This window comes from Actinomyces sp. zg-332 (assembly GCF_011751945.2).
GTDB lineage: Bacteria > Actinomycetota > Actinomycetes > Actinomycetales > Actinomycetaceae > ZJ293.
On the sequence record NZ_CP064951.1, the window covers coordinates 922,742 to 1,384,114 of the forward strand.

Consider the following 461,373-nt stretch of genomic DNA (forward strand, 5'->3'; position numbering starts at 1 on the left):
TGTAAATAAGCTTAAACGTCCTGTTACTATTGGTTGGGGACCTCGTTTCTTGCATTCTACTGGGCAACTACACAAAGGCGGAGCAAAAAATGGAGTATTCTTACAGATACAAATCGATAGCACTACTGCCCTAGAGGTTGTAGGAAAAGACTTTACTTACAACGATTTAGTAACTGCACAAGCAGTTGGAGATTTCAAAGTTCTAGCCGATTTAAAGTTACCAGTAGTTAGAATTAAATGTAAAAATGATAAAGTATTCAAAGACTTATGTAACCTAATAACTAACTAACAGTAGCTATGTAGTTTAGCAAAACCTGTAGATATTCATATATAAAGTAGCCTTTAAGAAAACACTTAAAGGCTACTTTTACTTAACACATAAAAAGAATTATTCCTTTATTGTAAAGAATAATTATTCATAAAAGTCGTATAATCATTCGCCATTTCATGAATAAATATGTATAAAAAATTTCAAAAACTTGCAACAAATATCTAAAAACAAGATAAAAAGTATTGATTTTCTAGTAATTTTAAGCATATTTTTTCAAATTTCTTGCATAAAAATACATAAACTTGCATTTTTTTATTGCATATAAATACATACGGATGCATAATTACTCATGGGAGAATAAAAGGAGGGAATATGAATAAGAGTATAAGAGCTCTTGCAGCTTGTCTCATTAGCATATTCACACTTACAGGATGTAGTTCTTTTACAGCAGAAGAATTATCTGGTAAAAATCTGGGATATGATACTTCAACCATAAAAGAAGTAAAGGAAATATCAAACCTAGTACCAGAAAAAATACGTACCAAAGGTTTACTAAATATTGGTACCTCAGCAGGTTATGCACCAGCAGTTATATTTGCCGACGATGGCGAAAGTATTGTTGGATACGACAAAGATGTTTCTGAAGCAATTAGTAATATACTGGGGTTAAAAGCAAAAGTTGTACATGCACCTTTTGATACGTTACTTCCATCTGTTGGATCAAAATTTGATATGGCTATTGGCGCTTTTACAATCACACAAGAGCGCACAAAACAAAAGAATATGATTTCTTACATAAAAGCAGGATCAATGTTTGCAGTAGCAAAAGGAAATCCTAAAAAAGTTAAATATAACGATTTATGTGGCACAACGATTGGCGTTCAATTAGGTACTTACCAAATGCATGATGTTCCAAAAATGTCAAAGAAATGCATTAAAAAAGGAAAAGACCCAATTACTTTAGCTCCTTACGATCTACAAGCAAAAATCGTACCAAGCTTAATTGGTTTAAAACTTGACGTAATGTATGCAGATTCACCAGTAGTTGGATATGCTATCCAAAAAACAGATGGCAAAATCGAACAGCTCGGTGGGATCTTTGACGAGACATTAAACGGAATTGTAGTAGACAAAGACAAACAACTAACTGACGCTATCCAAAAAGCAACACAATATCTCATTGACAACGGCGTTCTAGAGAAAATAATGAGCAAATGGGGTGTTGAAAAAGTTGTAGTTGAAAAAGCAATCGTAAATCCTAAAGTAGAAAACTAAAGAAAAATGAGCATACAAGATAAACCAACTGAAATTTTGAAAGCTCGTCCAGTGCCAAAAACTGGACAAATAATTTCAGCAGTAGTAGTAGCATTACTAGTGATAATAGTTATTAAATCATTATTCACGAACCCTAATTTCCAATGGAATCTAGTAGGAAAATATATGTTCCATCCACTAGTATTATCTGGTGTAAAATATACAATCCTATTAACAATTGGAGCAATGCTAATTGGTATAGTAATAGCATTAACAATGGCAATAATGCGCCAATCATCAAACCCAATTATGAGTAGTGTAGCGTGGTTTTACATTTGGTTCTTCAGAGGAACACCTGTTTATACACAGCTGGTATTCTGGGGACTAATTTCTGTTCTATACCCTCGCATTTCTTTAGGGGTTCCTTTTGGTCCAGAGTTCTTTACATTCAACACAGCTGACGTAATTACAGCTGGTATTGCAGCTCTACTAGGCCTAGGGTTAAACGAAGGTGCTTATTTATCAGAAATCTTCCGCGCAGGATTAAATTCGGTAGATGAAGGACAATGGGAAGCTGGAAAAGTCTTAGGTATGAAGAAAGGATTAATTCTACGTAGAATAGTTATCCCTCAAGCAATGCGTGTTATTGTTCCACCAATTGGTAATGAAACAATATCAATGCTAAAGACAACTTCCCTAGTGTTAGCTGTACCGTTTACGCTAGATCTTACATTCGAAGCTTCAAATATCGGTAACCGCATATTCGCTCCAATACCGCTACTGATTGTTGCAGCACTATGGTACATACTAATCACCTCTATATTAATGATAGGACAGTACTTTTTAGAACGTCACTATGGTAGGGGCTTTGATAAAGACGACAATAGTTCCAAAAAAGAAAAGCGTTTATCTAAGAAACAAATTGAATCTTTGCAAAACAAAATGCTAGAAGACTTTTATAGAGTTAACAGAGAGGGTAGGTAAACAAAATGAGTGAAAAAGAAAAGTTTTGTCCACCAGAAACCTCAATGATATGTGCAGTAAACGTCCATAAATTCTTTGGCGATAAGCATATTCTAAAAGATATAAACCTTACTGTACATAAAGGAGAAGTAGTTGTTCTTCTAGGCCCTAGTGGTTCAGGTAAATCCACTTTACTAAGGTGCTTCAACGAATTAGAAGAAGTAACTGCAGGGCGTATATGGATAAATGGTGAACTACTTGGAATACGTGAAGTAGAAAAAGACGGAGAAGTAATCCCTCACAAGTTATCTGATAAAGAAATAGCTAAACAGCGTACTCAGATTGGAATGGTATTCCAAAGGTTCAATTTGTTCCCTCACATGACAGCTTTAGAAAACGTTATGGAAGCACCAATTCGAGTAAAGAAAATGTCCAAAGACAAAGCTCGAGAAATTGCTTTGAAACAGCTAGAGCTGGTAGATATGGATGACAGATGTGATTACTATCCATCACAGTTATCAGGTGGACAGCAGCAGCGTATTGCTATTGCTAGAGCTTTAGCAATGGAACCTGAGCTAATGCTGTTTGATGAACCAACTTCAGCTTTGGATCCAGAACTAGTCGGTGAAGTTCTAAAGGTAATGAAAATTCTAGCAAAATCCGGTATGACTATGGTTGTGGTTACACATGAAATGGGCTTTGCTAGAGAAGCAGCTGACTACGTCGTATTTATGGATGAAGGAATGATTATTGAGCAAGCTGAACCAAATGAGCTATTCGATAATCCAAAACACAAACGTGTACAAAGTTTCTTCTCAAAGGTTATTAAGTAAATAACTAAGTGTAAATGGGTGGGAGTATTCCCACCCATTCATATTTTAAAGCTATATTCTATTTTACTGTTGGACAACACTTTAATCTTGTAATCTAAATCATCTATAGTGAAACATAAAACCCAAGTTTACTACTGCTAATAATATCTATTATAAAATATACAAAATCGCTGGTTTGTATATTTTCAGCGTAAATAAAACTATAAACTTTCCTTTACTTTCTTCTACTTTTCACCATGAAGTAAACTAATTTTATTCGCACGCCTACATATAATTACGAGGTTATTATTATTGAGACACTATCCTTTAGGCACTTTCGTAGCACTAGACAAAACGCGAAGCTCATCATATCCACTAGCAATACATCTCGTCACTGCTACAAGCAACAGCGTTAAAATTCAACGCTAAGAGAACTGTTAGACAATATCCAAGCAATATAAGGTAATATCAATCACTGTCGCTAGTATCATCACTGAAAAAGAGCTTTTCATAAACCATATGGCAATGCCTACCTGCTAGTAAATACTGTTCCTCTGCTAACCATATATCAGAAGTAGTATTACCTAACAGATAATTAACGTTTCGAGTCATAAGCGAGGTAGTAGGCAACATATCGTTTTCTCTTGACTTTAGTTTCCCGCTTGCAAGCATATTAGCTATACGTATTTCAGTAGCGTAAATCCAAGATTTCAACAATATTTCTTTTTCTTCCTCAGAAATTATTGAATACTCGCATAGTTTATCTAAAGCAACAATAGTGTTTGTGGTTTGTAACTCATCATACTTATGAGCATATTTTAGCTGTAAAATTTGTACAGCCCATTCAACATCACATAAACCACCAATACCAAATTTCAAATGCCTATTAGCTTTTACTCGTTTAGGTATTCTTTCGATATCCATTCGGGCTTTCAGACGTCTGATTTGTCGCAAAGCTTCAGCTGATAATTCCTCACTATAACGCAAAGAGTCCACTAGTTTCATAAAGGCATTAGTAAGGTCACTATCTCCTGTTATAGGTCGACAGCGTATAAGAGCATGACGTTCCCAAGAACAGGTCCATTTATCAAAATACTTTGAATATGAAGATAAGCTACGTGTAACTTCCCCACTACTTCCCTCAGGTCTAAGCCCTAAATCAATATCTAAAGGTAGTTCTTCACTTACTTCTCCAAGCAAAGTTTTTATAGTTCTAGCAATAAAATGTGCAACTTTACTAGCAAATAGAGTAACTTTTTCATCTTCTTTGTATTCAGACCCTGTTTGTAAAATAGATAAATCTAGCGAGGAAGATTCTTTTTTGTCCTCTTCCAAGTTTATTTTTCCATAATCGTAAATATATAAAACATCAGCGTCAGAAGAGTAAACACACTCTTTTCCACCCAGACGTCCCATACCAATTACAGCAAATTCTAGCAGAGATATATCAAAGCCCTCAGGTGGCTGATTAGAAACTAAGAACTCTTTTTCTACCATACGTTTAGCTACTTCATAAATCCCATATATAGCCAAATCGTTTAATGTAGATATATATTCAACTGTGCGCTGAACTTGTATACCAAAAATACAGTCGATAATGGCACACCTTATTAGTTCTCTAGCTCTAATGCGACGAATATGTGTAGCAATTTGTATTTCGTCACTATGCCTATCAAGTATGGCATCTATTTCTTGTTTTAGTGATTCATAGCTTCTAGGAGAAAGCTCATTTTCGTTTTCGAGCCATCGAATAGCTTCAGGGAAATTCACCAGCTCACGTGCTATAAATGCTGAATTGGATAAAATTTTACACAAATATTTACAAGCAATATTGGAATCTCTCAAAAATCCTAAATACCAATGCGAATCCCCTACCGTTTCAGAAAGTATACGGAAGTTTAGCAAGGCACTATCAGGGTTTGCTCCATGGCTCATCCACTCTATAAGTACTGGTAAAAGATGTCTGTGTATAACCGATCGTCGCCTAGTTCCTCTCGTAAGAGAGCGGATATTGCTTATCGCAGCATTAGGGTCTTTAAAACCTATAGCTTCCAACCTAGTAAAAATAATATTACTTTCTAAAGCAAAAGCTTGCTTATCTAAAGATGCCGCAACGTTTAGAATTGGACTGTAAAAAATATCTTTATGCAGATTTCGCACTAAAATACGTTTATTTTTAAGAAAACTCTCAAAAGAAGTAGCATTATCTACCGTATTTATTTTCAATGACTTAGCAAGCAAACGTAAACTAGTCTCACTTTTAGGCACAACATGAGTTCTTTGCATTTTCATAACTTGTAAACGATGTTCAACTAAACGCAAAAAACTGCAGCAGTAAACTAAATCTTCATAGATATCTCTAGAAATATAGCCATTGTCACACAGCTCTTTTATTGCTTCAAAAGTATTTGATGAACGAATATTGCTATCGAGCCTACCATGTACGAGTTGCAAAAGCTGAATACTAAATTCTATATCCCTTATGCCTCCTGAGCCAAGTTTAATATTACGATCAGCGTTAGAAGAAATATTGCTTTCAACCTTTTTACGCATCTTTCGACAGTTATCTACAAAATTTTCACTATTTGATATGTTCCACACTAGCGGAGTAACAAAGTCAATAAATTCCTCAGCTATTTGCTTATCCCCAGCCATATAGCGGGCTTTTAGTAAAGCTTGAAATTCCCAGTCTTTAGCCCATTTAGTATAGTATGTTTTACAGTACTCCAAAGTGTGTGCAATAGATCCATCTTTTCCTTCAGGGCGTAAATTCAAATCTAAAGGCCACAGTTTAGGGTAAATACTATCAGTAAAGCTATTTCCACCACAAATACTACACACTTCATTTATAATTGAAACAAGTTTTGTGTAGTTATCTTTATCACCTTCTGAGTCTATTTCCACAGAAGTTTTCGTAATAGTTGCACTGTTACTAGTATTTTCTAAAGTATTTGAAATATTACTTTGGCTTTCTTTTATGTTAGACAAATCTTTATACAAGAAAATTACGTCAACATCAGAAATATAGTTCAGCTCATGGCTACCAGCCTTGCCCATAGCCATAACAGATATCGCAATATTGTTATCAGGGTCATGTTTGTTTTTGGCAATTTTTAAAGCTGATTCAACTGTTGCGTCAACGAGGTTAGATAGCTTACGCGTAATATTATCAACTTGTTGAACAGGGTTAGTATAAGTCAAATCATCACCCAGAATTGAAAGTAAATAACCCCAATAGTATTTCCTAATATCATCAGTGGTAAAAGTGTCATCGGGGTAAGAAAAAGTGTAGTTATTATCAAAGTTAGCTGTAAAACAAAAATATTTAGGATCCAAATACTTTAAATGCTTAGGATTAGAAACTAAGAAATCAGTATAAAAACCACTAAAAGTAAGCACATTTATAATGCGTTCAAACCAAGTTTTACTTTCCAACGCAGATAAAAGCAAAGACTTTCCATCTTGTGTTTGACATACTCTGAGCAAAGCCAAAAGAGTTAAATCAGGATCTATGCTCTTAGCTAGAGTTTCAAAAAATACGTTTTTATCAGCAAAAATACTAAGTTCACTGTTTACGAACCAATCACAGGCTCTAGAAATTTGAATTACCCCACAAGTTCTGAGTTTGTTTTCTATAGTGTTTGTCATCTTATTCCTACATTGTCGTCCCGATGAAATGAGTAGCCAAACCTAAATTTAAAATGAGGCAATTAAAACTATTATATAAAAGCGTAGTTTGAAAGCAAAATCTCCATTTTTGAAAGTAAAACTTTATTATTTGAATGATAAATCACTGTATTTTTATTGTGGGAGTTTAGCTTGATGTATTTACTAATAAGACTATTATACCTTTACTTTCTTTCTACTTTACTTTTTTATACTAATATTTCTCGAATTCCCATCTCTTATCAATTAGGCATAAAACATTCATAAATTGGATATAAACACAGATTTTTCTTTGGCTTGTAGTTTTCTTCACAAATCTTGCAATCAATAAGCTTTAAAGTCTCAATATTTGCTTCACATTCTTTTATATAGAGATGTTTTTCTTCCGCATTATCAAATGCTTCTAAAGGTTCATTCATTTCTTCTATGAGTTCTTCTTTAGCTTCATTTATTGTCTGTGCTATTTAACTTTATATTCTTCTTTTCTACCTAAAACCCACAAACTATACCACAAAAAAACTGTGTTCCCAGCTGGTCAAAGCATAGCCATCATCTTTTGTCTTTTCTAAAAATACATCATATTCTTCCAGCTCAAAATATAAGTCTGTTATTTCATAGCTTTCGATCTCATCATTCGTATAAACTTTATATTTATCATCTATTCCTGCCTTAACTTGTTTTAAATATAAGTAAGATTTTTCTTTATTTCCTAATTTTAAATACGTGTATGCTAATGCGAGCAGTAGGTTCATTCTATTGGGATATTTTATAAGCAAGTTTTCAACCTGTTCTTTACCCTGTATAAAATCTTAACTCATACAAAACGAAACTGCATAAGAGTACTCATACTTATATGCCTTCTAGTTCTACAGCCTTTTTAAGATAATTTTTAGCTCTTTCGAAATACAGTTTAGCTTTTTGGAAATCATGGCCTTGTCTAAGGACTTCCCCACCTCTAAAATCATTTTGCCATCTTATAAACTCAAGATAAGCTTTTCCATAATAGCTTTCAGGTAAAGCCTTACCAGTACCAATAGCTATATCAAGCCATCTATCTACATCATCTAAAAGATATTCTTCACGAAAGTACACAGCAATATTGCTAGCAAGCTGAGCTATTTAAGTATTTGTCATTTGTAACTTATATTTGTCATAGAAACTTTCAAGGATTCTTATTGATTTTTCAGCACTTCTTTCGATTTCAAACTTTACAGAAGCAAGTGTAGATATAGCAGAAACGTTTATAGGGTTTTCTTCTAGAGTGTGTATCAGAAAAACTTCCAACTCTTTTAGTGTTTTAACTAGTTCTTCTCATGCCTTATGCATTTCTTCGCGTGAGGTTTGGAAATAATTATTCTCACGAAGATAGCTGATTTTATTTACTAACACATCTAGTTCTTTTTCTTTAGACATACTTATTCCCATTATGAAAGCTTGCTCAATTGTTGATTTTATTAGCGTCTCATAACTACTTGGTCAGCATATATCTTACTATTTATGTACCGTATCATAAAATCAACTTTTACCTATTGCACATCAAGTTTCTGTCTTTAAGCTATATTAGTACCAATATGTACAAGCCATTATCTGGTAAATAAATAATTTTTACTACTTAAGAGTATCTTTACATATTATTTTAATAATCAATTCTAAGCTACGTATTTTCCTACTTTATTTCTCTATCAAAAACAATAATAATGAACTATTTTTAGGAAACTTACACCACAATTACTATCTAAACACGTTTATTTACTTACTTAGGATAAAAAGACCCATACCGCTTATAACTAGCACAATACCCATTATACCTAAAAATACACGATACCCTTTTTCTCCAAAAATAGACAAAATTATCCAAGGAATAGTTTTATTTCTACCACTTGGATTTTTTCTAACTACCCAGTCCCAGTCACGTATAGCTGCTATTAAAACAAGTATTCCAAAACCCATAAGTGGAAATTGGTAATAACTTTTTAATAATTCAGTTATTTTATCCATAATTTATTTCTCTATACTAACATCGTTGTTTCACTATATAAGTTATAAATTGTATTCAAAGTTTATACAGTTTTACTAAGCCCAAGTATATTTGAATAAACAAACTTTTACAAAACTTAAAAAACATTCTAAATACTTTGCTAATCACTTTGTAAGCTAAATGTTACTCCCTGTCTAACCGTTCAAACTATAAATTTATGAGTTTGTCACTCATATGCTTTTCAAAATATCTATATATTTGACTCAGCAAAACTCTGCGATAGTATTTACACTTTTCATATTTAATATTTTTATTTAAATCTAGATATATACTATTCTCTTTCTATCCCCTATTGTTCGCTTCCTAATTTTCATTATTATTTATAATTGCTTAATCGTAGTTATGTAGTAAAGTTTCTCAAAATCTAAAGTACGTTATACAAGTTCAGCAACTTCCAGTAGGAAAAGCCATTAAACAAAGAAAAAAGGACGGGAACCCGTCCTTTTTCTCACATAAAGTTTCAGCAAAACTCAAGAATTAGTCAATCTCTGCTGGGTTAGATGAAGCAAAAAGCTTTTGCTGTCTATCCAAAGCTGCCCTAATCAATCCTGCAAATAGAGGATGCGGACGAGTCGGACGTGATTTAAACTCTGGATGTGCTTGAGTAGCAACATAATATGGATGTACATCTGCTGGTAACTCAACGTACTCAACCAAAGTACCATCTGGAGAGGTACCACTAATACGCAAGCCAGCTTTTTCAATAGCATCGCGGTATTGATTATTTACTTCATAGCGATGACGATGACGTTCACTAACGTTTACTTCACCGTAAGCTTTGGCAACAACACTATCTTCAGCCAAAAGTGCTGGATAGTCTCCAAGACGCATAGTACCACCAAGATCTCCAGCTCCCTCAACAAAAGCAAGCTGTTCTTCCATAGTTGCAATCAAAGGCTCAGAAGTATTTGGATCAAATTCTGTAGATGAAGCTTTTTCCAAACCAGCAAGATTTCGAGCAACCTCTAGAACCATACACTGTAGTCCTAAACAAATACCCAAAGTAGGAACTTTGTTTTCTCTAGCCCAACGCAAAGCACCAATCTTGCCATCAATTCCACGGTTACCAAAACCACCAGGAACTAAAATTGCGTCAGCACCACCTAAAACACGAGTAGCACCCTCTAGAGTGTCGCAGTCATCAGCGGTAACCCAACGAATCTTTACTTTGGCCCAGTGAGCAAATCCACCAGCACGCAAAGCCTCAGTTACAGACAAATAAGCATCAGGTAGATCAATGTACTTACCAACTAATGCAACTTCTACCTCGTGCTTAGGAGAATGAACTCGCTCAAGCAAAGTATTCCATTTACTCCAGTCAACGTCATTTGCTCGCAAACCTAAACGTTTGACTACATAAGAGTCCAGTCCCTCACGGTTTAGCACTGATGGAATATCGTATATTGATGCAGCGTCCTTACAAGTAATAACAGCATTGCGGTCTACGTCGCACATTAGTGCAATCTTATTTTTAATACCCTCTGGAAGTTCTCTATCGGTTCTACAAATAAGTACATCAGGTTGAATACCAATTGAACGTAAAGAAGCAGCTGAGTGCTGAGTTGGCTTAGTCTTTAACTCACCAGCGGTTGGCAAATATGGAACTAGAGCTACATGCACGAATAAACAGTTATCTCTACCAAGTTCTTGACGGACTTGTCTAGCAGCTTCTAAAAACGGCAAAGATTCAATATCGCCCACAGTACCACCAATTTCAGTGATAATAACGTCTGGAGCTTCTTTACCTTGTTCTGGGAAAGCCTGTGAACGCATACGTTCTTTAATTTGATCGGTAATATGAGGAATAACTTGAACTGTGTCCCCTAGGTATTCACCACGTCGTTCTTTAGCAAGAACATTTTGGTACACTTGACCAGTGGTTGAATTGGCGTTACCTGATAGTTCTACATCTAAGAAACGTTCATAATGTCCGATATCTAAATCTGTTTCAGCACCATCATATGTAACGAACACTTCACCATGTTGAAAAGGATTCATAGTACCTGGATCAACATTAATATATGGGTCAAGTTTCTGCATTGCTACTCGTAAGCCACGAGCACGAAGTAAAGCACCCAAACTAGAAGCAGTTAAGCCCTTACCTAAAGAAGAAACAACGCCACCTGTAACAAAAATATGGCTAGGAATTTTATCGCCACAATACTTATTATTTGAACTTCTCATCATGGAACTCCAGTTTATCACAACACTCAAGAAAACTCTAACCATTGAGTAATAAATACTCAACAGTTACACACCTACTTTTACAAATCCCAATAAAGTTTTTGCCAAAATAAAGCTATATCGCATCTATCTTTCCAAGTATGGGCTATTTTTCGTCCAGATTCGCTATATTTACTCCACATTTGAGTATCATTTAGTAAAATTCTCAGTGATAATCCCATATTTTGCCAGTCACCTACATTGCATAAAATACCACCCTTTAAATCGGTAGTAGCATCGTATACTAAATCAGGAATTCCTCCACCAAAAGTAGAAATAATAGGTAGACCAGTTGCCATCGCTTCTTGCAAGACTAAAGGACACCCTTCCCATTTAGAAGTTAGCAGCATAACATCAGCAGCCCTCAAGAATACATCTACGTCTTCACGTCTACCAGCAAAAAATACTTTATTACCTGTATCTAAGTCTTTTAGCTCTTTCAAAATAGAGTCATCACCATCACCAATTACCACAAAGTTAGCGTCAATATCAGTATTTGCAATACGCACAATATCATCTATTGCCTTTTGTGGCGCTATTCTACACACACTCAAAATTAAAGGTTTGGAAACATCAAAATATTGTTTATCTTCTTCGCTGAAACTTTCAACTAGTTCAGCAAAATTCTTGTGACGTTCATCAAGGGAAAAATCTTTTTCTCCCAATAGTTGTGTAACCCTCGGAGCAAAAATCGGCGCTATAAAAGTATTTTTAGCTCCATATTTTTCAGCCTCTTCAACCAAATCAGAGGAAACAGCTGACATAATATTAGCGTGTTTAGCAACAATAGAGCGTGTAAAACGTGAAACAATTTCTTTTACTCCACTCAAAATAATTTTATTGTGCAAAGTTACGACTATTTTATATCTATCAGTTTTACGACAAGCCCATAAAACGAAAAAAGCAGCCTGATTACCATGTACATGAACAATATCACTTAAAGCAACATAGTGTCGGAAAGTTTTCATTGCTCTTATGAAAGAAGTTATTTTTTTAATAGAAAAGCCCAAACTAGGCCAAACAGTAGTGCAGTTTTTTATTTTAAAAGTTTTAGCAACTTCCTCAGGACATAGTATATGTACTTGCTCTCCAACTTTATCAAGATCTTCACTCAAAGATTTAACATGAGAACCAATACCACCTGTTGTATGACCTACTATTTGTAAAACTTTCATAACTTACTACCTAACATCTTATATCATCTACTATATTACTTATTTGTCCATTTTGAAGGCTTATAAAAGTTACTTCCTAGTACAAAAATACTTGGTAAAACTACCAGCAATAATACCAAAGCACTAGTAAAAGCATTCAATAAAGAACTTATAACGTCACTACCTGTAAATATGGTAGAACTTACGTATAAAGCTAATACAGTGCCTACAGCAAAGAAAGGAAAAACCTTTATAACATTCTTCATAACACTAAATAAAATATTCACTTCAATTTCTTTGCTAAGGTTTATTAACAACATTATACCTGCAATTGACATACCTATGCTTTGACCAATACCTAAAGCAAGCAAAGTATTTACAGAATCACCGCCATAAGGTGCAAACAAATGTACAAAAATTATTTGTGCAACAATTACACTTACCCATCCTATTACCGTACTTATTAGGGCTTTAGTAGGTGACTTTATGGCATATAAACACCTTGAAATATGAAATATTAAAGCAAAACCAACTAGCCCAGGTGACATATATATTAGCGATAATCCCATACCATCTACAGGAGTAAGCTTTTGAAATACCCCCTCTATACCACGTGAAGTTACCATCAGACCAGTCATACCTAGAACAGACAAAAATACAAGCAAGTTAGTTGATCCTACACAAATATTAGCAAAAGAATGCTTATCGTTATTAGCAGCATATTCGCTTATATAGGGGAAAACAGCTGTAGCAATAGGCACAGCTAGAATAGCATAAGGTAAAACATATACTGCTTGAGTGTACTGGAAAATATTCAAAGTTCCAATTTCCCCACCACTTTTAGCTAAAAACAGCGTTGTAAAAACACTAGCTTGCTGAGCAATAAGCGCACCAATTCCAGCAAATCCCAAAGCAAAAGCGTGCTTTACCATAACAGAATCAAGCTTAAATGTCAGTGTGAAGCGAACTCCTAACTTATATATAGGAATAATTAAAGGCATACTCAACATGAATACACCTAAAGTTGTGCCCCATCCTAATAAGTAGATATACACAGAAGAAATGTCTTTAGGATTAGTAATATTTGCAGTAAAATACCCAAAAAGATAATAGGTAGTGATAACTACGAATGAAGATAAAATTGGCATTAAAACAGGCCATAAGAACTTTTTATAAGACTGCAAAATCCCCGTAAAAATAACTCCGATACCGTAAAAAGGAATCTGTACAGCAAAAATTTTCAAGAACAACACAGTAAGAGCAGATTGCATTTCTTGATCGCTACCTTTAGATACAGGTAAAAGGGAATTTACGAATTCAGCTCCAAAAAATAACGCTAAAGCAATAGGAACAAGCAATGCTAATGTCCAGCATAGTAAAGCAGAAGAAATTCTGTTTACTTCACCATGCATTTTTTTTGAAATAGGAATAGCTAATAGCGGAATGGTAATACCAGCTAAAGCCCCGCCTGCAACAACTTCAAATAATACGTTAGGAATTTGGTTAGCACTGGCATAAGCATCGGCAACACTACCAGTACCAACATATGAAGCCTGAGCAATCCATCTTAGAAAACCAATTACTCGAGATAGAATTGTAAGAAAAGTTATTATTCCAATAGCTCCAAGTAAGCCTTTTACAGCATTTCCTTTTATCTGCTTGGATAATTGCTCACTACCCTTTACATCGTCTGTACTATGCAATGAGCTTTCAGATTCTAAAACATTACTGCTTGAAGAACCTTTGTTTTTCTGAGGATGAGAGGTGCTAGAGCTAGGACAAGTACCTAAGGCATCACTATCAGCAGAGTCTTTTGAGTTATCCATATTTGAAATTTGCATTTTTTCATTCATGGATACGTCCCATATCATCAAATTTTTTCAATACTTTATTAGAAGATATGATTTTAGAAAAACTAACTTTTTCACTAAGTAAATTCAAAGCAAGCACACCTAGTGCAACGAGCGATTTTATTCCACGTTTATTAACACTTGCAATTGCAACACCAACACTACTACCTAAAGCATTAGCACCAGTATCACCTAACATTGTTTTTTCAGACAAATCTGATGGCAAAGATGACGATATTGTACATAAGTTACTTATAGCTATATTTCTTGTATTACGATTAGAAAACAACAAACTAGCATTCATAAGAGCTGAAAACTTCAAACAACGTCCGGGACGTAAATCTAATAAGTTATGCAAATTAGCAGTGGAAGCAATTATTCCAGCATTTAGTAGATAATCGTAAACGTAGACTAAGTTATCTTTTTTCTTATTATGAGTGTGAGTTTTATTAGTTAGTATGAAAGAAGCTATACATGAGGCTGATGAGATACCTACAATTTTTAGCACACCTGTGGTTACTCTCCCCTTAGATAATGCAGCAAGGTGTCCTTTGAAACCTTTTATTTTCGTATCCCCCTCGCTCTTGCCATTATCTAAATCATCGATTAATCCAGATACTGTACTCATAGAAGTAGCAACGAGCATTGCTTTAGAGGCTTTGCGGTTATATATTCTAAATATTGGTAAAGCATTTATAACTAAGTTAGTACCAGTAACTATACCACCATATAAATTAACGTCACGATTTGCATAGTTTTTACGAATAAATTTACTAGTTTTAGTTTTAGGAATTATTATAGTTTCCAACGCTTTATGCGTAAGTGTAGTGGTGAGACTAGAAAATAAAAAAGATTTCAAAAATCCATTAGGTTTATTTTTTCTTTTATGTTTCTTAGCCATTTCATACCTCTTGCCATGCATTACAAGTAATTATACTTACTTCAAGAAATTATATTCTATATTATAGTGCAAATAAAAATGCTCTCTCGATAAAACTCGAAAGAGCATTTAAAATATGAGGAATATATTATTTTTTATATTAATGCTTCACTTTTTTCGGAACTACTATGTCTGATCCTGATTGGACACCATAGTTTTCTTTTGTTCCATTTATAGCATTAGATAGTGCGATAGGTAGACTTGTAGAACCAATAACTGTTCCGACACTATCTACAGTTGATATCTTTTCCTTGGCTCTAAGCTTTGTCAAGAAATCAGTATCATCAACAGCGTCACTAAATACTGTTCCACCCTTAGGTGCTTGAACTAGAACTTTTGAAAAATCAGTATCAAATGAAAGCAAAGACTCTAAATCATCGTTTGAAATAGAAATTTTCTTACCTAAAACATCGCGCTGATTTTCAAAGTTCTTTGGACCTAACACGACAATAGCATCAGCTGGTTCAGAAACTTCTGACATTTCTAGCATTGGATGAGATGAATCAACTAGTAAGTTCAAAAGCAAGCTGTTGTTTTCTTCCTTAGAAGTCAAAATCTGTAGTAGTGCTTTAGCAAATACTGAGTCCACACTAGCATCATGCTCAGGCTTTTCTTTCAAATATTGAGTTAACTGACCTGACAAACTTGTGCGGAATGGACGCTGTTTAGCAACAGTCCACTCTTTTTTAACTTTTGCCTTAGTAACTACTTTAGCACCAGCTTTTGAAAGGTTTTCTACAGCAAGATCGATGTCTTCATCTGCAGCGTATGGCAAAGCCACAACAGCGACTTTCACATCAGACAAAGTGTTTGGCAAAATGTCCTCAGCCATAGCACTAATATATGCGTTACGATTCTTCACATCAATTTGTGAGTTCTCTAGTTGTTTACGAGTAGCATCACGATCTGAACGTATGGAATCAACCTGTACTGATAAAGTGTCACCTAGCGGTGTACGTAAAGGCCCAGCCCCTAAAACAATACCTACCGCAAGGGCTAAAAATACTGATACTAAAGAAACAATATGGTAACGAAAATCAATCATTTTTATTCATTCTCTCTTACGTTGTAGGTACATGAGGAGCTAAACCTACTACTCCCCTCAAAAAGTTAATAAAGTTGTCTAACCACGCACCGCCAATACCTAGTAATGCTTGCCCAAATGGTGTAAATACAATTGCGACCCCTAGTGCAAGCAAACCTGCGGCTACTAACAAGAATAGTTGTTTAGAAGATATTCTGGAACGATATAGCCTTGATACACCCTTAGCGTCAACCAGCTTAGATCCAACACGTAAACGAGTTAGGAATGTAGATGCCATTCCAGCACGGCCTTTATCCAGAAATTCAATCAAAGTGACATGAGTACCAACGGCTACAATTAGCTCAGCCCCATTTTCGTCACCTAAAAGCATTGCAATATCTTCAGAAGTACCTGTGGCTGGAAATACAACATAATCCACATCTAGTGCTTCGACTCGTTCAAGACCAGGAGCTTTGCCATTGCGGTAAGCGTGCACAACAATTTCAGCCCCACAAGTCAGCGCTTTATCAGAAACAGAGTCCATATCTCCAACAATCATGTCAGGCTTTAACCCTGCTTCCAAGATTGCATCAGCACCACCATCTACACCAACCAAAATTGGCTTATATTCACGTATATATGGTCTAAGTGTAGCCAAGTCTTCTTTGTAGTTATATCCTCTAACTACAACAAGAACGTGCCTATCACGTAATTTAGTTTTAATTTGAGGAACACCGACACCATCTAATAACAAATCTTTTTCTCGACGCATATACTCCATTGTATTTGCTGCGAAAGCTTCAATCTGAGTTGATAGACCGGCACGTGCTTGTTCCATTGATTCTTCAATGCTTTCAGGAGTCTGTAGTACTCCAGCAGCTATCAACTTATCATCAGAGTAAATAGTATTGCCATCGATACGAACATACTGTCCCTCTGTAAGTTGCATAATATCAGGACCAAGATCATCAATTAGAGGAATGCCTGCATCTAATAAAATCTGTGGACCAAGATTAGGATATCTGCCTGATATTGACTTTTTTACATTTAGGACTGCCAATGGCTTACATCTAACTAAAGCTTCAGCTGAAACACGATCTAAATCTACGTGGTTTATAACAGCTACTTCGCCGTTTTCAAGACGCTTAGTTAAGTTCTTCGTTCGTTCGTCTACACGCACACGCGTTTGGTTATTGAGCGTTGCTGTAGGTCGCTTTCTTCTAAACACTTTCACTTCCTGAGATTCTTATTGTAAAGAACGTAGTAGTTCTTCTGCATGCATTTTAGCTGCCTGTAAATCTTTCTTCCCTGATAGCATTCTAGCTAATTCTATTACACGTTCGCTAGTTTTTATCTCTTTTACACTCGTAATATCAAACATTTTACCAACTTTATAGTGAATATCACCATATGCAGCTACTTGTGGTAGATGTGTTACTACTATAACTTGATGTGATTTTGACAGTTCTTTAAGACGATTTCCCACTTGTAATGCAGCCTCGCCTCCAATTCCAGCATCTATTTCATCAAAAATAAAGGTTTGTTTTCCTGTCTGAGACTTTTTAGCTAAAACTACTTCAATAGCGAGCATTATTCTGGAGAGTTCACCACCTGATGCTCCGTTTGCTATAGGCTGAGAGGCAATATTAGGGTGAGAAGTAAACTTCATCACCAACTCATTCAAACCATTTTGTGTAGGCTTAGGGTTTGGTATGAACTCAATACTAAATACAGCATCTTTCATGTTTAAAGTATGTAGCTCTGCAGTAACATTTTCACTGAAAACCTTAGCTAAATTCTTACGAGATTCTTCTAATATTTCTCCTTTTTCCACTAATACTTTTTTAGCGTTTTGAATATCAGTAATCAAGATTTCAAGTTTTAAATCTAAATTTTCATAAGCATCGTATTTACGGCGAATTTCTTCAATCCATTCAGCTAATTCTTGGGTAGTCGTAGCCCTATTTTTCATTAGCTTTCTTATATTGTTGTAACGTATATTAGCTTTTTCTATCTCTTGAGGATTGTATTGTATGCTAGATAAAAATTGGTTTAAACTTGAGTGTAGTTCTTTCACATCAATATAAATACTGCTTATTTGCTTGTAAAAGTTACTTATTTCGTAATTTTGTGAAGAAAAATGCTCCAGTATTGTTTTAGATTCGTGTAAATGTTCTAAAATTCCTTTATAAGTGTCTTCATTAGACAACACTGAATTTACGTATTGTAAATTTTTACTTATATCAGCAAGATTTGCATTTGAATCAATTATTTTACGTAAAGTTTCATCTTCATTTGGCTGTATCTGTAACTCATCGTATTTTTTCAATACTGACTCGTATACTTCATTTTGCATAGAAGTACTTTGTGCTTCTAGTTGAATAGTTTTATATTCATTTTGAAGTTTTTTAATATTCAAATAAGCCTGATAGTATTCTTGTAGCTTTACTTTATGCTCATTTGTGCCATAGTCGTCTATAGCTTGACGCTGAGCTTGTGCAGATTTTAATCTCATCTGATCTTGCTGACCATGAATAGTAACTATTTTGTTACCTAATTCTTGTAAAACTCCTGAGGGTACTGTTTTAGCGTTAATATAAGCTCTGGATTTTTTACTAGTAGATATTTTTCTACCAAATATTACATTTTCGTTTTCAATATCGTAGTCATTGTCTTGGATTGCTTTTAGAAAGTCACAGTTATCGCTTACTCGAAAAATTGCTTCTACATAGCTTTCTTCACAGCCAGATCTGATTATTTTTGAATCTGCTTTGCCACCCAATATCATCTTGATACTGTTTAAAAGCATACTCTTACCAGCACCTGTTTCACCTGTAATAACAGTCATTTTTTCACTAGGAATAATGGTAGCTTCTTTAATAACGCCTAGGTTCTCAATATTTATTTCTTCAATCATTGTTTTTCTTCTCAATCGTTGAAGTATTCGTTGAGGATTCACGCCAGCCATTAACAGGTAGATTAAACTTAGCTACAAGTCTTGCTGAGAAAGGAGTATCGTTCATACGTGCTACTTGGATAGGTGTTTTATCAGCAATAGCACATATTTGTGACCCTTCAGGTACGTCAATTGTTCTTATACCATCACAGCATATTGTCAAATTATCCCATTGGTTAGGTAGTACGCTAACTTGCAATTTAGATGTACTACTAACTATTAGAGGCCTAGTAAACAAAGCATGTGCTGCTAATGGAACTAGTACTAAAGCATCTACTCCTGGCCATACTACCGGTCCCCCCACAGAAAAAGCATAAGCAGTAGAACCTGTAGGGGTCGCAAAAATCACGCCATCACACCCAAAAGTTGAAATAGGTTCGCCATCTATACCTACGCTCAAATAAGCTGGATGTAAGTTATCTTTACGAATCAAAGCAGCTTCATTTAAAGCCCAGTTCTTTTCAATCGTTCCATCTGGTTTTTGAACCCGTATTTCAATAGTAGTTCTAGTTTCAATTGTGTAATCTTTATTAGCTATTTTTTCGACAACAGTAGATATATCTTCTGGATTCATCTCAGCTAGAAATCCAACATGACCCAAATTTATACCGATAAGTGGAACATTATATTCCCTAGCGTAATGAGCTGAAGAAAGTATGGAACCATCGCCACCTAGAACAAGAATTAGCTCAAAGTCCATATTTTTATTGCATTCTAAGTCATCGACAGATATGACTTCAATATTATAATTTGCTAGTTCACGTGTAGCTTTGATAGCTAATTCTTTAGCACTATCACGCATTTTATGCACTACCATTAAAACGCGTCTCATATTATTTCAACCTATCCCCAATTGGACCATTTTTTACAGCTTCATATATAGCTTTATCTAATCTATCACTTTCTAAGCCATTTTCGAAAGACTTATTCATAGCAAGGAAATATTCCACATTTCCACTAGGGCCAGGTAAGGGACTTGGAGCAACAGCGTAAATTTTTAAACCATTTTCTATAGCACACTGAGCTACAGTCTTTATTGCTTCCATGTGGTCTTTAGGGTTTTTAACAACACCACCATGTGGTAGTTTTTCCTTACCTACTTCAAACTGAGGTTTTACCATTAGTAAAAAATCACACTCTTTAGCAGATATACCAACTAAAGGTTCAATGAGTAAAGTCAAAGATATAAAAGATAAATCACCAACAATTATCTCAGGCGTATATTCTAAGTCAGCTTTAGTTATATAGCGAAGATTAGTCCTATCTTTAACGATGACTCTAGAATCGGATTGTAATTTCCAAGCTAGTTGCCCATATCCCACATCTGCAGCTATCACTTTTTCAGCATTATTTCTAAGCAATACATCGGTAAATCCTCCTGTTGATGCACCAGCATCAAGGCAAAGCTTTCCAGATATGTTAGGGGCTTTTTCCCCTAAATATTCTAAAGCTCCAGCTAGTTTAAAAGCTCCTCTTGACACATAGTCATTCTCAGCAGATTCTTTTACAACCACGGCTTGTGCTGGACTAATTTGTCGAGCAGGCTTAGTAACTTGACCTCCGTCAACATAAACTAAGCCATCAACTATAAGTTGTAAGGCATGCTGACGAGAACGAGCAAGCCCTCGCCTGACTAGTTCAGCATCAATTCTTGTAAGCTTTGCCATATTCATACCTTTTCACTCGTAATACTATATTACGCAGAAAATATAGATGAAATAAGAGGTATTTTCTGTTTTGTGGATAATTTCAAAACCTAGTCTATAGTATTTACGACATTGATTTTTGGACTATCTACACGGATACCTCTGTTATCTTTGGCATCCCAAATAGCAGCAACATATGAACGGTAAGTATTTAGTGAAATAGTTGTTTCTTCTTCTAAAATTTCACCATCTATTTCAACTAAGCCGTCATCAATTACTCTAACTTTTGCAGAATCATCACATACATAGTATCCGTTGTCATCTAAAACTGGATAAGGATGAGTCTTTGCCAAACCAGTTATATCTATTGCTAAATATGTTGGACGATTCTCAACAGAAGCAAAAGCAACATCTCGGGCATCGTTTACGCCAGTTAAAACATGCATTGAAGGGTATCCTGCAGCTTTTGCACCAGCTATATCAGTGCCCAACCTATCCCCAATAGCAATTGGATATTTAGCATCTGCACAAGTTTGTACTGCACGGGCAAAAATACCTGGGAAAGGCTTTCCGCCAGATATAGGTTTCTTGCCAGTAGCGTGTTGCACTGCTGCTACTAAAGAACCGTTTCCTAAAGCCATACCGTGTTCTGTAGGTAAAGTTGAGTCAATGTTTGATGCAAAGTATTGTGCTCCGTTTTCAATACTGTACGCAGCTTGAGTCAAATCTTCCCAAGTTATCGACTGATCGAAGCCCTGTACAACTGCCTCTGGTTGATCTTTATAAGATTCTACGATTTCAAACCCTGCCTCGCTGATTGGTTTACGTAGTCCAGTTCCACCTATAACTAGAACCTTTGCACCTTCAGGAAGTTGTTCAACCATTATGTGAGCAATATCCATTGCCGCAGTCATAACTTCATCTTTATCGGCTTGAATATCAAAACTTTGCAGTTTTTCAGCAACCTGTTCTTGTGTTTTTGAAGCATTGTTGGTAACAAACCTTATATTCATACCATTTTCACGAGCTTCATTTATTCCATTTGAAGCATTTTCTACCGGTTGCATTCCTCTAAAACATACACCGTCTAAGTCGAATAGAGCTAAATCATATAGAGTCGATAAAGGGATATCACTTCCTCTTAGACCGCTAGTATTTTCCCCTTCAGTATATTCGTCAAGGTCAAATATTTCGCTTTCTTCTTGAGGTAATTCATCTAGTATTTTTTGAGCTTTTTCACTTTCTCCCATTTGTTCTAGTAAGTTAGCTTTTGCTTCAAGTAAACGATATTTCAAGTTTTCTTCAACATGAGGACTAGCTAGCGTGTTATCTAAAATATTAATACCTAGTGTTGGTTGTCCCATATCGCTACGAATACTAGCAGAAACTATTATTACTTCTACTTGCTCAGCAATGTCTAGAGCTTTCATATTCAAACCAGAAATTAATTCAACAGCTTGATTTATTTTACCTGTTGCTCTTAGGCAGTCAGCTTCAATTGACGGTAGAGTTTTCTTTCCAGTTAGTCTTTCATAAGCGCGTAATTCTCGCAAAGTTTGAGCAAAGTTTTCACATTGGTACGAGCATAATGCCATAGCCTCACGAACTATAGGAACTCTACTAGCACACTTCAAAGCAAAATTAACGTGAGCCAAAGCTTCTTCAGGAGTTACATCAATTATTTGTCCTGCAAATATTAGGTGTTTAGCAACATTATCAGCAACTTCTTTACGCAAGCCTCTAAGTTGAGCTCTTGCTGCACTGTCTAAATCGCTAGGATTGATTTCGTAAGGAAAAGCTGGTTCAACCATATGTTTATTTTCGTAGCGATCATCTTTGTTATAAGACTTATCGTATTCTTTCTTACGTCCTTCGCCACGTTTTGGTTTCGCAAAACTATCTCTGTGATTATTGTTTTTACCGTATGGCTTTTCAGAACCATATTTTTTATCAGAAAAGTTCTTTTTATATCCGTCTTTAGAATAGTTATCTCTGTCAAACTTGTTTCTACTATTCTTTCTATTACTGTCGTTATTTTGCTTAGAATATTGTTTATCGTTGTTTCTATCATTATTGCGTATAGTTCTTCCATCTCTTCCAAAAGAGTTTGAACTAGAAAAACCACGATTAAAACTTTTACCTTGTGAGGATCTTCCTCTGTTATTAAAATCGTTTCCTGCCATTTTTCCTCACGTTTTCTTTCATAAAACTTTTTAAGATACAAAAGAATTATAAATCTATAACTGCTAATGGTAAACTATTTACGAGTTGACTGGGTGATTGCGTGTATCTTTATATACGAGGAACGTCCGGGCTCCACAAAAGCACAGTGGTGGGTAACGCCCACTCAGGGTGACCTGCAGGAAAGTGCCACAGAAAATAAACCGCCTGATTTTAGGTAAGGGTGAAAAGGTGAGGTAAGAGCTCACCGCATAACTGGTGACAGTTATGGCATGGTAAACCCCACTGGGAGCAAGACCAAGTAAGCATACGTTTGAGTTAGCTTTTGACGAGTATGTGGGTAGGTTGCTTGAGGTTTTTAACCCTAGATAGATGATCACCGCCTTTTTAGGTACAGAACCCGGCGTATAGGTCGACTTAGCGTGGAGTGATATTTTTATTGCTCCACGCTTATTTTAAGCTGTATTTTCTATAAGTACTTTGACTAAATTAGTGAGTTCTAATATGAAAAACTCACTGTTTCCTTTTCATATCGTTCCCATATCTTACTTGTAAGTTCTTCTTTGAGCTTAGGTCTTATATTGATGCTACTATTGCTACTTTATTCAATCATTACAATTAACTTACAGTTTTTTACTTCACATAATTAGTAGTAGGTAAAAACGCACTAGATTTTACACCTAATTTTAGAATAGCCACTTTAAATGTAAGAACAGGAATTCTACTATTTATCTTTAGTGTTATATGCAAGATAAATACGCTTAAAATACTCTCGTAAAATACTTGTATAACCATTGCAACTAGCAAAAATAATGTAAAACTATGTTATTTGGTATCTGAATCAAAACAGCTTAAAGTAAAAATAAACAGCTACCTTTTCCAACGAAAATACAACTTTTTCTAAAAACTACTAAGTAGACCATATACTCATATAAGCTTCAATATAAAATGTGGGACCTATAAAAGCAAGATCCCACATAATTTTAAATGGTTTATATTCCTAGTAAATATTAGCGTTTAGCTTGTTTTCTAATATTTTTAACACTAACTCCCAAAGCAAAAGATAAGAAAATAACAAATAGCAAAGCAGTTATATCTAGACCTGTATTAGCTAGTTTATCATCTTGTTTCTTTACTAATTTCATCTTAGATTCACTAGAAGTAGCGTTACCTTTACCACCCTTATCTGGTGTAGTTTCACCCATTGGCTGATTCTTACCAGAAGGAGATAGCTTTTCTTTTGAGTCTTCGTCACCAGCTGTATTTGGTTTTGGCTTTGAGTCAGACTTCGGTTCTACTTCTGGCTTTGACTCAGAAGTAGGCTGTACTTCAGGTTTTGGCTTCATCTCGGAATCAGAATCAGGCTGTGTATCAGGCTTAGGCTCAGCAATTGGTTTTGCTGGTGTTAAAGCACTAATTGGAATAACATGAGTAATTTTTACTCTTATTGTCTTATTCTCAGTAATATTTTCCAAAACTGAACTATCGAATTCTTTGTGTAGCTTGTATTCTCCACTCTCAGCTTTCGGTAAGTTCACAACAGCATTACTGCCAGAGTCAACTTCTTGAGTTTCAGTATGCACTACTTTACCTGCCAGCTCATAATTCAAAGTAACTTCATACTTTTTATTTGGAGTCACAGAATCGTTATCTGAGTCATTAGAGTTATTAGGAGGAGTCTTTTGTTTCTTTACCAGTTTTAGCTCTATAGTAATATCTTTAGTTATATTACTCAAAGCAGACAAATCAGCACCTTCAGCAATCTCATAAACCCAATCAGCGTTTTCCGGTGCTTGTGGTACTGAATATTTAGCATCTTGCCCATCAAGAACAGTCAAAGTGTCCCTAGAAACTTCATTAGTTTCAAAGGTGTAAACAATATTTACTGTATGATTTGTTGGATGTACCTTTTCAAAACGCAACTTTATAGTTCCAGCTATATCGTCACCTGTAACTACAATTTTCTTGTCATAATCACTTTCTTCAAACGGTTTACCGTCTTCTTTTAGAAATCTACCATTTTCAGGTTTACTAACTGAGTAACTAACTATTTGAGTATCATTTGTTCTTTCAATAGTAAACGGTAGCTCCCATAAAGAGCCATTTACAACAATTACCAATTCACCAACAGGTTTAGCAATCCAAGTTATATGTGAAAGCTCGCCGTCTGCGTTATTTTCAGTGGTTGGATTTTCGTAGTTTGTAATTACTTTTCCTTCAAGTTCTGAATGACCTAGCAAATTTGTACGATACTGGTCAACATTATCTCCATCATAGTCTACGAAATCTGAATATATACTCTCAAAATCGTCTAGATTTCCAGTACCGTTTGTATCTTCAAGAACTTCAATTAATACACTATGAGTTTTAGACAATGTATATGTGTAACTGTCTTCTTTTTTAACCACTTTATACTTATCAATAGTAGGAGAATCTAGCCTTATATCTGGAAGAATGGCAGGATCATTTTTATCCAAAGTTTTTCCATTCTCAACCATATCACCTATAAGTAACAATATGTCAGATCCAGCAATAGAAGTAGTATCTGGAGTGTTATCTACAACCACGCCTACATTAATATCGTGAGAACCATCTACTATCAAAGTTGCATCAGGTGGAATATGTATTTGACCTGTACCTGATGTAGTAACGATTTCAGTTGTTTCATCAAAAGTTATTTTAGAATTATTAAGGTTTAGGTTTTCAATAATATTATCACCATTAGTTATAGAAACATTTGAGTCAACTAAGTTTAGTGTTTTCAACCTATAAGTAGTAAGACCTTGAACATTTACATTCTTCAATGTCAATTCGTTATCAGTTGAACTACCACCAAAATATCCTGTGATAAATGGACTAACAGATGTAACCGACACTTTTCCAGATATCTCATAGTTCTCACCAAAAACTATTCCTTCTCTAACACTAGCAACAGCTGATTCGATATTAATAGTAGTAGGCGTTACTTTCTCTTCATCTTCATCATTAGCAATAATTTTAGTAAATTTAGTTTCTCTATTATTACCTAAAATATTGATTTTAGCATGGTCTCCTGCTATTTTATGCCCATAAGTTCCGGCTATAATTATAGGTCTTTCAGCACTTTGTATATCGCTAATTTTTGTTGAAACATTGTCAAAGGTAACTGAGTAATCAGAAACATAAATCTTACCTTCGTTACCACCCTCACCGGTAACATTTAGAGTTATATTTCTAAAAACAACATCCTTAGATAGTTGAACATTCATTCCTCTAAAAGTTAGAGTAGTTCCTTCACCTTCAATTGTTACTGCCTTGTTTATATCAAATGGAGTACCTAAATCTTCAGTGTATACAATGTTTCCAATAACTTTAATAGTGTCACCATCATCAGCATTTTGAAGAGCATATTTAAAACTTTGATAAGGATTTGACTGACTTCCATCCCCATCAATGGAGGAATCAGAACCAGATGTAACATAAATTATTTTGTTATCAGCATAAGCTTTCATAGCCTGCATGCCAATTATTCCAAAAATTGCTATAAGCATAACTGTAACTACAACTGCTATAGCTTTTGTTTTACTTATGTAAGTCATAAGCTTACTTTCTCTTAAACGATACTCATTATAAATACATCCTATGTACCATTAAAGATATTTACCAAGCAAGACTTTAAAAGGTTTATTCCAGAAATGAAACAATCACATTATAAGTGTTTTTGTTTTGTAATAATAATTATTGTTTATCGTCCTTTTCAGAATGCAAATTTTCTTTATCTCCTAAAAACTCGTTTTCCTGCTCTTGCTTAGCTTCACGAGCTTTTATTGCTTCATATTCTTCACGATTTTTGGCATCTTCTATTGCTAATCGCAAGGAAATTGCTCCCATTATTAGAGAACCGATTAAAGAAACTCCAATCCAATACAATATATCTTTACCTTCATGCACTACCAACGTAAGGGTAAGAAATACAACAAAAAATCCTATTGTCGTGTATATAGGACGCTTCTTATTCAAATATTCCATTTTCTTCAATCACTCCTTGGTTTTGACTCTTTCCTAACAGTATTTTACTCAATATCTGCATTTTCTGCTAAAGCATACTCATTCACCAATAAATTAACTAGTTGATTATAATTCCTAATGCATGAATAACATTCTTTTTATGATAGTTTCCAACACTCAAAATATCTAAAGTATTCTCAAGTGGGTTATATTTTGCTGTCATAGCTTGAATAAGAGAATTAACTATTTTTTTCGTTTTATCAGTTTTCGCAACGACAATAAGATTTTCTAATTCAGAGTTGTTAGTATAGGTATCATATATATTAGAAACAAAGGTATCCACTTTATCTTCAGCTACCTCTACATCAAATTCTTTGGCAATTTCCTCACAAAAATCATTACTTTCGTCGATAGCAACTACCCTATCTACTTTGGTAACATTATAAGAAGCAACAATCTTTTTGACAGCTTTAGCTTTACCTGTATTTACAAGCAGATCATCTGAAATATTTACAAACACTAAGTCTGAATACTCTTTTGACATAGATAAATGGGTATTATTATCAGCAATATCTACACCATTTGAAGACACTATTTCTGCATTATGTTCTGAAGTATTATTTGTGTTCCAAATAATATCGCTACTTTTAGTATCCATTGCAATATTAGCTAGTTTATCTGCTTGAGAGTTTTCACTACGCGGAATCCAAGTATAACTAACTTTGTCTTGAGGAAAAATCTTGAAAGCTTTACCAGCTAAGGCAGCTAAGTTAGAATCCTTGATTTTCCATCTACCGCTCATCTGTTCAACAACTAACTTAGAATCAGCATAAACTTTCACATAAGCGTTAGGATTTATATCAAAAGCTAGTTTCAAACCAGCGATAAGCCCGTTATATTCAGCGTTATTATTAGTTACTTCACCCAAATAACCGTATACTTCAGCTAATTTTTCACTTGTTTTCGCGTCGAATACTACTGCCCCATAGCCTGCAGTTCCAGGGTTACCTCTAGATCCTCCATCAAAGTATACTTCTAAATCGTAAGCCATATTACATATTCTTTTCTAAAAACACTATTGCAGATACATAAAGAAAAATTAGTCTTGCACTCTAACTAAAATATAATCGTAATCCTGTGAACAGATAACTTCGTCTAAAGGCGCTTTCTTAATCTCATCTAGTTCTGCTATTGAAAATTCCAGTGTCATACCTTCTACAACGTTTCCACGCATAGGAACTGCACCTATACCGCCTGTAATTTTTTTAACTCTCTCATATAAAGCCAATAGTTCTTCATCAATAACAGCTACTATACTTTTGCGTTCTTGTTCTAGATTGACCTTCATATCTATAAACTCGGATGCTTTTTCTGTTTTCTGTTCTTCAAGTTCTTTTTCTATTTCTACTAACTTATCTTGAGTTTTAACTATTTTTTCTAGTTTTTGTTCGTATTCAGCATTTTCTTCAAGAAGAGTTATTTCATTGTCTTCTAAAACTTTTTTCCTCTTTGCCATCTGTTCTATTTCACAGATTATTGCTTGCATTTCCTTAGGTGAAAACTCAGAACTATCAAGTCTTTCTTGCTGTTTTTTTATTCTATTTTCAACTACATCTACGTCTCTATTAACTATGTTAATTTTTGAGGCAATATCTGATAATTTTACTTCAGCTAAAACTTTCATTTGAGCAATTTTTGTAAGCTTATCTTTATTTTCTTGAATCTTCACATCAATAGGCATAGTTGCCAAGAAATGGTTTACTTTAGCTATTCGTACATCAATATTCTGAAGATCTAGCAACCTTCGTTGCATTTGTATGGGTGCTTTCATTTTTCCTCCAAAGTATTTATATGAATAGCCCAAGGATCAGTCACCTTTGTTGAATATTCTACACTAACTTCTAAACCTTTTTCTTTAAACTTATTTTCCAGAGCTATCTTACACATTCTCACCCACGGCCACTCGCTAGCCCAGTGTGTAGGCATAACCAAGGCAGTTTGACCATTCTCCATAAATTCACTAGCAACATGATGTTTTAAATCAGCACATACAAATACATCTGCCTTTTTATCTAATACTTTGTCAAGCATTGACTGACCAGAGCCCGGCGAAAAAGCAACTTTGGAAACTATTCTTTCCGCCTCACCTGCCACTTGTATACCAAATGGTGTTTTAGGTAAGCTATCAGCAACTTTTTGAGCAAATTCTTTCAAAGTCATGGGCTCAATTTCACCAATAACTCCAAGACCTATTTCAGCATTCTCATCTTCTAAAACTTGAGTATTTTTCATCGGAATTATTTGGCTCAAAGCTTTGGAAACACCATACTCAGCTCTATCAGCATTAGTATGAGCATTAAACAACGCACAGTCATTTTTTATCAAGCTATGTACTAATTTACCTTTAGGAGTAGATTTAGCAACTGTTTTTGTGCCAAATAAAAATAGTGGATGATGGGTAAAAAGTAAGTCAACTTTCTTAGATATTGCTTCCTCAACAGTGTCTTTTACAGGGTCAATAGCAATCAGTATACTACGCACTTCTTGTTCTTCGTCCCCAACAATTAGACCTACACTATCCCATGATTCGGCTAAGTGCCTAGGATATAGAGAATCTATTATCTCAATGACTTCCCTCAAAGTAGGGACTCGTAAGTTATCACAATTTTTATTTACAATATCTATTTTTTCCGTTTCCATTCTTTAAGAATAATTTATTTCAGCTATTTGTAAAAATATTTCTATTCTTTTTGAGAAAAACGGCTCTATTGTGGCAGTATCGGGAATGTCACATTAAAACCACCACTCGTTTTATAACAAAGTAATATATCTTTGCTATAGCTATAAGTTACTTCTACTCCATGGAAAACTTACCATAACGAGTTTCGAAAAATGTTTTCCCATGTATTTGGAATTATACACGTATTAGTCAAATAATAAGATTTATAGAAATAAAAAAGCCACTCTATAAGAGTGACTATATTTCCTTGACTAAACAGTCATGGTGGGCCCTGCGGGATTCGAACCCACGACCCCTGCGGTGTAAACGCAGTGCTCTAACCAGCTGAGCTAAAGGCCCCTTTGTAACTTCCTTTTGAAAGCAACAAAGAAAACTATAACATATATAAAATATGACGTCAACACATTTTTAAAAAATAGTTTTTGAAATCAAAAAGTATCGAAATACAGTAAGGCGCACTATTGAAAATTCACTATTTCTAATAAGTAAATTAGCTACGTGAGCGCGATGCTAAACGCATACCTGTCCAATTTTCAGAAACAGCTTTAGCTGTAGTTGCACGTAATCCAGTTGTTTGAGCAGCTTCTTCAATTTCAGAAGGTCTAACATGACCTGGTAAAGAAGTTTTAGGCGTCATTACCCAAATCAAACCACGGTCATCGAGATTACTTACAGCATCAACAAGTAAATCTGCTAAATCCTCTTCTTCAGCATCTTCTTCACGCCACCATATAATGGTACCGTCAACCACATCTTCATATAAATCATCAACTAATTGTTCACCAGTTACTTCTTCAACTATTGAACGCAATGTTTCATCAACATCATCGTCATAATAAAACTCTTGAACAATTTGACCCTTTGTGAAACCCAACTCGGCTCCAGTGATTGCCACCATTGCACCTTTCTATAATTGTACCAATAAGAATACTAAATCAATATATGTCACATTTTGCAAACAGAAATTACTATTTTTCTAAAAAAATTACTTTTTTGCATAATTTTACAAAACTATTATTAATGTAAATAGTATTGTCTTATAATTTAAAAAGTATATTAAACACTCACTATTTTTTCATGAGAGGATGTGTTTTAGCTTTGTTTAAGGAAACAATCCCACTAATTAATGGCTTGCTAAGTCAAATTGACGACGTCGATAGTGAAGAAACACAAGAATGGCTCGATTCTTTCAATGCCTTAGTTCAAGATAAAGGAAACCCGAGAGCCAGGTTTATTCTATTAAGTTTATTACAAGAAGCTCGTACTAAAAATATTCGCATACCTTCTCCTTTGAATACACCTTATGTAAATACAATTGGAGTTCACGAAGAAGCCTTTTTCCCTGGTGACGAGGACTTAGAAAAACGTATACGTTCATGGATACGCTGGAACGCTGCTGTAATGGTTACTAGAGCACAAAGACCTGGAATCGGAGTTGGTGGACATATTTCTTCCTACGCCTCCTCTGCTGCTCTATATGAAGTTGGTTTTAACCATTTCTTTAGAGGTAAATCTCATCCAAATGGTGGCGACCACGTATTTTTCCAAGGACACGTAAGCCCTGGAATGTACGCTAGAGCTTTTCTAGAAGGACGTTTATCTGAAAAAGATTTAGATGGATTCCGTCAAGAAAAATCTCAAGCTCCACACGGTATACCATCTTACCCACACCCACGTTCATTACCTGATTTCTGGGAATTTCCAACTGTTTCTATGGGACTAGGGCCAGCTCAAGCAATCTACCAAGCATGGACTAACAAGTATTTAGCAATGCGTGGAATAAAAGACACATCAGCACAACGCGTTTGGGCGTTCTTGGGCGATGGTGAAATGGATGAACCAGAATCACGAGGCATGTTACAACTAGCAGGGCAACAAGGCTTAGACAACCTGACTTTTGTTATCAACTGTAACCTACAGCGCCTAGATGGTCCTGTGCGTGGAAATGGAAAAATTATTCAAGAACTTGAAGCTTTCTTTAAAGGTGCTGGCTGGAATGTTATCAAAGTAATTTGGGGACGTGGCTGGGACACCCTATTGAACGCTGATAAAGACCGTGCATTAGTTCATCTGATGAATGAATGCTTAGACGGAGATTACCAAACATTTAGAGCAAATGATGGAGCTTATATTAGAAAGCACTTCTTTGGGCGTGATCCACGTACTGCACGTTTAGTGGAAAATTGGACTGATGAGCAAATTTGGAGAGATCTAAGACGTGGTGGACACGACTACCGTAAACTTTACACAGCTTATAAAGCAGCTTGTGAACACACTGGTCAACCAACTGTAATTTTAGCTCACACCATTAAAGGCTGGAAGTTAGGTTCAAACTTTGCTGGTCGTAATGGTGCTCACCAAATGAAGAAATTATCCTTGGATGATTTGAAGCATTTACGTGATCGCTTACACATTCCGATTACTGATGAACAATTGGAATCTAATCCGACTATGCCTCCTTACTACAAACCTGACGAAAACGATGAGGCTTATAAATACATGTTGGATCGCAGGGCTAAACTTGGAGGATTTTTACCTTCACGCCATACTGATGCCACTGCCCTACCAATTCCGGCAGATAAAACATTTGAAGTATTCAAAAAAGGCTCAGGTGCAACCAAAGTTGCCTCAACTATGGCTTTTGTACGTTTACTAAAAGAAGTGATTAAGGATAAAGAAATAGGTAAATATTTCGCTCCTATTATCCCAGATGAAGCTAGAACATTTGGTATGGAGTCTCTGTTCCCTAGCGCTAAAATCTTTAATACTCTAGGACAAAATTATGTTCCAGTAGATAGCGAAATGATGCTTAGCTATAAAGAAGCAAAAAATGGTCAATTGCTACACACTGGTATTAATGAAGCTGGCTCTGTTGCTGCACTACAAGTACTAGGAACATCATACGCTACAAATGGTATTCACATGATTCCTATATACATTTTCTACTCAATGTTTGGTTTCCAAAGAACAGCTGATCAGTTCTGGGCTGCTGGAGACCAGCTTGCACGTGGTTTCATAATCGGAGCAACTGCTGGTAAAACTACTTTACAAGGTGAAGGTACACAGCATATGGATGGACATTCACATATTATTGCTGGTACTAACCACGCCGTAGTGCAGTACGATCCAGCCTATGCCTATGAAATTGCTCATATATTCAAAGATGGCCTAAAACGCATGTATGGCAATGCTGAAGAAAGAGCTGGTCGTGATCCTAATGTCATGTACTACTTGACAGTTTATAACGAGCCGATTATTCAACCAGCCGAACCTGAAAACTTAGACGTGGATGGTCTACTTAAAGGTATCTACAACATATCTAAATCACATCCTAATGCTGATTTGCAAGTACAGCTTATGGCTTCAGGTATTGCTCTACCATGGGCTGAAAAAGCTAGAGATATACTCGAAAAAGACTGGAATATTTCAGCTGGTGTTTGGTCAGTAACTTCTTGGCAAGAACTACGTCGCGAAGCTTTGGATATAGATAAACAAAACTGGCTGAATCCAACAGCACCAAAGAAAACACCATATTTAACCTCTGCGTTACAAGGCTATGATGGTCCATTTGTTGCGACTTCTGATTATGATAACTTGCTTGTAGATCAAATCAGCAAGTGGATTCCTGGTGACTATTACACTCTTGGCGCTGATGGATACGGATTCTCTGATACTCGTGCAGCAGCTCGTCGTTTCTACAATATTGATACTCATTCTCTAGTTGTTAAAGCACTATATGCTCTAGCTGAACAAGGCAAAATTGATCACGCCATTGTTGAACAAGCAATCCAAAAATATGATTTACACAATGTAAATGCTGATAGTACTAAAGAGTAATCTCATAAAATAAGGGGTGGTTTCCTAAGGAAATCACCCTACATATTAGGAAAACAATGGACAACTCAACAATTCTTATAGCTTCAGTTCTACTAGATAAAGTTAAATTCAACAAAGAAAAATTTATTGAAGATTTTTCTAAAGACTGGGGTATAACTCTTTCTGAGAGCATAGATGAAACAGATAGCGACATCAAAGAAATTCTCAGTGAAAACGATAGTGGGGATATATTCATCTCTCAAATAGATGGTGGATTTATTATAGTAAGCCTAATGCCTGCCCCTATTCCTAACAATGAAGTTGAAGAAAACGCTGGAAACTCCTTCTGGGAACAAGCAAGCGAAGTAGCTAAAATACACCAAGCCCATCTGCTAGTTACAGTAATTAGCGATGAAATCACACAAACAGAACTAGCGTTGCTGTTTACAAAGGTAGTTTCATCAACACTACTTCAAGAAAATGCTATTGCTGTATATGCTTTAGGAAGCGTATATGAACCACAATTTTATCGTGAAACAAGCCGTTACTGCCAAGATTCACAAATGCTACCAATCTTATTAGTAGTTTATTTTGGCATATATTCTGCTGACAATGGAAAAACTATTAACGGTTACACTTATGGTTTAGCCCAGTTTGGTAAAAAAGAAATAGAGATATTAAATAGCGACAAGCCTTATGATGAAGTTTATGGGTTTTTAATAGATATTTCAAACTACGTAATATCGTATGATGCTTTATTGCAAGATGGTGAAACTATTGGATTTTCTGAAGAACAAAAACTAGCAATTACTGTTTCTGAAGGTGTTGCATTAGAAAGTGAAAGCGTAAAAATAGAGTTGTAATATCACTTTTATAATAAAAAGAATTAAAAAATTATAGTAGGCTAAACAAATAACGTTATAGCCTACTTTTTATTACTCATAAATAAAACCCTAATTCTTATCTTCCTGTGTCAAAGCTTCAATAATTTCTTCAACGTGGCCATCTACTGACACTTTATTCCATGCTTTTACTACAACACTATCTTCATTTAACACAAAAGTTGATCGTTCAATTCCTTTTACTTCTTTTCCGAACATTTTCTTTACTTTTAAGACTTTAAATTCTTCACAAACTTTGCCATCTTCATCACTTAAAAGCTCGAAGTTAAAGCCCTTTTTCAAGCAAAAGCTCTGATGACTTTTAACACTATCCTTTGAAATTCCAACGACAGTATAACCAAGCTTTTGAAAATCTTCCAAGTGCTTATTAAAATCCATGCTTTCAATGGTACATCCTGGAGTATTATCTTTGGGATAAAAATATACTACTAAAGGTAAGTGGTCATTACTAACAAATTCTTCACCACTAGAAGACGGCAAAGCAAACTCAACCTTTTTACCTAATAATTCATTGTCACTCATTTTATCCTCCCCTAATAAACTTATATTGTTTATTTGTATTGACTACATAATACTAAAAGACTATAAAATATATCAATTTTACATTAAATGTTCTAACAGTAATTTTAACAACACATCAACAAAGTTATTCCCTAATAAAAAGAGGTACCTCTGAGATAAAAACAGAAATACCTCTTTACTTTATTCACAATTAACTAAAATAATGAACACCGCTTAAGAATATTCCTTGATCCTTGCTTCCATCAATATTTTTAGCAATATTTGAGCCGTTTCGCTCACTATGTCCCATCTTACCTAAGATGCGACCATCTTTGCTGATAAGCCCCTCTATAGCTAAAACTGAACCATTAGGATTATGAGCGATATCTAAGCTAGCTTTACCAGTATCATCAACGTACTGTGTAGCCACCTGACCGTTAGAAACAAGTTCAGCAAGCACTTGCTCATTAGCAATAAATTGTCCTTCACCGTGAGAAATAGGAATCAAATGTTCATCTCCAACATTTAGGCTATTAAACCATGGCGTGTGAACAGAGCTGATTCGAGTCCTCACATAGCGTGACTGATGGCGAGCAATCTTATTGAAAGTAAGGGTAGGTGAATTTTCATCCAAGTTACATATCTGACCGTATGGTAACAGTCCTAGTTTAATTAGAGCTTGGAATCCGTTACATATACCTAAAGCTAAACCATCCCTATCATAAAGTAATTTCATAATAGCCTCTGATAGTCGTGCCTGACGCAAGAAAGCTGCGATAAATTTTCCAGAACCATCAGGCTCATCACCGAATGAAAATCCACCCGGTAAAATCAACATTTGTCCCCTATTCAAGGCATTTTCTAGTCTTGTAACCGAATCAGCTAATAAATCAGGAGTCAAATTAGAAATCAAAACAGTTTCAGCTTTACCACCAGCAAGCTCAACTTGACGAGCAGTATCAAACTCGCAGTTAGTACCTGGAAATACAGGAATAATTGCAAGTGGTTTAACTTTTTCACCTGAGAATTGTATAGTTGGGCGATTATCGTACGAAATAGTCTCGCAACTACTTTTATCTTCTACAAGTGGTTTAGTTGGGTAAACTTCTTCAAGGACTTCTTCCCAATTATTTTGAAGAGCGTTCAACTCAACTTTTTCATCACCGTACATGATAATTTCGTCACAAGTTGTCTTGCCAATAAGTTCAAAACTTTCAGGTAATTCTTCAGTACTTTCAACAATAATACTGCCGTAAGACTTAGCATATAGTTCTTTTAGGGACAAATGGTTGTTCAGAATAACTCCAATACCATTTCCAAATGCCATCTTCATTATGCCCTCTAGGATACCTCCACGAGAAACAGCCCAAGCAGACAAAATCTTATTATCAAGCACACAACTGTTGTATTCTTCCCATTGTTTTGCAACTTTAGAAGAATCAATATGCAATTCATCAAGCATAGCGAACTTGAAAAGATAAAGCTTACTATTCTTAGATTTCAACTCACTTGATAAAACATTATTAGCATTAGCAAAAGTTGTAGCAAATGATATTAGAGTAGGTGGTACATCTAAATCTTCAAAACTACCACTCATTGAGTCTTTTCCACCAATTGCTGGAACACTAAAATCAATTTGTGCTTTCAAAGCGCCTAGCAAAGCCATAAATGGACTACTCCACCTGCTAGGATCATTCTTCAAGCTAGGGAAATATTCTTGCAGTGTTAGGTAAACTTGCTCTTTATCACTACCAGATGCAATAAGCTTCATAATTGATTCAAAAACAGCCAAATATGCACCTTGATACGGGTTAGTTGCAGCTATTTCTACATCAAATCCGTATGTAAATAAGCTAGCAGTATTTGTCTGTCCGTTCTTTACTGGAAGTTTAGCAGCCATGACTTGTGATGGAGTTAGCTGTCTTTTACCACCTAGTGGCATGAGAACAGTGCTAGCACCAACTGACCCATCAAACTGTTCGATAAGTCCACGTTTTGAACATATATTCAGATCGCTCGCTAAGTCAAAAGCAAGATTTGTAAAGCTCTCATACTTATCTTTATCTGTGTATGCTGTTTGAGAATGAACTTTGACTTTAGCTTGTTTGCTTGCACCAGCTGAATCAATAAACTTTCTATCCAAAGATACGACTTTTACATCGTTATATAGCATAGTTACTGTATCATCATCTGTTACTTCAGCAATTACTGTTGCCTCTAAGTTTTCTTCTAAAGCAAGCTTACTAAACTTTTCCCAATCTTTTGGATCGATTACACAGCTCATTCTCTCTTGAGATTCAGAAATAGCTATTTCTGTTGGAGTCAGACCTAGATATTTCTTAGGCACTCTATCTAAGTAAATACGTATGCCGTCAGCTAACTCACCCACTGATACGCACACACCACCAGCACCAAAGTCATTACATCGTTTAATCATAGGAGCTAAATCGTCTCGTTTGAATAAACGCTGTATTTTACGTTCTTCTACAGGGTTACCTTTTTGAACTTCGGAACCAGCAGTCTCTAGCGATGTCTCAGTGTGAGTTTTGGAAGAACCAGTAGCTCCACCACAGCCATCACGACCTGTACGACCTCCAACTAATACGACTAAATCGCCAGCTTGTGGTTTCAAACGAACAACATTTTTCTTTGGAGCAGCTGCAACTACAGCTCCTACTTCCATACGTTTTGCTTCGTAACCAAAATGATATATTTCATCTACTATTCCTGTTGGTAGCCCTATTTGGTTGCCGTAAGAAGAAAAGCCTTTTGCAGCTAAACTACATATTTGTCGTTGTGGTCGCTTACCAGCTCTTGTATCTTTTATAGCTTGCAAAGGATTAGCAGCACCTGTTAAACGCAACCCCTGATAAACGTATGCACGTCCTGAAAGAGGATCACGTATTGCACCACCAAGACAGGTTGCTGCTCCGCCGAAAGGCTCAATTTCTGTAGGATGGTTATGTGTTTCGTTTTTGAACATATAAAGCCAGTCTTCGTCTCCATTTGGAGTATCTACTTTTACGTTCACACTACAAGCGTTTATTTCTTCGCTTTCATCCAAGTTAGTTACTAAACCACGTTTTTTCAAAACTTTTGTAGCTATCGTAGCTATATCCATTAAAGTAATAGGACGTTTGGAAGAGTTTTCACCATATACTTCATCGCGTAGGTAAAGATAATCAGCGTAAGCTCTTTTAACATACTCGTCCTCAATACAAATATCTTCTAGCGAGGTATTAAAGGTTGTATGCCTACAGTGATCTGACCAATATGTATCAATAATTTTTAGCTCTGTTTCACTAGGATCTCGCTTGAGCTGTTCTTTATAGTACTTTTGCATAAAAGCTATGTCTTGACTATCCATTGCTAAACCGTGTTCTTTACGAACTTTATCTAGCTCATCGGGTGTCATAGCGCAAAAATTATTAATTATTTCAACTTCGAATACAGTTTCAACACTTTCTTCTATCTTACTAGGCTTTGATAGTTTTGCTTGTCTGCATTCTACTGGGTTTATTAGATAAGTTTTGATTGCTTCTTTATCAGAAAGCGTAATTTCCCCATGAAAAACATATAATGTAGCAACTTGAACTAAAGGCCTAATATTTGAGATTGCTTCAACACATTGGGCTGCTGAGTCTGCTCTCTGGTTATATTGTCCAGGTAAAGATTCTATAGCTAATGTCCAAGAGTTACTATCTACTTTTATTTCTTCAATATGTAAATCATCTGTTTGAGGTTCAGCCAAAACTGCTTGAAAATCAGCGTTATCAGTCAAATCTTTATCGATTTGAATATCATAGCGTTCAAATTTACGAATATTTGTTATGCTATTGATACCTAAGTCACGTTTTATAACTTCAACTAAACTTTTTTCTTGTTCCCTATAAGCAGGTTTTCTTTCGACAAAATAACGAAAAACACTCATTAAAGTGAACCTCCTGTTGAATGTATATCTGAAGTTCTATCTAAAGCTTTTGCACCGATGTCTTTACGATATTGCATTCCTTCAAAACTTATATTTGATACTAAACCGTAAACAGTATTTATTGCTTCTTGCAAAGTCTTTCCAACGGAAGTGACACCTAAAACACGTCCACCGTTAGATTCATAGTTGCCATCAGAGTTTATTCTTGTACCTGAGTGGAAAACAAAACTATTCGGATTTCCTATTTTTTCTAGTCCAGATATAACGTCACCTTTAGATGAAGAAGCAGGATAGCCTTTGGAAGCTAGTATCACACAAACAGCTGGTTCTTCTTTCCACTTGACATCTATACTTCCAAGCTTTTCTTCAACTACGGCTTCAACAATATCTACTAAGTCTGTGTCTAATCTATATAGAACAGGCTGTGTTTCAGGATCACCAAAACGAGCGTTGTATTCTAGTACTTTTACCCCATCTTTAGTCACCATTAAACCAGCGTACAATACTCCTTTGAAAGGAATACCCTCTTTACGCATAGCTTCAATAGTTGCTTCTAAAATATATTTTTGAGTAAATGATTGTACTTCTTCAGTGTATACAGGAGCTGGAGAATAAGCGCCCATTCCACCAGTATTTGGCCCTAAATCGTTGTCAAAAATACGTTTGTGATCTTGGGAAGAAACCATCGGAATAACTGTTTTTCCGTCAGAAAAAGCTAAAATACTAACTTCTTCACCTACTAAAAATTCTTCAATTAAAACTTTATTTCCAGCATTCCCAAAAACATTAGAAACAAGGATTTCCTCTAAAGCATTCGTTGCGTCTTGACGAGTTTTACAAATAACTACGCCTTTACCAGCAGCAAGTCCATCAGCCTTTATAACACATGGAATGCCTATTTCATCAACGAATTTTTCAGCCAATTCAATATCAGTAAAAACACCGTATTTAGCTGTAGGAATATTGTATTTATGCATGAGGTCTTTAGCAAAAGCTTTACTGCCCTCTAGTTGAGCAGCTAGCTTTGAAGGTCCAAAACAAGCACATCCTCGTTTTTCAAATTCGTCCACTATTCCTAAAGTTAATGGAATTTCAGGTCCTACCACTGTAATATCTACGGCATTATTTTTAGCAAAATCAGCAAGTTCTTCAATATTTTCAACTGGGATATCAACTCGCTCAGCTAAATCGTTCATTCCGTCATTACCAGGAGCAACATATATCTTTTCAACTCGTGGACTTTGGCTTATTTTCCATACAATGGCGTGTTCTCGTCCACCTGAGCCAATAACTAAAACTTTCATTTTCTTCCTCACGTCCTAGTGCCTGAAATGACGTACGCCTGTAAATACCATTGCAATACCATACTTATTACAAGCATCTATTACTTCTTCATCTCTCTTTGAACCACCAGGTTGAATGATAGCTTTAATGCCGTGTTTTGCAGCTTCATCAATGCTGTCAGCGAATGGGAAGAAAGCGTCTGAGGCTAAGACAGCTCCATTTGCTTCTTCTCCAGCGTATTCAAAAGCAATCTTAGCTGAGCCAACTCTGTTCATTTGACCGGCACCTACACCTAGAGTTTTCTCATCTTTAGCTATAACAATCGCATTAGATTTGACGTGCTTTACAACTTTCCAAGCAAAAATTAGTTCATCAAGTAGTTTGTCGTCAACTTTTGTTTGAGTCACTAAAGTTACATCTTGTTTCTCAACTCTCTTATGATCGCTTTCTTGTACTAAGAAACCACCAGAAACTGTTGTAACTTGCATTTGATGTGAATTGAGCAAAGTTTTAGTTTCAAGCACACGTAAATTTTGTTTTCCTCTTAGTATTTCTAGTGCTTTTTCTGTAAATTCTGGGGCAATTACTGCTTCCATGAAAGTTTTTACTATCTCGTGCGCAGTATCTTCATCTACAACAGAGTTTATTGCAATAATTCCACCAAAAGCTGATAGACTGTCAGCTTCGTATGCTCTTTTATAAGCCTCGACAACTGTTTCCCCTAATGCGAAACCACAAGGGTTTGTGTGCTTGATAATGGCACAAGCTGGTTTATTTTGGAATTCGTTTACGAGTTCCCAAGCAGCGTTTACATCTACAATATTGTTGTAAGATAATTCTTTTCCATTGAGCTGTTCAGCACCAGTTACAGTTCCAGAAACTGGATTAGAAGAGTAGAAAGCAGCCTTTTGGTGAGGATTTTCTCCATATCGTAGTGATTGCTTTAACTTGCCACCAAGGGTTTTTTCAACTGGCAAGGAAACATCTTGTAGTGTTTGCAAGTACTGAGAAATTGCGCTGTCATATCTAGCTGTATGTTCGAAAGCATTTCGCGCTAAACGTGCTTTAAATTCAGTTGATAGTTCGCCTTTTTCTAAAGTAGAAATAACTTCTTCGTACTGCTCGGGCGAGACAACTACACTAACACGTTCGTAGTTTTTAGCTGCTGATCGAATCATAGTTGGGCCACCAATATCAATGTTTTCAATGGCTTCAGCTAACTCTACATTTTCTTTAGAAATTGTTTTCTCAAATGGATACAAGTTTACGACAACCATATCAATTGGAGTAATTTCGTGTTCTTTTAAAGTATCTAAATGTTTCTGCTCATTTTTAGCTAAAATGGCTCCATGTACATTAGGATGTAAAGTTTTTACTCTACCGTCAAGTATTTCTGGAAAATGAGTAATTTCTGAGATTCCTATTACAGGTATTTCGTTATCTTTAAGAGTTTTTGCTGTTCCTCCAGTTGATATAATTTCATATCCTAGTGAAGATAGTTTTTTAGCAAACTCAACAATACCTGTTTTATCAGATACACTAATCAATACTCTTTTCATTATTGGTTCCCTTTGTTTATGTAGACTGTTCTATCTACAATGGCTAATTGTTTTTGGTTATAGTAATTAATTGCTTTTGTATAAAGTTTATGTTCTTCAACAAGAATTCGCTCAGACAAGCTATCTTCGTCATCATCACTGTAAACAGGAACACTAGCTTGTGCGATTATAGGACCTGTATCAAGTCCTTTATCTACAAAGTGAACAGTACATCCACTTACTTTAACCCCATAGTCAATTGCTTGTTTTTGGGCATGTAACCCTGGAAAAGATGGAAGTAAAGAAGGATGAATATTCATAATGGGAGTTTTTATATTATCTAGAAAAGTTTTTCCCAAAATTCTCATATATCCAGCCAGTACAACTAAATCGTAGTCATACTTGTTTATTTCTGTGACTAGTTCTTTTTCGTAGTTTTCTTTACTCGAATAGTTTCTTGGATTGATAACTGCACTATTTATTCCTATTTCTTTAGCCTTATTTATAATATTAGCTGTAGGATTATCTGAAAAAATAGCTACAATTTCAGCGTCTAAACGATTTTGAATACAAGAGTTATGAATAGCTAAAGCGTTTGACCCTCTGCCAGAAGCTAGAATGATTAGTTTTGTTGTCATTTGTTTTCCTAGCTATACAAATTCTACTTTTGCACTACCGTTTACAATCTCACCGATTTCGTATGCATCCAGTCCAAGTTCAGAAAATTCTTTTTGAATTTGCAGAGCTTTTTCAGGTTTTACAACTAAAACATATCCTATTCCCATATTGAAAGTACGGTACATTTCTGTAGATTCAATATTTCCTAAGTTTTGTATCAGTGTAAAAATATGTGGTATTTCCCACGAATCTTTAGTTATATTGGCATTTGTATTTTTAGGTAAGACACGTGGAATATTTTCTATCAGTCCACCACCTGTTATATGAGCCATAGCGTTTATATCGCCAGCATATTTCTCTAAAATTTTCATGACATAAGGCACATATATACGAGTTGGAGTAAGTAGTGTTTGTCCTACAGTATTTCCGCTACTATCAATAACGGTATCAATATCATAGCCTGCACGCTCAAATAAAACTTTACGAGCTAGAGAAAATCCGTTGCTATGTAGTCCAGTAGAAGCGAGACCAATTATTTTATCTCCTACTTTTACATTAGAACCATCAACGATTTTTTTCTTATCAACTATTCCAACTGAAAAACCTGCAACATCGTACTCATCTTTTTTGTAGAATCCAGGCATTTCTGCGGTTTCTCCACCTATCAAAGCACATCCAGCTTGTTTACATCCATCGGCAACGCCTTTTACAATCAAAGCAACTTTTTCTGGGTCTAGTTGTCCTACTGCTAAGTAGTCTAAGAAAAATATAGGTTCAGCACCACTTACCAAAATGTCGTTTACACACATGGCAACAGCATCAATTCCTATTGTGTCATGTATACCTGTTTTAAAAGCCAAATCGAGTTTTGTACCTACTCCATCTGTACCAGATACTAAAATTGGTTCTTCGTATTTGTCTTTTTGTAAAGCAAATAAGCCACCAAATCCACCTAAATCTGTTATAACTTCTGGTCTAAAAGTAGATTTAACATATGGTTTCATTTTCTCTACAGACAAATTACCATTATCTATATTTACGCCAGAATCAGCATAAGTCATCGGGATATCATTCATTTTTCCGCCTCATAATCACTAGGAACACCCATACGATAACGACCGTCCAAACAAGCAGTACAAAAATTTTCTTTATTTCCAACAGCTTTAAGAAGGCCAGGTAAACTCAAATAATTTAAACTATCAGCACCTATATACTCTCTTATTTCTTCTGTTGATTTTGTTGCAGCTATTAATGTGTCTCTGTTACCCGTATCAATTCCGTAAAAACACGGATATTTTACTGGAGGACAAGTTATTAGCATATGTACTTCTTTAGCACCTCTTTGGCGTAACCTTTCAATTAAACGCTTACTAGTGGTACCCCTAACTATTGAATCATCGACAACAGCCACACGTTTACCTTCAATTTCGTCCCTTATGGGATTAAGTTTAAGATTTACCATCAACTCTCGCATTTCCTGAGTTGGCTGTATGAAAGTGCGTCCTGCGTAACGATTTTTCAAAATACCTTGAGTGAACTTTATGTCTTGTACTGATGCGAACCCTATTGCAGCTGTTGTACCAGAATCAGGTACTGGGATAACTATATCCACATCTAATTTTTCAAGTTCATCAGCTAAAATTTCACCCATTCTTCGGCGAGACAAATTGACGTTGATTCCATCTAAGTTACTATCAGGTCTTGCAAAGTACACGTATTCAAATATACAGTGGGCTTTTTGTGGTTTAGGATCAATCTCGGTCATGAAACTTGTCACACCAGTTTCATCAATTACTAATACTTCTCCTGCTTCAATATCTCTTATGAAAGTTGCATCAATCGTAGATAATGCACAGCTTTCAGATGCCACAACATACCCATTTTTATATTTACCTAAACACAGTGGACGGTTTCCATAAGGATCTCTAGCTGCATACAGTTTATTTTTATTTAAAGCTACAAATGCATATGAGCCTTTTATATCTCCCATGGATTTCACAAAAGCTTGTTCAAGTGGCAAATCTGTATATTGGGCCAGCATATGTACAACTACTTCTGTGTCTACACTTGTGTGAAAGACCGATCCTTTTTTAGTTAAATATTTACGTAAGTTTTCTGTGTTAGCGAGATTACCGTTATGAGCTAAAGCTATTTCACCTAGATTGTAGTTTGCAACTATTGGCTGTGTGTTAGTTAGGCTGTTACACCCTGTTGTAGAGTAACGAACATGTCCGATAGCTGCGTGTCCTTTCAAAGTATCAAGTTCTCGCTCTGAAAAAACTTCAGTTACAAGTCCAAGCCCTTTGTAATGTTTTATACCTTCTTCGTCACTTACGGCGATACCACAACCTTCTTGACCTCTGTGTTGCAACGCAAATAAACCGTAATATGTAAGTCTTGATACATCTTGTCCAGGTGCATATATTGCGAATACACCGCATTCTTCATGCAGATTGTCGTCTTCGCTAATTAGCATTTTTTCTCCCATTAATCGTTAAGTTCTTTTTCTAAACGACTTAATACTTCTTGATATGCTTCTTCCACATTTCCAAGATCTCTACGGAATCTATCTTTGTCTAGTTTTTCATTTGTTTTGCTGTCCCATAAACGGCAAGTATCAGGAGAAATTTCATCAGCTAATATAATGTTTCCGTTAGGTAAACGACCAAATTCAATTTTGAAGTCTACTAATGTCAAGCCACATTCTGCGAATAATTCTTGAAGTAAATCGTTGATTTTGAAAGCTTGTTCGCTAATGTAATCTAGTTCTTCTTTAGTTGCTAGTCCTAGTGCTATAGCGTGATAATCATTAATCATTGGATCACCTAATTCATCATTTTTATAGCATAGTTCCAAAATAGGCGAAGTTAGTTTTTCTCCCTCTGGTTTACCTAGGCGTTTTGCTAGTGATCCTGCAACAATGTTCCTCATAATGACTTCAAGCATTACTATTTCGACTTTATGTACGATTTGATGAGTATCATCCACATATTCAACTAAGTGTGTTTTTACACCATTATTTTCTAGTTTTTTGAAAATTAGTGTAGAAATTTTATTATTCATTACACCTTTTTCGTGAATCTGCCCCTTTTTTTCACCATTAAAAGCAGTGGCATCATCTTTATACTCAATCATATATAGATTTTCATCACTTGTTTTAAAAACCTTTTTGGCTTTTCCTTCGTAAAGCTGTTCTAGAACTTTCACATCCATTGTTTTTCTCCTTTTTGTTTGTTTAGTTTTCGTAATAGTAAGTTTTGTATTTCTATCCTTTAGCTTATCCTCTAACCAATCAACCCAATACGTTTAAAAATTTCATCCACATTCTTTATGTGATAGTTATAATCAAAAGCATCATCTATATCTGCTTTAGAGAGTACTTCAGTTATATTATGGTCACTTTCAACTAAGGGCCTAAACTGGCGTTGTTCATCCCAAGCTTGTGCTGTTTTAGGTTGCACTAAATCATAAGCTTGTTCACGGCTCATTCCTTTTTCAATAAGCTTTAGCATTAGTCTTTGGCTATAAATCAAACCAAATGTTCTATCCATATTTTTCAACATATTTTCAGGAAATACGGTAAGTTGGTCTATTATTTTATTGAATCGGTTCAACATATAGTCCAGCAAAGTTGTAGCATCTGGAACAATAATTCTTTCAGTAGAAGAATGAGAAATATCGCGTTCATGCCACAATGGGACATTTTCATAAGCTGTGTGCATATATCCACGAATTACCCTTGCAATTCCACACAAATTTTCACATCCAATAGGATTACGTTTGTGTGGCATGGCTGATGAGCCTTTTTGTCCTTTAGCGAAGTATTCTTCTACTTCACGGCACTCACTCTTTTGCAAGCCTCTAATTTCAGTTGCAAAACGTTCTATAGAGGTAGCAATTAATCCTAATGTGGCAAAATATTCAGCATGTAAATCACGTGGCAAAATTTGTGTTGAAATTTCTTGAGGACGTATCCCTAAATTGTTACAAACAAACTCTTCAACTGCTGGTGGTGTATTAGCGAAAGTTCCAACTGCTCCACTAATTTTTCCAGCTTCAACTGCTAAGCGAGCTTTTTCAAAACGTTCAATATTTCGTTTCATTTCTGAATACCATGTAGCAAGCTTTAACCCAAAAGTAGTTGGTTCAGCATGAACTCCGTGTGTACGTCCCATTTGTACAGTGTCTTTATATTGAATAGCTTTTTTAGCAATAGTGCCAGTGAGTTCTTGTAAATCTTTTAGCAATATATCGTTTGCCTGACGTATTAAGTACCCATAAGCAGTATCTACTACATCAGTACTAGTGAGCCCATAATGTACCCACTTTTTCTCTTCACCTAGAGACTCACTTACGCACCTAGTAAAAGCAACAACATCGTGACGAGTTTGTAACTCTATCTCATTTATACGGTCAATATCAAACTTAGCTTTGGCTCGTATTTGAGCAACATCATCTTTGGGAATTACTCCTAGCTTACTCCAAGCTTCACAAGCAAGAATCTCTACCTCGAGCCAAGCTTTGAATTTATTATCTTCTAACCAAATTTTTGCCATTTCCGGTCTGCTATAACGCTCGATCACGATTCTTTCTCCCTTATTTAGTTCTCTAGTAGAAGTTCTTGAAGTTTAGCGTTTTTTCGCGATACCTCTTCTACCATTTTTTCCTTATAGTGATGAAGTTTTTCACGTAACTTTTCATCTTTGGTTGCAAGTATCTGAATTGCTAATAAACCTGCATTTTTAGCTCCATCTACAGCAACGGTTGCAACTGGAACTCCAGAAGGCATTTGTACTATTGCGTACAGAGCATCTATTCCATTCAGCGCTGTAGCATTTATTGGTACACCGATAACTGGTAAAACAGTTTTTGCAGCAATTACCCCCGGAAGATGAGCAGCAGCTCCAGCTCCAGCTATTAAAACTTGTATACCTTTTTCTTCAGCACTTTGCGCATAGTTTAAAGCCATTTCAGGGGTTCTATGAGCACTAGCAACAATCATTTCGAATTCTACGTCGAATTCTCTCAAAACATCAGCAGTCTTTTCCAAAATACGGTAATCCGAATCACTGCCCATTACAATGCCAACTCTAGCCGGCATAATTCCTCCACTTTTGAAAAATAAAAGCCCAGGCCAGTAGACTTCCTGAAAAGGTTACTAGGAAACCTACCCGCCTGGGCTTTTATCCCTTCGGTGTAGCACTAACAAGTGCCCATATCACTCGGTCAAATTCATTTGCCCTAGATATGCTTTCCCGTAATTGAAATATTTGACAATATCTACTTACGGCTAATTACAAACTAAATCTAACATAGATATTTTTATTTCTCTACTATATTTAGGAAATTATTATTAAAAAGTTTTAGTTTTATTTAACAGTAACAAACTTATAAATAAAAAAGGGAAAGAATAAGCATTTGCCTATCTTTCCCTCTTTTTATACAAAGTCATTATGAAAATTTAATTATTAAACCTATTGCAACAATTGATATTACCCAAATAACAGCTAGAGCCACCGTCAAACGGTTCAAGTTTCTCTCAGCTACACCACTGGAAGCAACAGATGTTGAAAGTCCACCACCAAACATATCGGATAGGCCTCCACCGTTTCCTTTATGCATCAAAATAGTTAATATCAAGAAAATGCTAGAGATAACAAGCAAAACTTGAAAAGTAACTAGTAAAGCACCCACGTGTTTTCCAATCGTTTATACAACAAAATACTCGTACATTTTAACATAGTTTTGTTAAAATTTCCTGCAATAAACTAATTTATCAAGTTATAAATCAAAAAATAATCTATAGTGGGGAAAATCTATCGCATTTTTCTCCCCACTACAAAAACCATACTACAAGTTATATGAAGCTATAGTTACAAATTCTTCAGCTTTCAAACTAGCTCCACCTATCAAAGCACCATCAACGTCAGATTGTGCCATTAACTCTTTGATAGTAGAAGACTTAACTGATCCTCCGTACAAAACTCTTACTACACTGGCTACTTCTTCTCCATACTCTTTTTCTAGATAAGAGCGAATAGCTGCACATACTTCCTGTGCATCTTCAGCAGTTGCAACCTCTCCTGTACCAATTGCCCAAATTGGCTCATAAGCAATTACTATTTTACTTATGTCATCAGAATTTATCTCAGCAAAAGCACCTTTTAGCTGTTCTAATACATATTCTACGTGCTGGCCTGCACGACGAACTTGCAAAGGTTCACCACAGCAAAGTATAGGTTTCATACCATTATCTAGAATAACTTGTGCTTTAGTTCCAACAAGTTGATCTGATTCATTATGATATTCACGGCGTTCAGAGTGCCCCACTAAAACATACTCACATTTTAGTGTTTTCAACATTTGTGCTGAAATTTCACCAGTATAAGCTCCTGTTCCGCTATGGGCTGATACATCTTGCGCACCGTATTTTATCTCAAATCCATCACTATCAATAACAGTTTGAACTGAACGAATATCAGTAAAAGGTGGAACTATTAAAACTTCAGTTTTTAAAGTTCCCAAATCTTTTATATTATTTCCAATTTCACTAACTAGCTGTATTGCTTCCAGATGATTCATATTCATCTTCCAGTTACCAGCAATCAAAGGTGTACGCATATTTTTATCCTTTCAATACGCTTATCCCTGGAAGATCTTTACCTTCCAAAAGTTCTAAACTAGCTCCACCACCTGTAGAAATATGAGAAAATTTACTTTCATCAAATCCAAGTAGACGTATAGCTGCAGCCGAGTCGCCTCCACCAACAATAGAAAAAGCTTCACTATCGCTCAAAGCAGTAGCAATAGCTTTAGTTCCATTTGCAAATTCTTCAAATTCAAAGACTCCCATAGGACCATTCCAAACGCAAACTTTGGATTCTTTTATCACTTTAGCAAAAAGTTCTTGAGTCTTTACACCGATATCAAGCCCCATTTTATCAGCTGGAATTGAGTCAATATCAACGTTTTCACCCTTTGCATCTTTGCTAAACTCATCAGCTACAACTACATCAATTGGCAAAATTATTTCAACATTATTTTCTTTAGCTTTTTCTAAATATGTTTTTACAACTTCAAGCTTTTCTAAGTCTAGTAGGCTTTTACCAACTTCGTATCCTAAAGCATTTACGAAAGTAAAAGCCATTCCTCCACCAATAACAATTCTATCGGCTTTAGAAATCAAGTTATCAATTACCCCTAGTTTATCGCTTACTTTCGCCCCACCTAGTATTACAGTATAAGGACGTTCATCAACGTTATTGACTGCCCTACTCAAAGCAGATATTTCTTTTTCAACTAGCATTCCAGCAACACTAGGTACTAGTTTTGCACAGTCATATACGGAAGCTTGTTTCCTATGAACAACTCCAAAACCATCAGATACGAAATAATCGATATCCTCAGTTAGTTCATTAGCAAACTCTACTCTTTCTTCATCTATTTTAGAGGTTTCCCTAGAATCAAAACGAACGTTTTCAAGCAATAATAACTGAGATTTTTCTAAAGCTTTTTTCTTTTCTTTAGCATCTATTCCTACTGTGTCTTCAGCGAAGAATACTTCATTTGATAACAATTCACCAAGCCTATTAGCAACAATTTTCAAGGAAAATTTTTTATCCACTTGTCCTTTAGGCCTACCTAAATGTGCCATTACAATAACTTTTGCGCCTTTGCTGAGTAAAAATTCTAAAGTTGGTAATGCTGCACGTATACGTCCGTCATCAGTAATATTGTTATCTTGGACAGGAACATTAAAATCAGCACGAACTAAAACTTTTTTACCTTCAAGATCATTTATAAAAGACAGATCTCGCATATTAACTCCTAATATTAAAATTGCACCTACAAAAAGGATGTAGGTGCAATTTAAAAACACGATTATAGACGTTCACCTACGTATAGAGCCAAATCAATGAGACGGTTTGAATAGCCCCATTCATTGTCATACCAAGAAACAACCTTCACCTGGTTACCAATTACTTTAGTCAACCCTGCATCAAAAATTGAAGAAGCTGGATCTGTAACGATATCTGAGGAAACAATAGGATCCTCTGTGTATGTCAAAATACCTTTTAGATATGTTTCTGAAGCTTCTTTAATAGCAGCATTTACTTCTTCAACTGTAACTTCACGTGAAGCTGTAAATGTCAAATCGGTTGCAGAACCTGTAGGTGTTGGTACACGTAGAGCATAACCGTCAAGCTTTCCCTTTAGTTCTGGTAGAACTAGTGATACTGCTTTTGCCGCACCTGTTGAAGTAGGAACAATATTTGTAGCAGCTGCACGAGAACGACGCAAATCCCTGTGAGGACCATCCATCAAATTCTGATCAGCTGTGTAGGCATGAACAGTTGTCATTAGACCGCGCTCAATTCCAAAAGTATCGCTCAATACCTTAGCCATAGGTGCAAGACAGTTTGTTGTACAAGAAGCATTTGAGATTACATGATGATTTTGTGGATCATAATCAGTATGGTTTACACCAACTACAAAAGTAGCATCTTCGTTCTTACCAGGAGCAGAAATAATAACTTTCTTAGCACCGCCAGCAATATGATCACGAGCCACATTAGCATCTGTAAAACGACCAGTTGACTCAATTACGATATCAACATCATAGTCACCCCAAGGAATATTACGTGGTTCACGCTCGTTGAAGAAAGCAATTTTACGTGCACCAATGCTAATTGATGAATCATCGTATGAAACTTCCTCTTTCAATACTCCAAGAATTGAATCATACTTTAACAAGTGTGCCAAAACTTTGTTATCAGTTAGGTCATTTACAGCAACAATTTCAACATCTGCACCGCTTTCTAATACAGCACGTGTAAAGTTACGACCAATACGTCCAAAACCATTAATACCAACACGAATAGTCATGTTTCCCCCAATCCTTTAAGGATAAGATAGATCACGATATCGCCTAAACCACATTATTTAGGACAACAAATATTACTCTATCATTTTACAATGTAGATTACTAAAAAGTAATAATAAAATTCTACAGACAGATATATATTACAAATATTTATATAAAGTATATATTCCAAAGATTATGTTTATAAATTTTCTGTATAAACGTAAATAAAGGCAATTACAAAATAGAAAGTCCAATTGTGTATGCATACGAATATATTTTTATAAATATCTGTAATTTCTAGTCGGTAATAGAGTTATTCAAAGCTGCTTCTGTATCAGGAATACCAAGCTCATGAGCTCTTTTATCAGCCAATCCAAGCAAACGGCGTATACGACCTGCAACAGCATCTTTAGTCAAAGGCGGATTAGCATATCTTCCTAGTTCTTCCAAGCTGGCATGCTTATATTCTAAACGTAACATACCTGCAGCTTTCAAATGTTCAGGAACATCATCACCTAAAATTTCAAAAGCTCTCTTTACTCTAGTATTAGCAACAACAGCAGCACGCACACTTCGACGCAAGTTAGCATCATCAAAATTAGCAAGACGATTAATAGCCCCACGCATTTCGCGCCTATTGCGTCCATCTTTCCAAATTTCTAGAGTCTTTGCAGCTCCCATAGCCTCAATAATGTTAGAAATCATATCGCCCTCACGAACGATAACCTTATCTACTCCTCTAACATCACGCATTTTAGCTGTAGCTCCAAATCTGCGAACAGCACCCATAATTGCTAGTGCTGATTCAGGACCTGGACATGAAATTTCTAGTGATGCTGAACGACCGGGTTCAGTTAAAGATCCTCTAGCTAAAAATGCTCCACGCAAAACAGCAATAGATTCTTCTTTACCCCCAGAAATTATCTGTGAAGGCAAGCCACGTATAGGACGACCAAGCTGATCGATCAAACCAGTCAAACGTGCAAGCTTATCAGCATTTTGCACTACTCTAACAACATAGCGTTGGCCTTTTCTAATGCCACTGCCTTTTACCACAACGATTGAAGAATTTATTTTATAAAGCCCTTGTAAAGCATGGCGAAGTCTTGCCGCAGCACGTGAAGAATCTAGCTCGGCCTCTATAACAATACGACCTGATACTAAGTGAAGACCGCCAGCAAAACGTAGCATAGCAGAAATTTCACATTGCCACTGTGATACAGTCTCACACTTATAGCCTGCTAATTCATCTTTTAAATCACCTGTAAGAGACATTGAACGAACCCTTTACCTATAAAAAAATTACTATCCGTCATAAAACCCCTCAAAGGCATCACGTAATGCTGATGCCAATCGTAAAGAATCATGCAAAGCTTTATTTCGACTGGAGTGCACAGAACGCAACATTACTTTTGCACCATACTCACTTGCTATATTATAGAGGTCATCTGTATCTTCACAAGAGGAAGGGTCCGCAATAATAATATCTATCTGAAAATTAGGTGCATATTTTACAAATTCTTTAACATGATCAACTATACTCATACCAGTAGTTTCGGCAGTATTTGATATTAAATTCATGTTTAATACGCATTTAGCTTTAGACTCTATCAGTGCATCACGTAATTTAGGAATTAGCAGATGAGGAATAACTGAGGTATACCAAGAGCCAGGCCCTAATACTAACCAATCAGCTTCAGAAATAACTTTTACTACTTCGTCACTTACAACAGGGTTTTCAGGACAAATTTTTACATCAACAAAATTCCCCCAAGCCTTAGCCATATTGGCTTGTCCCTTTATAAACCTGTATTCACCATCTATATACGCTTTACCTGAAATATCAACTGGTTCATTAGCTGCAGGTAATACTCTACCGTTAGCATCTAGTAATTTTCCTACCCATTCCAAACCTATAACAGGATCATCGAATAACTGCCAAAGTGCAGTAATAAGTAAATTTCCCACACTGTGTTCGTTTAAATCACCAGAAGAGGTAAAACGATGCTGCAGCACTTTACTCCAGGTATTTCCCCAATCTGTATCATCACACATAGCAGTAAGTGCCATACGTAAATCTCCAGGAGGTAAAACAGGAATCTGCTCCCTTATTCTTCCAGATGAGCCCCCGTCATCTCCCACAGTAACTACCGCAGTTAAATTACGCGTAATATGTTTTAATGCTTGCAGAGTAGCGAATAGCCCGTGACCACCGCCTAAAGCAACAACTTTAGGTTCGAAACGATAGTCATACATATTTTGTCACCTACACTCTACAACTAATTCACATTATCTATAAATAAAGTTAATATGATTAGACATTATAGTAACAATCTAAACATTACATTCACAATATTATTGCATGATTTACTTATCTATTCTTTATAGCCTCAGTTGAATTCTAGTTATAATTTTGCATACAAAAGCAGATATATTATAAGTCTTACTGAACAACGCTAGTTGTATTACGCTTATGCTAAGTTATTGCAACTATCTGAATGTATGTACTTTCAAACCTATACAAGTAATATAAGAAAACAAGAAATCACTTATACAGTAAAGTATTTATGCTATTTCTCACATTTTATTTACTACACAAAACAGTAACATTACAAACATAAGCCAGTGATTTTTATACAATATTACTCGAGGATTTTAGGAACAAAATTCATATATAACACTTTATTTTATGATAAGTTAGTTATTCTCTACCCATATCCCGATGTAAAGTTACAACTGGAAGACCCATTTGACGTAGTGCTTCAGAAAAATATTCGCTCATAGCAACTGAACGGTGTTGTCCACCAGTACACCCCACCGCAATAGTTACAAATGGTTTTAACTCGTTCAAATAGCCATTCAATGCCGGTCGTAAAGCTTTCAAATAAGAATTAGCAAATTCCTTTGCTCCTTCTTGGCTTATTACATAGTCACTAACAGGTTTGTCTTTACCAGTTAGATGCCTGAGTTCACTAACCCAATATGGATTAGCTAAAAACCTCATATCTACTACCCAGTCAGCATCTACAGGAATACCATATTTAAACCCAAATGACATAACAGTAACGCGCAAGGAATTTGAATCTTCATCACTCATAATACGGCGTATTTCACGTGATAAATCGTGCACTGATTTATTAGATGTATCAATAATAATGTCTGCTTTGGAGCGCAAGCCTTCAAGCATTTTCTTCTCCGCACGAACACCATCAAGTATTCTTCCACCTTTTTGAAGAGGATGTGGTCTACGAACAGATTCATACCTTCGAACTAATACTCTTTCATCAGCCTCTAAGAAAATAACTCTGTATCTTATTCCATTTGTTTGTAGGCTATCTAAGCAGTCCAATAGCTGGGAAAAGAAGCCTTTGGAGCGAACATCAACTACAGCTGCTAAACGGTGAACACCTCCACCATTAGCGGTCATCATACCAGCAAAAGCCATAAGTAATTGTGGAGGTAAGTTATCTACAACATACCAATCTAGGTCTTCCAGAGCCATAGCCGCACGAGTACGACCAGCACCACTCATACCTGAGACAATAATCATCTCTGGTTGAACACTAACTTCTGGCTCTTTTAAAGCATCAAGCAAAGGAATTCCCTCAGGGAAAGTCAAATCACTAGCTTCTTTATTTTCATCGATCATGTCTATCCCCGTTCCTTATCAAAAGTCAACTAAAATTCAGTTTTATTCAATTCTTCAATGTTTACATCTTTGAAAGTAACCACTCGAACAGATTTAATAAAACGGTTAGATCTATAAATATCCCAAACCCAGACATCTTCCATAGTTATTTCAAAAAATACTTCCCCACCGTTTGAACGCACTTGAACGTCAACACTGTTAGCTAAATAAAAACGGCGCTCTGTTTCTACTACGTACGAAAATATAGAAACGACATCACGGTACTCACGAAATAAATCAAGTTCTAAACTATTTTCATAAGAATCGATATCACTCAAGGTAATTCCTCCTTAAATTACCACCATTCTACATTATTACAATACACAGAAACAATCACTATTTTATCTCAAGTGAAAGAATTTTTAGAGCTATTTTTACAATAAATAAACATTTTATTGAATTATTCCAATTATAAAAATTTTATAACTAAAACGACGCGCTTTTGGAAAAGTAACGAATGGATAACACTCTTTATAATATGTAAATACTACTGTGGCATTTTCCAAGTTTTTCTATGTAAATCACTTACACCATATTCTTTAAGTGCTTGTATATGCTTAGGAGAACTATATCCTTTATTGCTAGAAAAATCGTACTTATCGTCTTCAATATCACACATGTACTTATCTCTAAGCACTTTAGCAATTATTGATGCCGATGCAACAACACTACAAGAAGTATCAGCTTTAATCTTAGTAATCACATTTAGTTCTTCAGTCTCACTTGAGCTAAATAAATCGTTCCTATTAGTCAACCAGTCGTGTTTACCATCTAGTATGTATATATCAGGATTTATTCCCCTAGTTTTGAGTTCTTGAATCGCTCTTTCTCCAGCAAGTTGCAATGCTCTGGATATTCCAAAACTATCAATTTCTTCATTCGTAGATATACCTACGGCATAGTCTAAAAGCCATTTTGTAGCAAAGGGAAATTTTTCTTTTCTAGCTTTATCAGAAAGCAATTTAGAGTCTCTAAGCTCAACTTCACAATCTTTAACTTTTGAATCAACAACAGCTATACAAACATATACAGGACCTGCTAAACAGCCTCTACCGACTTCGTCAACACCTGCGACAGTAGAGTAAGTTTTTAAAAGATTTATTTCAAACTCACGATTAGCTACAGCAACCATTTAACACCAATTTATTACAGCTTAATAACTATACGAGTTAACTAACTTTATTAAAAGCATCTGTTCCATACAAAATTTGCATGCGAGATATTGGCCACATTACAGCAAATGCCTTACCAACAATATTATCAACAGAAACAGTACCACTGTAACCGTTATCTTGGTGATAACGAGAATCCCCTGAGTTATTCCTATTATCACCCATTACCCAAATACGATTTTTAGGAACTTTTACTTTGAAAGAAGTAGATGAAGCTACCGATTCCTTCAAATACTCTTCTTTAATAGGGACACCATTGACTAAAATAGGATGTCCTTTACCTTTGCATTCAACAGTGTCTCCACCAATAGCGATAGCTCTTTTTATTAGAAAAACATCATTTGGAGCATATCCGAGATTCACCTTATAAAGTATAGACTCAAACCAGCCATTTGAACTGGCTCCTGCATGAGCAGACGAAACCCAGTTTCCTGGATCTTTAAACACAACTATATCTCCACGGTTTATATTTGAAAACCTAGTAGAGAGCTTATTTACAGCAATAGTGTCATTTATTTTCAAAGTATTTTCCATGGAGCCTGATGGAATATAAAAAGGCTGGAATACGAACGCACGAATTAGAACAGAAATGATTATTGCTAATACTACATAAAATAAAAGCTCTAAAATCGAAGACTTTTTCTTTTTATTTTTTCCCAATATCATCACCACTCTAATCGTGTAATAAAAGTATATAAACAAAGAGATGCCTAACGGCATCTCTTAGCTTAAGGTTATTTAGCTGACTTGTCACGCTTTTCACGGATCTTAGCAGCCTTACCACGTAGACCACGCAAGTAATATAGCTTTGCACGACGAACATCACCACGTGTTACAAGTTCAATCTTATCGATTGTTGGAGCGTGCAATGGGAATGTACGTTCAACTCCACAGCCAAATGAAATCTTGTGTACTGTGAATGTTTCACCAATACCATATCCACGACGAGCAATAACAACACCCTGGAAAATCTGGATACGGTGACGCTGACCTTCGATAACCTTTACGTGAACCTTAACGGTATCACCTGCACGGAACTTAGGAATGTCTGTACGTAAATTAGCTTTATCTACACAATCAAGTGTATGCATTATATCTACCTCTCGTAAGTGCCACAGGTCACATACGCAATCAGTGAAGTACTATGACTTCAAAACTTACATATAACTGTATTCATAATACCTTCATCCCCCATGGCAGATTTCAAGCAAAATACAGCAAAGATAATTATACTATAAAAAACTAAAATTTCTAAAACTATTTAGCTAACTCATCTAATCCTAGAGCTAAAATATCCATTCTGCGTTCTTTATAAGCACTACCGCATTTTGTAAAACCTAAAGTCTTATAAAACTTAGTTGTAGCTTTATCTGAACTTAGAACATCACAAATAATATAACTTATGTTTTCTTTATCTTTATAATTCTTAATTACATAGTTACATAAAGCTTCTTTAACTCCACTATTATTATAGTTCTTATTACTATTAGTTAAATTTATGTAAGTAAAGTACTGTGAATCTGTTTTTAGAGATATAGATTCTTTAGATTCAACAGCTTTTTTATAAGATTTCTTTACTTTATCGTCAATTTTCCTAGTTTCAGTTACAACAAGAGCAACTATTTTCCCATACTCTGCTTTATCGTTAGAAGAATCAACTTTCATATCTGCAAAAGCTTTAGTGTAACCAAAGCAGTCGCTCACAGGATAAGCTTTAGCAACAAAACAAGAATAATCTTCACTCTTTAAAAGCTCTGCTAATTGCTCAGGCGAACCAGTATTTCCTACACGTACACTAAGCTCACTGGAATTCATATAAACAAAACTCTCACCTAGAAAATCTATTATTTCCTCAATCTCACAGCAAGAGTCAACTTTCCTATAAGTCACATTTTCAAACACACCATTATCAGACAAAAGAATATTGTTTTTAGCTAAAACTTTTCTATCTTCTAAATCAAAAGCACTAGGATTCGTTTTAAAGACAATATCTGGACGATTCTTCAGAGTTTTTTCAATAGATTTATTGCGCCTAAACCTAGAAATATTAGCGTGATTACCAGCCAGAAGAACAGGTGGCACATCTATATTTTTCCAACTAGCTGGACGTGTATAAACTGGATATTCTAACAGTCCATCTTCGCAATGGCTCTCCTCAACTAATGATAAAGGATTTCCCATCATTGTAGGTATAAGGCGAGTAACAGCTTCTATAACAACTATGCTCGCCACTTCTCCACCATTTAGAACATAGTCACCTATAGAAAACTCTTGGACAGTGAAATTTTCGTTTTCCAATGACTTATAGTGCTGATAAACCCTAGAGTCTATCCCCTCATACCGACCACAAGCAAAAACAATTTGGTCAGCTTTAGAGAACTTTTCAGCCATTTTTTGACTAAATTGTTCCCCTGAAGGTGAAGGTATCAGTAACACTTTTTTGGTGTGAAGTGATTTTGTATCAGAAACAGTATCAGTATTTTTAGCAAGACAAGCTCTAGAATCAAAGCCTAAAATTTCGTCAATAGCTCTGCCCCACACATCAGCTTTCATAACCATACCAGCACCTCCGCCAAAAGGAGTATCATCTACTGATAAATGCTTGCCCTCAGCCCAATGTCTAAGGTTATGAGAGGTGAAATTAACCAAGGACTTTTCCTGAGCTTTACCTAATAGAGATAAATCTAGTACATTGAAAAAATCTGGAAAAATTGAAATAGCATCAATACGCATACTGTTCCCTAATGTGACTTCACCTAATCTTTATAAACTTGATGGGTATCAAACTCTTATATTTACTATATTACTTGATAAGCCTATATTTTACGCCAAGAAATAAAAAATAACTACGAATGCTTAACAACCTATACCCACATTATTTTTTACCAGTATATAAGTCTTTACCAAAATAAAAAGCAAAATAGAAGGCTTAATTAGATGGAAATAGTCCTCCGGGAGGATCAACAAGAACATATTCGTCCTCCAAATTTACTTCCACAACTAATTCGTATACAAATGGCAGTAAGACATCTTCGATATCAGCTTTTTCACCGTCACTGCCCTGCTCTTTCACTAATTCAGCTTCATTACCTTCAAGAAAAATAGACTCATTATTTTGTTCATCAGCGTCTTCTGAAGAATTTATAGATGGCTCAATAACTAATAAATCTTGAGCTTTACCTAAAAGCATATCTTTAACTACACCGAGATAGTTATCATCGAGATCATATACTTTCAAGCCTCTAAGTTCATGCGGGTAAAATGAATCTTCCTCTTCTTCCACATCTTTACTATCTACATATAGCTTTGTAAAACACATTTTTTCAGCCATAGTACGATCGTTGATTTCTTGAAAAGATAGGAAAAATTTATTATTACTTACTCTAAAACCTCTAACAGTTAGTACTGGAAAGTCTGCATTATTAGTCTGAATTTTATTTCCTTTAACAAAACGTTCGCTAGGGTTATCAGTACGAATATCAACTTTTAGTTCTCCACGCAAACCATGTGCAGATCCTAAAATTCCAGTTAGTAGTTGCATATTTTCCTCAATAAGAATTATTCGTATATTTTTCTTAAAAACATCTTAAGTTACACACTGTTAATAACTAATAATCTATGTTTTAATAAAATAATTTATATGAAATAGACCCACTCCTAACTAGAGTGGGTCTATCCGAAGTATTTTTAGTGTAAATCTATTACATCAATGCGGACATGACCGCTTGATGGAATAGCACCAATCACTGTTCGTAGAGCACGTGCAGTACGACCAGATCTGCCGATTACTCGACCTAAATCGTTAGGATTCACCCTAACTTCAAGCAACTCCCCACGACGCATTTGCTTTGAAGTAACTCGTACGTCATCTGGGTTATCTACAATTCCTCGAACAAGGTGTTCTAACGCTTCAGCGAGCATGATTATGCTTCCTCTTCAGGTGTTGCTTCTTCAGCAACAGGTTCTTCGGCTGGTGTTTCTTCAGCTACTTCTTCAGCTTGTGCTGTTTCTTCAGCCTTTGCAGCCTCTTCAGCAGCAGCTTTAGCAGCTTTTAACTTCTCAGCTTCATCTGAAACAGCTTTAACTGCTTCTTCAGCAGCAGTAGCACTACATACTTTTTCCTTGACTTTCAAAGAACCTTCAGTGTTCTTAGCACCTTTGAACTTTGCCCAGTCACCTGTAATGCCTAGAAGTCTGCGTACCTGATCTGATGGCTGAGCACCCACACCCAACCAATACTGTACACGTTCTGAGTTGACATCGATTATTGAAGGATTTGGCATTGGATCATACTTACCGACTTCTTCAATTACACGACCGTCACGCTTCTTGCGACTGTCAACTACAACTACACGATAAAATGGTGCACGGATTTTACCCATGCGCTTCAAACGAATACGAACTGCCACTTTGGCGCTCTCCTGATCATAAATAGATTTGACTAAAAGCTTCAACGGTGGGTCACGTTTCCGCTGTTAGTTCACGGACACAGTTTTTACAGAAATGAGAGGGTTTCTGTAAAACCGAGTACAGTTTAGAATTATCCACATTTTTCGTTGTTTTTTCAAGTAGAAACATGGATTTTATAAATCTTTAAAAAAGATGAAACAAAATGTTTATTTCTCTTCTAAAATCTAAGTATTATTTCTACAAATACCAACCGTTATCTTATAGGCAAATATAGTAAACAATATCGTTATACTTTTTTACCACGTAACAAAACTAATTCAGGGGATTTTAACACACTTATATCTTCACGAGGATCTCTACTGTAAATAACTAAGTCAGCTCCTGAATAATCTTCTAACGTGCTAATTCCTAGAAATTTTCTTGCTTCAAAAACAGCAAAATTTATAACTTCTTTAGTCGGTATTCCAGCTTTTACCCAAAGAGCAAGCTCATCAGAAATTAAGCCGTGAGAAATACTTCCACCAGCATCGCTACCAGGTAAAAGTAAAACTTTTTCTTCATACATTTGTATTAGCTGCGAATACCTATTTTCATAGTACTCAGCCATAGTTTTCTCATATAAAGGATATTTACCATGAGCTTTTTTAGCGAAATCTAAAAAGTTTTCTCTCTGTAACATAGTAGGAATAACTGGAATTTTTTCTATAGCACACTCTTGCATATGCTCTTTGCGTAAACCGTTGCCATGCTCAATAGTATCTACGCCACACTCGATCAAATCTTCTGCTGCCTGAGTACCAAAGCTATGTGCCATCACTCTCACTCCCATTTCGTGAGCAGCAGTTATGGCCTCTTTTAAAACACTCTTCGACCATAATGGCTTAATATCAGAAAAAGCACCATCTGAACGATCAATCCAGTCAGCTACAATTTTCACCCAATGGTTAGTGCGATAAGCTTGGTAAACAACTTCTTTTACAAGGTCAGACTCATTTTCAAGTTCAACAGCAAAATCTTTTATGTATCTTTTAGTTTTAGCAATGTGGTTTCCAGCTGTAAATACTACTGGCATATCGGTTCGAGTTTTAAACCATTCGTTGTTGAGCCTCGACCCTCCATCACGTATAGCTAAAACTCCTGAGTCCATATTTATTTGAGCTTGTTTTTGAGCAGTGGCAATTGATGTAGCACCTTTTTCAGACATACCTAGATGACAATGCATATCAACTAGCCCTGGGAAAATAAATCCTTCAAATTCCTTATAGCTTGTTCCTGTTTTAGGAGTATAACTAATCAAACCGTTATTTACCCAAACTTCTTTCTTGTCCCCGCTAGGAGTTATGACACTACCATGCAAATACCAGTTACGCATTAGAACCTACCAAGCATACGTTTTATATCATCTGGAATATCATCCATTGTAGGAGGCTGAACCTGCGGCTTTTCAAACGCACTACCACTTTCAGTAATATTTTGTTTCTTCAGTAGCGCTTCTTTTTCTTGCTGAGCTCGCTTAGCTGGATTACCAGATTTACCTTTTTTATTCTTACCTTTTTTGTTTTTAGTAGGAGCAATTCTGCCTTTAGATTTTTTACCCATACCAGGCAAAGAACCCATACCACCTATACCATTCATATTTGGTATACCTTGTCCCCTACTCATTGCAGCCATCATTGTTTTGGCTTGTTCAAAGCGTTGCACTAGTGAGTTAATTTCAGCAACGCTTGTTCCTGAGCCCTTTGCAATTCTGGCACGGCGAGAACCATTCAAAATCTTCAAATCTGCACGTTCTTGTGGAGTCATGGAACGCACAATCGCTTCAATGCGATCTATTTCTTTTTCATCAAAGTTATCTAGTTGATCACGTATTTTTCCAACGCCAGGTAGCATTCCTAGCATTTTCTTCATAGACCCTAATTTTCTTATCTGAGCTAGTTGGTCTAAGAAATCTTCGAGAGTAAATTCTCCACTTGCTAACTTATTAGCAGCTTTTTCAGCTTGCTCGTTATCAAAAACTTTTTCAGCTTGCTCAATTAAAGTTAGAATATCACCCATATCTAGGATACGAGAAGCCATTCGGTCAGCATGGAAGCGTTCGAAATCATTTATTCCTTCACCAGTTGAAGCAAAAAGTACAGGTGCTCCTGTAACTCCTCTAACTGATAGAGCAGCACCACCTCTAGCATCACCGTCAAGTTTTGAAAGTACTACACCGGTAAAACCGACACCGTCTCTAAACGCTATAGAAGTATTTACAGCATCTTGACCGACCATCGCATCAAGCACGAATATTATTTCATCAGGAGATACCACGTCGCGTATATCCCTAGCTTGTTGCATCATTTCTTCGTCAATACCAAGTCGTCCTGCTGTGTCAATGATTACAAGATCATAACCATTTTCTTCAGCAAATTTTATGCTGTCCCTAGCAACTTTTACAGGATCACCAACTCCGTTTCCAGGCTCTGGAGCAAAAATATCTACCTCAGCACGCTCAGCCATTACTTGTAACTGTGTAACAGCATTAGGCCTTTGTAAGTCACACGCGACCAGAAGTACTTTCTTTCCTTCTTGTCTCATCCACTTGGATAGTTTTCCAGCCAAAGTGGTTTTACCAGCGCCTTGTAAACCGGCAAGCATAAAAATACTTACACCATGGTCTTTAAAATTCAGTTCCCTAGTTGCTCCACCAAGGGTTTCAATAAGTTCTTCGTTGACAATTTTTATAACTTGTTGGCCTGGTTGTAAAGCTTTAGATTGAGTAGCTCCATAGGCTTTTTCTCGAACTCTAGATGTAAAATCACGTACAACAGGTAAAGCAACGTCGGCTTCTAGCAAAGCTCTTCTAATTTCAGATACGGTGTTATCAACGTCAGCTTGAGTTAAAACACCTTTTCCTCTTAGTTGTTTAAAAGATGATCGCAATCTATCTGAAAGGTTATTAAACAATTTTGCCTACCTATTTTATGATCCTACTTCTTCTATATATTTTATATTATTTATGAAAGTAATGCTTTTACGAAACCTTGTGGGTCAAATGGAGCTAAATCATCCATTCCCTCACCTAGTCCCACAAATTTGACAGGTACCCCTAGTGCTTTTTGTACAGATACAACAATTCCACCCTTAGCAGTTCCGTCTAATTTTGTTAAAACTATACCAGTTACATCAGCTACTTGAGCAAAAACTTCAGCTTGTTTCATACCATTTTGACCAGTTGTTGCATCTAAGACTAGCAGAGTTTCACTAACTTGAACTTCTTTTGACATAACTCGCTTTATCTTGCCCAGTTCATCCATCAAGTCTTTCTTATTCTGTAAACGTCCAGCAGTGTCAACAATAACCACATCAATATTGCTTTCGCTAGCTTGTTTTACAGCATCAAAAGCAACAGAGGCAGGGTCTGCCCCTTCTTTATCAGAAGTGACAATCCCAACTCCTGTACGATCTGCCCAAGTTTTTAGTTGCTCACTTGCAGCTGCTCTAAATGTATCAGCAGCCCCTAGCAAAACGCTCTTGTCCTCAGCAACTAGTATTCGTGCAAGTTTTCCAGCAGTTGTGGTTTTACCTACACCGTTTACACCTACCATAATTATAGATGCTGGTTTCTTGTTTCCGTTTTCATCTATAATGTTTTCAACTTTCAGTGTTCTGTCCATTGTAGGGTCTACTAAGTCTAAAAGTTCTTCATGTAAAATTTCTTTTACTCGTTCAACACTAGTAGCGTTTTCAACTTTAACTCTTTTACGCAAAGACTCCAGTAAAGCCATTGTTGAGTCTATGCCTAAATCAGCCATTAGTAAGGTATCTTCTATTTCTTCCCAGTCAGCTTCACTAATATTATCTTTACTTAGTAAATTCAAAATAGTCATACCGAAAGAGCCACTTTGTGCAAGCTTAGAACGCAATCGTGTCATTCTTGAAGTTAGCGATTCTGGTTTTTGAATTTCAACGCTTTTTTCTTCTTCTACTTCTTCTTTAGTATCTTTTTCTGCTTCTTTAGAAGCTGGTACATCTTGTTTTTCTTCTTCAAGATTTTCTTCTACAAGCTCTTCAGCTTCTTTTTCTTGTTCTACAGCTTCATTTACGCTTACATACTCTTCAGAATAATTTTCAGCATTTTTGTCTAGTTGAGGATTTATATCAGAGTCTTCAGGCAAGGTATGTGGTTGCGAATGAAAAATGTCTTCAGATTTTTCTTCTAGTAGAGGTGAAAGCTCACTTGAATTTTCTTGTTGTTGCAAAGCATTTTTATTAGAATTTTTGCTCTTATATAATAAAACACCAACAATTATGAGCACTAATACAACTAAAGCACTTACAATCAGAACTATATTAGAATTCATCACTTTCACTTCCTAAGCAACATACCTATTTTATGTTTATAATTTCATCAAATCTTACTTGCTTTATACGGTTTTTTGAAACTTTATTTTTCTTAGATTTCTTATTAAACCCGCTCTTATACCAAAGTTTTAAACTAAAATCTGGTTGAATTTTAAGTACATATAGATATAGACACAACGATTGTATTGCAACCATTGTCAGCATCATGACCATGGTAAGAATTATGTAAATACCCATTTTTCCTTGCCATCAAGTTATTTTACTCATACATTATTGAAAGAACGCGCTTTCATTTTCTTATTCAAAGATACCATATATTCTTATTCTCAGATACTGTAATAAGTGCAGAAATAAAGCATAAATATTCCAGTTTTATATACATATACTATAGGAGCATTACAGCTTTTATTTATACTTTACCTAAAATAATTTATATTACTTTCATCAATAGTTACTAATATTTTTCTGTTTCTGTAAAACAGTATTTATTGATAAGTAGATAATAAAAAATAAAAGTGGCTAAGATTGTAAAAGTATTCAAAATCTTAGCCATTTTCTTATAGAGTTTTTACCATTGAGGTATAGTTTTTATGACTCCTCTTTCGTACAAAATAATTCCGTGTTCAAACCTTTGTTTAAAACCATCTATAGTTTGTTCTTTATCAGAAATTGGGTAGCCAAATGCAGAATTTTCCCAACCAAGACTTATCCAGTATTTAGTTATAGGATCATTCAAAGCAACTTTAGCTACTACACCATTATGTTGATATAAAGCATATTCAAGGTTGTCTTTAAGATTCAAATATACCTGAACACATCCTTTATCTTTCAAGCCACATTTCATCGTATTAGATGGATAAAGATCATCAGCAGAATTGTAAACATACTGACCAATAGGTTCATTACTATATACAGGAATTATTTGATTGCCAACTAAATACAGTACACCATTTTCAAACTCTTGTTTAGCTTTATTACCGTTGTATTTTTCCTCAGAAATAGGGTAACCTAATCTACCATCTTCCCAAGCATTTGATGCGTAATATTTACCGAACGCACTATTTAGGTCCAGAGCTGAAACATAGCCAGAGTTTGAAGAATAAATAGCGTAACGTTTCTTAGTGTCAGTGTTTTCAAATGACTGTACACAACCGCTATTATTTAGACCACACTTCATAGCGTTAATCTGTAAGCCATACTTGAAATAGTTTTCATTCCAATGTCTAGCTATCCTACCACCTGAGCTGTTTTCATATTCAAATCTAATCCTACCATCAAATGTAATACTAGCATTCTCAAAGTCTTGAACTATTGCATTGCCTTGTTTTTCAGGATTACTGATTGGATATCCAAACGGTGAGTTTTCCCAGCCTTTTTCAGCCCAATACTTACTAACACTATCGTATAGTTTTACGTAATAAGCTTTATTGTCTTTGGAATATATAGCGTACTTTGAGCCATCTGCAGGATTTGCAAATGATTGTACACAACCACCGTTAGCAAGACCGCAACGCTTGTTATTTATAGGATAACCGAGTGATTTCTTATTATCTTTATATAAAGCTCCAATAGGGTTATCGAAAGTTACAGGAATAATACCAGTACCAGAAATATAAGTTATACTACCGCCTTGGAAGTGCTGAATCCAAATGCCTCTAGATAGTTCTTGTTCACCACTAATAGGATAAGCGAAGGCAGAATTTTCCCAGCCTATACTCTTATAGTAAGTGCCAATAGCTCCAGACAGCTTAAGAACGGAAGGATTAGAAGAGTCCGAAGCATAAACAGCGCGACGAACACCGAAACTATCAACAAAAGACTGAACACAACCATCATCAGGAAGACCACACTTTATCTCATTTACTGCTTTACCTAGAACTTTATGTTGTTCCTTTGAAAACTGTATAAGTTTTTCCCTAGAGCTAAGTTTACTTTTTTCAACACCAGGCATTGTAGCGTTAACACCTTTAGGAGCTTTCCCTTCTAAAGATACGTTAGTTATACCAGCAGTCTTATTTAACCAATTACCAACTTCGAATATAGGTGTAAATACGTTACTACCATTTATTCCGCCTTCTCCACCTCTAGTCAAACCAACAATTGTATTTGTACCTGATAGATAAACCGGTCCTCCTGAATCTCCTTCCAAAGTAACAGCTGGTGATGATGCAACTATGCGATCAAATACTACACCTGCTCTATGTGGAAATATTGCTCCCCAGTTATCGTTAGCAACACTTCTATACCCTGGTATGAATACTGTAAAGGTTTTTTGAGAAGATAATCCAGCACGACCATAAGAATTTACAGCTGAATTTCCACAGAAAGTTTTTCCATCTTTTTCAACAGATCTGCGAAGTAGATAAGGTAAATCATTTGTTTTAGTGTTACGTATTCCACAAGTAGTCAAATTTGTATAATAGTTAGGTAAATCACTATTTATTTTTGCAATTTTTGCATTTTTTACATTTTTATTTAGAGTAAATACAGCAACATCTGATGTAGGATGAGCAACATAAGAAACAGCATAATATTCAGATAAATTGGTATATGAGTTGCTACCTGTTAAAACAAAAGTATATTTTGGGAAGAAGTATTGATTACTTCCATACCCAAGGTAGTTATTTATATCGCCTGATAAATGTGTAGGTTTGTCATTTTCATATACTTCCGTGATACAGTGAGCAGCAGTAAGAACTTTATTAGGTTCTATCAACGTACCTGAGCATTCCCCTCTGATTTGAGGAGTTTTAATATTTATTCTAACCGTTGAAGTTGGAGAGTTTTCTTCTATTATTCCTGCAGCATTAGCATATTCAGGAATAGATACGAAAATCCCACAAGTTACCACTAAGAAAGAAAATAAGTACACTAATTTTCTAATACTCACAATGCTCCTAAACTATAAAATAAATCACATACAGCAGTATATCAGGATAAGCTCTCTTTGATTTTAGGCAATATAGCAATATCCGCAGGCAACCATTTTATATCATCAATTTCATCGACACTCAGCCATTTAAAATCAAGATGCTCAATCAACTTTGGTTCTGTTATAAACTCAGCTAAATACAAATACATTTTTAAATAAAAGTCTTCATATTCATACTCAACTGTGTCATAAGAAGCAATAACTTTTATTTCCGCCCCTAGTTCCTCCATTATTTCACGCTTTAACGTTTGTTCATGTGATTCATTATCTTCAACTTTTCCACCGGGAAATTCCCACGATCCTTTGTGAGTTCCTCTGCTCCGCTGAGAACTAAAAATTTTGTTCCCATCAATGAATACTCCTGCTACAACCGTAACTATTTTCATACTACACCATCTTACTTCATCAAAATATATCGAAAAGAAACCTTACCTCTTTACATTTTATACAAAGATAGTGAAATTCTTTAACAAAACTAGAATTAGTAAAATATATGCTCTAAATTTAACTTATGAAATTAAAACAAGTAGGTAAATCAGGGTTGAAAGTATCTGCTGTCGGTCTAGGAACACTGACATGGGGACGTGACACAGATGAATATGAATGTGATCAGCAATTGAACACTTTCATAGAACATGGAGGAAATTTAATAGATACTGCCCCTAATTACGGAAATAGCGAGTACATACTTGGAAAATTACTTGAAGAAAAATACTCACGTTCTGATTTAATCTTGTCATCAAAATCTGGAATAAAATTTACATCTAATGGAAGTCACATAGATATTTCCAAGAAAAACTTACTAGAGAACTTAGATTCAACTTTAAAAACTTTAAATACTGATTATTTGGATATATGGTTTGTAGCTCAACCTGATTACAGTATAGATTTTTATGAGCTGACTGATACCTTAGAATATGCTTTATCAACAGGTAGAACAAGATATGTAGGTCTTTCAAATTTTTCTGCTTGGTCAGCCACACAAATACATACACTTTTGAACTCTTCTAATCAAAAACATAGCGTTAGCGCCTTAGAAATGGAATATAGTTTATTAGAAAGAGGAATTGAAAAAGAAGTAATACCTGCCTGTGAGTATAATAATATTGGAATTTTTGCATGGTCACCTTTAGGTAGAGGCATATTAACTGGCAAATATAGAGAAGGCATTCCAACTGATTCCAGAGGAGCAACTACTCACCTATATGGATTTGTAGAGCCTTATCTCAATGAACGCAACGCTCATATCGTAGAAGGACTAGTAACTGCAGCTGATGGCCTAAACCTTGCACCTAGTCAAGTAGCTTTAAAATGGATTATAAATAAGCCCTTTATTTCTTCAGCTTTAGTAGGTGCTAGAAATAATTCCCAGTTACAAGAATTGCTAAATGATGTAGAAAATACTTTACCAATTCAAATAGAAAACGCTTTAGATACTATAAGTAATATAAAAATAGGCTATCCAGAAAAGTTTTAGTTCTCTAGACAGCCTATTTACTAAGTTATGATTTAGATGTCATCGTCCAAGTCATAATCTTCATCTTCTTCATCGCTATAGTGTGAAGATGAATCTATTTCATTTTCATCATAATTTTCGTCTTGACCTATTTCGTCAAATAGATCAGCTAACAAGTCAATTGGAATCTCAACACCGTGTTCAAGATATAAAGAATCATCGTAGACAAAAAATGCATTTAGTAACTCATCTTCTGCTTCTAGAATTTCATCATCACTACTATCTTCGTTAGAAGCGATGGCATAGTGTTTCTCAAAAGCTTCTAAAAGCTCATCAAGTGCAATACGTGATTTTGTCATTTAAAGATCCTTCTTAATATCGCAGGTTTTACTAACAAAGTTACCATATTTAATCTCTTAAAGGCTATTTTAAACCTAGAGCTTTTTTAATATCTGGTTCAAAAAAGTTAGGGCCTTTCAAAACTTTTCCATCTTCACGATAAATTGGTTTTCCGTCTTCACCTAATTTAGACATATTAGATGCTTGTACTTCTTTTAATACAGCTTCTAAGTCAATCCCGCATTCTAGTGACATACCGTAAATCACGTACACTAAATCAGCTAATGCGTCTGCTGTTTCGACTATATCTCTGTTATTTTGGTCGTTTTCTAGAATATCTTCATAAGATTTACGTGCAATTTCACCAGCCTTTTGTCCATAAACAGCTTCAACTAGTTCACTAAACTCCTCTGCAATAAGTCCCATACGCATATTTAAACGTTCAGTTTCTAGTGTAGGAGAACCATCATACACTGGAAGTTTATATGTTTCGTGAAATTGTTTAACTAAATCTAGTGGTTTAGCACTGTCTGGAATATTCATTTACGCTCCAAATATAAAATCAATAATTATCACAATTTTATCATTCTTATTTTAAAACTATTAGTCTTTAATAAATAACATTTTCTAAACTATTTATACTGTATTTATTTTATCTAGACTATGATTATATATGTAACTTTTAATATATTTTGATTATTGAGGTAAAAATGGATAACGCACAAAAAGAAAATAAGAATGATAGAAGAAGAAATGTAATACCTGAATTGCCTTTTCTAAAAGAAGAAGATCACCCTGAAACTATATCAATTGCTACTCCATATATACGTGCTTACCATAATGCTGTAACTTCCCAAGGAATAAATGTTGCTGGTTCTATTGGAATGTTTAATGGTGCTTTCAGAGAGTTGTTCTTCGTGCTTAGTCACTTTGAAGAACGCATAAATGATCTTGAAGAATATTGTTTAAAACAAAAAGAAATCGTGGACCGATTGCAGGAAAAACTTGATAACTTTAAAGCATAGATAAAAAATTAGTTTAGAAAATAAATAAAATATAATTATAATTTGAATTAGATTAAAAATAACTGCTATACTTTTGAAGTTGCAAGTCCGGGTGGCGGAATGGTAGACGCGCTAGCTTGAGGTGCTAGTGACCGCTTTTAGGTCGTGGGGGTTCAAGTCCCCTCTCGGACACTATATCTGAAATTTGTATAAATGGGTGGATAAACAATGTTACATATTATTTTTTTTGAGCCAGAAATCCCTGGAAATAGTGGAAATGCTATCCGTTTATCTGCTTGTACTAATTCAATGCTACATTTAGTAGAGCCTTTATCTTTTGATATGGACAGTGCTAAAGTCAAAAGAGCTGGTCTAGACTACCATGATATGGCACACGTAAAAGTTCATCCTAATCTTGAAGATGCTTTGAATGACATATCTGGAAATATTTATGCTTTTACAGGTCACTCGAATGAATTTTTCACAGATGTAAAATACAAAGATGGTGATGGCTTACTATTTGGTAGAGAATCTAATGGCTTACCTGAAGAAGTTTTAAATAACCCTCGTATAGCTAAAAAATTACGTATACCAATGATGCCTAATAACCGTTCTTTAAACCTTGCTGTTTCAGCTTCTATTGCAGTTTATGAAGCTTGGCGTCAAATGGGATTTTGTGACGCTGTTTAGCTTTTATAAAATTCCACGGTTTGTCAAAGAATAAGTAATTTCGACTATTTTTACAGCTTATCCTTACCATATACCTAAAAATCGCTGAGAGGCTAAGCTGGTAACTGCAACCATAATCCAACATACCAAACCTAAGAATATAGGTTTGTAACCGGATTTAAGTAAGCTTGAAATATTAGTATTCAGACCTATTGCACTCATCGCTAATACAATCAAAAACTTACTTATTTCTTTAGCGACATCAAAAACTTGCGCACTCATTCCAAAATAAGAACTTACTGTTGTAAAAATACTCGCAAGTAAGAAGTAAACAATAAACATTGGGAAAGATTTTTTAAAGCTAAAAGATGAATTATTTTCAGACTTAGAAAGAATAAGAGATAAAGCAAAAGTTATCGGAATAATTGCTAAAGTCCTAGTTAATTTCACAGTCACAGCTTTATCTAATGTTTGTGATCCTAAATGGTGCAAACTATCCCAAGTACTAGCAGTAGCTGTCACAGAAGAAGTATCATTTACAGCAGTCCCTGCAAAAATAGCGAAAGGATCAGGATTTAGCGTATCAAATCCTATGAGCATCCCTAAGTTCGGGAAAATGAGTGCAGCTAAAACGTTAAATAAGAAAATAACTGATATCGAATGAGCTATTTGAGTGTCATCAGCTTTTATAACAGGAGCAGTAGCCGCTATAGCTGAGCCCCCACATATACTCGACCCAACACCTATCAGAATAGCTAAATTCCTTGATACATTCATCACTTTATAAAGGACAAACGCAGTCAGCAAAGCACCAGAAATAGTAAAAATTATAATCGGTAAAGATTGTTTGCCAACTTTTAATATAACGTTAAGGTTTAAGCCAAATCCTAATAAAATAACAGCCCATTGCAAAACTACTTTTGAAGTAAAAGTTATACCGTATCTTAGCGATAAAAAGAAAAACTTATCTTTTAGCACAGATGATATTGATATACCAATAAGGATAGCGAAAACAGGAGCACCTATAATCGGAAATAATTTTCCTAAAAACAAACTAGGTATAGCGATAAGTAGGCACACGCTAATACCTTTAATTTTAGCCATTATCTGCACGTAAATCTCACTATAATCATTGGTTTCTTACGGTTTAAACACTGCTTTGTGTTCACTGTTAGTTTTAGTCAAGCAAACTACCTTATGAATTCTACGCCGTGAGAAAAATAAAGTAAAGTTCAAGTTTCGCTAAGGAAATATGCTAAAAGTAAAAATGGTGAGTATCAATACGTATTTATCAACGTAATATTTGCCATTACTTAGGGAGTTTTAATACTTATTTTATAAAAATTAGCTAATCTTTATGCATTTTAAAGATGTTAGTAGAATGTTGACACTAAAAAATATTTTATATCAGGTATATCATTGTGTTATGAGCGAAATTAAAATTTATACTAAAGATGCATCTAAACTAGATGTAGACGTGCTTGTTTTAGCAGTAGCTAAAGCAGATAAAACACCAGTTATTTTAGCTGAGTGTCTCCCATCAAAGTTCAAGAAAGAGTGTGAAAGTACTCTAAAGATTCTTGGTTCAGATGGTTCGAAAGAAAAAATTGCAAAGGTCGTTAGTGCTGGCAACGTTAAAGCAAAAGTTGTTGCTTTTGTAGGAGTTGATTCCAATAAGCCTAGCGTTGAAGATTTGCGTCGTACAGTTGGAGCATTGACTCGCTCACTTGACGGTGCAAAAACTGTAGCTATTGATTTCCCACATTCAAACCCTGAAGAACTTGAAGCAATAGTACAAGGTGCTTTGTGTGGAGATTATAGATTTGAATACTATAAAGAAGATCCACGTACAAAAATTGAAGAAATATACGTTGTTACTTCTCTAAAAGAAAAAACAGTAAAAGAGAATATAAAGCGTGCTGAAATTTTATCTGAAGCTATCTCAAATGTACGTGATATGGGTAATGAAACTCCTAACTTCTTGTATCCAGAAAGTTTCGCTGAAGAAGTACAAGACTATGCTAAGGGTACAAAAGTAAAGATTGAAGTTTGGGACGAACACAAACTTCTAGAGGAAAAATGTGGTGGAATGCTAGGCGTAGGTCAAGGTTCAGCTCGTCCTCCACGTCTAATCAAAATGACTTATACACCAAGCAAAGCAAAGAAACATATTGCTTTAGTTGGTAAGGGCATTACTTTCGACTCAGGCGGTTTGTCACTAAAGCCTTCTGCTTCAATGGAAGAAATGAAGTCAGACATGCTAGGTGCTGCAACAGTTGCTCATACAATTTTGGCGTGTGCAAAGCTAGAACTACCTATCAAGATTACAGCATGGCTATGTTGTGCTGAAAACATGCCAAGTGGTACTGCTCAGCGTCCATCAGACGTAATTCGCATACGTAACGGTAAGACTGTTGAAGTTTTGAATACAGATGCTGAAGGTCGTTTGGTACTAGCTGATGGTTTGTCACTAGCTTGTGAAGAAAACCCAGATTGTGTCATCGATGTTGCTACCCTAACTGGAGCTCAGATTGTTGCTCTAGGATCAAAGTATGCTGGTGTAATGGGTAGTCCACAAATTCGTGATGAAATTGTAAATGCTACAGGCGTTTCTGGAGAACAGATGTGGCCAATGCCTCTACCAGAACAGCTACTAGAAGCAATGATGACTCCAATGGCAGATATTGCTAATATCGGTGCTAGAGAAGGTGGAATGCTATCAGCTGGCTTGTTCTTACGTGAATTTGTTGGTCAGATTCCTTGGGCTCATATAGACATTGCTGGACTATCTTTCAACAATGGATCTGCTTGGGGATACACACCTAAGGGAGCTACAGGAGCTAGCCTTTCAACTCTAGTTGCTTATATCGAAAATCAAGCTAAGTAAGTTTGTATTTTATATCGTGTGGGTATGCTTTGTTATACTCACACGATATTTTTATTTATCGGCAATTAATTACATGCGACTATAAAACTATAACGTTATGAAAAATATGCCATATTTGTACTATACTCACTTTCCCTTTAAAATATTTTAGTAAAACGGTAAATACTGATTGAAAATTCGACATCTGGGATATATGAGAGTTAGTAAAATAGTTCCTCAATGTATTTTCTATATATTTTACTTTTATTACTTTATCTATTCTTTATAAGTAATTACCACAATCAATACATAGCTAATCTATAAAAAACATAATTTTAATGCGACAATTTTAAGTATCTGTAGTTTCAAATAGAAAGCATACAAAATGTACGATGTAGTAATTTTGGGCGGTGGCTCAGCCGGATATTCTTGTGCTTTGAGAAGTGCTCAACTTGGCTTAAAAGTATGTTTAATAGAAGGAAATAAAGTCGGTGGCACTTGCCTACATAAAGGCTGTATACCAACTAAAGCTCTATTACACTGTGCTGAGATAGTTGACAATATAAACGAAAGTGAAAAGTACGGTATATTTTCATCCATTGAAAATATAGATATGAAAAAAGTATCTGAATATAAAAATAGTGTTATTGAAAAGCTTTACAAAGGTCTACAAGGCTTAATAAAAGCTCGTAATGTAACTTATATAGAAGGCTTTGGAAAGTTACATAGTAAAAACTCTGTAATTGTAAATGGAGAAATAATCGAAGGTAAGAATATAGTCATAGCCACGGGTTCTACTACTCGCACTCTACCTACTCTACCTATTGATGGAAGAATAATAACTTCTGATGAAGCCTTACAACTAGAATTTATACCAAAATCAGCAATTATTTTAGGTGGCGGAGTAATCGGTGTAGAATTCGCATCTGTTTGGAATTCGCTAGGATCTGAAGTAACCATTATTGAAGGTTTAAATCATCTTGCCCCTAATGAAGACGAAAGCATATCAAAATCACTGGAAAAAGCTTATAAAAAACGCAATATAAATTTCAAACTCGGCACACGTTTTGCAAAAGCCACTCAAACTACAGATAGCGTAATCGTTGAAACTGAAAACGGTGACAAATTCGAGGCTGAAGTATTACTTGTAGCAATTGGTCGCCGTCCAGTAACCGAAAATATAGGATTAGAAGAAAACGGTATAACAATAGACCGTGGTTTTGTTCAAACAAATGCGCGTCTACACACAGGCATTGGAAATATATATGCTTGTGGTGACATTGTATTTGGTCTACAACTAGCACATAGAGGCTTTGCTCACGGTATCTTTATTGCCGAAGAAATTGCTGGTCTATCACCAGAACTAATATCTGACAGCAATATTCCTAAAGTTACATACTGTAATCCAGAAATAGCTTCAGTAGGTTTAACTCAAAAACAAGCTGAAGAAAAACTAGGAAAAGATAACGTAGAAATCGTAGAGTACAATCTTGCTGGTAATGGTAAGAGCCAGATTCTAAACACTACAGGTTTCATCAAATTAGTACGTGAAAAGAATGGACCTATTTGTGGTTTCCATGCAATTGGAGAACGCATGGGTGAATTAGTAAACGAAGGTGAACTAATAGTTAATTGGCAAGCCTATCCTGAAGATGTAGCAAATCTTATACATGCACATCCAACTCAAAATGAAGCTATTGGCGAAGCTGCAATGGCTTTGGCTGGAAAACCTTTGCATGCACATAACTAAAGGAGGAACATTATGTCTGAATCAGTAAAAATGCCAGCTCTTGGCGAATCGGTAACTGAAGGTACCGTATCACGTTGGTTAAAGCAAGTAGGTGACTTTGTAGAAGCAGATGAAGCTTTGCTCGAAGTATCAACTGACAAAGTAGACTCAGAAGTTCCTTCCCCTATTTCAGGTGTCGTTACTGAAATTCTCGTGCCTGAAGATGATACAGTTGATGTAGGTACAGTGTTATGTATTATTGGCGAAAGTAGTGAATTACCTACTTCTTCTACCCCTGTCTCTTCAGATTCTGAATCTATAACATCTACAGTGCAAGAAACAACTGTTCCAGCTCCAGAAGTAGTTCTTGAAGAAGTATCTCGTGTTGAACAAGCTCAGCCAAATCCTCCTGTAATAGAAGAATTGACTCCTCCGAAAGTAGATATTCCTGAAGTGAGCGTAACATCTACTTCTGTAAGTGAAGTACCTACCACACCTTCAGTAGTAGATAATCCAACTCCGCTTCAAACAGATTCAGCTTCACTACAGCAAGTAAATTCTTCAGCCTACGTCACACCAATTGTACGTAAGCTAGCCAAAGACAACGACATTGATTTGTCCGTAATCAAAGGTAGCGGAATTGGTGGAAGAATACGTCGCCAAGATGTTCAAGAGGCAATAGAAGCAAAGAAGAAAGCAGCTGAAGAAGCCCTTACAGCTTCTTCAAAATCTACTTCGGCTTCAACTGTGGTAACTAATGAGCAAGCAGAACAGCTACGTGGAAAAACTGTAAAAATGTCTAGGCTACGTCAAGTTATTTCTCGTAGAATGATAGAGTCTATACAAACTTCAGCACAGCTAACTTCAGTAGTAGAAGTAGACTGTTCAAATATATGGGCTTTACGTCAAAAACATAAGAATGAATTTTTAGCCACAGAAGGAATAAAACTAACTTTTCTTCCTTTCTTTGTCAAAATTGCAGCTGCAGCTTTGCGTAACCATCCAAAGTTAAATGCAACAATTACTGGTGATGAAATTGTATATCATGATCATGAGCACATTGGTATTGCAGTTGACACACCTAGAGGACTACTAGTACCTGTAATTAGGAACGCAAATGATTTATCTACGACTGGAGTTGCAAAATCTATTGCAGATATTGCTAGCCGTGCTCGTAGTAATGAATTAACACCAAATGAGCTATCTGGTTCGACTTTCACAATAACAAATACAGGATCTGGCGGAACTATAATCGATACCCCAATTATCAATCAACCAGAAGTAGCTATACTAGCTATTCCAAAGATTGTTCGTCGTCCGGTGGTATTAAAAGACGAATATGGTAATGAAACTATTGGTATTAGACCGATGGTTAATCTATGTTTGAGTTATGATCATCGTTTAGTTGACGGTGCTGATGCAGCTCGTTATTTAAACGAAGTTAAGGTAGCTATTGAAGAAGGAAATATTACCTTATAAATAAATTTTGATTAAGTAAGTGGTGATTTCATAAAGACTTCACCACTTACTTGTCTTAATACGTCTAAAGCATTATCAAGGTTTATGCGCCATATTTTCTTATCCAAAGTAATAAATGCGTCTATTCATGTACTAGAACTTTCAAGGAAAATTTTATTACAAATACGCATAGTTTAAAAACCATAAAACAGTAGTATTTTGCTATTTTAGAGTCACTTTTCAGCAAATACCCACCGACTTATATCAAAATCTTTTTCTAATATCTTTGTCATACCCAAGTTAGTTTTTATAGTACTAGCAGTTAGTATTTGGGGCTCACTTTCCTTATATTGCCCATTTTTCGTGAATTCTATTTTTTCAACAGTTACATCAGCCTGTATAAGCATTTCACTGTAGTTTTTCTCTACTTCAAGTATATTATTCACTATATATTTCAAATGTAAAATTCTTATTTTTTCATCTATCAGCCTATGCAGATTTTCCTTAATTTTATTTATCTCGTTTGAAATATCAGGTATTTTTTCCAAAGAATTAATATCTCTTGTCTTGTATAAGTTAGATTCAGTATTTAATAGTTTTTGTATTTTGTTTTTTATTTTATTTTTATAGTTACTGTTGCTGATAGCATTCCCAATAAATTTATATGAGTTTTTATTAATTTTGACGTTGTCCACGCTTTTATGTTTTAGGGATTTTATAAGTTTATTCTCTGCTGTTGTATTCCTTTTATCCTTATATGAAGAAATACCACTTTTCATCCTCGTAGCACTAATATTATTACTAGTTTTGTCTTTTCCTAATACAGAGTTATAACTATGAGTTTGGTTTCCAAAAGCATATAAATAAATATAGATAAAACAAAATACACTCATTATAGAAAAACTAAAAGTAACCATAACAATAGTCTTGAGTATTTTATTTATATCCCTAGATTTACTTGTTTCTTCAGGAAATAACTCTTCGTAGCTAACTTTTTTCAAGGCATTTTCACTTATATTTTCCCTATCAACACTAAAACTCATACTTTTATTACTTTTATGATTACTAGTGCTTTCATATTTGCCACTTATGTCACTTATACTGCTTTGTTTTATAAGGTTTGGTTCAAAACTTTCTTGTGGCATATTATTATGACTTTTTATAAGCTCACCAGCATCGTTTGTATAATGACTTCCATAACTAGCATTAAAAGTGTGATTAGTTTCATTTTCTAGATTTTGTCCCTTAGTAGCTGAGTAAATATTTTTCCAATCATTATTAGAAGTAACACTTATATTTTGTTCTATAATTCCGCTGTCGTTTCTTTTGATTTTCGGCACTTTATTATCTTGCAATAAGACAGCACTTTTGACTTCTAAATCGCTTAGTATTTCTTTTAAATCATTTATATCTTTCAAAATATATGAGCTATACTCACTTTTACTAAGATTGCTTTTCGTAGCACTTTCATTCCCTAAAATAAACCCAGCAATTATTGGATGTACATCGTTAGAAACTAATATATTTTCTGAGTTTAAGTTATTGTGATAAAGTCCCACTTTATGTATATTCTCAACAATATCTATAAGGCGTAAAGAAAAATTTCTTATTTGTTCGTAAGAGCTAAACGTAGTTTCACATAATGCGGCAAAGTCAAAATGTTCATAAACTATGAGCAACTGATTATCATTTAATACTTGAAAATCAACTATTCTAGGCATAGCTTCAAAAATACTACACTTATCGTAAAGTTTGCTCCAATTTGTGTAGTTTATTAATTCCTTTTCTGATGAATAACATATTATTTGCCCTTCATAACTGTTACCATTCTTGTCTTTTAGTAACCATATTGGGCTTCCTTCCAATATACGTGCAACTTTGATGATTTCGTAGTCTTCATTTTCCATAAAAACACTATCGCATTTTATTCGCACGAATATAGTATAATTTTCTATATTGTGGATAACTAAAATATTATAGTAATGTGAGAAAAATGTTAGAACGTATAAAAGAGTATAGAAACTTGTTTTCTATTATCTCACCTATAAATATGTTCCTAATATTACTGGCAAAACTACCTTATACTATGTTTCCTTTAGGTATTCTTATCTGCGTAAGGTATGCTACCGATTCTATAGTAATTGCTGGTTTTTCTACTGCTTGTTTGAGTTTTGCTTCTGCTTTTTCTAGTTTGCTGATAAGTAAGTATTGTGACATTTTTGGAGCTAGAAAAATAATTTCTTTCATTCTACCTATCACTGTTATATCGCTTTTTTCTCTAACAGTAGTTTTAGCAAGTAATTATCCTAGTTACATAATTTATATAAATTGTATTTTAATCGGCGCCAGCATGATTCCTATAGGGTCTATAACGCGTTCTATCTGGATTAGAAATTCTGTCAGTTACGAGAATATACAATTAGCTTTATCTTATGAATCAAGTACTGATGAACTATTATATGTATTAGGTCCAACTTTAGTAGGAATAATCAGCTCTTTTTTCGGCGAATTTGTACTTTTAGTGACAATGGCTACATTAGTAATGGTCTTCAATACAGTTTTTATATTAAGTCTCCTTAGAAAAGTTGATTATAAAACTAATACTAAAACACAATTGAAAGATAAGAACAACATATCCATTTTTAAGACTTTAAAAGCAGTATATATGCCTATATTTTCCATCGCTTCAATAGGTATTTTCTTTGGTGCGATGCAAGTAAGCATTACTGAAATAGCAAATGTATATGGATCTTCTTCTTACGCAGGTCTAAGCTATGCGACTATAGGTATTTCTTCTAGCATAGCAGCAATGCTTTTAGTAGCTTTACCCGTAACACTACCATTATGGGATAGACAAATTTTATTTTCCATTTTCCTATTCTTATCCACACTACCTTGTCTGTTTATTACTTCCCTTCCCTGGGTAACTGTATTTTTATTCATATTAGGTACTTTTATTGGTCCGTGTTTAGTAACTATTTTTTCTATAGGTGAATTACTTTCAAAACAGGTTTCCTTACAAATAGCTATGGCTGCTATATGCTCATCAATAATTGTTGGAAATGCTATAGGCTCTTCTATTGCAGGACAGATTGCTTCTATATATAACGGCAACACATCTTTGGTTATTTGTTTATTATCTTGCGTAATTTGTATAGCTATGGGATTAATGATTAAAATCAAAATGACAAAACGTGATTCGATTACTTGTACTTGTAATAAGTAATCTGTTTTATATAAAAAATGTTACTCTTACTTTATGAGCGCTTTCTCTAACTATTTTGTAAAAACTTTATATAAGGCTGTATAAGATAGTATGTAAAATACTAGTAAAGTAAACTTTTATCAAGCTACTTATTTGAAAACTATTTTTTAATCGTTACTTATTTTTATAAACTTTTGAGAGTTTATTTGCTAAAATATTTATCTATGTAATGCAAAGAATATTTATTCTTTTAGACGGAGTGGATTATTTTGGCAAATAAAAACGTTACTACAGAAAATGCCCCAAAGAAACGACGTTTCTACCATAATATAAAAGATTCTTATAATGTTGGTCGTAGGTCTTATCCTGCACTTGCTTGGATACTATTGAGTGTATTTATAGCAACAATAGCTGTATTCTTGTTAATAGGCTACGCTATAAACTATTTCTACTACATGCTATTTTTAGGAATCTTAACCTCTATTCTTGTAGTACTTTCCACTCTTTCATTTATAGTACGTAAAGCAATGTACAAACAAATAGACGGACATCTGGGTGCTGTATCTGCAGTCCTTTCACAGGTAAAACGTGGCTGGATTATAGATGAACAACCAGTGGCTTTCAACAAAAACCAAGACCTTGTCTGGCGTGCAGTTGGCCGTAACGGAATTATCTTAATTAGTGAAGGACCTTCAACTCGCGTACGTCCTTTACTAGATGACGAAGCCAAAAAGTATACCCGTGTAGTGCCTAATGTACCTATTCACAAAGTCCAAGTTGGTAATGAAGAAAATCAAATTCCTCTATCAAAATTACTATCAACTATACGTAAGCTAAAGGGTCAAACAAAACTTACAAGTAGAGAAATTCCAGCAGTTGCAAAACGTTTATCAGCTTTGCAAGCACAAAAAGGTATGCCTATGCCTAAAGGAATTGACCCAATGAAAATGAAGAATATGAAGAGACAAATTCGTTAAAAATAGCCCTGTGTAAAAGCACAGGGCTATTTTGATTGAGGACGGAAATAATAAAGGTACATTAGGAAGGGTGTATTGAAATGTTCAAAACAGTAGAAGAAACAATAGACTATATAAAAAGTGAAGAAATAGAAAATATTGACGTACGTTTTTGTGATCTTCCCGGAGTAATGCAGCACTTTACAATTCCCGTCAATGCTTTTAACGAAGATATCCTAACTGAAGGCCTCATGTTTGATGGTTCTTCAATACGCGGTTTCTCTGAAATACACAAATCTGATATGAAACTACTACCAGATTTATCTACAGCCTATGTTGATCCTTTTAGACATGCAAAAACTCTAATAATGAATTTTGCTGTGGTCGACCCATTCACTAATGAACCTTTTAGCCGTGATCCACGACAGATTGCTGCTAAAGCTGAAAATTATTTACGTTCAACCGGTATTGCTGACACATGCTATATAGGTGCTGAAGCTGAATTTTACTTATTCGACGAAATACGCTACAAAACTACACCTGAGGAAACTTTCTTCAAAATTGATTCTCAAGAAGCTGCTTGGAATAGTGCTAGTGAAGAAGAGGGTGGAAACCTAGGATACAAGATTCCTTTCAAAGCTGGTTACTTCCCAGTTTCTCCAACCGATCAGTCAGCTGATATTCGTGATGCAATGAGTAAAATTTGTCAGGAAGTCGGCTTGGAAATTGAACGTTCTCATCACGAAGTTGGAAATGCTGGGCAACAAGAAATAAACTATCGTTTCAATAGCTTACTAAGTGCAGCTGACGACATGATGAAGTTTAAATATGTAATTCAAAACACAGCTTTTGAATTTGGTAAGACTGCTACTTTCATGCCTAAACCACTTTGGAAAGACAACGGTTCAGGTATGCACTGCCACTTCTCACTTTGGAAAGATGGAACACCTTTATTCCACGATGAAACTGGTTATGGTGGCTTATCAGATACAGCTCGCTGGTTTATTGGTGGTTTATTAAAGCACGCACAATCACTACTTGCTTTTACTAACCCATCTGTTAACTCATATCGCCGTTTAGTACCTGGGTTTGAAGCTCCAATAAACCTAGTTTATTCTGCTCGCAACCGTTCTGCTTGTATACGTATTCCAATCGTTGGTTCTTCACCAAAAGCAAAACGTGTTGAATATCGTGTACCAGATCCTACAGCTAACCCATACTTAGCTTTTGCAGCTTGCTTGATGGCTGGAATTGATGGTATCAAGAACCGTATTGAACCTTCAGCTCCTATCGATAAAGACTTGTACGAATTGCCACCAGAAGAATATGATGATATTGAAAAACTATCTTCATCACTAGAACAAGCTTTACATAATCTTGAAGAGGATTACGAATACTTGATGGAAGGCGACGTATTCACACAAGATTTAATTGATACTTGGATTGACTATAAGTATCACAATGAAATCTTGCCTATGCTTGAACGCCCTCACCCATACGAGTACGAGTTGTACTACAATATGTAAACTCAAATAAAATTAGATTGTTGTTGAAGAATAATAACTTCAGCAACAATCTTTTAATATCATCTATAAAACCATTTGCAAACTAAATACACTAAGCAAAAAAACTAAAATGGAACTCTTAAAAGAATATATAAGAAAACAAGGTATAGTTGAAAAAGATAATATTTTAAAAGTAGATAGTTTTCTAAATCACCAAATAGATATAAATCTACTAAATAAAATAGGTGAAGAGTTTAAAAAACGTTTCACTAGCGAAACTATTACAAAAATCTTAACTATTGAAAGCTCAGGAATAGCCATTGCAAGCATAACAGCACAATACTTCAACGTTCCTGTAGTTTTCGCTAAAAAATCTACTTCTAAAACACTAAATACTGATGTATATGTAACAAAAGTTCACTCCTACACACACAATAAAGACTATGAAGTTTTAGTGTCTAAAAAGTATATATCGTCTAATGATAATGTGCTTATAATAGATGATTTTCTAGCAAATGGAAAAGCCTTACTAGGTCTAATAGATATTTGCAGACAAGCTAATGCTAATATTGCAGGTAGTGGAATTGTGATAGAAAAAAGCTTCCAAAAAGGTGCAAATTTAATACGAGAAACAGGTATAAAACTAGAATCTCTAGCAAAACTTTCAAAAATCACCACCAATGGCATAGAGTTTGTTAATTAGTATCATTTAACAATTTATGCAATATTACGCATAATAATAGGGTTTATAGACCTCGAAACCTTGAAAATCCATAAACCCTATTACTCAAATAGCATCAAAGTTACTATTTACCATATTTTTTAGGTATTACTCTACCATTTGCCATTTGCTCAAATGCATATCCAAAGCAGAATAACTCTTTTTCTTCACTCTCGCCCACAACAAATGTTGTACCTTGAGGAATACCCTTTTCATCTTTGCCAAAAGGAATGCTCATATAAGGATATCCTGCTACAGCTGGTAGTATTACGCTCTCATTATTAAAGAATACAAAAGCATCTAAATCATAGCGTTCACGCAAAGAATCTAGGCGGTTTTTAGCGAGTATAACCTGTCTTGATACTCCCCTAACGTTATTTTCTTTAATCTCATTTGAAGTTTCTAAAAGAATTTGACCGTACCTTGCCCTGCGTGAAAGATCAGCTCTATTGTAATCAATCAATTCTTGTAAATTCTTTAAAGGCAAATTATATTTTTTAGCGAAATTAGCAAAGTCAAATTTAAAGTCATTATTTATAATGTCTAAATAATTAATACCGTTTTCATCAAACCTTACTTTTACTACCTCAGCCCCAGCTTTTTCAAGAATAGATATGAGTTCATTTGTCTTAGAATTTTGTGTCTGAACTATCCCTATACGCTTACCTTTTATATAATTTTTATCCAATTTAGCTATATCTAAACAAAGTTTTTTATCATCAACAATTGAATTATAAGCTTGAAGAGCATCAGTTACATTACGAGCAATAGGTCCTAAGCTATCTAAAGTTGAAGAAAGTGGGAAAACTCCTTCTCGTGAAATACTATCTCTAGAAGATTTCATACCTACAACTGATTGTATGGAAGCTGGAGCAATAATTGAACCAGTCGTTTCTGTCCCTATTGAAAATACTCCAATATTAGTAGCTATGCTCACTGCACTTCCAGTACTAGATCCTGAAGGCGATAGTTCCAATGGTGCAAAAGGATTCCTAGTCTGTCCTACTTTAGAACTATATCCACTTGGAGTTTTATAATCCATAAAGTGAGCGAGTTCAGACAAATTCACTTTAGCTAATATTAAAACATTAGCGTTTCGTAAATTCTTAACTACTTGAGCATCGTCATTAGGAACGAAATCTTTGAACGCATAAGTACCAGCACTAGTTGGCATATCAACAGTATTAATATTGTCTTTCAAAGTCACTGGTAGACCATATAAAGGCGAGTTGGCTTCATTTTTGTGTAAATCAAAGTTCTGAGCCTGTTTTACAGCCTCAGGATTGACTTCAGCAATCGCATTCAAACCGTATTCTTTCTGATCTATTTCCTTAATACGATTCAAGTAAAATACTGTAATTTCAGTGTAAGATAGTTCTCCTGATTGCACGCTTTTTTGAATTTCTTCTATCGTGCGTTCTAAGATTAAATGTTTTTTAGATTTGATAGATTCGATGTCAAAACCTTTAATCTGGGCATTTATAACATCTCTAACTTTTTTCTGATTATATTGAATAGCTTCTTGTGGAGATTCTTTAAAAATACGCTTTATATACCTAGAAATAATTACAAATCCACTACTAACAAAAATGAAAGCTGTTACAAATAGAGCCAAAAGTTTTTTAATATTATTCATACGTCCTACTCTTGAATTATCTATACACTAAAAATCTAAATCACATTACCAACATTATAAACGTAATTATTTTCTTATACATGATTTTAGAACTTTATTATTTTATTTATTTTAAATTTTATTTACACTTATGTTACTAGCGCTAATGATATACTTTTACTCTCAATAGACTACTAAAAAATTACTTGTAATTAAATATTTTTAAAAAGTACATTAACAAATTATAAAAAATTTAATATTATTAACTAACGTAAATAAATTATTCGATGGAGAAAAAATGCTTAAAACATTCTTGACAGCTGAAAGCGTATGTATGGGACACCCTGATAAACTCTGTGATTTTATATCAGATTCTGTATTAGACGAATGTTTAAGCAAGGATAAGTATTCGCGTGTAGCATGTGAAGTAATGGCAACTAAAGGCAATATATTCGTTGCTGGAGAAATAACTTGCTCTGCTGAAGTAGATATTCAAAGCATAACTGAAAATGCTTTAAAAACAGTGGGCTACAATCCGCAAGACTTCAAAATCTTTGTTTATGTACATCAGCAAAGTAAAGACATCGCTCACGGTGTAGATAATGCGTTAGAATATCGCAATGGTGACGATTCCCCTTATTCATCTCTTGGAGCTGGTGATCAAGGTAGCGTATACGGTTATGCAACTAACGAAACCACTCAACTACTTCCTCTTGCCCTAGTACTTTCACACAAACTATGTGAAAACATTGATATTGCAAGAAAAAGTGGAGTTATTTCTGGACTTCTACCTGATGGTAAAGCTCAAGTAAGCGTTGAATACGAAGATGGAAAGCCAAAGAAAATAAAAACTGTAGTACTGTCCGTACAGCATGAAGCCTCTAAAGACTTAGATACTTTACGTAAAGAAATTGCTAACAAAGTACTACCAGTTGTTTTTGAAGAATTCCCACTCGATGAAGATACTGATATATTCATCAATCCAGCTGGGCAGTTCGTAGAAGGAGGCCCTGCAGCTGATACTGGTTTGACTGGTAGAAAGTTGATGGTTGATACTTATGGAGGTCTTGGCCCACATGGTGGTGGAGCTTTTAGTGGCAAAGATGCAACAAAAGTTGATCGTAGCGCTGCTTATATGGCTCGTCACATTGCAAAGACTATTGTAGAGGCAAAATTGGCTGAACGCTGTGAAGTATGTTTATCCTATGCTATTGGTAAAGCTAGCCCTGTTGCTGTAAATGTAAAAACTTTCAATACAAGCACGCATAGTGAACAAGATTTAAGCGAAGCAGTGCAAAAAGTCTTTGATTTGCGACCTGGAGCTATAATTGAGTACTTAGATTTGCTTTTGCCTATCTATAGTCAAACATCAGCTTATGGACACTTTAGTAAAACTAGCTTTAGCTGGGAAAAGACGCATAAAGCCAAAGAGCTAGTTGACTTACTCAAGTAGTTATTTCTAAAGCATTTAAAGCTGTAGTATCACTTCTAAACATTATTGAATGTAGGTACTACAGTTTTGTTTTATATAACACACAAAATACGCAGATAAATACAAATAGCTTATAAATAAACTAAACAACAAATAAGATGAAAATCCCTGAACGTACAAGATAAAAGCTTATTCCCCCCCTATGGAGCCTACGCACCACTCATCCGCGTAAATAGAACAAATAAAGCTATATTTACGCTCATATTCCTAAGCAATAGTTCTATATAAAATACATCACAATAATATTTACCTTATATAACTAGTTAAACAATAATGGGTGAAGTCACAATAAACCTCACCCACTAAAGTTTCATACCTATATGTTAAAAAATAGTCTTTTGACCCTTCTCAAAATATTCACCTTTGTATTTTGGCGCAATTAGATTTTCTACACTCAAAATTTCATTTAATTTGTCCTCAGGTAAAATATTTTCTTCCAAAACAATTTCGCGAACACTCTTACCTGTGCGAGCAGCAATCTTGCCAATCTCATCCCCCTTATGATGTCCTATTACATCATTTAGATAAGTCACAAGACCGATAGAATTCATGACATAGTCGTAACATACTTTTTCATTTGCGCTAATACCGTCTACACAACGTGTACGCAATACATCACAAGCATTCATTAGCAAAGTAATGGACTCAAACATTGACTGGGCAAGACATGGCTCCATAACATTTAGTTGTAGCTGTCCTGCTTCAGCAGCTAGAGTAACACAAACGTCATTACCCATTACTTTGAAAGCAACTTGATTTACCACTTCAGGTATAACTGGGTTAACCTTTGCAGGCATGATGGAAGAACCAGCTTGCATTTCAGGAAGCTTAATTTCAGCTAGACCAGCTCTAGGCCCTGAGGATAATAGACGCAAATCGTTACAAATCTTACTTAGTTTTACAGCTAGACGTTTCAAACTTGCGTGGACAAAAACGTATGCACCGTTATCTGAAGTTGCTTCAACCAAGTTTTCAGCTAAAGAAACATCGTATCCTGTAACTTCAGCTAAACGCTCAACTGCACGCTTTGCATATCCGTCAGGGGTATTTACACCTGTACCAATAGCAGTAGCGCCAAGGTTTACTTCTAGTAGCAATTGGCTTGAGGTACGCAAAGTTTTAATTTCTTCACGCAAATTTACAGAAAAACCTTTAAACTCGCTTCCAAGTGTCATAGGAACAGCATCTTGGAGCTGAGTACGTCCCATTTTAATAACGTCTTTGAACTCGTCCCCTTTTTTGCTAAAACTATTTGCTAGCATATCAACATGTTCAACTAATTCAGCAACCATTTCATATGTAGCAATTCTAAACCCTGAAGGATAAGCATCATTAGTGGACTGAGATTTATTAACGTGATCGTTAGGATTAATTACTTCATAATCCCCTTTGTCTTTTCCAACATATTCAAGTGCTAAATTTGCAACAACCTCGTTAGTATTCATATTGACTGAAGTACCAGCACCGCCTTGAAATACATCAATTGGGAATTGGTCTAAACAACGATCATTTTCAATAATCTCGTCACAAGCATGAACTATTGCTTCAGTAACGTCATCAGCTAAAACTCGCAAATCATTATTAGCTAAAGCACACGCTTTCTTAATCTTAGCCATGGCTTTAATAAAAACTGGAACATTATTTATTGTGCGGTCACTTATAGTAAAATTCTCAATCGCTCTTTGTGTGTTTATACCATAATAAGCGTCATTGCTTATATTTTTTTCACCCAAAAGATCTTTTTCGATTCTATATTGCATTTTTACCTCTTGGCTAGTTCTTTTACAAATTGTATTTTACAGATATATAATTATCCGTTTTCTAAATTTACGTATCCGGCTTCACTCTCATCAATATCAGCTTTTATGCCTTTATTGTAAGCAACTCTACCTACAACTAAAGTATAAATCCAAAGAGCAGTAACTGATACTATTCCTATAAAAATTTTAATCCACGTTTGCAAATTCGATCCGGTAATATATCCCTCTATTAATCCAGCAAACAATAATATAAATACTAACCCTAAACCTATAATTACTGTTGATCTTCCTTGTTTAGCAATCGACACTTTTCTAGACTCGTTAGTAGGAACAACTAAAGCCCAAAAGAGCTTTATACCAGCACCGCACGCTATAAATATAGCTGTTAATTCAAGTAAACCATGCGGAAGAATAAATTTAAAGAATACAAATATGTCATTGTAAGTATAGACAACTGCAGCACTTATACCAATAGCAACAGCATTTTGATATAGCCTATACAAGGGCATAAAACCTGTTATACCAAAAGCTACCATATTAGCCGCTATATAAGCGTTGTTCACCCAAACTTGTGTAGTGAAATCTGAAGCACCATAATTTGTGTAGTATTTCACAAAATCTTCAGTAGCATATTTACGTAAGTCATCAGCACTTCCCAAGGCACTTAAAACATCTGGAGAATGCAGTATCCATACATATTGGACAAGAGCTATTAGAATAAAAACTACTGCACAAGCAGCCGTCCATTTTCTACACTCGTACAAACAAGCAGGTAATGAGTGAGTAAAAAACTCCGCTATCCCCTTCATATTCCCTTTTCTAGAAGAAGTCATACGAGTATTAGCTTTAGCAACTATTCTAGATAGAAATAAAATTAGTTCTTTATCTTTGAAAGTTGATTGTATATATGACAAATGAGCAGACGAAATATGATAAAGTGAGATTAGCTCGTCACATTGATGACCAGTCAACCTGCGCTTATCAACCAAAAATTCGAGTCGACTCCACGTTTTTTCGTGGCGTGCTACAAATACATCTATATCCACATATATTAAAGTGCCATTATGAAAGAAAAAAATCTACTCTTAACACACGAAAATAGTGAAAATGTTATCACTAGTGAAGGGGTAATTTTAAAAACTGAACCTCTTCCCTTGCCTAATCGTATATTAGCCTTCATAATTGACTCTTTTTTCAATGTCGTAATATTTATTATGCTCATATTAACTTTGTTCAATTATGCTGATATTTTCATAATAAATGCCAACGCTGTTCAAACAGTATATATCATCTCAATAGCCATCGTTTTCTTTGTAATACCTATACTTATTGAAACTATTACTTGTGGATATAGCATTGGAAAATATATTATTGGAGCCAGAGTAGTGCGTGAAGATGGCGGCGCTATAAGTTTCAGGCACGTTTTTACAAGACACTTAGTAGGTGTTGTAGAAGTTTATGGTTCTTCTGGAATTATTTCCATTACTAGTATAGCTGTAGCCCAAAAAGGTAAACGTCTAGGAGATTATTTAGCTGGAACCTATTTAGCTAAAAATCCTTCTTACATTTCACATTTGCCATTAATCATGCCAAAGGAGTTTGAAGACTGGGCTAATCAAGTAAATATTTCGCGTATTCCTGACTCACTAATGTTAGAAGCAAAGTCTTTTATAAATAGAACAAATAGTTTATCGCCTCATATTAGGCAAAATTTTGCTAACAACATTTCTAATACTTTATTAAAATATGTAGACCTTATCCCTGGAGAAAATTTTGATAAAGAACGATTTATAGCTGCTGTTTTAGTGGTTAAAAGAGACGACGAATTCCGCAAAATATTGTTAAACAGAAAACATACTAACTAATAATTAGTGTTTTTATATTCACGAATATTAGCAACTTTATCCGCTGAATTTTTGATATTTGGTGGTAAATACTGTGGCAAATGTATATTCTTCTTGGAAGCGCTAATAATTAGTTCAGCTAAATAATCCAATTCTTCATCGCTAGGTAGAGCATTAGAAAGTTGTGTCTGTACCCTAATGACTTGCCAACCAACAGGAGCTACAAAGCTTTTAGCATGATTTGCACACAAATCGTAGGCATCAGGTTCTGCCATCGGAGGCAAAGGTCCAATCACTATAGTAGAGTCTGCGTACATATAAGTAAAAGCAGCCTCTGCCTTGTTACTACAGCCTGGTTTCACACAAATTCTTTTAAAAGTCACTTAATAATCTTAACATATCTTTCTAAATAAAATTCAATAAAAATACTTTGAAAAAATTTAATAATTTTTACGCTACAAGTATAAAAATTTTGTAGAATAGTTTTACGTTAGGTTATTTCAAGGATTACAATGCAAAATATATTTCGTTACGAAGATAACTTTTTACCGAATACAATTACTAAAAAATATAAAGATAAACATGGGCGTGGATTACGTGGTCTTTTAATCTCACCTAATGTTCCTGCATATAATTCTAAACAAGAACTTTTCGAAAGCCTAATAATTTTGACCTCACTAAAAGCACAACAAAAGTGGCCACAAACAGCTAATATAGAATTTTGTACCCAAAATGTACCTCCATCAGATCCAGCTCCTTGGGAAACAAAAGATGCTATTTTAGGTAGAACTTTCGATCAAGATTTGAAGCACAATCTGCCTGCTCGTATTGTTTTATATCGCTTACCAATACAATCTAGAGCTAAAACTAGAAAAGAATTGAAAACATTAATTGAAGATATTATTTGCCAACAATTAGCTTATATACTAAATATTGAACCAGAAGAGGTACTATAAATTCTGTTATTTAGAAAGGGTGAACTGTAGCTTTACAGTATTTATCACTTAGGTATATGAAATTATAAATAGTAAATACTATAAACTACACAAAATCTAGTTCACTTACAAACACAATTAGTTTATATGTTATAAAGTTACCAGATAATAAAATTCGGTGTATTCAAATTAGTAAAGGAAAGCTGATCCACTTACTTGCTGATATAGCCTTTTCACAGAATCGTCAGTCAAGCAAGCTAGTTGGTCAATAATTACCCTTTGTTTATCACCTTCTGTGCTCTTTTTTACCCATTCGTTTTTAAACATTGGTTGCAAGAATTTTATAGCATTACCATCTTCATTAAGAGCCTGAAATAAATCGAGTAATATTTTTTGTTGCCAAGTATATTCATCTTCTTTTTCTAAAGGAACCATAACGTTATAAGCTGCTATCCCTTTCAATACGGTAATCTCAGCTAAAGTTTCCTTTGATACTTCTATTTTTCCACTATATCTACCGAAAATCTCTGCTTTATTTCTGTACTTTGTGTACTCACAAGCATCGGTACAAAAATGACTGATTAATTCACTTGTCATATTTTTTAGTGCAGCTAAATCATTATAAGAGCCATCAAAGTTTTTAATCCAATACTCTTTCTTCATTAAGCGTTCAAGAGCCTTGGCTAATTCATCTTGAGTAGAGCTGGGATTGTAACGTTCTTGTATGCAGTCAAGCATATTTTGAACAGTAGCATCGTCTGATAGCTTTTCCAGCTGCGTGTATCCTGTTTTTATCGAATCTTCTACGTCATGCACACAATAAGCAATATCGTCTGATAAATCCATTATTTGTGCTTCAACGCATTTCAATTTCTCAGGTTTATTTTTCCTAACCCATTTAAAAATTTTTTCATCGTCTTCATACACACCAAACTTTTTAGTCTGTACACCATTTTTATAAGGGGCTTCTTGCCTTTTCCAAGGATATTTACAACTAGCATCCAACACAGCTCTAGTTAAATTTAAACCATAACTTTCGTTTTCAAATATTATTTTAGGCTCAAGTCTAACCAGCAATCTAAAAGTCTGAGCATTTCCTTCAAAACCACCAATATCTTTAGCCGCCTCATCTAGAGCTGTTTCACCATTATGCCCATAAGGAGGATGTCCAATATCATGAGCTAAGCACGCTGTGTCAACAATTTCAGGATTAGCACCCAGAAAAGTAGCCAATGCTCTACCAATTTGAGCTACCTCTAGTGAATGAGTAAGTCTTGTTCGAGTAAAATCATCATATAATGGATCAACTACTTGTGTTTTATCTCCCAGCCTACGCAAAGCATAAGAGTGTATTAGTCTTGCCCTGTCTCTTTCAAAATCTCCGCGTGAGGCACCACGGTGTTCTTCATGTATGTACCTTTGACGGCAAGAAACATCGTATTCCCATTTTTCAGCGTTTTTTTCACTCATATTCATCACAAAATTAATATTAACGTATTAAAAGTAGAAAAAATACCATTCATAGTGATAAATTTTATATTAGTATACATAAAATCGTATTGGTGAGCTTTATGAGTGACAAAGAAAATTATGCGAAAATCTCTTTAATACACAAGTGTGCTGATTCTAACTACGCTTGGTGGAATGACTGTGTTGTGTATGAGTTGCCATTTCCCGCTTCCAAAAATGATTTAGAGCTGTTTTCTTCTTCTTGCCACGACCTAGTACAACTGGGTATAAACACAGTTTTAGTACGTCCGTCTAAAATAGATTTTTCAGCTGATGAAAACTTCATAAACAATTTTATAAACACTTTTCACAGAGTAGGTATAAAAGTAATTTTTCAACTTTCTGGGCCTGTACCTAACCTTAATAACAGATTCTCTTCACCTTTTATTGATTTTGAAAAAGACTCTCATATTCTTATAAATCGCGCTGAAATTGCTATTAAAAATGAAGTCGATGGTATAGATCTCGGCTTAATTATCGAAGAGGATATGGATAGTGAACTTTCAGTAAATAGCAAGCATTTTGTGAATATGATAAGTAATGTCAAAAAAATAATTGAAAGTACTGATAGACAAGTAATTATTACTGCTAGTGGTAACGAAAGATACTTAAATAGCTTTAATTACTACCTTGAATCAAATGTTATACAGCATATGCGTACTGATGCTCTCGTGCACGCTCCTTTTAATGCAAAGGTGTTCTTAGAAAAAATTAATGAGAGTTATGCTTTATCTGATTCTTTCGACTACCACTGTGCTTGGAAATATAACTTGTCTAATTCTTTACATGAAAATTATCCTAGTGCATATTCTTGGTCTAAAACCACTGAAAACTTGGAGAACAGGATTAGTGCCTTACAACTTTTGTTCCTAGGATTACCAGGTTCCGTATATGTAAATTATTTCGATGAACTAGCATTGCCTGTTTCTTATAGAAAAACTGATTATGCAACAGCACTACCCATTGCTCAAAAAGCATTTGAGAAACAACGCAAAGAAGAGTTTTCCCCTTGGAAGACTTATAAGGATGCTTTGCTTGCAAGAGCTCAGTACAATATGGGACTTGGCACTATAGCTAGTGTTAGTGGCTTTGAGTGGGCTAATGAAAATACTTTGGTGTTAGTATGTGAACATATTTATATTGTAGTTAATATGTCTGGTGAAGAAATTACAGTGCCTAAAGAATACGAATTACTTGTTTCTAGTAAACCTGAAATAGTTTCCACCCATGATACAGAGCAAAACTGTCCAGAATGTAGCATACTTCCACCAGAAACAACAGCTTGGTTCAAAGTACAATCATAGAGCACCATACGTACAGTTTAAGTCTTCATTTGACTTAGAATGAATTTTCAGCATTAGCACTGCAATAAATATGTTAAATATATTCAGTACTATTAAATTCATCTAAGGTAACGTCATTTTTTAACTATTGTTTCACACTTTGGTAAATTGTCAGTCTTTCCACTTTTAATTGAAGTAACTACTTCTTTAGCTTGACCTAAGTCTCCAACAGGAATGAGTCTAACTCCGTCAACAGGCTTTTCTAAAGCTTCTTTACAGTTGTATTCTGGTAATAAGAACCATTTAATATTTTGATGTTTAGTACCTAATATTTTGAAACGTACTCCCCCAATAGGACCTACAACACCATTTGGAGATATAGTTCCTGTACCAGCAATTTTATTGTTACCTATGAAGTCTTCATTAGATAATATATTCATAATTGATAATGAGAACATCAAACCAGCTGAAGGTCCGCCAATATCTTTAATAGCAAACTTTACTTTTTCTGGAAACTCATATTTAGCATCCAGATAAATTCCGAGTCTAGATCCTTTTGTACCGTTTACTGAGTCCACACTGGCAGGTAAAGTTTTTCCCTCTAAAGTAACAATTTCATTATTTCGTTTAACTTGCATTTTTATGGAAGTTCCTTTAGGGGTTTGAGCCAACAAATCGTAGAAATCCTTGCTATTTGTAGCTAAAACTTTCTTTTGTGAATTCTCAAGAGACAGTATTTTATCCCCTTTTTGTGCTTTACCATAGAAAGAAGAACTTTTGTCCACACCTGCAATATTTATATTAGCAACTGGAGGTTTACCAATCTGATTTAAGGCAGCCACTAAAGCATTTTGTTGTGATAAAGACATCTGGCTTTTATTAAAATTATCTATTTCTTCTCTAGTAACGTTACTCGGATATACTTCTTCTAAAGATTTTATTTCTTCTTCATCGTCAAAAAAAGCAGACAATAATCTAAGTCCTGATAGGTATCTACCTGGTCCGCCTTCTTGAGATACCGTTGTTAAATGTAACTGCCCAGAGTATGCTTTTCTATCCTTACCATCAATTCCAACTAGATAAGTACTCTGATCAATTTTACCCAAAACATCTAAAGTAGGACCTGGAGAGTAAATAATATATGAATAGTTGGAAAACAACCCTAACAATATTAAAAACGTAAGTAATAAAGCAAGTATTTTTTTAATATGCTTCTTTATATATTTACTCATATCAATCCCAATATTTGATGCTTTTTAACCAGAATATAACTATATCACTTTTACAAAACTAAAATAAAATAAGAATTGTTATACAAATATTCTTTTATTAAGTTATAGAGTCAACATAAAAACTTTTAAACACACTACTGACACTCCTACTTTATATATTATCCCCTTTCTCGCTCCTAGTACTAACTCGTAATTAAATTTTATTCCAGAAAAAGTTAATAAAATATTAATAGAAATTTTTTAGTTCTCGTAAAGCTTAAAAATATGAATGATGAAAACTAATATTATCTAAATATTAAAGTTAGAATATATAAAGAGAAACTATCATTGCATTACGGAGCTAAATATGTCTGAAGAAAATATGAATGATGAAAAATGGAAAAAAATCTTAGAATCAATTTTCGGTGCTGATAAAGCTGATGAAATGTTTTCTCGCATGAAAAACTCAGGTTTTGATCCTGCTGAAATTGCAAACGTACCATTACCAAATTCTCCTTTTGAGCTAGATTTTTTGGTAAATCAAGTAAAAAATATGCTTTCTGATAGTAGCGGTCCTATTAACTGGAAAATGGCTCAAGAAGTAGCTCTAAAGGACTTAAAAAATACACAACCAGTTCTAACTCAAGCTTCAAATACAGTAAAAGAAAGCTTACGCGCGGCTGATTTATGGCTAGATAGTGTAACTTCTCTTCCTCCATCCCTTGCAAACTATCAAGCTTGGACCCAAAAAGAATGGGTAGAAAATACTCTAGAACATTGGAAGATTCTATTTGATCCTGTTGCTACAAACTACTCTAAAGCAATATCTACTAACCTCATGGGTCCTGAAAGTGAAGATAACGAAGGTACTGGATATATGTTCTTATCCCCTGATTCGTCATCTGAATTTTCATCGATAGAAGACTTGATGAAAAATAAAGAAAATTTGATGTTTAGTGGTTCACCTAAAGATGTAATGAATAAGATGTTTTCAACGCTATTCGGGTTCAAAGTTGGAGGAGCATTCTCAAAGATAGCTAAAAATGTATTTGGTAGTAATGATATTGGTTTACAGCTGACAACTAAACCTACAACAGCGCTAGTGGTTGAAAATATAAAAGAATTCGCTGAGGAACTCAACGTACCTTTTGAGCTAGCAACACAGTATCTAGCAATTATAGAATGTGCTTATGCGCGTTTATTTACTTCCGTGCCTTGGCTAGTGTCAAGTATAGAAAATGCTGTTGAAAAATATGCTTCACACATTCAGATTGATTTAGATAGTATTAGGTCAATGATGGAAGATATGGGACCTATATCTATTTCTTCAATGGAACCTGATTCCTTCCTACATTTTATGAAAATGGAATCAAGTCCAGAACAAAAACAAGCTCAAGAAAACCTAGAATTTTTATTAGCCATTACACAAGGTTGGGTTGAAGAAGTAACTACTAATGTCCTGCTAGTACATTTGCCTGAAGCTTTACCTTTGCGCGAAATGCTACAACGTCGAAGGGTTACTCAAGGACCTACAGAGTATGCTTTCAAACAATTGGTTGACATTGACTTATCTCCAAAGTTAATTCGAGAAGCACGCAATTTGTGGGCTTTTATACTAAAAGAAACCAGTATAGAAGAACGCGACCATTACTGGTCACATCCGGATATTGCTCCTAGAAATGAAGATTTAGAAGATGTAACTCGTTTCTTTGAGTATCGTCAAGCACAAGCTTTGCAAGATGAAAAAATAGACTCAGATTTACAAAAACTTTTAGATGGTACTCTAGGATACATTGATGGTTTAGATCCTAATCAAGACTCCGAAGGTGACCAAAAAATAAAGTAAATTGCGTTATATCTTTATTATAAGGGTATGTGAGAATAACTCATCATACCCTTATTTTTATACATTCTATATAAATCCTAAGTGGCTACGAATTATTTTATTCCTACAAACCACTTGCGAATAGTATCTATTCTTTCTTGTATTTCATCTATGCTAGCTTGAGCTATTGCTGGGCCTCCACATTTATTGCGTAGCTTCATATGTACAACTGCATGAGTCTCATTTGATCTTCTAGCCCACATGGCAACTAGCTGACTTAGTTCCTTACGTAAGTTTGCTCTCTTTTTATGGCTTGAAATTTGAGAGTTTTCCATTCGTTGCTCAGCTACTTTAGATTCACGTCGCATAGCTTTTATTTGTTCGGCTTGTCTAGCTTTTAACAAGACAGAAACTTGCTCTGGATCTAATAGTCCTGGTATTCCAAGAAAATCTGCTTCTTCAGTAGAGCCAACATGGGCTTGCAAGCCAAACTGGCTACCATCAAAAAGAACGCTATTGAATTGTGCTTGACTATCTAATACTTCAAATTGCGATAGTAAATCATCACTTGCTTTCTCGTTTGTATTAGCTCTTTCTAGTAAAAAGTCATCGAGTAAATCATCGTCTTGTTTAGGAACATTTAGTGCATGGTCTCGCTCTTGTTCCATGTTAGAAGCTAAAACAAGTAAAGGGGTAACTGATGGTAAAAATATTGATGCAATTTCGCCTTTTTTCCTAGCTCTAACAAATCGACCAATTGCTTGAGCGAAAAATAATGGCGTGCATGCTGAAGTTGCATAAACACCTACACAGAGCCTAGGAACGTCCACTCCCTCTGAAACCATTCTAACAGCAACCATCCATTTAGAATTACCTTTAGAAAAATGCTCAATTTTATCACTAGCGTTATCATCATCAGATAAAACAACAGTAGGTTTTTCCCCAGTTATTTCACGTATCTGTTTAGCATAAGCTCGAGCCGCATTTTGGTTACTAGCAATTATCAAGCCACCAGCATCAGGAATTTGTCTGCGAACTTCATTCAATCGTAAGTCAGCAGCTGATAGTACATCTGGTATCCAGTTACCTTTAGGGTCTAAAGCTGTTTTCCACGCCTGCTTTTGAGCGTCTTTAGTACTTTCTTCTCCAAGACGCAAAAACATCTCTTCACCAGTTTTAGTGCGCCAATGCATATCCCCAGAGTATGACATAAAAATAACTGGACGTACTACTCCATCCCGCAAGGCATCACCGTAATTATAGCTATAATCGCTTGTACTACGTTTTATTCCCTCTGTGTCCTCCACATACTGCACAAAAGGTATAGGTGTGTTATCTGATCTAAAAGGCGTACCTGTAAGGGACAACCTACGCTCAGCTTTTTCGTATGCTATACCTATGCCATCTCCCCATGAAAGACTATCTCCCCCATGATGAATTTCATCCAAAATAACTAAGGTATTATGTGAATCAGTATATTTCTTATGAACAGCAGGATTTGAAGCAACTTGTGCATAAGTTACTACCATCCCTTGAAAAAAGTTCCCTAACTCAAATTGGTTATTAGAAAAATCAGGATCTACGTGTATTGAAAATTTTGCAGCAGCTTCCGCCCATTGATATTTCAAATGTTGCGTAGGACATACAACTACGACAGCATTTACAGTTCTATCATCTAATAATTTACGAGCAATACTTAAAGCAAAAGTAGTTTTTCCAGCCCCAGGAGTTGCAACAGCCATAAAATCTTTGGGAGCAAGTTTGAAATACTTATCGAAAGCATTTTGTTGCCATGCACGTAATTTTCTCATTAATTTTCCCATTAAAACGCAAAAATAAAATAAAGTTATAAGTTTAGAGAAATCTTATAACTTTACACAGAAAATATTTGTTATTGCCCAAAAGGCCAATTTGGTTTTGAACCAAAATCTGAATACTTTGAATATAATTCTTTACATACTGGGCAAATTGGAAAATTCTTAGGATTATATTTTGGTCTCCATACCTTACCGCATAGAGCTACTACAGTTGATCCTGGCAATACAGTTGCATCAATCTTCTTAGAAACGTAGTGGGCAAAACGGTCACCCCTACCATCACCTTGGTCTAATTCTTCTTCAGTTTGTTCAATAACAGTTGTAGAACCAGAAGTTTCTTGTTCAAATTCAGCAAACATATTTCCTCAATCTGTAAAACTATCTTTACTGATTATAACTTATTTTTAGGGCAAGCGTAATAACACTTGCCCTAAAAACGATTACAGAACTTTAACCTTATGATCAGGCCAAGAAGCAATTTTTTCCATATACTTAGTTTTATTCTTGTCATATAGCTTAGAACTTACTATGTATCCGATATATGCAATAACAATCGCATACACTAAACCAACTGCTAGTGCTATGACGTTTACGGAAGTAATTTCAAATGAAAAGCTATCAAAATATCCATATACTAATGCTGGTGGAGCCAAAAGCACTACTGTAGAAACCATAACAGCAAACTGAGTTAGCATTACCAATCCCATGTTTCCAGTACCTTTTTGTTCAAAAATTGAGGAGTTTGGTACCTGTATAGGATATAAAATTAGAGTTCCTAAACAAGAATTTACACTTATTGCTACCAAAAATACTATTAGAACAACTACCAAGTTATTCACTACCGCTTGTATATTTGGTTCAAAATACAAATACACACAGCTTTGAATGAAAGTAATAACTAGAGTCAAGAAAAAGTAAGGAATTGGACGTACAAAGCGATCAGTTTTACCTTTTATACCAGTCATAACTTGAGTAGCAAAAGCCGTAGAATCCAAGCTAATATCTGCATGATAAGAGTAAGAAACTAGAAATACAGCAATCCAGCTTACAGTTAACACGCTTGAGGCGCTTATAAACTCTTTATATACACCCAAGATTGAAAGAATTGGGAATAGAAACATAAATATAAATGAACCGTTGTATCGCGGGTCTTTCTTCCAATAAATAGTAACTCTAGATAGCATTGCAGCTTTTTCGTCACTAAAACCAAATTTTTTAGCCACAGAGTAATACTTGGTAATCCTATTTATATCAACACTAACTTCTTTCTTAGATTTTTCTTTTCGTTTAGCTTTAGCTGGAGAAACAACCTTTTCATCCAAAGTATTCATAAACATCTTGCAATAGATAAAATCTAGTAAGATTAGGCTAACTAAAGCAATTGCTAATTGAATGAGAAAACTAGTATAGTCTCCCTCAAATAAGGCAAAAGGAAAAGCTAGAGAGCTGACAACTGGAACCCATTGAATTACTTGAAGAAGAGTGATTAGGAAAGCAATACTTGTACCTTTGAATCCTCCAAATACAAAGTAAAAGTATGGTATAGCCAAGAATGCGAAAACAAGAATCTGCTTTTTGTTCTTTTTATCGCTATCGGTTTCAGATGACCCCATCAAAATCATGAATATTTTACTGCAGTATTGGAAAGCAATTACGAATAAAATACTACCTATCAAGTAGCTTAGAGCTAGTATTGGAAAGTCTAGTCCCACTATTACAATAGCAAGCATTGATAAAGATACAAATATACCTCGAATACCAACAAATTCAGCAATCATAATCTGTCTGGCAAATTTATGAGAAGGCGTTACAAGTAACCTAAATGCGCTAGGGGTTAGTCCAGACCCTCCAGTTGTAGAAAAACTGCCCACAAGCACCAAAATCAGAGCTAGAACCGTTGGAGCTAATATTGCCACAAGCCTATATACAGGAAGTTCAGCTTCGCTGAGGTTTGGCGCCAAAAATGCCATAGCATATATACCTATAAGTCCCATAATTACATATAGATAAAGGACTATAGTTCCCACTAATATAGCAGTACTTTTACGAGCATAGTTCTTGAATTGAGTATTTTTTAACTTTATTAGTGTTGTAACCAATTTAGTTCCTCTACTTCAATGCTAGAACCAACAGAATCAATGAAACGCTGTTCAAGGCTAATACCATCAGAGACTTCTTCAACTGAACCAGCTGTAATTACTTTACCTTTATTCATAATTGCAACGTGAGTACACAGTTGTTCAACAGTTGCCATTACGTGGCTTGAGAAAATAATAGTTCCTCCATTGTCAATATACTGTTTTAGAAGTAACTGAATTTTCTTAGCTGATACTGGGTCCACTGCTTCGAAAGGCTCATCCAAAATTAGTAAGCTAGGGGCATGAATCATCGCACAGGCTAAAGTAATTTTCTTGGTCATACCAGCAGAATAATCACTAACTAGCTTTTTATTTTCTTTGTCTAGGTCTAGAATTTTCAAAAGTTCATTTGCACGCTCAACAATTTCATCTTTAGGTAATCCACGAAGCAAACCGTTATAAGTAAGCAATTCTAAACCAGTTAAACGGTCAAAAAGACGCATACCATCTGGCATTACACCAATTAAGTTACGAATTTCATCTTCATCAGTTGATAAATCTTTACCTTGAATATAAATTTCACCACTATTTGGTTTCAAAAGCCTTGCAATCATAGCAATTGTGGTAGTTTTACCAGCACCGTTGGGTCCAACAAGCCCATAAAAGCTTCCCTTAGGCACAACTAGGGAGACATTGTTTACAGCGTATGTACCTGAGAAATTTTTACTCAAGTTCTTTATGCATAAAGCACTGTTAGCAATAGTTTCTTCAGTAATGTTAAATTCAAAACTCTTTACATCACTTGATTGTAGACTACTGCGGCGTTGTTCGATTTCATTTTCAGAAATACTATCATTATTTGTTTTTTTCCATACATCACTCATATAAACACTATACCATAACAACGCCCCCCCCCCCGCCAAGTTCTCTTAGTAGTTACAGGGTGTGAGAGTAGTTTTACATCACAGTTATTCCTTTTACAATTCTTATATTTATGAGAATAAAATTGGTGAATAATTTAAAGTTTACTGCATCAAAACATGGAGGATTTACTTGCTTTGTGTTTATGGTAAGTAAATGCTGGAAATGAGTAGGGATATTCTATTTATAACCTATAACTTCTACTCATTACATTTTCTTATGCTATATATGTTTTATATTTAGCTACATCATAATAAAATATGACGATAAAATCGTAAAATATCGCCAAGTAAAGTCGATATACAAGTAGTATTTGAGTTTTTTGCTTTCTCACAGCGTAAGAAATGCTTTTTAGATACGTAAACTTCAGTCCTAATCAAGTCAACAGTAGTAATCAAAGTAAACAATCGATTGAGTGAGCATTCAAAGTAGATTTATGCATTACCACTTTAAACAATAAAAGTGCTGCAAACTTCGTTCCTACGATATTCACAGCACTTATTGAAAGTATAAATTAGCTATTTGCAACAGCTTTCTTCAAAGTTAGACCAGCTGAAATTTTTACACCATAGCCTGCAGCAATCTGCATCTGTTCGCCTGTACGTGGGTTACGACCAACACGTGCAGCACGTTCAACGCGTTCTGCTGTCAAAATACCTGTCAAACGGATTGTTTCGCCTTTGCACAAAGCATCTGTCAAAACATCTGCAAAACCTGTCAAAGCGGCATCTGCCTGTGATTTTGTTAGGCCTGCACGTTCAGCAATTGCTGCAACTAGTTCTGAGCGGTTCATTTTTTCCCTCTCTATAAGTTATTCTTGAAACTTAGGTTACTAGAAAAAAGAGACTTATTCCTAATAATCGGCGAAAACACGCCGAAATATTTTTAAATTTTATTATATTTATACGTTTAGTCGCCTAATTTTATTTATTTTTGACTAATTAGTAACAAAAACTTTTCTAATTAGCCCATGCTTTGGTGCAAAAACCCAAGTCAATAAGAAGCAAAGTGTAGCTACTAGAACGATAGTAGCTCCTGTTGGAACTCCTAGCGACCAGGATAAATAAACACCTATGAAAGCTGAAACTATACCTATCATTGGAGATAAAATCATCATTACTGACATTTTATCCGTCAACAACCTAGCAGTAGCTGCTGGTGTTACTAGTAGCGCTAATACTAATACGTTTCCAATAGTTTGAATTGATATAACAACAGCGAAAGTAACCATTACATATAAGACAACATCTAGTACAAAAACTCTAATTCCTAGTATTTTAGCTGTTTCTCTGTCTAGGTTAACAGCTGTAAACTCTTTATGTAGTAAGAAGCAAACAAATAAAATTATTAGTCCAACTACGCTAGAGATATAAAGGTCTGAGTTAGATATACCAACAATTGAGCCGAATAAGAATTGCTGCAAGGAACCTGAGTACCCTGGGACTAAGGAAATGACTAATATACCTAAAGCAAAAGCTCCAGCAAAGAAAACTCCAATTACAGAGTCTTCTTTCAGACGACGATTCTGAGTGAAAGTAGCTACAAGCACGGCTGTTACCACACCAGCAATTGCTCCACCTAACACTAAAGAACCCTGTAATAAGAAGGCAAAAGCTATACCAGGGAAAACGCTGTGTGCAACAGCATCACCGATAAAAGACATTCCTCGTAGAACAACATGGTTTCCGACAACACCACACACAACTGAAGCAATAACTGCAGCTAAGAGAGCTTTTGGTAGAAATGAAAGTATAGGGTTACATAGGTCTTGTAAAAAGTCTATAAAAGAAATCATTAGTGCACTCCCAAACTCTTTAGCATAGGTGATGAAGCATCAACATTAAACGTTTTCTCCCACAAAGCTGAATCCATAATATTTGTATCGTTTGAGTCAGCAAGAATGGTGGAGTTTAGTAAACACACACGTGAACTTGTATTTAAAGCTCCGTTTAAGTCGTGAGTTGTCATGATGACAGCTTTACCTTCTTTAGCTAAATCTGAGAACAAGTTTATAAGCAAATCTTGTGTAGGCATATCTAAACCGTTGAAAGGTTCATCTAGAATCAGTATTTCAGGGTCAACTGATAAAGCCCTGGCAACTAGTACTCGTTGGCGTTGTCCCCCTGATAACTCTCCCACAGGTCGTTTAGCTAAATCTTGCATACCTAACCTTTTAAGAGCTAGCAAAGATTGCTTGTAGTCTTCAATGCCTGGTCTTCTAAAATAGCCTAAAAGCCCAAATCTTCCTGATACAACTACGTCTTCAACGCTTATAGGATAATCCCACGCAAATTCATGTATCTGCGGAACATATCCGATTGCTACACTTTTTCTCTTAACATCTTTAGGTTTAATAATCTGACCGCTTTTAGGTTTTATAGCTCCTAAAATTGCTCGCAGAAATGTTGTTTTACCAGCACCATTAGGCCCGATTAGCGCTAGAAATTCTCCAGACCTTACTTGAAAGTTTACGTTCTCAAGAATTTTTCTACCTGATAGCTCAACATATAAGTTTTTCACTTCAAGTAAAGCTTTACTTTCCGCTTTTTCTATTTCTTCTGACATAAGTATTCATTTCTATTTTTCAGCAATTTTGTTGTGTAAATAGCTAGTATTATTCCTTTAAAATGACATAGAGCATAGTAAATATAACTACATATTTTCTATTTCTTCATAAGCAGCTTTTTTATGCTTTTTATTTCTTATAACAACAAAAGTAACTAACATTAATCCGAAAACAATTATACCAATACCACCATAGATAATAGGCATAAGAGTATCTATTTTTTCATCTTCAGTAGCATTTCTAACAACTTTTTCTTGTACTTGCTTTGAAAGATTATTCTTATTTGGATGAGCTTTCATTTTTAAAGCTTGATCAGCGTTTGTTTCACTACCAACAGCAAAACGCAAAGTTTCAACTACTTTTTGTACAGATCCGTCTTTCATCTGTGCTGATAACTCTAAGTTCACAAGATACACCCCAGGCTTAGTAAATACCCAGTTAGCATGGGTGTGAGTATTTAGATCCATCCAAATATCTTGTCCTTTTGAGTTAGCTGAATCCCACAAGACAGTTGGAGGTCCAAATGTTCCTGATTCTAAGAACATTGTCATTTGACCAGGGCCTTGCACATTCAATAAACGCAAAGTTGCACCTTTTGAAAAGTTATCTACGATTTCAGGACTTTGTGTGTTCCAGCCAGCCCACAATACGCCTTCTTTTTGAATCTGTGGAGATACATACACATATCCACCTGCAGCACCTTTGATAAAGGCAAATTCTTCTTTTTCAGGTAGTTTCTTCTTAGACTTATCATTTAGTCGCAGAACTGTTTTATCTAAATATCTCCACACTGATGGGGAGGAAGAATCATCACGCAGAAATAGTCCTAGTTTGTTATCAATAATTCTTGGGCCAATATCAATATGCCCATTTTCTATTTCTTTCACATCTTTTACTAGAGCTTCATCATGTTCTACAGTTTGCTCTAAATTAGAATCTGTTGGTCGAACATCTTCTGCATTAGCTACTTGTAAATTTAAAAGCCCTACTCCTAAAAGAGATAGAAGAATTACTTTTGCTAGTGCCTTTTTCATCTTTTTCCCCATCTTTTATACAATAATGATTACTATTTTAAACACTTTTTCATAGATTTGATATTAGCATCCATCATTTGAATATAATTAGTTATATTATCCGTAAAAGTATCTGACCATATCGAACATACTTTAACTCCTTGTTCATCAGCAATTTGCTTCAAAACAGAAGATTTAGCGATAATATTTGGCTCTAAAAATACAGCTTTAACTTTCAAATTATGAATAGTTTCTGTAAGTTTTTTACGTTCAGCAACTGAAGGCTGAGTTGATGGATTAGGCGTTACAAAACCAGCCACTTTAACGCCGTAAGCTTTAGCAAAATATCCGAAAGAATCATGAGTTGTGACAAGTTGTCGATTTTCAATAGGTATTTGCTTGACTTCTTCTAGCAAACGGTGATGTAACTTATCTAATTTTTCCTTATATTCTGTGGCATTCTTATCATAATTATTTTTATTTTTAGGATCTATCTCTGAAAGCTTTTCAGCAATCACATCTACATAGTATTTAACATTTTCAGCATTCAACCACAAATGTGGATCCAATTCACCGTGAACATGCTTTCCTAGAACTGCCTGAGGTAACAAATATATACTTTCACCAGCTTTACCTAAGAATTTGTATTCAATCTCACTAGGAACTTGTGAAATTGCTTTATTAGGAACCTCAATAATTACATCTTTAGCATCATAGTCTTGATGTAAATGTGCGTGTTCGCTGTCTTGTCCATGTACATGAGAATCTTCATCATCGTGTCCGTGTTCATCATGATTATGTTCATCACCATTGGTGTTTACATCATGGTCGTGTTCATGCTCATGTTCATGGTTACTTTCATTGTGATTCGTCTGCGAGTCTTTCCCCTGTTCTTCTTCAACGTGAGAATGAGCCTGATCACCTTCTGCAACTGCTGCACTAAACTTTAACTTTTTATCTTTCAAATCTACAGTTATATCAGCATGATTTTTATCAAATACTTTTTTGCCTGGGAATTTCTTATGAGCATCTACTCCAACTGCAAAAGTAAAAGTAGATTCTTTAACATCCGTTACTTTATTAGTTTTGTTATCTTTATGCTTTGCAACAAAAGTAGCCTTATAAATACCTGGTTTAGTAAAAGCCCATGACATATGTGTGTGTGCATCTATCGGCAATACAGCCTTAGTGCGACTATCTTTATTCGTTGAATCAAAGTAAATATTTGGTTCACCAAATGACTCTGTCAAATATCCAAACATTTTGCCAGGACCTACAAGTTTTTTGAGACTAATCTCTACTTGTTGACTTCTAGTATCAGTATCTTTTTTACCTTCACCTTCAACTCTAAGCCCTAACCAAATTGTATCTAAAGCCCTATTTTCAACTAAGTTAATAGTCTTTATTCCTTTAGGTATAGCACTTTCTGCTAATGCAATATTTTGAACTTTTTTAGGCAAATTTGCATCTAGCATTTTGATAACCGCTTGTTCTTCTAGAGTCAGGTAGTTACTAAAAGCTATATCAGCATTAGCTACATCTCGTGTCTGCCTAAAAGTTGGTTCATATGAGTGTGGGTCTGCCCCATTAGGTACAAGAGCAGTAACATTTGCTTTATCCCTAGTAACGTTTTTTACGATATCAGCAATAATTGGTGTTGTAGCAACAACATTTACTTTATCACTTTGATGTGATGTGGACGCACTTGCGCATCCGGATAGAAAAACACATAGAGCTGCAACACTAACTATAGTATTTTTAATTCTCACTCTTCGTCCTAAAACTATAGATTATGATTCCTGATGAAATAAGCAAAGCTAAAATCCCAACACCTGCTAGTGCATAGTAAATAGAATTTGATGACTGCTCACTAGTATATTCCTTGCCAGAAGCATTGAATTTAACTGCTTTTGCCTTTTTAGAAACTTCTTTTTCTTCTTTTTTATCTTTATCAGTTTTAGATGCTACTTTTCCATAAGATTGTGGCAAAGATGCAGAACATTCATTACCATTTTCATCTCGTCCAACTAACTCATTCCAAGCAACATTTGTTCTAGCAACTGTAGTCTGTGTGATAATTACTGAATATTGACCTGGTGCTGAGAAAAACCAGTTAGGGTGTGTATGAGAGTTTGCTGGTACTGTCCAAGATGATCCGCCACCAGCTCCTAGTAGCACTCTTCCTGATTGTCCGAAACTAGAACCTTCTACTAAGGCTACTCTTCCAGGACCTACATAATTCATCTGGAAGGTAACATTTCCTGTCGTGTTCTGTAGTAGTCCTGGATGTTGAGTATTTATACCTACCCAAGGAACTGATGCTTTTTGAGTCTGATCAATCATCCAAGCAGTTGCGCCTTTTTCACCAATACTTGATAAACCAGCAGGTAAGGAAACTCTTGCAGCATCAGACAATGCAAATGTTCTAGAAGATGGATTTACCCATAAACCCTGATTATCGTCTTTTAGTACACCAGTGTATTCACCGTTTATTACTGCAGATCCTAAGTCAAAGTGTCCACTTGTAATTCCAGCGCTACTTCCAACATTAAACAATACTGTACTCGTGGTCTTAATTTTATCACCTGGTTTTGCTTGCCTGCGCTCTAGAACTGGTTTACAAGTTTTTCCAACAGGTTTATTCGAGTTTTCTTGTATTTTATTAGCTACATTTGGACTAACACAGTAGTAGTTACCATCGTTAGCTAGTTTTTTCTCATAACCTTTCCTACAATCTGCTTTGGGAGCTTCTACAGGTGGTTTTGACTGATTTTTTGAGTCTACATCTATCCTGTAAGTTGCACTTCCAACATTGTAGTCTTTGCCATCTTTAGTAGATACTACATTTACTTTGAAAGTATATCTTCCTGCTTTAGTAAAAGTCCAAGTTACGTGTTTGTGTGTTGGAAATGGTTCTACGATTTGAGAACCATTTACTACTTCAATTCCTCCACCTGATAAGACAGGAGAAACTGGATTATTTACAGTAGATTGATACATATAAACTTTGCCAGGACCTTGTACACTCTCAAAAGTAAATTTAGTAGACTGATATCCAATTTTAGCTACAGCTAGCGTATCCCATCCTGGCCATAGGATATCAGGATTATTACCTGATTGTGATAACACATATGCACTCGGTGCGCCTGGAAAATGTGCAGGTATCTGGGTGTAATAAGCTTTATCTGTAACTTCTAGCACTGTAGTATTAGGATCGCGTAAAACTTTTCTTCCCGTAATATCTTCTGATAAAAATAATTTTGGTTTTCCGTTAACTGGCTCTAGATGAAATAAATCGACATGATTACCACCTTTTGCTCCAATAATCACATCTTCAGCATAGGTAGGTGTAATACTACCAGCACTGACCAACAAGAAAATCAAAAATAGTGTTATAGCTTTTACCCGATTGGATTTTCCAAATTTTGTTACCACTTCAAACCTTACTAATAACGATTATCAATAAGAATAGTTTACTTATTGATAATCATTTTCGCAAGAGGTAAAACACTCTATACTAAAACAAAAGTAAGAATCACATAAAGTATTAAAAACGGCTACAATAAACATTAATAAACAAACGTAATAAGGAATAAAAAATGACTAAAGCACCTAAAAACACAAAGCTAGACCAAATAGCTGAAGAATACGTTGACAATATAGCAAAGAATAACCCTATTGAAGCAACATACTTAGGTATAAAAGGTTATGACCACTTGTGGCCAGATTTTAGTCCTAGCGGTTTAGAAAAAACAAATAAATTACATTTATATACACTTGAAAAAGCAAAAAATGTAGAGTTAGAAAATGTAACAGACGAAATAACTCTAAAAGCAATGGAAGAGAGAATTTCCCTATACAACAAACTTTATGTCACTGGAGAACAACATAGATCACTAAATAACATTGAGTCACCTCTTCAAGCAATAAGAGACATATTTGACTTGCAGTCTCAAGAAACACAAGAAGACTTTGAAAAAATCCTTACACGTTTACAAAACATAGACCAACCACTACAAGGATATATTGAAAGCTTACAATACGCTAAAAACAAAGAACACGTTAGCGCTAAACGCCAAATAGAAGCTGTATGTAAGCAAATAGACAATCTAGCGTCTTCATCTTCCTCATTAGATTTACTTGAACAAACTTATTCAAAATTGCAAAACTGCGATTCTTCTTTCCAAAGCACACTTAAAGAAGCTATCCAAAACGCTAAATGTGAATTTAATAAGCTAAAAACTTATATGCAAGAAGAACTTATACCCCTCGCTCCGCAAGAGGACGCTGTCGGCTTAGAAAGATATAAACTACTATCTCAATATCATGTTGGTGCAGTTGTAGATCTTGATGAAACGTACGAGTGGGGACAAGAAGAACTAAATAATATAGATAAGCAGCAAAAAGAAATCGCCAAAGAACTCTACGGCGATAACGTCAGCGTAATGCAAGCACTAAACAACTTAAACAATGAGCCACGCTATATTTTACACGGCACAAAAGCATTACAAGAATGGATGCAAAAGACTGCTGATGAAGCTATACAAAAGCTAAAAGGAACTCACTTTGATATAGATCCGCGTATAGAGACCATTGAATGTTGCATTGCACCAAGCTCATCAGGTGGAATTTACTACACAGGACCATCAGAAGACTTCACCAGACCAGGACGTATGTGGTGGTCAGTTCCACAGGGAGAAGACAAATTTGTTACATGGCAAGAAAAAACAACTGTCTACCACGAAGGAGTACCTGGGCATCATCTACAAGTTGGTCAAACTATATGTCTAACAGAACAGCTAAACCGTTGGCGTCGACTAGCCTGCTGGATTAGCGGACACGGCGAAGGATGGGCATTATATTCCGAACAGCTCATGGATGAACTAGGATACTTAAACGATCCTGGTGAAAGAATGGGAATGTTAGATGCGCAACGACTACGTGCAAGTCGTGTAGTGCTTGATATTGGCGTACATTTGAAGAAAAAAGCTCCAAGCCAGTATGGTGATAAACTTTGGGATAGTAATATTGCATGGCAGTTTTTGAAAGATAATGTTGCAATGAACGAAACTTTCTTACACTTTGAATGGGAACGTTACCTTGGCTGGGCTGGACAAGCGCCTTCTTACAAGATAGGTCAACGCCTATGGCTACAAGCACGTGAGGAATATTTGCGTACAGCAAGCGGTAAAGGAATGGAGCCAACTATGAAAGCTTTCCATAAAAAAGCACTAAATATTGGTTCTCTAAGCCTAGACATCATGAAAGAAGCACTACAGAAATAAAGTAATGGGGATAGAACTTACACTATCCCCTTCATATATGAACTTATAAGCTAGTTAGCAAATTCGTGCTACTGCAACGTCTATCTCAAACATAAATAACGCTAAAGGTAAAGAATGGATTACAAATTAATTCTCGCTTCAGCTTCAACCTCTAGGTTGAAAGTACTAAAATCAGCTGGAATAACTGCAAAAGTTTTGGTAAGCAACACTGACGAAGAAAAAATACTATCCAGCATGCATACAGAAAAATTTTCACCTAAACTACAAGTTAGCACTCTGGCTCTGGCAAAAGCTCTTTCAATTGTAAAAGATATTTGCATAAATACTCGTGAAAAAACTACTTCTGAATATACTCATCATAAAGAGTTAGCACTAGTTGCTTGCGACTCTATGCTCGAGTTTAACAACAAAATGCTAGGTAAACCAAAAGATAAGACAATAGCTATCCAAAGAGCAAAACAGATGAGAGGCAAAACAACAACTCTGCATACAGGTCACGCATTGGTAAAGTTAGAACGAGAAATTTTATTAAATATGGATTTAGATACTTTATCTTTACCTAGTATTAGTAGTGAAACTGACGTACAAAACTTTTTAGAAACTCTTCCTTTAAAAATCGCTTTAAATTGCGACAGCACTAAAGTTACTTTTGCAATTACAAAAGATAAAGAAATCGAAAAGTACGTTGAAACAGGAGAACCTTTATATGTTGCTGGAGGTTTCACAATCGATGGTTATGGCAGTGCATTTATTGAGAGAATAGATGGAGATTACAATAACGTAATAGGTATAAGTCCTAGGGTTATAAGAAATTTATCAGCTGAGCTAGACATAGAGTATACTTCACTATGGGATGATATTCATAAGTAACTTTATTTTTAGATAGTTTTATAAATAGGAATTAGATATCTTTATACAAGATTTAAATATTAACTACGTACAATAGAGCGTTTGCAATGTTACTAGTATAACGTTAACAGCACTATCTATATACATTTATAGCTACCAAACTACCATACTACTTATTAAGTTATAGTAACGAAAATACTATTTCTATTTAGGTACAAATATAATAAATCACAGTAAGAATAATATTTCTTATAAAATAATTACAATATTCCTAGTTTATAACTATTGTTATGCAATATCATAAAGATTACACATAAAGTCTTCAATGTATATAAAGAAAATAATATTTGTATAACTTTTGTCAAAATACTTTTTTAAATTTAAACAACTTCTATTAACTAGTTATAAACTCATTGAAAAGCTATTTCACATATCTATAGAGTCTATAGGAACAATATGAAAGAATCATTTATAAAAACAATAAATGTAAGAGTAATTTTAAAAAGTGGAGAAAAGTTTTCAATTCAGTATAACAAGTGTGACAATAAAGCTTTCAAAGTAAGTATTACAGATCAAAATATAAAAATTACACAAATAAATAACAATCCTCAATCTTTTTATTTTAATTTACTAGGTATACCACAAATTACTGTAACACTACCTAAAAATACTGATTTAATTGATGTTAAGGCTCAATACAAAGAAGTTATATTAAAAGATTTAAAATGTAATTCCTTATATGTAAATATGCATAATGGCAAAGTACAAGCACAAAATATAAAAGCAGAAAATATCCTTTTACAAACTACTAACGGCGTAGCTTTAGCCAGAAATATAAGTGTTTCCAATTTGTGTCATTTAAATACTAAAAATGGAATTAGTGTATTAGAAACTTTCTTACGCAGTAAAGACGGATATGAAGTTAATTGTATAAATGGCAAAATATATGCACATGGACATTACAGAGACAGTATTTATTCAAAAAATGGTGTCCCAACTTATATCGTACATTGTGAAAAAGGAAAAGCTATACTAAAAGAAACCCGATAGATTAGGTATTAATAATTTGCATTATAAGAGTTTAAGACAAGTACTATAGGTAAAAAATATTACAGAAATATAAAAATACTTTATACAACAAAAGAAGTCACAATAAGTATATTCTTTACTTTCGATATAAATAGCTTATTCCACTGTATTATTTACCCAGTAAGTATAATTTTAAAATAACTAAGTCACTTTATAAAATACACTATTGACTAAGTAATTATTATGCTCGTTTAATAGTATCTTTTTATAAATTTATAGTCCATGTTCAGCTCTATACTCTTCATTTTGAGGAGGCAGCTTAGCTATCATTTCATCATCAAAATCATAAGCACCTACGCTTGATGCCCCACCTGGAGAGCCGATTTCTTTAAAGAAATCAGTGTTAGCCCTATAGTAATCAGCCCATTCTTCAGGCAAATCGTCTTCATAAAAAATTGCTTCTGTAGGACATACAGGCTCGCACGCACCACAGTCAACGCATTCCTCTGGGTGTATATATAAAGTACGTTCCCCTTCATAAATACAGTCAACTGGACACTCATCTACGCATGCACGATCTTTTACATCTACACATGGTTGAGCAATAACGTATGTCATCTACTTCCCTTTTCTATATACTATTTGTTAATCTTTTCGTATGAATAGTTTAAACCCAAATGAAAAAGAATCAAACACTAATTTACCATGGATGTCTTGGGAAATAGGAGATCGTGTTGTATTACGTAGAAGAGAAGCTGATGGATTTTATGATGCTTTAGGCTATTTGATAGAAAAATCTCCTCACTATGTAGTGATAGAAACTAGAAAAGGTAAAGTAAGAGTTCCATCAGAAAAAATGGTAACTGGCAAAAAAGTTCCACCTCCACCTATAGTAAAACCTAAAGATAAATAAAGAATTACGTAAGACGGTTGTTTTCTTATTTAGCTATATCTTATAGAAACCTATTTACTAGTATTTAACTTGTAGAAGTAAATAAATTTTTTAGTTATCTCTTGTGTAAAAAGAGCAGTCATAGTTTCAGCATAGTAGAGAAAACTTATCCTCTAATCTTGTGTCTTATAAACTAGGTTATAAACAGCACAAATAAGCTTAGATACTTACTCGCAGAATTTTGAAACAAATTGTCCTCATATACGTAGTACCTTGGTAAGTTAAAGGCATACTTCAAAAGCTAGCGCTAATAAAACAAAGCTAGTTTTCAGGAGCTAGTTGTACTTCTTCCCTAGTTTCTTCTTCAGAAACTTTCTTTTCTTCTTTACCGCATTTTACGATATCTGATGGCTTATATCTTGCAGTGTAAGTGTTCTGATCATGCTGTTTTCCATTTACGTATCTACCACGCCATACATCTACTGAGAACCCAGCTGACCCAACAGAATTACCTACACAGTTAGAACTTTCAACCCTTCTGGTAGCAAACGATACAAAGCCATATTTCGAACCTGTAGTAGTCTTTACTTCATAGTACTTAGTAGACCAGAGTTTAACATGTAAGTTCCAGCCCTCAACGTATGATTGCACTACTACACCATAAGGAGTATCATTCTTAAACTTTAGGTCTAAGCTACCTTCCCAATAAGCAGAGTCTCTACCTAAAGGATATTCACTGAAATACTCTGAGTGAGCCCTATGCTCAACATCTTGCATTCCACCCAAGAAAGCCGCATTGAAAATGGTGGTAGCAAGTTGACATAATCCGCCACCGTATGCCCAGCCATAAGAATTTCCTACGATAGCCAAACCTTTAACAAAACCATTAGCTGCTGTAACTGGAGTGAGCTTGTCATTATAAGAGAAAGTTTCCCCCGGCTTTACCAAACTATTGTTTATCTTATTTGCTCCAACGATGAGATTTTGACGCTTCACTTCTCCCTTAATAGGGATAGTATACTCACCAATTACCTCTTTAACTCCAAGATTTTGCGCAGCTTGAGTATCAAATTCAGGCTTTATATCAGTTATTGGTAAGTCGAATTCACGGTTTGAAAATTTTGAAGCATTTTTAACTATATTCTCAGCTAGAGCATTTGAATCAACGTTTTTACCAACTTGAGATGGAATAATCTTAGGAGCATTATTTTCGATAATAACCTTTGCATCCTGCTGTTTTGATACAGTAGCACCTAGTTGACTAAAAATCTTTTCACTGACAAAGTCACCGTTTATTTCTAGCAACAGCTTAGAATCTTTAGGAGTAAATTTGGCAGATTCTGCTAGTATTTCTGGAGAGATTTCAGCATTACTATCGCCTACTTTTAAAGTCATAGCTGAAGCTACTAGAGGCTTAGCAACTTCTTCAAAAGTTTTTTTCGCTTCTTTATCATCAATATTTGGATTGATTTTCTTAGAATTCAGTTTTATCTCTTTAGCAACAAACCACTGCTTTGCTAAAGAGTTATAAAAATGTTTTTCGTCAAATCCTTCTCCTATCGATGACGGCGTTAATACTGGGTTTGTACCTTCATAATGAATTGTCGCATCTACAGGAGCTTTTCCTAGTTCTTGCTGTAGTTTGAAGATTCTGTCTTTATTAGCTTTTTCATTAACCTTCGTAACTACAAGACTTGCATTTGGATTACCTTTTATACGCTCATATATTTTAATAGGATTTAGAGTAAAATACGTAATATTTTTTATAGTTTTTTCATAGTCAGGTTTTATAGATAAATCTGCAGGTAAAACACTTACAACCTTGTCTTTAAGATTTAGAACTAAAGGTTTCTTTATATCTTCAGAAAGCTTATTTTCTAAGAACTTTACTGCTTCTTTATCACTCTTTCCAGATAAGTCGATATTAGCAATCTTAGTTCCATTAGAAACAGCATAGCTATAGGTATATCCGACTAACACATACGCTAAGAATAAAAATATAGCAACAAGTATTCCTGCAAGTGTTACAAGAAACTTTTTATTCTTCAACTTATCCATATTCATCCTATTACAGAGCTGGTAAAAGCTATTTTTTCTCTTCTCTTCTAGCTTTTGCTGCAATCTTAAAACGCTCTTGAGCTTGTAAGATTACTTTTCTTATCCTAATTGATTCAGGTGTAACTTCTACACATTCGTCACTTGCTGCCAACTCAAGAGACTCTTCTAGAGTCAATTTACGAGGAGGAACTAAGTTTTCAAATGTATCAGCAGAAGCGGCACGCATATTAGTCTGCTTTTTCTCACGTGTGATGTTGACATCCATATCTTCACCACGAGGATTTTCACCTACGACTTGACCTTCATACACTTGTGAACCCGCTTCAACAATAAACGATCCACGTTCTTGTAAGTTAATCATAGCGTAAGGAGTAGCTTGTCCTGGACGGTCAGCCACGAGAGAACCTGTTGACCTGTCTTGAATAGTTCCACACCATGGCTCATATCCACAAGAGATGGATGAAGCAATACCTGTGCCTCTTGTCTCTGTCAAGAAACGAGTCCTAAACCCTATCAAGCCACGGGCTGGAATGACAAATTCTAGTCTTATCCAACCAGTTCCGTGGTTAGACATGCTTTCCATTCTTCCCTTGCGCACAGCCATTAGCTGAGTAACTGCCCCCAAGTGTTCCTCAGGAATATCAATAGTCATGTGTTCCATTGGTTCACATTTTTTACCATCAATTTCTTTGGTAACAACTTGTGGCTTACCTACTGTAAGTTCAAATCCTTCACGTCTCATTTGTTCTACTAGAATCGCTAAAGCTAATTCGCCACGACCTTGTACTTCCCAAGCATCTGGACGATCTGTAGGTAAAACTCTCAAAGAAACGTTACCAATTAGTTCTCTATCTAGCCTATCTTTTACCTGACGAGCTGTTACTTTAGCACCTTTACACTGTCCTGCTAAAGGTGAAGTGTTTATACCTATGGTCATTGAAATAGCAGGATCATCAACCTTGATTAGAGGAAGTGGACGTGGATCATCCACGTCAACTAGTGACTCTCCAATAGTAATATCTTCAATACCAGCAACAGCAACAATATCGCCAGCTTTTGCCTCTAGAGCTGGAACACGCTCAAGAGCTTTTGTCATCAAAAGTTCAGAAATTCTCACATTTTGTGTAGTGTTATCATGCTTAGCCCATGCAACTGTCTGCCCTTTTTTAATAACACCATTATGCACGCGCAGCAAAGCTAGACGTCCCAAAAATGGTGAAGCATCTAGGTTAGTTACGTGTGCTTGTAAAGGAGCATTTTCATCGTAAGTTGGACCAGGAATTCTAGTTAGTATAGTCTCAAACATTGCTTCCAAGTCACCATCTGGAAGTTGACCATCAGCTGGTTGTGTTAGTGATGATTTTCCAGCTTTTGCACTAGCATACACAATTGGAACATCCAATAGTGCATCCAAATCTAAGTCATATCCTTCATCGACAAGATCTTGAGCCAAAGATAGCAATAAGTCAGTCGTTTCCTCAACAACTTCACTGATACGGCTATCTGGCCTATCAACTTTATTTACTACTACAACTACAGGTAAGGTTGCAGCCAAAGCCTTACGTAACACAAAACGAGTCTGAGGCAGTGGTCCTTCTGAAGCGTCAACAAGTAATACAACACCATCTACCATTGATAAGCCACGTTCGACTTCCCCACCAAAATCAGCGTGGCCTGGAGTGTCGATAACATTGATTGTGACTTTTTCTAATTCTAGTTTCTTAGCCGATACGCCCGAATACTCTATCGCTGTGTTTTTAGCAAGAATGGTAATACCTTTTTCTCGTTCAAGATCACCACTATCCATAACGCGTTCACCTGTTGATTCAACAGTATCATGCTCAGAGAAAGCCCCTGATTGCCAAAGCATTGCATCAACAAGAGTAGTTTTACCATGATCAACGTGTGCTACGATAGCAACATTTCGTATATCTTGACGAATCGCCATATAAGTATTCTCATTTCTTTAATATAAAATCCTCTTAATAGGGTACACGTTTTTGGAAAATCTTGCACCAGAATTAAGGATTTTTTTATTTCAAAGTCATCATAAATATACTGTTTATTTCATATAATTTAGATTTAGTAATTATTATTTTATAATAAATAACAAGTATTTATTACACTAAAATATCAGGATTATACGACTATTTATTATAACAAAATAACAAGTTTTAATAAGGGTTCACTTTTATTTACTATTCTATTTTAAAGCTATATTAAATACTTATAGTTAGAGGGTTGTAGGAAATTGAAGGTTTGTTTTTTAATAATTTAGATACCTGTTCCTATTATTGCTACTAAAACAGTATTACTTTTCGTATATTCCTTTTATACTAGCTTGCTCAATTATGTGATTATTCATTGCTTTATAGAGTTCATTCAAATAGAATCCATTTTCTAAGTGTAATTTTTTATCTAAAGCGAATACATGTAGTTCATATACATGTGCCTTATCGGGAGGAGCCATTCCCCCATAGTAACTAGCCTCATCTCTTGAGACATTACCACCCAATACGCTTACCCAACTATTAGCTCCTTGGATAAAATCTACAGAAGTACGGCTTTCATTTTCTTCAACATTGTCTTTGAGTAAATTTGCTCCTAACCAATGTATCCAGCTAAAACCTGTTACAGGATAAGCATCTTTATCTTCAAGAATAAAAGCAAACGAAACTGTATTCGTTGGAGGATTTTCAATTTTAAAAGGTAGTGAGTATATAGGAATATTGTTTTTATCAAAGTTCTCGCCATTTTTACCAAATTTTTTATCAATTATTCCGTTGATAATTCCAGTACTTGAAATAATCATTTTCAACCTCCTTTTATTTCTTCTTAGTAATACACAATATTTAGATATTCCAAAAGTTATAATTTAGATTATATTCTACAACATTTAATATAAATCAAGGGGGCTGTATAGCCCCCTTGAACATAAAGTTTTCTATCCTTTGACAGAGCCAGACATAAGCCCACCAACAAAGTATTTACCTAATAAGATATAAACAATTAGTGTTGGTAGTGAAGCTAGTAAAGCACCTGACATAGAAGCACCATAGTTACTTAGAATAGAACCATTAGCTAAGTTATTCAATGCCAAGGTTACAGGACCATTTACTGGCGTTGAGAAGAACAAAGCAAATAAGAAGTCATTCCATGCTGATGTAAACTGCCATATTATAACAACCACAAAAGATGGAATAGAGATAGGTAAAACAACTGACCAGTATGTACGTAGCATACCAGCACCGTCTACCCTAGCAGCCTCAATCAATTCATTTGGAACAGATTCATAGTAATTACGGAAAATCAAAGTAGTAATTGGAATACCGTAAACCACGTGAATCAAAATCAAAGTTGGGACACCAGTTGGCAAATTCAAACCTAAAACTAGTTTCATCAATGGCACCATTACTGCCTGATATGGGATAAACATACCGAATAGCAATAAAGTAAATACTAAGTTAGCGTATGGGAAACGCCAACGTGACAAAACGAAACCATTGATTGAACCAAGCATAGATGAAATTAGTGCTGCTGGAATAACCATCTGCAATGTACGTAGTATAGGAGCTGATAGTTGTTTCCATGCGAGTTCCCAGTTATCCAATACCCATGATTCAGGTAAATACCATGCATGTAATGGATTAGCTTCTGCACCGTTTTTGAAAGAAGTAACAATCAAAACATAAACTGGTATAAAAATGAAAATAACAGACAACAGTAATAGTACGTAACGTATTGTACGTCCTATGCTAAATCTTTCTTCAGTTTTTTTCTTAGTTACAGTACTCATGTTACTTCCTTCTCTGACGTGTATCATGAATCAAATATGGAATAACTAATACTGCAACGATTACAAGTAGAATAGATCCAACTGCTGCAGAGTTAGCGTAGTCATAGGTTGTTTTGAATACGTACATATCAATTGCAGGAACTTTAGTCGAGTAAACTGACTGGTTAGCAATCGACATAATCAAGTCAAAAGATTTTAAAGACATGTGGCCAATAATAATTATTGCTGATAGAGCAACAGGTGATAACTGTGGGAATATTATAGATTTATATAGTTGCCACTCTGAAGCACCATCCACACGTGCAGCCTCACGTAACTCATCAGGGATACCACGGAATCCTGCTAAGAATAAAGCCATAATATAACCCGATAGCTGCCAAATTGCTGGAATTGTGATAGCGACAATACCTACGCTAACATCTGACCACCAAGGATTTTGCAAAAAGTCCAATCCAACCATCTGGAATAAGCGGTTTAAACCAGTTGCAGTCTCACCTTCGATTGGAGACAACAGCCACTTCCATACCACACCAGAAGCCACAAAAGAAACAGCCATAGGGAATAAGAAAATTGAACGGAAAATTCCTTCACCTTTAATCGGTTTATCAAGCAACCATGCCCAAACGAAGCCTATTAAAAGAGTTCCACATAGAAAAACAAGTGTGAATATTAGCAAATTACGTAGTGAGAAAAGAAAGGCATCAGATGATAGCAACTCTACATAATTTGAAAAGCCAGTATAATTCGTTGGTGCATTACCCGAAGATGTTGCAGCTGTATGAGCGTCTGTTAGTGATGTATTGAAGTTAACTATTATCAACCCATACACGAACACTCCTATCAATATTAATGATGGGAGGATAAGCAGAAAAGGTGGGCCCCACTTCTTTAAGTTACGCATATAACCCCTAATACAATTACTTAAGTTGGGGCACAGAACATACAATCATCTTCTGTGCCCCAATAATAGATTCAGTCAGATAGAAATTACTTCTTTAGTGACTTTGTAGCGTTTACTAGGTCTTTTTGTAGACCTTCAACGTCTTTGCCTTGTCCCTGTGTGAATTTGACAACTGCATCGTTGATTGCTGATGAAACAGCTAGTGGAGCAGCTGCACCATGAGCTAGTGAAGAAACAACAGTCTTGGACTTGAAGTCTTCCATAGCTTTCTGCTGGTATTCTGGGAACTTAGTTGTATCAACATCTGTACGTGCTGGGATTGAGCCCTTGATTAGGTTGAACTGTGCCTGACCATCAGCTGAACCAATAACTTCTAGCCATGCCTTTGCACCTTCTGGGTTCTTTGCACCCTTTGGTAATGTGAATGAGTCAGCTAGGAAGTCGAATACATCCTGTGTACCTGGTACAGGTGCCCACATCCAGTCCTTGTCCATTTCTTTCTTAGCAGCTGTGAATGCAGCAATTGCCCAGTCACCCATTACGTTGTAAGCTGCTTTACCGTCCATGACGAAGTTTAGTGTTGGTTCCCAGTCAGCTGATGAATCAGTCTGTGCCAATTCAACAATCTTCTGGAAGTGCTTTAGAGCCTTTGTAACTTCAGCACCTGCCCAGTCAGTCTTTCCATCCCATAGACCGTTGTAGCCTTCTGCACCCAAATCAGCAATCAAAATTGTTTCTAGTAGCTGAGTCTGTGTCCAGTTCATACCAAGTGTCAATGGAACTTTACCAGCAGCCTTGACTTTTTCCATGTCAGCAATCCAGTCATCAATTGTAGCTGGTACCTTTTTTGGATCAATTCCTGCTGATTTTAATACTTCTGGGTTGTACCATAGAACGTTTGCACGGTGAATATTTGATGGAATTGAATAAATCTTTCCGTCAACTGTTAGGCGTTCAATTAGTGACTGTGGGAATACTTCACGTAATTTGAACTTATCGTATAGAGCTGATACGTCTTCGATCTGTCCAGCTTTAATGTAGTCTGTCAACTCTGCACCAGCATGTGCCTGGAATGTTTCTGGTGGGTTACCAGCATCCAAGTCTGCTTGTAGTTTCTGTTTAGCCTGTGAGCCACCGCCACCAGCAACAGCTGCGTCAACAAAATTAAAATCTTTTTTCTTCTCTTTGAAAATCTTCTGTAGAGCTTCGTAACCAGCTTTTTCTGAGCCTTGTGCCCACCAGCTAACTACCTGTACATCTTTTCCAGCGTCTTTGCTTTCAGATGTACCTGCGGAAGAACATCCTACTAAAGCCAAGCTCAATGCTACTGCACTTGCAATAATTGCACTACGGCGCATATTTTTCTCCTGAACATCCTTGTCCGAGATGCTTATGCATCTGTAACTAATATGATTGTATTATCATTTTCTTGCTGACTTGTTAATATAAGCCAGCTGACTATACAATCTCATTGTACTTTATTAAATCAAAAAATCTACTTTATTAATACAATATATTTATAAAATTTTTCTACTTATAAACTCAATGTTTCACTTAATCTACATCACATAAGTACTTTACTTCTACACATCTATTTACAAACCCTATATTTAGAACGTTTCTAACTTATTTTTTGTATTTAAACACATTTAAAACCTTTGAAATAAGTTTTGTAAAATTTTCATATACTTTCAGTATAAAAACAACTCAAGTGTCATATCAATCCTAATTCTTTAACTATATTCCGTTCAGAGATTAATTCTAACTCAGTTCTACGAATCATTTTCCGCGAATACTCATCTACTTCTAACCCTTCTACAACCTTCATAACACTTTCATTATTTACAATCGGATAAGAGAACATTAAACCTGGCTCAATACCATATTCTCCTTCAGATATTTTACAGGCACTTACCCATGACTTATCTGATCCGAAAATCCAGTCACGCATTTGATCTAAAGCAGCAGAGGCTGCAGAAGCAGCGGAAGACAATCCACGCACCTTAATTATTTCACCTCCTCTATTAGCAACACTTGAAAGAAAAACATCTTCAACCCATTGCTTATCAGAAAGAATTTCCTTTATAGGGTTTCCATCAACAGTTGCTTTCGTAATATCAGGATACTGGGTAGACGAATGATTCCCCCAAATAGTAACTTTGTCTATAGATGCAGAAGGTGAACCACATTTTTCAGCCAAAAAAGCCACCGCCCTATTATGATCTAGTCTTGTCATCGCACTGAAATGAGAATCAGGAATATCTGGAGCATTCATAGCGGTAATTAAAGCATTAGTATTCGCAGGATTTCCCACCACCAAGACCTTTACGTCATCAGCAGCTACTTCATTTAAAGCCCTACCTTGAGGAGCAAATATTTTTGCGTTAGCCGAAAGTAAGTCTGAACGTTCCATACCTTCCCTACGAGGCATTGCCCCCACTAAGAAAACAACATTTACATCTTCGAAAGCCTTATGTGCTTCAGTATAAATTTCTATATTATTCAACAGCGGAAAAGCACAATCAAATAGCTCCATTGCTATACCAGTTGCGCTTTGAATTCCTTGGGGGATTTCTAACAATCTCAAGTTAACTTTTTGATTAGGGAAAAGCTGGCCAGAAGCAATTCTAAATAGTAATGCATATCCTATTTGCCCACCAGCTCCAGAAACAGCAACATTAATTGGTTTTTGTAACATAAGCCCTCCTTGAGGTAAAGTAAAACTTATTAATATGCTACATTACAAACAAATAAAAATAACAATATTTGACTTATTCAATTTATATAATATAAAAGTTTTATAAAACGTATACCTAATAACGACTCAGTTACAAAATAGGCAAATCAGGAACCCAAAAAACTAACAAAGAAAAAGCTATAATTGCAGCACCTAAAGTAAACAAAAACAAAGAGTCAAAAAGCCTAGACTTTGCTTTAAAAATTTGTGAATGCCCAGTAGCTATAACGAATATACCAAAAACCATGTTCACTATGCCTAAAGCAAACACCGCAATAAACGTTTTATCTAAAATAACCAATAACAGCACTACTAAAATACATACAGCATCCAATAGCAATAATAGATACGGCATTGCAAAGAGCTTTCTTGTTTTTTCTTTACTCATTTTTCTCTCCGCTTCTTACACATATCAGTAGCATTATTCAAGTATATTTTTACCATAATAGCACGTATCCAAGCTATAAGATTTAACTTACCTTCTAAAGAATGCAACTATACATATGACAAATTCACACTGCAGAATATGAACAACATTATTTTGTATAGCTACCCGTCTTTAGATTCTTCTTGACTTTTTTCAGAAAGAACTTCAGTATCTACACCATTACGTGACCTTGCTAATTTTTCTTCAGAGGAATATTCTTTAGATTCAACATCTATATAGGCATTTTCAACATCGGTCTTTTCTAACTCTGCCATAGGTTTTTTATCACCAGTAAATTTTGTATCAGAAGCATCTTGACTAGAATCATTATCAGAGTTGCTGTTACACTCTTTATTTGTATCAAAGTTTTTATCAGATGAGTCAATCTCATTTTCTTTAAGAACTTCGTTAACAATATCTCGAGCTATATCTTGAGTACTCTTATTAGAAATTTCATCGGTATCTTCATCCATCTCATTACAAGAATCTTCTGCAAAGTCAATTCCAACATCAAATCTTGTATGTTCCTCAGTAGTATTCGAGTCAGTTACTTGAGAATTTTCTTTATCCATATCTTCAGAAACAGAAGTATTTTTTTCTCTAAGATCAGTAAATGTACTGACTTTAAGCTTTGAACTCTTAGAAGTAAATATGCGTTTTTTAATCTCATACTTATTCAGTAAATAAATAATAATAAAAAATATTAGTTGTGTGAAAACAACTTGTATTGTTAATAACAAAGCAGATACAAATACCATAGGACCAAATAGAGTCAAATTTTTACCAGCCAATGATCCTGTTACTAAATAATAAAAGAAAACAATAGATATAAAAATAGTTACAAAATTATATAAGTGAGTTTTAAATATAGAAACGATATCAGTTGTAGAAAATTTCTTATAAACTCTTATACACACTATTAGTGAGATTGTTGGAACTATAAGAAAAACTAGCCATCCTAAGCTAAAAGTATCTATCCATGTCATTGCAGGAATATTTGGGAAAAGAATATGAGGCTTTTCAAATGTATTTATAACGGTTTCAGAGCTACCTAAGAAAACATATCCGCCACTGTAATAAGCTAATAACCAAAACATGATAACTGGTATATAAGCTATCTGTATTAACAGCAAAATTACCCAGCCTATTGGGTCAGCGTGCAGAGAAGATATAACTAAATTAAATTGAGAATAATTATAGAAAAATGACAAAGTGAATAAAAATAATGAATACAATAATATGTAAAGAATATTTTTTTTAGTCAAATAATTCGCAAATTCTATCCAATCACTTTTTATAGGAATTTGATATATAAACAAATCGAAAGTTAGTTCACCCTCATTACGAGCTATTCCAAAACTAAAAATTTTTTTCTTAACAAGAATAATAACTAAAGCAAGTAATGAAAAAATTGAAGAAGCTAAGAATAACTTCCAAATACCAATTCCATGAGGTAATAATATTCCAAATAACACAACAGTACTAACGAAACCTAAGTTTATACCTAAACCTGCTTTAATGTTATTAAAGTTTATTCTTACTGAAAACCAAATTAAAATGACAAAAATTAAAAAAGTATATCCTAAAGGAAGTAACGATAAATAACCAGCGCTAAATTTAATAGGTATTCCCAATGACAAAGCCCAAAATTGACTACCTAAGAGCATTGCATCAAACCAAGTCGTATCATTTAAAGCTGGATTATCAGTAGATGAGAAATAAGAAAGTAACGAAAAAAGAACAGGTATAATCCAAGAAAAAATTGCGACAAAGGAACCAACTATAATGGTACCAGCCCAGCCAGTAGGCATACTAATAAGTATCTCTGAAGTGTTATCTTGCTTTACAACACGAGTAATTGTTTTATCAGTATTAAATTTTTTGAAGTTACCGGAAAAAATTCTTTTATATATTTTGTTCATCACTATGTCAAATTACCTCAACCATTTAAGTATTATTACTTAAGTGTAAAAGTTTTTCCGATAAAAACAATACATAAACAAAATATATATTAATTCTGTAATTGAGAAGTACCAATAATTTGTAAAACTGTTATACAAATATCAAAAGTAAATTATTTCAAAATTCTTACTTATATGGTGCGGCTATAACAAATATATTTACGATATGGGTGGTATTGTTCGTAAAATGTGTGTTAGGTGTATTAGAGGAGTTTTCCACAGAAAAAATTTTAAGCATTGATTGAGTATTCAAACTATGATTGTTTTAATACATGCTAAACAAAGAAAGAAAACAGTTAATTTCGTTTTTAACATCTCCTGAAGTAGTTTTAAATAATGGACCTTCAGATGTAATAAAAGTACCTAAAGAAGTATTTTTATTTGTACGAAATTTATACAACACTAAAATTGTAGAAGTATATAAAAATTACTATGTCAATCCAAAGTTTTGCAACACAGTTACTGATAGAGCTTGGGTAATTAAAAGACGTATTCCTGCACATATGGTAGCTTGTGTACAAACCGCAACTTGGATCTATACTGGTAATAATTTTGAAAAATTAGTACTAAACCACAAAAAGATAACATGTATAACTGAAAATATATGTATAACCGATCATGGATTATTTAAAGAAGATGTAATAGAAATAAATAACCTACTCATAACAAGTCCAGCTAGAACATTAATAGATATGATTAGATACGAAAAGAAACTCTCACCATATGATTTAAGTTTTTTCAAAAATTTGAGTGGTATTTATGAAATTACTTATGATTCGCTGATGAATTGTTTAGACAGAATGAGGGATTTCAAAAGAATTGATAGAGTTCATGATGTGTTATGTAGGTATGGGTTTTTACCAGAACTATAGTTGAGCATGTCTAGTTTATAAGGCTGTGTGTTTTTGTGTGTGTTGGGAGTGAGTGGGAAAGAAGTATGTTTATAAGAACAAAAAAAGGAAATAAGAGTAAATTTTTAGGCATGTAGTACTGTTATTGTTGTTTGTGTGTTGTTAGTAATAGTACTCCGGTCTTAGACTTTTTTGTTAGAAAAAATGGTGTGGGAAATAAACGAAAGAGGATAGACTATAAAACACTTCCTTACAGTAAGTATGTTCTCTTATAACATAGCTACTACTCGCCTATTACACAAAAAAAACAAGGGGGTGGGTAGTAAACAAATAATAAAAGAACACTAACCAAAGAAGAATAAGTGGAAAAATAATCTATAGAAAATAAAAAATAAAAAAATATGTGTGTAAGAACAAAGAATAATACTAAACAAGAATCAAAGAATGTTTTTTGTGTTTAAAATACTTTAGGGGCTAGGACAAGAAACACTTTCTCATGTTTCCCTGTCCTAACCCCTAAACAAAACAAACAGTTTTTTATTGCGGCAGTGACTTACTCTCCCACACCCCCACGAGTGCAGTACCATCAGCGCTGCAGGCCTTAGCTACCGGGTTCGGAATGGTACCGGGCGTAACTCCCACGCTATGACCACCGCAAAAACCTATCAAACCACACCCCGACGGGTTGGTCATGAACCATATAGTAAAACGCGAACACCAAAACACTTTGTCAGAAAAAATACATACAATCCCAAAAAAAAATTTTTTTGTTTACATGTTTTTGTAGTTATCGGTCAATTAGTACTGGTCAGCTCTAAAAAACATTACTGCTCTTCCACATCCAGCCTATCAACCCACTAGTCTAGTGGGGACCTCAAACGAAACCTAATCTTGAAGCAGGCTTCCCGCTTAGATGCTTTCAGCGGTTATCCCTCCCGAACGTAGCCAACCAGCCATGCACCTGGCGGTACAACTGGCACACCAGAGGTTCGTCCGTCCCGGTCCTCTCGTACTAGGGACAGGCCTTCTCAAGTTTCCAACGCGCACAGCGGATAGGGACCGAACTGTCTCACGACGTTCTAAACCCAGCTCGCGTACCGCTTTAATGGGCGAACAGCCCAACCCTTGGGACCTACTCCAGCCCCAGGATGCGACGAGCCGACATCGAGGTGCCAAACCATGCCGTCGATATGGACTCTTGGGCAAGATCAGCCTGTTATCCCCGGGGTACCTTTTATCCGTTGAGCGACCGCGTTTCCACGAACCACGGCCGGATCACTAGTTCCTGCTTTCGCACCTGCTCGAGCTGTCACTCTCACAGTCAAGCTCCCTTCTACACTTACACTCGACACCTGATTGCCAACCAGGCTGAGGGAACCTTTGAGCGCCTCCGTTACCTTTTAGGAGGCAACCGCCCCAGTTAAACTACCCACCAGGCACTGTCCCTAGTCCGGATCACGGACCGAGGTTAGACAATCACTTGAACCAGAGTGGTATTTCAACAACGACTCCAACAAAACTAGCGTTCCATCTTCACAGTCTCCCACCTATCCTACACAAGCACAAGCGATCACCAATACCAAGCTATAGTAAAGGTCCCGGGGTCTTTCCGTCCTGCTGCGCGTAACGAGCATCTTTACTCGTAATGCAATTTCGCCGAGTTCATGGTCGAGACAGTAGGGAAGTCGTTACGCCATTCGTGCAGGTCGGAACTTACCCGACAAGGAATTTCGCTACCTTAGGATGGTTATAGTTACCACCGCCGTTTACTGGGGCTTAAATTCACAGCTTCAACAAAAAAATGTTTGACCGTTCCTCTTAACCTTCCAGCACCGGGCAGGCGTCAGTGCGTATACATCGTCTTACGACTTCGCACGCACCTGTGTTTTTAGTAAACAGTCGCTTCCCCTGGTCTCTGCGACCCACACCAGCTCCACCAGAAAAAATTGGCTTCACCAGGTAGGCCCCCCTTCTCCCAAAGTTACGGGGGCATTTTGCCGAGTTCCTTAACCATGATTATCTCGATCGCCTTAGTATACTCTACTCAACCACCTGTGTCGGTTTAGGGTACGGGCGGCTAACACCTAACGTCGAGGCTTTTCTAGGCAGCATAGGATCACCCACTTCCACAAAAAATGTGTCACCATCAGACCTCACCCACATGTTCCCCGGATTTACCTAGGAAACGGGCCACATCCTTAGACGTGCATAACCATCAGCACGCGGAGGCTACCTTTCTGCGTCACCCCTGTTAACACGCTAACCTACTAAAAACATTAACACAAAAACCAGCAACCAACCCTTTCCCCGAAAGAAAAAAGAAAAGCCACCAGCGTTCACGAAAACAATAAAGTTCAGTTCCTTACGGTGTTTCGCCGGTACCAGAATATCAACTGGTTGTCCATCGACTACGCCTGTCGGCCTCGCCTTAGGTCCCGACTATCCCAGGGCGGATTAGCCTAGCCCTGGAACCCTTGGTCATACGGCGGGAGAGTTTCTCACTCTCCATTCGCTACTCATGCCTGCATTCTCACTCGTGTACAGTCCACCCCTAGATCACTCCGAGACTTCACCCCACACACGACGCTCCCTACCCATCCACACACCTGAACCAACCATCAAAGGGCGGCTTAGCAAAAAAAGTGTGAATGCCACAGCTTCGGCGGTGTACTTAAGCCCCGCTACATTATCGGCGCGGAATCACTTGACCAGTGAGCTATTACGCACTCTTTCAAGGATGGCTGCTTCTAAGCCAACCTCCTGGTTGTCTATGCAACTCCACATCCTTTCCCACTTAGCACACGCTTAGGGGCCTTAGCTGATGATCTGGGCTGTTTCCCTCTCGACTACGAAGCTTATCCCCCGCAGTCTCACTGCTACGCTCTAACTATACCGGCATTCGGAGTTTGGCTAACGTCAGTAACCCGGTAGGGCCCATCGGCCATCCAGTAGCTCTACCTCCGGCAAGAAACACGTAACGCTGCACCTAAATGCATTTCGGGGAGAACCAGCTATCACGGAGTTTGATTGGCCTTTCACCCCTACCCACAGCTCATCCCCTCCATTTTCAACTGAAGTGGGTTCGGTCCTCCACACGCTCTTACACGTGCTTCAACCTGGCCATGGGTAGATCACCCCGCTTCGGGTCTAGAGCATGCGACTAAAACGCACTATTCATACTCGCTTTCGCTACGGCTACCCCACACGGGTTAACCTCGCCACATACCACTAACTCGCAGGCTCATTCTTCAAAAGGCACGCCGTCACCCCTCAAGGCTCCGACGGATTGTAAGCATCCGGTTTCAGGTACTATTTCACTCCCCTCCCGGGGTACTTTTCACCATTCCCTCACGGTACTAATACACTATCGGTCACCAGGTAGTATTTAGGCTTACCAAGTGGTCTTGGCAGATTCACACGAGATTCCACGGGCCCCGTGCTACTCGGGAACGCATCAAGCAAGTGGCTGAAATTACACCTACACGACTATCACGCTCTACGGTCACTCTTCCCAAAGTGTTCAACTATAACAACCATTTATAACTCACCCAGCATGCGGCAGCACACTGAAAAAACACGCCCCACAACCCCACACACGCAACAACTGCCGTCTATCACACGCGCATGGTTTAGCCTCCTACGCTTTCGCTCGCCACTACTCACGCAATATCTCTTCCTAAGGGTACTAAGATGTTTCACTTCCCCTCGTTCCCCCCAACACCCTATATATTCAAATGCTGGTAACAAGACACAACTCTTGCTGGGTTCCCCCATTCGGACACCCTCGGATCAAAGCTCGTTCGCCAACTCCCCGAGGCATATCGCAGGCCACAACGTCCTTCATCGGCTCCTGGTGCCAAGGCATCCACCGAATGCTCTAAGCAACTACAAAACAAAAAAATGAGACCAAAAAAAATTCTCTAACAAACATTACAACAACAAAAAAACCCAAAAAAACGGATCCTCTTGTCATAGATGCTCGCGTTCACTATACAGTTCACAAACAACCCACCAACACAAACCACCACAACCCCAAAACAAGGACCGCGACAAAATAAGCATGGCAAACAAAAAAAAGAAACAACAAAAACTGTTGCCCCTAAACCAAACAGCGCATCCACCCCCGCACCAACCCAAAACAGGCCAGCAAACAAACGAGGTCTTCCATGACGTTCCACCCAAAAAAAACAAAACACAACCACAAACAAACCAACCCAAAAAACAAAGGGTCCAATGCAAACAGTCATGCCAAAAAAGACAAACACAAACCAAAAACAATAATAATAAATGATTTGCGGTCTCCTTAGAAAGGAGGTGATCCAGCCGCACCTTCCGGTACGGCTACCTTGTTACGACTTCGTCCCAATCGCTAATCCCACCTTCGACCACTCCCCCAAACGGTTAGGCCATGGGCTTCGGGTGTTACCAACTTTCGTGACGTGACGGGCGGTGTGTACAAGGCCCGAGAACGTATTCACCGCAGCGTTGCTGATCTGCGATTACTAGCGACTCCACCTTCATGGGGTCGAGTTGCAGACCCCAATCCGAACTGAGACCGGCTTTAAGAGATTAGCTCAACCTCACGATATCGCAACCCTCTGTACCGGCCATTGTAGCATGCGTGAAGCCCAAGACATAAGGGGCATGATGATTTGACGTCATCCCCACCTTCCTCCGAGTTAACCCCGGCAGTCTCTCACGAGTCCCCACCACAACGTGCTGGCAACATGAGACAAGGGTTGCGCTCGTTGCGGGACTTAACCCAACATCTCACGACACGAGCTGACGACAACCATGCACCACCTGTACACCAGTCCGAAGACTACCACATCTCTGCAGCATCCCAGTGTATGTCAAGCCTTGGTAAGGTTCTTCGCGTTGCATCGAATTAATCCGCATGCTCCGCCGCTTGTGCGGGCCCCCGTCAATTTCTTTGAGTTTTAGCCTTGCGGCCGTACTCCCCAGGCGGGGCACTTAATGCGTTAGCTACGGCGCAGAATCCGTGGAAACAGACCCCACACCTAGTGCCCAACGTTTACGGCATGGACTACCAGGGTATCTAATCCTGTTCGCTCCCCATGCTTTCGCTCCTCAGCGTCAGTAACAGCCCAGAGACCCGCCTTCGCCACCGGTGTTCCTCCTGATATCTGCGCATTTCACCGCTACACCAGGAATTCCAGTCTCCCCTACTGCACTCTAGTCTGCCCGTACCCACTGCACGTCCAGGGTTAAGCCCTGAAATTTCACAGCAGACGCGACAAACCACCTACGAGCTCTTTACGCCCAATAATTCCGGACAACGCTCGCGCCCTACGTATTACCGCGGCTGCTGGCACGTAGTTAGCCGGCGCTTCTTCTGTAAGTACCGTCAACCCCCACAAAAAGAGCCTTCTCCCTTACTGAAAGAGGTTTACAACCCGAAGGCCTTCATCCCTCACGCGGCGTCGCTGCATCAGAGTTTCCTCCATTGTGCAATATTCCCCACTGCTGCCTCCCGTAGGAGTCTGGGCCGTATCTCAGTCCCAGTGTGACCGGTCACCCTCTCAGGCCGGTTACCCGTCAAAGCCTTGGTAGGCCATCACCCCACCAACAAGCTGATAGGCCGCGAGCCCATCCCCCACCAGAAAAAACCTTTCCAACAATCACCATGCGGCAAAAGCTGAATATCCAGTATTAGCCACCGTTTCCGATAGTTATCCCAAAGAAGGGGGCAGGTTACTCACGTGTTACTCACCCGTTCGCCACTAATCCACAAAACCCCGAAAGGAAATGCTTCATCGTTCGACTTGCATGTGTTAAGCACGCCGCCAGCGTTCGTCCTGAGCCAGAATCAAACTCTCCGAACAAAAACCAAACAAAAAACAAATTCAGCCCTTGAACAAAAAGCCCAATAAAAGCAAAAAACAAAAAAACAACACCAAACACCCAAAAAAGAGCACTCAGCATCATCAAAAAAATAAATGGCATCACAAAAATAAAAGACACACTGTTCAGTTCACAAACAACAAAACCCAAGAAAGCCCAAAACCCCCACCAAAAAAAAGCAGAAGCCCCGAAAACAAACCAGGAAAAACACAAACCCTGACACAAAAAGCATCAAAGCAACAGACAAAAACTATACACCCCCAACCACACACAACACAACACAACAAACACCCGGGCGTGTCACACCAAACAACACCAAACAACACCAAACAACACCAAACAACACCAAACAACACCAAACAACACCAAACAACACCAAACAACACCAAACAACACCAAACAACACCAAACAACACCAAACAACACCAAAAAAAACCTTCCCCACCACATACAAACAAAACTAGAACATCAACAGAGTAAAATCAGAAAACAAAAACAAATACCCGATTAGGCTAAACTACTGCTGGTGTTGGGTAAAGCTAGTAAAACTATTACTAGTACTGCTAATAAATACTAAGAGTTTTTGGGCAAGACTGGCTTTACTGATATTACTGACGCTCGAGGTAGGTTGCCTCTATTGGCGTGCTGTTTAAGTTGCACTTTAAACTACTCTCTCGTGGTTACAAGTGCTATGGCTAACCGTCACATTGATGAAACTGCTGTTACGCTCAAGTTATGCCAAAGCTAATGAGCATCTTACTGAAGCTTGCATAACTAATACTTTATGTAAACTTAGCTTTGATAATGGTAAAAGTGTGCTAACATAAGCAATACTTTGGGCGGGTCAGCTTTGCTGATGTTGCTTATGATGACTATGAGTTGGCTGAGACTAAGACTAGGGCTGGCTACGTTACAAACTCGGTACCTAAATATCTGCCGAACTTCACGAAATACACTTATACTATCCAAAGACCACAAATAATACTAAGAAGCCTGTTGTCTGTTATTCTTCGTAAGCTACCTGCTACTGGTGTTGATGAGGGATTGGTTACTGGTTTAGTAACATTGTTATTTGCTGGTTGTATCTTTGATCTTGTTAGCAGAAAAGGACGCAACAGTAGTCAAAAGTAAACACTAAAAAAGAAACCTACTCCTAAATTATTGGGGCAAAGGTATCTAGCATAAAAGTGCTTACTACCAAAAACCGATAGACAACATTCAGCAGGACATAATTTTCTTAATTCAGCAGGACATATTTACTCTTAGCTTTTAGCAAAGAACAAGTTTCGATTATCTTTAAGGTACCTGTTTACTTACTCCATTTACTTGTGTGTCATATTTAGTGAGCTATCTTTTAGACTTTACTTATTGCCCATAGATTTACTTGTCTACCTTCAATAAAAAGTTATCTTCATCACAACCTCTACGAGCTTAAGTTCCAACTATTTATAGACTTCAACGTCTAACAAAGGCTTTAGCAATACACTCACCATATATAACAAAAATACTTACACAACGAAGTTATTTTTCAAGGCGAGCTGAATACAAAATAAGATAACAACTACAACTGTAACTAGTGTTTAGAATAATATCTCCCTTATCGTAGCCTTACTCCAGTTAGTAAAGATTGCAGCATTTACTATAATGGTCAATTGATTTATAAATACTTTCTCACCAATTTCAAAAACACTACTGCTATAAATAACACCAACACTCAAATAAACAAGAAAACAATAACTGGTTTCCAAACAGTAGCATAAACGTAGATACTGGAATTAATTAAAACATGCTAAAGTATCTTAATAAACTCTTAATAATTACAACTTTTTCCATTATTTTACTAAATCAATAAAATTTAGTAATTTTTATTACAAAAATCACATAACTTCAAATAACTCAATTACTAGAATTGTTAAAGTTTTCCTAAAGTTTTACTCTAATAAATATCTAAATTAGTAAAGAAAAGTTAAAATATAGATGGTGATGATATTCTAAAACCAAAACACAATCTTTAAACACTACATTACAACTTTAAAATAATCAAATTTCAACTTAAAGAGTTTCTTTTGTAAATGCAATATTTTAACCATAAAATAATATAATTGTGCAAAAAAGTGATCCAACTCTGGAAAGCTAAAAGCTAAAGGAAGGCTTTGATATGCGGTTCACTTCTAAATTGGAATATACAGACGGAGAATTCACAATTCACGCTGATTCAATAAATGATGTAAACAAGCAAATTAACTTACTAAAGAAAATCGCTAACTCTTATGGCAAAACATTACAAATTCCCGACCTTAATACTATATACAAAACTACATATAGTGTGGGTATATTGATAATAGAAATACTTAAAAATCAAAGACCTATCAAAAACATAGAGCAATTACTATCAGAAGAACTTTATAGACAGCTAACTTATCGAATAAAACTAGATAACAATAAAATAGAAAATTTGAAAACACTACCAAATTTAAACACAATTTATATGCAAGTAAATGTTATAAAAAACTATGCTGATGTAACTCTAACAGTAAAAGACGGAGAGAAAAATAGGGCTTTTGCTCTGAAAGTAGAAAACAAGAAAAACAAATGGATAGTTACTGAATTAGAGTATGCATGAAGCTTAATATGTAATAAAAATGTGGAGCAAGAAAACCTTACTCCACATTTTTATTACCAAATTATTTAGCTCGTTGTCCGACTTTACCTACAACATCAAAGACATAAGCATAGCCAGGGATTTCTTTACCTGCTTGATTTTTAGTTGGAGGCTCTAAGACTAAAATACGTGAACCAACTTTTGCTCCAGCTAGTTCTTGTGTTCCAGTAGCTTTAGAAACAAGCAATGATAGAGGCATATTACCTTTACCTGTAGCCTGAGAAATAGGTTCTTTCTGCCCCCATTCATAAACTACTGGGAAAACTTGCAAAAGATCTTCCTCAACAATTTTTTCACCAGTACCCTCAGAAATAACGCTTATCACATATTTACTAGGTGGCTTAGCATTTGGAGAAAACTCCACTTTAGGAATTTCGGTAGTAGCACCTTTTACAGTAACACCATCGACTGTATCCGTTTTAGGTTTTGAATCTTTTAGAGCTGAGCGATCTGTTTTAGTAGTGCCGCCGTAAATATCAACCACAAATACCAAAGTAGCATTTGGTTTGATAGCAGCACCATTGCCCTGCTTACCATAAGCTAGTTCAGGAGGAACAACCATCAAAACACGTGAACCAATACGTTTTCCAACTAAGGCTTTAGTCCAACCTTTTATAACACCACTACCAACTTTAAAAGTAAAAGGCTTTGGACGTGAGAAACTTTCATCAAAAGGTTTCTTCCCATCTAGAGCAATACCATAATAATCAGCAGAGGCAATACTATCTTCAGTTAGCTTTTCACCTTTTCCTTCAACTAAAACTTTAGTTACTAGTTCCTTCGGAGGTGTAGTTGAATTAATATCTACCTTAGGTTTCTTACCAAAATCACCTGAGACTGAAACCTGATCTGAACTTGAACAACCAACAAGCCCTATGCATAGGAACAAGCTAGTGAATAAAGCAATAATTTTTTTCATTTATAAAACCTTCATTTAATGGAAAGAATCTCCACAGGCACATGTACCTTTTGCTGCAGGGTTATCAATTGTGAACCCTTGTTTCTCAATAGTGTCAGAGAAATCAACAGTAGCACCTGCAAGATATGGTGAAGACATCTTATCAACCACGACTTCAACACCATCAAAGTCACGAATTAAATCGCCTTCTAATATTCGTTCATCAAAGTAAAGCTGATAGATAAGTCCTGAACATCCACCTGGCTGCACGGCCAGACGTAATCGCAAATCGTCACGACCTTCTTGTTCTAAAAGGCTTTTAACTTTTTGAGCAGCTTCGTCAGTAAGATTAACTTCATGAGTTGGATCTGTCTGTGCCATATATACTCCTATATATAAATACCTATACAACTCTACCACATTGAAAATGACACTGTAACAATATAAAAGAGTTTATTTGAAAAAATAATTACCCATAACTACAGTAATTACTAAGTATACTAACTGAAATTAAAATTTATGAACTACTTCAAAATTTTCAAAAACAACTATCATATCTTCACTAAACTCGTATCCTAGTTCTTTACCATCTTCAATGAAGAACTTCTTATGTTTTTCTCTCCAAGTTTCAAGACATTCATCTTCACCTTCTGATTTACAAATCTCAAAGGTCATTTCATTGAAAGGAATAAAACGAACATTTTTAGTATAAATAACACACCTAGGATTCCCGACAAAGTCAGTTATAACGTTATAGTCACCAATCTTTGGAAGATTCTCAGAACATAGTTCGTAAGAAATCAGAGCACTACTAGTGGCTAATTTTTTCCCTAGCAAAACTAATTCTAAAAGCTCATTAGCCGTTTTTTCATCAAACCCGAAATAATAAGAATCCGTATACTCTATATTAGAATTAAAGCCTTTATCTTTCAAAAAGCTTCGCCAAAATTCATCAATCACTTTGTTTCCTTGTGTATTTTCACTCAACAATTATATCAAGAAAAATACACAAGTATTATCACGACAATAACTATTTGCTAGAACGTAGCATCCATGCTTGTTTATCCAAAATTGCACAAATACCAATAAGCATATCGGCACTAACATGATCAGATTCATCAACGTCATCAATCATAGCAGCAATATTCTTAGAAACATTTACTAGACGTTCTTCAAACTGAGTGTATACCTTGTCAGTTCCTAAAAATCCTTCATCTAATGGAGGAACAGTGCTTGTCTTGTAAATTGTTTCTTCTCTACCATCAGCATAAGTACCGATAGCAACTAAACGCTCAGCAACTTCATCATAGCTTTCGCGCAACTGATCAATAATTTCATCAAGTTGTAGGTGCAATGACCTAAACTCTTTACCTTGAATATTCCAGTGTGCTTGTTTTCCCTGTAAAGAAAGGGCAATAAGGTCAACAAGTGTTTGCTGTAAAGATTTTTCTACAATTGACATAATATCCTCACTAATGTAATCATCTATGCTAACCCATTCTACTCTTTGGAATAAATCCAGTCTAGCAAGGTTACGCTTACCTAATTTCCTCAATCTTAGTAACTATCAATTAACCAACTTTTCCAAAACGCTGTAACATAAATATATGAGTACAATTTTTACAAAAATTATTGAAGGACAAATTCCTGGAAATTTTGTCTACAACGACGATAAAAGTGTTGTTATATCTACTATTGCACCTGTTCAGCCAGGTCATATGCTAGTAATTCCTAAAGAAGAGTATCTTTCCTACACTACATGTGATCAAGAACTTATAGGTCATCTAGCAAAAGTAGCGCAAATAATTGGTCAGGCACAAGAAAAAACATTCGATATACAAAGGGCTGGAATTATAGTCGCAGGGTTTGAAGTTCCACATTTACATATACATGTAATTCCACTAGCTAACGAAAAACAACTAGATTTATCATTAGCTAAAGAAGATACTCCTGAAAATATCAAGTTATCTGCTGAAAAACTTAGGGAAACTCTAGTACAAATGGGATACGAACAATTCGTACCTACCAATATTAACAAGATATAAAATTTGGCGTCGCTAACTATTGGACTAATATTGAGTTCAAACTTGGTGACGCTAAATCAATAACTTCTTCTGACACTTTGACCTTAGTTATACCAGCAAAATCATGGCGTTCAAGAATTTCTAGTTCAGTACCTATAACCACTCCGAGCTTTTCCAAATAACATAGCAAAGCCGAATTAGCATCTGAAATTCTAACAATTTTACCAGTATCCCCAGGATGAAGGTCTGATAACAATCTTCCTGTAATTTCTTTAACGACACCTTCTCTATTAGGGATTGGGTCCCCATGAGGGTCTACTTCTGGAAAACCTAAAAATTCCTCAATTTTATCTAAGAATCTATCTGTAACATTCAGTTGTAAGGCTTGTGTCTCATCATGTATTTCTTCAACAGGATATTTCAAAGTCTTATATAAAAATGTTTCCAGTAAACGATGAGCCCTCACCGCTTTGAGTGCTTCTTGTAAACCTGAATCAGTCAGAGTAATTCCCTTATAGGGTTCATGATTTACCAGTCCACGCTCAGCCAACTTCTTTATAGACTCTGAAACTGTTGAATTAGCCACACCAAGGTTAGAAGCTAACACAGAAATAGAAACTGGAGAATTAGACCATTCAGATAAAGAGTATATAACTTTTAAATGCTGTTGACTAACTGACGAAATCACTTCTCCCCCAATACCAAATATCCTAAAAAAACTAGCTATCTAAAACTATAATCCATGTATCTAGCATTCCGAATATTATAAAAATAACAATACATAAAACTATAATGATCGCAAAATAAAACCTGTAACTACCTAAAATCATGTTAACAGATTTACTTTTAGAAATAAATCCATTCCTAAAAACTATACCAGTCATAGTAGCCCAAATTATAATTACGCTAAACCAAATAACTAAACAGAAAGGACATAATTTTTTAAAGTCAAAAACAGATACCCATAAAAACCAAAATACCCAGATTAAAGCCAGATTAATTCCTGCATACATAGTATTTATAACCCATTTAGGTAAATCAATTTTACACAGCATCAACCCTGACAAAGACAAAAAGACCATGAAAGCACAAAGCCCCACTACTGAATTAGGTATAGAGAAAAATAAGTGAGCTTGCCAAGAAGTAAGAGAACTACTACACCCAATAAGAGGATTGAAATCACAAGCCAATGCTTTAGAAGGATCTTGCAAATAATGTAATTCTGACATTAATAAAGATATAGAACTTACAACAGCAAAGCCTGAAAACAAGAATAAAACAAATAATTCGTACTTATATATGGCGAGCGTATTTTGTTTTTCCATTACTTTTCTCCGTCAGAATAAAACTCAAAGTTAAAGTATAAAACATTTTAGAAGTTACCGTAATAAAACAAATGGTATTTACATACAAGCGTTATTTTTAATAATATTTATCTTTACTTGCCAGATAGCACTATTAGTCAGAATATACAGTAATAACACTATAGAATGTGTATCTATGAAAAATCATAAACGTAATAAAGATAACAAATTTATCAAATATATTTACAGCTACTCAAAATATATACTTCCGATAACAATAAAGCTAAATGAACTGTATCTTTTTATAAAATATTTATCCTATTCTATTTAAAAGAAAATGCTAAAAAGTAGCGGTATATAAATTAAATAAAAAAGAGACATATCTCACTAGTGATCAATGTCTCTGAAGTGGTAGTAAATACTCGAGTCAGTTTACTACCTTGTAGTACGCCATGGGGGACTCGAACCCTCAACCCACTGATTAAGAGTCAGTTGCTCTGCCAATTGAGCTAATGGCGCATCGCTTTTGAAAAGCAACAAGAGATAATATACCTTTAAAAGTTTTTAAAAGCAACACCTTATTGAAAATATTTTGCATTATTTGTAACTTTTACTTTCAAAAGCTATCTTAAGGCTCAACCCTAATTGTATATTGCAATTTTTTGCGAGAATCAGGTTCTAAAAACTCACCTTTTTTAGTCTCACCATACATATCTACACCACTAGTACAAGGTTCTACTGCAAATCCTCTACGCTTTACAGATTCTCCACTATATAACTGCAAATACTTAGAGTTAGATGAAACTATAACCTTACTAAAATACTGTTTAGTATTCTTATGACTCAAAATAACTTTCCAAGGCGAATCTATCTCGTAACAGTTATCTAAAGAAAAATTTCCCAAATAATTCAAATCTGCTTTCAAAACACAGCTCTGATTATTGTTTACTCCCGTCTCAGACACAACAGAGAACGCACATTCATCGATACTTTCAGCATTAGGATGCTTTATATAAGGGTGAGAACATATTCCAATAGGGATTTTGGTATTAGATAAGTTCGTAACAGTTATATCACAATTCAATACATCTTTTTCTAAGAAATATTTAACTAAAACTTCACCTTTAAAAGGAAAACTAGGAGATGGGTATATGTAAGACGAGAGCAAAACATTCTCAGCATCCTCTTCAAGCACAGAAAACTCATTCCAAGCAACAAGTCCGTGCAAAGCAGAATTTGTCTCTACATCGTTGATAGGGAGATAATAGTTTTGTCCATCAACAGAATATTCACCGTTTTTTACCCTATTTACCCAAGGAGCAATAGTTTTCCCTACATATCCATCAGAAAACTCATCATCGTGAATATAAACTAAGAAATCACCGTATTCTTTATGTTCACCACTTAATAGAGCAGCACCAACTGTACCAATGCGCACTTTTAGAAAATCATTTTCAACGGTAAGTATTTTTCCATTTGTTAGCATATCTACACCTAAAACCTAGTCGTGTATACAAGTAATTATACACATTTACCTACACTACATCTGAGTTAGAATAACCTTATAAAAGAAAAGTAGCAAAAACATTTTTTTCATTCACCAAAGTAAAACAATACAAATAATCTTACATGTAGACACACCTGCTACAAGAGAGCAAATATCTTCTAGAGATTATCTATAAAGGCAATATAATAAGCCATTATTCATATTCTGATAGTTATAACTTGCGTTTTATATACAAGACAGTGACTGAATTCTTATAGTCCGTAGGAGAAAAAGAACAAAGTGAAAGTACAAGTTTTATTAAATAAAAATTAGCGAATATTTACTATGGAATCTTAAGTATAAAAAATGCCCCTATTGGGGCATTTCTTTTGTGCGCAAGGAGGGACTTGAACCCTCACGTCCGTACGGACACTAGAACCTAAATCTAGCGCGTCTGCCAATTTCGCCACTCGCGCGTCTCAACAAGAAATAACTATATCTTACTATTTAACAAAAATCAATACCTTTTTAAAACTTTTCTGAGAAGTCTTTACACCTTACTCTGATAAGGGTTTAGCACATCGTTTTGCTAACTTTTATATGCTTTAGAAATAGTAACCTGACCCACTACCCTAGTTCCATCATAAATTACCATAGACTGCCCAGCTGCTATACCGTGAGCTGATTCATCTAAGTGAGCTATAACTTTCTCAGCTGTTAGTTCAATTTCACAAGGCACTTGCTTACCGTGCGCTCTCATCTGTACAGCTGCTGTAAACCTTGAGGAATACTCACTCTTATCGCACAACCAAATTGGATCGTTCCCCTCAATAGTATTAACACTTAAAAGCTCATTAGAACCAACAATGACTTGATTTTTTGCTGGAATAGTAGACAGAACATAACGAGGTTTTCCATCTTTTGCTGGTCGGCCTAAAGCCAAACCTCTACGCTGTCCAACAGTATAAGCAAAATAGCCCTCATGCTGACCCACAACATTACCTTCAGTGTCAAGAATTTCTCCAGATTTAGCTCCTAATTTGGAACGCAAAAATCCAGCAGTATCTCCATCTGATATAAAACAAATATCGTAAGAATCAGGCTTATTACTAACAGATAAGCCCCGCTGTGCCGCTTCAGCTCTAACCGCGTCTTTAGTTTCCATATTTCCTATGGGGAATAAAACTTTAGATACGTTTTCGCGTCCAATTACAGCGAGAACATAAGACTGATCTTTAAGATCATTAATACTTCTATGTAGTTCTAGCCCAGCTTCACCTTCCAATATCTGTGCATAATGTCCAGTGCACACAGCATCAAATCCTAATGCTATTCCACGATCAAGTAACGACTTAAACTTTACATATTCGTTACAACGTACACATGGGTTAGGAGTACGCCCTTGCTCATACTCATTCAAGAAATCATCAATAACAGTCTTTTCAAATTCTTCAGATAAATCCCAAACATAAAAAGGTATACCTAGAATTGCCGCAGCCCTACGAGCATCGGCTGAGTCTTCCAAAGAACAGCAACCCCGAGAACCTGTGCGATACTCTTCTTTAGATTTTGTTAAAGCCATGTGCACAGCAGTCACATCATGACCTGCTTCAACAGCCCTAGCAGCAGCTACTGCAGAGTCTACTCCACCAGACAATGCCGCAAGCACCTTCATATATAAACCTCAACCACTAACTATGTTTATCTCTAACGTTTTGTAACATTCTTGCTGATTTTACAGCATTAGGTAACGCATTAATGAACTTATCTATATCTTCCATAACTGTAGTATGTCCAAATGATATACGCAATCCACCTGAAGAAAATATATCATCATACCCCATTGCTTGTAATACGTATGAAGACTGAGCAACTCCTGCTCTACAAGCCGATCCCGCTGATACGCATATATCAGCATTATCTAAGGCAAACAGCATAGCGTCTGCACCACCGTATTGACAAACTAAATGCAAAATATGAGGAGATGAATCACCAGAAGTAGACGGTTTTATTCCCTCTGGTAAATTCTCTATAATTTTCTTTTTAAATGTAGCGTATTTTTCTATGCGTTCACTTAGTGTTTGAACATTGTATATGCATGCTTTACTTATTGCAATAGCTCCACAAATATCAATAGTTCCACTGCGTATTCCTCGTTCTTGTCCGCCTCCGGCATATAAACCTAGCATTGGCAAGTCTTGTTTTGCCAGTAAAATTCCAATCCCAACAGGTGCACCAATTTTATGTCCAGATATGCTCAAGGCATCTACACCTAAGTCTTTGAAGTCAACTTCAATATTCCCAAATGCCTGTACTGCATCTGTGTGAATATATATTCTGTCACCTTGTTTTTTCTTATCTAAGTTTTCTCTCTCGCTTTGCAAAACACTAGATTCAAAGTCACGCACTAATTCAACTAAATCTTTAACAGGCTGAATTACACCAGTTTCATTGTTCACAAGACCTATTGAAATAACGCTTATTTCACCATAGTTTTCCTCTAGTATTTTTTTGAAAGCGTCAATATCTATTACACCAGTATTTAAAACAGGAATTTTTATAAGGTCAATTCCAAATTTTTTAAGAATAGCCTCAGAACTTAAAATTGCTGGATGCTCAATAGCAGTCGTTATTGCGATTTTTCTACCTGTTTTTTCTTTAACTTTGCGAGCAACAGATACAAACCCTAAGTTATCAGATTCTGTTCCTCCAGAAGTAAACAAAACTTCGCTAGGCTTTATGGCAAATATATGAGCAATATCTTCACGAGCTTTCTCTAACTTATCTCGAGAAAGCAAACCTCCTTTATGCAAAGCTGAAGGATTTCCTGGTTGTTCATATAAGTCGCGAATAGATTTTAGATATACTTCCTGCACTTGAAGTAACATTGGTGAAGAAGCACTATGATCTAGATATAAATACACAATTAACCTTTACAATATTTAGTTTTGTAATTCATCAATTAAGCTAGGTACAACATCATTAATATCGCCAATAATACCAAAATCAGCTATTTCAAAAATAGGAGCATCTTCATCATCGCAAATAGCAACAATATTCTCACAAGTTACAAGAGCACAGGTATGATGAATTGCTCCGGAAACACCCAGTCCAATATATAAGTCAGCGTTAATAGTTTTACCAGTCTGCCCAATCTGTAAGCTATGGTCTACCCAGCCTTCATCTGTTGCAACTCTAGTAGCACCTACTGCAGCTTTTAGCTGTTCAGCTAGTGAATATACTAAGCTAAAGTCACCTTCTGTTCCCCTACCACCACAAACTACAACTTTTGCAGTTTCTAAGTCGTTTTCTTCCGAAACAGAAGAAGTGTCTATAACTGAAACTTCAATTTCAGGCAAAGCTGTAAAATCTACATCTAGTTTTTCAATACTTACATTTTCAGCATAGCTATCCTCATAGTCACTATTTACTTTGACAGTAACAATTGAAAAATCAGCATTAGTTTTTAGGTGTACTATATGTGTACCGTTCAAAGCACTTTTAACAAAAGTTGGTTCAGTGCTTTCGAAATCAAAACTTGTTACATCAGTTACTGTTGCAACACTAAGTTTTCCACCCAACAAACCAGCTATTTCTTTGTTCAAGAAAGTGGAGTTTAACAGTATCGCTTTTAGATTGCTACTAGCTTTTACTTGATTTACTGCAGTTTCTAAAACTGAGCTGATTGCTTGAGTAACATTTTTATACTTTTCGGGAAGAACAGCTGTATATATTTTCGTGGCACCACATTTAGCTATTGAATCAGTATCAATGTTTTCCTCCACACTAACAGCAATTACTTCTTCTCCAGCGTTTTTTGCAGCTAAAAGAAGCTGTTTGCTATTAGAAGTTAATACATTCTTATTATCTACATTTTCATGTTCAATCAGTACTAGCAAAGTCATTTATTTCACCTTTTCCTTAATGAACTCAGCTAATTGCTTAACTGCCACAGGAGAATTTAGCAAAGCTTGTCCTTTTTCACGAGCTGGCTTTTCTTCAATAGAAATTACTTCAATATTTTTTTCATTTATGCTGCTTTCTAGACCTAGCTCAGATAAATCCCATTCTTCAATTGGTTTTTTACGAGCAGCGGCAATAGCTTTAAAGTTAGGATATCTAGGTTCGTTTATTTGGTCAGACACAGACACTATTAATGGTAATTTTGCTGATAGACTCTGTTCTATTCCATCAACGCTACGTGTAATAACTATTTTTTCATCTTTTTTCTCAAGAGTTTTTGCAAATGACAGTAGTGGAAGTCCTAGGTTGCTTGCTAAGTAGCTAGGTACAAGGCTGGTGTTACCGTCTGAAGATGTCATGCCTGTGATAATCAAATCTACGTTTCCAATTTGTTCTATCGCTTTAGCCAATACTTTAGATGTAGTTAAAACATCGCTATTTTCAAGATAGTCATCGCAAATGTGAATAGCATTGTCAGCACCCATTTGTAATGCTCGTCTCAATGCGTCGGCTGAATCTTCTGGCCCTATAGTTAGTGCTAAAACTTCGACATCATCATGCTCTTCAGCGATTGTAACTGCTGTTTCAATGGCATTTTCGTCTACTTCATTTAACACGTCATCTTCACCACGTACAATACGTTTATCGACAAAATGACGTTGCGATTGCATATCAGGAACGTGTTTTACACAAACAACAATTTTCATTTTTTCACCCATCATCAAAACTAATGCTTAAAAATTCTACCACTCAAACTTTACTAATAACATATTTATGATTGATGTAGAAATTAAAGCACTTATATAGCTAAGTGAAGTGGTTATAAAACTAGTTTAAATACTTTTGAATTTAACATATCTATTAGTTGAATAAACACACAATGCCACAAAATAAAATGCAATACATATAATGAGACAAATACAAAAATAATAGTGACTTTGTTACATAAATGAAATATAGTGGGTTTGATAACAGTAAGCCTACATTTTCATAACGATAACAGTGAAACCAAAGCCCTTATACCTAAAGAAAAGTCCATTTGAGCCACTTATAGCAGATTTACAACTACTAATGGGATCCTTGTTATTATCCCTAGGTGTTGTTTTTATTAAGCTAGCTGAAATGCAACCAGCAACCATATCATTTTTACGTTGCTTCATTGCATTACCTTTTCTATTGCTTTTATCAGCATACGAATTTTGGAAAGCACGCAAACATCCTAAACTAGAAAAAACGACAGTTTTCTGGGCTTTTATATCTGGTATAGTAATCGGTGTGCAATACGTAGTTTATGCTGTTTGTGTTGACTATACTGGAGCTGGAATTTCTAGCGTATTAGCCAACTGTCAAATATTCTTCTTCCCAATTTTTGCACTTTTAATCGATAAAGAAAGCATTCCGAAAAGCTTTTGGATTTTGTCACCTCTAATGATTTTCGGTTTAGTTGCATCCACTGGTCTTTTAGGTGGAAAAGTCGACGGAATAACTGACCCTGTATTAGGATTTACAACAGGAATACTAAGCGGTATTACTTACGCAGGATATCTATTCCTAAATAGGCGCTGTACTCGACAAAATCCACACTACGTTATTACTTACAATACTATTGCAACCACTGGTGCTGGCATAACTTCTCTAATTGCTGCTCCATTTATGAAAGACTTTACAACAAATATAACTGTAGAAAACTGGATTTGGACTATATTACTAGCTCTTACTGCTCAAGTGTTAGCTTGGATATTTATAGCACAAGGAAGCCACAGAGTTAGCCCTAACAAAGCTTCTAGTTTACTGATGACTCAACCAATTATTGCTATAGGTTTAGGTATACTTTTCTTATCAGAAACGCTCAACTTGGTACAAACTATAGGTTGCATAGTTGTACTAGTTAGTGTTTGGATAGTAAATAGAACAAGAACTCAGTATAAAAAAACTAATACATAAATAAAAACGATAAGGAAATTAGGTGTTTTTTAAAACGCTTAATAATGCACTAACCTTACAAATATACTATTAGTAATCTAAAAACTAATCTGAACCTTTAGAGCGTGGATACTTATATCGCACCCTAATAGTATTTTAGATACTAATATTTACATCTACATAAAAATAAATACAATTGTTTGTATGTAATATTTCATTATAAGAAATATATCTACACCGTAAAACATTGGAAGAAAAATGGAAAACACTGAATTGACAGAAAAAAATGATGAAGCCTCATTGTTAGCAACAATAGAGCGCAGTAATCAAATTGAAAAAGAAATCGAAAAAAATCCAAAGCAATTTCGAGTACTTACAGGAGACAGACCGACAGGAAACCTACATTTGGGTCACTACTTTGGAACTTTGAAAAATCGTGTTGAAATTCAGAATAAAGGTGTAGATACATGGCTTGTTATAGCTGATTACCAAGTAATTACTGACCGAGATGGTGTAGGACCTTTACGTGATCGAGTACTTTCGCTTTGCGCTGATTACATTGCCTGTGGCATTGATCCATCGAAGTCCACTATTTTTACTCATTCAGCTATCCCTGCACTAAACCAGCTAATGTTGCCTTTCTTATCCTTGGTAACTGAATCAGAATTACACCGCAACCCGACTGTAAAATCTGAGCTGGAAGCTACAAACGGAAGAGCAATGAGTGGCCTAATGCTCACCTATCCAGTACATCAAACTGCTGATATTTTATTCTGCAAAGCTAACTTAGTTCCTGTCGGTAAAGATCAGCTTCCTCACTTAGAACAAGCACGCGTAATCGCTTCACGTTTTGACAAACGTTATGGAAGAGTTGGCGACAAACCTATTTTCCGCAATCCACACGCTCTGCTTTCCAAAGCCTCATCAATTTTGGGCTTAGACGGTCAAAAAATGAGTAAATCACGCGGTAACACCATTGAGCTAGGCATGGATGAAGATACAACTGTAAAACGTCTGAAAAAAGCTGTAACTGACTCTGAACGTTTTATTACTTATGATCCTCTAAATCGCCCAGAAGTATCTAATCTATTGTTAATGGCTGCTCTTGCCTCAAATACTACTCCTGAAAAAATTGCTGAAGAAATTGCAGATGGTGGAGCAGGAAAACTAAAAGCAGTTACAACTGAAGCACTACTTGAAATGCTAAAACCTATACGTGAACGTCGTGCAGAAATAATAGCTGACGAAACATATTTGCTAAATGTAATACGAGAAGGAAATGAAAAAGCTAATGAAGTTGCTAATGAAACTTTGCGTGAAGTAAAGCAAGCAATGAATATGATTTACTAATTCGTAACTTTAGTATTATTCAAGACCGTTATTTACCGAAATGCTATGTAATTTTTACTTAGTATTTCGGTATTTTATTTAATATAAACTTAAATGGTTATATAAATAGTATTCTGAAAAATACATATGTATATGTAATATACAAATGAATATACAGAGTAAAACCAAGTAAAAGTTTAAGAACTAGGTTTTATACAAAACAAATATTGTGTAATAAAAATTTATGTATTTTTCAACTAAAAATCTAAAGTTGCCAAAACTCTACGTGATACAAGCACTTATTTACAAATAAAAACAGTGCCATCTAATCATGAAATAAAGAAAAGAATGGCACTGTCTACGCATTATTATTTTCAGTATATAGTTGCTCTACTAAACTTTCTATACATAAAATTTACTAAGCAACCAAAGTCACAAATATTAGATTAGATATGAAGCAAGTATACGACGTGCTTTTGCAACCTCATCAATTGGACCAAGCATTTCAAAAGCGTCTAGCAAACGCTGACGTGCTTCCTCTTGAGTTTGTTCGTCACCATGTAGAACAATGCTCAGCAATGTATCCAGTGAATCTTGAACCTGTCCCATTACAAGCATTGCGTCAGCTCCAGCAAACTTAGCTTCAAAATCGTCAGCAGCAGCATTCTTAGCTTTCTCAATTGCTACCTCAAAATCCATATTCTCATCTAAGCGTTCACGCAAACGCAAATCAGCTAGCCCAACTTTAGCCATCTGATCTTTTGGATCTTTACGCAAAGCTAATTCCCAAGCAGCACGAGCCGTAGCATAGTCACCTTGTTCAAAAGCTTCCATTGCCTTACGATGTTCCTCAGGAGTTTCAACCTCAACTGCTGGCAAATATTCAGCAGTACCAACAACACCGTTTTCCAAGCAAGCAGCAAGAACTTTATCTACAACTTCTCTAAGTCCATCTTCTTCCATTTGTCCAGTAAACAATGGCGCCATTCCACCATTTATTAATGCAGTTACGAAAGGAACAGTTTCAACGTTGAAAATCTTTTGAGTCAATGGATTTTCATCAATATTTACTTTCAAAAGCTGGAAACGACCATTGTATTCAGCTGCAATCTTGTCAAACACTTCCACAAATTCTTTAGACTGTTCAAAGTGTGCTGACCAAACTAAAAGAATAATAGGGTATTTAGTGGACTGATTTACTGCAACTTCAAGCATAGTATCATCAATATCTAAGCTAACTGGAACTTGTGGGTTAGCATCAATACCAAAAGCACTGCCCTGTGATGGGACTTTACCAGCAAATACTGGTCCAGCTTGTGTTTGTTGCGTGCTGGCAACTGGTGTCTGCAAATTACCTTGCTCACTATTAGCATTTTGCTCAACAGGGTCTTTTTCATTCACTAATTTTGATAAATCAAAAGCACCTCTAAAGTTTGCTTCCACTTTTCCCCCAATACTTGATATTTATTCTCAGGTTTATTTAGTTATTTTTTAGTAGCTGAAATTAGAACTCTCTCAGCTCCAACAGGTCTAATTTTATTATCTTTAGCAGTTTTTTCTGGAACAATAAAAGCAATACTGACATTGTATGTTGCAACAATATCAGAATCAATTTTGTTATTGTCTCCTAATAGCACTTGTAAAGCACCACTAACTTTGCCCTCTTTGTTATGATTGCCTCTCAAAAATTTAACGTCATATTTAAACGATGTGACTACTAATGCTGATCCATCATTTAGCTTAAATGACACGATTTTATCAGGATTTGAGTATATTTTAGTATCAACATCTGCAATATCACGTAAAGACTCTGATAATTTACTTTTTTCTTCCCAGAATTTAGCAGAAAAAGTATCTTCAGCAAAATATTTATTTAAATCTTTATTACCATTTAAATACTCGCTATATTTCCCTAAAACATTTTCAGGCTTTTCCACTAAATTACTGGCTTTAGGCTTGTATAACTCAATTCCTTCTGAAACAGTTTTACTAGAAGTTATAGAAGTTTTAGGAAATAGCCTAACCCAATTGGATATTTTATAGTTATCCCTTACGTTACCTTGTTCAAATACAATCAGATAAGGAGCTGAATCTCCAACAGTTTGGGAAATAAGCATCATATATCTTGGCCAAGATTCTTCTTTAGTTACAGTTTCTACTGCTGTTTTAAAACTTAAAGCGTCAAGCTTCTTATCTTGATAGCCTTTTTGGGCTAGCTCATACTGTGCAGTCCTCATCCTTAGAGCAACGCCACGCATACGTTTTTTCAACTCTTGAACATTTAAATTCTTATCAGCTTCACCAAGTAAAAACTTTGTATCTTCAATCAATTTATTGAATCTAGCAGGATCAAGGTTAGATATTGCTTTATTATCATTAGAATCTTGTATTTCAGCTGTACATCCAACTCCTGAGTATAAAACAAAACAAGCCGATAAAGCACCAACTATTTTCATAAATTTCTTGTTCATAACTACTTTCTACCCTTCTCTTGCTCACGTAGTTGCCTACGTGACGGGTAACGCTTCTTAGGCAATTCTTCTTGTTGTGTTTCATCAATCGTATTTACAGAAGATTTTTGTTCAATTTTATTAGCATATGCTTGTATCTCAGATACTTTCAAAGTATCTACTTGTGTTACAGCTTTATTAAACTCAATTCTTTGTTTAACAGGAATAATCAAGAAAGCTTTTATAAAATTCTTAATTTCTTTATGGAATAATGCTATTGCAGTTGCTAAGAAAATGAGTATAGCCAATATACTTGTATGTAATAAATATGGAGAATAAGGAGCAACTTTCCACTCAAGGTCTACACTTGGCGCTACCTCTTTGCCATCTGTCATAGCTATTAACGAATAATTACCAGAATTTTTTTTACTCCAATTAACAGAAGCAGTACCTTTACCTTTAGAATAAACTTCCCACATATCAGATTCTAAATCTATTTTAGATTTAGGTTTACCTTTAATATTGTGTAACACATATCCTAAAGTATTGGTATCAATGAATCTATCTATTTCAGCATAATATGTATTGCCGTATTTCGCATACTCTTCCACATCTTTTGAAGGCCCTATTGCAAGCTGAACTTCAGAATTAGTTTTCTTACTATATGCACTAATCTTTACATCGTTACTTATAGCATTCAAAACATTTGTTTTCGATATTACTATTGGAGCAGAAGAAGGTGATGAAAGAGTTGACTTGTAAACAGTAGTAGTATTGAAGAAACCAATATATCCTACCAGTAATAAAAGACATACAGTCACAATGCTTAACAGGATTACTCTAAAAGTTGTTCCACGATTTTTAAGCACTATATCCACCTTACTTATTTAAAATACCTCAATACATTCTACTTCATATAACGTAAATCATAAAATTACATTCAAATATAAAAGCAAATAATACTAAAAGTATAAATATTTTATATAAATTGAAATTTACTTGAATATTCTTCATACGTTATCATATAGATGTATATGTGTTAGAACTGAGACGGAAAGTAAATATGTCTACACCAAAAGAAGATCCAACTGAAAATACTTCTAATAAAAAAACTTCTGGAAAGGGACGTCCAACTCCTAAACGTCGTGATGCAGAAAAAGAAAAAATTCGTCCTTTAGTTCCTCCAGATCGTAAAGAAGCAAAACGACAGGAACGCAAACAACGTAATCTTTTCTATGAGAAACAACGTCAAGCACTACTAACTGGTGACGAAAGATATCTACCACTCAGGGACAAAGGACCAGTACGCAGATGGGTTCGTGACTGGGTTGATGCACGTTTCTCCTGGTGTGAATTTATGTTCCCAATCATCATTGTCTTATTATTTGCTTCTTTGTTCTTCCAATCAGATCAAAGAAAAATGTTATTTATTTTAATTTCTTTATACACAGTATTTATCACTTCTTTCATAGATGCAATAATTGCAACTATATATCTAAAACGTAAACTAAATAAGCGTTTTACCAGAAGTGAGATTCCTCCGCGTATAGGTTTTTATGCTTTTATGAGAATGCTTGTGCTACCAGTTATGCGTTCTCCTAAACCTTTAAGAAAACACGGAGATTGGCCTTCATAAATACTTTATAGGTGGGTTTCAACTTTTTAGATAAGTTACCCACCTATTCTAATAGTCATATACATTTAAGACTGATATAGGAAAAACGTTGGAAAATAAAAACATTACTTGGGAAAAAGTAGATAAAAACTATGCTGACGTAATATATGAAACATACAATGGCATAGCTAAAATAACTATCAATCGCCCAGAAGTTAGAAATGCTTTCCGCCCACAAACAGTATTTGAATTAATAGATGCTTTCAGTCTAGCCAGAGATGACGAAAAAATAGGCGTAATAATTCTCACAGGAGCTAATCACGGTAAAGACGTTACAAAAGAAGCATTTTGCTCAGGTGGAGATCAAAAAATACGTGGTAATGGAGGTTATATCGGAAATGATTCAATCCCTAGACTCAATGTATTAGACTTACAAAGACTTATTCGCATAATACCTAAACCAGTAATAGCAATGGTAAATGGATATGCAATAGGCGGAGGCCATGTGTTACACATGGTTTGTGACCTTAGTATAGCTTCTGAAAACGCGATTTTTGGGCAAACAGGACCTAAAGTTGGCTCATTCGATGGTGGGTATGGAGCTGGCTATATGGCACGGCTAGTAGGACACAAAAAAGCTAAAGAAATTTGGTTCCTATGTAGGCAATATAGTGCTGAGCAAGCTCTGGAGATGGGGTTAGTCAACACTGTTGTACCGTTTGAGCTTCTAGAAGCTGAAACGCTGAAATGGGCTGAGGAAATCATGCAACACTCACCTATGGCTTTGCGTTTTCTCAAAGCAGCATTTAACGCTGATACTGATGGTTTAGCTGGAATTCAGCAACTAGCTGGTGATGCTACGCTGCTATATTACACAACTGATGAAGCCAAAGAAGGTCGTGACGCTTTTAAAGAAAAGCGTAAGCCGGATTTCTCTCAATTTCCAAAGTTTCCGTAACTATTTATTCCTCAATTTGTTCTACAATATAGAAAAGTTTCATTATGGATTGGCTATTGGATAATGTAGAAAAATACCCCGATAAAATTTTCATCAATGATATAACTTATGCACAAGCTTATAAACTAGTACTCGAATATGCACACAACATTTCTTCTAGAATAAAAGAGTTTACTAGGGTTGCTATTTGCCCTAAAAATAACGAAAAAACAATACTATTACTTTTGTCATTATTGTCGCTAAGAAAAGAAATCGTATTAATTAACTCTCATCTAACACATGAGGAAAAGATAATTCAATGTAAAAACACTGAAACAAAAATATTAATTACAGATTGTACCTCTTTTTCATCTTCTCAAGGTATTACTTTTTATACTATTGATAAAATACTAGAAAAAGACAGTAAATCAGAAGAAAATCCTCCTCAAATACTTTTTACCACTTCCCCAGAACAAACTGCTTTCATAATAAATACAAGTGGAACAACTGGAAAATCAAAAACTATAAAAATAATGTGGAAACATATAATAAGCCATGTTTATATGTCTAAGAAAAAACTAGGGGTAACTCAAAATGATGTTTGGCTCATAGTTCTACCTATTTTCCACGTAGGTGGATTGATGATAATTTTCAGGTCACTTTACAACGGCACATCTATAAAAACCCTTGAAAAATTTGATTGCAATACAGTGCTGAACTTAATAAGAAAAGAAGAAGTCAATATGATTTCTTTAGTTCCAACAATGCTAAATAAAATCATAGATAAAATAACTACTCACAATTTGAGACTAATCTTATTGGGCGGAGAAAGCACTCCTTTGAACCTAATAAATAAAATTATTGATAAGAAAATACCTGTATACAAAACCTATGGAATGACAGAAACTCTAAGCCAAATAGCCACTTTTAACTTACTTGAGTATCCCAATAAAAAATTAGCTTCAGGACTACCTCTAGAAAATGTAAAAATCAAAATAGTAGATAAAGATAAAAATAACGTAGGGAAAATATATGTATCTTCTCCTACTAATACTAATACTTCAAACGACTACTTCAATACAAACGACTACGGCTATTTAGATAAAGAAGGATTCTTATATGTTATAAGTCGCAGAAATGATTTAATAATTTCTGGTGGCGAGAATATATATCCTAAAGAGATAGAAAACGTCTTATATGAGCTAAATACCGTTGAAGAATGCATAGTTTTACCGATAGAAAACTCATACTATGGACAGCGCCCTATTCTGCACATAGTTACTAGTGAATCTGAAGAGAATATACGCAAATTTTTGTTAAATAAAATAGCCAAATATAAAGTCCCAGACCATATTATTTTTCACGCTAAACTCCCAAGAAATATATTAGGGAAAATCGATGTAAAAGCACTTATGAAAATACATATAAATCTATATAATGAGTAGCACTATATTATAAATATCTAGCAGATATTGAGGATAAAATGACTTTACTGGAAAGTTTTAACATACAGTTTGATATGAAAGAAGATGGATCTTTTACAGCCACAATGCCAATACATGAATTTTACACACAACATCAAGGATACGTAGCCGGTGGTGTTTACCTTATTTTAGCTGAAACTGCTGGGGGCTACGCTTCAAACCTTATGGGGGAAAAAGCTGAAGAAAAGTATGTAGCTGTAGGACAAAATATAAATGCTCACCATGTTCGTCCAAAAAAATCTGATGGTGGTTTTATAACTGCTAGTGGCACACTACTACACAAAGGTAAGTCAACTCATCTTTGGGATATAAAAATAACCGATGAAAACGACAAGCTAATTTCTACAGTATCTGTGCAAAACTTTATAATACAACTTGGAAAATAACACAATACTTACAGTAATGAGCATTCGGATAAGCTAAGCATTTTTTACAAACCGGATGCTCATTATTTTATACCAACTTACATTTTTAGCAACTCACAAGCTTTTTCTTATCAGAATATACACCCAAAGTTACAAGTAATATGCTAAATAATGCTACAAAACTTGTAATTATAAATATTGATTTCAGCTGATAGAAACCAAATAGTCCATTAGGTAACAAATTATTTATCCATATATACACACTGTCACCAAAATATATTCCTAGGGCGAAAAATAGTTGAGAAATACCCATACTTATATTTCTGTACTCTTTATCAAAATCTTGCATAGCGTAAGAAACAATCAAATTATATAACCCACCAAATGCAAAACCGTTCAAAGCATAGGTTACAAAAATAACATTGGGGTTTGACGCAAACAAAGCAATAATATAGAAAATTATAGATATCACAAAGTAAGTAATAAGCGTGTTTTTCATACCCAAATACTTAGCGAAATAAATACCTGCAGCTACTCCACCAATAATCTGAGCGGCAACAAAGACAGTATCTAAATATGCGAGCATAAAAGGTGACATTCCGTAAACCAGCTTGCCCATTTGCACCATATTAGCTCCACTAGTTGCAAAACGGGTAAACGAAATGAGAACTGCTAGGAAACTTACCACTAAAAAGCTCTTGTTTGACAACACTAGTTTAACTTTTGTAAAACTAAATTTTGTTTGAACTTGTGTATTTTCACGTATAAAGAACGAAAGAACGAATGTGGCTAGTGCGAATATAGCTGATACACACCATAAAGCAGCAAAGTTATTAGGTACTGATGAAGTAAAGAAATACTGAATTGGAGCAGAAATAAATTCTGACATTAATGGAGCTACAGTTAAAATGGAAGTGGAAACTACAGCTTGTTCTTTATCGAAAGTATCAGCAAAAATAACGTTAAACATCGCTAACATCGACGCAGTAATACCTATTGTAAGCGAAGAGTAATACATCGTTGAGTAGCTTGGGAATAAGAACACAAATAGGGCTGCTACACCAGAGATAATCAGCGACAGCTGAATGAATATTTTACGTTTCCTAAATATGTCACTAGTTACAAACATAGGTAGCCGTATGATTGTACTCATGAGCCCATATGCCGCAGCAATTTGGGCAGCCTGTACTAAGCTTAAGCCTAAGCCACCTTCAGCTATCGAAGTCACAGCAAATAACTTGCGGTATGAACGTATGATTGTAATGCTCGTCCAAAAACATAACAGTACTACAAAAATTGTAATCTGATTTTTATTTAGCTTAAATTTTTTAGTTAGAAATGCAACTAATAGCACAGAAGCAATAAGTAAGATAAGCGGTATCCATAGTTTTACTGAAAACATAAAATCTCGCGTTCTTTTCTGGAATTATTACACCAAAATGAATTATATTTACAAAACCTGAATTGGTAAAGTAAATATAACGAAGCAACACACTTATTTATAATTTGTAAATATATAACCATTAGTCTGGTTATGACGGAACATATTTTATCCCGTCGTAGCCCCTATTGCTTACCTTTTATGCTAGTTCAGCCATTATTTCTTTCACAATTTCAGCTGTTTGAGTAGGAGTTTTACCAACTCTAACTCCACAGCGATTCAAGGCATCAGCTTTACTTTGTGCTGTACCTGAAGAACCAGAAATGATAGCCCCAGCGTGTCCCATAGTTTTACCTTCAGGAGCTGTAAAGCCTGCAATATAAGCAACTACTGGCTTAGTAACGTGTTCTTTCACGTATTCTGCTACGCGTTCTTCAGCATCTCCCCCAATTTCACCAATCATAACGATTAGCTTGGTGTCAGGGTCTTTTTCAAAGCCCTCTATAACGTCTATATGTGAAGTACCATTGACTGGATCGCCCCCAATACCTACACAAGTTGTAAAACCAAAGTCTGATAGCTCATTCATTAGCTGATATGTCAATGTGCCAGATTTTGATACAAGTCCTAGACAGCCTTCACCTGTTATATCAGCTGGTGTAATACCAACATTTGATTTACCTGGTGAAATAATTCCTGGGCAGTTTGGACCAATAATACGGACGCCTTTTTCTTTAGCTAATGCACAGAATTCAATAGAATCATGCACAGGCACACCCTCTGTAATCACAACTATAAGTTCAACACCAGCTTCAATAGCTTCAATTACTGCTGATTTAGTATACAAAGGAGGAACAAAAACTACACTAACATTAGCGTTAGTTTCCTCTTTAGCTTCTAAAACAGTGCCGAAAACTTTCACTTGAACTTTTTCTTGTGAACCTACTTCACTCTTTTGAAAGTCAACTACGCTACCAGCTTTTCTAGGATTTACTCCAGCTACAATATTTGTACCACTGTAAACCATTTTTTGAGTATGTTCGTATCCTTGTTTACCTGTAATTCCTTGAACTATTACTCGTGATTTCTCGTTCAAAAAAACAGTCATTACTTTTTACTCCCCACTAGTTCACAAGCTTTATATGCGGCTTCGTCCATTGTTTCAACAACAATGATGCTAGGATGAGCATATTCACGTAGAATGTCTAGCCCGCGTGTAACAGCATTACCATCTAGGCGAATAACAATTGGCTTAATTTTATTTTCATCTATAGTTCCCAAAGCTTTTACAATGCCTTCAGCAACTTTGTCGCAGGCAGTAATCCCACCAAATACGTTTATAAAAACTGATTGTACTTGTTCATCGCTAAGCACTAGGTTCAAACTGTTACTCATAGTTTGGCTACTAGCACCACCACCGATGTCTAGGAAATTAGCAGGTTTTATTCCACCAAATTTTTCACCCTGACCTTGCACTACGTCCAAAGTTGACATGACAAGCCCAGCGCCGTTACCAATAATTCCTACTTCTCCTTGTAAATGCACGTAGTTTAGTCCTAGTTTTTTTGCTTCGAGTTCTTTAGGATCTTCTGCTTTAATATGCACATATTTTTCATGTTCACTGTGTCGAATACCAGCGTTATCATCTAAGGTAACTTTAGCATCTAAAGCCAAAATATCGTTTTCATCAGTCAGCACTAAAGGATTTACTTCAACTAAAGTAGCATCTTCTTTTACGTAGCATTCATGCAGTTTTTCAAGTGTCTGAGTAATTTTTTCTATGATTTTTTTGTCATCTAAGATTTTTTTAGGGAACGCTTTTTCAACTAGCGTCGGTATTTGCTTATCAAAGTCTTTAGTAAAATGGTGTTTTATAATTTTATCAGGATCTGTTTTAGCAAGAGTTTCAATGTCAACGCCACCTTCAGCACTAATAATAGCTATATGTTGACCAGCAGAACGGTCAACCATCATGGAAAAATAATACTCCTGTTTAATATCTGCAGCTGGGGTAACCATAACTTGTTCTACAAGGTGGTCTTTTATTTTCATTCCTAGTATTTCAGCTGAAAGCTCTTTGGCTTCTTGCGGGGTTTTAGCTAGTTTTACGCCTCCAGCTTTGCCCCTTCCTCCTGTTTTTACTTGGGCTTTTACTACTACTAGACAGTCGTATTTTGCACTAGCATTATATACTTCTTCAGGATTCTTACAGATAATAGATGGCAAGGTATTTATACCATGTTTGAGAAAAAGCTCTTTGGCTTCATATTCGTATAGATCCATATTATTCCTCAATCTTAGTTAAGGGTTTGAAACGTAAAAGTAATTTTTTGACACTACCATTTTTAAATTTGACAGTGACCGTCGAATTGACTTTTTGTTCTTCAAAGCCTGTAATTATCCCGTCTCCAAAAGTTTTATGACGTACTTTGTCACCTATCTCGAAGTCGTACTCTTGAATTTTAACAGTTTTATTTTCATTCCCAAAGGAATTAACGTCATTTTTATCTGGAACTGTTACGTTTTTCTTTACCCCTATTTTCCCAATAAAACCTTTATTGCTTTTTTCTCCAATTTTATAGGTTGTGTAGTCTTCTAAAGTAAGTGTATTTTTCCACTCATATTTATCTTTATAGTCACTATCGTAGTTATCTTTCCATCTTGCTTGTCTTTGAGAGTTAGAAAAAATACCGTACCCGTTTTCTTCATCGTGTCTATATGTTCGTTCGTCTTTTAGTACATAAGTATTTTCAGGTATGTCTTCAAGGAAGCGTGAAGGCTGGTTGTGTTTATAGGTATTCCATATATTTCGTCTATTTGCTCTAGTTAAAAATAGTTTTTCTCTCGCTCTTGTAATCGCAACATAAGCTAAACGACGTTCTTCTTCAATTCCATCTTCTTCATCAAAGGAAAGCTGATGAGGAAATATTTCTTCTTCCATTCCAGTTATGAATACAACAGGAAATTCTAGTCCTTTAGAAGTGTGAACGGTCATCAATGTGACTTCACCCGTGTTTTCTTGTGAAACATTATCTAAATCAGTCATCAAAGAAACATTTTCTAAGAAATCTGTTAGATGTGCTTGAGGATACTCTTTAATAAATTCCTCTATAATACTTTGAAACTGAGTTAAGTTTTCCACTCGTGCTTGATCTTGTACATCTTTACTAGACCTAAGCGTTGGTAAATAGTCTGTTTTTTCAAGAATTTCAGTCAAAATTTGTGCTGACTTTCCCGCTTCTTTATCTAAGTTTTTACATTTTTTGATGCTTTCCCAAAAATCACATAGATTTTTCTGTGCTACTTTAGTTAGTTTTACTCCTTCATATTTTTCTAAAACATACCCAAATAAGGAGTCTAATACATCACCTATGCCTATTTTATTTTCTTTAGCAACTTCTATTATTGTATTTTGTGCTTTAGGCCCAATGCCTCGTTTTGGTTCATTTACTATACGTAAAAAGTTTGTTATATCATCAGGATTAGCTATCAAGTGTAAATATGCTAAAGCATCTTTTATTTCTTTTCGATCGTAAAATTTCGTTCCACCAACTATAGTATATGCGATAGTTGACTTAGCTAGTTCTGCTTCTAATGGCCCAGATTGGGAGTTAGTTCGGTAGAAAATAGCTATATCGCTACCTTTATATCCTTCGAGCAAAAGTTCTTGTATTCGCTGGCTAATGTAGTAAGATTCCTCATATTCGCTGTCTCCCACATAGATAGTAATTTTATCTCCGTTGCCATTAGCTGACCAAAGATTTTTTTCACGTCTACCTATGTTTTGTGAAATTACACTATTAGCAGCTTGTAGTATATTTCCTGTAGAACGGTAGTTTTGTTCCAGTAGTATGCATTCAGCGTTAGTAAAGTCTCGTTCAAATTCTTCAATATTTCGTATGGTCGCACCACGGAAAGCATAAATTGATTGATCAGAGTCTCCAACCACAGTCAAATAAGAGTTAGTTTCTTCACTGCCTTCAGCCCCCTCTACAATACTTTTTACCAAAACATATTGAGCATAGTTCGTATCTTGATATTCATCCACTAGTATATGTTTGAAACGGTTGTGATATTTTTCAGCTATTTCCGGAAAATTTTTAAACAGATAGACTGTTTCGCTAAGTAAATCATCAAAGTCAAAAGCAGATGCTGCTCTTAGTTGGTTTTGGTATTCAACATATATTTGTGCAATTATTTTGTTAGACTCGTTTTCTTCAGCTTCTTCCAAAGCGGTTTGAGAATCAATGAGGTTATTCTTCCAATCAGATATTTGTGTAATTGTCTCTTTTATTGGATAAGTAGTAGTTGAAATATTTTGAGCCAAGTATATATTTTTTATAAGCTTTTTGACGTCAATGGTGTCATATATAGAAAAAGCTGAATTAATTCCAAGTAGTGAATGTTCCATGCGTAATATCCGAACACACATAGAGTGGAAAGTACATATCCACATACTTTCTAAGTCAGAACCTATTAAATCAGCAACTCTTTCTCGCATTTCTTTTGCAGCTTTATTTGTGAATGTTATAGCTAAAATCTCATTAGGTGAAAGTAATTTTTCTTCAAGAATATGAGCAATACGCCTAGTAAGTACTCGAGTTTTGCCACTACCAGCTCCTGCCACTACAAGTAAATATTTCCCAGAGTAACAAACAGCTTTTCTTTGTTCAGCATTTAAATCTTGAAGTAAATCCATTATGAGTCCTTGCCGCAAAATATTCTAGGCATTAATTATATAACTAAATACTTAGTCTAAAGAATAAAGTTACATGTACGAAATATTTTTGTAACTTGTAAAAACTATACTATAGAATATTTCTTGACATTGCCCAGTGCATTAACTCATTTCTGTTTGATAATTGAAGTTTACGCAAAACTGAACTAACGTGACTTTCAACTGTTTTCATGGAAATAAATAATTCAGCAGCTGTTTCTTTATAAGTGTATCCTCTAGCGATATACCGCATAACTTCGTATTCACGTTTTGTAAGAGTATTTATAGAGTCATCAGTTTGAGGAACTTCGTTGCTACTGTTCATATTAGTAGTAAAAGCGTCTAGCACAAAGCCTGCGAGTTTTGGAGAAAAAGCAGCATCTCCTGCAGATACTCTCACTATTGCTTCACATAGTTCTGCATTTGAGATTGTTTTAGTAACATATCCTCTAGCTCCGGCTCTAATAACAGAAACTACATCAACTGGTGAATCAGATACCGATAAGGCTAGAAACTTTACTTTATCCATTATATCGTTGCATTCATTTACTACTTGGATTGCTCCTAGTCCATTACCACCCGGTAGATGCACATCTAAAATGACAACATCTGGTAGCAAATCATGAGCTTTTGCTATTGCTTCCTCAACAGTGTGAGCTTTGCCAACTACATTGAAGTTTTCAACTTTAGATAAAGAAGACTCAAGTCCTTCGCATATAAGCGGATGGTCATCAACAATTAGCAACGATAATTTTTCACTCATACAATAATTCTATTCTCGTTTGAGAGGTATTTCCACACTTACCTCACAACCATTTGAATTTTTTATTGTAACTTTTCCTCCGTTATCTATTACTCGTTTCAAAATTGAGTTTCTAACACCTAAACGAGTAGGAGGAATGTCTTCTACAATGAATCCTTTACCTCTGTCTCTGACATAAAATTCAAGCTTTTGAGAGGATATTTCAACGTAAATACTAACTGGCATTTGTCCGTGTTGCAAAGCATTTATTGTTGTTTCACGTAAAGCACTGATGAAGCTGTGTGCCTTATCATTGGGGTTAGTATCTCCTACTACTACTAGTTCAACATTTTTACGATAATTATCCTCTATAGCACTAATTTGTTCTTTTATAATTGATGAAGTTGAAGTGCCTTCTTCAGGCCTATGTCCGTACAGCCATGCCCTCAAGTCACGTTCTTGAGTTCTAGCAAGATAGGATACTTCTTCTGCATTAGTAGAGTTTTGTTGTATTAGTGCTAATGTTTGTAATACACCATCATGCAAATGCGCAGTAATATTTGCTCTTTCTCTTTCTTTAAAGTTTTCGTACTGAGTTTTAGTAAGTGATTTAAATAAAAGCACTACGATAGGAACTAATAATACAATCAGAACTACTATTATCAGCACTAGAAATAATACTATTTCCAATATTTGATTAATTGAGAAATTGCGATTGTAGTTTAAAAATTGACTAGCGATAAAATATACAATTGCAATAAAAGATACCGCAAAACCCACTATTATACGAGGAGCAAAAAATATCCTGTAACTAAAATTATCTTGTCTATAAGCTTGTAAGCTTTCAAAAGAGATTAACAGTAGCCCTATAAATAAAACTAATAAGTTATTAATTATTCCATAACCGTCAATTCCAAATACATAATTCAGTGCACATAGTAGTAAAATAAATCCGTAAGTGAATTCTTCAGCAGATTTAGAATTAAAAGAATTAGTGTTATTTCTCTGAGTGAGGGGTTCGACTATAGAGTTTTCTTGCCGAGGTACAAAACTATCGTTACCTTTAGACTTTTTAGGAATAAAAATAAGCAACCATATATATAGAAATATTCCAGCACCTGTAAATGCTGTAATTACCATAAAAAATCTAACAAATAGTATGTCAATTTGTAAGTGAACACTTAAACCCTTACATACTCCTAATAAAAGTGCTCCTTCATGACGAGAATAAATTCTCAGTGGAGGTCTTTTGATTTTTTTATTTTCACTATTCATAACTATATTCTGCTGTTTATTCAAATTAGGATAAAGCCTGATGAATACATTTTTCCTTTTCTAAGGGAATATTAGGGGTATTCCCTAATAGATTCTTATTTACATCACATAGATAATTAAAACATGAATACTAACAATAATGAATCCTCAAGATCGTCAAGATTTTTCGACGAAATAAGAAGCTTTAATATTAACCGTCAAGCCAATAGATGGCTAGGTGGTGTTTGCGCCGGACTGGCTGAACGTATAGACATTAACGTATACATAATCAGAGCGTTATTCGCTATTTCTCCGTTCATAACTCTAGGTAGCGCATTCCTAATTTATATTATACTTTGGCTATTTTTACCAGATGCAACCAAAGGCGGACATATAATCGTTCAAGGTTCTTCTTCTAAGAATAGTACTTACTCTGGTGACGAATATACTAACAATGAAAATAACATGAGTAGTACATATCACAACAATAATTATGGTAATACACCAAGTGGTAGTGATTCTCCTTTTAGTAAGTCACCTAACAGAGAAACAAAAATCACTCAAACGCATGATAGGGTATCATCATCATATACTTTAGCTGTTCTAGGACTAATTTTCTTAGTCATTTCATTTGCAATATTATATGGTTTGGTGACACGAACAATTTTCACACCTACTATTGTGGCAAGTGCCGTAATAGCTATTATTTTTGGCATAAGCATACTTATTGCAGGCATAAAAGGAAAGAAAGCAACAACTCTTGTAATCATAGCAATATTATCAACTATATTTATCAGCGCACCGACTACGGCGGTAACTAGCTTTGTGCACACAGTTCCTTTCCATAGTGCTACTCATGACGATGATTACCATATAGATTCGATATTGAATCGTAAAACTGAAGTTATAAATTTAGATAAGTATGCTAGCTCTACTCCTAATTCTAAAGGCGAAGTAGTTATAGAGCAGTCAAGCAGTTCTTTTGCAAGCAAAGTAGTTATTGTTGCTAATAATAAACCTGTAAAAGTAAATTTCAACGGTTCTACATTAAAAGCAAATGTGTTTTCCAATAGACAATGGCTAAAACGTTCCCAAAATAACTGGACAAATACATCCTCACTTCCACAAAATAATGCAACAGAAGTTACAGATGATTCTAAAGTTTCCCTTGATAATCTAGGTTTTTATGATTACAACGGAGCAGCTATAAACGCTAATTACATGACTTTCATATCACTATCTAAAGCTATAAAAGATTTATCTGATTATTCTGACAAGCATATCCAAACAACTAACAAAATTAAAACTGCTGATTACGATGATGCTAATAAAAAGTACGTCGTAAACATGAACTCGAATTTTGCTGAAGTTGACGTAGTAGATTTGCCAAATCATTGGTACGGATATACACAAAAGGATTCTTCTAAGCCAAATGGTATTGCTTATAAACAACTATTTGCTTATGAAAAAGGAAAACTAACTCAGGAAATTCCAGCCAATATTCCTAATAAAGAATCTTATAGCCAAATAACAGCTAATAACTTAGAGCTAAGGAATAATACTTTTGATGGAATAATAACTAAATTTAGCAATATTTACAGTAGTTTAGATAATAATAATCACACTTACTCTGTAAGCCCAGCCAGACTCTTCAACAAAATTTATAAGTCACCTGGTTATGTGTACAACATTCCTAAAAATATCAACAAATACGACGAAAATGACTGGGATGAAACCGAAGACTGGAATGATGTAAATGACTGGGATGATAGATATGACGATTACTACGATGATTACTATGATGTAGATTAAGCTAAGCCAAAAAGTAGTAAAACCTAGTAACGAAAATAATGAACTAGCAACCAGTAAGTATAAAAAGACTTGATAATAAAGGAAATATTATGGATGAGAACACTAAGAAAATCGATAGAGATTTTGAAGTAACTGAAACCATAAAACCTGAGTATAAGACACGTGTTTTCCCTGCCCCAAATGCTGATATATCAAACGAGCAAACACAACCCATAACTCAAGTTTTCGGACAAGATACTAATGAGAGTAAAGAGAGTAAAACACAAGTATTCAATAACCAAACATATGAGGAATTGAACGCCCAAGATAGCGCACAGCAACCACATGTTGTACAAGAAAAACCTAACAACTCTCCTCTGGTTGGATCAATAATACTTGGCTTACTGTTAATACTAATGGGAGCATACATATTACTCGCTCATTTGATATACATTCCATTTAGCTACTTGTTACTAGGATTTACAAGCCTACTTGGAATTATATGTTTAGTACAAGCATTTATTAGTTTCAACAGAAAATAAATAATTGCGACTGTAATTTTGAAGTACCATAGTCTAATGTTGCGTTCAAGTTACACAAATAATTTACAACTAAACAGGTACGTTTCTAAAGTCACTTTTCATATAAGTGTTACGAGTAGTAGCAGGATTTATTATTGATAGTAGAAAAATATGCTCAATAGGCTTACTTGAAAAGCCATAGTTACTAATGGTTTTATACATGAGCGTATTATATATGAGAAAGTTCCTCAGCTTTATGTTGGGGAACTTTTTATTTATCTAATATAAGCAAAACTCCTTAAATTTTAAATTCATTTTTCTATACGGGTGTTTTATTACTTGCCTATGCTGTTTTTGTCAGTATTCGTAAAACAAATTTCACGGACAAATATTGAGTTTTACTCTAAAATATGAACATTTTCTCATGTATACAAATATTTTATTTTCATACATAAAAACTTTATTATTTGGAGTTTTTTGTCAGGAAATCAATTCTTTATGTCCTTTGTCCTTTGCCAAATTATTAAAATTTTTTTAAAAAGTAATTGCTAAAATAAAAAATTTTTTATACCATTGTGGAAAACCTTTTTATTATCTAAGGAAGAACAATGTACACACACAAATTTGAAAGTTGGCGTAGCTGGCGTAGTTAGCAGTTGTGTGTATGCTCTTTTCGGCGTAGATACAACTAAGGGCTTTCTAGAAAGTATCTATGTCGGCAATAAAACTTAATATTTACAGATAAAAATAAAATCAAAAGTTATACATAGTCGCATAGTCAACAAAATGGCTGTGCGTTTCTTTTTAGATAAGCCAAAATCAAATCTAAACATCCATCCAAACTAATATGAAATATAAACAATAGCTTATCTAGGAGAAAAAAATGACTTTCGTAGAAAAAATAGAAAACGGTTTCTTTGGAGACTTTGGTGGTAGTTACGTTCCTGAAAATATTCAAAAAGCACTTGATGAGTTGGAAACTGCTTATAATAAGTATTCAAAAGACCCCGAGTTTATTCAAGAATTCTATGGCTATCTAAAAGACTACTCTGGTCGAGAAACTCCCCTATATTTTGCTGAATCTCTTACCAACTATCTAGGTGGCGCAAAAGTATATCTAAAGCGAGAAGACTTAAATCACTTGGGAGCTCACAAGCTAAACAATGTTCTAGGACAAATACTTCTAGCTAAGCGCATGGGAAAGCAAAAAGTAATTGCTGAAACTGGAGCTGGACAACACGGAGTAGCAACTGCCGCAGCAGCAGCAAAGTTCAACATGAAATGCGATATCTACATGGGTGCTGAAGACGTGGAACGCCAAAAGCTAAATGTATTTCGTATGGAAATGCTGGGAGCTACAGTACACGCTGTTGAAGATGGTACACGTACACTAAAGGATGCTGTAAATGCTGCTTTTGGTGCTTGGATTACTAACGTAGACGATACTTTCTATGTACTTGGTTCAGCCGTAGGACCTCATCCTTACCCAATCATAGTAAAAGACTTCCAACGTATCATCAGTATCGAATCTCGCAGGCAAATTCTAGAAAAAGAAGGCAGGCTTCCAGACTTAGTAATTGCTTGTGTAGGTGGAGGTTCAAACGCTATCGGAGCTTTTGCTGAATATATAGCTGATGAAGAAGTAGCTTTATTGGGTGTAGAAGCAGCTGGTAAAGGTGTAGATACTGATCTACATGCAGCTACAATGACTAAAGGTACTGTGGGCGTCATAGATGGTATGAAAACATACGGTTTGTTCAAAGAAGACGGCGTAACACCGCTACCTGTTTACTCTATCTCTCCGGGACTAGACTATCCAGGTGTTGGACCTGAACACTCTTTCTTAAAGGACAGCAATAGGGCTGAGTACGTTGCGGTAACTGATGATGAAGCTGTAAATGCTTTGTTACTATTGGCTAAGACTGAAGGTATAATTCCAGCTATAGAAAGCTCTCACGCTATAGCAGAAGCTGTAAAACGTATACCTGAAATGAGCAAAGACAAGATTGTAATAATAAACGTTTCAGGTCGAGGCGATAAAGATATGGTAGCAGTAGCTAAATATTTAGAAGAAAGAGGCGATATATAAGAATAAAAAACTCACCGAAAAATCACACATTATCCTTATATTTTATATGTGAGAACTATCCAAATAGTTCTCACATATTTTTATTTACTTTGAAAACATTCTTGTCTTTAATTCTAAGTAGTATAATCGTATTTGAGTTTTTAGTTTTATAGTTTTATCTATATTCTTAAAAATCTCATATAACTGCGAAGGTATACACCTAAAAGTTTATTTCTCTGCTATTCACTTTGATCATCTGAGAATGTTCATTTTGCATAAGTAAAACTATGTAGTATCATCGTGGAACAAGATAAGGGGGATAAAATGAGTAATAATGAAGAAGAAAAAGGACAACGAAAAAACCCTCTTGCTTATAAGTCTATTAGAAGACTTTTATTCTCTTTTGCATGGCCTACCATTCTTGGAAGTGTCGCAAATTCAATGTATAACATAGTGGATCAAATATTTATTGGTCATGGTGTAGGATACGTTGGCAATGCGGCAACAAATGTTTCTCATCCTTTTATAATTATTTGTTTAGCAATAGGATTACTAGCAGGAATAGGTTCAGCTACAAACTATAGTGTAGAACTAGGCAGAGGTAATACTCAAAAAGCTAAAGAAGTAGCAGGAACAGCTATAAGCTTAGTCGGAATATTTGGTATTTTATTCGTCATATTACTGAATATTTTCTTACCACAGTTACTAGTGTTCTTTGGTGCTACTGATGAAATACTCCCTTATGCTATAGAGTATGTAAGAATACTTTCACTCTCATTTCCACTATTACTGTTTGCTATCGCACTGTTTCCTTTGATGAGAGCTGACGGTAATTTTATAATGCCAATGGTTTCTATACTCTTTGGTGTAACATTAAACACTATATTAAATGCAATTTTTGTTTTAGGTTTAGGGCTAGGAATGAAAGCTGTAGCAACTGCTACCGTTATTAGCGAAGTTTTTGCTACCGGAATGCTGTTTTTCTTTATTCCTAAATTTAAGAATGTGAAGTTTACTTTCAAAGATTTCATACCTAAGAAAAAAGCTATTAAAACAATTGTTGCTCTAGGAATGTCACCATTCATATTCCAAATTTCAGCAACCTTTATACAGATTATTCTAAATAACTTATTAAATCACTATGGCTCCTTGTCTGCTTACGGTAGTGAAATACCAATTGCTATTGCTGGAATTGTTTCTAAAATAAACATTATTTTCATATCTTTAGTAATTGGTTTTACTCAAGGTGCCCAACCAATAATTGGTTATAACTATGGCGCTAGAAACTATGAACGAGTTCATCAGACAATAAAGCTCTTACTAAAAATAACTTTAGTCATTTCTGTAATAGCATTTGCTGTGTTTGAAATATTTCCTAAAGAGTTAATATCGATTTTTGGTACAGCGGATGAGCGATATTTCGAATTTGGCAGTAAATATATGAGGATAACGCTATTTTTCACGTTCATTGCTGGGGCTAGCATTTCATCTAGCACTTTCTTTACCTCTATTCAAAAACCTAAAATAGGTGTAATGCTTTCGCTGTTAAAACAAGTGTTATTACTTTTACCTTTACTGGTAATTCTTCCAAAATTCTTAGAAATAGACGGAATACTATATGCTACCCCTGTAGCTGATTTTCTTTCTTTCTTACTAGCAATGCATTTACTAAGATTACAACTAAAGAAAATACCAAAAGAGAATAAAAATCCAAATGTATAAACTATGTAGTTAGGTAGATAAGTAAGTAAAACTTAAATAAGTAAAGTGGAGGAAATTCATAAAGATTTCCTCCACTTTATATTATAAGATTCTATTTATTACATTCACATTTGGAAGCGAATTCATCAATTTCTTTTAGATGCTGAGCTTTTTGTTCATCGCTTATCCAAGAAATTTCAAATGAGTTCTTAGCTAAAGTAATAATTTCTTCTTTTGTGAATCCGTATTCCTTACTTACTGAATACAAGTTCTTAGCTACATATCCACCAAAGTAAGCTGGATCATCAGAGTTAATAGTCATTTTTACATTGCGTGCCAAAAGTTCTTTAACTTTGTCACCCTTCATGCTATCAGAGACTAAGCTATTTGATAGTGGGCAACTTGTAAGTCCAATTCCATGCTGAACGATATAGTCAACTAGCTTTGGATTTTCTAGGATATTGGTACCGTGGTCGATACGTTCAACACCAATTTCTTCTAATACCTGACGAATATGTTCAATCGAGTTTTCCTGATCAACATCACAGTGCATTGTCAAACGGAAACCTTCTTCTTTAGCTTTTTTGAAAACCTTTTCAAATTTTACAGGAGGATGACCTTTTTCATCAGAATCCAAACCAACACCAATAATTTTATCTTTGTATGGTAATGCTTTTTCTAGAGTTTCTTCAGCTGATTCTGCTGACATATCACGTAGGAAACACATAATCAAGCTAGCATCAATGCCTAGCTCTCCTGCATTAGAAATAGCACGATAGTAGCCATTCAAGACTGTTTCAAAGCTAATACCACGTGTTGTGTGAGCTTGTGGATCGAAGAATGCTTCAACGTGCTTTACACCATGTTCCTTAGCTTTCAACAAGTATGCCCATGCTAATTCGTAGAAATCTTCTTCTTTCTGCAAAACACTCATACCTGTGTAATAAACGTCCAAAAATGATGGTAAATCGTTGAAATTGTAGCTTGCACTTACTTCTTCAAATGTTTTCTGACCGATATCTACACCATTACGTTCAGCTAACTTTAGTTTCAAATCAGGCTCTAGAGTACCCTCAAGATGCAAATGAAGCTCAGCCTTTGGAATCCCATAACAAAAGTTTTTCAAGCAGTCATTTGATGACATTTTTCTCCTCCAAGCAATATAATATGTACCTTCTATTGTAGGGGCTATTTTTGTTTTACAGTAGTTTTAAGTGAAAAGTTTTATAGTTTTACTTAAGTAAATTCTCTTTAGAAAAACTACATTTATATAAGCTAAAGTTTTTATAAAAAAGTCACATACCCTATAGTAAAAGTATGTGACTTTTTTGAGTTCTATTCGTCTTTTTTATTCTTTGAGAACCTATTAACAATTAAGCCTAATAACAGTATCAGTGGCCCATATTTGACTATGCCATCAGATCCAAAACCAGTTTCAGATAGTTTTTTATCTTTATCAGCAATAGGGCGAAGTTTCACCTTATTCTGTTTCGTATCATTTGGCAAAGCAGTTGAAGAGTTTTCTTCAGTCTTTGAAGCAACAGTATTATCTGGCTTATTTTCTGTATTATCCTCTGGCTTATTTTCCGGTTGATTTTCTGGCTTAGGCTCTGGGATAGGCTTTGGCTCAGGAAGAGGAATTATTATATTATCAGGAGCATTATTCTTTGGCTTAGTTCCGCGATAGATAACTGTAGGTTTCATCTGCACGAGAACTGTCTCAGTTATGACAGGATCACCCTGAGCAACACCCTTATAAGTAGCCTGACGAGAAGTAACAACCTTCCTACCAACACTACCAACTACAGTCCTAGACTCACCCTCCCACAAAGAAGGATCATCAACACTAGTAGTCTCAACAGGAACCTCAACCTCACTAACAGAAACAACCTCACCAACAACAGGCTTAGTCCCACGATAAACAACACTAGGAACCATACCCACAACAACAGACTCACTCACAACAGGATCACCCTGAGCAACACCCTTATAAGTAGCCTGACGAGAAGTAACAACCTTCCTACCAACACTACCAACTACAGTCCTAGACTCACCCTCCCACAAAGAAGGATCATCAACACTAGTAGTCTCAACAGGAACCTCAACCTCACTAACAGAAACAACCTCACCAACAACAGGCTTAGTCCCACGATAAACAACACTAGGAACCATACCCACAACAACAGACTCACTCACAACAGGATCACCCTGAGCAACACCCTTATAAGTAGCCTGACGAGAAGTAACAACCTTCCTACCAACACTACCAACTACAGTCCTAGACTCACCCTCCCACAAAGAAGGATCATCAACACTAGTAGTCTCAACAGGAACCTCAACCTCACTAACAGAAACAACCTCACCAACAACAGGCTTAGTCCCACGATAAACAACACTAGGAACCATACCCACAACAACAGACTCACTCACAACAGGATCACCCTGAGCAACACCCTTATAAGTAGCCTGACGAGAAGTAACAACCTTCCTACCAACACTACCAACTACAGTCCTAGACTCACCCTCCCACAAAGAAGGATCATCAACACTAGTAGTCTCAACAGGAACCTCAACCTCACTAACAGAAACAACCTCACCAACAACAGGCTTAGTCCCACGATAAACAACACTAGGAACCATACCCACAACAACAGACTCACTCACAACAGGATCACCCTGAGCAACACCCTTATAAGTAGCCTGACGAGAAGTAACAACCTTCCTACCAACACTACCAACTACAGTCCTAGACTCACCCTCCCACAAAGAAGGATCATCAACACTAGTAGTCTCAACAGGAACCTCAACCTCACTAACAGAAACAACCTCACCAACAACAGGCTTAGTCCCACGATAAACAACACTAGGAACCATACCCACAACAACAGACTCACTCACAACAGGTTCGCCAACTTTAGCACCATCTACTGTGTTCCAAGTTTTTGTTATTTTCTTTCTACCTGCAGTACCAGTTTCAGTTCTAGATTCGCCTTCCCACAAATTAGAATCTTCAGCATTAGTAGTTTCAAGAGGAATCTCAACTTCTTCTTCCTCTGTAACTGTGCCTAAAACTGGGTCTTCTTTATAAATACTGCTACGGAAATCCCTAGTTTTATTCAAATAAGACTGTAAAATACGTGTCTTTAGATTACGAACAGCCCCAACTCCAAGCAATTTTTGTTGACTATTGCGGATATTTTGTTTCATTCTGTCCAAATCTGTTTGAACAGCTTCATCCATTAACCTTTGCAATTCTTCGTAGTTAGTAAATACATCGTTTTCCATTAAAGAATCGAGTTTATCAATCCTACGTTTAAACATATCCTTTTTGAATTCAGCCAAGTTTCCAGCATATTTATTATCTAAGATAGCATTTAAAGCTTGCTCATCATTTGGATACTGGTTAGACAAATACGCAACCATACCATTCTTGTATCCGTATTCGCCTAACAACTCATAGCTGTATCGTCTGAAAGTAACGTCTCCAGCTGAGCCAGCGTTGTTTTGCAACCCTGCATATATAGGCTCAAAGAGTGGAACTATATGGTAATCATTTGGCTTAGCCTCACCAGTAGTTTGGCTACCTTTGAACTGTAAACGTGCGCTAACTATGCCCTTGTCAACTAAATCATTTATACTATTCAAACTATTAGCAGTTGCATCATCAATATTTGAGAATTTGTCTTTAACTTGATTGGCTCTAGCGCTATCAGGAATAAGTTCGAGTTTATTGAGTAAAAGTTTTTTATCTTCAGTAGATTTTCCAAGAGTAGATTTTGCTTCAGCGTAATCTAAAGTATAAACAACGTCTATGAGACCTTGAGCATATTCTTTCAAATCGGATTCTTTTTCAAACCTTGACGGTGAAGCATTTTGCACACGATTTTCACCTAGTTCGTAAGTCAAGTTCAAGTTGAACATTGGAGGATAAGAAGATATTCCAGGTGTATTATTATCAACTTCAAATAGTCCTCTAGCAAAGACTTCTACACCTTGTCCAGCTCTACGAGCATGTCCGTTAAACCATACAAGTTGATCTAAAATATGTGTAACTTCGTGAGTGTAAGCTGTTTGTCCTCTATCGGTCAGTGATTTAGCTAAGAACATATTAACTAATCTACCTTGTGGATTTGCTTGTCCATCTACGAATATGTAAGAGTTGTAATAACCCGGCACCTGAGCCATAAATTCTCTCACACCGCTAAGACTGTCTGGACCTGTCTCAGGAGACCACAATTGGCTAGCTGGCAAATTTGATGGATTATATTTTTGCATAGTGTCGATTACCAAAATATTTCGACCTTCTAGCAATCTGTCTTTAGTCTCACTTATGCGATACCAAAACTCTAGGAACGCTTCCTGTTCACTAGCAGTTTTAGCCATTTTTTCTTTGAGAGCAGCCACATTAGCAGGTGATCTATCTGGCATATAAGTATCTGTTAAACCAAAGGTAACCGTTGACATTGTAGTTATCGCATAGAGATTATCTTCACTCAAAGTCAACAATGGAATTAGGTGTGAAGCAAGAAAATCGTCTTTTTTCATTTTTTCAAAAAGCTTAGTATCAGCATAGTTGCTGTCGGCTTCAAGAATATAAGCTTTAGATTGTTTCTTTACCCACTCGTTATCTGTTATATTTGGCTCTAACATTTCACGCATTTTTGTAATAAAGCTCAAAATGTTAGGTTGCTTAGTAATTCCACTTATCTTTCTGTCATATGCTCTTTTATTAGATATTAACTGTGTAGTCAAATAATCCATCTGTCCGATTTGGATTATTCTATCTATTGCCGAGCCTTGTGTACCAAACACTTCTGGATGGTACAAAATTAAATCTTTAGCTTTAATACCGTTGAATTCAAATTTATATTGGCGCTCAAGAAAAGCTAAGCCTAATAGAATCTGTTTTTTATTAGCAACAACTCTACTAGTGTTTATATCCTGTGAACGTTCAAAAAGTCCCCTTAGAATTGTATCCAACTCATTTTGTACTTTTTCAAAGCTTGCACGTAAATCTAGTTTATTTAAGTAAAGCTTTTTCAGCTCAGCTTTTATTTGTTCTTCTGTAGGTTCTTGTCCTAGTTCTCTACGTAATCTTCTTTTAATCTCTTCTTTATCTAAGAATCTTTCTCGAGGGTTTAAAATGTCGTATAAGTCTTCGTAAGTAACGTCTTGTAGATGAGTTTTTACAGCATTTACTTGAGCGTCAACATTATCTGTTTTAGGCACATATTTTATATCTTCTGTTGGTGTTTCAATGGTTGCTGTGTTATCTGAACGAACGACTAAAACTCTGGAAACATTTTCACCAATTGTAGACAATTTGACCCCATTATCATCTAGTGGAATCACCGTAACAATATCAGTGTTAGCTACATGGCTATTTGCTTCTCGTAAATCTGAGGAGTTACTTTCATTTTCTTTAGCATTACTTTCCTCTGAAGTAACACTTTTGTCATCTTTTAATTCATCACCATTATCAAGTACGGAACTTTCATTTCTTTCAGTTGTATTAACTGCTGAGTTTTCAACTGAATTAATGACAATATCATCATTTGCGTATGCTGTAGGGAAAGTAATTGAAGTAGTTAGTAAAACAGAAGTAAAGTATAAAACATATTTTTTATACTGGTTATTTTTTATATTTTTTTCATAGTCAGGCTTACTCATTATATTCCCTTATATTTTGTACGTATTTAGATTTACGCATAAAATGGACTTAGTCGTACCCTCAAATAATACTAAAACATAAATATAACATCAATTTTTTATAACGTTTTTACAAAGACTTGCCATATTATTGTTCATTTAAAAATAAATTAGCATCTTTTATGAAACTAGCAATTATCAAAATAATAGCTATACCTATTGGGAAAGCAGCAATAATGGACACTGACTGCAGGCTAAACATTGAGTTTTCCGAGAAAATAAGGGCAATTGGGAATAGAATAAAAGTAATAGACCAAAAAGTACGCATTTTCTTACTAGGAGTTTTACCTAACTCTAAATTCTTGTATGAATAAGCAGACACAACCATTGTCAAAGCATCAAAGGTAGTTGAGTAGAAAGCAATCATAGTAACTACCAATAATATCAACGCAACATTAGGTAAAGGCAAAGTGTTAAATATTTCTAGTATTGCCCTTGAATAGTCATTAGTTTTAGCTATTGTACCTGACACGTCCAAACCATGTTTTAACTCTTGAGCTAAACCATAGTTCCCCAAAATTATAAATGAAGTAAAAGTGCCAGCAATCCCCCAAGCATATCCTTCTAAAATGACTTTTTTTATACTTCTGCCGCGACTAATTGTGCCTATGAAAAACGGCGTGGCAACACACCAAACCATCCAGTAAGCCCAATAATATAAAGTCCACTTTTGTGGGAAGGAAGTTTCACGCAACGGATCTAGCCACGTAGACATTGTAACGAAGTTTTGCACTAAGTTACCTAGGGAAGATAACCCTGTTTCTAAAATATATCTAGTTTCTCCACCTAAAAATAAGAAATAAAAAAGCAACACGAAAAACAAATAACTACAGTATGTGGCAAGTTTAGATATACCGTCCATACCTATCAAAACTGTTACAGTGTATATTAACGCTATTAAAAGTAGAATAAAAATAGTTACACTGGTTGAATGACTAAGATTGAATAGTTTACTTACTGCTGAAGAAAGTAGCGGGGTTGCTAAGGAAAAAGTAGTTGCAGTTCCAGCAATGAGTGAAAATATTGCTACTAAGTCGATTACCTTACCTGCAACACCATCAGTATATTTACCTAGAATTGGACGGCAAGCTTCAGAGAATTTTTGTTTATCTCTTTTACGGGTATGCAACATGAATCCAAAAGAAACAGCTAAAAGCACATAAAAACTCCAAGCAATAGGGCCCCAGTGAAAAAGAGGATATGTTGAAGCCCACGTTTGTACGTTCCCTAAAGACTTTATGTGACTTTCATTAGCATATAAAGCCCACTCACATAAAGAATAGAACACAATATCAGCAGCCATTGTAGAAGTAAAAACCATTACTCCCCATCTAAAAGATGAGTATTCAGGCTTGCAAGCTTTAACAGATTCACGAGGTATTTTTGGGTCGTTTCTCCCTAAAGTTGATAACTTATTATTACCTAATATAATTTTCCCGAATCTTGAAAAAGCAATATAAATTGAGCATATAAAAGTACCTAAGCCTAAAATGGCATAGTATATTCCTAAGTCATCACTCAAAAATGAACGTATATATGATAAAGAAAAACTAGATTGTGATGGAAAAACCGTAAATAATACACATAGAGCTATAACGATTACAAGTGGCACTAACATGACTAGCCAGTCTACTTGTTTAGTAATTTCTTTCTTGTCTTCGTTGACTAAGGAATTCAATTTTTCTCCATATTTACGTAATATAAATTTTCAAAACTTCTTATAACTATACTACTTTAGTCGTAGTTATAAAATTTTAACAATATACAAAACACGTGTTTTTTACTTTACTGATATTACAAACAGTACATATTTTCTAATAATACTTGTGTGTTTTGTATTACATTATCTGACTTTATACAAGAAATTTACGTAAGATTTTTCTACGAGAAACTTGTCATTTTTATACCCGTACTAAAAAATTTTCATGAGGCAGTCAGCTATCACATTATGCCCTAACAAAGTTGGATGTACACCATCTTCACCAGTGTATTTAACGGCGTTACTTTCATCAGCTATAGTGTTGAATATGGAATCCAAAGCAATATATTCGTAGTCGTTTCTTTCAGATAAAGTTTTAATTATTTGTATCTTTGAATCTAAATCTACTCGCCATTTTTTGCGTTTAGGAGGATAAGGTAAAACGTACGGCTCAAGAATTACTATCCTATTAGTATATTGACAAATAGTTTCTAGAAGTTTCGCATATTCCTTCGAAAATCTAGTCTGTTCTTGCAAACTACCAAAAGAAGAATCGTATTGGTTATTCCAAACATCATTTATACCGATGAGCAATATTACTATAGTAGGCTTATATTCTAAATCTTTCATAGTACGGCTGATTCTGTCATTTGTCTCTTTGACTGTTTGCCCACCTACTGAGCAGTTATAGAACTTTAAGTTTTTATCCGGAAATAAGCGTATCAAGTTATCAGTAACTATTTTAGGAAATCCTGTTCCAATATCCTTAGGGTTAGTATTATCTCTTTGCACATCCATTATGCTGTCGCCCAGAAACAGTATCACATCGTTGTCTTGAATTTCCATTTGTTCTTCCCCAAAGACTAGTAAAATGAGCGATTATCTATATAGCATGAAGAATACGTTAGCAAATATTTCTGTATAGCAATAAAAGTATTCCCTTAGCATAGGAAAAGTTATAATTACGCTTTACTCTTCAAAAACAATTTTAATCATAAGTGTAGATATATGGAAAGGTAGGTTGTTTAAGTTTTAGTGTGGTTTTATCCTAGATTTTAGGTTTGTTTTTATATCGCTTCAGCTCAATTTTATATTGTTTCTACCTCACGTTTTAGTAAGGTTAGATTTAAGTTGAGCTAGTTAAACTCATCCCTATACACATAATCAAAAAGCCACTGAAGATTAACAAGCGGCTTACTCTGACGGTTAATTAGAGGTCTTAACAATTTATATAGATGCTTTTTAACCTCTACCTCATTAATACCCTCCTTAGAAATTTCTTCTACAGCTTTCGTATTATCATATACTTTCACAATATTAAAATTATGATCAAATTCAAACGATAACTTTTCGTTATCAAATGTATACCCACGTTCATCAAAAATATTTGAAGTTGTAAAAAATCCTACCTGTCTATCAGTTTCATCAAACATTAAAACTGCGGGTAGACCATCAAAATCGTACTTTATCCCTTTTATATTATCTGGGGTAGAAACCCAATCCAAATTCTCAGCCAACATCATCAAAACAGGCTCAACCCCCAGTCTATGAGGAGTATGCTTCGCATAATAAACAGAATTAGACAACAAATTAAACCAAACTAAACCATAAAACAAAAAACAAAACAAAACCAAACAATCAACAACAAAAACAAACACCACCAAACGCCTCAATACCTTCACAACACTACCCTCTTCTCAAATAAGTTCCTCAAAGCATTATCACTAGATATTACTTTGAGGTATTAGGCTACTATCTTCTAAACTTTGGAACTATTCTACATAAGCAAATATGACTTAATATAACTTTTGAAAATAAAGACTTCGAAACTTTTACATGCTTTAACTTATTTATATTTTTCTTAGCTTTAAATATATTTCGTATTAAATTAGTTAGCTCAACTAAAACTCTACGAATAATAAAAGTTTATTAAATGCTTACAGTTTTTTAATAATTCCATTATCTATGTGGAAAAAGTTACACAAAAACTAACTAAAAAGTAAGTAAAGACTAAGAAGTAAGCAGAGGAGAAAATTCTTAAAAAGGAAGAGGAAAATACTCAGGTAGATAAGCAAACAGATATACAGACAGAAAAACAAGCTAGATCTAGATAAATAAATAGCTAGGTAACTAAATTCTAATAAATAGACAGACAGCTATAGACTAAGAAAGAAAGTTAAGTGATAAAAAGTAAGCGGAAATAAATATAAAGTAAGCGGAAAACACCCTCCATGTAGGAAGAACAAGAGTGTAAAAAGAGGGCTTTGCACACAAAAGCACAAAGCCCTCCAAGTTACCAATATTTCCATAACATGACACTCATTTTAAAAACATGTTATTCTAATACATTAAGAACATACCATTCTAGTTACTAATGTATCTGTGGATATATTATGTAACTTTAGTATTAGAGTTAGGTTACTTTTAACAACTTAGCCTAGCTCTAATATCTATTATTTTTATTCTTAACCCCAACTAGCAATAACGCAAAACCGATTATCATAGTAACTCCAACATAACCAACAAGATTGCTATTTAAACCGGTGTTAGCCATAGCTTTTAAAGTTACTTTACTAGTTTTTTCATTATGCTTATCCTTTGGATTCACAACAATATTATCCTTAGGATTTAGGGGTAGCTGTTTTTCTTGCACATTAAACGTGAAAGAAGCAACAGCATCATCACCATCACTATCTATAGCAGTAATTTCGACTGAATAAGTTCCTATAACATCAGGGGTAAATGATAGTAACTCAGTTTCAGTAACTACTTTTACACTACCGTCAGGTGATGTAAGTCTATATGTAATACTTGTATTTTTCTTATCAGAAGTATCCGTATCATCTTCTTTGTCAGACACTACTAATTTATCCAATAAATTAACGCTTTCTCCCTTGGTAAGATTACCTTTACTTTCTACATGAATCTTAGGAGAAGTGTTATTCACTTTGCCTTTACCTTGAGGAGAAGAAGTATCTTTCGTATCTGTAACAACAGCAAGTATCTTATCTTTTCCTTTTTCTAATACAAATAGCGGAGGAACTGGTACTAAAATCTTATTATTTTCAACTTTAATTTCCCTTCCTTTACTATCTTTCCACTTATATTTCCCGTTTTCTTCATTAGCAATCAATATTATCTTTTCAACTTTAGGATTCCCTTTTTCATCCTTACCAGTAACTGCTACCTCAAGTTTTTTAGGATTATCAGTTGAAACACTAATAGGGATTACTTTTGAAACTGTGTCAATTTCATCAATAACTGGAGCTATTGGGATCACTGTTGGAAGTGTTTCTTTAACTCTGACCGTAAATGTGTCTTCAGCCACTTTGCCGTCACTATCTGTGGCAACAACTTTGATTTTATAAATACCTGTATTTAAAGGAGTAAAAGCTCGTAGTTCTTTTTCAGTTATTGTTTTGACTACCCCGTCTGGTAAAGTAACCTCGTATTTACGAGAAGTTACTTTGTTATCGTCAATATAACTATCATCTTCATTATCGGAGACTACTATATCCTTTAGTAAATCTACAGTACTTAGTTTTTCAACATCTGCTTTATTAGTAACTGTAATTTGTGGAGGATTATTAGTTACATTTCCCTTACCTTCTGGTGAAGAGTTACCAGCTTTATCCTTAGCAATAGCAGTAATTTTGTCATTACCTTCTACCAATTTAACATCACTAGGAAGTGGTAGTAATAAAACATTGTTTTCAACTTTTATAGTTTTACCATCAAGTTTCCAATCACCATCTTTGTCTTTAGTAACTACAATTTTTTCTTTCTTACCAGAGAGAGTAATTTCGATAGAAGATAAGTCTTTATCACTTGGAATAGTTATAGGAACTTCTTTACCAGCAGTGTTCACGCTACCTACAAGTGGAGCTAAAGGTGGCACATCTATAACAGTTACAGTTGTTGTAACCGTATTAGATAAGTTTCCATCAGCGTCTTTACCTTGATAAGTGATAGTATATTTTCCAGCATTATCAAGAATAGATTCTAAGTCAGCAATATTTTTATCATCAGAATCTTTTATAGAAACTATCGTTTTTTCTGTCGCATATTTTCTAATGTCATCTTCATAGTCAGTTGTAGTAACGTTATTTTGGGCAGTTACTTTTTCCAGTAAATCTTTACTATCTTTAGATCTAGGATCAATCGTTACTGTTTTTGCCTTATTATCTATGACAGGTGGCGTATTTGTGCCTATTGCTGCTTTTATCACTGGAGCATAATTAGTTCTTACAGATTTTCCTTCCCAGAGGTTAGAAAAACTAACTGAAGCTTGGGTAAATATACTTTTTATATCTGTCGGCTTACCGTTTTCATCTTTACCAATTGTATCTTTGTTAAAAGTAGACTTTATTTTATAAGTTACTTTTAATGCATGGCTAGATTTTGCGGTTTTTCCCTTTTCTGAGTTGTAACCCTCGAATCCCATACCAAAGAATTCACCATGTTCTCTCATAGAATATAAACCTGAACGAGCGTCATTTGTTGCAGGTCTTATTGTTATTGTGCCGTTTTCTTTATCTATTTCAAAGAAATATTTTTTAAGTGAGGCGTATTCAGATATATCGTTTCCCAAGCCATCATAAACTTTTACAGAGCCTTCAACAAACTCGAACCCCTCAGGAATCTTATCGTTTATTGTGATACTTCCCTGAGTTATTCCCTGTCCAACATTTTTGACTTCTAGAGCTATAGTTGATATGTCGCCCTCACGAATTGCTTTTCCTGAGTTATAACTTTTATCATTTTCGTGTTTTAGTACAGGATTAGCTGTTTTTTCGCTTTCAAGTATGTCTTTATAGATTTTTAGGTTTGCACCACCACGTACATCTATTGGTCCCAGAATAAGTGGAGTTCCTTCAGCTGAAACCACAACTTTAATTTGTGAGATTCCCTCAGGAACTTTTTCTAGACGCGATCCAACAGTTCCCCAACTAGCTGGATAATGTCTATTTGAATTATTACTACCTACGCCATAATTTGTAATTTCATCTCCCGTTTGAGCATTATAAAATTTTATTCTCACATTACTTGGCCCGTTTGAATCTGGTCTAATTGCTATACTTTCAGCAGCAAAGTGCTGTCCAGCAACTACATCAAACGTCTGCGATATTCCTTGTCCTGCACCAATATAGAGCAATCTTACTTCAGGGTGATGTGTAATTTGCATATATCCAGGTCTAGCTTCTTTAGATTTATGATATGCCGTAAGCCACGGTAAGCAACGCCCATTACTAGCTTGTTCATAGAATCCTCCAAGCGGAGCATTTCCTGTAACTAATCCATCTGAAGCTTTTGCAGCAGTCTTTGCTTTCAATATGTCGTAAAATACTACTACTTCTTTATTTCCGTTTTTGTCAGGTATTATTTCCCAGCCCGGTAAATTTGTTGTTTTGAGCATTGGATTTTCTTCAGTTAGTTTAGAAGCTTCCCCTTGTGCGTAAAACATATTTTGAACCTTGGAAATTTTTTGATCTATATTCTCGTTTACTGGTTTTGCATCAAATTTTGCTTTTTGTATTTCTTCATTAGTCGCATAGTTGTCGTCATCTAAGTTCTTTACTGCGTATGAATTTGGTAAGTATATAAATTGTGATGATACTAAAGCAGTGAATAAAGTTACACAAGCTATTTTATTTTTGAAACTTTTTGTCAGTTTCTGCTTACTGTCCAATTAACTCTCCTTTCTTTTATATTTCGAATTGATTAGACATCAAATAATTACCAATTGACTTATAAAATTTTGATTGGTTTTATTCTCACGTGAAGAAAATAGTATTCAGGGATTTTGTTGCTGATTTTTATGAAGTAACTTCTACCTTTTAAGTTGTATAAACTTTCAGTAACCATATAGATTTTTTCTTAGAAAGTTTTTATAGCTACTTTATATTTGCTAAGTACTTATTCTCGTTTATGTTGAATACATGTTTTATCTCTATATTTTCTAGGAAATCAGCATAGATTTTAGAAATGTGAAACTTATAGGATAGAAAATTTATGTTAAAACTTACTTTTTTGTATGTAGGATAAGTTTTGCTAGCTAGATATAATTTTTTGTATAAAGTTATTTTTGCATTAGTTACTATTTTCTTTGTAATTTTCATAAAACTCATCTGTTTCCCTCTACTTTCTTCTATTTTTAAACACTTCTCCTAAGCTAAAAGAGTGTTCAGAGTCTGTAATAAATGAAAAATATCAATTTTATTAAATGTATTAAGTTCACATATAACTTTATATTTTTTGCATGCACTCATTCTTCCCCTAAGAATGATGAAGTAAATTCTAGCTTGATATTATTTCGTGTCGTTTTTTAGAGAAGCAAACTTAATACTACTGTTATAAATCTTAATATTTTCGTTACATTTTTTTCTTTCCAAAAACCCTGTTTTTTCAACAAGACACGCACAATATAAAAATGTTCCAGAAAACAAATAATTAAATTTTGTTAATTTATCCAATATGACTAGATGGTGTATAAAAAGCAAACAAACAAAGCCCGAAATACTAAAAAACGCCCGAAATATAGAAGTATTTACCATTTTATAAGAATAAAAATACTCTAAAATGTCACAGTAAAACTGGTACTTTTCCCCTGTTTTTCAAGAAATAAGTAGAGCACAAAAGCTTTTATCTATGTTATAGATTTTTAATAAATATAAACATAATTCTATTTTTTACCTTGAAGGTAACAAAAATTATCTAATAAAATTCCGTATTTTTATTACTTTATGATAAAGAAATAACTAGCATTTAGTGAAAACAAAAACTATAAAACTTATAAAATATAAACGTTATTCAAATTATCAATATCAAATATTTACTAAATTAAGAGAGCCTTAACAGTTAAGATTTTTTATTCATTAACTATAAAAAGGGTGTAAGATGTTCACCCTTTTCATAAAAATTCTAAATCACAAATTTATTTGACTACTCAAAGGTGTAGGATTACCGAACCTGTGATTTGTAATAGATACTGCTTGCTCATGGACAAATGGTAATGACTCAATTCTACCGTTGAAAGTAACCTCGCCATGCCATATTGCTACATCTGTAATATTTTCATTAGGAATTTCTTTACACAGTGTTTCGATATCTCCACCAATTAGGCGTATGCGAGCATCAAAGCCTGCCTTAGAACTCCAAAATGTAAGCCACTTATAAAAATCTTCTTCACTATGTTGTATAACTTCAACACCATGAGAAATAAGGAATTTTCGTATACTAACTTCAAGATTATCTTCAACAGAAACACTAATCTTAGCTCCTAAATTTAGTGCTGTAGCAGCCACAGCCAGCAATTGCCACTGTGCTTGCCCTTTAGACAAACGAATCAGAACATCCATAGGAAGATAACGTAAAATGTTTCTTTCAATCTGTAAGTTAGAAGGATCATGACCTATAAAAAACTCTTTACGAGCATAGCTATCAGAAGAAGATATTAAAGCTTTTGCATACTTGGTTCCCTCAGTCAATTCCTCAGCAACAGCCATAGCAGAAGCAATCACTGAAGAGCTCGTATATTTTCCTTCCCCATCATAACTACTAATTAGTTTGTTGGTTTTTTCGTCAAGTAAAGTATTGTAATCACGTTCAAAGCTACCCAAAGCAAACAGATATGACGGCCCACCCGCTTTAGTTCCATTACCAACACATGAGCGTTTCCAACCACCAAAAGGTTGACGTTGAACAATAGCTCCAGTGATACCACGATTGATGTAAATATTACCTGCCTGAACGTTTTCCAGCCAGTAGTTAATCTCTTGCGAATCTAACGAATGTAAACCAGCAGTCAAACCAAACTGAGTAGCATTTTGCAGCTTTACTGCTTCCTCCAAAGTGTCTACACGCATTACACCCAATATAGGACCAAAATACTCAGTCAAATGATATTGACTACCCTCTACTACGCCCGCTCTAACACCAGGAGACCACAACTTACCTGAGTCATCTAACTGATGAGGAGCCAAAGCCCAATGCTGACCATTTTCCACACTGGTTAGAGCGTGTAATAGCTTACCTGAAGCCTTAGATACAAGTGGCCCCATCTGAGTATCACTATCCCAAGGATAACCAACTTTAAGAGACCTAACGGCGTCTAAAAGCTGGTCATGGAAACGCTTAGAAGTTCCAACAGATCCTACTAAAATAACGGTAGAACAAGCTGAGCATTTTTGACCAGCGTGTCCAAAGGCAGAGTAGACCACGTCTTTTACAGCCAAGTCAATGTCTGCTTGAGGAGTGACTATAATTGAGTCCTTACCAGACGTTTCAGCAAGCAACCCTAAATCTGGACGCCAAGTTTTGAACAAGCGAGCAGTTTCAATACCACCAGTTAGTACTACCCTATCAACAAGCGGATTTTCAATGAGTTCACGACCCAAATCTCCCTCAGAAATATCAATTAATTGAACAAGATCACGGTCGATTCCAGCTTCCCATAAAATCTCAGCCAAAACAGCACCAACACGAGATGACTGAGGAGCTGGTTTGAATATAACACCTGAACCACTAGCTAGTGCAGCAACAATTCCTCCAAGAGGTATAGCTATAGGGAAGTTCCACGGAGTAATAACGGCAACAACTTTTGATGGAACAAAGACTGCTCCATCTAATTTATCAAGTTCTTTAGCTTGTTCAGCGTAATAGTGGGCAAAATCCACAGCTTCAGAAACTTCAATATCAGCCTGTTCAACAGTTTTACCAGCCTCACAGCCAGCAACTTCAATTAGCTTCCCACGATTCAAACTCAAAGCAACACCAAGCTTATGTAAAATGTCTGAACGCTCCTCGACGCTTCTGCCAGCCCATTTTTCACCAGCCTTAGCAACCTTTGAAACAATATCAGATAAAACTTGGCTATCTTCAACACGGCAAGCTTCGATTTCACTAATACCTAGCTTTGAGTCTTTCATTCGTGAAGTAATACCGTCAGCCCACTTCACATTAGCTGACAAAGATGGATCTGAATCAGGAGTGTTATTGAAAGTCCACTGTCCATTTTCGTCAGTCATAAGTTCTGTGAGTTCTTCTTCTGTTTCAGTCAAACGATTTTGTTGTCTACGAGCAGTGGTTGGAATTTCAAAAGCCTTACTCAAAGCTTTATGGAAACGCTGCTTTTCCCTATTTAAAACTGTTTCATTTGAGTTAAGTTCAAACAAAGATGACATAAAGTTTGCTGATGAGGCATTTTCCTCTAGTCTTCTAACAAGGTAAGCAATAGCCACATCGTATTCTTTAGGATTTACAACAGGAACGTAAAACAATACGGAGCCAACGTCTTCTTTTATGGCCTTAGCTTGAGTTGATGCCATTCCTGCAAGCATTTCAAACTCTACTCCGCCAGTTTGGAAAACTCCTCGTTTCTTAGCTAATTCATAAGCAAAAGCGACAGTAAACAAATTCATACCTGCGACACCAATACGCACATTTTTAGTGTGTTCTGGTCTCAAAGCCCAATCTAACACACGTATATAATTAGCATCAGTGCTTTCCTTGTCAGGTTGCGTAACAAGTTCCCAACCATGAATTATAGCGTCGACTCGTTCCATAGATAAATTAGCGCCCTTTACAACACGAACTTTGATCGGAGCTCCACCACGTGAAACCCTCTCACTAGCCCATGCTTGCAAATCTTTCATAGCGTCTAAAGCGTCAGGCAGATAGGCTTGTAAAACAATTCCAGCACTTAAGTTCAAAAATTCAGGACGAGAAAGAATACGCTTGAACACATCAATAGTTAAGTGAAGATCGTTATATTCTTCCATATCTAAATTGATAAACTTTTTAGTTTCATAAGAATTAGCGCGTTCATACAAAGGTAAAAGAGCATTAGTTGCGTATTCTACGGCATTACTATATGCCCACTTATTATGCGGACCAATAACTGCTGAAACTTTAATGGAAACATACTCAACATCATCACGTTCAAGCAATCTCATAGTATCTTTTAGGCGTTTTGAAGCTTCTTTTTCACCCAAAACAGCTTCACCTAGTAAGTTCATATTCAGTCTAGCACCCTGTGATTTCAACTTAGCAATAGCTTTCGTTAGGTTATTGCCATGCGCGTCTAATACGAGGTCACCTAATAGTGAACGAAACATTTTCCTAGCAACAGGAACAGAAATACTCGGAACAATTGGAGCTAATCTCCCGCCAAGCAACAAAGGAATTCGCAAATAGGGAGGAAGGAAATCGTTAGGTTCTTTTGAAAGACGAGCAATACTATCAGCTGCTACCTTTAAATCCTCAGGGCGAATAACACGGTCAACAAAATCAACAGTAAACTCTAGCCCGTTTGGACTTTTTAAAACTCTGGATAAAAGTTCAGCAACACGGTCATCAGGATAAGCACTTGAACGCTCAAGCCATTTCATAGCTCTTTCAACAGCTAAGTCACCAATTTCTTCATAATTAACTTCCATGTTAAACATGAGCTCTCCCTTTTATTTGAATAATCGACAGGTACTTTATATATTCGTATAAAAGTATCGATATTCAGACGCTACAGTAGTTTATTCTTATAGGTATTCTGCACTGAATACTTTGAACTGTTACATCAATTAATGGTAAGTACTTTTAAGTATCTTTACAAACTTCAGATTTCTTCAAAAATACTTCTCATTCAAAATAATAAAGGAGTTTTTAAGTTTCAAAACCCGTAAATATTTCATTTACATATCATTTTTAAAATGCTTTTCTTGTAGTACTTTTACATTGTTTTGAACCACAAAGTTGTTTTCCTTACAAAAGCAAACATTTTAAAATATAAACTACATATTCACACAAATAAAACAGCTTTTAAATACTTTCATTTTGATAACTTTTTCAACATTTATATAACTATTTTTATAATAATTTTTTGCCGGTAGTGTGCTTAAAATCACCTAAAATTTAAGTACTTTATACCTAATTCTAAACAAGAAAGTGGCAAAGTAAGTGTGCAACATGTGGGTATAAAATTAGGTACAGTCGACCCATATTCCCGAAACAGATTTTGAATTATATCTGCAGTTTATACTTAGTTAAGCAACTTGTCGTATTGGTTTTAGACTACGATAAACCTTATAAGCTCTGCTGTAGTGAGTAAACAATCAAAGCACAAGCATAAGCATCAGAGTCAGCCCTATGATGTTCGAGATGATAATCCGGAGCACACACTTTTACTACAGTTGGAAGTTTATAATTTGCAAGGCCAGGTATCATTCTACGAGCAGTGTAGTATGTGCAGTAGAATTTCTTAGGCAAAGTCTCAGTGCCATAATACTCATCAAGATGACGCCATACAGCAGAATCAAAAGAAGCGTTATGAGCATATACAGGCAGATCTCCCACAAACTCTTGCACTTTATACGCTATTTCCTCCCAATAAGGAGCCTGCCGTGTATCTTCAAAATCTATTCCATGCAAGTAAGTAAATTCGAAGTAAGAGTATTCTTCTGGAGGTTTAATGAGGGTCGTATACTTATCAATAACTCGCCCATTTTCAACTTTTACAAGTGCAATTTGGCAAGCTGAAACCCTCTGCGTATTAGCAGTCTCAAAGTCAACAGCCACAAAGCTAGGCGAAGCTAATTCTTCAGCCAATGGTATAAAACGGGGCTTATTTGATTTTTTACTTTTAGAATGGTTGAAATACACGCGCATGACTGTTTTCCCTGTGGATACTCTAGCTAGTTTAGGGTTCTGCTCCTTTTCCTTTTGCTCTACTTCAATTAGATTTCTCCAACTATCATTATAAAGCTTAGAATCCATACCTTTAGTTTTAGCGACAAGTTCTCTAGCCTTAGCAAGACGTTTGTGTAAAGAAATGCGATAATCACTGCGGTAAGGTTTAATATCATAGTCCAGCCACTTTTGTATCGTTTGTACTTCTTCTTCATAAGCTTTGAGCTTATGTTGAATTATAGCCACTTGAATCACATAGTACTCCATAGCATTATCACTATTGGACAAGGCTACTTGTACCATAGATTTCATACAACCTTTAGCTATTTCTAAGGCTTCTTCAAGCTTTCCTTCACGTTTCAGTTCAGCGATTTCATCCACCCATATTTACCCCAATTTTCAGTAGATTCTATCCAAATTTTAGTATTTTTTTACGTATTTAAAGTAATTGGTGATATATGAAAATTGTTTACCTAGTATTTTAGATAATCTTCCATAAGGAAATAAATTATTTTTAATATTGGGAAGTAAGGCTTGAGGAATAGCATCAGCATATATCTTTTGTATAAGTTCTACAGACAGAGCAATAGCATCATTGTACGTCGTAACAAACAATTTTAGATTAGGTGAAATACTATCTTGAAATTTTGTGATATTCTTAACAGATAACGAATATTTCTTATAGTCACATGAGTTATATATCAACCATTCTCAAAAGTCCTGTTCTAAACATTTTCATGCTTACAGAATCTAAATCTATTTTAAATTCCTATCATGTGTATTTATAACTCAATATAAAACCATTTAAAACATTGTTGTATATCCTCCATATATCTAAAACCACTGTAAATATTTTATATTTATAAATAACTGTCGATTTGTTCAGGTTCCTTTATAATAATTTCTTTTAACCTTGGTTCTAGTCTTGACACTATTCCTGTAACTAACGCATTCCCCATCATAAAATATCTTTTCCTATTCGGCATCGTATTAGTCCAGTTAATAGGAAACATCTGTATTAATTCGCATTCTACAGGTGATAAAATCCTGTACTTTTTTATCCTCTCATCGTATATGATATGTGAAGATCTATTTAATGTACCCTCACTCGTTAACATGGTTCTTGCCGGCTCTTCTAAGTTATCAGGAAATGACATAGCCCCTTCCGAATAGAAATAAGAATGACCACTTTTTGACCTTCGCTCAACTTTTTTTGCGCCTTTTAAATATTTCCATCTCTCAATTTTTCCTTCATCAATAGTAATCTCTAAAATATTTGTGTTATAGTCTACAGCTTGATTAATAACTTCTTTTAGTAAATATTTTTCCTCTTCTATAGCAACAATACTAGCGTGACTTATAACACCATCAATCATAATTCCTGAATCTAAAAATTTACTATCAGCATAGTTGTTCGAAACATCAAGAGTACTTATATAACCATTCAAATCTATTTTTTTTACTTCACCAACAATATTAACAGGAAACTCCTGATTAAAAATATTAATTTCATTAAGATTACAATCACTATTTTTTATACTTTTAGTCCAACATAAAGATTTTTTATACGCAAAAATGAACACTCTTCTTCTTCTCTGTGGCATTCCGTAATCACCAGCATTTATTACTCTCCATTGAGCATCATATCCCAATTCATCAAGTGTTTTGAGCATTATAGCAAAATCTCTTCCACGTTTTACAGCTGGAGATTTTAATAGTCTATCTACATTTTCGAGTAGAACAAAAGGAGGTTTTTTTTCAGTCAATACGTCTTTAATATCCCAAAATAGGACACCTTTTTTACCTTCTATCCCTTTCTCATTAGCAACTGATCTTGCTACAGAATAATCTTGACAAGGAAATCCTCCTACCAACAACGAGTGTGAAGGTATATCTTTTTTATCAACTTTATTTATATCTTCGTTTGAATGATTCATAACCCCAAATCTTTTTATATAACAGTCAAAAGCATGCTGTGCTTTTGTTGACGGTTCATATTGATTTGCCCATACAAAATCCCAGTCACCTTTTTCGATTGCTTTTCCCTCTTCAGATAAAGACTTAATATGATTTAAACCTACTCTAAAACCTCCTACACCAGCAAATAATTCTGCTACTGTCAATTTCATTAAAATCTATCTCCTTCATACATCTTTAATAATATTGGCAATATAGTAGTTACTTAACCAAAAACACTGATGCGTCATTTTATCACCATTTGGTAATTCATCCATATCTATGTCACTACCATTACCGTATCTTATTCCTTTGATTATGTAAGCACTTTTGGCAGAGTGTGGTCTGAGATGAAAAATTTCATTGTCAGATTTCTTTGGTAAATCGTTCAAAACTCTCTGTCTACCATTACTGTCACACGTTATAGTAAATTCTACCCCAGATGAGATTTTATTCTTATATGCTTCCCATTCTTTTTTACCTGTAGTTTCTAACTCCTGTATTGGCATATTCCAAAACTTAGACCCTTTCAAGATATATTCTCCATGCTCATTTTCTTTAAAAACAATAAAGAGAAATCTAGTACTTGCAAAATAATCATATGTATAAGAATCGCAAAATTCTTTAGTTACAAAATCTTTTAAAGTTATTTTAGGAAAAGACATACTCTCACGGGGAATCCCATTTCTTTTGACTCGAATTGTTTTAATAACTATATTAGCTTTGGCGAATTCTTCTGAGTTATCTGTATTAACACCCAGTATTTTATTAACTAATAGTTTATTTTTTTGTTTAGAATTTGTTACAGTAAATGCGTTATATAAATCTTTATCACTTCTGCCAATATAAGTTTTAATCTTGTCTATTACTTTTCCGTCAAAATCTCCATATTCTAATTCTTCTTCAGTAAATATAGAATCATAGCTCATCAATCCGGGTTGTACATAGTTATTTAAAATATAAGTCATATATGATTGTTTAAGTGAAAATGCTCTTCTCTTAGCTTTGATTTTACTGTTATAATATTGCGGTTGTAAACTTCTATCGGCAGTCGCCCCTTTTGTACATGCACCCAAATATTTTGTATCGCTCTCAGACAAATTATGGGCATTACCAGATTTTATCTTACCCACAATAATCTTATAGTCATCTAAAATTATTTTTAAATCTTTTGCACATACTTTCGAATATATGTCATACAAATTTACAAAATCAATATTATATGCAGTTCTCTCTTGACCTTTTATTCTATAATACCAAATCATTAAAATATTTTTAATTTTTTGTTCTAAATAAGATCCTGTAAAATCTAAATCTATAGATTTATTATTAGGAATCATAGTAATAACTAGCCTTTCACCAGCTTTAACTCCCTTTTTGCTTTTCTCATATGGCGTAACTTTCAACTCTAATCCAACTTTTTTAAAATCAGGACTAGAAATATTATTCGGCTTATAAAGAAAATAGTATTCTTCCAATAGATTCCCTAAACTACCTTTGTTCCTAGGGTTGTTATAGTGCAATATTTTTTCTGATAATTCTTCATCTTTGAAAAAATTAGATAAGATATCTGCAAAACTTAGACCTACTAGTTCTTGAGAATAACGCAGTATATCTTTTATACTTGTATCATCATAAGGTAAGCCTTCTTTTTCCATAGTTAAGTCACCTATTTATTTTTCAATACCAACAAATATTTTGTACACAATGCTATAAACTAAGATAACAAAATTTGTAGCTTCCATATTTCACAAAGTAAACATAAGATTACTAAGAATATACTACTATATACCAAAATACATATACCAGTGTAGTTTAAATAATTTTCACAAAAATACGTATAGCCGAAATGGAATAAACAGTTATTTAATATCATTTTGTAACTACTAGTTAAAATAATTTTAGTACCATCAAGTTAAAGTACTTAAGTTATAATTGTTCGTTATTATTTCTAAATATTTTCATCTTCACAACTTAAGATACCATATACTACCCCATGCATTGAATATTTCTCCACTACCTTATAAGCAAATAATTGTTTCACTTTCCCATTTTTATTTTATTGTTATAGTCTACAAAGCAGATGCTGAGTTACCAGAATATATTTTCGTAAGTATACAATTTCTAATTTCACTTACTTCTTTTATGGCTCACTAATGCTAATTTATTTTGTCTTCTACTGTTGAGGGAAAGTAAATACGCTGTCGTGCTGTTCACTTCCACTAAAAGTTATAATAGTGTAGCCGTTTTTTGACTCAACTTTAACTTTTCCTCTGTCACCATCATCAGCAACATAAACATCAAACATTTGTGGTTTATACACACGATAATGAGCTGAGCCAAACAAATAAGGTGAACCAATTTCATGTACTACAGCAAGGTCACCACGATAAACTTCTCGCTCAGAATAATCCGCACGGTAAGCAAGAAAAAATAGGAATAAAACAGCAGTCTCAACTGTGGTAATCAGAGTCACTAAAGCAATCAGAAGTTTCTTTTTCATAACAGTTGTCTACTTCCCGTATAAAGGTATGCGATAGTTTTAGTTTATGCTGATTCGTTAAACTCTGCTACAAAACCAGCATTCACTACAATAATGGTTAACTCGTTTTACTATAAGCCCTAAAATCAATCCCACTTACCTACTCTACACTACTCAATACCGTATATCCGTTTCAAAGCAAAAGATTTTTATTTATTACACGATGGATAATTCATCTAATTTATGCTTATTAGATTTTACCTAACCTAGTTCCAATTATTTTAAATCAAATACCTTTTTTAAATCTTGAATCAGAGAGTGACAATATTTTTCTAGTTCCTTTTTGTCTAATTTATCTATCTTCTTAAATCCAGCTCCTCCTATAACTCCTCTGAATTTTTTAATTAGTTTCTTTGTAAAACCATATTTTCGAATATAGTCGAATTTTTGCTCATCAGATAATGATTTTTCTATTAATTCGTCTAATGTGCTTTTATTCCTAGAATACAAAATCTCATTAATATCTTCTTTATATTCGTCAATAAATTGCACTTTTTTTCTAGCAAACTCTTCATCTGTCATATCATTAATCAATAAATCTTTTTCAAATGTATAACACTCTAACATACAGTATTTAGTTACAATTATTCTATTATGTAAATCTTTTTCTTTTACTTCTTTATCAACTTTAATCATTTCTTCTATAGCTTTTTCTTTTATCTTTTCAGATTCGCCACCATCTGAATCTATAATAAATACACTTTTAGAATTTGTATTAATATACTTTAATAAGCTACAATTTACAGCCATTTCTAGTTTATTTACACCACTCATAGTCATAAATTTCGAACTATAACTTTTTCCAAATATTGTATTAACCAGACATTCGTATGCTTTCTGATCGTCTTTACCTTCAACAAAAATAATGTAGTCTTTTCCTAAAAGATAGGTTACATCATAGCCTAGTATTTTCATTGCTTCTAAGCTAGAGCCAATCGGACGAATTTTACTAACTGGCAATGGGCGTTTTGTTTTCTTATCTCTATAAACTTCGTAAAAAGAACCTTTTTTAAAACTTATAATCGACATATGAGAGTGTGTGGTTACAAAAACTTGATTTTCTTTTGCAATACCACAAATAAGTTTTGACATTTGTTTTTCTAATTTAGGGTAAAGATACAGTTCAGGTTCCTCTAGTAAAAATAAAACAGGTTCTGCTTCATCTTTCTGCATTTCTACCAGTGTTTGCAATAAAGCTATCTTATACATACTTCTAGTCCCAGAGCCAATTGACTGAAAGTCGATATTAGAATCTGTACCCGAAAACTTAAAATTTGTTTTTATACTTATATTTTCAAAAAATTGATTTGAAAATTGCCATTCAATTTCCACGTCATCATCGTATGATTCCTTAAAGTTTCTATTTAATTCGGTGGTTACCTTTTGTGCTTCAAATTGAATTCTTCTCAATAAATATTGATTAATCTGTGGAATTGATAGTTCGGAAATAGGGGTCTCCTCAATTATGTTATCTTCTAAATCTCTTTTAACATTCATATGTGGTAGTAACAAACTAAATAGTTTGTTAGTTGTGCTGTCTGTTTCCCCTAACCTTTCTTGATTGAAATTTCTTTCATCGCGCAAATAGGCGTACCTTGGTTGAATAGTATTTTTTATTTGTTCTATTTCTTTTTGACTTATTTTTATCTCTTTATTTTCTTTAAAGTCATATGTCGTTAAAAAGATTTCTTTTTCAATAGTCTTAGATTTCTTATTTTCAATAGTCTTAGATTTCTTATAAATTATATTAAAATATAATGATGTGCTATTTCTAGAAATACCCCACTCTTTTTTTATATTTTGTTTTAAATCATTTATGTATGACTTACTTTCAATATTTCTCGCTCTTCGACCTTTGGATTTTTCAAGTGCATTACTATACCATGGTGGTGTTTTCTCATCTATTTTTATATCATGCATAATTCTCTTAATTGAGAAATCATCAAAGTCTAATCCTACTCCTATAACAATTTCTGTTTCTTGTTCCTCATCTTTACTAAACCTAAAATCAGAATCTTTTACATCATATTCCCCAAGAAACGTCAAAATAGCAGATAATATAGAACTTTTACCTGAACTATTTTCCCCTATTAATCCTAGTGAATTAGAAATATTATTAATTTCCAATTTTTTAATGGAGCGATAGTTTTTAATTAATATCTTGTTTATCATATCAAAACTCCTAATATTTCACATAACTATTACAGAGATTGTTACAAACATCCTAAATAGACACATTCACAAGCCCATTTGTTTATTCCATCATTTCGAATAATTCAGAGAGTAAATCCATATTTCTCCCCATAAATATCCTCCGGTAGCCTCTTATCACTCCGTTGTGTTAGTCTACCGTCTCTAATGAAGTTTCATGACACTTATCAAAAACTTCACATAGATACCTATATTTAATATTATTGTAACCATTTCGTTATAAAATTTACATAAATTAAACCCAAAATTGGAAAAATTAAGGTAGATTAATCTATTAAATTATGTAAATATAAAAATTATTAAAAAGTTATTTTCATACAAAAAATATACATACAGTAAAACGCTAGCCGCTCTACTCAAGTGACTAGCGTTTCCTGTGTAAAACTACTCCCAAGTTTTACAACAAATAAGTAGCACAAAATAACTATCTCTAAAGCTTCAGAATGCTATTTACCTCAGAGTCTAGAACTCACAGATTTCACCAGTTCTACCTGCAACTATTCTTAGCCTCATTCCTAACCCTTACTATTTACAAGGCTTACTAGCCTTTTCACTACCTAAAATATATTCGTTTCCACTGGTAGCATCCATGCTTTTAGCTCTAATCACAGATTCTGCAAACTTATCATCTATTAATGCTCACACTTACAAGTGTTCGTATCAGTAACTATTACTATCATTCACAGGCTTCAATACTTATACTTACAATTATCCTCGCGCGACTACTAGCCTCACTTAGAACGAACTACTTTACATATTTGCAAAATAACTACTTACCAATATCAGGCTTAACTAAACACCATAGATTTCAACAATTCCACCTATTGATACTCAGTTTCACTAACCATAGTTACCATATTTTCATCTACGGCTATCGCAGTCTCGCACAGGCCCTTAGTCTCACTCGTGAGCTTAGCTACTCACACTTACCGTTATCCGAACATATAGCTCTTAACCTCGGCTCGTGGATTTTGCTACTCGTACATACCATCATTCATACTATGACTTTGTACAATTATTTTGTTAATTTTTACATCTAGTAGTACTAGGCTTACCTATTTTCACAAAATTCACTTATATAAGAAGATAAACAGATTTCATAACATCCCATTCTATCTTCTATCAGAAAAAATTGGAGAAACACCACAAATTTGTAGCTTACCCCAGGGCTATCCATAAAAAGCCTCCCACCAAAATGATGGAAGGCTTTTATAAACTTTTTACCTACCTACTGCCCCTTCAGTCAATAAGTATCGCTCGTGCAAAACTCGCTTAATTCAACAACTCCCTTTGGAACCTATTTTTCAGCTTTTTAGCACCAAAATAGCATCAGCAAGCCATTATTCACGCTCTCAAATCGCTAAAACCCACTGTTTTCAACAGTTTCACTACAGCGCGATATGTTCGTTACTACTACTCCCACTCAATGGTTGCTGGTGGCTTAGATGTACAGTCCAAAACTACCCTGTTCACATCTGGCACGTTGTTAGTAATCAAGTTTGAAATGTGTGCTAACAAGTCGTATGGCAAGCGTGACCAGTCAGCTGTCATTGCGTCTTCGCTGGAAACTGGACGCAATACAATTGGGTGTCCGTAAGTCCTGTGATCTCCTTGCACACCGACTGAACGTACATCGGCTAGTAACACAACTGGACATTGCCAAATTTGCCTGTCGAGGCCTGCTGCTGAGAGTTCTTCGCGTACAATCTTGTCGGCTGCTCGTAAAGTATCTAAGCGTTCACGTGTGATTTCTCCAACGATACGAATACCAAGCCCTGGTCCTGGGAATGGCTGACGCCAAACGATTGCTTCAGGTACTCCTAGTTCCAAGCCAACTGCTCGTACTTCATCTTTGAATAGCTCACGTAGTGGTTCGATTAGTTCAAACTGCATATCGTCTGGCAAGCCACCAACGTTGTGGTGTGATTTGATGTTTGAAGTTCCGCTTCCTCCACCTGATTCAACTACGTCAGGGTATAGCGTTCCTTGTACTAGGAATTTGACTTCTTTACCATCATTTCCAGCTTCATCTACGATGTCACGGGCTGCTTGTTCGAATACTCGAATGAATTCACGACCAATGATTTTGCGTTTTTCTTCAGGTTCAGTTACGCCTTTCAAAGCGTTCAAGAAACGTTCCTGTGCGTCTACTACAACTAGGTTTACTCCTGTTGCTTCAACGAAATCTTTTTCAACCTGTTCAACTTCACCAGCACGTAATAAACCGTGGTCAACGAATACACAAGTTAGCTGGTCACCAATAGCTTTTTGCACAAGAGCCGCAGCAACAGAGGAGTCAACACCACCAGACAGACCACATATCACACGAGCATCCCCTACTTTTTCACGGATTAGCTCTATTTGTGTATCAACGATTGAGTCAACTGTCCAGTCTGGAGCAATGTTTGCGCCTTCATATAGGAAGTTTTCGAGTGCTTTTTGTCCATATTCGCTGTGCTGTACTTCTAGGTGCCACTGTACACCGTATAATCGTTTTTCGTTGTTTTCAAAAGCGGCTACTGGGCTACCTTCTGAAACTGCGATTACATCAAAGCCTTCTGGCGCTTCTTGTACTGAGTCTCCGTGGCTCATCCATGTACTTTCTGTGCCTTCGTTGCCATGTAGCAACAAGTTTGATGAGCAAATCTGTACTTGTGTTTTTCCGTATTCACGTATCTTTGTCTCACCGACTTTACCGCCCATTGCCTTAGCCATTACTTGGAATCCGTAGCAAATACCTAGGACTGGGACTCCTGCTTCAAATAGGTCAGCTGAAATGTTTGGTGCGCCTTCTTCATATACTGATGATGGACCACCTGAAAGAATGATAGCGACTGGGTTTTTAGCTAGTATTTCTTCAACAGGCATTGTGTGTGGAACAATTTCAGAGTAAATGTGTGCTTCACGTACACGGCGTGCAATTAGTTGTGCGTATTGTGCACCAAAATCGACGACTAAAACAGGTGCATTTTTACCTGAGAATACTTTATTATCTGGCATTTACTTTCCCAATCAGTTACTTTTTCAAGATAAACATATATAGACTTCAATGATAACATTTTAGCTTATAGCTTCAAATATTTCGCTGTTTTTATTTAGGTATTTTCTTGGCCACATTTATGGGAAAAACTTTATACATAGCGCTTATTTGTCATTGTTCATTTATCTCATACACTTTGTATGCTTTTAAAACTTATTCATTTTGCCTGTTCACGTATTCTTATATTACTTTACAACTATGTTCAGCTGCTTCCCCTTATAATTTTATCGATATTAAAGTCGAGTACCATTACATAGTTTTGCCCAGCACTTACAAATATCATATAAGGAACAATAAAAAGCGTATACGCAAATATAGTCATGTAGTTTTGTGTGGTAATTCAATGCTTTCAGGAATTGTAGCTTCTAAACCATTTTTCAAATTACTAGCAAAGTCGATAAATATCTTGTTAAAAACAATCACATAAAACTACAGGCAATACTTAAACAGTACAAAGAGTAAAGTTCAATACATTAAGGTAAACGTTCCAAACACACAGAAAACATTATAGTTTACTAACAAAAACAATTTTATCTAAGTAGAATTGACTAGTTTTTACTACTCTGACAAAATTAGTTATATAGCCTTACTAACTCACTTGTATATGCAAAAGATATCGTGAATTGGACTCTTATGGTGCAGGACCTAATTGAAAACATTTGCAACTGCAGCAGCTTACTTTTCACTGAAAATAAAAAATAACAGGTATTAAAAGATTGAGGAAAAGCTATGAAAAGTCGTTTATCAGTCATAGCAAGTTTATCGACAGCGTTGTCGTTTGCATACTTATTTACAATACATCTAACTGTTCCTGACATTATTTGGGATAGCGTGCCTATGTCACTTCTGATTTTTGGTTATCCTGTATTAGTTGGCATAATTCTTTTAGGTTTTTCTCTAAAACACAAGGATAACAAAAGCATATTTTTAAGCATTACACATATTTTTTCTCCAATAATAGTAGGATTAATTTATGCTGCAATCTTTAATATAAGTCCGCTAGTTTTCTAAGTTTTACTGCAAATGTAATACTTTTAATGAAGCCCAAAGCTGATAAAACTAGTAATGTTTTAAAAATAAGTAATTCTTATAAAGCTGGTATAGATTAGTTTTAAATTACAACTTTTTGTAAATACTACATAACTTTTCATACCAGCTTTGTCATTTCTTTTAGAAAGCTTATTAGATTTTAAGAAACTACTATCCCTCGCACAAAATCAAGATAGAAAAGATATCTTAAAAGTGACATAATGTTAGTAGATATTTAGAAGTGAAAATTTGAAGTTTCGGATACACAAAATGTTAATAAGAAAAGCAATACTTAGAGGAATTATTCCTTTGAGCATAATGACTGTATTATCAATAATAATGAGCTATCAGAAAATTGACCCGTTTCAGGTCAGAGGAACATTTCTAGTCGGTATTATAGGAGCTTCGGTGGCAGCTACCTCAGTAATATACGAAATTGAAAATTGGTCTTTACTTAAGCAATCAATCGTGCACTTCGTAATTATGACATTAACAGTATTTCCGTGCTTATTAGTAAGTGGTTGGTATAAGTTAAATACTTCTCTAGATTATCTGAAAGTATTTGGAATATTTTTGTTGGTAGGAATCGTGCTATGGAGTATTGCATACGTTGTTTTTGGTAAATTACTAGCCAAAAACTAGCATTTTGCCAACAGATAATATAACTAAACGATAAAGCAAAACTATCGTTTTATTATTCTCCTTTATACTCGTACTTTCGTGTAAGGCAAGTAAAACTTTTCTACAAAATCTCAAGCACTATCTAATAAGCAGATTTTATGCATTACCTTTGCATTACTTTGCAAAACTAAACGACGGCTTTCCCTAAAAAAAGAGCAATAAGCTAACTGCTAAAAAGCGTCAGTGACTCTTATACGCACCTACAAACAAGGTTTACTGTACTAGTCCGACAACTTCTGCCGTATTAACCGTAGCACTACCAGAATTATTGCGCCTGCACAGCTGTAACAATAATGGTATCGATGATATCTTGCACAGTAGCCCCACGAGATAAGTCATTAACCGGCTTATTCAATCCTTGTAAAATTGGGCCTATTGCTGGGATATTTGCCGATCTTTGGACTGCTTTATAGCATATATTGCCAGCAGTCAAATCTGGGAAAATCATAACATTTGCTTGCCCAGCAACTTTATCTTCAGGTAGTTTGATTGCAGCTACATTCTCATCGACTGCTGCGTCATATTGTATAGGACCTGTGAAATCAAAACTAACTTTTTCTTCTTCTAATATCTTGGCAACTCGCTTTATTTTTTCTACGTCTTCGCCTTTTCCTGAAGATCCTGTGGAGTACGAAAGTAAGGCAACTTTAGGTGTTATACTGAATTTTTCAGCTGTTTGTGCACTAGATTTAGCTATTTGTACTAATTGTTCAACATTTGGGTTAGGATTTACAGCACAGTCAGCATACACTAGTACTTCCTCATCAAAAACCATAAAGAAAACTGAGGATATAACTGAGGTTCCAACCGAAGTCTTTATTATTTGGAAAGCAGGAATTATAGTGTCAGCTGTTGTATGTACTGCCCCACATACAAGACCATCAGCTTGTCCATTATGAACCATCATTGTGGCAAAGTAACATTCGTTACTAATTTTTTCTCTAGCTTCTTCCAAAGTAATATTTTTTGTTTTCCGTAGCTCATAAAAGTCTTGAACGTATTCATCAAATAAAGAGTTGCCTTCAATGCTTACAATTTCAGCTTTACTCAAATCTATTTCGAGTTCGTTTGCACGAGCAAGAATTTTTTCTTCATACCCGAGCAATATAATATTAGCTATTTTGTTTTCTAAGATATAGCTAGTAGCTTGTAAAACTCTATCATCGTGGCTTTCAGGTAGCACTATTGTTTTCAAAGAACTCTTAGCTTTTTCAATAAGTTGAATTTGAAAGCTAGTTTTTTTGTAGTCAACCATAATAGAGCTCCAAAGGTAGAAGTAATATTGAAACTATTGTAGTTATGCTTCTTGGGTTTAATCCATATTTTTAGGGAATATTAAATGTTTCATTATAGGAAAGTTCCATAATGTTACACATGCGGTAGCAAAAACCTTACCTAGCATATAAGCCTGCCAATATACTTCAAAAAATTGAACAACGATAGCTGTAAATCCCATGTTAACTAGCAATAAGATTGCATATTTGATTATAGGAGCAACACTTTGCATACGATGTGAGAATGTGAAACGCATTTGTGTGAAGTATGCATAAACAGTAGATACCGCAAAGGCTATAATGGCGCTACTCCACGCTGATAATCCTAGAATTGATTTAAAGAAATATAGGGTTGAAAAATCAATTACAAAAGCACTTCCGCCAAAAAATAAGTATTTAAAAAGTGTTACTAATTGTGCTTTTTGGAGATTATCAGGCATCCGTACTCCTGTTTGAGATAACTTTAGATTCCAAAGCATCTACACGATTTTGCATAATAGCTAGTTCTTCAGTCAAAATTCTGCGTTCTTCTTCTATTTTACTTATATTTACTGCCTGCTGAATGGTTGTTATGACAAGGATAGTCATAACTCCTGTAAATACCATATTCGATGCGTAAGTAAAACCCAAGAAATGTGATATGTTATCAATGATTTTCGAAGGAAGTAGAAGTACTATTAGTGCAGAAATGTCTAAAAATAGCCAAAAGCTAACGTATTTTTCTTTAATTTTATGTGACCGTAGTAAAAGTATTAGAATTATTGCTAGTACTACTGTTAAAGCGAACAGTAAAATTTGATATATCACTATTTTATCTCCATTCTAGGAGAAATTATGGCTATGAATAAAGCAAGGATAGCTCTGAACAAAAATATTGCTGATTTTATAGGTGAATGTGAGGCGGTTCCTGCTATACGTTCATGCATAGCTACTGGAATTTGACCTATTTTCAAACCAGCCTTATGTGCGATACATAGCGCTTCAATGGTGTCCCCTAAATATTCAGCAGGGTAGGATTTCTTATAAAATTTTAGTGTTTTTGCTGAATATAGCTTGAATCCACTAGTTACATCGGTTAATTTCACTCCAGTTTGTATAGACAAAACTTTAGCTAAAAATAACATGGCAAACCAGCGCAAACCTCTAACTTTGTAGTTACCTTCTCCAGCAAATCTTGCTCCAATTACGATGTCTAGGTTTTGTTCAATCGCTTTATCTAACATTTGAGGAATATATTTAGGGTCATGCTGCCCATCTGAGTCAACTTGAACAGCCCAGCTGTAATTATTATTAACAGCGTATTTGAAACCTGTACGCATTGCTCCACCTACACCCAAGTTGATAGGTAAGTCTACAGTACACACGTTTAGTGAACGAGCAACACTAGAAGTATTATCATTAGAACAATCATTTACTACAAGTATGTCAGCATACGGAACTTTTTCACGGATAGTGTGAACAACTGTTGGTAATGACTTTTCTTCATTGAAAGCCGGTAATATGATTAGGATTTTTCCTATATCACTATATTTATCATTACAAGATTGTTTATCCATAACCTTACATAGATTCTTTCTAGTAATACATAATCTCTCAGCATTTTATCATAAAACTAAGTATTTACTGTAAATAGGTAATCCCTATAAATACAAGGATGAATTTATTTCATCTATTTTATATATCTTGTACCTACATAGCTATAAGAAGTAACAAAGAATAACTTATAAATCACTAAGGTATTTCAATCATTGTGTTATTTTACTTTGAAACTAAAAGAAATATGACATAATTGCTAACAAATATATAAAATTTTCAATAAATATTCCCTACTTATTTTTCAGTAAGACACACTTAGTTATAAACCGAAAGTAAACACAAATACGAATAAGATTTGTTACATGTCAAAAGTGACCATTGTAATTTAGAATAAATCTGTATTTTTTTATACTCGTATATTTATAGATTAAGAATATTTTAAGGTATAAATTAATACGCATTTGTATTAAAATATTAGAATTGTAATCTGTAACCAGCTATTTTTAGTTGTATTTTCAGACCAAAGTTAGGTAAAAAAGTGAATTCTAAGAAACAAATGCCAGTTCACCACGCTAGTAATCCCTCACGTAAATCAATTCCTAGAATAGTAATAGCAACTTTGTTATTTTTATTCGTATTCGTGGCATCTGGTATCGGAATTACTTACTATAACCTACAGTCTTCAATAAAAACTGTAAATGTCAATAAACTTTTAAATAAAAAAAATAGCAAACCTGTAGATTCATACGATGGGAAACCTCTAAATATATTAGTCATCGGTTCAGATGTTCGCACAGGTAAAAATTCACGTTTTGGTAATGAAGAAGGAATGCGTTCTGATACAACTTTACTAGTGCATATATCTGCTGATAGAAAACACACACAGGTTGTCTCCATTGCTCGCGATATACTTTTGAATATTCCTGAATGTAAGCGTGCTGATGGTTCTGTAGTGCCTGCTAATTACAATCAGTTCAACAGTGCTTTCGCCTATGGCGGTTTAGATGGAAACATATCATCAGCAGCCGCTTGCACAATTAAAACAGTGGAAAGTATGTCTGGTATAAGCATAGATGAATTCGTTGTCGTTGATTTTTCAGGGTTCATTAATGTTGTAAACAGCCTTGGTGGAGTCGACTATTGTTTCGACCAAGACATAAACGACCCACTATCTGAGCTAAATGTGAAGCAAGGTTGCCAAACACTAGATGGTTTTCATGCTTTAGCTCTCGCTAGGGCTCGTTATTCCCTAGGTGATGGTAGCGATGTTTCACGTATCAATCGTCAGCAAGAGCTAATATTCAAGCTAATTGAAAAGGTAAAAGCACAAAATATTTTGACAAATATCCCTACTCTTTACTCATTCTTGAAGAGTTCACTCAGTACTTTAACTACTTCTGAACAATTAGGTTCACTAACTACTATGGGTGGTATAGCTTATTCTTTACGCAACATTAAAAATGAAAACATACAATTTGTGACTTTACCTATACAGCAAGCTCCACAAGATTTAAATAGGTTAGTTGTATCTCCTGAAGCTGCAACTGTATGGCAACTTTTGAAAGAAGACAAACCTATTCCTGCTGATTTGGTTGGATTAAAAACTTTCGTTAAACCACAAGAACCTAATGCCGACTCTAAAAACACTAAAGATACTAACAACTCTAAAGAAAAGTCTAGTAAGAAAAATACAAATTAAAATCTAGAGTTATAATAGTGTAATAAAATTATTGTTTTTATTTGTTACAAGAGGATGATTATGAATCATAATGAAGATGTTCCACCGTCTTTCGCGCCAAAAAATAGGAATAATCCTAATCCTAGAAATAAAAATAATGACCCAATAATTGTAGGAAAAAATAATCCCATTCAACATTCATCTAACCGTTCAAATATAAGTAAAAATTCTAAAGCGAATAACACATATAATCCGTCAAATATAAACAGTAATTCATCATCTATTCCTCCTAGTTATACTCCTTTGTCTCAAAGACGTAACAAACCAACAAATTACGAAGCTAGGAATATTAGTTCACCACGTAAAGCCCCTGTTTTCCGTTCTACCACAAACAAAGACAATATGAATGCAAGGCAAGAACTTAAAAGTTATGCTCCTAGACTAAATAGAAATTCCGAGCATTCTGCTAGCAATACCTCCCCTCAATCAAACGAGTATTACTCCAATTTACAATCGCCTACCAACGGCGTTTTACACCAAAATCTCAAGAAAACCCCTACAAAGAAAAAAGTTAAAAGAGTTTTAATATCTGTATTAACCATACTTATACTAATATGTGTAGTTTGGCCATCTTACCTATTTTATAGGGCAAACTCACAGTTAAATACAGTTGAAGCTATCTCTGATATGGCTAAAACTTCTGAAGGAACTACATGGTTGATTGCTGGTTCTGATTCACGTAGTGATTCTCATATTCAAGATAAAACTGAGGGAGAAAGGTCTGACTCGATAATCTTGGTACACAAAGCACCTAATGGTCAGGCCTCGATGATTTCTTTACCAAGAGATACTCTAGCCAGAATACCTGGCTACGATTTAGATAAATTAAATTCCTCTTTTTCTTATGGAGGAGCAAAGCTTCTTGTAAAAACAGTTGAAGGTCTAACAAATACTAAAATTGACCACTATGTGCAAATTGGTATGAGTGGTGTGGAGAATCTAGTAAATGCTGTAAATGGCGTGAATTTATGCCTAAACTACGACGTTAATGACCGTTTATCAGAACTTGTGTGGAAATCAGGTTGCCATGACGCTGATGGAAAAACAGCTTTAGCTTTTGCTCGTATGCGTTATTCTGACCCTTTGGGTGATATAGGGCGTGCTGATCGTCAAAGACAAGTTGTATCTAAACTCATGAATAAAGTGTTCACACTACCAGTTATGCTAAATCCTTTTACTCAGCTGGCTTTAGTTGATGCTGGTTCACAGTCTGTTAAAACTGATCAAAACACTGGTCCATATGATATAGGTATGTTGGCTTTAGCCTTCAGGAAAGCTCGTAACGATAACATTAGCGGAGTTCCACCTATCCGTTCGCTAAATTATGTTCTGCTATCAGGAGCTTCTACTGTTCTACTTGATCCTGATAAGAAAGATAATTTCTTCAATAAAATGCGTGAAGGTAGTCTAACTCCTGATGATTTCGAAAAATTTGGTGGATAGAAAACTATAAAGGGTAAATAGTTTATTAATTACTATCTACCCTTTTAACATGCTTACTTTATTCTTCAAGCAGTTAGAGTATTTAACCGTATTCGTAGCAATATTTGACTAAATATAAATTCACTAACAAGCTCGTATAAGTAAAAATGAGCCTTATATTTAGGTTACATACGAGAATAAGTTTATAGATAAGCAAAAGAGTAATGCTTATGCTTTTGTATATTCACCCACTCTTTAAGTTTTCAAAATAGTTATAAAACGAAAACTCTTTAAAATTTAAGCAAAACCCAAATAGCAAATCTTAATAAAGTATATTTCTTCCTCAAACGTACACTGAAAATAAAAATACAATAACTTTATAAAAGCTTTTAATATAAAGTGTAAAAGCAGAAAAGCTCCACTAGACAGATAATGCTAAACTATATGTTTTTTACCAGAGCTGAAGCATGCAAACACAAGGAAGCTGCAACTGATACGTTCAAAGACTCTGATAAACCAGGCATATCTATTTTCACTATACCGTCACAAATGTCTTTTTCATGCTGAGTAAGTCCTTGAGCCTCATTACCGAAAACCCAACAAGTAGAGCGTTCTAGCTTGATAGGAACAGTAGAATTACGATCAAAATTCTTACGTTCAAAGTAATCTTCAATTAGCAGTTCTAAACTGTAAGCTTGTTCGTCACCACTAGTACCTAAAACACTAATATCTGCTTTTTTACAAGCCCTAACTATTTCTTTGAAATCAACGTCATAAATAATTGGAATATGAAATACTGATCCTGCACAAGAACGAATCACCTTAGGAGAAGTAACATCCACGCTATTTTTACATACAACTACAAGATCAGCGCCAAATGCGTCAGCACTGCGTATAATAGTTCCTAAGTTACCTGGATCTTGAATTTGAGGTAAAATAGCAACAGTTTGAACATTAGTTAAGTCAACTGTAGATATATCTGTAATAAATAATGATGATTTTAATACACAAACTACACCTTGAGCATCCTTACTCATAGCCTGTATCACTTCATCGGCACAAACATGTACCCACATTGTTAAATCTAAAGCTTTTTCGTAGTAATCAGGTCGTTTTTGTATAAGTGAGTCAGATAAATAAATATCTTTAATGTATTTTGAATTAGATTCATCAGCTATTAGTTCTTTGAAGTTTTGTAAACCTTCAACTAATAAAGAACCATATTTTTTACGTACTGAACGCCTAGACAGTCCAGCTATTTTTTTCACCCTATCACTTTTAGGGTTTGCTAGAATATCTAGGCGTTCAAAAGTACTTTTAAGGTTGTTCATTTATTTAGCAACCGGTGCATTAACGTCAGCTGGAAGAGCCTTTTTAGCGATTTCAACTAGAGCGTTAAAAGCTACGCTATCATTTACAGCTAATTCAGCTAGCATACGACGGTCAACTTCAACCTCAGCTAGGCGCAAGCCCTGAACGAAACGGTTGTATGTCATACCCTGTAGACGTGCTGCAGCGTTGATACGCTGAATCCATAGGCGACGGAAGTCACCCTTGCGTGCACGACGGTCACGGTATGAGTACACCATTGAGTGTGTAACTTGTTCCTTAGCCTTACGGTATAGACGTGAACGCTGTCCACGGTAACCACTAGCGCGATCTAAAACCGTACGGCGCTTCTTGTGAGCATTAACAGCTCTTTTAACGCGTGCCATTCTTGTTCTCCTACTTTCCTAGCGGCCTTACTTACCGAGCAATCTTTTAACTCTTTTAACATCGTGTGAATCGACTAGCTGATCTTCAGCCAAACGACGTGTACGACGACTTGACTTATGCTCTAGCAAGTGACGGCGGTTAGCCTGCTCACGCATGAGCTTGCCGCTTCCTGTTGTACGGAAACGTTTCTTGGCACCTGAGTGCGTCTTATTCTTAGGCATTTTATATCCTTTATTCTGCTAAAAGCAGATCGTCCCTCCCCTACTACCAACAAGATAGAAGGGCCGTGCTAAGCACGTTTAATTCACGCTTCAATAGGTTATTCAACTATTCAGCTGAATTGGATTCTTCAGTTTCAGCGTCAGAACGAAGCTGTTCTTCTTCACGTTTGCGTCTTTGTTGAGACTTAGAAGCAACTTTCTTTTTCATAGGAGCCAAAACCATAGTCATATTCCTACCGTCTTGACGAGGTGCAGACTCAACAGTTCCAAACTCTTGTACGTCTTCAGCCAAACGAGATAGAAGTTTTATACCCATCTCTGGACGAGATTGTTCACGTCCTCTAAACATAATCATAACTTTAACTTTGTCACCAGCATTCAAGAAACGAACAACGTGACCTTTTTTAGTTTCAAAGTCATGATCATCAATCTTTAGACGGAAACGAATCTCTTTCAAAACCATCTTAGCTTGATTTCGACGAGCCTCACGAGCTTTCATGGCTAGTTCATATTTGTACTTACCATAATCCATCAGTTTACATACTGGAGGATTAGCATCAGGCGCCATTTCGACCAAATCTAAATCTGTTTCATCAGCTAGACGCAATGCATCTTCGATTTGAACAACACCTACTTGTTCACCACTAGGACCAATCAAACGAACCTTTGAAGCCCTAATTCTCTCATTAATGCGTAGTTCGGTAATGAGCTACTCCTTATACTTGAAAATGAAATACGTGAGTGAAACGAAAAATCCCTCACACCATTGATGCGTGCGAGGGCCCAAGCAACACAAAGAAATGTGTTGACATAACCCGACCCCTATATAAACGAGATCCAGGTGGGAGAGCCTCCGCTTGCATACTGGACATTTGTCCAGTCGGTCAAAGAAAATTCTAGCAAATCTCAGCTCTAATTTCCAATATTTATGCCTTAAAAGGTATAATTTCTATAGAATCAGTTGACTGTAATAATTCATTAAAATGACTTAAAATTTCTTTTACTTCTTCAACCAACATGCTAACTTCGTCTTTATCGCAATCAAATGCAATCAAAATTTCAGTTTCACAGCGCTTACCCAAACGAATCTGATAACCTTTTGCAGCTTCAATCTGTTTTAAAACTTCACCTAACTTATTTGCAAGCTGTTCATTTTTCCAAGCAGGCGTCCATACACTACCAGCACTCATGCAATAAACTGCTTGTCTACCAATCAATAAATTTTTATTATCTTTATCAAGAAGTATACGTCCAACTTGTAAACGTAAAGCCAAAGAAACTAAGTCTTTACCTAGTATAGGCATTGGTCTAGCAGTTGGAAAAACTTTAGAAAAATCTTCAATATTACTAAAAGCCAGAAGTATTTTTTCTCCAGCAAAGGTATCAAGTACAAAACCTGTTTCTTCACCGTCAGAGTATTCCACTAACAAAGGAAGAAAGAAACGTAAATCAGCAAATCCCTCAACTATTTTCTCCAAACAAAGTTCAAGGTCTTTACAAGCATACCAGTGTGAAACATATTCTGGCATTTGTCCCATGTCGCCAATAAAAGTATTTGGTGAAAAACTCTTTTTACTCATCATTATTTACCCTCGAAAAATGGTAAAATTCTCTCAAAATCTCGTTCAGTAGGTGTAAAAAGCAAAGCAGATAATGCACCGTTTTCAACACTCAAAATAACTTTTTGCTGAAGAACTTCGCCCCACGCAACATTTGGAGGCTGAGTATATTTACAGTCTAAATTCAAAGCTGGGTGCTGGAAAACTAAAAGCTGATTTTTACAATTCACCGTCTCGTTTTCGGCTAAAAAGTTATGTTTTTCCTCAACTTTTTTTACCTGTACTTGTCCACTATAAACATAACTACTACTAGAAGCTTGCCACTGATCAATAAATTTAATTTCTCCATAAGATTTACGCATTTGGGCAGGCAAATCCGGGTAATTTTGCAAAAAGTTATTTCCTGAAAAGACAATATTACTAGCATTACCTATACAAAGTACTTTTTTCCCTCCGCATAAGCGACGTTCAATTAGTATTGCTAAGCGATTATCCTCAAAGAAATGACTTATTGCATCTAAATCAGCATTAGAAATAACTACAAGCAAATCGGAATCAAAGCAGGAAATAAAGTCTACCTTATCGCTAAAAATTTGTACTTCATGCCCACGCTCTGAAAAAATATTTTTCATACTGTCAACATTTTGCTTTATAGCTACAATACTAATATTCAACGTTATCACTCAGATCTAAGCATGAGTTCGGTTTATTCTTCATCTTCACGAAATAAGCGGTTAATCCAACCACGTTTTTTAGAACTACTATACTTTTCAAAAGTTATATTACCTAAAAGCAAATCTTCAATATCTTGACTAAAAGCAGCTAAAACTATACTAGGAGGTAAGCACTCGTCAACTTTTCCATTCACATAACGTTTGGCAACAATTTGTCCTAAATCAGCGTCTTCAATATCGACTTTTCTAAGCCACGCAGTCATTGTTACAATGCCATGAACTCCGACAAAATCACAAGATTTCATGATAACGTCCATATGAGAGTCAGGTAGTTGTCTATCGTTTACATCCATCAGCATTTCAAGAGAAGAAACCATAACTTCGTTTTCTAAGAAAACAGTAACCAGCCCCAGCTCAGCTTTTACAGGCTCAACATCTAACCCACAACTTTCAAGTGCAGTTTTAACTAGTTGCACAGAATTAGAAGGGTAGGTAATAATTGTACGACAGATTTGTTCAACACCATCATCTATACATGAGGTGGCTTTCAAAGATTTTTCTTCCTCTGATTCTATTAGTTTTGAAAGTTCAGCGTCGAAATCAAAACCATCTAAATTCAGATCTTTGTCATCCATAACCTTCTCCAAATCAACATTCAAATACAATTATATGAAAACTAAAAGGAATACAAAATATTAACGCATATTTTTAAGATAGATTCCTACGACGACGGCCAACTCCCATCATCACACCAGTAGAAACTTCTTTATCTGACATGAATTTATTTGAAACTGTGGTAAGAGATATACGGAAAACAGGAGGTTTCAAATTAGCTAACTCTATTCTCGCACCATCAGCTTCCACTAAATCTTTAGCAATACTAAGACCTAGACCACTAGAACCATGCCCTGAAAAGTGCTTCTCAAACACGCGGTCAGCTATTTTCTCATCTATGCCTTGACCTTCGTCCCTCACTTCAATCATAGCACCCTTATTTCCACTGTTATACGCAGTAACAGTTGTAGTACCGTCACCATATTTCAAGGAATTTTCAATAAGTGTAGCTATAACTTGTGAAATATAGCCTTTAGTAGCCAAGACTGGATTCGTAGTCTCATCGATTACGATTAAGTCCCTCTTAGCTTTCCTAAACGACAAATCCCACTCTTTGTGTTGCTGGTCAAATATTTCAAATAAAAATACAGCTTCTTGATTAGATGTATCGTTATTCTTAGCATTATTTAGTAGGTCTTGAATAACTTGAGTCAAGCGTTCAATTTGCTCTAAACATTGGCTAGTTTCTCTCTTAATTTCTTCATCATCAGTAATCAGCTCAATTTCTTCAATTCTCATAGACAAAGCAGTCAAAGGAGTGCGTAACTGATGCGAGACATTTGAGGCAAATTGCCTTTCAACAGCTAGTCTTCTAACTATTTTTTCAGCAGTACGAGTCAGCTCAGCTTCAACTAAGTCAATTTCTTCAATCCCACTTTTAGGTAGTTGAGAAGTAATACCCCCAGATCCAATACCTTCAGCATGAGCAGCCAAATATATGAGCGGAACACTAAGCTTGTGTGCAAGGTACAAACCAGCTGAAGCAGCGCTTAAAGTAATTACACCTACACCTATGAAAATAAAAATCCACATAAGTAGTATTTCACGGTTAGCCTCGTAATACAGCGTTTTTACTGTAACTAAAGCACCGTTCAGTGATGCTACTCTATCTACATATCCAGAATTCAAAGGTACATCTTTACCCGTAGTAAGAGTCTTCAAATTAGGCAAAATAACATTTACATAACTATATTTTGATGAATCATCTTCTGAAGGCTGACGAAAAACCCGCTTATCTACTGACAAATTCCTATTAAGTAAACTATCTACACGCATAGCTATCTCAGAAGCATTACTATGGTTGTATTCACTATGCTTCTTAACAATGTAATTTGATAGAGCTATACCTGAAGGTATTGCAAGCACTATGGTGACAACCACTACTATGAAAAGTCCCATAGTAAGGGTCTTATAACGCATATATTGCCTACTTATTTACCTCAAAACGGAAACCAATACCACGAACAGTAGTTATATAGCGTGGTTGTACAGCTTCATCACCAATTTTTTTACGTAGCCAAGAAATGTGCATATCAAGAGTCTTAGTCGAAGTAGTCTCATCACTACCCCAAATCTTACCCATCAAGAAATCACGTTCTACTACGTTTCCAGCTTGCAACATTAGTTCACGCAACAATTCAAACTCTTTAGCGCTCAAAAGCACTTCTTCCCCAGCCTTATAAATACGATGAGCTAGGATATCGAGTTTAATGTCCTGAACCACAATTTCATGTTCTTCAGAGGAAGCTTCACTATTTGTACGACGCAACAATGCACGCACACGAGCTAATAATTCAGCCAAACGGAAAGGCTTAGTAACGTAGTCATCAGCGCCTGTATCCAAGCCAACGACCATATCAACTTCATCAGTACGTGCAGTCAAAATCAAAATAGGAAATGAACATCCTTTGGCACGAACAGCACGAGCAACATCCAAGCCATCAATATCTGGCAATCCCAAGTCTAAAATAAGCAAATCGCAACCATTAAGGTCTTCAAGTACAGACACACCTGTCTGATACACCTTTACGTTGTATCCTTCACGACTCAACGCCCTAGTCAAAGGAGCTGAGATTGATTCATCATCTTCTACTAATAATACTGTTGACACGTCATTACCATCTTCCAAAGAATAATACACACATCTAATTATAAAAAATATTTCACAGAAAACAAATTATATATAAAACTAGACACAAAAAATACCACTTGATATGGGGTGGCTGACGGGGCTCGAACCCGCGACCTTCTGGACCACAACCAGATGCTCTACCGACTGAGCTACAGCCACCATATTATCCATCAAGTGGAACAAGAAAAAATAATAGCAACTTTTTAACAAAATATCAAATAAAAATAAAATATCTTTTTCAAAGTTCTGAATAAAAACACGAAATACTCGAACAATAGTACAAAAATACAAATACCTGCCAAAACATACATAAAACAAGCACTATGATTTAACACAAAATATACAAAAAATTGGGTGAGATATTCTCCCACCCAATCTTAAATCTAACTATAAACAAGTAGATAAATAATCTTTACCAGTAAACACGTGCTGCTATTGCATTAGCAAACTTCTCAAGATTGTCTTTATTAGAAGCAAAATACAAACGTGAATCTATCAAAGAAGCATCCATTAAATAGAAACTACCCTGTCCATCTGGAACAATATCAATACGTGCATATAAACTCAAAAGGTCATGTCCAACAACAGAAGTAATCTTCTTGTGTATTGCTGCACGTACTTTCTCACTAAATTCCCAAATCTCAGGAGTGATTTCAATGTTTTTATATTCTTCCTGTGGAACACTCTCACCAATCTTATAAGAAGAATGCAAAGTAGGCGCTTTTTCAACAACATGAGACAAAATACCATTGAAATAGATTAGGCTAATTTCACCTTTATGGTCTATTTCTTCAAGGTATTTCTGAACCATTACACTGTAACCTTCACCAAGCAATTTCATAGCGTGTTCAATAGCTTCTCCACGCGAAGCAACACTGTTTGCACAGTATCTACCAACATCAATACCAGCAGTGTACATAGCTGGTTTTACGACAAAATCACCAGAGGATGGGAAACGTGAATGAACTTGAATCTTTGACAAATTTGATTCAGATTCTAGCCAAATAGTAGGAACAACATTGATTCCCTGAGCTGCAAATTCTTTCAAAAAGTGTCTATCTCTATTCCAAGAAATGATACCGATAGGATTCATCAAATGTTTTATTGACCTAGCCCATTCTAAAAATTTCTCACTCTTTGAATCGTAGTCACCAAGAGAACGCAAAATACAAATACCTGCATTATCCCAGTCAACACTTTCATCATTCCAAGCTTGAAGCTCGACAGTAATACCACTTTTTTCTAGTAATTGTGGCAAAGCTTGCTCATCATCACGTAACTGTGGATACTGCAAGCTTGTGACTAAAGTAACTTTTGGATTATTCATACGATTAAGATTACTGACTTTTTAAAGATAAATCAAAAATACAGCCCAAAATACTGTATATACGTAGTAATATTATTAGATAAGTCAACTAGAAATGAGCAAAAATGTTATTTCCTGAGATTCAACCATATGAAACTGGTTTATTAGAACTTGATGAAAAAAATAAAATGTACTGGGAAATTAGTGGTAATCCTAACGGTATACCTGTTGTTTTTGTGCACGGAGGTCCCGGAGGAAGCACTACACCTGCTTTTAGACGCCTTTTTGACCCTGAAAAATACAAAATTATTTTATTTGATCAAAGAGGCTGTGGAAAATCAATTCCTAGTGTCTTTACTAACCCTGAAGAAATCGAAAGCAATAACACACAAAATCTTATAGAGGACATGGAAAAACTACGCCAACATTTGGACATCGACAAATGGCTAGTTTTTGGGGGATCTTGGGGTTCAACATTATCTTTGCTATACGCTGAGCATTACCCTGAACGCGTAAAGGCTCTAATCTTGCGTGGAATATTTACTGCTCGTCCACACGAAGCTGCTTGGCTGTTTGAAGACGGAGCAAAGTATTTTGCTCCTAAGGAATGGGCTGAATATACAAAGGATTTGGAGCTAGATCCTTTGAATCCTTCTATCATCAACGCTTATAACAAAGTGCTTTTCGGTAAAAATGAGCAAAAAGCTGTAAAGGCAGCCCTAAACTGGGCAAAGTTTGAGACTCTACTTTGTAACCTTTACCCTAGGACAACTCCGCTGGACGAAGAAAACCCTGAGTATATCAAGGCTGCTGTTGAAATTGCTCGTATAGAAAACCACTTCTTCAAACACTACTCATGGCTAAAGAACAACGAAATTTTGGATAATACTGACAAAATAGCTCATATACCTACAACTATTGTGCAAGGTAGATATGACTTAGTATGTCCACCTATTAGTGCTTACGAGCTACACGAACGTTTACCTAATTCAAAGCTTATACTAACAGTTGCTGGGCATTCTGCTATGGGAGATGAAGAAAATCTCAAAGCTCTAGTTACTGCTCTAAATGAATATGAAGACTAGTTTTAAACTAGTTATCTTACTTTTTGCTTGGAGCAAAGTTGAAGGTAGTAGTAATCTTTGACTTTGCTCTATTTCCTATTACTTCAGATAAATATAATACTCTCTGTTTGTTCTAATAATAATTCAAAAAGTGTATAAACTTTACCCAGTTACAATCTCATCTATCATAAATTCAAATCCTAAAGTCTCATGGATTTTTCAACTTAATCTTTAGTCTTTATCTTTTGATTTTTGAAAGCTTTATAACTTGATTTTTCACATCACCACTATAGCAACAAGAAATCTTAGCAAAACTAATAGAATCATTATTAACTTCCACAAAGAAACGATTCATATCCACACTAGCTGAATCAACTTTACTAGAAATCTCTAGTTCCTTGTCCTTATACCCTTGCTAGCTTTCAAAGCATTTTCTTTCAAAAGCTTTCAACATTTCCTCAGCACTAATAGGAGTATACTTTTAGCATTTTCTTCTTAAATCTCTCTGCTTAGTCTACCCTTTTTCTCCCTTTTTATTCTCCTTAGAATCAGAATTATCAGAATAAGCAACAAGCCCTAAAGATAAAATACAAATATACAACAACTACAGCTCTTCAAAACCACTTCTCATAAATAATCTCTTTGCTAAAATATTTTGTAACAACACATTGAACTGTCTTTTTCTCTCTTCCTACCAGAAATTAGCAATTTTTACGTTCAAATCTAAAAACATACCGTCATTTACAAGCAAGCAAATACACACTTATTGACCAAAAGTACTAGTAATTACAAAAGCTTTCACCTAATTTTTATCATAATAACTAAACAAGTTTTGCCATAATCACTTATTTGTAATACTATTCGTATTATTCAAAAGACTTCCTTAAGTTACCTCGAGTAAAAAGCGTCAAAAGATAGTTATAATCTGGAAAATTAGGCATTATTACAAGTATTTATTGAGATATTTGAGACTATATAAATATCGCGATACGACGAAATAAACATAGATAAATTGTGAGAAGAAGTCAATAATTTTATAAACTCATAGTCATACTATAAACAGTAGTTTCAAATGTAGTATTTACATCTAAGAGGTATTCTTATAGGGACAATAAGTTATTTTTCACTAAATGCTACTTACTAGCTTTAGTTTTATTAGGAAAATTTTCTTAAAAACAATGCTTGGACACATCAGACACTAAAACTTATAATCCGTTTTCTTATTTTCTATTAAAAGCATATTTAAACCAAATTATAGCCGTTTCAGAAAGATTACCTTCCCAAAACGGCTACAACTAATCAGGTTTTATAACAGGAGAATTATAAAACCGTTTTCTTTCAACTACCTTCCATTTGAAGAAGCATTATTACCACCAGCAGAGTCACCGTTTGAAGGAGCTGGAGCTGGATTTTCTCCACTTGATGGGGCAGGAGCAGGCTCTGGCCTTGAAGAACCATTCTCGCCTTCAGCTGGTGCAGCAGGCTGTGCTGGGGTAGCTGGTTGCGCTGGAGCAGCTGGAGTTGGTTCTGAACTTGGTGCAGCTGGCTGTGCAGGAGCCGGAGCTGGAGCTGGCTCTGAACTTGGTGCAGCTGGCTGTGCAGGAGCTGGTTCTGAACTTGGAGCAGGTCTTGGAGCAGGAATAGTTCCGTGCTGGAATACTCCACTCACATTACTTGCATCATCTGTAATGGAAACAGTAGGATATCCGTACTCTGAATCTTCCCAACCAAGAGATGCCCATTCCTTTACAACAGAATTCTTCAAGTTAACAGCTACAACTTTATCGCTATTTCTATCCTTGTAAGAATAAACAGCAATTTCTTTAGTGCCGTTACGGAAAGTCTGTACACATCCTTCATCGCGAAGTCCGCACCTGATATTGTTTATTGGTACTCCTAGAGTAGCTTTGTTATCCTTGTAATAGCTTGTTATTTTGTAGCTATTATCAACATAAGTTACTTCATCTGTCACTGTGTTCAAGAATATTGTGCCTTTTTCAAATTCTTGAGCTATAACATTTGAGTTTACTTTCTTCTGTGCACTGATTGGGTAACCGAATTGTCCTTCTTCCCAACCAGTATTTGCATAATATTCAGCTATTCCATTAGACAAATTCAAAACTACAGGAGGAACATTTTCAGCTACATACACTGCACGTGTAATTCCTTTATTGTCTCTGAAAGATTGTACACATCCATTCTTATATAGATCGCACCTTATATCATTAATAGGTTCACCTAGAGAAGTCTTATTTCCAAAATAATACTGGTGAAGCTGTTTAGCATTTTCATTTCTTGACTGTAGATATGTGCTTACATCTGAAACAGATTTGTTAACAGTAATAATCTTATGGCCATCATATACAAGAGTTCCATTTTGGAACCTGTAATACTTATACCCGTCAGATGTTGTTTCGACAGGAGCTACAGGATAGCCAAGTCTTCCGTTTTCCCAGCCAGCAGAAGCCCAGAATTCTATAGCCTTGTCCTTCAAACTAACTGGAACAGTCCTACCAGCATAGTTGTAGACAGCTAACAAACTACTATCTCTGAAAACTCTAAATGTTTGTACACAGCCGCCACCAATAAGATCACATCTCATATCGTTAAAAGGAATCATTCCTTTAGCATGGCCTTGATTCTCCTCATAACTATTTTTGTAGAAACTACCAATAGAATTATTTTTGTAAGTGAAAGCAATACCAGTTCCACTTTCAAAAGAGATCCAGCCATTTTCGAACTCTTGAATCCAATGCTTGTTATCTTTAAAGTCTTCTTCCTCACCCACAGGATAGCCAAGTCTTCCATTTTCCCAGTTAGAAGAAGCCCAAGAATTACCAATAGCACCAGTTAGCTTAACACTAACAGGTTGTTCAAACGGAGTAGAATAAACAGCATATATAGCATTAGCCGAATTAGTAAAAGAACGAACACATCCGTCATCTTTTAACCCACATTTATAAGAGTTTATCGGAGTAAGTTTATGCGACTTATAGTAAGCATCTATATTGTTCTTTGGATTACTGCTTGGAATAAAACTACTCGCAACATTCCCAATACCAGTTTCCTGATGCGCAAATTTGCTATTTACTGTATCAGCTGTAGCATTATTGGCATAGCCACTAGTACTTATTAGAGAAATAGGCAACATAACGGATAGTAAAACGCTAGTTTTTAAAATGCTTTTCAACATTTATACACCTTTCCCTTCCTTTTCTATTTAAAGAACTAATCTATTTTTTGAAAAGCTCACAGAAATAGTACCCCCCCCCCGAGAATTACCAACTTTCACAATCAGAAATATAGAAAAAGTTATACAAAAGCTTATTTAAAGCCCAAAATTCAAACTTTATAAACACTTGAAATCTAAACGATAACAATTAAATAAAATTTTACACACTTGCAGATACTTGCAATAGCTGATTGTTTTAAAAACAAAAGTGGCAATACTCTATTCAGTATTACCACTAATTTATAATATGTAAATTTATCTTAAACCTGTTGGACGATCTAAGGCTAGCTCTATTAATTCTTCAACCAACTCTGGATAGCTCATACCTGTTTCCTGCCACATGACTGGATACATTGAGTACGGCGTAAAACCTGGCATAGTATTAACTTCGTTAATTACAATCTTGTCACCACGACTATCATAAAAGAAATCTACTCGAGCAATTCCTTCACAGTCTAAAGCTTCAAAAGCAAGACCCGCATAACGCTTAATTTTTTCAGCTATATCAGAGTTAAGTAAGGCTGGACACTCAATACGCACATTACCGTGATCCAAGTATTTATTCTCGTAATCATAAAAACCGTTTTCAGGCAAATCCATAACTAGCTCGCCAACATGAGCAACACGAGGTAAACCATCACGTCCTTGTAAAACAGCCGATTCTATTTCACGTCCAGTTAGCAGTCCTTCAACAATAACTTTAGGATCAACCTCGCGAGCAGCCAAGATAGCCGCCTTCAAATCTTCTTCTTTATCTACACGAGAAATACCTAGCGAAGAACCAGCACGAGCAGGTTTAACAAATACTGGGAAACCAATGGAGCTAACTTGGTCCATAGCTAGCTGAGGATCTTTTTTCCACAATAAGTCAGTAATAACGGTATAAGGACCAATTGGCAGACCAGCACCAGCTAAAATCATTTTTGTGTAATGCTTATCCATACAAGCAGCTGACGATAAAACCCCACAACCTACATATTTCATGTTACACATTTCAAGATAGCCTTGCAAAGTACCATCTTCACCAAATGGCCCATGCAAAAGCGGAAGAACTACATCAATCTTCCCTAAGTTTTCGACTACTTCACCATTTTTTATAACTAGAGTTTTTCCAGTAGGAGTAATGCTAACTTCTAATTCACTGTCAGGAACCTGTACTTTCCTATCTGAAGACAAAGCAAAATTAGACATATCTTCATCGATTTTGACCCATTTACCAGTCTTAGTAATCCCAACAGGAACAACATCATACTTATCTTTATTTATATTAGAAACGACACCTGAAGCAGTAGCACATGAAATAGTATGTTCACCACTCATGCCACCAAATAGCACCATTACTTTAATCTTTTTATTACCATTTTCTGTAGCCATAAACATTAGTATAAGTTTTTTATCTAATTTTTATTAGTTTGAAACACAAAAAACTTAAAAGCACGCAAAACTATTTCTTTATTTTGTATATATACAATGTACTAAATAGATATAAATCAAAATATATTTCACTTACGTGTAATAGTAAAAATGAGAGAAATAGCACATTAAATAACGTTTTATAAGCCTTCAAACTGGTATATCATTGTCGAGGGGTATGAGGTATATTTAAAACTTTTGCAAAGAAGCAGTAAGATTTAGATATTATATTTTCAAAGGGGAATTATGAAGAATTTTAAGAAATTATTGACACCGTTACTAGTTTTAATACTAGGTTTATCGCTATCAGGTTGTGCATATTCAGAAGCTGAAATAGTAGGTACTTGGGTACAAGAAAACGGCTCAAGAAAAATTGTCGTTGAAAGCGATGGAAACTATTCATATTACCGTGGTAGTGAAAAATTTACTGGCAAATGGGATACGACTGGGAAGAAAGAATACAATTTCACTGGAAGCACTTCCTACCATGCAAGTAGTGGCAAATTGATTGAAGAAAACAAGTTAAAAATTTTTATTGACCCAGGTGAACATGACACAATCGGGCAATATACTTATGTAAAGAAATAGACCTGCAACAGCAAACTTTATCTTTCTTCAAAATATCTCACGCATTACAGCATTTTGCTCAATGCGTACTTATCGTAGAGACCTTAGGATACTAGGGTCTCTACGATATTTTAAAAACTTTATTTTTGTCTCTTTACTTTAATTTGTCACTTCATTAAGTGTTATAACTAAAATTTATATTATCCCACTACTACTAGTATTTTCCGTGTTATAAACAAATATATAAACAAGCATAAATTTACTTCCAAATAACGTAACAAACCATAAAAATCAATTTTTATCAAGGTTTTAACAAAAAATACTCTTTTATATTAAGCAAGATTAACCAATATATAGCTAAAACTATATACATTGATACAAAATATCAAAATAAAAATATAAAATTTAATGTATGTCTAAAAAAATGTCAAAAACTTATAAAGTTATAGCATCCATCGTAAGTGTGCCTGTATTAATAACTACTAAACGACATTGGTATGGCATAGAAAATTTGCCGAAAGAAGGTGGATTTCTAGTAGTTGCAAACCATGTAACAGATTTAGACTCACTTACTTTCATGCACTACCTGGTTGCAAATGGTATACCTGCAAGAATTATGGCAAAAGCTGAACTTTTCAAAGTGCCTTTACTAAAACAAGCATTAAAAATAACTGGTCAAATTCCTGTAAATCGAGTCAAAAATAAAAACTCTTCACTTGTTCTGGATGCAGCCAAAACAGCTCTTTTAGACGGTGAATGTATAGCATTATTCCCAGAAGGAACGCTAACACACGACCCTGATTTATGGCCTATGAAAGCTAAAACTGGTGTAGCTCGCCTAGCGCTGGAAACTAAAGTACCAGTCGTTCCTGTAGCTCAGTGGGGAGCCCATAAAATACTGGATCACGATAATAAGAATTTTAGGCCTTTCCCTCGTAAAGATGTTACAGTAGTTGCTGGTGAACCTGTCTATCTAGCTGATTTATATGGACAGCAAAATGATGCACAGTCTATAAATATTGCTTGTAATAGAATTATGAGAGCTATAACTGATTTACTAACTGATATTCGTGATGGGCAACCACCTGAGGAATTTTTTGATCCAAAAGTTACAGGAACCCTAGTTAAACGTAAAAAACACAAAGTACCTTTAAAAAAGCGAATACTAAGAGCGTTCAGACCTCGTAAAAGTAAATAAAGTTTATTTATCTACACTAGGTAACCATCTACGCTCTGTTTTGTGTACAATACTACATTTATACAATTTTACTAAAAGTATAATAAGTTCATTTATACAGAGTGAATGAACTTTTATAAACGAGAACCAATAACAGTAATTAATGTAGCACTTTTAAAGCACCAGGTAATACTGTAACTGTAATTGGAATTTTCCCAATCGGATCACCATCTGCATAAGGTAAATATTTTGTTTGACAATCAACAGTTATTTTCCTGCCTTGTCTAAGTACCATTGATGGGTGTGACAAATGTTTAGCAGCAACAATCTTTGGTAATAGTTTCATAAGTCCCCAAAGACTAATATTCTCAAGAGTCAAAACTTCCATAATTCCATCACGTACATCGGAAATAGGTAAAAGTTTTATTCCCCCACCGTAAATTCCAGTAGAAGAAATGCAAACACTCCAACTCTTGGAAACATATTCCTTACCATCAATATTTAAGTTATAAGTTATTGGTTTAAAATTTCTTACAGCTTTAAAAAATCCCCAAATATAAACAGCCATTCCTTTTAGGAAACGGTTACCATTAGCGTACTGGTTAGCTACTGAATCTATTCCTAGGCTGGCTATACCTAAAACCGTTTTTTCTTTACCAGTAACATCTCTTGCAACAGCAATATCAATGTTTTCGATAGCAAAATTATTAATATTTTTTAGGTGTTCTAGAGCATTTGTGCCTATATCAAGTTTTCTACAGAAATCGTTTCCTCGTCCGGCAGGCAAAGGTACTAAAATCTTGTTAGTTTTCCTAACCCCATCAGCTATTGCTGATATATAACCATCTCCCCCAAGAGCCGCTATATATTCATAGTGAGTATTCGTAGCTATTTTCGTCAAATCGTCATTCATATCAGTCAAATTGACAGTGACTTTCCAACCATGAGAAGAAAAAATCTTAGCTATTTCAGGGCCTATTTTTAGAGCATTTCCCGCTCCAGAAGTAGCACTTACGCACAAGAGAAGCTCCATTATTCCTCCCTAATAAGCTACAAAACACTCGTTAGTTTTCTATTAACTCAACATCAGCATTCAGCGCATGAAGCTTTTCCATAAAGTATTCGTATCCTCTATTTATTATACCAATTCCTTTAACATTAGATACGCCCTCAGCAGCCAAAGCAGCAATGAGATGAGAAAAACCTCCACGTAAATCAGGCACTACAATATCAGCACCTGTGAGCGGTGTAGGTCCAGAGATAACAGCTGAATGATAGAAGTTACGGCGTCCAAAACGACATGGCAAACCGCCTAGACATTCACGGTAAACTTGAATGTTTGCTCCCATGGCTTTTAGTGCATTAGTAAAACCAAAACGATTTTCATAAACAGTTTCATGCACGATTGACATACCTTTAGCCTGAGTTAAAGCCACTACCAAAGGTTGTTGCCAGTCTGTCATAAATCCTGGGTGCACGTTAGTTTCTAGCACGATTGATTGTAAAGGCTCCCCTGGATGGTAAAAACGTATGCCGTTTTCTTTGATTTCAAATCTACCACCAACTTTTCGGAAAGTATTCAAAAAAGTTGTCATTTCAAGTTGAGTCGCGCCCTCAATAAAAATATCACCCTTAGTAACAAGTGCAGCACTAGCCCAAGAAGCAGCTTCAATCCTGTCAGACAAAGCACGATGCTCATATCCATACAGTTCGTCTACGCCCTCAACGCGGATGGTTCTATCAGTGTCAACTGAAATAATTGCACCCATTTTTTGTAAAACAGCAACTAAATCAATGATTTCAGGCTCCACTGCAGCTCCGCGAAGTTCAGTGATACCTTTTGCTCGAACAGCAGTTAACAAGGTTTGTTCAGTAGCACCAACAGATGGGAAAGGTAGTTCAATTACAGCTCCTTGTAAGCCATTAGGGGCTGAGATATAAATACCTTTTTCACTCTTTTCAACGATTGCGCCAAACTTTTTCAAAGTGGATAAGTGGAAGTCAATAGGACGATCACCGATGTGGCAGCCTCCAAGATTAGGGATAAAAGCTTCACCTAGCCTATGGAGTAAAGGACCACAAAGAAGAATAGGGATACGGGAAGAGCCAGCGTGGGCATCAATATCAGCAACATGGGCTGTTTCAACATTAGAAGGGTTTAGCTTAATAATTCCTTCTTTTTCATCATATTCTATTTCAACACCATGTAATTTTAATAGACCTGAAACAACGTCAACGTCTTTAATATGTGGAACATTTTTTAAAACAGATGGAGTACTACCAAGTAAACTCGCCACCATAGCTTTAGGTACGAAGTTTTTTGCACCACGCACACGAATAGTTCCTTTTAGTGGCCTACCACCTTTTACTCGAAGTACAGATTCCATATTAGTCTCCATAATGCTTAAATATACCCCTATAAAGTTTAACTCATATTTTGTTTTATATATAGAGGTTTGAAGAATTTTATCAAGTTGCAAACTTACCTGGCTATAATCACTTCAGTTATACAACTAATAAGTCTGTCATTTCTTTCGTATACTCATAATAGATTATTATATTTAGTAAACACTGTATTTTGTCTAATAATTTCATATTAGATTAATATCACACAGTATTTTCTTTATATAAACACAAAAGAATTTATTTTATTCGCATTTTGGTAAGTATATAGTAGTTTTATTTTCTTTTATGTTGATAAAGTATTAGGGAATTTGGTTAGGGCAAATATAAAGGTAAACTATTTTCCCAAAATTGGGGAAGCTACTTTCAAAAGTTAGTTTTTCAATGTTTATGTTTACATAAAATATTCTTTTATATTAGGAGTTGGTTTTGGCTATTTTATAGTTTTGGGCTGTGTTTTCCTCTGCATTTTTCTAAGCATTATAGGTTTAATTTGTCTTGTGCAGTTTTCTTCATACCTACTACCGCTAAAAAGAACAGATTTTTACTTACTATCTTTCATAAGTTTATAGACTTATCTTTTAACCTTTAATAGTGCTTCACCATTTACATTTACACGTCAAATTTTCAAATCCTTATTGTTTAGCATTCCACCAAACATGCATGATACATACCCTTAGAAGATTCCTCTATTTTTGAAATTGTTGATATTTTATTTCCTGCATCTTTTGACGATGCTCCACAAAGGTAAAAAACTTCATTATCTGTACCGTAGTCTATTGCAATATACCAATCGTGATACTTTTTACCTGCAGTCTTAATTTTTAAGTTGATATTAGGGTAAGCTCTTCTAAAATCATTTAGGATATTTTTCGTAAGCATATCTTTATTTCTTACATTGTCACTAAATATAATAACTTCTACATTATCTTTTGCACCCCTCAATAATTCTAGTGTTTTCAAGCCTATATAGTTATCTATTACATAAATACTTTTCTTTGCAGACTTATATATTTTAGTATAAGCAACATCTGCCTCAATCTTATCTCCATTCATCAATAAGAAATGTTTATATGTATCTGGGTCTATAAAGTTATCCATTATTTTCTTCAAATCTTCTTTTGTTGCTAATGTAGTAAGTTTGTCTCCTAAGCTTGCTATTTCCTTTGAATGTTGCATAATATCATTGGTATTTTGATTTGTTTGAAGAGTGATTTGTATCAACTCCTTTGAAGTTATGAAGTCCCTGTTTTCAATAATAAAGTCTTTCATCTGCTTAAACATCCGTATCAAAGCCTTACTTTGTTTAATTGCAAGCTCACCTCTTAACACTGTCATAAGCATATAAATACCTTGTTCTGTAAAGGCATACGGTAAGTACCTTGAACCACCCCAACTTGAGGTGAAATTTTTGCACCTCAAGTTTTCATACTCATTTTCAGTCAGTTGGAACATAAAATCTTCGCCTTCAAACTTCTCAATATTATTCTTGACTTGTCTATTAAAGTTTTTAGTTTCATACCCATATATCTCAGCCAACTCAAAATCAAGCATTACTTTTTGGCTTCTTATACTACAAATCTTGTCTTTAATTGTAGTTTCATCTATTACCACAATTTCTTTATTTTCTTCTACCACAAAATACACCTCAAATGTTATCTAAAATATCTTTTCCAATTTGCTACGCAGTACATAGCTAGTGAGGATACTTTTCATATCCTTTTATATTTTTCTACTCCACCTTCAGCTTTCGATGTATTCTATATTTTTCACAAGTCCATTATTTACATTTTCATAAAGCTATTTGCCAATCAAAGCTGGTGGCGCTACGTTTGCCCTCTCTTAAAACAAAGTTTTATCCTTTAGTAAGGAGCTTATTTTACTTAGCTAGGTATTTATTAAGTCAGCATACCTTGTATTTTCTTGCAAACCGCTACATCTATATTTGCTACTACTTGAATAATTTCTATCTATTGATTTTTAATTAAAATTTCCAGTTATTCATCAATTACTGCGAATTAAGTTCGCATTTATACGCTCTGGTTATAAGTAAGTTTGTTGCCCTATTATTAGTTCTGTATCACAACAGGAGATTTTCTATATCCAGTTTCAAGTCTATATGTGATACTGTTATACCTAGTTATTTATAAGCTTTAACACTGAAAAAAAATACCTCTGTACTTACTTTTAGAACAATTATAAATGTTCTCTCTCTTCTACCCAAGTAGGAACGTTATTCTTATCCCAAAGAAAACATCTGTTTATCTATCATTCAATTAATAAATCCTATAAGAGTTGGAGTGTCATAAAACGTAAATAGCTTTACTTTAGAGCCAAAACACGACTTTGTCTTTTTATTCTTCATAAGGAGTTTCATTAGAAATAGCATATTTGCCATAGTATTTCCAACTACAAATAATACGTTTTTCTAACTCTGTAATTTCATGATAAGCAAGAGCATTACGATTCCTATATTTATAAAGGTTTGCCCACTTACCGTTATAAAACACTATTCGTTATTTTATGTTTATGGTTATAGCAGTTATAGCAAAAGCTGGAGAATAATAATTAGTAGCAGTTTTTTGTTTACTTTAATAATGTTATAAATAATTTACTACATATCCTCTTCATTTGCCTACAATTACTCTATTTATCAGACATCAATTTACTTACAGTGTGACTTACATTTTTAAAAATTTTTAAATAAACATGCACACAATATAAAAATTCAATCCCCCTATTCACAAAAGTGATACAATCTCCTTATGGAAGAAAATCTTTGTAATTCAGGTGTTGGTGTACTAGATAAAGTTGTCGCTATTTTGAACTGTCTGGAGACAGGTCCTGCTTCCTTAGCACAACTGGTTGAGCAGACCCATTTCGCTAGACCTACAGTTCATAGGCTAGCTCTTGCTCTTGAATATCACCGAATAATTACTAGAGATAATGCTGGTCGTTTCGTACTAGGTCCTAGGCTTAGCGAACTATCAGCTGCTGTTGGTGAAGATAGACTCCTAGCACTAGCTCTTCCTGTACTTAAAGCTTTGTGCGATCACACTCATGAGTCTACTCAGCTGTACACTCGTCAAGGTGATCAGCGTGTGTGTGTTGCTGCTGTTGAAAGACAAGTCGGTTTACGTAATTCTGTCCCAATTGGTGCTGTACTACCTATGAAAGTTGGTTCCGCAGCTCAAGTTCTACTAGCTTGGGAAGATCCTGATAAAATCATACGCTCACTGAGAAATGCAACTTTTAACGCAATGACCTTATCAAATGTTCGTAAGTGTGGCTGGGCTCAGTCAGTAGGTGAACGTGAACAAGGAGTTGCCTCCGTATCAGCACCTATACGTGGAAGCTCTGGAAAAGTTATTGCAGCTATATCAGTTTCTGGTCCAATTGAACGCATGGGACACCAACCAGGGCGATTACACGGTCTTGCTGTTATTGCAGCAGCTAACAAGTTGACAGAATTACTACAAAGATCCAGTCACTAATTTCATTATTCTTCTTTTGTAATATTGTTGTTATATTATGTTGTAATGTCTTTTTCGCTAACTTCTATGTGTTTATGTTTATTTTCTAATGTTTTGAGCGTTTAGGTATGGCTATTTTGGGTTACCTAGTTTCTAAAACATTTATCTCAAAAGCTGCTCTACTACATTTATTTATAAGTACTTTTGAAAGCACCTACGTTGCACTAGTTAATAAACGCTAGGCTACAGCTATATTATGACTGTATATTAGTTATTGCTTTTTCGTAGTAGCTGATAGTTTGCTCGTAAACAGTATTCCAATCCTGTGTTGGGCTAAGCATAGTGTTTGTATTTTTTATTTCTTCACGCAAACTATTTTGCATAATTAAGTTACAAATCTCCTCTACCATTTCTTCATCGTTTTCGCACAGCTTACCGTTTACATCATCTAGGACAAAATCTGATACACCTGTATTTTTACGAGCTACAATAGGTAATCCTGCTGTTCTAGCTTCTAAAGCAGCTATACCAAATGATTCAGTCAAACACGTGACTACATAAATATCTTTATTATGGTAAGAGGTTTTTAACTCTTGCTTTGTTTTTCTTCCACGCAAAAATACTTTATTTTCTAAACCATAAATCTTAATCAGCATTTTTACTACAGGAGTCAAAGTTCCATTTCCGTATAAATCTAAAGTGAAATCTTTAGGAGTAAAACTTTCGCCATTTACTGTGCAATATGTAGCATTGAGTTTATTGTATTCTTTCAGTTGTCTATCAACTTTGCTCATGATTCTAACTAGTTGTAATACTCTTTTACGGAAAGTAAAACGCATAGAAGCACAAATTCTGACTAAAGTTTCGCTATTATTTTTATTCTCATCCAGTCTTTGTCCTTTTGCCCATTCTTGAACGTTTATAGCATTTGGTAGTACTTCAAATGGTAAAGAAAAAGTCTCTTCTAGTTGCTTAGCATGACAAGTTGATACAGCAGTCATTACAGCCCCACGTTCAACCCATTTCTTTACGCCCAAACAGTATTTGCAGTAGGTTTTTAAAGCACCTAGTACGCAATGCCAAGTAACTACAACAGGCTTACCCATATCTTGAGCTATTTTCACTGCTTGTTGAGAAAAAGGCGATATTACACCGACATGTATATGTACTATATCAGCATCTTGTATTATTGCTTTTATGTGTTCAGAAGAATAAAAGGCATAAGGAAAGTTGGCAGGTAACTTAGTGAAGATACGGTCAACATAGTAACCGTTTTGTTTTTCTGCAATGTGGTGAGTTTCGAACAGTTTAACAGCTTTCGTATTATGGGTCGAGTAGTCAAAAGTTGAAGTTACCAAACGTACTTTATGTCCATTTGAGGCTAAAGTTGTTGCTAAATCCTTTACATGGGATTCAATTCCACCAAGCCTAGGCTGAAAATAGTCACTAATAATTGCTATTTTATATTTTTTGTCACTTTTAACGTTGTATTCCATTTTTATATCCGCTGTTATATTACAGTTTCACCTTTTCAAAGTCATGTAATCGTGCTTTTACAGTTTAATGTACAAAATACTTTACCATGCTAGCTTTTATTTATTTAAGTATACATAAATTTAAATGTCAGGATACTTATATGGTTAGAATGAAATCTATATCACTGATTTGTTTATAGGCAAAAGTAATTATATTTTTAGTGTATATTTAGCCAGTTTACAAAAAGTGTTTATAAGGATATATCTTTAGTTTCAGCAAGCAATAACTGTGATTTTTGCAAATACTAACTCAACTTTTAAAAACAAATGGGTCCCCAAAGTGATTTAGGAACCCATTTTATTTACGATATATCTATAAGATTATACCAATGGAGGTGTACCTTCAGCGTTACCGAAGATAGCATCTACCTGTACCAAAGCACCTAGTGGTAGGTTTGATACACCAACAACGCGACGAGCTGCACTTGCACCGAAGTACTTTGTGTAAACTTCATCAACAGCTGCTAGATCTGATAGATCCTTTAGGTATAGGTTAACTTTAACAGCATCTTCTAGAACGTGATCAACGCTTTCGATGATAGCCTTGATGTTCTTGAAGCACTGTTCAGCCTGTTCCTTTACACCACCAGCAACTAGAGCACCAGTCTTTGGATCAACTGGTAGCTGTGCTGAAATGTTATTGTAGTGTGAGAAAGCAACTGAGTGTGATGAAATTTCAGATGCTGGAGCACCGTCTGTGTTATTTGCTTCAATGATGATACCGTGGCGGTCTTCAACTAGCTGTGGAGGTGTACCATCACCGTGTGATACAACTGCTTCAACCTGTACTTTAGCGTGCAATGGCAAAGCTGCTACTTCAACAACTGTGCGTGCTGGGAAGTACTTAACTGCACGAGCAATACCTGAATCTGGGAAGAACTTTGTGTAAACTTCGTTTACAGCTTCAACATCAGCTAGGTCTGTTACGAAAATTGTAATCTTTACGATATCGTCCATTGTTACATCAACGCTGTTTAGGATAGCTTTGATGTTCTTCAAACACTGTGCTGTCTGTTCTTTTACACACTCTGAAACAATCTGGCCAGTCTTTGGGCTAACTGGTAGCTGTGCTGTGATGTTGTTGTAGTGTGAGAAAGCAACTGTCTGTGATGATAGAGCAGACAATGGAGCTTCTGATGTGTTGTTTACATACTTTAGAATATCGCCAGCTTGTGGTGCGTTTGGAATAGTACCTACAGCGTTTGATACTAGAGCTTCAACCTGAACTTCAGCACCTAGTGGTAGGTCTGCAACAGCAACTACTGTACGAGTTGGAACGTATGTTGGGAAGAATGACTTGTATACACCATCTACAGCTTCAATATCTAGGATATTCTTTAGGAAAATGGTTACACGAATTACATCATTTAGGCTGTGGTCGATGCTTTCTACAACTTCTTTGATGTTCTTGAAGCACTGTTCAGCCTGTTCCTTTACACCACCAGCAACTAGAGCACCAGTTTTTGGATCAACTGGTAGCTGTGCTGATAGGTTGTTGTAGTGTGAAAAAGCTGATGTCTGAGCACTTAGTTCACTCACTGGAGCATTTTCTGTATTTCTTGGTAATACTACGTTTAAACCGCTCATGAGACTCCGTTTCATATTCAATATAGTTAAATAACGACTGTGTTATTCTTTTCTATGCACAATCGATGTTAATTAAAGCGTAAAAATATAACATATACAAGATTAAAAATTTTTATATCAAAACTATGCCGTTTTAAATAGTGTATACCACTCAAGTTTTCCAAAGTTTAAAATAAAAGTACCCCCAACGGGATTTGAACCCGTGTCGCCGCCGTGAGAGGGCGGTGTCCTAGGCCGCTAGACGATGGGGGCAAAACGTTTTATAAAAAACGACAGATGTTATTATCACATTAAAAATAGACAACATCAAGCTTAATAGTTAAGTTTTCCTCAAATAATACTCTAATTACTAGAATCCATACGTTCAGACCATGCTATCACGTATAAATAAAATCTATGGTACTCGTCCAAGTTTTTGAGCAATACCTCCATGTCCTGAGCACATTCCTCTATAATCAGGTTTTGAAGGATTATCTTGGTAACTTACACTACCATCAGTACAAATAGCTTTTAGAGGAAGATTATTTGATGGCTGTGGTTGTGGTGCCGGCTGAGGAGCAGGTTGCGGTTGAGGTTGAGGTGCTGGCTGAGGTCGAGGTTGTCTAGGAGCAGGGTTAGAAGGATTAGAAGGTGTGCTACCCTGACCGTTAGGATTTGCACCACTATCATTTTGTTCTTTTGTATCTTCTTTTTCTTCTTCCTTTTCCTTAGTTCCTACTTTAACGACTTGTTTTACAGGTCTCTTAACTATTTTCTCTTTTATTTTTTCTTCAGATACAACTTCGCCATCAACTTTAGTTACTTTATAAGTGACACGCTTTATGCCATCTACACCTTTTGTAACTACTACTTCTTTACCTTTTTCTAAATCTTTATCCTGCTTTTTCTCCGTCGAAAAAGCTATTGCAACTGATCTCGTCTCATTGCTAACTACCTTTTGTGAAAGAGTTAAGTAATATCCAAAAAGAGACAAAGCAACACACATTACAGTGATAAGAAATAACTTACTACCACTCAACCAAGACTTACGGTAAAAATATATGAGCAACAGTCCGAAAGGCCAAAACAGTATAAAACAAATAACGATAACTGGAGTTTTAGCCCAAAATCCCTTTTCTCGTAAAAGTAATTCGTCATCACTTGCTTCTAAAAACATAGTTCGACCTTTCAGACAATGCTATAAAGTGATTATTCCTTTGTGCCTACAGTAATAACTTTATCAACTGGTTTTTTAGCAATTTCTTCTTTAATTTGTTTTCTTTTAACTATTTTTCCATTTTCTATAGTTACTTCAGATACAAGAACTTTAACGCCGTCTTTACCTTCTACTTTTGTAACATCCTTACCTTTTTCAAGAGTGTTATCTTCTACGATTTTAACCTCATATGGAATAGGAACTTTAGTTTTTTCAGTTTTTACTTCTTTGCCACTTTGGGTACTACACCCTGTCAAGACTAATGAAGAACCTAAAATAACAGCCAATGCTACAGAAATACCTTTTTTATTATTCTTTTTATTAAACATATTTTCCCTTTATTTACAATATTGGATATAAAACCCGCAACAATCGTAACGCACTTATAGATTTACAACAAGGAGAAACAGGGTAAGTAAAGTCATTACAAGTGTGACTTTAAATATAAAAAATAATGAAAAAAAGATTTTTTAAAAATAAAAAGCTGGGGTACCAGGACTCGAACCTAGACTAAATGAACCAGAATCACTCGTGCTGCCAATTACACCATACCCCAAGGTTCACTATGCTATGAATAGCACACTCGATAAAGTATACATCAAAATGAATAATTTGCAATAGAATTTACACCAATTATTATTCACCTGATTCAAAATGTAATACTTAAAGCCAATAACTACTAAGGTTTATACGCATATTTCTATTCAGTTTATATTTTTATATATAAATTTAAAGCTAATATATATTAATATACTTCTACGAAACAAGACACTTTAAAAATATAAAAGTGGGAAGTAACATAGCTACTTCCCACTCATGTACACTAAATTTTACTTCAACGCAGAAATCAAAGATTCAATTCTAATTAAGCAATCTTCTTTACCTAGAATTTCCATTGACTCAAACAAAGGCGGAGATACTTGACGTCCTGTAACTGCTACACGTAAAGGAGTGAAAGCAAAGCGAGGCTTTATTCCCTCACCTTCAACTAAGACACGAGATAACTCGTCATGCAAAGCATTAGTAGTAAAGTCGCTCATAGTTTCTATGACTTCTTTAGCTACTTCTAAGACGTGCAAAGCATCATCTCTTAGCTTAGAAACAGCTTTTTCGTCCAACTGTAAGTTCTCATTAGCGGTAAACAAGAAACCTAGCATTCCTGAAGACTCACCCAAAACCTGTACTCTTGTCTGAATCAAAGGACAAGCTTGCTTCAACACAAAGCGTTCTTTTTCAGACAACTCATCGTACTGGTCAGATGACACAAATCCTGAAGCAAATAGATATGGAACAACTCGTCTCATAAAATCTTCTTCAGCGAGCCTACGAATATGCTCAGCATTTATAGCGTTGCATTTCTTTTGATCAAAACGTGCAGGGTTAGGATTTACATCATGCACATCAAAAGTAGCTATCATTTCTTCTTTAGTGAAAATATCGTTATCAGGAGAAATTGACCAGCCAAGCAAAGCTAAATAGTTGAGTAAACCTTCTGGAATCATACCGTTTTCTTTGTGTAATAGCAGGTTAGATTCAGGGTCACGCTTAGAAAGTTTCTTATTTCCCTCACCCATAACATAAGGCAAGTGACCAAATTCTGGAATTTGCTTACCAATTCCAAGCTCCACCAAAGCCTTATGCATAACAATTTGACGAGGAGTTGAGGACAAAATATCTTCACCACGCAAAATAGTGTTAATATCCATCATTGCGTCATCAACAGGATTAGTCAAAGTGTACAAAGGATCCCCATTGGCACGCACAATAACGTAGTCAGGTACAACCCCTGCTTTAAAAGTAATATCTCCACGAACCAAATCAGTGAAAGTTATATCTTCATCAGGCATACGCATACGCAATACTGGTTTGCGACCTTCATCCAAGAACTTTTGCTTTTCTTCTGCAGATAAGTTACGGTCATAGCCATCGTAACCTAGTTTAGGATCACGACCAGCTTGCTTGTGACGTTGCTCAATTTCTTCTGGAGTGGAAAAAGACTCATAAGCATAGCCGTTTTCTAGCAGTTTCTGAGCAACTTCTTTATAAATATCCATGCGTTCAGATTGACGATACGGACCATTTGGTCCTCCGACTCCAATGCCTTCGTCCCAATCTAAACCTAGCCATTTCAATGATTCAATAATTTGATTAAATGATTCTTCGCTATCTCTAGCTGCATCGGTATCTTCAATACGGAAAACAAAAGTACCGCCTGTATGACGAGCATAAGCCCAGTTAAATAAACAAGTTCTAACCATACCAACGTGAGGAGTACCGGTTGGTGATGGACAGAAACGAACACGTACGTTTGAAAGATCCGAATGAGTATCAGTATTCATAGTATAGACTTTTTCCTATATAACTATCTTTTAATTTTATAAATTACCTATCTATTGTCACATAAATTCATGTAAGACTTAAATATTTAAATAAAACTAGCTAAGATTATTAGATAAAATATTTTCATAAGGAAAGCTACAATGGAATACTCTACAGATAAAAGCAATGACGTTACAGTATCTAAAGATGACATTTTCAAAACATTAGACTCTATTACTAAAGAACAATTACGCACTCAAGGACAGCTGAAATGGAATTTATATCCAGATTGTATAGGGGCTTGGGTTGCTGAAACAGACTATGGTACTTCCCCTCGCGTTGCAAACGCATTACACAAAGCAATTGACACCAATCTTTTAGGATATATGCCTAATGGTTTAACAGATAACTTGAAAAAAGCTTGTGCCGCTTTCCAGAAAAACAATTTTAATTGGGACGTAAAACCTGAAAATATATTCTTATTACCAGATGTACTAACCTGCTTACACATTATATTAGATAATTTCATACCAGAAAAAGCACCTGTTATAGTACTTACACCTGCATATATGCCTTTCTTGACTATTCCTCTTGACCATGATCATCCAATAATTGAAATTCCTGCTGAACGTGACGAAAAAGGTATTTACAAAATAAACTTGGAAAAGCTAGAAGAAGCTTTCAAAGGTGGAGCTAAACTACTAATTTTATGTAACCCTTGGAATCCAATTGGACGTGTTTTATCAGCTGATGAGCTAAATAATATCTCAGAGGTTGTGAGTAGGTATGATGGTTTAGTGTTCAACGATGAAATACACTCTTCACTTGTAATAGATTCAGCTGTACAGCATATCAACTACCCTAATGTGAACGATGTAGCTGCTCATCACACTATTACAGCAACTGCAGCTTCAAAGGGCTGGAATATTCCTGGTCTAAAATCAGCTCAGGTCATTATTACTAACTCTAAATTAGCTGATAAGTACGCACCTATAGGTGATAAGTACGCAAAAGCTATGCCACCTATTGGTGTAATTGCAGCTATAGCAGCTTATACTGATGATTCAGGATGGATTGAAGCCGTACGTGAATATATTTTCCGCAATGCTCTACTAGTAGAAAAAATGCTGTCTAATGTTGCTGAGCTAGAATATACGAAACCACAAGGTACTTACCTATCTTGGATAAAGATAAATAACTTAGACGAAATAGTAGCAAATAGTGATTTAGATTTTACAGATTGCAATAATAGTGCGGATATACTACGTAAAAGTATTAAAGTTGCCCCTGTTGCTGGAAGAGCTTGTGGAAAATCTTTTGATAACTATATACGTTTGAATTTAGCTATGCCTAAACCAATTTTAGAGGAAAGCATAAACAAGCTTATAGACTTAGTAAAATCAGTTCATTAAAATCTGAAAGAGTTTGTTAACTATGCCCGTTTGGTAGTAGTTGACAAACTCTTTATTTTGTCTTTTTCACTTTATTTTTAGCTCTATTTACCTTTATGCTGAAGACTTAAAACTACTTGTTTTAAAGCGTTACTTATTACACTTTCAGCAGTAAATAGCTCAGCGTATCAGTTTTTTACTTTTTTCAAATAAGTACTAATCTACTTCTTCTTCAACCAGCATATTAGATATAGACCCGACACCATCAATATCTATACGCATCATTTGGTCAAGCTCTACCTCAGATGTATTTTCTTCATATGAAACCATCACAATATCACCAGGCAACAAAGTAGCTATTTTAGAAGCCTTACTAACCACTTGTAAAACTTCTTTAGAAAAATCTTCAATATTTTGTGTAGAAACCAGATTTTTCCCAAGGTATGTACGCAGAGACAGATGATTTTTTTCAAATTCAGGATCAACAATAATCCACGGGCCAACTACACAAGAAGTGTCGAAGCCTTTTGTATAAAAATCGTCATTTGGGTATATTTCTTGAGTTTTTACAGTCACGTTATTCGCAACAGTGTAACCTAATATGTATTTAGAGATATCCTGAACTTCAACATTTTTACACAAATTTTTGATAACTACACCAATATTTGCATTAGCATATACTTTTTCAGCATAATCAGGTTTAACTACAGCAACATCTGGACCAACTACAGCTGTATTCGGTTTTATAAAGAAAGCTGGCTTATTTTCTTCACCCAGCTTAGCACCTACAACTTTAGAACGAGGTATCACTGGAGATAAAAGGCGAACTTCAGATAAATCTAAAACTTGACCAGCTGGTTCTATTTTGTCGAATAAAGGATCAGATTTCAAAACTACTATGCTATCACTGCCATCTTCTAGCACTCCAAATTTAGGTAAGTCATCTATAGCAAACCTAACTACACGCACTTTATCTCCTAAAAGTAAGTTCCCCAATATTTATTTAAATGATATAAACAAAAATACTCTAAATCACAAATAATATTTTACTAATCTAATTTTATGAACTTATTGACTATAGTCAAATTGCACCTAGAGTAAATAAGAATATTTTTTACACACAGTCTCGTATAACTTATAAAAGTTTTCACATAACCTAAGCAACTTTTATGTAGATAATGCAGATACCAAGACATATGTTGCACAATTTTCTTTTAGACATTGGCATTTTATTTCTATTAATCTTCTAATTTCTAAGATTATTAATATCTCATAAACAAATATTCGGTATTATGGCAACTATTTTATATAGAGAACTTTAACTATTTTAAAACTTTCTGCATTTATAGTGAGTATTTTTACAAAATTATATTTACTCTCAAAACAGTTTTTCACAAAATATATTCATAGATTATGAACTACAACATAACACTTTTACAGACTCTTATAACTTTATATTATGCAACTTATTCTAAAAAATAAGTACTACTCCATACTTTTATTTCTTATTCAAAGTATAGCTCCTCTCATTTTATATAGTTATATTTTCCCCACCTAAACCACAACAAAAGTGAAGGTGACGTTTATACGTCACCTTCACTTTTAATAATTATCGTAAATTACTACCTCATACTGCGAGAACTAACGCCTTTCTTTAGTCCACTCTTGAGAATCTAATTCTCCCGGCATATAAGGATTATTAGTTGAGATGAACACTGGCTCTGTAGAGTGGTCCTTTGCACTCTTACGCTGAGCTTCATAGTCACGCAAAGCACCTATCGCCCACTTACCTAATGTAAATACAGCAAACAAGTTCAATACAGCCATCAATCCTGAGAATACATCTGCCAAGTTCCAAGCAGTTGTCAAGCTAGCTACAGATCCCACGCCAACTGAAATTATGACCAATATTTTCAACGGAACCATTGAAGCATTCATTCCACGTAAGAAGTTGACGTTAATTTCAGCATAAGCATAGTTACCAAGAACTGATGAGTAACCAAACAAGAATATGATTACTACCATAGGTATTACTGTCCACTGACCTAGAACATTAGACATAGATTTAATCGTCAAATCAGCACCAGTTAGAGAAGCATCCCCTGGCTTATAAATTCCACCTAGCAACACAATGAAAGCTGTGGAAGTACAAACTAGCATAGTGTCAACAAAAACAGCAAGAGACTGCACTAATCCTTGTTGAACTGGGTGACTTACAGTAGCGGTTGCAGCAGCATTAGGAACAGAACCCATACCAGCTTCGTTAGAGAACAAACCACGTTTTGCACCATTAGTCATAGCTGCGAGCATTCCACCCGTTACACCACCTGTAACCTGATCAAATCCAAAAGCTCCTTTTATAATACTCATCAAAACTCCTGGAACTTGATCTATATTTACAGCAATAATAGCTATCGCCATAACTATGTATGCTAAAGCCATTACTGGAGCAATAATCTCAGCACTACGCGCAACAGGTTTCAAACCACCAAAAATAACTAATGTTGTAAGAATAATTAAAGATAATCCTACTACCCAACCATCAATTCCAAAAGTAGAAGTTGTAACAACAGATATCGTATTTGCTTGAACCATATTAAATGAGAAACCAAAAGCAAAAATTAGCATAACTGCGAATACTTTACCCCATCCTCTAGATCCTAGTCCTCTTTGAATATAGTAAGCTGGACCGCCTCGGAAAGTCCCATCAGGTGCGGGCACCTTGTAAAGTTGAGCCAAAATTGATTCCATGCATGCAGTTGCCATACCTATCAAAGCAATTATCCACATCCAAAATACTGCACCTGGACCACCAATTACGATAGCTATAGCAACACCAGCGATATTACCAGTGCCTACACGAGAGGCAAGACCAATTGCGAAAGCCTGAAAAGAAGATATACTGCCTTCAGCGCCTTTTCTGGATTTAACCATTGACACAATCATGTGGAGGAACAACCTGAGCTGTACTGCTCTAGTTTTGGCAGTAAAGTATATACCCGACGCTATAAGAGTGAACATTACCACACGTTCTAGCGGATTGGAGTATATATCTCCAATAAAATTAGCAATGTAGTCGTTTATTGTATTAAATGTATCGGTAATATCACCCTTCAACATACAAGCGATCATATCTTTCTTCTTCCTATACTGACTTATTAACGAGAATTCATTAACAAGCAACCTATTATAAATGGGAAAAATAAAAACCTAAAATCAAAAATGTATAATCCGATGACTCTATTAATCTTTTATACCAATTTTCTATTACATCCTACAGATAATACTAAAAAGATAAAAATCTTCGCCATTAAAAACACATCTTTAGAGTACTATCTAGTCATCTTAGAAGAAGAGTATAGCAAAACTTTTACAAAACACTAATAAAAATATTACCAAGTATATATTATTTTTATAGAAAGTTATCATTTAATACGAATTCTTAATTTATTTAATAAGATAAAATCTCTATGTAAATAATTCCTTAAACATAAAATAGTTTTTAAAAAAGTGAAGTGGAAGAAGTTTTTCTTCCACTTCAACTAAATTTTATTCCCACACTTTAGTTGGCAAATCCTTAGGTAAGAATGGATTATCTCGACCAATGAAAACTGGTTCTTTTCCATGTTTTACCTGTGAATTATAATCACGTAAAGTGCCAGAAACCCACTTTGCGAGCAGTAATAGGGCAACTAGGTTGATAATACCACCCAAACCTAGTAACACATCAGCCAATGACCAAACTAACGTCAAAGGCTGAACTGCTGCAACAGCACAGCAAATAACAACTAGGACACGATATCCTAAAGATATCACCTTATTATTTGTCAAAATATCCAAAGATACTTGTCCATAAGAATATGCTCCAATAGCAGAACTAATTCCGAATACGAAAATAATCACTGACATTGGGATGCTCATACCACTACCTAATAAGTGAATAACAGCCTGGGAAGTAAGTGATCCAGCCTCTTCAACTGAAGTCTTTCCAGGTGTATAAATTTGGTTTCCTGCTATCAAAATTAGCAAAGCAGTAATTGTACAAACAATTATTGTGTCGATGAAAACACCGAATGCTTGAGCAAAACCTTGACTTGCTGGATGTGCAACAGTTGCAGTTCCAGCAGCATTAGGAGCAGTCCCTAACCCAGCTTCGTTCGAGAATAGTCCACGGCGTGTACCGTTTAGTATAGTGGCAAAAATTCCACCACCAACGCCTGCTAGTCCCTCACGTAAACCGAATGCACCTTCGAAAATTTGAACAAATGCGTTAGCTGTAGCTTCTATATTTGTGACAATGACTACAACTGCAATAATTACGTATGCTAAAGCCATAATTGGCCCAACATATTCAGATACCTTAGCAACCCCACGCACGCCAGCAATAATAACTGGAGCCAAAATAACAGCAGCTATCACACCAGTTATCCAAAGTGGAACAGCATGGTTTGAATTTAGTGTTGCAGCAAGAGTGTTTACCTGAACCATAGGAACAGCAATACCTGTCGATACAACTGTTATAAGAGCAAATAACACCGCAAATAACTTAGAATTTAATCCGAGTTTTATATAGTATGCTGGTCCACCACGGTAAGTTCTATCATAAGATGGAACTTTGAAAATTTGCGCCAAAGTTGATTCAGCAAAAGCGGTTGCCATACCTACAAGAGCTACAATCCACATCCAAAAAATAGCTCCAGGTCCACCCAAAACAAGCGCTAAAGCAACACCAGCAATATTACCAATACCTATACGAGTACCGATTCCTACTGCGAAAGCTTGGAAAGAAGAAATCCCCCCATTAGCATTTTGACGCGATTTTACAAGTGATTTGAACAAATCTTTGAAATGTACAATTTGAACAAAACGTAAGTGAATTGTTAAGAAAATACCTACGCCCACTAATAGTGCCACTAAAATATATGTATATAAGTAATTATTTATTGTAGAAAGTAATTCAGACAAAGCAAACTCCCAAAAAAATATTTTTACGATTTATATGGTGCCTGCCTATGGGGACAAGCTTAGTCAACCCATACATCTGTTGGTAAGTCGGCAGGCAAATGCTTATTACCAACACCAATAAATCGTGGAGTTGCTATTCCGTTACGCTTCTGATCCTCGTAATCTTTCAAGATACCTAATCCTTGCTTAGACAAAGCTAGAACAGCTAGTACGTTCAAAACAGTTATTAGAGCCATGAATATATCAACAGTGCTCCATATCAATTGTAAACTAACAACTGCACCTAGTACAGCTGATATAACTGATACAACACGTACTACATAAGCACCTATCTTAGAAGGCGTAACGAAAAACATATTTACTTCTGAATATGTGTATGCAGCAATCATCGATGAATATGCTAATACGAAAATAATCACTGACATCAAAAGTGTAGTCCAACTACCTAGCTGGCTAGCCACAGCTGAGTGTGTCAAGCTACCAGCAAGAGATGGATCCATTTGAACATTAGGATTATAAATATCTTTACCTGCGCTCATTATTATCAACGCAGTTGCGGTACAAACCACAATAGTATCAACAAATACACCAAAGGACTGGATTAATCCTTGTTCTACAGGGTGTTTTACTGTAGCAACAGCAGCAGCATTCGGTGAGGTTCCTTGACCAGCTTCATTAGAGAATAGTCCTCGTTTAATACCATTAATCAAAGCAGCAAACAGCCCAGCTCCAATACCTGAGAAAGCAGCAGTTGGAACAAAAGCAGATTTAACTATCAAGACTAAATTAGGAATGATTGTGTCATAGTTAATAACCATAATCGCAATCGCAAGAACCACATATACTAGTGACATTATTGGAGCCATGAACTCGCTCACACGAGCAACAGACTTAATACCACCAAATATAACTGGCGCAATCAAAACAAACATAACAACAGCTACTGAAACAGATGAAGCCCCTGTTGTTGCTTTCAAAGTTTCAGCAATACCGTTAGATTGCAACATCATCATAATACAGCTACAAGTAACGACCAAAACAATGGCAAATAAATTACCCAGTTTCTTTGATCCTAACCCGTATTGTATATACCATGCCGGTCCCCCACGGAAAGTGCTATCATGAGGATTTTTTACTTTATAAGCTTGAGCTAAAATAGTTTCAAAGAAAGAAGTAGACATACCTACAAGAGCTACAATCCACATCCAAAAAATAGCTCCCGGTCCACCCAAGATAAGTGCGGCAGCAACACCGAACACGTTTCCTAAACCAACACGTCCAGCTAAGGAAATAGCAAAAGCTTGAAAAGAAGATATTTCACCTTTTTCGCTTTTACGAGAAGAGGCAATTTCCTTCAACATCTTCCCGAAGTAACGAATTTGAACACCTCTAGAGCGAACAGTGAAATATATACCAGTACCTATAAGTAGCCAAACTGTCACAAAAAGAGTTATTTGATCACCAATATATTGAATGCTAGAAGCAAGTTTATCTAACATTTTTCACCTCTCTTTATGACAATATTACTTACGGTCTTTTACCGTAATAATTACTTTGCCATAACTTTACCTTATTTTGCAATACTTTTATGTGTGTTTCTTTAAAATGTAATTAGAATTGCTACATATATATAATAAATAATAGCTTTTTTAAAAAATCTTGGACACTTTTCCCAATAGAGGTACAAATTTCTTTACTAAAGCAATAGAATGAACTAACACGAAAATATCTTCAAAATATCATAAACCTACTTGAAGGGAAAAAAATGTCCATACCATTGCGTTCTAAGACTTCAACTCACGGCAGAAATATGGCTGGAGCTAGGGCCTTATGGCGAGCAACTGGAATGAGCGATGGGGATTTTAATAAACCAATTATCGCTGTAGCAAACTCCTTCACACAATTCGTGCCAGGACACGTACACTTAAAAGATATTGGGCAACTAGTTTGTGATGTAATACAAGAAAACGGTGCAGTAGCTAAAGAATTTAATACAATAGCTGTTGACGACGGCATAGCTATGGGACACGCAGGTATGCTCTACTCCTTACCTAGCCGTGAAGTCATTGCTGACAGTGTCGAATACATGGTAAACGCACACTGCGCTGATGCATTAGTATGCATATCTAACTGCGATAAAATCACCCCTGGTATGCTTTTAGCAGCTATACGATTAAACATACCTACAATTTTCGTATCAGGTGGTCCAATGGAAGCTGGGAAAAACTTACCAGAAGAGGCAATAATTGGCGGTGAAACAACTAAAGGTGACTTAGTAACAGCAATGAGTGCATCAGCTTCAGATCTAAGTGATGCAGACCTTGAAAGAGTTGAAAAACTAGCTTGCCCTACTTGTGGCTCATGCTCGGGAATGTTTACTGCTAACTCAATGAACTGCCTAACAGAAGCCCTAGGGCTATCCCTACCAGGAAACGGCTCCACCCTTGCAACTCACGCATACCGTAAAGACTTATTCGTAAAAGCTGGCAAAACAATAGTTGACCTATGCAAGAAATACTACGAAGAAGAAGACGAGAGCATACTTCCTCTAAATATTTTGAACCGTGACGCTATGGTAAACGCTATGAAACTAGATATGGCAATGGGTGGCTCTACAAATACTGTTCTGCATATGCTGGCTATGGCTTATGAAGGAAAAATTGACTTCACTTTGAAAGACATAGATGAACTTTCAAGACACACACCTTGCCTAGCTAAAATCTCACCAAACAGCACAAAATACCATATGGAAGATGTGCATAGAGCTGGTGGAATTCCTGCATTACTAGGCGAATTAAACCGAGCTGGACTGCTAAGCCATAACGTAACAAGCGTACATACATCTAAACTACAAGATTGGCTTGATAACTGGGATATACGCAGCGGAAAAACAATACAGGAAGCAAAAACACTATTTAGTGCAGCTCCTGGAAACGTACGCACAACTAAAGCCTTTAGCACACAAAACCGTTGGTCTACGCAAGATACTGACGCTGAAAATGGCTGTATTCGAAGTGTAGAAAACGCATACACTCCAGATGGCGGCTTAGCAGTTTTGTACGGAAACTTAGCAACTGACGGAGCAATTATTAAAACTGCTGGTATCGATACAGAGCTATTCCACTTTGAGGGAAGTGCTTATGTTACTGAATCCCAAGATGAAGCAGTGGAAGCTATATTGGGTAAAAAAATAAAACCTGGTGATTTTGTAGTAGTGCGTTACGAAGGACCATCTGGTGGACCTGGAATGCAAGAAATGCTCTACCCTACCTCTTTTATCAAAGGAACAGGGCTAGGTAAAGTATGTGCGTTGATAACTGACGGTCGTTTTTCTGGGGGATCAAGCGGTATTTCTATTGGTCACGTATCTCCTGAAGCTGCTGCTGGTGGTACTATTGGGCTAGTGGAAACAGGGGACAAAATCATCTTAGACGTAAATACCCGTTCCATTACTCTAGATATTAGCGATGAAGAACTAGAAAAACGCAGGAAAAAACAACTAGAACGTGAGAATCCTTGGACTCCGCTAAATCGAGATAGACAAGTTTCAAATGCTCTAAAAATATATTCTCTAATGGCAACTAGCGCTTCCACTGGTGCTGCTCGTGAAGTAGACCAAATTACTAAGAAGTAAGTTGAGTGAAGAGTTTGTAATTCTAGCAAAACTAGATAACTATGGGTGAGCTAATATTTTGTATCGGCTCACCCATTTTATATTGTCGTAGCTGTTATAAATCCTAGTTCCAAATTTAGCCAACAAATGCGACAGATAGCATATTGGATAAGGAGTACAAAAAGAAAACTACCTAAATATTAGTTTCTTTTTCACATACAAGCACAAATCGCTTTAGTACCATTTACTAAAATTTATTCTAATCGCAAAGCTTATACATCCAACCAAAAGTATCTTCAACAACACCAGTTTGTATACCAGTCAAAGTATCATACAAATACTTAGTTAGCTCTCCACCAGGAATACTAACATCAAAATCATCAGAAACTAAGCGTCCTATTGGAGCGATAACAGCAGCAGTGCCACAAGCAAATACTTCAACCACTTCCCCTGCACGAATATCGTCGATAAGTTCATTAATGTCAATTTGCTTTTCAACAGCTGAAATATTTTCGCGATTCAATAGCTGTAAAATCGAAGAGCGTACACTGCCTTCAAGAATAGTACCTGTTAGTGCAGGAGTAGCTACTGTACCATCACGGTAAACCACAAAAATATTCATTCCACCTAGTTCTTCAACAAAACGATTATGCACAGCGTCTAAGAAACAAACTTGGTTGAATCCTTTTGCCTTAGCTTTTTCTTGAGGAAGTGTGGCACAAGCATAGTTACCAGCAGTTTTTACGTATCCAGTACCACCAGGGCCAGCACGGTGAAAATGCTTCTCAACCCATATATCCACACTGCTAACACCATTTCCAAAATAAGGTCCCACAGGAGAAGCAATACATAGATAACGCACAGAATTGGAACTACGAACACCTAAAAACGGCTCATCAGCAAACATGAATGGACGCAAATACAACGCACTACCAGCAATAGATGGCACCCATTTTTTATCTTTTGTAACTAGACCCACAACCGAAGCGATGTAATCTTCTTCAGGGAGAGCTGGCATATTCATACGAGCTGCTGAAATATTAAAACGGACAGCGTTGTATTTAGGACGGAAAGACCAGACGGAGTTATCAGGGTGACAATACGCTTTCATTCCTTCGAATACTTCTTGACCGTAGTGCAAAATACTTGCAGCTGGGGATAAAGAAATATTACCAAAAGCGCAAATTTTCTTTTCTTTCCAACCTTCACCAGCTGTCCAAGCAGCACTAGCCATATAATCAGTAAAACTGCGACCAAAGTCCATAGCATTTACCAAAGCATTACGTTCTTGTTCGCTACGTTCGTTATTTGATTGTTCTAAAGCAAAACGAGATTCTAAAGTATTATGTGCTGGTAACTGCCCTGCTGATAGTTCATCTAAAGAAGTGAAATCGCTACTAGGCATTCCTGATTCCTCATTCCAGTAAATATGGTATAAGCATTACTTATGCTTACTTAGTTATGTTTATCTACTTCAATTGTAATGTTGCCGGCATATTTTAAGCTGACATAAATAAAGTGAAGTAATAATTTATATAGCTATAAGCCCTGACAAAAAATCAGGGCTTATGTCTATTAACGGTTTGCTTGACCATCTACGTAGTCAGCGTCAACTCGGTCTTTGCTCCAAGTGAATAGTGAACGTAGATTACGTCCAACTTCTTCAATTGGATGGTTTTGACCCTCTTCACGCAAACGCTTGAATTCTTCTGCTCCGTTGTCTTGATCATCAATGAAACGCTTAGCAAATGAGCCATCGCGGATGTCTGACAAGACTTCTTTCATATGTTCTTTCACATCTGGTGTGATTACTCTCGGACCACTTATATAGTCGCCGTATTCTGCAGTATCAGAGCATGACCAACGTTGTTTAGTAATACCACCTTCGTTAATCAAATCGACAATAAGCTTCAATTCATGCAAAACTTCAAAGTAAGCAATTTCTGGCTGATATCCAGCTTCAACTAGAGTTTCGAAACCATACTGTATAAGTTTAGAAACGCCACCGCATAGCACTGACTGTTCACCAAATAGGTCTGTTTCTGTTTCTTCAGTAAAGGTTGTCTTGATTGCTCCTGCACGCAAAGCACCTATAGCTTTAGCATAAGCTAGTGTTATTTCCCAAGCTTTACCTGATGCATCTTGTTCCACAGCAACAATTGCTGGTACTCCTCGTCCTTGCTCGTACTGACGACGCACTGTGTGACCTGGACCTTTAGGAGCAACCATGCATACGTCGTGAGTTGAGCTAGGAGTAATGTATCCGAAACGAATATTGAATCCATGTGCAAAGAAAATAGCTGCGTTTTCTTTCAAATTTGGTTCAATTTTTTCAGCATACAATGAGCGCTGAACCTGGTCTGGAGCCAAAATCATAACAACATCAGCTTCACGAGTTGCTTCCTCAATTGTTTTTACGGTCAAACCAGCTTCACTAGCTTTTTCCCAAGACTTACTGCCTTCACGCAAACCTACAACAACTTCAACTCCACTATCACGAATGTTTAAAGCATGAGCATGGCCTTGTGAACCATATCCGATAATTGCAACTTTTTTACCTTGTAATACCTGCAAATCTGCATCTTCATCATAAAACATTTCAGCCATTTACTGCTCCTTATATTCTTCGCTGATTGAATTTATACCACGAGAAATACCTACAACACCTGATTGCACAATTTCACGTATACCGTATGGCTTTAAAGCTACAAGTAAAGCCTGTAACTTACTAAGTGTTCCTATGGACTCAATTACAACTGATTCAGGTGTAACATCAACTACATGGGAACGGAATAAGTCAACTATTTGTAAGACACTTGTACGAGTTTGATCATTTGCACAAACTTTTATAAGCATAAGCTGACGTTGAACTGATTCATTTGGGTCTAACTCAACAATATTTAAGACATTCACGAGTTTATTTAATTGCTTAGAGATCTGATCTAATGGTGTTTTATCAGCTTCTACAACCAAGGTTATACGAGAAATATCTGGATGTTCAGTTTCGCCTACTGCCAAGGAATGAATGTTAAAAGTACGTCTAGCAAAAAGTGCTGATACTCTTGTCAGGACACCCGGTTTGTTCTCAACTAAGACACTCAAAGTATGCTTTTGCATTATTCTTCCTCTTCTCGTAATGGCCAAACATCTATTGAATATTTAATATCACTATTAGACACTCCCGCTGAAACCATAGGCCAAACTAGAGCGTCTGGGGTAACCCTAAAATCTATGACAACAGGTTTATCATTTATTTCCAAGGCCTGTTTAATCACTGTGTCAATATCTTCTTCTTTTTCACAGCGCAAACCAACACATCCGTAAGCTTCAGTCAACTTTACGAAGTCCGGAATTTGAACAGTTCCTGTGCCAGTGAATAAATCAGTATTAGAAAAACGTTCATTATAAAATAGCCTCTGCCACTGACGTACCATTCCTAGAGAAGAGTTATTTATTAAAGCAACTTTTATAGGAATGTTATTCAAAGCGCAAGTAGCCAACTCTTGGTTAGTCATCTGGAAACATCCGTCACCGTCAATTACCCATACAGTCTTTTCCGGACAACCAACTTTAGCCCCCATCCCAGCAGGAACACCGTACCCCATAGTTCCTAAACCACATGAAGAAATCCATGACATCGGGTTTTCATGTTTTATAAATTGGGCACTCCACATTTGATGTTGTCCAACACCAGATACGTAAATTGAACTTTCAGGCGATAAATCACTTATTTTTTCAATAACTTGCTGTGGTGAAAGTAAGCCATCAAGTGGTTTATCATAATATAAAGGATATTTTTTACGTAAATTATTTAAATATTCAAACCAAGCAGTCAAATCCTGTTTACCGTAATGATTTACAGATTTTGAGAAACTTTCACTAAGAGCGGGCAAAACATATTTCAAGTCGCCTATTATTTCTACATCAGCAAAACGGTTCTTTGATATTTCAGCAGGATCTATATCTACATGTATAACTTTAGCTTCAGGGGCAAAATAGTTTAAATTACCTGTAACTCTGTCATCAAACCTAGCACCCAAACTAATTAAAAGATCACATTTTTGCATTGAAGCAACAGCGGCAACTGTACCATGCATACCTGTCATACCCAAGTTATTTTCATGACTATCAGGCAAAACTCCACGTGCCGGTAATGTTGTTACGAATGGGAAACCAGTAACATCTACTAGTTCGCGTAACTGGTCATAAGCTTTAGATTTTACAGCACCCCCGCCAATATAAAATACTGGTCGTTTAGCTGATAACATTTCAATTGTTGCTTTTTCTATGGACTTTTCAGATGGATAATCTACTACTTTATATCCTGGTACTTTTACTTCCACTGGCCATTTAAAATCTAATTTTCCAACTTGGGCGGTTTTAGTGACGTCAACTAAAACTGGGCCTGGTCTACCTGTTGAAGCAATATAGTATGCTTCAGCTATAACTTTAGGGATATCTTCAGCTTTAGTAACCAAATATGAGTGCTTACTTATAGGCATGGTTATACCAACAATGTCTGCTTCTTGAAAAGCATCTGTACCAATTGATTCAGCACCAACCTGCCCTGTAATGCATAACATAGGTACTGAATCCATGGCAGCATCAGCAATAGCTGTGACTAGATTGGTTGCACCTGGTCCTGAGGTGACTATACAGCAACCCACTTTCCCAGTTGCTATCGCATATCCTTGAGCTGCATGTCCAGCTCCTTGTTCATGGCGTACTAGAATATGGTTAAGTTTAGAATCGTAAAGTGGGTCAAATGCTGGCAAAATAGCTCCACCTGGTAGCCCAAAAATATCAGTCACTCCAAGACATTCTAAAGTCTTTATTATGGCTTCCGCTCCTGTTATTTGTGTGTCAGCCCATTCCTGACTCATACTACTCCTAGTGAATATATCCTTGAAACTCTATTTTAAAGCATTACATATATCAAAAATATCTCAAATACTGGATAATGGCTAATATATGAAAGTATTTAGTATTGTTCATTATATCTTAATGCCTATAGAAAATCATGATTAATCTACACACAATCATATATTGATATAGATCTGTTTTTACACAAATGGACGTGCGCTAAGAAAATATTTTCATAACACACGCCCACACAAAAACAATAGATTAATATTTATGTTTCCTATTAAGCCTTATTTTGTTGCAGCTAATTTGACTGCATTAGCTACTTTCTCAGATACTTTTTCATTCCACAGAACATCTTTCAAGAATACTTGCTTATATTTTACAAATACTCAAGTTTACGTTGATAGGCAAGAATGAGAGAATCAATAGCAGAAAAGAAAACATCGATTTTTGCTATTCCCTAAGTACGGGGTCATAATTTTAAATATTTATCCAACTCCTTAAAATTCACATACTCTACACCGTTGAGTTTTGAATACGATTCACCTGTATAAATAATTCTTGGGTTTTGTGCATTCTCTTCTGCTTCCACGAAAGACAGTAGGTGTCTAGAAAATGTTTTGTTTGGCGTCATTGATGTTTTTATTTCAAAAGGGTATAAATTATCTTCTTTCTTGACAATTAAGTCCACTTCTACCCCTTTGGCAGTTCTCATAAAATAGATGTTCGAATCTTTATTATCATTTAAGCGTGATTTTAAGACTTCTGAAACAATTAAATTTTCAAACAAATTACCACGTAAAGGATCTCTATTAACCTGATTCTCAGTTTCTATTCCTAATAGATAAGCCGCCAATCCTACTTCTGTAAAATAAATTTTTGGGGATTTAATTTGTTGTTTTGTAATATTAGAGAAATAGGGTTTAAGTCGATATAAAATATAAGAGGCTTCCAACACAGATAACCATTCAGACAAAGTTGTAGACGAAACACCTACTTCACCCGATAAAGCAGACAAATTAACTACTTGCCCCACCCTACCTGCTAACAAAGTTAAAAATCGTAAAAATTTATCTAGATTTTTAATTTCTAGCATTTCTCTCAAATCTTTTTCAACATAAGTATTTAAATAGTCTCTATAGTAAACTAAAGGCTCTCTACTTCCTTCATTGTACAATTCAGGCATTAAGCCTTTAAGTAATAACTCATCAGTAGTTAAGCCTTCGAGTAGCCCTTCTTGATTAAGCTCATTCATACTCAAAGGAAGTAAGGTCATAATACTTGTCCTTCCAGCAAGCGATTGAGCAATTCCTTTTTGCAAACTTGGTTGGTGACTCCCTGTAAGTATAAAACGACCATTCTTTTCTCTATTCTCATCAACCATTACTTGTATCGCAGAAAGAAGTTCTGGCACTCTTTGGACTTCATCAATTATTAATGGTTCTTTATATCTTTCGAAAAAACCTTTGTAATCTTCTTTTGCTAGCATCCTAGTTATAGGGTCTTCTAAGTTTGCGTAATTATATTCTGTAAAACATTCTTTTACCAAAGTAGTTTTCCCTGACTGCCTTGGTCCGATAATAGTTACAACTGGCACTTGCTTAGTTAAAGAAATTAACTTTTGTGAAATATTTCTTCTAATCATATTTCCCCCTAACTAACTACACAATATACAACTTGGGCATTATTTTCAAGTGTATTTTGAAAATAATGCCCAAGTTTGCTGAATTAGTAAAAATCTAATCGACCTTATCATAACTTTTCTTCGTTACTTTACAAACAGTATCCCCTAACTTACGCTGTTCCCAAGCATGAACAAAACCAAAAAACATAAAAGTGATATATTCTCAAACCTATCGAGCTATCCACTCATCTACCACAGCTCACACTTTCTCAACAAAAAAAACAAAACACCCACAATTTCATACACAGTTTAGATCTGTTTTAAACGAATGGGCGTGTGCTAAGAAAGTACTTTTCGTAACACACGCCCACACAAACAGTAGCTTATATCTATGTTCCCTTTAAGCCCTATTTTGTTGCAGCTAATTTGACTGCACTAGCTACTTTCTCAGATACTTTTTCATTGAAAACATCTGGAATAATATAAGACTCATGTAGCTGTTCATCAGGAATAACTTCAGCAATAGCAACAGAAGCTACACGCAATATTTCACCTGTAATCTTATTGCACTTTGCATCAAGTAACCCTCTAAATAAACCTGGGAAAGCCAAAACATTATTAATCTGGTTAGGATAATCACTACGGCCAGTAGCAACAATAGCAGCATGTTTCATGGCTTCGTAAGGATCTACCTCAGGTATAGGGTTAGCTAAAGCAAATACGATAGCATCATCAGCCATAACAGCAATATCTTCCCCTGACAAAATGCCACCAGATGAAACACCGATGAATACATCAGCATCTTTCAAACCAGATTTCAAATCTCCTTCAACACAGCGAGGGTTAGTATTATTTGAAATCCAAGCCCGATTTTCTTCAGTATCAGCAGTGACTTGAGTCCGAGATAACGCTCCTTCACGACCATAGCCAACAATATCTTTAGCTCCTTGAGCCATCAATAACTTTATGATTGCACTACCTGCAGCACCAACACCAGATACTACAATACGCACATCTTCAATGCGCTTATTAACAATCTTTAAAGCATTGATTAAAGCAGCCAATACAACAATTGCTGTGCCATGCTGATCATCGTGGAAAACAGGGATATCTAACTCTTCACGTAAGCGTGATTCTATTTCAAAACACCTAGGAGCTGAAATATCTTCAAGGTTAATTCCACCAAAACCTGGAGAAATCGCTTTTACTATTGAAATAATTTCTTCAGTATCTTGCGTATCCAAAACTATAGGCCAAGCATTTACACCGGCAAATTGTTTGAATAGCAACGCTTTACCTTCCATAACAGGTAAAGCTGCTTTTGGACCTATATTTCCTAATCCCAAAACAGCCGTGCCATCAGAAACCACTGCAACTGTATTACCTTTTATTGTGTAGGTATTAGCTTTATCCTCAGATTCAGCAATAGCAGTACAAACACGAGCAACACCTGGGGTATAAGCACGTGCCAAATCTCTACGACTATTCACGTTAATCTTAGATTGGGCATCAATTTTTCCACCAATATGAGCTGAAAACGTTAAATCTTCAGCGCTGATAACTTCGACATCTTCAATCTTTTTCAATACATCAACAATTTCAGTTTGATGAGATGTATCTTTCGCGTCACATGTCAAATCTACAGTCAATATGCCATTTTCTGACACAACTGTATCCATACCAGTAACAATTGCTCCAACAGAAGCTATATCGCTTAAAATTTTAGATGCCCCATCCCTAGTAAAAGGCATTTTCAAACGTATAGCCATAGTGTGAGAAGGACCTGGTAGGGTCGCCATTTTTACTCCTTTGTATTTATTTTCCCCCATTGCACTAGGTGTGCGTGAAATTCCGGAAAAAAATATTTACAACTCCTTCGTTACAAATTTATCTTCTCCATAATTATTTCACGTACACGGCTAGCGTCTGCTTGTCCCTTTGTTGCTTTCATAATTGGACCCATTAATGCACCAATTGCTTGCATTTTTCCGGCCTTTAGACTTTCAACAACATCAGGATTACTATTTAGAGCCTCATCTACAGCTTTTTCTAAAGCACCATCATCTGAGACGATTTCGAGCCCTTTATCTTTTACAATCTGAGCTGGTTGACCTTCACCTTGTATTACACTATCTAATACAGAACGAGCGATTTTATCATTAATTTTCTTTTCATCTATTAATGACTGTAGTTCGCAAATTTGTTCAGGTGTAACTTTTACTTCTTCTAGAGATATTTCTTGTACTCTAGCAATACGAGATATTTCACCCATCCACCATTTACGAGCAGATTGTGGTGAAGTACCAGCCTTTATAGTAGCTTCTATTAGATCCAATGCACCAGCGTTGATAACGTCTCTCATTTCAACGTCACTAATGCCCCACTGAGCAATCAAACGCTTGCGACGAACAGCAGGCATTTCTGGCATGGAAGAGCGAATCTGTTCTATCCACTCCTTTGAAGGACATACTGGCACCAAATCTGGTTCAGGGAAATAACGATAATCTTCAGCATCACTCTTTTCACGACCTGAAGAAGTTGAGCTTGTATCTTCGTGCCAGTGACGAGTTTCTTGTATTACTGTCTCGCCTTCAAGCAAAACTGTGGCTTGACGACGCATCTCATATCGCACAGCTTTATCTATAGCTCTAAAAGAGTTGACATTTTTTGTTTCAGTACGTGTGCCAAACTTATCTTCTGGAGTTTTCCTCAAAGAAACGTTTATATCAGCACGCACATTTCCACGTTCCATACGAGCTTCAGATACTTCTAAGGCACGGAAAATATCGCGCAAAGTCTGTACGTAAGCAGCAGCTACTTCAGGAGCTCTATCACCACAGCCAGTAATTGGACGTGTAACTATTTCAACTAGTGGAACACCAGCACGGTTATAGTCAACTAGAGAATATTCAGCACCTTGGATACGACCAGCAGCACCACCAACGTGAGTGTTCTTACCAGCGTCCTCTTCCATATGAGCACGTTCAATATCTACTCTAAAAACAGCTCCATCTTCAAGTTCAACATCTAGATAGCCATCATAAGCTATAGGTTCATCAAACTGTGATGTTTGAAAGTTTTTCGGAATATCTGGGTAGAAGTAGTTTTTACGAGCAAATCGGCATGAAGAAGCTATCGAACAGTTTAAAGCCAAACCAATTTTGATTGCATATTCAACTGCTTTTTTGTTAACAACTGGCAAAGTTCCTGGTAAACCTAGAGAAACTGGTGTAACCATGGTGTTTGGTTCTTCACCGAATACGTTAGGAGCATGGTCGAACATTTTGGTTTTGGTACCTAGTTCAACGTGTACTTCAATACCTAAAACTGGGTCAAACTCAGCAGCAGCTTTTTCGTAAGATACAAGTTTAGACATTATTCACCCTCCAAAACTGGTGCTTGCTCTAAAATATTTCCGCCCCATATTGGGTTCAAAATCTTTTCAATCTCATTTGCTACAGCATACATACGAGCATCTTTGTGAGCTGGAGCTAGAACTTGCAAACCTACAGGCAGTCCTTGAGACAATCCTGCTGGAATCGAAATACCTGGAATACCTGCTAAGTTAGCTGGAATTGTAGCTATATCATTCAAATACATAGCCAATGGGTCATTCATCTTGTCACCAAATTTGAAAGCTACAACTGGTGATGTTGGAGACAAAAGAACATCTACCTCTTTATAAGCTGCTTCAAAATCTCGTTGAATCAATGTTCTAACTCTTTGAGCACTCATGTAATAGTCATCAACATGTCCAGATGATAAAGCGTAAGTTCCCAATATAATTCTACGTTTTACTTCGTCACCAAAAGCTTCACCACGTGTAGTAGCCATCATAGTTTCAGCTGTAACTGGTCCTTCTTTAGGAAGAATGCGAGCACCATAGTGAACGCCATCAAAACGAGCCAAATTGGACGAAACTTCAGCTGGCATAATGAGATAGTAAGCTGATAATGCATATTCAAAAGAAGGACATGATACTTCAATAATATTTGCTCCACGTTCTTTCAAAATATCAAGAATATTATCGAAAGTATCCCTAACACCTTTGTCATATCCTTCACCAGAAAGTTCTTTTACGATACCTATACGCATCTTTGACAAGTCTGTGTTTTCTTCTAATGCACGAACAACATCGTATGCATCTTCTTGTAAAGAAGTTGAATCGTACTCATCATATCCTCCAATTATAGACTGCAACATTGCAGCATCTTGAACAGTACGAGCAACTGGACCGATTTGATCCAATGAGGACGCCATAGCAACTAGACCATAACGAGATATCCTACCGTAAGTTGGTTTAGCCCCAACAGTACCTGTTACAGCTCCCGGTTGACGTATAGAACCACCAGTATCCGAACCTAGAGCTAAAGGCACCATATAAGCAGCAACAGCAGCAGCAGAGCCACCACCAGAGCCACCAGGAATACGGTCTAAATCCCAAGGGTTACAAGTACGCTGGAAAGCTGAATGTTCAGTTGATGAGCCCATCGCGAATTCGTCCATATTTGTTTTACCGATTATTGGCATCATTTCTTTTTTAATTTTAGAAATAACTGTTGCATCGTATGGAGATACCCAATTTTCAAGCATTTTTGAAGCACAAGTAGTTTTCATACCATTTACACAAATATTGTCTTTAATAGCTACTGGAACACCAGCAAAAGCAGGTAGCTCTTCACCTCTTGCACGTTTTTCGTCTACTAGACGAGCTGTATGCATAGCTCCTTGTTCATCAACTAACAAAAAGGCTTGAACTTTACCGTCAACTTCAGCAATACGGTCTAAACATGCCTGAGTTAGTTCAACAGAAGTTAGTTCACCTGCTATGAGCTTTTGACTCATCTCATAAGCAGAAAGTTTAAGAATATCTTTCATTACTCTTCTCCCAGAATTTGAGGAACTAGAAAACGTCCGTTTTCGCTTTCCGGAGCACATGCTAAAACGCTTTCACGGTCAATACATTCTTTTACTTCATCTTCACGCATCACATTAGTCAAAGGTATAGGATGAGAAGTAGCTGGTACATCACTAGTTGCTATTTCTGAAACACGGTCTATAGCATTAGCAATAACGTCGAATTCACCAGTCATACGCTCAATTTCTTCATCAGTTAAAGCCAAACGGGCCAGCCCAGCTATACGGGCCACTTCTTCTTTTGGAATAGTATGCATGGATGATCATATCCTTATGTAGTACATTTATTTAGTTCGCATAAAATATACGTAAGGTATAGTGTACCAAATTTTCCACTATTTCTGATAGGTTTAAAGTGGATAATATCACTACTAAACATTTCAAATAGTAATTTTTTATCAATTCTTATTTTTCACGAAATAATTAATCAAACATTATGCCTATGTAATCATACCGTAGCACTTTTGCATTATAAAAAAGGTTTCAAAAAAGTTTGATAATCGCTACTATAGTATTATGAGGTTTACTATAAAAAGTCTGAATCAAAAAACAATAAAAAATAAAATCGTGAAAATACTTAAAATGACAACAGTTATTTTCATGTCTATACAAGCAACAACTATTTTCTTTGTAATGTTTTACGACTTTTTACGTAAAAGGAAAATACGCTCTAAAAATTTTATTTTTCCATCTTTAACACCTCAAAGTATCAATATCAAAGACTCTCAAATACGTACTTATACAGAAGGAAAATCCTTATATAAGGAAATGCTCGAAGATATTTCTAATGCCAAAGAAACAATAATGTTCGAAACCTATATTTGGAAAGACGATATAGTTGGTAGAGAATTTAAAAGAGAACTTATAAAAGCTGCAAGAAGAGGCATAAAAGTATATGTAGTTTTTGATGGATTTGGTAACTTTATTGTTCCTAGAATTTTTAAACGTTTCCCTAAAATACCCAATTTACACGTTTTAGAATTTCCATTTTTCAGACATGGCTTGTTGACTTTAAACCCTAGAAAAACAGGAAGAGATCACCGTAAAATTCTAGTAGTTGACAGTGAGATTGCTTATATTGGTGGATATAATATTGGTGCTTTATATCGAGATAAATGGCGTGATACTCACATAAGAATAAAAGGTTCAACAGTTTGGGAATTAGAAAATGCATTCATAAATTTCTGGAATACTTTTTCTAAAAAAAATTCGCATAAAATTCCTGATCTTGGAGCTAAAGAATGGGACTCCAATATTCGTGTAGCTGTAAATAATCCTAATCGCCTATTGTTTCCCGTAAGAGGACTATATATTGACGCTTTCGATAGAGCCACTAAGAATATATGGATAACTCAAGCATATTTTGTTCCAGACAAAGAAATAACCGAAGGGCTTATAAAAGCTGCTCGAAGAGGAGTAGATGTAAAGATACTGATGCCTGAAAAGTCTAATCACATAGTTGCTGACTGGGTTGCTAGTTCTTATTTTGATACACTTTTAAACGCAGGTGTAGAGATTTGGCTATATAAAAACACCATGATTCACGCGAAAACTTGTACAGTTGATGGAAGATGGTCAACTGTTGGAACAGCCAATATCGATAGACTCTCACTAATGGGCAATTTTGAAATAAATGTTCAAATTTGGTCTAAGCGTTTCGCTAACTGTATGCAAAATATATTCATAAAAGATCTTACTAACTGTAGAAGACTTACTTTAGAGGAAAGAAACAACGTTAGAATTATGGAACGTATTACTGAAAAAATTCTACGTCCACTAGGTTTTATAATATAAAACGTTATTTGCTTTGTAATACTACTTTTTACCTGTCTATTTTGAACATAAGTATGTTACTAATTTTTATTTTTCATACAAATATCTCTAGTTGTATTTTCCTCAAGCTATATAAAATAAAGAAAACAAACTCACTATTTTATAAAGACATAGTTCAGTTCAGGTAAAAAGCACCATTTACTTACTGTATGAACAAAATCCAATGTTTTATACTCGTTTTCTATATGTACACTATATAATGAAATAATATAACTCATACATCATAAAAGAATGAAAATAAAGTAAGCTAAGATATATTCCCTATCCATACTGTCTAAAACACTACTAGTTATCAAAACACTACGAAATGAATTATTTCCTAAGCACTTCACAAACTTTTTATCTCACTTATAACTTGCAAATCACCCTCAAGTAACTTCACTAAGAATTCTTCATCATATACAGGGATAGAATATTTCATAGCGTCTTTTAGCTTAGATCCAGCTTTTTCGCCAGCTATGACAAAAGAAGTATTTTTTGAAACCGATCCAGCAGATTTAGCTCCACGCAAAACTAGTTGCTCTTTGACATCATCTCTGTTGAATTTAGTTAACTTTCCAGTGATTACAATATTATATCCCTGTAAATATTGCTCATACTCTTTTGTATCTTCAATCTCGTTTTTAAAAGTAACGCCTTCTTTTCTCCAAGTATCAATAATTTCGTTATGCCAAGCACTATCTTGTCCATCAAACCAATTACGAATAGAATATGCAATTACGTCACCAATGCTATCCAAACTAGCTATTTCTTCAATACTAGCCTGTTTTATAGCCTCTATTGTATTGAAATGTGTAGCAAGCTCCCTAGCGGCTTTAGGTCCAACGTGTCTTATAGAAAAAGCAACCAAATAACGCCAAAGTGACCTAGAAGTTTTTATTTCTTCTAGCTTATTTAGTAGCAACGCTAAATTTTTACCAGGCACACTAGGTTTTGTTTTCGTTGGCTTTGTCCAAAAATATGGAACAGCTTCCCAATGAGTTTTACCTGTTTTCTTATTAGTAACTTGTCTCCAAACATAAACCTTTTCTAATTTCTCAGCATTCAAGCTAAAAAGTTGCGATTCACTAGTAACAACAGGAGTTTGCTTCGGTATAACGTCACATTCCTCATCGAGTGAATCAAATATACTTAAACTTTCTTCCTGCTCAAAAGCTTTACTTTGTATTGAAGTTCCATCAAAAAGCTTTATTTTCATACCTTGCTTGTAATCTGATATTACTTGTTCACGCATTTTATCAGGTTGAGTCAAAGCCAAAGCGGCCTCAGCACCAAGACCATCAATATCTAAAGATTTCCTAGAAGCAATATAAGAAATTCTTTCAGTTAACTGATCAGGACAACTACGCGTGTTTGGACACCTCAAATCAACATCAGTTTCCTTAGATGGAGCTAAAAGGTGACCACAAGACGGGCAGTTTTTAGGCATTTCAAAAGCGTATTCACAGCCACTTCTTTTAGACTCTACAGCGTGCAAAACCTCAGGAATTATATCCCCAGCTTTTCGTATCCTTATAATATCGCCTATAAGAATTCCTTTACGCTTTACTTCGTCCATGTTATGCAAAGTAGCACGTTCCACTAGCGAGCCATCAACCAAGACTTTTTCCATCAAAGCAAAAGGAGTCACACGTCCAGTCCTACCAACTTGAACTTGTATATCCAAAAGTTTTGTTTCTACTTCAACTGGAGGAAATTTATATGCAACAGCCCACCTAGGAGATTTAATCGTATATCCTAATTGATTTTGTTTATCTAAGTTATTTATTTTGAATACTATTCCATCTATACCATGCTCTATTTCAAAACGCTTATTCTCGTATTTTTCTATGTATTGTATGCGCTCTTGCCTACCTTTTAGTACCTTAGTATGAGGTGATACTTCTAGTCCCCAACTTGATAACAACTCGAAGCAAGCTGATAAAGTTTGAGGGTCTTCGTGTGCACTATTCCAAATAGTAGAGCCAATACCATGAGCGATGAAAGACAAAGGACGTAAAGCTGTGGCTTTAGAATTTTTTTGCCTAAGAGATCCTGCAGCTCCGTTTCTTGCGTTAGAAAATTGTTTCTTTGGATATAAATCGTACTCACTCAAGTTATAGTTATGTTTTGTTGCTTTATTCTCTTTAATGAGTTCCTTTATCTCTATTAGCTCATCATTTTTTTCTTTTATAAGTGCATTGAATTCTTCAAAATCTTTAGTTTTAAAGTAAACTTCACCACGTATTTCTATGAAATCTGGTATATTTTTACCCTTTAGAGTGTGAGGGATATCTTTTATAGTCAGCACGTTCGCAGTCACATCTTCACCTATAGCGCCATCACCACGAGTAACTCCTCTTACAAGCTTTCCATTCTCGTAGAGTAAGTTTAAAGCCAAACCATCTACTTTAACTTCAGCAGTTATTTCTATAGATTCATTTTCTAGTACTCTATTAGCCCAAGTATCTACTTCATCTATGCTAAAGACATCATCTAAGCTATACATCTTACTAGGATGTTCATACGGTTTGAAAACACTATTACTTACCTTGCTACCAATATTTCTAGTTGGTGAGTTATCAGGTATATATTCAGGATATTTTTTATCGAGCTCTTTTAAAAGTCTCGACTTTGAGTCATACTCTTCATCGGTTAAATGGCTCTCGTTCTCTTCACTATAGTATTGTGTTGATGCCCTATTGAGTTCTTCAACAAGTTGAACGATTAGTTCTTTAATCTGTAATTCATTTAAATTATCGATGTCATTTTCTAGCACATTTATTATTCTAATAGGATATTCGCATTTTATAAATTCTTTTTCCCAAAATGTGAATAAGTATCATTTATACACATTTTTAAAAATACTAGTAACCAATTTATCCTAATGTATTACCTTTTAAAAATGGAATGTGAAGCATATATACACGATTGTCTTACAAGTAGTTATATCATCTACTTGTTAAACGGTGAAAATAAAGGAATTTTAATACCTGTATACGAACTAAACTTAGCCAACTCTAAAAACGAAATAAATAAGATACTAAGCAAAAACGAGCACTTGAATGAAAAAATTTTTAATACTACGAATGTCCTTTTCATTATGGATATAAAAACATCAAAATTATATGTTCTAGACTCGAATTTGAACACTTGCTCTTACCCGATATACAGAAAAATAAGCGTATATTTTACTTTCTTTAAAGTGGGAAATAACTTTTATAGGCTATATAAAAAGAGGAAAAGCATACTTTCCATAAATACAACTAAGATGTTTAAAAAACACATTTTTATACAAAGAATTTTGAGTTTGATTCCATTAGTATTTTCTTCAATACTAATTGCAATATTCTACTCAAATAGCTTTTACCGTTTACTCTTTACTATCCCTATGTTTATAAGCATATTGTTATCTATCACTTATGGTACTTTTACACGTATAAATCCTATAGAGATATACTTAAGTTTTCTGTACAAGCTTTTGAATAAACGTACAGAATACATTCAGCAAGAGTCATATCACTTTAGGTATAAAGTTTCAAAAGTACTTGCTAAAAATAAAACATACATTTTTAGACCTAATGAACATGTGCTGTTTAAAGGCAAATATGCAAAAGAATACTTATACTATATATCTTTACAAGCAAAGAGTTTTTACAATCTAAATTATCGCTTAGATAATAATAAAGTAGTCTTTTATCACGGTATAAATGAAAAAGATAATAAAAATACTTTAAAAATGGTTGCTACCACTTCTATCCATGATAATTCGAACTTCTACCCTAGTAAAATTATTGATTGTAAATATCCCATAAAGCTCTATAATTCTAGTTGGGGTAAGTTTTTGTTCGAAAATGGTATAGAAACTCCTTTGAAAAGTGAGAATCTCCCTAAAATAGCAAAGATAGAAAACTACTTAAAAACAGATGAAAAAACTATATTTACAAATTGGATAACACATAAAAAAGATTTTAAAATCCCTGCTTATATTTATGAAGATAATGTAAAAAACATATTACTCAACAATACTTCTCCTCACTGTTTAATTAGTGGTAATACAGGTAGTGGCAAAAGTGAAAGTTTAGTAACAATTATTCTATCTATAGCAATAAATTATTCACCCCAATATGTAAAATTACTCCTGATAGATTATAAAGGTGGACTAAGCTTTAACTGTGTAAAAACTCTCCCACATATAGATGGTATTTATACTGATTTAGATCAAAGTATAACTTTACGAGCAATAAAATCTTTAAAATCTGAAATTCAAAAACGTGAAAAATTATTGTTGATAAAAAATGCAAAAGATATTGATGAATATAACGCTAACAGTAATTTTGTTTTACCTAGGTTGCTTATAATAATTGATGAATTTTTATCGTTATCCAATGAAAAATATGAAGTAATAGATTCGCTTATAAATTTAGTTACAAAAGGTAGAGCTTTAGGAATACATCTGATACTGGCAACACAAAACTCAGCAAATACCATACCTAATACAATAAAAAGCAATATTGACTTACAAATATATATGCAAAAGAACGAGTATGAAACAAATAGTTACTTAACTTCTTTTGAGGAAAAGATTCCCGGTAGAGCCTTAGTAAATAAAAATATAGTGCAATTCCTATGGGCTGGTAAAAGTGAAGAAAAATTCGTTCAAAACACTTTGCAAACACTGGTACAAATATACGAAAAATTCAAAGAAACTAACCCATATACTGGCTATTCACCAATTATCATAGACAGTTTACCTGAAAAGATTTATATAACCACTAACAATATTTTATATACGGATGCGAAAAAAATCATAAAAGGAGGAAATAAACTCTATACCCACACTATATGTGATTTTTCAAAGGAAATAACTCTAGGTGAAAAAGTAACCGTAGGTGAAGAAATAACTCTAGGTATGGCTGAAAGCCATGAATATAATAAGCAATATATTTATACAATAAGCAAAGGGTCACACAACTTTCAAATACCCAATTACTCAATCTTCGAGTATATTCAAACAATAATTTTCAACCTAGCAAAAACAAATTTAACGCTAGTTATAACTAGTAACGATAAACTATATGAGAATAGGCTAAAAAGCTATAACACTAATATTGCTTATATTACATATAAAAACCCAAATCACATTTTATCAGTACTAAGTAAGTACTTATCTACAAATATAAAAATAAATTTGTTGGTAGAAGATTGGGAATATTTTATTGAACAAACAACTCAAACTAATATCAAAGTACAACATGATATAACAACACAACTTTTCAATAAGGCAAAAACTTCTAAGATGTTGCTCATAATTTTTTCTCATAAGCCCATAAAAGATTGTCAATTTCATTACCATTTTGACGTAGATACTCACGACATATTTTTATGGAAAAACAATATCGCTAACGATAAAAATAAGCATAAAAATACCCTAGGACGAATTTTTACTTACGACAATAGAAAAACAGTAGAAATACAACTACCTGTATTATCAGGAAGAATAGGAGAAATAGAGAATACGCTAAAAATTACTAATAAAAATACATATAAATACATATTTCCACTACCCAAACTTTTCATCTATAACTATGAAAACTACTGCATAGAAACTAAAGAAAGGTGTGATAAATCTTTAGAAGAAACATTTATTTTAGGCTTGGAAGAAGCAACTTTAAAAGAAGTAAAGTTGAAATACGAGAATAACTATATAGTTTTTACAGATAGTGACTACGAAAAATACCTATTCCTAAAAACACTTTTCAAATCCAACTCAAATGCAATAATTCCACAAAATATAAATAGCATTTTTGGTGTAAAAGAGTACTATTTTAAAGAGTCGCAAGAAACAGACATGAATTCAATAAATGAAGTTTTTTCTAATAAAATCTTTTTACTAAAAATCCGTACCCAAAGCTCCATAGTATTAAACGTCGATAACAGTTTTAGCATAGACTCTGTTTGTATGACAGCCGTTCTAAGTCATAAAATATCCATAATAGTTTTCGTGAATAAAAATAATTACGTCTTTACTCAAAGCTTGCTGTATAAAACTATTGATATATACACTTACAAAATACTTTTCACACCTGAAAGAAAAAATCTAGATTTGCTTGGTATTTCTAGGCAAACCGACAATATAATATTCGACGAAAACAGAAAAGGTATGGTGATACTAATGATGAATGAAAACGAGCATAAATGGATACAATTAGCACAGCTTTACTAGTGTATTTTATCTATTGACCCTCTACCCGTGCTAAGTACCTATACTCTTACGTATTTGCTCTAGTAAGTAATATATTTGTGGCAAAGTAAGCAAACGAACAAAATGCCTATGTATGTATGTTGGTAGGTTAGTCGGCTGGTTACTCGGTTGGTCGGACGGCTGGTTACTCGGTTGGTCGGTTGGCTGGTCGGTTGCTCAGTGGCTTGGGTGGTTAGCTAGTCAATTGGCTGGTCGGACGGCTGTTTGCTTGGTGGCTTGGGTGGTTAGCTAGTCAGTTAGTCGGCTCGTCGGTTGCTAGGTTGGTTACTCGATTGGACGACTGCTTACTCGGACGGCTGTTTGCTTGATGGCTTGGGTGGTTAGCTAGTCGATTGGCTGGACGGTTAGTTGGTTGGTCGGTTGGCTGGACGGTAGGTTGGCTGGTCGGTTGGCTGGACGGTTGGCTTAGGTGGTCAGCTAGTCGGTCACTTAGTCAGTTAGTTGGATGGACGGTAGGTTGGCTGGACGGCAAAGGTGAGTGAGTAGGTGAATAAAGGTAAGTAAATGAATGGATAAGTAGGTGAATAAGTGAATAAGTAAGTAAAACACATCTTTGCTAAGTAAATATTGTATCGCTAGTAAGTAAACGAGTAGATACACCTGTGGCATTTCTAACGAACAAATAGGCACACAAATATACTTCTAGTAACTTATAGAAAACAAATAAATAAGCATATCGCTACAAGTCCACAGCAAACAAGTAAGTAAATACGTCTACGGCAAGTAAACAAGTTATGCTAAACAAAAACACACTATTAGGGCATTGTCCTAATAGTACTTCAGCATAAACCTACTAAAGCAAACGCTACTTGGCTAAAATCTTAGCAACTTTCTCACTGAAGTCTGAGTAGAAAGACTCTAGATATACGCGGTTTAGATGGTTAGAATCATAGAAAACAGGTACTGTTCCAATGGATACTTTACATACCTTAGAATCACAGAAGTAATCACTAAAATCTAGTAAGTGAATATTTTTGTCAGAAACTTTCTTAGATGCTGCAACTATAGGATCTGAGCCCAAAACCTCAGAACGTGAAACAGCACAAGCGTTCGGATTATCCTTAGAATATTCCAGACAAGTGATAGGATCGTGAATCTTAGCCACATTAGGTGTATCAGCTATATTTATAAGTGTCGCACCATTTTTCACCCATGCATGCCAAAATACAGGCATTTTATCAACGTATTCTTCAAAAATACTATTATTACCTGTCGTAGAAATTACAGTATTGCGCGAGAAATTCGAATAGAAAATAATATCTGGTTTTTCTTTCAAAATATGTTCATGTATTTTCTTCGTATTTACGTTACACTCATCGTATTTTATAGCTTGCACATCAGCAACAGGACAAGCTCCTTGTAAAAACCAATGCATATCCCACTTATATTTTCTAGCTTCTTTTATAATTGGGTGCATCCACTGTTGCATATGAGAATCACCAATCAAGAACACTTTTTTAGTTTTTACAGATTTAGCTTTGGAGGAACTACTATCTGAATAATCACATTGCCCACTAACATTGGTGATAGTTTTATCTTTACTTTCACCAGGAACACAATCATCCGGTAACTTCCAATAAGCATTAGTATCCTCAGTCATGGCAACACTGTAGGCTGGAGCATCAACATTTTTACACTTAGGATTAGAAATTGCTTTAGCTCCAAAACAAGAATCTTTCCCAAGAGCTTGTATTTCTTTATCATGCTTTTGTATTTGTAACTGTCCATCTTTAATAACGCCATAGCCCGATAAAGCTATCACGCTCATAGCACAAAGCATTGATGTAAATGTAACCATAGAAGATTTATTTAAAAATACTGAACGAATTCCTTTATCTTCTATGAAAGTCTTAGATAAATATGAGAGTATGAACGTTATGCCTAAAATTACAAGCTTATTCTTATAATTTAGTGTTTGTTCAAAGGCATACGGAGCTAAAATAATCAAAGGCCAATGCCACAAATATAATGAATATGAGATATCACCAGTTAAACGTACAATAGATAAATTAGTTAGCTTATTTAAAATTGGAACTTCGCCAGCTATCCCTGCAGCAATAACTAAAGCAGTTCCAAGCACTGGTATTAAAGCTATGTATCCCGGAAATACACTATCTGGTTTGAACAAAACAGCACTTATTGCAATAGTAACCCAACCGGCAAGTGCAACTATAGTGTTAAAATAACTAACTTTTTTAAAGCTCGACGCCACAACAGCAAGCAGAGCACCAACACTAAATTCCCAAAAACGAACTGGTGTGAAAAAGTAAGACTGTGCCTGATAAGTAAAAGTGAAAAATACGCAATATATGAAAGAGATTATTCCAAAAATACTGATAAAGACAGGAAACAACAGCTTATTTTTAAACTTTACAGCCAAAAAATAGAAAAACATTAGTAAAAGAGGCCAAAGCATATAGAATTGTTCTTCGACTGAAAGCGACCAATAATGTTGAGCAATACTAGCACTTTGAGCACTTGCATGATAATCAACTGCTTTATAAGCTAAATACAAATTTTCAACATAAAAGGTAGAAGCTATAAGTTCTTTAATATTTTTAGCCCACTGGCTAAATGGCATAAGTAACCAAGCTGAAATCACAGATAAAGTAATCACGAAAAAAGCTACGGGAAGTAAGCGTCTAACACGTCTAGCATAGAACTGAATTAGCTTTACTTTGCCGTTATTTTTCTCTAGCTCTCGGTTTAAATGAGAAGTAATAAGAAAACCAGAGATTACGAAGAATACATCAACCCCAACATATCCTCCACCAAGATGCATTGGCCATAAGTGGTTTAATATTACTAATCCCACTGCTAATGCACGCAAAGCTTGAATGTCGCCACGAACTCGTCTACCTGAAGCATTTACCTTCACACTGTTGAATTTTTTAAACATACAATAACGCTCTTTAACTATGTGTATTATTCTATACAGTAATAACTACCAGCAATATCTGAACAGACTGAATTACACAAATCCAAAACACATAATACCAATATTGACGAAATAAGTAAAACACTGATTAGCATTCTAATAGTTGCCTAAGATAAATAAAGTTAATGTATAATGTTTATTGCATATTTGCCTTGTTAGCTCAGTGGATAGAGCGTTCGCCTCCGGAGCGAAAGGTCGCAGGTTCGAATCCTGTACAGGGCACATATTCTATCTCAGTTTTCCCTATCTCTATTCATGGCTGGTATAAACATTTAGGTATATAATTATTTAGCCATATATAAAGTTGTACTTACTCACTATTTACTGCTATCTACTGCTATCATTACTCAAATGCATGATTAAAAAGTTATAAACTTATGATAAAGAACTAATCCATGCGATTAAAACAAAACTATATTCTAAAGGGTTTTCATTACGCTCTAAGACACTAAAAACTTTTGTCTTTTATTATTTTCCCCATACATTTTGCTTTATCGTCTTTTCTCTATTTTTAGCATCTACATTTTATCTTTTAGGCACTTCTTACTTTCTTTCCTTAGTTTTGCCCCTTTACCAATTTACCCATTCACACACTCCCTTTTCATGCCATTTTACTACCCTTTAGCTATACATCACTCCACTTTTATGTTATTTAAGCCCTTTTTAACTCCCTACCACTCCCATTTTAGTTCACTAGCCACTTTCTTCCATTCATATGTTCGCTACTCGACACTTTCCCGTTTTCTGCTCGCACACTTTTTCAACGAAACCCAACAAGCAAAACTTTGTACAATACGATTTATTCTTCTGATAAATTTTTCAAACTCTTAGCAACAATTTCTAAGTCAGTAGTTTGCCAAAAGCTAGGTATACATGAACGAAGTATACTTGAATATCGAGCATTTACTAGGCGAGAATCCAAAACAGCAAGCACACCTTTATCATCAGTACGACGTATCAAGCGACCAGCTCCCTGAGATAAAAGCAAAGCAGCATTAGGCAAAGTCACGCTCATGAAACTGTTTTCACCACGCTGAGTAGCTAAATCACATTGCGCTTGATGTAAGGGGTCATTAGGGCGAACAAAAGGAATCCTATCAATGACTACCAACCGAGATGCCTTTCCAGACACATCAACTCCTTGCCATAGCGACAAAGTACCGAATAAACAGCTATCTACGTCAGTTCTGAAACGCTCAATAAGGTTAGGAAGCTGCTCTTCTCCTTGCAACAGCACTTGTAAATCTGTATTCTCACGTATATATTCACAAGCTTTCTGACTGGCACTTATGGAGGAAAACAAACACAAAGCTCCACCTTTACTTGCCTGCAATAACTCTTTCAGACGCTGTAAATACAAATCACTTATCCCAACGCTTGGGGCTGGCAAATCACCAGCAACATATAGTATTCCCTGCTTAGAATAATCAAAAGGTGACTGGACACTAACACCGTCATATTTTGTTTTGACTCCCAAAACACTAGCTACTCGGTCAAATGACTGTCCTATTTTTAGGGTAGCTGACGTAAAAACGCTTGACCTTTCGTTGACTAAACAGTTGTAAATACCATTAGATACATTCAAAGGTGCCATATTTATATTTACATATTTCCCATCAGCACTATGCGAACACCACATGACATTACGTTTTGAAGAATATCCTAAAATATTGTCTAAAATTTCTATAACTTCTTGGGTATAAGACTTTGTAACATATATTTTTTCCAGCTTAGCAATATCTTTACCTGCAGCTACTTCTTGGTCTTTCAGTTTTACGGTAGCCGAAATTAAACCTGAGTGTATTTTTTCTATACTTTGGGTAAGCTCTTCGCCTATTCCCTCTTTCATCCAGCCTTCTCGTAATTTAGTTAGCTCATCTGCGAAATATTTTACTTCTTTGTCTAAAACTTCATCTACAACTAAACATTTTTTAAGTCTTTGCAACAAAGAACCTAAAACTACTACGTTTAAGGTGAATGTGGCTTGAGATATGACTCTTTTTTCTAAATCGTGTGCTTCATCTACAATTAAGTTGTCATACTTAGGTAAAATTGGTGTTTGGCTATTTATCTCTATCCCTAAAATAGAGTGGTTAGTTACAACTAAATCAGCCTCATTGGATTTTCTTCTAGCTTTCATTGGGAAGCATTCGTTGAAAAATGGGCAATTTTTGTTTAAGCATTCTGAGGGTGATAAGCTAACTTGTTTCCAAGCGTTTTGGCTAACACCCGGTTTTAGCTCGTCTCTATCGCCTGTAGAGGTTTGCTCAGCCCAATCACGAATCCTAAGTATCTCTCTACCTCTAACGCTAATGTTTTGTGCTTGATTTTCTTTTATTTTTTCTTTTGAATAAGCGGTATTTTGTTCTGTTTTACCAGTTTGTGCATTATCTGCTTGTAAAGAATCTATTTCCTCTTGCAAGGGGGTTGAGGTAGAAAATGGATCTTGGTCAAAACTATCAGAATTTATACCAAAAATATAAGCTATGTCTTCTGGATTTAATACAGTAGTATCTGTTTTTTCTTCTAAGCTTTCTGGATACTTTTTTGTTATTTCAGTATTATCGTCAGCGTTTTCTGTATTGACATATTCAAGCTCTTGTTCAGCATTTTCTCCACTTGCTTCTCCACCTATTTCTTCATCGAATAAGTGTTGCTCTTCAGCAAATCCCCCGTTTAGTTTATGTAGGCACAAGTAGTTCGACCAGCCTTTTAGAATAGCGATTTGTGGAACGTATTGTTTTCTCTCTTTGAACACTTCAGAAACTAAAGGAAGATCTTTAGTGTAAATTTGGTTTTGCAAAGCCAAAGTGGCAGTTGAGATTAAACACTTTTTACCTTCATAAGTTTCATTTACTGCCGGTATCAAATACCCTAAGGATTTACCAGTTCCAGTTCCAGCCTCTATTAGCAGTGGGGTCTGTTTTTCCAAAGCACTAGCTACAGCATCAACCATTTCTTGTTGACCTGTACGAGAATGGCCGTTTAGTTTTTCAACGCATTCTTCTAGTATTTCTTGAATTTCAGACATTTCTTCCCAACAGTAAAAGCGCTAACTCTCTTTTTAAGCTTTTTAAAAAGGCGGTAAATTATAGTTTAACTCATATATTCTTATATTTATAAAATTTAGCCAATATTTATCCTTTTAGTTTTACCGTAGAACAAATTTGTTGCTAAAACTCTAAGAGCTGATAAACTTTGCTCGCTTCGGTTTTGTTCCATTGCTAAAAATATTTTTAAGTTTTACGACCAGCCAATAGTTTTTAGTAAAGCAACCCTAGTATTTTGATACTAAAAATTCATAAAGTTTATCGTAAGTTAATAGCCACAATTAGACTATAACTTTTACTTAACTGTTTTTTAGTTTCGTAACATATTTGTAAAACTATTCAATGAATTCCCAATGCATGGATTACAAACCTGAATATGAGCTTTCCTAGAGTTTACTTAAAACATATAATTGGTAAAATTTATTCTGTGAATGAACATTACTTTACTGCTAATCCAAGCAAAGACTCAAACAAAAAGACAATTTCTGTCAAACTAAATGGGCAGATATATCGCCTATACACAGATTCTGGGGTTTTTTCTAACACTCGCTTAGATTTAGGTACAGAAGTTCTGCTGAAAAAAGCACCTATACCTGCTGAAACTGGGACTTTTCTAGATGCTGGTTGTGGCTGGGGACCTATATCACTATCACTAGGCTTATACAGCCCAGAAGCTGAAATCTACTCAGTGGACGTAAACGAACGTAGCGTAGAACTTACAGATTTGAATGCCAAAACATTAGGTTTGGAAAATATTCACGCTTTAGAAGTTCAAAACGCCTTGAAGTACTTCAGTGAAAACAATATTAAATTTGACTTAATATGGTCTAATCCTCCAATTAGAGTTGGTAAAGAAGCATTCCATTCTTTTTTGAAAACATACCTAGATTTACTTAAAGACAATGGCATTGCTTACCTTGTTGTACAAAAAAATTTAGGCGCTGACACTTGTATAAAGTGGTTAAATGAGCAAGGATATGTTGCCAACAAATACGCTTCACAAAAAGGTTTTCGTATAATAGAGGTAACTAAGTAAATTAGTTTAGGTTATTGCACTCTGCTAATTTTCTTTATTCGCAAGTCTTTATAGCCGTGGTTTATCTAAAACTATTTAGACATTTTACAAGCCTCATAAAGTTTAATGGTTTCTTCAACTATATCTTCTTTAGACATTTGCGAAATATCAAACCACTGTATTCTTTTATCTCTTCTAAACCATTTAATCTGTCGCCGCGATAGCTGTCTTGTAGCAATAAAAGTTTGTTCAATGGCTTCCTTCAAAGTAATTTCACCATCTAAGTAAGCTATTGTTTGAGCGTATCCTGTCGCTTTAGAAGCAGTCTTAGCCTGACGCAATCCTTTAGCGAGCAATTTTTCAGTTTCTTGAACTAAACCACTCTCAAACATTACTTCGCAACGCTGATATAGTCTTTCGTCCAAAAGCTCATTAGGCATACGAACACCTATTTGCAAAGTAGGTATTTCGTACTCGTACGTGGGTAAAGTTGAGCTGAAAGGCTTACCTGAAAGCTCTATTACTTCCAAAGCCCTTATTATTCTTCGAGTGTTTTGTTCCTCAATGTTACTAGCAGCCAAAGGGTCTTTTTCTTGTAACATTGCGTATAAAAATTCGTTTCCTTTTTCTGTAGCTAGGTTTTCGTATTTAGTTCTTACAAGAATATCTGTTGGTGGAAACTCTAGTTTATCAATTACAGCTCTAAGATATAGTCCCGATCCCCCAACAATTATTGGTAAACCCTTTTTGTATTGGATATCCTGTATGATTTTTCTCGTCTGTTCCTTATATTCAGCTACACTAGCTTCTTCTTCAATTTCTAAGCAATCAAGCATATGGTGAGGAATATTTTCCATCTCTTCAGGGCTAATTTTAGCTGTACCTATATCCATACCTTTATAAAGTTGCATAGCGTCACAGCTTATTATTTCAGCAAAAGAAACATCATCACCTAATCTATTAGGTATCGTTTTTGCCATTTGTATACTTAAAGCTGTTTTCCCTGATCCTGTTGCACCTACTACCGCTATCGTCATAGTTTTCATTGTATGACAAAAATATGTTAAATGCTCTATTATTATAAGTATGCAAGAAAATCTTGAAGAAAAGTCCAATGATGACACTATTTTACCTGTAACTTCTCAGAGAATACGCAAAAGTTTGCAAAGACTAGATTATCAGTATTTTGTAAATGAAAATGGTTGTTTTTGCACGTTTTGGAACTCGGATAAAATAATTTTTATTTACACTATGCCTGAATATATAAACATTCGTTCTACTTATATTCGTAAGGCTTGTATGGATTTTGCTAATCCTTTCAAATCTATTTCAGATTCAATTAATTTAAGTTATATGGAAGTCAAAACTTTTATTACTTCTGACGATAATGGACAAAATGCTTTTCACATTGAAAATACCTTAGATGTGACTTGTGGATTAAATGACAAACAATTAGATAGTTTCATAGCATTATCTTTCAGATGTATTTTAGACATTTGGACACACATCGACGAAAGTTTCCCAGATCCGTTACTAGTTAGCGATGGTGAAATAAAATGAATGATAATTCCTATCTAAACAATAGCAATTCTTCCTCTTTCCAAGATGATTTTACTCAGCAATCTAATACATTTCCACTAGAAGATATATTTGAAAACCTAGTAGAAACTGAGCAGACAGTTTTAGAATACGATAATATAGCTTTAGATGACAAAAGCAATAAAGCTCTAGAGAAGTTAATTTCTGAAATCAATGATACTAATATCCCTTTTCAAGTAGATTACTGGCATATCGCAAATATTTTACAACTGTTAGGTGCTTCAACAGTAGATGTTGACCAGCTTATGAAAGATACTTTAGAAAATGGTCATTTGTCTTCAGAAATTTATATAGAAGATGAATGTACCCCTAATTCTTTAAAGTTTGTTATTGAGATTTTATCTTATGAAGAGAGCAAACAAATTTTAATAACTACTTTGAACACTAATTATACTGATACAGAGGTTGATTCAAATCAAATTTACGATATTACTAATTCGTGGAATATTGATAATTTTTCCCCAACTGTTGCTATAAGTGACTATAAAGATAACGAATATACCGTTCAGACAAAACAGATTTACGACATAACACATGGAGCTAGTATTAATCAGCTTTATACATGGATAAACAACGCAATCTCAATGGCTTTTCAAGCTCAACGTGGAGTAAAAACGTATTATATTGATTTATAATGGTTATAGGCAGGGTGAAATAAATTTATCCTACTTTGATTTTTGAGCATTATTTTCAATGTTTGCTTTTGAGTTGTTTTATTAGTGCTTTTGCTAGCTCATTTTTGGGTACGAACCTTGTTTTTACTTTTAAGTATACACAGTTGATTTTACGTACACAAAGTAAAGCTCCTGATTATTTATTTGTCAGTACTTCGTTAACTATACAAGTTTAGGCAACACAAACCTAGTGTTTCCTTACCTATTACAAGTAACTCATCCTATGAAAGCCTAAGATTTTCTACTCACATATTTTACGTATTAGAGTAAGGATAGAACCTACATAGGTTTGCCAATTCTGATAGTTGGTATTCCAAGAGAAACCTTATTAGATTTTGCTTCTTCCTCTGCACTCTTTGAACTTTCCCAAGCATCTCCTGCGCGAGTCTTGCGTACATCAAATAGGTCATTAGAAAGGGCTGAATCAGCAATTAGGTAATGAGGTGCTGCTTGAGTAACTTTTACTTTAACCATGTCACCTGGACGAGGTAAAGCGTTATCTTCCATACCACTTGGCAAAGCAAAATGCACTAGACGGTTATCTGCTGCTCTACCAGACAAACGATGTGAATGTCCATCTTTTCGTCCTTGTCCTTCAGCGATAAGTACTTCTACTTCTTGTCCAACTAACTTCAAGTTCTCTTCATAAGAGATTTCCTTTTGACGTTTGAGTAAACGCGTATACCGTTCAGAAACAATATCAGGATCAACTTGATTTTCCATATCAGCAGCTGGTGTACCTGGACGAGGTGAGTATATGAAAGTATAAGCAGAAGCAAAACGTGCTTCTTCAAGCAAATCCATAGTTTGTTCAAAGTCTGAATCAGTTTCGCCAGGGAATCCCACAATGATATCTGTAGTTATATTAGCGTTAGGAATTTCGTTCCTTACCTTTGAAAGGATATTTAAGAATTTATCTCTCCTATATGAGCGTCTCATTGCTCTTAAGATATCGTTTGAGCCTGATTGTAAAGGCATATGTAAACTTGGCATTACTGTAGGTGTCTGTGCCATTGCTTCTATTACATCATCAGAAAATGCTGCTGGATGAGGGGAAGTAAAACGTAGTCTTTCTAGCCCTTCAATCTGTCCAACACTTCTAAGTAGCTTAGCGAAAGCACCGCGTTCTCCAAAACTTACACCATAAGAGTTAACGTTTTGTCCCAATAAAGTGACTTCGATAGCTCCTTGAGATAAGACTGCTTCAACTTCAGCCATAATGTCACCAGGACGACGATCCCTTTCTTTACCACGCAAATGCGGAACAATACAGAAAGTACAAGTGTTGTTGCACCCCACTGAAATTGACACCCAAGCAGCATAAACCGATTCGCGCTTAGTAGGTAAAGTTGATGGGAAAACTTTCAAAGATTCTTCAATCTCAACTGCTGCTTGTTCGTTATGTTTTGCTCTTTCTAGTAACGCTGGCAAAACATCTATATTGTGCGTACCAAACACAGCATCCACATATGGAGCTCTTTCAATAATGCCCTGACGCATTTGCTGTGCTAAGCAACCCCCAACAGCAATTTGCATACCTGGTCGTGATTTTTTCACCGATGCCAATTGACCTAAATGTCCAAATAGTTTATTTGAAGCATTTTCTCGAACTGAACAAGTATTCAGTACAACTACATCAGCACCTTTATCACCTGCTAGTGTTGCTCTAGCTAAAGCTTGTGGAACTTTATCAACATGAACTAATCCTGCTTCTTCTAGTAACCCAGATATACGCTCAGAATCGTGAACATTCATCTGACAACCCAAAGTAACAACATTATACGTTCTCTGCATCTTTACACTCATTTTCTATATTTATATACGGCTTTACACAAATCAATCCAAAGTAGATAATAATTCTAATGCCTTATTAACGCAAAAGTTAACGGTATTACAACGAATTTCTTCTCTATTACCACTTGTTTTATACAAAACAGATGTTTCTTTATTCCTATATTTTATTCCCACGTATACTGTTCCTGCTTCTTTGCCTTCATAAGGACCAGGACCAGCAACTCCAGTAGTTGCAATACTCATATCTGATTCTAGTAATTTAGCAACACCTATAGCCATTTGCTTAGCAACGTCAGAACATACTGTGCCTTCTTCTTGTATGAGTTTTTGAGAAACACCTAATACTTTTGTTTTGATTTCAGCAGAATATGCGACAACTGCACCTTTAAAAACTTCTGATGCACCAGATACGTTTACTATCGTTGCCGCCAGCAACCCACCGGTTAGTGACTCAGATACTGATATTTGTATATCACGTTCTTTTAAGATTTTTACTAACTCTTTTACTTTTTCATCTGCCACGTTAAACCTGATTTCTAGTAAATATATTCGTCAGAGCTTTCCTGTAAAACTCTAGGTAATACATCATTTATAACATTATACGTGAATCCTCGGTTTATTAAAGATGCTGTGATTTTTTGTTTCTGTTTAAGTACAGGTTGTTTAGAAAGTGTTGATAGTTTTTTAACAGTAAATTCTGTAGCTATACTAACTTGCTCTTCATAACTATACTCTTCTAATATTTCGCTTATAATTTCTGCTGATATTCCTTTTTCATATAATGTTTGTTTGACTTTTTTAGGACCTATTTTCTTTATTCTAACTGCTTGAGTCAAAAAATCTTCAGCATATTGTCTATCGTTAATCAAACCTGTCTTTTCAAGTTCATCTAATAGATTATCTACATCAGCAATTTCCCCACCATAGTCGACTAAAGTATTAAACAGTTGCGCCCTTGTTCTGCCACAGTAATTTAGGACATTCATTGCTTTCTTACATAAGTCCTCATATGAAGGATTGTTATGCCGTGTTGTTTTTCTGAAAGGTTGATACTTAATTGAGTTAGTTTTTGCAGAAAACTCCGTATTTTCTTGTAACATAATTATCTTTGTTAAAGCTAGTAAATTCATTTATGAGGTATCTAAGGAAATATCTAGGTACGGTAGCTATTACCCAAGTCAAAAGCAAACATTTTAGCAGTGAGCTCAAGTTTCACTACCGTACTGTAACTAGATTCTATACCTATTTCAAGCTAGTAAATATTAATCGACAATATCAATATCTACATCTTTCAAAGAAACTTTTTCTTCAGCCCCTGCTTCATCTACAGTTAGATCTTCCTCTAAATTAGCGTATTCTCCGACCTTTAAGGCTCTCTTAATCTGATCTTCGATTTCCTCAGCTAGCTCAGGGTTGTCCTTCAAAAGTTTACGAACATTTTCTTTACCTTGACCTAGGCTCTCAGAATTATATCTAAACCATGATCCTGATTTAACAATAACTTTTGTACTAATACCGTAATCAATTAGGCTAGCTTCGTGAGAAATACCTTCACCGTACATGATGTCAAACTCTGCTGTTTTAAAAGGAGGAGCCATCTTGTTCTTAACAACTTTAGCTTTCGTATGGTTACCAACAATATCCAAGCCATCTTTCAAAGCTTCTGCTCTCTTGATTTCTATGCGGATTGAGGCATAGAATTTCAAAGCTTTACCACCCGTAGTTGTTTCAGGGTTACCATATACGTTACCAATCTTGTCACGTACTTGGTTAATAAAAATAGTTGTTGTTCCAGTTGCTGACATAGTACCAGTTAGTTTACGCATAGCTTGGCTCATCAACCTAGCTTGTAGACCCATGTGTGATTCACCCATGTATCCTTCAATTTCAGCTTTAGGAACAAGAGCGGCAACAGAGTCAACAACGATTAAATCAACACCACCTGAACGAATAAGAATATCAGCAATCTCTAATGCTTGTTCACCAGTATCAGGTTGAGAAACAAGTAGGTTATCAATGTCCACACCAAGTTTCTTCGCATATTCAGGATCCAAAGCGTGTTCAGCGTCAATAAAAGCAGCAGTTCCACCAGCTTTTTGGACCTGAGCCACAGCGTGCAGAGCAACAGTAGTTTTACCAGAAGACTCTTGTCCATAAATTTCTATAACTCTACCTTTTGGAAGTCCACCAATTCCCAAAGCGATATCCAAAGCAAAAGAGCCAGTTGGAATAACAGATACAGGTACGTTCGCCCTTTCACCTAGACGCATTACCGAACCTTTACCGTATTGTTTATTGATTTCACTAAGAGCGGACTGTAGCGCCGCACTACGATCATCAGATGAAAGCTTAGCCATATTTCTTCCTTACAATAATGCGTCATAAGACGCGAACCGACAGATCTGGTTTCTAAAACAGAATTTCCCTCTCCGAGAACCTGTATACAACACTACGCCCAACCAACAACGTATTTTCATAAAATTATCAAAATGTGGATAACTTTCAGTTGTACGAGAAAAATTATAAATCGTACATTTGTTCGATTCAATACAGACACGACATTTCACCTATTTTTCCTAAATATTTACTTTCTTTAAAATAACAATTACCTTTCTTCTCTTGACACACAAAGAAAAAGGGAATCGACTATATGCTCACTAAACTAATTCTCTAGAAATAAGAGATACAAATACCAAAACAAGGCTCAAAAAATAACACAAAAAATAGACCCTGTATTCGCACCAAACCTAGCTTGAACACAGAGCCCACTACACACTCACACAATCAGTAAGCCGAAAAAGCAACTAATTATAAAACCTTTTTGCTTTTATACTCAAATATAGTGAATAGATAGGACCCACAATAGGAATAAAAATAATAGCTAAAAGTCTAACTAAAGACCTAAGTGGATTTTCAAAAACATCATGTTCTTTCAAAAGGAAAACAATAGCAACAGCTAAAAGAATAAGATACAAAAAATACATAGCAAGAATTACGATATCATAAGTAGATGGAGCAAGAATATTTTCCATAATTGTTCCCTTTTGTTTCACAGCATAAAGAACAAAATCTTAAACATATTTATAACAAAAAACTAAAATCTAAGCAAACGTAAATACATCCAATTTGAAAACAAATAATACTTTTGTTACAGGTTCAGAAAAGCTTTCTCTTTTAGAATAATTCTCCGTTCCTTTTTCTCCTTCTTCCCACAAAGCATACAAACAAAAAGAAAGTCATAAAGTGAAGATAAATTATATGCTAGCCGTATATTAATCGTACTAAGTGACTTTAAAGCACACAAAACCAATAGAAAAATACCTAAACCTTACACTTCATACAAATAAAAGAAAAGGGCAAAACTTACCCTAAAAAACACAAGTAATTACAATACAAGAAATAAAAATAAGAAATACTCAAAATAGACTCTATGCAAATATCACAAAAAATCCAGCACTAAACAATGCTAACCAAAACCACACACTGGCAAAAAGTAGAAAAATACAAAACTAATCAAAACCCTAAGCCCGCAAATCAATGAACAATACTAATCAAAATTCTAAGTCCACAAAACCAACAATCAAAACTAAACAAAGACAAAATACACAACCAACACAAAAACTTAGCAAAACGCAAAAAATAAATACCTAAAAAATCACTAACAATCAGTCATTAACACTAAAATTACATATTTTTACAAAACACACTAAAGGAAACTATTTTCCTTTTTTATCTTTTTTATCCAAACGGTGATTCCAAAGAAATTTCTCACCTATGCCACTGCTTATAACTAAATCTTTCCAAATCTCAATTGGTTTTTCACCATTTTTCATGGCTTGTTCACAAGTAACACCGAAGCCATCTAATACTAAATCTGTATATAAAGACCGTCCGTATACAGTGCCAAAAACTTCGTCCAATGAACGAAAAAATTCAGAAGATTTCAAAATCTACTTCACAATCTGTACAGGAAGAGAAAAATCTAAATGAGAAATAGCGTAAGCTTCTAAATTATTTGCAACTTCACGCAAAATCACAGACAAAGAAACATTCATAGCAGCACAAATGGAAGCAAGTAGTTCAGAAGAAGCCTCTTTTTGTCCACGTTCAACTTCACTCAAATACCCCAAAGAAACCAAAGCTTTTTCAGATACTTCACGCAAAGTCATTCCAGAATCTTTACGAGTATCTCGCAAAACTCTTCCAAGTTCTTCCCTAAATAAAGGCACAGCTTTAGAATTAGACGAGATTAAGGAAGTCGTAAATTCGAATCCACCCGTATTAATTTTTGTATCAATTTGTTTATTCATAAAGTATTAAACAATCCTCATCTAATTAAATTTCATTTTAGTTATAAAATGATACCACAATTCCATTGAAAGAAAATAGCGAAAACATTAAAAGTTGAACATAATAGACTCAACTTTAATAAAACGAATATGAATCGCGATGATACAATATCATCTTATTTTTCTACTTTAGATTCCTTTATAGCTTTCCAAGCAACAAAAAGATAGTCAATAAAGCTCAAAATTGTAAGAACTAAAGCTATCCACATCATTACTACACGGAAAAGATCAAAATATCCTGATTCAGCAAGAGGAATAAAGTACCCAAAAGGAAACACAAATAAGAAAATCAAAAACATTTGAGAAACAGTCTTCCACTTACCCAAATCAGAGGCAGCAATGACAATATTCTTCAAAAGCGCAAACCTCAAAGCAGTTATTAAGAAATCCCTCAAACCGACAATAATTGTGAAAAACCAAGGTAAGAAACCACAGTAAGACAATGCAATAAAGCCACCTAATACCAAAAACTTATCAGCAATAGGATCAATTATTTTTCCGTAAGTGGTTACTAGGTTATATTTGCGAGCCCAATCACCATCATATTTATCACTAGCCACAGCAAGCATATACAAAATTGTCATGGTCCACACAAGAGGTGGATAGTGGTTATCATATTTATTTATATAAACAAATAGACCGATAAAAATAGGAGCAACAATTAAACGAAATGTCGTTAAAACATTCGCAAAATTCCATACCTTACTCTCAGTGAAAACACTCATCTTCTCCCCTTAACGCCCAGTAAGTTGCCAAGCATCCTCGCCCATATCATTCTCATCGTCGTAGTAGTCAACTACTTCTTGATAACTAGATGATTTAGATGACTCAACATTCATACCTATATCAGTATAGTCTGTTTCTGTAGTTTTTGATACAGGGATTTCACCTTTTAACATTGCTAATATTCTAGGCAACTCTTCAACTTCAACTAGAACATCTCTAGGTTTAGATCCTTTAGATGGACCAACCACTTCACGAGACTCTAATAAATCCATTAAACGACCTGCCCTAGCAAAACCAACTCGAAGTTTTCGCTGTAGCATAGAAACTGACCCGACTTGTGCCCCAACAACTACTTCAGCAGCACGCAGTAAATCTTCTAAATCATTACCAATATCTTCCGCAACAACAACTTTTTCCTTAGCAGAAACAACATCTTCTCTATATTGAGGTCTAAGCTGAGCTTTCACATGGTTTACTACTGAATGAATTTCGCTTTCACTCACCCACGCACCTTGCACACGGATAGGCTTGCTGGAACCAGAACCCAAATATAAAGCGTCACCCTGACCAATAAGCTTTTCAGCCCCTGACTGGTCCAAAATAACCTTAGAGTCAACTGCTGCTGAAGTGGCAAAAGCTAGACGTGAAGGAATATTTGATTTAATCAAACCAGTAACAACATCAACGCTAGGACGCTGAGTAGCTACAACAATATGAACACCAGCTGCGCGCCCAAGCTGAGTTATACGCTGAATCGAGCTTTCAACGTCTCTTGGTGCAACCATCATCAAATCGGCTAACTCGTCCACAATAGTTAATAAATATGGGAACGGAACTAGTTTACGTTTACTATTAGGCAAAGGCTCAACTTTTCCCTCTCTAATAGCTTTGTTGAAGTCATCTATATGTTTGTAGCCATAAGTAGACATATCATCATAACGATAGTCCATTTCTTTAACTACCCATTCCAAAGCCTCTGCAGCTTTTTTAGCATCAGTAATAATAGGGGTAATCAAATGAGGAATTCCCTCATAAATAGTAAGCTCAACTCTCTTAGGATCAACTAAAATCATACGCACCTGATCAGGGGTTGCACGCATCATAATTGAAGTAATCATGGAGTTCACAAATGAAGACTTACCTGCACCTGTAGCACCAGCAACTAGTAAATGAGGAGTTTTGACCAAATTAGTTGTAACAAAAGCTCCCTCAACGTCCTTTCCCATGCCAACAACCATAGGGTGAGTATCATTCATAGCTACACTTGAACGTAAAACATCACCTAAAACAACTATTTCTCTATCGTTATTAGGGATTTCGATACCAATTGCTGATTTTCCAGGGATAGGTGACAATATGCGAACTTCATCAGTTGCAACAGTATAAGCAATATCCTTAGAAAGCTTTGTCACACTGTCAACTTTTGCACCAGCTCCTAGCTGTATCTCATATAAAGTAACTGTTGGTCCTCTAGAAAAACCAGTGACGGTTGCATCAACTTTAAACTGTTCAAATAGGCGAGTTAAAGCGTCAATAATTTTGTCATTGTCAGCTGAATGCTTTACAGATTCCCTACCCCTTACAAGCAAATCTTGGTTAGGTAAATTGTAAGTTATCTCAGGAGCTTGCAATAGCTGAACTGGAGAGGAAAACTGCTGAGCAACATCACTTTCGTTTTCAGGTTTTTCTTGTTCAAGAAGCGTTGTATTATCAGCAGATTCTGAAGGTACATCAGCAAAGTTATCTTTAGGTTCATCCATTACATTCAAGAACTCTGGTACTTGCGTTTTATCTATGCTAGGTTGAGTAAAAGCATTAGGCTGAGGCTTAGGGGAAACGGTTGTGTTATCAGAATAGTTACTTACTGGCTTATTCTGAGATAAATCGACGTTAGGAATAAACTGTGTTTGGTCATTATCAGTAGCTGTATCGCTCATATAAGGAGCTTCATTTACTTCAGAATCAGACTGTTTACCTTTACCAAAATTCTTAATGCGAGAAAATAAACTAGTTTTTGGCTCAGTATTTATCGCAGTTCTGAATGGTTCATCTCCATCGTATAACTCAAGTTGCTTAGGAACATAATTATCAACATTGGAGCTTTCACCCTGCGAACTATCCTTCTTCCTTACATAGTTGAATACTTCTACTACACTCATATTTACAACATACAAAGATAAGAAAAGAGTAATTAAGATTAATATAGGAATAGCAACATAGGAAGAGAATAAGTATTGAAGCGGATGTCCAATTAGCCAACCGAATATGCCACCAGCAGATTCAATTAAAGCTATTTTATTCATTGATGGAGATCCACAGATAACATGCGTAATAGAAAGTAAAGATAAAAATATTCCAGACAATCCGATAAGCTTACGTCTTTGTCCCTCAGAAAAACTAGAAGTTCTCATCATCGCAATAGCTAAAACTATTAATATGATAGGAAGAACCATAGCATAAATGCCAAATAGCCCAGCAAATATGTGGTGAATTATTTGTCCAGCAACACCACTTATATTTACCCATTCACGCAAAGCAACAATGACGGCTACCCCTAAAAGGATAAAAGCAAAACCGTCACGTCTAATAGGCGAACTAGCAGAATTAGTGTTTTCACTCTTAGTAAAAACGTTCTTTATCCCAGCGTTGAATCTGGCAAAAACACTACTTTTTTCAGCTTTTTTTCTATTTTTCTTCCCCATGTAAACTTTACTCTCTTATATAAACTTAACTACAAAAACAGTCTATCAATTTTCGCTAATATTTTTGTGACATTTGTTTTATATTTTAAAAGATTCTATGTTGCATTTCTTTCTATAACTAATGTAGCACTTATAACTCATTTTCCAAAAGAATATCGATTTCCATACTGCTTGGACAGTGAGCATTACCAACTTTACTCGCACACATAGCAGCTGCTAAATTAGCTCTTCTAACACTATCATAAACGCTGTGATTACTCATTAAGCTTGCTACGAGCACACCAGTATGAGTATCAGCAACACCTGTGGTATCTACTACTGGTTTCTTAAAACAAGGCACCGAAACTACTTTAGAATCAGTGTTTTTTTCTTTTACTCTACAGTCTAAAACACCATCACGGATAACAATCAAAGCACTATCTTTTACTTTTTCACTTAGCATAGACCACATTTTATCGTCGTCTATATTGATAGAATCTTTCCCACTCAAGTAATCGCCTATATCTTTATTTGTGCTTTTCTCTACGAAGTCTTTGAGGAAAATAGTATTTATCTCACGTTTATTTATAGTAAGAATATCTGTCATTTCAAGCATTTCTTCAATATTTTCAAACGAGATTTTTTCAACAAATGGCCCAGGAGAAAATACTATATTTACGTGTCTTGGAATAGTCTTACACCATTTCAAAAGAACTCTTGCACTGGTTTCGTTGGACAAATCCATGCCTGAAACAAAAACATAATCATTAGCTTGTAATGTTATATCTTCAAGTTCAGATAGTTGAGGTTCTGCTTCAACACCTGAAGAAACTATATAAGTATAATTTCCTTTAGAATCTCGCAAGTTTAAGTTCATTCCATTGTCTCCGATTACTTCTTCAACAATGCATTCAATATTTTCTAGTCTAAAGACTTCCTTTATTTGCTTAGAGTTAGGTCCTGTTCCCAAAGGACTAGCACAACAAGTTTTTACTCCTTGTCGTGCAACCGCACTTAGAACTATAAATCCTGCACCCAAAACAATAGAAGACGCTTTTGCAAAAGTTCCTGTTCCAGTTTTAGGTATCTCATTTATAGTCAATGGTAAATCCATTAGTATTCTTTGTGTTGAGATAAAGCAAGGTTCATTTGGTTTTCTATACATTCTTCTCCAAGCATACTACTTATGGATTAGTAATAACTAAACTTAAGTTTTATTCAATAATTATATATGAAATATTACTTTGAAGTAATAAGAATTAGTTGCGTACCGTAACATGAAGCATGCCACTAATAGCTTGAGTAATTCTATGAACAGCTATTTAAAATTTCTTTTATACTGACAAAAATACCTATAAAACCAGTATTTATACAAATTTGAAAAATAAATAAAAACAAGTAAGTAATATAAAAGTAAGAGTTAGTATTTTATAAACAATAATTCTTTCTGAAATATTGTATTATCATCACTTATGATGTGTGCAAACTAATAATAAACAATAGAAAAATAAAATAATTTTGCGCTAATACTTATAAATAACAGTTAGGGCTTACTTTCGCTATGTATCGAAAGTAAGCCCTAACTGTTTACACAAGCTAAATCTCTATAACTACAGGCATAATTACAGGATATCTACGTAAAGAAGTAGATAAGAATCGACCTAATGCTCTGCGAGCTATCTGTTGTAAGACATAAGCATCTTTTTCACCATTACTTAGAGCTTTTTGCACATTTTGATTAATCTTATTCAATACGTCATCAAAGATATCTTTTTCCTCACAAACACCTTTAAACTCAACTCTTGCTGGTGCCATTAATAACTTTTCTTTGAAATCTACTACCAAAACAATATTAATTACACCCTCACTACCAAGAGCAAGTCTTTGTTGTAAATCTTTATCTTCAATTTCACCAATGCTATTGCCATCAACATAAATGTACTCATTTGGAATACGAGCAACTCTTTTAGCTACCCCATCTTTCAATTCGACAACAACACCGTTTGGAGCATATAAAACATTACTTTCTGGTACTCCAGTTTCTTCCGCTAAACGACCATTGGCAATTAAATGACGTGATTGACCGTGGATAGGAATAACATTCTTAGGTTTAACTATATTGTAACAATACAAAAGTTCTCCACTACCAGCGTGACCAGATACGTGCACACGAGCCTTAGCCTGATGGACAACATCAACACCCAAAGCAGTCAAATCATCAATAACTCTAAACACTTTATTCTCGTTCCCTGGTATAAGTGAAGAAGCAAAAATAACAGTGTCACCTGTTTCAACAGAAACAAATTTATGAGATTCACTAGCTATACGGGACAAAGCAGCTAAAGGCTCACCTTGAGAACCTGTAACCATATACACTCTCTGATTTTCAGGTAACTCAGCAATATAATGTTGATCCACTAAAATGCTCATATCTGGAACACTTAGGTAACCCTCTTCAATAGCTATATGCATATTGCGTATCATTGAACGCCCAACTAAGCACACTTTGCGGTTGTGTTTATAAGCACAATCTATTACTTGCTGAACCCTATGCACGTGTGAAGAAAACGAAGCGACCACAATCTGCCCAGTAGCATTAGCAAAACAGCTATCTAATACAGGAGTAATTTCACATTCATGTGTAGTAAACCCTGGGTGTTCAGCATTCGTTGAGTCAACCATAAATAGGTCAACTCCTTCTTGCCCTAAGTTAGAAAAAGCACGTAAATCAGTCAAACGACCATCCAAAGGCAACTGATCCATTTTGAAATCGCCAGTAATTAGCACTTTACCAGCTTGCGTCCTAATCATAATTGCCATAGCATCAGGGATAGAGTGGTTCACTGCCACAAATTCTAGATTAAAACTATCTAAGTCGTAAGTTTCAGTTTCACGAACAGTAATCAAATTCGCATTTTTTATACCAAATTCTTCAAGCTTTGCCTCTAAGAAAGCCAAAGTTAAATTAGAAGAAATAATAGGAATATCTCCACGATGTTTTAACAAGTATGGCACAGCACCAATGTGATCTTCATGTCCATGTGTCAAAACTAGAGCTTCAACTTTGTCTATCCTGTCGAGAACATAGGTAAAGTCAGGTAAAATTAAGTCCACACCCGGATGAGATTCTGTAGGAAAATACACTCCGCAGTCAACAATCAAAAGCTTTGAATCATATTCAAATACAGTCATATTCCTACCAACTTCACCCAGTCCTCCCAAGGCAATGATTCGTAGTGATGATGAAGGAGGTAAATCAGAACTATCTAGTAATTGTAAATCATTTATATTCAAATCCACGGTAAAGTATCTTTCTTAAAATTTTCATATCTCTTATATAACTATATCACTAGAACAACATTATAAAGCAAGCACCCATTATCCAAGCGAATATAACCGCTTACACATCAATTCGAAAGCAGTATAATTAACATTTTCGCATAAGTCCTTAAAGTTACTATATATTGACTTTCTCACATAGTAGCTTACAGGTTGAAATCACGAAATTTTTAGGTAATCTAAAATATTTTTATTTAAAGCTCACTTGGTGATTAAACAGTAAGTTTATGTAAACTTGTAACAGAAAAAGTAGCTTTGATAGTCTCCCATCACAAATTATAAGTACCGTTTCTAGTGATTTTATTTACCTAATACAACGTTGACCATAGGACGAGAAACAATTTCTTCAGCAAGAACCTTAGTGTCCTCGACTGTTACAGAATTGATGCGTTTTATAGTTTCATCTACACATATATAGCGACCAAATATTAGCTCAGAACGAGCTAGTCGTCCCATACGCGAAGTATTATCTTCAAGACCCATAAGCATTGTGCCTTTTAGCTGTCCCCTAGTCATCTCTAACTCTATCTCGCTCAAGCCTTTATCAGCAATGTCATGTAACTGTTCTAACATCAAGTTAGTAACTTCATTTGTACTATCAGCATTACACCCTGCATACATACCAAAAATACCGTTATCACTATAAGCAGTATCAAAAGCATAAGTGGTATAAGCTAAGCCACGTTTTTCTCTAATCTCTTGGAAAAGACGAGAAGACATGCCCCCACCCAAAGCAGAATTTACTACACTCATAACTATTAGACGTTCATCAGTAACATTAAACCCTTGAGTTCCTAGTAAAACGTGGTTTTGTTGACTATCTTTTTCTATAAAGTGTTTTTGTGCGTTTATAGGAATTTCTTTTAAATCTTTGCTTCTACGGTACGGAACTTTAGAAGAAGAAATATCCCAGCCTCCTTTAGCTAGATATTTCAAGACTAATTCACATAGTTCGTCGTGGTTTACGTTTCCAGTGGCAACAACTACGAGTTTATCTGAAGAATAGTTGCTGTAGTAGTGATTTAGTACACTTTCACGCTGAACAAGATTAATAGTTTCATAAGTTCCTCCAACTGGCCGGCCTAGAGGATGATTCATGAATATTTGTTCACTGAATTTTTCGTAAACAACTTCGTTTAGATCATCTAGTCCCATCGCAAGTTCATCTATAATGACTTTCTTTTCAGTTTCGAACTCTTTATATTCTATCGTAGAAGAAGTCACCATGTCTAATAAAATCTCGCAAGCCATTGGAAGATGCTCACATAATACACGTGCATAGTAGGCTGTGTATTCTTTAGCTGTAGCAGCGTTATTTTCGCCACCAACACTATCAAAGCTCTGAGCAATATCTTGGGCAGAGCGTGTATTAGTACCTTTAAATAGCAAGTGTTCTAAGAAGTGTGTAGATCCGTAGATTTCCTCATTTTCGTCCCGTGATCCTAAAGGAAACCAGCACCCTATTGAAGCACTAAAAGTTGCTGGAATTTTTTCAGTGAGTACAGTTACCCCACCAGGCAATATGCTGCGACGAATAAGTGTTTTTTCATCAAGTACAATATTAGATTTTACGTCAGTGTGATCAACTTGATCTAAAGGAATAAAACTATAGTTATCTAACATTTCTTATCCACATTCAAAGATTTTAAATCAGAATAATAACAAATTTATAAACAAGTTAAGTCATATATTTATAACTAATAATAAAAGAGTTTAGGGGAAAAACTCCCCTAAACTCAATTTACATTAGTCTCTATTATTGAATTTTCTTGTGCGAGTACGCTGACGACGTGAACGTTCGCGGTCTGTATTTCTATCCTCAGATTTTTCTTCATTCTTTGATGTATTGTCTTCACCTTGAGCAACACCATCTATTACTGCGTATAGATTCAATTTACCACGAGGATCGCGTTCAGCAATCTCAACTTCAATTTCTTGACCAACAGTCAAAACTTCTTCTACTTCATTTACTCGACGTCCACCAACTAGTCGGCGAATCTGTGAAATATGAAGCAAACCATCGCATCCTGGAACAAGTGAAATGAAAGCCCCAAAAGTTGTAGTCTTTACAACTGTACCTACATACCTTTCACCTTTTTCAGGTACTTTAGGATTTACAATTGCGTCAACTAGCTTGCGTGTCTTTTCTGCGCTAATTCCATCAGAAGCACCGATATAAACTGTACCGTCATCTTCCACAGTAATTTCAGCACCAGTGTCTTCTTGGATTTGGTTGATAGTCTTACCCTTAGGACCGATTACTTCACCAATCTTATCCACTGGAATAGTTAGAGAAATAACGCGTGGAGCTGTGTCTGACATTTCGTCTGGTTCATCAATTGCACCACTCATTACATCAAGAATATATAGACGAGCTTCCTTAGCTTGCTTCAAAGCAGCTGCTAGAACTGAAGCTGGAATACCATCTAGTTTAGTATCTAGCTGTATTGCTGTAACAAATTCACGTGTACCAGCAACTTTGAAGTCCATATCACCGAAAGCATCTTCAGCACCCAAAATATCTGTCAAAGTCGCATAGCGTGTTTCGTCATTAATCTTGTCACTCATCAAGCCCATTGCTATACCAGCAACAGGAGCACGCAAAGGCACACCAGCGTTTAGTAGTGACAAAGTTGATGCACAAACGCTACCCATAGATGTAGAACCGTTAGATCCCAAAGCTTCAGAAACCTGACGGATAGCATAAGGGAATTCTTCGCGTGGAGGAATAACTGGAATCAAAGCACGTTCAGCCAAAGCACCATGTCCAATTTCACGGCGTTTTGGAGAACCTACACGTCCTACTTCACCAGTTGAAAATGGAGGGAAGTTGTATTGGTGCATATAGCGTTTGCGAGTTACTGGAGTCAAAGAGTCAATCTGTTGTTCCATACGTAGCATATTCAAAGTAGATACACCCAAAATCTGAGTTTCTCCACGCTCAAAAATAGCACTACCGTGTACTCGAGGCAAAACATCTACTTCTGCTGATAGAGTACGTATATCACGCAAACCACGACCATCAATACGCTTACCTTCAGTTAGAACTCGTGTACGTATAATGTGCTTTGTCAAAGAACGTACTGCTGCGCGAATTTCCTTATCGAAATCCGGATATTCTTCTTCTGGGTATTTTTCAGCCAATGCTTCAACTGTTTCATCAGCAATTTGTTCTAGTGCTGTTTCGCGTTCAAGCTTTTCAACTATTGTAGTAGCTGCGTTAATCTTGTCAGTAGCTAAACGTTCGACATCAGCATACTGTTCATCTGTGTAATCAAAGAATAGTTCAAATTGTCCCTGTGGCTTAGCACATTCTTTAGCTAGTTCTATCTGTGCTAAACAGAGTTCACGGATAAATGGTTTAGCAAGTTCCAAAGCCTCGGCTACAACTTCTTCAGTTGGAGCAGTGAAACCAGCTTGTACCTTATCCCAAGTGTTTTCAGTTGCTTCAGCTTCAACCATCATGATAGCTACGTCTTCTTCGCCATCTTTACTCTGGATTATGCGACCAGCAACAACCATTGAAAAAATAGCTTTTTCAATTTCACTGTGACGTGGGAAAGCTACCCACTGATCATCAATTAGTGATAAGCGTGTGCCACCAATTGGACCAGAAAATGGCAGACCAGCAAGCAAAGTAGACATAGAAGCAGCATTTATCGCCAATACATCATAAGCTTCATCAGGGTGTATAGCCAAAACTGTTTCAACTACCTGAACTTCATTACGTAAGCCTTTTACGAAAGATGGACGCAATGGTCTGTCGATTAAGCGTGAGGCTAGAATAGCTTCCGTGCCTGGGCGTCCTTCTCTACGGAAGAAAGAACCTGGGATTTTACCAGCAGCATACTGACGTTCTTCAACGTCAACTGTCAATGGGAAAAAGTCGAATTGATCACGTGGTGTTGAGCTAACAGTAGTTGCTGATAAAACTACTGTTTCTTCATCTAAATAGGCAACTGCACTACCTGCAGCTTGACGAGCTAGACGACCAGTTTCAAAACGAATAACTCGTTTTCCATATTTGCCATTATCAATTATGGCTTCACTAAATTGTGTGTCTTCCAAAGACCTCTCCTTAACTAGAATTTAGTTTTTTCCCAGTCGGCGGCCATCGATCGAGACCCACGGATAACAGTTCATTCCAACATCTTTTATACAGAAAAGATCCGGAGGCCACTACCGAGGACCGAACATAGGGAACAATAAAATTTTTAGCCCAGAACCTTTTGATTCCGGGCTATGCAAGACTTAACTATCGACGCAATCCTAAGCGTTCAATCAAAGAACGGTAACGTTCAATATCAACTTCTGCCAAGTAGCCAAGCATACGGCGACGCTGACCAACTAGAAGCATCAAACCACGACGTGAGTGGTGGTCGTGCTTGTGAGTTTTGAAGTGTTCTGTCAAATCTTTGATACGCTGTGAAAGCAACGCAATCTGTACTTCAGGTGATCCTGTATCACCTTCATGTGTTGCGTATTCTTCGATAATCTGCTTCTTAACTTCTGGACTTAGCGACACAGTCTCTCCTTCTAAAATTCATTGCACAGAGCCTAAATCTTATTTTTAGGCACGACATACCGTGGCCGATAAAACACGGCTTATATATTGTATCACATTCCTGCAAAAACTGAAGTCGGATCTATAGGCTCAGGTTTAGGAACGTTCAATATATCTGCACATATACATACATCGTTACGCATTTGTTCTAATAAATCTTCTAAGGAGTCAAATTTAAGCATTGGACGTAAATATTGTACAAAACTGAGCTTTACATTTTTCTCATAGAAATCTAGGTCGCCACGCCCCAAGACATGAGCTTCAACAGTTTTAGAAACAGCGTCAAATTGATAGTTTGTACCAACTGAAATAGCACAAGGGTACTCATGTTTATCGCACGTTAATATTCCAGCATAAACACCATCTTTAGGGATTGTTTCCAACTCTGATATATCTAAATTAGCTGTAGGATAACCAATTTTGCGTCCATTTTTTAGACCATGCACAACTTTAGAGAAAACTTCAAAATTACGTCCCAAGTATTCTTTAGCTTTATCTACACTTGCTGATTTTATAAAATTACGAATGTTTGTAGAAGAAAATCTTTCACCGTCAATAAAGTTAATGTTTTCCACTATTTCCACATCAAAACCATGTTTTTGTCCAAGCAAAGCAAGATCTTTAGCTCCAGCACAATTACCTTTACCAAAACGCATATCTTCACCCACAACTACCATGCAGGCATTAGCATATTGAACAAAGTACTTTTCTACGAATTCTTCAGGCATCTGCTGTGCGAACTCTAAGGAATACTCTAAGACCTCAACGTTGTCTATTCCTGCTTCTTTCAAAAAATCGATTCTTTTAGCTAGTGGATATAAAAGCTCAACACTGCCCTCACCTAAATGAACGTTAGCTGGGTGTGGGGAAAAAGTAAAAACTGTGCTGGTACACTTGAAAGACTTAGCGTAATCAACAACTTTTTTGATTAAACGTTGGTGACCTAAGTGAAATCCATCAAAAATACCTATAGCAACTACACTACTTTTATTGTCCATTTACCATACCTAACTAGTAAGTACCATTATCATACATCAAATACGCATACAGGTTTTACAAATTTGCCTTTAGGTGTCATTAAAGCAACTAGCCTAGAATGAGAGTTTTCTTCATATATAGCAGCAAAAACTGTGTCTTTATGCTTATTTTTAGGTAGAATCTCGTTTTCCCTACTTACTTTTTCTGAAAGTTTTTCTATAGCATTTTCATTCGAGGATAGGTTAGCCATAAAGTCCTCATAAGGTAGAAAAGCTCCGACACAAATTTTTTCACGCTGTGCCTTAGATACATAAGAGTATGGAAACATATTCATTGCAAGCTTTGCTAAAGGTATTGTTTCAACACTTTTAGGGCAGTTGCAACCGTTTTGTTCGCTCACATACTGGTTTAGCTCTTGTAAAGTTTTAGCTTCTTCTAGGGTAAATCCACCTACATTTGTTCTTTCTAACATAGTGAGATGAGCTCCACACTCAAGTTTTTCCCCAATATCTCGAGCTATTGAGCGTATATAAGTACCTGATGAACAGGTAACTTCAATATCAAATTCATAAGCATTCTCGTGCGAACTGCTTGCTCTCAAAGAGCTTATCTGTTCTAGGGAATATATAGTTACAGGGCGTTTTTCTAGCTCAACTTCTTTACCTTCACGAACTAAATCATAAGCACGTTTTCCATGAACTTTGATTGCTGATACTTTAGAGGGAGCTTGTAAAATATCTCCACGAAACTCTGGCAAAATAGCGTCTAATTTGTCTTGTAGTCCTTGCTCGTCCACTGGTGTAATTTCTAAGACTTCTCCCATAGCGTCATCTGAAACAGTTCTAATACCAAGCAAAACAGTTGCGCGATAAGTTTTCCAAGAAGCAGAAATGTATTGCAACATACGCGTAGCTTTACCTACAGCTACAACTAGAACTCCAGTAGCCATAGGGTCTAAAGTTCCCCCATGCCCTACTTTGCGAGTATTAGCTAGTTTTCGCATACAAGAAACTACGTCATGACTTGTCATATCTTTTTCTTTATTTACTATTATGATTCCGTCATCAGCTATAGCATTAGCTCGAGTTACTTGCATTATTTTCCGTTCTAAAATCTAGCTTTTCACATATTTTGTTTTATACACGAAAATTAGAATAATATTTTGTACAAAAATTGTGTTTTTCATTATTTTCTTTGTGAAACAATAAAATTATAAGTTATGTATTTGAAAACATGAAGTGTTAGTAAAGTCTTGAAGCTATATTGTAAGTAAGTGTGTTTTTCTATAAATTTTCTAGTACGTAATAAACAAAGTGTAACCTTGAACATAAAAGTAGTACTTCGTTGAAAGGTAGTTTTTCCTTTTATAAGTTAGTTTTTTAAAGCACTAAAGCCCCAAAAGTAAAATCCGAAAAGATTTATATTTGAGGCTTAATGTATTTTCAATCTTTACCAACACAAAATATGAAGTTGCTATTAATAAATAGCCTTTTTACACTAAAACATATACCAACCTTGAACAAGTATTTAAGCATTATTGTGGTTACTAAATTCTAAAAGTAAACAAAAATCTTATAGTATTAGGAAGTGACTTATATATAAGCAACAGTACTTAATATTTATTTTTTCTTCTTAAAATATCCTTTACTGATAAGCCATTCTTTTAGCAAATATATGATGAGACCACCCCAAAAGAATATTAAGCCACCAACGTATGTGATAATAAATTCAGAAGGAACAGCTGTCCAATCCTTAGTAATCCATTCCCAACCAGATGACCACAGAGCAAAAGGAAGAGGAACTAAAAGAAAAATAGCAAGCACAACAAGTCCAGATACAAACCGATTTGGTTTACCTTTTCCCTCGTTAGAGTTAGATTTAGTCTTCTTAACCATATTTACCTACCAGATTTACTTAAATATTTTAGTTATACTTTTTGGGCTAAGTAAAATACTTTTTGTAATATGTCTTTTTAAGTTCCAAACTATTCATTTAGTTCTTTTACGATAAAGCACACATGATGCCAAGCACACTTTACCTTAAATTTAATTTATAAGATTTCAAATTAAGTATAAATCTTATATTAGGAAAGAAAAACTATATTTGGAATTCGTAATCTCGGTCTATATCTTCATCTCTTTTAAGATAGCCTTTGGCGATAAGCCACCCTCTAATTATGTATGCAATTATACTTCCCAGAAAGAATATTAAGCCACCAACGTATGTGATAATAAATTCAGAAGGAACAGCTGTCCAATCCTTAGTAATCCACTCCCAACCAGATGACCACAAAGCAAAAGGAAGAGGAACTAAAAGAAAAATAGCAAGCACAACAAGTCCAGATACAAACCGATTTGGTTTACCTTTTTTCTCCTTAGAATTTTTCTTCAACACATTCACCTACCAAATTTCCTTAAAACCACACTTTCCAATATCAACATTACCAGTCATTTTCTCTCCTATTTCATCGACATTACCAAATAAATAACTAAATTCAGCTTGCCTAAGTTTAGAGAGATTCTATAACTTTTACGATTTACATTTATTCCTCTTTATAAATTGCCATGTGTTTTTACTTCTTCTATATTTCGTGTTTTGGTAGCTAAAATTTCATCTATTGCCTATATATATTTACATTATGCACTTTTACCTAGTTATCTCTATACTAAGACAAACTTAGAAATGTTTGGTCTCGAGGATATAGTCTTCGATAGTTATTCTGTAAAATATAAAATCTAAAAACTTAAAACCTTGGTACTTGGCCTCGATTGTTTATTATCATAAGTAAACTTGCAACTTATATGTATTCTAAAATTAGACAAACTCAAAATTAACACAAAAATGTAATCAAATTTTTATTTAATTTCTCATGGACTCTACAAATTCACAGTAAACTTTATATGCAGACTCAAATTTTATATATCTTTAGCATTAGGCTAAAACTTCAATACTACAAGTTTTAAAAGCCAAAGCGACCTATTCTATCCACGTAAACACTAAATTTACCAAGAATAAGTCGCTCTATACTTTTATGTGAAACTATAGACAATTTAGCCTAAATAATAGTTATCCAACAAACAGCAAAAATACCTAGTCTAACTTGTCAAAATCATCAATTTCATCTTCTTCGTAAGCCTCGTCATACTCATCATCAAGTTCTTCATAGTCATCAAAATTGTCAGAAAACTCTGATTCTTCTTCAAAGGATTCATCTTTTTTACGAGGAACTTTATAAGGATTTTCTTCTCCTGCATACTGAGCTTTTTCTGCTAAACGTGCTACAGACTCATCTTTAAACTTTGCTGCAACTAAAGCATCCTCAATTGAAGCAACAGTATCGGGAAGAGCGTCTAGAATAAACTCTATTGATGGTGTCAAACGAATACCTAAGGCTTTTCCAATATTGCTTCTAATAAGTCCTTTAGCAGAATTTAGAGCAGCTTCAGTATTTTTACGATCTTTATCATCACCATAAACTGTATAGAAAATACTAGCATGTTGTAAGTCACCAGTAACTCTAACATCTGTAACAGTTACGAATCCAAGCCTTGGATCTTTAATCTTAGATTCAAGCATAATAGCAACAGTTTGTTGAATACGATCAGCTATCTTACGAACTCTAGGGCTATCGTTACTCATTTTTATCTCCATTAAAATCGTGTTTTGTGCAACTTATAAAGCCACACAAAACACAATGTATAGTTCAAATTTGAAATTTTTAGCTACGTTTCTTCTCGACCATTTCCCAAGTTTCAATGACATCGCCTTCACGAATATCTTTGTATCCTAGAGAAATACCGCACTCGAAACCGTCACGTACTTCAGTAACGTCATCTTTTTCACGACGTAATGATTCAATTTCTAAGTTTTCAGCAACAACTACACCATCACGTACAAGTCTTGCTTTAGTTCCACGTTTGATAGTGCCACTGCGGATAATAGAACCTGCAATATTACCAAACTTAGAGGAACGGAATACTTGACGAATTTCTGCTGTACCCAGCTGTGCTTCTTCGTAAATAGGCTTTAACATACCACGCAAAGCATTTTCGATATCTTCAATTGCTGCGTAAATAACTGAGTAGTATTTAATTTCAACACCTTCACGGTCAGCCATTTCAGCCACACGTTCAGCTGGTCGAACGTTGAAACCAACAATAACAGCGTTATCCACTGTTGCAAGGTTAACATCGTTTTGCGTAATCGCACCAACACCACGGTGGATAATGCGTAGTTGTACTTCCTCACCAACATCAATCTTGAGCAAGGAATCTTCCAAAGCCTCAACAGCACCTGAAACGTCACCCTTTAGAATCAAGTTCAACGTGTCGACCTTACCAGCCTTCAAAGCCTCATCGAAGTCTTCAAGAGTTACACGCTTACGACGCTTAGCTAGTTGTGCTGCACGAGCTGCTGCCTGACGCTTATCAGCAATCTGACGTGCTGTACGGTCATCATCAGTAACAATAAAGTTATCCCCAGCTCTAGGCACAGAAGTCAAACCTAAAATCTGTACAGGACGTGAAGGTGTAGCTTCTTCTACAGGTATACCGTGTTCATCAAACATGGCACGAACACGACCGTATGCACTACCAATAACTATAGAGTCACCAACTCGCATAGTACCACGCTGAACTAGAGCTGTAGCAACAGCACCACGACCCTTGTCAAGGTTAGCTTCAATTGCCACACCACGAGCACTGCTATTAGGGTTAGCTGTCAAATCCAAAGCAGCATCAGCTGTTAGTAGAACAGCTTCAAGTAGCTCATTAATACCTTGTCGTTGTTTAGCTGAAACGTCAACGAAAATTACGTCACCGCCATATTCTTCAGCAACCAAGTTGTATTCAGTTAGCTGTGCCCTAATCTTATCCGGATTAGCTTCTGGTTTATCAACCTTGTTTACTGCTACAACGATTGGAACTCCAGCAGCTTGGGAGTGGTTGATTGCTTCAACTGTCTGAGGCATAACACCGTCATCAGCTGCTACAACCAAAATAGCAATATCTGTAACTTGAGCACCACGAGCACGCATAGCTGTAAAGGCCTCGTGACCTGGTGTGTCAATAAAGGTAATTGGACGTTTTACGCCATCGTGTTCACAGTGTACCTGATAAGCACCAATATGCTGTGTAATACCACCGGCTTCATCAGCAACCACGTCAGTTGAACGGATAGCGTCAAGTAGCTTAGTCTTACCGTGGTCAACGTGACCCATAACAGTTACAACTGGTGGACGTGACTGTAGGTGTTCCTCATCTTGTACTTCTTCAGCTTCCAGGTCGATGTCAAATGCACCTAGTAGTTCACGATCTTCGTCTTCTGGAGAAATAATCTTTACAACGTATCCTAGCTCAACACCCAATGTTTCCAATGTGTCTTGGTCAATTGATTGTGTTGCTGTAACCATTTCACCCATGTGGAATAGGATTGTAACTAGTGCTGCTGGGTTTACGTTAATTTTTTCAGCAAATTCGGCTAGAGACGCACCTTGACGAATTGTAATCTGTGTGCTTCCGTCACCTTTAGGTACTGATACACCACCTATTACTGGTGCTATCTGCTCTTCTATTTCCTGTCGCTTTGCACGCTTTGCTTTACGCTTAGCTGATTTACCTGTACCTCTACCAAATGCACCTTGGGTATTTCCACGACCACCACTTCCACTATTAGGGAATGAGTTAGCTAAACCGCGAGGCTGGTCGTATGAAGATCCAGATGAACGTCCCGAACGTCCTCTGCCACCTTTTCCAGCTTGAGCTGCAGCAACTTGCTTCTCAGCAATTTCGTTGTTTATATTGCGATTTTGCTTTGGAGCACGCTCTTTATTCTTTGCCTGTTTAGGTGCATTGTTCTGCTTTTCATTTTCAGAACGCTTCTTATTTTCAGGTTTATTTCCACCTTTGCCCTTTGGCCCACCTTGTTGTTTCTTAGGTGCTCCAGGCTTTGGCATACCTTGCGTAGAAGCAAAAGGATTATTTCCAGGCCTTACCATTGGACGAGGCATAGATGGTTTTGGAACTGGAGTTACGTTTGCTTCTTTAGGCTTTGCACTTGCTTTAGGTTTATTTTCACCCTTAGCTTTAACATCACCTTTAAATTTAGGCTGTGATAAATCCTTAGGGTCTTGTTTAGACTTGTTGTTACCCTTTGGTTTAGTTGTATTAAAATCTTCAGAGACCTTTTTCTTAGCTATTTTTTCTTTAGGCTCTGACTTAACATCTTCAGTTTTTTCTTCAGCCTTCTTAGGTGGTTTTGGCTTTTCTGTAGATTTTTCTTTAAGTGTTTTCTCTGGTGCTTTTACTTCAACATCTTCTATTTTTTTAGGTGCTTTAGCTACTTTTTCTTTAGTTTGCTTTGCAGGTAAAACTGCACGCACTTTATTAGCAGCAGGTGCCTCAATTGTTGAAGAAGCACTCTTTACGAACTCACCTTGTTCTTTAAGTACGTCTATAATTTCTTTGCTTTTATATCCGAGCTCTTTAGCAAGCTCGTGGACTCGCATTTTAGTCACTTTTCTCCTGTCTGGGCTTCAATCCCTAGGCAGGACGAAACCTCTATACTTTTTGACAGCTCATTGCTGGCTACTCATCGGGTGCCCATCGGCTTTCTCCCGCTCCGTTTGCTAAGAATCACACCTTGTGAATTCCGATAAAACTATTGAATTGACTTTGTCAATCTTAGTCTTAAAAGCATGGTTTATTGTTCCAAGCTTTGACGCTCTTTTCATGCACTGTGGATCTTTATGTACCCACATTCCCCTACCTGACATCTTTTTATATTCGTCATAAATGATAGTAGTTTTATCATGAGAAAGAACATACCTCAAAAGAGTTTCCCTTCCGCTCTTTTGATTACATCCTCGACAAGTGCGAATATGTTCCCGCAATTGGACACACCTCACCAATCTAACGACCAAACATTAACTATATCTCATTTTTGACTATTTTAGTAACTATTCAAGTCACGATTTTAAAGATACTTGCTCATATATGAACATTTTTACCTGTAAATTAACAGTAATCTTTATTCAATCTTATCTTTCTGTGATACAAGAGAAGTCTGCACATCACCAGTTTCTTGAATATCTGACTGAATATCAATCTTCCAGCCTGTCAAACGTGCAGCTAACCTGACATTTTGAGCTTCTTTACCTATTGCAAGAGAAAGCTGGAAATCAGGTACTATTACTCTAGCTTTTTTCTCTTCTTCGCTAATAACGTTTACAGCTGCAACTCTAGCTGGAGACAAAGCATTTGCGACAAATCTCGTCGGGTCCTCAGAATAATCAATTATGTCTATTTTTTCTCCACCTAGTTCGTCTATAACGTTTTTAACTCGACGGAACATAGGACCAATACATGTACCAACAGCGTTTACATTAGGTTGTGTTGCTCTTACAGCTATTTTACTTCTATGCCCTGCTTCTCTAGCAACTGCAACGATTTCAACAAGTCCTTTTTGTATGTCTGGGACTTCTAATTTGAATAATTGTCGTACTAATTCTGGATGTGTGCGAGATAGTAGTATACGTGGACCTTTGTTTCCTTTAGTAACATCTAAGACATAAGCTTTAATACGATCACCATGATTATATTTTTCATTAGGTACTTGCTCAGATGGTAAAATCATTGCTTCCACGCCGCCAATATCTACTAGCACATTGGGGTTATCAATCCCACCTTGCTGTATAACTCCTGATATGACTGTACCTATCGTGTGTTTGTATTCACCAATGACTTTATTATCTTCAACTTCAAATATACGTTGCTTGATTATGCTTCTTACAATTGTTGTACCTATACGACTAAAATTAATTGGTGTGTCGTCAAATTCGCCTATAGGCTCACCATTTTCATCTTGTTCACAAGCTATAACCGTAACATTACCAGTAACTTCGTCAATTTCAACTCTAGCTTTTTCCATAGCTCCTGGCTGGTTAAAATAAGCTTTCAATAGTGCGTCTTCGATGGTACGCAACAATACTTCTAAATTTATGCCTTTTTCTTTTTCCACTAAACGTAAAGCGTTAATGTCTATTTGCACAGTTTGTCCTATCAGATATAAGATATGTTTATATTATCACCACAATTTTTAGAAAACTATTATTGTTCTAGCTTTCTGTATTTTTTCAATTTCATATTCTTGTTCTGAGTCTTTTACAGAAATAACAACTACTTTGTCATCAAGCACTCGCTGAACTTTTCCTTCAATAATTTGTTCTTCATAGGAATATTTCACGTGACGACCCACAGCACGTTTCCATAATCTTAGATCTGTTATATCTCTTTCAGCCCCTGCAGTAGTTACTTCTAAAGTATAAGCTCCTTTTATAGGGTCTTTTTCATCAAGTAGTTTTGATATTTTTCTAGATATTTCAACAATTTTATCTGAGGAAACTCCACCAGGTGTGTCAATTAAATCTATAACAACACGCACTAAAGTGTTCTTTCCAGATTTAGCTAAAACTACTTTTTCTAAAAATAAGCCATTTTCAGCAACCAAGGGTTCTAAGCATTCTTGAACTTGTGCTTGAACAGACATAACTACTCCATATTAAGTTTGATAGTTTTAAATGATTTTCAAAGATATGACAATAATTTAATTATTTTATATCATTTATCCTTATCTCATTCAAAACAAAAGAAGAAACGGAACTATTTTACAGTAAATAAAAGAAATATGTCACACTAATTATCATTAAAACATTTCAATAGCCTTTTTAAGATTTCAGAATAAATCTAGACACGCAAAAAATAAGCAAAAACATTACTAATCCATTAAATGGGTAAATAAAAATAATTACAAATACAAGTTTTTTTTTGTAAAAATGCGCAAATTCTTTTGAAAAGTCTTTACTTTAATATTACCTTAAGAGTATGTCATCGTATATCCGTTTTCGAAAATTTAAGGATGGGCAATATATGAACATACTCCCAAAGAAATTGAAATATGTAGGTGCGACTCTCGCACTATCTCTTGCAGGCACAAGTGTATGTCTTACAGTACCAGTAGGATTTGCAACCGACGGTAATCAAAACTCAACTGTATCTAGTGAAAATGTACAGGCTGGTCCAGATAAAATTATGAACTATGCTGTAAACCTTGAAAAAGGAACTTCCACAGCTCAGTTTAATTCTTTGGTAGAAGAAGCAAAAAGACTAGGTGGCGTAATACTCCGTGAATACCCACAGCTATCAAGTTTCTTCGTACAAGCTTCTAGTTCAACATTTGACGTAGATCTGGAAGCTAAAGCACAAGAAGTAGGAATACCAGTACATTCTGTAGGCCCTACACGTCAAAAAGAAGTTGAAGGCCGTGAAGTCGTACTACCAAATGTCACACCTTCAGCACCATCATCCGAAAGTAACGAAAGCGGTAGCCAAGGTTTTAAAGCCTCATCAGAAAATCCTGTATACGAACAAGACCCACTATCAGCTGAAGCTTGGGGTTTGCATGCAATTGGTGCAATTGAAGCAGCAAAAGTTGATGTAAAACTAGAACGCACAGTCGTAGGTATTTTAGATGGTGGCATAAAGGGGTCGCACCCTGATTTACGAAATCAGATTGAAAAAGACTTATCTGTAGGTTGCCAAGTAAATGGTATTCCAGATAACTCATATGCTGCATGGCAAGATGACCACTACCATGGAACTCACGTAGCAGGTATAGTTGCTGCTGAGCATAACACAGAAGGCATAGACGGTGTTGCTCCTAAAGCTCGACTAGCTGCTGTTAAAGTTGCTAACTCCAACGGCTCTTTCTACCCAGAATACGTAACTTGCGGTTTCGTATGGGCTGCTGACCACAAATTTGCTGTAACAAACAACAGCTACTACGTTGATCCATGGGAATTTTGGAAACCAAGTGAGAGGTCACAAAAAGCTGGTCTAGAAGTAGTATCTCGCGCAGCTGATTACGCTTATAAATCAGGCGTTGTAAACATTGCTGCAGCAGGAAACGCTAATACTAACCTCGACAACCCAGTTGATTCAGGAGAATCTCCTAACGATTTACCTGAGTCAGAGCACATTCAAAACCGCGATATTACTGGTGGTTTGGATATTCCAGCAATGCTACCAAATATGGTCACTGTTTCTGCTCTTGAGCCTAGAGAAGGCGCAGCTGATCCTGCAGTAGCAAAACTTGGACGCTCCGGCTTTTCTAATTACGGCACAAACACAATTGATATAGCAGCACCAGGCACTGACATTTATTCTACGTTCGTAGCAGAAAAAAGCCCATATGGTTTCGACTATGATGTACTCGATGGTACTTCTATGGCTAGCCCACACGTTGCTGGTGTAGCTGCTTTACTTCGCGCTGTAAATCCTACACTAACTCCTGATCAGGTTGTTGAATTGTTGAAAAAACATGCTGCTAAGAACTTTGAACGCTTAGCTAAACCAACAGATGGTAAAGAATACCGTGGTTCAGGTCTTGCAAGTGCTTTAGACGCTGTTTTATATGACCAGCCAAAACCAACAATCCAAAACGTAGAATACTCAAGTGACAATGGTCAAACTTGGAGTGCTCTAGAGAACGCAACTGTTAGAGGAAAAGTCCAAATTCGCGTAACAGCAACTGGTCCAGCAACAAAGGTATCTTTTGGAGCTGAAAACAAAAAAGCTGAAAACACAGGAGACGGAGCATTTGACGGACGCGTAATTGCACAAGGTGAATTTGATTTCACTAATCCGCCAGCTGTTCAGCCTGAAAGTGAAACAGCAAATTCTCTAGTATCACTACGAACGGTTGCTGACGAAGATACACGAGATGTTTCACTAAACATTGAAGCATTTGGTCGTAACAACGATAGCCGTGCAGATGATGATGTAAAACTAGCTGTTCCTTTCAAAGCCGGAAAACCTCTTCCAAAGGCAACTGAAGAGAAAGCAGACAAAGAAAAGCCAGCTAGTGAAAGCACAGCAAAGGCTAAGAAACCAGTACTTGTTAAAAAACCTAGTGGAGAATTATCTCAAACAGGTATTGACAGCCTAACAATCATTTCACTAGCCCTAGCCCTAGCAACAGCAGGAGCAGTGCTAACACGCAGAAAAACATCTGCCAAATAAAATATATAAATAATAATTAAATAAAACCCAATAAAGTGTGACCGCCACAAGCAGTCACACTTTATTAACTTAACAAACAAAACCACATACAGCGCCTAAAACTAAAAAAATTTTAAAGTAGGAAACAGCACTTCTTCCCGCTTCCCCAAAATAAAGAAAACATCAAAGAAAACAAAACTTTACTAATCCCCATAGAGGAATTAGACAAAATAATACTCTTATAAACATATAAAATACTTACCGTCCAAAAACGACATTCCAATATACCTATCAAACTCAAAAACATAAATTATCTACAATGCTGTACGGACTACTTATACTATAAACTTATTATTTCTATAGAGTATTCAAAATGTGATATTTACAAACTAAAGTATAGACAAGCATTATTGGTAAAATGTGACAACAATATAAAACTCACTCTTAGTTTGTAAAAACCATTTTTGAACAGACATAACTACTCTATATTAAGTTTGGTAGTTTTAAATGATTTTCACAAACGTGATAATAACTTAATTATTCTATATCATTTACCTTTATTTCATTCAAACAAAAAAAATAAAAGTTTACACACATAAAAGAGTATTTTATATCACTATCAATAAGTGTATCTAAAAACCCATTTCACATTCTAGAACATTTCCAAATTTATAATAATTAAGTAAAGTGCTTGTTTGTTTTTGGTAATGAAAATAATCTTAAAAGTAAAAAAACATTAGATAATGTAAACTATATTCCAAAATATGGATAATTTTTTTAAAAGCTCTTTACTCTAACATTACTTTAAGGGTATTTTAGTATATACACGTTCTCAATTTTTAAGGATGTATATGAGATGAAAACACTATCAAAGAGATTGAAATATATAGGTGCAACTCTTGCTCTATCTCTTGCAGGCACAAGTGCATGCCTTGCAGTACCGGCAGGTTTTGCAACTGATGGCGATCAGGACTCGACTGTATCTACTGAAAATACACAAGCTGGTCCAGATAAAATTATGAACTACGCTGTAAACCTTGAAAAAGGAACTTCTACAGCCCAGTTTAATTCTTTGGTAGAAGAAGCAAAAAGACTAGGTGGCGTAGTATTACAACAGTATCCACAGTTATCAAGTTTCTTCGTACAAGCTTCTAGCTCCACATTCGATGTAGATTTGGAAGCTAAAGCACAAGAAGTAGGAATACCAGTACATTCTGTAGGCCCTACACGCCAAAAAGAAGTTGAGGGTCGTGAAGTCGTACTACCAAACGCTGTAAGTTCAACGCCAGCATCTGGCAGCGCAGGTAGCGGAAGTCAATTTGCGAAATCCCAGCTAGAAGATCCTGCATACGAACAAGACCCAATGTCAGCCACTACATGGGGTTTGCATGCAATTGGAGCGATTGAAGCAGCAAAAGTTGATGTAAAACTAGAACGCACAGTAGTAGGTATTCTAGATACAGGCATAAAGGGTTCACACCCTGATTTACAAAACCAGATTGAAAAAGACTTATCTGTAGGTTGCCAAGTAAATGGTATTCCAGATACCTCATACGCCGCATGGCAAGATGACCACTACCATGGAACCCACGTAGCAGGTACTGTTGCTGCTGAACACAATGGTATTGGTGTTGACGGTGTTGCTCCTAAAGCTCGACTAGCTGCTGTTAAAGTTTCCAATTCAAATGGTTCTTTCTACCCAGAATATGTAACTTGTGGTTTCATTTGGGCTGCTGACCATAAATTCGCTGTAACAAACAACAGCTACTATGTTGACCCATGGGAATACTGGGTACCAAGTGAAAGATCACAAAAAGCTGGTCTGGAAGTAGTATCCCGCGCCGTTGACTACGCCTACAAATCAGGCGTTGTAAACATTACAGCAGCAGGAAACGCTAACAACGATAATGACAATCCAGTCGATTCAGGAGAATCTCCTAACGACCTAGATGAATCAGCAATCATTCGAAACCGTGATATCACCGGTGGTATGGATATTCCTACAATGCTACCAAGCACAGTTAGTGTTTCAGCTGTTGGCCGCACAAGTATTACAGAAGATCCTGCTATTATGCCACTATCTCGTGCACGTTTTTCTAACTATGGTGTCAACTCGATCACTCTAGCAGCACCAGGCGTTGGAATTCAGTCTACATTCGTAGCAGAAAACGATAAATACAACCGTGATTATGCAGCAATTAGTGGTACTTCTATGGCTAGCCCACACGTTGCTGGTGTAGCTGCTTTACTTCGCGCTGTAAATCCTACACTAACTCCTGATCAGGTTGTTGAATTGTTGAAAAAACATGCTGCTAAGAACTTGGGACGTTTAACCGAACCAACAGATGGCAAAGAATATCGTGGTGCAGGTCTTACAAGTGCTCTAGACGCTGTTCTTTACGACCAACCACAGCCAACAATCCAAAACGTAGAATACTCAAGCGATAACGGTCAGAGTTGGAACGCTTTAGAAAACGCAACAGTTAGAGGAAAAGTCCAAATTCGCGTAACAGCAACTGGTCCAGCAACAAAACTATCCTTCACTGCTGAAGATCAGTCAGCTGAAAACACAGGAGATGGAGCATTTGACGGACGCGTAATTGCACAAAATGAATTTGATTTCACTAATCCGCCAGCTGTTCAGCCTGAAAGTGAAACAGCAAGCTCTCTAGCATCGCTACGCTCAGTTGCTGACGAAGATACACGCGATGTTTCACTAAACATTGAAGCATTTGGTCGTAACAACGATAGCCGTGCAGATGACGATGTAAAACTAGCTGTTCCTTTCAAAGCCGGAAAACCTCTACCAAAAGCAAATGAGGAAAAACCAGCTAGTGAAAGCACAGCAAAGGCTAAGAAACCAGTACTTGTCAAAAAACCTAACGGAGAATTATCTCAAACAGGTATTGACAGCCTAACAATCATTTCACTAGCCCTAGCTCTAGCAACAGCAGGAGCAGTGCTAACACGCAGAAAAACATCTGCCAAATAAAATATATAAAATAATAACTAAATAAAACCTAATAAAGTGTGACTGCAAATAAAACAGTCACACTTTATTAACTTAACAAACAAAACACACAATACTTTCACACCAGCTGAACTATACAAACTACTTGCTCTTTAACTTCCACCAAAACATAATACCAATTCATCTCTACAGAAACGTAGTAAAACCATAAATAAAATACAACAGTAAAAATCAGCAATAAGTTTTTCCCTGAAAAACAAAACCAATCATTTAATATAAATCTCAGCTTATAAAACTCACCTACTTACTCAAAAATCATCTCCAAGATTTCCAAACCATAACCAGGTAACATAAACAAAACAAATAATTACAAAAAGGTAATTTTTTTAAAAAAATAGATAATTTTTTTGAAAAGTCTTTACTTTAATATTACCTTAGAAGTATATTACCGTATATCCGTTTTCGAAACTTTAAGGATGTATATGAGATGAACGTAGTACCAAAGAGAATGAAATATGTAGGTGCAGCTCTTGCTCTGTCTCTTGCAGGCACAAGTGCATGTCTTGCAGTACCAGCAGGGTTTGCAACTGATGGCGATCAGGATTCAACTGTAACTAATGAAAGAGCACAGGCTGGTCCAGATAAAATCATGAACTATGCTGTAAACCTTGAAAAAGGGACTTCCACAGCTCAGTTTAATTCTTTAGTGGAAGAAGCAAAAAGACTAGGTGGCGTAGTATTACAACAGTACCCACAGCTATCAAGTTTCTTCGTGCAGGCCTCTAGTTCAACATTTGATATAGATTTGGAAGCTAAAGCACAAGAAGTAGGAATACCAGTACATTCTGTAGGTCCTACACGCCAAAAAGAAATTGAAGGTCGCGAAGTCGTACTACCAAATGTCACACCTTCAGTGTCACCATCATCCGGAAATAATGAAAGCGGTAGACAAAGATTTAAAGACTCACTAGAAAATCCTGCATACGAGCAAGACCCTTTATCAGCTAATGCTTGGGGTTTGCATGCAATTGGGGCGATTGAAGCAGCAAAAGTTGATGTAAAACTAGAACGCACAGTCGTAGGTATTCTAGATACAGGTATAAAGGGTTCACACCCTGATTTACAAAACCAGATTGAAAAAGACTTGTCTGTTGGCTGCCAAGTAAACGGTATCCCAAACACCTCATATGAAGCTTGGCAAGATGACGATATCCATGGAACTCACGTAGCAGGTACTGTTGCTGCTGAACACAATAGTATTGGTGTTGACGGTGTTGCTCCTAAGGCTCGACTAGCTGCTGTTAAAGTTGCTAACTCAAACGGATTATTTTATCCAGAATATGTAACTTGTGGTTTCATTTGGGCTGCTGACCATAAGTTTGCTGTAACAAATAACAGCTACTATGTTGACCCATGGGAATACTGGGTACCGAGCGAGAGGTCTCAAAAAGCTGGTCTGGAAGTAGTATCCCGCGCTGTTGACTACGCCTACAAATCAGGCGTTGTAAACATTACAGCAGCAGGAAACGCTGACAACGATGTTGATAATCCAGTTGATTCAGGAGAATCTCCTAACGACTTAACTGAATTGGAAATTATTTCAAACCGTGATATCACTGGCGGTATGGATATTCCTACAATGCTACCAAGCACAGTAACTGTTTCAGCTGTTGGACGTAAAAGGCCTTCAGGAGATCCTGCTACTATGTTGCTAGGTCGTGCAAGTTTTTCTAACTATGGTGTCAACTCGATTACTCTAGCAGCACCAGGCGTTTCGATTTACTCTACTTTCCCAGCAGAAAATGACTCAGAACATCGTGATTATGCAGCAATTAGTGGTACTTCTATGGCTAGCCCACACGTTGCTGGTGTGGCCGCTTTACTTCGCGCTGTAAATCCTACACTAACTCCTGACGAAGTGGTTGCTTTACTAAAGAAGCATGCTGCTAAGAACTTCGCACGTTTATCTGAACCAGTAGGTGGTAAGGAATATCGTGGTGCAGGTCTTGTTAGTGCTTTAGACGCTGTTTTATATGACCAGCCTAAGCCAACAATCCAAAACGTAGAATACTCAAGTGACAATGGACAAAGCTGGAGTGCTCTAGAGAACGCAACAGTTAGAGGAAAAGTACTCATCCGTGTAACAGCAACAGGACCAGCAACAAAACTATCCTTTACTGCCGAAAACCAAAAAGCACAAAATATAGGAGATGGAGCATTTGACGGACGCGTAATTGCACAAGGTGAATTTGATTTCACTAATCCGCCAGCTGTTCAGCCTGAAAGTGAAACAGCAAGCTCTCTAGCATCGCTACGCTCAGTTGCTGACGAAGATACACGAGATGTTTCACTAAACATTGAAGCATTTGGTCGTAACAACGATAGCCGTGCAGATGATGATGTAAAACTAGCCGTTCCTTTCAAAGCCGGAAAACCTCTACCAAAGGCAAACGAGGAAAAGGTATCTAGTGAAACTAAAGAAAAAGGCAAGAAACCAGTACTTGTTAAAAAACCTAACGGGCAACTATCTCAAACAGGTATTGACAGCCTAACAATCATTTCACTAGCCCTAGCCCTAGCAACAGCAGGAGCAGTGCTAACACGCAGAAAAACATCTGCCAAGTAAGATATATAAAGTAATAATTAAATAAAACCCAATAAAGTGTGACCGTTGTACAACGGTCACACTTTATTAACTTAAGAAATAAAAAATACCCAAACTATACCATCTAAAGATAGCTTTACTCCATTTCTTTCCCACAAAGAAAACGCATACTTCTTTAGCAAAACCAAATCCTAAGCATATCTCAAAATCATAAGTAAAAAATATTTTTCTTCTAAAACAACTACACCAACGCAACAGTATGACTCAAATTTTCCTAAAATGCTTCAGCATTCACACACTTAATAAAAACAGTATTACTCCATCTTCCCTAAAAACAAAATCTCAGCACAAATAAAGTTTCTCAACACAAGTAGCTATTTAACTTACTAATTACTACGTACTTCAACTTTAGCAACGCAAACATGACTCATTGCCTAAATACATGCCCAAATCTTCAACAAATACCTTTATAAGGCAAGTGATACTCTACTCAAATATACATCCTCTAAACTACATTTGAAGATAGCTGTAGTACAATTGAAAATCAACTATAAGTTATAAAACAGTTTGATAATACGGAGAATAATAAACAATAATGAAAAAATTAGTACGACTAATCTTGAAAATATTACTACTAATAGTATGTGCTTTAGTTTTTATAGTCGTATTTTTCCCAGAAAGCAATCTAAACATATTTTCAGAATGTGTAAAAGTCCCAAAAGAATATGTTGATACCGTCAATAAAGCTGGTAATGTGTGTGAGAATATTACTCCTGAACTAGTCGCAGCAGTCATACAAACAGAATCTAAGTGGAACCCCAATGTGACTTCACATGCAGGAGCTAAAGGATTGGGACAATTCATGTCCGAAACATTCAATGCAGTCGGACAGGATGGTGACGGTGATGGGAAAGCTGAAATCAATAACCCTTACGATAGTATATACAGCACAGGCGTATATTTATGTAAATTACATGAAGAAGTTACGTTCTGGAAAACTAATAATAACGTGGAAGAGTCAGCAATCAACTTGTCTTTAGCGGCTTATAATGCAGGTCTTGGTAACGTGAAAAAATATGCAGGCACTCCCCCATTTGAAGAAACTAAAAACTATGTAGAGAAAATAACCGCAATTATGCAAAACCCAAAATGCACTTCCTTTATCCCATAAATATTAAAAACACGTACGAACATTTAATGAGTTATCACGTAAGAATAAGTAACACTAAAATCCATCATATTAGACACAAAAGCAATAACTACGCTAAAAATACATATAAACAAATACCACAAATAGTTTCTGTACTTACTTTATACCCAGTAATAACTATTCTGCAGAGCCCGAAAGTCAGCTGCACTTTATAAATCAACCGACATTCCCCCCCCCAAAAAAAAATTATAGAAGAAGTATCTATAAAATATCTATAAAATAAAATACTTACATATTGACATCACCAAAAAAACTAGGTATATTATTTTTTGTTGCTTTCCCGCATAGCTCAATGGCAGAGCATTCGACTGTTAATCGAAGGGTTGCTGGTTCGAGTCCAGCTGCGGGAGCTTTTACGTTTAAACTCCTTATAAGTTATGGTGAAGCATTCACTGACTAGAGGGAAAAGAACGTGAAGCAACATTTAGAGATTATTTACTCAAGAAAATATGTGTTAACGCCTACAGCGTTTAGTGTTTTACAGTTAATAGCAACTTGTATTGATGATAGTAACATTATTAGAGTTAGCATAGTCAAACTAGCTAAAATCCTACCTTTTTCAAGACAATCTTTGAAAAAAGCTATCGTTTTGCTTGAAGAAAAAGGATTCATCACCACTTATCGTGAAAACAACTTTATTGTCATAAACTGGGTTTACTTCCCTAATAGCATTAAGGGTGGCAAACATGACTAATGCTTTGTTTTATCCATTCTTCAACTTGTAATAAATCTTCTTCACTTGCGAACTCTAAAATAAACTTCTTATCCTTAGACTTATAACCACTTATGCGATGTTTTTCTTTCGCCTCATGGTTAGAATCTAAGTATTTTCTAGTTCGCTCCGATTGTGTCATAGCCATTTTTTATGATATCTTTTCTAACATTGGAGGTGATTAGGAAGACTACGTTTGTAGCTTTCTAACTTATTTCTAAGTTATAAATGCTTTTCTCTTTATCCTTTTTCTTAGGCTTTAGAGTTCGGCAAAGTTCCATGACTTTCTTGAAACTGTTTGTATTTAGTAGAGTTACAGTTTCATCCGTATTGTTCTCTTGGATTTATGTTTCTTTTACCCAAGTTACTTTATACTTAGCCATTTGCTCCCCCTCCTCTCGTTTTGTTTTGTAAGGCTTGTTCCTTTGTATTGTTTGGTGACAAGTTGCGTAACTGTTTTACAAAAAATAATTTAAGGTAAAATACTAATAAATCAATAATATTGATTTCGTATAATTGTTTAGTGTAGCCCCTCTTTTGGGGCTACATTTTTATTTACGCTACTTTTACTTTTTCCATCACATCAATAAGCGTACTATCACACAATTTAACATATCTTTGTGTAGTTTCTTAGTCTTGAATGCCCTAACAAGGTCGATACTACTAATAAGTTACTTGTATTCAGATATGCTATTGTTCACAAACCAATTACGCAAACAATAAACTGAATATCCTTTTGGAAAACACTTCCCCATTTCCCTTTAGTAGTGATGACTACTCAAATACGGCTTACTAGTGAACGAAAACAAATAACCCTTAGCACAAGATAAGGTCTCTTTTAACTCACGCTGAACAACAGAAATATAACTAGTCTTGCCCTTACCGATAACGGTCAAACCTATACCGTTAAAGTCATCTCCTCTTACATTACAAAGCTAAAAAGTAAAACCCACAAATACAAGTTTCAAAACCAACCCTACTACTTAAACAACCTCACTCCCTAAAAACAACACAAGCAAAACTCAGCTAGAAATAACGCTACGTCAAAAAATCCCTACCTATCGACTAACCACAAATTTCACTTTTCCTTACCCACACCCAACAAATAAAGACAAAAGACTAAGTTCAAAATCTAAAACTATAAACTCAAATCTTAAAAATACAAAACCTGAGACCTACAACTTTACACTAAACCTTAGTAAAACTAATATTCTTATACCCCTCAAAAACATCCAAACACCTACATCTTCCCGTTACTCAAACAAACCTACCCCCCCTCACCTACAACCTACAAGATATAACCTACGATTCCTCACCCTCTCCAAAAACTACAAAACTTAAATACCAAAAAACAGCATACAACACACAAGATACAAAAAAGTGTTGCCCAACTATATAAAGTCAGGCAACACTATAATTACTAAAGTATTCAAGAAATAGAATTTACGTAAATTATACGTATTCAAAATCTTCTTCAGCTTCAAACCAAGTCTTGCTTGAGAAATGGAATATTATTGCAAATACACCAATAATTACATATCCAATAACAAACTCAGACTTATAATACATTCCTAGTGAAGCACTGTGAATAAATCCAAAGAATGATAAGATAGCAGCCACAAATGAGACATATGCAACTTTATCTAGTCTTCTATCAATTATGAATACAACAGCTGAAGCAAGAAGTAGACCGATAATAATTGCACCAGACTTTACTGCTGGCACACCATCCCACATTGCTCCATTCTCAATAATCTTAGCTGCAACTTCTGAATTATACCCTGGCAAACCATTAGGTAGCACCTCAGTGTAGGTTTCACTTATATTCAATACACCTGTAATTTGTGTGTATAAGAAATCAGCGACTGGTGGAATCATTGCAATGCCGATAGCAGCATAGTGCTTTACAGGAGTGTCTTTGAATGCTTGACTCAACATAATTGTTGCACACCACAAGAAAGTTATAGCTGCGATTGCTGGAGGCATAAGTGCGCTCAAGAAAGTAAACAGCCCAAATATACCAGCAAGGCCTAGTACAAGACCTGAAATCCAAGAGTAGCCAATACCAGCTCCACCTTTCTTCAAGCCACTATGTCCTAACCAAACAGTATTAGGTACTACACCACCAAATAGTGATGAGAACATTGTACAAATACCGTCAGCAAACTGTGTAGTACGAACGTTATAATCATCTCCAGCAGCATTAGCTGACTCAACGTTATCCATTGTTTCAATAAAGTTATAGATTTCTACAGGAATAATAATTGTTAAATATGGAGTAACGATTACAAAACCGTTTATCATTGATTCAACTACGTTTACTGGGTTAGGGAAATAAAATCCAACACCAGAGAAGTCAACATGTGTGCGACCTAGCAAATAAGCATAGATAATACCACCTACTATAGCTACAACTAATGGTGGAATTTTTCCTGGGAACATATATCCACCAAATAAACCTAGCATAGCTATGAATAAAATTGGCAAGCCGATAAGTGGATCAGAGTAAACATCGAATAGACCTTTAGTTGCCATCCATATAAAACCGATACCTGCAACTGTACCTAGTAGGGCTGCGCGTGGAAGGTTATTCTTAATCCACGGACCAATAAATCCACCTATAAATTCAACAAATCCACCAATAAAAGTGGCAGCTATAGCAGCTGACCACACTTTTTCAGGATCACCTAAGCTATAGTGCAAAGGCATAATTACACCATATAGTATAACGAACATGGCTGGGGTAGATACACCTGATGGCAAAGCAGTTACATTTGAGTTTCCTACTCTTTGAGCTAAACGCCATCCCATGTATGCATATATTAAACCACCTAGTAGCAAACCAAGTGACATACCTGGTATTACTCGACCATACACAATTTCGTCAGGCCATTTTAAAACATTTTTTAATGTAAAAATCACAATTATATAGTTAACAATGTTATTTGTTACTAAATATGTAATACCACCTATATCACCTTTAGTGAATACTGGCACACGTACCCCATTTTGTGTTGAATTCACAAATTTCTCCTTTAAAATATAAAGAGCTCGCCAAGTATGACGAGCTTTCTTTTATATGGATGCATTTAATCCTAGAATTGGATTAAAAGTATCTAACTTGATGCAATCAACCGGACCGATGTCTGTAATTGCATAATCTGGAATTGCAGTAATTGGCAGGAAGAACATATACATCATAGGTTCTGGAAGATCACATCCTAGTTCACTGCAAATAGCGTTTATTTCTCTTTCACGAATTGCAATATATTCTGGATCTTCGTCGCTGCAAATTCCGCCAACAGGCAAAGGTAAGAAATCAATTATTTGACCATCAGCAACAACTACCTGTCCACCACCTTGTTCAATTAGATAGTTAGCAGCTATAGCCATATCTTCAGGGTTAGCACCCATTACAATGAGGTTGTTATCATCTGGAGCCGCTGTAGACGCCATTGCTCCACGCTTTAGTTTCCAGCCTGAACAAAAACCGAGAGATTTGTTTCCATTTTTACCAAAACGTTCTATAACCGATACTAATAGTACATCTTGTTCCGTATCCGGCTGTACAATACCATCTTTTACCTGCAAAATGCAGTCACGACGTTTACGTACGAATGGTCCAATGACATTCATGGATAGGACTTTAGCTGTTCCCTCTTGAATGTCTACTCGGTATTCAAAGTCTTCTTTGCTTACTTTTTCACACTTCAAAGCTCCACTTAGAACCTTAGAACGTTTAGGTGCTTGTAAATCTATGGTTAGCTTATTATTACTTCCTACATGCTTACCACTAGCAAACACTTCCTGAACATTGAATTTTTCAGGGTCGTCAATAATCAAAATGTCAGCAATCTTACCAGGTGCAATAGAGCCTACCAAATGGTCAATTCTGTATGCTTCAGCACTGTTAATTGTTGCCATTTGTATCGCAACTATAGGCTCCACACCAGCTTGAATTGCTAGTCTCACAACGTTATCTAAATGACCTTTAGTTGTTATGTCATTGGCTGTAACGTCATCTGTACAGAAAGAAACACGTCTAGCCGCTTGAGGAATAACTTCTGTTATTGCCCTAATATTTTCAGCTAAGAAATGGGTAACTGATGATTCACGAATAATCATGAACATACCTTTTCTTAGCTTTTCAACAGCTTCTTCGTGATCATAGCTCTCATGATCTAAGCGGACACCTGAGCATAAATAACCGTTTAGCTCTTTGCCTCTAGCCATTGGTGCACAACCAAAAATTGGTTTACGTCTACGTGTAGCTTCTGAAAGAGCAATTAGTGTATCTTCGTCAAGTTCTTGGACTGCTTCCCTAACTGTCTCCCATACACCGAAGCATTCTGGCCAGTCTTGTACAGTTCTATGAATTTCAGGAGTAAAGTTGCAAGCAATAGTTGAAGTTGGGAAAGTATATGGAGTTTTATATGGAGCACCCCAGAAAACCTTGAGTGGAGTTTGTTTAATTTCGTCAAAAATTTCTTGTAAGCCCTCTAAACCGCTAACAGAAATATATTCATCTAGACCAGAAATCATTGATGTTGTTCCATGTGGAACTACTGCTTTAGCATAGCTTGTAATACTCAACTTTGAGCATTCAACGTGTATATGTCCATCAATTAGGCCCGGAACTAGGTATTTACCTTTAGCGTCAAAACGTTTTGTGTTTTCACCAATGTATTCTTGTACATCGCCAGTTGCAACAATCATATCTTTATATATCGCAACATCTGCTGGATATATTTCCTGTGTATGTACATTTACCAGATTTGCTCCCTCGATTACTATATCGGCGGGTATTACTGCACGTCCTGCTTGAATTATTTCTTTTAAAAATTCAGGACTTCTGTACATTTTTCCTCCACGTTTTTTGGAAATATTAACTGTCACACTTTCAAAATATTCAGCAGGTTACATTATAGAAATTTACTTAACTTATATCAATCAGAAATACGAATTTTACATATTTTCTTAATAAATTACTAAATAAAAAGTAAAAACTACCAATAGCAAAATCTTGTAATTTATATCACAAAGCTAGTGTTTTGGTCGTATTTCCAAGTATTGCTGTATAAGTAATGCCTAAATACTTCGTAAGTTTATACAACAAATTCACTTCAAAGTAGAAATATAAAATAACATTCACATAAATTTGCTGTCTTTTTATAAAGAATAAGTAAAATCGTATACGAGTATTTCAAGCTTCACTAATCTTTATCGCTTTTTTCAGCTGAATTGCGAATAAGGAGCATTTTAATAAACCTTTTAAGTATTTCATGTACAAAGGTAGCGATAATAAAAAAGAAGACTACTGAATGCCAAGTTTGATATACATATATCAATATAAACCACAATAAAATAGCAACTAGCCAGTAAATTTCAGAAAACAATTTCACAGCGTCCTCCCTTTTTATTATACAATTTTGCTGTTATTTTTCTCTAGTTTTCTTACGTAGTTTTTGTAAATATAAGAGACTATAAAAATAGCTATCAAAGATTTTGAAGAAATTTTACAAATAAAAATAAAAAACTATAATAAAGATACTTATTTTATATTTTTTAGTGTAGCCCCCACTGTTGGGGGTTACACTTTTATTAGGTAACTTTAGCACTATTTACTGTGTCTATGAGTGCTTCATCAAGTAACCGAGCATATCTTTTAAAAGTCTCACAAGTTTTACCAGCATAATATTTTATTTGCTTTCTAAAACGTCACAATAACTACTATACAAAACTGAAATTATTTGGAAGTAAAACGGTAAACAAAAATAGCTAATTTCTCTAGTTTAGAGCCTTGCGATTTTTTCGGCTTAGAGCCATACGAATTCTTTTTAGAAAACCCTGATTTGACTAAAATCAACGTTGATGAAGTTAAAAGAAAGAGTGCCCCGGGTGGGGTTCGAACCCACGACCAACGGATTATGAGTCCGCTGCTCTAACCGCTGAGCTACCAGGGCAACTAGATTATTATAACAAAATATTCTTTGAAAAAACAAATAGCTTTTTCAATATTTTTTCCGAAAGGCTTTATATGTTACATAAACGTATGTTTTATTATAAATAACCTTAACCATAAGAGATTTTTTCAAACAACTTTACCTATTTGAAAGGATTATAGAATCGTCCCCCATTTACATAAACTAGAGTAATAGCTAGTGCTAGTAAACAAAGTGCGACGATAATTACTATATAATCCCTTGTTCTAAAGGACTGCTGAACGTACCATGACCGCTTTTTCCCTTGTCCAAATCCACGCAGTTCCATAGAAGCAGCAACTGTTTCTATACGAGCAAAAGTAGATAAGACTAAAGGAATAAGTATAGACGAAACATTCTTAACCCTTGTAGATATTTTAACGTCACGTGAAGTATCGATCCCCCTAGCTTGCTGTGCGTGTGAAATTGTTCTGAATTCTCTCTGCACATCTGGAATATAACGTAAAGCTAAAGAAATTGAATACGCAACTTTGTAAGAGATACCGATTTTATTCAGCGATGAAGCGAATTGAGATGGAGAAGTAGTTGCAATAAAAATCAGAGCAATAGGAATTACTGTAAAATATTTTAAAGTAACGTTCAATTGATAGAAAAGTTGCTCTAGTGTTACAGAATATCTCCAAGGTAAATCAAACAACAAGTGCTTAGTACCATATATCTCTACTCCATATTCGGGAGCAAATAAAAATATAAGTAAATTATTTGTTGCCATGAAGAAAAGCAAAAAACACAAAATAATGTACAAATCACTAAGTTTAAGCTTAGATGCTTTCCAAATAATTACTGATATAACAGCCATCAATGCTAGGAAACGTGTATCAAAACCCAGCATAGCCGCAATTGAAGCCAAAATCATAATAATGAATTTAGTAGCCCCTGTGAGTGAATGCATAAAAGATTCACGTTCAATATATCCAAGTAACGTTGTGGTTTTCATGGTGTTTTACGTACCTTATATTTTATTTTTCAACACTTTTTCACGCCACACTTTATCTCTTTGTATAAAGTTGTCAATGAAGTTATTAGCTGGCTCAATACTATGTTCTTTAGCGAAATCGTAAAGAGATGTAGTTACTAAATCAGCTTGTTTCGTAATAGTCTCATTAGTCAAAATATTTGCTGGTGTATCATCAGCAACAATTCGACCGTTAGACATAACTATGGCTCGGTTTGTGTATTCCAAAGCTAGGTGCATATCATGAGTTATCAGTATGATAGTTGTGCCTATCTCGTTTAGACTCTTCAAAAAGTCCATAATCTCAGTGTAATGCGCCCAGTCTTGCCCAGCAGTTGGCTCATCTAAAATAACCACTTCTGGTTGTATAGCCATGATAGAGGCAATAGTTACACGCTTTTTCTGTCCATAGCTTAAAGCATTTACTGGCCATTTCTTAAAGCGGTTCAAACCACATATGCGCAAGGCCTTTGCTATACGTTCTTCACGTTCCTCATCAGTAAGTCCCATGCCCTGTAGACCCAAGTTAATCTCGTCTTTTATCATAACTTTCGAGATCATCTGATTAGGATTTTGTATAACAAACCCTATTTTTTTACCTCTTCTAGCAATCGGTGAGTTAGTTATATCTTTATCTCTGAGTTTTATCACACCTGTGGTTAGTTTTTCAAAACCACAAATTAGCTTAGCCAGAGTCGATTTTCCTGCTCCGTTAGAGCCACATATCGCTAGCATTTCCCCTTGTGAAATTTTGAAAGAAATGTCTTTTAGGATGTAGTTGCCGTCTATATCAAACGATAAGTTTTCTACTTCTAATATAGATCTCTCTGGGGTAATTTCTTGCGGGGGTTGTGTGGCCCAATTTTTAAATACTTCAACTATTTCATCTTTTACTTTGAAAGTATTTATATGAGCCGGTTTATCAGAAGATAATATTACTTGCCTTTTATTTTCGGGTAGCTCTTCATTTGCTAAATGCAATGCCCCTATATATAAAGGCTCACGTATGCCATGTTCAGTCAAAACGTTACTAGCTATGATTTCATCAGGAGAACCATTAGCAATAATTCTTCCACCTGAGAACAAAATAATTCTATCAACATTCTTGTAAAGCACATCTTCAAGGCGATGTTCAATAATTATGACAGTTTTTTTATGTTCTGTGTGTAGTTTGTCAATCAGCTCTATTGTTTGCCTGCCAGAAGCTGGATCTAAGCTAGCTAAAGGCTCATCAAATAATAGAACATCTACGTCTTCTACAAGCACACCAGCCATAGTCACTCTTTGTTTTTGTCCACCAGATAGATCTTGAGGTTTAGCATCTAATTTGTGTTCAATTGACACACTTCTAGCTGCTTCAAGAACTTTTTCACGCATTACCTGTATGGAAGTGCTCTTATTTTCTAGACAAAAAGCTATATCTTCGGCAACAGTTAGTCCAATAAACTGTCCGTCAGAGTCTTGCAGAACCGTTCCAACTTTTTCAGCTAAAACTTTTAGCGGAGTTGTAGTCGGATTCATACCACATACTGTGACTTTGCCTCTTACTTTTCCTTGATAGTAATGAGGAATGAGACCATTCAAAATATGTGCAAGTGTTGATTTTCCAGAGCCCGACTGTCCAACTATCAGGACTTTTTCGCCCTGATAGATGGATAGATTAACATCATGTAAAGTCGGAGCTGACTGCGCATCGTATTGGAACGATAAATTTTCGCATTCAATTATTGGATTATTCTTCGTCATCTACTGATTCTGTTAGTGAGTTACTTGAAGTTACTGTCTTTGCATATGCAACAGCAAGAATTGTGCCAACAATGATTGAAGTAACTGTGTTAGCACTAAATGATGTCAAACCTTGAACGAATACTTTGTTTGCTGGTTCAGCATAAATCAATACATCCAATGTAGGAGCGATTAGAATCCAGCACAAACCGTTAGTAGCAACCAAAGCAACAATAAACCAAGCAATAGACTGAACCTTAAAGTTGTCTTTATCTAGTTTTAGTTTCAAAGTTAGCAAACCTAGTACCAAACCAAATACTGCTGATGATAGAATCCAAGACCACCAAGCACCGAATGAAGAAATATCGATTAGATAGTGACCTACGATACCAATTAGGAACCCAGCTAATGGACCATACAAAACAGCAAACAATGCTAGTACTGCATATTGTAAGCTGATTGAAGTATTAGGAATTGGAGATGGAATTGATACGAAACGACCAACGACAAAGAACAAAGCTGCACCAACACCAGTACCTACTGTGGTGACAATTGGAGATTTTTTGAAAAAGAAGTCTGTCATTATAACTCTCCTTAAAAGAAGTAGAACGTTTATTTGAAAGTTAGAGCTTGGTTATAGAAATGTTCCATGAAGGACCATGTTCTACTTGGAAAGCTCGCGAAAATGAACCACGGTTGATTGCAATAGCGAGATTATCCAAACTGTTCACGTACATTAATGACTCACCTACATGAACTTCAGCAAATGAGTGAACATATTTTAGATTAGATGTATGAATTGGATTCGTATTGTTATTAATTTGAATCTGGATTAAATCGCCATATTCTATTCCAGCTTCAATTGCAGCTAAACGCGGGATATTTGTCCATAATGAACCATATCGAACGTCTAGGGCATCAATCGTTCCAGTTAGTTTACCTTGTTCAATTTTTGGCTCAACTGTTTCTAGCTCAACAATTTCAAAAGGTTCAACTAGCGGACCTACTCCCTCATAGTCAATTATTCCTGCAGCTAGGCGTGCGCCTGTAAAAGCATAAATATCACGTCCATGGAAAGTGTATGAATGTCCAGAACCTGGTAAACGGTTCTTTTCTTCATCAATTACACGCACACTCTCTAAACCAATTGTCTTATGCAGATGCGTTAAAGTTCCGTTATCCGGTGTGACAACGTATTGTCCTTTAACAGTTTTAGCAACAACACTAGCACGATCTGATCCAACCCCTGGGTCAACAACTGACACAAATACTGTACCTTCTGGCCAGTATCCAAGTGTTTGTGTTAGACGATATGAAGCTTCCCATACATCATATGGTGGAATATCGTGAGTTAATGTGAAAATTGGTAAATTTTTATCGACACCAAAAGCAACACCTTGCATTGCTGAAACGGCGCCATCTGAATAACCAAAATCTGATTGTAATACTAAAGCGTTCAAAAGTAATAGCTCCTTATAAATACTTTTGAAAAAATACTTATGTGCCCTTGTAGCAACAAGAATAACATAACATACTTTTACAAAATTTTTAATATTTTTATATACTTTTCAGAAAAAGTGTTTAGAGTAATTCTATTTTGTAAAATTTTCTTTTTTTAGCTATGTATTATTTTATTTAACACACTAAACTTATTCTATTGATTGAATATAAATATTCAATTTAAATTCTATGTTTTTTAAAAATACATGTAAGTATGAGCGTGTTATTTTATATCCAGTGAATCTTTAAATACTTTTAATCTAAATTGATAGGATTTCAACATTAAATAATTACTAGAAAACAAATGTATTGTCACACTTTTAACTACGACAAATGTTATAAAAACTACTTATACAGAAATAGATTTAAACTTTTATTTACTTTTTGGTGTTTGCAAGATATTCCTAATCATTTTTAAAAGAATGAATAGGAGAAATCCTGCAAATAGAAGATTAGAAGTTTGGGGAGAAATATATTTAGCTACCATTGTTCCCAAAGGGGTGACAATACATGCTGGAATACCGATTAGTAAAGCAACTTTGGGATCTAAATTTCCTCGTCTCATATTAGATACACTCCCAGATAAAGCAGCCAATACCATCATAAGTAAGCTAGTCCCTTTTGCTAGCAGGTCTGAAGTTCCAAATACAAGCATTAGGATCGGCACAATTATTCCACCCCCGCCGATACCTAGAAATCCAGATAAAATTCCCACTACAAATCCAACAAATATTAAGGCTATACATACATAAAGACTAATTTGAAAACTACTATTTCTATTAGGAACATGAATGAACATCATAAGTATTATTACCACTAGGAAACAGGTAAAGAATATTTGTATTCCTTTCTGAGAGATTTTTGTAAGTAACCATGTTCCTATTTGGCTACCAACAATTGCTCCTACTGATAGCAAGCCTGCAGCGCTCCAAGACACATTTTCGTCAATCGCATAGCTGATAACCCCAACCAGAGATAAAGGGATAATGGCTGTAAGCGACGTTCCCGCTGCTAAACGTGGACTAAATCCTACAATAGATATTAGCGCAGGAACTATTATCATTCCCCCGCCTACAGCAAATAATCCAGACAAAAATCCTACTCCAATACCAATTAATAGAATATAGAATAGCTGTTTTCGGTTCATTTGCTGACTAATCATAATACCTTTATCTAGACTTTCTCATTGTCTATCTTACTAATATTTCTATTTTACATGTTACGTTTTTACTATTATTTAATTTTATAAGCTAAAAATAAAGTTAAGTATAAGTCTGTATTTTCTTCGCGCTAATGTTAACTATAATTAACACAGCTTTGTAATCTATCTATTACCTACTTAAAAGCTTAGGCACAAATATTGGAATTACTTGTACCTAGACTCTACCAAAATTACCTCATTTAAGCTTTTCAAGTACCTTAGCTCTTATAATGTATCTATGGTTTTTCACATCTAGATAGCGTTTTATATGCACTCCTGCTGTTAAAACTAAAATAGAAACCAATATGTAAATTGATAAGACTAAAATAGCATAATTGTATCCATAACTACTTCCACTAATAGTTGATCTAAATCCTTGTACTACATGAGTTATTGGTAGCCACGAATGTAAAACTTGAAAGAAAGTAGGACTTGTTTCTATAGGATATGTTGCACCAGCTGAAGATAACTGTAAACCAGTAAAGATTAATGCAATATAACGTCCCTGCACACCTAATAAACCAACAAGTGCTTGGTTTATAGCCATAAATGATAGCGACCCTAAGAATGCTATAAAGAACCCTGGAATTAGTTTTGTAAACTCAATCCCAACAAATGTATGTACAGCAATAATCATTAATAGCGATTGCACAAACGACATTATCGCAGCTGGTATATAACTAAAAACTGCTACACGAATACCATATGCTTTACTATTGAGGAGTCTCTTATTATAAACAGGCATCATCAAGAAAAATCCTAGTGCACCAACCCACAAGGCTATGCTCATAAAGTATGGTGCAAGTCCAGCCCCATATCCCGCAACTTCATATTCACGTTGTTTTATGAGTTCTATCGGATGAGAAGCAACATCGCTTAGAGCTGCAATTTCTGACTTTGAATACTTCGGAATTTCTTTTGCTCCATTTCGTAAGCCCTCTTGTAAGTCTTTAGCTCCCAAAACTAGTTTTTCCTCACCAGCAACAAGCTTTTCACCACCATCTGTAGCTTTCATAACACCTTGAGCTAGAGCATCAGAACTATCATCTATTTTGCTGATCGCATCATTAACTGCACCCATACTTCTAACAAACTCTGGAGTTTTTGCAGATAGTTCTCTAGTTCCTTCTTGTAAGTCAACACTACCTTTATGTAGCTGCGATATATTCTCTTTTATAGTGATGCTGGTATTTGCAAGCTGATTAATACTAGTTGTAAAAATAGCACCTTGTGTATTTAGCTCGATAAGTTTTTCGCTAAGTTGTTGAGTTCCGTTTTTTACCTTTACGCTTTGTGTAAGAATTTCTTCATTTATAGACTTTAGAGTTGTAACTCCATTTGCTATAGTTTCACTTTTCTCTGATATTGCGGTTATACCCGTAGCATTGGAATTAGTATCACTAGTTGGTTTTCCTATTATATTTTCAATCCCACTATTTACTTGTTTTATGCCGTTATCAATATTAGTAATGTTTCTTTGTAACTCTAAAGAATCAGCATGCAGTTGCTGCACAGTAGATAATTTTTCTTCTTCTGACAGTTCATGCCATCTTTGTTCTAGTTCTTTTAACTCATTTTGCAACGATTTACTGTTCGAAGTTACTGCTATACTTGAAGTAGATAAATTGTTTACATTCGTTTTCACATTCTTTAGATTTGTATTTATTTGTTTTACACCGATATTTAATGCATTAAGTCCAGAGTTTAGCTCAGCAGTTTTATTGTTAAGAATATTTAGTACCTCATATAAGTTATCAGTTCCCCTTGCTAACAAAGTACTATTTTCTGATAGCTGATTAGTTGCTGAAGGTAAGGATTTAGCTCTTGTGTTTAGCTCATTCATATACTCGGAAAATGTGGTAGTTCCTATATATGCCTTTGCAAGACCTCCCTGTAATTTTTCACTTCCTGAGTTTATTTTTGAAATACCTCCACTAAGTTGATTTGCTGCAGTATAAAGCTTTTCACTTCCTGTTTTAGTTTGATTCATGGCATTATTTAATTTCAAAGCACCAGATTTCAAGTCTCTTAGCCCTATTACGAGTTGTGTGGAACTATTTTTAAATGTGACTAGCCCATCTGATAGTTGCTTGGAGCCATCTGAAGCTTTAGTTACTTTTTCATTTATTGTTGAAAAACCTGTATATATATTGTGTAAGTATTCATCAGAGACTTGGCTAGATAAGCTATCTGTAACTGTAGTTGCAATGGTCGAAGCAATATTTCCTGATATCATGTTCACAGCATCACTAGTTGTTATTTTTAGCTCTGCCCTTTTTACTTTTCCTATGTCTTTATTAGATATTGATGTAACATTTTGGCTAAATTCTTGAGGTATCCACAATATCGCATATATTTTTCCATCTTCAAGTTTTTCTTGAGCTTGTTTAGCGCTCATCTTTTTCCAATGGAAGTTTTTATGAGATTTTGATTGTACAAGCTTATTTGTAAGCACTTCACCCAGTTTCAAATTAGGGTTTTTACTTCCTTTATCTTCGTTTACAATACCAGCTGGCACAGCATTCAAATTACCTGTCGGATCAACGTTAGACCAGGTAAGTAACCCTGCATATATAAAAGGTATTGTCGATAACCCCAATAGTACAATAAGTGTATATGCTATTGCTAACTTAGATTTACGGTCAAAATATTTCTTTATATTACTCATCATATATCCTAATTTCGCCATCTATATCTAAACCAACCTCATATTTTCTATATACAATTGTAAGTCTAGTAAGACGTTTAAGCTCTAGAAAAATAAACTTCAGTATTAGTTATCTTAAAATTTGCACTCGTATTATTATTTTCTTTCCATTCGCTTTATATAATAGATAAATAAAAATCATTCAATAGAACTGTTACTCGCACTAGAAATTTTAGAAATGTGAATAGAATTTATTTAAATATTTTATAAGATAATTAGTAATTACTCATATTATTATTCTCTTTCTATTATAACCAACTTTTTGAAAACTTATTATTATAAAAACCGACTACTTAAGACTTATTATCAAAATAGATTCATTTCTCAAGCGTAGTAAAACTTAGATAATACACAACATGTAAAATAGCCCTACAGACTAAAGTTTTTACTACAGTAAGTTCAGAAAGTGTACATTTAAGGGGAATAACATTGATGTAACTAGTAAATACTATAAATTTTGCCACCGTTTGCATATCATTTTGTAACTTTCATAATGAAATATTAGTCGTTTATTTTGAAATTTTAATTCCCAAAAGATAATTTTAGAAAAAATTCCGCACTATTTTTTAGAACTACCCCATTTAAAGCATTATCTTTTTTGCATTCCAAAAAAGAAAAGTATTGAAATATTTTTAGAAAAAAACTTACATTTTTCGATAAGACAAATTTTTTCTTTAGTTATATAAAGCCGGTTTTTCAAGGCACTTCAACTTTTTCCAGCCTATAACCATTTGATAAACATTATAACTATTCACTTAAGTTCAATATTTTAATCACTTCCATTAATGAGATTTCACCTATTTAAGGAGACATCCATACCTAGTACTTTTATATAAAATATTGAGACTCATACACCAAATGTATTTTTTATAACATAACAGGTAGAATCATAGACTGAGTATTCAATATGTATCTATTTATCAAAACACTTGGGAGGATTCTTTAATGAATAACCGGAAGAAGAAGATTCTAGGCATGGTTGTCGCCGGAACTATCTTACTAACACCTACAGCATATGCAACACCAGCTACCTCCACTAACGACCCCAAACAAGACTCTACAGAAAACGATGTAAACGCTCGTTTGGAAGAAGCAAAGCAAAAAGTTATAAAGGCTAAAGAAAAACTAAAAGAAACTAAGTCTGATTTATCCGATGCAGAAACTAAAAAAGAAGAAGCTAACAACAAAGTAAAACAGGCTGAAAAAGACGTAGAAAAAGCTAAAGCTAAAGTAGAAGAAGCACAGTCAAAAGCCCAATCTACTGATAAAGATAAAGTTGAAGCAGCTCGTCAAACACTACAAAAAGCAGAAGCTGCTAAAAAAGAAGCAGAAAAAGTTAAAGAAGAAGCCTATAATAAATCTGTAAAGCCAGCAGAAGAAAAAGTTAAAGAAACTGAAAAGAAACTAGAAGAAGCTACAAGTGCTGACAATTTAGCTAAAGCTAACCTAGAAGGCATTCAAAAAGACTTTGCAGCATTAAATGGGGCCGAAAAGAGACTTGAAACAGCTAAAGAAAACCTGAAAAAAGCTAAAGATAGTCTAGATGCTAAAACTGCTGAGGTTGCTAAGATACAGAAACTTTTAGACACCAGCAAAGATAACTATAATGAGTATCTAAATGAGTTAAACGAACTTAAAGAAAAAGAAGCAAACGCTAAAGAAGAAGCTACAAATGCTCCTTCAATGCTAAAACAAGGTTCAATCGCATATTTCAAAGATAAAGTAAAACGAAACCCTAATAATGAAAGCGCTAAGCGTGCTGTAAAGATCCTAACAGACAAAGAATTTAATTCAACATCTTCCGATATAAATCCTGGCGATGAAGATGATACCACTTCTCTAAAGAACATGAAAAAAGCTTTAGAAAGAATAAAACAGGGCAACGATTTACGTACTTCTTCCGAAAATTCTATTAAAAATCTTCCACCTTTGCTCGTAGCCGACGACCAGATGGCTCAAGCACAAGCAAATGTTGCTTGGACAAAGAAAACAATTAGAACTTCAGGTCAAGCAAACTATGCTTCTAAAGAAAAAGCTGAAAACCTAAGTTGGGGAAGTGGAGATCCATACACTAACCCAAACAACTCATGGTATACCTCTGAAAAAGCAGAGTATGACGCTGACCCAAATAGAAAAAAGCCGTCATTATATAAACACTACCTAAATTTGATGAATTCAAAGTTCTACAGCACGGGTTTCGCATGTACTAGTGCTTGGAATGCTGTTCAAGGTGGAGTTAATGGACAAGTATTTGGTGATTCTAAAGAGAACGCAGTTTCAGTAGAAGATTACATAAAAGATCTTGAAACATATGTGAATCGTTTAAATAATGCTTCAGATACTCATAAAAAGATTAAGCAACAACTAGATGATTTAGCTCCGAAAGAAGCAGATTATAAAAAAGAAATTGCTGCATTAGAAGAAACGCTTAAGAAAGCACAAAAAGAAGCAGAAAAGCTTCAAAGAGAAGCAGAAAATGCTCATCAAAATGTACAAAATGAAGAGCGATTGGTAAATGATAAAGATAGAATTGAAAAGTTATATAACGATGCTTTATCAACCGCAAAAAAGACTTCTCAAGAAAAACTTGATGCTGAAAAAAGTATTGAACGTGCCAAATTAGAATTAGAAACAGCGAAAACTGAAACTGCTGAAGCTGAAAAGAATGTAAAAGAAAAGACTGCTGAGGTAGAACGCGCTCGCAAAGATCTTGAGACACTTGAGAAACCTGAAAAAGATTTACAACAGGCAATATCAGCATTAAGTGACGCAAACACACGTTTAGAACGTAGCAAGCAATCTGTACAACTTGCTCAAGAACATGTGAATAACGCCACATCAGAATACAAAAAAGCCGAAGAAAATCTGAGAAATGCTGAAGAGGATTTACGCGTTGCAAAGGAAAATGCTCGCCCAGGTTCTCCAATAGATGTAAAAACTGAAGTTAAAGGCAAGGATGTACACGTCAAGTGGTTACCTAGTGCTAAGAAAACTCCTGTAAGTGAATACATTGTAGCTTTAACTAAAAAGACAAATGGTGAACGTAGTAATGATCCATCTACTCTACGTACTAAGGTAGACGGAAACACTCTAAGCACAGTGTTTAGAAATGTTCCAGATGGATATTATGTAGCATCAGTGGTTAGTGCAAATGGAGATTTGTACTCTGCAGCTGGTATGTCCTCAGTCGTACCAGTTGGAGCCCCAGTAGAAACGAATAAACCAAGTGATAAGGGAAATGTTGCTGGTAATTCTACAGGTAAAAACACCACTCAAGGTAAAAAAGTAGTTGTACGTAAGGTTCCTAGCTTAGCAGCTACTGGTAGCGATATTGTTGGCTTGTCTTTGCTAACTGCAAGCTTACTAGTAGGTGGCGGGGTTGCACTTGTATCTCGTCGCAATAAAACTAACAACGAACTGTAGGTCTCATAATATAGATTAGTTGCATTTGCAATGTAAATGTAATTTTCCCTTTATTACATAGAGTTATTGCAAGTAGCGTTCAAAATGAGGGTTTTGAATATTCATATCGAGTATTTTAAAACCCTCATTTTTTATTTCTTTTCTAGACAAGTTATTTTGTTAAGTTTTACCCTTATCTCATTTTATTTCTGAGTTACTGTTGTATTTTTCTATTTCTACAAGTACAGTTATTTATTTACTTTTCCCACCATAATTACTAAATAGCATATTTCATTATTTAAAAATAAAAATGATAAGACTAAAAATACTCCACCAATTTTTATCACTTTTTCCAGCTAATTGGGTCAAATTTCTAGTCTTTTGTATATTCTTTAAAGAAAACAAGAAATATTTATTTAAATTACAATCAGTAATAACTAAATTAGATAGTTTAATTATTCACATTAAGCACTCATTTGCAAAAGTGATCAAGTTTATATCTGAAGTTGGTAAGTAAATTCTATCTTTTCACGTGTTTTCAAAAAATACACATACTATAAATATTCCATAAGTCTAAATAACTAAATAATTGCAAGCCCGTCCCTTTTACGATAGGTATTTATTAAAAAGAACAAAGATGAAATAAAAATTAATTATTTCTATTAGCAACTTTACCTAAGTAAATAGAATAAATTGGACCAATAATAGGAATAAAAATAATAGCTAGGAGTCTAAACGTAGCAACCAGTCCGTCTTTAAAAACATTTCTTTCACATAAAAGTGAAACAAATGCCACAATCATAAGGGTAAATGAAAGTAAAAATATACTACCCCAAACTATATCTAGCACAGTAGGAGAAAGTACATTTCCCATAATATTTCCCTATCTAATAAAAGCACGGTTCCTTATATAAGGCACCAATACAAACAATAAACGTATAGGAAATATAGCATTAAGTAAAAATTTTGAAAATAAAAACTTAAACAAAAAGTAAAGATTTTTCAAAATTGTTAAAAACTTTACGAATTATAAACAAAAGATTACAAAATAGAAATTATCTACCAGAAATCAAAAGAAATTTTATATTTCTGTTATTTTTTGTTAGCGTTATATATGAGAACACACAGCCTCATATTGAGTCCGAGCCCTTTTTCCTAATAAACAAATACTCAAACACCTATTTACCAACAAAACACAAACATTAAGTAGAAAAATCAAAGCAGTTTAGCGAGAACAAACAAATTATATAAAGTTTTCCTATAATACTAAGCTCATAAAACTATCGGAAAATATCTAGATAACTCAGCTAAACCTATTTTCAAAAATAAGAAAATCACGTATTACTCCCCTCAAAACACATATCACCACTAAACTCGCTATTCCCAGCCAAAGCAAAACGATTACTAAAAGTCTGTGCTAAAGGGAACTAAAACACCAATACAGCCACAATCAAGTAGCTAAAACACCTGTCATTACAAACTCGCAGAACAGCACTTATCCAAAAACTAACCAACTAAAATACAAATACTTAAACTAAACCTTCTAAAGCAACATCAAACATCCACATCTAAAAACACACAAACATCTAAACTCAGTCTCTAAAAATTTACTCACAAAACCAACTAATTAAACACAACCTATGGAATAAGAAGGTTCGCTACTATATAGTCTTATCCTAAACTACCACTGCCAAAATCAACCAGCAACTTATAAAAACTAAAAACGCTCCGACTCGGTATAAAACTAAGTCAGAGCGTCAATTTTGTGGAGATGCGGGGAATTGAACCCCGGTCCGATAAGCAACCCCCAGGACTTCTCCGGGTGCATCCTAGCTTATAATTTCTCAGCTTTCACATTCACCTAGGCTAGATGCTTCAAGCTCAGTTTTCTAAAAGTCGAGCGGTAACCGAAAACAAGTTACAACCCCAGTGGCTCCCTAAGTCGACGCCATGTATCTATGATGGAAGCAGTCATAGTATGACGGATTCGCTTCTAAAACCTTGCTATAAATTAAGCTGCAAGTGCGAAATCAGTGCGTGTATTCTTTGCACTTATTTTTTCGAGATAGCGTTTACGAGATGAACCTCATCCTCGACCCGCTTCCCCTGGATCACTACCCACCGTCGAAACCGATCATCCCCTATTTAGTTCACAAAAGCATAAAATTATCCACGAGTTCTCGCGAAATCTTTCATAGCTTTAGCTGCTTCACGATTATCTTGTTTCAATCGCAAAGCTTGTCTCTTATCCCATTCTTGCTTACCACGAGCCAAAGCTATTTCTAACTTTGCTCTGCCTCGAATGAAATAAAGCTCTATAGGTACAATAGTATACCCTTTTGCTTGTACTTTCATAGAAAGTTTAGCTATTTCTTTTTTATGTAAAAGAAGTTTCCTTTTACGTTTAGGTGCATGATTAGTCCAAGTACCATGAGAATACTCTGGAATGTTAGCCCCCTGCACCCAAGCTTCGAGTCTATCTATTTCCACCCAAGATTCAGACAAGCTAGCACGTCCTGCCCGTAAAGCTTTCACTTCTGTACCAGTCAAAACTAGTCCAGCTTCAATCTTATCTTCGATATGATAGTCATGGAAAGCTCGCTTGTTTCTGGCAACAACGTGTTTAGCATCAGCTTGTTGCTTAGCTTTTTCAGCAGCAGTCATTTTTCTAACTGTAGACATTTTAGCCACTTGCTACCCTCCCTTTCCATATAAAACTCAGCTTTTTAGGATAACAAATTTACTGCGTAAAAACAATAAATCTTTAAGTAATTCCCCTGAAAGGTAAAAAAGTTCCCGTAAGCTATCCAATAAACTATCAGAAAACTTACGAGAACATATAAAAATAAAAACTACTTAAATCTTTGTGTAACGTCCCAAAGAAACAACCGATGATATACCAGCTAAGACAATTGCTGCCAAAATCAGCAAAGGCGACACTATCAAAACATCAGTCAAAGTCACAAAGTTTACAAGTGGGAAAGAAACTTTTAACCAGCCATCGATTAAGAAATAAACACCCGTAAACAACGATACAACAGCGAATAAAGCCCCTATTAGTGCAGAGATTGCACCTTCAAGCATGAACGGTAACTGAATGAAAAAGTTTGAAGCCCCAACAAAACGCATAATAGATGTTTCTTTACGCCTAGACATCGCTGATAGCTTAATAGTTGTTGTAATAAGCAAAATAGCAACAAAAACCATAACACCAGCAACACCCAAAGACAAAACGGTACCAGCATTAAGCATAGTGAACAAAGGCTGCAAAATTTTCTTTTGGTCAATTATCGACTGAACACCAGCATGATTGGAAAGCTTATCTTGAATAACCTTGTATTCTTCAGGGTTCACGAGCTTAATCCTATAAGAAACAGGAAGCATATCCGCTGTTGTTCCTTGTCCCAAAGCAGTATTACCTAAAGTTTTCTTGAAATTCTTAAAAGCTTGTTCTTTGTCTTCAAAATAAACTTTCTTAACGAACGGTTTTAAATCCTGAGAATTCAAAATATTCCCAACATCTTTGATTTGCTTTTCCGTGGCCTCTTTACCATTACAAGTAGTACTTGGATCTCCCTCAACACACATTGAAACAGTAATTTCAACCTTGTCATACCATTCGTCACGAATATTGTTAATCTGCATCTGTAATAAAGCAGCAGAACCTACGAATAGCAAAGAAATAAATGTTACTAATATGACAGCAATAGTCATAGAAATGTTACTTTTTAAGCCTTGCCATACCTGTGAAGCTACAAACTTGAAACGCATTATTTACCTCTGACTATCCTGTTCTATCTACTAACACCATATACGCCACGTGCCTGATCACGAATAATTTTACCAGCTTCTAGTTCAATTACACGCTTACGCATCTGGTCAACTATTTCGTCATCGTGAGTTGCCATAACAACTGTTGTACCTTTACGGTTAATACGATCAAGCAAACGCATAATTCCTAGAGAAGTCGTAGGATCCAAGTTACCTGTAGGCTCATCAGCTAATAGTAACTTAGGCTTATTAATCATTGCTCGAGCAATAGCTACACGTTGCTGTTCACCACCAGATAACTCGTGTGGCAGACGGTTTTCCTTACCTGATAAACCAACTAAATCTAATACTTCATGAACATTAACATGTATTTGTTTACGTGGTACACCGATAACCTGTTGAGCTATAGCTACATTTTCAAAAACTGTTTTATTGCTTAACAAACGGAAATCTTGAAAAACTGTGCCAACTTCTCGTCTAAAATAAGGAACTTTACGTCTAGACATCTGCGTCAAGTCATGCCCTAAAACAAAGATTCTTCCAGTTGTAGGACGTTCCTCACTCAACACAAGACTTAAGAAAGTTGATTTACCTGAACCTGAGGCACCCACTAGAAACACAAACTCATTTTCATTGATTTCTAAAGAGACCTCATCTAATGCTGGACGTGCACCTCTTTTATAAATTTTTGTTATATGCTCGAGTTTAATCATTCTCATCTCATTTCTAGACGAATAGCCTATTTACAAGCCTTACTCCACTTTACTCTAATTCAACTAATACTCTACGAATCTATGAATGCGTGTTTTACATTATTTCCGTATTATAGAACAATTTTTCACACAATTTATTTCACAGCGCTAATACTTCAAATCTCTAAGCTAGTTTATATCTAAATCCCTAGTAAATAATTATAGTGTTTTTAAGGAATTTTGTTTACGCCATTTGATACCAGCACTAATGAAATCATCAATTTCGCCGTCAAAAACAGCTGTGGTATTTCCAGATTCATGGTCAGTACGTAAATCTTTCACCATTTGGAAAGGTTGCAAAACATAAGAACGCATTTGGTCTCCCCAACTAGCTTTCACATCCCCAGCCAAAGCTTTCTTCTCAGCTGCTTCTTGCTCACGTCTAAGCAACAGCAAACGTGACTGCAAAACCCTAAGAGCAGCAGCCCTATTTTGTATCTGAGACTTCTCGTTTTGCATTGAGACAACTATACCTGTTGGGATGTGTGTCATTCGAACAGCTGAATCTGTTGTATTCACTGATTGTCCACCAGGTCCTGATGATCTGAAAACATCAACTTTAATTTCTGTTTCAGGAATCTCAACATGGTCAGTTTGTTCAATGAGAGGAATTACTTCAACAGCTGCAAAAGAAGTATGTCTCCTACCTTGATTATCAAAAGGTGATATTCTAACAAGCCTATGAGTGCCAGCTTCAACTGATAATGTACCGTAAGCAAATGGAGCTTTAACTTCAAAAGTAGCAGATTTTATTCCAGCTTCTTCAGCATAAGATGTGTCCAAAATTTTCACAGGATAGTTATTGCGTTCAGCCCACCTAATATACATTCTCAAAAGCATTTGCGCGAAATCAGCAGCATCAACACCACCGGCTCCAGACCTAATTGTCACCACAGCTTCACGCTCATCGTATTCTCCAGATAAAAGAGTGCGAATCTCTAAATCAGACAAATCAGTATCCAAGCTTTTAATTTCACTAACTACATCTTCAAATAATTGACTATCGTTTTCTTCTTCAGCTATTTCAAGTAATGCTTCGATGTCTTCTAAACGTGTACGCATTGATTCTAAACGGTCTAGTTCTGATTGCACACGTGATAATTTAGAAGTTACTTCCTGTGCTTTCTCGGGGTTATCCCACAAAGTAGGTTCGGCTGCTTGCACAGTTAATTCTTTAACTTTGGCTTTAAGATCTTCAGGATCTTTCACAGCCTCAATTGATTTTAAAACTTGTTCAAGTCTTTGTATTTCAAATAAATATTCCATATTTTTGTTTCAACTCGTTTATTATTCCAATGATATTTTATATCTTTTTAGCTATTTTGTGGGGTAAGACAGCGTCTTTTACGCATATTGTGTTTATTTTCCACAGTTTTATCCCGTTTTATCCCGAAACTTTACTTTTTGTCCACTCGTAAAACAAATTATAGGAAAATAGACCATTTATTCTAGCAGAGTTTTATATATCTGCTATACAAAGTCGATATTATTTTTTAGATATTTGTGAGAAAGTATTTATATTACAAACGTATAACTATTTATTGCCATAGTAAGCACATTTATATAAAGAAAGTACTTATTTACTGAGTGTGATATTGGAAGTTTAGGGGAAAAAATCATAATATGCTTATGTGTATAAATCCAATAAATATATTTCACTAGCAGCTCTAGCATCAGCTGCACTTAAAGATGCTGATATTGTTGGAACTTGCTTACCGCAGTCCCAAAGTGACGATTTTTTATCAACGAATATATTAGTAAAAAGCGTCGAGAGAAAAAATAAAGAGTACACTGTTATTGCTCCACGTTCAAAAAACGCTGCTTTAACTTTGGCAAGACACGTCAGTATCTTATCCTCCCTTAGTATTGCTCGTGAAAATAAAGAATTTACTATTTCCACTCTTATACCTATCGCTAGCTATCCTATACCTAATGTGGGGAAAGCATATATTTTTGAACCAGTTGTAGGTAGACCTCTTGACGATGCCGATTTATTCACTTCAACTAGTTATGCTTCAGCCGTAGCAAAAGCTATCTCATCTTTACATTCATTGAAAGATACAATTGCCATAAATAATTCCTTGCCTGCTTATACGGTTACAGATATACAACGCAGGTTACTTTCAGATTTAGATGAGGGTATGCAAACTAGAAAGCTACCTAAAGCTTTATTCTCAAGATGGGAAAAAATGATCGAGGACGTTTCTCTCTGGAGATTAACTCCTTGCGTAATTCATGCAAATCTATCAGCAGATTCTTTCTATGTGAAGAGCTATATGGTTTCAGGAATAGTTGATTTTACTAATATGCATATTGGTGATCCTGCTGAAGATTTCGCTTGGCTATTTGGTGTTGCTTCTTCAGATACCCTAAACCGTGTGTTTAAAGTCTACAATCAGCTAAACCCACAACCAGATTTTAAGTCATTTGTTGAAAGAGCGAAGCTACATAGCGAACTGATGATTCTAAAATGGCTGCTTCACGGTGTACACACAAACAATAATGAGATAGTTGAGGACGCAGCTCAAATGCTTTCCGAACTATCAGACAGCATTACTGCAGAAGAAGAAATGCGTAAAATTGAAGCTGAAAAGGCTTTGAAGTTGCAGGAAGAAAATCGTCGCATACGTGAAGAAATAGAGCTTGAGAATGTACGTAAACTAGAGAATTTGAATTTACATTCTCCAAAAATAGATGATTTGAAACATAATGTTCCGTCCGAGAAAACGTCAAAACATGATTTTTCTTCTTCTGAGCACAAAGTAGAAACTAATGTTCAAAAGCAAAGTACTGGTACAGATTTTATATCTTCTATGGATATAAATGTTGAGAACACAGTAAAGCTTGAAAATGATGTTATAGAAAACGCTGCGAGTGATTTTGAGAAAACTGAAGCTATAGATGTTTCTTCTTACAAAGAAATAGATACAAATGTTTCTGAAGAAGAATAGTGTTGGTAGTTTAGTTAGTTCAAAACATATTATTTGAAACTTATTATTAGTGCTTTTACGTGCTTGATTGTGTACGTGTATAAGTGACTAAATAGTAAAGTGACTTTTATTGTTTTTTAAACTTTTGGATACCTGATTTTAGTTTTTATAAGCTTATTCCTGAACTTGTTCTATATAAGGGTGAATAGAAAAAGTAGTATAGAGCATTATGAAATAGCGAGAATAATATAAGTTTGTTTGAATGGTTTGCTCAGCCAAAATAGGTTATAAATACTAGTTTCTGTTGTGTGAAGTGTGAGTTTTAGTTGCAAGCTTTGCTATAAAAGTAGCCATGAGTAGCGAAAACGTTTTCAAAATATAACCTTAATCTGCTTTAAATTGGTGGTGGTAGAGAACAGATTGCGTAAACCTATCCTCTACCACCTGTATTGTTTTATAAATTAGGCTTAATTAGTCACTTAACTTTTTTCTTGGAATGATAAAAGTAAGTCCCAAAATTCCAAAGATTAGCCATAGGTACAATACATTCGTATCTATACCAGTGTTCACTAACCTCTTATGTGGAATTTCTTTCAACTCATGTTTGGCTTCTTTCATATCATTCTTAGGAGGATTAACAATATCTTTAGCAGTATCACCCTCGGTAGTAGGAACGCTAACAGATGGTTTAACCTTGGTGTTAGTCCAATCGCGGAATGCTACGATCTTGCCATTTACATCGATTTTTACTGTTTCGGTGCGAGTTGATGCAGTGTAGCCCTGAGCTGGAGTCTTTTCAACAAGAGTGTACTCACCGTAAACAACATTACTGAAGGTAGCTATACCCTTATTGTCTGTAGTAGCAGTACTTATCTCTTTATCACTCTGTTTCAAAGCAAAGACAACACCACTGATAGCTTCGTGAGTATCACTATCAGTCTTGGTAACTATGACTGTACCTTTCTTGACAGTGTTTGACATTGCTTTTGTGATTTCCACTCCGTTTTCGCGAACCTGAACAGCAATAGGTGTAGAGTCCAAAATATGTGAATCCAATGTCTTAGTTTCAACTAGAGTGTAATCACCATAAGGAACACTAGCAAAAATAACCTTACCCTCAGCATCGGTAACTTTAGTATCGACTACTTCACTACCTTTACGTAGCTCGAAAGTAATACCTTGCAAAGGCTTGCCACTATCAGTATCGGTCTTGGTCAATACAATAGGAGCCTTAATCTTGGTGTTCTTCCAGTCAGCAAAAGCAACAGACTTACCATTACTATCAATGTTCACAGTCTCGCTACGAGCAGAAGCAACATAACCCTCAACTGGAGTCTTCTCAACCAAAGTATACTCACCATAAACAACATTACTGAAAGTAGCAACACCTTGAGCGTCAGTTGTAGCAGTAGCAACCTCGTTCTCCCTCTGCTTCAAAGCGAATACGACATTAGCAATTGGGCTATTAGTATCGCTATCAGTCTTAGTAACTGTGACTGTACCCTTCTTGATGTAGTTCAAGAATGGTGCTGTTTCGTTGACAAAAACATTTTCGCCATCATTACGAACATTAGCATTGTAAACAGTCTCAGTGTTCAAAACGTGTGAAACTAGAGTTGTTTTTTCAGCAACAGTGTAATCACCATAAACAACGTTACTAAATGTAGCAACACCATCTTGACCAGTTGTAGCTGTTACAACCTCAACATCACCCTGTTTCAAAGCAAAGACAACACCAGCAAGAGGACTATTAGAATCACCGTCGTGCTTTAGAACACTAACACTACCCTTAATCTTAGTATTCTTCCAATCAGCAAAAATCACAGCCTGACCGTCAGTTTCAATATTTACTGTCTCAGTGCGAGTAGATGGTAAGTAACCCTCAGCAGGTATCTTCTCAACTAAAGTATACTCACCGTACTTAACATTACTAAAAGTAGCAACACCCTGGGAATCAGTTGTAGCAGTAGCAACTTCATTACCGTTTTGCTTCAAAGCGAACTCAACACCAACAATAGCCTCACCAGTATCGCTGTCTGTCTTGGTTACAGTAACGCTTCCCTTAATCTTAGTATTACTCCAGTCATTGAACTCTACACTCTGACCACGACTAGTAATGTTCACTCTTTCCACACGACTAGAGGCAACATAACCAACCTTAGGAGTCTTCTCAACCAAAGAATACTCCCCATAAACAACATCACTAAAAGTAGCAACACCATCTTGACCAGTTGTAGCTGTCGCAACTTCACGTTCGCCCTGTTTCAAAGCAAATACAACACCACTAATAGGCTCATGAGTATCGCTATCAGACTTAGTTACTGTTACAGTGCCTTTCTTCACATAATTCAGCAATGGGTCATTTTCATTCACGAAAACATTCTCACCATTAGCACGAACTTCAGTATTATAAGCAGTGTATGTATCCAAAATATAAGAAGTAAGAGTTGATTTTTCAATAATAGTGTAAGCACCATAAACAACGTTAGCAAAAGTAGCAATACCTTCATCATTCGTCGTAGCTGTTGCTATCTCAGTATTATTTTGCATTAGAGCAAATACAACACCAGCAAGAGGACTATTAGTATCACCATCATGCTTTAGAACACTGACACTGCCCTTGATCTTAGTGTTCTTCCAATCAGCAAATACCACAGCCTGACCATCACTAGTAATGTTTACTCTTTCCACACGAGTAGAAGCAACATAGCCCTCACCTGGAGTCTTCTCAACCAAAGAATACTCCCCATAAACAACATCACTAAAAGTAGCAACACCATCTTGACCACTAGTTGCAGTTGCTATCTCCTTATCACCTTGTTTCAAAGCGAACTCAACACCGGCGATAGCTTCATGACTATCACTATCAGTTTTAGTTACCGTTACAGTTCCCTTAATCCTAGTGTTAGCCCAGTTATCAAAAGCAACAGACTTACCATCAGCATCAATATTCACTGTTTCAGTGCGAGTAGAAGCAACATAACCCTTGAGCGGAGTCTTCTCAACTAAGGTGTACTCACCGTACTTGACATTACTGAAAGTAGCAACACCATCTTGACCAGTAGTTGCAGTTGCAACCTCGTTATCACCCTGCTTTAGAGCAAAAACAACACCGGCGATAGCTTCATGACTATCACTATCAGTCTTAGTTACCGTTACAGTACCCTTAATCTTAGTATTCTTCCAATCAGCAAAAACAACAGACTTACCATCAGCATCAATGTTCACTATTTCAGTGCGAGTAGAAGCAACATAACCAACCTTAGGAACCTTCTCAACCAAAGAATACTCACCATACTTTATACCACTAAATATAGCTATACCGTCAGCACCAGTAGCAGCAGTGGCAACCTCACGTTCGCCTTGTTTCAAAGCAAAGACAACACCACTGATAGCTTCATTAGTATCACTGTCAGTCTTGGTAACCGTGACTGTACCCTTCTTCTCATAGTTTAGAAGAGGATCGTTTTCATTCACGTAAACATTCTCACCATCAGTGCGAACATCAGCATTATAAACAGTCTCAGTATTCAAAACGTGAGAGGTAAGAGTTGATTTTTCAACTACAGTGTAAGCACCGTAAACAACACTACTGAAAGTAGCAACACCATCTTGACCAGTTGTAGCAGTAGCAACTTCCTGACCGTTTTGCATTAGAGCAAACACAACACCAGCAAGAGGACTATTAGAATCACCATCATGCTTTAGAACGCTAACACTACCCTTAATCTTAGTATTCTTCCAATCAGCAAAAACAACACTCTTACCATCAGCATCAATATTTACTGTCTCAGTGCGAGTAGAAGCAACATAACCAACCTTAGGAGTCTTCTCAACCAAAGTATACTCACCGTAATTAACATTACTGAAAGTAGCAACACCCTGATCATTAGTAGTTGCTGTTGCAACCTCGTTCTCACCCTGCTTCAAAGCAAAGACAACACCAGCGATAGCTTCATGACTATCAGCATCAGTCTTAGTAACTGTAACAGTACCTTTTACTTTAGTATTGGTCCAGTTAGCAAAAACAACAGACTTACCATCAGCATCAATATTTACTGTCTCAGTGCGAGTAGAAGCAACATAACCAACCTTAGGAACCTTCTCAACAAGAGCATACTCCCCAAAGACAACGTCACTAAAGGTAGCAACACCCTGATCATTAGTAGTAGCAGTAGCTATCTCGTTATCGCCCTGTTTCAAAGCAAAAATAACACCCTCAAGCTTGACATTTGCATCATCACTGTCAGTCTTAGTAACCGTGACAGTACCCTTAATCTTAGTATTCTTCCAATCAGCAAAAACAACAGACTTACCATTGGTATCAATGTTCACTGTCTCAGTGCGAGTAGAAGCAACATAACCAACCTTAGGAGTCTTCTCAACCAAAGTGTACTCACCAAAGACAACGTTACTGAAAGTAGCAACACCCTGATCATTAGTTGTAGCTGTCGCAACCTCGTTATCACCCTGTTTCAAAGCAAAGACAACACCAGCGATAGCTTCGTTACTGTCAGAATCAGTCTTAGTTACCGTTACAGTTCCCTTAATCTTAGTATTCTTCCAATCAGCAAAAACAACAGACTTACCATTACTATCAATGTTCACTGTTTCAGTACGTGTTGAAGCAACATAACCAACCTTAGGAGCCTTCTCAACCAAAGAATACTCACCAAAGACAACGTTACTAAAGGTAGCAACACCGTCTTGACCAGTTGTTGCTGTTGCAACCTCGTTATCACCCTGTTTCAAAGCAAACACAACACCAGAAATAACCTCATGACTGTCACTATCAGACTTAGTAACCGTGACAGTTCCCTTGATCTTAGTGTTAGCCCAGTTATCAAAAGCAACAGACTTACCATTGGTATCAATGTTTATAGCCTCTGTACGTGTTGAAGCAACATAACCAACCTTAGGAGTCTTCTCAACCAAAGTGTACTCACCAAAGACAACGTTACTGAAAGTAGCGATACCATCAGCACCAGTAACAGCAGTAGCAACCTCGTTATCACCCTGCTTCAAAGCAAAAACAACGCCCTCAAGCTTGACATTTGCATCATCACTGTCAGTCTTAGTAACCGTTACTGTACCCTTAATCTTAGTATTCTTCCAATCAGCAAAAACAACAGACTTACCATCAGCATCAATATTTACTGTCTCAGCGCGAGTTGAAGCAACATAACCAACCTTAGGAGTCTTCTCAACCAAAGAATACTCACCAAAGACAACGTTACTAAATCTAGCGACACCCAGATCATTAGTAGTAGCAGTAGCAACCTCGTTCTCACCCTGCTTTAGAACAAAAACAACACCAGCGATAGCTTCATGACTATCAGCATCAGTCTTAGTAACTGTCACAGTACCTTTTACTTTAGTATTGGTCCAGTTAGCAAAAACAACAGACTTACCATCAGCATCAATATTTACTGTCTCAGCGCGAGTAGAAGCAACATAACCAACCTTAGGAGTCTTCTCAACCAAAGTGTACTCACCATAAACAACGTTACTAAATGTTGCAACACCGTCTTGACCAGTTATTGCAGTTGCAACCTCAACATTACCCTGCTTTAGAGCAAAAACAACACCAGCGATAGCTTCATGACTATCACTATCAGTCTTAGTTACCGTTACAGTTCCCTTGATCTTAGTGTTAGTCCAGTCACTAACCTCAACACGTTTACCGTTTCTGTCGATGTTTACAGCTTCGGTGCGAGTAGAAGCAACATAACCAACCTTAGGGGTCTTTTCAACCAAAGTGTACTCACCATAAACAACGTTACTGAAAGTAGCGATACCATCAGCACCAGTAACAGCAGTAGCTATCTCGTTATCGCCCTGTTTCAAAGCAAATACAACACCCTCAAGCTTGACATTTGCATCATCACTGTCAGTCTTAGTAACTGTAACAGTTCCCTTGATCTTAGTGTTAGCCCAGTTATCAAAAACAACAGACTTACCATCAGCATCAATGTTCACTGTCTCAGCGCGAGTAGAAGCAACATAACCAACCTTAGGAGTCTTCTCAACCAAAGTGTACTCACCATAAACAACGTTACTGAAAGTAGCAACACCCTGATCGTTAGTAGTTGCCGTTGCAACCTCGTTATCACCCTGCTTTAGAGCAAACACGACATTAGCAATCGGTCCATTAGTATCGCTATCAGTCTTGGTTACTGTTACTGTGCCTTTCTTTATAGTGTTAGTTAGAGGTGCTTGCGTTAATACGACTGTTGTACCGTTTTCACGAATACTTACCGAGTGAATCGTAGTAGTATCCAAAACGTGTGAAACTAGAGCTGTTTTTTCAACAACAGTGTAATCACCATAAACAACGTTACTGAAAGTAGCAACACCCTGATCATTAGTTGTAGCTGTCGCAACCTCGTTATCACCCTGCTTCAAAGCAAATATAACACCAGCAAGAGGAAGATTAGTATCAGCATCAACCTTACTCAAACTAATATTTCCCTTGATCTTAGTGTTCTTCCAATCAGCAAAAACAACACTCTTACCATCAGCATCAATATTTACTGTCTCAGCGCGAGTAGAAGCAACATAACCAACCTTAGGAGCCTTTTCAACCAAAGTGTACTCACCGTAAACAACATCACTAAAGGTAGCAACACCATCTTGACCAGTAGTTGCCGTTGCAACCTCGTTATCACCCTGCTTTAGAACAAACTCAACACCAGAAATAGCCTCACGAGTATCGCTATCAGTCTTAGTTACCGTTACAGTTCCCTTAATCCTAGTGTTAGTCCAGTCACTAATCTCAACACGTTTACCGTTTCTGTCGATGTTTACAGTCTCTGTGCGTGTTGAAGCAACATAACCAGTCTTAGCAGCTTTCTCAACAAGAGTGTACTCACCAAAGGCGACATCATTGAAAGTAGCAATACCTTCATCGTTAGTAGTTGCTGTTGCAACCTCGTTATCACCCTGCTTTAGAGCAAAAACAACACCGGCGATAGCTTCATGACTATCAGCATCAGTCTTAGTAACTGTCACAGTACCTTTTATAGGAGTGTTTTCAAACATTTGTATATTAAACTCTCCTGGTGTTAGGTTAATAATTCTGCCGTTTGGTTCTGTTACTTCGTATCCTGGCAAAGGACGAGATTCAACAATCTTGTATTCACCAAAAGGAATGTTTGCAAAAACAGCCCTACCAACTTCATTAGTGGTTGTAGTTGCAACTAAAGAATCATCAGCTACTGAGTAAAGTTTGAATTCAACATTTTCAAGACCCGGTTTAATACCATTTTCACCAGCGACAGAAGAAACCTTACTAATAACAATGTTACGCTTATCAGAAAGTAAACCAGCATTAGCAAAGATATCAGTAGGTGTTGATGAGTCTAAACTGATATGGTAGGAGTCTCCGTGGTTATTAGTTGAACTCTCAACGTTGCTGTTGTTCGCCTTTTTGTTATTTACAGGTGTAAATGTTTCTGTGTTTTCTTTAGCGAAACGAACAATATATTCACCCTGCTTATAAACTGTAAATGAATATTTACCATTTTCATCAGTAGTAACACTAGGAATAGGTGTGCCATCAATATCAGTGGCAACATTACCAGTTGTAGCATCAATTAGTTCAACTTGATGTCCAACAACTTTGTCTTCAGTGTCACCTATAACTCCATCTGCATTAAAATCTTTGAAGTAAGTACCAGAGATTTCATAGCGGTTAGGCACTGTAGTAACTCTGTTAGCTTCTGAGAAAGTAGAATGGTTAGTTGACAAAGCTGATGTATTATAAGCAAAATCATTCCTAGTTAGATTTTTATCAGACGGCATTTTAGCTGGAATAATAATGTCTACTTCACTTTGAGTAGGAATAACTTTTCCTGGTTTCAAAACAAGTTTTATGTTTTTTACTGTCGAGAAATCTCCGTTTGGAACATCCGCAGCACTAACCCATACTCCGTCACGAACGCTTTCTAAGTCAGCTCCTTGTGGTGTTAGCTGATAGAAAACATCGTATAACTTCAAAGCCTCAGCATTTTCAGGCACAGACTCTACACTATTAGAAAGAGTAACAGCAAATGCTGAACCACGGTTTATATATTCACCCGCGTCATTAGCAACGATGGTATGGTCACCAACATGAGGCAAAACATCAATAATATCAGCAACAGTAGTATCAGCAACTGTATTATTATTAATCTTTATCCTGTAGAAGAAATCTGCACCTAAATCTATATCTGAGACGAATCCGAAGCTTTCTTTATTAGGAGAAATTTCTTTAGTGACAATTAACTCCAAAGGTGGAATAAAGTCAATATTAGATGAGAGAGTAACAAATTTCTCGTCACGGTCACCATCACCATCTAAGTCCATAGCATCTATATATGTACGTTCTCTACTTCTTGGTGTAATAATATTGTTATCATCGTATAACAGATAATTTTCAACCTTATTAATACCTCTACTGGTGTATGGGGTAACGTTTAGAGTGTAGTCAATATTTACGTCTCTTCGTCCAATTTCTGAGAAATCAATATCACCTATATCACATATAATTGCTGTTTTACCAGTATTTTTATAATTTTGAATAATGACAGGTTCTGGAACTTTAATGCTTGGTGGAGATATACGTGAGAGTCCAGCATATTCAATACCTGGAGGCAACAAAGTAATAGTTTTCATACCTTCTATATTGTGAATTGGACCCCAATCACCACTATTAAAAATACCTCCAACCCTATAATTCACTTTGTTTCCAGTATTTTTATAAACTACCCTCATATCGTCAGGTACATTAATGTCACTTTCTGGAGTAAGTTTTCTCAAATCGACATAAGCTCTACTATTTCTATGTAAATCTCTAATTGTTTGTTTATTTGTGTTAGATAGATTTGATTCATTACTTATTTTAACTTCTGCTTCGACACGAGAAGGGTATCTTTGTGGCTCTGAATATTCTCGATTATTCCATTTTTGTTTTTCTGAGTCATTTATAGAAACATAGGTGTAAATATTTCCTCTTACATTGTCAAGTTTGAACGGTTCTTCCCCTTCAAGTTCTAATTTGACGAACTCTCGGTTAGGATCGTTTACATCGACACGTACATTATTTTGCACATTAGATGCAATTAGCACACGGTCACCATTTGCTTTAATGCCGTAAAGTTTAATGTTAGAACTGTTAAAACGATTTACGTTTTCTTCAACTAATTCTCTACTATTAACGTTAGTATTGCCCGTTATATCGTTGACATCAAATGTAAAGCCTGTGTAATGGATACGTTCATCATCTAAGGTGTCTATAATTTTATATACATGAGTTACTTTACCACCATTCGGTTCAGTCGGTGTGGCACCGTTGTTATAGGCAGAAAAGCTACTCGTATACATCATTTCGTTATACTGCTTTGTTCCAATATAGTATTTTCCATCATTTGAATAAGAATATGAATGCAAATCGGAGGGAGATACTTTATGTCCTTCTTTGAAAATATACATACTACCAGTTTGAACAAAAATAGTTGGTCTTACGTTAAATGTAGTGGTTCTTGGAGTAAGTTCTCTTTCGCTTGGCAAACCAGCGTCAACAATGTATCTAGCATTAAAAGTGTAGTCACCAAAAGGAGTATTCTTTAGCTTTACAACTGGTATCTTGTAGATTCCTATTTTATTGCTAGTGTGAACACTAGAACTTCCTTCTGTTCTTTCTACTACGATACTAGCTATACGAGTGGTCTCATCGTAGCTCCACCCTGGGTTATCTTCTGTCTTAAAAGTAATATCTTCAGGAATGGTAACTGTCATTTTTATATTAGTAGGTTTAATATAAGTAAGCTTATTTTCGTTTTCACTAGGTGTATCGTACACAGCAACAGTTTTTAAGCTTATAGGGATTTCTTTATTACCAGTATCAGTTTCCCCACGAAGTACTGGTGCTGTAAAATATGGTACCCCGCCTGAACCTGTGCTATAACTTGATTCGATTTTAAATATAGATTCGTTATATTCGACTTCTTGCTTTTTAGTAGTGTAAACCTTATTTGTTGAATATAATACATTTTTAGGGTCAGGACTATTACCATCTAAAATTTCAAATTTTACATCTACAGAGTCGCCGTTTTCCGCAGTACTTTCTACAAATCTAAAAGGAAACGGTAAGCTCAGACGGTTACCACCAGATAACTCCTTAAATTTATAGGTAACATACCAGTTATTTTCATCTTCTGCGTAAACAGTTTCATATGCTTTTTGAGAAGCTGCGAAGTCTGGTTTTACAATTTTTCCGTTCATTTTTGGAACGGTAACTCTACCCCAAGGTTCAGGTATATTTGCTCCACTACCTGATACATTAATATCAGCTGCAGCATTAATTGTATCTTTCACCCAAAACTCAGATTTATCATTTATTGATCCATTGCTTTCAATATTGATAATTCTCAAATCCACTCTTAACGAACTGGGATTATCATCAGCATAGGCAGGAGTAATATATGTTATTATCCCCAATGCTAATACTAAAAGTATAGACATCACTTTACGTGTGTACGACATGATTCTTCCCCTATGAAGTAGTCACCAATTTAGTTTCAAATAAGTAACAAAAGAATTAAAAACTTTTTTACAAATAAGAAAATCTAAACTAGCTATAAAAAATCTTAGAGATATAACATATAAAAAATACCACCCTATCCCAATGAATAGATTAACAATCCTAAAAATAGACAAATTCTATATAAAACTTTTATAACAGAGGCATTCTTTTGAATGTTAGAAATTTTTTAGAGAGAAAAACATAATATTACTAGTTAAGAAAATCACATTTTATGTCACAAAATTATATAAATATTATAAAGTTCGATTTATTTCCTTTACTAGTTTGATGTAATTAAAATAAATACTCGAATAAAGTAACAAATATTTATTTTATATAAAAAATAAACAAAAACACAATATACTTCACACCCTCATATCTCAAACCTTTATCACCTCACCTATAGTAAATCTTTAAATAAAAAGCGGTAGAATCAACTATAAAACAAGCTGACCCTACCGCTCACTTACGAGAATAAACTCAATTACTCACTCTGCTTTTTCCTCGGAACTGCAAGACCAAATCCCAAAATTCCAAAGACAACCATTAGATACAAAGCAGATGTGTCCACACCGGTATTTACTAACCTCTTACGTGGAACCTTCTTCAATTCAACCCTACGAGTATTAGTAATAGCTACTTCAACAACACGACCATCTTCAATAATCGAAACCGAAACCGGATCAGTACTAAAGACATAAGTACCAGTTGAAGCAACCTGAACTACCTCATACTCACCGTAAGGCACATCAACAAAAGTAACCTTGCCAGAAGCAGTAGTTTTACCTTTAGAAATAACCTTACTAGTTCCCTTTTCCCTCAACTCAATCAAAGCACCAGAAATAGGAGCACCAGTAACCTTATCAGTAACAGAAACAACGACACTGCCCTTGATCTTAGTGTTAGTCCAATCACTAAACTCAACACTCTGACCATTGCTTTCAATGTTTACAGTCTCACTACGTGTAGAAGCAACATAACCTTCAGCTGGAGTCTTCTCAACAAGAGTATACTCACCGTAAACAACGTCACTAAATGTAGCAACACCATCTTGACCAGTAGTTGCTGTCGCAACCTCAACATCACCTTGTTTTAGAGCAAAGACAACACCAGAGATAGCTTCGTTACTGTCAGAATCAGTCTTGGTAACTGTCACAGTGCCTTTCTTCGCATAATTCAACAATGGATCATTTTCATTTACGAAAACATTCTCACCATTAGTACGAATATTAGCATTATAAGTGGTATCAGCATTCAAAACATGAGAGGCAAGAGTTGACTTTTCGACCACAGTATAAGCACCAAAGACAACATTACTAAAGGTAGCTATACCGTCGTCATTTGTTGTAGCAGTAGCTACTTCTTTGTCACCTTGCTTTAGAGCAAAGACAACGCCAGCAAGAGGAAGATTAGTATCGCCGTCATGTTTTAGAACACTAACGCTACCCTTTATCTTAGTGTTAGTCCAATCACTAAACTCAACACTCTGACCATTGCTTTCAATGTTTACAGTCTCACTACGTGTTGAAGCAACATAACCTTCAGCTGGAGTCTTTTCAAGCAAAGTATAGTCACCGTAAACAACATCACTAAAGGTAGCAACACCGTCTTGACCAGTTGTTGCTGTCGCAACCTCAACATCACCTTGCTTTAGAGCAAAGACAACACCAGAGATAGCTTCATTACTGTCAGAATCAGTCTTGGTTACCGTTACAGTTCCCTTAATCTTAGTGTTAGTCCAATCAGCAAAAGCAACACTCTGACCATCAGCAGTAATGTTTACAGTCTCGGTGCGAGTTGAAGCAACATAACCAACCTTAGGAGCCTTTTCAACCAAAGTATACTCACCATAAACAACATTACTAAACGTTGCAACACCATCTTGACCAGTAGTTGTAGTTGCAACCTCGTTATCATTCTGCTTCAAAACAAAGACAACACCACTAATAGCTTCATGACTATCAGCATCAGTCTTAGTAACTGTAACTGTTCCCTTAATCTTAGTGTTAGTCCAGTTATCAAATACAACATTCTGACCATCAGCAGTAATGTTCACTGTCTCGGTGCGAGTAGAAGCAACATAACCCTCAACTGGGGTCTTCTCAACCAAAGTATACTCACCGTACTTTACATTACTGAAAGTAGCAACACCGTCTTGACCAGTTGTTGCTGTTGCAACTTCCTGACCATTCTGCTTTAGAGCAAACACGACATTAGCAATCGGTCCATTAGTATCGCTATCAGCCTTTGCTACCGTTACAGTTCCCTTCTTGATATAGTTCAAGAACGGTGCTGTTTCGTTGACGAAAACATTCTCACCATTAGTACGAATATTAGCATTATAAGTGGTATCAGCATTCAAAACATGAGAGGCAAGAGTTGACTTTTCGACCACAGTATAAGCACCAAAGACAACGTTGCTAAAGGTAGCAATACCCTCATCATTCGTCGTAGCTGTTGCTATCTCAGTATTGTTTTGCATTAGAGCAAATACAACACCAGCAAGAGGAAGATTAGTATCGCCGTCATGCTTTAGAACACTAACGCTACCCTTTATCTTAGTGTTAGTCCAATCAGCAAAAGCAACAGACTTACCATCAGCATCAATGTTCACTGTCTCGGTGCGAGTAGAAGCAACATAACCTTCAGCTGGAGTCTTCTCAACAAGAGTATACTCACCGTAATTAACATTACTGAAAGTAGCGACACCCTGGGCATCAGTTGTAGCAGTAGCAATCTCACGTTCGCCCTGCTTCAAAGCAAAGACAACACCCTCAAGCTTGACGTTTGAATCATCGCTATCAGACTTAGTAACCGTTACAGTTCCCTTAATCTTAGTATTCTTCCAATCAGCAAAAGCAACAGACTTACCATTAGTATCAATATTTACTGCCTCGGTGCGAGTAGAAGCAACATAACCCTCAGCTGGAGTCTTCTCAACAAGAGTATACTCACCGTAAACAACATCACTAAAGGTAGCAACACCATCTTGACCAGTTGTAGCTGTCGCAACTTCCTGACCATTCTGCTTCAAAGCAAACACAACACCAGCGATAGCTTCGTTACTGTCAGAATCAGTCTTAGTAACTGTAACAGTTCCCTTGATCTTAGTGTTAGTCCAGTTATCAAAAGCAACAGACTTACCATTAGTATCAATATTTACTGCCTCGGTACGTGTAGAAGCAACATAACCCTCAACTGGGGTCTTCTCAACCAAAGTATACTCACCATAAACAACATCACTAAAGGTAGCAACACCATCTTGGCTAGTTGTAGCTGTCGCAACTTCCTGACCGTTTTGCTTTAAGACGAACTTAACGCCAGCGATAGCTTCGTGAGTATCACTATCAGTCTTGGTGACAGCAATACTACCCTTTATCTTAGTGTTCTTCCAATCAGCAAAAGCAACAGACTTACCATTACTATCAATGTTCACAGTCTCGCTACGAGTAGAAGCAACATAACCCTCAACTGGGGTCTTCTCAACCAAAGTATACTCACCGTACTTGACATTACTGAAAGTAGCAATACCCTGAGCATCAGTTGTAGCAGTAGCAACCTCGTTCTCACCCTGCTTCAAAGCGAATACGACATTAGCAATTAGGCTATTAGTATCGCTATCAGTCTTAGTAACTGTGACTGTACCCTTCTTGATATAGTTCAAGAATGGTGCTGTTTCGTTGACAAAAACATTTTCGCCATCATTACGAACATTAGCATTGTAAACAGTCTCAGTGTTCAAAACGTGTGAAACTAGAGCTGTTTTTTCAACAACAGTGTAATCACCGTAAACAACGTTACTAAAGGTAGCAACACCATCTTGACCAGTTGTAGCTGTTGCAACCTCAACATCACCCTGTTTCAAAGCAAATACAACACCAGCAAGAGGACTATTAGAATCACCGTCGTGCTTTAGAACACTAACACTACCCTTTATCTTAGTATTCTTCCAATCAGCAAAAGCAACACTCTTACCATCAGCATCAATATTTACTGTCTCAGTGCGAGTAGAAGCAACATAACCGGTCTTAGGAGCCTTTTCAACCAAAGTATACTCACCGTAAACAAGGTTACTAAAGGTAGCAACACCATCTTGACCAGTAGTTACTGATGTAACCTCTTGACCACCCTGTTTCAAAGCAAATTCGACACCAGCAATAACTTCACGAGTATCGCTATCAGTCTTAGTTACTGTCACAGTACCTTTAGCCTTGGTGTTCGTCCAGTTACTAATCTCAACGCGCTTGCCATTTCTGTCGATGTTTACTGTCTCTGTACGTGTTGAAGCAGCATAACCGGTCTTAGGAGCTTTCTCAACAAGAGTGTACTCGCCGAAAGCAACATCATTGAAAGTAGCAATACCTTCATCGTTAGTTGTTGCTGCTACGATCTCTTTATCGTTTTGCTTTAGAACAAACTCGACACCACCAATAGCCTCATGAGTATCGCTATCAGTCTTAGTAACTGTGACTGTACCTTTTATAGGAGTGTTTTCAAAAATCTGTATAGGGAAATCCCCATTAGTCAAATTGATAACTCTACCATTTGGTTCTAATACTTCATATCCTGGCAAAGGACGAGATTCAACAATCTTATACTCACCAAAAGGAATATTTGCAAAAACAGCCCTACCAACTTCATTAGTAGTTGCAGTCGCAACTAAAGAATCATCAGCCACTGAATAAAGCTTGAACTCAACATTTTCAAGACCCGGTTTAATACCATTTTCACCAGCAACAGAAGAAACCTTACTAATAACAACATCACGCTTATCAGAATACAAACCAGCATTCGCAATAATATCTGTTATCGACGGTGACAAAGTAACACGGTAGGAATCTCCATGGTTATCAGCTGAAGTCTCAATATTACTATTCTTAGGCTTTTTATTATTTACAGATGTAAATGTTTCTGTGTTTTCTTTAGCGAAACGAACAATATATTCACCCTGCTTATAAACTGTAAATGAATATTTACCGTTTTCACCAGTAGTAACACTAGGAATAGGCCTACCATCAATATCAGTAGCCACATTACCAGTTGTAGCATCAATTAGTTCAACTTGACGTCCAGCAACCTTATCTTCAGTATCACCAATAACACCATCTCCATTAAGATCTTTAAAGTAAGTACCACTGATACTGTACTTATTAGGTGCTACGCTGGTTTTATTTCCTTCTGAGTATAGTCGTCGATCGGTTGACAATGCTGATGTATTATGAGCAAAATCTTTCTCACTCAAAGACTTATCAGATGGCATTCTAGCAGGAATAATAATTCTTACTTCCTGCTTGGAAGCAATTCTTTTACCTGATTTTAGAGTAAACTTTATACTTTTTACTGTCGAGAAATCTCCGTTTGGAACATCCGCAGCACTAACCCATGCTCCGTCACGAACGCTTTCTAAGTCAGCTCCTTGTGGTGTTAGCTGATAGAAAACATCGTATAGTTCCAAAGCTTCAGCATTTTCAGGCACAGATTCTACACTGTTAGAAAGCGCAACAGCAAAAGCTGAACCACGTTCTTTATATTCACCTGTGTCGTTAGCGACAATAGCATGGTCACCAACATAAGGTAAAACATCAATAACATCAGCCACAGGAGCTGCAGCAATAGTGTTATTATTAATCTTTATCCTATAGAAAAATTCTGAATCTAAATCTATATCTGAAATAAAACTGAAATTATCCTTAGTGTTTGAAACTTCCTTAGTAACAATGAGTTCTAGTGGAGGGATAAAGTTAATATTAGATGACCTTGCAAGGAATACTTCATCACGATCACCATCACCATCCAAATCTAGATTATCAGCTTTACCATAGGAATCGGTAAGAGGCTTCACTAAATCATTATTATCGTAAGTTATATAGTTTTCAATTTCATTATTTCCCCTACTAGCATTAATAGTAAGTTCTAGTTCGTATCTAGCATCTATTTCTCTAGTTTTTAGAACACTAAAGTCCAAGTCACCCAGTTCAGTTATAACAGCTGTTTTACCAGTATTCTTATAATTAGGAATAACTGTAGGGGCAGGAGGGGTAAGGCTTGATGGAGAGACAGAAGTACGTCTCACATATTCAACACCTGGAGGAAGTAAAGTAACATACTTTACATTTTCTACTTTATTTAGCGGTCCCCATCCACCTCTGTCAAACAATCCTCTAAGAAGATAACCTGTTCTACTTCCACTCTTTTTATATACAACTGTCGTATCTGCGCTACCTGAAATAGTTGCTCTAGGTTGTATTGAGTCAACGTCTAAGTAAGCATGGTTTTTCTTATACAAATCTTTGAGCACTGTAAGCTTTGCTGTATCCATATCAGATTCCTTAGCAATCTTTACAGTAGCCTCAATTCCAGAAGTAATTCTCTGAGAACTTGTATATTCTCCGTTATCCCATTTAGATTTATCTTTATCATTTATAGCAATATAAGTGTAAGTTTTGCCATATATATTATCCATTTTGAAAGGCTGGTCAGATTCTAGCTCTAGCTTTACGAACTCTCGATTAGGATCATTAACATCTACACGTGTATCCATTTGTACATTAGATGCAACTAATACACGATCACCATTATCTTTTACACCATAAAGTTTAAAGTTAGCAGCATTAAAACGAGCCTTATGTTCTTCAATCCACTCAGTTTTATTTTCTTTAACATCAGAATAATCGAAGTTAATTTTAAAACCAGTGTAATGTACACGTTCGTCATCTAATGTATCTGTAATCTTATAAAGATTAGTAACAATACCATTTGTGCTATCGGTTGGAGAAGAACCATTATTATACATTGCGAAGGTTCCTTTATATACCATATCGTCATATGGTTTACCACCAGCATAGTATTTATTATCCGCATAAGTATAATCATAAACAGGTGAACCCGGCGCATCTCCATATTTATAAATGTATGCGTTACCTGAAGGAAAATAAATAATACGCGTAACCGCAAATTTAAAATCTCTTGAAGGTAATTCACGTTCTGTTTCTAAACCAGAATCAACAATATATCTTGCACTAACAGTGTAAGTACCAAAAGGAGTATTTTTAAAAGTAATAGTAGGTTCTGCAATATATCCTTCTATCCTACCATCACCAAAACTACGGCTTTTTCTTTTAACATCTGTACTTATAAGGCTTGCAGTACGAGTATTCTCATCATAAGTCCAGTCGGGATTTTTTTTCGTATCAAAAGTAATACCTTCTGGTATCGTAATAATAGTCTTTATATTTTTAGGAGTAATATAAGAAACATTATCTGGTGTTCCAGGTGGAAGATTATAAAATGAAATAGCATGAAGATTCCTTGTACGTTCAGTACTACCCGTATCATTCTGAGACGCAGTAGCAATAAACGATTCATATGGAAGCTTAGTAGCTGGATCTAATGATGAACTAACATAAGAAAACCTAAGTTTTGAATCATTATATTCAACCTCTTGTTTTTTAGCAGTATAAGTCTTAGTTGCTGAATATAATACGTTTTTAGGATCGCTACTATTTCCATCTAAAATTTCAAATTTGGTGTCAACAGAATCACCATTACGTGTAGGGTCTTCATTAAATATAAATGGAAATGGGAAAGTCAGGCGATTACCACCGGATAATTCCTTAAACTTATAAGTAACATACCAGTTATTTTCATCTTCTGTATAAGTAGTTTGATAAGCTTTTTCCGAATCCACAAACTGAGGTTTTTTAATTTTGCCTCCAAGTTTTGGAACAGTAATTCTAGCCCAAGGTTCAGATAAACTAGCTCCCTCACCAGACACATTAATATCAGCAGCAGCATTAATATTTTCATTTACCCAATACTCTGATCGGTCATTAGTCGAATTATCACCTTCAAGGTTAATAATTTTTATATCTACTTTTAAAGTATCGTTACTGTTACTAGCATAAGCAGGGGTAATATAAGTTATTACTCCTAAAGCCAATATCAGCAACACTGATAATATTTTCCGCATAAAGCGCATATTCACTCCCTAATATTACCCCCCCCCCGCATGAAATGTAATACTTTATATAACAGCAAACTGAAGTAGTCCACTCCACAGCAAAGGGTATTTTGTTTTGAATAAGTAGTGTTATATAGTAAATAAAACTTATTCGTAACACATAAAAACTTTTCTCTAAAATTAAAGAAAGTTTTGCAAATAAAAACTATATCACAAAACGGAATACCACTCATAATGGAAATAATAAATATTAAAATATTGTAACGAAATAATAAAAACTAGATATAACTTCTATAGTTATTAAAAGTTAGATACCTCTCACCAAAATTCGCTTCAAATACTCTAAATCAAATTCACCCTCAAAAACAGCGCCAATACAACAATTATAATTTTCTTTACTGCTTTAATGTATTTAAAATAATTGTCCGAATAAAGTAACAAATATTTACTTTACATACAAAAGAATAAGTAAAATACAGTGTTCTACATATTATATCCTCAAGTTTTTTTGCTTTATACTAAATCTTTAAATAAAAAGTAGTAGGGTCAGTTTATTTTATAACTGACCCTATCACTTATCTACGAGTATAAAAACTCAACTACTCACTCTGCTTTTTCCTCGAAACAATAAGAGCAAGCCCTAAAATTCCAAAGATACCCATCAGATACAAAGCAGATGTCTCTACACCAGTATTTACCAACCTCTTACGTGAAACTTTCTTCAACTCAACCTTAAGAGTATTAGTAATAAATACCTTATTAACAGAACCATTTTCAGTAATTGAAACTGAAATCGGATCAGTACTAAATATATATTTATCAGTAGAAGCAACCTGAACTACCTCATAGTCACCATAAGGCACATCAGCAAAAATAACTTTACCAGCAGAATCAGACTTACCCCTAGAAACAACCTTACCAGTTTCCTTTTCCCTCAACTCAACTAAAGCACCAGAAATAGGAGCACCCGCAACCTTGTCAGTAACAGAAACAACAACCGAACCTTTAACCTTAGTATTAGTCCAATCAGCAAAAGCAACAGACTTACCATTGGTATCAATGTTCACTGTTTCAGTGCGTGTTGAAGCAACATAACCAACCTTAGGAGTCTTCTCAACCAAAGTATACTCACCATACTTAACATTACTGAAAGTAGCAACACCATCTTGACCAGTAGTTGCAGTTGCTATCTCCTTATCACCTTGTTTCAAAGCAAAGACAACACCACTGATAGCTTCATTAGTATCACTGTCAGTCTTGGTAACCGTGACTGTACCCTTCTTCTCATAGTTTAGAAGAGGATCGTTTTCATTCACGAAAACATTCTCACCATCAGTGCGAACATCAGCATTATAAACAGTCTCAGTATTCAAAACGTGAGAGTCAAGAGTTGATTTTTCAACTACAGTGTAAGCACCGTAAACAACACTACTGAAAGTAGCAACACCATCTTGACCAGTTGTAGCAGTAGCAACTTCCTGACCGTTTTGCATTAGAGCAAAAACAACACCAGCAAGAGGACTATTAGTATCACCATCATGTTTTAGAACACTAACACTACCCTTAATCTTAGTATTCTTCCAATCAGCAAAAACAACAGACTTACCATTACTATCAATGTTCACTGTTTCAGTACGTGTTGAAGCAACATAACCCTCAAGTGGAGTCTTCTCAACCAAAGTATACTCACCGTACTTGACATTACTGAAAGTAACAACGCCCTGAGCATCAGTTGTAGCAGTAGCAACCTCGTTATCACCCTGCTTCAAAGCAAATACGACATTAGCAATTGGGCTATTAGTATCGCTATCAGTCTTTGTAACTGTGACTGTACCTTTTATAGGAGCGTTTTCAAAAATCTGTATAGGGAAATCTCCATTAGTCAAATTGATAACTCTACCATTTGGTTCTAATACTTCATATCCTGGTAAAGGACGAGATTCAACAATCTTGTATTCACCGAAAGGAATGTTTGCAAAAACAGCCCTACCAACTTCATTAGTGGTTGTAGTTGCAACTAAAGAATCATCAGCCATTGAGTAAAGTTTGAATTCAACGTTCTCAAGGCCTGGTTTAATACCATTTTCACCAGCAACAGAAGAAACCTTACTAATAACAACATCACGCTTATCAGAAAGCAAACCAGCATTCACAGTAGCTTTTGACATTAATGGTGTCAGGTTAATACGGTAGGAATCTCCGTGGTCATCAGCTGAAGTCTCAATATTGCTGTTATTTGCCTTTTTGTTATTTACAGATGTGAATGTTTCTGTGTTTTCTTTAGCGAAACGAACAATATATTCACCCTGCTTGTAAACCGTGAACGAATATTTACCGTTTTCATCAGTAGTAACACTAGGAATAGGTGTGCCATCAATATCAGTAGCTACATTACCAGTTGTAGCATCAATTAGTTCAACTTGACGTCCAGCAACTTTATCATCAGTATCACCAATGAGTCCATCTGCATTGAAATCTTTGAAATAAGTACCACTGATACTGTACTTATTAGGTGTTACGCTGGTTTTATTTCCTTCTGAGAATAGTATTCGGTCAGTTGAAATAGCTGATGTATTGTAAGCAAAATCTTTCTCAGTCAAAGACTTATCGACTGGCATTCTAACAGGAACAATAATGCCTACTTCCTGGTTAGAAGCAATTTTTTTGCCTGGTTTTAAGGTTAGCTTTATGCTTTTTACTGTTGAGAAGTCTCCGTTTGGAACGTCAGTTGCACTAACCCATGCTCCGTCACGAACGCTTTCTAAGTCAGCTCCTTGTGGTGTTAGCTGATAGAAAACATCGTATAGTTCCAAAGCTTCAGCATTTTCAGGCACAGACTCTACACTATTAGAAAGAGTGGTTGCAAAAACTGAACCACGGTTTACGTATTTACCCGCATCATTAGCAACAATGACATGGTCACCTACGTAAGGCAAAACATCAAGAACATCAACAATTCTAGCGTCAGAAATAGTGTTATTGGAAATCCTTATTCTGTAGAAAAATTCTGATCCAAAATCAACACCTGAACTAAAACTAAAGTTATTCTTATTATTTGAAACCTGCTTAGTGACAACAAGTTCTAGTGGAGGGATAAAGTTAATATTAGATGACCTTGCAAGGAATACTTCATCACGATCACCGTCATCATCCAAATCCAACCTATCAGCTTCCCCTTCAGAAGCATATAAAGGTTTCACTAAAGCATTATTATCATAAGTTATATAGTCTACAACTTCGTTATTACCTTTACTAGCATGAACAGTAAGCTCTAATTCATACCTAACATTTACGGTTTTGGTTTTTAGAACTTCAAAGTCTAAATCACCCATTTCAGTTATAACAGCCGTTTTACCAGTATTCTTATAATTAGGAATAACTGTAGGGGCAGGAGGGGTAAGGCTTGATGGAGCGACAGAAGCACGTCTCACATATTCAACACCTGGAGGAAGTAAAGTAACATACTTTACATTTTCTAGTTTATTTAGAGGTCCCCAAGTACCAAACCCAAATGAGCCTTCAAGAAAACGATATGTTGTACTTCCGCTCTTTTTATATACAACTGTCGTATCTGCAGTAGAGAAAATCCTTGCTTGAGGACTTATTGCACCGACATTTAAATAAGAATTTTCTTTGTTAGACAAATCTTTGCGCACTATAAGGTTTGCTGTATCCATATCAGGTTCCTTAGCAATCTTTATAGTAGCCTCAATTCCAGAAGTAATTTTCTGAGGAGTCGTATATTCTCCGTTATCCCATTTAGCTTTATCTTTATCATTTATAGCAACATAAGTGCAAATTCTACCAAACACGTTATCGAGCATGAAAGGGTTATCGGATTCTAGCTCTAGTTTTACAAACTCTCGATTAGAATCAGTAACATCTACACGTGTATCCATTTGTATATTAGATGCAACTAATACACGATCACCATTATCTTTTACACCATAAAGTTTAAAGTTAGCAGCATTAAAACGAGCCTTATGTTTTTCAAGCCACTCAGTTTTATCCCCTTTAACCTCACTAGTAGCTGAATCAAAGTTGATTTTAAAACCAGTGTAATGTATACGTTCGTCATCTAATGTATCTGTAAGCTTATAAAGATTAGTAACAATACCATTTGTGCTATCGGTTGGAGAAGAACCATTATTATACGCTGAGAATCTTGATACATACTGCATATCAGAATACTCTTCATCAGTAACATAGTATTTATCATTTACATAACTGTAAGCGTGGTTTTCTGAGTTTAACTCGTGACCAGTTTTATAAATATACATACCGCCATATTGTTGGAAAGTCTTAACCCCAACATCAAATACAACATCCCTTGAAGGCAATTCACGTTCTGTTTCTAAACCAGAATCAACAATATACTTTGCATTAATAGTGTAAGTACCAAAAGGAGTGTTTTTAAATGTAATAATAGGTTCTGCCTTATATCCTAATTTTTTATCGTTGCCATCTTTAACATAAACATCAGTTGTCTTAGGTTTTACAACTGTTTGAACAGCAGTACGAGTATTCTCATCATAAGTCCAACCAGGATTCTTTTCCGTATCAAAAGTAATACCTTCTGGTATCGTAATAATAGTCTTTATATTTTCAGGAGTAATATACCTAACACTACCTGTTGTTAAAGATGGTAAATCATAGTAAGAAATAGCGTTAAGTTTATTCTCGCGAGCATTATTACCTGTATCTTTTTGAGACGGGTCGGTTACATAATATGAGAAGCTATATTTATTGGTATATGTATTCCTTGTAGCATGTGGAAATTTTAATATTGAATTATTATATTCAACTTCTTCTATTTTAGCAGTATAAGTCTTAGTCGTTGAATACAATACGTTTTTAGGATTGCTACTATTTCCATCTAAAATCTCAAATTTTACATCTACGGAGTCACCATTACGTGTAGGGGTTTCATTAAATTTAAAAGGAAATGGGAAAGTCAGACGATTACCACCGGATAATTCCTTAAACTTATAAGTAACATACCAGTTATTGCCATCTTGTGTGTGAGTAGTTTGATAAGCTTTTTGCGAATCAACAAACTGAGGTTTGTAAACTTTACCTCTAAGTTTTGGAACAGTAATTCTAGCCCAAGGTTCAGATAAACTAGCTCCTTCACCCGATATATTAATATCAGCAGCAGCATTAATATTTTCATTTACCCAATACTCTGATCGGTCATTAGTCGAATTATCACCTTCGATATTGATAATTTTTATATCTACTTTTAAAGTGTCATTTTTAATATCGGCATAAGCTGGAGCAATATAAGTTATTACTCCTAAAGCCAATATCAGCAACACTGATAATATTTTCCGCATAAAGCGCATATTCACTCCCTAAATATCCCCCCCCCCGCATAAATGCAATATTTTACATAACAGTAAACCAGAAAAAGTTCACTCCACAGCAAAGGGCATTTGTTTTGAATAAATAATGTTACGTAATGAACAAAACTTATTTATAACACATAAAAACTTTTCTTTAAAATTAAAGAAAGCCTGTAAACATGAACTATATCACAAAACGGAACATCGCCCATAATGGAAATAGTAAACAATAAATCCTTGTGATAAAAACAACAAAATTGGATACTATTCCTATAATTATTGGAATTTATATACCCTGCACCAAAATTCGCTTCAAATACTCTAAATCAAATTCACCCTCAAAAATATCATCAAGATAAATGACTTCACTACTATCAACATAAGCAAAACAAGCTTTAACTTGCGATAAATCAATATTATTATTACTAGCCCAAACCAACCTATATATACCTAGTTGTAACGCCAAAGATTTACGAGACTCACTCTGAGGCACTTTACCAGTCTTCCAATCAACTACAATATACTGGCCATCTTTGTCCCTCAAAACAGCATCAATACGACAAATATAGTTCTCTATAAGACTTTTACCTGAAGAATCCATATATAATACTGGATACTCATATTCTTCTTCCTGTTCAACAAATTCACATTCACTAACTAAGCTAAGGTTCAAAAAGTTAGTCTTCCACTTAGATAACTTAGTTTTTTCCTGACTCGACAAAGACGGACCTTCACCAGCTTCATCTAAAGTAAATAAAGCTTCATTATCCCATTGGCGAGACTGCACCCAATCATGAAAAATAGTGCCTAGTCTTGCAGCTTCAGACGGCAATTTAGGAAGTGGTCGTCTCAAATTTTTCAAATACATTTCTTCATCTTCTACGCGCTTTATCAGGCTTGTTGTCGCTAAACGGGTAGGTTTAGTTATGTTTAAAGCAAAACTATCCTTGTTTAATTCCATAAGCAATAGTTTTAACTCATTAAAAACTTCTTCGTTGAACACATATTTATTAGCATAAAGACCATTTTGATAGTATTTACTGTCGAATGAATCAGAATCTACTTTATCTATACCTTTTAATAAAAATTCGGTTTCAAACTCTTCTAAGGATAAATCTTTATACTGTTTTAATAATTCATAGTTATTAGGGAACTGATATTTTTCCCAGTCAACATCTGCTAATACATTAATGTAATGTGTTTCAAAAATTTCATCTTTTATACGGTTATAATCTAGCTTAGGCCACAAAACTATAGGACTTCTATAGTAAATATTTTCTTGATTCACCTGAACATCTTTATAGTACTCAGGAGAGATAAACACTTCACCTTCATAATCATTCAAAGCAGTATAAACATATCTTGAAACAATCTTACGTTTATCAACGACATTCGTAGCAAAATTATGTGCTGACAATACCAAAGTTTTCTTAGCTCTCGTAAACGCAACATAAGCTAAACGCAACTCTTCATTAAGTAAATGTTGCCCAATTTCCTTGCGATACTCATCAATATATTTAGTAGAAGTAGGCTCTTCTTTATAAGCATTCATATCAAAGGCTGGCAAATATTGAGCGTCATCACGCAGTTCATAAGGCAAATTACCTTTATCTGTGAGCCAACCTGAAGCTAAAACAAATTTTTCATAAGGATTTATAAAAGAATCACTGACTTTAACGTACCTAGTGCCACCTTTAACACTAGGAAATTTACCTTCAATGAGTTCAGGAACTATAACGGTATCCCATTCAAGTCCTTTAGCTGCATGAATTGTAAGTATCTGTACCGTATCAGCAGTAGCTGGAGAAATAGTGGAAGATAAATTCTCACGCATCTTTTCAGTAGCGTCCAGCCATCCCAAGAATGAAGCTAATAAGGTATCACTACCATTGTGGACAAAGCCCGCACCTTCAGTGCGTTCAGCATCAAATTTTCTAGCCAGCTCGCAGAAAGTACGCAACGATAGATTCTCTTCGTCATTGTTTATATCTACTTCTGCTTGAATATCTAAACCTGTGATTCTTATAGCCTGTTTAACTTGTTCTTCAAGACTCAAATTTAAATTACGTCTAATCTTATTAACACATTTACTTATATATTCTAGGCGACGCACTGCTTCAGCAGATATTCCCCTCGTGCTTTGGTCTACATTTTTATCTTCATTTTTATCAGACAAGCCATTAGAATTTTTACTGCTATCTTCACTAACACTTACAGTATTATTTGGTGCAAGTTTTTGTGGATACCAACCTGTTTGAGGTAAAATTTCTAAGCAATCAGTAATATTTAAAGTTCGCCTATCTCCTGTAAGTTCAAAAGAAATATGTTTGGTCCATTCGTTGTATAAAAACATATCTCTAACACCAAAGTTCATCATATCAAATATGCGTAACAAATATTTATTGGCGGTATTGTCAACGCTAACCCTTAGAAAGGCTAGTAAATCTTGTATAACGTTTTGCATGAGTAAACCATCTAAACCAACTTTTTGTGATTTTATCCCCAGTTTAGAAAGTTCCTCTTGTATTTTTGTAAAAATAGATTTTCTACGACAAATAATAGCCACTTTTTCATCTGGTAACTTATTTTCATAAATATATCTAGCTATTATTTCGAAAGATTCCTGTAAATCTGTGCCTTGAGTCACAACTATTTGACCATCAGTTGTTTTTTCATGAGGCTGTAGCTTAGGCATATCAAAAGAATAATTTTCAGTCAGATCATACAAATCTTGACAAACAGTATTAGCGTAGTCAAGTATGTTCTTACTATTTCTCCAAGACACTGAAAGGGTCAAAAAACGAGTTTTAGCACTAGAAGAGCTAAACTTTTCATCAAAATTTTCAATAGCACCTATGCTTGCTCCACGCCAACCGTAAATAGCCTGTTTAGGATCACCCACAGCTATAACGTCATGCCCGTTGAAAATCTTAGATAATAAATTTATTTGAGAAGAAGAAGTATCTTGATACTCGTCTAATAATACAACCTTGTATCTATTCTTATACTCTTGCACAATTTCTGGACATCTGTCTATTATTTCTATAGCAAGCCTTAACTGGTCAGCAAAGTCCATTAAATTATTTTGTTTTTTATAATCTACATAAGCCTGAATTACAGGTAAAATACTAACTCTTGCCCTAAGAGAATCCGTTATTTCTGTTATTTTACTACTTATCTTAAACTTATTTCTAGATTTAGCATTATCTTCTAGTTCCTTAGCAAAGCTAGTAATCTTTTCTTTAACAGTTTGTATCGACAAACCATGCTCACTAATTTCTTGATATAACCTATAAGCATACTCAGGCATATCACTTTGTGAAACTTCTTCGTGTAAATCTTCTTGCCAATCTTGAACAATCCTGTAAAATATCTGCCAAACTTCACCATCAGTAATAAGCCTAGTCAAAGGAGAAATACCTATTTTATAACCATAATCCTGAACAATCATCAAAGCAAAAGCATTATAAGTTGAAGTTTTAGGAGTGTTATATTCTTCTTCAAAATAGCTAATTCTTTGCCCCATATTACGTCTAATTTTATTCAACCTAGCTTTTATACGTTGATCTAGTTCTTGAGTAGCTTTATTAGCAAAAGTGAGAGCCAAAATCTCATTAGGTTTAACTAAACCATTAGTAACCATATACACAATTTTTGAGGACATCACTTCAGTTTTTCCAGCCCCCGCTCCAGCTATTACTAGCACAGGAGAACCCAACGGAGCCTCAATAACCTTGGTTTGTTCGTCAGTGGGCTGATAATCCATTCCTAACAGTTTAGAAATATCTGCAGCTGAATATTTTATATCACTCATCGTCAGCACCACTTTCAAAAATTATTTCACAAGTTCTACACTTTAAACCTGATTTATCGTGAAGTAAAATAGGTGACTTATGCGCTGCAAATGACTCTTGCAATATTTCTTCAAGCTTGAAATAAAAAAACGTATTCGAACCTTTTTCTTTCAACTCGGATTTTATTTTGGAAGAATTCTTACGCATTTGTTCGTAAGTTTCACCCAAGTAAGAGTCTTGCAAAGCCTGTCTATAGCTATCAAAGTCAATTTTTCCTTGAATAGGTAAAGTTTTTCCTGTGCCTAGTGGAATAATTCTCGCCCCTAGAGTTTCTTCAGAGTTTTTCTTATCAGAGTTGAATAACATTTGATAAACACCAAGCTGAGTGTGTTCAACTACTTTTTCCTTGGTCAAGTTACTTTTACCAGTCTTAATATCGCTTATAATTACTTTTCCATCTTCAACATGTTCAATCCTGTCAACCCTACCCCAAATGTTAAATTCTTTATTACCGTCACTTGTGGTGAGTTTACCTGAAATAACTTTTTCTGTTTCAACCTTTTCAGGATGTAGTTTTATGTACTCAATATATCTATCAATCATGTTGTTCATATCTCGAACAATTTTGCGGTTAAAATGAGTATCCGGTAAGCCGAGTTTTTCAATCTCAGTATCTAAACTCTGCCTTATTTTAGTCTCTAAATTATTTCCATTTTCGTCAGTTATGTTTGGATATTTTTCAGCAATACCATGGATTATATTACCAGTTAGTTGTACCTGAATAATCGGAGAAGCAGCGCCACCTTTACTTTCTAAAACCCAATTCATCTGACAAGCATGTATGCCATCTAAATGTGATGGAGAAAGGTATATTTCTTCATCATCCAATACAATCGGCTGGAAGTTAGTAATTGGTAATTGGCGATACCAGTTTTCGTAATCTGTACCCTCGATATTGTTAGAACGTAACACGTTTAATACTTTAGCAACTGTATTTATGTCATTGGATTGTAGTTCTTCTTCCAAATTATCTAGATTTTTCAGTTTTTCCCTAAACGTTTTTTCTTCTTTTAATAACTGTTTAGGATACGGTACTGCCTGATTTTTTAAATACTGATTTAGCAGTCTTCTAACGTTTACAACATGGGATTTCAAGTCAAAAGTATCAATCGCTTTCTCACACTTAAAAGATTCTTCTGTATCATCAGTATATATATCTCTATCTAAAACGTTATTAATCATTCTGATAAAAATAGATGGACTTGTTTCTTCATTATCAATAGTAGTGAAAAGCAAGTTTTGAGTAGATCTGCTAATTGAGTGTAAAAGTAGCTTCAACTGTGTTTGCCAACTATCTTTGTTAATAATTTCAGCTTGTAAAACCGGTGATACAGATTCTAGCTCTTCAAAAGTCATTTCTTTATCAAATATTTGAGATAACAAATTCTTTTCATAAACGTAATCAGCCATACTTCTAAGTGGCCATTTATTCTTTTCAAGTCCCTTTATCACTAAGTTTTTATAAGTAATTCCTGCAGTTTCCTTAGGAGTCAAAACTCTAACCCCAGCAGGTCTTATTCCAAGCCTAGCAACTGTATCTGTCTCTATTTCTTCAGCTAGTTTTTCGTAACAAAAACCTGTAATTGTGCCTCTTTGATGACGTGCAGTCCACCAAGAAGCTTGATCAAATAAAGCTATTAAATCGTCAAGGTTTTCATCTAATTCTTCATACCCATTTTCTTCTTTGAGTACTTGGTTACACCAAAAAACATCTTTTTTAGATTCAGACCATACTGCCCATAATATTCTTTCAACGTTATATTGGCTTTCAGAAAGTACCTGTAAAGTACTCACTATTATTTTTCGTAAAATCTCAAGCTGTTCACTCAAACGTCTATTCAAGTAATTCTTATTTTCTTCACAAAATTCTTGAATATCGTTGCTAAAAATTAAATCCACAAAAGTAGGTATGTAATCCTGAGCAGACGCATTAGTAATATCAGCATTCTCCCTAGTGCTCATATTTTTATCTGAAACAGTTTCTATACTGTTTTCTGCACCACTGTCACTTTCAATACCAGATGTAGCGCTTTGTCTAGATTTTTCAGAATCAACCGCTACATTATTCTCGGCACTATCTTTAATCTTTTTACTTAGCAATAACAAATCTATTCTTTTTATGGTTTGTAAATCTATATCGACCAAAGAACTATTTGCTATTTTAAAGACACTCTGTTCATAGATAGGGTTAGACTTTATCAGTTGTATAACATTTTCACAAAAAATGGGGTCCAATAAAAACTGTTTTTCTTTTGCAATATTTTTATTAGTTTTTAATACAATCTGCTTGATATTGTTACGTTTCAAAAGCGTGCTTAACTCACTAATGAAAATACAAGTTTCTAAAATAACTCTAATTAGTGGTGATTTACTTAAAATTTTACTTTCATAAGTATTTTCACATCTTACACCATATTCATGTAGCAAGGTTTGAGTAAATTTTTTTTCCTGTCTACTCGGTACAATTACAGCTATATCTTTTAAAGAAACCTTATCTATAATATTTTTTTCACGTATCCATCTGGCAATATATTTATGCTCATTGTATATGTTATCAAAAATTTTAATATCAGCACTGTTATCAGAAATAGGTATTCCCTCTTGTAAGTCTTTATCTAACTCTTTCTGAGAATATATATCTACAACTTTTGTTTCTTTATATGGCAAAGAAGTTCTAGTAGTTATTTGTGAGGCAATATATTTTTGTAACTGACTTATCTTATCCGAAGGAATGTACTGTTCATCTAAAATTTCAGTTTTTACATCTAGTTCTTTAGCCAAATCGAATATTTGCTTAGAAACATTTATACTACTGGAACGCACTGTCTGATCAGGTGAGACAGTAAGTATTACTTGCACTCCTAAACCATACAAAGTCCTAATCAAATCAAAAGTTGATTGAGTATAATCTTGTAAATTTTCAACTATTATACACTTCGGCAAAGGCAAATCAGCATACACTTGATTTTCGTGTTTTTTACTGTCCCAATTTTTAAGCAAATAGCTTGCATAATGCTGTATTCTGTTAGCTGATACTATCCTGCCTTGAGTTCTAGTTTTTGACTCTTTATCAATCCTATGTTCAATTTCTTCTAAAATAACTCCGAGCGCATACCAATTAGGCTTATTTACTTTCTGAGCTATATTTTTAAGTAGTTCTGGTTTTATATCATAGTCCTCACAAAGCTCTACAGCATCTACAGTTAGCCTTAAAAATTCTTCAGTAGATATAAAATCTGTATGCAAATTCTCAGCTATCTCATCATATTTACTATTAATGACTTCTTTTACAAGAATATTTTGTTTGGCAAGAGAAGTTACTTCAGGATCGGGAATAGGATCTTTACGTTTGTTATGCCATACTTGACTAATATGCAAAGCATAAGAAGAAGGGGTCCTGACTTTTTGACCTTTTGTAGCACTAGTAACGCTTGTAGTTAGGATGTTTTCTATTTGTTTTACCTGAGAATTCGTTGGAGCTAAAATGAGACAGTCATCAGATGTAAAAGACTCTTTTATCTTAAAAGCAAAAATTTGAGTCGCTAAAGTAGTTTTGCCAGTCAAAGGCTGACCAATTACAAGAAAACTTTCACCTTTCATACAAGCATCATATATGGCTTGTTGTTTACAATTTAATCTAACTGTCATTTTACCTCCACCATAATAATTTTAGCTTATTTTTTAAATTTCACTGCTAGAGTAAAAGTAGTTATTGAAGAATTTTTGCACCAGAATTTGATAAAATAATTGCGTCATACTTGGAAATATTATTTGGAGGAAAAATGAACCTTGTTATAGGAATTCATAAAAGCAACCGCGATATAAGCATCAGTACTGATAAAACAGTGGATGAACTAACTAAAATTATAAATGACGCTTTTTTTCAAGGTGACATATTAACAATAGATAGTGATAAAGGACAAAAATATTTTATTCCAGTAAAACGAATTGCATATATTAGTATTGACCAACCACGCTCAAATCCTTTAGGTTTCATAGCATAATCTTTTAAACTGTACACAAAATAAGGCTGACATATATTTATCAGCCTTATTCGTTTTTAAAACTCAAATTTTATTGAACAAAATAGCCATTATAAGTTCAAACTATTTTCAGACATTAAACTGGAAGCCCAGCACCATACTGCGTGTAAATATAAGAGAAAATTGCTCGTGCTATAAGTTCAGTTGCAATAGCGGCAAGCAAAATACCCGAAATCTTAGTCAAAACTAAAGTTCCGCCTTCGCCTATAAAACGAGCTATAAAAGTAGAAAAACGCAGAGTAATCCAAATAATAATGTGCATTAATACTACAGCAGTAATAATGCCCACCCAGTCACCTACTGATTGACCAGAAGACTCCACAGCAACCATCACAGCCACGATAGCACCCGGGCCAGCAAGCATAGGAGTACCCATTGGCACCAAAGCGATTTGAGTCCCACCACCTGCGTTGGAATCAGAAGAACTATCCTCTCCCATACCAGTTAGTAAAGTCATAGCCATCAAAAACAATACTACTCCACCAGACAGCTGCAAAGAAGCAAGTGAGATTTGTAGGAATTTAAGTATATACCTACCTAATAGCATGAATACTATTATGATTCCAAAGGAAGCAACAGAAGCCTGCCAAGCAGCTTTCTTTCTAGATTCATGAGTATAATTACCAGTCAATGCTAGGAATACAGGAACAGCACCCGGAGGGTCCATAATAACAAACAGGGTTGCAAAAGTAGTACCCAAAAGGGTAACGTTTATTATTTGTTCCATCCCCATTTTACCTTTCTAAATGTTTCTTTTTCCATTTTTAATATTGACTTGAAATCAGTAGTATTTTCACCTAAACGATTTGGTTTACCTGTACCATGATAATCGCTTGAGCCTAGTTGTAACAAGCTCAATTTTATACATATACTAGAAGCTTTTTCACGATCTTTCAAATCATGTTCATAATGATTTACTTCTATTCCATCCAAACCCCTATTTTTTAGCTCTTTTATATCTTTAAAACATAATTCTTTTCCACGTTTTTTAGAAAAAGGATGAGCTAGTACACAAAATCCTCCAGCATTTTTAACTGCCTTAATAACTTCAAGAATATTAGGTGGATTATAAGAGACATAATATTTACTTTCTGCATTCAAAACATTGGAAAAACATTCGTCTCTATTTTTAAAATAACCAAATTTAATAAGTACATCAGCCAAATGTGGACGACCAAAAGGAATACCTGTTTGTTTCAAAAAATCGTAATCTATATTCTCCAGTCCCAAAGCTTGAAAACTTTTTGTCCCAAAAGTACTTTCAACAATATCTTGTAGTGAAAAAGTATAGTCTTTTCTCAGTAATTCACACATTTTTTGAAAACGAACAAAGCGCGCATTCTTTGACTTTATAAGTATGGATTGAAGTAAAGGATCCTTTTCGTCATACAAATATGCTAGTAAATGCTGATTCATTCCTTTGTAAACGGTAGATATTTCACACCCAGCAATAAAACCTACCCCGTATTTTTCAGCATATTCAAATCCCTCATTCCACCCAACGTTAGTATCGTGATCAGTCAGAGCAATAGCATCTAAATTAATTCTTTTAGCTAAACGAAAAATTTCCTCTACTGTATCTCGTCCATCAGAATAAGTTGAATGTATATGAGTATCAATACGCATTTTTCCTCAACAGTATTTATAACAGTAATAACTACCTTCATAATATCTAGGTTTAGGAATAAAAGACATGAATTATAAACAAAATATCAAAAATCCTTTTTGCAAGGTCAATAAAGCGTAGTAAAAGCAGACTATAAAATGTATGATTGCTATATGAGTAAAACAAACAAAACCAAAGAACAACCACTATCTGAGCGTGGTTCAAACAGGTCTCAAAGACCAAGATCAGAAAACTTTAAAGAGTTTATAGGTAGCAACTGGGGACCTAGACCAGATGGCTTACCTGAACGTGCAGAAAGTGCTGATTACGCAGCAAAACGCCGTGAAGCACTAAGCCAACTATTCGAGGGTGATTGCTTAGTAATACCAGCAGGACCACTAAAGGTACGCAACAATGACTGCGATTACCGTTTCCGCCCCCATTCAGCTTTTGCTCACATGACTGGTATGGGTACTGATCAAGAACCTGATGCAGTGCTAGTGCTAGTACCTATCTCAAAAGAAGCTGGAGTAGGCGTTGCAAGTGGAGTTTTAAGCACAAATCCAGCATACGAACTTACAAGCAACCATTCTAACCATAAAGCTGTACTATATTTCCGCCCACGTGCTTCTCGTAGCTCAGAAGAATTCTACGCAGATTCTCGTTACGGTGAACTATGGGTGGGTGTACGAGCAAGCCTTGAAGAAATCGAATCTCAAACAGGTATTGCTTGTGCTCATATTAAAGATTTAGAAAATGACTTAAAACTTCAAGCAGAATCAGCTACTATACGCGTGGTTGCTGACAGTGACCCAGCAGTTACAGAACTTGTAAACAAAGTACGCGGTCAAAAAGTCACAGCTATAGATGATGACTTGCACGAAACACTTTCCACTTTACGTTTATGCAAAGACAAATGGGAGCTTCAGCAAATGCAACTAGCAGTTGACACAACTAAAAAAGGCTTTGAAGAAATAATCAAATCTCTACCTAGAGCTATAGAACATCACCGTGGAGAACGTGTAGTTGAAGGAGCTTTTGCAGCTGTTTCCCGTGAAGAAGGTAACGGTACTGGTTACGACACTATTGCTGCTTGTGGTAATCATGCTAACACTTTGCACTGGATTTGCAACGATGGTCCTGTACGTGAGGGAGAAATGATTCTTGTAGATGCTGGTGTTGAAGTTGATTCTCTATACACTGCTGATATTACACGTACGCTACCTGTTACTGGTAAATTCTCTGAAGTACAAAAGAAGATTTATCAGGCAGTTCTTGATGCTGCTGATGCTGCTTTTGAGAAAGCCAATGAACCTGGTGTAATTTTCAGAGATATGCATGCTGCTGCTTTATCAGTTTTAGCTCATCGTCTTGAAGAGTGGGGATTGCTACCAGTAAGTGCTGAAGAATCTCTAAAGCCAGAAGGACAGTACCATTGTCGTTGGATGGTTCATGGAACTAGCCATCACTTAGGAATTGACGTACATGACTGTGCTTTAGCAAGACGTGAAATGTATTTGGATGCAGAATTAAAACCAGGTATGTGCTTTACTATTGAGCCAGGTTTATATTTCCGCGAAGACGATTTGACTGTTCCTGAAGAATTCAGAGGTAACGCTGTACGTATCGAAGATGACCTTTATATTGACGAAACGGGCAAATGTATTCGCATGAGCGACAATATTCCACGTACAATAGAAGAAGTCGAGACTTGGATGTCCGACTTAATGAAATAATAATATATTTTCATTACTCCTTTGAACAAATTGGTGAGAGGAATTACCCTTTCCTCTCACCTTTCTAATTTAATCTAAAATTTTTATAACATTTTATTTTATTTACACTATCTTTTAGACAATCATTTTATTGCAATGTTATTGTAGTAGCTGTTCAAACCACTTGTTGATCAAGTACTAATTTGAAACACGTTAAAATCAAAAATAGATAGAAACACGAAAAACTATCTATAAATCTATAAAGATGTAATAATAAGTGGTGGAAATAGTTTTGTCCGTGTATATAGTGCAATATTTGATTAAAATATTCATATTAGTACATAAGAAAGTATTGGCATGACCATTGTAGGCTATGTTGGAACATATACAACTGGCAAAAGCCAAGGTATTTATACTTTTAGCTTTAGCGAAGAAACTAGCTCTTTTATATCTTCAAACTTATTTTATGAAATTTTAAACCCCAAGTATTTGTGTTTTGCTGGTACAAACAACGAATACATAGCAGCTGTCTGCGACTTTCCACAAAGTAACATACAAAATGCTGACATTCCAGAACCCTTGTGCTGTGGTGGAAGTAAGTCTGCCACGGAGCAAAACACAAAAAGCGGAATAGTTCTGCTTGATAAAAACGGAAATTGCTTGTCGACTTTAGCTTATGAAAATACGACTTCTTGCTACATAACCTATAAAAATGGCATTTTCTATACAGCTAACTACCATGAAGGCACGCTAAGCGCTATAAAACTGGAAAAAGATAACTCTTTGAAGCTACTTCGTAAAACATTAATACGAGAAAAAGCTGGTTGCCACCAAGTTCTTTTCTATAAAGATAAAATACTCGTTCCTAGTCTTTTCCTAGACAAAATCATTGTCTTAAATGAAAGTCTAGAGATTGAAAGTCATATTGATTTTCCAGCAAATTGCGGACCAAGGCATGGAGTTTTCACTTCCGATTACAAATACTTATTTGTAGTAGGTGAACTAGACAACATAGTTTACACTGTGGATACTTCTTTGATGAAAATTGTTTCTAAAACAAATATTCTTGAAAATGAACAAACACATTTAAAAGATAGTGCCGCAATTAGACTAAGCAAAGATGAAAAAACCCTGTATATTTCAACAAGAACTCTTGAAGTAGTCAGTGTTTTCAATGTGAATGAAGAAAAACTAGAACTAGTACAATATACTACTTGCGAGGGAAAACACCCTAGAGACTTTGAAATAACTGAGAATACTCTATTTGTAGCTAATAGACTCACAAACAACATATCAGCAATAAGTATAGAAAAAAACTTGCTTTCAAATTTAACAGACACAGTTTATATACCAGAAGCTATATCCATAATTATAGAAAGTAAATAATCAAGGGGAAAAAATGCAAAGTAATATTGGTCTAATAGGATTAGGAGTAATGGGTAAAAACCTCGCTCTTAATATGATAGATAAAGGCTTTAAAGTTAGTGGATATGATATAACTGCTCAGCGTGTTCAAGATTTACGAGTGCAAAACATATCGAATTTTGATGCATACGATAACCTAGAAGATTTTATTTCATCTCTAGAGTGCCCAAAGAAAATTTTTGTGATGGTTCCTGCTGGTTCCCCTGTCGATAGCGTAATACAATCACTACTGCCTTTTTTGAAAGACCACGACATAATTATGGATGGAGGAAATTCTTTCCACGAAGATACAACACGTAGGGCTAAAGAATTAGCAGAAAAAAACATAAATTATTTTGGTGTCGGCGTCTCTGGTGGGCAAGAAGGAGCTTTGCATGGAGCCAGCATAATGCCTTCTGGAAACAAAGAGTCTTATGCTGAAATATCAGCAATTTTAGAATCTATTGCAGCTCACAAAGATAGCTCCCCTTGCTGTACATATATAGGTCCTGAAGGTAGCGGTCACTACGTAAAAATGGTACATAATGGTATCGAATATGCTGATATGCAACTACTATCTGAAGTTTATCTAATACTAAAATACGTGGGTAACTACTCTAATAAGCAAATAAGTGAGATTTTATCAAGTTGGCAATCAACAGAAGTAAAAAGCTACTTGGTAGAAATAACTTCAAAAGTTTTGAAAGAAAAAGATAGCCACACTGATAACGACTTGATTGACATGATTGTTGATGTTGCTGGTAATAAAGGCACAGGTAGGTGGACAAGTATTGAGTCTTTGAAACAAGAATATAATGCTTCAATGCTTACGGCTGCTTACCAAGCTCGCATTATGAGTAATCAGAAGAATCTTCGCGCTAATTTCAACACTGCTACACAAAATACACAGCATAAGCCAATAGATTTAGATGAGCTTTTCAAAGCCTACTCTTTAGCGAAAACTTTAGCTTTTGCTCAAGGTTTTGGACTATATGCTGACGCTTCTCAAAGGTTTGGCTGGAATTTGAATTTGAAGAACATAGCTAGTATTTTTAGGGCTGGTTGTATAATTCAAGCACAACTATTACAAGATATAATGCAAGCTTATGGCGATGGTACTAAAGAGTTACTCTTACATAAAGATTTCTCTGATAGGGTTTATAACTATAAGAATTCATTGGCACAAATAACAATTTTAGGTCTTGAGCATCGCCTTCCGCTCCCCCTATTCACCGCTGCTTTGACTTTTGTAAATCAAATATCTCATAAGCAGTTGGGAGCAAACATTATTCAAGCACAACGTGACTTCTTTGGAGCACACACCTATGAACGTATTGATATAGAAGGTTTTGAACACCACAACTGGGGCGAAAACAATGACTAAAATTGGTATAACTATTTTTGGTGGTACTGGAGATTTATCTTACAGAAAACTCTTGCCAGCTCTATACAATCTATTCATCAGAGAAAAACTAGGTGAAGATTTCGATGTTTGTGCAATAGGTAGGCGTGACTATTCTATTGAAGAATATATAAGCATAATACAACCTTGGATTGAAAAATATGCTCGTCTAAAAGTAGAACAGTCTAAGCTAGATGAGTTCTATAAGCATATAAACTATATGAAACTTGACTTCACTAACTTAGATGACTATGAAGTTTTGCAAACTTACTATAAAAAACTAGAGGTAAAAAATCATATAGTTTATATGGCGGTTGCCCCAGAATTTTTCAACGTTATCAGCAATGGTATAGCTAAAATACCAGCAATTCGCAGTCCAAAAATCATTTTAGAAAAACCTTTTGGAGCAAATCTAGAAGACGCTAAAATCCTAAATGACAAACTTGAGTATGTTTTTGGATATGAAAATATTTACCGCATTGACCATTATTTGGGTAAAGAAATGGTGCGGAATATTTTGACTATCCGTGAAAGTAATCCACTTTTTTCTAATGTGTGGAATAAAGAAAACATAGAGTGCGTGCATATTTCTGCGTTAGAACTTGTAGGAATTGGCTCTCGCGCAGGCTACTATGATTCAACTGGTGCAGTCAAAGATATGGTTCAAAATCATTTACTGCAAATCCTTAGTATTGTAGCTATGGATGATCCGTCTAAGAATTTGAGTGAGCAACAGTTTAACGTTTTACGTGATTTGCGTGATGTAAATAAAATAGATATCAAAGATTCACTTATACTGGCTCAATATGACGGGTATTTGGACGAAGAAAATGTAAAACCTAATTCAAATACAGAAACTTATGCAGCTTTAAAGCTTTTCATTGATAATGATAGATGGCGTGGCGTTCCATTCTTCATACGCACAGGTAAATGTACAAGTGATAGAGAAATGGAAGTAACTATTACTTTTAAGCGTATCAGCCCTGATGTAGAGCCTAATTTACTAATAGTGAAAATACAACCAATTGAGGGTGTATATCTCGAGTTTAATATTAAGACTCCAGGTGAAGAAAAAGGCAGAACAAAAGCTAAAATGGAGTTTTGCCAAAACTGTGAGGATATTTTCAGAATCAACACTCCTGAAGCTTATGAACGTATGTTGCTTGCTTGTATAAACAACGATAATTCTTGGTTCAGCAAATGGGGACAAATAGAGCTTAGCTGGAAATACATTGATGAACTAATGCGTGGTTATACTCGCCCTATATATAGTTATTCTAAGGGCAGTAATGGACCTATAGAGGCCGATAATTTAGCTGAAAACCCTGACCAAAAGTGGAGGAAATAATTCCATGCTTCGCCGTAAATATGGCTTTTCATAGTATCTTCTAAGGGGCATGAATTTTATTCTCAAAGTAAGTTAATATATAATTGTGCTACTTAAAATTTTTACTAGTCATACTAGAAGCTCACTAAATTTAGATATATCATTTGAAAATTGGATTGTTATACAGAAAACGATTCAATAAAATATTTATATCATCGTTCTAATTATGGTCAAAACATTTTATAATTTACGTAGTATCGATTTTAGGAGTAAACATTTTTACTGACAAAGCTTTAGTATGGGACTATATTGAAAACTATACACAACTAGATGATTTACTAGAATTAGCTAGGCAACATAGTATCGAATACGGCTTAAAACCCATTTCACCTTCAGCTGGGTCTACCCTACGTTTACTTGTTTCTACTACTAAAGCAAAAGCTGTAGCTGAAATTGGCACTGGGACTGGTAGTTCTGGTCTATGGATTTTACGAGGCTTAACTAATGGCGGTATGCTAACAACTATTGATTACGAATCACACTGTCAGTCCATAGCCAAAAAAATATTCGAAAAAGCAGGCTACAAGAGTAACACTGTACGTATTATAAACGATAGAGCTTTAAACGTTTTACCACGCATGGCAAAGAACGCTTATGATATTGTCGTTATCGATGGCAAAGTAGATGAAACTATATACTACTATGAATACTCTAAGCAAATGGTACGTCCCGGTGGGCTAATAGTAGTTTTACATAGCTTACATAACGGAAAAGTTGCTGATCCAGCAATGCGTGACCGCGACACTATTTGTATGCGTGAACTATTAAAAACTATTAGCAAAGATGAAGAAGTCGTTTCAACTCTAATAGGTAATGATGACGGCATGACTGTATGTATGAAAGTCTTACAATAAATATTTCTAGTACTTTCGCTTCTAGCTTGTAAAGTATATTTTTGAAAAGAATACTACGAAAATCGATAAATAGCAGTATTAAGCTAGTGTACTTTCATTTTAAAATAGATAAAAGGTTACACTAATAACTACTAAAAGTGTAACCTTTGTATCAACTCACTCCATTTATTACTCAAGTTTTATTTGAAATAAGAGTTACTTATCATATTCTTTTACAAAACCGTATAGTAGCGCAGCTCCAAAACCTGTAGGTTGGTTGGTGCTTACTTCTCCCATAGGTTTGCCTGCACGTCCAACTCCAGCAATATCTAGGTGACACCACTTATGTCCTTTTACAAAGTGTTCTAAGAATAGTGCTGCTGTAATCGAACCAGCTCCTACAGTTCCTTCAGTTTCAACATGACAAATATCAGCTATAGGAGAATGCAAAACTTCACGGTAATCGTCTACTAAAGGCATACGCCACACATTTTCACCAATTACGCTACTAGCTTTGGACATTTTATTCCAAACTTCATCATCGTTAGAATAAGTGGCAGCATGGAAACGACCTAATCCGAATGTAGCAGCACCTGTCAAAGTAGCAACATCGACAACAATATCAGCCTGTAAATCGCTAATTGCGTAATCTAAACCATCAGCCATAACCATACGTCCCTCAGCATCAGTGTTTAGAATCTCCACAGTACTACCAGCATAAGTCTTAACTACGTCCCCTGGACGATATGAACTTGCCCCCATAGCATTTTCAGCCATTGTTGCAACAGCGGTAACTTCAACATTCAAACCAGCTTTAGCTATGGACAAAATAGCAGATACTACAGTTGCAGTACCACTCATGTCAGTTTTCATTGGAACCATGCTCTCGCGAGGTTTGAGTGATAAACCACCTGTATCGTAAGTAATACCTTTACCTACAAATACAATTTTTGGTGTATTTGCACGTACATTCTTAGGAATCCATTTGATAGTAACTAGGCAAGGAGGTGTAACAGAAGCAGAACCCACAGCTAAGATAGCGTTGAAACCACGCTCACGTAGCTCATCAGCATTCATGCATTCAAACACTAATTCCCCGTCTAAGTTTTCGCACTGTTTGACCAATTCTTCAAAATTTTCAGCTAACCATTTCGGATTCTTTACGTTTGAAGGAACGCATTCTAGTGTACGAGCTAGAATTGTTGCCTCAGCTATCCTACGGCTTTCCTGTAAATTCTCAGAAGCTCTTTCTTCATTTTGAGTTAGAACAAAAATATTCACCACAGGGTCTTTTAAATCATTTGTTGAAGCAATACGTGTTTGTCGATAACAAGACAACAAAATTCCATCAAAGAAAGCAATTTGCTGTTCATCAGTCAAACTATCAATGAAAGTAACACAAGCACTTTGAGTTCCAACTGTGCCTCGCCCTAGTTCAAGCCCAGCTTTACGACAATCATCTAGAGTTTTTTCTCCCAATCCCACGACGAGAATATTACTAGGCAGATTTTCCCAAAGGTCAGCATTTAGCTTAGGTAAAGATATTTTTAGTGTGCTACCACTTTTACCTTTGTATCCTTCATTCTCTAGATGATTCTTTACATCGAATCCATATAAGTCAGATATTTCAGCAATATAAGAATCTAAAACACAAACGTCTTTTACTTCTTCCTCATTTTGAGTCTCATTTTGAAGATTTGAAATATAAGAGTCCAGTATTAGAGTACCAATTTCATTAGTTTTGACAACTGTGTCAATTTTATCTGATAAAAAAGTAAATTTTGAAAACTTTTGTGCGTCAAAAATATTGAAGTCAACGCTCACTTTATATCACCACATAACATTCTATAAATAAACAACACATATCATTTTACTACTTAAATTAAGTTTTTATTGCACTCTTATTAAAAATCTATATTTTTATTACAATCATATTTTTAAAAAGCAAATAGTATTATTGATATACCAACCGTATAATGTATTTTTAGAAACTTTCTAACGCAACACTTCAATAATATTACTATAAAATTTTTTTAAAAAATTGGGGATATTTTATTTCTTATACATAAACTAGTCAAATTTTTTATATAAAAACTCTTCAAATTAACATATAAATCACATAAAATGAACACTAGGTGTTAACTTAGGGGAAGAATGACTGAAGAACACAATCTCAAGATAGATATTGAGGTAATCAAAGCTTGGGAGAAAAACGATATCGACAAAAATAGTCGAGAAGAATTGAAAACTTTAAGGCTGCAAGCTGAAAAGGGCTCTCCTGAAGCTATTGATTATTTGAACGAAGCTTTTAAAACAGACTTAGCTTTTGGAACTGCTGGTTTGAGAGCCGAAATGGGACCTGGCCCAAACAAGATGAATAGTTCAGTAGTCGCCCGTGCCGCTAAAGGAATTTCTGATTATCTTCTCGAAAAACTCGGTAAAAACTATAAAGTTGTAATAGGATATGACGCACGCTATAACTCTAAAGATTTTGCTACTTTAAGCGCAAAAATTATTACAGCAAATAAAGGTAAAGTCTATTTACTCAATTCCCCTCAGCCTACTCCTGTTAGTGTTTTCGCATCTAAAAAACTAAAAGCAGACGCCACAATAGTAGTAACAGCAAGCCATAATCCAGCTGAAGATAATGGTTACAAAGTCTATCTAGGCAAACGTCTAGGTGGAGAATATGGTGACGGAGTACAGATTGTTCCTCCAGCTGATAAAGAGATTTTTGACCTTATCAAAGCTTCTCCAAAACCTTGTGATATAAAACAAAAAGATGACTATGAAATAATTCCTTCAAGCATACTAAATGAATATATTTCCCACGTTTGCAGTACTACTTTAAAATTATTTCCAGCAAACTCAAACAAAAATTTAAAGATAGTAACTACTGCTCTACATGGTGTTGGCGGACGTGCTTTAAATACTGCTCTATTCAAACTAGGGTTCCAGTATATTTGGAATGTAGAAGAACAACACATTCCAGATCCTAACTTCCCTACTGTTGAATTTCCTAACCCTGAAGAACCAGGGGCTTTGGAACTAGCTATAGCTTTAGCTAAAAAGAAGAATGCTGATATTATTCTAGCCAATGATCCAGACGCTGATAGGTGTAGTGTGGCAATAAAAACTGCTAAGGGATATAGACAGCTTAATGGTGATGAAATTGGGTCGTTATTAGGAAATCTTGTTGCTAGCCAACATAAGAATAAAGATGTGTATTTAGCTAACTCAATAGTTTCTTCAAGACTACTTTCCCATATTGCTAGCTCACACAATGTGAAACATACAGAAACTCTAACAGGGTTCAAATGGATCGCACGCACCCCTAAACTCGTGTTTGGTTACGAGGAAGCAATTGGTTTCTGTTTGGATCCAGATACAATACGTGATAAAGATGGAATTAGTGCTTGTTTAGCTATTGCTTGTTACGCTGATGCACTAAACGACCGTAATAAAACTTTACAAGATATTCTGGATATTTTTGCTTTGAAATTTGGTCTTCATTTTACAAGCCAACTTTCCATTCGTGCTAAACAAGATCTTATTGAGCATGGTTTGGAGAATCTAAAATATAATCCTCCTACTTTCTTAGCCTCATCTAAAGTGGTAAAAATTGTAGATTTAATGAAGCCAACTAATGGGCTTGAACCTACTCCTGGATACATTTTTTACACTGCAGCTAATGATCGAATAATTGTTAGACCTTCTGGTACCGAACCGAAAATAAAATGCTATATTGAAACAATTGTGCCACCTGAAATAGTTGGTCCGTCATATTTGGCTATGAAAGATATGCGTAACCCGATGACTCAAGCATCTGGACGTATAGCCCAACTAAAAACTGATATACGAAAAGCCACAGGTCTATAAAATCAGCCACTTTACTGATTTTATACTACGCAAGTAAAGTAACTATTCAGATTGCTGATTGGGACAATCTGCTTTAAATTTCTTTATCCTTTGGCTAATTTTGTGTGTTTATTCCATTCGAATATATTCTTGTAAAATACCTATAAAAGTCGAGCAATGTTTTCAACTATCTTTCCCTTTGTAACCACATATGACGATGCTTACCAATACACATAATAAGTAACTGCTTCTAATGAGTTAATATGGGATTATTTGCATTTATTTTGCTCATAATACTACCACGGTAAAAACTATCAGTCTTTATAAATAGGACTTCCAAATATTAGACCAGCCTTATAGTACGTAGTTTTCTCACCGAATACACAGCTTTACTTTTATAATTATTAAGACACAGAAAATACACTAAAGTTACTTGCAATAAATTGGAGTAGAGCTTTATACATAAAGTTCTAAAATTTCAATAAGCAACATTCTTACGGGAGAAAATAAATATCACACAAGATTATGTTGTAATCAGCTTTTTACCCTTAGATAAACTTTCCATTATTTTATTTATTTCATCAGTTAAAAATGCTGGTATATCTTTTTCTAACTCAGGATTCACCTTAAATTTCAGACCTTCGTTTTGAAGGTTAGTTGCAATGTCAGAAACAATCTTTTCACCCATATTCGTATTTGTAACTACAGCTTGTATAAAATGAGATATTTTGACTGTAGTCATTGCTAATACTAGTTTCTGGTTATCTTTTATTTCTGTAAAATCTTGCCCCATCCAAAACATGCTTGTATTAGGAGTGTTAGATATTTCTTGAAGTACTACTTCTTGATTTTTCTGTAGAACAGGTAGCAAAATATCTGCTTTATCTGATACTAAAGTGGAAACAAGTTTTTTTATTTCTTCTGTATTATTTTCTTTTAATAATAGAGGTTTACGATTACCTTTATTATCGTTATTTTTGCTATCTTTTTTATCTGATGAATTCTTGCTGTCTTCGTTTTCTTTATTTAAACCTACTAAAGTAATTCCCGTACCATTATCAGCATTGTACTTTGCTATACCTTTTCTAATACCATCCATATAAGTTTCAGATATAGATGACTGAGTATCTGTAAAAGTAGCTATTTTACCTGTACGTGTCATTCCAGCAGACAAATATCCCGCTAAAAATCCTGATTCTTCAAGTGAAATATTTATTTCTTTAGTATTTTCCAGTTTACTTACAAATTTAGTACCCATAGATATGAAGGTAATTTCAGGATTTTGTGTTGCAAAGAATGAAAGTAAATCAACAACTGGTTTACCTATCCCCATAATAGTGTCACATTTTTCTTTGATAGCTCCATCTATCTTTTCTTTATAATCATTCTTACCAAAAGAATATACTTTTACAGAGTCCTTTTTCTTTGAATTTATTTTTGCAACAGTTTTAGCTGTTTCTTCAACGAGTATTTTATTCTGCTCATAGTCTAAGGATTGTGAGGTTTGCAACATAACACAAGCCTTTTTTTCAACTTTTATAGCTGCATTATTATCACTAGATGAGGAGGCGCATCCTGCTAAAAACAAACTTAATGTAGTAGCGCCAACAATTACTTTCTTCAAAGAGTTCATTATTCCCTCTCATATTTAGACTATTTTGTTTCCGTAAGCAATTCTACCAAAACTATATATATTGCAAACTAAGATATATAGTTTTAGATACATTTTATTTATCTTACTTTACCTATCTCTTACGTATTTCAAGTAAAATGTCATTTTATAAAGAATGTTTTATGCGAAAAATCTAACTGTTGTGTTTTACATTTCTACATAAGCAAATCTCTAATATTACTTTATTATTTCTTTCAATGACACAGATATTTTAATATGAAAATATGAGGTTTTAATTAGCATATTCTTTTTATATCTTAAAACTTGTGCCAGTTTAAAAGCTAACTAAAGTTTTAAATCTGTTTTTAGCGTAAGTATTTTCCAAACAGTAAAGTCACATTTTACGCACAACTGTACTTTTAGCAAACTATAAGCATAAATGGGCGTAAAGGTACACTAAGTTAAACCCTAAGAATATATAGGATTATTAGGCAAAACTCTAAAACATTTAAAAAAGAGACAGATAGTACTGTAAATTTTAGAGTTTTCTTGCCCCTTGACCTGCAACTGCAGTCATAATAACAGGGCTAGTATATCCAGCTTTTTCGAAAGCTTCAGCAACTTTTTGTGAAAGCCTGTCTCGATCTTGCCTTTGTATCAAAGCGATCGCACAGCCTCCAAAACCGCCACCAGTCATTCTGCTTCCCCAAGCTCCGTTTTCTTTCATAGTATCAACGACTAAATCTAGTTCTTTACAGCTGACCTCATAGTCGCATCTTAAGCTCTGGTGTGAATCAAACATTCTTTCACCAAGTTTTTGCTTTATATCTTCAGAATAACTCGTATTGTTAGAAAGTATTTCGATAAATTCTTGAGTTCGATGAATTTCAGTCACAATGTGCTTAGTTCTTTGCTTCTCAACATTGTTATCTAGTTTATCCAAACTATCTGATAGAGTATCTATGCTTATTTCACGTAAAGCACTCACCCCTAGTTTTTTAGCAGCATCCATACAAGTTTGTCGACGCTTGCCATACTGTCCATCAACAAGTTTATGTTCAGCCTTAGTATCTATGACTAGTAGCTCCAAATCATTTTCAGCCATCTTAAAAGGAACTAAGTTAGCAGTAAACGTTTTGCAGTCCAAAGCAAGCGCTTTGCCACTTTCACAACGCATTGATGCTGACTGGTCCATTCCCCCAGTGGGCGCTCCAGCTACTTCGTTTTCAGCACGAACACACATTCTAGCTATATCAGCACGCTTTAAGTCTTTATCAGCGCCATAAATATCTATCCCTAGCTGATCAGCTAAATAAACAGCTATAACACATTCTAAAGCTGCTGAGGAGGACAATCCAGCTCCATAAGGAACACAAGAATCTAGTGCTATATCACAACCAGCGATATTTTCATATCCCTCTTGTATAAAAGCCCAGAAAACCCCTGCAACATAGCTTATCCATCCTTGGACTTCTTTATCACTACCCTTAGGTCCAATATTATCCAAGTCGAAGCTACATAGTTTCTCTTCTTGAGCTGAACAAATATTTACCACTCTATCAGCACGAGTTTTAGTAGCTATAAAAGTACAATGTTCCAAAGCCATTGGGAAACATATTCCAGCGTTATAATCAACGTGTTCACCAATAATATTTACTCGTCCTGGGGCCTTATAAAAGTTTTCAGGCAAATCCCCAAAGGTGTCTTGGAAAAGTGCTTGAACTCTTGTCTTTCCCTCTTCCTCAGTCCAAGGTATAAGCATATTAATCATTGACAAACACTTCCTTTAATCGTTTAGCAATTTTTTCTGGAGTTGTATCACTTATCCAAGCTTGCATTCCTGACTCAGAACCAGCCAGATACTTTAGTTTATCTATACTCCTTTGAAATGAGAAGAAATCACAAAATAGTCTTATTTCTGTACTATCTTTAGGAGCTTGATTCCATGCACTAATATAAGGGACTTCAAGGTATGTACCATTTTCATACTCAAAGAATTTATTAGCTGTTTTAATCATTTGTAAATACATCTTTGAAAGTTCTTCTTTTTCTTCCTCATCTAGTTGGTCAATACGATTTACGTGACGTTTAGGCATCAAATGCATTTCCAAAGGCCATTTAGCTGCAAATGGAACATACAAGATCCACTTATCTGTTTCATGTATTATCAACTCAGGTTGTGATTTCTTGTAAGATTCAATGAGATTATCAAATAAATTTTTGCCGGTTTTTTCAAAGTATGTTTTGACATTGTAAAGCATAGTTTTCATACGTGGAGTAGCATACGGATATGCATATATTTGTCCATGAGGATGTTGTAGAGTAACACCTATAGCTTCACCGTGGTTTTCAAAGCAAAATACTTGTTGTATTGTGTCCAGTTTCATTAGTTCTTTTGTACGATCAGCCCATGCTTCAATTACTGTACGCATACGTTTTGGCCCCATCTCAACCAAAGACTGGTCAATATTTGGACCAAAACACACAACTTCACATCTGCCGCTTGCTGGTTTAGATAAAAATAGTTCATTATCGTCAAGAGCTTTAAGCGAGTTACCAGCCTCGGGTATTTCAAGTAAAGATGGAAAACGGTTTTCAAATACTACTACGTCGTAGTCTGTGTCTGGAATTTCACCGTCGCTGTACTTTGCACCTATTTTTTTAGGCCCTAAGGGGTTAGCATCTCTGGGAGGTAAAAATGTCCTATTCATTCTATGTGTTGCCATTGGAATCCATTCGCCCATAAGAATGTCATACCTCATCTGTGGTAAGTTATCTTCCTTGACTTTACCGTTATCATCATAAAACGCAGTATACCTATTTTCCAAAGGTCTTTCGTCTGCTTCGCAACGTTTTTTATCACCGTTGACGTATTCAACGCTGTCATCAAAATATATTAGCTCTCTTCCATCAGCTAATGTTATTACTGTTTTTTTGATTTTACTCATATCAGTCCTAAAAAATTGATACACCTATATATACTATATGTTATTTACTTTTTTTATTCTTTTTCTGATAATTTGTATTCTAAAAAATTATTAAAATTTGATATGTTTGATATTCGTTTTAGATAATACTCTAAGAAAAACAGTATTAGTCACTATAATGAAAAAGAGATGTTTATTTTTTCTATTTGAAAGTAGTTGTAAGACAAAAGTAGTGCATTTTATAGTCATTTAAAATAACTTTATTCACAATATTGCAACATTTATTTTTTAGCCTTTAAAAGAATAGATTTTGTAGGTTATCAGTATTTACATAACTATCTTTTACTATTATCATGACTATAGTTCTGATAGTTATCATACACACAAGGAGGTGTGATGTATATTCCCGATTTTGAAAAAAATGAGATTATTTTAGGAATTTATATATCTTTACCTTCTTGTTATGGCGAATATATACGTAACTATAGAATTGAACACGGAGATGGTTGCGCTGCTTTATGCCCATCACATATCACTTTACTTCCACCTACTGTATTTCATCGCTTGGATTTGCCAAAGATAATGGAACATCTGGAAGATATAACTAGTACTTATAAACCTTTTTGGATAAAGCTAGATGGGGTTGCGTCTTTTAAACCAGTCTCTAATGTTTCTTATATAAAAGTAGTTTCAGGGGCTGATGAATGTAAAGAGTTGCATGATAAAGTATTGAGCTCTGAATTTATTGATTCTTCATCTGAACGTTTTAGTTTTCATCCTCATGTAACAATTGCTCATGACGTTTCTGATAGTAGTTTCAGTGTACTTGAAAATGAATTTTCAGATTTTAATTCAGCTTTTATATGTTCAAAAATCTGTGTGGATTTACTTGATACTGATGGTTCTTCTACAAACATAGCTGTCTTACCTCTAAAAAACTTATCTAACTAATGTTTTAGATAACTACTTTACTCTTTATCTACGTAATATAACGCGTTAATCTTTTACTCAAATGCTTCTTCTTTAAACAGAAGCTATTTTCTCGGCATTAAGTTAGCAAATACTAGTTTTCATATACTAAACATACGAAAAGACAAAATACTGTATGTAAGTAGAATTAGATATCTAGTATACAAGCGGTGAGTATCTAAGAGAAAATACTGTTTGCTACATAGAGTTATATACCTAATGCATAAATACCGAAACTATTAAACATATTAAGACAGGGAAACTCTGAGTATACAAAATAGCAAGTACATAAAATCTTCAATAAGTAAAAACCAGAAATATTAAGTAAATAAAAAAACACTAAGTGTCTAAAAATAGTGAGTTTGCAAGCAAAATACTGACTGAAAACACTCATACTAGAGCGTAGCGCAGGATAGGTAAAGTGTGTAAATACTATATAAACAAAATATTGTGTAGATAAAAATACTTGGTAAGTAAATATTTATTTAGTGATGATGTAGATAATTGTGGGAGCTAAATAAATCTATCTAGCTCCCACAATTTATATCGCTAATTATTTATTGAACTTTTTACGTAAAGCAACTGTTACTGCTCCAACAAAGCCCAATACTACAACCAATGCTGGTATTTGATTTTCAAAACCAGTATTCACTAGGTTCTTCTTTCTTAGAAGAACTTTGTGTTCATTAGAACCTTCTTTTATTTCTAAGTTTGGTTGTTCTTTAGCTGTTGAATATTTGCTTCTAGTATCGTTTAGCTTACGAGCTTGCTTAACAATCTTAGAAATTTCTTCTTCAGTTTTTGCACCGTTGATTGTTGTCTCGAACTTTACCTTTTCTTCATCAGTCAAGTTAGGCAAAGACTCGATAGCTTTCTTAGCTTCTTCTTTAGCTGAATTTCGCATGTTACTGTCGTTAGTTTCACGAGCCTTTTGGACAGCATTAGCTATCTCGGAAGGAGTAGTAGCTGAATCAACCTCACCCTTAAACTTCTCCTTATCAGCAGGAGACAAATTAGGCAAAGCATCAACAGCACCCTTAGCCAATTCCTTAGCCTTATCCAAAACAGCCTTATCATTAGCCTCACGAGCCTTCTCAACAGCACCAGCTATCTCAGAAGAAGTAGCAGCCGAATCAACCTCACCCTTAAACTTCTCCTTATCAGCAGGAGACAAATTAGGCAAAGCATCAACAGCACCCTTAGCCAATTCCTTAGCCTTATCCAAAACAGCCTTATCATTAGCCTCACGAGCCTTCTCAACAGCACCAGCTATCTCAGAAGAAGTAGCAGCCGAATCAACCTCACCCTTAAACTTCTCCTTATCAGCAGGAGACAAGTTAGGCAAAGCATCAACAGTATTCTTAGCGTTTTCGCGTTCTGCATTGATATCTCCGCTTGGTTTAGCGTCATCGTTTGCTTTGCGAGCATCTTCTAGCGCTTTATTTACACCAGTTAGATCTGTAGAGCTGTTGACTTTATTCTTAGCGCTATCTTTCTGATCGCGAGTCAAGTTAGGCAAGGCATCAATTTCGTCATTAGCCTTATGCTTAGCATCATCAAGAACACTAGCATTAGCATTAGAATCATTCTGATGACGAGCACTATCCAAAGCCTCAATCACACCAGCAACATCTCCAGCACCATTAACACTATTCTTAGCACTGTCCTTCTCAGCAGGAGTCAAATTAGGCAAAGAATCAATCTCATCACTAGCCTTATGCTTAGCATCATCAAGAACACTAGCATTAGCATTAGAATCATTCTGATGACGAGCACTATCCAAAGCCTCAATCACACCAGCAACATCTCCAGCACCATTAACACTATTCTTAGCACTGTCCTTCTCAGCAGGAGACAAGTTAGGCAAAGAATCAATCTCATCATTGGCCTTCTTCTTGGCTTCTTCAAGATCTTTCTTTTCAGCCTTTTCCTTGCCTACTTTATCGTTAAGTTCACGTGCTTTTTCTAGTGCTTTATCAACTTCAGAAATTGTATTAGCGTGTTTGATATCTTCCTCGAACTTTTGCTTTTCTTCAGGAGTTAGGTTAGGAAGTTTATTTACTTCTTCTATAGCCTTTTCTCTGTGAATATCGCTTGGTTTTTCTGTACCATTTTGGGCGTTCTTCTTTTCTGCATTTTCTACAGCGTTGTTGATATCACCCTTGGTCTTGGAATTATCAATTTCTTCTTTAGCCTGCTTCTTTTCTTCTTCGCTTAGGTTAGGAAGTTCATCAACTTTTTCTTTACCTTTTTGCTTATCTTCTTCAGTTGCAGGTTGCTTTGCAATTTCGTCGTTGCGTTGCTTAGCTTTTTCAACAATTCCGTCGATATCTTCCAATTTAGCATTCTTTATTTCTTCAATAAACTTATTCTTTTCTTCTTCTGGTAGTAAGAATAGCTTATTGATTTCTTCGGTTGCCTCTTTACGAGTATTTTCTTCACCATTTAGAGCTTGCTTAGCTTTGATGATGTTATCTCGTGCTTGGTTGATTTCTTCGGTTGTGGCATTAGGATTTTCGAATACACTCTTTCCATTTTCCAATGCTTCATCGTAAGCATTCTTCTTTTCTTGGTCAGCTTTTATGTATTCTGCCTTCTGCCTTGTTGAATCGCTATCTTTGATAGCATTTTCTAATTCAGCTTTAGAAACGATATGTTTGACTTCTTCAATCGTGGTAGCAGCATTTATTGTCTTGTTAATTCTTTCTTTGTCTTTTTGCGTTAGAGCAGGTAAAGCATTAACAGTTTCTATGCCTTTTTGCTTTTCAGATTGAAGATTTGAAATATCTTTGAGTATAGCTTCACTTAGTTTATCTCCGAGCTCTTCAGAATTATTAATTTCACCAATTTCTTCAATGAACTTATTCTTTTCTTCATCGGACAAGTTAGGTAAAGCTGTAACCATTGCTTTGGTTATCTCTTTGCCAATAGATAGTTCACCATCTTTTTCAGCTGTGTCTATCTCTTCAGGCGTATTGACTTTTTCTCCGTCAATCTTTTCTTTTCCTTCAGCTAACTTGGAATCAATTCGTTCATTAATAGCCTTCTTTTCCTCATCGCTCAGATTCGTTAGTTCACTTACTGCTTTCTTAGCTTCTTCAGCTTTTTCGTCTAAGGTTTTCTTGGCTTTAGCTTTGTCAGATTTCTTCTTGTTATCTTCTACAATGCTACGAATTTCAGGGATTGTAGTAGCGTTATCAATAGCAGAATCTACTGCTGTCTTTTCTTCAGGTGTCAAACCATCAAAAGTTGCAACAGATTCTTTTGCTACTTCACGTGACTTAGCTAGCACCTCATCAAGTGTATTAGCGCTGTCTATACCCTGTTTAGCAGTAGCTTTTTCAGAATCGCTTAGACCTGGAAGAGAATCAACCATCGCTTTAGCAACTTCTTTATTAATAGCAAGCTCACCAACACCACGAGCAGCATCAACCTTAGCAATAGTATCAGTAGCGTCACTATCAATATTTGTCTTAGCAGTAGCAACAGCCTGATCAACAGCCGCCTTAGCAGCATCCTTCTGATCTGCACTTAGACCAGGAAGAGCATCAATCTTTTCCTTAGCCTCATTAGCAACAGAATCTAACTTAGCCTTAGCAACAATGCCATTGATGACAAGTTCACCAGCATCACGAGCAGATTCAACTTCTTCGGTAGTGCGGGTATAGTCCATATCAATTTCTGCTTTGACACTATTAACTACCTCATCAATGTCAGCTTGTAAACGCTTCTTTTCACTGTCACTTATACCAGAAAGGTTACCAATTTCTTCCTTCTTAGCCTTAGCAACAGCATCCAACTCAGCCTTAGCAATAGCTTTATCGATACTTACTTCACCAGTATCTTTGGCATTTGTAATACGTTCTGATGTGTCAGTTTCTTCACTATCAATATTTGCCTTTGCTTCACTAGCTTTAGAATCAACTTCATTCTTCAATGCAGTTTTTTCTTCTTCACTTAGGCCAGGCAAGCTATCAATCTTATTCTTAGCTTCGCTGGCTTTGTGATCTATTTCTCGTTTAGCGTTGTCTTTTTTAGGAGCTAGCTGTCTGTTACTTTCAAGTTTGGCGTTCTTGACAACTTCGCGAATTGCTGGAACTGTATTAGCACCATCAATCTCAGCGTTGAATTCATTCTTCTTTGCCTCGTCTAATCCTCCTAAATTAGCAACAGATGCTTTTGCTACTTCACGCGATTTAGCTAGTACTTCATCAACAGTATTAGCATCATCTATACCCTGTTTAGCAGTAGCTTTTTCAGAATCGCTTAGACCCGGAAGAGAATCAACCATCGCTTTAGCAACTTCTTTATTAATAGCAAGCTCACCAACACCACGAGCAACATCAACCTTACCAACAGTATCAGTAGCATTACTATCGACATTTGCCTTAGCAGCAGCAACAGCCTGATCAACAGCCGCCTTAGCAGCATCCTTCTGATCTGCACTTAGACCAGGAAGAGCATCAATCTTTTCCTTAGCCTCATTAGCAACAGAATCTAACTTAGCTTTAGCAATAACCTTATCAATAGCAAGCTCACCATCTGCTTGAGCTGTTGTAATTTCAGCTGATGTATCGGTATTTCCATCATCAATTGCGCGCTTTGCTTCACTAGCTTTAGAGTCAACTTCATTCTTCAATGTAGTCTTTTCTTCTTCACTTAAGCCAGGTAGGTTATCAATTTCATTCTTAGTTTCTGTAGCCTTATTGTCTATGGCTTTCTTAGCTTTTGCTTTGGTAGATTTCTTCTTGTTATCTTCTACAATGCTACGAATTTCAGGGATTGTAGTAGCGTTATCAATAGCAGAATCTACTGCTGTCTTTTCTTCAGGTGTCAAACCATCAAAAGTTGCAACAGATTCTTTTGCTACTTCACGCGATTTAGCTAGCACCTCATCAAGTGTATTAGCGCTGTCTATACCCTGTTTAGCAGTAGCTTTTTCAGAATCGCTTAGACCCGGAAGAGAATCAACCATCGCTTTAGCAACTTCTTTATTAATAGCAAGCTCACCAACACCACGAGCAACATCAACCTTACCAACAGTGTTAGTTGCGTCACTATCAATATTTGTCTTAGCAGCAGCAACAGCCTGATCAACAGCCGCCTTAGCAGCATCCTTCTGATCTGCACTTAGACCAGGAAGAGCATCAATCTTTTCCTTAGCCTCATTAGCAACAGCATCAAGCTTAGCCTTAGCAGCAATCTTATCAATAGCAAGCTCACCAACACCACGAGCAACATCAACCTTACCAGCAGTATTAGTTGCATCACTATCAATATTAGCCTTAGCAGCAGCAACAGCCTGATCAACCTCACCCTTCAAACGCTGCTTCTCAGCATCACTCAAACCAGCAAGATTACCAATCTCTTCCTTCTTAGCCTTAGCAACAGCATCCAACTCAGCCTTAGCAGTAACCTTATCAATAGCAAGCTCACCAACACCACGAGCAACATCAACCTTACCAGCAGTATTAGTTGCATCACTATCAATATTAGCCTTAGCAGCAGCAACAGCCTGATCAACCTCACCCTTCAAACGCTGCTTCTCAGCATCACTCAAACCAGCAAGATTACCAATCTCTTCCTTCTTAGCCTTAGCAACAGCATCAAGCTTAGCTTTAGCAACAATCTTATCGATATCTAGTTTTGCTTTGCTTTCTCTATCACTAACTTCTTGAGGAGTACCTGTAACTGCTGGGTTATTAATGTCGTTTATCGCAGCATCTCGAACAGCATTAATAGCATTGTTTACTGCTGTCTTTTCACCATCTGACAAAGCAAGGTCATTTACAGTACCTGTTGCTTGTGTAGCGTGTGCACGAACTCGGTCAGCAGCACCTTGTCGGTTATTTGCACTTGCTGCCTCTACCAATGCTAAACGCTTTGCTTTTAGATCTTCTGTGGCTTTATTAACTTTTCTAACAGCCTCAGAAATATCTTGTTCAGTTGGATTAGCACTATCTAGTACAGTAGTTGCATTTTGCTTAGTTGTCCTTGCGGATTGTGCTTGGTTATTGTAAGCAGCAACAGACTTAGGTGTCTTACCTTGAGTTGTTTCTGGTTTTTCAACTTCAGCAAGTTCAGCATTTAACTTTTCCAAAGCTGAACGTAGAGGTTCCTTATCAGCAGGTTTACCATCCAATTTCAATCGCGCATTTACTAGATCAGATAGGGCTTTGTCAACCTGATCTTGTGTAGCACTACTATTATTCAAAACATCAGTAGCAACAGCTAACTTGTTATCATAATCTGTTTTCTTGGATTCGCTAGCGCCTAGATATTCAGGACTTGATTTAACACTTTGTTGTTGTCCTACTTCTTCACGAAGTTTATCTTTGTTCACTGCAGGAGCAATATCAGCACTACCTGGTCTTAGATTATTTGCAGAAACTCTTAAACGTTCAATAAGAGCATTGACCTGATCTGTACTCATGTCAATCATTGAGTTTGCAGGAGTAACAGATTTTGCTTCATCCAAAGCTTGATCGAATTCCCTCTTAGCATTTTCAGATGCGTTATTATAATCAGCCGAATTTTTCTTAGCATCTGCTGAAGCCTGAATTTCTTTTAGTCGGCTCATAGCAGTATCTAGAGTTCTACCTTCAGAAATTAATTCAGCTAGTTCATCTTCACTAGATGCGTAATCTAACAAATTCTTTAGCGTGTCTTTTTGTCCACGGTTAAGATTTGGTAGGTTTTCAATCTCTTGCTTAGCTTCTTCAATTTTTCCTTTTTGCTCAGCACGGAAAACAATACTATCTAATGCATCTGTTGTATTAGCTTCATCAATTTCATGCAAGAACTCGTCTTTTGCACCTTGATCTAGTCCTGGAACAGCATTAACTTTTTTACGAGCTTCGTCTTTCTTAGCTTCAGCTTTTGCTTTTTCTAACTCAGCATAAGCAACACCCGCATTCGGAGCATTATTAATGTTGTTAATGAATTCTGTTTCTTTATCAGCAGGCAAATGCAAATCACGTACACCTTGTGCAGCCTTTGCTTTTGCGTCCTCTAGACGTGCAGCGTCTACAAGAGCTTTGATTTCATCTCTAGTATTTGCTCCATCAATTCTGCCAACATAATTATTTTTGATAGCTGGATCAATGTCATTTAAACTTGCTTTAGCGTTTTCTTTAGCGTTAGCTAAATCTCTAGCCTTAGCTTCGTTCACAATTGCTTCAACATCAGCTGGCGTTTTAGGATAAGTCAAAGCATTAATACGGTCAATAAATGAGCGTTTTTCTTCGTCACTCAAATCTATCAGGCCGTTAATGTCTTCTTTACCTTTTTGCTTAGCTTTTTCTAGATTAGTCTTAGCTTCTTCCACTGTATTATGTCTAGCAACAGCTTCATCTACAACCGTGTCTATTTCTTCACGTGTAGTTGCACTATCAATACGGTCATGAAAGTTACGTATTTCTTCGGGAGTCAAGTTAGTTAACTTGTTTACAGAATCTTTAGCTTTCTGTTTTTCGTCATTAGTAACTGGAGCAGGTTCTGTACTCGGATTTTCGTTTTCCGTAGTAGCGAAGTAGGTATTAGGTATATTTACCCTATTAGTCATATCTGCGTCACGAATTATAATCGATCCACGTAGGGATGAATTAACAGCGTATACACCCTCTTGCAGGGCTTTTGTTGCACTGCCTGATCCATCGGCATAATCCAAGATTACATAGTCAATACCACTACCATGTCGTCCCCTGTTTAATTCGTAGAATTTTTCCCTAATTGCCAAACGCTCTGGATTAGTCAAATTTTCAGCATTTCCAACTTTCATCTTACGTTTAGGAACAACAACGCGTAATCCACCAACTTCTACTATTTCTGTTCCATCAGCTGGAACTGGAGGAGGAGGTGTCTGACGAACAAGGGAAGTAGAAGGAATTATATCTCGGCTTCCATCTTTATAAGTTACTGTAGCATTGCCTTTGTCATCTACAGTAACTGAAGTTATAGTTCCATTTGCTACTAAGTCCGCATTTGCTTCTCTAATTTTACTAGCAACTGTATCTTGTTCTTCAGCTGTCAAATGATCCAAGTCTGCTACTTGTGTTTTTTGAGGCAACTTAGGAGTAGTTACTTCACTTAGAGGAGGAGGGTCACCAGGTGTGAAACTAAATATACCAACTTGGCGTCGATAACTCTTGAACGGTTGGAAAACTCCACCTAATAATCCCGCTTCAGTATTTTTAGATTTTACTTCTGCACGATATCTAATGGTGACTATTTTATGGCCAACATTTTCATGAGAAATATAAATAGTTTTTGTAGCTGACCTAAATTTTTCTACTATATTATATGTGTTACCGGTATTATCGTACTTATCAGCACCATAACTTTTTATACCCGACATCTTGTCAAATTCATAAAAGAAACCATGCTTACTAGTGTCGTGTTCACCAGTTAGTTCATTTTGAGATTTTGATGCAAGATAACGTCCGTGAACATTACTTTCCCAATCCGCCCATGAATGAAATTCTTTACCATTCATATTAATATATTCAGGTTCTTTGAATGCCTGTGGCACTGTAAACCAATAGAGTGGGTTTAACCATAACTCACCAGATGGGTTAAAAGTATAAGTAACATCGGCGTAGGTCTTTTGATTAGATCCTTCGCCTTTTGTTGTGTACTTAACATCAACTTGTACAGTATTTTTTGCGAGATCTCTAGATTCTTTGTACGCATATTCGTATCTGCCATTGTTATAAATACCATCGGCATTCGCATATGGTGCATTCAAAGAAACTAATACGCCGAAAACTAGTAAAATTGATATAAGTACCGCTACAGCTTCTCTGCTGTATTGCCTAATCTGAACAAGATTAGGCATGGTAGTTTTACCTATTTTCTCCATAGTTATCCTCTATATACACTCAAACAAATCCAGCTTATGAAACAAAATAAGCTGTAACGTCAGAATTTTCATAGAACCACAATTTTTACACAATATAGGAACACCAATGCATTTTATTCAGATTGTTTACAAAAACTTTATATAACCATTCTTTGAGAAATTTTGGAAAACTATATTTATGTACAAATCTAAACAAAATAACATTTAACAAAATATAAAAGATAACATTTTCTTAATAATTTCTAATGAGTATAATTCTCAATAGTGACTTAAATTTTATTATTTACACAATAAAAATGTTTTTTAATTACCTGACAAAGTTTACAAGATGCTCTGTCATGTTTTATGTAAAACCTTATGTATATTTTATAGACAAAACTACTAATACCACTAACTTACACACTTTTAGCGCAAGTACCTATTTATGAACGATAAAAATACTTCCTAAATACCTATATAAATACAGTTCCCAAACTACATAAACACAAAATAAATAAATTTTAGATTCCATAAACCCAACAGTTGTAGATATAAACATAAAAATTCACGACAAAACACATATAAAAGCAAGACACATATAAATATATAAAACTGGATAAATAAGTAGGCAACCATTTTGTCAACTAAAATTTTTCCCTAACACAGAGCATATAACTATAAAACTCTCAGTAATAAAAAATTGGGTAGAGACATATATCTCTACCCAATAAAAGTATGGTACCAATGGCACTAAGGAAATTACATTCCCATCATGCCACCCATGCCGCCCATACCGCCCATGCCACCCATACGTGGAGGTGGAGCCATTGGAGGTACTGGAGGCTTTGGCTTGATAGCAACAACTGCTTCTGTTGTTAGGAATAGACCTGCAATTGAAGCTGCGTTTTCTAGAGCTGAACGTGTAACCTTGACTGGGTCTGAAATACCAGCAGCCATTAGGTCTTCATATTCACCTGTTGCAGCGTTCAAACCGAAACCGATTTCTAGACGACGTACGTGATCAACAACAACTGATCCTTCTAGACCAGCGTTTGCTGCGATCTGCTTTAGAGGTGCTTCGATAGCAATCTTTACGATATTTGCACCTGTTTCTTCGTCGCCAACTAGATTTAGATTTTCGAAAGCTTTTTCACTTGCCTGAATTAGTGCTACACCACCACCAGCAACAATACCTTCTTCTTTAGCTGCTTTAGCGTTACGAATAGCATCTTCAATACGGTGCTTGCGTTCTTTTAGTTCTAGTTCTGTTGCTGCACCTGACTTGATAACTGCTACACCACCAGCCAAACGAGCCAAACGTTCTGATAGCTTGTTGTGGTCGTATTCAGAGTCAGCCTTTGGTAGTTCTACACGTAGACGAGCAATACGAGCATCGATTGCCTCACGTGAACCGCCACCACCAATGATTGTTGTTTCAGTGCTTGTAACGATAACTTTACGAGCAGTACCTAGGACGCTCATGTCTGCTGATTCTAGTGACAAACCAACAGATTCTGAAACTACCTGACCACCAGTTAGAACAGCAATGTCCTGTACGTTTGCCTTACGACGATCACCAAATCCTAGACCCTTAACAGCAACTGAATGTAGTGTTCCACGCAACTGGTTTGATAGCAATGTTGCTAGTGTTTCACCTTCGACATCATCAGCAATAACCAACAATGGCTTACCTGATTTTAGAACCTGCTCTAGCAAAGGCAATAGATCTTTAACAGCTGATAGTTTAGCATCAACCATCAAGATGTAAGCGTCTTCTAGAACTGATTCTTGACGTTCACCATCTGTTACGAAGTAAGGTGAAATGTAACCACGTGGGAAACGCATACCTTCTGTTACTTCTAGGAACAAACCGAACTTGTTTGAACCTTCTACAGTGATAACGCCTTCAGCACCAACACGATCCATAGCTTCAGCGATTAGTTCACCAATTTCTGTGTCACCTGCTGAAATGGAAGCTGTAGCAGCAATTTCTTCAGTTGTTTCAATTTCTTTAGCATCTGCTAGTAGTTGCTTTGTTACTGCAGCAACTGCCTTGTCGATACCACGCTTTAGAGCAATTGGGTTTGCACCTGCAACTACGTTACGTAGACCTTCACGAACGATTGCTTGTGCTAGAACAGTAGCTGTTGTTGTACCGTCACCTGCGACGTCATCAGTTTTCTTAGCTACTTCTTTAACTAGTTCTGCACCAATCTTTTCGTATGGTTCTTCTAGTTCGATTTCTTTAGCGATAGACACACCGTCATTTGTGATAATTGGAGAACCGAAATCTTTTTCAAGAACTACGTTACGTCCTTTTGGACCTAGTGTAACCTTGACTGTGTCAGCCAAAAGGTTTAGACCACGTTCCATACCACGACGTGCTTCTTCATCAAAAGCAATGATTTTTGACATTGTCGTTGTTTCCTTCATATATAAAAGGGTTGCTTGTGACGCCCGCGACAGACGATTTCAATTCATAAGTTCATGTCACTTATTTATTGAAATCTCGCCAACAAACAAATCAAAATTATCACTCTAGCTTTGAGAGTGCTAACTATATTTTGTCATTCTTCCACACAGAGCGCAAGTGTTTTACGGAAAGTAAGCTTTGAGAGTAAAAATCGGTACATTTTAGAGCAAAACAGCTATATAGAGATAAAATCTTCACCCCTATTCACGCAATTTATCTAAGCAAAATCATATACATACTTAAAAAGTTATTATAATCACAAAAACATATAGCAAACAGAATATAAATAATCCAAAATCTAAACCCAAAACATGACATAAAAATAGCAAACTCGTAGCACTGCAGTATTTATTAAGTAGCCCAAATCCTAGCAACACCACGGCAAAGAAACTTGCAACCAGCCCTAAAACAATAAGCAGTCACCATAATAACTTACACAACCATCAGCTAACTTCCACGCTACTTTACAATCAACCAACTTCAACTAACTTCAGGCAATTTCATGCAACAAAAAGCTTATCAGTAAACAAAAACTATACGACCACATATACGAATCAATCACACAATTATTACAAAAATCATTCGCACAGTTATTAGAAAATCAACCTTGCAACGAAATACAAAAACACGTGGCTACTCTCTATAAGCAACCACGTGTAAGAATAACAATAAAACACAAGCTAAATATTTTTATATTTGTCAGGTATACGTATTTCAGGACAACTAGTTCGCATAGATTTAATTTTTTCCTTAAGCTGTAAAATTTCTTCATCCAATGCTAAAACAGCTTCATTTTCTTCAACTTTAGGAGGATTCTCAGGCACTGGTAAATGCGCTAAGTACTTTACCTGTTTCATAATATTTTTAGCTTCTTCCATAGAAACTCTATATTTCCAAGAATCTATATGAGTAGTAATATTCAAAACATCTACGGAAAGTACTTCATTTTTTATATTAACCATTACACCTAAATAGTTAGTTACTTTAACTTTCCTCATTCTTCCTGTATCTGGATTTTTCTCCCTTATCTGAGTTCGCTCATCCTTTATAGATACATCTTCTATTCTGTCAAAAAAGCTAACTACCCCATTTACAGCAATTTTGCCTTCAGTAACATTGTATTGCAACCCGTGTTTGCCAAAAGTAACCCATCTTAGATTTTTCAAGTCACGTATCTTATTTTTCCTACTACCTTCTAGATTCTTAAGTTTAGTTACTTCGCTTTTAAAATCTTTTAAATGCTTCTTAATAACTTTCTTATTACTCTTATATAAAATATCTAAGCGATAAATAGGATCATATTTGTACTTAATTTTATCAATCTCTTCAGCGGAAAAATGTTTTCCCTTTGCTTTTTCACTTTTGATGACTTCCTTAACATAAATAGATTTTATGTATGCATCTTTCTCAGGAAAAGATTTATCCATATAGAAGATACATAACCCGCACAGAAATACACCTGTGAGTAATAGTGATATCCAGCCCAATTCCGAGTCAAGCAACATTCCTATAACACCTAAAAATGTTGTTTTTACAGTATATTCACCAATGAACATAACAAGTGCACAGACTAGTAACAAAATACCCCATATAAAAAGAGGAAATCCAATATTATCAGATATTCTTTTCTTAGTATCTATATCCATTGTGCCCAATTTTTTAGCAAAATCTTCTTTGATTTCCATAAGCTATCTTTCTCAATATTAAAAGCAAAAGGCAAGTTAAATTACTTAAAACACCTTCTAATTTTACTACACTCTTGAAAAATACCTATTTTAATATCCTACTAAAACACAAAAACATAATTACCGATTTTCTAAAGCAAGTCTATCCTTAAATAAAAACTGTGCAACCACTATAAAAACAATTGCACAGTTATTAGAAAATCAATTTTATTCTTTATAATCACCCATAATTAGGACTGCAATTCCATCTCCACCTGGAGCAGAAGAATCTGAAACTACATTACTTATGCCCAACATTTGAGCGATTTTCTCAGCAGCTGCTTTTGAAGATTCACTACCATAGTAAACAGTACTCTTATTAGCATTTATGCCAGGGTTATTTCCTGAAGCAACATTAGTAAAGTTTTGTCCCTTAACTTTTTCAGCAACTCTACCAGCTAAACCTGTTGTGGAAGTACCATTGAATACTTTAACTTTCACGCCATAATTGATAGCTTCAGCTTTTTTCTTTTCTTCTTCCTCAGCCTTAGCTTTAGCTTCTTCCTCAGCCTTCTTCTTGGCCTCTTCTTCAGCTTTAGCCTTAGCTTTGGCGTCCTGCTCAGCTTTCTTTTTTGTATCAGCCGTAGAATTCTTTTTAGTAGTACTGCTTGTCGTACTCTGTTGAGTAGTGGTGCTTGTTTGACCTGATTTATCTATAACAAAAACAACTCCCCAAGCACATAAAGGAGCAACTATCAATACAACAATAAATGGTAACAAAACACGCCATTTAGGAGCCGGTTTACGATGACTTCCTACAGGTAAAGATTTACCTTGTAGATCAAATTCATCCTCTGGATACTGGTTTACACTCACAACAACAAACTACCATTCTTATTTTTATGGACAATATCTATGCTATTTTAATAGAATATTATACTTTAGGATAGTATAAAACTTGAGTTTTATGTATATCTATACGATTATTTTACCCTATATCTTACTATTTATGATTTTTATGACATACCTTACATCTTTGTAACAATAAAATACATTTTTAGACCTTTGTGTGAAGAAAAGCTGTTTTTCATTGTGTATAGTAAATAATATGAGTACTGAAAATTTAAGCAAAGTAATACACCCTTCTTGGGCTAAAGTTCTATCCCCAATTGAACCTAAGATCGCTAGTATGTCAAAAATGCTTTATAAGGAGCATTGTTTAGGGAAGACCTTCGAACCTCCTCTAAATCAAATACTAAGAGTTTTCCGATACTCATTTGATGAAGTAAAAGTTTTATTGCTGGGTCAAGACCCATATCCTACTCATGGAGACGCTGTGGGTTTAAGCTTTTCAGTCAATCCTGATAGACCTTTACCTCGTTCTTTGCAAAATATTTATAAAGAGCTATGTTCTGATATAGGCTGTAAGATGCCCCAAAATGGAGATCTTTCACCTTGGTGCGATCAGGGCGTAATGCTACTAAACAGAACTTTAAGCGTAGAAACCGGTTTCCCAGCATCACACGCAAATCGAGGTTGGGAAGAAGTAACGCAATTCGCAATAGAAAAATTAGCTGAACGCAATAAACCACTAGTAGCCATACTATGGGGACGCCACGCTCAAACAGCAAAACCTTATTTAAAAGACACTCCAGTAATTGCCTCAGCTCATCCTTCTCCACTTTCAGCTTCTCGTGGATTTTTTGGCTCGAAACCGTTTAGTAAGTGTAATGAGTTATTACTTTCCCAAGGAAGCAGCCCTATAAAGTGGGACTTATAAACTCTTCAGCGCATATTCAGCAAGGCTAATAACAGTACTATGATTGAATACAATACAGCATTTGTTTTACCCTGGTAATCTGTTTTTATAACGAGTTACCAATGGCTCAAACTCTTTTGTTAAATTCAATCCTCCCATCTTTTTTCATCATTTTTAGAAGCGATAAGCTTACCTTTTTTGTATGCCAACTTGTATAAGGTTCAAAAATATATACGCTATTTAAAATTATTTCTTCCCTCATCTTAGAAGTGTCATTCAAAACACTATAAAAATATTCACCCTTTTCCTAACATGCCAAAACACTTCTTGAACTACTGATAAGTTTTATAACCATAAAATGTGCAGCGAAATTTTACCCAATCCGCATGTTTTTGAATGTACATATCTGGATTACAAAGATAGAACTGTAAACACATGCTTTAGAAAGTAAAATTTAGGAAGTAGGATGCGCAGATAGGTTGCGTACTACTTTTTAGTGCTTGACTCAAAGCTTTTTAAAGTAAAGTTCAATCTGGATATTTTGCCCGCAAATAATCTTTTAGTCATAAAATCTTTTTCAAATGATAGCAATTAATAATATCTATATCCCTTTTATTAAGGTTGTATCCCCCCCATACTACTAAAGCGCGCAAACATATTTAACTAGATTTTCTTTCAATAATTAACAGTCGTAAACCTGCTTATTCTAAAGCTTCTGAAGCTTTTAACACATCCATCGAAACCAGCAAATCTTACAAATCAGAATTCATCATAACACGTAATAACACCATTATTTTTATTAAATTTTACCAAACCATTACTATTTAATGTTTTTTACTCTAAAATATCTTTTTAAGTAACTATAAGGGAAGTTACTTACACATTAAAAAAGTTAACGAAGAAAGAAAATAAAATGAATAAAAAAGTAACATCTATATTTGAGACCCGTTGGGGGTTCATCCTCGCATGCGTAGGATCAGCGGTTGGTATGGCAAACATTTGGGGTTTCCCATACAAATTCGGTTCAAACGGCAATGGTACTTTTTTAATCCCTTATCTATTCTTCGTTATACTTTTTAGCTATGTTGGTTTATCTACAGAATACGCCATGGGTCGTTTTGCTGGTACTGGAACACTTGGAGCATATGAAGCTGCTTTCAAAACTAGAAACGAAAACACTAAAATCGGTAAAGTTATAGGCTGGATTCCTCTCTTAGGATCACTATGCATTGCTCTAGGTTACGCAGTTATCGTTTCATACGTTCTAAAAGGCTTGACCGACTCAGTTACCGGAACACTAATGCATACAAAACCTGACAAATGGTTTGAATCTTTTTCAATGAACGACTTTAGTGTGATTCCATTTCACATATTAATCATCATAGCTACACTTCTAACTACTCTATTGGGTGTTAAAAGCATTGAAAAAACTAATAAAGTAATGATGCCATTATTTTTCATATTATTCGTTTTCTTAGCAATAAGAATGGCTTTTATACCTAATATTTCAAGTAGCTACATCACAATGTTTAGCGTAGATTTCAAATTACTATTAGACCCAATGATTTGGGTATGGGCAATGGGACAAGCATTCTTCTCTTTATCAATCACAGGGTCAGGAATGCTAGTGTATGGCGCTTACCTAAGCAAGAAAGAAAACGTAGTTTCTGGAGCTAAAAGTACAGCTTTCTTTGACACCTTAGCAGCCATAGTAGCAGTACTAGTCATAATTCCAGCATGTTTTGCATACAACGTTGATGTAAATGGCGGACCAGGATTGCTATTCGTTACGCTTCCAAATATTCTCCAAAATATGTACGGAGGACAAGTAATAGCAATCGTGCTATTCCTATGCGTATGTTTTGCCGGTGTAACTTCTTTACAAAATATGTTCGAGGTAGTACTAGAGTCCCTCATGTACAAATTTCCAAAACTATCAAGAATACTAGCAATCACAATCCTAGGCATTACCGTATTAGCAGTTGGTATATTCATCGAACCAATATTCAAATGGGGACCATGGATGGACTTAGTATCCATATACGTAATTCCTATAGGAGCTTCACTAGGATCTATAACTTGGTTCTGGGTAATGGATAAAAGAGTTTTACTTGAACAAATAAACTTAGGCTCAACAAAAGAATACGGTGGCACATGGTACGCTATAGGAAAGTTCATATACACACCTATTTCTATACTATTATGCGCGATAGCGCTAATAAATGGTATTTCTTTCTAACACACAATTAAATAGTTAAAGAGGAGCATGCATAAAATACATTGCTCCTCTTTAACTTTTATAAGATATTACAATTTTATAAGCCGATATCAAACACAAATAACCCATATTCTACAGCCTCATAAAATATATGAGACGAAAATCCTATTTTACACTCTCTTCTTTTTCATATTTAGCTTGTGAACGTAGAGACAAAAATCCGATAACAGAAAAAAGCAAATCAACCCCTAAAATGCACAAAGCGATATTACTTTTACCCATATAAAAAACTAGTCCAGCAAACAACAACACTATGATTACAATTCCTGCATAAATCTTTTTTCGAGCTGACAAAGATAAAACAATACTCATTTCAGGTTCAATCATTTTCACTCCTAGATAGAACAGCCATAGCAATTATACGAAACAAATCAACTTATAGCTAAAAAGAATAAAGGCAAAACTGTTAAATAAAATTTTTAATAATTTTAGATAGGCGAACTGGTATATCTCGCATAAGCATATGAGAAGCATACACCTTAACAAACTTAGCTTCAGCTTTTTCTTTTTCAGACAATAAACTTGTTTTTTTCTTGAGTAAATGTATCCAATGGTTTTCTTTACCACATTTGCTCATAGTTGCTCCAACTATTAGAGTAGGAACAGTTAAAGATTTTTCTAAATTATTCAACTGACTAAACCATAAATCATAGCTTTTACCGTAGGAAAGTATAGCAAGCGTTGAATCTTCTTCTACAAACCCAGTAACTAAAAGTTTTTTCATTTCACCTTTAGTAAGAGTTTTCAGCTCCCTAAATCTAAATAAACAGGCAATCTGCGCGAAAAACTTACGTCCTATATAAAAATTATTTAAAGAAAAAAGAGCTCTACTGACCAAACCACTAAAGAGATTAAATCTTCTTCGAGGAAGGTTATCATGCAAAACATAGTCAATATCTCTTACATTCTGTTCAAAAGAGCCATCTAGCAATACTAATCTGGAAACTTTTTCTGGGAAAAACCTAGTAAAAGCCTCTACAACAACTCCACCCATAGAATGTCCGATTAAAACAGCTTTACTTATATCTAATAAAGAAAATACTTGATTTAAAACGTTAGTCTGGCTGTCTAAACTTTGGTAGAACTCATAATGCTTATAATCACTAAATTTCGTACCTAAAATATCTACAGCTATAACGCGACCAAATTTCGATAAAGCTATAATAAAATCTTGCCAATCATATAAGTTAACAGCTAAACCACCAACAAGCACAAATGTAGGTTTATTTTTAGACTCATCACTACAATAGTCTATGATCTTAACTTTAGCTTGACCTAAAATATAATTTTCAGAGTCAAAAAAAGTATTACTAAGCAATTTTTCAGGGTTAACACTACCTTTTTCTAAAAATTCACCATTCAAACAATTATATTTGAGGTGAAGATATTCAACATTTAAAGTTCTACTAGAAAGTATCATGTCAACTCCAACGAAGATTCCAGAGCAATATATAAAATTAGCTCCTTCTAATATCAATCTTATAGTATAAGAAACTAAAAACTGTAAATATTGCCCACATACTCAAGGAAAATATAGATATTCGTTGCCCATATCCAAGCCAAGCATTTTCAGGGAAAGCAACACCAAAAAGCGTATAAGCAATAGAAACGCAATGCAGAACACCAAAAATGAAAATAGGGGCTTTGTATTTCAAATCTAAGATTTTAGAAGAAGGGTTATTGAAATTTATAAGACTTTCACCCCAAACCATAAGAATAACAATCATTGTTACAGCAGCAACACCGACTAAAGCAGATGTAACTTCATGAGCCAAATTCCCCAAAGTTTCACAGCGAGGACTTTGAAGTATTTCTTTTGGTGTAGCAGAAATAGGACATTGCATAGGTAAAATGACATCAATTATAGTACAAACAGCAAAAGTAACTATACTCAAGATAAATACAGCATTTATAAACTTCAAAAACTTATTCTTCAAAATATCGTCATCAATTTTTCTAGAGTATTGTACATATTTGCTCACAGCTTTTATTTTCAAAAATAACAGCAAAATGAATAATATAATTAAACCTGTGACAACATCACATATCCTGAAAAACATGGAATTATCCTGAGATGGAGATGCATACTCTGAGACAAAAGCTAATCCTGGATCCAGTTTAGTATTCAGATATGGAGTAAAAATCCAAGTATTATAAGTTATAGTGGCGATAATTATTAATATTTTAATAGTGGAAGAATAAAAATGAATATATTTGTAAATACCTCGATATTTTTCCCTATTAGGTAATGAAAAATAATTAAACATTATCACCACTATCTCTCAAATACGCGTTATTACAAATAAACAGTACCGTCAATACGCTCATGTTTATAGTGCAAACCAACTTTTACAACATTCTAAGAGTTAGATTACAGCTCTTCAAATATAATATTGATAAAGTATCTATAATCTAGTTATTCGGTTTAACGAACGGGAAAGCAATAATATCCCTAATGTTAGTTCCACATAATAACATTACCATGCGGTCCATTCCCATTCCCATACCTCCTGTAGGCATAAAACCTAGTTCAAGGCTGTCGAGGAAGTCTTCGTCTAAACTCATTGCTTCAGGGTCACCTGCAGCTGCTTCCAAAGATTGTTGCACAAAGCGTTCACGCTGATCTCTCGGATCACTTAGCTCTGTATAAGCTGTACCAATTTCCATACCAAAAGCCACCAAATCCCAACGCTCAGCAAGTCTTTCATCAACTCGATGTTTACGAGTAAGAGGGCAAGCTTCTGCTGGGAAATCAATGTAGAAAGTAGGATAGCCTGTATTTGGCTCAACCAGTTCTTCGTAAAGCTCGTTAATAATGTATGCAACTGATGAATCTTCTGGAATTTTTAAGCCAAATTTTGCTGAGATTTCCAACAATTCATAGGTACTAGTATCCATAGTGATATTCTTGCCAACTACATTTGATACTGCTTCCAGTACTGGAACAACTGGCCATGGCTTGCTCAAATCTACTTGAACTAGCTTTTCATCAGCACTATCGAAAACATTTAAGTAAGCTTCGTGACTTTGTTTACCATCAGAATCAGTCTTACCTAGTTCTGTTCGCAAAGTCTCAACACATTTCAATTCTGGAGCATTAGGTAGAGGGTTCGCAATAAAACGTTCTACTGTTTCTTTTGGCTGCCAAACTACCTCACTACCATGCACACTGATACTTGCTTGTCTAATAAGTTTTTCAGTCAACTCACGCATAACATTGTAGTCAGCACCAATTTTATATGCTTCTAGCGAGGTAAATTCAGGGTTATGTGTAGCATCCACGCCTTCATTTCTAAAAGATCTACCTATTTCGAAAATAGCTTTCATACCACCTACTATGAGGCGTTTTAAATATAGTTCAGGTGCAATACGTAAAGTTACTTGATAATTATATGCATTCATGTGAGTTACAAACGGTCTAGCATTAGCTCCACCTTTTACAACGTGCAACATCGGAGTTTCTACTTCAAGATATCCACTCGTATATAAATATTCTCGCACTGATGATATTGCTTTAGACCTCATTCTAAGCAATTCAACACTTCTAGACTGGTTGATGAATTGCATTGTACGGTTACGTGTAGCTGTGCTCTTATCTATTTTGTGTCTATTTGTAACTATTGGTCTCAAAGTCTTAGCTAGCATAGTCCATTTCGTAATGAATAATGTTAACTCATTAGTATTAGAATAACCAAGCTTTCCTGTAAGTGAAACAATATCACCAATATCTGTCAGTTTGAGTAAACCATATTTATCTGTTACATCGACACTAGCTAAAGCTTGTAGTTTATAAGCTCCATCAAAAAGGTCAATGAATACTAACTTACCATGGTGTCTGCGAGCAGAAATCCTAGCATTAACAGTAATCATCTCGTCAATATATTTGGCAGATGAGTATACCACTTCAGATATATCTGTCGTTACTATATCAGTATTTGCTGGCGGATAAGGGTCCATTCCAGCCTGCGATAATGCATTTGCTTTTTGATGACGTATCTTTTGCTGATCCCCTAATTTGCTACCCTCAAATGAGATCTTCAAGTTATTAGCATATAAATCTTTTATTTTTTGCATATAGAAAGGATCTTTTATCCATTCAGGTATATATGTTTTTACTCTTCCAAAGGTAGGCACAAAACCTTCAAGTTGTCCCATTGCTATTAACGCCGAAGTTAAACTTCCTGATTTGAATGCTAAATATCTAGTTTGCCATACCGGATTATACTTAGCGTTAGATTCATATAGTGACTCTAATTGCCAAAATTTTGAAGCTATAAGCATTAGTTTACGCATTAGTCTCTTGATAATAGTTGCGTTAACAGCTGTGCCTTCAACAAAAACATTTCTCAGCATAGCGAAGTTTAGAGAAACTTTATCAATATTTTCATCTTTACAATGGTCTATTAGTGTAAGTACCATGGCTTCAATAACGCCATTTATACTATTAGGGTTACGTCTCATCAAGTTCAAAGACAAGCCTTTTACACCCCAAGGAACGAAAGTTAAAACACCTTCAAGTTCGCCTTCAGTATTATAAGCTGTAACAATCATTTGGTTGTAGTCAAATGTGGACAGTAATCTGTCTAAAGACATTGAAAATCCACGTTCATCACCAGTTCTGTATTCATTTATTTTCTGGCGAATTACTTCTATTTCTTCTTCAGAGATAGCACTCAAACGACGACATTGAATATTTACACCAGATCTCAATACTCTACGTTTTGCAGCTAATACTCCTCTAAGCGTAATAGTATTTGGATCAAAGAATTGAATATCAATTATGGCTTCGTCACCCATCGAGCGGACTGTAAATCCTGCTTTTTTATATGCTCTAGCACCTTTTTCAGTAACGGATATGACTGCTGGCACTAGTCCTTGTTCTCGTGTATAACGTACCCAATTTTTGATAGCGTCTTCCCAAGCAGAAGGATTACCTATAGGGTCTCCACCCGCTAAAGCTACACCATAAGAAACACCATATGTAACTACAGCGTCTTTATTAGTACTGAAAACTGCTGCTCTATTTGTACCAGTAGAAAAGTAAGCTAAAGAGTCAGTTTCATAACTACTCAATAAATTATGTAAGTTATAGTCGTCTTGAACAGATCTTGAGGCATAAGGACTTGATAGTAAGAATGCTCTAAAGGCTATAGCCATTACGAAAGTGGAAAGAAGAGATACAACATGGTCAACAGAAGATGTATATAATACAATTCCATTCGAGTCTAAAGTTACTTCACCTATACCTAATGCTGATTGTACAACAGTCCTACATATTCCTGATAAGTGAGTAAAGTTACCTGCATAAAGTGCATGTACTAGAATACTTATACTAATTAGCAGTGTTTCGCCTACAACTAGAATTGTTACACCGATTAATGCAGCTCTTATGTTTATTTTTGAAGGAAATTCTTTTCTAGCCCATATAACCATTATCAGCATAAGAACTGTTATTACAAAGTTTGCAATGTACCAATAGCCTGCTTTATCTGATTCTAAACTACCATCTGAAATAAATAATACTACGTATCCAAGCAAAACAATTATTTGGATTAACATAAATAACCAAATAGTTAATCTTTTATGTCGAAAAGCAGCTCCAGCATATATAAACATCAAGACAGCCATGAATAGCGATGGACCTTGAATAAGGTTAAACAGTGCGAAAATATTATCTTCTATGAAATTAATGAAAGGAATTTTCTCTTCTATAGACAATAAATCAAGAACACTCCAAAAACCGGCTAAGATTGATACCCAACCAATTATGCTCGGAACGCACTCTCTTACCTTAAGTAGAAAAGTTTTAGGTATTTTAACTTTTTCTTTACTGTCCACTATTTCTCCGCTTTTCTTTCGTAATATTTATTATGTAGATAGTAGTAAACTTCGTTTCGTAAGATTATATCTTATATTCGATATTATTTATCATAGAAAAAATATTAAATTTTCTTATCATTTAACAGATTTAGTTTTGTTAAAATAAAGAAACTATAAAACACATGACATATATAAGGATACATGAATATAAAATTGTTACTCCTTACTTTATGCAAATCGATATTGAATTGATATCTATCAAACCATCGTGTAAGAAAAGAGCCGATTAAGTGAATATTCATTAAAAAAATTGAGCCACCCATCGGACTCGAACCGATGACCGTCCGCTTACAAGGCGGATGCTCTACCAACTGAGCTAGGGTGGCCTGTTGAATTAATCACAACAAGATAGAAGTATACACACACTTAAACACTAAAAGCAACTCCTATTTTGTCGGCGTGTCGCGACTACATTTATGTGTTATTTCTTAACTCTTCATTAAGATTCACAATAATATCTAAACAATGAGTTCTAACCGGTATTGTACAGTTTCTCGCTTATATAAAAAACTAGACAAATATAAATAACATCATTTTAAATAAAAATAAGTCGCATTCATGAGATAAATGTTACCCCGAGAATGCGACTGTATAAAGGTATTAGTTTCAACACTAATAGGCACTAAAAAGCCTTACAAAAAGATACCTAAATATAGGATTTCTATTTATTAGCTTCAATGAATTTAGCCAAAGAACCAGCATTTTCTATATCAGCCAATGAAACTACTTTTCCATCTAGAACAAAAGTAGGGGTACCTATACTTTCCCCTTTAAACAATGGACGTTGCATCCATCTTTCAAGAGTTGTATCAATATATTTGTCGTACTTAGTATTTTTAAACTTAGCTATAGTTTCATCTGATATACCAGCTTCTTTAGCTAATTTATCTATATATTCAAGAGTTATTTTGGATTCATCTTTAGTGTCAAAATAATCAGCTACATTTTCAGTCAACTTGCTATGGAATTCAAAGAATTTATCTTTATCTGCGCTCTTCAAAACTTCAATAACTGCTGAAGATACATACTTCGAATAATCCTGTTGTAAAACATTAACTGGTCGATATATGACGTTCATTTTTCCACTTTTTACCAGTTCGCTTATTTCTTTGCTATATTTCTTTTCAAAGTGAACACAGTGAACACAAGTGTAATCCATATATATTTCAAAGGTTGGAAGATTTTTATCTAGAACATCAACACCTTTTGAAGATAAATAAATACCTTTACCTGCCTCGTAATCAGCAGGATCTGAATAACCAGTTTTAGCTAGTTCAATTCCATTTGCTGTTGAAGAATTAGAACTCTTTGAAGAATAAACATAATACAATGCAACACCGACAACAAGTATTAATACAACAATAACTGCAGCAATAATACTACCAGCCACACGTTTCTTACCAGCCATGCTTTTCCTACCTAAAGGTCCGTATTTGCATAGATTTTATACAAAAGTAAACACTCCAATTATAGTAGCAATAACGAAATAGAAAAACAGCGTTTGTATAAAGGTCATATCTAAATAATCTAAAAATACCCTTATCCCTACCCTTACGCTACTAGAAGTCTTAGAAATAAATGCCAATATAAACCCTGTTATCAAAGACACTAGATACGAATTCAAATCACCTTTAACGAATACTTTTACACCTAAATAGTAAACAACAACAAAAATTATGCAGTAAATAACAAAAACTAACAGAGCCTTGAATAAATATACTGGAGTCTTTAAGATTTGTTTTAAAAGCCCAGCCGACACGGAAGAAACTACATTTGTTTTTATATTCCCTACAAAAGATAAACAAATAATCAAAGCAGGAATAATGCTCAAAGTAACAGCATTCTCAAAATAGTTAATATTCAGTAACGATATATCTATCCCATAAGGTAAAACAGGAAATACAATTGCCGTAAATAACCAGCTAAGCATAATTACAAAAACACTTACATTAATTTTAGATATATTTTTATACCCATATTTTTTATCATATTTTTGCAAAAGTTCTTTATCTGTTTCAGACATATTATTTTCTGGAAAAGTTTTAGGAGAGTCTAAAACAGATCTATCAAAAACTGGGTAATTACTAATACCTTCTAGATTAGGTGACTGAAAACTATCATATTTTCTAGTCAAATCATTTGGATAAGCTCCTTGTTCATTTGAGCTCGCAGGATGAAATCTAGGCGAATTGTGAGAATCTGTATTAAAAGAAGTAGTTTTCAAAAAATCAGGTATTTCATCTCGATTGGTAACTAATTGTGTACTAATATCTTCTTCGGTAAAGTGTTCGTTATTAATAAAATCGGTACTATCAGAACTATTCATTTGAAAAGTTTCAGACAAATCTGAAGTGTTGTTAGTTATCTGCTCATTTTTTCCCTCAACCTTATAGTCAGTCATAAAACCATTAAAGCTATCATTAGGAGAATTGACATACATTATTCTGTTGTCTTTTACTTCTAGCAACCTAGTCTGACCTTTAGCATTTTCTGTCATAACACGAGTACATAAGTCTTCAGGATCGGAAAGTAGCTCTAGGAAGTATTCAAAAGGCAAACGCATGGAAGGACTAGGGTGCATACATGCTCTAAGAACATTTATATATTCCTCAGACATATCTTCATTGCTATAACACAGATGACCGCTTTGAACTCTGGACATAATCGAAGACCAGGAATCGTTGCCGAAAGGATTTTTCCCAGTCATAGCAAAACCCACAAGAGCGGCTAAAGCCCACATATCAGAAGAAAAACTAGGCAATTGTCCAGCAAAAACTTCAGGAGCCAAGTACCCTGGAGTACCGCTTACAAGACCAGTACTTGTTATACGAGAATCGTATTCTTTCTGAGCAATACCAAAGTCTATAAGCACAGGTCGATCAGCAACTATTACATTTGAAGGCTTCAAATCGCGATGAATAATAGATTTATCATGCAAATACCTAATAGTTGCATATAGTTCTTCAGCAAAAATTCTAGTTTCTTCCACACTCATAGGCCCATACTCTTTTATGTACTTATCTAAAGTAGGACCATCTATAAGTTCAGTTACAATAAAAGGAACTTCGTCTTCTAATTCGTAATCAAGCAAAGTAGCAATACCATGGTGATCTAACTTTGAGAGAATGGATACTTCCCTATTCATTCTTTTTATTGTTGATTGTCCATGGCATAACGCAGGGTGAATTAGTTTAAAAGCCACATCATTGCCCATAGGATCTTTAGCATACCAAACTTGCCCCATACCGCCATGGCCTATACATTCGATGAGCTTGTAACCACTAATATATCGCGTTTTGCTGATTGAATCGTTCATAGTATAAAATTTACATTATTAAAAGCCGAAAATATATTTTTAGCCAATTCTACACACATAATCATAATAATTTACCGATTTGTAATATATTTTTAGTTAGCAATTTGGCTTTCCCATAAAATACGAAATTCTAACTAATAAATAAGTACACTTAATAATTACCTAATTTTTTTCAAACAAGTGGATATATATTTTAATCACAAAATAAATCAAGAATATAAGTATTATTTCCTTATAGAAGATAAAAATACCTTAACATTACTCTCGGAAAATAAGCGTTTAGTTAGTATTAATCACAAATAATCTTTTTACATAAAAAATGATTTTTATCGTTGACTTTTACTATTAAACTAGTAATATTAATCTACTTAGTGTTGTTTTTCTCACATTCCGTGAGGAAGTTATTTTGTAATTAGTAGCTAAATACAACCCTAAGGGTTTTTTCAAAGAAGAAAAACCAAATCGTATAATAACTCACACAACGGATCGTCCGGCACGTACCGCCGGTGGAGGAAAAAATGGCAACAGTAACATTCGATAAAGCAACGCGTATCTATCCAGGTGGCGTTCGTCCAGCAGTAGATGCTCTTGATCTAAAAATTGAAGATGGAGAATTTCTAGTCCTAGTTGGACCATCTGGCTGCGGTAAATCAACTTCACTACGTATGCTAGCTGGTCTAGAGGAAGTAAACTCTGGACGCATTCTAATCGGTGATAAAGATGTCACTGATGTAGCACCAAAAGATCGCGATATTGCTATGGTGTTCCAAAATTATGCTCTATATCCACACATGACTGTACATGACAATATGGGTTTTGCCCTAAAAATTGCTGGTACACCAAAAGAAGAAATTACTCGTCGTGTAAAAGAAGCAGCTGAAATTCTAGACCTAACAGAATACTTAGATAGGAAGCCAAAGGCTCTATCTGGTGGTCAGCGTCAACGTGTGGCAATGGGTCGTGCAATTGTTCGTAATCCACAAGTTTTCTTAATGGATGAGCCTTTGTCAAACCTTGATGCGAAGCTACGTGTACAAACACGTACTCAGATTGCTTCACTGCAAAAGCGTCTAGGAGTCACAACAGTTTACGTTACACACGACCAAACTGAAGCTCTAACAATGGGTGACCGAATTGCAGTTATGAAAGATGGTGTTCTACAGCAAGTTGGTACTCCACGCGATATGTATGAAATTCCAGCTAACGAATTTGTCGCTGGATTTATCGGTTCACCAGCCATGAACCTAGTCAAATTCAACGTTCAAGGCGAATATGCAACACTAGGTGAAACAAAAATTCACCTACCACGCACCGTAATTGATTCAATCACTAAAGAAGATGAAGGCAAGTTAACAATCGGTTTCCGCCCTGAAGGACTAGAAGTAATTTCTTCACCTGAAGAAGGAAGCTTAGCTATCATCGTTGATTTAGTTGAAGAACTCGGCTCTGATGCTTATGTTTATGGACGCCTAAAGGGTGCTGAAAACGCTGGTCAGTTCATCGTACGTGTAGCTCCACACTCAGCCCCATCTATTGGCTCAGTTTTATACGCACGTATCCTACCAGGTAAACAACACAACTTCAGTGCTTCATCTGGTGTTAGATTAAGCTAATATCTAAACTAGCAAGACCCCGATTAATCTACTAGAATATTACCTAGACAATAATCGGGGTTTTCTATTTATATGAGGGGAAGCAAAAATGCACAAAACATTAGAAATAACTGCAGCAAATGTTGACCCTGCCCTACTTGATTTACCTTGGAATTTACCCCTAGAAGAATGGGGAGAAGACGTAGTAGTTGCTCTTCCACGAGGTATATCCAGACATATTGTACGCTTCGTAAAACTTTCTGGGAGAATCCTAGCCGTAAAAGAAATCGGTGAAGAAGTTGCTTATAGAGAATACAACTTACTTAGGGACCTTGAAAAAGTTGACATTCCGACAGTGGAAGCGACAGCTGTAATTACTGGGCGTACAGACAAAAACGGAGAACCTCTAAACTGTGCATTAGTCACAGAACATTTACCATATTCTTTACCTTACCGCGCCTTATTCAGCAAAAGAATGCGTACTGAAACTGTACTACGCCTAATTGACTCACTAGCAGTCTTACTTGTACGTCTACATATAAATGGGTTTTACTGGGGTGACTGTTCCCTATCCAATACCCTATTCCGCAGAGATGCTGGAGCTTTCGCAGCTTACTTGGTAGATGCTGAAACTGGTGAATTACATGAAAAGCTTACAATAGGACAACGCAACTATGATTTAGATTTAGCTCGCACAAATGTAATTGGAGAGCTGATGGACTTACAGGCTGGGGCCCTTATTACTGACGATATAGATACCATTGAAACAGGTAGTCGCATAGTTGAACGTTACGAAAAACTTTGGACAGAAATAACAGCAACTGAACGCTTAGATATCAAAGATAAATGGAAAATTGAAGAACGTATTAAACGTTTAAATAACTTAGGATTTGATGTTGCTGAACTAATAATGACTACAGACGTTGACGGAACTTCACTAATTATTAAGCCAAAAGTCGTGGACGCAGGTCATTATTCAAGACAAATTTTACGACTAACAGGTATGGACGTCGAAGAACAACAAGCTCGTCACATGATTAACGATATGCATACTTATCAGGTAACTAGTGGACGCAAAGATGTACCTTTGGAAATTGTCGCTCACGCTTGGCTAGATGAAATATTTGAAGGTACATTAGCAAAAGTTCCAACAGAACTATTAGCTAAGCTAGAACCAGCCCAAATTTTTCACGAAATACTAGAGCATAAATGGTATTTATCAGAAAAACAAGGCTCAGAAGTAGATATTTTCCTAGCTACCGAAAGCTACGTGAGGGATATTCTACAAAATCGTGCTGACGAAAGAGAATTTATATAGCTGTTAGCTTTCATACCTTGTATCACAGTATTTTATATAAACTATCTGATATAAAATACTACTAGTTTTATGAATAGAAAAGGAATACTATGGCATACATTAATCGCAGACTATACGCTCATCGAGGAATGAGTGCTTTGGTACCAGAAAATACTCTTTCAGCCTTCAAAAAATGTGCTGACTATGGAGTTCAATGGTTCGAGTTTGATGTCGATGTCATAGCCGATGGCACAGTAATTGTTTGCCATGATTCTTCTTTAGACCGCACAACTAATAAAACTGGGTCATATTATGGTCTAACAGCTAAGGATTTATCTGATATTGATGCTGGATCGTGGTTTTCTGATGAATATCGAGGAGAAAAACTTCCAACTTTAAGTGATGTAATAAATATCATGAACGAGTTTGATTTAAACGCTAATATTGAGATAAAAGGCTGTGAAGCTGGTAAAGACTATGCTAATAAGCTAATAGATAGCGTTATTGACCAAATTTCAAACCTAAATGAGGGTCGTCAAATAATTGTTTCCTCTTTCAACCATTTACTTCTTGCTAAGTTTAAAGAAAAAGCGCCACATATTACAGTTGCTTGTCTGTGGGACGCAAATACTGTATCAGCTGATTGGTACACGACTATGCAAATTGTGGGTGCCGAATATGTGCACATCGAGGATAAATTTGTCACCCAAGATATAGTCAAACTTGTAAAAAGCAAAGGCTTTGGTATAAATGTTTGGACTGTAAATGATTTAGCTAGGGCTAACCAACTTTTCAACTGGGGTGTTGATGGTATTTTTACAGATGTAGCACATACTTTTCCTAAACCATATTTAGATTCTTAAACTTTCTTTCATATTTCCATCTTTTAGATACAACGATATACAAGAAAATGGGTGAGTTCCTAATCAGTTCTCACCCACTTTATTTATAAAATTTTCAGCTTGATGTATAAAATTTCTACTCGTTCTTATAAGGTTTTCCGCTTAACTTATAAAAATTTTCCATCAATTCTAAAGAAAAATTCTACCAGTCGTTATTTTCACGTCTGTCGCTTTCTTCAGAAATAGCTATATATTGATTCAACATATATTCAGCTATTCCTTCTAGCACTAAAAGAATACCTAAGAAACCGCTTACAGTGCTTCTAAAAGTAGGTTTTTCTTTACGTAGTGAGTTAGTGAATAGAATAGCTCCAATTGCACCAATTCCCAAAGCAAATATATTCAGAATCCAAGGCTTCTCAAAAGATAAGCTACGGTATTTTTTCCAGAAATTTGACTGGCCTTTCTTTTCAATTGTAGCAAAAGACCTGCCTATAGCATTTGTATAACCGCGTGGTTCATGTACAGTAATTCCCGCTACATCATAAAGATCAGTTTCGTTGGATAAAAATTGACTAATCGTATTTGAAAGACCAAATTCAGCCATAAGCATTGCACTACCATCTGGACCATTCAAAGATAAAGCTTTAATCACATTTTCAACATTAATATCTTCATTTATAGCAGCAATATCATTAGCCACACTATAAGGAGACAAAGTTTGTTTAACCATATCTAAGATAGTTTCATCTGGATTTGATGCATTAGCGCATATCAACTCTATCCCTTGATCCCAGGTAAATTGAACTAAATCTTCATAATCTTCAGATGGCCTATAAACAAAGTAGTATTCTCCACCATCATTATAAAAAACAATATAAGGAGTTTCATCACTATTTGAAAGACCAGTAACAGCTTTAGCAGATTGCAACACTGCACGTCTATCATTAGATAACTCGACAACTCCAAGTTTAGTATCATCTAAGTTAGCTAAATATGGGAATACACTAGCAGGAGTACGAGTAATAAGAACAGAATTAGATACAAGATTTACTTTCGAAGAAACATCAATATTTATTTCGACACCTTCTTCGAATTCATTTGCCAGAGCATAATGCTTGTAATCATCAAAATCAACGTTAGCATTGAATTTTTCACCTAAAGTTTCAACGATTTCTTTCAAATCTATCACTGGAACAATATCAGCACTGTTTAAAGAACCAGCTATTTTACCTTCATTTTCAAGTAAAGAAATACTCAATACACTAGGTGCAAGATTATCCCAAGTCAGGCATGCCAAAACATTTAGTTCTCTCAAAAAAGCGGTTATTTCTGCGGTACGAGAAGTTTTAGTTACAATCTCACCGTCTATTTTTTGCCACTGATCAACTATTTCTGATCTCATTTTTACTCCTTTGAAAAGTTACCCTAATATAAGGATACTCTAAATAATTAAAAATGGGTCCCTAAAATTTTAGAAACCCATTTTTAATGTTTAAGTTATTTAGAATGCAGTTAACGTAATTCTAATGTTATAAATACATCAATTACATTTTCTTGCCAACAGAACCTAAGCGTTCGCAAGCTTCAACTACACGTGCAGCCATTGATGCTTCAGCTAACTTACCCCATGCGCGTGGATCGTAAGCTTTCTTGTTACCAACTTCACCATCAATCTTTAGAACACCGTCGTAGTTCTTCATTACGTGTCCTACTAGACCACGTGTGAATGCGTACTGTGTGTCTGTATCGATGTTCATCTTGATAACACCGTTAGCAACTGCTGTTGCAATTTCTTCTGCTGTTGAGCCTGAGCCACCATGCATTACTAGATCAAATGGGCGTTCTTTGCCAACTTTTTGGCCAACTTCTGCTTGGATTTCGCCAAGTAGTTCTGGACGCAACTTTACGTGTCCTGGCTTGTAAACGCCATGGACGTTACCAAAAGTAAGCGCTGTTAGATAGCGACCTTTTTCACCCAAGCCTAATGCTTCTACTGTTTTCAAGCCATCTTCTGCTGTTGTGTAAAGTTTCTCATTGATTTCACCAACGATTCCATCTTCTTCACCACCAACAACACCAATTTCAACTTCAAGAATTGTATTAGCTTTTACTGAAAGTTCTAGTAATTCTTGAGCAATTTCTAGGTTTTCTTTCAAAGGAACTGCTGAACCATCCCACATATGTGATTGGTAAGCTGGCTGTTCACCACGTGCTACTGCTTCAGCTTCGATTTCCATAAGTGGACGAATCCATGAATCAATATTTTCCTTTGCACAGTGATCTGTATGCAAAGCAATGTTTACTGGGTATTTCTTAGCAACTTCACGTGCAAAAGCAGCCATTGCTAGGGAACCTGTTACACGATCCTTTACTGTTGATCCTGACCAATATTCAGATGCACCTACTGATACCTGGATAATGCCGTCAGATTCAGCTTCTGCAAACCCTTGCAACGCTGCAATTAGTGTTTGAGAAGAGGTAACGTTAATAGCTGGATATGCAAACTTTTGTTCACGTGCACGATCTAGCATTTCATTATAAACATCAGGTGTTACAATTGGCATTTTTCCTCCTGTATATTATTTTGCCTCTTAAATTATTCCATAAATTTTGAAGTTTACTAAAGTTATTTTATAAGTTCTCTCAATATAGTTACTGTATTTTGACTTGTTTAACTTTCTCTAAACATTATTTCAAGTATATACCTTCAAGTTTTAGTATTTGTCATAAACACAAACTTTTCACGCACAATACTTGTGTGCCTTACACAGTATTTAGCAGATTTTCACTATCTTTTTAAACTCTATATTTGCTAGTATTTTGAACATTTTTATGTGTTTTCACTAGATGTATCGGTACTTATACTAAGAATTAATAATTTATAATGTAGACACTTTTTATGTATTTGTCCCATAGTTTTTATACATTTTATCCTAATTGTTTCCTGATATTGTACGTATCATCATTTAGAAAACTTTCTAATTGTTTAAAAGTATATTTAACATTGAGATTATAAAGGTATATCATATATAAATATCCTCATTTCTGATATGAACGTAAACGAGAAAGAGTTGAACGAGACTATGTCTAAAATACGCACTGCAATAGTTGGTGTTGGAAACTGCGCTTCTTCACTTGTACAAGGTGTAACCTACTACAATAACGCTGATGAAAATGAAAAAGTACCTGGTCTAATGCACGTAAATTTTGGTGGTTACCATGTAAACGATGTGGAATTTGTCGCAGCCTTTGATGTTGATGATAAAAAAGTTGGACTAGATTTAGCTGACGCTATTTTTGCAAGTGAAAATAACACCATAAAATTTGCTGATGTTCCACATAGTGGTGTAACAGTGCAACGTGGACATACTTTTGATGGTCTAGGTGACTACTATCGTAAAACTATTACTGAATCTAAAGAAGAACCTGTTGATATAGTCAAAGTTTTGAAAGAAACAAAAGCAGAAGTTGTAGTATGCTATTTACCTGTCGGTAGTGAGCAAGCCGCTAAATTTTATGCGCAATGTGCTATGGAAGCAGGATGTGCTTTTGTAAACTGTTTACCAGTATTTATTGCCAGCGACCCACAATGGGCTGAAAAGTTCGTAAAAGCAGGTGTTCCTATCGTTGGTGACGATATTAAGAGTCAGGTCGGCGCTACAATTAGCCATCGTGTTATGGCTAAATTATTCGAAGACCGAGGCATTAAGATTGATCGTACTTACCAGCTAAACGTTGGCGGTAATATGGACTTCATGAATATGCTGCAGCGTGACCGTTTGGAATCTAAGAAAGTTTCAAAGACTCGTGCTGTGACTTCAAACATTGATACTAAATTGGCTGATCGTGATGTACATATCGGTCCTAGCGACTATATTGCTTGGCTAGACGACCGCAAATGGGCTTTTGTACGTTTAGAAGGTCATGCTTTCGGAGATGTTCCTATTTCCCTAGAGTACAAGTTAGAAGTATGGGACTCACCAAACTCTGCAGGTATCGTTATCGATGCTATACGTGCAGCTCGTATCGGTTTAGATCGTGGAATTTCTGGTCCTATCTTTAGTGCTTCTAGTTACTTCATGAAGTCTCCACCAGAACAATACAGCGATGATTTAGCTCGTGAAAATGTTGAAAAGTTTATTTCAGGTGAGTTGAATCGTTAAAATCAGCCTTGCTTGAGTAGAGGTAACTAGTAGAAACCAGCCAACTTGCTAGTGCTTTATACCCATCTGTGTATTGTTCAATCACATTTTCAAGCTTTTGAATTGCCTGTTATGGTTTGTGTATAGCCCATGGCAGGCAATTTTCATTTAAACCGCTTATAAGATAGAAAGTAGACTTTTATACGCTCAAATAATGCTCTATCTTGTTTATACACAGTCTGTCCACAGTTTACCCGCAATACGATTTTTATTTCATTCTTACTTGCTTTTCCTTTTGCTTTCTTTTCAAAATTCACCTAAAAATAAGTAAAATTCTAGCCATTTTCTGACTAAAAAATCTACTTATCTAAGTTTTATAGCTCCTCTTCTCGCTACATGTTCGTATTCTGAACAACTTAAAGTACCTAACAAACTGTTTTAGTTTCTTGGTATAACATAAGGAAATCAAAAAAGGCTTACTATCAATAATTTACAAAGTACATACACATACTAAAAGCTAGCTAACCTCTAACTTAGTTTCCAAAAAATCCCAATAGCACCGAATAAATTTTGAATTGACTAGTCTCATATTCGCTATATTCTCAATAGATTCAAGCTAAATTTTCACTAGATTTTATTACGCGATAAATAGATAAGTGCTTGTATACGAGAGATAGTATAAATAATCTTTAGAATACAAATAACATTAAAAGCGAGATTCATAAAATACTTCAACTAAACAGACAAAAATGAGATATAGCTTGCTAGAAAAAATATCAACTCCGGCAAAATCATAATAAACTCGTATAAAGCTTTCAAAAGAAATACCATCAATAAAACTACAAGTATCCAAACTAAGAAATATATAAACCTGAAAAATAAATTATCTCTGCTTAGTTTCTTAATTTTTTCAAACTTACCTATAGGTTTTTCTAAATTTCCAGATTTTTTGTAGCGATAAGAACTAAAAACATTATTGTTATCGTCCTCCATTACAGTCTTCCTTTCAAAACTTCTAATCCTTTCAGTTGCTTCTTTACATACTCATAAAGAAAGCATTCGACTAAAAATATTGAGAGCAAAATAGTAAAATATTATTGTTTAGAAAAGTGTTAATCTAATAAAAAGAGAATATTTAACACAAAATTGAAATAAAAATAGTACGAAATAGCAACCTGAAAAGAAGAAACGGCAAATCTTGATTTCAAATCTATAAAGCAAGTTAGGTATCTTGTTATTTACCTTTGGCGAAGTATCTTCCCTCTAGTTCAAAAACTTCAATAGGACGTTCAAAAATACTACTTATATTCGCCCCAGACAAAATCTCTTCTATCTCACCAGCAATCTTGACTTCCCCATCTTTCATCAAGGCTATGTGAGTAAATCCTTGTGGAATTTGTTCAAGATGATGAGTAACCATAATCATACTTGGTCCACGTTTATCGAAAGCAATTTCTTGTAAACCGCTTAGTAAATCTTCACGAGTTCCAATATCTAACCCAGAAGTAGGTTCATCTAAAACTAGTATTTCAGGGTCGTTCATAAGTGCCCTAGCCAAAAGTACTTTCTGCATTTCTCCTTGAGAAAGACTATGAAAAAGCCTATTTTGTAAATCCTGAATACCGAATACACCCAGAAGAGTTTTAGCTCGCTCATAGTCAAGTTGATCATATTCTTCTTTCCAATGAGCGGTCTTACCATAACTAGCAGTCAAAACTATTTCAAGAGGAGTGGAGTTTCTATCAAATTTTTCAACCAAAGAGGAAGAAGCAAAACCAACAGTTTGATGTAAAACTTCAGCAGGAAAAGTACCTAGCTTTTCATCTAGAATATAAACTTCACCGTTTGTAGGGAAAAGTCTACCAGCTATTATCTGAACAAGACTTGTCTTACCAGCCCCATTAGGTCCTAGAATTATCCAGTTTTGCTTTTCCTGTATACTCAAATTCACATTTTTTAAAATAGTGTTGCCATTTTTGACTAAGTTCAAATCATTTATTTCTACAACACTCATTTTTTTCCAATCTCGAAATTGATGTAGTTTCAGTATAAGCGTTTTTTAAGTCTTTTTCATTTATTACAAAAGCGTTTTACTTGCATATATTTCACTATAACTACTATAAATATAACTTTTGAAGTTTATAAAGTAAAAATTGTTATGGTATGAATAATCTAATTTTTAATAGAAGCTTAATACTTTCTCGTTATCTACCTTTTATAATGTTTTTCACAGTGTTAAAGCCATTTAAAATAAGCAGCAAACAAATTACTTGTACAAAAACTTTTTTCATAAAAAGGAAAAAATAAGAAGTTTATGTGATTTCGATATTTATTACCTCATGTTTAGCAGCAGCATAAATTCGAAATATTAAAAAGTGAAATACCTTTTAGTTTCACTACTCTAAAGAATTTACTCTTTTATAGCTAATTTATCGTTTTCTTATAAAGCTTTCTATATTTATCAAAAGCTCCCCTATTACGATAAAATCTCTCTTAGTTTCATAAAAAATTCTCACGCATTTGGATTATTCTTAAAATTATTCTAAACCTCACATATACTAAGCTAGCGCTTTATATACTAAAACTTCGAATCTTTAAATATCTCTAAGAGTAACTCCTAATACTCCACAAGAGTAAAGTACACCCTCATCCATATCCTTATAAGAACTACTAAGACCAAAGTAACCTTATCTTTTCTATTGTCTACCATACACATTCAGAATAACTCACCAACTAGTAAAAACATTACTCAAAGCGAATAGTAACTACACATAATTGAGATAAAACCTCAGCTAAGTAACCATTAATCACATATGCCATTAGAAACATTTTAGTGAATAAGCAAACATACCAGTAAACATATCTACCGTTTGACTACACATACCCGAGCCTATCCCACTAAAAAACAGCAAATACTTAATTAATCTTAAATAAAAATGTCCACCCGAAACCCGAGTGGACATTTTATAAAAACTATAAATAAAGTAATTGAACTTACTTTAGTGTTACAGTTGCGCCAGCTTCTTCTAGTTCAGCCTTTGCCTTTTCAGCTGCTTCCTTTGCTGCACCTTCTAGAACAGTATTTGGAGCACCGTCAACTAGTTCCTTAGCTTCCTTTAGACCTAGTGATGTTAGGGCACGTACAACCTTGATAACACCGATCTTCTTGTCGCCAGCTGATTCTAGAACAACATCAAATGAGTCTTTTTCTTCAGCTGCGCCTGCGTCGCCACCAGCTGCTGGAGCTGCTGCAACTGCTACTGCTGCTGGAGCTGCTGCTTCAACATCGAATGTTTCTTCGAATAGCTTAACGAAATCTGATAGTTCAATTAGTGATAGTTCTTTGAAAGCTTCAATTAGTTCTGCTGGAGTAAGCTTTGCCATGGGTTTTCCTTCCTAAAAGTCTCGCATTTACGAGCAAATAGATTTATATGAAGATTACTCTTCGCCGCCCTGCTTTACGCGTAGGGCTTCAACTGTACGCACAGCTTTGATAGCTGGTGCTGTAAAGACATATGCAGCTTGGTACATTGCAGCTTTAAGCACACCAGCAGATTTTGCAAGTAGTACTTCGCGTGATTCTAGGTTTGCCAACTTCTTTACGTCTTCGACGGTTAGTAGCTGACCCTCTAGAACACCAGCCTTGATGACTAGCTGTGGGTTTGCCTTGGAGAAGTCACGTAGTGCTTTAGCAGCTTCAACTGGTTCACCTGTTACGTAGGCAATAGCAGTTGGACCTGTTAGTTCTGATTCTAGGAAATCGAAACCAACTTCTTTGGCTGCAATTGTAGCAAGAGTGTTCTTCACCACGGCGTAGTTTGCAATACCGTTTAGGGAACGACGCAACTCTTTTAGTTGTGTAACGCTTAGTCCACGGTATTCGGTTAGCAAAACGGCAGTTGCACTACGCAAATTTTCAGCGATTTCTTCAACTGCTGCTACCTTATCAGGCCTCGCCATGGCCCTCCTTCCGATTGTCGCCGTGATTTTTCAGAACTCTTATAAAACAAAAACCCCACGCAGATAGCGTAGGGCATCAGAAATCACCTATGTCTACCTGCGTTGGTGTGTTCTACCACATTATTCCGAAGAACCAACGGTCTCTGGCAGTAACGTTACAGGAAAGTAACGCACACTAATGAAGAATATATCACATTCTAAAGAAAATAACAAATACTTTGCTAAAGCCCATGAAATTCAGTAACTAGTGTGCGTATTTAAAATTACTTGCCACTATTTTTTGTATTTATTTAAGTTCGGCCTATATTCCTTCATCAAATTCGCATTTTCCATAATGAAAGGTGGTGCAGTCTTAGAGACCGTATCATTATCATATTTTGTCACTAAGTAATCATTTACTTCTTGCTTATTTTTGAAAATTAACATTTGATAAGGATCAGTAAATGACAGTTTCTCTAGAAATATATACTCACCATTATCACCTTTTAGCAAAATACCGATATGCCCGATAAATAGCTGTGCAGTATCTTGTTTTTCTTCAATATTAGTATTGAATACAACCGATATAACACTAGCATTTTTGTTTTCAAAAGAAACACCTTTATCTCGCCAACTATCTTGCTGAGCTTTCAAATGCGTTTGAACTTTATCTGTATCATCAGTGCTTATATATGAGAATAAACTATAAAAATTATTTTCTTGTTCTTTAGGAATAACATTACTTGTTTCAATTGCTTCTTTATCACTAAATAGCATGCTTGTATCATCAATTTTAGGGTTTTTAACTTTAATAAAGTCAGACAACAGTCTAAAAGTAGTTATGCGACAGTTATAGCCAACCAAACCTTGATTTTGCCAAATTTCAGCTATTTTATCGTCTTCGTAAATCGGAGAAAAAGAGTTGATAGTTTTGAAACCTGTTTTTACTAGCCCAACCTTATCTCCAACTAATTTATTGTACTCGTTTATGTCTTTCAACAAACTTTCAATTTTTTCATCAGCAATATCAGCCTTTTTCAAATATTTCCGTAGCTGATCTTGTGAATCTTTATCAACTAAATTTGAATAAGTTAAACTTGGTTTTATAGGATTAGAGGTACTTTCTACTGTTTTTTCAACATTAGAACAACCTGTGGCTATAAACAAAACAGCGAAAAATGCTACTACCAGATTAAAAGCTCTCTTCATACTAAACTTCCCCCATCACAAAGCCTGATTTTAGAGCAATACATACAAAATATAGCAATACAATGTTTACCTAAAAGTTAAGAAAAAATCACGAGGAAAACAGTTTGTAAATGCATTCCAATTATAGAGTAAGTCAACATATGATGTATATTCGTTAGTCAAAAATACTAAGAATATTTCTCGAAATATGAGATAAAATTAAACCACAAAGTTTATTTTAGTTTTTAGCTATGTAATTGCTTATAACAGTAGAGTTTTAGCGGTTTTCTAAAAGTTTGCAAACATTTTTACAGCCTAATATTTTAGAAAATGAGAAACTGTTTAAGTCCTTAGATTTTCAAGTATTTTCCCAAAGCAGACAAGCAGACAAGCAGACAAGCAGACAAGCAGACAAGCAGACAAGCAGACAAGCAGACAAGCAGACAAGCAGACAAGCAGACAAGCAGACAAGCAGACAAGCAGACAAGCAGACAAGCAGACAAGCAGACAAGCAGACAAGCAGACAAGCAAGCATACGCAATAAAAACTTTTATGTAAAGGTTTTGAAATATATGCATGAACAAATTTCAGTGTAGACAGACTTTTCACAGAATATATCAGCTGAATAAACAGGAATTTAAGTAAGATAAATGCAAATATGCGAGTATAAGTAAAATGCATATAAAAGTAGAAGGATAAATAAACCAAGCAGAAATAAACTACAAACAAACATGTAACTAATATCAGAAACAAATAGAATCGCAAATATAGATAAATCGAGTAAATAAAAACGCCAACATAGGTAAGCCAAATAAATAATTATCTAAAAGTAGACAAAATCACAAATATAGATAAATCAAATAAGTAATCACCAAAACTAAACACAAACACTCTAAATATAGAAAAGCATAAAAAATTGCCCCCACTATCAGCAGAGGCAATTTTGTGAGATCTTAACGAAAACTCATTATGAAGGATCTTCTGTTGTTAGGTTACGAGTCTTAGTTGTATCCAATGGGATACCTGGACCCATAGTTGTTGTAACAGTACCCTTCTGAACGTAGCGACCCTTTGAAGTTGTTGGCTTCAAACGTAGAATTTCTTCTTGAGCAGCTGCGTAGTTTTCAACTAGCTGTTCTTCTGTGAAAGAAGTCTTACCGACAATGAAGTGTAGGTTTGAGTGCTTGTCGACACGGAATTCGATACGACCGCCCTTAATTTCCTTAACAGCTTTAGCAACGTCCATAGTAACTGTGCCAGTCTTTGGGTTTGGCATCAAACCACGAGGACCTAGGACACGACCTAGACGACCAACCTTACCCATCAAATCAGGTGTTGCAACAGCGACGTCGAAATCTGTGTATCCCTTTGATACCTTTTCGATCAATTCGTCGCCACCAACTTCATCGGCACCTGCGTCAAGAGCCTGCTGTGCACGCTCACCAACAGCGAAGACCAGGACCCTAGCGGTCTTACCAGTACCGTGAGGCAAGTTAACAGTTCCACGAACCATTTGATCTGCCTTACGTGGGTCAACACCTAGTCGGAAAACAACTTCAACAGTTGCATCAAACTTAGTAATAGATGTTTCTTTAGCTAAACGCATAGCTTGTAGTGGATAATAAAGTTCACCTGCATGAATCTTTTCCGAAGCTAAACGGTATTTCTTGCTGCGCTTTGGCATCTGCTTATCTCCTTAGCAGTAGTGGTAATCAGATCGCGCTGGATCCTACCACCGCACCATATGGTGCTAAACGATTAATAACTTTTGGGTTAGCCTTCGACTGTTACACCCATGGAACGAGCTGTTCCAGCAATAATTTTAGCTGCACCTTCAATGTCATTAGCATTTAGATCAGCCATCTTAAATTCAGCAATCTCACGAACCTGTGCTTCAGTTAGTTTACCTACTTTAACAGTGTGAGGAGTACCTGAACCTTTTGGAATACCAGCAGCTTTCTTAATCATTTCAGCAGCTGGAGGAGTCTTTGTTACGAATGTGAAAGAACGGTCTTCGTAAACAGTAATTTCTACAGGGATAACATTGCCACGCTGTGCTTCAGTAGCAGCATTGTAAGCCTTGCAGAACTCCATAATATTAACACCGTGCTGACCAAGAGCTGGACCAACCGGAGGAGCTGGGTTAGCAGCGCCGGCTTGGATTTGTAGCTTAATCAGCCCGACTACCTTTTTCTTAGGTGCCATTTTTGGGGTCCTTACCTATCAAAAAATAAAATCTATCTATATCATTTGACATAAATAGTGTGCAAATAGTCCATTGCACAAATATATATAATATCTTAAAAAGCCATACTTTGAAAAGTAGTACGGCTTTTAAAGAAGTTTTATTCTATTAGTAAGTAGCGTATAAATTAGTCGTTTTTAGCTACCTGAGAGAAATTAAGCTCAACTGGTGTTTCACGTCCGAAAATTGAAACCAAAACTTTAAGTTTTTGTGATTCAGGAAGAACTTCTGAAATAGTTGCTGGCAAAGTCTCGAAAGGACCATCAGTAACGATAACAGATTCCCCAGCTTCAAATTCAACTTGAATAACTGGAGCTGTTGATTTCCTCTTGCTACTAGCATTTTCAACCTCAGATAGAATTTCAGCTTCAACACTAGGTGTTAGCATAGAAATAGCTTCTTCATCAGTCAAAGGAACAGGGTTACGAGGATCACCAACAAAACCTGTAACTGCAGGTGTGTCCTTAACAATACGCCAAGAGTCGTTAGTCATTTCCATACGTACCAAAACATAACCTGGAACACGTACGCGACGCACAGTCTTGCGTTCAGCATTCTTAATTTCAACGACTTCTTCCATAGGAACTTCTACTTCAAAAATATAGTCTTCCATATCGAAGTTTTGTATACGCTGTTCAAGATTAGCTTTTACTCTGCGTTCGTAAGTAGCATACGAATGAATCACATACCATTTACCTGGTTGTGTGCGTAAACGCTGACGAATCAACTTTTCAGCTTCAGCTTTTGCATCAAAAGTTTCATCAGTAATTATCTTACCAGTGTGTGTACGTGGAGCATTTTCGTCTTGAGTAATAACTTGTTCTTCAACAACGTCAGTAGCGTTCTCATCAGATGCTACAGATTCAACGTTTTCTTCATTCAACTCTAAATCAGACACTTTAAGACTACTTTCTAGTAATTAATTACCCAAATACCAAACGAACAATGACATTCAACAAGCCATCAAATACACCAACAAAAGCCATAATCATCAACACGAAAACTATAACTACCCAAAAATATGTCCATAGTTCATTTTTAGTAGGATAAACAACTTTTTTTAACTCAGCTATAACTTGCTTTATGAATAGAAGAATTCTACCCAAAAACCCAACTGATTTTTTACCAGAGTTACTATCTGATTTTTTAACCGAGTTATCAGCCACTATTTATTCCTTACCCTAGGATTGAAATAATCTATATACGCGTAGCAGGGCAGGAGGGACTCGAACCCACAACCGCCGGTTTTGGAGACCGGTGCGCTACCAATTGCGCCACTGCCCTTTGTGTATCAAATAACAACTTATATATAATAGCAAACAAGATAAAAATTAACAAATATTTTCTTAAAATACTGACTAAAAATTATATTATGCCTAAAATAACACGCATATTATTTGATAAATAGCAAACTCCAAATAGGTAAGTTTTAATATATTTAGCTTATATCTCAACTTCACACAAAACAGAGTATTTATAAATAAAGAGTAAACATTTAAGAATATAAATACTAAAATCCATAGAAAGTATAATAAAATTAGAAGCACATACTATTTCCTTTATTTTATAAGAACTTGGACTATCATGACAAAAACACGAATTTCAAAAAGACTAGGCTCAATAACGCCAAGCGCAACATTAGCAGTTGATGCAAAAGCCAAAGAATTAAAAGCAGCAGGCAAACCGGTAATAGGTTTTGGTGCAGGTGAACCTGATTTTCAAACACCTGATTATATCGTTGAATCAGCAATTGAAGCAGCTAAAAATCCAGCTAATCACAGGTATTCTCCAACTAGCGGACTTGTACCACTACGCAAAGCTATTGCTCAAAAGACAAAACGCGACAGCAAATACGAAGTAGACCCAAATAATATTCTAGTCACAAATGGTGGAAAACAAGCGGTATTTCAAGCATTCGCTTCCATTTTAAATGAAGGTGACGAAGCGATTTTACCAGCCCCTTATTGGACAACTTATCCAGAAGTAATAGCTTTGTGTGGAGCAAAAACAGTAACAATAGATACAACTTTTGATACAGATTTCAAAATCACTGTAGACGATTTAGATAAAGCTTTAACTGAGAAAACTAAGGTTTTGTTACTTTGTTCCCCATCTAACCCAACTGGTAGTGTTTACACAAAAGATGAATTGGAAGCTATCGGTAAATGGTGTTTAGAACACGGAGTATGGGTAATCACAGATGAGATATATGAACATTTGATTTATGACGATGCTGAAAGCCTACACATAGTTGAAATTGTGCCAGAACTCGCTGACCAAACTATCGTAGTGAACGGTGTCGCTAAAACTTATGCTATGACTGGCTGGCGTATAGGCTGGATGATAGGCCCAACAGACGCTATAAAAGCAGCAACTAACTTCCAATCACATTTGACATCAAATGTCTGTAATATTGCTCAGCAAGCAGCTCTCACAGCAGTTGCTGGTGATTTAGCTGCTGTTTATGAAATGCGTGAATCTTTTGATCGTCGACGCAAAACGATGATTAAAATGCTAAATGAGATAGAGGGTATAAAGCTAAGTACACCAAAAGGTGCTTTCTATTGCTATCCAAATGTCGAATATTTTATAGGTAAGACTTTGCGTGGCGAAGTAATTGAATCAAGTAACCATTTAGCAGCTTTAGTGTTAGAACACGCTATGGTGGCACTAGTTCCGGGTGAAGCTTTTGGCTCTACAGGTTACTTACGCTTATCCTATGCTTTGAGCGATGAAGATCTTGTCGAAGGTCTAACACGAGTACAAAAACTATTATCAGAAGTACACTAAAAGTCTTCAATAACAGAGTCACTCCCAGTCTTTTCGGCTGGGGGTAACTTTGCTTAATCGTCATTTCTTACTCACTAGTACTGTGCTTTAAACATTTCGTTTCAATAAGTTTTAAGCTAACCACTAGGTGTAAAATGGGGATAAGAATAAGAGTTATATATAAGGCTACGATTGTTTCTACACCATACATATAAGCACGACAATATGCAAAAATATCCTGCTCATAAGCACAGAAATATACATACACGTACACGCATAAGGATTTTAAGAAAGTGATTTCGCAGAGCAAAGAATCAGATAACGATTATATTCATAAGCAGTTAAGAAAATATAACAGACAATATATGTCTAATTTCAAGAACTACAGCTTTCATATAAAGCAAGATCCAACAGATGAGAACAGTAAGATAATCGCTGGAATAGTTGCATCTAGTACTTTTGATACCTTAGAAGTAGAGTTTTTATTTGTAGATCCAGATTACAGAGCGAAAAAATATGGGAAAACTCTATTACAGCATGTTGAACAACTAGCAAAACAAGATAATTTGAAGAGAATATTGTTGAACACTTACAGCTTTCAAGCTCCAGATTTTTATAAAAAGCTTGGATATACTGAGTTATTCAAGATATCGCCTTGTTTTTCCGATTTTGACCAACACTTTTTCGTAAAGAATATAGAACAAGTATAGGACACAAGTCACTAATTAAGCTTTAGTGTAGCGAGTAGCTACAGTTAGCTTATAAGGTTATAGTAAATATAAAGCTACGAATAATCTATTTACCCACTTATACATACACAGGTTCAGGCTCTAAAGTAATTCCATATCTATTTCTAACTTTTGAAATTATTTCGTCAGCCAATTCCCTTATGTCTGTACTAGTAGCTTCACCTCGGTTTACTAATATAAGCACATGATAGTCTGATAAACTAGCACCTTTGTTATCCCCATAGCCTTTAGCAAAACCAGCATTTTGAATTAACCAAGCAGCTGATACTTTCTTCAGACCTGCAACAGTTTTTCCAGCACTATCTATTTGAGAAGCACTAGCATAATCAGTTACGTCAAAGACAGGAGCACTTTCTCCCAATTTTTCAGCTGTTTCACATGAAACAATAGGATTTAAGAAGTAAGATCCACTGCTACGAGTATTCACATCTTCACTATTTAAACAAGTGCCTTTACTTGTTCTAATGCTAATTACAGCGTCTCGAACTTTTGTAGATTCAGCCCTATCCCCAACGTTTACACCTAAATACTGTGCAAGTTCTTTGTACTTAATCGGTAAACTATCACTAGCATGTCTGAACTGAAATTCTACTTTCAAGACAATATATCTACCTGTTGCTCCAAATGCTAAACCTGTATAAGGATTATTTTCCTTACGAGAAGTTTTTAGAATTGAAGACCTGTAAGCAAACTCGAGCTCACTATTCGTAAAGGTACGTTGACTCTTAGTTACTCTATCGTAGGTAATAACTTTGGAAATAAACTGTTGTACTTCTACCCCATAAGCACCGATATTTTGTACGGGACTAGCTCCAACCGTTCCTGGTATTCCGCTCAAGCATTCAAGTCCTACCCAACCTTTAGAAACAGTAAAAGCAACAAACTCATCCCAAGGGTGACCTGCAACAACTTCTACACTAACTCCCCCACAAGCACTGTTATCTATAACTTTTATTCCAGTCCTAACATCTCTAATAACACTACCATCAAAGTTTTCTTCAGAACCAACAATATTCGAACCAGCACCAATTACTAAAAGCTTTTCACCTTTTTCATCAGCTTGTTTCACAGCATTTATAAAATCTAACTCTGTTTCTACTTCAACATAGTTAGCAATACTTCCCCCCACACACATGGTTGTAAGATCAGCAAATGTAGGTTTATCACCAAAACTACCTTTAGGGGAAACTCCTGTTTTAACAGATTTAACTTCAAAACCAGAATCTAATTCATACATATCATCAGAACAACTGTTAGAAATGTAAAACTGGTTGTTATCCATTGTCCCCTCCCGGCTTTAATTCCTGTAAATTTTATCCCTTTAGTTTACATAGTATATAGGTTATATATTTAACAAATACTTAATTGAGGGAATAAAACTGAAAATTTACTTATTTTATTTTTTCAGCTTCCATCATATCTCTTGTGGGAAGTGGTTTTAAAACTGGGATAAATATTAAAGCTAATACTATAGGAATCATAATAACCACTAGAGACATACGGTATCCAACATACTCTGCTATAAACCCCACTATTGCTGGTCCCAAGAAGAAGGCACCGTATCCAATAGTTGATGTAACAGCCACACGTTCTGAAGCTTTCAAAGGATCATCAGAAGCAGCAGACATGCCGAGCGGAAATCCCAAAGCTGAGCCTATAGCCCAAGCAACAATACCAACTAAGCACAGCTCTACCCACGGAGAGAACACAAAGAGCAATAAGCCTATACCACCTAAAGCAGTACAGAACCTTAGAACTCTGACTCGCCCAAACTTTCCTACAAACGGACTAGCAGACATACGAGTAATTGTCATGCTTGCAACAAATATTCCTAATGCCATAGCCCCAAAAGCTTCAGTTTTCCCGAAAGACTGCACTAAGGACAGGGATAACCAGTCGTTAGCAGCTCCCTCAGTTAATGCAGAGCCTAAAATTGTTACGCCAATGAGCAAAGTACGTTTTTCAAACCAAGCACTATTTCTTGTCTTAGTTCCCTGCCCTTGATTTTCTAAGTTTTTATCAGCAGAATCAACTTTGTCATTTTTATCAGCATCTTTAGGTGGAATATAACCGAACATAAAGACTGTACGCAAGTATTCGTAAGGCAAAATATATACACTAGCGATAACCATTAAGATTAATGAAAGTATATAAATTGATGTCAAGTGGTAGTAAATACTTACCCCTAAATGTGAAACAATTGAAGCAACTATAGCTGAAAAAACAGTTCCCAGAGAAAATCCTCCGTGATAAGCAGAAATAATTGACTTTTGCATAGCAATTTCAATTCTTCCACCCTCAATATTTACTGTTCCTTCACAAAAAGACATTACAAAATGCGCTAAAAATAAGTAAATACAAACCATTACTATATTTTTAGTGCACAAGGAGTATAAAACCCCAAACATAAGGAATACAAAACCACTAATTGAGATAATGATTACTTTTCTTGCCCCAAATTTTTCATTCATGTAGCCAACGAATGGCAAACCTAGTATTGATCCTAAAGCAGCTACAATAAGTATCTGAGATAATTCTAGGGCTGATAAGTCCATGCTGTCTCTCACTGATGGGATACGTGAGTACCATGAATTTACTAGAGTTCCAAATATGAAAAATAGAGCAAAAGTAGCAAAAGAGGCTTTTCTAACAACTTTTTTATCTATAAATTTTTTATTATCAAGTGTGTCATTCATAAATATCGTATAAACCTTTTTCGCATTCTTTTTATGAAAGTATTTATCTAAAGTATTATATAACTAATCGAGTTTTATTCGTAAGTCTTTGAATTTTGTTTAATAAATCGTTTTAATTAGGTGGTAACTATTTATAAATAAACAGTTCATCAAAGCAAAAAATAAAGCTGGTCTTTTATTATTACAAACTACAATTATTATGTATAGAAATATTAATATAAGAACAACAAAAGTAGCATTTTGTTCTGAGTACTTTTATTTATCTAATATTTTCTCTTAGTGCTGTCTATTAGCTCTACAGTATTTTTGATTTCTAACGTAAATATTTTTATCACTAGTAAAAATACTTATAAATAAACTACCACTCTTATAACATTCTAGAAATGTATATTTTCAGTATCCCATAAGTAAAATGATGCTTCATTACCAATAAAAATAAATTGGACAAGTATACCTGTTCACAATAAAACAACACACAATTTTTTATCTTAACACTTCGTAAAGTAAAAAATATTTTTCATACTATTTCCTATCTATAAAAAATAAAACTAATTACAAATTCATAGTAGATTATTTCGTTGGTGTTTTAAAATAAAATTTTAAAATTGTGGAAAACTTACGTAATATCTCAATCAATACCACATTTGTGTAATAAACAATATTTCCAAAACTATAAATATAATATGGCAAATCTAAGAAATAAAACCGTAAATAAAATAGAAATCCCAAAATACTTTCAGTCTACAAACGCAAAGTAAAAGCAAAAGCCAAAATCAACTTTAAAAGAAATACAAGACCCAGAAATACTTAAAACCACATAAACAGTTTTATTTATCTAAAATACATTTAATAAACGTAACCCCCGTTACATATTTGTAAACGGGGTACGATTTCACGAACAATAATACAACTTAACGTGTTTCACGATGAGCTGTTTTAGCGTTGCAACGTGGGCAGTACTTAGCCAATTCTAAGCGGTCTGGTGTGTTGCGACGGTTCTTCTTAGTGATGTAATTACGCTCTTTACATTCTGAGCAAGCCAAAGTAATCTTTGGACGGACATCAGCAGACTTACTAGCCACGGCACTTCCTTTATCTATACTTAGTGCTGCTTTTGCACCACTTAGGTGTAAAAACCAAGTAGCGGGAGCGGGACTCGAACCCGCGACCTCACGATTATGAGTCGTGCGCTCTCACCTACTGAGCTACCCCGCCAAAAGTGGGAAACCACAATGGTTACACCAGAGCCCCGAAGGGGACTTGAACCCCTGACCTTCTCCTTACCATGGAGATGCTCTACCGACTGAGCTATCGAGGCATCGCATAGATTACCAATACGAAAAAACAAAACTGTGGCGAGTGAGGGATTCGAACCCCCGAAGCGTTCCGCAGCTGATTTACAGTCAGCCCCCTTTGGCCACTCGGGAAACTCGCCAATAATTCAACAAAACAAGAGTATATATCAAACGGGGCAATCTAGCAAATAGTAAATAAATAAATTTTAGAAAAAACTATGAAATTTTTAGCAAAATTACCTGAAAACGCTTTTATTTCAGTCTTTACAATATTTTTATTTAAAAGCAATTAAATCGTTTTAAATTTGTAGCTTAATCAAATATCACAAACATCGTACCAGTAAAATTGAAACTATGTTCATTACCACATATTAAGATAGTCTTATTTGAATACTATATTAAATATTTACTTGTAACTAATAGAACAACTCGCGCTATAAAAACTCATTAAACCTTATATTAAGAAGTATTCCAAAAACTTTGAGAATCTTATCGTTATTACTGCTCATAATATTTACGATTCCTAACTTAGTCATATTAAAATGAAAAAGAAGCTCAAGAATCAGTGTAAAATGTTATGTAAAACTTTACGATAGTACACCTGAACGCAAAACTGATAAGCTGACAGAAAATTTATTTCCTGAAAAAGTTACTTATATAAAAGTGTAACCCCAAATAATGGGCTACATTGAACTATTTATACGAAATATTACAAGATGACTAAGTATAAAGTAACTTGGGTAAAAGAAATACAAATCCAAGAGAACAATACAGTTGAAACTACAATGTTACTAACAACAAACAATTTTCAAGAAAACCATAGAGCTTTGCGCAACTCTAAGTCCCCAAAAAGCTAAAGAGAAAAGCACTTATAAGTTAGAAAGCTTCAAAAAAAGGGACGGTACAATGTAGTTTTCCTAACCACCTCTAATATTGGAAAGGATTAATATAAAAATGGCTATGACACAATCAGAAAGAATTAAAAAATATCTAGCAAATACCCTAGAGGCAATAGAAAATAAAAAATGCAGTGTCCTTAAAAGCAAGGCTAAGAATTTTATAACTCAACACCCTACTTTAGAAGAGTTAGAAGTATTTAGAACTCATACCGCTAGCCGTGAGAAAGAGTTGAAAGAGGAATAATAACACCATCTTCATTCATCTTGCCACTACTTTTGCTCCCCTACAACAAACATTCAATTTTTAAGACTAAAACTACCAAATGACATATAAACCCCTAATATTCACTACTACACTTACAACAAACTAAGCAAAAATCAATGCTTACAAATCTAAAATTACGCACCTAGAGAAATTATCCACAATATTAAATAAAACAAATACATAACTGTAAGTAAGCACTATAATGTTATATAGAAATATACGTAAACACTTATTAGGAATAGAGTATAAAATGGCAGATTCATCTTTCGACATCGTTTCTAAATTGGATAGGCAAGAAGTGGACAACGCTGTAAACCAAACAGCCAAAGAAATTTCTCAACGTTACGATTTTAAAAACGTTAACGCAGATATAGAACTCACAAAAGACGCCGTCATTATGCAGGCTAATGCTCCTCAAAGAGTCATGGCTATCCTTGACGTTCTACAAACAAAACTACTCCGTCGAGGTCTTTCTTTAAAAGTCTTAGATACTAAAGATCGTGAACCAAAAGCTTCAGGTAAGGACTATAAACTAGTTGCTCCTCTAAGAGAGGGACTTAACCAAGATATTGCAAAACAAATCACAAAAATTATTCGCGAAAAAGGACCTAAAGGCGTAAAAACACAAATTCAGGGCGAAGAAGTAAGAGTTAGTTCAAAGTCTAGAGATGATTTACAGGCTGTAATAGCACTTTTGAAAGAATCAGATGTAGATGCAGCTCTACAATTCGTAAACTACAGGTAATTCTCATTCAACACAGGGGGAAAGTATGCATTCGCACAATAACGGGTTGAAAACAGTCATATTGCTATCAAGTATGTTCGCAATACTAGCCTTAATAGGTAGTGGATTATCTATAGCTTTCAATCATATAGGCTTCATGTTTTTCTTCATGATGTTTGGATTATGGTTTATATTCTATTCATACTGGAATAGTGACAAAATTGCTATAAGGTCAATGAATGCATACCCTGTGAATGAGCAACAACAACCACAAATGCACAAGATTGTTGCTGAATTGAGTCAAAAAGCTGGAAAACCTATGCCACGACTATATGTAGCTCCTACAAATTCCCCTAATGCTTTTGCTACTGGTAGGAATCCGAACCATGCAGCTGTGTGCTGTACTCACGGAATACTTGCAATACTCAATGAACGTGAGCTAAGAGCCGTATTAGCTCACGAATTAATGCACGTATACAATAGAGACATTTTGACAAGCTCGATTGCAGCTGGAATAGGTAGCTTAATAACTTCTCTAGCACATTTGGCTTTCTTTGCCGGAGGCAGAGGATCTGATAATAGGGGAAATATTTTTTCTTCTATACTCTTAGCACTGCTGGCTCCTGTCGCTTCTACGATGCTGCAACTCGCTATTTCTCGTACAAGGGAGTATGACGCTGATGAAGATGGTGCGCACTTGTGTGAAGATCCGTTAGCTTTGGCTTCTGCTTTGAAAAAACTAGAGTCGGGCATACAACTTGCTCCTTTGCCTGAAACACCTAAAACAGAGCAAGTTTCACACATGATGATTGCTAACCCTTTCGGTAGTTTAAATGCTAAGAATTTCTTTTCCACACATCCACCTACTGAGGAAAGAATAAAAAGATTAGAGGAAATAGCTGGATACTAAGCACGACTTGTATATCTTTAAAAGAGCATTGCATAGAAAGCTTCATCAATCGTAGTTGCATAAAAAGGTATAATTTATTTTTATTACACGAAGCTTATAGTAACGAATCTAAAACTCAAATCTAGTTATCTTCCACTTAGCTTTATGTATCGTTGAAACTTTTATTTTGGGCAAATATCCTTGCAAAAATAGAACAAACTTCATATAAATAAAAATAGTGATTCACAAAATACTATAACTATGTCCCAAAGTAACAGTTTAAAATGACCAGTATATCTATGCGTAAAATCAAACAGACTTTATTGTTTTACAACAAGTTACTACCCATTACTTAGAAGAGTTTTTCACACGTAAAGACTTTAAATACTCTTTCCACTCAGGCCTACATTTATAACTTTCTATTGTTTTCTGAATAGTTTTATTATGTATCCAAGTAGGTAGTAACTTCTGTTCTAAAATAAATATAGCTTTATCATAATGTCTTACTAACACCATACTTAAATACCAAGCAATCCCCATTTTAGTGTAATATTTTTCACTAACTTCACGCTTAGATATTTGAAGAATTAGGTCCAAGTGCGAAATACTAAAGTCATTATCAACAAAATTACACAGCAAAGCAAAACAAGCAAATCTCACTACATATTCTTCATTAGAAAACGCCCACTCAGTGATTCTTCCATAAAGTTTTTCTAAAGTATCCTGTTTTTTCTTCAAAACTTTAGGATTCAAAGCATCGTTCACAGCCCAATTATCAATATACGGCAAAAATTCTTCCACATATTCAAAGATATCGTTAGGATTTTTCAAAATACTTATAACACAAGAATGTAAAATATTTTCCTCATAGTAAGTATGTGGCAAATCCCTAAGGAAACCTTTGCATGACTGTTCATCTTTAGCTATTTCCTTAGCCAATAAACGAATATTCGGCATGCGAACACCTATGATAGTTTCTTTAGATATATTTGGAATATGCTTACTCGTAAAATCCTTGTAGCCTAAATCTTGGTAAGACAATAAGCGCTCTTGTATATCTTTTGGGCTTTTCATATTTATTCCTATACGTATCCACTTTGAAAAATCTGGGAACAACGGCGTTCAGAGATAAAAGAAAGACGCATATTCAACAGTGTCAAAAATGCGTCTTACAATCCCTATATAAGTGGAGGTATTTCCTCTTCATCTCTTGAAATAGCAGTCATTGCTTCACGTGAAACAACTTTTATACGCTCACGTTCTACGCCATGTTCACTCGTATACTTATCCCCTAGTTCACGTTCATAGGCATCAAGCAGTTCCCAACCATGCCAAGTGGTATATTTAACGCCTCTGCCATCTAACAAAGTAGTTATAACATCAGCACCTACCTCGCCACTAGCTTGAAGATAACCAGCATTATAATCTTCAACAAGATTAGCGATAGTTTGTTGCGCATCAGATTTAGTAGAGCCGATGAGACCAACTGGTCCTCGTTTTACCCAACCAGTAGCAAATACTCGTTGTACGCGTTCTCCTTCGAGAGTAAATACACGTCCCTCTTCATTAGGAATAACACCTTTTTCGTTATCAAAAGGAACTCCTGCAATTGGTGAAGAAAAATAACCAATAGCTCTATACACTGCTTGTACTGGAGTATCAATATATTCACCAGTGCCACTTACACTACCATCACCGTTTAACTTCATACGTTCAGTACGGATTCCTTCAACGTGATCTGTACCTAAAATTTCAACTGGAGAGTGGAATAGATGAATATGTATGCGTCGTGAGGCTGTAAAAGATTCAGGGTCTCTCAAAGTCCAATCAGTCAAAGTTTTGACAAGTTGCTTAGTCTGATTCGAAGAGCGAATGGCTTGTTCACTGCCTTCATCAAAGTCAAAGTCTTCCTCATAAACTATTACATCAACATCTGGTACTTGTCCCAGTTCGCGTAGCTCTAGAGGAGTAAATTTGACTTGTGCCGGACCTCTACGACCAAAAATATGTACATCTGTAACAGGGTTTTCAGCCAACCCCTCAGCAACATTTGCTGGAATTTCTGTAACCAAAATATCTTTCAAATGCTTAGCTAAAACACGAGAAATATCCAAAGCCACATTTCCAACACCTATAACAGCAACTTCCTTAGCTTGCAAAGGCCAAGTGCGAGGATAATCTGGATGACCATCGTACCAGTACACAAAGTCAGCAGCACCATAAGATTCTGGTAAATCAATGCCTGGAATATCCAAAGGAGCGTCTTTATCAGAACCTGTAGCATAAATCACAGCGTCGTAGTGTTCTAGAAGTTCGTCAGCAGTCACATCTTTGCCAATGTCAACATTACCAAGTAAACGTATATCTCCACGTTCCAAAATCTTATATAAAGCATTAATAATCTGTTTGATACGTGGGTGATCAGGAGCAACACCATATCGAACCAAACCATATGGAGCAGGTAATTTTTCAAATAAATCTATTTCAACTTCAAGACCTGATTTTGATAGAATGTCGCAAGCATAAATACCAGCTGGCCCAGCTCCAACGACAGCTACGTGCAATTTTCGGTTCAAATTTTTCTCCCTAACGAATACGTCGACAGATATTCTAAGTTTCAAATATAGTACATCTATTTCTTATCGCAAAGAAAAAATATACATTATCCTAGAATAATTAGGAATACCTTACTGAAGATTACGCAAGTAACCATGGGCAACAGTTCCCTCTAGCAAAACTATAAATTTGAGCCGTATTATTTCTCACGATTTACACTATATTTAGCAAACGCTTCCAAAGCTTTACGAACTTCACCTTTAGGCAATATATCAATCGCTTCCAAAGCTTCATTCTTATAGTCAGTTGCAATCTTCATCGTTTGGTCAACCACTTTATTTTGGCGTAGTCGTTGAATTACCGATTGCAACCTATCTTTGTCAGACAAATCTGAATCAATGTCAGCCAAAAGTTTTTGACCATCAGAATCTAGCTCACCCTTGGTAAGTTGCTGTCTCAACAGTAAAATAGGCATTGTATCCACACCTTCAAGCAAGTCAGTCCCAGGAGTTTTACCTGAAGTGTCACTATCGCTACATAAATCTATTACGTCATCTACTAGCTGGTATGCGACACCAATTTTTTCTCCGTACTTTTCTAAAGCTTCAAGTATTTCAGGGTTTAAGTTTGCTGATTCTGCTCCAAAACATAGTGAAGTAGCTACAAGAGAACCTGTTTTATCAGATAGTACTTTCAAATAATGCTCTAAAGCATCAACTCCTTGTTCTGGACCGAAAGTTTCACTCATTTGCCCAGCACACAAACGCTCAAAAGTTACAGCGTAACGCATAATCATTGACGCTGGTAACCTTGAAATAATTTGCGAGGCTCTAGCAAACAGTAAATCTCCAGCTAGTATGGCTAAATTATTTGACCATTGCTCATGAGCCGCAACAGCTCCTCTGCGAATTGGAGCACAGTCCATAACATCGTCATGGTATAAAGTAGCTAAATGGATAAGCTCAACAGCAAGCGCACATTTCACAGCTTGATCAGTGACTTCTTCTTTCTCTCGCCCAAGTTGAGAAGCAAGCAATGTTAACATTGGGCGTAAGCGTTTGCCTCCAGCTTTAGCTAGGTGACCAGTAAGTGGATCAATTAAATTACCATGACCACGTACTTGTTCTAGTAGTTCTTCCTCAACTCTTCCCAACCCATACTCTACAGTTCGTTTAAGATTAGGGAAAGTAAATGTTATACCGTTAGTGAACACTGTTTTCCTGATTCAGTAATAATAAGCTTGCATATACAATTTTAATTATTTACAACTAGCTTTACAACCTAATAACATAGCTTGCACATTTATTTATATATTCCTAATACTAAAGTTTAGTTTGCTATAAGTAGACTATATACAACCACATAAAATTTCCTATAGAGTTTACTTAGTACAACACATTTATAATGCAAAAGTACTTTAAGTAAAATCTCTAAACTCAATATTCTTTTTCCATAGTTCTAAAAACACTTTCTAAACTACATAACAAAGTTACTTACCTTGTTTGAAAAGCACTAATTTAGATTAGAAATAAAGTTCACAGTTTTCAATGTTAAGTATCTCAAATATATCCATAATAAATGCACGTTTCTTTAGGACATAAAAGCCTTAAAAGTAAACACATAATTGTATTACCCATGTATGGATACGTAAAAGCAACCAAACTAAAGAGCTACCATATATGAGTTTAAGGAAACATATCTTGTAAACCCATCACAATAGTTATATTTGAAAAGTTAACATATGCGTATGAAAAAATCTCCTTATTAACAAACTAAAATAAGAAATTATCTAGCTCAGCAATCCGAAAAATGCTGTTGGGAATAGACCACAAACAATAGTTATTATCAGAGAAATAGCTACAACAATCGTATTAGTATTTATACCACTGTCAACAAATACTTCTTTCGATGTATCTAACTGTTCTTTTTTAGCAGTAAACATTATGGACACAAGCCTCAAGTAGTAGAAAGCTGTAATAACAGAAGCAATAATTGCCAATACTACTACAGGTAACATTCCAGCTTTAATACCAGCTGCAAAAACCATAAATTTTCCGATAAAACCAGCAGTCAATGGTATACCTGCATACGAGAGCAAGAATATTAAGAAAGAAACCGCTAAGAATGGGTTTGTTTTCCCTAAACCAGCATAAGAAGATAACGAATTATCTTCGACTTCGTACCCAGTATTTACATCGCGTCTCTTGACCATAGAAATAATAGTGAAAGCACCAACGGTAGCTATCGCATAGGTGAATAGGTAAAATATTATTCCACTATTACTTAGCTTTTGCATTGCCACAACAGCAATCAGTATAAAACCTGTGTGCGCAATAGAAGAATACGCCAATAATCTTTTAACATTACTTTGAGTCAATCCAACAAAAGTACCAACTAGTATTGTCAAAACAACTATGGTCAAATATATCCACATCAAATCAGAATGCATATCTGGGTTTATAGAATAGATAAATCTTGTAAGAACAGCAAAACCAGCTATTTTTACAGTTCCAGCCATAAAACCAGTAACACTTGTAGGAGCTCCTTGATAAGCATCTGGCGTCCAAGCATGGAAAGGAACAGCACCTATCTTGAACAGGAATCCAACTAGAACAAACAATACACCCAAGACATATGCCCAAACCATATTTTGCATTTCAGGAGCAATTTCTCCAAGTGTGTTGAAAGTAAAAGTTCCAGTTGTTCCATACAGCAAAGCAATTCCCATTAGCATAAAAGCTGAAGCAAAAGATCCCATTAGGAAATATTTCACAGCACCTTCTTTGCTATATCTATTGTGGTATTTATTTATCGCAACAAGAACATATAATGGCAAGGACATTAGTTCTAATGCTACAAATAATGTGAGCAATGACTGTGCCATTACAAATACTAGCATTCCCCCAAAACTAAACATCAGTATAGGGAAATATTCAGTGCGCTCTGTACCATAAAAATCTTTTTTATCTACTTCATTATCAGAATTTACAGTCGACGCTAACTTATCTACCGTATTTTCATTACTATTTTTCAGATTAGCAATACTCAAAGATTTGTCTGAAATAAATGGGTTCGAGGCAAAGACATAGCTTTTTTTCAAAGAATTACGATACCCTAAAACTTGGAAAGACAGTATGGTAACTACGATTAAAACAATTTGTATAACACCTGACCATCTATCATATACAAGTTCACCTGCAACTAGTAATTTAGGTGTCTCATTTTTTAGGTTATAGATTGATATACCTAAAGCTGTAAGTAATGCAACATTACCGAATATGATATGTACATAGTAACGATATCTGGCTGGAACAAAGGTTTCAACAATAACTCCCAATATACCTGCCATAAAAACGGCTAATATTGGAGCTATTAGTATCCAATGAATTTCTGGTAACATTACTTTTCTCCTCCAAATACAGCCATACTTTCAATAGAATCTGTTGATTGAATAGCCTTTTCATATTCTAAGAATTGCTTATAATCGCCGTCTGCGTTTTTAACAATCTGTGTCTCTTTATTATAAAAATCAGAAACTTTTGAAAAACTATTCAATAGCAAGTTAGGAAATATACCTATAACTAACATCAAAACAATTAGAACTCCTGCAACAAATTTTTCTCTAAAGTTCATGTCAGGGTATTCTTCATATTTTTTCGATGTTCCTGCAAATATTTTTTGATATGGCAAAAGAATATAAACTGCAGATATTATGACTGCTAATACACAGATGATTGCAACCGTTGGTATTACAGAAAAAACACCCATTAGAACTAAGTATTCAGGTACAAATCCGCTAAGCCCTGGTAAAGCAACCGTTGCTAGACCACTTACTAGGAAACATCCAGCAATTACAGGGGTCTTTCTTTGCATACCTCCCATGGAATTTATATCGAAAGTATTTGTGCGTTTGCCTAAATATCCAGCTGTTAGGAACAGTCCAGCAATACTTACCATGTGTGCAATCATGTATGTCAAAGCACCAGTCATAGCTAAACTTGATCCTATATATATTCCTAAGATTATAAAACCAAAGTGGGAAACTGAAGTTAGGGAAATCAAACGTAAAATATTCTTTTCCCATATAGCTAGTAATCCACCATAGAAAATAGAAATCACAGCCCAAATTACGATATATATAGCTAAAAATTTACTAGCCTTAGGGAATAAAACTAAAGTGAAACTGAGCATACCAAAAGTTCCAATTTTATCTAGTATACCCACTAGTAGAGCTGATGTAGTTGGACGCGCATTCTCAACAGTAGTTGTCAGCCATATATGTACAGGATACATAGGAGCTTTTATAGCAAAAGCTATGAAGAAAGATATAAATACTAGTACTTCTACTCTAAAAGGCAAGTGTAGGCTTTGAGATAAAGTATCCATATTGAATAGATATGGCGTGTATGGAGTATAAATATATATAGTTATTACTCCAAGCAACATCACTAGCCCACCTAGCAAAGAGTACAGCAAAAACTTCATTCCAGCTTTAGCTTTATCCTTGCCGATACCGAATCTAGTAACCATAAAATATGCAGGTATTAGCATTGCTTCAAACGCTAGATAGAATACAAATAAATCACGTGTCGCAAATATAGTAATAATAAAAGCTTCCAAGAATAATACTAATGCTATATAGATTCTTTCAGCACTAATACTATTTAGATACTGGTTTATAGCTCTTCTTGACTCTTTGCTGTGTTTTTGCTCATCTTCATCGTTATCTGAATAGATTAGAGCATATTCATTATCATTCCAACCAGCAATCAAAACTAAAGTAACTAGTAATGCACTACCTAGAATCATAATCAGTGAAAAGGCATTTACCCCGAAGGACCATGTCACACCTAATATTGGTATCCAAGAGTACATTTCACTAAATTGGAACTTTGCAGGAGCAGTAAAATCAAACAGTATACATACTGTAATAACTTCAGCTAGAACTACGACGGAAGTTATTAGACCAATGGGCTTAGCAAAATTGCTGAGCTTTGGAACTGATAAAAGAATAGTGGCAACAATCACTAAAGTCGCAACTATAAAAGAAAAATAAGGAAAATCAAGCAAAGGAGCAACTTGTTCAGTATTAATTCTCATCTTATTCTCCTATATTCCGATTCCAAGTAGTACTGCAAAAAGGACCACGAATGTAACAAAAATATATGCTACATATTGCCTAATGTAACCATTTTGTGTCTTTGAGATTATTTCACCAATTTTTACACAGCCTGTAGCTAGTAAATCTATTAACACATCGATACCTTTATCTGCATATCCTATAAGCTTTGTAATACCCATGAATGGCAAGACAATTAAACGATTATTAATTTCATCTTGATAAAAATCGTTACGTGCAACAACAGCCAACAGTTTATTAGCAGGAGCTACAACTCTAGATTTTACATAAGTAATATAAGCTATACCTAAACCTATAATTACACTAAGCAATGTTAATACTGTTATGACCGGCACTGGCAAGACTGGTTCTGAATGTTTAGCATGGCCTAGTACTGGTTCGAACCAACTTACGAGCAACGAGTTATATGACAGCACCATTCCTAAGAAAACGCTAAACACACTCAAAATAACCATTGGTAGCCACATCAAAATATTGCTTTCATGTGGAGAGTAAGTCCTAGTAAGTGTTGCATTGTGAATACCTTTTTCTACAGCATTGTCAACAGCAGTATCTGAAGTAACTGGACTATGAGCGTTCTTATTATCCACACCATGACTTTGAGTATACGTAAATCTTTCTTTGCCATGGAAAATCATAAAGAACAAACGTGACATATAGAAAGCTGTAACTCCAGCACCCACTAGAGCAACAAATCCGAATATCCAAGCAAAAGTTTCTCCGTGATTAGCTGACATAAAAGCAGCTTCGATTATTTTGTCTTTTGACCAGAAACCACTCAAAGGCGGTACTCCCAGAATTGCTAACCAGCCTATCGCAAATGTTACCCAAGTTATTTTCATATATTTGCTAAGCCCACCAAAATTGAATATTTCAACGTCATCGTTCATGGCGTGCATTACAGAACCAGCACCTAGGAACAGTTGGGCTTTAAAGAAACCGTGTGTAAATAGGTGGAATATTGCAAATGCGTAACCGACTGGCCCTAATCCTGCAGCTAACATCATGTACCCAATTTGGCTCATCGTAGAAGCGGCTAGAACTTTCTTCATATCTGTCTTAGCACATCCAACTACAGCACCGAACACTAGGGTTGCTGCACCCACGATTGCTACAACTAAGGTGACTGTAGGAGTTAGTACATATATAGGAGCTGAACGCACAACTAGGTATACACCTGCTGTAACCATTGTTGCCGCGTGTATCAGTGCTGAAACTGGAGTTGGACCTGCCATAGCATCGCCAAGCCACGCCTGCAAAGGTAGTTGTGCAGATTTACCACAAGCACCCATTAGCAAAAATACACCGATTATGCTTGCTTGAGTCATAGACATGTTGCTGGTAAATACTTCAGAGTAGTTTAGTGAGCCTGTGAAAGCTAGTATTGCCATCATCGCTACAAGCAGACCAGCATCACCTACGCGGTTCATAACAAAAGCTTTTTTAGCAGCTTTAGCATTATTTACGTCATGATTCCAAAAACCGATAAGCAAGTATGAGGTTAAACCTACGCCTTCCCAACCAACAAATAGCAAAGTATATGAATCAGCTAGAATTAAAATAAGCATTGCAGCTATGAATAAATTCAAATATGCAAAAAACCTACGTCTGTCTCTATCATGTTCCATATAAGCTATGGAGTAAACGTGTATTAAGAAACCTACAAAAGTGACTAGAACTAAGAAAATCAACGATAGTGGATCTACTAGAAAAGCAAAACTTAAGTTTATTTTGTCTACGTTTATCCAGTCAAAATATGTGATTTGTTGAACACGTTCAGCTGTTGGCAAAAACATGAAGTGAATTAGCGTGCCAATACCTATAATTGCTGATATTCCACTCGCCATACAAGCAAGTATGTGACCATATTTGTCTACACGCCTAGCTAATACTAATAATAGTAATGCTGATATAAAAGGTACTAATATTACAAGACCTATATAGTTAGTCAGACCTGTCGCTTGTGAATATTTTTCTAGTATTTGTGTTGTAATCATGTTTTTCACCTCCTCTAGTACTTCAAATCACTTATTTGATCGATAGAAGTTGTATTTTTAGTCTTGAATATTGAAATAATTAGAGCCAAACCAATAACTACTTCAGCAGCAGCTACAATAATTATTGAGAAAGCAAAAGTTTGACCTTCAATGTCTGTATGTATTCTAGAAAAAGTAACCAACATCAAGTTTGCAGCATTTAACATTAGTTCTATTCCTAGTAATGATATTAGTATGCTTCGCCTAATAATTACTGTTACTGCACCTATAGTAAACATCAGGAGAGCAAGAATAATATAATTCGTGTAAATCATTGTTTTTCTCCTGTACTACCGTCAATAATTTCTATCTTATTTTCAGGTGCTTTACCAATTTGTCCACTAAGCTTGTAAGTTTCAAAAATTGAATCTTCAATTACTTCACCTGTGTCCCCTGATATATTTTCCATATTACAAGCATTCGAAGTGGCATATACACCTGGCATTGCTTTTTGTGAAAGAGTGTTTTTGCCTTCAGCAAATTCACGCATTCTTTGTTCAGCTAGTTCTATTTGAGACTGCCCAACATGCTTTCTACCTGAATGGACGAGCAATAATGCCCCTATAGCAGCAGCGACTAATAGTATCGCCAAAATATGCATAGTAAAGTAGTGTTTTGTGAAGAAAGATACTGCTATGAGTTTTGGGTTTTCTGTAGATATATTTTTTTGCACTTCGTGTTTTTCTGTAACGTTTACAGACACGTATAATGCGAATATAAATAGGAAAGCAAACACTATCCCAGAAATTATTCCAAGTATTTTCAAAGCATTAGTTCCCTTATTTGATACTACTTTATCTTTATGATGTGTGCCTATTAACATTATTACAAATAGGAACATCATCAAGATTGCACCTGTGTAAACAACTATCTGTGTTATACCGAGGAAAGTAGCATTTTGAGCTATATATAGCACCGCTAATCCGAGCATTACTCCGAGCATAGACACAACAGCGTGTACTGGTTTTTTAGCAAAACAAACACCCAAAGCACAAGCAATCATTATTACGGCGCATACCCAAAATAAGGTGGTCTCGGTCATGAGAAAGTCTAACATCAGTTTTCCTCCAAACCATCACTTTGTTTTGGATAATTAGAGTCAGAACTACTAGCAGAATCAAAGTTTTTCAAACTTTCATCTTCTGGTCTATTTTCTTTAACCCATTCGATTTGATTAGCCGTTACCCCTCTTATTTGACCCTTATAGTAAGTTCTTTCAGTACTATTTTCTGCCATTGGATGAGGTGGATTTAGCATTGTTTTTTCCAAAGGAACAAGCAAATCTTCTTTATCGTAAATTAGTTTTCGTCTAGTGTCATCAGCTATCTCAAAATCGTTATTCATAGTTAAAGCTCTTGTAGGACAAGCTTGAATACACATACCACAAAATATGCAACGCAAATAGTTTACCTGCCATATTTTGCCGTATCGTTCACCTGGAGAATACTGTTCCTCAGGTGTATTTTCTCCAGCTTCAACATAAATAGCGTCTGCTGGGCAAGCCATTGCACACAACTCACAGCCAACACACTTTTCCAAGCCATCTTCATGCCTGTTAAGCTGATGTTTACCATGGAATCTAGGTTCCGTTGGTGTTTTCTTGAACGGATACTGTTCAGTAACATACGGTTCAAATGCTGATTTGAAAGTTACTCCAAACCCTGCAACTGGGGCAAGCATTTCCTCAATAGGTCCCTGCTTGTCATGTTCAAAGAACTCTTCTCCGTATTTTTCTTTTTCAGTCATTGCTCTCACCATTTTCAGTTGGCTGCTGCACTTGATTGTGTTCCAAACGTTTTTGACGCTCAGATTTTTCAAGTTTTTGTCCAGGTAAAGCTGGAACTGGGAAACCTTGTACAAGATTAGGTATTATTTCGTAGCCATCGTCGTCAACTTCAAAGCCATTAGAAGCATATTCACCATAAGCTTTAACTTTGGAATCGCCATCGCTTGAATTTTCATGCTTCTTGTTCTGGTTCTTTTTATTCTTAGCAAATAGTAAAGAAATGAATGGCGAAATAATCATCAAAGCTAAAATACCTATAACTGCGTAAGCCGTAATTCTAAGCGGTATTGATCCATTTAACATAGTAAATATATCTACTTTCCATAAGACTGCTGATGCTTGGGAAAGCATGACGATAAATAACCACACTAGAGATGCTGGTATGAGTACTTTCCATCCAAATTTCATGAATTGGTCATATCTGAAACGCAATAATGTAGCCCTTATCCAAACCATCATGATTATGAAGAACCAAACTTTTCCAATAAACCATAGTATTGGCCAAAAACCAGTATTCAAGTATCCATCAGCAATATAAGATAACCCGAATGGAGCACGCCATCCACCTAAGAATAAGGTAGTAGCAACTGCTGAAACGTTGAACATATTTATATACTCAGCTAGGAAAAACCAAGCAAATTTCATGGAAGAGTATTCAATCATGTGTCCAGCTAAAAGCTCACCTTCTGCTTCAGGTAAGTCAAATGGTAGCCTATTTACTTCACCCATCATTGATATGAAATATATTATGAAAGCTGGCATTAATGGGAACATCCACCACACTTGTGTTTGTGCGTCCACAATCTCGCTTGTTGACATCGACTTTGAAACCAAAAATACAGTAACTAGAGATAGCCCCATTGATAGTTCGTAAGAAATTATTTGAGCACAAGATCGTATAGAACCTAGCAAAGGAAAAGTCGAAGTAGAGGACCAACCGCCAAGTACGATACCGTATACTCCCAAAGCAGTAATTGCCAATATATATAGGACTGCCACATTCATATCAGTCAACTGCAAAGGTGTAGAATGCCCGAAAATTTCAACATTAGGTCCAAATGGGATAACGCTGTAAACCATGAAAGCTGAAAAAGCTACAAGGAAAGGAGAAAGAACATAAATGAACTTATCTGCACCTTTTAGCCAGAAATCTTCTTTCATGACTAGTTTCAATGCATCCGCAATTGATTGAAATAGCCCAAAAGGACCATGTACGTTAGGACCTGGGCGGGTTTGCAATAATCCTATTCCACGACGTTCAACCCACAAAGCCATGATGACAGAAGTGAGCAAAAATCCGACTATGAATGTGGCTTTAATCGCAGTCAACCACCATGTTTCCTGAGAGAAATCAGCCATTGGTAGCAGTATTGCAGGTATATTAGTCATTGCTTTCCTCCAATACCTTCTCTATTCCATTTGCACAGCACAAGTCTAATTTTTCAATCAACACTTTTTGCCCGTTATCTATCTTCAATGTCTTATACACCTTACTGTTACAAGCATTTTGAGGAATCCAAATCATTTTGTCGCTCATTTGAGTAATTTGTACGGGTAAAACTATTGATTGTAGATCCGTTTCTAGATTTTCACTATGGGTATCATTTAAGGTATCAAAATAGGTAACAATTTTAATTTTGTCACCTGTTTTTATACCAAGCTTATTAGCAGTATTTTGTGATAACCTAGCAACACTCATTCTGGAAGAATTTTGTAGATGTATATTAGATTTTATCTTTATTCCGTCATCTAGCAGAGTTTTTGATGTCACTAAACTCAAGACATTATCGGCTAAATTATCATTAGATACTTCAGGAAGTACACTTTCATAGTAGTCTAATTGCTTGACATGCTTAGATATTGATTCAACTTTTTCTAACTCGGCGTGAACTTTAGCCAATGTTTGTAAGTTCAAATCAACGTTTTTTAGCTCAGCAATAGTTGATAGGACTTCCCTGTCGCTCATAAATACTGTTGTAAATAGCTGTCCGAAAGGTAGCTTATCTCCAACCCAGTTTACGTATGTACCGTTCTTTTCGCTAGGTGGTGCAACAGGTAAAACTATGTCAGCAAAGCTAGTCACTTCACTTTCCCTAACTTCTAAGGAAACAACATTAGCTTTCTCTAGAGCTTTGATAAATTTTTCTCGATTAGGATAATCATCAATATCAACACCACCAACAAACAAAGTCTGTATTTGTCCAATTATGACTTTATCTAAAATATCGTCATAATCTTTGTATTCATCAGTAGGTATTAAACTATCCCATATTTGGGAAAGTTCAGCCAGTGATTCATTATCTTTTACACTAATTGCATTAGGTAGCAAGTTAGGTGTTATTCCATACCTAAAACCAGCACCTTCACTTATACGCCTTGGTATGAAAGCTAGTTTTGCTTTTATTTTTTCAGCAAATTCCACAACAGTTGGTAAGTAATCTACTGCTTTCTCGCCGGCAATTACTACTGCACTATTCTCAGTTAAATCTTGTATAAGCTCTGAGTATGACTGTGAATTGAAAAGTTCATTTAGCTTATCAGCTTGCTTACCTACTTCATATTCCAAAAGTTTTGCAGATAATTTTTTAGAACCTGGACTTTGAAATGGGTTTAATGCGTAAACTTTAGCGGAATTATTCCTGACACTCTTGTATAGTTTTAGGAAAACGCTCGTACATTCTTCTTCCGGTTCAAAGTCAATTAGAACTATATTCTTAGCATTTTCTAAATCTACGTATTCAGCGAAGTTTTCTTTGCTGTCTAAATATTCTATTGAACGGTTATAAGCAAAGATTTCTTCATTTACATTTGTATGTCTGTATCTGAAGTCAATAGCATTAGTTTGTCCAACAACCCTAGCAAATTTTGACCAAGCATAGGCATCTTCAACTGTTAAACAACCACCTGGTAAAAAGCCTATTTTAGTTTCTAGCAATGGAAGTAATTTCATGTAGGCATTACCCCAACTACTTTCTTTACCATCAACTATTGGTTTAGTTATACGGTTTTTATCATTTTGCCAAGTGTAACCAAAGCGCTCTTTATCGTTTAACCAACCTTCAGTAGTTTCATAGTCACCAGACACATTCCGTCGAAGAATCTTATTGTTTCTTATGTCTACGTTCAAAACAGTACCTGAAGAATCAAACTCACTTACAGCTTGATGAGTCACAAGGTCAAAAGGACGTGCCTTAAAACGATAAGATTTAGATGTCAAAGCACCAACTGGACAAATATCTATAATATTTCCACTAAAATATGAAGCAAAACTTTGTCCTTTTGATGTCAATAAATCTAGGTCTAAGTCAGAGCCACATGAATTTGAAGCGTCACCAAAGTAAAAATTACCATCACTATCTGGAGCGAATCTACCGATTTCTTCTCTAGTACCTCTAAGTTGTAAGTCAATAAATGGATCTCCAGCTATTTCCTTAGCAAAGCGCACGCATTTTTGGCAAAGAATACATCTTTGTCTATCTAATAATATTTGTTCAGAAAGTGAAACTGGTTTTTCTTTTACACGCTTTTCATCACAAAAACGAGATTGCGTACGACCAACTTGATAAGCATGATCTTGCAAAGGACACTGACCTGCTTTATCACATATAGGACAATCTAAAGGATGGTTCAATAAAATGAACTCCATTATTCCCTCTTGTGCTTTCTTTGCTGTTTCACTAGAAAGCTGAGTTTTCACCTCCATATTTTCCATCACGGTCATAGCGCAAGATGGTTGAGGTTTAGGCATTGGTCTTACAACGCCTTCTCTATCAGGCATAGCAATTTCTACTAAACACTGTCTACAAGCCGCAACAGGTTTTAGCAAAGGATGGTCGCAAAAACGAGGTATATGTATACCTAGTTCTTCAGCAGCACGTATCACCAATGTGCCAGCTGGAACACTCACTTCTTTACCATCAATTTTTAAGGTAACTAAGTTTTGTTCAGTCATTTTTGTCACCTCCAAAAATTGTAGTTCTCTTATACGGATATAGTTCCCAAGCTGGTATGGATTTACATCCTGCTTCAAATTCTTCTCTGAATGTTTGAATACCAGACCTAACAGGAGTACAAGCAGCATCACCTAAGGCACAGAAAGAACGACCTGCTAAGTTTTGAGTAATATCTAGCAATAAATCAACGTCACCTTCATGTCCTTTACCTTCTTCAATCCTGTGAAGTATTTTACGCATCCAATATGTACCTTCACGACATGGAGTACACTTTCCACAAGATTCATGATTATAGAAATCTGCCCAACGGGTAACAACGCGAACTGCTGATGTAGTCTCGTCAAAGACTTGTAAAGCTCTAGTACCAAGCATAGAACCAGCTTGTCCTACTGACTCATAATCCAAAGGTATATCTAAGTGCTCTTCGGTAAAAATCGGAGTTGAGGAACCACCTGGAGTCCAAAATTTTAACTTATGCCCTTTTCTTATTCCACCAGCCATATCAATAAGTTCTCTCATCGTTATCCCCAGTGGAGCTTCAAATTGACCAGGATTTTGAACATGTCCTGAAAGTGAATATATGGCATGTCCTTTAGATTTTTCAGTACCTAAACCGGCAAACCATTCATCTCCATTAGCAATAATTCCTGGAACACTGGAGACAGATTCGACGTTATTTATAATTGTAGGTCTAGCATATAGACCTGCTACTGCTGGGAAAGGAGGTTTTAATCTCGGGTGTCCTCTGCGTCCTTCAAGTGAATCTAAAAGAGCTGTTTCTTCACCACAAATATAGGCACCAGCACCAGCATGCACAGTAATTTTTAGGTCAGGCACATACTGTTTATCAGTAAATTCTCTAGCTGCTGCAAGTAACCTACGATAAACGTGTACTACTTCACCTCTCAAATAAACAAAAGCGTGTTTTGACTGTATAGCATGACAAGCAATAGCTATTCCCTCAATTAGTAGGTGTGGATTAGCCATCAAGAAAGGTATGTCTTTACAAGTACCAGGCTCTGATTCATCAGCATTTACAACAAGATACCTATCTTTTCCATCATAAGGAGGTAAGAATGACCACTTTAAACCTGTTGGGAAACCAGCACCACCACGTCCACGCAAACCTGAATTTTTAACGATTTCGATAACTTCTGCTGGTTCCATTTTAAGAGCCTTAGGCAATGCTTGATACCCACCATTTGCTATGTAGGTATCAATTTTCCAAGAATTTGGAATACCCCAGTTTTTACTTAGTACTGGTAAAAGTTTTGAAGCTGTCATTTTTCTCCCTCCCTCATATTCGAGTTAGGATTTTTTTCTATGTAAGAGTCGTATATTCTCTTACCTAACAAGGTCGATTCACCTGCGGACACACCTTCATCTACTAATCCATCTTCAAAACCAGCAAGAGTGCGAGATATTTCTTTAAAAGTATGTACTTTTTCAGGTCCTCTAGTTGGGTGTATTTGTTTTCCAGCTTGAATGTCTCGCACAAGTTTCAAAGCAGTTTCAGGGGTCTGGTTATCAAAGAATTCCCAGTTAACCATAATTACTGGTGCATAGTCACAAGCAGCATTACATTCCACAGCTTCTAAAGTTATCTTTCCATCAGCGCTAGTTTGATCATGACCTATTTCTAGGGCTTTTGAAACACATTCAAAAATCTCATCTCCACCCATTACTGCACATAGAGAGTTGGTACATACTCCTATGGTGTATTGACCGTTAGGGTGTCTTTTGAATTGACTGTAAAATGTAGCTACCGCACTGACTTCAGCTTCAGTAATTCCAAGTATCTTCGCACACGCTTTTATTCCAGAGTTACTAACGTAACCTTCATAGGCTTGCACTAAATGCAACATTGGTATTAGTGCTGATCTTTCATTACCCTTAGGATATCTGCGTTTTATTTCCTCTGCTTCTACTGAAAAATTTTCTATATCAAATTCTCTTACATGCTCTTCATTTTGGATAAAGTCATCACGCTTTTGCGAAGTTGTTGTTGAAGATGTCATCGGTCTACACCTCCTAACACTGGATCAATCGAAGCTAATGTCACAACAAAATCAGCTATTTGACTACCTTCAGTCATAATTGAAGTTGACTGTAAGTTAGAAAATGATGGGTCTCTGAAGTGTGCTCTATAAGGTTTATTTCCTCCATCTGAGACCAAATGTACACCCATCACACCCTTAGCGTGTTCAATAGTTGTGTATACCTGTCCCTTAGGAACATCGAAACCGTGGCTTATCATCTTGAAATGGTGTATCAAGGACTCCATCGAAGTACCCAAAATTTCGTCCACATATTTAGGGTTATTTCCTTGACCATCTTTACCTACAGTTAAATCAGATGGCCAACCAATTTTTTTGTCCTCAACCATTATCGGACTATGATCATTTTCTAAGCGTTCCAATGCTTGTACAATAATCCTTAATGACTCATAACATTCGTCAAATCTAACTGCTGTTCTGTTGTAGCTGTCAGACTTATCCCTAACGGGGATGTTGAAATCATAGGTTTCATATCCACAGTACGGTTGCAGCTTTCTCATATCCATTGGTAAGCCTGTAGCACGCAAACATGGGCCTGTAAGTCCTAATGCCATGGCAGCTGGTAAGGAAATATATCCAACGTCTTTTTGCCTTAGCTTGAAAATTGGGTTTTCCATAGTTAAATCTTGCATTTTACCGATATCTGCCCTGATTTTTGGTAGTAAATTATGTATAAATTCAACCGTATCTTCAGGTATATCAGTAGCAACTCCGCCAGGCCTAATATAGGCATGGTTCATACGCAAACCTGTAATGTGTTCTAGGATTCTTAGAATATTTTCCCTAGCCCTAAAACCAATAGTAAGCATTGTGGTAGCACCTAGTTCATTTCCACCTGTACCAATTGCAACTAGATGTGAAGCAATGCGATTTAGTTCCATGAGTAAAACTCTAATAGCATCTACTCTAGTAGAAACTTTTATACCTAAGAGTTTTTCAACACCCATACAATAGGCGACTTCTTGGAATAGAGGAGCAACATAATCCATTCTCGTACAATAAGTAACTCCTTGAGTCCAAGTACGATATTCCATGTTCTTTTCTATACCTGTATGTAAGTATCCTGTACCCACCCTGCAGTCTTTAATTGTTTCACCCTCAATCTCACACACTATTCTCAAAACACCGTGAGTAGATGGGTGAACAGGACCTATGCTGATAACTGCTCTATCTATCGCTTGCTCTTTCATTGTCTCAGCAAGCTTTGCCCAATCATCGTCTTCCATCTCTATATAAGGAAGATCACAATGTTCATCTGGAGATAGAGTAGCTTTAATTTTTATCCCATTATTTGCAAAGTTTTCTTGCTCTTGCATATTAGGTATTTCCATGTTTTCAGCCATTTTTCCTCCTCTTATCAACTGGAGGGATAATTGCGCCTTTATATTCTACGTTTACTCCTCCCAAAGGATAATCTTTCCTCTGGGGATGTCCTTCCCAGTCATCTGGCATTGCTGTACGAGTAAGTGATGGGTGTCCTTCAAATATTATTCCCATCAAATCCCAAGTTTCTCTTTCATGCCAGTCGTTTCCTGGATATATATCTACAATGGTTGGTATTCGTGGGTTTTCTTCCGAACAAGTAACTTCTAAACGAATTTGTCTTTGATAAGTGATTGACATGAAATGGTAGCAAGCGTGTAGTTCTTGTCCTTTTTGATTAGGGTAATGTACACCACTAACTCCAAAGCACATTTCAAAACGCAAATCTTGATCGTCTCTCAAGTTCTGACATACATCTCTTATATATTCTTTATCAATGAATAGAGTCAATTCGTCATGTTGTACTTCGACTTGAGTTATAGCTTTATCGGCATCTATACCTTGTTTTTCTAAATCCTCACGCAAATATTGTATGCATTCATCAAACCATTTATTCATTTGCGTTCTCCTGTGCATACTCTTGTTCTTCTAAATATTTTGCATATACAGGAAGAGTCGTTAGAGCTTTTCTTTCAGCAGCTTTAGCAGCCTCTACTCTATTTACTCCCAAAGGCATTTTCCTAATTTGTTTTTGTAACTCTAAACAAGCATAAATCAACATTTCAGGTCTTGGAGGGCAACCCGGAAGATAAATATCTACTGGAACTACGTGATCAGCACCTTGTACTATTGCATAATTATTGAAAATACCACCAGATGAAGCACAAGCCCCCATTGAAATTACCCATTTTGGTTCAGGCATAGAGTCATAGACTTTTCGTACCACTGGTGCCATCTTTTGGCTCAAACGTCCAGCAACTATCATCAAGTCAGCATGCCGAGGAGATGCACGGAAAACTTCCATGCCAAAACGAGCGATATCGAACCTAGGTGCTGCTGTTGACATCATTTCTATCGCACAGCACGCCAAACCCATAGTAACCGGCCATAAAGAAGCCTTGCGAGATAAACCAACTACATTTTCAATAGTCGTCAAAGCTATTCCGGGTGGTAATTTTTCTTCTAGTCCCATTTTACTGCCAATCTAATCCGCCACGTTTCCATTCATATAAGAAAGGAAGTGTTATTAGCAAAAGGAAATTTGTCATACATATAAGCCCAAAAGTTCCCAACTGCTCAAAAGTTATAGCCCAAGGATATAAAATAACTATCTCGACATCGAATAAAATAAAAGTCATAGAGACTATATAGTATTTAACAGGGAACCTAACTAGAGCATTATTGGTGGGAACTGTATCTACACCACACTCATAATTGTCTTCTTTGGCAGCGTTCTTACTTCTAGGTCCAAGCAACGCTGACGCAACAAGTCCACCCACGGCAATAAGAAAAGCCATAGAGCCCATTACTAAAAGAGGAATATAAGGATTAAACGCCATGTTTCCACCTAATGTTTAAGCAAATACACTATATAACTTATACCGCATAAATGCTTTTTGAAACATAGATGATTTTTTGGCTATTTTTCAATGTTCTTATTTTAATTTTGCGTATTTTTAACTATAAATTATGAAAAGATAATGTTGTTTTAATCTTTTCGTTTAGCAGTTAGGCTTTATTCTTAGATCCTTTATGTAAAGTAACCGTTCCAAAAGTCATAGTTTTATACCCTATTTCTCTCCATCCAGCTCTAAACATTTTTTCAGCTAACTCCTCTTTAGAATCCCATCTAATAATGGATTCATTTAAATATGAGTAAGCTTGAAAATTATCACTAAATAGTCTTATTACTTTCTTAAAAACTACTTTCATATATAGCTTATATAGCTTCTTAAACGCCCTATTATCAGGCATGGAAAATTCGCATATTACAACTTTTCCCCCGACTTTAGTTACTCTGTACATTTCTTTTAGTGCTTTTATAGGGTTATTTATATTTCTAATCCCAAAAGATATTGTAGTAATGTCAAAAGTATTGTCTTCAAAAGGTAGTTGAGTGGCATCTGCTTGTATAAAAGTTATATTAGGATAGTTTTTCCTAGCAACTTCTATCATTTTTTCTGATATATCAACTGCTATTATTTCAACATCATCGTTAAATATGGCAGCAGATGAAGTCCCCGTACCTGCAGCTATATCCAATATTTTGTCACCTTTTTCAGGTCTAATTGTCTTTTTTATTTTTTTTCGCCAGATACGCACTAATCCCAACGTAGTTATATCGTTTATAAAATCATACTTTCCTGCAATATCATTAAACATTGCAGATATTTTTTTCGGAGTTTTCTCTAGTGAATCAGTCATATTTTCTTATATACCTATAGATTCTAAATATAATTTTATAAATAAGTGTCTTTTGTATAAGGATATTTTAAATCCCCTGTATAAACAGTAGTTTATTGCTAATAAAATCTTTAAGCATTATTTACAAAATTACAATTTTCTTATAAGTCAATTTAAATTCATAAGAAACCATTAAGACAATGATTTCTTCAAATAATATTGAGCACATATTGTTACGATAATAGCTATTGTACAAAATACTTATTTTATATAAAACTAAACACGAAAGATACGTGAAAAATGAAATATGTTTAGGCATCAAAATACAACTTTGACACCTAAACATATTTTATATTCGCCAATACTTACTGAGCGTGACTAAATACAACTTCTCCTTGCATTTCTTTACCATCACGTAAATATGTAACTGTAGCTCTATCATTCTTCTTATAACGGCGTACATATCCTCTCAAAGAAGCGTCAGAAATTACTCGATTTCCGTCAATATCAACAATCATGTCACCCGGTTGCAAACCAATTTTATCTGCTGGAGAATTAGGCACAACAGATTTTACATAAGCACCAATATAGCGTTTATCTTTAACTGTGCCTTCACCATTAGTAATTGTTACACCAAGTAGCGGGTGCTCAGCTTTACCTGTGTTTATAATTTGTTCTACAACATTCTTTACTAAGTCAACTGGTATAGCAAAGCCTAGTCCAATAGATCCTTGAGTTTCATTTGTCTGTCTAGGAGTTGTGGCTATAGAAGAGTTAATACCTATAACCTTACCACTACTATCAAATAAAGGACCTCCTGAGTTACCTGGGTTAATCGAAGCATCTACTTGGATAGCATTAGTTACAACAAGTTCTGCTTCTTGATCCGGTGTATCAACTGATACTTTAACTGGTCTATTTAAAGCAGAAATAATGCCTGTAGTAACAGTTGAATCTAGCCCAAGAGGATTACCTATTGCTAGAACAGGTGATCCTACTTCTAAATCTTGACTACTACCCAAAACTGCTGGGGTTATATTTTCTGGAGTATTTTTGAGTTTTATTACAGCCAAATCTGTAGAAGAGTCATATCCTACTATTTCTGCTTCATACAGTACGCCACCCTGCATTTGTACTGTTATAGGTAATTTCCCACGTATAGCATTGCTAATGACATGATAATTAGTTACTATGTGTCCTTTTTTATCTATTACAACTCCAGAGCCGTCAATAGAACCACTTTGACTCTTAATTTTTATAGCAACAACACTAGCTTGTACTGCTTTAGCTACTTGTTTCCAATCAGGAGCTTGCGATGGTTTGATGTCTTTTACTGATCCGGAATTATTTTTAGTATGATTTTCCAATACAACCGGATGAGGATTAGCAATGTTATAAGCGATATATCCACTTGGTAGTAACCCACAAATTAGTGCAATTGTAATTACGGCTATCCATCCTGGCTTCCTTCTAGATGTTTTTTTAGCATCTTTTCTATGAGATTTTCTTGCCTGTTTAGAAAATGGGTTTTCAGCTGTATTACTATCTTGAGCACTTAAAGCATCTTCACTTATGGATTCTACAGAAATATTGTTATTTCCAATTTGATTAGCATCATTTGATTCAAGTTTTGTTGTAGTATCTGTTTCTTGATTCTTAAAAGTTATAAAACCAAATTCTGTATAGTATGCCTGTGTATTAGGCTTTTCAGCTTTACTATAAGATGAATAATGAGTTTCATTATTTTCAGAGGAGTTATTTTTAGTCATGAACCCGTATTCTGTCCTATGAAAACCATTTTTATCTCTATTTTGCTCTCTATCTGCTTCGTTCATTTCACTTCCTCCAAAATATTCTCATAATTATTCACTATTTTAAGGTTACTATTTTTGACTTTCATTTCAATAAAATTACTTTTATTACTCTATAAGTGAACTTAACACTTATAAAAAAGATTTCAAACTTAATATTTATTTCAAGACTACATCTTTATAAAAATGTTAAACCTTATTTTAAATCTTTTCTTTAAAAAATTAGGTTGGCAACAAATATTTGTTGCCAACCTAACCGAAAAGTTTTTAGTGCTGTAGTTCGCGGAATGCTGTTTCTTTTGAAGCGAGCATTGCGACCAATGCAACAACACCAGCAATAGATAGTAATACCGCTGGGGCATATACGGAACCCGTAGTGTTAATCATCCATGTTGAGATGAATGGTGCAGTACCACCGAATAAGGCGTTTGCAGTATTGAACGAGAAAGCAAAACCTGTGTAACGGATACTAGTTGGGAACAACTCGGATAGGAATGTAGCCAATGTACCGTCATTTGTAGTAAGCATAACACCAAATATCATTTGTACAAGAAGAATCAATCCAATATGATTTGCATCCAACATCATAAATAGCGGAATTGATAAGAATATGAACAACAATGAAGCAATAATCAACATCTTACGGCGACCGATTATATCTGATAAATGTCCCATAACGAAAATTGATAATATGTATACAACAGTTGATACTGTGGCAGCTAATAGTGAATTAGCCTGAGCAACTCCACGTTCTGTAGCCAAATATACTGGCATATAGCTTAGAACAATGTAGAAACCTACAGCATTCAAGCTTGCTACGCCAAGAGCAATGAAGAACTTTTTCTTGTGGTTCTTGAATAGCTCTTTGATAGGGCTTGGAACTTCTTCGTTCTTCTTTTCAAGCTTTTCAAGCATCTCTGTATATACAGGTGAATCCTCTAAATGCAACCTTACATAGCGACCAACCAAACCTAGAGGACCAGCTAGCAAGAATGGTATACGCCATCCCCATGTAGCCAAATCATCAGGTGTCAATCCCCATGTCAACAATGCAACAAGCAATGAACCTAATAGTAGACCAGTAGCAGTTGAAGCTGGAACTAGTGAAGTGTAAAAACCACGGTTCTTAGATGGAGCATATTCTGATAGGAATGTAGCAGCACCTGCATATTCACCAGAAGCAGAAAAACCTTGTACCATACGGATTATGATAAGTAATATAGGAGCAGCAACACCTGCAGCAGCATAACTTGGCAAACATCCTAGTAAGAATGTTGCACCTGACATAATCAAAATTGACCAAGCTAAAGCAAAACGACGTCCTAATTTATCGCCGAGTGCACCCCAAATAATACCTCCGATTGGACGTAAGATAAATGAAACAGCGAAAACAGCATATGTGCTTAACAACTCAATTGTCTTATCCTCTGATGGGAAAAAGACTGTACCGATTACAACTGCTAAATATCCATAGCTAGCGTAATCAAACCATTCAACAAAGTTACCAATAAAGGAAGCAGTCGAAGCTTTACGTAAAGCCTTCGCCTCCTCATGTGATAGCTCTCTAGCATCTGACAAAATACTCATTCTCACTCCAAAGTTTTAAAATTTTTTATTATAGATACGAAAGCAACTTTGCTTGAATCTATCTGAGAACAACTATATCAAGCATTTGTTTTAAGCGTAATTTTGCTATTTTTTAGGCTTGGAGTTATCGAAAAATAAATTTGATTAAGTTTTACTAAAGTCTCGCTTTAAGATATCCTTTTTATTTATTTTTATTATTTTTTCCCCAAAATAACAGCAAAAACACTCAATTCAGTTTTACTTAACAATTTTGCCATTTTTTAGCATTTTGCTAAAGTTTTTATAAAATAGACTTATTCTAAAATATTCCGGTGAGTTATATCACATAAAAATGGCAAAAATAAAGCAAAATTTCAGCATAAATCTAGAAAAATTACAAACAAAATAAGGATTATTTTATAGGTATTACCAACTACTACTTACCTATAACCAACTCTTTTACAAATTTCAGCAAAAGAATCTTCATACAACAATTGTCCATTTTTAAAAACAGTATGTAACTGGTCAATATCACTCAATGCTTCATAATCTTTCTTACACAAACCGTCTACAAGTTCCAAACTACCTTTATCATTACGGTGTACAATAATGAGTCCTCGTTGAGATTTCTTAGTTCCATCATCAGTCTTAGGATCTTTGAAAAGAAGTTTTTCTTTACCATCAATAACAGCATAAGTAGCTTTCATTGCCCAACCAAACGCATCTCTACTAGTAAATTGATAAGCGTACGAGCCAATCCCTAAAACCACATTACTACTAGCAAAACCTTTTTCTTTCAAAAGCCTCATTATAGTTTCACAACGAGCCATAGTTATACTGTCACCATATATAACACCAATATGAGAATCTAAACAGCGATACCCTTTTTCATTAATAACACCACCAAATATTTCCCACAAACATTCAATGAGTCCTTTTTCTTCAGGTGTAGTCCCTTTACCGAACTTTTTTACAGTTCCACACAATATATCTATAGGATCACCACTGTCTGGTCGAATGATTAGTTTTCCTTCTCGAGAGATAATAATATCTTTTAATTTTGGAAGATAATCAGTTATAACTTTCCAAAAATCCCAAGTGTCTGAAACGATACTAATAGGCCCCTTAGGGTAAATATCAGTCAATAAACGTTTATATAATTCAAACTCATTTTCTTCACCATAAGCTGACATAACAGAATGTTCAGTAGCAGGAATACTAGAAAAAATAAATTCCTTCTCAATATCAGCGTTATAAAATTCCTCTAAGAATAAACCAGCAGGAACTGTATCAGAACCTTTAAAAGACAATAGATGTGCTGCCGCACTAATTGTTGAAGACTGCTCACTAGACATTCCTCTCATACTAAAATCGTGAGCTTGAAAATCAACGAAATCATCAGCACCGACAGTTTCTTCAGCATATTTAGTCAAAATTTTTCGATAAGAGTAAGCTGTAGTAGCAGAA

Annotated in this window: 331 protein-coding genes, 15 tRNA genes, 3 rRNA genes, 2 other RNA genes and 2 pseudogenes (2 of these 353 only partly in view); 87 read left to right on the plus strand and 266 right to left on the minus strand. The window is 35.5% G+C overall.

Going from position 1 to position 461,373, the window contains the following annotated elements; all coding sequences use genetic code 11:
• From HCQ94_RS03765 to HCQ94_RS03780, 4 genes are all read left to right on the plus strand, one after another.
• Positions 1-289: the final stretch of a phosphoglucose isomerase-related protein gene (locus HCQ94_RS03765; RefSeq protein WP_166982037.1), read on the plus strand. Its footprint begins 1,391 nt before the window's first position; only the last 289 of its 1,680 coding nucleotides appear in the window; its start codon lies off the left edge, out of view; the stop codon is at positions 287-289.
• Between the two features lie 354 nt (positions 290-643).
• Positions 644-1,546, plus strand: a complete 903-nt coding sequence (locus HCQ94_RS03770; RefSeq protein ID WP_166982040.1) for an ABC transporter substrate-binding protein — start codon at positions 644-646, stop codon at positions 1,544-1,546.
• 6 nt (positions 1,547-1,552) lie between these two features.
• Positions 1,553-2,509, plus strand: a complete 957-nt coding sequence (locus HCQ94_RS03775; protein ID WP_166977778.1) for an amino acid ABC transporter permease — start codon at positions 1,553-1,555, stop codon at positions 2,507-2,509.
• 5 nt (positions 2,510-2,514) lie between these two features.
• Positions 2,515-3,321, plus strand: a complete 807-nt coding sequence (locus tag HCQ94_RS03780) for an amino acid ABC transporter ATP-binding protein (protein WP_269775633.1) — start codon at positions 2,515-2,517, stop codon at positions 3,319-3,321.
• A gap of 447 nt (positions 3,322-3,768) precedes the next feature.
• On the opposite strand, the gene HCQ94_RS03785 is transcribed toward HCQ94_RS03780, so the two are convergent.
• The 16 genes from HCQ94_RS03785 to HCQ94_RS03860 all read right to left on the minus strand — a co-directional run bounded on the left by HCQ94_RS03785 (position 3,769) and on the right by HCQ94_RS03860 (position 22,980).
• Entirely contained in the window at positions 3,769-6,948 is a 3,180-nt protein-coding gene (locus tag HCQ94_RS03785; RefSeq protein ID WP_166982043.1) for a bifunctional [glutamine synthetase] adenylyltransferase/[glutamine synthetase]-adenylyl-L-tyrosine phosphorylase, read from the minus strand.
• A 260-nt stretch (positions 6,949-7,208) separates the two neighbouring features.
• A complete protein-coding gene (locus HCQ94_RS03790) occupies positions 7,209-7,385 on the minus strand; it encodes a hypothetical protein (protein ID WP_166982045.1) in 177 nt (58 codons plus the stop codon).
• 84 nt (positions 7,386-7,469) lie between these two features.
• Positions 7,470-7,718, minus strand: coding sequence for a hypothetical protein (locus HCQ94_RS03795; RefSeq protein WP_166982048.1), 249 nt, complete (start codon positions 7,716-7,718; stop codon positions 7,470-7,472).
• A 97-nt stretch (positions 7,719-7,815) separates the two neighbouring features.
• Positions 7,816-8,058 carry a hypothetical protein gene (locus HCQ94_RS03800; RefSeq protein ID WP_166982051.1) on the minus strand — a complete coding sequence of 81 codons (243 nt, stop codon included), beginning with the start codon at positions 8,056-8,058 and terminating at the stop codon, positions 7,816-7,818.
• A 27-nt stretch (positions 8,059-8,085) separates the two neighbouring features.
• Entirely contained in the window at positions 8,086-8,250 is a 165-nt protein-coding gene (locus HCQ94_RS03805) for a hypothetical protein (RefSeq protein WP_196373598.1), read from the minus strand.
• Between the two features lie 465 nt (positions 8,251-8,715).
• On the minus strand, positions 8,716-8,964 hold the full coding sequence (locus HCQ94_RS03810; protein ID WP_166977786.1) for an immunity 17 family protein: 249 nt from the start codon (positions 8,962-8,964) through the stop codon (positions 8,716-8,718).
• Positions 8,965-9,481: 517 nt separating this feature from the next.
• Entirely contained in the window at positions 9,482-11,188 is a 1,707-nt protein-coding gene (gene pyrG / locus HCQ94_RS03815) for a CTP synthase (RefSeq protein ID WP_269775643.1), read from the minus strand.
• Between the two features lie 80 nt (positions 11,189-11,268).
• A complete protein-coding gene (locus HCQ94_RS03820) occupies positions 11,269-12,402 on the minus strand; it encodes a glycosyltransferase family 4 protein (protein ID WP_166982054.1) in 1,134 nt (377 codons plus the stop codon).
• 35 nt (positions 12,403-12,437) lie between these two features.
• The gene (gene murJ, locus HCQ94_RS03825) at positions 12,438-14,234 is read right to left on the minus strand and encodes a murein biosynthesis integral membrane protein MurJ (protein WP_166982057.1); all 1,797 of its coding nucleotides are present in this window, start codon (positions 14,232-14,234) and stop codon (positions 12,438-12,440) included.
• Positions 14,227-15,132 (minus strand): hypothetical protein, encoded by a 906-nt coding sequence (locus tag HCQ94_RS03830; protein WP_166982060.1) that lies wholly within the window; start codon positions 15,130-15,132, stop codon positions 14,227-14,229. The genes murJ and HCQ94_RS03830 overlap by 8 nt, the downstream gene beginning before the upstream one ends.
• Positions 15,133-15,271: 139 nt before the next feature.
• Positions 15,272-16,216: a copper transporter gene (locus HCQ94_RS03835; RefSeq protein WP_166977794.1), complete on the minus strand. Its 945-nt coding sequence runs from the start codon at positions 16,214-16,216 to the stop codon at positions 15,272-15,274.
• A 16-nt stretch (positions 16,217-16,232) separates the two neighbouring features.
• The gene (steA, locus tag HCQ94_RS03840; RefSeq protein WP_166977796.1) at positions 16,233-17,429 is read right to left on the minus strand and encodes a putative cytokinetic ring protein SteA; all 1,197 of its coding nucleotides are present in this window, start codon (positions 17,427-17,429) and stop codon (positions 16,233-16,235) included.
• Between the two features lie 12 nt (positions 17,430-17,441).
• Positions 17,442-19,112: a DNA repair protein RecN gene (gene recN / locus HCQ94_RS03845; protein WP_196373599.1), complete on the minus strand. Its 1,671-nt coding sequence runs from the start codon at positions 19,110-19,112 to the stop codon at positions 17,442-17,444.
• Complete coding sequence (locus HCQ94_RS03850) at positions 19,105-19,983, minus strand: NAD kinase (protein WP_166977800.1); 879 nt, start codon at positions 19,981-19,983, stop codon at positions 19,105-19,107. The genes recN and HCQ94_RS03850 overlap by 8 nt, the downstream gene beginning before the upstream one ends.
• Position 19,984: 1 nt before the next feature.
• Positions 19,985-20,818 (minus strand): TlyA family RNA methyltransferase, encoded by an 834-nt coding sequence (locus tag HCQ94_RS03855; RefSeq protein ID WP_166977802.1) that lies wholly within the window; start codon positions 20,816-20,818, stop codon positions 19,985-19,987.
• 89 nt (positions 20,819-20,907) lie between these two features.
• Positions 20,908-22,980: an HAD-IIA family hydrolase gene (locus HCQ94_RS03860; RefSeq protein ID WP_166982066.1), complete on the minus strand. Its 2,073-nt coding sequence runs from the start codon at positions 22,978-22,980 to the stop codon at positions 20,908-20,910.
• An 81-nt stretch (positions 22,981-23,061) separates the two neighbouring features.
• On the opposite strand from HCQ94_RS03860, the gene rnpB reads away from it, so the two are divergent.
• An RNA gene (gene rnpB / locus HCQ94_RS03865) (RNase P RNA component class A) lies at positions 23,062-23,402 on the plus strand.
• 586 nt (positions 23,403-23,988) lie between these two features.
• Here rnpB and HCQ94_RS03870 read toward each other — a convergent pair.
• The 7 genes from HCQ94_RS03870 to HCQ94_RS03900 all read right to left on the minus strand — a co-directional run bounded on the left by HCQ94_RS03870 (position 23,989) and on the right by HCQ94_RS03900 (position 30,603).
• A complete protein-coding gene (locus tag HCQ94_RS03870) occupies positions 23,989-26,556 on the minus strand; it encodes a hypothetical protein (RefSeq protein ID WP_166982069.1) in 2,568 nt (855 codons plus the stop codon).
• A 139-nt stretch (positions 26,557-26,695) separates the two neighbouring features.
• Complete coding sequence (locus tag HCQ94_RS03875) at positions 26,696-26,986, minus strand: hypothetical protein (RefSeq protein WP_166982072.1); 291 nt, start codon at positions 26,984-26,986, stop codon at positions 26,696-26,698.
• Positions 26,987-27,083: 97 nt separating this feature from the next.
• Positions 27,084-28,016 (minus strand): reverse transcriptase-like protein, encoded by a 933-nt coding sequence (locus tag HCQ94_RS03880; RefSeq protein WP_166982075.1) that lies wholly within the window; start codon positions 28,014-28,016, stop codon positions 27,084-27,086.
• A gap of 48 nt (positions 28,017-28,064) precedes the next feature.
• Positions 28,065-28,796, minus strand: a complete 732-nt coding sequence (locus HCQ94_RS03885) for a zinc ribbon domain-containing protein (protein WP_166977812.1) — start codon at positions 28,794-28,796, stop codon at positions 28,065-28,067.
• Positions 28,793-29,665, minus strand: coding sequence for a Nif3-like dinuclear metal center hexameric protein (locus tag HCQ94_RS03890; RefSeq protein WP_166982078.1), 873 nt, complete (start codon positions 29,663-29,665; stop codon positions 28,793-28,795). The genes HCQ94_RS03885 and HCQ94_RS03890 overlap by 4 nt, the downstream gene beginning before the upstream one ends.
• 302 nt (positions 29,666-29,967) lie before the next feature.
• Positions 29,968-30,044: transfer RNA gene (locus tag HCQ94_RS03895), tRNA-Val, on the minus strand.
• Positions 30,045-30,195: 151 nt separating this feature from the next.
• Positions 30,196-30,603 (minus strand): DUF3052 domain-containing protein, encoded by a 408-nt coding sequence (locus HCQ94_RS03900; RefSeq protein WP_166977816.1) that lies wholly within the window; start codon positions 30,601-30,603, stop codon positions 30,196-30,198.
• Positions 30,604-30,782: 179 nt separating this feature from the next.
• On the opposite strand from HCQ94_RS03900, the gene aceE reads away from it, so the two are divergent.
• Both aceE and HCQ94_RS03910 read left to right on the plus strand, forming a co-directional pair.
• Positions 30,783-33,542, plus strand: coding sequence for a pyruvate dehydrogenase (acetyl-transferring), homodimeric type (gene aceE / locus HCQ94_RS03905; RefSeq protein ID WP_166982081.1), 2,760 nt, complete (start codon positions 30,783-30,785; stop codon positions 33,540-33,542).
• Between the two features lie 56 nt (positions 33,543-33,598).
• Entirely contained in the window at positions 33,599-34,384 is a 786-nt protein-coding gene (locus HCQ94_RS03910; RefSeq protein ID WP_166982084.1) for a DUF4261 domain-containing protein, read from the plus strand.
• A gap of 90 nt (positions 34,385-34,474) precedes the next feature.
• Here the strand turns inward: HCQ94_RS03910 and HCQ94_RS03915 are convergent, their stop codons facing one another.
• From HCQ94_RS03915 to HCQ94_RS04060, 30 genes are all read right to left on the minus strand, one after another.
• Entirely contained in the window at positions 34,475-34,945 is a 471-nt protein-coding gene (locus tag HCQ94_RS03915) for a peroxiredoxin (RefSeq protein ID WP_166982087.1), read from the minus strand.
• Positions 34,946-35,135: 190 nt separating this feature from the next.
• On the minus strand, positions 35,136-38,855 hold the full coding sequence (locus HCQ94_RS03920; protein WP_166982090.1) for a phosphoribosylformylglycinamidine synthase: 3,720 nt from the start codon (positions 38,853-38,855) through the stop codon (positions 35,136-35,138).
• Positions 38,855-40,159, minus strand: a complete 1,305-nt coding sequence (purD, locus tag HCQ94_RS03925) for a phosphoribosylamine--glycine ligase (RefSeq protein WP_166982093.1) — start codon at positions 40,157-40,159, stop codon at positions 38,855-38,857. The genes HCQ94_RS03920 and purD overlap by 1 nt, the downstream gene beginning before the upstream one ends.
• Before the next feature lie 15 nt (positions 40,160-40,174).
• Entirely contained in the window at positions 40,175-41,698 is a 1,524-nt protein-coding gene (gene purH, locus HCQ94_RS03930) for a bifunctional phosphoribosylaminoimidazolecarboxamide formyltransferase/IMP cyclohydrolase (protein WP_196373600.1), read from the minus strand.
• Positions 41,698-42,315: a phosphoribosylglycinamide formyltransferase gene (gene purN / locus HCQ94_RS03935; protein WP_166982096.1), complete on the minus strand. Its 618-nt coding sequence runs from the start codon at positions 42,313-42,315 to the stop codon at positions 41,698-41,700. Before purN ends, purH begins: the two co-directional genes overlap by 1 nt.
• A gap of 12 nt (positions 42,316-42,327) precedes the next feature.
• Positions 42,328-43,371, minus strand: coding sequence for a phosphoribosylformylglycinamidine cyclo-ligase (gene purM, locus HCQ94_RS03940; RefSeq protein WP_166982099.1), 1,044 nt, complete (start codon positions 43,369-43,371; stop codon positions 42,328-42,330).
• Positions 43,368-44,771, minus strand: a complete 1,404-nt coding sequence (gene purF, locus HCQ94_RS03945) for an amidophosphoribosyltransferase (protein ID WP_166977832.1) — start codon at positions 44,769-44,771, stop codon at positions 43,368-43,370. The genes purM and purF overlap by 4 nt, the downstream gene beginning before the upstream one ends.
• Positions 44,772-44,782: 11 nt before the next feature.
• Positions 44,783-45,508 carry a phosphoribosylaminoimidazolesuccinocarboxamide synthase gene (gene purC / locus HCQ94_RS03950; RefSeq protein ID WP_269775634.1) on the minus strand — a complete coding sequence of 242 codons (726 nt, stop codon included), beginning with the start codon at positions 45,506-45,508 and terminating at the stop codon, positions 44,783-44,785.
• A gap of 71 nt (positions 45,509-45,579) precedes the next feature.
• A complete protein-coding gene (gene purB / locus HCQ94_RS03955) occupies positions 45,580-46,878 on the minus strand; it encodes an adenylosuccinate lyase (protein ID WP_166982102.1) in 1,299 nt (432 codons plus the stop codon).
• 17 nt (positions 46,879-46,895) lie between these two features.
• Positions 46,896-47,396, minus strand: coding sequence for a 5-(carboxyamino)imidazole ribonucleotide mutase (gene purE / locus HCQ94_RS03960; RefSeq protein WP_166977836.1), 501 nt, complete (start codon positions 47,394-47,396; stop codon positions 46,896-46,898).
• A 350-nt stretch (positions 47,397-47,746) separates the two neighbouring features.
• Positions 47,747-47,989, minus strand: coding sequence for a preprotein translocase subunit SecG (gene secG, locus HCQ94_RS03965; RefSeq protein ID WP_166977838.1), 243 nt, complete (start codon positions 47,987-47,989; stop codon positions 47,747-47,749).
• A gap of 156 nt (positions 47,990-48,145) precedes the next feature.
• Positions 48,146-48,916, minus strand: a complete 771-nt coding sequence (gene tpiA, locus HCQ94_RS03970) for a triose-phosphate isomerase (RefSeq protein ID WP_166982105.1) — start codon at positions 48,914-48,916, stop codon at positions 48,146-48,148.
• Between the two features lie 4 nt (positions 48,917-48,920).
• The gene (locus tag HCQ94_RS03975; protein ID WP_166982108.1) at positions 48,921-50,114 is read right to left on the minus strand and encodes a phosphoglycerate kinase; all 1,194 of its coding nucleotides are present in this window, start codon (positions 50,112-50,114) and stop codon (positions 48,921-48,923) included.
• A 62-nt stretch (positions 50,115-50,176) separates the two neighbouring features.
• Complete coding sequence (gap, locus tag HCQ94_RS03980) at positions 50,177-51,181, minus strand: type I glyceraldehyde-3-phosphate dehydrogenase (RefSeq protein ID WP_166977844.1); 1,005 nt, start codon at positions 51,179-51,181, stop codon at positions 50,177-50,179.
• Positions 51,182-51,458: 277 nt separating this feature from the next.
• Positions 51,459-52,436: a DNA-binding protein WhiA gene (gene whiA / locus HCQ94_RS03985; protein WP_166977845.1), complete on the minus strand. Its 978-nt coding sequence runs from the start codon at positions 52,434-52,436 to the stop codon at positions 51,459-51,461.
• Positions 52,437-52,466: 30 nt separating this feature from the next.
• Entirely contained in the window at positions 52,467-53,417 is a 951-nt protein-coding gene (locus HCQ94_RS03990; RefSeq protein ID WP_166982111.1) for a gluconeogenesis factor YvcK family protein, read from the minus strand.
• Positions 53,418-53,862: 445 nt separating this feature from the next.
• The gene (rapZ, locus tag HCQ94_RS03995; protein ID WP_166982113.1) at positions 53,863-54,810 is read right to left on the minus strand and encodes an RNase adapter RapZ; all 948 of its coding nucleotides are present in this window, start codon (positions 54,808-54,810) and stop codon (positions 53,863-53,865) included.
• A gap of 29 nt (positions 54,811-54,839) precedes the next feature.
• A complete protein-coding gene (locus tag HCQ94_RS04000) occupies positions 54,840-55,127 on the minus strand; it encodes a DUF2469 domain-containing protein (protein ID WP_442858901.1) in 288 nt (95 codons plus the stop codon).
• A gap of 209 nt (positions 55,128-55,336) precedes the next feature.
• Positions 55,337-55,981, minus strand: a complete 645-nt coding sequence (rnhB, locus tag HCQ94_RS04005) for a ribonuclease HII (protein WP_166982115.1) — start codon at positions 55,979-55,981, stop codon at positions 55,337-55,339.
• Between the two features lie 37 nt (positions 55,982-56,018).
• A complete protein-coding gene (gene lepB / locus HCQ94_RS04010; RefSeq protein ID WP_166982117.1) occupies positions 56,019-56,681 on the minus strand; it encodes a signal peptidase I in 663 nt (220 codons plus the stop codon).
• A 74-nt stretch (positions 56,682-56,755) separates the two neighbouring features.
• Positions 56,756-57,112, minus strand: coding sequence for a 50S ribosomal protein L19 (gene rplS / locus HCQ94_RS04015; RefSeq protein WP_166977855.1), 357 nt, complete (start codon positions 57,110-57,112; stop codon positions 56,756-56,758).
• A 166-nt stretch (positions 57,113-57,278) separates the two neighbouring features.
• The gene (trmD, locus tag HCQ94_RS04020) at positions 57,279-58,754 is read right to left on the minus strand and encodes a tRNA (guanosine(37)-N1)-methyltransferase TrmD (protein WP_166982119.1); all 1,476 of its coding nucleotides are present in this window, start codon (positions 58,752-58,754) and stop codon (positions 57,279-57,281) included.
• 196 nt (positions 58,755-58,950) lie between these two features.
• A complete protein-coding gene (gene rimM / locus HCQ94_RS04025; protein WP_166982121.1) occupies positions 58,951-59,562 on the minus strand; it encodes a ribosome maturation factor RimM in 612 nt (203 codons plus the stop codon).
• Between the two features lie 146 nt (positions 59,563-59,708).
• Positions 59,709-59,942, minus strand: a complete 234-nt coding sequence (locus HCQ94_RS04030; protein ID WP_166977861.1) for an RNA-binding protein — start codon at positions 59,940-59,942, stop codon at positions 59,709-59,711.
• Positions 59,943-59,944: 2 nt separating this feature from the next.
• Positions 59,945-60,430: a 30S ribosomal protein S16 gene (gene rpsP / locus HCQ94_RS04035; RefSeq protein WP_166977863.1), complete on the minus strand. Its 486-nt coding sequence runs from the start codon at positions 60,428-60,430 to the stop codon at positions 59,945-59,947.
• Positions 60,431-60,717: 287 nt separating this feature from the next.
• Positions 60,718-61,803, minus strand: coding sequence for an amidohydrolase family protein (locus HCQ94_RS04040; RefSeq protein ID WP_166982123.1), 1,086 nt, complete (start codon positions 61,801-61,803; stop codon positions 60,718-60,720).
• Complete coding sequence (gene ffh / locus HCQ94_RS04045; protein WP_166982125.1) at positions 61,803-63,380, minus strand: signal recognition particle protein; 1,578 nt, start codon at positions 63,378-63,380, stop codon at positions 61,803-61,805. Before ffh ends, HCQ94_RS04040 begins: the two co-directional genes overlap by 1 nt.
• Positions 63,381-63,430: 50 nt before the next feature.
• Positions 63,431-64,780: a signal recognition particle-docking protein FtsY gene (ftsY, locus tag HCQ94_RS04050; protein WP_232525704.1), complete on the minus strand. Its 1,350-nt coding sequence runs from the start codon at positions 64,778-64,780 to the stop codon at positions 63,431-63,433.
• A gap of 566 nt (positions 64,781-65,346) precedes the next feature.
• Positions 65,347-67,668 carry a trypsin-like serine protease gene (locus HCQ94_RS04055; protein WP_166982128.1) on the minus strand — a complete coding sequence of 774 codons (2,322 nt, stop codon included), beginning with the start codon at positions 67,666-67,668 and terminating at the stop codon, positions 65,347-65,349.
• A 41-nt stretch (positions 67,669-67,709) separates the two neighbouring features.
• Complete coding sequence (locus HCQ94_RS04060; protein ID WP_166982130.1) at positions 67,710-68,096, minus strand: (deoxy)nucleoside triphosphate pyrophosphohydrolase; 387 nt, start codon at positions 68,094-68,096, stop codon at positions 67,710-67,712.
• Positions 68,097-68,221: 125 nt separating this feature from the next.
• On the opposite strand from HCQ94_RS04060, the gene HCQ94_RS04065 reads away from it, so the two are divergent.
• A complete protein-coding gene (locus tag HCQ94_RS04065) occupies positions 68,222-69,187 on the plus strand; it encodes an aldo/keto reductase (protein ID WP_166977876.1) in 966 nt (321 codons plus the stop codon).
• A 32-nt stretch (positions 69,188-69,219) separates the two neighbouring features.
• On the opposite strand, the gene HCQ94_RS04070 is transcribed toward HCQ94_RS04065, so the two are convergent.
• Complete coding sequence (locus HCQ94_RS04070; protein ID WP_166977878.1) at positions 69,220-69,525, minus strand: DNA primase; 306 nt, start codon at positions 69,523-69,525, stop codon at positions 69,220-69,222.
• A gap of 64 nt (positions 69,526-69,589) precedes the next feature.
• Positions 69,590-70,048 (minus strand): pyrophosphohydrolase domain-containing protein, encoded by a 459-nt coding sequence (locus HCQ94_RS04075; RefSeq protein ID WP_166977880.1) that lies wholly within the window; start codon positions 70,046-70,048, stop codon positions 69,590-69,592.
• 167 nt (positions 70,049-70,215) lie between these two features.
• On the opposite strand from HCQ94_RS04075, the gene HCQ94_RS04080 reads away from it, so the two are divergent.
• From HCQ94_RS04080 to HCQ94_RS04090, 3 genes are all read left to right on the plus strand, one after another.
• Positions 70,216-70,530, plus strand: coding sequence for a hypothetical protein (locus tag HCQ94_RS04080; protein ID WP_166977882.1), 315 nt, complete (start codon positions 70,216-70,218; stop codon positions 70,528-70,530).
• 85 nt (positions 70,531-70,615) lie between these two features.
• A tRNA-Leu gene (locus HCQ94_RS04085) sits at positions 70,616-70,701 on the plus strand.
• Positions 70,702-70,737: 36 nt separating this feature from the next.
• On the plus strand, positions 70,738-71,199 hold the full coding sequence (locus tag HCQ94_RS04090) for a tRNA (cytidine(34)-2'-O)-methyltransferase (protein ID WP_166982132.1): 462 nt from the start codon (positions 70,738-70,740) through the stop codon (positions 71,197-71,199).
• A 63-nt stretch (positions 71,200-71,262) separates the two neighbouring features.
• Here HCQ94_RS04090 and HCQ94_RS04095 read toward each other — a convergent pair whose 3' ends face one another.
• The gene (locus tag HCQ94_RS04095; RefSeq protein WP_166982134.1) at positions 71,263-72,282 is read right to left on the minus strand and encodes a YeiH family protein; all 1,020 of its coding nucleotides are present in this window, start codon (positions 72,280-72,282) and stop codon (positions 71,263-71,265) included.
• 322 nt (positions 72,283-72,604) lie between these two features.
• Between HCQ94_RS04095 and HCQ94_RS04100 the strand changes: the two genes are divergently transcribed.
• The 3 genes from HCQ94_RS04100 (at position 72,605) to sucB (ending at position 77,252) form a co-directional block, all read left to right on the plus strand.
• Positions 72,605-74,065 carry a leucyl aminopeptidase gene (locus HCQ94_RS04100; RefSeq protein ID WP_166982136.1) on the plus strand — a complete coding sequence of 487 codons (1,461 nt, stop codon included), beginning with the start codon at positions 72,605-72,607 and terminating at the stop codon, positions 74,063-74,065.
• A 364-nt stretch (positions 74,066-74,429) separates the two neighbouring features.
• Positions 74,430-75,794 (plus strand): dihydrolipoyl dehydrogenase, encoded by a 1,365-nt coding sequence (gene lpdA, locus HCQ94_RS04105; protein ID WP_166982138.1) that lies wholly within the window; start codon positions 74,430-74,432, stop codon positions 75,792-75,794.
• A 12-nt stretch (positions 75,795-75,806) separates the two neighbouring features.
• Positions 75,807-77,252, plus strand: a complete 1,446-nt coding sequence (gene sucB, locus HCQ94_RS04110) for a 2-oxoglutarate dehydrogenase, E2 component, dihydrolipoamide succinyltransferase (RefSeq protein ID WP_166982140.1) — start codon at positions 75,807-75,809, stop codon at positions 77,250-77,252.
• A gap of 212 nt (positions 77,253-77,464) precedes the next feature.
• Here sucB and HCQ94_RS04115 read toward each other — a convergent pair whose 3' ends face one another.
• Positions 77,465-79,138: a protein kinase family protein gene (locus tag HCQ94_RS04115; RefSeq protein ID WP_166982142.1), complete on the minus strand. Its 1,674-nt coding sequence runs from the start codon at positions 79,136-79,138 to the stop codon at positions 77,465-77,467.
• A gap of 86 nt (positions 79,139-79,224) precedes the next feature.
• Between HCQ94_RS04115 and HCQ94_RS04120 the strand changes: the two genes are divergently transcribed.
• The 4 genes from HCQ94_RS04120 (at position 79,225) to HCQ94_RS04135 (ending at position 83,600) form a co-directional block, all read left to right on the plus strand.
• Positions 79,225-80,457: an MFS transporter gene (locus HCQ94_RS04120; protein ID WP_166982144.1), complete on the plus strand. Its 1,233-nt coding sequence runs from the start codon at positions 79,225-79,227 to the stop codon at positions 80,455-80,457.
• Between the two features lie 248 nt (positions 80,458-80,705).
• On the plus strand, positions 80,706-81,413 hold the full coding sequence (locus HCQ94_RS04125; protein WP_166982146.1) for a DUF4191 domain-containing protein: 708 nt from the start codon (positions 80,706-80,708) through the stop codon (positions 81,411-81,413).
• Positions 81,414-81,493: 80 nt separating this feature from the next.
• Positions 81,494-82,918, plus strand: a complete 1,425-nt coding sequence (glnA, locus tag HCQ94_RS04130) for a type I glutamate--ammonia ligase (RefSeq protein ID WP_166977900.1) — start codon at positions 81,494-81,496, stop codon at positions 82,916-82,918.
• Between the two features lie 109 nt (positions 82,919-83,027).
• Entirely contained in the window at positions 83,028-83,600 is a 573-nt protein-coding gene (locus HCQ94_RS04135) for a xanthine phosphoribosyltransferase (protein WP_166982148.1), read from the plus strand.
• Between the two features lie 103 nt (positions 83,601-83,703).
• Here HCQ94_RS04135 and HCQ94_RS04140 read toward each other — a convergent pair whose 3' ends face one another.
• Positions 83,704-85,254, minus strand: a complete 1,551-nt coding sequence (locus HCQ94_RS04140) for an amidase family protein (protein ID WP_166982150.1) — start codon at positions 85,252-85,254, stop codon at positions 83,704-83,706.
• Between the two features lie 277 nt (positions 85,255-85,531).
• Here HCQ94_RS04140 and metK point away from each other — a divergent pair, with 277 nt between their 5' ends.
• Positions 85,532-86,686: a methionine adenosyltransferase gene (gene metK / locus HCQ94_RS04145; protein ID WP_166982152.1), complete on the plus strand. Its 1,155-nt coding sequence runs from the start codon at positions 85,532-85,534 to the stop codon at positions 86,684-86,686.
• Positions 86,687-87,048: 362 nt separating this feature from the next.
• On the opposite strand, the gene aspA is transcribed toward metK, so the two are convergent.
• Positions 87,049-88,485 (minus strand): aspartate ammonia-lyase, encoded by a 1,437-nt coding sequence (aspA, locus tag HCQ94_RS04150; RefSeq protein WP_166982153.1) that lies wholly within the window; start codon positions 88,483-88,485, stop codon positions 87,049-87,051.
• Positions 88,486-88,535: 50 nt separating this feature from the next.
• A complete protein-coding gene (locus HCQ94_RS04155; RefSeq protein WP_166982154.1) occupies positions 88,536-89,531 on the minus strand; it encodes a stage II sporulation protein M in 996 nt (331 codons plus the stop codon).
• 18 nt (positions 89,532-89,549) lie between these two features.
• Here HCQ94_RS04155 and HCQ94_RS04160 point away from each other — a divergent pair, with 18 nt between their 5' ends.
• Positions 89,550-90,350 carry an RDD family protein gene (locus tag HCQ94_RS04160; protein WP_166982155.1) on the plus strand — a complete coding sequence of 267 codons (801 nt, stop codon included), beginning with the start codon at positions 89,550-89,552 and terminating at the stop codon, positions 90,348-90,350.
• On the opposite strand, the gene HCQ94_RS04165 is transcribed toward HCQ94_RS04160, so the two are convergent.
• Entirely contained in the window at positions 90,347-90,712 is a 366-nt protein-coding gene (locus HCQ94_RS04165) for a DUF3499 family protein (protein WP_166977914.1), read from the minus strand. The genes HCQ94_RS04160 and HCQ94_RS04165 overlap by 4 nt on opposite strands.
• A 129-nt stretch (positions 90,713-90,841) precedes the next feature.
• Between HCQ94_RS04165 and HCQ94_RS04170 the strand changes: the two genes are divergently transcribed.
• Positions 90,842-91,285, plus strand: a complete 444-nt coding sequence (locus HCQ94_RS04170) for a metallopeptidase family protein (protein ID WP_166977916.1) — start codon at positions 90,842-90,844, stop codon at positions 91,283-91,285.
• Between the two features lie 168 nt (positions 91,286-91,453).
• Here the strand turns inward: HCQ94_RS04170 and HCQ94_RS04175 are convergent, their stop codons facing one another.
• Positions 91,454-92,734, minus strand: coding sequence for a deoxyguanosinetriphosphate triphosphohydrolase (locus HCQ94_RS04175; protein WP_198426289.1), 1,281 nt, complete (start codon positions 92,732-92,734; stop codon positions 91,454-91,456).
• Positions 92,735-92,835: 101 nt separating this feature from the next.
• Between HCQ94_RS04175 and HCQ94_RS04180 the strand changes: the two genes are divergently transcribed.
• Entirely contained in the window at positions 92,836-94,077 is a 1,242-nt protein-coding gene (locus tag HCQ94_RS04180; RefSeq protein ID WP_166982157.1) for an alpha-amylase family protein, read from the plus strand.
• A gap of 113 nt (positions 94,078-94,190) precedes the next feature.
• Here HCQ94_RS04180 and HCQ94_RS04185 read toward each other — a convergent pair whose 3' ends face one another.
• Complete coding sequence (locus HCQ94_RS04185) at positions 94,191-95,288, minus strand: YlbL family protein (protein WP_166982159.1); 1,098 nt, start codon at positions 95,286-95,288, stop codon at positions 94,191-94,193.
• Positions 95,289-95,634: 346 nt separating this feature from the next.
• Between HCQ94_RS04185 and HCQ94_RS04190 the strand changes: the two genes are divergently transcribed.
• Positions 95,635-97,113, plus strand: a complete 1,479-nt coding sequence (locus HCQ94_RS04190) for a zinc-dependent metalloprotease (RefSeq protein WP_166982160.1) — start codon at positions 95,635-95,637, stop codon at positions 97,111-97,113.
• Between the two features lie 92 nt (positions 97,114-97,205).
• Here the strand turns inward: HCQ94_RS04190 and HCQ94_RS04195 are convergent, their stop codons facing one another.
• The 10 genes from HCQ94_RS04195 to HCQ94_RS04240 form a co-directional block, all read right to left on the minus strand.
• The gene (locus tag HCQ94_RS04195) at positions 97,206-98,903 is read right to left on the minus strand and encodes a DEAD/DEAH box helicase (protein ID WP_166982162.1); all 1,698 of its coding nucleotides are present in this window, start codon (positions 98,901-98,903) and stop codon (positions 97,206-97,208) included.
• Between the two features lie 80 nt (positions 98,904-98,983).
• Positions 98,984-99,268: a DUF3039 domain-containing protein gene (locus HCQ94_RS04200; RefSeq protein WP_166977927.1), complete on the minus strand. Its 285-nt coding sequence runs from the start codon at positions 99,266-99,268 to the stop codon at positions 98,984-98,986.
• Between the two features lie 81 nt (positions 99,269-99,349).
• Positions 99,350-101,008, minus strand: coding sequence for a hypothetical protein (locus tag HCQ94_RS04205; protein ID WP_166982164.1), 1,659 nt, complete (start codon positions 101,006-101,008; stop codon positions 99,350-99,352).
• Entirely contained in the window at positions 100,993-101,871 is an 879-nt protein-coding gene (locus tag HCQ94_RS04210; RefSeq protein ID WP_166982166.1) for an ABC transporter ATP-binding protein, read from the minus strand. Before HCQ94_RS04210 ends, HCQ94_RS04205 begins: the two co-directional genes overlap by 16 nt.
• Before the next feature lie 551 nt (positions 101,872-102,422).
• Complete coding sequence (locus tag HCQ94_RS04215) at positions 102,423-102,701, minus strand: HU family DNA-binding protein (RefSeq protein WP_166977933.1); 279 nt, start codon at positions 102,699-102,701, stop codon at positions 102,423-102,425.
• A gap of 144 nt (positions 102,702-102,845) precedes the next feature.
• Entirely contained in the window at positions 102,846-103,703 is an 858-nt protein-coding gene (locus tag HCQ94_RS04220; RefSeq protein WP_198418125.1) for an anchored repeat-type ABC transporter permease subunit, read from the minus strand.
• Positions 103,703-104,473 carry an anchored repeat-type ABC transporter ATP-binding subunit gene (locus HCQ94_RS04225; RefSeq protein ID WP_166977935.1) on the minus strand — a complete coding sequence of 257 codons (771 nt, stop codon included), beginning with the start codon at positions 104,471-104,473 and terminating at the stop codon, positions 103,703-103,705. Before HCQ94_RS04225 ends, HCQ94_RS04220 begins: the two co-directional genes overlap by 1 nt.
• A gap of 87 nt (positions 104,474-104,560) precedes the next feature.
• Complete coding sequence (locus tag HCQ94_RS04230) at positions 104,561-105,508, minus strand: choice-of-anchor M domain-containing protein (RefSeq protein WP_166977937.1); 948 nt, start codon at positions 105,506-105,508, stop codon at positions 104,561-104,563.
• A 32-nt stretch (positions 105,509-105,540) separates the two neighbouring features.
• A complete protein-coding gene (locus HCQ94_RS04235; RefSeq protein ID WP_166982168.1) occupies positions 105,541-107,256 on the minus strand; it encodes a metal ABC transporter solute-binding protein, Zn/Mn family in 1,716 nt (571 codons plus the stop codon).
• Positions 107,246-108,922 carry a TIGR03773 family transporter-associated surface protein gene (locus tag HCQ94_RS04240; protein ID WP_166982170.1) on the minus strand — a complete coding sequence of 559 codons (1,677 nt, stop codon included), beginning with the start codon at positions 108,920-108,922 and terminating at the stop codon, positions 107,246-107,248. Before HCQ94_RS04240 ends, HCQ94_RS04235 begins: the two co-directional genes overlap by 11 nt.
• Positions 108,923-109,086: 164 nt before the next feature.
• Between HCQ94_RS04240 and HCQ94_RS04245 the strand changes: the two genes are divergently transcribed.
• The 3 genes from HCQ94_RS04245 to HCQ94_RS04255 all read left to right on the plus strand — a co-directional run bounded on the left by HCQ94_RS04245 (position 109,087) and on the right by HCQ94_RS04255 (position 112,671).
• Entirely contained in the window at positions 109,087-110,772 is a 1,686-nt protein-coding gene (locus tag HCQ94_RS04245; RefSeq protein ID WP_166982172.1) for a DUF885 domain-containing protein, read from the plus strand.
• A 114-nt stretch (positions 110,773-110,886) separates the two neighbouring features.
• The gene (locus HCQ94_RS04250) at positions 110,887-111,642 is read left to right on the plus strand and encodes a nucleoside triphosphate pyrophosphatase (protein ID WP_166982174.1); all 756 of its coding nucleotides are present in this window, start codon (positions 110,887-110,889) and stop codon (positions 111,640-111,642) included.
• A 435-nt stretch (positions 111,643-112,077) separates the two neighbouring features.
• The gene (locus HCQ94_RS04255) at positions 112,078-112,671 is read left to right on the plus strand and encodes a DUF4097 family beta strand repeat-containing protein (RefSeq protein ID WP_166982176.1); all 594 of its coding nucleotides are present in this window, start codon (positions 112,078-112,080) and stop codon (positions 112,669-112,671) included.
• A 252-nt stretch (positions 112,672-112,923) separates the two neighbouring features.
• Here the strand turns inward: HCQ94_RS04255 and fdxA are convergent, their stop codons facing one another.
• Positions 112,924-113,268 (minus strand): ferredoxin, encoded by a 345-nt coding sequence (fdxA, locus tag HCQ94_RS04260; protein WP_166977949.1) that lies wholly within the window; start codon positions 113,266-113,268, stop codon positions 112,924-112,926.
• Positions 113,269-113,308: 40 nt separating this feature from the next.
• On the opposite strand from fdxA, the gene HCQ94_RS04265 reads away from it, so the two are divergent.
• Positions 113,309-113,563 (plus strand): hypothetical protein, encoded by a 255-nt coding sequence (locus HCQ94_RS04265; protein WP_232525705.1) that lies wholly within the window; start codon positions 113,309-113,311, stop codon positions 113,561-113,563.
• 300 nt (positions 113,564-113,863) lie between these two features.
• On the opposite strand, the gene HCQ94_RS04270 is transcribed toward HCQ94_RS04265, so the two are convergent.
• From HCQ94_RS04270 to HCQ94_RS04310, 9 genes are all read right to left on the minus strand, one after another.
• A complete protein-coding gene (locus tag HCQ94_RS04270; RefSeq protein ID WP_166982178.1) occupies positions 113,864-115,600 on the minus strand; it encodes a VanW family protein in 1,737 nt (578 codons plus the stop codon).
• A gap of 28 nt (positions 115,601-115,628) precedes the next feature.
• Positions 115,629-117,548, minus strand: coding sequence for a translational GTPase TypA (typA, locus tag HCQ94_RS04275; RefSeq protein ID WP_166977953.1), 1,920 nt, complete (start codon positions 117,546-117,548; stop codon positions 115,629-115,631).
• Between the two features lie 363 nt (positions 117,549-117,911).
• Positions 117,912-118,412, minus strand: a complete 501-nt coding sequence (locus HCQ94_RS04280) for a YbhB/YbcL family Raf kinase inhibitor-like protein (protein WP_166982181.1) — start codon at positions 118,410-118,412, stop codon at positions 117,912-117,914.
• Positions 118,413-118,544: 132 nt separating this feature from the next.
• The gene (locus tag HCQ94_RS04285) at positions 118,545-119,396 is read right to left on the minus strand and encodes a carbohydrate ABC transporter permease (RefSeq protein WP_166977957.1); all 852 of its coding nucleotides are present in this window, start codon (positions 119,394-119,396) and stop codon (positions 118,545-118,547) included.
• A gap of 1 nt (position 119,397) precedes the next feature.
• On the minus strand, positions 119,398-120,297 hold the full coding sequence (locus HCQ94_RS04290) for a carbohydrate ABC transporter permease (RefSeq protein ID WP_166977959.1): 900 nt from the start codon (positions 120,295-120,297) through the stop codon (positions 119,398-119,400).
• 86 nt (positions 120,298-120,383) lie between these two features.
• Positions 120,384-121,655, minus strand: a complete 1,272-nt coding sequence (locus HCQ94_RS04295) for an ABC transporter substrate-binding protein (RefSeq protein ID WP_166977961.1) — start codon at positions 121,653-121,655, stop codon at positions 120,384-120,386.
• A gap of 356 nt (positions 121,656-122,011) precedes the next feature.
• A complete protein-coding gene (locus HCQ94_RS04300) occupies positions 122,012-122,995 on the minus strand; it encodes a malate dehydrogenase (protein ID WP_166982183.1) in 984 nt (327 codons plus the stop codon).
• A 130-nt stretch (positions 122,996-123,125) separates the two neighbouring features.
• Positions 123,126-123,422 carry a hypothetical protein gene (locus tag HCQ94_RS04305; protein WP_166982185.1) on the minus strand — a complete coding sequence of 99 codons (297 nt, stop codon included), beginning with the start codon at positions 123,420-123,422 and terminating at the stop codon, positions 123,126-123,128.
• A gap of 161 nt (positions 123,423-123,583) precedes the next feature.
• The gene (locus HCQ94_RS04310; protein WP_232525756.1) at positions 123,584-125,383 is read right to left on the minus strand and encodes a cell division protein PerM; all 1,800 of its coding nucleotides are present in this window, start codon (positions 125,381-125,383) and stop codon (positions 123,584-123,586) included.
• 311 nt (positions 125,384-125,694) lie between these two features.
• Between HCQ94_RS04310 and HCQ94_RS04315 the strand changes: the two genes are divergently transcribed.
• Positions 125,695-126,294 carry a hypothetical protein gene (locus HCQ94_RS04315; protein WP_166982188.1) on the plus strand — a complete coding sequence of 200 codons (600 nt, stop codon included), beginning with the start codon at positions 125,695-125,697 and terminating at the stop codon, positions 126,292-126,294.
• Between the two features lie 519 nt (positions 126,295-126,813).
• Here HCQ94_RS04315 and rrf read toward each other — a convergent pair.
• From rrf to HCQ94_RS04330, 3 genes are all read right to left on the minus strand, one after another.
• A 5S ribosomal RNA gene (rrf, locus tag HCQ94_RS04320) occupies positions 126,814-126,930 on the minus strand.
• Positions 126,931-127,051: 121 nt separating this feature from the next.
• Positions 127,052-130,165 (minus strand): 23S ribosomal RNA (locus HCQ94_RS04325).
• Positions 130,166-130,580: 415 nt separating this feature from the next.
• A 16S ribosomal RNA gene (locus HCQ94_RS04330) occupies positions 130,581-132,119 on the minus strand.
• Together the 16S, 23S and 5S rRNA genes form the textbook arrangement of a ribosomal RNA operon.
• A 28-nt stretch (positions 132,120-132,147) precedes the next feature.
• Between HCQ94_RS04330 and HCQ94_RS04335 the strand changes: the two genes are divergently transcribed.
• From HCQ94_RS04335 to HCQ94_RS04345, 3 genes are all read left to right on the plus strand, one after another.
• Complete coding sequence (locus tag HCQ94_RS04335; protein WP_196373602.1) at positions 132,148-132,618, plus strand: hypothetical protein; 471 nt, start codon at positions 132,148-132,150, stop codon at positions 132,616-132,618.
• Between the two features lie 399 nt (positions 132,619-133,017).
• A complete protein-coding gene (locus HCQ94_RS04340; protein ID WP_166982231.1) occupies positions 133,018-133,269 on the plus strand; it encodes a hypothetical protein in 252 nt (83 codons plus the stop codon).
• Between the two features lie 1,027 nt (positions 133,270-134,296).
• Entirely contained in the window at positions 134,297-134,761 is a 465-nt protein-coding gene (locus tag HCQ94_RS04345; protein ID WP_166982233.1) for an Rv3235 family protein, read from the plus strand.
• 61 nt (positions 134,762-134,822) lie between these two features.
• On the opposite strand, the gene HCQ94_RS04350 is transcribed toward HCQ94_RS04345, so the two are convergent.
• The 4 genes from HCQ94_RS04350 to HCQ94_RS04365 form a co-directional block, all read right to left on the minus strand.
• Positions 134,823-135,719, minus strand: coding sequence for an FKBP-type peptidyl-prolyl cis-trans isomerase (locus tag HCQ94_RS04350; protein WP_166982235.1), 897 nt, complete (start codon positions 135,717-135,719; stop codon positions 134,823-134,825).
• Positions 135,720-135,734: 15 nt separating this feature from the next.
• The gene (gene erpA, locus HCQ94_RS04355) at positions 135,735-136,079 is read right to left on the minus strand and encodes an iron-sulfur cluster insertion protein ErpA (RefSeq protein WP_166978657.1); all 345 of its coding nucleotides are present in this window, start codon (positions 136,077-136,079) and stop codon (positions 135,735-135,737) included.
• A 129-nt stretch (positions 136,080-136,208) separates the two neighbouring features.
• A complete protein-coding gene (locus HCQ94_RS04360) occupies positions 136,209-136,658 on the minus strand; it encodes an ASCH domain-containing protein (RefSeq protein ID WP_198418147.1) in 450 nt (149 codons plus the stop codon).
• Between the two features lie 70 nt (positions 136,659-136,728).
• Entirely contained in the window at positions 136,729-137,253 is a 525-nt protein-coding gene (locus HCQ94_RS04365; protein WP_318272882.1) for a Dps family protein, read from the minus strand.
• A gap of 52 nt (positions 137,254-137,305) precedes the next feature.
• Here HCQ94_RS04365 and HCQ94_RS04370 point away from each other — a divergent pair, with 52 nt between their 5' ends.
• Complete coding sequence (locus HCQ94_RS04370) at positions 137,306-137,743, plus strand: HIT family protein (RefSeq protein WP_166978659.1); 438 nt, start codon at positions 137,306-137,308, stop codon at positions 137,741-137,743.
• A gap of 16 nt (positions 137,744-137,759) precedes the next feature.
• Here the strand turns inward: HCQ94_RS04370 and HCQ94_RS04375 are convergent, their stop codons facing one another.
• The 9 genes from HCQ94_RS04375 to HCQ94_RS04415 all read right to left on the minus strand — a co-directional run bounded on the left by HCQ94_RS04375 (position 137,760) and on the right by HCQ94_RS04415 (position 145,182).
• Positions 137,760-138,410, minus strand: coding sequence for a metal-dependent transcriptional regulator (locus HCQ94_RS04375; protein ID WP_166978660.1), 651 nt, complete (start codon positions 138,408-138,410; stop codon positions 137,760-137,762).
• A gap of 31 nt (positions 138,411-138,441) precedes the next feature.
• Positions 138,442-139,047, minus strand: a complete 606-nt coding sequence (locus tag HCQ94_RS04380; RefSeq protein ID WP_166982237.1) for a vitamin K epoxide reductase family protein — start codon at positions 139,045-139,047, stop codon at positions 138,442-138,444.
• A 425-nt stretch (positions 139,048-139,472) separates the two neighbouring features.
• Positions 139,473-139,545, minus strand: a tRNA-Lys gene (locus HCQ94_RS04385).
• Between the two features lie 109 nt (positions 139,546-139,654).
• Positions 139,655-140,512, minus strand: coding sequence for an aldose epimerase family protein (locus tag HCQ94_RS04390; protein ID WP_166982239.1), 858 nt, complete (start codon positions 140,510-140,512; stop codon positions 139,655-139,657).
• 392 nt (positions 140,513-140,904) lie between these two features.
• Positions 140,905-140,988, minus strand: a tRNA-Leu gene (locus HCQ94_RS04395).
• A gap of 113 nt (positions 140,989-141,101) precedes the next feature.
• Entirely contained in the window at positions 141,102-142,187 is a 1,086-nt protein-coding gene (mnmA, locus tag HCQ94_RS04400) for a tRNA 2-thiouridine(34) synthase MnmA (RefSeq protein WP_166982241.1), read from the minus strand.
• 16 nt (positions 142,188-142,203) lie between these two features.
• The gene (locus HCQ94_RS04405) at positions 142,204-143,436 is read right to left on the minus strand and encodes a cysteine desulfurase family protein (RefSeq protein ID WP_166982243.1); all 1,233 of its coding nucleotides are present in this window, start codon (positions 143,434-143,436) and stop codon (positions 142,204-142,206) included.
• A gap of 18 nt (positions 143,437-143,454) precedes the next feature.
• Entirely contained in the window at positions 143,455-144,417 is a 963-nt protein-coding gene (locus tag HCQ94_RS04410; RefSeq protein WP_166982245.1) for an electron transfer flavoprotein subunit alpha/FixB family protein, read from the minus strand.
• Positions 144,418-145,182, minus strand: coding sequence for an electron transfer flavoprotein subunit beta/FixA family protein (locus tag HCQ94_RS04415; RefSeq protein ID WP_166978666.1), 765 nt, complete (start codon positions 145,180-145,182; stop codon positions 144,418-144,420).
• A 295-nt stretch (positions 145,183-145,477) separates the two neighbouring features.
• Between HCQ94_RS04415 and HCQ94_RS04420 the strand changes: the two genes are divergently transcribed.
• Both HCQ94_RS04420 and trpS read left to right on the plus strand, forming a co-directional pair.
• Positions 145,478-146,419: a DMT family transporter gene (locus tag HCQ94_RS04420; RefSeq protein ID WP_269775635.1), complete on the plus strand. Its 942-nt coding sequence runs from the start codon at positions 145,478-145,480 to the stop codon at positions 146,417-146,419.
• Positions 146,420-146,656: 237 nt separating this feature from the next.
• Complete coding sequence (gene trpS / locus HCQ94_RS04425) at positions 146,657-147,748, plus strand: tryptophan--tRNA ligase (protein ID WP_166982249.1); 1,092 nt, start codon at positions 146,657-146,659, stop codon at positions 147,746-147,748.
• A 420-nt stretch (positions 147,749-148,168) separates the two neighbouring features.
• Here trpS and HCQ94_RS04430 read toward each other — a convergent pair whose 3' ends face one another.
• The 3 genes from HCQ94_RS04430 to HCQ94_RS04440 are packed head-to-tail and all read right to left on the minus strand — an operon-like array spanning position 148,169 to position 151,046.
• Entirely contained in the window at positions 148,169-149,170 is a 1,002-nt protein-coding gene (locus tag HCQ94_RS04430; RefSeq protein ID WP_166978670.1) for a tetratricopeptide repeat protein, read from the minus strand.
• 41 nt (positions 149,171-149,211) lie between these two features.
• The gene (locus HCQ94_RS04435; protein ID WP_166982251.1) at positions 149,212-150,198 is read right to left on the minus strand and encodes a hypothetical protein; all 987 of its coding nucleotides are present in this window, start codon (positions 150,196-150,198) and stop codon (positions 149,212-149,214) included.
• A gap of 2 nt (positions 150,199-150,200) precedes the next feature.
• Positions 150,201-151,046 (minus strand): hypothetical protein, encoded by an 846-nt coding sequence (locus HCQ94_RS04440; RefSeq protein WP_166978673.1) that lies wholly within the window; start codon positions 151,044-151,046, stop codon positions 150,201-150,203.
• Positions 151,047-151,240: 194 nt separating this feature from the next.
• Here HCQ94_RS04440 and HCQ94_RS04445 point away from each other — a divergent pair, with 194 nt between their 5' ends.
• The 4 genes from HCQ94_RS04445 (at position 151,241) to HCQ94_RS04460 (ending at position 154,599) form a co-directional block, all read left to right on the plus strand.
• Positions 151,241-151,813: a DUF3043 domain-containing protein gene (locus HCQ94_RS04445; RefSeq protein ID WP_166978675.1), complete on the plus strand. Its 573-nt coding sequence runs from the start codon at positions 151,241-151,243 to the stop codon at positions 151,811-151,813.
• A gap of 88 nt (positions 151,814-151,901) precedes the next feature.
• Positions 151,902-152,750: a 1,4-dihydroxy-2-naphthoyl-CoA synthase gene (menB, locus tag HCQ94_RS04450; RefSeq protein WP_232525706.1), complete on the plus strand. Its 849-nt coding sequence runs from the start codon at positions 151,902-151,904 to the stop codon at positions 152,748-152,750.
• Between the two features lie 44 nt (positions 152,751-152,794).
• Positions 152,795-154,174: an o-succinylbenzoate--CoA ligase gene (menE, locus tag HCQ94_RS04455; protein WP_166982253.1), complete on the plus strand. Its 1,380-nt coding sequence runs from the start codon at positions 152,795-152,797 to the stop codon at positions 154,172-154,174.
• A gap of 38 nt (positions 154,175-154,212) precedes the next feature.
• Positions 154,213-154,599: a PaaI family thioesterase gene (locus HCQ94_RS04460; RefSeq protein WP_166978678.1), complete on the plus strand. Its 387-nt coding sequence runs from the start codon at positions 154,213-154,215 to the stop codon at positions 154,597-154,599.
• An 85-nt stretch (positions 154,600-154,684) separates the two neighbouring features.
• On the opposite strand, the gene HCQ94_RS04465 is transcribed toward HCQ94_RS04460, so the two are convergent.
• The 6 genes from HCQ94_RS04465 to HCQ94_RS04490 all read right to left on the minus strand — a co-directional run bounded on the left by HCQ94_RS04465 (position 154,685) and on the right by HCQ94_RS04490 (position 162,693).
• Positions 154,685-155,980 (minus strand): MFS transporter, encoded by a 1,296-nt coding sequence (locus HCQ94_RS04465; RefSeq protein WP_166982255.1) that lies wholly within the window; start codon positions 155,978-155,980, stop codon positions 154,685-154,687.
• A gap of 178 nt (positions 155,981-156,158) precedes the next feature.
• Positions 156,159-157,067, minus strand: a complete 909-nt coding sequence (gene sucD / locus HCQ94_RS04470; protein WP_166982257.1) for a succinate--CoA ligase subunit alpha — start codon at positions 157,065-157,067, stop codon at positions 156,159-156,161.
• Positions 157,067-158,242: an ADP-forming succinate--CoA ligase subunit beta gene (gene sucC / locus HCQ94_RS04475; RefSeq protein ID WP_166982259.1), complete on the minus strand. Its 1,176-nt coding sequence runs from the start codon at positions 158,240-158,242 to the stop codon at positions 157,067-157,069. Before sucC ends, sucD begins: the two co-directional genes overlap by 1 nt.
• Position 158,243: 1 nt before the next feature.
• On the minus strand, positions 158,244-160,658 hold the full coding sequence (locus tag HCQ94_RS04480) for an ATP-dependent helicase (RefSeq protein ID WP_166982261.1): 2,415 nt from the start codon (positions 160,656-160,658) through the stop codon (positions 158,244-158,246).
• A 109-nt stretch (positions 160,659-160,767) separates the two neighbouring features.
• The gene (locus HCQ94_RS04485; RefSeq protein WP_166982263.1) at positions 160,768-161,439 is read right to left on the minus strand and encodes a response regulator; all 672 of its coding nucleotides are present in this window, start codon (positions 161,437-161,439) and stop codon (positions 160,768-160,770) included.
• A 9-nt stretch (positions 161,440-161,448) separates the two neighbouring features.
• Complete coding sequence (locus HCQ94_RS04490; protein ID WP_166978690.1) at positions 161,449-162,693, minus strand: ATP-binding protein; 1,245 nt, start codon at positions 162,691-162,693, stop codon at positions 161,449-161,451.
• Positions 162,694-162,816: 123 nt separating this feature from the next.
• On the opposite strand from HCQ94_RS04490, the gene HCQ94_RS04495 reads away from it, so the two are divergent.
• The 4 genes from HCQ94_RS04495 to HCQ94_RS04510 all read left to right on the plus strand — a co-directional run bounded on the left by HCQ94_RS04495 (position 162,817) and on the right by HCQ94_RS04510 (position 168,774).
• Positions 162,817-164,484 carry a PspC domain-containing protein gene (locus HCQ94_RS04495; RefSeq protein WP_166982265.1) on the plus strand — a complete coding sequence of 556 codons (1,668 nt, stop codon included), beginning with the start codon at positions 162,817-162,819 and terminating at the stop codon, positions 164,482-164,484.
• Positions 164,485-164,573: 89 nt separating this feature from the next.
• Positions 164,574-165,005 (plus strand): hypothetical protein, encoded by a 432-nt coding sequence (locus tag HCQ94_RS04500; RefSeq protein WP_166982267.1) that lies wholly within the window; start codon positions 164,574-164,576, stop codon positions 165,003-165,005.
• An 862-nt stretch (positions 165,006-165,867) separates the two neighbouring features.
• Complete coding sequence (gene trpB, locus HCQ94_RS04505; protein ID WP_166982269.1) at positions 165,868-167,073, plus strand: tryptophan synthase subunit beta; 1,206 nt, start codon at positions 165,868-165,870, stop codon at positions 167,071-167,073.
• 303 nt (positions 167,074-167,376) lie between these two features.
• Positions 167,377-168,774: an MATE family efflux transporter gene (locus HCQ94_RS04510; protein WP_166982271.1), complete on the plus strand. Its 1,398-nt coding sequence runs from the start codon at positions 167,377-167,379 to the stop codon at positions 168,772-168,774.
• A 91-nt stretch (positions 168,775-168,865) separates the two neighbouring features.
• Here the strand turns inward: HCQ94_RS04510 and add are convergent, their stop codons facing one another.
• The 13 genes from add to guaA all read right to left on the minus strand — a co-directional run bounded on the left by add (position 168,866) and on the right by guaA (position 197,549).
• Entirely contained in the window at positions 168,866-169,897 is a 1,032-nt protein-coding gene (gene add, locus HCQ94_RS04515) for an adenosine deaminase (protein ID WP_166982273.1), read from the minus strand.
• 191 nt (positions 169,898-170,088) lie between these two features.
• Complete coding sequence (locus HCQ94_RS04520) at positions 170,089-174,423, minus strand: ZmpA/ZmpB/ZmpC family metallo-endopeptidase (RefSeq protein ID WP_196373603.1); 4,335 nt, start codon at positions 174,421-174,423, stop codon at positions 170,089-170,091.
• A 127-nt stretch (positions 174,424-174,550) separates the two neighbouring features.
• Positions 174,551-176,140, minus strand: coding sequence for a BCCT family transporter (locus HCQ94_RS04525; RefSeq protein WP_198426290.1), 1,590 nt, complete (start codon positions 176,138-176,140; stop codon positions 174,551-174,553).
• A gap of 234 nt (positions 176,141-176,374) precedes the next feature.
• Complete coding sequence (locus tag HCQ94_RS04530) at positions 176,375-177,007, minus strand: GDSL-type esterase/lipase family protein (RefSeq protein WP_166982277.1); 633 nt, start codon at positions 177,005-177,007, stop codon at positions 176,375-176,377.
• Positions 177,008-177,297: 290 nt separating this feature from the next.
• A complete protein-coding gene (locus HCQ94_RS04535; RefSeq protein ID WP_166982279.1) occupies positions 177,298-177,843 on the minus strand; it encodes a hypothetical protein in 546 nt (181 codons plus the stop codon).
• Between the two features lie 761 nt (positions 177,844-178,604).
• Positions 178,605-181,850 carry a hypothetical protein gene (locus HCQ94_RS04540; protein ID WP_166982281.1) on the minus strand — a complete coding sequence of 1,082 codons (3,246 nt, stop codon included), beginning with the start codon at positions 181,848-181,850 and terminating at the stop codon, positions 178,605-178,607.
• Positions 181,851-183,087: 1,237 nt separating this feature from the next.
• Positions 183,088-186,606: a proline dehydrogenase family protein gene (locus HCQ94_RS04545; RefSeq protein ID WP_166982283.1), complete on the minus strand. Its 3,519-nt coding sequence runs from the start codon at positions 186,604-186,606 to the stop codon at positions 183,088-183,090.
• Between the two features lie 631 nt (positions 186,607-187,237).
• Positions 187,238-188,221, minus strand: a complete 984-nt coding sequence (locus tag HCQ94_RS06255) for a 3'-5' exonuclease (RefSeq protein WP_232525707.1) — start codon at positions 188,219-188,221, stop codon at positions 187,238-187,240.
• A gap of 479 nt (positions 188,222-188,700) precedes the next feature.
• On the minus strand, positions 188,701-189,969 hold the full coding sequence (dcm, locus tag HCQ94_RS04555; RefSeq protein ID WP_166982285.1) for a DNA (cytosine-5-)-methyltransferase: 1,269 nt from the start codon (positions 189,967-189,969) through the stop codon (positions 188,701-188,703).
• Positions 189,970-189,984: 15 nt separating this feature from the next.
• A complete protein-coding gene (locus tag HCQ94_RS04560; protein ID WP_166982287.1) occupies positions 189,985-191,454 on the minus strand; it encodes a Sau3AI family type II restriction endonuclease in 1,470 nt (489 codons plus the stop codon).
• Between the two features lie 518 nt (positions 191,455-191,972).
• A complete protein-coding gene (locus HCQ94_RS04565) occupies positions 191,973-192,299 on the minus strand; it encodes a hypothetical protein (RefSeq protein WP_166982289.1) in 327 nt (108 codons plus the stop codon).
• A 255-nt stretch (positions 192,300-192,554) separates the two neighbouring features.
• Positions 192,555-194,510 carry an ATP-dependent nuclease gene (locus HCQ94_RS04570; protein ID WP_166982291.1) on the minus strand — a complete coding sequence of 652 codons (1,956 nt, stop codon included), beginning with the start codon at positions 194,508-194,510 and terminating at the stop codon, positions 192,555-192,557.
• Between the two features lie 1,452 nt (positions 194,511-195,962).
• On the minus strand, positions 195,963-197,549 hold the full coding sequence (gene guaA / locus HCQ94_RS04575; RefSeq protein ID WP_166982293.1) for a glutamine-hydrolyzing GMP synthase: 1,587 nt from the start codon (positions 197,547-197,549) through the stop codon (positions 195,963-195,965).
• 769 nt (positions 197,550-198,318) lie between these two features.
• On the opposite strand from guaA, the gene HCQ94_RS04580 reads away from it, so the two are divergent.
• Together HCQ94_RS04580 and HCQ94_RS04585 are read left to right on the plus strand one after the other, a co-directional pair.
• Entirely contained in the window at positions 198,319-198,600 is a 282-nt protein-coding gene (locus HCQ94_RS04580) for a hypothetical protein (protein WP_166982295.1), read from the plus strand.
• A 288-nt stretch (positions 198,601-198,888) separates the two neighbouring features.
• Entirely contained in the window at positions 198,889-199,260 is a 372-nt protein-coding gene (locus tag HCQ94_RS04585; protein ID WP_166982297.1) for a DUF3021 domain-containing protein, read from the plus strand.
• Positions 199,261-199,564: 304 nt separating this feature from the next.
• Here the strand turns inward: HCQ94_RS04585 and pta are convergent, their stop codons facing one another.
• Genes pta through HCQ94_RS04605 form a run of 4 tightly spaced genes read right to left on the minus strand, consistent with a single transcriptional unit; the run spans position 199,565 to position 202,129 of the window.
• Positions 199,565-200,554 (minus strand): phosphate acetyltransferase, encoded by a 990-nt coding sequence (gene pta / locus HCQ94_RS04590; RefSeq protein ID WP_166982299.1) that lies wholly within the window; start codon positions 200,552-200,554, stop codon positions 199,565-199,567.
• A 57-nt stretch (positions 200,555-200,611) separates the two neighbouring features.
• Positions 200,612-201,013, minus strand: a complete 402-nt coding sequence (locus tag HCQ94_RS04595) for a GtrA family protein (RefSeq protein ID WP_166978727.1) — start codon at positions 201,011-201,013, stop codon at positions 200,612-200,614.
• The gene (locus HCQ94_RS04600) at positions 201,006-201,380 is read right to left on the minus strand and encodes a DUF2304 domain-containing protein (protein WP_166978729.1); all 375 of its coding nucleotides are present in this window, start codon (positions 201,378-201,380) and stop codon (positions 201,006-201,008) included. The genes HCQ94_RS04595 and HCQ94_RS04600 overlap by 8 nt, the downstream gene beginning before the upstream one ends.
• Entirely contained in the window at positions 201,380-202,129 is a 750-nt protein-coding gene (locus HCQ94_RS04605) for a glycosyltransferase family 2 protein (RefSeq protein ID WP_166982301.1), read from the minus strand. Before HCQ94_RS04605 ends, HCQ94_RS04600 begins: the two co-directional genes overlap by 1 nt.
• A 518-nt stretch (positions 202,130-202,647) precedes the next feature.
• Here HCQ94_RS04605 and HCQ94_RS04610 point away from each other — a divergent pair.
• The gene (locus tag HCQ94_RS04610; RefSeq protein WP_166978735.1) at positions 202,648-203,808 is read left to right on the plus strand and encodes an LCP family protein; all 1,161 of its coding nucleotides are present in this window, start codon (positions 202,648-202,650) and stop codon (positions 203,806-203,808) included.
• Between the two features lie 60 nt (positions 203,809-203,868).
• Positions 203,869-205,290 carry an LCP family protein gene (locus HCQ94_RS04615; protein ID WP_232525708.1) on the plus strand — a complete coding sequence of 474 codons (1,422 nt, stop codon included), beginning with the start codon at positions 203,869-203,871 and terminating at the stop codon, positions 205,288-205,290.
• A gap of 419 nt (positions 205,291-205,709) precedes the next feature.
• On the opposite strand, the gene HCQ94_RS04620 is transcribed toward HCQ94_RS04615, so the two are convergent.
• The 11 genes from HCQ94_RS04620 to HCQ94_RS04670 form a co-directional block, all read right to left on the minus strand.
• Entirely contained in the window at positions 205,710-206,600 is an 891-nt protein-coding gene (locus tag HCQ94_RS04620) for a TrmH family RNA methyltransferase (RefSeq protein ID WP_166982303.1), read from the minus strand.
• The gene (rplT, locus tag HCQ94_RS04625; RefSeq protein WP_166978739.1) at positions 206,601-206,984 is read right to left on the minus strand and encodes a 50S ribosomal protein L20; all 384 of its coding nucleotides are present in this window, start codon (positions 206,982-206,984) and stop codon (positions 206,601-206,603) included.
• Between the two features lie 27 nt (positions 206,985-207,011).
• A complete protein-coding gene (gene rpmI / locus HCQ94_RS04630) occupies positions 207,012-207,206 on the minus strand; it encodes a 50S ribosomal protein L35 (RefSeq protein WP_166978741.1) in 195 nt (64 codons plus the stop codon).
• 106 nt (positions 207,207-207,312) lie between these two features.
• Positions 207,313-207,912, minus strand: a complete 600-nt coding sequence (infC, locus tag HCQ94_RS04635; protein WP_166978884.1) for a translation initiation factor IF-3 — start codon at positions 207,910-207,912, stop codon at positions 207,313-207,315.
• 220 nt (positions 207,913-208,132) lie between these two features.
• Positions 208,133-208,789: a hypothetical protein gene (locus tag HCQ94_RS04640; protein WP_166982305.1), complete on the minus strand. Its 657-nt coding sequence runs from the start codon at positions 208,787-208,789 to the stop codon at positions 208,133-208,135.
• On the minus strand, positions 208,789-209,439 hold the full coding sequence (locus tag HCQ94_RS04645; RefSeq protein WP_166982307.1) for a hypothetical protein: 651 nt from the start codon (positions 209,437-209,439) through the stop codon (positions 208,789-208,791). The genes HCQ94_RS04640 and HCQ94_RS04645 overlap by 1 nt, the downstream gene beginning before the upstream one ends.
• Before the next feature lie 32 nt (positions 209,440-209,471).
• Positions 209,472-210,074: a hypothetical protein gene (locus HCQ94_RS04650; protein WP_166982309.1), complete on the minus strand. Its 603-nt coding sequence runs from the start codon at positions 210,072-210,074 to the stop codon at positions 209,472-209,474.
• A gap of 73 nt (positions 210,075-210,147) precedes the next feature.
• Positions 210,148-211,473 carry a sensor histidine kinase gene (locus tag HCQ94_RS04655; RefSeq protein ID WP_166978749.1) on the minus strand — a complete coding sequence of 442 codons (1,326 nt, stop codon included), beginning with the start codon at positions 211,471-211,473 and terminating at the stop codon, positions 210,148-210,150.
• A gap of 7 nt (positions 211,474-211,480) precedes the next feature.
• Positions 211,481-212,164 carry a response regulator transcription factor gene (locus HCQ94_RS04660; RefSeq protein ID WP_166978752.1) on the minus strand — a complete coding sequence of 228 codons (684 nt, stop codon included), beginning with the start codon at positions 212,162-212,164 and terminating at the stop codon, positions 211,481-211,483.
• A gap of 104 nt (positions 212,165-212,268) precedes the next feature.
• A tRNA-His gene (locus HCQ94_RS04665) sits at positions 212,269-212,344 on the minus strand.
• A gap of 253 nt (positions 212,345-212,597) precedes the next feature.
• Complete coding sequence (locus HCQ94_RS04670) at positions 212,598-213,512, minus strand: ATP-grasp domain-containing protein (RefSeq protein ID WP_166982311.1); 915 nt, start codon at positions 213,510-213,512, stop codon at positions 212,598-212,600.
• Positions 213,513-213,616: 104 nt separating this feature from the next.
• Here HCQ94_RS04670 and pip point away from each other — a divergent pair, with 104 nt between their 5' ends.
• Positions 213,617-214,576, plus strand: a complete 960-nt coding sequence (pip, locus tag HCQ94_RS04675) for a prolyl aminopeptidase (protein WP_166982313.1) — start codon at positions 213,617-213,619, stop codon at positions 214,574-214,576.
• Between the two features lie 1,321 nt (positions 214,577-215,897).
• Here pip and HCQ94_RS04680 read toward each other — a convergent pair.
• Together HCQ94_RS04680 and HCQ94_RS04685 are read right to left on the minus strand one after the other, a co-directional pair.
• Positions 215,898-217,748 carry an LGFP repeat-containing protein gene (locus HCQ94_RS04680; RefSeq protein ID WP_166982315.1) on the minus strand — a complete coding sequence of 617 codons (1,851 nt, stop codon included), beginning with the start codon at positions 217,746-217,748 and terminating at the stop codon, positions 215,898-215,900.
• Positions 217,749-218,042: 294 nt separating this feature from the next.
• Positions 218,043-219,161, minus strand: a complete 1,119-nt coding sequence (locus tag HCQ94_RS04685; RefSeq protein WP_232525710.1) for a D-alanine--D-alanine ligase family protein — start codon at positions 219,159-219,161, stop codon at positions 218,043-218,045.
• A 285-nt stretch (positions 219,162-219,446) separates the two neighbouring features.
• Between HCQ94_RS04685 and HCQ94_RS04690 the strand changes: the two genes are divergently transcribed.
• A complete protein-coding gene (locus tag HCQ94_RS04690; protein WP_166978764.1) occupies positions 219,447-219,788 on the plus strand; it encodes a hypothetical protein in 342 nt (113 codons plus the stop codon).
• Between the two features lie 391 nt (positions 219,789-220,179).
• Complete coding sequence (locus tag HCQ94_RS04695) at positions 220,180-220,965, plus strand: lysophospholipid acyltransferase family protein (RefSeq protein ID WP_166982317.1); 786 nt, start codon at positions 220,180-220,182, stop codon at positions 220,963-220,965.
• 139 nt (positions 220,966-221,104) lie between these two features.
• Here the strand turns inward: HCQ94_RS04695 and HCQ94_RS04700 are convergent, their stop codons facing one another.
• From HCQ94_RS04700 to HCQ94_RS04715, 4 genes are all read right to left on the minus strand, one after another.
• Entirely contained in the window at positions 221,105-221,977 is an 873-nt protein-coding gene (locus tag HCQ94_RS04700) for a diacylglycerol/lipid kinase family protein (RefSeq protein WP_166982319.1), read from the minus strand.
• A 31-nt stretch (positions 221,978-222,008) separates the two neighbouring features.
• Entirely contained in the window at positions 222,009-223,331 is a 1,323-nt protein-coding gene (gene murA, locus HCQ94_RS04705; RefSeq protein ID WP_198418150.1) for a UDP-N-acetylglucosamine 1-carboxyvinyltransferase, read from the minus strand.
• Positions 223,332-223,989: 658 nt separating this feature from the next.
• The gene (locus HCQ94_RS04710) at positions 223,990-224,985 is read right to left on the minus strand and encodes an ORF6N domain-containing protein (protein WP_232525711.1); all 996 of its coding nucleotides are present in this window, start codon (positions 224,983-224,985) and stop codon (positions 223,990-223,992) included.
• A 716-nt stretch (positions 224,986-225,701) separates the two neighbouring features.
• Positions 225,702-225,857 (minus strand): hypothetical protein, encoded by a 156-nt coding sequence (locus HCQ94_RS04715; protein WP_166982321.1) that lies wholly within the window; start codon positions 225,855-225,857, stop codon positions 225,702-225,704.
• Between the two features lie 255 nt (positions 225,858-226,112).
• Between HCQ94_RS04715 and HCQ94_RS04720 the strand changes: the two genes are divergently transcribed.
• On the plus strand, positions 226,113-226,841 hold the full coding sequence (locus HCQ94_RS04720; protein ID WP_166978776.1) for an IclR family transcriptional regulator: 729 nt from the start codon (positions 226,113-226,115) through the stop codon (positions 226,839-226,841).
• 233 nt (positions 226,842-227,074) lie between these two features.
• Here the strand turns inward: HCQ94_RS04720 and HCQ94_RS04725 are convergent, their stop codons facing one another.
• The 7 genes from HCQ94_RS04725 to gltX all read right to left on the minus strand — a co-directional run bounded on the left by HCQ94_RS04725 (position 227,075) and on the right by gltX (position 233,476).
• The gene (locus tag HCQ94_RS04725; protein ID WP_166982323.1) at positions 227,075-228,316 is read right to left on the minus strand and encodes a glycosyltransferase family 4 protein; all 1,242 of its coding nucleotides are present in this window, start codon (positions 228,314-228,316) and stop codon (positions 227,075-227,077) included.
• Positions 228,317-228,676: 360 nt separating this feature from the next.
• On the minus strand, positions 228,677-229,942 hold the full coding sequence (locus HCQ94_RS04730) for a RidA family protein (protein WP_166978780.1): 1,266 nt from the start codon (positions 229,940-229,942) through the stop codon (positions 228,677-228,679).
• Positions 229,943-230,121: 179 nt separating this feature from the next.
• A tRNA-Glu gene (locus tag HCQ94_RS04735) sits at positions 230,122-230,194 on the minus strand.
• Positions 230,195-230,336: 142 nt separating this feature from the next.
• Positions 230,337-231,098 (minus strand): G5 domain-containing protein, encoded by a 762-nt coding sequence (locus tag HCQ94_RS04740; RefSeq protein WP_166982325.1) that lies wholly within the window; start codon positions 231,096-231,098, stop codon positions 230,337-230,339.
• Positions 231,099-231,130: 32 nt separating this feature from the next.
• Positions 231,131-231,466 carry a G5 domain-containing protein gene (locus tag HCQ94_RS04745; RefSeq protein WP_166978784.1) on the minus strand — a complete coding sequence of 112 codons (336 nt, stop codon included), beginning with the start codon at positions 231,464-231,466 and terminating at the stop codon, positions 231,131-231,133.
• A 155-nt stretch (positions 231,467-231,621) separates the two neighbouring features.
• Positions 231,622-231,693, minus strand: a tRNA-Gln gene (locus HCQ94_RS04750).
• A 274-nt stretch (positions 231,694-231,967) separates the two neighbouring features.
• Positions 231,968-233,476 carry a glutamate--tRNA ligase gene (gltX, locus tag HCQ94_RS04755; RefSeq protein WP_166982327.1) on the minus strand — a complete coding sequence of 503 codons (1,509 nt, stop codon included), beginning with the start codon at positions 233,474-233,476 and terminating at the stop codon, positions 231,968-231,970.
• 141 nt (positions 233,477-233,617) lie between these two features.
• On the opposite strand from gltX, the gene HCQ94_RS04760 reads away from it, so the two are divergent.
• Positions 233,618-234,868: a MalY/PatB family protein gene (locus HCQ94_RS04760; protein ID WP_166982329.1), complete on the plus strand. Its 1,251-nt coding sequence runs from the start codon at positions 233,618-233,620 to the stop codon at positions 234,866-234,868.
• Positions 234,869-235,063: 195 nt separating this feature from the next.
• Here HCQ94_RS04760 and HCQ94_RS04765 read toward each other — a convergent pair whose 3' ends face one another.
• The 4 genes from HCQ94_RS04765 to HCQ94_RS04780 all read right to left on the minus strand — a co-directional run bounded on the left by HCQ94_RS04765 (position 235,064) and on the right by HCQ94_RS04780 (position 241,311).
• The gene (locus HCQ94_RS04765) at positions 235,064-235,816 is read right to left on the minus strand and encodes a fumarylacetoacetate hydrolase family protein (protein ID WP_166982331.1); all 753 of its coding nucleotides are present in this window, start codon (positions 235,814-235,816) and stop codon (positions 235,064-235,066) included.
• 672 nt (positions 235,817-236,488) lie between these two features.
• Positions 236,489-237,979 (minus strand): alanine/glycine:cation symporter family protein, encoded by a 1,491-nt coding sequence (locus tag HCQ94_RS04770; RefSeq protein ID WP_166982333.1) that lies wholly within the window; start codon positions 237,977-237,979, stop codon positions 236,489-236,491.
• A 417-nt stretch (positions 237,980-238,396) separates the two neighbouring features.
• Positions 238,397-239,812: an alanine/glycine:cation symporter family protein gene (locus HCQ94_RS04775; protein WP_232525712.1), complete on the minus strand. Its 1,416-nt coding sequence runs from the start codon at positions 239,810-239,812 to the stop codon at positions 238,397-238,399.
• Between the two features lie 59 nt (positions 239,813-239,871).
• Positions 239,872-241,311: an alanine/glycine:cation symporter family protein gene (locus HCQ94_RS04780; protein ID WP_166982335.1), complete on the minus strand. Its 1,440-nt coding sequence runs from the start codon at positions 241,309-241,311 to the stop codon at positions 239,872-239,874.
• Positions 241,312-241,577: 266 nt separating this feature from the next.
• On the opposite strand from HCQ94_RS04780, the gene ilvD reads away from it, so the two are divergent.
• The gene (gene ilvD / locus HCQ94_RS04785; protein ID WP_166982337.1) at positions 241,578-243,446 is read left to right on the plus strand and encodes a dihydroxy-acid dehydratase; all 1,869 of its coding nucleotides are present in this window, start codon (positions 241,578-241,580) and stop codon (positions 243,444-243,446) included.
• A gap of 238 nt (positions 243,447-243,684) precedes the next feature.
• Here the strand turns inward: ilvD and HCQ94_RS04790 are convergent, their stop codons facing one another.
• The 4 genes from HCQ94_RS04790 to HCQ94_RS04805 form a co-directional block, all read right to left on the minus strand.
• Positions 243,685-244,830 carry a branched-chain amino acid aminotransferase gene (locus HCQ94_RS04790; protein WP_166982339.1) on the minus strand — a complete coding sequence of 382 codons (1,146 nt, stop codon included), beginning with the start codon at positions 244,828-244,830 and terminating at the stop codon, positions 243,685-243,687.
• A 170-nt stretch (positions 244,831-245,000) separates the two neighbouring features.
• Positions 245,001-246,032 carry a ketol-acid reductoisomerase gene (gene ilvC / locus HCQ94_RS04795; RefSeq protein WP_166978800.1) on the minus strand — a complete coding sequence of 344 codons (1,032 nt, stop codon included), beginning with the start codon at positions 246,030-246,032 and terminating at the stop codon, positions 245,001-245,003.
• The gene (ilvN, locus tag HCQ94_RS04800) at positions 246,033-246,545 is read right to left on the minus strand and encodes an acetolactate synthase small subunit (RefSeq protein ID WP_166978897.1); all 513 of its coding nucleotides are present in this window, start codon (positions 246,543-246,545) and stop codon (positions 246,033-246,035) included.
• A complete protein-coding gene (locus tag HCQ94_RS04805) occupies positions 246,542-248,308 on the minus strand; it encodes an acetolactate synthase large subunit (RefSeq protein ID WP_166982341.1) in 1,767 nt (588 codons plus the stop codon). Before HCQ94_RS04805 ends, ilvN begins: the two co-directional genes overlap by 4 nt.
• A gap of 253 nt (positions 248,309-248,561) precedes the next feature.
• On the opposite strand from HCQ94_RS04805, the gene HCQ94_RS04810 reads away from it, so the two are divergent.
• Complete coding sequence (locus HCQ94_RS04810; RefSeq protein WP_166982343.1) at positions 248,562-248,708, plus strand: hypothetical protein; 147 nt, start codon at positions 248,562-248,564, stop codon at positions 248,706-248,708.
• A gap of 55 nt (positions 248,709-248,763) precedes the next feature.
• Here the strand turns inward: HCQ94_RS04810 and HCQ94_RS04815 are convergent, their stop codons facing one another.
• The 5 genes from HCQ94_RS04815 to gatC all read right to left on the minus strand — a co-directional run bounded on the left by HCQ94_RS04815 (position 248,764) and on the right by gatC (position 255,089).
• Positions 248,764-249,936 (minus strand): ATP-binding protein, encoded by a 1,173-nt coding sequence (locus HCQ94_RS04815; RefSeq protein WP_166978804.1) that lies wholly within the window; start codon positions 249,934-249,936, stop codon positions 248,764-248,766.
• A gap of 386 nt (positions 249,937-250,322) precedes the next feature.
• Complete coding sequence (locus HCQ94_RS04820) at positions 250,323-251,714, minus strand: NAD-dependent malic enzyme (RefSeq protein ID WP_166982345.1); 1,392 nt, start codon at positions 251,712-251,714, stop codon at positions 250,323-250,325.
• Positions 251,715-251,794: 80 nt separating this feature from the next.
• Positions 251,795-253,291 (minus strand): Asp-tRNA(Asn)/Glu-tRNA(Gln) amidotransferase subunit GatB, encoded by a 1,497-nt coding sequence (gene gatB, locus HCQ94_RS04825; RefSeq protein ID WP_166978808.1) that lies wholly within the window; start codon positions 253,289-253,291, stop codon positions 251,795-251,797.
• On the minus strand, positions 253,291-254,793 hold the full coding sequence (gatA, locus tag HCQ94_RS04830) for an Asp-tRNA(Asn)/Glu-tRNA(Gln) amidotransferase subunit GatA (protein WP_166982347.1): 1,503 nt from the start codon (positions 254,791-254,793) through the stop codon (positions 253,291-253,293). The genes gatB and gatA overlap by 1 nt, the downstream gene beginning before the upstream one ends.
• Positions 254,793-255,089, minus strand: coding sequence for an Asp-tRNA(Asn)/Glu-tRNA(Gln) amidotransferase subunit GatC (gene gatC / locus HCQ94_RS04835; RefSeq protein ID WP_166978812.1), 297 nt, complete (start codon positions 255,087-255,089; stop codon positions 254,793-254,795). The genes gatA and gatC overlap by 1 nt, the downstream gene beginning before the upstream one ends.
• A 325-nt stretch (positions 255,090-255,414) precedes the next feature.
• Here gatC and HCQ94_RS04840 point away from each other — a divergent pair, with 325 nt between their 5' ends.
• Positions 255,415-256,626, plus strand: a complete 1,212-nt coding sequence (locus HCQ94_RS04840) for a phospholipase D-like domain-containing protein (RefSeq protein WP_166978814.1) — start codon at positions 255,415-255,417, stop codon at positions 256,624-256,626.
• 367 nt (positions 256,627-256,993) lie between these two features.
• On the opposite strand, the gene HCQ94_RS04845 is transcribed toward HCQ94_RS04840, so the two are convergent.
• Positions 256,994-259,423 (minus strand): NAD-dependent DNA ligase LigA, encoded by a 2,430-nt coding sequence (locus tag HCQ94_RS04845; RefSeq protein WP_232525713.1) that lies wholly within the window; start codon positions 259,421-259,423, stop codon positions 256,994-256,996.
• A gap of 702 nt (positions 259,424-260,125) precedes the next feature.
• Here HCQ94_RS04845 and HCQ94_RS04850 point away from each other — a divergent pair.
• A complete protein-coding gene (locus tag HCQ94_RS04850; RefSeq protein ID WP_166982349.1) occupies positions 260,126-262,870 on the plus strand; it encodes an FtsK/SpoIIIE domain-containing protein in 2,745 nt (914 codons plus the stop codon).
• A gap of 844 nt (positions 262,871-263,714) precedes the next feature.
• Here HCQ94_RS04850 and HCQ94_RS04865 read toward each other — a convergent pair.
• Positions 263,715-265,808 (minus strand): acyltransferase family protein, encoded by a 2,094-nt coding sequence (locus HCQ94_RS04865; protein ID WP_166982351.1) that lies wholly within the window; start codon positions 265,806-265,808, stop codon positions 263,715-263,717.
• A 188-nt stretch (positions 265,809-265,996) separates the two neighbouring features.
• Between HCQ94_RS04865 and HCQ94_RS04870 the strand changes: the two genes are divergently transcribed.
• Positions 265,997-266,069 (plus strand) — tRNA-Arg (locus HCQ94_RS04870).
• A gap of 577 nt (positions 266,070-266,646) precedes the next feature.
• Here HCQ94_RS04870 and HCQ94_RS04875 read toward each other — a convergent pair.
• Positions 266,647-268,878 (minus strand): ATP-dependent DNA helicase, encoded by a 2,232-nt coding sequence (locus HCQ94_RS04875; RefSeq protein ID WP_166982353.1) that lies wholly within the window; start codon positions 268,876-268,878, stop codon positions 266,647-266,649.
• A gap of 446 nt (positions 268,879-269,324) precedes the next feature.
• Here HCQ94_RS04875 and HCQ94_RS04880 point away from each other — a divergent pair, with 446 nt between their 5' ends.
• Positions 269,325-269,933, plus strand: coding sequence for a class I SAM-dependent methyltransferase (locus tag HCQ94_RS04880; RefSeq protein ID WP_232525714.1), 609 nt, complete (start codon positions 269,325-269,327; stop codon positions 269,931-269,933).
• A 71-nt stretch (positions 269,934-270,004) separates the two neighbouring features.
• Here the strand turns inward: HCQ94_RS04880 and miaA are convergent, their stop codons facing one another.
• Entirely contained in the window at positions 270,005-270,958 is a 954-nt protein-coding gene (miaA, locus tag HCQ94_RS04885; RefSeq protein ID WP_166982355.1) for a tRNA (adenosine(37)-N6)-dimethylallyltransferase MiaA, read from the minus strand.
• Between the two features lie 40 nt (positions 270,959-270,998).
• Here miaA and HCQ94_RS04890 point away from each other — a divergent pair, with 40 nt between their 5' ends.
• Positions 270,999-271,472, plus strand: coding sequence for a hypothetical protein (locus HCQ94_RS04890; protein WP_166982357.1), 474 nt, complete (start codon positions 270,999-271,001; stop codon positions 271,470-271,472).
• Complete coding sequence (locus HCQ94_RS04895; protein ID WP_166982359.1) at positions 271,469-272,146, plus strand: hypothetical protein; 678 nt, start codon at positions 271,469-271,471, stop codon at positions 272,144-272,146. The genes HCQ94_RS04890 and HCQ94_RS04895 overlap by 4 nt, the downstream gene beginning before the upstream one ends.
• A 318-nt stretch (positions 272,147-272,464) precedes the next feature.
• On the opposite strand, the gene miaB is transcribed toward HCQ94_RS04895, so the two are convergent.
• From miaB to rimP, 23 genes are all read right to left on the minus strand, one after another.
• Entirely contained in the window at positions 272,465-273,991 is a 1,527-nt protein-coding gene (miaB, locus tag HCQ94_RS04900) for a tRNA (N6-isopentenyl adenosine(37)-C2)-methylthiotransferase MiaB (RefSeq protein WP_166982361.1), read from the minus strand.
• Between the two features lie 30 nt (positions 273,992-274,021).
• Positions 274,022-274,501, minus strand: coding sequence for a CinA family protein (locus HCQ94_RS04905; protein WP_166982363.1), 480 nt, complete (start codon positions 274,499-274,501; stop codon positions 274,022-274,024).
• A 14-nt stretch (positions 274,502-274,515) separates the two neighbouring features.
• A complete protein-coding gene (locus HCQ94_RS04910; protein ID WP_166982365.1) occupies positions 274,516-275,079 on the minus strand; it encodes a regulatory protein RecX in 564 nt (187 codons plus the stop codon).
• Positions 275,080-275,241: 162 nt separating this feature from the next.
• Positions 275,242-276,336: a recombinase RecA gene (gene recA / locus HCQ94_RS04915; RefSeq protein ID WP_166978837.1), complete on the minus strand. Its 1,095-nt coding sequence runs from the start codon at positions 276,334-276,336 to the stop codon at positions 275,242-275,244.
• Between the two features lie 447 nt (positions 276,337-276,783).
• Entirely contained in the window at positions 276,784-277,011 is a 228-nt protein-coding gene (locus HCQ94_RS04920; RefSeq protein WP_166982367.1) for a hypothetical protein, read from the minus strand.
• Between the two features lie 684 nt (positions 277,012-277,695).
• Entirely contained in the window at positions 277,696-277,926 is a 231-nt protein-coding gene (locus tag HCQ94_RS04925; RefSeq protein ID WP_166978841.1) for a DUF3046 domain-containing protein, read from the minus strand.
• Between the two features lie 3 nt (positions 277,927-277,929).
• Positions 277,930-278,289 (minus strand): helix-turn-helix domain-containing protein, encoded by a 360-nt coding sequence (locus tag HCQ94_RS06295; RefSeq protein WP_166978843.1) that lies wholly within the window; start codon positions 278,287-278,289, stop codon positions 277,930-277,932.
• A 155-nt stretch (positions 278,290-278,444) separates the two neighbouring features.
• Entirely contained in the window at positions 278,445-279,053 is a 609-nt protein-coding gene (pgsA, locus tag HCQ94_RS04935) for a CDP-diacylglycerol--glycerol-3-phosphate 3-phosphatidyltransferase (protein WP_166982369.1), read from the minus strand.
• Between the two features lie 9 nt (positions 279,054-279,062).
• A complete protein-coding gene (locus HCQ94_RS04940) occupies positions 279,063-281,756 on the minus strand; it encodes an FtsK/SpoIIIE family DNA translocase (RefSeq protein WP_166982371.1) in 2,694 nt (897 codons plus the stop codon).
• 130 nt (positions 281,757-281,886) lie between these two features.
• On the minus strand, positions 281,887-282,900 hold the full coding sequence (locus tag HCQ94_RS04945; protein WP_166982374.1) for a PfkB family carbohydrate kinase: 1,014 nt from the start codon (positions 282,898-282,900) through the stop codon (positions 281,887-281,889).
• 431 nt (positions 282,901-283,331) lie between these two features.
• On the minus strand, positions 283,332-285,029 hold the full coding sequence (locus tag HCQ94_RS04950; protein WP_442858906.1) for a ribonuclease J: 1,698 nt from the start codon (positions 285,027-285,029) through the stop codon (positions 283,332-283,334).
• A 345-nt stretch (positions 285,030-285,374) separates the two neighbouring features.
• Positions 285,375-286,697 carry a M16 family metallopeptidase gene (locus tag HCQ94_RS04955; RefSeq protein ID WP_166982376.1) on the minus strand — a complete coding sequence of 441 codons (1,323 nt, stop codon included), beginning with the start codon at positions 286,695-286,697 and terminating at the stop codon, positions 285,375-285,377.
• 123 nt (positions 286,698-286,820) lie between these two features.
• A complete protein-coding gene (locus HCQ94_RS04960) occupies positions 286,821-289,142 on the minus strand; it encodes a polyribonucleotide nucleotidyltransferase (protein ID WP_166982379.1) in 2,322 nt (773 codons plus the stop codon).
• A 187-nt stretch (positions 289,143-289,329) separates the two neighbouring features.
• Positions 289,330-289,599, minus strand: a complete 270-nt coding sequence (gene rpsO, locus HCQ94_RS04965) for a 30S ribosomal protein S15 (protein WP_166978855.1) — start codon at positions 289,597-289,599, stop codon at positions 289,330-289,332.
• Between the two features lie 92 nt (positions 289,600-289,691).
• Positions 289,692-290,636, minus strand: a complete 945-nt coding sequence (ribF, locus tag HCQ94_RS04970) for a riboflavin biosynthesis protein RibF (protein ID WP_166978857.1) — start codon at positions 290,634-290,636, stop codon at positions 289,692-289,694.
• 29 nt (positions 290,637-290,665) lie between these two features.
• Complete coding sequence (truB, locus tag HCQ94_RS04975; RefSeq protein WP_166982383.1) at positions 290,666-291,712, minus strand: tRNA pseudouridine(55) synthase TruB; 1,047 nt, start codon at positions 291,710-291,712, stop codon at positions 290,666-290,668.
• 523 nt (positions 291,713-292,235) lie between these two features.
• Complete coding sequence (locus HCQ94_RS04980; RefSeq protein WP_166982385.1) at positions 292,236-292,511, minus strand: hypothetical protein; 276 nt, start codon at positions 292,509-292,511, stop codon at positions 292,236-292,238.
• A 202-nt stretch (positions 292,512-292,713) separates the two neighbouring features.
• On the minus strand, positions 292,714-293,010 hold the full coding sequence (locus HCQ94_RS04985) for a hypothetical protein (protein WP_166982387.1): 297 nt from the start codon (positions 293,008-293,010) through the stop codon (positions 292,714-292,716).
• Between the two features lie 696 nt (positions 293,011-293,706).
• Complete coding sequence (rbfA, locus tag HCQ94_RS04990; protein WP_166982389.1) at positions 293,707-294,255, minus strand: 30S ribosome-binding factor RbfA; 549 nt, start codon at positions 294,253-294,255, stop codon at positions 293,707-293,709.
• A 79-nt stretch (positions 294,256-294,334) separates the two neighbouring features.
• Positions 294,335-297,121 (minus strand): translation initiation factor IF-2, encoded by a 2,787-nt coding sequence (gene infB, locus HCQ94_RS04995; RefSeq protein ID WP_166982463.1) that lies wholly within the window; start codon positions 297,119-297,121, stop codon positions 294,335-294,337.
• Positions 297,122-297,241: 120 nt separating this feature from the next.
• Positions 297,242-297,505, minus strand: coding sequence for a YlxR family protein (locus HCQ94_RS05000; protein WP_166978865.1), 264 nt, complete (start codon positions 297,503-297,505; stop codon positions 297,242-297,244).
• A 137-nt stretch (positions 297,506-297,642) separates the two neighbouring features.
• Complete coding sequence (nusA, locus tag HCQ94_RS05005; RefSeq protein ID WP_166978867.1) at positions 297,643-298,662, minus strand: transcription termination factor NusA; 1,020 nt, start codon at positions 298,660-298,662, stop codon at positions 297,643-297,645.
• 48 nt (positions 298,663-298,710) lie between these two features.
• Positions 298,711-299,160 (minus strand): ribosome maturation factor RimP, encoded by a 450-nt coding sequence (gene rimP, locus HCQ94_RS05010; RefSeq protein WP_166978869.1) that lies wholly within the window; start codon positions 299,158-299,160, stop codon positions 298,711-298,713.
• 380 nt (positions 299,161-299,540) lie between these two features.
• On the opposite strand from rimP, the gene HCQ94_RS05015 reads away from it, so the two are divergent.
• The 6 genes from HCQ94_RS05015 (at position 299,541) to HCQ94_RS05040 (ending at position 309,150) form a co-directional block, all read left to right on the plus strand.
• Positions 299,541-301,691 (plus strand): S8 family peptidase, encoded by a 2,151-nt coding sequence (locus tag HCQ94_RS05015; protein WP_166982391.1) that lies wholly within the window; start codon positions 299,541-299,543, stop codon positions 301,689-301,691.
• Positions 301,692-302,526: 835 nt separating this feature from the next.
• Positions 302,527-304,662: a S8 family peptidase gene (locus tag HCQ94_RS05020; protein WP_166982393.1), complete on the plus strand. Its 2,136-nt coding sequence runs from the start codon at positions 302,527-302,529 to the stop codon at positions 304,660-304,662.
• A gap of 466 nt (positions 304,663-305,128) precedes the next feature.
• Entirely contained in the window at positions 305,129-307,267 is a 2,139-nt protein-coding gene (locus tag HCQ94_RS05025; protein WP_166982395.1) for a S8 family peptidase, read from the plus strand.
• 574 nt (positions 307,268-307,841) lie between these two features.
• Complete coding sequence (locus HCQ94_RS05030; protein ID WP_166982397.1) at positions 307,842-308,417, plus strand: lytic transglycosylase domain-containing protein; 576 nt, start codon at positions 307,842-307,844, stop codon at positions 308,415-308,417.
• Between the two features lie 317 nt (positions 308,418-308,734).
• Positions 308,735-308,806, plus strand: a tRNA-Asn gene (locus HCQ94_RS05035).
• Positions 308,807-308,868: 62 nt separating this feature from the next.
• Entirely contained in the window at positions 308,869-309,150 is a 282-nt protein-coding gene (locus HCQ94_RS05040) for a helix-turn-helix domain-containing protein (protein ID WP_166982399.1), read from the plus strand.
• Here the strand turns inward: HCQ94_RS05040 and HCQ94_RS05045 are convergent.
• The 10 genes from HCQ94_RS05045 to HCQ94_RS05090 form a co-directional block, all read right to left on the minus strand.
• Complete coding sequence (locus HCQ94_RS05045) at positions 309,128-309,310, minus strand: hypothetical protein (RefSeq protein WP_166982465.1); 183 nt, start codon at positions 309,308-309,310, stop codon at positions 309,128-309,130. The two genes, HCQ94_RS05040 and HCQ94_RS05045, sit on opposite strands and share 23 nt — an antisense overlap.
• Before the next feature lie 1,310 nt (positions 309,311-310,620).
• On the minus strand, positions 310,621-312,192 hold the full coding sequence (locus tag HCQ94_RS05050) for a hypothetical protein (RefSeq protein ID WP_198418139.1): 1,572 nt from the start codon (positions 312,190-312,192) through the stop codon (positions 310,621-310,623).
• A 51-nt stretch (positions 312,193-312,243) separates the two neighbouring features.
• The gene (locus tag HCQ94_RS05055; protein WP_166982401.1) at positions 312,244-314,028 is read right to left on the minus strand and encodes an adenine deaminase; all 1,785 of its coding nucleotides are present in this window, start codon (positions 314,026-314,028) and stop codon (positions 312,244-312,246) included.
• A gap of 1,030 nt (positions 314,029-315,058) precedes the next feature.
• Positions 315,059-315,131: transfer RNA gene (locus HCQ94_RS05060), tRNA-Ile, on the minus strand.
• A 142-nt stretch (positions 315,132-315,273) separates the two neighbouring features.
• Positions 315,274-316,107, minus strand: a complete 834-nt coding sequence (locus tag HCQ94_RS05065; protein WP_232525716.1) for an energy-coupling factor transporter transmembrane component T family protein — start codon at positions 316,105-316,107, stop codon at positions 315,274-315,276.
• Positions 316,108-316,122: 15 nt separating this feature from the next.
• The gene (locus HCQ94_RS05070; protein WP_166982403.1) at positions 316,123-317,871 is read right to left on the minus strand and encodes an ABC transporter ATP-binding protein; all 1,749 of its coding nucleotides are present in this window, start codon (positions 317,869-317,871) and stop codon (positions 316,123-316,125) included.
• Positions 317,858-318,433 (minus strand): ECF-type riboflavin transporter substrate-binding protein, encoded by a 576-nt coding sequence (locus tag HCQ94_RS05075; protein WP_166978604.1) that lies wholly within the window; start codon positions 318,431-318,433, stop codon positions 317,858-317,860. The genes HCQ94_RS05070 and HCQ94_RS05075 overlap by 14 nt, the downstream gene beginning before the upstream one ends.
• 40 nt (positions 318,434-318,473) lie before the next feature.
• Positions 318,474-319,310 carry an SAM hydrolase/SAM-dependent halogenase family protein gene (locus HCQ94_RS05080; RefSeq protein ID WP_166978587.1) on the minus strand — a complete coding sequence of 279 codons (837 nt, stop codon included), beginning with the start codon at positions 319,308-319,310 and terminating at the stop codon, positions 318,474-318,476.
• Between the two features lie 413 nt (positions 319,311-319,723).
• Entirely contained in the window at positions 319,724-320,512 is a 789-nt protein-coding gene (locus tag HCQ94_RS05085) for a sulfite exporter TauE/SafE family protein (RefSeq protein WP_166982405.1), read from the minus strand.
• 235 nt (positions 320,513-320,747) lie between these two features.
• A complete protein-coding gene (locus HCQ94_RS05090; protein WP_166982407.1) occupies positions 320,748-323,219 on the minus strand; it encodes a YhgE/Pip domain-containing protein in 2,472 nt (823 codons plus the stop codon).
• Positions 323,220-324,203: 984 nt separating this feature from the next.
• Here HCQ94_RS05090 and HCQ94_RS05095 point away from each other — a divergent pair.
• Entirely contained in the window at positions 324,204-326,681 is a 2,478-nt protein-coding gene (locus HCQ94_RS05095) for a coiled-coil domain-containing protein (RefSeq protein WP_166978581.1), read from the plus strand.
• A gap of 628 nt (positions 326,682-327,309) precedes the next feature.
• Here the strand turns inward: HCQ94_RS05095 and HCQ94_RS05100 are convergent.
• The 6 genes from HCQ94_RS05100 to prfB form a co-directional block, all read right to left on the minus strand.
• A complete protein-coding gene (locus HCQ94_RS05100; RefSeq protein WP_166982410.1) occupies positions 327,310-327,534 on the minus strand; it encodes a hypothetical protein in 225 nt (74 codons plus the stop codon).
• Between the two features lie 889 nt (positions 327,535-328,423).
• Positions 328,424-328,802, minus strand: a transfer-messenger RNA (tmRNA) gene (gene ssrA, locus HCQ94_RS05105).
• Between the two features lie 24 nt (positions 328,803-328,826).
• On the minus strand, positions 328,827-329,342 hold the full coding sequence (smpB, locus tag HCQ94_RS05110) for an SsrA-binding protein SmpB (protein WP_232525757.1): 516 nt from the start codon (positions 329,340-329,342) through the stop codon (positions 328,827-328,829).
• A 174-nt stretch (positions 329,343-329,516) separates the two neighbouring features.
• Positions 329,517-330,431: a permease-like cell division protein FtsX gene (gene ftsX, locus HCQ94_RS05115; RefSeq protein WP_166978577.1), complete on the minus strand. Its 915-nt coding sequence runs from the start codon at positions 330,429-330,431 to the stop codon at positions 329,517-329,519.
• 23 nt (positions 330,432-330,454) lie between these two features.
• Positions 330,455-331,144 carry a cell division ATP-binding protein FtsE gene (gene ftsE, locus HCQ94_RS05120; protein WP_166978575.1) on the minus strand — a complete coding sequence of 230 codons (690 nt, stop codon included), beginning with the start codon at positions 331,142-331,144 and terminating at the stop codon, positions 330,455-330,457.
• Between the two features lie 198 nt (positions 331,145-331,342).
• Positions 331,343-332,449, minus strand: coding sequence for a peptide chain release factor 2 (prfB, locus tag HCQ94_RS05125; protein WP_166978573.1), 1,107 nt, complete (start codon positions 332,447-332,449; stop codon positions 331,343-331,345).
• A gap of 365 nt (positions 332,450-332,814) precedes the next feature.
• On the opposite strand from prfB, the gene HCQ94_RS05130 reads away from it, so the two are divergent.
• On the plus strand, positions 332,815-334,134 hold the full coding sequence (locus HCQ94_RS05130; protein WP_166982412.1) for a phosphotransferase: 1,320 nt from the start codon (positions 332,815-332,817) through the stop codon (positions 334,132-334,134).
• Between the two features lie 450 nt (positions 334,135-334,584).
• On the opposite strand, the gene HCQ94_RS05135 is transcribed toward HCQ94_RS05130, so the two are convergent.
• The 5 genes from HCQ94_RS05135 to HCQ94_RS05155 form a co-directional block, all read right to left on the minus strand.
• Positions 334,585-344,637, minus strand: coding sequence for a SpaA isopeptide-forming pilin-related protein (locus HCQ94_RS05135; RefSeq protein ID WP_166982413.1), 10,053 nt, complete (start codon positions 344,635-344,637; stop codon positions 334,585-334,587).
• 524 nt (positions 344,638-345,161) lie between these two features.
• Positions 345,162-352,646, minus strand: a complete 7,485-nt coding sequence (locus tag HCQ94_RS05140) for an MSCRAMM family protein (protein ID WP_166982415.1) — start codon at positions 352,644-352,646, stop codon at positions 345,162-345,164.
• Between the two features lie 590 nt (positions 352,647-353,236).
• Positions 353,237-357,973: a SpaA isopeptide-forming pilin-related protein gene (locus tag HCQ94_RS05145; protein ID WP_166982417.1), complete on the minus strand. Its 4,737-nt coding sequence runs from the start codon at positions 357,971-357,973 to the stop codon at positions 353,237-353,239.
• Positions 357,974-358,268: 295 nt separating this feature from the next.
• Entirely contained in the window at positions 358,269-361,796 is a 3,528-nt protein-coding gene (locus HCQ94_RS05150; RefSeq protein WP_166982419.1) for an ATP-dependent helicase, read from the minus strand.
• Positions 361,789-365,484 carry a PD-(D/E)XK nuclease family protein gene (locus tag HCQ94_RS05155; RefSeq protein ID WP_166982421.1) on the minus strand — a complete coding sequence of 1,232 codons (3,696 nt, stop codon included), beginning with the start codon at positions 365,482-365,484 and terminating at the stop codon, positions 361,789-361,791. Before HCQ94_RS05155 ends, HCQ94_RS05150 begins: the two co-directional genes overlap by 8 nt.
• 134 nt (positions 365,485-365,618) lie before the next feature.
• Between HCQ94_RS05155 and HCQ94_RS05160 the strand changes: the two genes are divergently transcribed.
• Positions 365,619-365,840, plus strand: coding sequence for a DUF3107 domain-containing protein (locus HCQ94_RS05160; protein ID WP_166978559.1), 222 nt, complete (start codon positions 365,619-365,621; stop codon positions 365,838-365,840).
• 115 nt (positions 365,841-365,955) lie between these two features.
• Here HCQ94_RS05160 and HCQ94_RS05165 read toward each other — a convergent pair whose 3' ends face one another.
• Entirely contained in the window at positions 365,956-366,606 is a 651-nt protein-coding gene (locus HCQ94_RS05165) for a MarC family protein (RefSeq protein WP_318272880.1), read from the minus strand.
• Positions 366,594-367,505 (minus strand): PHP domain-containing protein, encoded by a 912-nt coding sequence (locus HCQ94_RS05170; protein ID WP_166982423.1) that lies wholly within the window; start codon positions 367,503-367,505, stop codon positions 366,594-366,596. Before HCQ94_RS05170 ends, HCQ94_RS05165 begins: the two co-directional genes overlap by 13 nt.
• A 153-nt stretch (positions 367,506-367,658) precedes the next feature.
• Between HCQ94_RS05170 and HCQ94_RS05175 the strand changes: the two genes are divergently transcribed.
• The 5 genes from HCQ94_RS05175 (at position 367,659) to HCQ94_RS05195 (ending at position 374,247) form a co-directional block, all read left to right on the plus strand.
• Positions 367,659-369,221, plus strand: coding sequence for an aminopeptidase P family protein (locus HCQ94_RS05175; RefSeq protein ID WP_232525717.1), 1,563 nt, complete (start codon positions 367,659-367,661; stop codon positions 369,219-369,221).
• A 336-nt stretch (positions 369,222-369,557) separates the two neighbouring features.
• Positions 369,558-370,586 (plus strand): lactonase family protein, encoded by a 1,029-nt coding sequence (locus HCQ94_RS05180; RefSeq protein WP_166982427.1) that lies wholly within the window; start codon positions 369,558-369,560, stop codon positions 370,584-370,586.
• Between the two features lie 13 nt (positions 370,587-370,599).
• A complete protein-coding gene (gene gnd / locus HCQ94_RS05185; protein ID WP_166982429.1) occupies positions 370,600-371,988 on the plus strand; it encodes an NADP-dependent phosphogluconate dehydrogenase in 1,389 nt (462 codons plus the stop codon).
• Complete coding sequence (gene zwf, locus HCQ94_RS05190) at positions 371,981-373,354, plus strand: glucose-6-phosphate dehydrogenase (RefSeq protein WP_166982431.1); 1,374 nt, start codon at positions 371,981-371,983, stop codon at positions 373,352-373,354. Before gnd ends, zwf begins: the two co-directional genes overlap by 8 nt.
• Positions 373,355-373,641: 287 nt before the next feature.
• Positions 373,642-374,247 (plus strand): O-methyltransferase, encoded by a 606-nt coding sequence (locus tag HCQ94_RS05195; RefSeq protein ID WP_269775645.1) that lies wholly within the window; start codon positions 373,642-373,644, stop codon positions 374,245-374,247.
• A 195-nt stretch (positions 374,248-374,442) separates the two neighbouring features.
• Here HCQ94_RS05195 and HCQ94_RS05200 read toward each other — a convergent pair whose 3' ends face one another.
• Positions 374,443-376,050 (minus strand): leucyl aminopeptidase family protein, encoded by a 1,608-nt coding sequence (locus HCQ94_RS05200; protein WP_166982433.1) that lies wholly within the window; start codon positions 376,048-376,050, stop codon positions 374,443-374,445.
• A 330-nt stretch (positions 376,051-376,380) separates the two neighbouring features.
• Here HCQ94_RS05200 and HCQ94_RS05205 point away from each other — a divergent pair, with 330 nt between their 5' ends.
• Positions 376,381-378,105 carry a phospho-sugar mutase gene (locus tag HCQ94_RS05205; RefSeq protein WP_166982435.1) on the plus strand — a complete coding sequence of 575 codons (1,725 nt, stop codon included), beginning with the start codon at positions 376,381-376,383 and terminating at the stop codon, positions 378,103-378,105.
• A gap of 502 nt (positions 378,106-378,607) precedes the next feature.
• Here HCQ94_RS05205 and HCQ94_RS05210 read toward each other — a convergent pair.
• The 3 genes from HCQ94_RS05210 to galT all read right to left on the minus strand — a co-directional run bounded on the left by HCQ94_RS05210 (position 378,608) and on the right by galT (position 382,644).
• Positions 378,608-379,717: a BMP family ABC transporter substrate-binding protein gene (locus tag HCQ94_RS05210; RefSeq protein WP_166982437.1), complete on the minus strand. Its 1,110-nt coding sequence runs from the start codon at positions 379,715-379,717 to the stop codon at positions 378,608-378,610.
• Between the two features lie 517 nt (positions 379,718-380,234).
• Positions 380,235-381,467, minus strand: a complete 1,233-nt coding sequence (galK, locus tag HCQ94_RS05215) for a galactokinase (protein ID WP_232525759.1) — start codon at positions 381,465-381,467, stop codon at positions 380,235-380,237.
• Positions 381,460-382,644, minus strand: coding sequence for a galactose-1-phosphate uridylyltransferase (gene galT, locus HCQ94_RS05220; RefSeq protein WP_166982439.1), 1,185 nt, complete (start codon positions 382,642-382,644; stop codon positions 381,460-381,462). The genes galK and galT overlap by 8 nt, the downstream gene beginning before the upstream one ends.
• A gap of 375 nt (positions 382,645-383,019) precedes the next feature.
• On the opposite strand from galT, the gene HCQ94_RS05225 reads away from it, so the two are divergent.
• Positions 383,020-383,574: a 2'-5' RNA ligase family protein gene (locus HCQ94_RS05225; RefSeq protein WP_166982444.1), complete on the plus strand. Its 555-nt coding sequence runs from the start codon at positions 383,020-383,022 to the stop codon at positions 383,572-383,574.
• Between the two features lie 571 nt (positions 383,575-384,145).
• Here the strand turns inward: HCQ94_RS05225 and HCQ94_RS05230 are convergent.
• The 4 genes from HCQ94_RS05230 to HCQ94_RS05245 form a co-directional block, all read right to left on the minus strand.
• Positions 384,146-392,452 carry a DUF1542 domain-containing protein gene (locus tag HCQ94_RS05230; protein WP_196373604.1) on the minus strand — a complete coding sequence of 2,769 codons (8,307 nt, stop codon included), beginning with the start codon at positions 392,450-392,452 and terminating at the stop codon, positions 384,146-384,148.
• Positions 392,453-393,190: 738 nt separating this feature from the next.
• Positions 393,191-394,846, minus strand: coding sequence for a chaperonin GroEL (gene groL, locus HCQ94_RS05235; protein ID WP_166978533.1), 1,656 nt, complete (start codon positions 394,844-394,846; stop codon positions 393,191-393,193).
• Between the two features lie 738 nt (positions 394,847-395,584).
• Positions 395,585-396,589 carry a hypothetical protein gene (locus HCQ94_RS05240; RefSeq protein ID WP_166982474.1) on the minus strand — a complete coding sequence of 335 codons (1,005 nt, stop codon included), beginning with the start codon at positions 396,587-396,589 and terminating at the stop codon, positions 395,585-395,587.
• Between the two features lie 207 nt (positions 396,590-396,796).
• Positions 396,797-397,444 (minus strand): LytR C-terminal domain-containing protein, encoded by a 648-nt coding sequence (locus HCQ94_RS05245; RefSeq protein WP_166978530.1) that lies wholly within the window; start codon positions 397,442-397,444, stop codon positions 396,797-396,799.
• A 232-nt stretch (positions 397,445-397,676) separates the two neighbouring features.
• Between HCQ94_RS05245 and HCQ94_RS05250 the strand changes: the two genes are divergently transcribed.
• Together HCQ94_RS05250 and HCQ94_RS05255 are read left to right on the plus strand one after the other, a co-directional pair.
• Positions 397,677-398,348: a uracil-DNA glycosylase gene (locus tag HCQ94_RS05250; protein ID WP_166978528.1), complete on the plus strand. Its 672-nt coding sequence runs from the start codon at positions 397,677-397,679 to the stop codon at positions 398,346-398,348.
• 892 nt (positions 398,349-399,240) lie between these two features.
• Positions 399,241-400,566, plus strand: coding sequence for a sodium-dependent transporter (locus HCQ94_RS05255; protein WP_166982476.1), 1,326 nt, complete (start codon positions 399,241-399,243; stop codon positions 400,564-400,566).
• A 144-nt stretch (positions 400,567-400,710) separates the two neighbouring features.
• Here HCQ94_RS05255 and HCQ94_RS05260 read toward each other — a convergent pair whose 3' ends face one another.
• The 7 genes from HCQ94_RS05260 to HCQ94_RS05290 form a co-directional block, all read right to left on the minus strand.
• Positions 400,711-400,932: a hypothetical protein gene (locus tag HCQ94_RS05260; RefSeq protein WP_166982478.1), complete on the minus strand. Its 222-nt coding sequence runs from the start codon at positions 400,930-400,932 to the stop codon at positions 400,711-400,713.
• A 79-nt stretch (positions 400,933-401,011) separates the two neighbouring features.
• Complete coding sequence (locus tag HCQ94_RS05265; protein WP_166982480.1) at positions 401,012-402,025, minus strand: alpha/beta hydrolase; 1,014 nt, start codon at positions 402,023-402,025, stop codon at positions 401,012-401,014.
• A gap of 37 nt (positions 402,026-402,062) precedes the next feature.
• Positions 402,063-402,872, minus strand: a complete 810-nt coding sequence (locus HCQ94_RS05270) for a hypothetical protein (protein ID WP_166982482.1) — start codon at positions 402,870-402,872, stop codon at positions 402,063-402,065.
• 145 nt (positions 402,873-403,017) lie between these two features.
• Complete coding sequence (lysX, locus tag HCQ94_RS05275) at positions 403,018-406,443, minus strand: bifunctional lysylphosphatidylglycerol synthetase/lysine--tRNA ligase LysX (protein WP_166982484.1); 3,426 nt, start codon at positions 406,441-406,443, stop codon at positions 403,018-403,020.
• A 295-nt stretch (positions 406,444-406,738) separates the two neighbouring features.
• Positions 406,739-406,811 (minus strand) — tRNA-Thr (locus tag HCQ94_RS05280).
• Between the two features lie 335 nt (positions 406,812-407,146).
• The gene (locus tag HCQ94_RS05285) at positions 407,147-407,893 is read right to left on the minus strand and encodes a DsbA family protein (protein ID WP_166982486.1); all 747 of its coding nucleotides are present in this window, start codon (positions 407,891-407,893) and stop codon (positions 407,147-407,149) included.
• Between the two features lie 36 nt (positions 407,894-407,929).
• Positions 407,930-409,801 (minus strand): serine/threonine-protein kinase, encoded by a 1,872-nt coding sequence (locus tag HCQ94_RS05290; RefSeq protein ID WP_166982488.1) that lies wholly within the window; start codon positions 409,799-409,801, stop codon positions 407,930-407,932.
• A gap of 518 nt (positions 409,802-410,319) precedes the next feature.
• On the opposite strand from HCQ94_RS05290, the gene HCQ94_RS05295 reads away from it, so the two are divergent.
• The 3 genes from HCQ94_RS05295 (at position 410,320) to HCQ94_RS05305 (ending at position 413,553) form a co-directional block, all read left to right on the plus strand.
• Positions 410,320-411,414 (plus strand): ABC transporter ATP-binding protein, encoded by a 1,095-nt coding sequence (locus HCQ94_RS05295; RefSeq protein WP_166978513.1) that lies wholly within the window; start codon positions 410,320-410,322, stop codon positions 411,412-411,414.
• 88 nt (positions 411,415-411,502) lie between these two features.
• Entirely contained in the window at positions 411,503-412,711 is a 1,209-nt protein-coding gene (locus HCQ94_RS05300) for a DUF4032 domain-containing protein (RefSeq protein WP_166982490.1), read from the plus strand.
• Between the two features lie 89 nt (positions 412,712-412,800).
• A complete protein-coding gene (locus HCQ94_RS05305) occupies positions 412,801-413,553 on the plus strand; it encodes a glycerophosphoryl diester phosphodiesterase (RefSeq protein WP_166978509.1) in 753 nt (250 codons plus the stop codon).
• A 181-nt stretch (positions 413,554-413,734) separates the two neighbouring features.
• Here HCQ94_RS05305 and HCQ94_RS05310 read toward each other — a convergent pair whose 3' ends face one another.
• Together HCQ94_RS05310 and fbaA are read right to left on the minus strand one after the other, a co-directional pair.
• Positions 413,735-414,937: a hypothetical protein gene (locus tag HCQ94_RS05310; protein WP_166982492.1), complete on the minus strand. Its 1,203-nt coding sequence runs from the start codon at positions 414,935-414,937 to the stop codon at positions 413,735-413,737.
• Between the two features lie 142 nt (positions 414,938-415,079).
• Positions 415,080-416,099 (minus strand): class II fructose-bisphosphate aldolase, encoded by a 1,020-nt coding sequence (gene fbaA / locus HCQ94_RS05315; RefSeq protein ID WP_166978506.1) that lies wholly within the window; start codon positions 416,097-416,099, stop codon positions 415,080-415,082.
• Between the two features lie 519 nt (positions 416,100-416,618).
• Between fbaA and HCQ94_RS05320 the strand changes: the two genes are divergently transcribed.
• The gene (locus tag HCQ94_RS05320) at positions 416,619-417,698 is read left to right on the plus strand and encodes an inositol-3-phosphate synthase (RefSeq protein ID WP_166982494.1); all 1,080 of its coding nucleotides are present in this window, start codon (positions 416,619-416,621) and stop codon (positions 417,696-417,698) included.
• Between the two features lie 714 nt (positions 417,699-418,412).
• On the opposite strand, the gene HCQ94_RS05325 is transcribed toward HCQ94_RS05320, so the two are convergent.
• The 5 genes from HCQ94_RS05325 to HCQ94_RS05345 all read right to left on the minus strand — a co-directional run bounded on the left by HCQ94_RS05325 (position 418,413) and on the right by HCQ94_RS05345 (position 422,825).
• Complete coding sequence (locus HCQ94_RS05325; protein WP_166982496.1) at positions 418,413-418,670, minus strand: hypothetical protein; 258 nt, start codon at positions 418,668-418,670, stop codon at positions 418,413-418,415.
• 241 nt (positions 418,671-418,911) lie between these two features.
• Positions 418,912-419,691 carry an ABC transporter ATP-binding protein gene (locus HCQ94_RS05330; protein WP_166982498.1) on the minus strand — a complete coding sequence of 260 codons (780 nt, stop codon included), beginning with the start codon at positions 419,689-419,691 and terminating at the stop codon, positions 418,912-418,914.
• A 980-nt stretch (positions 419,692-420,671) separates the two neighbouring features.
• Positions 420,672-421,061 (minus strand): 50S ribosomal protein L7/L12, encoded by a 390-nt coding sequence (rplL, locus tag HCQ94_RS05335; protein WP_166978498.1) that lies wholly within the window; start codon positions 421,059-421,061, stop codon positions 420,672-420,674.
• Positions 421,062-421,115: 54 nt separating this feature from the next.
• Positions 421,116-421,637 (minus strand): 50S ribosomal protein L10, encoded by a 522-nt coding sequence (gene rplJ / locus HCQ94_RS05340; protein ID WP_166978496.1) that lies wholly within the window; start codon positions 421,635-421,637, stop codon positions 421,116-421,118.
• 273 nt (positions 421,638-421,910) lie between these two features.
• A complete protein-coding gene (locus tag HCQ94_RS05345) occupies positions 421,911-422,825 on the minus strand; it encodes a DUF4300 family protein (protein WP_166978494.1) in 915 nt (304 codons plus the stop codon).
• 275 nt (positions 422,826-423,100) lie between these two features.
• On the opposite strand from HCQ94_RS05345, the gene HCQ94_RS05350 reads away from it, so the two are divergent.
• The gene (locus tag HCQ94_RS05350; protein WP_196373605.1) at positions 423,101-423,400 is read left to right on the plus strand and encodes a hypothetical protein; all 300 of its coding nucleotides are present in this window, start codon (positions 423,101-423,103) and stop codon (positions 423,398-423,400) included.
• A gap of 371 nt (positions 423,401-423,771) precedes the next feature.
• Here the strand turns inward: HCQ94_RS05350 and rplA are convergent, their stop codons facing one another.
• From rplA to HCQ94_RS05375, 5 genes are all read right to left on the minus strand, one after another.
• A complete protein-coding gene (rplA, locus tag HCQ94_RS05355) occupies positions 423,772-424,488 on the minus strand; it encodes a 50S ribosomal protein L1 (protein WP_166978492.1) in 717 nt (238 codons plus the stop codon).
• Between the two features lie 89 nt (positions 424,489-424,577).
• Entirely contained in the window at positions 424,578-425,009 is a 432-nt protein-coding gene (gene rplK, locus HCQ94_RS05360) for a 50S ribosomal protein L11 (RefSeq protein ID WP_166978490.1), read from the minus strand.
• Between the two features lie 167 nt (positions 425,010-425,176).
• A complete protein-coding gene (gene nusG / locus HCQ94_RS05365; RefSeq protein WP_166978488.1) occupies positions 425,177-425,947 on the minus strand; it encodes a transcription termination/antitermination protein NusG in 771 nt (256 codons plus the stop codon).
• Between the two features lie 25 nt (positions 425,948-425,972).
• On the minus strand, positions 425,973-426,215 hold the full coding sequence (gene secE / locus HCQ94_RS05370) for a preprotein translocase subunit SecE (protein ID WP_166978486.1): 243 nt from the start codon (positions 426,213-426,215) through the stop codon (positions 425,973-425,975).
• Between the two features lie 45 nt (positions 426,216-426,260).
• Positions 426,261-426,333: transfer RNA gene (locus HCQ94_RS05375), tRNA-Trp, on the minus strand.
• Between the two features lie 300 nt (positions 426,334-426,633).
• Between HCQ94_RS05375 and HCQ94_RS05380 the strand changes: the two genes are divergently transcribed.
• Positions 426,634-427,839, plus strand: coding sequence for a pyridoxal phosphate-dependent aminotransferase (locus HCQ94_RS05380; RefSeq protein ID WP_166982502.1), 1,206 nt, complete (start codon positions 426,634-426,636; stop codon positions 427,837-427,839).
• A gap of 248 nt (positions 427,840-428,087) precedes the next feature.
• Positions 428,088-428,528 (plus strand): annotated as a pseudogene (locus HCQ94_RS05385) (GNAT family N-acetyltransferase); the annotation flags it as partial.
• A gap of 97 nt (positions 428,529-428,625) precedes the next feature.
• Here HCQ94_RS05385 and HCQ94_RS05390 read toward each other — a convergent pair.
• The 6 genes from HCQ94_RS05390 to HCQ94_RS05415 all read right to left on the minus strand — a co-directional run bounded on the left by HCQ94_RS05390 (position 428,626) and on the right by HCQ94_RS05415 (position 432,698).
• Complete coding sequence (locus HCQ94_RS05390; RefSeq protein WP_198426292.1) at positions 428,626-429,849, minus strand: UDP-N-acetylmuramate dehydrogenase; 1,224 nt, start codon at positions 429,847-429,849, stop codon at positions 428,626-428,628.
• A gap of 109 nt (positions 429,850-429,958) precedes the next feature.
• Positions 429,959-431,263 (minus strand): MFS transporter, encoded by a 1,305-nt coding sequence (locus HCQ94_RS05395; protein WP_166982506.1) that lies wholly within the window; start codon positions 431,261-431,263, stop codon positions 429,959-429,961.
• A 911-nt stretch (positions 431,264-432,174) separates the two neighbouring features.
• Positions 432,175-432,345, minus strand: a complete 171-nt coding sequence (rpmG, locus tag HCQ94_RS05400; RefSeq protein WP_166978478.1) for a 50S ribosomal protein L33 — start codon at positions 432,343-432,345, stop codon at positions 432,175-432,177.
• A gap of 59 nt (positions 432,346-432,404) precedes the next feature.
• Positions 432,405-432,478 (minus strand) — tRNA-Met (locus HCQ94_RS05405).
• A 30-nt stretch (positions 432,479-432,508) separates the two neighbouring features.
• A tRNA-Thr gene (locus tag HCQ94_RS05410) sits at positions 432,509-432,581 on the minus strand.
• A 35-nt stretch (positions 432,582-432,616) separates the two neighbouring features.
• A tRNA-Tyr gene (locus tag HCQ94_RS05415) sits at positions 432,617-432,698 on the minus strand.
• 814 nt (positions 432,699-433,512) lie between these two features.
• Between HCQ94_RS05415 and HCQ94_RS05420 the strand changes: the two genes are divergently transcribed.
• From HCQ94_RS05420 to htpX, 3 genes are all read left to right on the plus strand, one after another.
• A complete protein-coding gene (locus tag HCQ94_RS05420) occupies positions 433,513-433,701 on the plus strand; it encodes a hypothetical protein (protein WP_166982508.1) in 189 nt (62 codons plus the stop codon).
• Positions 433,702-433,972: 271 nt separating this feature from the next.
• Positions 433,973-434,467 (plus strand): YajQ family cyclic di-GMP-binding protein, encoded by a 495-nt coding sequence (locus HCQ94_RS05425; RefSeq protein WP_166978476.1) that lies wholly within the window; start codon positions 433,973-433,975, stop codon positions 434,465-434,467.
• 25 nt (positions 434,468-434,492) lie between these two features.
• Positions 434,493-435,356, plus strand: coding sequence for a zinc metalloprotease HtpX (htpX, locus tag HCQ94_RS05430; protein ID WP_166982510.1), 864 nt, complete (start codon positions 434,493-434,495; stop codon positions 435,354-435,356).
• A 327-nt stretch (positions 435,357-435,683) separates the two neighbouring features.
• On the opposite strand, the gene HCQ94_RS05435 is transcribed toward htpX, so the two are convergent.
• The 21 genes and pseudogenes from HCQ94_RS05435 to HCQ94_RS05535 form a co-directional block, all read right to left on the minus strand.
• Positions 435,684-436,409 carry a DNA alkylation repair protein gene (locus HCQ94_RS05435; protein ID WP_166982512.1) on the minus strand — a complete coding sequence of 242 codons (726 nt, stop codon included), beginning with the start codon at positions 436,407-436,409 and terminating at the stop codon, positions 435,684-435,686.
• Between the two features lie 104 nt (positions 436,410-436,513).
• A complete protein-coding gene (locus HCQ94_RS05440; RefSeq protein WP_166982514.1) occupies positions 436,514-437,911 on the minus strand; it encodes an FAD-dependent oxidoreductase in 1,398 nt (465 codons plus the stop codon).
• A 179-nt stretch (positions 437,912-438,090) separates the two neighbouring features.
• Complete coding sequence (locus HCQ94_RS05445; protein ID WP_166982516.1) at positions 438,091-439,104, minus strand: polyprenyl synthetase family protein; 1,014 nt, start codon at positions 439,102-439,104, stop codon at positions 438,091-438,093.
• A gap of 576 nt (positions 439,105-439,680) precedes the next feature.
• Positions 439,681-441,291: an NADH-quinone oxidoreductase subunit NuoN gene (gene nuoN / locus HCQ94_RS05450; RefSeq protein ID WP_166982518.1), complete on the minus strand. Its 1,611-nt coding sequence runs from the start codon at positions 441,289-441,291 to the stop codon at positions 439,681-439,683.
• On the minus strand, positions 441,291-442,991 hold the full coding sequence (locus HCQ94_RS05455; RefSeq protein WP_166982520.1) for a complex I subunit 4 family protein: 1,701 nt from the start codon (positions 442,989-442,991) through the stop codon (positions 441,291-441,293). The genes nuoN and HCQ94_RS05455 overlap by 1 nt, the downstream gene beginning before the upstream one ends.
• Before the next feature lie 9 nt (positions 442,992-443,000).
• Positions 443,001-445,028, minus strand: coding sequence for an NADH-quinone oxidoreductase subunit L (gene nuoL, locus HCQ94_RS05460; protein WP_166982522.1), 2,028 nt, complete (start codon positions 445,026-445,028; stop codon positions 443,001-443,003).
• 14 nt (positions 445,029-445,042) lie between these two features.
• The gene (gene nuoK / locus HCQ94_RS05465; RefSeq protein ID WP_166978462.1) at positions 445,043-445,342 is read right to left on the minus strand and encodes an NADH-quinone oxidoreductase subunit NuoK; all 300 of its coding nucleotides are present in this window, start codon (positions 445,340-445,342) and stop codon (positions 445,043-445,045) included.
• A complete protein-coding gene (locus HCQ94_RS05470; protein ID WP_166982525.1) occupies positions 445,339-446,124 on the minus strand; it encodes an NADH-quinone oxidoreductase subunit J in 786 nt (261 codons plus the stop codon). The genes nuoK and HCQ94_RS05470 overlap by 4 nt, the downstream gene beginning before the upstream one ends.
• Positions 446,124-446,813, minus strand: coding sequence for an NADH-quinone oxidoreductase subunit NuoI (nuoI, locus tag HCQ94_RS05475; protein WP_166982527.1), 690 nt, complete (start codon positions 446,811-446,813; stop codon positions 446,124-446,126). The genes HCQ94_RS05470 and nuoI overlap by 1 nt, the downstream gene beginning before the upstream one ends.
• Positions 446,806-448,242: an NADH-quinone oxidoreductase subunit NuoH gene (gene nuoH / locus HCQ94_RS05480; RefSeq protein ID WP_166982529.1), complete on the minus strand. Its 1,437-nt coding sequence runs from the start codon at positions 448,240-448,242 to the stop codon at positions 446,806-446,808. The genes nuoI and nuoH overlap by 8 nt, the downstream gene beginning before the upstream one ends.
• Complete coding sequence (locus HCQ94_RS05485; protein ID WP_166982531.1) at positions 448,235-450,805, minus strand: NADH-quinone oxidoreductase subunit G; 2,571 nt, start codon at positions 450,803-450,805, stop codon at positions 448,235-448,237. Before HCQ94_RS05485 ends, nuoH begins: the two co-directional genes overlap by 8 nt.
• Positions 450,798-452,090, minus strand: coding sequence for an NADH-quinone oxidoreductase subunit NuoF (nuoF, locus tag HCQ94_RS05490; RefSeq protein WP_166978452.1), 1,293 nt, complete (start codon positions 452,088-452,090; stop codon positions 450,798-450,800). Before nuoF ends, HCQ94_RS05485 begins: the two co-directional genes overlap by 8 nt.
• The gene (gene nuoE / locus HCQ94_RS05495; protein ID WP_166978450.1) at positions 452,087-452,824 is read right to left on the minus strand and encodes an NADH-quinone oxidoreductase subunit NuoE; all 738 of its coding nucleotides are present in this window, start codon (positions 452,822-452,824) and stop codon (positions 452,087-452,089) included. The genes nuoF and nuoE overlap by 4 nt, the downstream gene beginning before the upstream one ends.
• Complete coding sequence (locus tag HCQ94_RS05500) at positions 452,821-454,179, minus strand: NADH-quinone oxidoreductase subunit D (protein ID WP_442858907.1); 1,359 nt, start codon at positions 454,177-454,179, stop codon at positions 452,821-452,823. The genes nuoE and HCQ94_RS05500 overlap by 4 nt, the downstream gene beginning before the upstream one ends.
• 19 nt (positions 454,180-454,198) lie before the next feature.
• Positions 454,199-454,735 (minus strand): annotated as a pseudogene (locus tag HCQ94_RS05505) (NADH-quinone oxidoreductase subunit C); the annotation flags it as partial.
• Position 454,736: 1 nt separating this feature from the next.
• Positions 454,737-455,318: a NuoB/complex I 20 kDa subunit family protein gene (locus HCQ94_RS05510; RefSeq protein WP_166978446.1), complete on the minus strand. Its 582-nt coding sequence runs from the start codon at positions 455,316-455,318 to the stop codon at positions 454,737-454,739.
• 1 nt (position 455,319) lies between these two features.
• Positions 455,320-455,685, minus strand: coding sequence for an NADH-quinone oxidoreductase subunit A (ndhC, locus tag HCQ94_RS05515; RefSeq protein WP_166978444.1), 366 nt, complete (start codon positions 455,683-455,685; stop codon positions 455,320-455,322).
• Between the two features lie 169 nt (positions 455,686-455,854).
• Positions 455,855-456,550 (minus strand): class I SAM-dependent methyltransferase, encoded by a 696-nt coding sequence (locus HCQ94_RS05520; protein WP_166982533.1) that lies wholly within the window; start codon positions 456,548-456,550, stop codon positions 455,855-455,857.
• Positions 456,551-456,894: 344 nt separating this feature from the next.
• The gene (locus HCQ94_RS05525; protein ID WP_166982535.1) at positions 456,895-458,364 is read right to left on the minus strand and encodes a S1C family serine protease; all 1,470 of its coding nucleotides are present in this window, start codon (positions 458,362-458,364) and stop codon (positions 456,895-456,897) included.
• A gap of 243 nt (positions 458,365-458,607) precedes the next feature.
• Complete coding sequence (locus tag HCQ94_RS05530) at positions 458,608-459,927, minus strand: MFS transporter (RefSeq protein WP_166978438.1); 1,320 nt, start codon at positions 459,925-459,927, stop codon at positions 458,608-458,610.
• Positions 459,928-460,346: 419 nt separating this feature from the next.
• Positions 460,347-461,373, minus strand: partial view of a nicotinate phosphoribosyltransferase gene (locus HCQ94_RS05535; RefSeq protein ID WP_166982537.1) — the 3' portion only. 461 nt of this gene lie beyond the right edge of the window; 1,027 of the gene's 1,488 nt are visible here — the last part of the coding sequence; the start codon falls outside the window, past its right edge — the gene reads right to left on this strand; the stop codon is at positions 460,347-460,349.

Coding starts and splice junctions, on each gene's coding strand:
- HCQ94_RS03770 (WP_166982040.1), top strand. CDS start 644: ATGAATAAGAGTATAAGAGCTCTTGCAGCTTGTCTCATTAGCATATTC.
- HCQ94_RS03775 (WP_166977778.1), top strand. CDS start 1,553: ATGAGCATACAAGATAAACCAACTGAAATTTTGAAAGCTCGTCCAGTG.
- HCQ94_RS03780 (WP_269775633.1), top strand. CDS start 2,515: ATGAGTGAAAAAGAAAAGTTTTGTCCACCAGAAACCTCAATGATATGT.
- HCQ94_RS03785 (WP_166982043.1), bottom strand. CDS start 6,948: ATGACAAACACTATAGAAAACAAACTCAGAACTTGTGGGGTAATTCAA.
- HCQ94_RS03790 (WP_166982045.1), bottom strand. CDS start 7,385: ATGAATGAACCTTTAGAAGCATTTGATAATGCGGAAGAAAAACATCTC.
- HCQ94_RS03795 (WP_166982048.1), bottom strand. CDS start 7,718: ATGAACCTACTGCTCGCATTAGCATACACGTATTTAAAATTAGGAAAT.
- HCQ94_RS03810 (WP_166977786.1), bottom strand. CDS start 8,964: ATGGATAAAATAACTGAATTATTAAAAAGTTATTACCAATTTCCACTT.
- pyrG (WP_269775643.1), bottom strand. CDS start 11,188: ATGAGAAGTTCAAATAATAAGTATTGTGGCGATAAAATTCCTAGCCAT.
- HCQ94_RS03820 (WP_166982054.1), bottom strand. CDS start 12,402: ATGAAAGTTTTACAAATAGTAGGTCATACAACAGGTGGTATTGGTTCT.
- murJ (WP_166982057.1), bottom strand. CDS start 14,234: ATGAATGAAAAAATGCAAATTTCAAATATGGATAACTCAAAAGACTCT.
- HCQ94_RS03830 (WP_166982060.1), bottom strand. CDS start 15,132: ATGGCTAAGAAACATAAAAGAAAAAATAAACCTAATGGATTTTTGAAA.
- HCQ94_RS03835 (WP_166977794.1), bottom strand. CDS start 16,216: ATGATTGATTTTCGTTACCATATTGTTTCTTTAGTATCAGTATTTTTA.
- recN (WP_196373599.1), bottom strand. CDS start 19,112: ATGATTGAAGAAATAAATATTGAGAACCTAGGCGTTATTAAAGAAGCT.
- HCQ94_RS03850 (WP_166977800.1), bottom strand. CDS start 19,983: ATGAGACGCGTTTTAATGGTAGTGCATAAAATGCGTGATAGTGCTAAA.
- HCQ94_RS03855 (WP_166977802.1), bottom strand. CDS start 20,818: ATGGCAAAGCTTACAAGAATTGATGCTGAACTAGTCAGGCGAGGGCTT.
- HCQ94_RS03860 (WP_166982066.1), bottom strand. CDS start 22,980: ATGGCAGGAAACGATTTTAATAACAGAGGAAGATCCTCACAAGGTAAA.
- HCQ94_RS03870 (WP_166982069.1), bottom strand. CDS start 26,556: ATGACTTACATAAGTAAAACAAAAGCTATAGCAGTTGTAGTTACAGTT.
- HCQ94_RS03875 (WP_166982072.1), bottom strand. CDS start 26,986: ATGGAATATTTGAATAAGAAGCGTCCTATATACACGACAATAGGATTT.
- HCQ94_RS03880 (WP_166982075.1), bottom strand. CDS start 28,016: ATGGCTTACGATTTAGAAGTATACTTTGATGGAGGATCTAGAGGTAAC.
- HCQ94_RS03885 (WP_166977812.1), bottom strand. CDS start 28,796: ATGAAAGCACCCATACAAATGCAACGAAGGTTGCTAGATCTTCAGAAT.
- HCQ94_RS03890 (WP_166982078.1), bottom strand. CDS start 29,665: ATGGAAACGGAAAAAATAGATATTGTAAATAAAAATTGTGATAACTTA.
- HCQ94_RS03900 (WP_166977816.1), bottom strand. CDS start 30,603: ATGGTGGCAATCACTGGAGCCGAGTTGGGTTTCACAAAGGGTCAAATT.
- aceE (WP_166982081.1), top strand. CDS start 30,783: ATGAGAGGATGTGTTTTAGCTTTGTTTAAGGAAACAATCCCACTAATT.
- HCQ94_RS03910 (WP_166982084.1), top strand. CDS start 33,599: ATGGACAACTCAACAATTCTTATAGCTTCAGTTCTACTAGATAAAGTT.
- HCQ94_RS03915 (WP_166982087.1), bottom strand. CDS start 34,945: ATGAGTGACAATGAATTATTAGGTAAAAAGGTTGAGTTTGCTTTGCCG.
- HCQ94_RS03920 (WP_166982090.1), bottom strand. CDS start 38,855: ATGAGTGTTTTTCGTTATTTTGTCGAAAGAAAACCTGCTTATAGGGAA.
- purD (WP_166982093.1), bottom strand. CDS start 40,159: ATGAAAGTTTTAGTTATTGGCTCAGGTGGACGAGAACACGCCATTGTA.
- purH (WP_196373600.1), bottom strand. CDS start 41,698: ATGAAAAGAGTATTGATTAGTGTATCTGATAAAACAGGTATTGTTGAG.
- purN (WP_166982096.1), bottom strand. CDS start 42,315: ATGACAACAAAACTAATCATTCTAGCTTCTGGCAGAGGGTCAAACGCT.
- purM (WP_166982099.1), bottom strand. CDS start 43,371: ATGAATGATATCCCGATGACTTATGCTGATTCTGGCGTAAATATAGAT.
- purF (WP_166977832.1), bottom strand. CDS start 44,771: ATGCTAATTAGCGAAGACGACAATCTGCATGAAGAATGCGGTGTATTC.
- purC (WP_269775634.1), bottom strand. CDS start 45,508: ATGGATGTGAAAGTTCTAGAACAGCTTTACGAAGGAAAAGCCAAAAAG.
- purE (WP_166977836.1), bottom strand. CDS start 47,396: ATGCCGGCTAGAGTTGGCATTGTAATGGGCAGTGATTCGGATTACCGT.
- tpiA (WP_166982105.1), bottom strand. CDS start 48,916: ATGCGTACACCTTTGATTGCTGGTAACTGGAAGATGAATATGAATCAT.
- HCQ94_RS03975 (WP_166982108.1), bottom strand. CDS start 50,114: ATGCGAGATCTGTCTTTTATAAATGATCTTGAAGGTAAAAAAGTTTTA.
- gap (WP_166977844.1), bottom strand. CDS start 51,181: ATGACTATTCGTGTTGGTATTAATGGTTTTGGACGTATTGGTCGTAAC.
- whiA (WP_166977845.1), bottom strand. CDS start 52,436: ATGTCTCTTACAGGTGATTTAAAAGATGAATTAGCAGGCTATAAGTGT.
- HCQ94_RS03990 (WP_166982111.1), bottom strand. CDS start 53,417: ATGTATGACTATCGTTTCGAACCTAAAGTTGTTGCTTTAGGCGGTGGT.
- rapZ (WP_166982113.1), bottom strand. CDS start 54,810: ATGATCGATGAAAATAAAGAAGCTAGTGATTTGACTTTCCCTGAGGGA.
- rnhB (WP_166982115.1), bottom strand. CDS start 55,981: ATGGTTGCTGTAGCTAATCGTGAGTTTGAAATAAATCTTTTAAAAACT.
- rplS (WP_166977855.1), bottom strand. CDS start 57,112: ATGCATACACTTGATTGTGTAGATAAAGCTAATTTACGTACAGACATT.
- trmD (WP_166982119.1), bottom strand. CDS start 58,754: ATGCGTATTGATGCTATTTCAATTTTTCCAGATTTTTTCAATGTACTA.
- rimM (WP_166982121.1), bottom strand. CDS start 59,562: ATGCAACTACTAACTGGAATTTTAGGATCTGCACATGGTTTGCGTGGA.
- HCQ94_RS04030 (WP_166977861.1), bottom strand. CDS start 59,942: ATGCTCGCTGAAGCGTTAGAACACCTTGTTCGAGGAATTGTAGATAAC.
- HCQ94_RS04040 (WP_166982123.1), bottom strand. CDS start 61,803: ATGCGTAACTGGTATTTGCATGGTAGTGTCATAACTCCTAGCGGGGAC.
- HCQ94_RS04060 (WP_166982130.1), bottom strand. CDS start 68,096: ATGAAAATAGTTACGGTTGTAGCAGGAGTATTCATTGATGGGAACAAA.
- HCQ94_RS04065 (WP_166977876.1), top strand. CDS start 68,222: ATGAAATTAAAACAAGTAGGTAAATCAGGGTTGAAAGTATCTGCTGTC.
- HCQ94_RS04070 (WP_166977878.1), bottom strand. CDS start 69,525: ATGACAAAATCACGTATTGCACTTGATGAGCTTTTAGAAGCTTTTGAG.
- HCQ94_RS04075 (WP_166977880.1), bottom strand. CDS start 70,048: ATGAATATTCCAGACAGTGCTAAACCACTAGATTTAGTTAAACAATTT.
- HCQ94_RS04080 (WP_166977882.1), top strand. CDS start 70,216: ATGGATAACGCACAAAAAGAAAATAAGAATGATAGAAGAAGAAATGTA.
- HCQ94_RS04090 (WP_166982132.1), top strand. CDS start 70,738: ATGTTACATATTATTTTTTTTGAGCCAGAAATCCCTGGAAATAGTGGA.
- HCQ94_RS04095 (WP_166982134.1), bottom strand. CDS start 72,282: ATGGCTAAAATTAAAGGTATTAGCGTGTGCCTACTTATCGCTATACCT.
- HCQ94_RS04100 (WP_166982136.1), top strand. CDS start 72,605: ATGAGCGAAATTAAAATTTATACTAAAGATGCATCTAAACTAGATGTA.
- lpdA (WP_166982138.1), top strand. CDS start 74,430: ATGTACGATGTAGTAATTTTGGGCGGTGGCTCAGCCGGATATTCTTGT.
- sucB (WP_166982140.1), top strand. CDS start 75,807: ATGTCTGAATCAGTAAAAATGCCAGCTCTTGGCGAATCGGTAACTGAA.
- HCQ94_RS04115 (WP_166982142.1), bottom strand. CDS start 79,138: ATGGAAAATGAAGACTACGAAATCATCAAAGTTGCACGTATATTGGAA.
- HCQ94_RS04120 (WP_166982144.1), top strand. CDS start 79,225: ATGTTAGAACGTATAAAAGAGTATAGAAACTTGTTTTCTATTATCTCA.
- glnA (WP_166977900.1), top strand. CDS start 81,494: ATGTTCAAAACAGTAGAAGAAACAATAGACTATATAAAAAGTGAAGAA.
- HCQ94_RS04135 (WP_166982148.1), top strand. CDS start 83,028: ATGGAACTCTTAAAAGAATATATAAGAAAACAAGGTATAGTTGAAAAA.
- HCQ94_RS04140 (WP_166982150.1), bottom strand. CDS start 85,254: ATGAATAATATTAAAAAACTTTTGGCTCTATTTGTAACAGCTTTCATT.
- metK (WP_166982152.1), top strand. CDS start 85,532: ATGCTTAAAACATTCTTGACAGCTGAAAGCGTATGTATGGGACACCCT.
- aspA (WP_166982153.1), bottom strand. CDS start 88,485: ATGCAATATAGAATCGAAAAAGATCTTTTGGGTGAAAAAAATATAAGC.
- HCQ94_RS04160 (WP_166982155.1), top strand. CDS start 89,550: ATGAAAGAAAAAAATCTACTCTTAACACACGAAAATAGTGAAAATGTT.
- HCQ94_RS04170 (WP_166977916.1), top strand. CDS start 90,842: ATGCAAAATATATTTCGTTACGAAGATAACTTTTTACCGAATACAATT.
- HCQ94_RS04175 (WP_198426289.1), bottom strand. CDS start 92,734: ATGAGTGAAAAAAACGCTGAAAAATGGGAATACGATGTTTCTTGCCGT.
- HCQ94_RS04180 (WP_166982157.1), top strand. CDS start 92,836: ATGAGTGACAAAGAAAATTATGCGAAAATCTCTTTAATACACAAGTGT.
- HCQ94_RS04185 (WP_166982159.1), bottom strand. CDS start 95,288: ATGAGTAAATATATAAAGAAGCATATTAAAAAAATACTTGCTTTATTA.
- HCQ94_RS04190 (WP_166982160.1), top strand. CDS start 95,635: ATGTCTGAAGAAAATATGAATGATGAAAAATGGAAAAAAATCTTAGAA.
- HCQ94_RS04195 (WP_166982162.1), bottom strand. CDS start 98,903: ATGAGAAAATTACGTGCATGGCAACAAAATGCTTTCGATAAGTATTTC.
- HCQ94_RS04200 (WP_166977927.1), bottom strand. CDS start 99,268: ATGTTTGCTGAATTTGAACAAGAAACTTCTGGTTCTACAACTGTTATT.
- HCQ94_RS04210 (WP_166982166.1), bottom strand. CDS start 101,871: ATGAGTGATGTATGGAAAAAAACAAATAATGATAGTATTTCTGAAAAT.
- HCQ94_RS04215 (WP_166977933.1), bottom strand. CDS start 102,701: ATGAACCGCTCAGAACTAGTTGCAGCAATTGCTGAACGTGCAGGCCTA.
- HCQ94_RS04220 (WP_198418125.1), bottom strand. CDS start 103,703: ATGATTTCTTTTATAGACTTTTTACAAGACCTATGTAACCCTATACTT.
- HCQ94_RS04225 (WP_166977935.1), bottom strand. CDS start 104,473: ATGTCAGAAGAAATAGAAAAAGCGGAAAGTAAAGCTTTACTTGAAGTG.
- HCQ94_RS04230 (WP_166977937.1), bottom strand. CDS start 105,508: ATGAAAAAGGCACTAGCAAAAGTAATTCTTCTATCTCTTTTAGGAGTA.
- HCQ94_RS04245 (WP_166982172.1), top strand. CDS start 109,087: ATGACTAAAGCACCTAAAAACACAAAGCTAGACCAAATAGCTGAAGAA.
- HCQ94_RS04250 (WP_166982174.1), top strand. CDS start 110,887: ATGGATTACAAATTAATTCTCGCTTCAGCTTCAACCTCTAGGTTGAAA.
- HCQ94_RS04255 (WP_166982176.1), top strand. CDS start 112,078: ATGAAAGAATCATTTATAAAAACAATAAATGTAAGAGTAATTTTAAAA.
- fdxA (WP_166977949.1), bottom strand. CDS start 113,268: ATGACATACGTTATTGCTCAACCATGTGTAGATGTAAAAGATCGTGCA.
- HCQ94_RS04265 (WP_232525705.1), top strand. CDS start 113,309: ATGAATAGTTTAAACCCAAATGAAAAAGAATCAAACACTAATTTACCA.
- HCQ94_RS04270 (WP_166982178.1), bottom strand. CDS start 115,600: ATGGATAAGTTGAAGAATAAAAAGTTTCTTGTAACACTTGCAGGAATA.
- typA (WP_166977953.1), bottom strand. CDS start 117,548: ATGGCGATTCGTCAAGATATACGAAATGTTGCTATCGTAGCACACGTT.
- HCQ94_RS04280 (WP_166982181.1), bottom strand. CDS start 118,412: ATGATTATTTCAAGTACTGGAATTATCAACGGAATAATTGATAAAAAA.
- HCQ94_RS04285 (WP_166977957.1), bottom strand. CDS start 119,396: ATGAGTACTGTAACTAAGAAAAAAACTGAAGAAAGATTTAGCATAGGA.
- HCQ94_RS04290 (WP_166977959.1), bottom strand. CDS start 120,297: ATGCGTAACTTAAAGAAGTGGGGCCCACCTTTTCTGCTTATCCTCCCA.
- HCQ94_RS04295 (WP_166977961.1), bottom strand. CDS start 121,655: ATGCGCCGTAGTGCAATTATTGCAAGTGCAGTAGCATTGAGCTTGGCT.
- HCQ94_RS04300 (WP_166982183.1), bottom strand. CDS start 122,995: ATGTTACAAAAACCAATTAATGTTGCTGTTTCTGGAGCTGGTGGGCAA.
- HCQ94_RS04305 (WP_166982185.1), bottom strand. CDS start 123,422: ATGAGTAAAGAAAAAACAAGAAAGCTCTTTGCAATGCCGTATCTATTA.
- HCQ94_RS04310 (WP_232525756.1), bottom strand. CDS start 125,383: ATGAACAAAATATATAAAAGAATTTTTTCCGGTAACTTCAAAAAATTT.
- HCQ94_RS04315 (WP_166982188.1), top strand. CDS start 125,695: ATGCTAAACAAAGAAAGAAAACAGTTAATTTCGTTTTTAACATCTCCT.
- HCQ94_RS04345 (WP_166982233.1), top strand. CDS start 134,297: ATGCGGTTCACTTCTAAATTGGAATATACAGACGGAGAATTCACAATT.
- HCQ94_RS04350 (WP_166982235.1), bottom strand. CDS start 135,719: ATGAAAAAAATTATTGCTTTATTCACTAGCTTGTTCCTATGCATAGGG.
- erpA (WP_166978657.1), bottom strand. CDS start 136,079: ATGGCACAGACAGATCCAACTCATGAAGTTAATCTTACTGACGAAGCT.
- HCQ94_RS04370 (WP_166978659.1), top strand. CDS start 137,306: ATGAGTACAATTTTTACAAAAATTATTGAAGGACAAATTCCTGGAAAT.
- HCQ94_RS04380 (WP_166982237.1), bottom strand. CDS start 139,047: ATGGAAAAACAAAATACGCTCGCCATATATAAGTACGAATTATTTGTT.
- HCQ94_RS04390 (WP_166982239.1), bottom strand. CDS start 140,512: ATGCTAACAAATGGAAAAATACTTACCGTTGAAAATGATTTTCTAAAA.
- mnmA (WP_166982241.1), bottom strand. CDS start 142,187: ATGAAGGTGCTTGCGGCATTGTCTGGTGGAGTAGACTCTGCAGTAGCT.
- HCQ94_RS04410 (WP_166982245.1), bottom strand. CDS start 144,417: ATGACTTTGCTAGTACTGATTGAACATGAAAATGTAGATAATAAGAAT.
- HCQ94_RS04415 (WP_166978666.1), bottom strand. CDS start 145,182: ATGAAAATTGTTGTTTGTGTAAAACACGTTCCTGATATGCAATCGCAA.
- trpS (WP_166982249.1), top strand. CDS start 146,657: ATGGAAAACACTGAATTGACAGAAAAAAATGATGAAGCCTCATTGTTA.
- HCQ94_RS04435 (WP_166982251.1), bottom strand. CDS start 150,198: ATGAACAAGAAATTTATGAAAATAGTTGGTGCTTTATCGGCTTGTTTT.
- HCQ94_RS04445 (WP_166978675.1), top strand. CDS start 151,241: ATGTCTACACCAAAAGAAGATCCAACTGAAAATACTTCTAATAAAAAA.
- menE (WP_166982253.1), top strand. CDS start 152,795: ATGGATTGGCTATTGGATAATGTAGAAAAATACCCCGATAAAATTTTC.
- HCQ94_RS04460 (WP_166978678.1), top strand. CDS start 154,213: ATGACTTTACTGGAAAGTTTTAACATACAGTTTGATATGAAAGAAGAT.
- HCQ94_RS04465 (WP_166982255.1), bottom strand. CDS start 155,980: ATGTTTTCAGTAAAACTATGGATACCGCTTATCTTACTTATTGCTTCT.
- sucD (WP_166982257.1), bottom strand. CDS start 157,067: ATGACTGTTTTTTTGAACGAGAAATCACGAGTAATAGTTCAAGGAATT.
- sucC (WP_166982259.1), bottom strand. CDS start 158,242: ATGGATCTATACGAATATGAAGCCAAAGAGCTTTTTCTCAAACATGGT.
- HCQ94_RS04480 (WP_166982261.1), bottom strand. CDS start 160,658: ATGGATTTACTTCAAGATTTAAATGCTGAACAAAGAAAAGCTGTTTGT.
- HCQ94_RS04485 (WP_166982263.1), bottom strand. CDS start 161,439: ATGAGTGAAAAATTATCGTTGCTAATTGTTGATGACCATCCGCTTATA.
- HCQ94_RS04490 (WP_166978690.1), bottom strand. CDS start 162,693: ATGAATAGTGAAAATAAAAAAATCAAAAGACCTCCACTGAGAATTTAT.
- HCQ94_RS04495 (WP_166982265.1), top strand. CDS start 162,817: ATGAATACTAACAATAATGAATCCTCAAGATCGTCAAGATTTTTCGAC.
- HCQ94_RS04500 (WP_166982267.1), top strand. CDS start 164,574: ATGGATGAGAACACTAAGAAAATCGATAGAGATTTTGAAGTAACTGAA.
- trpB (WP_166982269.1), top strand. CDS start 165,868: ATGACTTTCGTAGAAAAAATAGAAAACGGTTTCTTTGGAGACTTTGGT.
- HCQ94_RS04510 (WP_166982271.1), top strand. CDS start 167,377: ATGAGTAATAATGAAGAAGAAAAAGGACAACGAAAAAACCCTCTTGCT.
- add (WP_166982273.1), bottom strand. CDS start 169,897: ATGTCATCAAATGACTGCTTGAAAAACTTTTGTTATGGGATTCCAAAG.
- HCQ94_RS04520 (WP_196373603.1), bottom strand. CDS start 174,423: ATGAGTAAGCCTGACTATGAAAAAAATATAAAAAATAACCAGTATAAA.
- HCQ94_RS04530 (WP_166982277.1), bottom strand. CDS start 177,007: ATGGAAATTCAAGACAACGATGTGATACTGTTTCTGGGCGACAGCATA.
- HCQ94_RS04545 (WP_166982283.1), bottom strand. CDS start 186,606: ATGTTTAACATGGAAGTTAATTATGAAGAAATTGGTGACTTAGCTGTT.
- dcm (WP_166982285.1), bottom strand. CDS start 189,969: ATGAAATTGACAGTAGCAGAATTATTTGCTGGTGTAGGAGGTTTTAGA.
- HCQ94_RS04560 (WP_166982287.1), bottom strand. CDS start 191,454: ATGGAAAAAGAAGGCTTACCTTATGATGATACAAGTATAAAAGATATA.
- HCQ94_RS04565 (WP_166982289.1), bottom strand. CDS start 192,299: ATGAAAAAGAAACTTCTGATTGCTTTAGTGACTCTGATTACCACAGTT.
- HCQ94_RS04570 (WP_166982291.1), bottom strand. CDS start 194,510: ATGATAAACAAGATATTAATTAAAAACTATCGCTCCATTAAAAAATTG.
- guaA (WP_166982293.1), bottom strand. CDS start 197,549: ATGCCAGATAATAAAGTATTCTCAGGTAAAAATGCACCTGTTTTAGTC.
- HCQ94_RS04580 (WP_166982295.1), top strand. CDS start 198,319: ATGAAAAGTCGTTTATCAGTCATAGCAAGTTTATCGACAGCGTTGTCG.
- HCQ94_RS04585 (WP_166982297.1), top strand. CDS start 198,889: ATGTTAATAAGAAAAGCAATACTTAGAGGAATTATTCCTTTGAGCATA.
- pta (WP_166982299.1), bottom strand. CDS start 200,554: ATGGTTGACTACAAAAAAACTAGCTTTCAAATTCAACTTATTGAAAAA.
- HCQ94_RS04595 (WP_166978727.1), bottom strand. CDS start 201,013: ATGCCTGATAATCTCCAAAAAGCACAATTAGTAACACTTTTTAAATAC.
- HCQ94_RS04605 (WP_166982301.1), bottom strand. CDS start 202,129: ATGGATAAACAATCTTGTAATGATAAATATAGTGATATAGGAAAAATC.
- HCQ94_RS04615 (WP_232525708.1), top strand. CDS start 203,869: ATGAATCATAATGAAGATGTTCCACCGTCTTTCGCGCCAAAAAATAGG.
- HCQ94_RS04620 (WP_166982303.1), bottom strand. CDS start 206,600: ATGAACAACCTTAAAAGTACTTTTGAACGCCTAGATATTCTAGCAAAC.
- rplT (WP_166978739.1), bottom strand. CDS start 206,984: ATGGCACGCGTTAAAAGAGCTGTTAATGCTCACAAGAAGCGCCGTACG.
- rpmI (WP_166978741.1), bottom strand. CDS start 207,206: ATGCCTAAGAATAAGACGCACTCAGGTGCCAAGAAACGTTTCCGTACA.
- HCQ94_RS04640 (WP_166982305.1), bottom strand. CDS start 208,789: ATGATGAGTAAAAAGAGTTTTTCACCAAATACTTTTATTGGCGACATG.
- HCQ94_RS04650 (WP_166982309.1), bottom strand. CDS start 210,074: ATGGATGACAAAGATCTGAATTTAGATGGTTTTGATTTCGACGCTGAA.
- HCQ94_RS04655 (WP_166978749.1), bottom strand. CDS start 211,473: ATGCGTTATAAGACCCTTACTATGGGACTTTTCATAGTAGTGGTTGTC.
- HCQ94_RS04670 (WP_166982311.1), bottom strand. CDS start 213,512: ATGAATAATCCAAAAGTTACTTTAGTCACAAGCTTGCAGTATCCACAG.
- pip (WP_166982313.1), top strand. CDS start 213,617: ATGTTATTTCCTGAGATTCAACCATATGAAACTGGTTTATTAGAACTT.
- HCQ94_RS04680 (WP_166982315.1), bottom strand. CDS start 217,748: ATGTTGAAAAGCATTTTAAAAACTAGCGTTTTACTATCCGTTATGTTG.
- HCQ94_RS04685 (WP_232525710.1), bottom strand. CDS start 219,161: ATGGCTACAGAAAATGGTAATAAAAAGATTAAAGTAATGGTGCTATTT.
- HCQ94_RS04690 (WP_166978764.1), top strand. CDS start 219,447: ATGAAGAATTTTAAGAAATTATTGACACCGTTACTAGTTTTAATACTA.
- HCQ94_RS04695 (WP_166982317.1), top strand. CDS start 220,180: ATGTCTAAAAAAATGTCAAAAACTTATAAAGTTATAGCATCCATCGTA.
- HCQ94_RS04700 (WP_166982319.1), bottom strand. CDS start 221,977: ATGGAGCTTCTCTTGTGCGTAAGTGCTACTTCTGGAGCGGGAAATGCT.
- murA (WP_198418150.1), bottom strand. CDS start 223,331: ATGGAATCTGTACTTCGAGTAAAAGGTGGTAGGCCACTAAAAGGAACT.
- HCQ94_RS04720 (WP_166978776.1), top strand. CDS start 226,113: ATGGAAGAAAATCTTTGTAATTCAGGTGTTGGTGTACTAGATAAAGTT.
- HCQ94_RS04725 (WP_166982323.1), bottom strand. CDS start 228,316: ATGGAATACAACGTTAAAAGTGACAAAAAATATAAAATAGCAATTATT.
- HCQ94_RS04730 (WP_166978780.1), bottom strand. CDS start 229,942: ATGAGCGGTTTAAACGTAGTATTACCAAGAAATACAGAAAATGCTCCA.
- HCQ94_RS04740 (WP_166982325.1), bottom strand. CDS start 231,098: ATGTTTTTAGAAGCAAGTGATGACGAATTACTTTTACGAGAAAAGGGA.
- HCQ94_RS04745 (WP_166978784.1), bottom strand. CDS start 231,466: ATGTTTAATAAAAAGAATAATAAAAAAGGTATTTCTGTAGCATTGGCT.
- gltX (WP_166982327.1), bottom strand. CDS start 233,476: ATGAATACTGATACTCATTCGGATCTTTCAAACGTACGTGTTCGTTTC.
- HCQ94_RS04760 (WP_166982329.1), top strand. CDS start 233,618: ATGGAATACTCTACAGATAAAAGCAATGACGTTACAGTATCTAAAGAT.
- HCQ94_RS04770 (WP_166982333.1), bottom strand. CDS start 237,979: ATGATCGCTTGTATGTTGAAGGGTGATATTACCGATACATTTAATACA.
- HCQ94_RS04780 (WP_166982335.1), bottom strand. CDS start 241,311: ATGTTAGATAAACTTGCTTCTAGCATTCAATATATTGGTGATCAAATA.
- ilvD (WP_166982337.1), top strand. CDS start 241,578: ATGTCCATACCATTGCGTTCTAAGACTTCAACTCACGGCAGAAATATG.
- HCQ94_RS04790 (WP_166982339.1), bottom strand. CDS start 244,830: ATGCCTAGTAGCGATTTCACTTCTTTAGATGAACTATCAGCAGGGCAG.
- ilvC (WP_166978800.1), bottom strand. CDS start 246,032: ATGGCTGAAATGTTTTATGATGAAGATGCAGATTTGCAGGTATTACAA.
- HCQ94_RS04805 (WP_166982341.1), bottom strand. CDS start 248,308: ATGAGTCAGGAATGGGCTGACACACAAATAACAGGAGCGGAAGCCATA.
- HCQ94_RS04810 (WP_166982343.1), top strand. CDS start 248,562: ATGTTTCCTATTAAGCCTTATTTTGTTGCAGCTAATTTGACTGCATTA.
- HCQ94_RS04815 (WP_166978804.1), bottom strand. CDS start 249,936: ATGATTAGAAGAAATATTTCACAAAAGTTAATTTCTTTAACTAAGCAA.
- HCQ94_RS04820 (WP_166982345.1), bottom strand. CDS start 251,714: ATGGCGACCCTACCAGGTCCTTCTCACACTATGGCTATACGTTTGAAA.
- gatB (WP_166978808.1), bottom strand. CDS start 253,291: ATGTCTAAACTTGTATCTTACGAAAAAGCTGCTGCTGAGTTTGACCCA.
- gatA (WP_166982347.1), bottom strand. CDS start 254,793: ATGAAAGATATTCTTAAACTTTCTGCTTATGAGATGAGTCAAAAGCTC.
- gatC (WP_166978812.1), bottom strand. CDS start 255,089: ATGCATACTATTCCAAAAGAAGAAGTGGCCCGTATAGCTGGGCTGGCC.
- HCQ94_RS04840 (WP_166978814.1), top strand. CDS start 255,415: ATGACAACAGTTATTTTCATGTCTATACAAGCAACAACTATTTTCTTT.
- HCQ94_RS04865 (WP_166982351.1), bottom strand. CDS start 265,808: ATGTTTAAAAAATTCAACAGTGTGAAGGTAAATGCTTCAGGTAGACGA.
- HCQ94_RS04875 (WP_166982353.1), bottom strand. CDS start 268,878: ATGTCTGAAATTCAAGAAATACTAGAAGAATGCGTTGAAAAACTAAAC.
- miaA (WP_166982355.1), bottom strand. CDS start 270,958: ATGAAAACTATGACGATAGCGGTAGTAGGTGCAACAGGATCAGGGAAA.
- HCQ94_RS04890 (WP_166982357.1), top strand. CDS start 270,999: ATGCAAGAAAATCTTGAAGAAAAGTCCAATGATGACACTATTTTACCT.
- HCQ94_RS04895 (WP_166982359.1), top strand. CDS start 271,469: ATGAATGATAATTCCTATCTAAACAATAGCAATTCTTCCTCTTTCCAA.
- miaB (WP_166982361.1), bottom strand. CDS start 273,991: ATGAGTGTAAAGATGCAGAGAACGTATAATGTTGTTACTTTGGGTTGT.
- HCQ94_RS04910 (WP_166982365.1), bottom strand. CDS start 275,079: ATGTTACAAGAAAATACGGAGTTTTCTGCAAAAACTAACTCAATTAAG.
- recA (WP_166978837.1), bottom strand. CDS start 276,336: ATGGCTAAGCTTTCATCTGATGATCGTAGTGCGGCGCTACAGTCCGCT.
- HCQ94_RS04920 (WP_166982367.1), bottom strand. CDS start 277,011: ATGGAAAATATTCTTGCTCCATCTACTTATGATATCGTAATTCTTGCT.
- HCQ94_RS06295 (WP_166978843.1), bottom strand. CDS start 278,289: ATGAATAAACAAATTGATACAAAAATTAATACGGGTGGATTCGAATTT.
- pgsA (WP_166982369.1), bottom strand. CDS start 279,053: ATGAGTGTTTTCACTGAGAGTAAGGTATGGAATTTTGCGAATGTTTTA.
- HCQ94_RS04940 (WP_166982371.1), bottom strand. CDS start 281,756: ATGGGGAAGAAAAATAGAAAAAAAGCTGAAAAAAGTAGTGTTTTTGCC.
- HCQ94_RS04945 (WP_166982374.1), bottom strand. CDS start 282,900: ATGTATAGAAAACCAAATGAACCTTGCTTTATCTCAACACAAAGAATA.
- HCQ94_RS04955 (WP_166982376.1), bottom strand. CDS start 286,697: ATGTTAGATAACTATAGTTTTATTCCTTTAGATCAAGTTGATCACACT.
- ribF (WP_166978857.1), bottom strand. CDS start 290,636: ATGGACAATAAAAGTAGTGTAGTTGCTATAGGTATTTTTGATGGATTT.
- truB (WP_166982383.1), bottom strand. CDS start 291,712: ATGCAAGTAACTCGAGCTAATGCTATAGCTGATGACGGAATCATAATA.
- HCQ94_RS04980 (WP_166982385.1), bottom strand. CDS start 292,511: ATGGTTAAGAAGACTAAATCTAACTCTAACGAGGGAAAAGGTAAACCA.
- rbfA (WP_166982389.1), bottom strand. CDS start 294,255: ATGAGTAACGATAGCCCTAGAGTTCGTAAGATAGCTGATCGTATTCAA.
- infB (WP_166982463.1), bottom strand. CDS start 297,121: ATGCGAGTCCACGAGCTTGCTAAAGAGCTCGGATATAAAAGCAAAGAA.
- rimP (WP_166978869.1), bottom strand. CDS start 299,160: ATGTCTGTTCAAGCACAAGTTCAAGAATGCTTAGAACCCTTGGTTGCT.
- HCQ94_RS05015 (WP_166982391.1), top strand. CDS start 299,541: ATGAACATACTCCCAAAGAAATTGAAATATGTAGGTGCGACTCTCGCA.
- HCQ94_RS05020 (WP_166982393.1), top strand. CDS start 302,527: ATGAAAACACTATCAAAGAGATTGAAATATATAGGTGCAACTCTTGCT.
- HCQ94_RS05025 (WP_166982395.1), top strand. CDS start 305,129: ATGAACGTAGTACCAAAGAGAATGAAATATGTAGGTGCAGCTCTTGCT.
- HCQ94_RS05030 (WP_166982397.1), top strand. CDS start 307,842: ATGAAAAAATTAGTACGACTAATCTTGAAAATATTACTACTAATAGTA.
- HCQ94_RS05045 (WP_166982465.1), bottom strand. CDS start 309,310: ATGACACAATCGGAGCGAACTAGAAAATACTTAGATTCTAACCATGAG.
- HCQ94_RS05055 (WP_166982401.1), bottom strand. CDS start 314,028: ATGTACAGAAGTCCTGAATTTTTAAAAGAAATAATTCAAGCAGGACGT.
- HCQ94_RS05065 (WP_232525716.1), bottom strand. CDS start 316,107: ATGAAAACCACAACGTTACTTGGATATATTGAACGTGAATCTTTTATG.
- HCQ94_RS05070 (WP_166982403.1), bottom strand. CDS start 317,871: ATGACGAAGAATAATCCAATAATTGAATGCGAAAATTTATCGTTCCAA.
- HCQ94_RS05075 (WP_166978604.1), bottom strand. CDS start 318,433: ATGACAGACTTCTTTTTCAAAAAATCTCCAATTGTCACCACAGTAGGT.
- HCQ94_RS05085 (WP_166982405.1), bottom strand. CDS start 320,512: ATGATTAGTCAGCAAATGAACCGAAAACAGCTATTCTATATTCTATTA.
- HCQ94_RS05090 (WP_166982407.1), bottom strand. CDS start 323,219: ATGAGTAATATAAAGAAATATTTTGACCGTAAATCTAAGTTAGCAATA.
- HCQ94_RS05095 (WP_166978581.1), top strand. CDS start 324,204: ATGAATAACCGGAAGAAGAAGATTCTAGGCATGGTTGTCGCCGGAACT.
- HCQ94_RS05100 (WP_166982410.1), bottom strand. CDS start 327,534: ATGGGAAATGTACTTTCTCCTACTGTGCTAGATATAGTTTGGGGTAGT.
- smpB (WP_232525757.1), bottom strand. CDS start 329,342: ATGTCTACAGTTAGAAAAATGACTGCTGCTGAAAAAGCTAAGCAACAA.
- ftsX (WP_166978577.1), bottom strand. CDS start 330,431: ATGCGTTTCAAGTTTGTAGCTTCACAGGTATGGCAAGGCTTAAAAAGT.
- ftsE (WP_166978575.1), bottom strand. CDS start 331,144: ATGATTAAACTCGAGCATATAACAAAAATTTATAAAAGAGGTGCACGT.
- prfB (WP_166978573.1), bottom strand. CDS start 332,449: ATGGAATATTTATTTGAAATACAAAGACTTGAACAAGTTTTAAAATCA.
- HCQ94_RS05135 (WP_166982413.1), bottom strand. CDS start 344,637: ATGTCGTACACACGTAAAGTGATGTCTATACTTTTAGTATTAGCATTG.
- HCQ94_RS05140 (WP_166982415.1), bottom strand. CDS start 352,646: ATGCGGAAAATATTATCAGTGTTGCTGATATTGGCTTTAGGAGTAATA.
- HCQ94_RS05145 (WP_166982417.1), bottom strand. CDS start 357,973: ATGCGGAAAATATTATCAGTGTTGCTGATATTGGCTTTAGGAGTAATA.
- HCQ94_RS05150 (WP_166982419.1), bottom strand. CDS start 361,796: ATGAGTGATATAAAATATTCAGCTGCAGATATTTCTAAACTGTTAGGA.
- HCQ94_RS05155 (WP_166982421.1), bottom strand. CDS start 365,484: ATGACAGTTAGATTAAATTGTAAACAACAAGCCATATATGATGCTTGT.
- HCQ94_RS05160 (WP_166978559.1), top strand. CDS start 365,619: ATGAACCTTGTTATAGGAATTCATAAAAGCAACCGCGATATAAGCATC.
- HCQ94_RS05165 (WP_318272880.1), bottom strand. CDS start 366,606: ATGGAACAAATAATAAACGTTACCCTTTTGGGTACTACTTTTGCAACC.
- HCQ94_RS05170 (WP_166982423.1), bottom strand. CDS start 367,505: ATGCGTATTGATACTCATATACATTCAACTTATTCTGATGGACGAGAT.
- HCQ94_RS05175 (WP_232525717.1), top strand. CDS start 367,659: ATGAGTAAAACAAACAAAACCAAAGAACAACCACTATCTGAGCGTGGT.
- HCQ94_RS05180 (WP_166982427.1), top strand. CDS start 369,558: ATGACCATTGTAGGCTATGTTGGAACATATACAACTGGCAAAAGCCAA.
- gnd (WP_166982429.1), top strand. CDS start 370,600: ATGCAAAGTAATATTGGTCTAATAGGATTAGGAGTAATGGGTAAAAAC.
- zwf (WP_166982431.1), top strand. CDS start 371,981: ATGACTAAAATTGGTATAACTATTTTTGGTGGTACTGGAGATTTATCT.
- HCQ94_RS05205 (WP_166982435.1), top strand. CDS start 376,381: ATGACTGAAGAACACAATCTCAAGATAGATATTGAGGTAATCAAAGCT.
- HCQ94_RS05210 (WP_166982437.1), bottom strand. CDS start 379,717: ATGAACTCTTTGAAGAAAGTAATTGTTGGCGCTACTACATTAAGTTTG.
- galK (WP_232525759.1), bottom strand. CDS start 381,467: ATGATTAATATGCTTATACCTTGGACTGAGGAAGAGGGAAAGACAAGA.
- galT (WP_166982439.1), bottom strand. CDS start 382,644: ATGAGTAAAATCAAAAAAACAGTAATAACATTAGCTGATGGAAGAGAG.
- HCQ94_RS05225 (WP_166982444.1), top strand. CDS start 383,020: ATGTATATTCCCGATTTTGAAAAAAATGAGATTATTTTAGGAATTTAT.
- HCQ94_RS05230 (WP_196373604.1), bottom strand. CDS start 392,452: ATGGAGAAAATAGGTAAAACTACCATGCCTAATCTTGTTCAGATTAGG.
- groL (WP_166978533.1), bottom strand. CDS start 394,846: ATGTCAAAAATCATTGCTTTTGATGAAGAAGCACGTCGTGGTATGGAA.
- HCQ94_RS05240 (WP_166982474.1), bottom strand. CDS start 396,589: ATGGAAATCAAAGAAGATTTTGCTAAAAAATTGGGCACAATGGATATA.
- HCQ94_RS05250 (WP_166978528.1), top strand. CDS start 397,677: ATGAGTACTGAAAATTTAAGCAAAGTAATACACCCTTCTTGGGCTAAA.
- HCQ94_RS05255 (WP_166982476.1), top strand. CDS start 399,241: ATGAATAAAAAAGTAACATCTATATTTGAGACCCGTTGGGGGTTCATC.
- HCQ94_RS05260 (WP_166982478.1), bottom strand. CDS start 400,932: ATGATTGAACCTGAAATGAGTATTGTTTTATCTTTGTCAGCTCGAAAA.
- HCQ94_RS05265 (WP_166982480.1), bottom strand. CDS start 402,025: ATGATACTTTCTAGTAGAACTTTAAATGTTGAATATCTTCACCTCAAA.
- HCQ94_RS05270 (WP_166982482.1), bottom strand. CDS start 402,872: ATGTTTAATTATTTTTCATTACCTAATAGGGAAAAATATCGAGGTATT.
- HCQ94_RS05285 (WP_166982486.1), bottom strand. CDS start 407,893: ATGGCTGGTAAGAAACGTGTGGCTGGTAGTATTATTGCTGCAGTTATT.
- HCQ94_RS05290 (WP_166982488.1), bottom strand. CDS start 409,801: ATGAACGATTCAATCAGCAAAACGCGATATATTAGTGGTTACAAGCTC.
- HCQ94_RS05295 (WP_166978513.1), top strand. CDS start 410,320: ATGGCAACAGTAACATTCGATAAAGCAACGCGTATCTATCCAGGTGGC.
- HCQ94_RS05300 (WP_166982490.1), top strand. CDS start 411,503: ATGCACAAAACATTAGAAATAACTGCAGCAAATGTTGACCCTGCCCTA.
- HCQ94_RS05305 (WP_166978509.1), top strand. CDS start 412,801: ATGGCATACATTAATCGCAGACTATACGCTCATCGAGGAATGAGTGCT.
- HCQ94_RS05310 (WP_166982492.1), bottom strand. CDS start 414,937: ATGAGATCAGAAATAGTTGATCAGTGGCAAAAAATAGACGGTGAGATT.
- fbaA (WP_166978506.1), bottom strand. CDS start 416,099: ATGCCAATTGTAACACCTGATGTTTATAATGAAATGCTAGATCGTGCA.
- HCQ94_RS05320 (WP_166982494.1), top strand. CDS start 416,619: ATGTCTAAAATACGCACTGCAATAGTTGGTGTTGGAAACTGCGCTTCT.
- HCQ94_RS05325 (WP_166982496.1), bottom strand. CDS start 418,670: ATGGAGGACGATAACAATAATGTTTTTAGTTCTTATCGCTACAAAAAA.
- HCQ94_RS05330 (WP_166982498.1), bottom strand. CDS start 419,691: ATGAGTGTTGTAGAAATAAATGATTTGAACTTAGTCAAAAATGGCAAC.
- rplL (WP_166978498.1), bottom strand. CDS start 421,061: ATGGCAAAGCTTACTCCAGCAGAACTAATTGAAGCTTTCAAAGAACTA.
- rplJ (WP_166978496.1), bottom strand. CDS start 421,637: ATGGCGAGGCCTGATAAGGTAGCAGCAGTTGAAGAAATCGCTGAAAAT.
- HCQ94_RS05345 (WP_166978494.1), bottom strand. CDS start 422,825: ATGAAGAGAGCTTTTAATCTGGTAGTAGCATTTTTCGCTGTTTTGTTT.
- rplA (WP_166978492.1), bottom strand. CDS start 424,488: ATGCCAAAGCGCAGCAAGAAATACCGTTTAGCTTCGGAAAAGATTCAT.
- rplK (WP_166978490.1), bottom strand. CDS start 425,009: ATGGCACCTAAGAAAAAGGTAGTCGGGCTGATTAAGCTACAAATCCAA.
- HCQ94_RS05380 (WP_166982502.1), top strand. CDS start 426,634: ATGACAAAAACACGAATTTCAAAAAGACTAGGCTCAATAACGCCAAGC.
- HCQ94_RS05390 (WP_198426292.1), bottom strand. CDS start 429,849: ATGGATAACAACCAGTTTTACATTTCTAACAGTTGTTCTGATGATATG.
- HCQ94_RS05395 (WP_166982506.1), bottom strand. CDS start 431,263: ATGAATGACACACTTGATAATAAAAAATTTATAGATAAAAAAGTTGTT.
- HCQ94_RS05420 (WP_166982508.1), top strand. CDS start 433,513: ATGGCTATGACACAATCAGAAAGAATTAAAAAATATCTAGCAAATACC.
- HCQ94_RS05425 (WP_166978476.1), top strand. CDS start 433,973: ATGGCAGATTCATCTTTCGACATCGTTTCTAAATTGGATAGGCAAGAA.
- htpX (WP_166982510.1), top strand. CDS start 434,493: ATGCATTCGCACAATAACGGGTTGAAAACAGTCATATTGCTATCAAGT.
- HCQ94_RS05435 (WP_166982512.1), bottom strand. CDS start 436,409: ATGAAAAGCCCAAAAGATATACAAGAGCGCTTATTGTCTTACCAAGAT.
- nuoN (WP_166982518.1), bottom strand. CDS start 441,291: ATGTTACCAGAAATTCATTGGATACTAATAGCTCCAATATTAGCCGTT.
- HCQ94_RS05455 (WP_166982520.1), bottom strand. CDS start 442,991: ATGAGAATTAATACTGAACAAGTTGCTCCTTTGCTTGATTTTCCTTAT.
- nuoL (WP_166982522.1), bottom strand. CDS start 445,028: ATGATTACAACACAAATACTAGAAAAATATTCACAAGCGACAGGTCTG.
- nuoK (WP_166978462.1), bottom strand. CDS start 445,342: ATGATTTACACGAATTATATTATTCTTGCTCTCCTGATGTTTACTATA.
- HCQ94_RS05470 (WP_166982525.1), bottom strand. CDS start 446,124: ATGTTAGACTTTCTCATGACCGAGACCACCTTATTTTGGGTATGCGCC.
- nuoI (WP_166982527.1), bottom strand. CDS start 446,813: ATGACTGAAAAAGAAAAATACGGAGAAGAGTTCTTTGAACATGACAAG.
- nuoH (WP_166982529.1), bottom strand. CDS start 448,242: ATGACTAATATACCTGCAATACTGCTACCAATGGCTGATTTCTCTCAG.
- HCQ94_RS05485 (WP_166982531.1), bottom strand. CDS start 450,805: ATGACTGAACAAAACTTAGTTACCTTAAAAATTGATGGTAAAGAAGTG.
- nuoF (WP_166978452.1), bottom strand. CDS start 452,090: ATGACAGCTTCAAAACTTTTACCAGTACTAAGTAAAAACTGGGGTATT.
- nuoE (WP_166978450.1), bottom strand. CDS start 452,824: ATGACATCTTCAACAACAACTTCGCAAAAGCGTGATGACTTTATCCAA.
- HCQ94_RS05500 (WP_442858907.1), bottom strand. CDS start 454,179: ATGCAAGAGCAAGAAAACTTTGCAAATAATGGGATAAAAATTAAAGCT.
- HCQ94_RS05510 (WP_166978446.1), bottom strand. CDS start 455,318: ATGGGACTAGAAGAAAAATTACCACCCGGAATAGCTTTGACGACTATT.
- ndhC (WP_166978444.1), bottom strand. CDS start 455,685: ATGGCGTTTAATCCTTATATTCCTCTTTTAGTAATGGGCTCTATGGCT.
- HCQ94_RS05520 (WP_166982533.1), bottom strand. CDS start 456,550: ATGACTGATTCACTAGAGAAAACTCCGAAAAAAATATCTGCAATGTTT.
- HCQ94_RS05525 (WP_166982535.1), bottom strand. CDS start 458,364: ATGAACGAAGCAGATAGAGAGCAAAATAGAGATAAAAATGGTTTTCAT.
- HCQ94_RS05530 (WP_166978438.1), bottom strand. CDS start 459,927: ATGAGTATTTTGTCAGATGCTAGAGAGCTATCACATGAGGAGGCGAAG.